The organism is Synechococcus sp. A15-44, from assembly GCF_014280115.1.
Taxonomy (GTDB): domain Bacteria; phylum Cyanobacteriota; class Cyanobacteriia; order PCC-6307; family Cyanobiaceae; genus Parasynechococcus.
In genome coordinates, this window is sequence record NZ_CP047938.1 from 1631465 (window position 1) to 2074844 (window position 443380).

General features: G+C 60.9%; 489 protein-coding genes, 4 tRNA genes, 15 pseudogenes and 2 riboswitches (1 of these 510 only partly in view). Of the genes and pseudogenes, 255 read left to right on the forward strand and 253 right to left on the reverse strand.

Translation table 11 applies throughout. From position 1 onward, the window contains the following. Positions 1–173: 173 nt before the first annotated feature. Entirely contained in the window at positions 174–809 is a 636-nt protein-coding gene (locus SynA1544_RS09210) for a hypothetical protein (RefSeq protein WP_186513151.1), read from the reverse strand. A gap of 1299 nt (positions 810–2108) precedes the next feature. Further along, positions 2109–2654 (reverse strand): HNH endonuclease signature motif containing protein, encoded by a 546-nt coding sequence (locus SynA1544_RS15075; RefSeq protein WP_186513153.1) that lies wholly within the window; start codon positions 2652–2654, stop codon positions 2109–2111. Positions 2655–3530: 876 nt separating this feature from the next. Here SynA1544_RS15075 and SynA1544_RS09220 point away from each other — a divergent pair. Then, positions 3531–4172, forward strand: coding sequence for a hypothetical protein (locus SynA1544_RS09220; RefSeq protein WP_186513154.1), 642 nt, complete (start codon positions 3531–3533; stop codon positions 4170–4172). A 196-nt stretch (positions 4173–4368) separates the two neighbouring features. Here SynA1544_RS09220 and SynA1544_RS14800 read toward each other — a convergent pair whose 3' ends face one another. From SynA1544_RS14800 to SynA1544_RS14810, 3 genes are all read right to left on the reverse strand, one after another. Next, positions 4369–4953, reverse strand: coding sequence for an IS3 family transposase (locus SynA1544_RS14800; protein WP_255477556.1), 585 nt, complete (start codon positions 4951–4953; stop codon positions 4369–4371). Between the two features lie 19 nt (positions 4954–4972). Further along, positions 4973–5140: an IS3 family transposase gene (locus SynA1544_RS14805; protein WP_255477522.1), complete on the reverse strand. Its 168-nt coding sequence runs from the start codon at positions 5138–5140 to the stop codon at positions 4973–4975. A gap of 112 nt (positions 5141–5252) precedes the next feature. Then, on the reverse strand, positions 5253–5555 hold the full coding sequence (locus SynA1544_RS14810; protein ID WP_255477523.1) for a transposase: 303 nt from the start codon (positions 5553–5555) through the stop codon (positions 5253–5255). 291 nt (positions 5556–5846) lie between these two features. Between SynA1544_RS14810 and SynA1544_RS09230 the strand changes: the two genes are divergently transcribed. Next, positions 5847–6098 (forward strand): hypothetical protein, encoded by a 252-nt coding sequence (locus SynA1544_RS09230; RefSeq protein ID WP_114987861.1) that lies wholly within the window; start codon positions 5847–5849, stop codon positions 6096–6098. 2 nt (positions 6099–6100) lie between these two features. Here the strand turns inward: SynA1544_RS09230 and SynA1544_RS09235 are convergent, their stop codons facing one another. The 3 genes from SynA1544_RS09235 to SynA1544_RS09245 are packed head-to-tail and all read right to left on the reverse strand — an operon-like array spanning position 6101 to position 7339. Then, positions 6101–6862: a metallophosphoesterase gene (locus tag SynA1544_RS09235; protein ID WP_186513155.1), complete on the reverse strand. Its 762-nt coding sequence runs from the start codon at positions 6860–6862 to the stop codon at positions 6101–6103. Beyond that, positions 6840–7073: a TIGR02450 family Trp-rich protein gene (locus SynA1544_RS09240; RefSeq protein ID WP_186513156.1), complete on the reverse strand. Its 234-nt coding sequence runs from the start codon at positions 7071–7073 to the stop codon at positions 6840–6842. The genes SynA1544_RS09235 and SynA1544_RS09240 overlap by 23 nt, the downstream gene beginning before the upstream one ends. Further along, positions 7073–7339, reverse strand: a complete 267-nt coding sequence (locus SynA1544_RS09245; RefSeq protein WP_186513157.1) for a DUF3764 family protein — start codon at positions 7337–7339, stop codon at positions 7073–7075. The genes SynA1544_RS09240 and SynA1544_RS09245 overlap by 1 nt, the downstream gene beginning before the upstream one ends. Before the next feature lie 146 nt (positions 7340–7485). Here SynA1544_RS09245 and SynA1544_RS09250 point away from each other — a divergent pair, with 146 nt between their 5' ends. Next, positions 7486–7941 carry a Fur family transcriptional regulator gene (locus SynA1544_RS09250; protein ID WP_186513158.1) on the forward strand — a complete coding sequence of 152 codons (456 nt, stop codon included), beginning with the start codon at positions 7486–7488 and terminating at the stop codon, positions 7939–7941. A gap of 15 nt (positions 7942–7956) precedes the next feature. Here SynA1544_RS09250 and SynA1544_RS09255 read toward each other — a convergent pair whose 3' ends face one another. From SynA1544_RS09255 to stpA, 5 genes are all read right to left on the reverse strand, one after another. Beyond that, the gene (locus SynA1544_RS09255; RefSeq protein WP_006850862.1) at positions 7957–8157 is read right to left on the reverse strand and encodes a hypothetical protein; all 201 of its coding nucleotides are present in this window, start codon (positions 8155–8157) and stop codon (positions 7957–7959) included. A gap of 104 nt (positions 8158–8261) precedes the next feature. Next, positions 8262–8657 carry a hypothetical protein gene (locus tag SynA1544_RS09260; RefSeq protein ID WP_186513159.1) on the reverse strand — a complete coding sequence of 132 codons (396 nt, stop codon included), beginning with the start codon at positions 8655–8657 and terminating at the stop codon, positions 8262–8264. Between the two features lie 3 nt (positions 8658–8660). After that, positions 8661–8876, reverse strand: a complete 216-nt coding sequence (locus SynA1544_RS09265) for a DUF3721 domain-containing protein (protein ID WP_255477558.1) — start codon at positions 8874–8876, stop codon at positions 8661–8663. Positions 8877–8924: 48 nt separating this feature from the next. Then, positions 8925–9878, reverse strand: coding sequence for an arsenosugar biosynthesis radical SAM (seleno)protein ArsS (gene arsS / locus SynA1544_RS09270; protein WP_186513161.1), 954 nt, complete (start codon positions 9876–9878; stop codon positions 8925–8927). Between the two features lie 75 nt (positions 9879–9953). Beyond that, positions 9954–11162 carry a glucosylglycerol 3-phosphatase gene (gene stpA / locus SynA1544_RS09275; protein ID WP_186513163.1) on the reverse strand — a complete coding sequence of 403 codons (1209 nt, stop codon included), beginning with the start codon at positions 11160–11162 and terminating at the stop codon, positions 9954–9956. A gap of 180 nt (positions 11163–11342) precedes the next feature. On the opposite strand from stpA, the gene SynA1544_RS09280 reads away from it, so the two are divergent. After that, positions 11343–12647 carry a Rieske 2Fe-2S domain-containing protein gene (locus SynA1544_RS09280; protein ID WP_186515530.1) on the forward strand — a complete coding sequence of 435 codons (1305 nt, stop codon included), beginning with the start codon at positions 11343–11345 and terminating at the stop codon, positions 12645–12647. Here the strand turns inward: SynA1544_RS09280 and SynA1544_RS09285 are convergent, their stop codons facing one another. Next, complete coding sequence (locus tag SynA1544_RS09285) at positions 12648–13100, reverse strand: hypothetical protein (protein WP_255477564.1); 453 nt, start codon at positions 13098–13100, stop codon at positions 12648–12650. Positions 13101–13387: 287 nt separating this feature from the next. Here SynA1544_RS09285 and SynA1544_RS09290 point away from each other — a divergent pair, with 287 nt between their 5' ends. The 8 genes from SynA1544_RS09290 to SynA1544_RS09325 all read left to right on the forward strand — a co-directional run bounded on the left by SynA1544_RS09290 (position 13388) and on the right by SynA1544_RS09325 (position 21425). Continuing rightward, on the forward strand, positions 13388–13951 hold the full coding sequence (locus tag SynA1544_RS09290) for a glutathione S-transferase family protein (RefSeq protein WP_186513165.1): 564 nt from the start codon (positions 13388–13390) through the stop codon (positions 13949–13951). Between the two features lie 143 nt (positions 13952–14094). Then, positions 14095–15609: a hypothetical protein gene (locus SynA1544_RS09295; protein WP_186513166.1), complete on the forward strand. Its 1515-nt coding sequence runs from the start codon at positions 14095–14097 to the stop codon at positions 15607–15609. 70 nt (positions 15610–15679) lie between these two features. After that, positions 15680–16810, forward strand: coding sequence for a phosphotransferase enzyme family protein (locus SynA1544_RS09300; protein WP_255477565.1), 1131 nt, complete (start codon positions 15680–15682; stop codon positions 16808–16810). Between the two features lies 1 nt (position 16811). Next, positions 16812–17387, forward strand: a complete 576-nt coding sequence (locus SynA1544_RS09305; RefSeq protein ID WP_186513167.1) for a DOMON-like domain-containing protein — start codon at positions 16812–16814, stop codon at positions 17385–17387. A gap of 38 nt (positions 17388–17425) precedes the next feature. Then, a complete protein-coding gene (locus tag SynA1544_RS09310; RefSeq protein WP_186513168.1) occupies positions 17426–18445 on the forward strand; it encodes a lytic transglycosylase domain-containing protein in 1020 nt (339 codons plus the stop codon). Between the two features lie 43 nt (positions 18446–18488). Continuing rightward, entirely contained in the window at positions 18489–19160 is a 672-nt protein-coding gene (locus tag SynA1544_RS09315) for a hypothetical protein (protein ID WP_186513169.1), read from the forward strand. A gap of 28 nt (positions 19161–19188) precedes the next feature. Then, positions 19189–20514 (forward strand): O-acetylhomoserine aminocarboxypropyltransferase/cysteine synthase family protein, encoded by a 1326-nt coding sequence (locus tag SynA1544_RS09320; RefSeq protein WP_114988009.1) that lies wholly within the window; start codon positions 19189–19191, stop codon positions 20512–20514. Between the two features lie 17 nt (positions 20515–20531). Continuing rightward, on the forward strand, positions 20532–21425 hold the full coding sequence (locus SynA1544_RS09325; protein ID WP_186513170.1) for a homoserine O-succinyltransferase: 894 nt from the start codon (positions 20532–20534) through the stop codon (positions 21423–21425). A 25-nt stretch (positions 21426–21450) separates the two neighbouring features. Here SynA1544_RS09325 and SynA1544_RS09330 read toward each other — a convergent pair whose 3' ends face one another. Continuing rightward, complete coding sequence (locus tag SynA1544_RS09330; RefSeq protein WP_186513171.1) at positions 21451–21768, reverse strand: hypothetical protein; 318 nt, start codon at positions 21766–21768, stop codon at positions 21451–21453. A gap of 59 nt (positions 21769–21827) precedes the next feature. Here SynA1544_RS09330 and SynA1544_RS09335 point away from each other — a divergent pair, with 59 nt between their 5' ends. Continuing rightward, positions 21828–22412, forward strand: coding sequence for an alpha-ketoglutarate-dependent dioxygenase AlkB (locus SynA1544_RS09335; RefSeq protein ID WP_186513172.1), 585 nt, complete (start codon positions 21828–21830; stop codon positions 22410–22412). Here the strand turns inward: SynA1544_RS09335 and SynA1544_RS09340 are convergent. Then, entirely contained in the window at positions 22403–23317 is a 915-nt protein-coding gene (locus tag SynA1544_RS09340; RefSeq protein WP_186513173.1) for an AEC family transporter, read from the reverse strand. The two genes, SynA1544_RS09335 and SynA1544_RS09340, sit on opposite strands and share 10 nt — an antisense overlap. Before the next feature lie 472 nt (positions 23318–23789). Here SynA1544_RS09340 and SynA1544_RS09345 point away from each other — a divergent pair, with 472 nt between their 5' ends. Then, entirely contained in the window at positions 23790–24179 is a 390-nt protein-coding gene (locus tag SynA1544_RS09345) for an AbrB family transcriptional regulator (protein WP_186513174.1), read from the forward strand. 99 nt (positions 24180–24278) lie between these two features. Continuing rightward, the gene (locus SynA1544_RS09350; RefSeq protein WP_186513176.1) at positions 24279–24566 is read left to right on the forward strand and encodes a hypothetical protein; all 288 of its coding nucleotides are present in this window, start codon (positions 24279–24281) and stop codon (positions 24564–24566) included. A gap of 27 nt (positions 24567–24593) precedes the next feature. On the opposite strand, the gene SynA1544_RS09355 is transcribed toward SynA1544_RS09350, so the two are convergent. Genes SynA1544_RS09355 through SynA1544_RS09370 form a run of 4 tightly spaced genes read right to left on the reverse strand, consistent with a single transcriptional unit; the run spans position 24594 to position 28259 of the window. Beyond that, positions 24594–25337, reverse strand: coding sequence for an amino acid ABC transporter ATP-binding protein (locus tag SynA1544_RS09355; RefSeq protein ID WP_186497476.1), 744 nt, complete (start codon positions 25335–25337; stop codon positions 24594–24596). Then, positions 25334–26308 (reverse strand): amino acid ABC transporter permease, encoded by a 975-nt coding sequence (locus SynA1544_RS09360; RefSeq protein ID WP_186513178.1) that lies wholly within the window; start codon positions 26306–26308, stop codon positions 25334–25336. Before SynA1544_RS09360 ends, SynA1544_RS09355 begins: the two co-directional genes overlap by 4 nt. After that, on the reverse strand, positions 26308–27198 hold the full coding sequence (locus SynA1544_RS09365; RefSeq protein ID WP_186513180.1) for an ABC transporter permease subunit: 891 nt from the start codon (positions 27196–27198) through the stop codon (positions 26308–26310). The genes SynA1544_RS09360 and SynA1544_RS09365 overlap by 1 nt, the downstream gene beginning before the upstream one ends. After that, entirely contained in the window at positions 27198–28259 is a 1062-nt protein-coding gene (locus SynA1544_RS09370) for an amino acid ABC transporter substrate-binding protein (RefSeq protein WP_186513184.1), read from the reverse strand. The genes SynA1544_RS09365 and SynA1544_RS09370 overlap by 1 nt, the downstream gene beginning before the upstream one ends. A 192-nt stretch (positions 28260–28451) precedes the next feature. Here SynA1544_RS09370 and SynA1544_RS09375 point away from each other — a divergent pair, with 192 nt between their 5' ends. After that, positions 28452–28673, forward strand: coding sequence for a hypothetical protein (locus SynA1544_RS09375; RefSeq protein WP_255477566.1), 222 nt, complete (start codon positions 28452–28454; stop codon positions 28671–28673). Here SynA1544_RS09375 and SynA1544_RS09380 read toward each other — a convergent pair. Continuing rightward, positions 28652–30214 (reverse strand): SulP family inorganic anion transporter, encoded by a 1563-nt coding sequence (locus SynA1544_RS09380; protein ID WP_186513185.1) that lies wholly within the window; start codon positions 30212–30214, stop codon positions 28652–28654. The genes SynA1544_RS09375 and SynA1544_RS09380 overlap by 22 nt on opposite strands. A 30-nt stretch (positions 30215–30244) precedes the next feature. Further along, positions 30245–31558, reverse strand: coding sequence for an FAD-binding oxidoreductase (locus SynA1544_RS09385; protein ID WP_255477567.1), 1314 nt, complete (start codon positions 31556–31558; stop codon positions 30245–30247). On the opposite strand from SynA1544_RS09385, the gene SynA1544_RS09390 reads away from it, so the two are divergent. Both SynA1544_RS09390 and SynA1544_RS09395 read left to right on the forward strand, forming a co-directional pair. After that, positions 31499–32596 (forward strand): sirohydrochlorin chelatase, encoded by a 1098-nt coding sequence (locus SynA1544_RS09390; protein WP_186513186.1) that lies wholly within the window; start codon positions 31499–31501, stop codon positions 32594–32596. The genes SynA1544_RS09385 and SynA1544_RS09390 overlap by 60 nt on opposite strands. A gap of 406 nt (positions 32597–33002) precedes the next feature. Further along, entirely contained in the window at positions 33003–33269 is a 267-nt protein-coding gene (locus SynA1544_RS09395) for a DUF2811 domain-containing protein (protein WP_186513187.1), read from the forward strand. Here the strand turns inward: SynA1544_RS09395 and SynA1544_RS09400 are convergent. The 6 genes from SynA1544_RS09400 to SynA1544_RS09425 all read right to left on the reverse strand — a co-directional run bounded on the left by SynA1544_RS09400 (position 33250) and on the right by SynA1544_RS09425 (position 37550). Then, the gene (locus tag SynA1544_RS09400; RefSeq protein ID WP_186513189.1) at positions 33250–34893 is read right to left on the reverse strand and encodes a GMC oxidoreductase; all 1644 of its coding nucleotides are present in this window, start codon (positions 34891–34893) and stop codon (positions 33250–33252) included. The two genes, SynA1544_RS09395 and SynA1544_RS09400, sit on opposite strands and share 20 nt — an antisense overlap. Before the next feature lie 59 nt (positions 34894–34952). Continuing rightward, positions 34953–35029 (reverse strand) — tRNA-Met (locus SynA1544_RS09405). Positions 35030–35074: 45 nt separating this feature from the next. After that, a complete protein-coding gene (locus tag SynA1544_RS09410) occupies positions 35075–36043 on the reverse strand; it encodes an asparaginase (RefSeq protein ID WP_186513191.1) in 969 nt (322 codons plus the stop codon). A 16-nt stretch (positions 36044–36059) separates the two neighbouring features. Next, entirely contained in the window at positions 36060–36554 is a 495-nt protein-coding gene (locus SynA1544_RS09415; protein ID WP_186513194.1) for a CGLD27 family protein, read from the reverse strand. A gap of 11 nt (positions 36555–36565) precedes the next feature. After that, the gene (gene rsfS, locus SynA1544_RS09420) at positions 36566–36922 is read right to left on the reverse strand and encodes a ribosome silencing factor (RefSeq protein WP_038554011.1); all 357 of its coding nucleotides are present in this window, start codon (positions 36920–36922) and stop codon (positions 36566–36568) included. Continuing rightward, on the reverse strand, positions 36915–37550 hold the full coding sequence (locus tag SynA1544_RS09425; RefSeq protein WP_011364772.1) for a DUF3318 domain-containing protein: 636 nt from the start codon (positions 37548–37550) through the stop codon (positions 36915–36917). Before SynA1544_RS09425 ends, rsfS begins: the two co-directional genes overlap by 8 nt. A gap of 104 nt (positions 37551–37654) precedes the next feature. On the opposite strand from SynA1544_RS09425, the gene carB reads away from it, so the two are divergent. The 3 genes from carB to SynA1544_RS09440 are packed head-to-tail and all read left to right on the forward strand — an operon-like array spanning position 37655 to position 43088. Then, positions 37655–40978 carry a carbamoyl-phosphate synthase large subunit gene (gene carB, locus SynA1544_RS09430; RefSeq protein WP_186513198.1) on the forward strand — a complete coding sequence of 1108 codons (3324 nt, stop codon included), beginning with the start codon at positions 37655–37657 and terminating at the stop codon, positions 40976–40978. Between the two features lie 35 nt (positions 40979–41013). Then, complete coding sequence (locus tag SynA1544_RS09435; protein WP_186513199.1) at positions 41014–41679, forward strand: DUF3386 domain-containing protein; 666 nt, start codon at positions 41014–41016, stop codon at positions 41677–41679. A gap of 56 nt (positions 41680–41735) precedes the next feature. Next, positions 41736–43088: a sodium:alanine symporter family protein gene (locus SynA1544_RS09440; RefSeq protein ID WP_186515535.1), complete on the forward strand. Its 1353-nt coding sequence runs from the start codon at positions 41736–41738 to the stop codon at positions 43086–43088. A gap of 61 nt (positions 43089–43149) precedes the next feature. On the opposite strand, the gene SynA1544_RS09445 is transcribed toward SynA1544_RS09440, so the two are convergent. Together SynA1544_RS09445 and SynA1544_RS09450 are read right to left on the reverse strand one after the other, a co-directional pair. Next, a complete protein-coding gene (locus SynA1544_RS09445; protein ID WP_186513200.1) occupies positions 43150–43380 on the reverse strand; it encodes a DUF6447 family protein in 231 nt (76 codons plus the stop codon). Positions 43381–43429: 49 nt separating this feature from the next. Then, a complete protein-coding gene (locus tag SynA1544_RS09450; protein WP_186513201.1) occupies positions 43430–45175 on the reverse strand; it encodes an ABC transporter ATP-binding protein in 1746 nt (581 codons plus the stop codon). 39 nt (positions 45176–45214) lie between these two features. Between SynA1544_RS09450 and SynA1544_RS09455 the strand changes: the two genes are divergently transcribed. From SynA1544_RS09455 to SynA1544_RS09470, 4 genes and pseudogenes are all read left to right on the forward strand, one after another. Further along, the gene (locus SynA1544_RS09455) at positions 45215–45412 is read left to right on the forward strand and encodes an RNA-binding S4 domain-containing protein (protein WP_186515536.1); all 198 of its coding nucleotides are present in this window, start codon (positions 45215–45217) and stop codon (positions 45410–45412) included. Between the two features lie 32 nt (positions 45413–45444). After that, entirely contained in the window at positions 45445–46176 is a 732-nt protein-coding gene (gene tpiA, locus SynA1544_RS09460) for a triose-phosphate isomerase (RefSeq protein ID WP_186513202.1), read from the forward strand. Beyond that, positions 46154–46999 (forward strand): dihydropteroate synthase, encoded by an 846-nt coding sequence (gene folP / locus SynA1544_RS09465; RefSeq protein WP_255477568.1) that lies wholly within the window; start codon positions 46154–46156, stop codon positions 46997–46999. Before tpiA ends, folP begins: the two co-directional genes overlap by 23 nt. Before the next feature lie 5 nt (positions 47000–47004). Further along, positions 47005–47936 (forward strand): annotated as a pseudogene (locus SynA1544_RS09470) (GlcNAc-transferase family protein). A gap of 80 nt (positions 47937–48016) precedes the next feature. On the opposite strand, the gene SynA1544_RS09475 reads toward SynA1544_RS09470, so the two are convergent. Next, the gene (locus SynA1544_RS09475; protein ID WP_186513206.1) at positions 48017–52027 is read right to left on the reverse strand and encodes a magnesium chelatase subunit H; all 4011 of its coding nucleotides are present in this window, start codon (positions 52025–52027) and stop codon (positions 48017–48019) included. Positions 52028–52144: 117 nt separating this feature from the next. Here SynA1544_RS09475 and dapB point away from each other — a divergent pair, with 117 nt between their 5' ends. From dapB to SynA1544_RS09500, 5 genes are all read left to right on the forward strand, one after another. After that, positions 52145–52978, forward strand: a complete 834-nt coding sequence (dapB, locus tag SynA1544_RS09480) for a 4-hydroxy-tetrahydrodipicolinate reductase (protein ID WP_186513208.1) — start codon at positions 52145–52147, stop codon at positions 52976–52978. 10 nt (positions 52979–52988) lie between these two features. Continuing rightward, a complete protein-coding gene (locus SynA1544_RS09485; protein ID WP_186513210.1) occupies positions 52989–53645 on the forward strand; it encodes a hypothetical protein in 657 nt (218 codons plus the stop codon). Between the two features lie 78 nt (positions 53646–53723). Beyond that, entirely contained in the window at positions 53724–53975 is a 252-nt protein-coding gene (locus SynA1544_RS09490; RefSeq protein WP_114987899.1) for a high light inducible protein, read from the forward strand. Positions 53976–54016: 41 nt separating this feature from the next. Further along, entirely contained in the window at positions 54017–55162 is a 1146-nt protein-coding gene (locus SynA1544_RS09495) for an FAD-dependent monooxygenase (RefSeq protein ID WP_186513212.1), read from the forward strand. A 20-nt stretch (positions 55163–55182) separates the two neighbouring features. Then, positions 55183–55395 carry a DUF2949 domain-containing protein gene (locus SynA1544_RS09500; protein WP_186513214.1) on the forward strand — a complete coding sequence of 71 codons (213 nt, stop codon included), beginning with the start codon at positions 55183–55185 and terminating at the stop codon, positions 55393–55395. Here the strand turns inward: SynA1544_RS09500 and SynA1544_RS09505 are convergent. Then, entirely contained in the window at positions 55386–55940 is a 555-nt protein-coding gene (locus SynA1544_RS09505; protein ID WP_186515537.1) for an adenine phosphoribosyltransferase, read from the reverse strand. The two genes, SynA1544_RS09500 and SynA1544_RS09505, sit on opposite strands and share 10 nt — an antisense overlap. 7 nt (positions 55941–55947) lie before the next feature. Here SynA1544_RS09505 and SynA1544_RS09510 point away from each other — a divergent pair, with 7 nt between their 5' ends. Genes SynA1544_RS09510 through SynA1544_RS09520 form a run of 3 tightly spaced genes read left to right on the forward strand, consistent with a single transcriptional unit; the run spans position 55948 to position 57546 of the window. Further along, positions 55948–56496 carry a DUF3038 domain-containing protein gene (locus SynA1544_RS09510; protein WP_186513216.1) on the forward strand — a complete coding sequence of 183 codons (549 nt, stop codon included), beginning with the start codon at positions 55948–55950 and terminating at the stop codon, positions 56494–56496. A gap of 7 nt (positions 56497–56503) precedes the next feature. Continuing rightward, complete coding sequence (locus SynA1544_RS09515; RefSeq protein ID WP_186513218.1) at positions 56504–57118, forward strand: DUF4335 domain-containing protein; 615 nt, start codon at positions 56504–56506, stop codon at positions 57116–57118. 59 nt (positions 57119–57177) lie between these two features. Next, entirely contained in the window at positions 57178–57546 is a 369-nt protein-coding gene (locus SynA1544_RS09520; protein ID WP_186513220.1) for a hypothetical protein, read from the forward strand. On the opposite strand, the gene SynA1544_RS09525 is transcribed toward SynA1544_RS09520, so the two are convergent. Continuing rightward, entirely contained in the window at positions 57531–57995 is a 465-nt protein-coding gene (locus SynA1544_RS09525) for an EF-hand domain-containing protein (RefSeq protein WP_186513222.1), read from the reverse strand. The two genes, SynA1544_RS09520 and SynA1544_RS09525, sit on opposite strands and share 16 nt — an antisense overlap. Before the next feature lie 136 nt (positions 57996–58131). On the opposite strand from SynA1544_RS09525, the gene SynA1544_RS09530 reads away from it, so the two are divergent. The 3 genes from SynA1544_RS09530 to ppk2 all read left to right on the forward strand — a co-directional run bounded on the left by SynA1544_RS09530 (position 58132) and on the right by ppk2 (position 61167). After that, positions 58132–58857 (forward strand): response regulator, encoded by a 726-nt coding sequence (locus SynA1544_RS09530; RefSeq protein ID WP_186513224.1) that lies wholly within the window; start codon positions 58132–58134, stop codon positions 58855–58857. Position 58858: 1 nt separating this feature from the next. Beyond that, on the forward strand, positions 58859–60184 hold the full coding sequence (locus tag SynA1544_RS09535; RefSeq protein ID WP_186515538.1) for an ATP-binding protein: 1326 nt from the start codon (positions 58859–58861) through the stop codon (positions 60182–60184). A gap of 158 nt (positions 60185–60342) precedes the next feature. Continuing rightward, entirely contained in the window at positions 60343–61167 is an 825-nt protein-coding gene (gene ppk2 / locus SynA1544_RS09540; protein WP_255477789.1) for a polyphosphate kinase 2, read from the forward strand. A gap of 120 nt (positions 61168–61287) precedes the next feature. Here the strand turns inward: ppk2 and SynA1544_RS09545 are convergent, their stop codons facing one another. Then, complete coding sequence (locus tag SynA1544_RS09545; protein WP_186513228.1) at positions 61288–61701, reverse strand: hypothetical protein; 414 nt, start codon at positions 61699–61701, stop codon at positions 61288–61290. A 59-nt stretch (positions 61702–61760) separates the two neighbouring features. Here SynA1544_RS09545 and SynA1544_RS09550 point away from each other — a divergent pair, with 59 nt between their 5' ends. From SynA1544_RS09550 to SynA1544_RS09560, 3 genes are all read left to right on the forward strand, one after another. Further along, the gene (locus SynA1544_RS09550; protein WP_186513229.1) at positions 61761–61973 is read left to right on the forward strand and encodes a hypothetical protein; all 213 of its coding nucleotides are present in this window, start codon (positions 61761–61763) and stop codon (positions 61971–61973) included. Positions 61974–62334: 361 nt separating this feature from the next. Beyond that, positions 62335–63459, forward strand: a complete 1125-nt coding sequence (locus SynA1544_RS09555; RefSeq protein WP_186515539.1) for an efflux RND transporter periplasmic adaptor subunit — start codon at positions 62335–62337, stop codon at positions 63457–63459. Between the two features lie 4 nt (positions 63460–63463). After that, a complete protein-coding gene (locus tag SynA1544_RS09560; RefSeq protein ID WP_186513230.1) occupies positions 63464–66718 on the forward strand; it encodes an efflux RND transporter permease subunit in 3255 nt (1084 codons plus the stop codon). A 32-nt stretch (positions 66719–66750) separates the two neighbouring features. Here SynA1544_RS09560 and SynA1544_RS09565 read toward each other — a convergent pair whose 3' ends face one another. The 3 genes from SynA1544_RS09565 to SynA1544_RS09575 all read right to left on the reverse strand — a co-directional run bounded on the left by SynA1544_RS09565 (position 66751) and on the right by SynA1544_RS09575 (position 69378). After that, positions 66751–66972 carry a hypothetical protein gene (locus tag SynA1544_RS09565; protein WP_041435027.1) on the reverse strand — a complete coding sequence of 74 codons (222 nt, stop codon included), beginning with the start codon at positions 66970–66972 and terminating at the stop codon, positions 66751–66753. A 130-nt stretch (positions 66973–67102) separates the two neighbouring features. Continuing rightward, on the reverse strand, positions 67103–68359 hold the full coding sequence (gene arsJ, locus SynA1544_RS09570; protein WP_186513231.1) for an organoarsenical effux MFS transporter ArsJ: 1257 nt from the start codon (positions 68357–68359) through the stop codon (positions 67103–67105). Continuing rightward, on the reverse strand, positions 68356–69378 hold the full coding sequence (locus SynA1544_RS09575; protein WP_186513232.1) for an ArsJ-associated glyceraldehyde-3-phosphate dehydrogenase: 1023 nt from the start codon (positions 69376–69378) through the stop codon (positions 68356–68358). The genes arsJ and SynA1544_RS09575 overlap by 4 nt, the downstream gene beginning before the upstream one ends. 60 nt (positions 69379–69438) lie before the next feature. Here SynA1544_RS09575 and SynA1544_RS09580 point away from each other — a divergent pair, with 60 nt between their 5' ends. From SynA1544_RS09580 to SynA1544_RS09590, 3 genes are all read left to right on the forward strand, one after another. Beyond that, the gene (locus SynA1544_RS09580) at positions 69439–69756 is read left to right on the forward strand and encodes a metalloregulator ArsR/SmtB family transcription factor (RefSeq protein WP_186513233.1); all 318 of its coding nucleotides are present in this window, start codon (positions 69439–69441) and stop codon (positions 69754–69756) included. 2 nt (positions 69757–69758) lie between these two features. Then, the gene (locus SynA1544_RS09585) at positions 69759–70376 is read left to right on the forward strand and encodes a DUF938 domain-containing protein (protein WP_186513234.1); all 618 of its coding nucleotides are present in this window, start codon (positions 69759–69761) and stop codon (positions 70374–70376) included. A 65-nt stretch (positions 70377–70441) separates the two neighbouring features. Further along, positions 70442–71467: a mechanosensitive ion channel family protein gene (locus tag SynA1544_RS09590; protein WP_186513235.1), complete on the forward strand. Its 1026-nt coding sequence runs from the start codon at positions 70442–70444 to the stop codon at positions 71465–71467. On the opposite strand, the gene SynA1544_RS09595 is transcribed toward SynA1544_RS09590, so the two are convergent. After that, positions 71428–71742 (reverse strand): Tat pathway signal protein, encoded by a 315-nt coding sequence (locus tag SynA1544_RS09595; protein WP_186513237.1) that lies wholly within the window; start codon positions 71740–71742, stop codon positions 71428–71430. The two genes, SynA1544_RS09590 and SynA1544_RS09595, sit on opposite strands and share 40 nt — an antisense overlap. Positions 71743–71780: 38 nt before the next feature. Then, positions 71781–72185, reverse strand: a complete 405-nt coding sequence (locus SynA1544_RS09600; protein ID WP_186513238.1) for a hypothetical protein — start codon at positions 72183–72185, stop codon at positions 71781–71783. A 55-nt stretch (positions 72186–72240) separates the two neighbouring features. Between SynA1544_RS09600 and purS the strand changes: the two genes are divergently transcribed. The 4 genes from purS to SynA1544_RS09620 all read left to right on the forward strand — a co-directional run bounded on the left by purS (position 72241) and on the right by SynA1544_RS09620 (position 75288). Continuing rightward, on the forward strand, positions 72241–72495 hold the full coding sequence (gene purS, locus SynA1544_RS09605) for a phosphoribosylformylglycinamidine synthase subunit PurS (RefSeq protein ID WP_186510186.1): 255 nt from the start codon (positions 72241–72243) through the stop codon (positions 72493–72495). Then, positions 72492–73142: a phosphoribosylformylglycinamidine synthase subunit PurQ gene (gene purQ / locus SynA1544_RS09610; RefSeq protein ID WP_186513240.1), complete on the forward strand. Its 651-nt coding sequence runs from the start codon at positions 72492–72494 to the stop codon at positions 73140–73142. The genes purS and purQ overlap by 4 nt, the downstream gene beginning before the upstream one ends. Beyond that, positions 73142–74095 carry an LD-carboxypeptidase gene (locus SynA1544_RS09615; protein ID WP_186513242.1) on the forward strand — a complete coding sequence of 318 codons (954 nt, stop codon included), beginning with the start codon at positions 73142–73144 and terminating at the stop codon, positions 74093–74095. Before purQ ends, SynA1544_RS09615 begins: the two co-directional genes overlap by 1 nt. A 68-nt stretch (positions 74096–74163) precedes the next feature. Continuing rightward, the gene (locus SynA1544_RS09620) at positions 74164–75288 is read left to right on the forward strand and encodes a CARDB domain-containing protein (RefSeq protein ID WP_186513244.1); all 1125 of its coding nucleotides are present in this window, start codon (positions 74164–74166) and stop codon (positions 75286–75288) included. Positions 75289–75374: 86 nt separating this feature from the next. On the opposite strand, the gene fba is transcribed toward SynA1544_RS09620, so the two are convergent. The 19 genes from fba to hisA all read right to left on the reverse strand — a co-directional run bounded on the left by fba (position 75375) and on the right by hisA (position 91625). Continuing rightward, positions 75375–76448 (reverse strand): class II fructose-bisphosphate aldolase, encoded by a 1074-nt coding sequence (fba, locus tag SynA1544_RS09625; RefSeq protein ID WP_114987921.1) that lies wholly within the window; start codon positions 76446–76448, stop codon positions 75375–75377. 60 nt (positions 76449–76508) lie between these two features. After that, entirely contained in the window at positions 76509–77591 is a 1083-nt protein-coding gene (locus SynA1544_RS09630) for a Gfo/Idh/MocA family protein (protein WP_186513245.1), read from the reverse strand. 1 nt (position 77592) lies between these two features. Continuing rightward, the gene (locus tag SynA1544_RS09635) at positions 77593–77964 is read right to left on the reverse strand and encodes a hypothetical protein (RefSeq protein WP_186513246.1); all 372 of its coding nucleotides are present in this window, start codon (positions 77962–77964) and stop codon (positions 77593–77595) included. Continuing rightward, positions 77961–78842 (reverse strand): acetyl-CoA carboxylase, carboxyltransferase subunit beta, encoded by an 882-nt coding sequence (accD, locus tag SynA1544_RS09640; protein WP_115081815.1) that lies wholly within the window; start codon positions 78840–78842, stop codon positions 77961–77963. Before accD ends, SynA1544_RS09635 begins: the two co-directional genes overlap by 4 nt. 55 nt (positions 78843–78897) lie before the next feature. Then, entirely contained in the window at positions 78898–79695 is a 798-nt protein-coding gene (locus SynA1544_RS09645; protein ID WP_186513247.1) for an A24 family peptidase, read from the reverse strand. Then, entirely contained in the window at positions 79683–79970 is a 288-nt protein-coding gene (locus SynA1544_RS09650) for a hypothetical protein (RefSeq protein WP_186513248.1), read from the reverse strand. The genes SynA1544_RS09645 and SynA1544_RS09650 overlap by 13 nt, the downstream gene beginning before the upstream one ends. 67 nt (positions 79971–80037) lie before the next feature. Then, positions 80038–80940 carry a phosphoribulokinase gene (locus SynA1544_RS09655; protein ID WP_186513249.1) on the reverse strand — a complete coding sequence of 301 codons (903 nt, stop codon included), beginning with the start codon at positions 80938–80940 and terminating at the stop codon, positions 80038–80040. Positions 80941–81004: 64 nt separating this feature from the next. Further along, a complete protein-coding gene (gene leuB, locus SynA1544_RS09660) occupies positions 81005–82078 on the reverse strand; it encodes a 3-isopropylmalate dehydrogenase (protein ID WP_186513250.1) in 1074 nt (357 codons plus the stop codon). A gap of 32 nt (positions 82079–82110) precedes the next feature. Further along, positions 82111–83154 carry a UDP-3-O-(3-hydroxymyristoyl)glucosamine N-acyltransferase gene (lpxD, locus tag SynA1544_RS09665; RefSeq protein ID WP_186513252.1) on the reverse strand — a complete coding sequence of 348 codons (1044 nt, stop codon included), beginning with the start codon at positions 83152–83154 and terminating at the stop codon, positions 82111–82113. 35 nt (positions 83155–83189) lie between these two features. After that, positions 83190–84263, reverse strand: coding sequence for a glutamate 5-kinase (gene proB, locus SynA1544_RS09670; RefSeq protein WP_186513253.1), 1074 nt, complete (start codon positions 84261–84263; stop codon positions 83190–83192). Then, positions 84260–84781: a YqeG family HAD IIIA-type phosphatase gene (locus SynA1544_RS09675; protein ID WP_115081822.1), complete on the reverse strand. Its 522-nt coding sequence runs from the start codon at positions 84779–84781 to the stop codon at positions 84260–84262. The genes proB and SynA1544_RS09675 overlap by 4 nt, the downstream gene beginning before the upstream one ends. After that, a complete protein-coding gene (locus SynA1544_RS09680) occupies positions 84769–85323 on the reverse strand; it encodes a DUF3727 domain-containing protein (RefSeq protein ID WP_186513254.1) in 555 nt (184 codons plus the stop codon). Before SynA1544_RS09680 ends, SynA1544_RS09675 begins: the two co-directional genes overlap by 13 nt. Before the next feature lie 20 nt (positions 85324–85343). Continuing rightward, positions 85344–85820 (reverse strand): Holliday junction resolvase RuvX, encoded by a 477-nt coding sequence (gene ruvX, locus SynA1544_RS09685; RefSeq protein WP_115132089.1) that lies wholly within the window; start codon positions 85818–85820, stop codon positions 85344–85346. Continuing rightward, positions 85820–86851: a hypothetical protein gene (locus SynA1544_RS09690; protein ID WP_186513255.1), complete on the reverse strand. Its 1032-nt coding sequence runs from the start codon at positions 86849–86851 to the stop codon at positions 85820–85822. The genes ruvX and SynA1544_RS09690 overlap by 1 nt, the downstream gene beginning before the upstream one ends. A 38-nt stretch (positions 86852–86889) precedes the next feature. Further along, a complete protein-coding gene (locus tag SynA1544_RS09695; RefSeq protein ID WP_186513257.1) occupies positions 86890–88050 on the reverse strand; it encodes a F420-0:Gamma-glutamyl ligase in 1161 nt (386 codons plus the stop codon). Positions 88051–88114: 64 nt separating this feature from the next. Next, positions 88115–88681, reverse strand: a complete 567-nt coding sequence (locus SynA1544_RS09700; RefSeq protein ID WP_186513259.1) for a thylakoid membrane photosystem I accumulation factor — start codon at positions 88679–88681, stop codon at positions 88115–88117. Positions 88682–88696: 15 nt separating this feature from the next. Further along, positions 88697–90292 carry a DUF3685 domain-containing protein gene (locus SynA1544_RS09705; RefSeq protein WP_186515540.1) on the reverse strand — a complete coding sequence of 532 codons (1596 nt, stop codon included), beginning with the start codon at positions 90290–90292 and terminating at the stop codon, positions 88697–88699. A gap of 68 nt (positions 90293–90360) precedes the next feature. After that, positions 90361–90729 (reverse strand): Fur family transcriptional regulator, encoded by a 369-nt coding sequence (locus SynA1544_RS09710; protein ID WP_255477790.1) that lies wholly within the window; start codon positions 90727–90729, stop codon positions 90361–90363. A 128-nt stretch (positions 90730–90857) separates the two neighbouring features. After that, positions 90858–91625, reverse strand: coding sequence for a 1-(5-phosphoribosyl)-5-[(5-phosphoribosylamino)methylideneamino]imidazole-4-carboxamide isomerase (gene hisA / locus SynA1544_RS09715; RefSeq protein WP_186513261.1), 768 nt, complete (start codon positions 91623–91625; stop codon positions 90858–90860). A gap of 71 nt (positions 91626–91696) precedes the next feature. Between hisA and SynA1544_RS09720 the strand changes: the two genes are divergently transcribed. Continuing rightward, the gene (locus SynA1544_RS09720; RefSeq protein WP_186513263.1) at positions 91697–92617 is read left to right on the forward strand and encodes an NAD-dependent epimerase/dehydratase family protein; all 921 of its coding nucleotides are present in this window, start codon (positions 91697–91699) and stop codon (positions 92615–92617) included. Here SynA1544_RS09720 and SynA1544_RS09725 read toward each other — a convergent pair. Further along, positions 92586–93122, reverse strand: coding sequence for a CDP-alcohol phosphatidyltransferase family protein (locus SynA1544_RS09725; RefSeq protein WP_186513265.1), 537 nt, complete (start codon positions 93120–93122; stop codon positions 92586–92588). The genes SynA1544_RS09720 and SynA1544_RS09725 overlap by 32 nt on opposite strands. 31 nt (positions 93123–93153) lie before the next feature. Here SynA1544_RS09725 and SynA1544_RS09730 point away from each other — a divergent pair, with 31 nt between their 5' ends. Further along, positions 93154–93627 (forward strand): CBS domain-containing protein, encoded by a 474-nt coding sequence (locus tag SynA1544_RS09730; RefSeq protein WP_186513267.1) that lies wholly within the window; start codon positions 93154–93156, stop codon positions 93625–93627. Between the two features lie 34 nt (positions 93628–93661). Next, complete coding sequence (locus SynA1544_RS09735; RefSeq protein ID WP_186513269.1) at positions 93662–93931, forward strand: hypothetical protein; 270 nt, start codon at positions 93662–93664, stop codon at positions 93929–93931. Here SynA1544_RS09735 and SynA1544_RS09740 read toward each other — a convergent pair. Continuing rightward, the gene (locus tag SynA1544_RS09740) at positions 93928–94080 is read right to left on the reverse strand and encodes a hypothetical protein (RefSeq protein ID WP_186513271.1); all 153 of its coding nucleotides are present in this window, start codon (positions 94078–94080) and stop codon (positions 93928–93930) included. The genes SynA1544_RS09735 and SynA1544_RS09740 overlap by 4 nt on opposite strands. A gap of 137 nt (positions 94081–94217) precedes the next feature. Between SynA1544_RS09740 and SynA1544_RS09745 the strand changes: the two genes are divergently transcribed. After that, entirely contained in the window at positions 94218–94427 is a 210-nt protein-coding gene (locus SynA1544_RS09745) for a hypothetical protein (RefSeq protein WP_186513273.1), read from the forward strand. Between the two features lie 276 nt (positions 94428–94703). Continuing rightward, positions 94704–94994 carry a 2Fe-2S iron-sulfur cluster-binding protein gene (locus tag SynA1544_RS09750; protein WP_025362165.1) on the forward strand — a complete coding sequence of 97 codons (291 nt, stop codon included), beginning with the start codon at positions 94704–94706 and terminating at the stop codon, positions 94992–94994. A 542-nt stretch (positions 94995–95536) separates the two neighbouring features. Here the strand turns inward: SynA1544_RS09750 and dcd are convergent. After that, the gene (gene dcd / locus SynA1544_RS09755; protein ID WP_186513275.1) at positions 95537–96061 is read right to left on the reverse strand and encodes a dCTP deaminase; all 525 of its coding nucleotides are present in this window, start codon (positions 96059–96061) and stop codon (positions 95537–95539) included. Positions 96062–96745: 684 nt separating this feature from the next. Here dcd and SynA1544_RS09760 point away from each other — a divergent pair. Together SynA1544_RS09760 and SynA1544_RS09765 are read left to right on the forward strand one after the other, a co-directional pair. Then, positions 96746–97189, forward strand: a complete 444-nt coding sequence (locus SynA1544_RS09760) for a hypothetical protein (protein WP_186513276.1) — start codon at positions 96746–96748, stop codon at positions 97187–97189. Next, entirely contained in the window at positions 97189–97587 is a 399-nt protein-coding gene (locus SynA1544_RS09765) for a hypothetical protein (RefSeq protein ID WP_186513277.1), read from the forward strand. Before SynA1544_RS09760 ends, SynA1544_RS09765 begins: the two co-directional genes overlap by 1 nt. A gap of 269 nt (positions 97588–97856) precedes the next feature. Here the strand turns inward: SynA1544_RS09765 and SynA1544_RS09770 are convergent, their stop codons facing one another. Genes SynA1544_RS09770 through pdeM form a run of 5 tightly spaced genes read right to left on the reverse strand, consistent with a single transcriptional unit; the run spans position 97857 to position 101082 of the window. Then, the gene (locus tag SynA1544_RS09770; protein WP_370594062.1) at positions 97857–98186 is read right to left on the reverse strand and encodes a hypothetical protein; all 330 of its coding nucleotides are present in this window, start codon (positions 98184–98186) and stop codon (positions 97857–97859) included. After that, positions 98156–98353 carry a hypothetical protein gene (locus tag SynA1544_RS09775; protein WP_186513278.1) on the reverse strand — a complete coding sequence of 66 codons (198 nt, stop codon included), beginning with the start codon at positions 98351–98353 and terminating at the stop codon, positions 98156–98158. The genes SynA1544_RS09770 and SynA1544_RS09775 overlap by 31 nt, the downstream gene beginning before the upstream one ends. Positions 98354–98381: 28 nt before the next feature. Then, complete coding sequence (locus SynA1544_RS09780) at positions 98382–98951, reverse strand: 4'-phosphopantetheinyl transferase superfamily protein (protein ID WP_186513283.1); 570 nt, start codon at positions 98949–98951, stop codon at positions 98382–98384. Between the two features lie 2 nt (positions 98952–98953). Beyond that, positions 98954–100408 carry a hypothetical protein gene (locus tag SynA1544_RS09785; RefSeq protein WP_186513285.1) on the reverse strand — a complete coding sequence of 485 codons (1455 nt, stop codon included), beginning with the start codon at positions 100406–100408 and terminating at the stop codon, positions 98954–98956. Next, positions 100408–101082, reverse strand: coding sequence for a ligase-associated DNA damage response endonuclease PdeM (gene pdeM / locus SynA1544_RS09790; RefSeq protein WP_186513287.1), 675 nt, complete (start codon positions 101080–101082; stop codon positions 100408–100410). The genes SynA1544_RS09785 and pdeM overlap by 1 nt, the downstream gene beginning before the upstream one ends. Before the next feature lie 89 nt (positions 101083–101171). Between pdeM and SynA1544_RS09795 the strand changes: the two genes are divergently transcribed. Both SynA1544_RS09795 and SynA1544_RS09800 read left to right on the forward strand, forming a co-directional pair. Continuing rightward, a complete protein-coding gene (locus SynA1544_RS09795; RefSeq protein ID WP_186513289.1) occupies positions 101172–101351 on the forward strand; it encodes a hypothetical protein in 180 nt (59 codons plus the stop codon). A gap of 87 nt (positions 101352–101438) precedes the next feature. Continuing rightward, complete coding sequence (locus tag SynA1544_RS09800) at positions 101439–102512, forward strand: transporter substrate-binding domain-containing protein (protein ID WP_186513291.1); 1074 nt, start codon at positions 101439–101441, stop codon at positions 102510–102512. A gap of 18 nt (positions 102513–102530) precedes the next feature. On the opposite strand, the gene SynA1544_RS09805 is transcribed toward SynA1544_RS09800, so the two are convergent. Beyond that, positions 102531–102767: a CopG family transcriptional regulator gene (locus tag SynA1544_RS09805; protein ID WP_115009451.1), complete on the reverse strand. Its 237-nt coding sequence runs from the start codon at positions 102765–102767 to the stop codon at positions 102531–102533. An 85-nt stretch (positions 102768–102852) separates the two neighbouring features. On the opposite strand from SynA1544_RS09805, the gene SynA1544_RS09810 reads away from it, so the two are divergent. The 3 genes from SynA1544_RS09810 to SynA1544_RS09820 are packed head-to-tail and all read left to right on the forward strand — an operon-like array spanning position 102853 to position 104193. Next, on the forward strand, positions 102853–103461 hold the full coding sequence (locus SynA1544_RS09810) for a PCC domain-containing protein (RefSeq protein ID WP_186513293.1): 609 nt from the start codon (positions 102853–102855) through the stop codon (positions 103459–103461). After that, entirely contained in the window at positions 103439–103693 is a 255-nt protein-coding gene (locus SynA1544_RS09815; protein WP_186513295.1) for a DUF6737 family protein, read from the forward strand. Before SynA1544_RS09810 ends, SynA1544_RS09815 begins: the two co-directional genes overlap by 23 nt. Next, positions 103690–104193 carry a WbuC family cupin fold metalloprotein gene (locus SynA1544_RS09820; protein ID WP_186513297.1) on the forward strand — a complete coding sequence of 168 codons (504 nt, stop codon included), beginning with the start codon at positions 103690–103692 and terminating at the stop codon, positions 104191–104193. Before SynA1544_RS09815 ends, SynA1544_RS09820 begins: the two co-directional genes overlap by 4 nt. On the opposite strand, the gene SynA1544_RS09825 is transcribed toward SynA1544_RS09820, so the two are convergent. After that, positions 104179–104379, reverse strand: coding sequence for a hypothetical protein (locus SynA1544_RS09825; protein WP_114988545.1), 201 nt, complete (start codon positions 104377–104379; stop codon positions 104179–104181). The genes SynA1544_RS09820 and SynA1544_RS09825 overlap by 15 nt on opposite strands. Before the next feature lie 43 nt (positions 104380–104422). Further along, complete coding sequence (locus SynA1544_RS09830; protein ID WP_186513299.1) at positions 104423–105958, reverse strand: NAD(P)/FAD-dependent oxidoreductase; 1536 nt, start codon at positions 105956–105958, stop codon at positions 104423–104425. A gap of 44 nt (positions 105959–106002) precedes the next feature. Here SynA1544_RS09830 and SynA1544_RS09835 point away from each other — a divergent pair, with 44 nt between their 5' ends. Continuing rightward, positions 106003–106542: a rhomboid family intramembrane serine protease gene (locus tag SynA1544_RS09835; RefSeq protein ID WP_186513308.1), complete on the forward strand. Its 540-nt coding sequence runs from the start codon at positions 106003–106005 to the stop codon at positions 106540–106542. Positions 106543–106586: 44 nt separating this feature from the next. On the opposite strand, the gene SynA1544_RS09840 is transcribed toward SynA1544_RS09835, so the two are convergent. Beyond that, positions 106587–107318, reverse strand: coding sequence for a peroxiredoxin-like family protein (locus tag SynA1544_RS09840; protein WP_115161350.1), 732 nt, complete (start codon positions 107316–107318; stop codon positions 106587–106589). An 84-nt stretch (positions 107319–107402) separates the two neighbouring features. Between SynA1544_RS09840 and SynA1544_RS09845 the strand changes: the two genes are divergently transcribed. From SynA1544_RS09845 to SynA1544_RS09865, 5 genes are all read left to right on the forward strand, one after another. Beyond that, on the forward strand, positions 107403–107777 hold the full coding sequence (locus SynA1544_RS09845; RefSeq protein WP_186513310.1) for a hypothetical protein: 375 nt from the start codon (positions 107403–107405) through the stop codon (positions 107775–107777). Between the two features lie 49 nt (positions 107778–107826). Next, the gene (locus tag SynA1544_RS09850; RefSeq protein WP_186513312.1) at positions 107827–108063 is read left to right on the forward strand and encodes a hypothetical protein; all 237 of its coding nucleotides are present in this window, start codon (positions 107827–107829) and stop codon (positions 108061–108063) included. A gap of 108 nt (positions 108064–108171) precedes the next feature. Further along, positions 108172–108369 (forward strand): hypothetical protein, encoded by a 198-nt coding sequence (locus tag SynA1544_RS09855; protein WP_255477573.1) that lies wholly within the window; start codon positions 108172–108174, stop codon positions 108367–108369. 47 nt (positions 108370–108416) lie between these two features. After that, complete coding sequence (locus SynA1544_RS09860; RefSeq protein WP_255477574.1) at positions 108417–108647, forward strand: hypothetical protein; 231 nt, start codon at positions 108417–108419, stop codon at positions 108645–108647. Between the two features lie 64 nt (positions 108648–108711). Continuing rightward, entirely contained in the window at positions 108712–108921 is a 210-nt protein-coding gene (locus SynA1544_RS09865) for a transcriptional regulator (protein ID WP_186513318.1), read from the forward strand. Here the strand turns inward: SynA1544_RS09865 and pepN are convergent. The 3 genes from pepN to SynA1544_RS09880 form a co-directional block, all read right to left on the reverse strand. Further along, complete coding sequence (pepN, locus tag SynA1544_RS09870) at positions 108911–111514, reverse strand: aminopeptidase N (RefSeq protein WP_186513327.1); 2604 nt, start codon at positions 111512–111514, stop codon at positions 108911–108913. The genes SynA1544_RS09865 and pepN overlap by 11 nt on opposite strands. A 175-nt stretch (positions 111515–111689) precedes the next feature. Next, a complete protein-coding gene (locus tag SynA1544_RS09875; protein ID WP_186513329.1) occupies positions 111690–112121 on the reverse strand; it encodes a cAMP phosphodiesterase in 432 nt (143 codons plus the stop codon). A gap of 99 nt (positions 112122–112220) precedes the next feature. After that, complete coding sequence (locus SynA1544_RS09880; RefSeq protein ID WP_186513331.1) at positions 112221–112808, reverse strand: hypothetical protein; 588 nt, start codon at positions 112806–112808, stop codon at positions 112221–112223. A 108-nt stretch (positions 112809–112916) separates the two neighbouring features. On the opposite strand from SynA1544_RS09880, the gene SynA1544_RS09885 reads away from it, so the two are divergent. Both SynA1544_RS09885 and SynA1544_RS09890 read left to right on the forward strand, forming a co-directional pair. Then, positions 112917–114068 (forward strand): histidine kinase, encoded by a 1152-nt coding sequence (locus SynA1544_RS09885; RefSeq protein WP_186513333.1) that lies wholly within the window; start codon positions 112917–112919, stop codon positions 114066–114068. A gap of 47 nt (positions 114069–114115) precedes the next feature. Further along, a tRNA-Glu gene (locus SynA1544_RS09890) sits at positions 114116–114188 on the forward strand. 124 nt (positions 114189–114312) lie between these two features. On the opposite strand, the gene SynA1544_RS09895 is transcribed toward SynA1544_RS09890, so the two are convergent. Next, complete coding sequence (locus SynA1544_RS09895; RefSeq protein WP_186513335.1) at positions 114313–114834, reverse strand: SRPBCC family protein; 522 nt, start codon at positions 114832–114834, stop codon at positions 114313–114315. Positions 114835–114995: 161 nt separating this feature from the next. Between SynA1544_RS09895 and SynA1544_RS09900 the strand changes: the two genes are divergently transcribed. From SynA1544_RS09900 to SynA1544_RS09930, 7 genes are all read left to right on the forward strand, one after another. Next, on the forward strand, positions 114996–116186 hold the full coding sequence (locus tag SynA1544_RS09900) for an FAD-binding oxidoreductase (protein WP_186513337.1): 1191 nt from the start codon (positions 114996–114998) through the stop codon (positions 116184–116186). A gap of 169 nt (positions 116187–116355) precedes the next feature. After that, positions 116356–117879: a glucose-6-phosphate dehydrogenase gene (zwf, locus tag SynA1544_RS09905; RefSeq protein WP_186513338.1), complete on the forward strand. Its 1524-nt coding sequence runs from the start codon at positions 116356–116358 to the stop codon at positions 117877–117879. 56 nt (positions 117880–117935) lie between these two features. Then, entirely contained in the window at positions 117936–119222 is a 1287-nt protein-coding gene (locus tag SynA1544_RS09910) for a glucose-6-phosphate dehydrogenase assembly protein OpcA (protein ID WP_186513340.1), read from the forward strand. 14 nt (positions 119223–119236) lie between these two features. Next, positions 119237–120664 carry a cobyrinate a,c-diamide synthase gene (locus tag SynA1544_RS09915; protein ID WP_186513342.1) on the forward strand — a complete coding sequence of 476 codons (1428 nt, stop codon included), beginning with the start codon at positions 119237–119239 and terminating at the stop codon, positions 120662–120664. Further along, positions 120631–120912 (forward strand): acylphosphatase, encoded by a 282-nt coding sequence (locus tag SynA1544_RS09920; protein ID WP_255477791.1) that lies wholly within the window; start codon positions 120631–120633, stop codon positions 120910–120912. Before SynA1544_RS09915 ends, SynA1544_RS09920 begins: the two co-directional genes overlap by 34 nt. Positions 120913–121000: 88 nt before the next feature. Then, positions 121001–121402, forward strand: a complete 402-nt coding sequence (locus tag SynA1544_RS09925; RefSeq protein ID WP_255477575.1) for a hypothetical protein — start codon at positions 121001–121003, stop codon at positions 121400–121402. Between the two features lie 148 nt (positions 121403–121550). Further along, a complete protein-coding gene (locus SynA1544_RS09930; protein WP_186513346.1) occupies positions 121551–122237 on the forward strand; it encodes a GAP family protein in 687 nt (228 codons plus the stop codon). 1 nt (position 122238) lies between these two features. Here SynA1544_RS09930 and SynA1544_RS09935 read toward each other — a convergent pair whose 3' ends face one another. From SynA1544_RS09935 to folD, 5 genes are read right to left on the reverse strand one after another with little or no spacing between them, the layout of a single operon-like run. Continuing rightward, on the reverse strand, positions 122239–123690 hold the full coding sequence (locus SynA1544_RS09935) for an ATP-dependent RecD-like DNA helicase (RefSeq protein WP_186513348.1): 1452 nt from the start codon (positions 123688–123690) through the stop codon (positions 122239–122241). Continuing rightward, positions 123687–124199 (reverse strand): divergent PAP2 family protein, encoded by a 513-nt coding sequence (locus SynA1544_RS09940; RefSeq protein WP_115161337.1) that lies wholly within the window; start codon positions 124197–124199, stop codon positions 123687–123689. The genes SynA1544_RS09935 and SynA1544_RS09940 overlap by 4 nt, the downstream gene beginning before the upstream one ends. After that, entirely contained in the window at positions 124196–125086 is an 891-nt protein-coding gene (gene crtE, locus SynA1544_RS09945) for a geranylgeranyl diphosphate synthase CrtE (RefSeq protein ID WP_115008653.1), read from the reverse strand. Before crtE ends, SynA1544_RS09940 begins: the two co-directional genes overlap by 4 nt. 40 nt (positions 125087–125126) lie before the next feature. Further along, positions 125127–125804, reverse strand: coding sequence for a TIGR02466 family protein (locus SynA1544_RS09950; RefSeq protein WP_186513350.1), 678 nt, complete (start codon positions 125802–125804; stop codon positions 125127–125129). Between the two features lie 8 nt (positions 125805–125812). After that, on the reverse strand, positions 125813–126694 hold the full coding sequence (gene folD / locus SynA1544_RS09955) for a bifunctional methylenetetrahydrofolate dehydrogenase/methenyltetrahydrofolate cyclohydrolase FolD (protein WP_115081930.1): 882 nt from the start codon (positions 126692–126694) through the stop codon (positions 125813–125815). Between the two features lie 70 nt (positions 126695–126764). Here folD and SynA1544_RS09960 point away from each other — a divergent pair, with 70 nt between their 5' ends. Continuing rightward, positions 126765–128855, forward strand: coding sequence for an HDIG domain-containing metalloprotein (locus tag SynA1544_RS09960; protein ID WP_186513352.1), 2091 nt, complete (start codon positions 126765–126767; stop codon positions 128853–128855). Positions 128856–128869: 14 nt separating this feature from the next. On the opposite strand, the gene SynA1544_RS09965 is transcribed toward SynA1544_RS09960, so the two are convergent. The 4 genes from SynA1544_RS09965 to SynA1544_RS09980 form a co-directional block, all read right to left on the reverse strand. After that, positions 128870–129457: an RluA family pseudouridine synthase gene (locus SynA1544_RS09965; RefSeq protein WP_186513354.1), complete on the reverse strand. Its 588-nt coding sequence runs from the start codon at positions 129455–129457 to the stop codon at positions 128870–128872. 26 nt (positions 129458–129483) lie between these two features. After that, on the reverse strand, positions 129484–129972 hold the full coding sequence (locus SynA1544_RS09970; RefSeq protein ID WP_186513356.1) for a hypothetical protein: 489 nt from the start codon (positions 129970–129972) through the stop codon (positions 129484–129486). 82 nt (positions 129973–130054) lie between these two features. Then, a complete protein-coding gene (locus tag SynA1544_RS09975; RefSeq protein WP_186513357.1) occupies positions 130055–130357 on the reverse strand; it encodes an MTH1187 family thiamine-binding protein in 303 nt (100 codons plus the stop codon). Beyond that, positions 130357–130605 (reverse strand): hypothetical protein, encoded by a 249-nt coding sequence (locus SynA1544_RS09980; RefSeq protein WP_011364884.1) that lies wholly within the window; start codon positions 130603–130605, stop codon positions 130357–130359. Before SynA1544_RS09980 ends, SynA1544_RS09975 begins: the two co-directional genes overlap by 1 nt. Positions 130606–130623: 18 nt before the next feature. On the opposite strand from SynA1544_RS09980, the gene SynA1544_RS09985 reads away from it, so the two are divergent. Further along, positions 130624–131142, forward strand: a complete 519-nt coding sequence (locus tag SynA1544_RS09985; RefSeq protein WP_255477576.1) for a hypothetical protein — start codon at positions 130624–130626, stop codon at positions 131140–131142. Positions 131143–131212: 70 nt separating this feature from the next. Beyond that, the gene (locus tag SynA1544_RS09990) at positions 131213–131422 is read left to right on the forward strand and encodes a hypothetical protein (protein ID WP_186513358.1); all 210 of its coding nucleotides are present in this window, start codon (positions 131213–131215) and stop codon (positions 131420–131422) included. Between the two features lie 30 nt (positions 131423–131452). Here SynA1544_RS09990 and SynA1544_RS09995 read toward each other — a convergent pair whose 3' ends face one another. After that, positions 131453–131698, reverse strand: a complete 246-nt coding sequence (locus SynA1544_RS09995; RefSeq protein WP_186513362.1) for a Nif11-like leader peptide family natural product precursor — start codon at positions 131696–131698, stop codon at positions 131453–131455. Positions 131699–131759: 61 nt separating this feature from the next. On the opposite strand from SynA1544_RS09995, the gene SynA1544_RS10000 reads away from it, so the two are divergent. Then, on the forward strand, positions 131760–132074 hold the full coding sequence (locus SynA1544_RS10000; protein ID WP_186513364.1) for a hypothetical protein: 315 nt from the start codon (positions 131760–131762) through the stop codon (positions 132072–132074). On the opposite strand, the gene SynA1544_RS10005 is transcribed toward SynA1544_RS10000, so the two are convergent. Beyond that, a complete protein-coding gene (locus tag SynA1544_RS10005) occupies positions 131991–132815 on the reverse strand; it encodes a carbohydrate ABC transporter permease (RefSeq protein ID WP_186513367.1) in 825 nt (274 codons plus the stop codon). The genes SynA1544_RS10000 and SynA1544_RS10005 overlap by 84 nt on opposite strands. A 10-nt stretch (positions 132816–132825) precedes the next feature. After that, positions 132826–134448 carry a 2-isopropylmalate synthase gene (locus tag SynA1544_RS10010; protein ID WP_115081872.1) on the reverse strand — a complete coding sequence of 541 codons (1623 nt, stop codon included), beginning with the start codon at positions 134446–134448 and terminating at the stop codon, positions 132826–132828. A 110-nt stretch (positions 134449–134558) separates the two neighbouring features. Here SynA1544_RS10010 and SynA1544_RS10015 point away from each other — a divergent pair, with 110 nt between their 5' ends. Continuing rightward, complete coding sequence (locus tag SynA1544_RS10015; protein WP_186513368.1) at positions 134559–136142, forward strand: glycoside hydrolase family 57 protein; 1584 nt, start codon at positions 134559–134561, stop codon at positions 136140–136142. A gap of 81 nt (positions 136143–136223) precedes the next feature. On the opposite strand, the gene crtL is transcribed toward SynA1544_RS10015, so the two are convergent. After that, positions 136224–137462, reverse strand: a complete 1239-nt coding sequence (gene crtL / locus SynA1544_RS10020) for a lycopene beta cyclase (RefSeq protein WP_186513370.1) — start codon at positions 137460–137462, stop codon at positions 136224–136226. Between the two features lie 2 nt (positions 137463–137464). Then, positions 137465–140062, reverse strand: a complete 2598-nt coding sequence (gene gyrA / locus SynA1544_RS10025) for a DNA gyrase subunit A (protein ID WP_186513372.1) — start codon at positions 140060–140062, stop codon at positions 137465–137467. A 92-nt stretch (positions 140063–140154) separates the two neighbouring features. On the opposite strand from gyrA, the gene SynA1544_RS10030 reads away from it, so the two are divergent. The 5 genes and pseudogenes from SynA1544_RS10030 to rsmD all read left to right on the forward strand — a co-directional run. Continuing rightward, complete coding sequence (locus SynA1544_RS10030) at positions 140155–140697, forward strand: CAAD domain-containing protein (RefSeq protein WP_186513375.1); 543 nt, start codon at positions 140155–140157, stop codon at positions 140695–140697. 49 nt (positions 140698–140746) lie between these two features. Further along, positions 140747–141910, forward strand: a complete 1164-nt coding sequence (locus SynA1544_RS10035; protein WP_186513383.1) for a GuaB3 family IMP dehydrogenase-related protein — start codon at positions 140747–140749, stop codon at positions 141908–141910. Positions 141911–142090: 180 nt separating this feature from the next. Continuing rightward, positions 142091–142414: a thioredoxin gene (gene trxA, locus SynA1544_RS10040; protein WP_006851354.1), complete on the forward strand. Its 324-nt coding sequence runs from the start codon at positions 142091–142093 to the stop codon at positions 142412–142414. 26 nt (positions 142415–142440) lie between these two features. Beyond that, positions 142441–143082 carry an imidazole glycerol phosphate synthase subunit HisH gene (hisH, locus tag SynA1544_RS10045; protein ID WP_186513385.1) on the forward strand — a complete coding sequence of 214 codons (642 nt, stop codon included), beginning with the start codon at positions 142441–142443 and terminating at the stop codon, positions 143080–143082. Continuing rightward, positions 143079–143615 (forward strand): annotated as a pseudogene (gene rsmD, locus SynA1544_RS10050) (16S rRNA (guanine(966)-N(2))-methyltransferase RsmD); the annotation flags it as partial. The gene hisH and the pseudogene rsmD, both read left to right, overlap by 4 nt. A 13-nt stretch (positions 143616–143628) precedes the next feature. On the opposite strand, the gene petG reads toward rsmD, so the two are convergent. Then, a complete protein-coding gene (gene petG, locus SynA1544_RS14820; RefSeq protein WP_071823076.1) occupies positions 143629–143745 on the reverse strand; it encodes a cytochrome b6-f complex subunit V in 117 nt (38 codons plus the stop codon). A gap of 56 nt (positions 143746–143801) precedes the next feature. Here petG and SynA1544_RS10055 point away from each other — a divergent pair, with 56 nt between their 5' ends. From SynA1544_RS10055 to SynA1544_RS10115, 13 genes are all read left to right on the forward strand, one after another. Next, complete coding sequence (locus SynA1544_RS10055) at positions 143802–144215, forward strand: cytochrome c (protein ID WP_186513389.1); 414 nt, start codon at positions 143802–143804, stop codon at positions 144213–144215. 9 nt (positions 144216–144224) lie between these two features. Continuing rightward, the gene (locus SynA1544_RS10060) at positions 144225–144971 is read left to right on the forward strand and encodes an RNA methyltransferase (protein WP_186513399.1); all 747 of its coding nucleotides are present in this window, start codon (positions 144225–144227) and stop codon (positions 144969–144971) included. 28 nt (positions 144972–144999) lie between these two features. Then, positions 145000–146145: a serine hydrolase gene (locus SynA1544_RS10065; protein WP_186513402.1), complete on the forward strand. Its 1146-nt coding sequence runs from the start codon at positions 145000–145002 to the stop codon at positions 146143–146145. Beyond that, complete coding sequence (locus SynA1544_RS10070) at positions 146142–147494, forward strand: DUF3370 domain-containing protein (RefSeq protein WP_186513404.1); 1353 nt, start codon at positions 146142–146144, stop codon at positions 147492–147494. Before SynA1544_RS10065 ends, SynA1544_RS10070 begins: the two co-directional genes overlap by 4 nt. Before the next feature lie 20 nt (positions 147495–147514). Next, entirely contained in the window at positions 147515–148603 is a 1089-nt protein-coding gene (gene bchI / locus SynA1544_RS10075; protein WP_186513405.1) for a magnesium chelatase ATPase subunit I, read from the forward strand. 18 nt (positions 148604–148621) lie between these two features. Continuing rightward, positions 148622–149086 carry a crossover junction endodeoxyribonuclease RuvC gene (ruvC, locus tag SynA1544_RS10080; RefSeq protein ID WP_186513406.1) on the forward strand — a complete coding sequence of 155 codons (465 nt, stop codon included), beginning with the start codon at positions 148622–148624 and terminating at the stop codon, positions 149084–149086. Continuing rightward, positions 149083–149631 (forward strand): 5-formyltetrahydrofolate cyclo-ligase, encoded by a 549-nt coding sequence (locus SynA1544_RS10085; RefSeq protein ID WP_186513407.1) that lies wholly within the window; start codon positions 149083–149085, stop codon positions 149629–149631. The genes ruvC and SynA1544_RS10085 overlap by 4 nt, the downstream gene beginning before the upstream one ends. 11 nt (positions 149632–149642) lie before the next feature. Further along, entirely contained in the window at positions 149643–150086 is a 444-nt protein-coding gene (locus SynA1544_RS10090; protein ID WP_186513408.1) for a hypothetical protein, read from the forward strand. Between the two features lie 7 nt (positions 150087–150093). Then, positions 150094–150516 (forward strand): SufE family protein, encoded by a 423-nt coding sequence (locus tag SynA1544_RS10095; RefSeq protein WP_114988587.1) that lies wholly within the window; start codon positions 150094–150096, stop codon positions 150514–150516. An 87-nt stretch (positions 150517–150603) separates the two neighbouring features. Further along, complete coding sequence (locus SynA1544_RS10100) at positions 150604–151911, forward strand: homoserine dehydrogenase (RefSeq protein ID WP_186513409.1); 1308 nt, start codon at positions 150604–150606, stop codon at positions 151909–151911. Between the two features lie 101 nt (positions 151912–152012). Continuing rightward, entirely contained in the window at positions 152013–152249 is a 237-nt protein-coding gene (locus SynA1544_RS10105) for a hypothetical protein (protein WP_186513410.1), read from the forward strand. Positions 152250–152337: 88 nt separating this feature from the next. Further along, entirely contained in the window at positions 152338–153912 is a 1575-nt protein-coding gene (locus SynA1544_RS10110; RefSeq protein WP_186513411.1) for an ABC transporter substrate-binding protein, read from the forward strand. Beyond that, on the forward strand, positions 153912–154931 hold the full coding sequence (locus SynA1544_RS10115) for an ABC transporter permease (RefSeq protein ID WP_186513414.1): 1020 nt from the start codon (positions 153912–153914) through the stop codon (positions 154929–154931). Before SynA1544_RS10110 ends, SynA1544_RS10115 begins: the two co-directional genes overlap by 1 nt. On the opposite strand, the gene SynA1544_RS10120 is transcribed toward SynA1544_RS10115, so the two are convergent. Beyond that, entirely contained in the window at positions 154925–156571 is a 1647-nt protein-coding gene (locus SynA1544_RS10120; RefSeq protein WP_255477577.1) for an alpha/beta hydrolase, read from the reverse strand. The genes SynA1544_RS10115 and SynA1544_RS10120 overlap by 7 nt on opposite strands. Before the next feature lie 65 nt (positions 156572–156636). On the opposite strand from SynA1544_RS10120, the gene SynA1544_RS10125 reads away from it, so the two are divergent. Both SynA1544_RS10125 and SynA1544_RS10130 read left to right on the forward strand, forming a co-directional pair. Continuing rightward, complete coding sequence (locus SynA1544_RS10125) at positions 156637–157872, forward strand: MFS transporter (protein WP_370594063.1); 1236 nt, start codon at positions 156637–156639, stop codon at positions 157870–157872. Positions 157873–157878: 6 nt separating this feature from the next. After that, positions 157879–159015, forward strand: coding sequence for a hypothetical protein (locus tag SynA1544_RS10130; RefSeq protein ID WP_186513415.1), 1137 nt, complete (start codon positions 157879–157881; stop codon positions 159013–159015). 19 nt (positions 159016–159034) lie between these two features. On the opposite strand, the gene ychF is transcribed toward SynA1544_RS10130, so the two are convergent. After that, entirely contained in the window at positions 159035–160126 is a 1092-nt protein-coding gene (ychF, locus tag SynA1544_RS10135) for a redox-regulated ATPase YchF (RefSeq protein WP_186513416.1), read from the reverse strand. 51 nt (positions 160127–160177) lie between these two features. Here ychF and SynA1544_RS10140 point away from each other — a divergent pair, with 51 nt between their 5' ends. The 7 genes from SynA1544_RS10140 to SynA1544_RS10170 all read left to right on the forward strand — a co-directional run bounded on the left by SynA1544_RS10140 (position 160178) and on the right by SynA1544_RS10170 (position 171942). Then, on the forward strand, positions 160178–161344 hold the full coding sequence (locus SynA1544_RS10140; protein ID WP_255477578.1) for an efflux RND transporter periplasmic adaptor subunit: 1167 nt from the start codon (positions 160178–160180) through the stop codon (positions 161342–161344). Positions 161345–161368: 24 nt separating this feature from the next. Further along, positions 161369–164329, forward strand: coding sequence for a DNA polymerase I (polA, locus tag SynA1544_RS10145; RefSeq protein WP_186513417.1), 2961 nt, complete (start codon positions 161369–161371; stop codon positions 164327–164329). Positions 164330–164375: 46 nt separating this feature from the next. Then, complete coding sequence (cysS, locus tag SynA1544_RS10150; protein WP_186513419.1) at positions 164376–165857, forward strand: cysteine--tRNA ligase; 1482 nt, start codon at positions 164376–164378, stop codon at positions 165855–165857. A 424-nt stretch (positions 165858–166281) separates the two neighbouring features. After that, positions 166282–167712 carry a sulfotransferase family 2 domain-containing protein gene (locus SynA1544_RS10155; protein ID WP_186513421.1) on the forward strand — a complete coding sequence of 477 codons (1431 nt, stop codon included), beginning with the start codon at positions 166282–166284 and terminating at the stop codon, positions 167710–167712. A gap of 4 nt (positions 167713–167716) precedes the next feature. Beyond that, positions 167717–170626 carry a glycosyltransferase family 2 protein gene (locus SynA1544_RS10160; RefSeq protein ID WP_186513423.1) on the forward strand — a complete coding sequence of 970 codons (2910 nt, stop codon included), beginning with the start codon at positions 167717–167719 and terminating at the stop codon, positions 170624–170626. A gap of 26 nt (positions 170627–170652) precedes the next feature. Beyond that, entirely contained in the window at positions 170653–171402 is a 750-nt protein-coding gene (locus SynA1544_RS10165; protein ID WP_186513424.1) for a beta-1,6-N-acetylglucosaminyltransferase, read from the forward strand. 339 nt (positions 171403–171741) lie between these two features. Then, entirely contained in the window at positions 171742–171942 is a 201-nt protein-coding gene (locus SynA1544_RS10170; RefSeq protein ID WP_255477579.1) for a hypothetical protein, read from the forward strand. 20 nt (positions 171943–171962) lie between these two features. Here SynA1544_RS10170 and SynA1544_RS10175 read toward each other — a convergent pair whose 3' ends face one another. Continuing rightward, positions 171963–173282, reverse strand: a complete 1320-nt coding sequence (locus SynA1544_RS10175; protein ID WP_186513426.1) for a sodium-dependent transporter — start codon at positions 173280–173282, stop codon at positions 171963–171965. Positions 173283–173361: 79 nt separating this feature from the next. Between SynA1544_RS10175 and SynA1544_RS10180 the strand changes: the two genes are divergently transcribed. The 3 genes from SynA1544_RS10180 (at position 173362) to SynA1544_RS10190 (ending at position 176342) form a co-directional block, all read left to right on the forward strand. Further along, entirely contained in the window at positions 173362–174609 is a 1248-nt protein-coding gene (locus SynA1544_RS10180) for a 1-deoxy-D-xylulose-5-phosphate reductoisomerase (protein ID WP_186513427.1), read from the forward strand. Between the two features lie 2 nt (positions 174610–174611). Then, entirely contained in the window at positions 174612–174974 is a 363-nt protein-coding gene (locus SynA1544_RS10185) for a ferredoxin (RefSeq protein WP_186513428.1), read from the forward strand. A 222-nt stretch (positions 174975–175196) separates the two neighbouring features. After that, the gene (locus SynA1544_RS10190) at positions 175197–176342 is read left to right on the forward strand and encodes a fatty acid desaturase (protein ID WP_186513429.1); all 1146 of its coding nucleotides are present in this window, start codon (positions 175197–175199) and stop codon (positions 176340–176342) included. Between the two features lie 35 nt (positions 176343–176377). On the opposite strand, the gene SynA1544_RS10195 is transcribed toward SynA1544_RS10190, so the two are convergent. Genes SynA1544_RS10195 through SynA1544_RS10210 form a run of 4 tightly spaced genes read right to left on the reverse strand, consistent with a single transcriptional unit; the run spans position 176378 to position 180265 of the window. After that, a complete protein-coding gene (locus SynA1544_RS10195) occupies positions 176378–177409 on the reverse strand; it encodes an alpha/beta fold hydrolase (RefSeq protein WP_186513430.1) in 1032 nt (343 codons plus the stop codon). Continuing rightward, complete coding sequence (locus tag SynA1544_RS10200; RefSeq protein WP_186513431.1) at positions 177409–178830, reverse strand: NAD(P)(+) transhydrogenase (Re/Si-specific) subunit beta; 1422 nt, start codon at positions 178828–178830, stop codon at positions 177409–177411. The genes SynA1544_RS10195 and SynA1544_RS10200 overlap by 1 nt, the downstream gene beginning before the upstream one ends. Continuing rightward, the gene (locus tag SynA1544_RS10205) at positions 178830–179126 is read right to left on the reverse strand and encodes an NAD(P) transhydrogenase subunit alpha (RefSeq protein WP_011364925.1); all 297 of its coding nucleotides are present in this window, start codon (positions 179124–179126) and stop codon (positions 178830–178832) included. The genes SynA1544_RS10200 and SynA1544_RS10205 overlap by 1 nt, the downstream gene beginning before the upstream one ends. Beyond that, positions 179126–180265 (reverse strand): Re/Si-specific NAD(P)(+) transhydrogenase subunit alpha, encoded by a 1140-nt coding sequence (locus SynA1544_RS10210; RefSeq protein ID WP_255477581.1) that lies wholly within the window; start codon positions 180263–180265, stop codon positions 179126–179128. Before SynA1544_RS10210 ends, SynA1544_RS10205 begins: the two co-directional genes overlap by 1 nt. Positions 180266–180389: 124 nt before the next feature. Here SynA1544_RS10210 and SynA1544_RS10215 point away from each other — a divergent pair, with 124 nt between their 5' ends. Next, positions 180390–180968: an EF-1 guanine nucleotide exchange domain-containing protein gene (locus SynA1544_RS10215; RefSeq protein WP_115008613.1), complete on the forward strand. Its 579-nt coding sequence runs from the start codon at positions 180390–180392 to the stop codon at positions 180966–180968. Positions 180969–181002: 34 nt separating this feature from the next. On the opposite strand, the gene SynA1544_RS10220 is transcribed toward SynA1544_RS10215, so the two are convergent. After that, positions 181003–181236 (reverse strand): hypothetical protein, encoded by a 234-nt coding sequence (locus tag SynA1544_RS10220; protein WP_186510690.1) that lies wholly within the window; start codon positions 181234–181236, stop codon positions 181003–181005. Between the two features lie 144 nt (positions 181237–181380). On the opposite strand from SynA1544_RS10220, the gene SynA1544_RS10225 reads away from it, so the two are divergent. From SynA1544_RS10225 to trxB, 3 genes are all read left to right on the forward strand, one after another. Continuing rightward, positions 181381–182736 carry a DEAD/DEAH box helicase gene (locus tag SynA1544_RS10225; protein ID WP_370594112.1) on the forward strand — a complete coding sequence of 452 codons (1356 nt, stop codon included), beginning with the start codon at positions 181381–181383 and terminating at the stop codon, positions 182734–182736. 96 nt (positions 182737–182832) lie between these two features. Further along, positions 182833–183081 carry a hypothetical protein gene (locus SynA1544_RS10230; protein WP_186513434.1) on the forward strand — a complete coding sequence of 83 codons (249 nt, stop codon included), beginning with the start codon at positions 182833–182835 and terminating at the stop codon, positions 183079–183081. A 107-nt stretch (positions 183082–183188) separates the two neighbouring features. Further along, entirely contained in the window at positions 183189–184571 is a 1383-nt protein-coding gene (gene trxB, locus SynA1544_RS10235; protein WP_186513436.1) for a thioredoxin-disulfide reductase, read from the forward strand. An 11-nt stretch (positions 184572–184582) separates the two neighbouring features. Here trxB and infA read toward each other — a convergent pair whose 3' ends face one another. Further along, complete coding sequence (gene infA, locus SynA1544_RS10240) at positions 184583–184852, reverse strand: translation initiation factor IF-1 (RefSeq protein WP_006041809.1); 270 nt, start codon at positions 184850–184852, stop codon at positions 184583–184585. A 201-nt stretch (positions 184853–185053) separates the two neighbouring features. On the opposite strand from infA, the gene SynA1544_RS10245 reads away from it, so the two are divergent. Next, positions 185054–185716 carry a pseudouridine synthase gene (locus SynA1544_RS10245; protein ID WP_255477583.1) on the forward strand — a complete coding sequence of 221 codons (663 nt, stop codon included), beginning with the start codon at positions 185054–185056 and terminating at the stop codon, positions 185714–185716. Here the strand turns inward: SynA1544_RS10245 and SynA1544_RS10250 are convergent. From SynA1544_RS10250 to SynA1544_RS10270, 5 genes are read right to left on the reverse strand one after another with little or no spacing between them, the layout of a single operon-like run. Then, positions 185673–186476 (reverse strand): methyltransferase domain-containing protein, encoded by an 804-nt coding sequence (locus SynA1544_RS10250; protein ID WP_186513440.1) that lies wholly within the window; start codon positions 186474–186476, stop codon positions 185673–185675. The two genes, SynA1544_RS10245 and SynA1544_RS10250, sit on opposite strands and share 44 nt — an antisense overlap. Beyond that, positions 186476–186691 carry a hypothetical protein gene (locus SynA1544_RS10255; RefSeq protein ID WP_114988609.1) on the reverse strand — a complete coding sequence of 72 codons (216 nt, stop codon included), beginning with the start codon at positions 186689–186691 and terminating at the stop codon, positions 186476–186478. Before SynA1544_RS10255 ends, SynA1544_RS10250 begins: the two co-directional genes overlap by 1 nt. A 53-nt stretch (positions 186692–186744) precedes the next feature. Continuing rightward, positions 186745–187707: an NAD(P)H-binding protein gene (locus tag SynA1544_RS10260; protein ID WP_186513442.1), complete on the reverse strand. Its 963-nt coding sequence runs from the start codon at positions 187705–187707 to the stop codon at positions 186745–186747. A 56-nt stretch (positions 187708–187763) separates the two neighbouring features. Then, a complete protein-coding gene (gene petM, locus SynA1544_RS10265) occupies positions 187764–187865 on the reverse strand; it encodes a cytochrome b6-f complex subunit PetM (RefSeq protein ID WP_011364936.1) in 102 nt (33 codons plus the stop codon). A gap of 28 nt (positions 187866–187893) precedes the next feature. After that, positions 187894–189024, reverse strand: a complete 1131-nt coding sequence (locus tag SynA1544_RS10270; protein WP_186513444.1) for a N2,N2-dimethylguanosine tRNA methyltransferase — start codon at positions 189022–189024, stop codon at positions 187894–187896. A gap of 37 nt (positions 189025–189061) precedes the next feature. On the opposite strand from SynA1544_RS10270, the gene SynA1544_RS10275 reads away from it, so the two are divergent. Together SynA1544_RS10275 and ilvN are read left to right on the forward strand one after the other, a co-directional pair. Beyond that, positions 189062–190027 (forward strand): alpha/beta fold hydrolase, encoded by a 966-nt coding sequence (locus tag SynA1544_RS10275; RefSeq protein WP_186513445.1) that lies wholly within the window; start codon positions 189062–189064, stop codon positions 190025–190027. After that, the gene (gene ilvN, locus SynA1544_RS10280; RefSeq protein ID WP_115132937.1) at positions 189999–190529 is read left to right on the forward strand and encodes an acetolactate synthase small subunit; all 531 of its coding nucleotides are present in this window, start codon (positions 189999–190001) and stop codon (positions 190527–190529) included. The genes SynA1544_RS10275 and ilvN overlap by 29 nt, the downstream gene beginning before the upstream one ends. 1 nt (position 190530) lies before the next feature. Here ilvN and SynA1544_RS10285 read toward each other — a convergent pair whose 3' ends face one another. Beyond that, positions 190531–191202 (reverse strand): peptidylprolyl isomerase, encoded by a 672-nt coding sequence (locus tag SynA1544_RS10285; protein WP_186513446.1) that lies wholly within the window; start codon positions 191200–191202, stop codon positions 190531–190533. A 4-nt stretch (positions 191203–191206) separates the two neighbouring features. After that, positions 191207–191743: a photosystem I assembly protein Ycf4 gene (locus SynA1544_RS10290; RefSeq protein WP_186513447.1), complete on the reverse strand. Its 537-nt coding sequence runs from the start codon at positions 191741–191743 to the stop codon at positions 191207–191209. A 188-nt stretch (positions 191744–191931) separates the two neighbouring features. Here SynA1544_RS10290 and psbD point away from each other — a divergent pair, with 188 nt between their 5' ends. The 5 genes from psbD to cysK all read left to right on the forward strand — a co-directional run bounded on the left by psbD (position 191932) and on the right by cysK (position 198146). Then, entirely contained in the window at positions 191932–192987 is a 1056-nt protein-coding gene (gene psbD, locus SynA1544_RS10295; RefSeq protein ID WP_006851499.1) for a photosystem II D2 protein (photosystem q(a) protein), read from the forward strand. Next, the gene (psbC, locus tag SynA1544_RS10300; RefSeq protein WP_011364942.1) at positions 192971–194359 is read left to right on the forward strand and encodes a photosystem II reaction center protein CP43; all 1389 of its coding nucleotides are present in this window, start codon (positions 192971–192973) and stop codon (positions 194357–194359) included. Before psbD ends, psbC begins: the two co-directional genes overlap by 17 nt. Positions 194360–194469: 110 nt before the next feature. Continuing rightward, the gene (locus tag SynA1544_RS10305) at positions 194470–195612 is read left to right on the forward strand and encodes a PLP-dependent aspartate aminotransferase family protein (protein WP_186513448.1); all 1143 of its coding nucleotides are present in this window, start codon (positions 194470–194472) and stop codon (positions 195610–195612) included. Beyond that, positions 195609–197105, forward strand: coding sequence for a PLP-dependent transferase (locus tag SynA1544_RS10310; protein ID WP_186513449.1), 1497 nt, complete (start codon positions 195609–195611; stop codon positions 197103–197105). The genes SynA1544_RS10305 and SynA1544_RS10310 overlap by 4 nt, the downstream gene beginning before the upstream one ends. Positions 197106–197159: 54 nt before the next feature. After that, entirely contained in the window at positions 197160–198146 is a 987-nt protein-coding gene (gene cysK, locus SynA1544_RS10315; RefSeq protein ID WP_006850945.1) for a cysteine synthase A, read from the forward strand. A gap of 83 nt (positions 198147–198229) precedes the next feature. On the opposite strand, the gene queA is transcribed toward cysK, so the two are convergent. The 5 genes from queA to lipB all read right to left on the reverse strand — a co-directional run bounded on the left by queA (position 198230) and on the right by lipB (position 203895). Continuing rightward, the gene (queA, locus tag SynA1544_RS10320) at positions 198230–199330 is read right to left on the reverse strand and encodes a tRNA preQ1(34) S-adenosylmethionine ribosyltransferase-isomerase QueA (RefSeq protein WP_186513450.1); all 1101 of its coding nucleotides are present in this window, start codon (positions 199328–199330) and stop codon (positions 198230–198232) included. 12 nt (positions 199331–199342) lie between these two features. Then, complete coding sequence (locus SynA1544_RS10325; RefSeq protein ID WP_186513451.1) at positions 199343–200662, reverse strand: dihydrolipoamide acetyltransferase family protein; 1320 nt, start codon at positions 200660–200662, stop codon at positions 199343–199345. Between the two features lie 56 nt (positions 200663–200718). Then, positions 200719–201162, reverse strand: a complete 444-nt coding sequence (locus tag SynA1544_RS10330; RefSeq protein WP_114989554.1) for a YlqD family protein — start codon at positions 201160–201162, stop codon at positions 200719–200721. 92 nt (positions 201163–201254) lie between these two features. Then, a complete protein-coding gene (locus SynA1544_RS10335; RefSeq protein ID WP_186513452.1) occupies positions 201255–203168 on the reverse strand; it encodes an AMP-binding protein in 1914 nt (637 codons plus the stop codon). Positions 203169–203196: 28 nt separating this feature from the next. Beyond that, the gene (gene lipB, locus SynA1544_RS10340; protein ID WP_186513454.1) at positions 203197–203895 is read right to left on the reverse strand and encodes a lipoyl(octanoyl) transferase LipB; all 699 of its coding nucleotides are present in this window, start codon (positions 203893–203895) and stop codon (positions 203197–203199) included. An 11-nt stretch (positions 203896–203906) separates the two neighbouring features. On the opposite strand from lipB, the gene hpf reads away from it, so the two are divergent. From hpf to SynA1544_RS10365, 5 genes are read left to right on the forward strand one after another with little or no spacing between them, the layout of a single operon-like run. Beyond that, positions 203907–204494 (forward strand): ribosome hibernation-promoting factor, HPF/YfiA family, encoded by a 588-nt coding sequence (gene hpf, locus SynA1544_RS10345; protein ID WP_186513456.1) that lies wholly within the window; start codon positions 203907–203909, stop codon positions 204492–204494. Positions 204495–204508: 14 nt separating this feature from the next. Next, a complete protein-coding gene (locus SynA1544_RS10350; protein ID WP_186515548.1) occupies positions 204509–205189 on the forward strand; it encodes a 2-deoxyribose-5-phosphate aldolase in 681 nt (226 codons plus the stop codon). After that, positions 205190–205963 (forward strand): DNA repair protein RecO, encoded by a 774-nt coding sequence (gene recO, locus SynA1544_RS10355; protein ID WP_186513458.1) that lies wholly within the window; start codon positions 205190–205192, stop codon positions 205961–205963. 28 nt (positions 205964–205991) lie between these two features. Beyond that, entirely contained in the window at positions 205992–207371 is a 1380-nt protein-coding gene (locus SynA1544_RS10360; RefSeq protein WP_186513460.1) for an MFS transporter, read from the forward strand. Between the two features lie 32 nt (positions 207372–207403). Beyond that, positions 207404–208573 carry a glycosyltransferase family 4 protein gene (locus SynA1544_RS10365; RefSeq protein WP_186513462.1) on the forward strand — a complete coding sequence of 390 codons (1170 nt, stop codon included), beginning with the start codon at positions 207404–207406 and terminating at the stop codon, positions 208571–208573. A 9-nt stretch (positions 208574–208582) separates the two neighbouring features. Here SynA1544_RS10365 and SynA1544_RS10370 read toward each other — a convergent pair whose 3' ends face one another. The 4 genes from SynA1544_RS10370 to SynA1544_RS10385 all read right to left on the reverse strand — a co-directional run bounded on the left by SynA1544_RS10370 (position 208583) and on the right by SynA1544_RS10385 (position 210741). Further along, on the reverse strand, positions 208583–209101 hold the full coding sequence (locus SynA1544_RS10370; RefSeq protein WP_186513464.1) for an isoprenylcysteine carboxylmethyltransferase family protein: 519 nt from the start codon (positions 209099–209101) through the stop codon (positions 208583–208585). Further along, entirely contained in the window at positions 209102–209668 is a 567-nt protein-coding gene (locus SynA1544_RS10375) for a L,D-transpeptidase family protein (RefSeq protein ID WP_255477585.1), read from the reverse strand. 107 nt (positions 209669–209775) lie between these two features. Then, positions 209776–210159: a hypothetical protein gene (locus SynA1544_RS10380; RefSeq protein ID WP_114989396.1), complete on the reverse strand. Its 384-nt coding sequence runs from the start codon at positions 210157–210159 to the stop codon at positions 209776–209778. A gap of 21 nt (positions 210160–210180) precedes the next feature. Continuing rightward, a complete protein-coding gene (locus SynA1544_RS10385; RefSeq protein WP_186513465.1) occupies positions 210181–210741 on the reverse strand; it encodes an acireductone dioxygenase in 561 nt (186 codons plus the stop codon). Positions 210742–210809: 68 nt separating this feature from the next. On the opposite strand from SynA1544_RS10385, the gene cobI reads away from it, so the two are divergent. Next, the gene (cobI, locus tag SynA1544_RS10390) at positions 210810–211520 is read left to right on the forward strand and encodes a precorrin-2 C(20)-methyltransferase (RefSeq protein WP_186513466.1); all 711 of its coding nucleotides are present in this window, start codon (positions 210810–210812) and stop codon (positions 211518–211520) included. Here the strand turns inward: cobI and proC are convergent. The 6 genes from proC to der form a co-directional block, all read right to left on the reverse strand. After that, the gene (gene proC, locus SynA1544_RS10395) at positions 211517–212293 is read right to left on the reverse strand and encodes a pyrroline-5-carboxylate reductase (RefSeq protein WP_370594113.1); all 777 of its coding nucleotides are present in this window, start codon (positions 212291–212293) and stop codon (positions 211517–211519) included. The genes cobI and proC overlap by 4 nt on opposite strands. A gap of 44 nt (positions 212294–212337) precedes the next feature. Beyond that, positions 212338–212904, reverse strand: coding sequence for a cell division protein SepF (locus SynA1544_RS10400; RefSeq protein ID WP_186513468.1), 567 nt, complete (start codon positions 212902–212904; stop codon positions 212338–212340). 75 nt (positions 212905–212979) lie between these two features. Further along, positions 212980–213642: a YggS family pyridoxal phosphate-dependent enzyme gene (locus tag SynA1544_RS10405; RefSeq protein WP_186513469.1), complete on the reverse strand. Its 663-nt coding sequence runs from the start codon at positions 213640–213642 to the stop codon at positions 212980–212982. Between the two features lie 4 nt (positions 213643–213646). After that, complete coding sequence (locus SynA1544_RS10410) at positions 213647–213913, reverse strand: PipX family protein (RefSeq protein ID WP_025362464.1); 267 nt, start codon at positions 213911–213913, stop codon at positions 213647–213649. Positions 213914–213927: 14 nt separating this feature from the next. Continuing rightward, positions 213928–214836: an energy-coupling factor transporter transmembrane protein EcfT gene (locus SynA1544_RS10415; RefSeq protein WP_186513470.1), complete on the reverse strand. Its 909-nt coding sequence runs from the start codon at positions 214834–214836 to the stop codon at positions 213928–213930. 3 nt (positions 214837–214839) lie between these two features. Continuing rightward, positions 214840–216207 carry a ribosome biogenesis GTPase Der gene (gene der, locus SynA1544_RS10420; protein WP_186513471.1) on the reverse strand — a complete coding sequence of 456 codons (1368 nt, stop codon included), beginning with the start codon at positions 216205–216207 and terminating at the stop codon, positions 214840–214842. A gap of 129 nt (positions 216208–216336) precedes the next feature. On the opposite strand from der, the gene SynA1544_RS10425 reads away from it, so the two are divergent. Next, on the forward strand, positions 216337–216720 hold the full coding sequence (locus SynA1544_RS10425; protein ID WP_186513473.1) for a L,D-transpeptidase: 384 nt from the start codon (positions 216337–216339) through the stop codon (positions 216718–216720). Positions 216721–216734: 14 nt separating this feature from the next. On the opposite strand, the gene SynA1544_RS10430 is transcribed toward SynA1544_RS10425, so the two are convergent. Continuing rightward, the gene (locus SynA1544_RS10430; RefSeq protein ID WP_186513475.1) at positions 216735–217184 is read right to left on the reverse strand and encodes a DUF1823 family protein; all 450 of its coding nucleotides are present in this window, start codon (positions 217182–217184) and stop codon (positions 216735–216737) included. A 241-nt stretch (positions 217185–217425) separates the two neighbouring features. Here SynA1544_RS10430 and SynA1544_RS10435 point away from each other — a divergent pair, with 241 nt between their 5' ends. From SynA1544_RS10435 to SynA1544_RS10470, 8 genes are read left to right on the forward strand one after another with little or no spacing between them, the layout of a single operon-like run. After that, positions 217426–218649 carry a sulfotransferase family protein gene (locus tag SynA1544_RS10435; protein ID WP_186513477.1) on the forward strand — a complete coding sequence of 408 codons (1224 nt, stop codon included), beginning with the start codon at positions 217426–217428 and terminating at the stop codon, positions 218647–218649. Between the two features lie 3 nt (positions 218650–218652). After that, on the forward strand, positions 218653–219663 hold the full coding sequence (gene dusB / locus SynA1544_RS10440; RefSeq protein WP_186513478.1) for a tRNA dihydrouridine synthase DusB: 1011 nt from the start codon (positions 218653–218655) through the stop codon (positions 219661–219663). Further along, positions 219660–222671, forward strand: coding sequence for a rhamnan synthesis F family protein (locus SynA1544_RS10445; RefSeq protein ID WP_186513479.1), 3012 nt, complete (start codon positions 219660–219662; stop codon positions 222669–222671). The genes dusB and SynA1544_RS10445 overlap by 4 nt, the downstream gene beginning before the upstream one ends. Positions 222672–222679: 8 nt before the next feature. Beyond that, entirely contained in the window at positions 222680–223618 is a 939-nt protein-coding gene (gene rfbA / locus SynA1544_RS10450) for a glucose-1-phosphate thymidylyltransferase RfbA (protein ID WP_186513480.1), read from the forward strand. Next, complete coding sequence (rfbC, locus tag SynA1544_RS10455; protein WP_186513481.1) at positions 223608–224198, forward strand: dTDP-4-dehydrorhamnose 3,5-epimerase; 591 nt, start codon at positions 223608–223610, stop codon at positions 224196–224198. Before rfbA ends, rfbC begins: the two co-directional genes overlap by 11 nt. Further along, positions 224195–225079 (forward strand): dTDP-4-dehydrorhamnose reductase, encoded by an 885-nt coding sequence (rfbD, locus tag SynA1544_RS10460; RefSeq protein WP_186513482.1) that lies wholly within the window; start codon positions 224195–224197, stop codon positions 225077–225079. Before rfbC ends, rfbD begins: the two co-directional genes overlap by 4 nt. Positions 225080–225136: 57 nt before the next feature. After that, positions 225137–226273, forward strand: a complete 1137-nt coding sequence (rfbB, locus tag SynA1544_RS10465) for a dTDP-glucose 4,6-dehydratase (protein ID WP_186513483.1) — start codon at positions 225137–225139, stop codon at positions 226271–226273. A gap of 42 nt (positions 226274–226315) precedes the next feature. Continuing rightward, a complete protein-coding gene (locus SynA1544_RS10470) occupies positions 226316–229795 on the forward strand; it encodes a rhamnan synthesis F family protein (protein WP_255477793.1) in 3480 nt (1159 codons plus the stop codon). A 26-nt stretch (positions 229796–229821) separates the two neighbouring features. On the opposite strand, the gene SynA1544_RS10475 is transcribed toward SynA1544_RS10470, so the two are convergent. From SynA1544_RS10475 to SynA1544_RS10490, 4 genes are read right to left on the reverse strand one after another with little or no spacing between them, the layout of a single operon-like run. Next, positions 229822–231030, reverse strand: coding sequence for a sugar ABC transporter (locus SynA1544_RS10475; RefSeq protein ID WP_186513487.1), 1209 nt, complete (start codon positions 231028–231030; stop codon positions 229822–229824). 44 nt (positions 231031–231074) lie between these two features. Beyond that, on the reverse strand, positions 231075–231923 hold the full coding sequence (locus SynA1544_RS10480) for an ABC transporter permease (protein ID WP_255477586.1): 849 nt from the start codon (positions 231921–231923) through the stop codon (positions 231075–231077). Then, positions 231923–232750 carry a hypothetical protein gene (locus SynA1544_RS10485; RefSeq protein WP_186513489.1) on the reverse strand — a complete coding sequence of 276 codons (828 nt, stop codon included), beginning with the start codon at positions 232748–232750 and terminating at the stop codon, positions 231923–231925. The genes SynA1544_RS10480 and SynA1544_RS10485 overlap by 1 nt, the downstream gene beginning before the upstream one ends. A gap of 22 nt (positions 232751–232772) precedes the next feature. Further along, positions 232773–233288, reverse strand: coding sequence for a DUF1997 domain-containing protein (locus tag SynA1544_RS10490; protein ID WP_255477587.1), 516 nt, complete (start codon positions 233286–233288; stop codon positions 232773–232775). A gap of 60 nt (positions 233289–233348) precedes the next feature. Here SynA1544_RS10490 and SynA1544_RS10495 point away from each other — a divergent pair, with 60 nt between their 5' ends. Beyond that, complete coding sequence (locus tag SynA1544_RS10495) at positions 233349–234782, forward strand: class II fumarate hydratase (protein WP_255477588.1); 1434 nt, start codon at positions 233349–233351, stop codon at positions 234780–234782. Positions 234783–234784: 2 nt separating this feature from the next. On the opposite strand, the gene SynA1544_RS10500 is transcribed toward SynA1544_RS10495, so the two are convergent. Next, a complete protein-coding gene (locus SynA1544_RS10500; RefSeq protein ID WP_186513499.1) occupies positions 234785–237559 on the reverse strand; it encodes an RNA helicase in 2775 nt (924 codons plus the stop codon). 244 nt (positions 237560–237803) lie between these two features. Here SynA1544_RS10500 and SynA1544_RS10505 point away from each other — a divergent pair, with 244 nt between their 5' ends. After that, complete coding sequence (locus tag SynA1544_RS10505; RefSeq protein WP_186513501.1) at positions 237804–238034, forward strand: hypothetical protein; 231 nt, start codon at positions 237804–237806, stop codon at positions 238032–238034. A 9-nt stretch (positions 238035–238043) separates the two neighbouring features. Here the strand turns inward: SynA1544_RS10505 and SynA1544_RS10510 are convergent, their stop codons facing one another. Continuing rightward, on the reverse strand, positions 238044–238964 hold the full coding sequence (locus SynA1544_RS10510; RefSeq protein WP_186513503.1) for a bile acid:sodium symporter family protein: 921 nt from the start codon (positions 238962–238964) through the stop codon (positions 238044–238046). Positions 238965–239018: 54 nt separating this feature from the next. Here SynA1544_RS10510 and SynA1544_RS10515 point away from each other — a divergent pair, with 54 nt between their 5' ends. From SynA1544_RS10515 to SynA1544_RS10535, 5 genes are read left to right on the forward strand one after another with little or no spacing between them, the layout of a single operon-like run. Then, entirely contained in the window at positions 239019–240158 is a 1140-nt protein-coding gene (locus SynA1544_RS10515) for an 8-amino-7-oxononanoate synthase (RefSeq protein WP_186513505.1), read from the forward strand. Between the two features lie 14 nt (positions 240159–240172). After that, positions 240173–240844, forward strand: a complete 672-nt coding sequence (locus SynA1544_RS10520; RefSeq protein ID WP_255477589.1) for a S9 family peptidase — start codon at positions 240173–240175, stop codon at positions 240842–240844. Continuing rightward, positions 240826–241590, forward strand: coding sequence for a methyltransferase (locus SynA1544_RS10525; protein WP_186513507.1), 765 nt, complete (start codon positions 240826–240828; stop codon positions 241588–241590). The genes SynA1544_RS10520 and SynA1544_RS10525 overlap by 19 nt, the downstream gene beginning before the upstream one ends. Beyond that, a complete protein-coding gene (gene bioD, locus SynA1544_RS10530) occupies positions 241587–242246 on the forward strand; it encodes a dethiobiotin synthase (protein WP_186513508.1) in 660 nt (219 codons plus the stop codon). Before SynA1544_RS10525 ends, bioD begins: the two co-directional genes overlap by 4 nt. Further along, positions 242243–242398, forward strand: coding sequence for a hypothetical protein (locus SynA1544_RS10535; protein WP_170951106.1), 156 nt, complete (start codon positions 242243–242245; stop codon positions 242396–242398). Before bioD ends, SynA1544_RS10535 begins: the two co-directional genes overlap by 4 nt. A 4-nt stretch (positions 242399–242402) precedes the next feature. On the opposite strand, the gene SynA1544_RS10540 is transcribed toward SynA1544_RS10535, so the two are convergent. Beyond that, positions 242403–242663 (reverse strand): hypothetical protein, encoded by a 261-nt coding sequence (locus SynA1544_RS10540; RefSeq protein WP_255477590.1) that lies wholly within the window; start codon positions 242661–242663, stop codon positions 242403–242405. Positions 242664–242694: 31 nt separating this feature from the next. Between SynA1544_RS10540 and bioA the strand changes: the two genes are divergently transcribed. Beyond that, positions 242695–243993, forward strand: coding sequence for an adenosylmethionine--8-amino-7-oxononanoate transaminase (gene bioA / locus SynA1544_RS10545; RefSeq protein WP_186513510.1), 1299 nt, complete (start codon positions 242695–242697; stop codon positions 243991–243993). An 11-nt stretch (positions 243994–244004) separates the two neighbouring features. Here the strand turns inward: bioA and SynA1544_RS10550 are convergent, their stop codons facing one another. Together SynA1544_RS10550 and SynA1544_RS10555 are read right to left on the reverse strand one after the other, a co-directional pair. Next, the gene (locus tag SynA1544_RS10550; protein WP_255477591.1) at positions 244005–244277 is read right to left on the reverse strand and encodes a DUF3143 domain-containing protein; all 273 of its coding nucleotides are present in this window, start codon (positions 244275–244277) and stop codon (positions 244005–244007) included. Further along, complete coding sequence (locus SynA1544_RS10555; protein ID WP_186513511.1) at positions 244219–244758, reverse strand: J domain-containing protein; 540 nt, start codon at positions 244756–244758, stop codon at positions 244219–244221. Before SynA1544_RS10555 ends, SynA1544_RS10550 begins: the two co-directional genes overlap by 59 nt. 25 nt (positions 244759–244783) lie before the next feature. On the opposite strand from SynA1544_RS10555, the gene rsmG reads away from it, so the two are divergent. Then, positions 244784–245515: a 16S rRNA (guanine(527)-N(7))-methyltransferase RsmG gene (rsmG, locus tag SynA1544_RS10560; RefSeq protein WP_186513512.1), complete on the forward strand. Its 732-nt coding sequence runs from the start codon at positions 244784–244786 to the stop codon at positions 245513–245515. A 9-nt stretch (positions 245516–245524) separates the two neighbouring features. Here the strand turns inward: rsmG and SynA1544_RS10565 are convergent, their stop codons facing one another. The 14 genes from SynA1544_RS10565 to rpsT all read right to left on the reverse strand — a co-directional run bounded on the left by SynA1544_RS10565 (position 245525) and on the right by rpsT (position 262598). Continuing rightward, positions 245525–246724, reverse strand: coding sequence for an aldo/keto reductase (locus tag SynA1544_RS10565; RefSeq protein ID WP_186513514.1), 1200 nt, complete (start codon positions 246722–246724; stop codon positions 245525–245527). Next, the gene (locus tag SynA1544_RS10570; RefSeq protein ID WP_255477794.1) at positions 246724–247074 is read right to left on the reverse strand and encodes a ferredoxin; all 351 of its coding nucleotides are present in this window, start codon (positions 247072–247074) and stop codon (positions 246724–246726) included. The genes SynA1544_RS10565 and SynA1544_RS10570 overlap by 1 nt, the downstream gene beginning before the upstream one ends. Positions 247075–247077: 3 nt before the next feature. Next, positions 247078–247470, reverse strand: a complete 393-nt coding sequence (locus tag SynA1544_RS10575; protein WP_186513516.1) for a DUF1257 domain-containing protein — start codon at positions 247468–247470, stop codon at positions 247078–247080. Continuing rightward, a complete protein-coding gene (locus tag SynA1544_RS10580) occupies positions 247470–247673 on the reverse strand; it encodes a DUF2997 domain-containing protein (protein WP_115010030.1) in 204 nt (67 codons plus the stop codon). Before SynA1544_RS10580 ends, SynA1544_RS10575 begins: the two co-directional genes overlap by 1 nt. Positions 247674–247748: 75 nt before the next feature. Further along, positions 247749–248561, reverse strand: a complete 813-nt coding sequence (locus tag SynA1544_RS10585; RefSeq protein ID WP_114989424.1) for a HEAT repeat domain-containing protein — start codon at positions 248559–248561, stop codon at positions 247749–247751. Positions 248562–248591: 30 nt separating this feature from the next. Then, on the reverse strand, positions 248592–248717 hold the full coding sequence (locus SynA1544_RS14825; protein ID WP_011365010.1) for a hypothetical protein: 126 nt from the start codon (positions 248715–248717) through the stop codon (positions 248592–248594). A 30-nt stretch (positions 248718–248747) separates the two neighbouring features. Then, positions 248748–250502 carry a sodium:solute symporter family protein gene (locus SynA1544_RS10590; RefSeq protein WP_186513518.1) on the reverse strand — a complete coding sequence of 585 codons (1755 nt, stop codon included), beginning with the start codon at positions 250500–250502 and terminating at the stop codon, positions 248748–248750. Positions 250503–250556: 54 nt separating this feature from the next. Beyond that, on the reverse strand, positions 250557–251615 hold the full coding sequence (rlmN, locus tag SynA1544_RS10595) for a 23S rRNA (adenine(2503)-C(2))-methyltransferase RlmN (protein WP_186513520.1): 1059 nt from the start codon (positions 251613–251615) through the stop codon (positions 250557–250559). Next, entirely contained in the window at positions 251612–251764 is a 153-nt protein-coding gene (locus SynA1544_RS10600) for a hypothetical protein (protein ID WP_006850847.1), read from the reverse strand. Before SynA1544_RS10600 ends, rlmN begins: the two co-directional genes overlap by 4 nt. 35 nt (positions 251765–251799) lie before the next feature. Continuing rightward, positions 251800–255888 (reverse strand): DNA-directed RNA polymerase subunit beta', encoded by a 4089-nt coding sequence (locus SynA1544_RS10605; protein WP_186513522.1) that lies wholly within the window; start codon positions 255886–255888, stop codon positions 251800–251802. 47 nt (positions 255889–255935) lie between these two features. Further along, entirely contained in the window at positions 255936–257840 is a 1905-nt protein-coding gene (locus SynA1544_RS10610) for a DNA-directed RNA polymerase subunit gamma (RefSeq protein WP_006851054.1), read from the reverse strand. 48 nt (positions 257841–257888) lie between these two features. Beyond that, complete coding sequence (gene rpoB / locus SynA1544_RS10615; RefSeq protein WP_038553495.1) at positions 257889–261182, reverse strand: DNA-directed RNA polymerase subunit beta; 3294 nt, start codon at positions 261180–261182, stop codon at positions 257889–257891. A gap of 282 nt (positions 261183–261464) precedes the next feature. Next, positions 261465–262253: a TatD family hydrolase gene (locus SynA1544_RS10620; protein ID WP_186513524.1), complete on the reverse strand. Its 789-nt coding sequence runs from the start codon at positions 262251–262253 to the stop codon at positions 261465–261467. Positions 262254–262301: 48 nt separating this feature from the next. Further along, complete coding sequence (gene rpsT, locus SynA1544_RS10625; RefSeq protein ID WP_186513525.1) at positions 262302–262598, reverse strand: 30S ribosomal protein S20; 297 nt, start codon at positions 262596–262598, stop codon at positions 262302–262304. Positions 262599–262706: 108 nt separating this feature from the next. Between rpsT and hisD the strand changes: the two genes are divergently transcribed. Continuing rightward, complete coding sequence (gene hisD, locus SynA1544_RS10630) at positions 262707–264014, forward strand: histidinol dehydrogenase (RefSeq protein WP_186513527.1); 1308 nt, start codon at positions 262707–262709, stop codon at positions 264012–264014. On the opposite strand, the gene rpiA is transcribed toward hisD, so the two are convergent. Both rpiA and SynA1544_RS10640 read right to left on the reverse strand, forming a co-directional pair. Next, positions 264007–264726 (reverse strand): ribose-5-phosphate isomerase RpiA, encoded by a 720-nt coding sequence (gene rpiA, locus SynA1544_RS10635; protein WP_186513529.1) that lies wholly within the window; start codon positions 264724–264726, stop codon positions 264007–264009. The two genes, hisD and rpiA, sit on opposite strands and share 8 nt — an antisense overlap. Positions 264727–264764: 38 nt before the next feature. Beyond that, positions 264765–265829: a trypsin-like peptidase domain-containing protein gene (locus tag SynA1544_RS10640; protein ID WP_255477795.1), complete on the reverse strand. Its 1065-nt coding sequence runs from the start codon at positions 265827–265829 to the stop codon at positions 264765–264767. Positions 265830–266012: 183 nt separating this feature from the next. Here SynA1544_RS10640 and grrP point away from each other — a divergent pair, with 183 nt between their 5' ends. The 10 genes and pseudogenes from grrP to SynA1544_RS14830 form a co-directional block, all read left to right on the forward strand. Next, complete coding sequence (gene grrP / locus SynA1544_RS10645) at positions 266013–266873, forward strand: extracellular substrate binding-like orphan protein GrrP (protein ID WP_186513533.1); 861 nt, start codon at positions 266013–266015, stop codon at positions 266871–266873. A 40-nt stretch (positions 266874–266913) separates the two neighbouring features. Next, complete coding sequence (gene grrA / locus SynA1544_RS10650) at positions 266914–267315, forward strand: GrrA/OscA1 family cyclophane-containing rSAM-modified RiPP (RefSeq protein WP_186513534.1); 402 nt, start codon at positions 266914–266916, stop codon at positions 267313–267315. Beyond that, complete coding sequence (gene grrM / locus SynA1544_RS10655) at positions 267312–268499, forward strand: cyclophane-forming radical SAM/SPASM peptide maturase GrrM/OscB (RefSeq protein WP_186513535.1); 1188 nt, start codon at positions 267312–267314, stop codon at positions 268497–268499. Before grrA ends, grrM begins: the two co-directional genes overlap by 4 nt. Positions 268500–268510: 11 nt before the next feature. Then, a pseudogene (locus SynA1544_RS10660) lies at positions 268511–268970 on the forward strand (hypothetical protein). A gap of 58 nt (positions 268971–269028) precedes the next feature. Beyond that, positions 269029–269286 (forward strand): hypothetical protein, encoded by a 258-nt coding sequence (locus SynA1544_RS10665; protein ID WP_186513536.1) that lies wholly within the window; start codon positions 269029–269031, stop codon positions 269284–269286. A gap of 110 nt (positions 269287–269396) precedes the next feature. Continuing rightward, positions 269397–269864: a ribosome maturation factor RimP gene (rimP, locus tag SynA1544_RS10670; protein ID WP_186513537.1), complete on the forward strand. Its 468-nt coding sequence runs from the start codon at positions 269397–269399 to the stop codon at positions 269862–269864. Positions 269865–269918: 54 nt separating this feature from the next. Continuing rightward, positions 269919–271370, forward strand: coding sequence for a transcription termination factor NusA (gene nusA / locus SynA1544_RS10675; RefSeq protein WP_186513538.1), 1452 nt, complete (start codon positions 269919–269921; stop codon positions 271368–271370). Next, positions 271367–271645, forward strand: a complete 279-nt coding sequence (locus SynA1544_RS10680; RefSeq protein ID WP_114989435.1) for a YlxR family protein — start codon at positions 271367–271369, stop codon at positions 271643–271645. The genes nusA and SynA1544_RS10680 overlap by 4 nt, the downstream gene beginning before the upstream one ends. Positions 271646–271714: 69 nt before the next feature. Next, positions 271715–275083, forward strand: coding sequence for a translation initiation factor IF-2 (gene infB / locus SynA1544_RS10685; RefSeq protein WP_186513542.1), 3369 nt, complete (start codon positions 271715–271717; stop codon positions 275081–275083). A 14-nt stretch (positions 275084–275097) separates the two neighbouring features. Then, positions 275098–275658: pseudogene (locus SynA1544_RS14830) on the forward strand (low-complexity tail membrane protein); the annotation flags it as partial. A gap of 564 nt (positions 275659–276222) precedes the next feature. Here SynA1544_RS14830 and SynA1544_RS10690 read toward each other — a convergent pair. Further along, positions 276223–276495, reverse strand: a complete 273-nt coding sequence (locus SynA1544_RS10690; protein ID WP_370594064.1) for a DUF3493 domain-containing protein — start codon at positions 276493–276495, stop codon at positions 276223–276225. Positions 276496–276538: 43 nt separating this feature from the next. Here SynA1544_RS10690 and SynA1544_RS10695 point away from each other — a divergent pair. Then, positions 276539–276611: transfer RNA gene (locus SynA1544_RS10695), tRNA-Thr, on the forward strand. A 43-nt stretch (positions 276612–276654) separates the two neighbouring features. On the opposite strand, the gene SynA1544_RS10700 is transcribed toward SynA1544_RS10695, so the two are convergent. Further along, on the reverse strand, positions 276655–277743 hold the full coding sequence (locus tag SynA1544_RS10700; protein ID WP_255477594.1) for a transporter substrate-binding domain-containing protein: 1089 nt from the start codon (positions 277741–277743) through the stop codon (positions 276655–276657). Further along, positions 277740–278711 (reverse strand): hypothetical protein, encoded by a 972-nt coding sequence (locus tag SynA1544_RS10705; protein WP_255477595.1) that lies wholly within the window; start codon positions 278709–278711, stop codon positions 277740–277742. The genes SynA1544_RS10700 and SynA1544_RS10705 overlap by 4 nt, the downstream gene beginning before the upstream one ends. A 250-nt stretch (positions 278712–278961) precedes the next feature. On the opposite strand from SynA1544_RS10705, the gene SynA1544_RS10710 reads away from it, so the two are divergent. The 4 genes from SynA1544_RS10710 to SynA1544_RS10725 all read left to right on the forward strand — a co-directional run bounded on the left by SynA1544_RS10710 (position 278962) and on the right by SynA1544_RS10725 (position 283388). After that, positions 278962–279588, forward strand: a complete 627-nt coding sequence (locus SynA1544_RS10710; protein WP_186513544.1) for a succinate dehydrogenase cytochrome b subunit — start codon at positions 278962–278964, stop codon at positions 279586–279588. Further along, positions 279585–281504 carry a fumarate reductase/succinate dehydrogenase flavoprotein subunit gene (locus SynA1544_RS10715; protein WP_186513546.1) on the forward strand — a complete coding sequence of 640 codons (1920 nt, stop codon included), beginning with the start codon at positions 279585–279587 and terminating at the stop codon, positions 281502–281504. The genes SynA1544_RS10710 and SynA1544_RS10715 overlap by 4 nt, the downstream gene beginning before the upstream one ends. Continuing rightward, positions 281501–282229 (forward strand): succinate dehydrogenase/fumarate reductase iron-sulfur subunit, encoded by a 729-nt coding sequence (locus tag SynA1544_RS10720; protein ID WP_186513548.1) that lies wholly within the window; start codon positions 281501–281503, stop codon positions 282227–282229. The genes SynA1544_RS10715 and SynA1544_RS10720 overlap by 4 nt, the downstream gene beginning before the upstream one ends. A 379-nt stretch (positions 282230–282608) precedes the next feature. After that, a complete protein-coding gene (locus SynA1544_RS10725; protein ID WP_186513550.1) occupies positions 282609–283388 on the forward strand; it encodes a prohibitin family protein in 780 nt (259 codons plus the stop codon). A 9-nt stretch (positions 283389–283397) separates the two neighbouring features. Here SynA1544_RS10725 and SynA1544_RS10730 read toward each other — a convergent pair whose 3' ends face one another. The 4 genes from SynA1544_RS10730 to SynA1544_RS10745 all read right to left on the reverse strand — a co-directional run bounded on the left by SynA1544_RS10730 (position 283398) and on the right by SynA1544_RS10745 (position 286176). Further along, the gene (locus tag SynA1544_RS10730; RefSeq protein WP_255477596.1) at positions 283398–283667 is read right to left on the reverse strand and encodes a hypothetical protein; all 270 of its coding nucleotides are present in this window, start codon (positions 283665–283667) and stop codon (positions 283398–283400) included. A 476-nt stretch (positions 283668–284143) separates the two neighbouring features. Then, entirely contained in the window at positions 284144–285025 is an 882-nt protein-coding gene (gene gluQRS / locus SynA1544_RS10735; RefSeq protein WP_186513552.1) for a tRNA glutamyl-Q(34) synthetase GluQRS, read from the reverse strand. 82 nt (positions 285026–285107) lie between these two features. Further along, positions 285108–285383, reverse strand: coding sequence for an HU family DNA-binding protein (locus SynA1544_RS10740; RefSeq protein WP_006850925.1), 276 nt, complete (start codon positions 285381–285383; stop codon positions 285108–285110). Between the two features lie 133 nt (positions 285384–285516). After that, positions 285517–286176, reverse strand: coding sequence for an MBL fold metallo-hydrolase (locus SynA1544_RS10745; protein ID WP_186513553.1), 660 nt, complete (start codon positions 286174–286176; stop codon positions 285517–285519). Between the two features lie 41 nt (positions 286177–286217). Between SynA1544_RS10745 and SynA1544_RS10750 the strand changes: the two genes are divergently transcribed. Further along, complete coding sequence (locus SynA1544_RS10750) at positions 286218–288323, forward strand: glycogen-debranching protein (RefSeq protein ID WP_186513555.1); 2106 nt, start codon at positions 286218–286220, stop codon at positions 288321–288323. A gap of 936 nt (positions 288324–289259) precedes the next feature. On the opposite strand, the gene SynA1544_RS10755 is transcribed toward SynA1544_RS10750, so the two are convergent. Then, positions 289260–289511, reverse strand: coding sequence for a hypothetical protein (locus tag SynA1544_RS10755; protein WP_186513556.1), 252 nt, complete (start codon positions 289509–289511; stop codon positions 289260–289262). A 37-nt stretch (positions 289512–289548) separates the two neighbouring features. On the opposite strand from SynA1544_RS10755, the gene SynA1544_RS10760 reads away from it, so the two are divergent. Next, positions 289549–289932 (forward strand): hypothetical protein, encoded by a 384-nt coding sequence (locus tag SynA1544_RS10760; protein ID WP_255477597.1) that lies wholly within the window; start codon positions 289549–289551, stop codon positions 289930–289932. 385 nt (positions 289933–290317) lie between these two features. Here the strand turns inward: SynA1544_RS10760 and SynA1544_RS14835 are convergent, their stop codons facing one another. Continuing rightward, positions 290318–290701, reverse strand: coding sequence for a DDE-type integrase/transposase/recombinase (locus SynA1544_RS14835; protein WP_255477598.1), 384 nt, complete (start codon positions 290699–290701; stop codon positions 290318–290320). A gap of 143 nt (positions 290702–290844) precedes the next feature. Between SynA1544_RS14835 and SynA1544_RS14840 the strand changes: the two genes are divergently transcribed. Continuing rightward, a complete protein-coding gene (locus SynA1544_RS14840) occupies positions 290845–291099 on the forward strand; it encodes a hypothetical protein (protein ID WP_255477599.1) in 255 nt (84 codons plus the stop codon). Between the two features lie 86 nt (positions 291100–291185). Here SynA1544_RS14840 and SynA1544_RS14845 read toward each other — a convergent pair whose 3' ends face one another. The 3 genes from SynA1544_RS14845 to SynA1544_RS10775 form a co-directional block, all read right to left on the reverse strand. Beyond that, positions 291186–291563: a transposase gene (locus SynA1544_RS14845; RefSeq protein WP_255477600.1), complete on the reverse strand. Its 378-nt coding sequence runs from the start codon at positions 291561–291563 to the stop codon at positions 291186–291188. A 231-nt stretch (positions 291564–291794) separates the two neighbouring features. Beyond that, positions 291795–292007, reverse strand: a complete 213-nt coding sequence (locus SynA1544_RS10770) for a transposase (RefSeq protein ID WP_186513558.1) — start codon at positions 292005–292007, stop codon at positions 291795–291797. Positions 292008–292221: 214 nt separating this feature from the next. After that, positions 292222–294123: a CHASE2 domain-containing protein gene (locus tag SynA1544_RS10775; RefSeq protein WP_186513561.1), complete on the reverse strand. Its 1902-nt coding sequence runs from the start codon at positions 294121–294123 to the stop codon at positions 292222–292224. 441 nt (positions 294124–294564) lie between these two features. On the opposite strand from SynA1544_RS10775, the gene SynA1544_RS10780 reads away from it, so the two are divergent. Both SynA1544_RS10780 and SynA1544_RS10785 read left to right on the forward strand, forming a co-directional pair. Next, positions 294565–295140, forward strand: coding sequence for a transposase family protein (locus tag SynA1544_RS10780; RefSeq protein ID WP_186515556.1), 576 nt, complete (start codon positions 294565–294567; stop codon positions 295138–295140). Positions 295141–295184: 44 nt separating this feature from the next. Further along, positions 295185–295688: pseudogene (locus SynA1544_RS10785) on the forward strand (transposase); the annotation flags it as partial. Between the two features lie 187 nt (positions 295689–295875). Here the strand turns inward: SynA1544_RS10785 and SynA1544_RS15080 are convergent. Then, a pseudogene (locus SynA1544_RS15080) lies at positions 295876–296163 on the reverse strand (transposase); the annotation flags it as partial. A gap of 341 nt (positions 296164–296504) precedes the next feature. Between SynA1544_RS15080 and SynA1544_RS10795 the strand changes: the two are divergent. From SynA1544_RS10795 to SynA1544_RS14860, 4 genes are all read left to right on the forward strand, one after another. Further along, on the forward strand, positions 296505–298082 hold the full coding sequence (locus SynA1544_RS10795) for a tryptophan 7-halogenase (protein WP_186513564.1): 1578 nt from the start codon (positions 296505–296507) through the stop codon (positions 298080–298082). A gap of 521 nt (positions 298083–298603) precedes the next feature. Beyond that, positions 298604–298906: a transposase gene (locus tag SynA1544_RS14850; protein ID WP_255477523.1), complete on the forward strand. Its 303-nt coding sequence runs from the start codon at positions 298604–298606 to the stop codon at positions 298904–298906. A 112-nt stretch (positions 298907–299018) separates the two neighbouring features. Next, positions 299019–299186, forward strand: coding sequence for an IS3 family transposase (locus tag SynA1544_RS14855; RefSeq protein ID WP_255477522.1), 168 nt, complete (start codon positions 299019–299021; stop codon positions 299184–299186). Positions 299187–299205: 19 nt separating this feature from the next. Continuing rightward, complete coding sequence (locus SynA1544_RS14860; protein WP_255477556.1) at positions 299206–299790, forward strand: IS3 family transposase; 585 nt, start codon at positions 299206–299208, stop codon at positions 299788–299790. A 66-nt stretch (positions 299791–299856) separates the two neighbouring features. On the opposite strand, the pseudogene SynA1544_RS10805 reads toward SynA1544_RS14860, so the two are convergent. Further along, positions 299857–300438, reverse strand: a pseudogene (locus SynA1544_RS10805) (transposase); the annotation flags it as partial. 489 nt (positions 300439–300927) lie between these two features. Between SynA1544_RS10805 and SynA1544_RS10810 the strand changes: the two are divergent. Beyond that, a complete protein-coding gene (locus tag SynA1544_RS10810) occupies positions 300928–301227 on the forward strand; it encodes a hypothetical protein (protein ID WP_186513566.1) in 300 nt (99 codons plus the stop codon). A 243-nt stretch (positions 301228–301470) separates the two neighbouring features. Here SynA1544_RS10810 and SynA1544_RS10815 read toward each other — a convergent pair. The 6 genes and pseudogenes from SynA1544_RS10815 to SynA1544_RS15085 all read right to left on the reverse strand — a co-directional run bounded on the left by SynA1544_RS10815 (position 301471) and on the right by SynA1544_RS15085 (position 310899). Further along, positions 301471–302275 (reverse strand): annotated as a pseudogene (locus SynA1544_RS10815) (transposase). Positions 302276–302625: 350 nt separating this feature from the next. Further along, positions 302626–304833: an NHLP family bacteriocin export ABC transporter peptidase/permease/ATPase subunit gene (locus tag SynA1544_RS10820; RefSeq protein WP_186513567.1), complete on the reverse strand. Its 2208-nt coding sequence runs from the start codon at positions 304831–304833 to the stop codon at positions 302626–302628. Between the two features lie 14 nt (positions 304834–304847). Further along, the gene (locus SynA1544_RS10825) at positions 304848–305969 is read right to left on the reverse strand and encodes an HlyD family efflux transporter periplasmic adaptor subunit (protein WP_186513577.1); all 1122 of its coding nucleotides are present in this window, start codon (positions 305967–305969) and stop codon (positions 304848–304850) included. Further along, complete coding sequence (locus tag SynA1544_RS10830) at positions 305969–308668, reverse strand: ATP-binding cassette domain-containing protein (RefSeq protein ID WP_186513579.1); 2700 nt, start codon at positions 308666–308668, stop codon at positions 305969–305971. The genes SynA1544_RS10825 and SynA1544_RS10830 overlap by 1 nt, the downstream gene beginning before the upstream one ends. Beyond that, on the reverse strand, positions 308665–309612 hold the full coding sequence (locus SynA1544_RS10835; protein ID WP_186513588.1) for a cyclic nucleotide-binding domain-containing protein: 948 nt from the start codon (positions 309610–309612) through the stop codon (positions 308665–308667). Before SynA1544_RS10835 ends, SynA1544_RS10830 begins: the two co-directional genes overlap by 4 nt. 304 nt (positions 309613–309916) lie before the next feature. Next, positions 309917–310899: pseudogene (locus SynA1544_RS15085) on the reverse strand (transposase). A 202-nt stretch (positions 310900–311101) separates the two neighbouring features. On the opposite strand from SynA1544_RS15085, the gene SynA1544_RS10845 reads away from it, so the two are divergent. The 3 genes from SynA1544_RS10845 (at position 311102) to SynA1544_RS10855 (ending at position 318906) form a co-directional block, all read left to right on the forward strand. Beyond that, the gene (locus SynA1544_RS10845) at positions 311102–312802 is read left to right on the forward strand and encodes a ShlB/FhaC/HecB family hemolysin secretion/activation protein (protein WP_186513590.1); all 1701 of its coding nucleotides are present in this window, start codon (positions 311102–311104) and stop codon (positions 312800–312802) included. A 93-nt stretch (positions 312803–312895) separates the two neighbouring features. Next, on the forward strand, positions 312896–317677 hold the full coding sequence (locus SynA1544_RS10850) for a hypothetical protein (RefSeq protein WP_186513591.1): 4782 nt from the start codon (positions 312896–312898) through the stop codon (positions 317675–317677). Beyond that, entirely contained in the window at positions 317677–318906 is a 1230-nt protein-coding gene (locus SynA1544_RS10855) for a CHAT domain-containing protein (RefSeq protein WP_186513592.1), read from the forward strand. Before SynA1544_RS10850 ends, SynA1544_RS10855 begins: the two co-directional genes overlap by 1 nt. Before the next feature lie 219 nt (positions 318907–319125). On the opposite strand, the gene SynA1544_RS10860 is transcribed toward SynA1544_RS10855, so the two are convergent. Together SynA1544_RS10860 and SynA1544_RS15090 are read right to left on the reverse strand one after the other, a co-directional pair. Continuing rightward, positions 319126–319476, reverse strand: a complete 351-nt coding sequence (locus SynA1544_RS10860) for a DUF3307 domain-containing protein (protein ID WP_186513593.1) — start codon at positions 319474–319476, stop codon at positions 319126–319128. A gap of 256 nt (positions 319477–319732) precedes the next feature. Continuing rightward, a pseudogene (locus SynA1544_RS15090) lies at positions 319733–319852 on the reverse strand (hypothetical protein); the annotation flags it as partial. A 61-nt stretch (positions 319853–319913) separates the two neighbouring features. Here SynA1544_RS15090 and SynA1544_RS10870 point away from each other — a divergent pair. Then, positions 319914–320126: pseudogene (locus SynA1544_RS10870) on the forward strand (FAD-dependent oxidoreductase); the annotation flags it as partial. A 481-nt stretch (positions 320127–320607) separates the two neighbouring features. Here SynA1544_RS10870 and SynA1544_RS14870 read toward each other — a convergent pair. Continuing rightward, entirely contained in the window at positions 320608–320991 is a 384-nt protein-coding gene (locus SynA1544_RS14870; protein ID WP_255477598.1) for a DDE-type integrase/transposase/recombinase, read from the reverse strand. Between the two features lie 143 nt (positions 320992–321134). On the opposite strand from SynA1544_RS14870, the gene SynA1544_RS14875 reads away from it, so the two are divergent. Beyond that, entirely contained in the window at positions 321135–321389 is a 255-nt protein-coding gene (locus SynA1544_RS14875) for a hypothetical protein (protein WP_255477599.1), read from the forward strand. Positions 321390–321475: 86 nt separating this feature from the next. Here SynA1544_RS14875 and SynA1544_RS14880 read toward each other — a convergent pair whose 3' ends face one another. The 8 genes from SynA1544_RS14880 to SynA1544_RS14885 all read right to left on the reverse strand — a co-directional run bounded on the left by SynA1544_RS14880 (position 321476) and on the right by SynA1544_RS14885 (position 325660). After that, entirely contained in the window at positions 321476–321784 is a 309-nt protein-coding gene (locus SynA1544_RS14880) for a hypothetical protein (RefSeq protein ID WP_255477602.1), read from the reverse strand. 171 nt (positions 321785–321955) lie between these two features. After that, entirely contained in the window at positions 321956–322513 is a 558-nt protein-coding gene (locus tag SynA1544_RS10880; protein WP_186513594.1) for a hypothetical protein, read from the reverse strand. A gap of 107 nt (positions 322514–322620) precedes the next feature. Beyond that, a complete protein-coding gene (locus SynA1544_RS14570) occupies positions 322621–323013 on the reverse strand; it encodes a hypothetical protein (RefSeq protein ID WP_222930146.1) in 393 nt (130 codons plus the stop codon). Between the two features lie 162 nt (positions 323014–323175). After that, a complete protein-coding gene (locus tag SynA1544_RS14575; RefSeq protein WP_222930147.1) occupies positions 323176–324081 on the reverse strand; it encodes a hypothetical protein in 906 nt (301 codons plus the stop codon). Between the two features lie 113 nt (positions 324082–324194). Then, positions 324195–324449 carry a hypothetical protein gene (locus SynA1544_RS14580; protein ID WP_222930148.1) on the reverse strand — a complete coding sequence of 85 codons (255 nt, stop codon included), beginning with the start codon at positions 324447–324449 and terminating at the stop codon, positions 324195–324197. A 27-nt stretch (positions 324450–324476) separates the two neighbouring features. Beyond that, the gene (locus tag SynA1544_RS14585) at positions 324477–325088 is read right to left on the reverse strand and encodes a DUF1156 domain-containing protein (RefSeq protein WP_222930149.1); all 612 of its coding nucleotides are present in this window, start codon (positions 325086–325088) and stop codon (positions 324477–324479) included. Further along, positions 325085–325504 (reverse strand): type II toxin-antitoxin system VapC family toxin, encoded by a 420-nt coding sequence (locus tag SynA1544_RS10890; RefSeq protein WP_255477603.1) that lies wholly within the window; start codon positions 325502–325504, stop codon positions 325085–325087. The genes SynA1544_RS14585 and SynA1544_RS10890 overlap by 4 nt, the downstream gene beginning before the upstream one ends. A gap of 27 nt (positions 325505–325531) precedes the next feature. Then, positions 325532–325660, reverse strand: coding sequence for a hypothetical protein (locus SynA1544_RS14885; RefSeq protein ID WP_255477604.1), 129 nt, complete (start codon positions 325658–325660; stop codon positions 325532–325534). 94 nt (positions 325661–325754) lie between these two features. Here SynA1544_RS14885 and SynA1544_RS10900 point away from each other — a divergent pair, with 94 nt between their 5' ends. Then, positions 325755–325997, forward strand: coding sequence for an AbrB/MazE/SpoVT family DNA-binding domain-containing protein (locus SynA1544_RS10900; RefSeq protein WP_222930150.1), 243 nt, complete (start codon positions 325755–325757; stop codon positions 325995–325997). Next, the gene (locus SynA1544_RS10905; protein WP_186513595.1) at positions 325994–326410 is read left to right on the forward strand and encodes a type II toxin-antitoxin system VapC family toxin; all 417 of its coding nucleotides are present in this window, start codon (positions 325994–325996) and stop codon (positions 326408–326410) included. Before SynA1544_RS10900 ends, SynA1544_RS10905 begins: the two co-directional genes overlap by 4 nt. 23 nt (positions 326411–326433) lie before the next feature. Here SynA1544_RS10905 and SynA1544_RS14890 read toward each other — a convergent pair whose 3' ends face one another. Genes SynA1544_RS14890 through SynA1544_RS10915 form a run of 3 tightly spaced genes read right to left on the reverse strand, consistent with a single transcriptional unit; the run spans position 326434 to position 328702 of the window. Continuing rightward, positions 326434–326568 carry a hypothetical protein gene (locus SynA1544_RS14890; RefSeq protein WP_255477605.1) on the reverse strand — a complete coding sequence of 45 codons (135 nt, stop codon included), beginning with the start codon at positions 326566–326568 and terminating at the stop codon, positions 326434–326436. Then, a complete protein-coding gene (locus SynA1544_RS10910; protein ID WP_186513596.1) occupies positions 326565–328250 on the reverse strand; it encodes a protein NO VEIN domain-containing protein in 1686 nt (561 codons plus the stop codon). The genes SynA1544_RS14890 and SynA1544_RS10910 overlap by 4 nt, the downstream gene beginning before the upstream one ends. Continuing rightward, positions 328247–328702, reverse strand: coding sequence for a hypothetical protein (locus SynA1544_RS10915; RefSeq protein ID WP_186513597.1), 456 nt, complete (start codon positions 328700–328702; stop codon positions 328247–328249). The genes SynA1544_RS10910 and SynA1544_RS10915 overlap by 4 nt, the downstream gene beginning before the upstream one ends. Positions 328703–328775: 73 nt before the next feature. Here SynA1544_RS10915 and SynA1544_RS10920 point away from each other — a divergent pair, with 73 nt between their 5' ends. Beyond that, positions 328776–329456: a hypothetical protein gene (locus tag SynA1544_RS10920; RefSeq protein WP_186513598.1), complete on the forward strand. Its 681-nt coding sequence runs from the start codon at positions 328776–328778 to the stop codon at positions 329454–329456. On the opposite strand, the gene SynA1544_RS10925 is transcribed toward SynA1544_RS10920, so the two are convergent. Beyond that, positions 329422–329691 carry a hypothetical protein gene (locus SynA1544_RS10925; RefSeq protein ID WP_186513600.1) on the reverse strand — a complete coding sequence of 90 codons (270 nt, stop codon included), beginning with the start codon at positions 329689–329691 and terminating at the stop codon, positions 329422–329424. The genes SynA1544_RS10920 and SynA1544_RS10925 overlap by 35 nt on opposite strands. An 87-nt stretch (positions 329692–329778) precedes the next feature. Further along, the gene (locus SynA1544_RS10930) at positions 329779–329967 is read right to left on the reverse strand and encodes a hypothetical protein (RefSeq protein ID WP_186513602.1); all 189 of its coding nucleotides are present in this window, start codon (positions 329965–329967) and stop codon (positions 329779–329781) included. Positions 329968–330480: 513 nt separating this feature from the next. On the opposite strand from SynA1544_RS10930, the gene SynA1544_RS10935 reads away from it, so the two are divergent. Together SynA1544_RS10935 and SynA1544_RS10940 are read left to right on the forward strand one after the other, a co-directional pair. Continuing rightward, positions 330481–330582, forward strand: a complete 102-nt coding sequence (locus tag SynA1544_RS10935) for a DUF4278 domain-containing protein (protein WP_186513604.1) — start codon at positions 330481–330483, stop codon at positions 330580–330582. A gap of 279 nt (positions 330583–330861) precedes the next feature. Further along, positions 330862–331047 carry a hypothetical protein gene (locus SynA1544_RS10940; RefSeq protein WP_186513606.1) on the forward strand — a complete coding sequence of 62 codons (186 nt, stop codon included), beginning with the start codon at positions 330862–330864 and terminating at the stop codon, positions 331045–331047. An 810-nt stretch (positions 331048–331857) separates the two neighbouring features. Here the strand turns inward: SynA1544_RS10940 and SynA1544_RS10945 are convergent. From SynA1544_RS10945 to SynA1544_RS10975, 7 genes and pseudogenes are all read right to left on the reverse strand, one after another. Then, the gene (locus SynA1544_RS10945; protein WP_186513607.1) at positions 331858–332046 is read right to left on the reverse strand and encodes a hypothetical protein; all 189 of its coding nucleotides are present in this window, start codon (positions 332044–332046) and stop codon (positions 331858–331860) included. A gap of 163 nt (positions 332047–332209) precedes the next feature. Then, the gene (locus tag SynA1544_RS10950; protein ID WP_186513608.1) at positions 332210–332461 is read right to left on the reverse strand and encodes a hypothetical protein; all 252 of its coding nucleotides are present in this window, start codon (positions 332459–332461) and stop codon (positions 332210–332212) included. A gap of 94 nt (positions 332462–332555) precedes the next feature. Continuing rightward, positions 332556–332747 (reverse strand): hypothetical protein, encoded by a 192-nt coding sequence (locus tag SynA1544_RS10955; protein WP_186513609.1) that lies wholly within the window; start codon positions 332745–332747, stop codon positions 332556–332558. A 180-nt stretch (positions 332748–332927) separates the two neighbouring features. Further along, positions 332928–333443, reverse strand: coding sequence for a DUF4236 domain-containing protein (locus SynA1544_RS10960; RefSeq protein ID WP_186513610.1), 516 nt, complete (start codon positions 333441–333443; stop codon positions 332928–332930). A 6-nt stretch (positions 333444–333449) separates the two neighbouring features. After that, positions 333450–333830 carry a type II toxin-antitoxin system PemK/MazF family toxin gene (locus SynA1544_RS10965; RefSeq protein ID WP_222930152.1) on the reverse strand — a complete coding sequence of 127 codons (381 nt, stop codon included), beginning with the start codon at positions 333828–333830 and terminating at the stop codon, positions 333450–333452. An 8-nt stretch (positions 333831–333838) separates the two neighbouring features. Further along, positions 333839–334153: a hypothetical protein gene (locus tag SynA1544_RS10970; RefSeq protein ID WP_186515615.1), complete on the reverse strand. Its 315-nt coding sequence runs from the start codon at positions 334151–334153 to the stop codon at positions 333839–333841. 25 nt (positions 334154–334178) lie between these two features. Next, a pseudogene (locus SynA1544_RS10975) lies at positions 334179–334247 on the reverse strand (DUF4236 domain-containing protein); the annotation flags it as partial. Positions 334248–334460: 213 nt separating this feature from the next. On the opposite strand from SynA1544_RS10975, the gene SynA1544_RS14895 reads away from it, so the two are divergent. The 3 genes from SynA1544_RS14895 to SynA1544_RS10990 all read left to right on the forward strand — a co-directional run bounded on the left by SynA1544_RS14895 (position 334461) and on the right by SynA1544_RS10990 (position 337035). Beyond that, entirely contained in the window at positions 334461–335459 is a 999-nt protein-coding gene (locus SynA1544_RS14895; RefSeq protein WP_255477606.1) for a Fic/DOC family N-terminal domain-containing protein, read from the forward strand. 66 nt (positions 335460–335525) lie between these two features. Continuing rightward, positions 335526–336026, forward strand: a complete 501-nt coding sequence (locus tag SynA1544_RS10985; protein ID WP_186513611.1) for a hypothetical protein — start codon at positions 335526–335528, stop codon at positions 336024–336026. Positions 336027–336129: 103 nt separating this feature from the next. Further along, entirely contained in the window at positions 336130–337035 is a 906-nt protein-coding gene (locus SynA1544_RS10990) for a hypothetical protein (RefSeq protein WP_255477607.1), read from the forward strand. Here SynA1544_RS10990 and SynA1544_RS10995 read toward each other — a convergent pair whose 3' ends face one another. Both SynA1544_RS10995 and SynA1544_RS11000 read right to left on the reverse strand, forming a co-directional pair. After that, positions 337036–337194: a hypothetical protein gene (locus SynA1544_RS10995; protein ID WP_186513612.1), complete on the reverse strand. Its 159-nt coding sequence runs from the start codon at positions 337192–337194 to the stop codon at positions 337036–337038. It lies immediately after the preceding gene. A gap of 52 nt (positions 337195–337246) precedes the next feature. Continuing rightward, positions 337247–337717, reverse strand: coding sequence for a 3'-5' exonuclease (locus tag SynA1544_RS11000; protein WP_255477796.1), 471 nt, complete (start codon positions 337715–337717; stop codon positions 337247–337249). 94 nt (positions 337718–337811) lie between these two features. On the opposite strand from SynA1544_RS11000, the pseudogene SynA1544_RS11005 reads away from it, so the two are divergent. Then, positions 337812–338096, forward strand: a pseudogene (locus tag SynA1544_RS11005) (manganese transporter); the annotation flags it as partial. On the opposite strand, the gene SynA1544_RS11010 reads toward SynA1544_RS11005, so the two are convergent. From SynA1544_RS11010 to SynA1544_RS11020, 3 genes are all read right to left on the reverse strand, one after another. After that, complete coding sequence (locus tag SynA1544_RS11010; protein ID WP_186513613.1) at positions 338069–340507, reverse strand: glycogen/starch/alpha-glucan phosphorylase; 2439 nt, start codon at positions 340505–340507, stop codon at positions 338069–338071. The pseudogene SynA1544_RS11005 and the gene SynA1544_RS11010 sit on opposite strands and share 28 nt — an antisense overlap. A 31-nt stretch (positions 340508–340538) precedes the next feature. Then, positions 340539–342710 carry a glutamine synthetase III gene (locus tag SynA1544_RS11015; RefSeq protein ID WP_186513614.1) on the reverse strand — a complete coding sequence of 724 codons (2172 nt, stop codon included), beginning with the start codon at positions 342708–342710 and terminating at the stop codon, positions 340539–340541. A 195-nt stretch (positions 342711–342905) separates the two neighbouring features. Beyond that, a complete protein-coding gene (locus SynA1544_RS11020) occupies positions 342906–343838 on the reverse strand; it encodes an IS481 family transposase (RefSeq protein WP_186512980.1) in 933 nt (310 codons plus the stop codon). Positions 343839–344357: 519 nt separating this feature from the next. Between SynA1544_RS11020 and SynA1544_RS11025 the strand changes: the two genes are divergently transcribed. Then, positions 344358–344552 (forward strand): hypothetical protein, encoded by a 195-nt coding sequence (locus tag SynA1544_RS11025; protein ID WP_186515616.1) that lies wholly within the window; start codon positions 344358–344360, stop codon positions 344550–344552. A gap of 241 nt (positions 344553–344793) precedes the next feature. On the opposite strand, the gene SynA1544_RS11030 is transcribed toward SynA1544_RS11025, so the two are convergent. Then, positions 344794–345405, reverse strand: coding sequence for a HupE/UreJ family protein (locus SynA1544_RS11030; RefSeq protein ID WP_186513615.1), 612 nt, complete (start codon positions 345403–345405; stop codon positions 344794–344796). A gap of 24 nt (positions 345406–345429) precedes the next feature. Then, positions 345430–345578, reverse strand: a riboswitch (cobalamin riboswitch). A 116-nt stretch (positions 345579–345694) separates the two neighbouring features. On the opposite strand from SynA1544_RS11030, the gene SynA1544_RS11035 reads away from it, so the two are divergent. Then, the gene (locus tag SynA1544_RS11035; protein WP_186513617.1) at positions 345695–345886 is read left to right on the forward strand and encodes a hypothetical protein; all 192 of its coding nucleotides are present in this window, start codon (positions 345695–345697) and stop codon (positions 345884–345886) included. 16 nt (positions 345887–345902) lie between these two features. Here the strand turns inward: SynA1544_RS11035 and SynA1544_RS11040 are convergent. Then, positions 345903–346537: pseudogene (locus tag SynA1544_RS11040) on the reverse strand (HupE/UreJ family protein). A gap of 6 nt (positions 346538–346543) precedes the next feature. Next, a riboswitch (cobalamin riboswitch) is annotated at positions 346544–346693 on the reverse strand. A 105-nt stretch (positions 346694–346798) separates the two neighbouring features. After that, positions 346799–347140, reverse strand: a complete 342-nt coding sequence (locus SynA1544_RS11045; protein WP_186515561.1) for a c-type cytochrome — start codon at positions 347138–347140, stop codon at positions 346799–346801. 158 nt (positions 347141–347298) lie between these two features. Between SynA1544_RS11045 and SynA1544_RS11050 the strand changes: the two genes are divergently transcribed. The 6 genes from SynA1544_RS11050 (at position 347299) to SynA1544_RS11075 (ending at position 352419) form a co-directional block, all read left to right on the forward strand. Continuing rightward, positions 347299–347595 carry a DUF3721 domain-containing protein gene (locus SynA1544_RS11050; RefSeq protein WP_255477608.1) on the forward strand — a complete coding sequence of 99 codons (297 nt, stop codon included), beginning with the start codon at positions 347299–347301 and terminating at the stop codon, positions 347593–347595. Positions 347596–348049: 454 nt separating this feature from the next. Beyond that, positions 348050–348541: a hypothetical protein gene (locus SynA1544_RS11055; protein WP_186513619.1), complete on the forward strand. Its 492-nt coding sequence runs from the start codon at positions 348050–348052 to the stop codon at positions 348539–348541. Positions 348542–348888: 347 nt separating this feature from the next. After that, complete coding sequence (locus SynA1544_RS11060; protein ID WP_186513625.1) at positions 348889–349668, forward strand: GTP-binding protein; 780 nt, start codon at positions 348889–348891, stop codon at positions 349666–349668. Positions 349669–349673: 5 nt separating this feature from the next. Continuing rightward, the gene (locus tag SynA1544_RS11065) at positions 349674–350489 is read left to right on the forward strand and encodes a metallophosphoesterase (protein WP_186513626.1); all 816 of its coding nucleotides are present in this window, start codon (positions 349674–349676) and stop codon (positions 350487–350489) included. Further along, complete coding sequence (locus tag SynA1544_RS11070) at positions 350489–351199, forward strand: phosphoesterase (RefSeq protein ID WP_186513627.1); 711 nt, start codon at positions 350489–350491, stop codon at positions 351197–351199. Before SynA1544_RS11065 ends, SynA1544_RS11070 begins: the two co-directional genes overlap by 1 nt. Positions 351200–351315: 116 nt before the next feature. Further along, positions 351316–352419 carry a GTP-binding protein gene (locus tag SynA1544_RS11075; RefSeq protein ID WP_186513628.1) on the forward strand — a complete coding sequence of 368 codons (1104 nt, stop codon included), beginning with the start codon at positions 351316–351318 and terminating at the stop codon, positions 352417–352419. Positions 352420–352630: 211 nt separating this feature from the next. Here the strand turns inward: SynA1544_RS11075 and SynA1544_RS14900 are convergent, their stop codons facing one another. Further along, positions 352631–352981 carry a leucine zipper domain-containing protein gene (locus SynA1544_RS14900; protein ID WP_255477609.1) on the reverse strand — a complete coding sequence of 117 codons (351 nt, stop codon included), beginning with the start codon at positions 352979–352981 and terminating at the stop codon, positions 352631–352633. Positions 352982–353449: 468 nt separating this feature from the next. Between SynA1544_RS14900 and SynA1544_RS11085 the strand changes: the two genes are divergently transcribed. Then, positions 353450–353644: a hypothetical protein gene (locus SynA1544_RS11085; RefSeq protein WP_186513629.1), complete on the forward strand. Its 195-nt coding sequence runs from the start codon at positions 353450–353452 to the stop codon at positions 353642–353644. 323 nt (positions 353645–353967) lie between these two features. Further along, the gene (locus SynA1544_RS11090; RefSeq protein ID WP_186513630.1) at positions 353968–354198 is read left to right on the forward strand and encodes a hypothetical protein; all 231 of its coding nucleotides are present in this window, start codon (positions 353968–353970) and stop codon (positions 354196–354198) included. A gap of 26 nt (positions 354199–354224) precedes the next feature. Here the strand turns inward: SynA1544_RS11090 and SynA1544_RS11095 are convergent, their stop codons facing one another. From SynA1544_RS11095 to SynA1544_RS11120, 6 genes are all read right to left on the reverse strand, one after another. Continuing rightward, positions 354225–354413, reverse strand: a complete 189-nt coding sequence (locus tag SynA1544_RS11095; protein WP_186513607.1) for a hypothetical protein — start codon at positions 354411–354413, stop codon at positions 354225–354227. A gap of 163 nt (positions 354414–354576) precedes the next feature. Further along, on the reverse strand, positions 354577–354828 hold the full coding sequence (locus SynA1544_RS11100; protein ID WP_186513608.1) for a hypothetical protein: 252 nt from the start codon (positions 354826–354828) through the stop codon (positions 354577–354579). A 94-nt stretch (positions 354829–354922) separates the two neighbouring features. Next, the gene (locus SynA1544_RS11105) at positions 354923–355114 is read right to left on the reverse strand and encodes a hypothetical protein (protein ID WP_186513609.1); all 192 of its coding nucleotides are present in this window, start codon (positions 355112–355114) and stop codon (positions 354923–354925) included. A gap of 180 nt (positions 355115–355294) precedes the next feature. Then, the gene (locus SynA1544_RS11110; RefSeq protein WP_186513610.1) at positions 355295–355810 is read right to left on the reverse strand and encodes a DUF4236 domain-containing protein; all 516 of its coding nucleotides are present in this window, start codon (positions 355808–355810) and stop codon (positions 355295–355297) included. A 6-nt stretch (positions 355811–355816) separates the two neighbouring features. Then, complete coding sequence (locus SynA1544_RS11115; protein ID WP_222930152.1) at positions 355817–356197, reverse strand: type II toxin-antitoxin system PemK/MazF family toxin; 381 nt, start codon at positions 356195–356197, stop codon at positions 355817–355819. Positions 356198–356205: 8 nt separating this feature from the next. Beyond that, a complete protein-coding gene (locus tag SynA1544_RS11120; protein ID WP_186513632.1) occupies positions 356206–356436 on the reverse strand; it encodes a hypothetical protein in 231 nt (76 codons plus the stop codon). Between SynA1544_RS11120 and SynA1544_RS11125 the strand changes: the two genes are divergently transcribed. Further along, complete coding sequence (locus tag SynA1544_RS11125) at positions 356435–356647, forward strand: hypothetical protein (RefSeq protein WP_186513634.1); 213 nt, start codon at positions 356435–356437, stop codon at positions 356645–356647. The genes SynA1544_RS11120 and SynA1544_RS11125 overlap by 2 nt on opposite strands. Positions 356648–356718: 71 nt before the next feature. On the opposite strand, the gene SynA1544_RS11130 is transcribed toward SynA1544_RS11125, so the two are convergent. Further along, positions 356719–357147 carry a hypothetical protein gene (locus SynA1544_RS11130; RefSeq protein WP_186513636.1) on the reverse strand — a complete coding sequence of 143 codons (429 nt, stop codon included), beginning with the start codon at positions 357145–357147 and terminating at the stop codon, positions 356719–356721. Between SynA1544_RS11130 and SynA1544_RS11135 the strand changes: the two genes are divergently transcribed. The 4 genes from SynA1544_RS11135 (at position 357138) to SynA1544_RS11150 (ending at position 362555) form a co-directional block, all read left to right on the forward strand. Further along, positions 357138–357410 (forward strand): hypothetical protein, encoded by a 273-nt coding sequence (locus SynA1544_RS11135; protein WP_186513638.1) that lies wholly within the window; start codon positions 357138–357140, stop codon positions 357408–357410. The two genes, SynA1544_RS11130 and SynA1544_RS11135, sit on opposite strands and share 10 nt — an antisense overlap. Beyond that, positions 357407–359803 carry a glycogen/starch/alpha-glucan phosphorylase gene (locus tag SynA1544_RS11140; protein ID WP_186513640.1) on the forward strand — a complete coding sequence of 799 codons (2397 nt, stop codon included), beginning with the start codon at positions 357407–357409 and terminating at the stop codon, positions 359801–359803. Before SynA1544_RS11135 ends, SynA1544_RS11140 begins: the two co-directional genes overlap by 4 nt. 2 nt (positions 359804–359805) lie before the next feature. Continuing rightward, a complete protein-coding gene (locus SynA1544_RS11145) occupies positions 359806–360231 on the forward strand; it encodes a tellurite resistance TerB family protein (RefSeq protein WP_186513642.1) in 426 nt (141 codons plus the stop codon). A gap of 293 nt (positions 360232–360524) precedes the next feature. Continuing rightward, on the forward strand, positions 360525–362555 hold the full coding sequence (locus SynA1544_RS11150; protein ID WP_186513644.1) for a transglutaminase family protein: 2031 nt from the start codon (positions 360525–360527) through the stop codon (positions 362553–362555). Between the two features lie 177 nt (positions 362556–362732). Here SynA1544_RS11150 and mazF read toward each other — a convergent pair whose 3' ends face one another. The 5 genes from mazF to SynA1544_RS11175 form a co-directional block, all read right to left on the reverse strand. Next, entirely contained in the window at positions 362733–363092 is a 360-nt protein-coding gene (gene mazF, locus SynA1544_RS11155) for an endoribonuclease MazF (RefSeq protein WP_186513646.1), read from the reverse strand. Then, the gene (locus SynA1544_RS11160; protein WP_186513650.1) at positions 363089–363334 is read right to left on the reverse strand and encodes an AbrB/MazE/SpoVT family DNA-binding domain-containing protein; all 246 of its coding nucleotides are present in this window, start codon (positions 363332–363334) and stop codon (positions 363089–363091) included. The genes mazF and SynA1544_RS11160 overlap by 4 nt, the downstream gene beginning before the upstream one ends. A 267-nt stretch (positions 363335–363601) precedes the next feature. Continuing rightward, positions 363602–363733, reverse strand: a complete 132-nt coding sequence (locus SynA1544_RS14905; RefSeq protein WP_255477797.1) for an addiction module antidote protein — start codon at positions 363731–363733, stop codon at positions 363602–363604. A gap of 115 nt (positions 363734–363848) precedes the next feature. Further along, entirely contained in the window at positions 363849–364052 is a 204-nt protein-coding gene (locus tag SynA1544_RS11170; RefSeq protein ID WP_255477798.1) for a type II toxin-antitoxin system RelE/ParE family toxin, read from the reverse strand. Between the two features lie 179 nt (positions 364053–364231). Then, entirely contained in the window at positions 364232–364408 is a 177-nt protein-coding gene (locus SynA1544_RS11175) for a hypothetical protein (protein ID WP_186513652.1), read from the reverse strand. 98 nt (positions 364409–364506) lie between these two features. Between SynA1544_RS11175 and SynA1544_RS11180 the strand changes: the two genes are divergently transcribed. Both SynA1544_RS11180 and SynA1544_RS11185 read left to right on the forward strand, forming a co-directional pair. Further along, positions 364507–365160: a hypothetical protein gene (locus tag SynA1544_RS11180; protein ID WP_186513654.1), complete on the forward strand. Its 654-nt coding sequence runs from the start codon at positions 364507–364509 to the stop codon at positions 365158–365160. A 66-nt stretch (positions 365161–365226) separates the two neighbouring features. Continuing rightward, complete coding sequence (locus SynA1544_RS11185; RefSeq protein ID WP_186513661.1) at positions 365227–365727, forward strand: hypothetical protein; 501 nt, start codon at positions 365227–365229, stop codon at positions 365725–365727. A gap of 56 nt (positions 365728–365783) precedes the next feature. Here the strand turns inward: SynA1544_RS11185 and SynA1544_RS11190 are convergent, their stop codons facing one another. Then, complete coding sequence (locus SynA1544_RS11190; protein ID WP_186513662.1) at positions 365784–367958, reverse strand: AAA family ATPase; 2175 nt, start codon at positions 367956–367958, stop codon at positions 365784–365786. A 98-nt stretch (positions 367959–368056) separates the two neighbouring features. Here SynA1544_RS11190 and SynA1544_RS11195 point away from each other — a divergent pair, with 98 nt between their 5' ends. The 12 genes from SynA1544_RS11195 (at position 368057) to SynA1544_RS11250 (ending at position 387351) form a co-directional block, all read left to right on the forward strand. Beyond that, complete coding sequence (locus tag SynA1544_RS11195) at positions 368057–368989, forward strand: hypothetical protein (RefSeq protein WP_186513663.1); 933 nt, start codon at positions 368057–368059, stop codon at positions 368987–368989. A 72-nt stretch (positions 368990–369061) separates the two neighbouring features. Continuing rightward, positions 369062–369769, forward strand: coding sequence for an outer membrane protein (locus tag SynA1544_RS11200; protein ID WP_186513664.1), 708 nt, complete (start codon positions 369062–369064; stop codon positions 369767–369769). A gap of 247 nt (positions 369770–370016) precedes the next feature. Next, the gene (locus SynA1544_RS11205; RefSeq protein ID WP_186513665.1) at positions 370017–370661 is read left to right on the forward strand and encodes a BrxA family protein; all 645 of its coding nucleotides are present in this window, start codon (positions 370017–370019) and stop codon (positions 370659–370661) included. Continuing rightward, the gene (locus tag SynA1544_RS11210; protein WP_186513666.1) at positions 370658–371272 is read left to right on the forward strand and encodes a DUF1788 domain-containing protein; all 615 of its coding nucleotides are present in this window, start codon (positions 370658–370660) and stop codon (positions 371270–371272) included. Before SynA1544_RS11205 ends, SynA1544_RS11210 begins: the two co-directional genes overlap by 4 nt. Continuing rightward, positions 371269–374760 (forward strand): BREX system P-loop protein BrxC, encoded by a 3492-nt coding sequence (brxC, locus tag SynA1544_RS11215; RefSeq protein WP_186513675.1) that lies wholly within the window; start codon positions 371269–371271, stop codon positions 374758–374760. The genes SynA1544_RS11210 and brxC overlap by 4 nt, the downstream gene beginning before the upstream one ends. A 67-nt stretch (positions 374761–374827) precedes the next feature. Continuing rightward, positions 374828–376309, forward strand: coding sequence for a DUF234 domain-containing protein (locus SynA1544_RS11220; protein ID WP_222930153.1), 1482 nt, complete (start codon positions 374828–374830; stop codon positions 376307–376309). A 51-nt stretch (positions 376310–376360) separates the two neighbouring features. Beyond that, positions 376361–379888, forward strand: a complete 3528-nt coding sequence (gene pglX / locus SynA1544_RS11225) for a BREX-1 system adenine-specific DNA-methyltransferase PglX (protein ID WP_186513680.1) — start codon at positions 376361–376363, stop codon at positions 379886–379888. Positions 379889–380147: 259 nt separating this feature from the next. Continuing rightward, complete coding sequence (locus SynA1544_RS11230; protein WP_186513682.1) at positions 380148–380402, forward strand: helix-turn-helix transcriptional regulator; 255 nt, start codon at positions 380148–380150, stop codon at positions 380400–380402. Beyond that, complete coding sequence (locus tag SynA1544_RS11235; RefSeq protein WP_186513684.1) at positions 380402–381739, forward strand: type II toxin-antitoxin system HipA family toxin; 1338 nt, start codon at positions 380402–380404, stop codon at positions 381737–381739. The genes SynA1544_RS11230 and SynA1544_RS11235 overlap by 1 nt, the downstream gene beginning before the upstream one ends. Further along, the gene (pglZ, locus tag SynA1544_RS11240) at positions 381739–384288 is read left to right on the forward strand and encodes a BREX-1 system phosphatase PglZ type A (protein ID WP_186513693.1); all 2550 of its coding nucleotides are present in this window, start codon (positions 381739–381741) and stop codon (positions 384286–384288) included. The genes SynA1544_RS11235 and pglZ overlap by 1 nt, the downstream gene beginning before the upstream one ends. Before the next feature lie 3 nt (positions 384289–384291). Then, positions 384292–386424, forward strand: a complete 2133-nt coding sequence (gene brxL / locus SynA1544_RS11245; RefSeq protein WP_186513695.1) for a BREX system Lon protease-like protein BrxL — start codon at positions 384292–384294, stop codon at positions 386422–386424. After that, entirely contained in the window at positions 386425–387351 is a 927-nt protein-coding gene (locus SynA1544_RS11250) for a restriction endonuclease (protein ID WP_186513702.1), read from the forward strand. 75 nt (positions 387352–387426) lie between these two features. Here the strand turns inward: SynA1544_RS11250 and SynA1544_RS11255 are convergent, their stop codons facing one another. Beyond that, positions 387427–387855, reverse strand: a complete 429-nt coding sequence (locus tag SynA1544_RS11255) for a hypothetical protein (RefSeq protein WP_186513704.1) — start codon at positions 387853–387855, stop codon at positions 387427–387429. Between the two features lie 62 nt (positions 387856–387917). Here SynA1544_RS11255 and SynA1544_RS11260 point away from each other — a divergent pair, with 62 nt between their 5' ends. Beyond that, positions 387918–388727, forward strand: a complete 810-nt coding sequence (locus SynA1544_RS11260; protein ID WP_186513706.1) for a hypothetical protein — start codon at positions 387918–387920, stop codon at positions 388725–388727. Between the two features lie 58 nt (positions 388728–388785). Then, a complete protein-coding gene (locus SynA1544_RS11265; protein WP_255477610.1) occupies positions 388786–389154 on the forward strand; it encodes a hypothetical protein in 369 nt (122 codons plus the stop codon). Positions 389155–389182: 28 nt separating this feature from the next. On the opposite strand, the gene SynA1544_RS11270 is transcribed toward SynA1544_RS11265, so the two are convergent. From SynA1544_RS11270 to SynA1544_RS11300, 7 genes are all read right to left on the reverse strand, one after another. Further along, complete coding sequence (locus tag SynA1544_RS11270; RefSeq protein WP_186513713.1) at positions 389183–389488, reverse strand: Nif11-like leader peptide family natural product precursor; 306 nt, start codon at positions 389486–389488, stop codon at positions 389183–389185. Further along, positions 389485–389634 (reverse strand): hypothetical protein, encoded by a 150-nt coding sequence (locus SynA1544_RS11275; protein ID WP_186513715.1) that lies wholly within the window; start codon positions 389632–389634, stop codon positions 389485–389487. The genes SynA1544_RS11270 and SynA1544_RS11275 overlap by 4 nt, the downstream gene beginning before the upstream one ends. A 432-nt stretch (positions 389635–390066) precedes the next feature. Then, positions 390067–390348: a hypothetical protein gene (locus tag SynA1544_RS11280; RefSeq protein ID WP_255477611.1), complete on the reverse strand. Its 282-nt coding sequence runs from the start codon at positions 390346–390348 to the stop codon at positions 390067–390069. 175 nt (positions 390349–390523) lie between these two features. After that, the gene (locus tag SynA1544_RS11285; RefSeq protein ID WP_186513717.1) at positions 390524–391117 is read right to left on the reverse strand and encodes a hypothetical protein; all 594 of its coding nucleotides are present in this window, start codon (positions 391115–391117) and stop codon (positions 390524–390526) included. Next, the gene (locus tag SynA1544_RS11290) at positions 391114–391944 is read right to left on the reverse strand and encodes a hypothetical protein (protein WP_186513719.1); all 831 of its coding nucleotides are present in this window, start codon (positions 391942–391944) and stop codon (positions 391114–391116) included. The genes SynA1544_RS11285 and SynA1544_RS11290 overlap by 4 nt, the downstream gene beginning before the upstream one ends. Positions 391945–392402: 458 nt before the next feature. Next, positions 392403–393338 (reverse strand): major capsid protein, encoded by a 936-nt coding sequence (locus SynA1544_RS11295; protein ID WP_186513721.1) that lies wholly within the window; start codon positions 393336–393338, stop codon positions 392403–392405. A 145-nt stretch (positions 393339–393483) separates the two neighbouring features. After that, positions 393484–393654, reverse strand: coding sequence for a hypothetical protein (locus SynA1544_RS11300; RefSeq protein ID WP_186513723.1), 171 nt, complete (start codon positions 393652–393654; stop codon positions 393484–393486). A gap of 506 nt (positions 393655–394160) precedes the next feature. On the opposite strand from SynA1544_RS11300, the gene SynA1544_RS11305 reads away from it, so the two are divergent. The 4 genes from SynA1544_RS11305 to SynA1544_RS11320 all read left to right on the forward strand — a co-directional run bounded on the left by SynA1544_RS11305 (position 394161) and on the right by SynA1544_RS11320 (position 395465). Further along, positions 394161–394328 carry a hypothetical protein gene (locus SynA1544_RS11305; protein ID WP_186513724.1) on the forward strand — a complete coding sequence of 56 codons (168 nt, stop codon included), beginning with the start codon at positions 394161–394163 and terminating at the stop codon, positions 394326–394328. A gap of 9 nt (positions 394329–394337) precedes the next feature. Further along, positions 394338–394544: a hypothetical protein gene (locus tag SynA1544_RS11310; RefSeq protein WP_186513726.1), complete on the forward strand. Its 207-nt coding sequence runs from the start codon at positions 394338–394340 to the stop codon at positions 394542–394544. A 308-nt stretch (positions 394545–394852) separates the two neighbouring features. After that, positions 394853–395098 (forward strand): DUF2811 domain-containing protein, encoded by a 246-nt coding sequence (locus SynA1544_RS11315; RefSeq protein ID WP_370594065.1) that lies wholly within the window; start codon positions 394853–394855, stop codon positions 395096–395098. A 130-nt stretch (positions 395099–395228) separates the two neighbouring features. Continuing rightward, on the forward strand, positions 395229–395465 hold the full coding sequence (locus SynA1544_RS11320; RefSeq protein WP_186513728.1) for a hypothetical protein: 237 nt from the start codon (positions 395229–395231) through the stop codon (positions 395463–395465). A gap of 309 nt (positions 395466–395774) precedes the next feature. Here the strand turns inward: SynA1544_RS11320 and SynA1544_RS11325 are convergent, their stop codons facing one another. After that, positions 395775–396044, reverse strand: coding sequence for a Txe/YoeB family addiction module toxin (locus SynA1544_RS11325; RefSeq protein WP_186513730.1), 270 nt, complete (start codon positions 396042–396044; stop codon positions 395775–395777). Further along, positions 396031–396321, reverse strand: a complete 291-nt coding sequence (locus SynA1544_RS11330) for a type II toxin-antitoxin system Phd/YefM family antitoxin (protein WP_186513732.1) — start codon at positions 396319–396321, stop codon at positions 396031–396033. The genes SynA1544_RS11325 and SynA1544_RS11330 overlap by 14 nt, the downstream gene beginning before the upstream one ends. A gap of 259 nt (positions 396322–396580) precedes the next feature. Between SynA1544_RS11330 and SynA1544_RS11335 the strand changes: the two genes are divergently transcribed. Continuing rightward, positions 396581–396748: a hypothetical protein gene (locus tag SynA1544_RS11335; protein ID WP_186513734.1), complete on the forward strand. Its 168-nt coding sequence runs from the start codon at positions 396581–396583 to the stop codon at positions 396746–396748. A gap of 158 nt (positions 396749–396906) precedes the next feature. Here SynA1544_RS11335 and SynA1544_RS11340 read toward each other — a convergent pair whose 3' ends face one another. Beyond that, positions 396907–397176, reverse strand: a complete 270-nt coding sequence (locus SynA1544_RS11340) for a hypothetical protein (protein ID WP_186513736.1) — start codon at positions 397174–397176, stop codon at positions 396907–396909. A gap of 403 nt (positions 397177–397579) precedes the next feature. Between SynA1544_RS11340 and SynA1544_RS11345 the strand changes: the two genes are divergently transcribed. The 6 genes from SynA1544_RS11345 (at position 397580) to SynA1544_RS11370 (ending at position 401046) form a co-directional block, all read left to right on the forward strand. Then, on the forward strand, positions 397580–397864 hold the full coding sequence (locus SynA1544_RS11345; protein ID WP_186513738.1) for a hypothetical protein: 285 nt from the start codon (positions 397580–397582) through the stop codon (positions 397862–397864). 320 nt (positions 397865–398184) lie between these two features. Further along, entirely contained in the window at positions 398185–398409 is a 225-nt protein-coding gene (locus SynA1544_RS11350; RefSeq protein ID WP_186515565.1) for a DUF2811 domain-containing protein, read from the forward strand. 89 nt (positions 398410–398498) lie between these two features. Then, positions 398499–398777 (forward strand): hypothetical protein, encoded by a 279-nt coding sequence (locus SynA1544_RS11355; RefSeq protein ID WP_186513739.1) that lies wholly within the window; start codon positions 398499–398501, stop codon positions 398775–398777. A gap of 404 nt (positions 398778–399181) precedes the next feature. Beyond that, entirely contained in the window at positions 399182–399319 is a 138-nt protein-coding gene (locus tag SynA1544_RS14910; protein ID WP_255477612.1) for a hypothetical protein, read from the forward strand. A gap of 114 nt (positions 399320–399433) precedes the next feature. Next, on the forward strand, positions 399434–400615 hold the full coding sequence (locus SynA1544_RS11365) for a DUF4912 domain-containing protein (RefSeq protein ID WP_186513740.1): 1182 nt from the start codon (positions 399434–399436) through the stop codon (positions 400613–400615). A gap of 47 nt (positions 400616–400662) precedes the next feature. Continuing rightward, the gene (locus SynA1544_RS11370; protein WP_186513741.1) at positions 400663–401046 is read left to right on the forward strand and encodes a hypothetical protein; all 384 of its coding nucleotides are present in this window, start codon (positions 400663–400665) and stop codon (positions 401044–401046) included. Between the two features lie 45 nt (positions 401047–401091). Here SynA1544_RS11370 and SynA1544_RS11375 read toward each other — a convergent pair whose 3' ends face one another. The 3 genes from SynA1544_RS11375 to SynA1544_RS11385 all read right to left on the reverse strand — a co-directional run bounded on the left by SynA1544_RS11375 (position 401092) and on the right by SynA1544_RS11385 (position 402660). Beyond that, a complete protein-coding gene (locus tag SynA1544_RS11375) occupies positions 401092–401997 on the reverse strand; it encodes a hypothetical protein (RefSeq protein WP_186513742.1) in 906 nt (301 codons plus the stop codon). 71 nt (positions 401998–402068) lie between these two features. Beyond that, entirely contained in the window at positions 402069–402341 is a 273-nt protein-coding gene (locus SynA1544_RS11380; RefSeq protein ID WP_186515566.1) for a PIN domain-containing protein, read from the reverse strand. Positions 402342–402399: 58 nt separating this feature from the next. Beyond that, complete coding sequence (locus tag SynA1544_RS11385; protein ID WP_186513743.1) at positions 402400–402660, reverse strand: prevent-host-death protein; 261 nt, start codon at positions 402658–402660, stop codon at positions 402400–402402. A 221-nt stretch (positions 402661–402881) separates the two neighbouring features. Between SynA1544_RS11385 and SynA1544_RS11390 the strand changes: the two genes are divergently transcribed. Further along, positions 402882–403082, forward strand: coding sequence for a hypothetical protein (locus tag SynA1544_RS11390; protein WP_186471691.1), 201 nt, complete (start codon positions 402882–402884; stop codon positions 403080–403082). Further along, complete coding sequence (locus tag SynA1544_RS11395; RefSeq protein ID WP_186513744.1) at positions 403079–403342, forward strand: hypothetical protein; 264 nt, start codon at positions 403079–403081, stop codon at positions 403340–403342. The genes SynA1544_RS11390 and SynA1544_RS11395 overlap by 4 nt, the downstream gene beginning before the upstream one ends. Before the next feature lie 17 nt (positions 403343–403359). On the opposite strand, the gene SynA1544_RS11400 is transcribed toward SynA1544_RS11395, so the two are convergent. Beyond that, the gene (locus SynA1544_RS11400) at positions 403360–403917 is read right to left on the reverse strand and encodes a hypothetical protein (protein ID WP_186513745.1); all 558 of its coding nucleotides are present in this window, start codon (positions 403915–403917) and stop codon (positions 403360–403362) included. Positions 403918–404292: 375 nt separating this feature from the next. Here SynA1544_RS11400 and SynA1544_RS11405 point away from each other — a divergent pair, with 375 nt between their 5' ends. Together SynA1544_RS11405 and SynA1544_RS11410 are read left to right on the forward strand one after the other, a co-directional pair. After that, positions 404293–404559: a ribbon-helix-helix protein, CopG family gene (locus SynA1544_RS11405; RefSeq protein ID WP_186473426.1), complete on the forward strand. Its 267-nt coding sequence runs from the start codon at positions 404293–404295 to the stop codon at positions 404557–404559. Then, a complete protein-coding gene (locus tag SynA1544_RS11410) occupies positions 404559–404987 on the forward strand; it encodes a type II toxin-antitoxin system VapC family toxin (RefSeq protein ID WP_186471687.1) in 429 nt (142 codons plus the stop codon). Before SynA1544_RS11405 ends, SynA1544_RS11410 begins: the two co-directional genes overlap by 1 nt. Positions 404988–404996: 9 nt before the next feature. Here SynA1544_RS11410 and SynA1544_RS11415 read toward each other — a convergent pair whose 3' ends face one another. Beyond that, entirely contained in the window at positions 404997–405278 is a 282-nt protein-coding gene (locus SynA1544_RS11415; protein WP_186513747.1) for a hypothetical protein, read from the reverse strand. A gap of 16 nt (positions 405279–405294) precedes the next feature. Here SynA1544_RS11415 and SynA1544_RS11420 point away from each other — a divergent pair, with 16 nt between their 5' ends. Beyond that, positions 405295–405552 carry a hypothetical protein gene (locus SynA1544_RS11420; RefSeq protein WP_186513749.1) on the forward strand — a complete coding sequence of 86 codons (258 nt, stop codon included), beginning with the start codon at positions 405295–405297 and terminating at the stop codon, positions 405550–405552. A gap of 45 nt (positions 405553–405597) precedes the next feature. On the opposite strand, the gene SynA1544_RS11425 is transcribed toward SynA1544_RS11420, so the two are convergent. Further along, positions 405598–406437: a hypothetical protein gene (locus tag SynA1544_RS11425; protein WP_186513751.1), complete on the reverse strand. Its 840-nt coding sequence runs from the start codon at positions 406435–406437 to the stop codon at positions 405598–405600. A gap of 151 nt (positions 406438–406588) precedes the next feature. Between SynA1544_RS11425 and SynA1544_RS11430 the strand changes: the two genes are divergently transcribed. Beyond that, a complete protein-coding gene (locus SynA1544_RS11430; RefSeq protein WP_186513753.1) occupies positions 406589–407470 on the forward strand; it encodes a hypothetical protein in 882 nt (293 codons plus the stop codon). Positions 407471–407559: 89 nt separating this feature from the next. Next, on the forward strand, positions 407560–407997 hold the full coding sequence (locus SynA1544_RS15095) for a GNAT family N-acetyltransferase (protein WP_186471684.1): 438 nt from the start codon (positions 407560–407562) through the stop codon (positions 407995–407997). Between the two features lie 509 nt (positions 407998–408506). On the opposite strand, the pseudogene SynA1544_RS15100 reads toward SynA1544_RS15095, so the two are convergent. Beyond that, positions 408507–408588, reverse strand: a pseudogene (locus SynA1544_RS15100) (hypothetical protein); the annotation flags it as partial. Positions 408589–408655: 67 nt separating this feature from the next. Here SynA1544_RS15100 and SynA1544_RS11445 point away from each other — a divergent pair. The 6 genes from SynA1544_RS11445 to SynA1544_RS11470 all read left to right on the forward strand — a co-directional run bounded on the left by SynA1544_RS11445 (position 408656) and on the right by SynA1544_RS11470 (position 411536). After that, positions 408656–408898 (forward strand): type II toxin-antitoxin system Phd/YefM family antitoxin, encoded by a 243-nt coding sequence (locus tag SynA1544_RS11445; protein WP_186471680.1) that lies wholly within the window; start codon positions 408656–408658, stop codon positions 408896–408898. Beyond that, positions 408895–409164 (forward strand): Txe/YoeB family addiction module toxin, encoded by a 270-nt coding sequence (locus SynA1544_RS11450; protein ID WP_186513763.1) that lies wholly within the window; start codon positions 408895–408897, stop codon positions 409162–409164. The genes SynA1544_RS11445 and SynA1544_RS11450 overlap by 4 nt, the downstream gene beginning before the upstream one ends. A 207-nt stretch (positions 409165–409371) precedes the next feature. Then, entirely contained in the window at positions 409372–409803 is a 432-nt protein-coding gene (locus SynA1544_RS14915; protein ID WP_255477614.1) for a hypothetical protein, read from the forward strand. Beyond that, positions 409796–410386: a hypothetical protein gene (locus tag SynA1544_RS11460; RefSeq protein ID WP_186513765.1), complete on the forward strand. Its 591-nt coding sequence runs from the start codon at positions 409796–409798 to the stop codon at positions 410384–410386. Before SynA1544_RS14915 ends, SynA1544_RS11460 begins: the two co-directional genes overlap by 8 nt. A 135-nt stretch (positions 410387–410521) precedes the next feature. Then, a complete protein-coding gene (locus SynA1544_RS11465; protein ID WP_186513767.1) occupies positions 410522–411256 on the forward strand; it encodes a KilA-N domain-containing protein in 735 nt (244 codons plus the stop codon). A 43-nt stretch (positions 411257–411299) separates the two neighbouring features. Continuing rightward, positions 411300–411536 (forward strand): helix-turn-helix domain-containing protein, encoded by a 237-nt coding sequence (locus SynA1544_RS11470; protein ID WP_186513769.1) that lies wholly within the window; start codon positions 411300–411302, stop codon positions 411534–411536. A 4-nt stretch (positions 411537–411540) separates the two neighbouring features. On the opposite strand, the gene SynA1544_RS11475 is transcribed toward SynA1544_RS11470, so the two are convergent. The 4 genes from SynA1544_RS11475 to SynA1544_RS11490 all read right to left on the reverse strand — a co-directional run bounded on the left by SynA1544_RS11475 (position 411541) and on the right by SynA1544_RS11490 (position 413981). Beyond that, complete coding sequence (locus SynA1544_RS11475; RefSeq protein ID WP_186513771.1) at positions 411541–412086, reverse strand: N-acetyltransferase; 546 nt, start codon at positions 412084–412086, stop codon at positions 411541–411543. A gap of 4 nt (positions 412087–412090) precedes the next feature. After that, entirely contained in the window at positions 412091–412411 is a 321-nt protein-coding gene (locus SynA1544_RS11480) for a DUF1778 domain-containing protein (protein ID WP_186471674.1), read from the reverse strand. An 85-nt stretch (positions 412412–412496) separates the two neighbouring features. Beyond that, positions 412497–413783 carry a hypothetical protein gene (locus SynA1544_RS11485; RefSeq protein WP_186513773.1) on the reverse strand — a complete coding sequence of 429 codons (1287 nt, stop codon included), beginning with the start codon at positions 413781–413783 and terminating at the stop codon, positions 412497–412499. Positions 413784–413910: 127 nt separating this feature from the next. Next, positions 413911–413981, reverse strand: a tRNA-Gly gene (locus SynA1544_RS11490). A gap of 131 nt (positions 413982–414112) precedes the next feature. Here SynA1544_RS11490 and SynA1544_RS11495 point away from each other — a divergent pair. The 5 genes from SynA1544_RS11495 to plsY all read left to right on the forward strand — a co-directional run bounded on the left by SynA1544_RS11495 (position 414113) and on the right by plsY (position 418275). Further along, positions 414113–415441 carry an MFS transporter gene (locus SynA1544_RS11495; RefSeq protein WP_186515567.1) on the forward strand — a complete coding sequence of 443 codons (1329 nt, stop codon included), beginning with the start codon at positions 414113–414115 and terminating at the stop codon, positions 415439–415441. After that, entirely contained in the window at positions 415438–416187 is a 750-nt protein-coding gene (locus SynA1544_RS11500) for an ABC transporter permease (protein ID WP_186513775.1), read from the forward strand. The genes SynA1544_RS11495 and SynA1544_RS11500 overlap by 4 nt, the downstream gene beginning before the upstream one ends. After that, positions 416184–416609: a DUF3119 family protein gene (locus tag SynA1544_RS11505; RefSeq protein ID WP_186513777.1), complete on the forward strand. Its 426-nt coding sequence runs from the start codon at positions 416184–416186 to the stop codon at positions 416607–416609. Before SynA1544_RS11500 ends, SynA1544_RS11505 begins: the two co-directional genes overlap by 4 nt. A gap of 107 nt (positions 416610–416716) precedes the next feature. Then, positions 416717–417673: a DUF3086 domain-containing protein gene (locus SynA1544_RS11510; protein ID WP_186513779.1), complete on the forward strand. Its 957-nt coding sequence runs from the start codon at positions 416717–416719 to the stop codon at positions 417671–417673. Beyond that, the gene (gene plsY / locus SynA1544_RS11515) at positions 417670–418275 is read left to right on the forward strand and encodes a glycerol-3-phosphate 1-O-acyltransferase PlsY (RefSeq protein WP_186513781.1); all 606 of its coding nucleotides are present in this window, start codon (positions 417670–417672) and stop codon (positions 418273–418275) included. The genes SynA1544_RS11510 and plsY overlap by 4 nt, the downstream gene beginning before the upstream one ends. Positions 418276–418294: 19 nt before the next feature. On the opposite strand, the gene pyrF is transcribed toward plsY, so the two are convergent. The 3 genes from pyrF to SynA1544_RS11530 form a co-directional block, all read right to left on the reverse strand. After that, positions 418295–419023, reverse strand: a complete 729-nt coding sequence (gene pyrF, locus SynA1544_RS11520; protein WP_186513783.1) for an orotidine-5'-phosphate decarboxylase — start codon at positions 419021–419023, stop codon at positions 418295–418297. Next, on the reverse strand, positions 419023–420270 hold the full coding sequence (tyrS, locus tag SynA1544_RS11525; protein ID WP_186513784.1) for a tyrosine--tRNA ligase: 1248 nt from the start codon (positions 420268–420270) through the stop codon (positions 419023–419025). Before tyrS ends, pyrF begins: the two co-directional genes overlap by 1 nt. A 61-nt stretch (positions 420271–420331) precedes the next feature. Further along, positions 420332–420661: a DUF1825 family protein gene (locus SynA1544_RS11530; RefSeq protein ID WP_186513785.1), complete on the reverse strand. Its 330-nt coding sequence runs from the start codon at positions 420659–420661 to the stop codon at positions 420332–420334. 201 nt (positions 420662–420862) lie between these two features. Here SynA1544_RS11530 and SynA1544_RS11535 point away from each other — a divergent pair, with 201 nt between their 5' ends. The 5 genes from SynA1544_RS11535 to SynA1544_RS11555 all read left to right on the forward strand — a co-directional run bounded on the left by SynA1544_RS11535 (position 420863) and on the right by SynA1544_RS11555 (position 424566). After that, positions 420863–421570: a response regulator transcription factor gene (locus tag SynA1544_RS11535; RefSeq protein ID WP_186515568.1), complete on the forward strand. Its 708-nt coding sequence runs from the start codon at positions 420863–420865 to the stop codon at positions 421568–421570. A 95-nt stretch (positions 421571–421665) separates the two neighbouring features. After that, positions 421666–422235: a hypothetical protein gene (locus SynA1544_RS11540; protein ID WP_186513786.1), complete on the forward strand. Its 570-nt coding sequence runs from the start codon at positions 421666–421668 to the stop codon at positions 422233–422235. After that, the gene (locus SynA1544_RS11545) at positions 422235–422807 is read left to right on the forward strand and encodes a GIY-YIG nuclease family protein (RefSeq protein ID WP_186513787.1); all 573 of its coding nucleotides are present in this window, start codon (positions 422235–422237) and stop codon (positions 422805–422807) included. The genes SynA1544_RS11540 and SynA1544_RS11545 overlap by 1 nt, the downstream gene beginning before the upstream one ends. Before the next feature lie 56 nt (positions 422808–422863). After that, complete coding sequence (locus tag SynA1544_RS11550; RefSeq protein ID WP_186513788.1) at positions 422864–424333, forward strand: leucyl aminopeptidase; 1470 nt, start codon at positions 422864–422866, stop codon at positions 424331–424333. Further along, a complete protein-coding gene (locus SynA1544_RS11555; protein WP_011365057.1) occupies positions 424330–424566 on the forward strand; it encodes a hypothetical protein in 237 nt (78 codons plus the stop codon). The genes SynA1544_RS11550 and SynA1544_RS11555 overlap by 4 nt, the downstream gene beginning before the upstream one ends. 49 nt (positions 424567–424615) lie before the next feature. Here SynA1544_RS11555 and SynA1544_RS11560 read toward each other — a convergent pair whose 3' ends face one another. From SynA1544_RS11560 to SynA1544_RS11580, 5 genes are all read right to left on the reverse strand, one after another. Then, positions 424616–424798: a hypothetical protein gene (locus SynA1544_RS11560; protein ID WP_115010059.1), complete on the reverse strand. Its 183-nt coding sequence runs from the start codon at positions 424796–424798 to the stop codon at positions 424616–424618. Between the two features lie 222 nt (positions 424799–425020). After that, the gene (locus tag SynA1544_RS11565) at positions 425021–425188 is read right to left on the reverse strand and encodes a hypothetical protein (protein WP_186513789.1); all 168 of its coding nucleotides are present in this window, start codon (positions 425186–425188) and stop codon (positions 425021–425023) included. A 123-nt stretch (positions 425189–425311) separates the two neighbouring features. After that, entirely contained in the window at positions 425312–425464 is a 153-nt protein-coding gene (locus tag SynA1544_RS11570) for a hypothetical protein (RefSeq protein ID WP_170950490.1), read from the reverse strand. Positions 425465–425589: 125 nt separating this feature from the next. After that, positions 425590–425757 (reverse strand): DUF4278 domain-containing protein, encoded by a 168-nt coding sequence (locus SynA1544_RS11575; protein WP_244272886.1) that lies wholly within the window; start codon positions 425755–425757, stop codon positions 425590–425592. A 190-nt stretch (positions 425758–425947) separates the two neighbouring features. After that, entirely contained in the window at positions 425948–426238 is a 291-nt protein-coding gene (locus SynA1544_RS11580; protein ID WP_186513790.1) for a DUF3104 domain-containing protein, read from the reverse strand. A 231-nt stretch (positions 426239–426469) separates the two neighbouring features. On the opposite strand from SynA1544_RS11580, the gene SynA1544_RS11585 reads away from it, so the two are divergent. Continuing rightward, positions 426470–426622 (forward strand): hypothetical protein, encoded by a 153-nt coding sequence (locus tag SynA1544_RS11585; protein WP_170950491.1) that lies wholly within the window; start codon positions 426470–426472, stop codon positions 426620–426622. A 211-nt stretch (positions 426623–426833) separates the two neighbouring features. Here SynA1544_RS11585 and msrA read toward each other — a convergent pair whose 3' ends face one another. Genes msrA through SynA1544_RS11625 form a run of 8 tightly spaced genes read right to left on the reverse strand, consistent with a single transcriptional unit; the run spans position 426834 to position 434643 of the window. Next, entirely contained in the window at positions 426834–427457 is a 624-nt protein-coding gene (gene msrA, locus SynA1544_RS11590) for a peptide-methionine (S)-S-oxide reductase MsrA (protein ID WP_186513792.1), read from the reverse strand. Beyond that, positions 427454–428635, reverse strand: coding sequence for a lipid-A-disaccharide synthase (gene lpxB / locus SynA1544_RS11595; RefSeq protein WP_186513794.1), 1182 nt, complete (start codon positions 428633–428635; stop codon positions 427454–427456). Before lpxB ends, msrA begins: the two co-directional genes overlap by 4 nt. Further along, positions 428635–429459 carry an acyl-ACP--UDP-N-acetylglucosamine O-acyltransferase gene (gene lpxA, locus SynA1544_RS11600; RefSeq protein WP_186513796.1) on the reverse strand — a complete coding sequence of 275 codons (825 nt, stop codon included), beginning with the start codon at positions 429457–429459 and terminating at the stop codon, positions 428635–428637. The genes lpxB and lpxA overlap by 1 nt, the downstream gene beginning before the upstream one ends. Positions 429460–429464: 5 nt before the next feature. Then, positions 429465–429920 (reverse strand): 3-hydroxyacyl-ACP dehydratase FabZ, encoded by a 456-nt coding sequence (fabZ, locus tag SynA1544_RS11605; RefSeq protein ID WP_186513804.1) that lies wholly within the window; start codon positions 429918–429920, stop codon positions 429465–429467. Beyond that, complete coding sequence (gene lpxC / locus SynA1544_RS11610) at positions 429917–430744, reverse strand: UDP-3-O-acyl-N-acetylglucosamine deacetylase (RefSeq protein ID WP_186513806.1); 828 nt, start codon at positions 430742–430744, stop codon at positions 429917–429919. Before lpxC ends, fabZ begins: the two co-directional genes overlap by 4 nt. Then, positions 430744–432942 (reverse strand): BamA/TamA family outer membrane protein, encoded by a 2199-nt coding sequence (locus SynA1544_RS11615; protein ID WP_186513809.1) that lies wholly within the window; start codon positions 432940–432942, stop codon positions 430744–430746. The genes lpxC and SynA1544_RS11615 overlap by 1 nt, the downstream gene beginning before the upstream one ends. A 43-nt stretch (positions 432943–432985) precedes the next feature. Then, positions 432986–433738 (reverse strand): phosphoribosylaminoimidazolesuccinocarboxamide synthase, encoded by a 753-nt coding sequence (gene purC, locus SynA1544_RS11620; protein WP_186513811.1) that lies wholly within the window; start codon positions 433736–433738, stop codon positions 432986–432988. Continuing rightward, positions 433735–434643 carry a hypothetical protein gene (locus SynA1544_RS11625; protein WP_186513813.1) on the reverse strand — a complete coding sequence of 303 codons (909 nt, stop codon included), beginning with the start codon at positions 434641–434643 and terminating at the stop codon, positions 433735–433737. The genes purC and SynA1544_RS11625 overlap by 4 nt, the downstream gene beginning before the upstream one ends. Positions 434644–434701: 58 nt before the next feature. Here SynA1544_RS11625 and purD point away from each other — a divergent pair, with 58 nt between their 5' ends. Next, positions 434702–436009, forward strand: coding sequence for a phosphoribosylamine--glycine ligase (gene purD / locus SynA1544_RS11630; protein ID WP_186513815.1), 1308 nt, complete (start codon positions 434702–434704; stop codon positions 436007–436009). Beyond that, positions 436006–438072: an ATP-binding protein gene (locus tag SynA1544_RS11635; protein ID WP_186513817.1), complete on the forward strand. Its 2067-nt coding sequence runs from the start codon at positions 436006–436008 to the stop codon at positions 438070–438072. The genes purD and SynA1544_RS11635 overlap by 4 nt, the downstream gene beginning before the upstream one ends. A gap of 1 nt (position 438073) precedes the next feature. Here SynA1544_RS11635 and kaiC read toward each other — a convergent pair whose 3' ends face one another. The 3 genes from kaiC to SynA1544_RS11650 all read right to left on the reverse strand — a co-directional run bounded on the left by kaiC (position 438074) and on the right by SynA1544_RS11650 (position 440924). After that, positions 438074–439612 carry a circadian clock protein KaiC gene (gene kaiC / locus SynA1544_RS11640; protein ID WP_186513823.1) on the reverse strand — a complete coding sequence of 513 codons (1539 nt, stop codon included), beginning with the start codon at positions 439610–439612 and terminating at the stop codon, positions 438074–438076. A 65-nt stretch (positions 439613–439677) separates the two neighbouring features. Then, positions 439678–440043 (reverse strand): circadian clock protein KaiB, encoded by a 366-nt coding sequence (gene kaiB / locus SynA1544_RS11645; protein ID WP_186513824.1) that lies wholly within the window; start codon positions 440041–440043, stop codon positions 439678–439680. Next, positions 440040–440924 carry a circadian clock protein KaiA gene (locus tag SynA1544_RS11650; RefSeq protein WP_186513825.1) on the reverse strand — a complete coding sequence of 295 codons (885 nt, stop codon included), beginning with the start codon at positions 440922–440924 and terminating at the stop codon, positions 440040–440042. Before SynA1544_RS11650 ends, kaiB begins: the two co-directional genes overlap by 4 nt. Positions 440925–441056: 132 nt before the next feature. Between SynA1544_RS11650 and rplU the strand changes: the two genes are divergently transcribed. Beyond that, positions 441057–441422, forward strand: a complete 366-nt coding sequence (rplU, locus tag SynA1544_RS11655) for a 50S ribosomal protein L21 (RefSeq protein ID WP_186513826.1) — start codon at positions 441057–441059, stop codon at positions 441420–441422. A 45-nt stretch (positions 441423–441467) separates the two neighbouring features. Then, positions 441468–441734, forward strand: coding sequence for a 50S ribosomal protein L27 (gene rpmA, locus SynA1544_RS11660; RefSeq protein ID WP_114989469.1), 267 nt, complete (start codon positions 441468–441470; stop codon positions 441732–441734). An 82-nt stretch (positions 441735–441816) separates the two neighbouring features. Here the strand turns inward: rpmA and SynA1544_RS11665 are convergent, their stop codons facing one another. Then, the gene (locus tag SynA1544_RS11665) at positions 441817–442569 is read right to left on the reverse strand and encodes a bifunctional 2-polyprenyl-6-hydroxyphenol methylase/3-demethylubiquinol 3-O-methyltransferase UbiG (RefSeq protein ID WP_186513827.1); all 753 of its coding nucleotides are present in this window, start codon (positions 442567–442569) and stop codon (positions 441817–441819) included. 41 nt (positions 442570–442610) lie between these two features. Here SynA1544_RS11665 and truB point away from each other — a divergent pair, with 41 nt between their 5' ends. Then, positions 442611–443380, forward strand: the 5' portion of a protein-coding gene (gene truB, locus SynA1544_RS11670; RefSeq protein ID WP_186513829.1) for a tRNA pseudouridine(55) synthase TruB. It continues 139 nt past the right edge of the window; only the first 770 of its 909 coding nucleotides appear in the window; its start codon is at positions 442611–442613; the stop codon falls past the right edge of the window.

A 443380-nucleotide genomic window follows, 5' to 3' on the forward strand; every position in this document is an offset into this window, starting at 1 on the left:
TTGAACGTACGCAAATGTCGCTTGCCACCTGAACCGACCGTTGTAATCGCGGCTGTATTTCATATCCGCGACAGCACAGGCGGCGGCTGGTGACACGCAGGCACGCACTGTTCTGTGCATTGCCCTTTTGTACCGGTCGTGCAATGTGACTGTGTAGTCCTGCAGTACTTTCATCAGCCTTCCTCCACATCCACCAGTGCTTCCTTCAGCACTTTGCTGAAGAGCTTGTTCGACTGGAGCACAGTTTGGTCATCTCCAGTCAGGTTCTCTTGATTCGTTAAATAACCCGTCCTTACAAGCGCTTCACCACAGAGCTTTCGGTCATCACCAAGGACATCTACTTCAAGCAGTTCTCCTGCGTCCTGAACTGAGGTGTGGTCGTAGAGCAGGTCGAGCATTTTCTCTCCTGTGAGTGGCTGAACGTTCCAGTCGAATTCGTAACGGGGAATCTCAAGCCAACCTTCAGGCAGGTATGGCACGTGTTCTTCGCAGTACTGGCTTAAGTAGTCGTGTACGAATCCATCTGCCACCTGGTCATTGACGACCCATTGGTCAGCTTGGGAAGGAATGCCGTTTGCTTGCTCCTCACGAGTGAAGCAGCAGCAGCAGCAGCCTTCGCTTAGGTAGTTGGCGAGCGTTGTCTCATTCCTGCCGATGACTTCAGCAAACGTGTAGCGGTACTTCGCTGTCGCTTCGATTTGCTCTTCATCCCAAAGCTCAGCTTGAAGCAGCTGCTCTGCCTTCGCTTCGAGGCGAACCAGCATTTCATCCAGCTGATGGCGGGCGGTCTTTGTAGGAGTAGCGGTCATTTGCTTTGTGAGTTGTGGGGTTGTCCTCCGATGTATTCAGCATCTCTTCGCCAAACCAAAAGCACATCACCCAAAAGTGGTGTCTCACTTCTGTATCGCAGCAAACTTTATCCGCTGAGACCCACTGCCGCTAGCTGCTTTTGGTTCTTCTTCTAGCTTTCCCCCATTTTGGGGTACACCTAGTCATTGACGTACGCCTTAGGTCAGCTGTCCCCGTCCAGCTCATCCAGCAGAGGCTCCTGCATTTTCTCGGTAACGGATGGGATGACCGTGCGCCGGTACCGCTGCCCCCCGACCAGTATCCACTCTGCGTCTGGCGTTACGTGCATCTGGTTTGTATCTAGCGGTTTGCCGTAGTTTTTAGTTTCTTTCTTAGGCATTAGTAGTTCTATTAATCAATCTTCCAATGCTAACTAATGTTGTACCAATAGTTTTGGTCCTGTACCCCAATCTCTTTCAGTAGTAAATGCTTCTAGAAATTTATGGGCTTGGCGTTTTGGGGTACATTGAAAACCGCTATGGATGCTGAAATGGTCTAAAAAATATTTCATAACTATATACGTTCTGGGATTTTAGCGACACTGCGTATATATGCCGAGTTCTTTAAGGGCTGATAGTTTGGGGTACATTAAATCGTCCTATAGGGGGTGAAAATTGGTACAGAATTTTTGACACCTCTATTACCCTCTGTACCCGAACTGCTGGTGGATTAAAAAAAATATATGTGGCTTTTGCGTTGTCATATCAATCGCAATAACACAAGCAACAAGCAACAGCAACTTGAGTTTGAATCACAAGACAACAAGCAGCGCGAATTAATCTGAGAGAATAATTTTCTTTGAACTCAATTCATTTGCTTCGTTGCTTCGTTGCTTTGCTTTCAGCTGCTTGCTTCGTTGAAAAGCAGCTTCTCTTCCGCAGCGACAGCACAAAGCTTTCGTCTTTAGCAATTGTCTGTGCTCGTGTCGCTGCTGTGATGACTGAACCAACCAGACCTAACCACAGCCTGCCGCTTACCAGCGGCTCCCTTTCGTCGTGACTATTGCTTTTTAACAGCTATGTCTCGCAACACGGTCGTCCTAGACAACGAGCTCTGGGTCTTTGATCACATCAATGACGACAACGTCCTCAGCTACAAGACCACGTACTTCGGCAAGTTCATTGGCGAGCAGGAGATACTCTCTTCTGCTCAAGCCATTGCTCAACTTGTTTGGTGTCACAAGTCTGGCTACCAAGTGACAACTGAATAACCCCAAGGCCCTGGCATCCGATTGGATGCTGGGTCTTTTTATTTGCCGCCTAACCCGGCATCCATACCGTAGGAGAGCCGCCACTACAGAACTCACGTAGTGCATCCGTAAACCAGGTGCTTGCGAACTCTGGCTCTAGTTCTAATGTATGACGTTCATATGCCAGCCTCGCTTGCAGTGCGGTCGAATAGCTAACGATGTGAGCACTTCTACCATCTCCTTTGTGGTGGTACGCCCGCCATCTGTTTCCAGATCTCCTGAATCCTCTCCTCTTCTGATTAATAGCCTGCTGCCGACGAGTGGCTAAGCGAAGATTACTAAGCGTATTATTACTTCCATTCCTATCTGCATGATCGACTTCTAAATCATCAGGGATGTCACCATAATTCCAGATCCATACGAGGTTATGAGCACAGTAGTTTCTCCGATTAATCATGACTCGACGATAACCTTCTGCGTTTACGTACCCAGCAACTGCACCGAACTCAACGTTTCGTCTTGGTCGAACCTTCCAATACAGCAGCCCTGTCCCTGGATCGTAGAAATAGGTTTTTTGTAATTCTTTCTGTGTAGGGTGTGGCTTACGCCTTGACATTATCTATATCTCTATTGTTATAACTCTAGCTATACCAATTGATTTGCGTGAGCTAAACACTGATATTCACTTCGTTCTCTTTATTGTGCTTGCCCTTGCAAGTCAAGCGTTTGTCTCCCCGCTGCACGGTGCGACGCCCACCCCACCCGCTGTCTCTGTGTACTGCGTACTACGAGCAGAGTCTTTCTGACTCTGTACTTAGTCCATACACAGAAAAGACCAAGAGCCGTGTAGTCACGGCTTAGGTTTTTTTCGACATATCAATACCTTATCTGCACCCGCAAAAGCTTTGCCGTCACTGACTTTTCTTGCCCATTCACATCTGGTAACACCTGCCACCACTGCAACCTTGTTGACAAACCGCCGCTGCTGTGGTCCTGATGTGTGGAATGCGATTAAGCTAGGGAGCTAACACTCACTGGGGGCGCGTAAAACCTAGACAGCCGCTTGCTAGAGCAAAAGCAGTCAGAGCCCTGAAATCATGGGTCGGTAGATAGAGAATGAAACTTAAACATTGACCTAACGATGATGCGGTCGTTAGCGAGTTGTCGAGAACGCTGTCCATACCAACAATTACTTCACTAGACAAATGCGTGTTCAACCACGACGCACCACTCGTCGCATCTCATTTGAAAGTGGTACACCAGTACTACCTCGGTATACGTTCGGTCCACTGTGTATTGCTGGTACTCCAACTGACGTTGTTCATTGCATCAAGCGCCGCCGTTCATCTGCTGTAGGTGTTGCCGACTGACAATCATTTTCATTTCAATTGAGCAACAGCCGTGTACACAATCTGTCTAAAGGCCCTTTTTCAATTAGCCGCTTACCAGCGGCTATCAAGGCGGGTGCTTAATCAAAACAGCCACAATTATTATGCAATTAATTATTGACGACATTGCCGATATCAGTGATTTGACTGACTATGCAAAGGAAGCTTTTACGAGCGGCAGTACTGACCGAGTAGGCCGTGCTATTCACGAATCACTATTGAACCAGTTGCGCGAGGGCTATCAGCCCGAGGGTGAAATGTTCGGTGTGACCAATCAGCGTGTGATGATTTGTAGTGTCAACGCTGAAACACACGAAGAACGTGCTGTCCTTGCACGCAATGCAGGTCGTGCTTTTGCTGCAAGTTCATTCGAAGAAGACGAAGCGTTGCTGTTTATTGGATGCAGCAGTGTCGGTGTCGTTCACAGTGATAGTGCTGAATATGCATTCACGTATGTTCAGGATTTGTCTGCACTGCGTGCTGCCGATTCACGTGAGAGCCTTGCTGATGCATTCAAGAATGCTGAAGTCAGGATGTTCCTTGATGAGCTGCGTAATAATGCAGTTGTAGCAACGCATAACGACGGTGACCTTTGTGTAACCAAGGATGAATACGACCGACTTTCTAAAGAAGCCAAGGTCGGTAAGACCACCGGTCAGAACAACCTATTAGGTGAAACGTTAATCGGTTCTATCACCAGTATTCCGTTTGTTCAAAACGGAGGACTGAATTCCGATAACAACTAAAGATGAGCCGCTTACCAGCGGCTATTACCGTGGGCGTTACTTCAAATCAAACTATGAACAATGAACTACGACAATTAGTACGACTACGATTTAGACAACTATGAGTATCAACAACAGATGTTGATCGCAATGAATGACCGTGCTGATAGTCCATTCCTAGTGACTGAAGCTGAACGAGATGTGAGGTGGATGGCTTTTATTGGACAGTTCTGGCCCCTGACATCGTTAACTCCGGGCGGGAGGAACAGGGTTCAGTTTCAGTGTAGACCTCTTGGGGAGTTTTGCCTCCCAGAGAGCTGTGTGGCCTTACATGGCAGTACCTCCAAAGGAAGCGGGCCAGGTTGACTTCAGCCTCCCAGCCATCGTTGTAGGCATGCAGATACACCTCCTCATATTTGAGGGTTCGCCACAATCTCTCCACCAGGATGTTGTCGTAGCAGCGCTTTCTACCTGACCAGCTGATCTTGATTGTCTCTTCCCGCAGCCTGGCCACGAAGTCAGAAGAGGTGAACTGGCATCCCTGATCAGCGTGGAAGATCTCCGGCTTACGGCCACCACTGAGGGCCATCTCCAATGCTTGCAGACAGAATTCCGTGTCAAGGCTGTTTGACAGCTTCCAGCTGAGAACATTTCTGGAGAACAGATCCACGATTGCCACCAGGTAGAGGAATCCCTTCTGCAGCGGGATGAAGGTAATATCGGTCGCCCAGATCTGGTCCGCTGCCCTGACTTGCTTGAGGTCCACCAGGCAGGGAAATCGCTCGGATGGCTCGCCTGGCACGGTGGTGCGGGGTTGTTGGTCAATCGCCTGTCAAACCTTGGCGGCGCATGAGCTTTCGCACCCGATCGCGGCTGATCGGGATGCCTTCTCTGGCCAGGTACTCGACCATCCGACGGCTACCGCTGCACGGATCGTCCAGATCAAGAGCATCGATCCTGGCCATGATCCGCAGCGTCGATTCCCGCACCGGTGTCGGCCGGTAGTCATGCGTCGATCGGGGTAGGCCCAGCAGTGCACATTGGCGGCTGATGCTGAGCTCAGGGTGGCCTGGATCGACCAGCTTTCGCAGTTCACGGGCATCAGAGCAGCTGAGATTTTTTTTGGAGCCACTCCAGTTCCATCTGGAGCTTGCCGATCTGCTGGAACAGCTCAGCTTCTTTGGCCTGGCCCTCCTCCTTGTCCTTGCTCTTCTTGCCTCGCGTCAACAGCTCACTGGCGCCATCCAGCAGCTGCTTCTTCCACTGGCTTACCTGGATGGAGTGGATCGCGTGATCAGCAGCGATCTCCTGGATTGTCTTGCGGCCACTGATCGCCTCCATGGCGACTCTGGCCTTGAATTCGGGACTGTGGGTGCGTCGCTTGCTCATGAGTGGGAGCCCCATTTCAGGGGCGATACCCCACCTCAGAGGTTAACGATGGGACCTGTCCAGAAAAACCAGACCAGCTCACTTTCTGTAGTAATTGCAAGCGATTTGAGTGATGCACTGGCGTCTTAAAGCTGGTCGCTGGCATTCAATGTGGTGGCGGCCCCCGGTGTTCCGCCCACAGCAATGCAGCAGCCCGCCCCCCAGCAACACCCCCTGGGCAACGTCTCGCTCTCGAGTCAGCGACCCACGGCGAAAGGATTCTGAGGAGAACTGTCAGAGTCGTCCGATTGCATCTGTTCAAGATTCATGGGTGACTCCGCGCCGCTCCAGCAGGCCAAAGCGATCGCAGCGGCGCTGGAGCAGCTGGCCGACCAGCTGCGCCCTGAGGTGATTCGTGCAGCACGACTGGATGACGATGGGCGCCGCGATCTCGACCGGATCGAATACGCCCTCGGGACCATCGGCAAGGCCTTGATCCTGACGGACTACTCCATCGACGAAGAGAAGGACATCGACAAACTCAAGGCCTTCCGCGAGTCGCAGAAGGGAATGGGCTGAATTCAGATGCTGCTCCAGCGCAGCACCCGGTGCTGAACGGCTCCATCTGGCGTCAGATCGAGCAGCCTTCCCCCCGGATCATCGGCGCGATCCAGGGGGCAGGGCTGCACCGCTTTGAAACTGCAGAGCGTGGATGGGCATCCGAGCAGAAGCACGTCTGGCCGCGTGGCCCAGGCCCCCTGCCAATGCTGATGGATGTGTCCAAACAGCACCGCCCGCAGGGCCCGATGGGGACGCAACAGCTCCTCAAAATCTGCCTGATCGACGAGCCTGATCGCATCCATGCAGGCATCACCGATGGCGACCGGTGGATGGTGCAGGGCGACCACCAGAGGCAGATCACGGCGCTCCGAGCACCGCAGGCGCTGCGCCAGCCACTGGAGCTGAAGCGAGCCAAGGGCACCGGCGGCTGAACCCACCCGATGGCTGCTCAGCAGCAGCACTCTCACGCCTTGCACCAACAGATCAGCTGGTGCCGTCGTCCAGCGTCTCCCCAGCACCGCATCGAGCAGCAGCGGGTGATCGTGGTTGCCGGGCAGCAGAGCCACCGAGCAGCGCACGTGTTGGCTCAGGGCTCGCCGCAGCCGGGCATAACCACCCCAGCTTTCGTCCTGGCAAAGGTCCCCCGTCACCAGCACCAGATCGGGGTTCAAGGCCCCACCAAGCTGGAGAGCTCGCTCGAAGTGAGCCATGGCCGGCCGACCGCGCACCAGCCCCTGATCAGCGGCCACCAGGTGTGGATCACTGAGTTGAAGAATCCTCATCGCTCTCCGGAATGGACTGCCAGCCGCTGCTCCAGCGGGATGGATCCTTCAGCTCACTCCAGAGCACCCGCTCGCGCTGTGAAGGAGCCAGCACAGCCGCCAACTCAACCCATCGCAGCGGACCACGCCCGCCTTGCGTGATCAGCTCGAAATGGCGGTAACCGGCCACCGGGCGCTGGCTGGTCCAGGCCCGGGCAGGACGCCAGGCCATCAGCTGGCGACGAACACCTGACTCACGGTGCTCTCAATCACGTGCCCCGAAGCCGCGATCATGTCGGTGTTGTCGGCGATGAATTGCTCCATTACCCCGGGAGCGGCTTGCATCACCGCGCAGACCTTGCTGGGGTCGTCCTTGCTGACACCTCGGTAGAGCGAGGTGATGCAAGCGATGTTCTGCAGCGGCAGGGATGCGTCATAGGTGGCGACCCATTCGGCAAATGACTTGGTGATGGTGAAGGTGAGGACGTGGGTTTCCATCGACCAGAACAACAGCGTCGGCGGACGCTATCACCAACGTTCATCGTCCTCATCGGCAACCGTTGGGATCCGACGAAGGACCTGATCCTGAGGGCAAGACAGCACTCTCATTAAGGCCTACTCTTGAGAATGAGCGAGGAGAAGCTGTGACATCGTCCTCCGCGCCAGCCGCAACGGACATCACCCTGCAGCAGGGGCTGCATCAGGACGGTCGCCGTCTGACCCCGCAGCGCAAACGGGTTCTTGAGCTGTTCGAGCGCTGTGGGTCCGGCTGCCACCTCAGTGCCGAAGAGGTGCACCAGCAGCTGGCGGCCCTTGAGATGAAGGTGTCTCTGGCAACGGTGTATCGCACCCTGCGCCTGCTGGCCGATATGGGGCTACTCCAGGAACTGGAGCTCAGTGAAGGGGGGCGACGCTTTGAGCTCGCCGTTGACGATCACCGCCAACATCACCACGTGGTGTGCATCCGCTGCGGCCGTACCGAGGAATTCGAAAGTGAACCCGTGCTGGCAGCAGGAGCTGCAGCAGCAGCCAATGTTGGTTTTCAGTTGATTGAGTCGAGCCTGAACGTGCGTGCGATCTGCCCCAAATGTCAGGGATAGATCGCAACACCTGAATCATTCGGCACGAAATTCCTTGTCGTAGAGATCAGCCACCAGAAGCTCGATCAGCTGAACGGACACCAGTTCCTTTTCCCGTCTCAAAGTGTTCAGCAAGATCTGAACCTGGCGGTGATGCATCAATGACACTTCACCCATCTCCAACCATCGGGCACTGAGCAGGGTTTGAAGACGTTGGCGTGGCGACGATGGTGACATCAGATGCGCCCTGTTTCGCACACTGAAGCCAGCAGCACAGCCTCTGAAAAGGCGCGAGCAACAGAAGTCTTCCGAAGCTTTTGTGAAGCAGACGCACGGGCTGCTTACTGAGGATGCTCGTTGCAGGGCATCCAGTAGCGATCGCCCATGCGATGCACACCCTCACAACCCAATTGGCGCGCCTGTTCTTCCGCCTCTTCGCGACTGGGATAGGCCAGATAGCGGGGGTTGGTGGTGGAGCGGATCTGAATCAAGCCCATGCTCATCGGGCCGGCCGTGATCACCCCCATGGTGTTCACACCAACCGCCACCAATCCCATCCCGACGATGGCGGCATTGATCACGCCCATCGCCACCACACCAATCGAAACCACACCCATCGGCACAACACCGATGCAGATCACTCCCATCGGCACGATGCCGATGGAGATGGTGCCGAGGGGAGCCACGCCGATCGCGATCCGCTTCGGCTTGCTGCCGCAATGCCCGCCTTCACTCATGAATCAGTGAGCCCCGTGGTGGTCGGCATCACCGTGCTTATCGCAGACCATCCACATTTTGCCCATCTGGTGGGCACCGGTGCAGCCAAAACCTGGGGCCGCCGCCTCAGCTTCAGCCTGCGTTTTGAACATCGCCTGCTTGGGCTTGCCGTGGGATCCGGCCATGGCCGTTGTTGCCGTGAGCATCAACGCGGCGATGGCAAAACAGATGCGTTGCAACGGGATGGCCTGTCAACAGATCCACCCACTATGCCCATAACGCGCTGATCAGCCCTGAAGCGCCCCGCCACAACTTGAGCCGGCGCCAGCGGTGCAGCCAAAACAATGCGGGGCCGTGTGGATGGGCTGATCCAGTGGAACAGCCTCAAGCTGGATCAGATCACGAAGGTGACGCACCTCACCGGGGCAGGGCAGGCCGAGCTGCTGATTGAAATCACAGTCGTAGAGATGGCCCTGCCAATCCACACTGATCAGCTGACGGCACATCACCGCCCCCAGATTGTCCGGGTTGTGCGCGTCCTCCAGAAGGGTCTGATAACGCGGCAAATCGCCACTGCGTTCCAGTTGCTTGGCGAAACGTTGGATGGGCATGTTCGCCAACGTGAGCAGACGATCGAAGCGAATCCCCAACCCGCCCAAGACCTTCTTGTAATCCGCCTCCAAGGCTTGCTGGGGAGGAGGCAGAACCGGACCCAGCGGGTTGTAGACGAGATCCAGCTGCCGGTTTGGATCACCCGTTCCATAGCCCAGGGCATTGAGCTGTCGCAGTCCGCTGATGCTGCGCTCAAACACGCCATCGCCCCTCTGTTGGTCAACGTTCTCGGCGCTGTAACAGGGCAGGGAGGCGGTGATGCAAACGCCCTGCTCCGCCAGGAATTCAGCCAGATCGTCCTGACCGGGTTCGCTGAGGATCGTGAGATTGCAGCGGTCAATCACGGTGGTGCCGCGTGAACGTGCCTGGCGCACCAACGCGCGAAAACCCGGGTGCAACTCCGGTGCTCCCCCCGTGAGATCGAGGCAGGAAATGGAATGCCGTTCAAGGATCTGCGGAATCAACGCCAGCAGATCCGCACTCATCATCTCGGTGCGGGTGGGCCCTGCATTGACATGGCAGTGGGCACAACTCTGGTTGCAGCGGTAGCCGAGATTGACCTGCAACGTTGTGAGCTGTCCGCGCTTCAGGGGCGGGAAAACGGTCACAACAACAGCCACCGGCTCCACGCGGATGAGGCTGATTCTTCCAGACAGACCATGTCCTGGCGAAAGAAACGGATGCTCCCGCTGCTCCGCAGCTGATCAACCCACCCGGCGACGCTCAGAAAGCTGACGGAACCAGGCGATGTACTGCTCCGGGCCATCGGGCATGAGCGCGTCAATCCGCAGGGGATCCTCCGGATCGGTGATGCCTCGCAAAGTCCCATCGGCATGGCTGGGGCGATCCACCTCTCCATGGCTGCTGTCAACAAGGACAACGCGATTGGATCGACCGCACCAGGCACCGAGGTCCTGCAGCAGGTTGAGGAAACCGCGATCACTCCCACCCCGTAACCAGCCCGTGCCATCAGCCGATGCCGTGGATGTGACCGTGTCTCCCACACCCACCAGCAACGGCATCCGTTCCGCGGGGATGCACTGCTGCACCAACGCCAACAGCGCTTCGGGATCGTGGGGAGCCGTTCGCACATTGAACGTCTCACCCAAGGGAGATTCACCCCAACGGCGCTGGATGTGCTGATTGAGCAGCACCAGAAGGCCGGCCTCCTTGATGGAGCCGGTGAGCATGAATTGAATGTCGGTGGTTCCCACATCACCTGCAGCAGCGGGCTTGATCCGTTCCTGACCTTGCGCATCACGGCCCAGGTTGGGAGCCACATGCAGGAAAAACGATTCCTCCAGGCCCTGGCCTGCCGCCTCAGCAAGCAACTGATGCATCAGCTCCGAGAGCATCATCTGCAGGGCCTGCTGAGTGCTGACATCAGCGAGGACAAGTTCAAAAATCCCGTTGAGATTGATGGTGGGTGACACCTGGGTGTCCAACACCGCGGCTTTGGCCACCTCGGCCAGATCATCCACCCCCAGCTGCGGCAGCAGGCCGGGCAATCGCTCCATCAATAGAGCTTCCATTCGGGTGGGGGCTGCAGCGAGGAACGCCATTTCCGCCGGCGAGACCCCGGGGTGGCTCAAGTCGCCAAAGCGATCCTGCAGCTGCACCCCTCCAGCCGCCAGGCCTGGCAGATAACGGCCCTCATGTCTAGGGAGATCGGAATTTCCCAGGGCCTGCTCCACGAGGCGGTTCACCCCGCGCCGCCCTTCATGCTCACCGTTGGTCAACACAGCGAATTGACCATCCAGATCGGCGACCGCATCCACATAGGACGGGTCCATGCGCCGCGTCAGTGGATCCTTCACCAGTTGCATGCAGACGCCGTCCAGGTCCTGCACGATCAGCAGATCCTCAGCACCGGTGAGTTCCTGCAGCAACTGGTCGGGCGTCAAACGGGGCATGGAGGTTCAGGGGAGGTCGCTGCAGCCGACGGAACAGCGGTGCACTTTCATCGCGCAACTGATTAGTGCCAAACCCGTAAGAAGTCCAGTGGGGGAAGGCAGTCAGAAGCACGGATGACAAGCGAAACACCACAGCCAAGCCATCCGGCCAGCGAACATGACGGCCTTGATGCTCCTGCCATGCACCCCACCTGGACCGAACATTGGTGGCCGATCAGTTATGTGCAGGACCTCGACCCCAATCAGCCGAGCCGGTTCACACTGCTGGAACGGGATCTGGTGATCTGGTGGGATCGCGCCGCATCGAGCTGGCGGGTCTTCCCGGATGTCTGCCCCCATCGTTTGGTGCCCCTCAGCGAAGGGCGGATCAACGAGGAAGGGCTACTTGAATGCCCCTATCACGGCTGGAGTTTCGACGGCGGCGGCCAGTGCCAGCGCGTGCCGCAGGCTCTCGAGAACACCCAGCCCAACAACCGTCGATCCCGCTGCGCCAGCCTTCCCACAGCCACGGGGCAGGGGCTGCTGTTCGTGTGGATGGGAGCCCCCGATGCCGCAGACCCCAGTCAGCTCCCCCTGGTGCCAGCCCTGGAGGAGAACCCCGACAGCTGGACGGTGCAGGACACCTTCAGGGATCTGCCGATGGATGCCGTGACCCTGCTGGAGAACGTGCTGGATGTGAGCCACGTTCCCTTCACCCACCACAAGACCGTCGGCAAACGGGAGAACGCCGCGCCGGTGGAAGCTTCCATCACGGGGGAAGACGCCAGCGGCTTCACGGCCCACTGGGAGGAGGGGCCGCGTCGGGGCAAACTCGGCGCCCAATCCACCACCTTTCATGCCCCGCAGCTGATGTGGCATGACCTCACCGCCAAGGGCTTCGGTCGAATTCTCACGGTGGTCTACGCCGTTCCGATTCGCCGCGGCGAGTGCCGCCTCTTCGCCCGCTTCCCCTTCCAGTTCCAATCCGCCGTCCCCCGGCTGCTGATCGGATTAAGGCCCCGCTGGTTGCAACACATCGGCAATCACAAGGTGCTGGAAGACGATCAGGTGTTCCTGCACTGGCAGGAGCGGGTGCTGGAGCGAGCCGGCGGCAGCCCCGCCGTGGAACGCAGTTTTTTCATGCCCACAACGGCAGATGTCTACGTGGCGGCTCTGCATCGCTGGTTGAACGCCAACGGCGGTGAGCCCTTTGCAGGACAACCCCTACCTCCAAGGCAAAGCACCACGGCGCTGATGGATCGATACAACAGCCACACCATCCATTGCAGCAGCTGCTCGTCGGCGCTGAAGCGGATTCGTGCGGCACGCCCCTGGGCCTGGGCCCTGCTCTGGGGATCCGCCGTGCTTGTGGGCATCCAGCAGGGCAGCGGCTGGAGCAGCACCGGCTTGGTCACCGCCGCCATTTCGGCCCTGGCACTGCGGCAACTCAACCGCTGGGAGCAGGGGCTGACCATTGGCAGCGGCGCGGCCCCCCGCAACCGCTGATCAGAGTCCCGGAACAGGAAGCAAGGTCGGCTTCACCTTGCCCTGGATGTCGACCTTGCCGCCGATGGTGACTTTGTTGTCGACAGACACATCGGCTCGCACATCCAGCGGGTCGTCAGCCGTGACAGACACCTGCCCTTCCACCCCGGTGACCCGTGCATCGGCATTGACCGTCACAGCCCCCGCAATCGATTTCACCGACACAGGACCTTCAATCGCCAGCGGCACATCGCCGCCGATGGTCACCTGCTCCTGCACCACGACCGGCAAAGGGCTGTCGGATCGGATGGTGACATTGGGCGGAAGCACCAACTTGTCGACCTGCAACCCACCCTTGATCGCGATGGGGATGGGCCGACTCAACAACTTGGCGGCAGTGACCGCCAGAACCAAGCTGGACAACACAACCGCAGCGGGCCAGCGGTACGCCATCAGCAGTTCACGGCTGGTCACAGGCCTATAGGCAATGGTTTGATCGCATTACAGCGTGTTTGAACCGGGCCTGCCCGTGATGACGCCCGCCCTGCCACATCAGGCCGCTATCGACCAGATGTTTTTGCGTGCACGCCGAAGCAAAGGATTGACATGTCACATGTCCAACACAACGGGATCCCCATCAATGCGTCCAACAATGCATCCAAATTGCGGGCAACATTGACATCAAACCCCACCAGAGCTTGCACAACGCAACGACACTGGTTCATTCCAATGGATAGCATAGAGAAAGTTAATAGTCAGCGATGACGCTTTATCTCTACGGCGGCCCCAAGACCCGTGTTTCAATTCCGAAATGGTATTTAGCAGAAAAAGGAATTTCTTACGAATACGTCAATATTGACCTGGCAGCTCGTCAAAACCTTGCAGCGAGCTACCTGGAGGTCAATCCTTTCGGCAAACTGCCTGCCCTCAAAGACGACAGCAATGGTATAGTGCTGTTTGAATCGGGCGCCATTCTTCAGTATTTGTCTGAGAATTACGCCAACGAAGTCCATGACGCCGCAACACGAGCCTCGATCAGCCAGTGGATTCTTTTCGCCAACTCCACACTGGCAATTGCTTTGTTCGTTCCCTCCAATAAGGAGCGGGAGTTCCCCAGGCTGATGGCAACGCTGAATGACATCTACGCCAAGAAACAGTTTCTGGTGGGGGATTGCTGGACCGCAGCAGACTGCGCAGTCAATGCATACCTCGGCTATCTCCCCATTTTCTATCCCAACGAAGACCTCTCCGCTTATCCCAACATCCAGGCTCTCAATGAGCGAACACGATCCAACCCGAATTACAGAACAATCATGGGCCTTTGAATCATTCAATTGCCGTTGAATTTCACGCCTTTCTTTCATTTAATTTCCCGCCCTGCTCGATGCTTCCAACTCCGCATCACCAAGGGAATGGCGTTTGTCTGTTGTGAGCAGCCTCATCGGGAACGCTGCTTAGGCTTGCCGGCATGCGCAATTCCTTTTTCGATCAGAGCCTGGACGCCGGCGCAATCCGCCGGCGCGTGCAGGAGCTGGCGATCGGCAAGGTGGGGTTCTACAGCGTCGGCCTGTATCCGGCCTCCCTGGCTTACAACTGCGCCATGCAGAACGCCGAAGGACGTCTGCTGCTGGCCCCTCGCCCGGGACGGGACCTGCTGGGAGCCTTCCCCAAAGAGACAATCGCGTCCATGGACGACGAGCACGTCGAGAGCGTGCTCGAGATGGGCGGACACCGCAGCGGCGGTGAGCTGGTTGCCAACAGCCTGAGCGATCTGATCCAGCGCTGTGAACTCGTAGTGCTGAGCGCCAACAGCAATCACATCGAAGAGGACCTCCAGGAAGCCTGTCGGTTGCGCCAGGAGCTCCATCGAGAGCAGGTGGTGCTGGCTTGCCTGGCGGGATCCTTCAGCCATGACCCGATCAGCAACAGCGCCTATGTGCTGTGCGAACAACAGCCCGAGCTCGCCTTCTTCTCCGGCTTTCACCGCCATGGAGCGCTGCGCAACCCCTTCGACAGCTTCACGGCCAACTTCTGCCATCCCAATGCCCTGACGGCCATGTTGGGGGCCCAGCTGATGGATCAGCTTTCCCCCAACATCCAGGTCTCCGCCGGTGTTCACAACGTGGAGGGGCAGTTCATCAAAGCCGCCAAAAACATGGCCTCGGTGTTCGCCGGCTTCGGCTACGGCTTCCATCAGGACAACCCAGGCGTGTTGCCGACGCTGCTGACCCTGCTGCTCAACCAGTGCCTGGATCAGGCGGCCACCGTGTCCATGGCACGCCCGGACCGACAACGGCTTTACCACCGTCAACCCTTTCCCCTCACGGAACTGGGCTACGCCGTCCCCAGGATTGAATCCACCCTGGTGCGCGATGGCGACTTCGAACGGGTGCGGGACCACACCTTCAGCCAGCTCACGGCGATGGTGGCTGATGTGCGCGGCAGCATGATGCTGCCGGTCTCCGGCAGTCCCACTCGCAATTTCCAGGCCGGACAAGTGATGGCCGAGGCGATGCGAGAGCAGGGCCGCTGCCCCCACTCCATGGAGGAGTTGGAACAGTGGTGTGAAGCCGCAGGCCTGCGCAAAGGCGGACTGGAGGGTCTGAAATCACTGCGGTATTGGCCTCAGATCGCCCGCAAATACGGGATTCCTGCCCATGACGCCTCCATGGTGAATCTGCTTTACATGGCGATTTACGGTCGGGCGGGCGTGAAGGACACCGCCTACCAAGTGATGACGGAAAGCCGGGAACTCTCCAGCTACTGCCAGGAATCCGTGCGCCCCAGCCACAGCCGTCGCTACGCCGAAGCGCTGCAAAACCTCGATGTGCCCAAAGCCCTCGACCTCGTGGTGAACGCCGTGATTGCTGACAACGCCAATCAGGCCATGGGCAGAAAGATGGCTCTCAACGAGAACAGTGAGACCGGAACGCCGGCCTACCTGGAGCTCATGGATGTGATCGAAAGCCAGCTTGAGGCCTGAGTCGGCTGTGGTTCTGCACACCTGAACGGGGCAGAGCACCGGAAGAGCGGCAAGGTGCCGTGTTAGACCCATGCGACCGTTCATGACCGAGGCGCTGGAAGCCATCGCCGATCGCTTCCATCCTCGCGAGGGGATCAAAGCCATTCGCTCCCTTGGCTCGGGCAACGTCAACGAAACCTTCCTTGTGACCCATGAGGGGCAGGACGGTGCCTTCGTGATGCAACGCCTGAACACAAACGTGTTCGATCGGCCTGACCTGGTGATGCAGAACCTGCAGGCCCTGGGTGAGCACATGGAACGCCGTCTCGCCTCTCCACCCCCACAACTGAAGGGGCGGCGCTGGGAAGTGCCCAGGGTGGTTCCCTGTCGGCGAGAGGCCTCCCCCTGGATCGAACAGAATGGAGAGTTCTGGCGCTCAATCACGTACATCGGTGCGGCGACCACCAGCGACGTCATCCGGGACAGTGCCCACGCCCAGGAAGTGGGATACGGGCTGGGAATGTTCCACCACCTGATCAGCGATCTGCCTACCGATCAACTGGCGGACACCCTCGAGAATTTCCATGTCACGCCGGCCTACCTCCAACGCTTCGATGCGATCGCCCCGGCCCCAGACCGCCTGGAACCTGCCGAGCGTGACGCCTGCGCGTTCATCCAGGCACGTCGCCAGGGCATCGATGTGCTGGAAGCAGCACTCAAACGCGGTGAACTCCATCACCGCCCCATCCATGGGGACCCCAAGATCAACAACGTGATGATCGACGAGGCCAGCGGCCAGGCGATCGGTCTGATCGATCTGGACACCGTCAAACCGGGGCTCATTCATTACGACATCGGGGACTGTGTGCGCTCCTGCTGCAATCCAGCCGGTGAGGAAACCCTCTGCCTCGACGATGTGAGCTTTGACATGGAGCTCTGTGAGGCGATCCTGACGGGCTACCTGACCGTTGCGGGTGGGTTTCTGAGTGACTGGGACCTGCACTATCTGCCCCACTGCATCCGCCTGATCCCCCTGGAGCTTGGCCTGCGCTTTCTCACGGATCACTTGGAGGGCGATGTGTATTTCCGCTGCGATCGACCCGGGCACAACTTGCAACGGGCCCTGGTGCAGTTCCGACTCACAGAAGCAATTGAGCAGCAGTTCAACGCGCTGGAGCACCTGGTAGCGCGGCTGAAGCAGCAGCCAAGTCCAAGCCTCTGAGATGGCGCGTTCTGCCGTGATGCTGCGCCAGGGCTGCCGCCTGATTCCCTTTGAACAGTCCATTCCAGCGGGGGTCCAGATCAGCGCTGAGCTGGTGTGGAGGCGCGAGGGTTGGCTGGAACTCAGCTACGGGGTTCTGGCTCGCGCGGCCAAGGGCATTGGTGTCCTGAAGCTGCCGGAGGAACTGAACGACGGGCCCCAACAGGGGCAGCGCAAAGATGAGCTCTGGACCACCACCTGCTTCGAAGCATTCATCGCTGCCCCCGGAGAGCAGCGTTATTGGGAAGTGAATCTGGCGGCCAATGGCGATTGGGCGCTCTATCGCTTCGATGGCTACCGCAGTGGACAAACGCAACAGGAGCTGAGCACACCCCCAACGGTGCGGCTGCAACGCGGGTTGCACCAACTGCGGCTCGACGCCCGGATTTCTCTGGAGCCCTGGTGGACACCAGATGTCTGCCCAGACCTGGCGCTGACGGCTGTGATCGATCGCGGGCAAGAGGGTCAGAGCCATTGGGCCCTCTGCCACGGCCAGAAGCCGGACTTTCACGACCGCAGCACGTTCCTGGCGGCCTGAACCGCACCGTTAGGGTCAGCAGAGCGCCTCGGCCTCAAATGCGCAGCCGCAACTTGCTGATTGTCTCGGCCGTCACGGCAAGCCTGCTGACAGGGCTGTGGCTGAGACCAAAACAGCCGCAGGCATCAGCCGAAGCGGTTGTGTCCCAGCAAGCTGTTGCCAAGCCAGTGATGTCTGAGCCAGTGGTGACTGAGCCAATGGCGAAGGCGCCTGTGCTGCTTCCTGCCCAGGCCAGCCAACCGACAACCAAAGACGGCCGGCAGTACCCCCTTGTGCCAGCTGAGCCAGCCGAGCTGGCAACACTGCTGGCGGCCGTTGAACAGGCGCTGAGGGATCCCGCCACAGCGGCCGAGGCCCTGCCCGATCTCGGCCATCAACAACAGGTGATCTACCGGGTCTTGTCGACGGACCAACCCAGATCTCAGCAGGTCGTTAACGCGTTACCCCCGCGCTGGCGCAGCGTGGCCGAACGCCACCTGGCAGCACGGCGTGAATTCGTTCGCATGAGCCGCGGCCGTGAACCGACGATGCTCCCCGCCTGGCGGATCATCCAGCCCGAACCAGCGGCGAATCTGCTCAGCTATTACCGCAAGGCGGAGGCAGCGACAGGGATCGAATGGGAGGTTCTGGCGGCCGTGAACCTCGTGGAAACCGGCATGGGACGCATCGATGGCATCTCCGTGGCCAATGCCCAGGGCCCGATGCAGTTCCTGCCCACCACCTGGGCCGAACCCGGCATTGGCGCCGGGAACATCCGCGATCCCCACGACGCCATCCAGGCAGCAGCGCGTTACCTGGTGAGGCGGGGCGGACTGCAGGACATTCGCCGCGGCCTCTGGGGCTACAACAACAGCGATTACTACGGCCGCGCCGTGCTGCTCTACGCCTCACTGATGAAGGAGGACCCCGCGGCCTACACCGGCCTGTATCACTGGGAGATCCACTTCAATGCAGCGGCCGGTGATCTCTGGCTGCCCGTGGGTTACAACCAACCGCAGCGCATCACGGTTGAGCAGCATCTGCAGGCCAACCCCGTCAGCAGATCACCAAACGGGTGAGCATCGACACCTACGCTGAGACCTGGCGTGATCCAGGAAGCGGGTGTCCAAGGAAACCTCCCATCGCGGTGATGAACTGAAGGGTCTCGGCTGGTCCGAGGCAGATGTGGCTCGCTACATCGAGCTGTGGGAATACCGGCAGCGCTGGGGGGCCATGAACTTGGAGCGGGAGGATCGCCTGTTCCTGCGCAAGGCCGAAAGAGCTCTGCCGGCGATTGTGACCGGACGGGCCGCCGCCAAGAAATCAATCAAAGACAAGACCTACTACCGCTGGCTGCGCTTCCATCTCGATGCGATGACCGAAGCCGAGGCGGGGATGGGCCTCGGCGAGGGTGAACGCGGAGCTTGGCCTGTGCTGCTGGAGGCTGAACTCCGTTTGCTCGACCATTACGAGCCCGTGCTCGGCTTGCCCGACACGTTGAAAGCCAAAGCCCTCAGCCCTGTGCGTGAAAAGCTCACGGCCCAAGTGGCTGCTCTCGGCAACACCAAGGCCTACGACTTCCAGGCGCCCCTGATTGCGCTGAAAGCAGAAGACAGCAGCAACCGCTGGAAGCATCTGCGCGAGGTGGATGCGAGTGATCGCACTTATCCCTTGCTCAGCGCCGATGGCGTGGCTGGATTCCGCAGCGAAGCGCACCGCGACATCCAGGCGGTGATCCGCAGCACCTTCCCTTCTTTGGCGGAAACCGACAAACCCGAGCTCTCTGACGACTAGAACTGGGGCAGTGGCCCCGCCGAAGACCATGTCTCACCGCTTCGAGACCCTGCAGCTGCACGCCGGGCAGTCTCCGGACAGTGCTACCAACGCGCGGGCGGTTCCGATCTATCAGACCAGCTCCTACGTCTTCAATGACGCCGAACACGGAGCCAACCTCTTCGGTCTGAAGGAGTTCGGGAACATCTACACCCGCCTGATGAATCCCACCACCGACGTGTTCGAGAAACGCGTCGCCGCCCTCGAAGGCGGGGTGGCCGCATTGGCGACAGCATCAGGCCAGTCGGCTCAGTTCCTGGCGATCACCAACTGCATGCAGGCGGGAGACAACTTCGTTTCAACGTCTTATCTGTACGGCGGCACCTACAACCAGTTCAAGGTGCAGTTCCCTCGCTTGGGAATCGACGTGCGCTTTGCCGAAGGCGACGACGTTGCGAGCTTTGCAGCACAAATCGACGACAACACCAAGGCGCTCTACGTGGAAGCGATGGGAAATCCCCGCTTCAACATCCCCGACTTTGAGGGTCTTTCAGCGCTTGCCAAAGAGAAAGGCATCCCCTTGATCGTCGACAACACCCTGGGAGCCTGTGGAGCTCTGCTGCGACCAATTGACCACGGCGCTGATGTGGTTGTTGAAAGTGCGACCAAGTGGATCGGGGGCCACGGCACCAGCCTGGGGGGCGTGATCGTGGACGCCGGCACCTTCAACTGGGGCAACGGCAAGTTCCCGTTAATGAGCCAGCCCAGCGCGGCTTATCACGGCCTGGTGCACTGGGATGCCTTTGGCTTCGGCAGTGACGTCTGCAAAATGCTGGGCTTGCCCGATGACCGCAACATCGCCTTCGCCCTGCGGGCCCGGGTGGAGGGCCTGCGGGATTGGGGGCCGGCCGTCAGTCCGTTCAACAGCTTCCTGCTGCTGCAGGGCCTGGAAACCCTGAGCCTGCGCGTTGAGCGCCACACCGAAAACGCCATGGCCCTGGCCACCTGGCTGCAGGACCACCCCGCCATCGCCCATGTGAGCTATCCCGGTCTGGCCAGTGATCCTTACAACGCTGCCGCGAAGAAATACCTGACAGGCCGTGGCATGGGATGCATGCTGATGTTCTCCCTCAACGGTGGCTACGACGATGCGGTTCGCTTCATCGACAGCCTCAAGCTGGCCAGCCACCTCGCGAATGTGGGGGATGCCAAAACGCTGGTGATTCACCCCGCGTCCACGACCCACCAGCAACTCAGTGAGGCGGAACAAGCTTCGGCTGGCGTGACCCCCACGATGGTGCGGGTCTCCGTCGGACTCGAACACATCGACGACATCAAGGCCGACTTCGAACAGGCCCTCGCCGTTCTCAGCTGAATGACGTCCCAGCTTCCATGGCGCTGATCCTTCCTGGCACTTACCACAAAATCGCGGAGGTTGAACGCAACCGGATTTCCTGGATTGAGCCTGAACAGGCTGAACGCCAGGACATCCGGCCTCTGCGGATCGGCATCTTGAACATCATGCCGCTGGGCAAGCAGTACGAGTTCAACCTGCTGCATCCGCTGGGCCTATCGGTTCTGCAGATCGAACCGATATGGATTCGCCTCAACTCCCACGCCTACAAGAGCTGGGATCAGAACCATCTCGACCAGCTCTATGTGAGCTGGGATGAAGCCTTGTCCCAGGGTCCTCTGGATGGCTTGATCATCACCGGTGCCCCCGTGGAACACCTGCCCTTTGAACAGGTCAGTTACTGGAACGAACTGGTCCAGTTGATTGAGGAAGCGAGAAGCACCTGTGCCAGCACTCTCGGACTGTGCTGGGCCGGTTTCGCCCTCGCCTACCTTGCGGGCGTCGACAAGGTGGCCTTCCAGCAGAAGCTGTTCGGGATCTACCCGATGCGCAGCCTTGTCCCGGGGCATCCATTGATGGGAACCCAGGACGACCATTTCGTCTGCCCCCAAAGCCGACATGCCGGGCTGCCGGATGCCGCGATGGAAGCAGCCGAACGGGACGGACGTCTTCGCTTGCTCGCCCATGGCGAACAGGTGGGCTACACCATTTTCGAGACACCGGATCAGCGGCAGCTGATGCACCTCGGCCACCCCGAATACAACGTGGGGCGGATCCTCGGAGAAATGGAACGCGACCGAGCCCGCGGAGATGTTCCGCCGCCCGAAAATTTCGATGCGGCCCAACCCCAGACCCTCTGGCGCTCCCACCGGAACCTTCTGTTCCAGCAGTGGCTCTGGTTCTGCTATCAGCGGGTGAGTCTGAAGGCTTGATCAGGCCTGGCTGCAGCAGCCCCCCTCAACCGTGTCGTTTCGGAGTGGGTTCCAGATTGGCCGAAGGCTCCTGAGCCACGCCATCCGGACGCTCAGCGGATTTGCGATTGAGTTCCCGCTCCAGCGAGGCGATGCGTCTCTCGCGAAGGCAATGACGGCAGCCACCCAGGGTTTGAAGATGCTTTTCCGGTGTGATCGTGATCGGTTGAACCGGATGGGCGTTGCAACGGATTTGAACGGGGCTCTTGTAACTCCGCCAGCGGATCAAGCTGTAATCGAACTGATCACCAAAGCGTTGTACAGCACGCTTGAGGAATTCGTCTTGGGTGATTCGGGCTCCCATGCTACCGAATGTATGGGACAGTCTCGAGATCGAACCGACCTCGTCATCCGACGTCACGAATGACGACCCATCCAGCTGCAGCGGAAACGGACTGGTCCCTGCATGGGGGTTGGCTGAAGCCAGAACTTGCCAGGCACTGGCAAACACAGCTTGAACACCAGCTCCAGTGGGAGCAGCCTGTGGTTCAGGTCTATGGCAAGCGCCACCCGGTCCCCCGACTGACGGTGTTTCTTGCCAATGAAGGAATTCACTACCGCTACAGCGGTGCCATTCACACCGGTGATGGCTGGCCTGCATGGTTCAAGCCATTGCTGCACCAGGTGAATGAAGCCTGTGAGACCAACTTCAACGGATGCCTGCTCAATTGGTATCGCCATGGCGATGACCGCATGGGTTGGCACGCCGATGACGAACCGGAAATTGATCAGCGGGCTCCGATTGCCTCCCTTTCACTCGGGGCAACGCGGGATTTTCAGCTCCGCCACCGCACAACTGCTCACCTGAAAATGTCTCTGCCGTTGGCCGATGGTGACCTTCTGGTGATGCACCCGGGCTGTCAGAGCCGATGGATGCACAGTGTTCCTCAGCGGCGAAAAGTGCAGAGCACCCGCATCAACCTCACCTTTCGCCGTTTTCAGAACTGAGAGCGCAGCAGCACGCCCCATGCAGGCGCAGTGATCAAGGCCAGCAACGTGCTCCAAAACACCAACCCTGCGGCCCGCTCCTGATCAGCACCCACAGATTCTGCAATCAGCAAAAGAGAGATTGCCGTCGGCGCGGCTCCTTGCAGAGCAACCGCCTGAACCATCAAAGGCTTGAACTGCAGCAGAGACGCCAAGAGCCCAAGCAACAACGGATAGAGGAGGAGTTTGGCCACCAGTGGCTTCATCAGCTGCAGAGGACGTGCCTCCGGCGCAATGCCCTGGCGATGAATGCTGCCCAGGCGCATGCCCACCACCATCAGAGCCAGCACGATCACGCAGCGGGAAGGCCACCACAGCGCATCGGCCACCGAAGCAGACCATGGGGTCGCCTGAACCAGCAGCGCACCGATGAGCCCGCGGGTTGCCGGACTCCCAGCAACACTGCTGAGCAACCCTCGCAACCGCTGGGATCCATCGACCTGCCCCCCGATCAGCAGCGGTCCCAGGCTCCAGACCAGCAGTGTCGCCCCGAGGTCGTAGCCAATGCTGATGGGCAGAGCCTCCTCGGGCAGGAAAGCCAGGGCGAGAGGAACCCCGAAATAGGCCGTGTTTCCGGTGCAGCTGCCAAGCCGCAGCGTGGGAGACGCCAACTCAGCCAATCCCGGCAGGCGCGCGGCCCCCACCAGAACAAAGCCCATGGCGAGCACCGCAAGACCTGCTGCCTGCAACATGTCGCCGCTGAGGCCACCCTTCAACAGCAGGCCCATCACACTGACCGGCACACCGAACCGCACCAGCGGTGCAGCCAAGCGAGTGGACAGGGTTTCATGGCGTCGACCAGCCCAGAACCCAATCAGAAGAGAGGGCACAAGCTCCAGCAAAAACCGAAGAATGGACACCTCCATCAGATCAATCGACCCTAGAAAGCTGTGGTGACTGATGCCTCAGCCCCAGGCTTAATCTGACTTTTGATTGGCCGCGTGGATTCAGCTGATGCAACCAGCTTCACGCCATCGCATCGTGCGCAGTGATCAATCAGAAGATCGACTGACAAGGCTGCGCTTTGACAGCTACAACGCTGCCTACGATGAACTCGAGCGTTACTACGGGGATTTTTGCTGCTCTGATGATGATCGTGTCGAGTACACGATCGTTTGTGAAGCCTCAGAGAGTCCTTAGGTTGTAACCACTGAGGCAGCCTCCATATCAGTCCGTCAGGCTTCATCGCAGGAGAGCAGTCTCAAAAACCAGACCACAGAGACGCATCCCTAGATACCAACCTTTCAAAGCACTGAGCCTTGGCAATATCGGCTCGATTGATTGACATCCAGCCAGCCAACCAGTTATGAACTATGTATCCATTGAGACGCATTTAAAATGCTGACCGGTTCCGAGCTGCTTGCCAAGGTCAAAGAACTTGGAGATGTTTCCAAATCCGATCTGGTGAGAGCTTGCGGATACGTCTCCGATAGGAAAGATGGTGGTGATCGCCTGAATTTCACAGCGTTCTACGAGGCCCTGCTCGAGGCCAAGGGCGTGAATCTGAGCAGCGGTGGTGCTGCGATTGGCAAAGGTGGTCGCAAACTCAGCTACATCGCCAAAGTTCAGGGCAATGGCAATCTGCTGATCGGCAAGGCTTACACCGCCATGCTGAACCTCGAACCCGGTGACGAGTTCGAAATCAAGCTCGGCAAGAAAGCCATCCGTCTGATCCCCACCGGTGCAGCTGCGGAGCACAGCGAAGCTGCCGACCAGGTTGACGAGTGATCAAAGGATCCATCACCTCCAGCTGAATCCCTTTGAGCCCTCCCCTACAAGGGGGGGGCTTTTTTGTAATGGAGCAACGGAGGTCCGTCCGCAACCACGATGGGGCTGGCATCACAATTGCTGCTCGGTAATGTGAGCTGGAGTGGCGCGACAGAGTTGAAATCCTTCAGGGAAACCGTCGCATCGTTTCTGAGCAATACGTTTCTGTTGGGGGGCTCAGTCGCCCTGTCCATCCATATCGTGCTGACCTTTTTTCGGATGCACGGACTGGCATTGACCCTCGCTTTTGTGGCGTTTTGGCTGATCTGCGTGACGGCCTACTTCCGTTGGCAGGGCAAGCACAGCCGGAAGCCCACTGAGGCTTGGAGAGAACGACAATCGGCCTGAAGCACGTCACACGGTTGGGCAAACCGTTCAGTGCTGCATCTGATTGAGGAACCTGCGGCTGCGTTCCTCCCTGGCATTGCTGAAAAAGGTCTCTGGATCGGAGGTCTCCACCACCTGGCCCCGATCCATGAACATCACCCGATCCGCCACCTCACGGGCAAAGCCCAGTTCGTGGGTGACCACCACCATCGTCATGCCGCCTTTCGCCAACTGGCGCATCGCATCCAACACCTCCTTCACCCGCTCCGGATCCAAGGCACTGGTGGGCTCATCGAAGAGCATCACCTCAGGATCCAGGGCCAGAGCCCGGGCGATCGCCACCCGCTGCTGCTGACCACCGCTGAGCTGCGCCGGGTACTTGTGGGCCTGCTCGCGAATGCCCATCTGGTCAAGGAGATCCATCGCCCGCTGCTCGGCAGCCGCCTTGGCACGCTGCTGCACCTTGATCGGGGCAAGGGTGATGTTGTCGAGGATGGAAAGGTGAGGGAAAAGGTTGAACTGCTGAAACACCATCCCCACGCGCTTGCGGATCTCCCGCACCTGACGTTCTGCATGGGTGGCGTCCAAGCGAACCCCAAGCACATCCAAGGCGCCGCCATCCAACGACTCCAGACCGTTGAACGTACGGATCAGCGTGCTCTTGCCAGAGCCGGAAGGCCCCATCACCACCAGCACTTCACCGCTGTTCACCTCAAGGGTGACGCCATCGAGAGCTCGAACCCCTTGGGAATAGCTCTTGACCAGATCAGTGGCACGAATGGCGACAGTCATGAAGCGGAGCGGGCAGGGTCAAGCTGAACTTCCAGGTGGCGGGCCAGCAGCGCCATGGCGGTACACGCCAGCCAGTAAACCGCAGCAAGCCAGAGGTAGACCTCCAGATAGCGGCCGATGAAAGCAGGATTCGCCAACAGGCTGCGGCTGATGCCCAGCAATTCCACCAAACCGAGAATGGCCATCAGGCTTGTGTTTTGCAGCAGACCCACCGCCTGATTGGTGAGCGATGGAAGTGCAACCCGCAGCGCCTGAGGCAGCACCACCAATTGCAGCACTTGGCGTGGCGACAGCCCCAGCACGGCTGCAGCTTCCCGCTGGGTGGGCGGAATCGCCTGCAGGCCTCCGCGAACATCCTCTGCGATGTAGGCCGCTGCAAACAAGGCGAAGGCCACAACCGCCCGCAGAACCCGATTGATCTCAAGGCCTGGCGGCAGGAACAACGGGATCAGCAGTTGTCCAAAGAACAGAGCCGCAATCAACGGCACAGCCCGCATCAACTCGATGTAGGCGGCGCTGCTCCAACGCAGCACCGGCAGCTCACTGCGCCGGCCGAGGGCCAGGAGGATCCCCAACGGAAGTGCCACAGCACCACTGCCTCCCGTCAGCAGCAGCGTGAGTGTCAGCCCACCCCAACTGCGTGTCCCCACCGGCAGTAGACCCAAACCTCCGGCCAACAGCCAGAGCCCCAGCGGTGCCATCGCGATCCAGACCAACGGCAACCAACGGCGAACCCAGCCACGCTTCGGACCAGTGAGGGTCAGCAGCGTCAGCGTGATCAGTGCTGCCATCCACAGCAACGGACGCCAGCGTTGATCCGCAGGGAAACTGCCCACCGCATACAGCGGGAGATTGGTGGTCACCACAGACCAATCGGCCCCAACCAGCAGCCAATGCAGCATGGACCAGCCAGCCCATCCGAGCAGAGCCAGCAGCAGCAGGGTAATCCCACGATCCAACCAACGGTTCATCAGCGGCTCCTGTTCAGACGACCCAGCACGGCACGGTTGAAGGCAGCCATGCCCCCGCTGATCAACAAATTCAGCAGCAGAAAGCTGAGCAACAACAGCAGGAAGCCCTCAATGGCGCGGCCGGTTTGGGTGATGGTGGTGTCACTGACGGCGTAAAGATCGGCGTAGCCCACGGCAATGGCCAGGGTGCTGTTCTTGGCGAGATTGAGGTACTGGCTCGTGAGTGCAGGAAGAATCGCCGGCAGGGCCTGAGGCAACACAATCCGCCGCAGCCCAAGCCCTTCCCCAAGCCCAAGGCTGCGGAAGGCCTCCCACTGGCCCCGCGGCACCGCGTTGATGCCACCGCGCACGATCTCTGCAATCGACGCACCCGTGAATACCGTGAGCCCGACGAGAACCGCACAAAATTCAACGCTGAGGTTCAGGCCCAACAGCTGAATGCCCTGATTCGAAAGCCGGATCAACCCACCGATCGGCACCGACGGAAGGCCAAGGAAGGCAACGAAATACCAGAACAGCAACTGCAGGAGCAGAGGAACCTGACGAATCAAGGCCACGTAGCCCCCGGCCAGGCTGCGCAGCAGACGGTTGTTGCTGCTGCGGGCTGCACCGGCAGCCACCCCCAGGCCGGTGGCCAAGACCAGGCCAGCCGCGATCACCTTGAGGCTGTTCAGCCAACCGATGGTCAGAGCCCAGAGGTAACTATCGGATGGGGCATAGGGGAGAGCTGTTTCCGCCAGAGCAAAACCAGCGGGTCGGCCCAGCCAGCCAAAACCCAGTCCCAAGCCCGTCCGAATCAGGTTGACCGCCAGATTGTTGACCAGCAGAGCCAGAAGGCCGATCAGAAGGGCGGCGACACCAACCTGAACCAGGAGACGACGCTGCCGCATCAGGTGAACGGTGGAGAAATCATCAAACCACCTTCCCCGGCCAGCCGGTTCGCCCCCCGGGGTATCGCCACGGCACTGTCCGGTCCGAGATGGCGGTTGTAGATCTCGCCGTAATTGCCGGTGGAACGGATCACCTGAACGACAAAGTCATCGGCGAGTCCGAGTTTGCGACCCAGACCTGGATCCACCCCCAGGAAACGCCGCAGAGCAGTCTGGGAGGGGTCAGCTGCGGCTTGCTTCACCACCGCATCAACATTGGCTTGGGTGATGCCCCGTTCCTCGGCTTCGATCAGAGCATTGATCACCCAGGTCATGGCATCACCCATGGGCTGATCCCCCCCCACGACTGCTGGAGCCAGGGGCTCCTTGCTGATCCGGTCGTCGAGGATCTGATGCGCCTGGGGATCACTGAACCCTGAGCGTGCCGCCGCCAGTTGCGAGCGATCAGACGTCATGGCTGCGCAGCGCCCCTGGAGGTAGCCGCCCACCACCTGATTGAGATCTTGATATTTGATCGGTGTGTAGGGATGCCCCTTGGAGGCGAAGGCGTCGTTGAGGTTTTGCTCGGTTGTGGTGCCCGATCCCACGCAAATGGCCTTGCCGCTCAAGTCAGCCAGCGAACGCACTCCGCTGGCGGCATTCACCATCAAGCCCTGTCCGTCGTGGAACACCACAGGCCCAAAGCGCAGCCCATTGCCCCCCACCGCATCGCGGCTGAGGGTGTGGGTGGTGTTGCGAGACAACAGATCGATCTCACCCGATCGCAAGGCCGTGAACCGCTCGGGCGCAGTTAAGGGCCGGTATTGAACCTTCTCAGCATCACCAACAAAAGCAGCAGCCATGGCACGGCAGATGTCGACATCCAGGCCGGTGTAACGCCCATCAGGACTGAGAAAACTGAAGCCTGGAATCTTGCCGCTCACCCCGCAAAGCAACTCGCCTCGCGCTTTGACAAGATCCAGACGCGAGCCAGCTGCACTGTCCAGTGACGCGCAGGACGCCAGGAACGAGGACAACCCGGCCAACGCAACGATCAGAACACGCGAACTGGATCGGAACATCAGCGTTGGTACAGATCGGGTGGGATTGTCCCAGATCCCGAGCACATCCCCCACATCCGACCTACGTTCACGGCAATCAGCCTGGCCGCAATAAAGGTCTGGGCCTGCCTTTTGGCCGGACTGATCGCTGGAATCACAGCCCCCGGTGCTCTCGCATGGGACAAGCTTGACCGTGGGACTTACAACAACAAAATGGCGCTGTTGGGCTTTCTCCTAGAGAGTGCTCAGCAACGGGCCGGACGTGATGTTCAGACCCTTTGCCTGTTGATGAGCATCAGCAACGACGTCACCGAGCGGTACGTGGAGACCAACCCTGAGGACGTGCAGATCCAACAGCGGCTCATGGCGATGCGCCAAGACCTCAGGGCCTGTCTTGCCAACCAAGCCGATGCTCATGCATGGGCTGATTCCTGACCACCGATCCGCTCGAACAGATCAAGGCTTTCCTCGTTCAGGCCAATCACGCTGACCACAGATCCACCGCTGCGGTATTTGCGGATGACCTGATCCAGCGCAGCCACGCCGCTCTGGTCCCAGATGTGGGCTTGGGAGAGGTCAATCGTGATGCGCTCGGGATGGTCGTGAAGATCAAATCCCTGGAGGAAGTACACCTTGCTCACAAAAAACAGCTGCCCCTGCACCCGGTACAACCGCTCCTGATCGCTGATCTCGACGGCCTCCACCTGAATCACCTTGGCCACCTTGCGGCTGAACAGAATTCCTGCCAGCGCCACGCCTGCCAACACGCCAAGGGCGAGGTTGTGCGGGGTGGTGAGCATGGTGACGGCAAAGGTCATCAGCATCACCGAGGTGTCGCTCTTGGGGATGCGACGCAGGTTGCGCAGACCATTGATGTCAGCAGTGCTGACAGCGATGCTGATCATCACGGCCACCAGAGCCGCCATCGGAATTTGCTTGAGCCAGGGCCCAGCCAGCAGGATCATCGCCAGCAGGCTCACCCCCGAGAACAGGGTGGACAGTCGCGTGCGGCCGCCGTTGTCCACATTCATCACGGACTGACCCACCAGGGCACAACCGGCCATGCCACCGAACAGGGAGGAAACGATGTTGGCGATGCCCTGGCCCCGGGCCTCAACGTTTTTGTTGGTGGTGGTGTCGGTCTTGTCGTCGAGGATGTCCTGGGTCAGGAAGGTTTCCATCAGACCCACAAGGGAGATGGCCAAGGCGGTGGGAAGCACCAAGCCAAGGGTGTCCAGATTGAAGGGAACACCACCTGCACCAAAGGGAAGGCTGAAGGAGGGCAGACCTGCAGGAAGGGTGCCGAGGCTGCTGACCGTGGGGATGTCGAAGCTGAATCCCACGCTGATCGCGGTCAACACGATGATGGCCACCAGCTGTGAAGGCACCACCCTGGTAATCCGGGGAAGGCCATAGATGATCACCAGGCCCAGCAGGACCAAGCCCCAGACGACGGGGATCTGGCCGCCGTGGGGGAGCAACGACGAGGCCCCATGGTCACCATCTCCAGCGTGAAGGTTGAGACCGAGCTGGGGCAACTGGGCCTGAAAAATCAGCAAAGCCAGCGCATTGACGAAGCCGCTCAGCACCCCTTGGGGAACAAAACGCATCTGATAGGCAAGACGCAGATACCCCCAGAGGATCTGCAGCAGACCCGTCACCAGCCCCGCCACCATCAGGTACTGGACCCCCAGGCCTGGCCCCCGGGCTTCACCGGTGGCCACAAGGCCTGTCATCAACAGGGCGGTGGAGCCCGTGGCTGAGGTAATCATGGCCATACGACCACCCACGACGGCGATGGTCAGCGACAGGCAGAAGGCTCCGAACAGGCCCACTTTGGGGTCCACCCCAGCGATCCCCGAGAAGGCGATGGCCTCGGGAATCATCGCGAAAGCCACCACCAGACCCGAGAGCAGATCTTTGCTGGGGTTGGCCAACCACTGATTCACCAGGGTTGGGCTGGATCGTTTGGCCATCAAAGGATGCCGATTAGGGGCGACCGTAAATCAGAGCGACGGCAGGGTGCCTGCTGGATCCAAGCGCTGTTTCAGCTTTCGCAACTCGGGCAACCAGGGGCCGAACGCCGCCTCCAACTCCTTGTGATGGAAGGGCAGATGGTCATGAAACTGCGCCAGATGCACACCAGGGCAGACCGACTGAAGGACCTGCCAGACCTCCTCCAACCAAGCAAGACTGCGTCTCTGGCCCAGGGCATCTCCAGGAGTCCAGGCGGCGGTGATCCAGGGCTTCCACTCGGCAGTGCGATGCACGAACGAGCTGGCCTCCGCGACAACCTGTTGCGTTGCCGCCCCCAGCTGCTGACAGGCCAGGCTGCAGAACGGATGCGGACGATGCTGCAGCAAACGGCATAAATCCGGCATCACGGCCCCCCAGAGCTCAGCAGCTGCTGGCCCCAGCAAGCCAACCACCTCCGTGTGAGATCGCGAAGGCATCGGAGCCGATCCCCGCAAGGGTGGGAGCTGGTGCAACCCTTCGATCTTCTGCGCACCGGTCCAGGGGGCATCGGCAATCCGGAGCAACTGCACCGCGTCAACCCTCTCCCAATGCCACTGCAAGCTGGTGCTGGCATTTGACGCTTCGGCCCTGAGCATGAGCTCAGGCAGTTGATCCGGAGACACCACGCACTGCTTCACCCACAGCGGCAGGAGCGGCTGGGTGGCCATGCGCAGCGCACTCACCACCCCCAGAAACGGGGCTGCACCGCAGAGGCCTCTCCACTCCAGCGAACCGGCATCGGCAGCCCGAGACAAGGCAAAGGGGCTGCCATCACCCCAGACCCCATGGATCTCGAGCACTTGATCCACAGCAAGCCCCACCCGCCGGCTCAGCGGCCCCATGCCACCCGTGAGCACATAGCCAAGCCCAGGCAGACCCGACAAACCAGCCGCCACGGTTCGGTCGTGGGGGAGCAAGGCCTCCAGCACGTCTCCCATGCGGCAGCCCGCTCCAATCCAGACCGACTGATCCGCGGGTTGCCACTCCACACGTTGGAAATGGGTTTGCAGATCCAGGGTCCAATGGTCAGCCACGGCGGCCCGAGATGTGGTGCCCCCGCCACAGAGACGCAGCGGCCGGGGACCGGACCAGTTCTGGACCAAGGCCGCCAACTCCGCTGGTCGAGGGGAGACCAGACCGGATCGCCTCGCATCAGCCGCCTGCGCGTTGAAGAAAACGGGACGGTCTGAATCCATTGCGATGCGACCGATATCGTCAAACCATTGGAACAGCAGAGCGACCTTTTGGCCGAACAGCACGCGGAAACCGGCAACGAGCGTCTTGGCGTTCTGATCTGCGGCCACGGGAGTCGCAACCGACTGGCCGTTGAAGAGTTCGCCCAGATGGTGGACGCCCTGCGGCCTCGGCTGGCACCGATGCCGGTGGAACACGGCTACCTGGAATTTGCCCGCCCCATCCTTCGGGATGGTCTTGAAGCGCTCCGCGAGAAAGGCGTCACCAAGGTGCTGGCCATTCCCGCCATGCTTTTCGCAGCCGGGCATGCCAAGAACGACATCCCTTCTGTTCTGAACACGTACACGGCCGAAACGGGGTTACCGATCGATTACGGCCGGGAGCTGGGGGTGGACCGGTTGATGGTGTCGGCCGCCGGGGCTCGCGTTCAGGAGTGCCTGGATGCGGCGAAGCACGACGTTCCCCTGGCCGAAACTCTGTTGGTGGTGGTGGGCCGAGGCTCCTCGGATCCAGACGCCAACTCCAACGTGGCCAAGGTGACGCGGCTGCTGGTGGAAGGATTTGGTTTCGGCTGGGGAGAAACGGTGTATTCCGGCGTGACCTTCCCCCTGGTGGAACCGGGGCTGCGTCACGCCGTGAAACTGGGCTTCCGCCGGGTGGTGGTGGTGCCCTATTTCCTCTTTTCAGGGGTTCTGGTGAGCCGAATCCGCCAACACACCGAGCTGGTGGCTGCCGATCACCCCGAGGTGGAGTTTCTCTCTGCGGGCTATCTGGGCGACCACACCCTCGTGGTGGACACCTTCAAGGAACGGGTCGAGGAGGTGTTGCGGGGGGACACCGCCATGAACTGCTCGCTCTGCAAGTACCGCGCCCAGGTGCTGGGCTTCGAACAGGACGTGGGACGTGCCCAGGAAAGCCACCACCACCATGTGGAAGGCCTTGCGGAAAGCTGCACGCTCTGCGAACTGGAGTGCACGGGTGCCTGCCAACCCGACGGCATCCCGATTAGCCATGACCACAGCCACCCTTCAGATCACAGCCATGGCTCAGACAACAGCCATGGCCACCATCACCCCCCTTATCCCCACGCCGACCATCCCCTGGGCCCTACCACGTTGAAGCGCAACAACAGCGCGCCTAAAGATTGATTCCATGGATCCAAAGAGAACCTGCTGACGGCTTGCCGCCAATGACACGGTTCTCGAAAGCGACAGCAGCGACGGAGCAAAGATCAGGTTTTCTTATCGAAATTGCTTCGCCAAGGTTCGCCCACTTTTTCCACACAAAAAACCGCCGCTTTCCACAGGCCGAAGTTGCCTTGCCGGCTGTGACGGTCAGCCTGTGAATTTCCGAGGGAACCGTGCCACCGGGTTGACAGACCGCCTATCCGGCCTAGCTCAACCCAGCTTCGGCATTTTCCTTGCGCTCAAACCCAGTTATAGACTGCTGTCTCATCTCGTCTCAGCCGCAATTCAACAAATGGCGACGGCTTTGACGCAAGCGCCGGTGATGTGGCTTTCTTGGTGAGCGTTGGACAGGGACAAGCTGGAGCGAATGGATCGAAATCACCTCGAGCGATGCCATGAAATGGGGACCACAGAACGCGGAACTGCGTCAAAAGCCAGCTACGTGAGCCTTGAGACGGAAATTCCCGAGGTGCTCTATCGAGGCATGAAGGATTTCATCGGGGAGCACCCCGGCTGGGACCAATACCGCGTGATGAGCTCTGCTCTTGCCCACTTCCTGTTTCAGAACGGCTGTGACGACCGCGCCGTGACCGAGCGCTATCTCGACGATCTGTTCATCCACCCCGACCACTGAGGGCCAGCAGGCAGGCACGACGGCTCAAGGCCATCATCGTGAGCGTTGGGCTCTGCCAGGCCGACGTGGGCCAACAGGCACCATCCACCACAAGAACGTTGGGAGCACGCCAAAGACGGTTGGAGGAATCAACCACGCTGCTGGTTTCGCTCGACCCCATCGCAGCGCCTCCCACCTCATGGATGTAGTACCCCGGGGGGGGTGCACCTTCAGACAGTGCAACAGCACCCCCCAGGAAAGGTTCAACCAAGGGGAGGTGAAAGAGGTCTTTGATCGGTTTGGCCTCCCCACCGGCGGCGGCGATGCAGGCCTGGATCGAGGCGCGCATGTGCCTCACCATGGCCAGTTCATTGCTGCTCCAGCGGCATGCAATCGAGGGGACACGCACGCCCCAGCGATCCATGCGCCCACTCAGGGTCACCCTGTTGTCAGCCCTGGGAAGAACTTCGCCGTGACCTATCAGGAACCCGGTGATGCTGGAAGGGCGACGCCGTAACCATCGCGGAGGATCAAACCGTCCAATGCCACCCCAGAGGCCATAGCCGCCCTGAAAATCAGCCGATGGCAGGTGTCGGCCAAACGGAACGAAAAAACTTCCAGCGCCCGTGAGCATGGGTTGTTCCCCCTGAACAGGCTCGGGGAAGGCAAAAAACTGCGATGTGGACACATGGTCCATCAAGCGTGTGCCCAGTCGTCCTGAAGGGTCGTCCAAACCATTGCTCTGTTCGCCACGACGGGAGCGCAACAGGATGGAGACGGTCTGAATCGTGGAAGCAGCCAGGACGACGAGATCCGCCTTCAACTCCCTGCGGTTGCCATTGGATTGGTCAACGGCAACCACACCAATGGCTTTGTCTCCGCCGGCATCCATCAAGAGATGCTCCACCAGATGCGCAGAGAGCAGCTGGGTGCGTCCTGTGGCCATGGCGCGAGGAAGGCTGCTGCCGCGACTGCTGGAGCGGGGCCAGGCGGGATCTTCTCCCTGCGGCGCCGGACCAAACCCCCTCGAGGGGATCACGGGATAGCCCAACCGTTGCCGCACAGCTTCGGCAAAACGCTGTTCCGCCGGCGTCGCCGCCAGAGCCGGTTGCGTTTCACCGTCCGGCAGATGCTGCAAACCATCGCGCCCACCATGAACGCCCAGCCAGCGCTCCAGTTCGGCGTAGTGCGGTGTCAGCTCACCGCTGCGCAAGGGCCAACGAACCTGTTCACCCTCCACATCCACACCGCCAAGATCCTCATCCGAGAGACGCAGGGTGATGCCACCCCAGGTGAGGCTGCGGCCGCCAACCTGCAGGCCTCGCGTCCACAGAAACGGCTGATCCGCCGGGTGCTCATAGGGATGCAGACGCTCGTCGGCATACAGACGAGGGTTGGCTTTCCAGTAGCCGGGATGCTGGGACTGCTGGCGATGGCTGCCGCTGGTCAGGCCCACGATCCGACGCAGCAGATTTCCCGGTTCAGCCCCGAAGGCTTGTGTGCTGTTGAGGTCAGGTCCTGCCTCCACCACAAGCACCCGAGCTCCTGCTTCAGCCAGGGTCATGGCGGCCACGCCGCCACTCGCTCCCGAGCCAACAACAATGGCGTCCCAGGGGCCATTGCAGTTCAAGGAGCGACTGCTCATGGAGGCAAGACAGGCAAAAAAAAATCTCCCGGTGGGGAGATCTTTCATTCAATCAGAGTTGGTGGCGGGGGGGAGATTTGAACTCCCGACCTTCGGGTTATGAGCCCGACGAGCTACCAGACTGCTCTACCCCGCGACGACCCAAAAATCATACATGTCGGTGTCGCAGGTGACAGCAAAGTCACGACTGCAAGGAACCGGACACGCTGAGCTTGACGCTCGGGTTCACGACCAGCACCTGCTCATCGAGCTCATCGAGCCCCATGGGTGTGAGCCACTCGAGTTGACGCAACAGATGCAGTGCAACCGCTTGCTTGGCACGACGGGAGCCGTCTTCCACCTTGATGGCTACTCCAAGACCTTCACCCACGCGGCTGAGGCATTGAATGCCCTCTGCACCGCCCTTGCTCAAGACCTGACCGTGGCTGCGCCGCATCAGCTCGGTGTCGAAACGACCCTCGCCGGCCACCAGGTCGGGGTGACTCAGCATCGCCCGACTGATCTGCTCGAGTTCGGCATGCTGTGAGGCACCGAGGTGGGCATAGAGCAAAGCCATCTGAGCCAACTGCAACACCAGGGTGGGAGCGCCACAGTCATCCCGCTCGGCAACCAATTCCTCAGCAGGCAAGCCGATCAGTTCAGCGACCCTGCGGTTCACTTCGACCTGCAGCGGGTGGTCCTGCTGGAGATAGGTCTCGATCGGCCAGCCCATCTTTCGGCTGGTGGCCAGGAAGGCAGCGTGCTTGCCGGAACAGTTGTGCTGAAGAGGACTATCAGCCCCATTCGGCACAGGGCATTGAAGTGAAGCGCTGTCCAACTCTGCTTTCCAGAGCAACCGGAAGGCTTCCCGGGCGTGGGCATTGGTGCCCGCATGGGAGGCGCAGCTGATGGCGATGCCCCGTTCATCAACATCCAGTTGGTCGGCGGTTCCACTGCTGAGAAACGGCAGGGCCTGAAAGGGCTTCAGAGCCGAACGAATGAAACTTTCCAAGCCGGGGTTTCCTGCCGACATCAACACCCGTCCTCGGCCGTCACAGACCACGGCATGAACGCGATGCACCGATTCCGTGATCGATCCGCGCCGCAAACAGACCTCAAGGGGGGCTGACCCGGTCCGGGCTGCAGGGCTGAAGCCCGAGGGCAAAGTCATCGGAACCCCGATTGGTTCAGAGAGCCTGACAGAGACTGGCACCGGCCAGCATCAAACCCGCTGAGGTGGCCATGGCCCGTCCCAGACGACCGAGGATCGGACGAACCTCATGCCGGGCCACCAGCAGGTCGCGTTCCCGCCAAGACAGAGGCTTTTCCCAGGTCTGCCCGTCGTACCAGCCGGATTCCTCGTAGTCGACGGACTCACGCAGAAGCCGCTGCATGACGTAGGTCCAGCCCAGCCATTGCCGCACCAGCAACAGCAGGGGAAGCACAAGAGCGGCCACAGCGGCTGCGACCAGGAGCCGGGGCGGATCCTGCTTCAAGGTCCAACTCCCACTGGCGATCAGGCTGCACACCGGCAACATCAGCAGCCAGAAGCCTGCAAGGCGTTGGCTCAGGCGAGGTTCCTGACCCGCTGGCCAGGAGAAGAACCATGACTCGCAGAGTTGTTGAAACTCCTCAAGAGGCCGCTGCTCCGGTGGAACGGGGCAGGACACCGCTTCTGGCATGGATCAAGCGGCTACTTCACCGACGGTAAGAAGGTTCGGCTTTCGCCGTGACTCCAGAACGCCTCAAGGTCGTAGTAGCCGCGCTCATCGGGCATCAGCACGTGAACGATCACATCGCCGTAATCAAGAAGCGCCCAGCGCCCCTCATTCAGCCCTTCCTTGCGCAAGGGGAGCAGGTCTGCCTCAGTTTCCAGGCGGTCTTCAACCGACCGGGCAATGGCACGCACCTGAACGTCGGACTGACCGCCTGCGATCACCATCCAATCCGCCAGGCTGGACACCTCATCCACACGAATCAGACGGATGTCGGTGGCCTTGCGGTCATCGCAGGCATCGGCCACCAGTTCAGCAAGCTTTTCGCTATCCATAAACATTCTCGCTGGTAACGGAGCTGCGTGAGCCCTCCTGTTGGGCCATTTCAGCTCTGGCCTTGCTGGCACTCTTGCGCAGCGCCTCAAGCCGGTCTTCGTAGTAGCTGCGGCGGCGCTTCTTGCGGGTCTTTTCGACCAGCTCCTTCAACGCGCCCCCAAGACTGCGATAGGCATTCGGCACGCTGTAACCAAATCGGCAGGCCAGATCGATGGCGCGCTCGTCTGCACTGATGGCGTCCTGCAGGCGTTTTTCGGAATTGTTCTTCAGGTAAAGCCGATACCCCGCAAAACCGGAGAGGCCCAGGGCCATCAACAGCAGCAGGCCGTCCTGAACCCACAATTCACCGATGGCACCGCCGAGACCGATGGCCAGAGCAGCCATCTCCCAACCGTCCCGGGGAATTGTGTCGTTCTGGATCCGACCAACTTCATGCCAAAACAGCAAATTGCGGTGATCCAACGCCAGGGCATCCCATTCGTCGAGATCCACCTGGATCTCCACTTCATCCCGGCCGATTTCCTCAAGGGTGATCAATGGAGGATCGACTGCAGCAGCTGATTCCACAAACACCCAGCTCTGCATTTCCGGTGGCAGCAGCCCCTTCAGGCGCTGGAGCTCACTCATTGCAACTCTGGTGCTGATCTCCCTTCACCGTAGCGAGGCCAAGTCCCCCAGTTGGGGCGAGGCCGCGTGAGAGGCTTGATCTGTTTGGCCAAGGACGATTTCCCATGCCGAGGCGGTCTGATCTGCGTCGCATTCTCCTGCTGGGATCTGGTCCGATCGTGATCGGCCAGGCCTGTGAGTTCGATTACTCCGGAACCCAGGCCTGCAAAGCCCTCAGATCCGAGGGATATGAAGTCATCCTGATCAACTCCAATCCGGCGTCGATCATGACCGACCCGGAAATGGCCGATCGCACCTACATCGAGCCGCTCACGCCGGACGTGGTGACACGGGTGATCGAGCAGGAGCGCCCGGATGCTCTGCTGCCGACCATGGGAGGGCAGACCGCCCTCAACCTGGCGGTCACCCTGGCGGAAAACGGCACCCTCGATCGCTTTGGCGTTGAGTTGATCGGTGCCGATCTCAAAGCGATCCAGAAAGCGGAAGACCGTCTGCTGTTCAAGCAGGCCATGGAGCGCATCGGGGTGAAGGTCTGCCCTTCGGGCATCGCCTCATCTCAAGAAGAAGCTGAAGCCGTCGGGGCCGCGATCGGAAGCTTCCCCCGGATCATCCGGCCCGCCTTCACGCTGGGGGGAAGTGGCGGGGGCATTGCCTACAACCCCGAGGAATACGCAGCAATCTGCAAGAGCGGGCTTGAAGCGAGTCCGGTGTCTCAGATTCTGATCGAGCAATCGCTTCTGGGCTGGAAGGAATTCGAGCTTGAGGTGATGCGTGATCTGGCGGACAACGTCGTGATCGTCTGCAGCATCGAAAACCTCGACCCCATGGGGGTGCACACCGGGGATTCGATCACGGTGGCTCCGGCCCAGACCCTCACGGATCGGGAATACCAACGGTTGCGCGACCAATCGATCGCCATCATTCGGGAGATCGGTGTCGCGACGGGCGGCAGCAACATCCAGTTCGCGATCAATCCCGACAACGGCGACGTCGTGGTGATCGAGATGAATCCCAGGGTGAGCCGATCGTCGGCCTTGGCCAGCAAGGCCACCGGCTTCCCGATCGCCAAGATCGCCGCTCGCCTCGCCGTCGGTTACACCCTCGACGAAATCCTCAACGACATCACCGGCAAGACGCCTGCCTGCTTCGAACCGACGATCGATTACGTCGTCACCAAAATTCCACGCTTCGCCTTCGAAAAATTCCGAGGCAGTCCGGCGGTGCTCACCACCTCAATGAAATCGGTGGGGGAAGCGATGGCCATCGGCCGTTGTTTCGAAGAGTCGTTCCAGAAAGCCATGCGTTCCCTGGAAACCGGATTCTCGGGCTGGGGAGGCGACCGGGAGGAACCGGAACTCACGGATGCTGAGCTGGATCGTCAGCTGAGGACCTCCTCTCCGGAGCGCATCCTCAGCGTGCGAACGGCGATGGTGCGCGGACGCAGCGATGAGGAGATTCATCGGATCAGCAGGATTGACCCCTGGTTCCTGGCCAAACTGCGGCGGATCATTGAGGCGGAGGCCAGGCTGATCAAGGGCAAAAGCCTGGATCAGCTGGATGCCGACAGCTTGTTTGAGGCCAAGCAGCTGGGTTTTTCAGACCGACAGATCGCCTGGCACACCAAAAGCGACGAATTGTCGGTGCGTCAGCGGCGCCATCAGCTCGATGTTCGCGCCGTCTTCAAAACCGTCGACACCTGCGCAGCGGAGTTCGCTTCCTCCACTCCTTATCACTATTCGACCTACGAGCGTCCCTTGCAGACCCTGCAGGCCGACGGATCCCTCAAGCCCCTTCACGCTTCATCCGAGGTGAGTCGTCGTGAGGACGGCCGCAAGATGATGATCCTCGGCGGTGGACCCAACCGAATCGGGCAGGGCATCGAATTCGACTACTGCTGCTGCCATGCCTCCTTTGCCGGGCAGGATCAAGGGATCACCACGGTGATGGTGAACAGCAATCCGGAAACGGTGTCCACCGATTACGACACCAGCGACAGCCTCTACTTCGAACCGCTCACCCTGGAGGACGTTCTCAATGTGATCGAAGCGGAGCGTCCCGATGGCGTGGTGGTCCAATTCGGTGGACAAACGCCTCTGAAACTCGCCATTCCTCTGCTGCGCTGGCTGGACAGCGATGAGGGGCGCGCCACGGGCACCAGCATCTGGGGCACCTCCCCTGAATCGATCGACCGGGCCGAAGACCGCGAGCAGTTCGAAGCCATCCTCCGCGATCTGAACATCCGCCAACCCCGCAACGGCTTGGCACGCAGCGAAGAGGAAGCACGGGCCGTGGCCACACGAGTGGGCTACCCGGTCGTCGTGCGTCCCTCTTACGTCCTGGGCGGACGGGCCATGGAAGTGGTGTTCGACGAAGAGGAACTCAACCGCTACATGCGCGAAGCCGTCCAGGTGGAGCCCGACCATCCGGTGCTGATTGACCAGTACCTCGAAAACGCTGTTGAGGTGGACGTGGACGCCCTCTGCGATCACACCGGTGCTGTAATCGTGGGTGGGCTGATGGAGCACATCGAACCGGCTGGAATCCATTCCGGCGACTCAGCCTGCTGCTTGCCTTCGGTTTCCCTGGGCGAGGCGGCACTGAACACGATTCGCGACTGGAGTCGCTCCCTGGCGCAAACGCTCGAGGTGCGGGGTCTGATCAACCTCCAGTTCGCCGTGCAGCGCAACACCGATAGCTCGGAAGTGGTTTACATCATCGAAGCCAACCCCCGCGCCTCCAGGACGGTCCCCTTCGTTGCCAAGGCCACAGGTCAACCTCTCGCTCGCCTGGCAACCCGACTGATGGCGGGCGAAACCCTGGCCGACATCGGCATGACCAGCGAGCCGAAGCCGCCGCTTCAGTCGATCAAGGAGGCGGTGCTGCCGTTCCGGCGCTTCCCGGGGGCCGACACGGTGCTGGGGCCGGAAATGCGCTCCACGGGAGAAGTGATGGGATCCGCCGACAGTTTCGGCATGGCCTATGCCAAGGCTGAACTTGGCGCAGGGGAAGCGCTGCCCACCCAGGGGACGGTGTTCCTCTCCACCCACGACCGAGACAAACAGGCGCTGGTGCCCATCGCCGCTCGACTGATCGAACTCGGGTTCGATGTGACGGCCACCTCAGGCACGGCTCAGGCGCTCGCCAACGCGGGATTGAAGGTGCAATCGGTGCTCAAGGTGCACGAGGGGCGCCCCAACATCGAGGATCAGATCCGCTCCAATCAGGTGCAGTTGGTGATCAACACACCGATTGGCCGCCAAGCCGCCCATGACGACAAATACCTGCGTCGGGCAGCGCTCGATTACGCCGTTCCAACGGTGACGACCCTCGCGGGAGCACGGGCAGCGGTGGAGGCGATCTCGGCGCTCCAGCAACAGCCGAGGCTCAGCATCCATGCCCTGCAGGACGTCCACGCCATGCAGCGTTAGGCCACCGGTAGGGTTGCGGAAGCCTCCTCACCGCTGTGAAAGCCTCCGTTCCCGTTAAGCCTGGAAGCGATCTGCGTGATGACTTCCGTCGCGCCTATGAGAACCGCTACACCTGGGCGCCTGAATTCTCCGGCTATCGCGGCCGCTGCATCTGGCAACAGGGCGATCAACGGGTCGAGGGCACCTTTGAGATCGGTGCCGATCTCAAAGCCAAAGTGGACGGCATTGAAAACGAAGAGATCCTCAAGGCGGTGAATTCCCAGCTCTGGGAAGTCGCGATCCATCGCGTGCGTCGCAGCTTCGAGCAGACCCACGGTGAGAACACCTTCACCGCCGGTGACACCAACGAAGTAGGAACCGAAGTGCTCGTCGGCGGCAAGGGTGAAGGGGACAAGTACCGCATCAAAGATGACGTGGTGACCATGGTTCACCGCCACATCCACGGCACCGTCGTGACCATCTACACTACCGATGTCACCGACACGGGTGCGGGCTACCTCAGCCACACCTACACCAGTCAGTACGCCGACCCGGCAACGGGAGAAGCCCGGGGCGGCCGCAGCAGCTTCAAAGACAGCTTTGCTGCTCTTCCTGGAGATGGCCCCTGGGTGCTGACCGAGCGGGTCGTGACCACCGAAGCCCATGGCGATACCCCCGCCGGCAGCCAGACCTTCCGTTTTGAAGATCTCGAATCGCTCTGAGTTGATTGCCGGTGCAAGCCGGCTATGAGACCATCCGCCCAAACCTGTTGAAAGGCATGGGCGGAGTCGAGTCGACCATTCAGGCCATCAATGGCCCGATCAACAGCATCGTCTGGGGATGGCCCACCGTTCTTTTGATTGCCGCGACGGGCATTCTTCTAATGGTGGGCCTGCGGTTCATTCCGCTACAACGGCTGGGCTATGGCATCTCGATGATGCTGCGGCCGGCTCCATCACAAACGGAAGGGGAGATCACCCCCTTCCAAGCGCTGATGACGTCGTTGTCGGCCACGATCGGCACGGGAAACATTGCCGGTGTGGCGGGGGCCATCGCCGTTGGTGGACCTGGTGCCGTCTTTTGGATGTGGATCATCGCGATCTTCGGCATCGCAACCAAGTACGCCGAAGCGGTACTCGCGGTTCAGTTCCGCGAAACCGATGGAGACGGCAACCACGTGGGTGGGCCGATGTACTACATCCGCAACGGACTCGGCAGCGGCTGGAGCTGGATGGCCGGCCTGTTTGCCCTCTTCGGCATGTTGGCGGGCTTCGGCATCGGCAATGGGGTGCAGGCTTTTGAGGTGTCGTCTGCCTTGAGCCTGATCGGCATCCCGAAGCTGGCGACCGGAGTCGTATTGGCAGCCCTGGTTTTCGCTGTCGTGATCGGGGGCATCAAGCGCATCGCCCAGGCGGCCTCCGCCATTGTTCCGTTGATGTCGATCCTCTACATCGCTGCCTGCCTGCTGGTGTTGCTGGCCAATCTGGGCAGCGTGCCTGAAGCCTTCGCCACGATTTTCTCCAACGCCTTCACTGGCCAAGCCGCAGCCGGTGGGGCCCTCGGTCAGGTGGTGCTGATGGGCTTCAAGCGGGGTATCTTCTCCAATGAAGCGGGCCTGGGCAGTGCTCCGATCGCCCACGCGGCTGCCAAAACCGATGATCCCGTTCGCCAGGGCACGGTGGCCATGCTGGGCACCTTCATCGACACCCTGATCATCTGCACGATGACTGCCCTGGTGATCATCACCACCAAAGCCAACCTGATCCTCGATGCAGCCGGCGACAAACTCAGCGGCGCAGACCTCTCCATCGCTGCCTTCAACACCGGCATCGCCGGTAGCGGCGTGGTGGTCACCCTGGGATTGGTGGTCTTCGCCTTCACCACCATTCTCGGCTGGAGCTTCTACGGCGAGCGCTGCACCACTTATTTATTCGGTGAGTCGGCCGTGATGCCCTTCCGCCTGGTTTGGGTTGCTGTTGTCGTGATTGGCGCAGTGGCTGGCGATCGTGGCGTGATCTGGTCGATTGCCGACACGCTGAACGGCCTGATGGCTCTACCCAACCTTGTGGCATTGATCCTGCTTTCAGGAACGGTGTTCAAACTCACCAAGGCCTACAGCTTCAGCGACTGAGCACAACGAAGAGCACTAAAAAAGGGGGGCTGTTGAGCCCCCCTTTTTTGTTGGCAGTCAATCAACCCTGATCGGGCAAAGGAGTCACAAACTTGAGCTTTTCATTGAGCTGTGTGGCCAAGCTCTGACGACCCACCGCCAGAACCTTGAGGGTGTCTTCGTGCATCCGCAGTTGAGCGTCGGCAACTTGCATACCACGCACAAGCTCCTTGAGCTCATCAGGAAGCGTATTGAGGTCGTAGCGCTTGCCCTCAAAGGTCAAGATAGGGTTCTGGGCTGCGGAATCAGTCATCGTTCATCGCCGGGATAGCGGTGTACCGGCGGCCAGATCGTAAAGGGATTCAGGACTTCTGCCGATCTCGAATGAACTGCCGTTCGCACAATTCGCGGTAACGCCCACCACGCTGCATCAATTCGTCGTGGGTTCCTCGATCGACAACAGCGCCTTTCTCCAGGACAACAATCCGATCAGCCTCCTGCACCGTCGCCAGACGATGGGCGATCACCAACACGGTTCGTCCCTTCATCGCCTGCTTCAGTCCGAGTTGCACCGCCGCCTCGGCTTCAGCATCAAGGGCACTGGTGGCTTCATCCAGCAGCAACAGCGCTGGATTGCCAAGCACCGCCCGGGCTATGGCGATCCGCTGCAGCTGGCCACCGGAAACATTGGTTCCCCGTTCTTCGAGCTGGGTGTCATACCCCTGGGGTAAGGCACGGATGAAATCATCCGCATTGGCCAACCGTGCCGCATCGCGCACCTCGTCGTCCGTCGCACGACGGCCGAACCGAATCGCTTCGGCAATGGATCCGGAAAACACAGTTGTGCGCTGCGGGACCAGGGCCACCTGCTGACGCAGCTCACGGGCGCGCATCAAGCTGATGTCGGTGCCGTCAAGACGGATCTCGCCCTGTTGCACCGTGTTGAACCGCAGCAGGAGCGACAGCAGGGTGCTTTTACCCGCACCGGAGGGGCCAACGATGGCCAACACCTGGCCCGCATCCACCCGCAGATTCAGGTGACGCAACACCGGCTGGGCTGGGTCATAGCCAAAGATCACCTGGTCAAAGACCAGATCACCCTGAAGTGCACCGATGGCTTGCGCATCAGCTGGATCCGCAGCCTCCTGAGGCTCTCGCTCGATCTCCCGCAGACGTCGCAGCGACGCCTGACCCTGCTGAAATTCGTTGAAGTTGTTGGTGACGTGGGCAATGGGATCGATCAGCACGATCAGCCCTGTCAGGTAGCTGCTGAGCCCGGCAATACTCAGATCACCACTCTGGATTCTCCAGGCTCCAAGGGCCAGAACGGCAAACAGACCCACCACCTCGATGATGCCAACCACCGGATGCTGGAGCGCCACAAGGCTGTAGGTGCGGTGGCGGGCCTGCCGGTGTTGATCGATTTCCGTCTCGAAACGGTCCTGCAGCCAGGGTTCGGCTGCAAAAGCACGCACCAGGGGCAAACCTTCGATGGCCTCACCCAGCAGACCGGCCAGTTCGCTCACCTTTTTCTGACTGCGTTCCGTGGCCGCCATCACGCGCGCACCAAACAGGCTGATCAGCCAGACGATCACCGGCGCCAGCAAAAGGATGGCCAGCGTCAGTTTCCAGTCGAGCCAGAGCATCATCACCAGCACCGCAACGAGCTGAAGAACGCTGGGGACCGTGTCGTGAATGGTCTTGTACAGCACCTCGCTGACGCGATCGGCGTCTTCGGTGAAGCGGTAGGTGAGATCACCGGCCGAGAGCTTCTCGAGCGCCCCCAGCTCCACGGTCTGCAGGCGGCGGAACAGATCACGCCGTAAGTCCTGGCTCACCAGCAGTGCAGGCCCGGCAAGAAGCGCGTCCTGACCGAACTGGGCGATCTTCTGAACAGCAAAGATCAGCAACGCCAACCCAATCAGCTGAAGCACGCGGGCGAGATCACCCGACCCCAGCGCAGGAAACAAATCTCCGGCAAGCTGCACGAGCAACGGGAAGCTGCCCACGTAAATCACCATGCAGCAGCCCCCCCAGAGCAGTTCCCGCAGATGAGGGCGAAGCAACGGCAGCAGCCGGCGGAATCCGGCCTGGGATGGGGTCAGCATCGCGGCACAGTATCAATGGTGAGCTCAAAACTCTGCCCAATGAAGCTGGATCAGTTCCTGAAATGGAAGGGTTGGGTCTCCACCGGCGGTGAAGCGAAGCAACGCATCCAGATGGGTGAAGTGGAGGTGAATGGGAGCGTTGAAACCCGGCGGGGCCGTCAGCTTTCCCCGGGAGATCGAGTTGTGCTTGCTGGTGAGGAGTCCGTTGTCAGGGATGAAAACGCGACCGGGCCGTAAGTTGGCTGCGACATTCCATGGGGAAGCAAGGCGTGCGCAGACCGGTGATCGCTGGCAACTGGAAGATGCACATGACCTGTGCCCAGTCGCGGGAGTTCATGGAAGCCTTCCTGCCATTGATTGCTGACACCCCTGACGACCGTGACCTGGTGCTGGCACCACCCTTCACGGCGCTGTCGACCATGGCGGAGCTCAGCCAGAACTCCCGGGTCTGCCTGTCGAGCCAGAACGTGCACTGGGAAGGCCAGGGAGCCTTCACCGGGGAGATCTCCCCAGCCATGCTCAAGGAGCACGGAGTGACCCACACGATCGTGGGTCACAGCGAACCGCGTAAATATTTCAGTGAGAGCGATGAGCAGATCAACCACCGGGCCAGGTCATCCCAGGCCAACGGTCTGATCCCGATCGTTTGTGTGGGGGAAAGCGATGAACAGCGCGAGCGGGGCGAAGCTGAACGGGTGATCCGCCGACAGATCGAGCAGGGTCTGGAGGGTCTCGATGCCGAGAAATTGGTGGTGGCCTACGAACCGATCTGGGCGATCGGCACAGGCAAAACCTGCGAAGCCGAGGAAGCGAACCGCATCTGCGGTCTGATTCGGAGCTGGGTGGGCTCCCCCGATCTGGTGATTCAGTACGGCGGCTCCGTCAAACCCAGCAACATTGATGAGTTGATGGGCATGAGCGATATCGACGGGGTGCTGGTGGGGGGTGCTTCCTTGGAGCCCGAAAGCTTTGGACGGATTGCCAACTACCAAGCTGCCTGATTCAGGCGGCTGGCCTCAGGGTTGGGGGCAACGCACAGCCGTGATGGGGGTGATCAACGTCACCCCCGATTCCTTCAGCGATGGGGGACGATTCCTGGCCAGGGAACGAGCCCTGGCTGAGGCCCAGCGGCAACTCAACAAGGGTGCAGACGTCTTGGATCTGGGTGCGCAAAGCACCCGACCGGGAGCAGAGGAGGTGGGCGCCGAAGAGGAGCTGAGACGGCTGCTACCAGCGCTGAACGCCATCCGGCAGCACTGCCCTGATGCCCTGATCTCTATCGACACGTTTCTGGCGCCGGTGGCCGCCAAAGCACTAGAAGCAGGGGCCAACTGGATCAATGATGTGAGCGGTGGCCGGCGGGATCCCGATCTGCTGCGGGTGGTCGCCGATGCGGGCTGTCCGGTGGTGCTGATGCACAGCCGCGGTGACAGCCAAACCATGGATCAGCTCACGACCTATGCCGATGTCGTGGCAGATGTGAAAGCGGCGTTGCTGGAGCGCAGTGAAGCTGCGATTCAAGCCGGCGTTGATGAAAGCCAAATCATCTGGGATCCGGGTCTCGGCTTTGCCAAGACCCACGAGCAGAACCTGCAGATGCTGCGGGATCTGGAACAACTCACAGCAGGACCGCGACCGGTACTGATCGGCCCTTCGCGCAAACGCTTCATCGGTGCGGTTCTGGATGAACCCAGACCCAAAGCGCGTCTCTGGGGAACTGCTGCCGTGGCCTGCCGCTGCGCCCAGGCGGGTGCTGCCGTGCTGCGGGTGCACGATGTGGGGCCCATCAGCCAGACGCTGCGCATGGCGGCCGCCCTCTGGTGATCTCCATGATCTTTGTTCAGATCGCGGCCTACAGGGATCCGGATCTCCCGGCCACACTGCACAACCTGATCGAGCGGGCGGCCAAGCCAGAGCGCCTGCGCTTCGGCATCTGCCTGCAACTGGCGGCTGATGACCCGCCCCACTGGGGAACAAGCGCATTTCCGGATCATCCACAGCTGGAGGTCATCCGGTTCGATGCCGCGGAAAGCCGCGGAGCCTGCTGGGCCCGTCGACAAGCTCAGGGTGTTTACGGCGGGGAAGACTTTCTGCTGCAGATCGACAGCCACATGCGGGCCGTGGAGCACTGGGATGAGCTGCTTCTGAAAACCTGGAAGGAATGCAGCGATGCGCGTGCCGTTCTCAGTATTTACCCGAACGGCTTTCAACAGCCGTGCCGTTTGCAGACATCAACCCTGCCTGTGATGGCAGCCGCCGGTTTCAACTTCCAGAAGAACAACCTGATCGCCCCATCCCCGGGGCCTTTATCGCCGGAGGCTTCCTGTTCGGCCCTGGCTCAATCGTGAGCGAAGTGCCCTACGACCCCGAGCTTTACTTCTATGGGGAAGAGATTGCCATGTCGGCAGGACTCTGGACGTCGGGTTTCAACATCTACGCCCCGAATCGCCTGCTGCTGTTTCATCTCTACAAGACAGAACAAACAGATCAAGAGCATGCAGCCACCCATTGGGGCGATCACAGCAATTGGCACCATTACAACCTTTGCGCACTCAAACGTGTACACACACTGCTTGCAAGTCTCAACAATGCGCCGGCATCAATCCGCTGCTTCAATGATCAGCCTGGAGAACTTAAACCCTTCGGATTAGGGAGAAAACGCAGCCTATCGATGTATCAACAATGGGCTGGAATTGATTTCAAAACGGCAGAGATCAGCCGAGCCGCAAGAGATGCAGAATTCAAGGCCCTGAAAGCCTGAGTTGCCCATCATTCATCGCCAACAAAAAAGCCAGAGCCCGGCAGGAACTCTGGCTTTGATGTTCAACACTTGGTCGACGATCAGTCGGTGACAACACCCTCAATCCGATCCTCAACCTCCTGGTACAGCTCCTGAAGCTGCTCGATGTTCTCATCCGAGGTCTCCCAGTATCCGCGGCCATGCACCTCAAGCAGGGTGCCCACGATCTGACGGAAGCTGTTGGGGTTGAGTTCCAGCAGACGCTTGCGCATCTCAGGATCGTTGATGAAGGTTTCGTTGGCTTCTTCGTAGACGAAGTTGTCAACGGCACCGCTGGTGGCACTCCAACCCAGGGTGAAGTTGAGCCGCTTGGCTACCTCACGCACACCCTCGTAGCCGGAGTCGAGCATGCCTTCGTACCACTTGGGATTCAGCAGCTTGGTGCGTGAATCCAGGCGGATGGTTTCACTCAGCGAACGCACCTGCGCGTTGGCCGTTGTGGTGTCGGCGATGTAGCTGGTGGGAGCTTTGCCGTCATCACGCAGGCCAGCGATCAACTTGGTGGGATCGGAGTCGAAGTAGTGGCTCACATCGGTAAGGGAGATCTCAGCCGAATCGAGGTTCTGGAAGGTGACATCCGCGGTCTTCATCACGTTCTCGAACACCTCCCGCTTCTGATTCATCTCACCGGGGTTATCGGCATTGAAGGCGAAGGTCTTGCGGGAGAGGTACATCTCCTGCAGCTCACCTTCCTCCTCCCAGGTGCTGTTCTCCACTGCGAGGTTCACGTTGGAGCTGTAGCTGCCGCTGGCATTGGAGAACACCCGGCAGGCCGCATCACGCAGGCTCGTGCCTTCTTTCTCCGCCTGCTCGAGGGCGTGCTTGCGAACGAAGTTTTGCTCCAGAGGCTCGTCGGCCTCGGCAGCCATCTTCACGGCCTGATCGATCAGAGCCATCTGGTTGATGAACAGATCGCGGAACACACCGGAGCAGTTCACCACCACATCAACGCGGGGGCGGCCGAGTTCTTCCAGGGGAATCAACTCAAGCTTGTTGACCCGACCCACGGAGTCCGGCATCGGCTTGACGCCAACGAACCAGAGGATCTGAGCCAGGGATTCACCGTAGGTCTTAATGTTGTCGGTTCCCCAGAGCACGCAGGCGATGGTTTCGGGCCAGGTGCCCTGCTCCTCGCGCTGACGCTCAATCAACTTGTCGACAACACTCTTGGCTGCAGCCACCGCGGCACGGGTGGGGATCGCCTGCGGGTCGAGGGCGTGGATGTTCTTGCCGCTGGGCAGCACACCAGGATTCCGGATCGGATCACCACCGGGGCCCGGAAGGATGTATTCACCATCAAGAGCCTTCAGCAGACTCTCCATCTCCATGTCGGCGCACACCTGCTCAAGGCAGAAGCGCAGGTAGGCAAAGAGCTTGTCGAGCTCGGTGGCATCGATCTGCACGAAGCCAGCACTGCAACAGGCCCGCAGCCAAGGAGAGGGGAGCTTGAAACCGAACTTGGCCAGCAGGTCGTAGAACCAACCGAAGCTGTTGCGCAGGCTGACCCGACCATCACGGCCGGTGAGGGTGCGAACCATGGCGCCAATAGCAGCGCGGGATGTCTCCGTGATCGTGCGGTTGAGTTCCACATCGGCGAGGACGCCCTCGTCGTTGCCTTTGTAGATGTCTTCGATCGAGCGGCCCATCGCCTCAGCCAGCAGGCCGGGGAGTGAGCGCAGCCCATCCTCCTCACGCTCGAGAGCAGCGATGTTCACCAAGGTGGCAACGGCTTCCTCTGCGGTGGGGGGTTTGCCAATGGTGTGAAGACCACAGGGAAGGAGACGGCTTTCGATCTCCATCAACTGGCGGTAAACGGCGCCCACCAGGGCATCACGTCCCTCCAGGTCGAGGGTCGAGGCATCCTCCTCAGGAAGGTCAACGTCCTTATCGAGGTTGCACTGACGTGCCGTCTCGATGATCGTGTTGACAATCTGAATGCCGCGGCCACCCTCACGCAGCTGCTGGTAGGAGCCCACCAGCTCACCCAGTTCCTTCAGGCCCTTGTAAAGACCGGCATTTTCAGCCGGAGGGGTGAGGTAGCTGATGGTGGAGGCATAACCCCGCCGCTTGGCGATCGTGGCCTCGGAGGGGTTATTGGCGGCGTAGTAATAGAGGTTGGGCAGCGCACCGATCAGTGAATCGGGATAGCAGGTTTCGCTCATGCCCATCTGCTTGCCTGGCATGAACTCAAGGGAGCCGTGGGTGCCGAAGTGCAGCACCGCATCAGCCTTCCAGATCTTCTGGAGATAGGTGTAGTAAGCCGCGAAGCCGTGGTGGGGGCTGGCGCTGCGGGAATAGAGCAGGCGCATCGGATCACCCTCGTAGCCGAAGGTGGGCTGAACGCCAACGAAAACGTTGCCAAAGTGGCGACCGAAAACCAGCAGGTTCTGACCATCGCTGTTGAGGTTGCCCGGGGGCTTGCCCCAGTTCTCTTCGAGCCGTTCGGAGTAGGGCGTCAGACGCTCGTACTCCTCAACGCTCATGCGGTGGGCGATTGAAAGCTCCGGAGAGCCCTGCATGGCATCGGCGTCGTTGATGACGGCCTCCAACAGCTCACGAGGCGTGGAAGGCAGGTCCTGCACGTCGTAGCCCTTCGCCTTCATCTCCTGCATCACCCGATGGATGGAGCCGAAGACGTCGAGATAAGCCGCCGTGCCGACGTTGCCCTTGTCGGGAGGGAAGCTGAACACGGTGATCGCCAGCTTCTTCTCGTTGCGGGGCTTGATCCGCAGCGATGCCCAGCGGATGGCCCGCTCAGCGATGGCATCAACCCGGTCTTGAAGGGTGTGCGCCTTGCCGGTGGCATCGTCGCGACCCGAGAGAACGATGGGCTCGATGGCGCCATCCAGTTCCGGAATGGCGATCTGCAGGGCCACCTGCACCGGGTGCAGGCCAAGGTCGCTCTGTTCCCATTCCTGGGTGGTCTGGAAGACGAGAGGAAGCGCCACCATGTAAGGACGGTTGAGCTTCTTCAGCGACTCAATCGCCTTGGGGTGGTCCTGACGGGCCGGACCTCCGACCAGCGCAAAACCGGTGAGGGAGACGATGCCATCCACCAGGGGCTGCTCGGGATTCAGCGGGTCGTAGAAGAAAGCGTTGACCGGCTTGGAGAAGTCGAGACCGCCGCAGAAGATCGGAATCACGCGAGCGCCACGGAACTCCAGCTCCTGGATGGTGGCCACGTAATGGGCATCGTCACCGGTGACGATGTGGCTGCGCTGCAGCACCAAACCGATCACCGGCCCTTTGCGGGCTTCCTCAGAAAGGTCGGTGCGGCTGGAGGTCCAGTTCAGATATTCCTTGAGGTCCTCGAACATCGACGGAGCCAGGGGGTGCCAGATGCCGAGGTCGGGGAACACTTCGGGCTCCGCCACCTCCATTGCCGGGCGCTCCTCACCTTCTGCAGCTGGGAAGACGTACTTGTCCGCCAGCATCAACAGGAAGTTACGCAGGTTGTCGGGGGTTCCGCCCAGCCAGTACTGGAAGCTGAGCATGAAGCTGCGGGCATCCTGCGCCTTCTCAACGGGCAGGTACTTGAGAACGGTGGGCAGCGTGTTCAGCAGCTTGAGCATCGCGTCCTGGAAACCAGCACCTCCGGCTTCCTTCCGCTTCTTCATGAAGCCTGCGATGGCGCTCTTGCTCTGACCGAGCTGGGCCATCGAGAAGCTGCCCAGCTTGTTGAGCCGCATCACCTCCGGCATGGACGGGAAGACCACAGCCGCCTTGAGTCGGTCGCGGTGTGGGGCGACGGCGTCCACAACCTTCTGAGCCAGATCTTCAATGAAGATCAAGGAGGCCACAAAGACATCAGCCTCAGCCACATCGGCACAGAAGCCGGCGTAGTTGTCGTCGTCTCGGAGTTCTTCGATCAGATAGCCGCTGAGCTCGATCCCGAGATCGCCACCCGATGCATTGAGAGCCGTCGCTGCCTGGGTGAGAGCGTTTTGGTACTGAGGCTCCAGCACCACATAAACCGCCTTCATGACGGACTTGTGGTTCTGGCCCTCCACAGGAGCAACGCGGCGGTCGGCGGAGCGGACCTGTGTGAACATCAGCGCGCTTTGAGCAATGTGAAGAACCTTACGGCGACTGGCCCTTAGGGCGCGAGGATTTCTGATCGGCCGTTACACGAGCCGACCCATAGGCTTTGAAGCGTCTGCTGCGCTTTCATGACCGCTCCGATTCCCGTCGTTGTTGCCGGTGCCCTAGGGCGCATGGGCGCCGAGGTGATCAAGGCTGTGGTGGGAGCCGAAGACTGCAGCCTGGAAGGCGCCATCGACAACACCCCCGGCAAAGAAGGGGCAGACGTGGGTCTGGAGCTGGGCCTTGGCGAGCTGGAGGTGGCCGTGACGGCTGATTTCGAAGGCTGTCTCTGCGCTGTGAGCCAATCGGTGCGGGACAGCGGCAGCGGCGCCGTGTTGGTGGATTTCACCCACCCCTCCGTTGTTTATGAGCACACCCGCGCGGCGATCGCCTACGGCGTTCACCCCGTGATCGGAACCACTGGGCTCTCGCCTGAACAACTCAACGACCTCACTGAGTTCTCGGCCAAAGCGTCCGTGGGTGGGGCCGTGATCCCCAATTTCTCCGTGGGGATGGTGCTGTTGCAGCAAGCCGCAGCCGCAGCGGCACGCTTCTACGACCACGCGGAACTGACGGAACTGCACCACAACCGCAAGGCGGATGCCCCCAGCGGCACCTGCATCAAAACCGCTGAGCTGATGGAGGAGCTGGGCAAGAGCTTCAATCCCGAGGGAGTGGACGAGCACGAATCCCTGGCGGGGTGCCGCGGCGGACAGCGGGACAGTGGCCTGCGGCTTCACTCCGTGCGGCTGCCAGGCCTTGTGGCTCACCAGGAAGTGATGTTCGGTGCCCCAGGGGAGACCTACACCCTGCGTCACGACACGATCGATCGTTCCGCCTACATGCCCGGCGTGCTGCTCACGGTGCGCAAGGTGGGAAGCCTCGGCAGCCTTGTGTATGGCCTTGAGCGCCTGATCTGAAGGCGACACCATGCTCATCCCCCTCCGCCCCGGTGAACTTCAACGGTTGATCCCCGCTGTTGCCACTGGCACCCAGTTCCGCGTCTCCCTCGGCACCCCCCAGGAGGTGCTGCAGCGCCTGATGATCGCCGCCATCGGTGGTGTGATCACCTTCCTGATCTACAACCAGGCGCAGCTCGGCAGCCGCTGGGGCCCCGTCTGGCTGGTGATCAGCGTTGTGTTCTTTCTGTATGTGCTTTGGGGCCCGATCGTTCAAGCCGGCCAGCGCAACGCCACGCTGCGGCGCTACCCCGCGGCTGCCCTGTTTGAGGGCGAGGTGGCGGACGTGATCACGCGTGAGCGGGTGGAAAACCGGCACGAACAGGCCGACAGCCGCGGCCGACTGGAACTCGTGGAGAACCGACGCACCTGGATGCTGCTCGAACTCGAAGACGAGGAGGGTTACCTCGGCCGGGTGGCCTTTCCGATGGAGAAAAAGCACCAGTCAATCCGCCGCGGCAGCCTGATCCGCTGCCTGGTGCTGAGCGAGCGCAAGGATTTCTCAAAGATCGGAGCCCTCAGCGATGCCTGGCTGCCAGGCATGCGGATGTGGGTTGGCGAATACCCCTTCCTGCTCCGTCCCGCCTTTGAGGAGCTCTGCCAACTCCGCCTGAGCAGCCGCCGCTGAACAGCCGACGTCGAGCAGCCACCGCTGAACACTTCTTAAACTTGGTTTACACTTCTTAGCAATCAAACGGCGGCATCCATGTCCCAGTCCTCTCCCACCACCCCTGTCGTGCGCGGTGCACAGGTCACCACGGAAGACGGCGGCCGCCTCAACGCCTTTGCCACGGAACCCCGCATGGAAGTGGTTGAAGCAACCCAGGGTTGGGGTTTCCACGACCGCGCCGAAAAGCTGAACGGCCGCATGGCCATGCTCGGTTTCATTGCTCTGCTGGCCACTGAGTTGGCCCTGGGCGGCGAATCCTTCGTTCACGGGCTGCTCGGCCTGGGCTGATCGCCTCGCGCTGGATCGGGATGGGTGGCCAGACTCCCTGAATGGTTCCATCCCCTCCAGAGATTCATGTTTTGGGCGCTGGCCCCACCGGCGCCCTCACTGCTCTTGCCCTCGGCCTCCGTGGTCAGCGCGTGGTCCTGTTTGACCCGCTGAAGGCATCGGAACTTCAAGCCAGAAGTCGGGCGTACGCCATCACACACTCCAGCCGCCGACTGCTGACCAACCTGGGGCTTTGGCACGACCTGCGCGATGCCTTGGTGCCGTTCCGTGACCTGGATTTGCGGGACGGGGCCACCAACGAACGCGTTCTCTTCGGCCAGGAGGACCTGGCAGCAGCCAATCGACACCACGACGGCATTGGCTGGATCCTCGATCACCTACCCTTGATGAAGCTGTTGCTGGCTCGGCTGGAGGCCAATGGCAACGTGGCGATGCACTTGGCCGAACCATGCCCTGATCCAAGCGCTGATGCTCTGATCGTGGCGGCTGATGGACCGCGCTCCCCCACACGAGAGGCCTGGGGCATCCGTCACTGGGGCATCCGCTATCGCCAGGGGTGTCTCACCGCCAAGGTTGCCCTGCGGGGACTCCCCCACGACAGAGCCTGCGAGTTGTTTCGCCCGGAAGGCCCTCTCGCCGTTTTGCCCTTGGGGCAGGGCAGGTTCCAGGTGGTGTGGAGTGCACCCTGGCAGCGTTGCCAGCAGCGCAGCACGTTGCAGCGCAGTGCCTTTCTCGATCAGCTGGCCGCTGTTCTGCCGGAGGGGATTGAACCGGATTGCCTTCTGGATCAACCCCGAGCCTTCCCCCAACAATGGCTGCTGGCTCGCCGCTTTCATCGCGGACGGGGCGTGCTGATCGGCGAAGCGGGCCACCGCTGCCATCCCGTGGGAGGCCAGGGGCTCAATCTCTGCTGGCGTGATGTGGAAGGGTTGCTGCGCGCCGTGGAGCGGGGCGGCAGCGCCACAACAATCGCTCGGCGCTACGGGATGAGCCGCTGGCTCGATGTGCTCCAGGTGGGTGTGGCGACGGATCTTCTGGTGCGGGTGTTCTCCAACCGCCAACCACTGTTGCTTCCCCTGCGGCGCTTTGCATTGCTGCTGCTGAAACAGTTTTCTGGGCTGCGCCAGCTCAGCTTGCGGGCCATGAGTGACGGCCCCATGCAGCTCTGGCGGGCCTTGCCAAACTGAGCCAAGCGCGGGTCGCGACCATGGTGATGTCCAGCCAGCGGCAACCCTCAGCGACGGACGCCTTGCTGCAATTTCTTCAGCGGCGTTTGGGGTTGAGTCCAAGCGCCCTGGAGCTGGGGCAACGCCAGGCGGAACTGGAACAAGCCCCCCTCCCGATCGTGCTGTGGAGCTTCGGGTTGTTGAGTTTGCAGCAGTTGGAAGACGTCTTCGACTGGCAGAACACTCAGCCGTAACGCAACAACGCTTCTACGGGTTGGCCTGCGGGCAAGGCCTGACGGCCTCCGAGCCCCTCAAGCTCGATCACAAAGGCAAAGCCCACAAGGCAACCGCCAGCCTGCTCCACCAGTTGTCCCGTCGCCGCAGCCGTGCCACCGGTGGCCAGCAGATCGTCCACCACCAGCACCCGGGGTGAATCCTCAAATGCATCGGCTTGAATCTCAAGCCGATCAGTGCCGTACTCCAGGGCGTAGTCCAGGCCCACCACCTCACTAGGGAGCTTTCCGGGCTTGCGCACAGGCACGAAGCCAAGCCGTCGGTCGCTGGCCAAAGGTGCCCCAAAAATGAATCCCCGGGATTCGATCCCCACGATCAGATCAGGCTTCACCTGGTCGCAGAACGCACCCAGCTGGCGGATCACCTCGGCCATGGCCTCAGGCGACCGCAGCAGGGGGTTGATGTCTCGAAACAGAATTCCAGGCTTGGGAAAATCTGGAATTGAGCGAATGTGCGACTGAAGATCCAAATCCAGGTGACGCAATGGCGGTGCCCCTGGCATCATCGCAGCCATGACTGAAGCTCCAGCCCCCAGCGCACCCACCGACGGCGCGCGTCTCAGCCGGCGGGGCGTCGAGCGTCTCGACCTGTTGCTGCTGACCATTGAGGCTCTTGATCTCAATGGTGGCGAGGCGATGGTCTGGACCAGCCAGCAGATGGGCCTCCAGGCGCAATTCCCCAACCGGGTTGAACTCTGGAAGCGGCGCTGTCATAACCCGCTTCGGCGCACCACCCGGCGGGACCAGCTCGACCCGGTGGATGCCGAATCCCTGATCTGTCTGGTGTGTGCCATGGCAGATCGGCTCTACCCCATGCTCCACCAACTCCTCTCGAGCCGCGAACCGGAGCAGCTCACCCAACAGCGTTGGCAGTTGTTCCACGAGCGCCTGCGAGACCTCATCGAAGAGCGAATGAATCCGCGCCGGGAAGCCGTTGTTCGCCTGCTCACCATGGAGCCGGCTGGCCCTTTGCACCGCCAGCTGATCAGCACCCTGGCGTTCTGCGCAGGCCCAGGTGGAATCGATCGACTCCGCGCAACCCTGCTCGACCCCACGCCCTAGGCCGACCATGTTGAAAACGACATACCAATACGAACAGACCGCAGCACGGCTGGTGGTGGAAGGCTTTCCCGACCTCTCCGCCGGACAGTCCAATGAGGCTATCGGCATCCTGTCGTCCTGGCGGCTGCAGTTGATCGGAGCACCGGAACTGGAAGGAACCCGGGATCATCTCGAGGCTCTGATGGCAGCGGTGATGCCCTACGCCAGGCATCGCTTGTCCGGCGTGCAGCGCCGCTTTGGCCTGGAAGACGGTTTTGTGAGCATCGCGCCGGATCAAGCCAACCATCGGCTGGAACTGCGCAGCAGCCGAGAGGGCGTCGAGCCGTTGCAGCTCAAGCTCGATGACGCCGAACTGGCTGATCTGGTGCGTTGCCTCGATCGCTTGCGGCTCGACAACCGGGTGAAGCTGACCTGGACGTTCCCCGAGGACCGCCCGTTGAAGCGTCAGGAGATCGTCGATCGCATTCCTCTGCAGAAACGCCTCGGATCACCCCTCCTGGCTGGGGTTGCTCTGGCATGCACCATCGCCACCGCCTGGCTTGTTCCTCTGCCCCAGGGAACCAAGGAGACATCGCCAGCACCGGCACCGGTGGACAAGCCTGAAACGCAGTCCGACCGTTGACGTGCAGGAAACACGCTTCAGAATCGCCGCAGTGACGGCACCCTGATCACACCGATGCCATGAGGAAGGCGCGCCGAAGCAGTACACGCGATCAACGACGTGTCTTCCGCCCCCGTCGTCGCTTCCCCTATGGCCCCGTCCTGCGTCAGTTGACGGTTGTTGTGCTGATGCTGGCTGCTGCCGCAGGGATTGCAGTGCTGCTGAATCAGCTGCCCCAGCAGGTGGACATCATGCTGCTGCTGAGCAAGGCCATTGATGACCTGATCGGCGGCGTTCAGCAACTGCTGGAAGCCATGCTCGGGCTCGCCGCCATCGTGCTGATCGCTGCCATCGCGCTTCTGGCGGGCATCCTCTTGCTTGGTGCACTCTGGAGGTTGATTCGCATCATCCGCCTGGTGGTCTCTCCCCCCACTCAAGGCAGGCGCTGAGGCGGCGCCAGCGAGCGCTGATGGTTCCACAACTCCTCAAGGGTCACGCTTCCATCCCGATCACCATCCAAAGCATTGAAATTGCGACTGATCCAGGGAATGCGCTTGGCTTCCTGACGATTCAAGCGATGGTTCTGGTCGAGGTCGGCCTTTCGGAAATGGCGCTTCAGGCGTGGGCCACTGGGCGATGAATCCTGAAGACGCAGGTCCTTCAAGAGGAGATAGGAACGATTGTTCTGCCGCTTGAGCACACGGCTCAGGGCACGTCGACCCTGCACTTCCGAGGCATCCAATCGACCGTCTCCGTTGACATCCAAGCGGATGAACAGGGTTTCCATCCTGGTGCTGTAGACACGCATGGTCTTGTCGCCCGGTGCGGCCTGCAACGCCATCGAACTCAGCGCCAATGCCAAAGGGCCGAGCACACGGATGACGATTGGCGCAGTCATGCCACCAGCCTATGGAGCCTGAGCCGCTCTGACGATGACTGATGCATGACCGGAGGCTGCTGAGCTGTGACCGGGTCCTACCGGAGAAGGACAGACGCCGAAGCGCTGCATACCATCAGCCCATCCGCTGTTGGCCATGGCAAGGGACACCATGATCTGGGTGGTGGACGACGACCCGGAACTGAGAAAGATGGTCGGCACTTACCTGATCGACCAGGGCTATGACGTGCGCAGCCTCTGCGATGTGAAGCAATTCGAGGCACGTCTGGAATGCCAACGGCCAGATCTAGTGGTCCTTGACCTGATGCTGCCCGGCGATGATGGGCTGACGGCTCTGCGCAGGCTGCGAGATGCCGGTGATGATCTGCCCGTGGTGATGCTCACCGCACGCGCCGACGGGGTTGATCGGATCATCGGCCTCGAACAGGGAGCCGATGACTACCTGGCCAAACCGTTCCTGCCCCGAGAACTCACGGCCCGAATTGAAGCCGTGCTCCGGCGGCGCAACGCCATGCCGGCGGGAACACCGGTGGAAGGTGGGGAATGCATCCGCTTTGGCGACAACCAACTGGATCTCGCCGCCCGCACCTTGCTGCAGAACAACGCGCCGGTGGTGATCACCAGCGGAGAGTTCAGCCTTCTGGCCGCCTTTGTGCGCCATCCCCATCGCCCGCTCTCGCGGGAACGTCTGATCGAACTCGCCCGAGGTCCCGGCAGCGACACCGACAGCCGCAGCATGGACGTTCAGGTGTCGCGGGTGCGCAAGCTGGTGGAACCGGATCCCACCCGCCCCCGTTACGTGCAGACGGTTTGGGGATATGGCTACGTGTTTGTTCCGGACGGCACGCCGAGATCCCGCTGACATGCCTCGCCAACGGGGACTGACACGAAGACTGGCTCGCTTCGGCGCCTGGGGGACGACCCTGCTGGCCTGTTGGATGCTGGCCCTGATGCTGCTGCAGGGGCTGTTCGGCCGGCAACTGGAACGGATTCAGACGCTGCAGTTGGGACGGGACCTGGCCTTGAACATCCGCCTCAGCGAACTAACTCTCGAGCGCTACCCCCCATCACTGATCAGCGAGCTCACAGGCCTGGAGCTCCAGGTGAGCTCACAACCAGCGGCGCCAGATCGCGAGACCCAGGCTTCGGCCCAGCGGCGCCAGGAGCTGCGTCAGGTGCTCTGCTCCCGCCTCTCGCACTGCCGTGAGCTCCGGCCTTCCCCGAGCAGGGCGGGCACGCCGGAGGTGTGGATTGAACTGTTCTCTCCACTGGAGCCGGTCTGGCTGCGCAGCCCCTTGCCCATGGCACGCACCTGGCCGCCCCCACCCACACTGCTGCTGCTAGCCCTGGTGGGCGCGACGGTGATGACCGGGGTGCTCTATCTGCTCCTCGATGTTGCCCGTCCTCTTCGCAAGCTTGAGGACGCCGTCTCTCGGGTCGGAGAAGACATCAACCGTGAGCCTGTCCCCGAGCAAGGATCCGCTGAAGTGCGGCGGATCTCCCGTCGCTTCAACGCAATGGTGCGCCGCCTGGCAGAAGGGGAAAAAGAGCGCGCCACGATGCTGGCCGGCATTGCCCACGATCTGCGAGCACCCCTCACACGGCTGCAGTTTCGTTTGTCGATGCCGGAGCTCAACACCGAGGAACGAAGGCGCTGCCAAAGCGATCTGGAGGCTTTGGAGCGGATTACAGGCCAGTTTCTGCTCTACGCCGGAGGCGGTGAACGGGAAGCGTGTGTTGCCTGTCCGTTGGATCAGTGGCTGGCTGAGACCGTGGCAGGCCAACCGAAGGACCAACTTCTGCTCGAGCTCAGTTCGATCCATTTACCAATCCGGCCGGTGGCCCTGGGCCGCGCCGTGAGCAACCTGATCGACAACGCCTTCAGCCATGGCACCGCACCGGTTGTCGTACGGCTGCGCAGGCGGGCAGCGGAGGTTGCCATTGAAGTGTGGGACCAGGGGGAGGGAATGCCCAGCAACGCCTGGGAACGGGCCCTGCAACCCTTTCAGCGCCTGGATTCCGCACGGGGGCGTCAAGGCCATTGCGGCTTGGGGTTGGCAATCGTGAACCATGTGGTTCGCACCCATGCTGGACGTCTCAGTTTCCAGCAGGGCAACGGCGACCCGGGCCGCTTTGCCGTGATCATCACCCTCCCGATGCAGGAGACGAAAACACCAGACATTCCGTAAAAAACCGGACAAGATCGACCCCGCAGATTGCAGCGCTGGCAGAACTGAACTGGCGATCCACCGAAAGCATGAGCCAGCCCGTCGACCACGACATGACAGCCGTCCTCGAGGCCATCAATCACTACAGCGATGGTGATGTCGACCAACCGCAGGAAATCATGGTGGAACTGCAGGAGGGTTGTTCCAACAAGCACAAACGGCTGAACAAAAAGGTCTACGAAAAAGAGCTGGCCAAACTCCAGACGGAACTGGTCAAAATGCAGTACTGGGTGAAAGCCACCGGCTTTCGCATGATCATCCTGTTCGAAGGGCGAGACGCCGCAGGCAAGGGAGGATCGATCAAACGGCTGACGGAGCCCCTGAACCCCAGGGGATGCCGGGTGGTGGCCCTGGGCACACCTTCAGAGCATCAGAAAAGCCAGTGGTATTTCCAGCGCTACGTGGAGCATTTCCCAAGTGCCGGAGAAATCGTTGTCTTTGACCGGAGCTGGTACAACCGGGCCGGCGTGGAAAAGGTGATGGGCTTCGCGACACGCGAACAAGTGGAGCAGTTTTATGTGTCGTGCCCACAGTTTGAGCAAATGCTGGTGCAGGACGGAATCCTGCTACTCAAATACTGGTTCTCCATCAATGATGACGAACAGGAGAAACGTTTCCAGGAACGCATTGATAACGAAGAGCGTCGCTGGAAGATGAGTCCGATGGACATCGAGTCGCGCAACCGCTGGGTGGAGTTCTCAAAAGCGAAGGACACCATGTTTGCCAAGACGCATATCCCGGAAGCCCCATGGTTCACCGTGGAGGCCAATGACAAGCGCCGCGCCCGCTTGAATTGCCTGCGCCACATTCTCAGCAAGGTGCCCTATGAAGACATGACACCGCCACCCATCAAGATGCCGAAGCGCCCGAAGCAAGGAAGCTACAAACGGCCTCCCTTCAACGAGCAATTCTTTGTACCCAACAACTATCCCTACAAGGACTGATCAAGCGAATCCACCACAAACGATTGGCTTGTGAACCCAATCAACCCATCGATCTGCCGCCCTCAGGCAGACCGATGGGTTTTGATTAGGCCAAAGCCATTGCAATCCATGCAATCCAAATCAATACGCAAACCAGCAGAACAAATAGATCAACAGTGACACGCCAAACACCAACATCACAATCGAGGTTTTGATCCGCATCCACTTTTTGCCCCACTTGTAGGGAGCCATCACCACGATCGTAAAAAATGTGAGAGCGGCATACACAACCAAGGTGTGCTTGGGATGTTCCTTGGCAACCAGCATGCTGACGCCATGCCAGAAGAAGGTCAGCATTGAGGCATAGGACGAAATCGCTCCGAGGTTGTAAAGCAACTCTTTGCGCTTTTTGAGTTGACCAGCAATCGATTGTTGAAAGCGCATCAGAGACAACGAAGGGGCGAAAACTTCAACGTAGCGATCGATCTTGCACCTCACATTCCGAGAAATACGGGGAGTGTCATCTGCAGCGGGCTTGAGTCCAGACAGCAGCACGCTTTAAGGTGATCTACCATCCAGTTCTGCAGGTTTTGCTCGGCTCCTGGCAAGTCCTAATGCGGTGTATCGCCAGCGCACTGTTCCTGGTGGCCCATGGTCTGCTGGTGCTGGAGCACATCACCATTGGAACGGCACTGCATGGGATTGCGGAGTTATTCCTTGCCCCCTGGGCCATCCGCCACAAAGCCTGGGACATCATCGTGATCGGAATTATTTTCTGCGTCTTCGACCTGTGGGGAACGCTGCGTCTGACCGGCGTGTTGGTCTAAGGCCCTTCAACCACTCAGCCGCTGGGACCAAAAACCAAACAGCTGCCATGACGACCAGAGGAACATCCCAAGAAAGACCCAGTTGAGCCAAGCCGGACGTCGGTCGTTTTCAAACATCTCTCAGGACAGCGAAAGGCGACACCTGACCTTATCGCCGAAACATCCATCACCTTGGCAATCCACGTGCTGGAGATTCACGGGTTGCTCCGTAGCAAGAGGGCTGACCACCAGGCCCTATGGCGATCAACAGAGTTGCAGCATCAGAGCGCCCACACGTTCACGATTCGCATCAGAACACCGACATCCACAACCAACATCTCTAACTTCAAAAAATCCCAGCCGTCCACTGCCCGCCATGGTCATGCGATCCACCATGAAGGCAGCACTGCTCATGGTGGTGCTGAGCCTCAGCGGATGCGGCACCAAACCAACCAAGACGTTTCTCTCGATCCAGACCAGCCGAATCGAGACCACAACGTTTTCCCCTGAGATTGAAGCAATCAGTCCACTGGAATCCACCAGCAATGTGGCCGTGAAGCCCCAGATCGACGGCACCGTCGTTCAGATCCTGGCCACCGCTGGACAAGAGGTGAAAGCGGGTCAAGTGATCCTGGTGCTGGACAACATTCAACAGAGTGCTGCCCTCGACGCTGCCCGGAGCGAAGCCCGTAAAGATATCCTCAATGCTGAACGCTACGAGTACCTCTACGAGCAGGGTGCCGTCTCCGCGAAAGAGCGGGATCGCTACGCAACAGAAGCCGAGCAGGCCAAAGACGACGCCCGCTCCGATGCCGCCGAGCTGGGCTACAAATTTGTACGGGCGCCGATCGATGGGGTGATCGGTGATCTGGATTCGGTGAAGATCGGCGACTACGTCAAAACCGGGCAGACGATCACCGGAATTGTCGACAACTCCATCCTGTGGACGCTGATGGAGATTCCCGCATCCGAGGCCTCGGCGGTGAAGGTAGGCCAAACGGTGAAGCTGGTGTCTCAGACCGCACCACCGGTGAGCGGTGAGGGCAAGGTGAGCTTCGTGTCGCCGTATTACGCGGTCAGCGGCAGCACCAACGCCCCCAACACGCTGATGGTGAAAGCGGAGTTTCCCAACCTCACCGGCAAGCTCAAAACCGGCCAGTTCGTTGCCTCCAAAATCATCACCGGCAGCCAATCCAGCCTGGCGGTGCCGGTGCAGGCCGTGATGATGCAGGCGCAACAACCTTTTGTTTACCGGGTTGTTCCCCTGAACAAGGCCCTTCCCAAGATCAAGGCCTCCCCCAATGCCTCAGAGCAAGCGATCAAAAAGCTCGAGCGCCTGCCGGGAGACACCCCGATCGTGGTGCAGACCAAGGTGCAGCTCGGCGATCTTCAGAACAATGCCTACCCCGTGAAATCTGGGCTGAAAGCTGGTGATCAAGTGGCGATCAGCAACACCAGCCGCCTGCGCAGCGGGATGCCAGTGCATGTGAAGACCGGAGCGAACTGAAGCGATGTCTTTCTCCGACAACTTCATCAAGAAGCCTGTTCTCACAACGGTTTGCAGCATCCTGATCGTGCTGATTGGGGTCATTGCGATCCCGACCCTGCCGATCGCCAACCTGCCCAACATCGCCAATCCTCTGATCCAGGTGAGCGCGACGTACGGCGGTGCCAATGCAGAGGTCACCGAGCAGGCGGTGACCAACCCGATCGAGGCACAGATCAACGGAGTGCCCGGGGTGGCCTACATCGCCTCCACGAGCGACATGACTGGCAGTAGCACGATCAATGTCTACTTCGATCAAACGACCGACATCGACATCGACCAGGTGAACGTGCAAAACCGGGTCACCCTGGCGTCGCCGCAGCTGCCGGAGCAGGTGTCAAAAAGCGGTGTTTCGGTGAAACAGAGCAACCCATCGATCCTGCTGGCCTACGAGATCAGCTCCTCGGAGGGCCAGTACGACGCGGCTTACCTGAACGGCCTGATCTACGAACAGCTCTATTACCCCCTGTCGCGTGTTGAAGGCGTGGCCACAGTGGGGGTGCTTGGCGGAGCCAACCCAGCCTTCTGGCTGTTTGTCGATCCCGACAAACTCGCCGCCAACAAGATCACCGCTGAAGACGTGATCAGCGCCGTGCAGGCTCAGAACAGCGTGGCGGTGGGGGGCCTGGTGGGAGGGCCTCCGGCCTCTGGGGATCAGGCCTACACCTACCCGATCGTTGTGGAGAACAACGGCAACCTCATCTCCCTGGAAGACTTCAACAACCTGATCCTCAACCGCTCACCCTCGGGCAACCTGCTCAAACTCGAGGATGTGGGCGAAGTTCGCTACGGAACGCAAAGCTTCTCCGTTCAGGGCATCGATAAAAACGGCCATGAGGCCCTGACTCTTGTGGTGTACCAGACACCCGCCAGCAATGCCCTGGATGTGTCCAAGGCTGTGGTGGAGCAACTCGACCAGTTCCGCAGCCTCGTCCCGCCCGGGGTGACGGTGAATCAGATCTATGACGTCGGCCAGTTCATCAAGGCATCGGTGGATGGGGTGATTGATGCCCTGGGCCTGGCGATCGTGCTGGTGCTCGTGATCCTGTTTCTGTTCCTGCAGAACTGGCGGGCCACCGTTGTGCCCAGTCTGGCCATTCCGATCTCCCTGATCGGCACCTTTGCTTTCCTCAAGCTGTTCGGCTTCTCGATCAATCAACTCACGCTGCTGGGGTTGGTGCTGGCCACGGGTCTGGTGGTGGACGACGCCATTGTGGTGATCGAGGCGGTGTCGACCAACATCGAACAGGGGATGAAACCCCGCGAGGCCGCCCTGGCCTGCATGGGCGAGCTGTTTGGTGCGCTGATCGCGACAGCACTCGTGTTGATGGCGGTGTTTGTTCCCGTGGCCTTTTATCCCGGCGGCGTCGGGATCATCTACAGGCAGTTCGCCCTGACGATCGCCTTTTCGATCGCCATCTCGGCCTTCAACGCCCTCACCTTTTCACCGATGTTGTCGGGTTTGATCCTGCCTCGGGAGAAACCGCCCGAGCCGCGTGGACGCTCCTGGATCGTTGTGGGCGTGATCGTGGGCCTGGCCTTTGGACGCTTCAGTTCTGCCTCCTTTGGCAGCTGGACTTACCTGGCCGGTGTGGGCATCGGCGCCGTGGCCGGAGCCAACCTGCCCAAAATCTTTGCGGCATTCAATGCCGGTTTTGATCGCCTGCAGCGGGCCTACGCCGCCCTGCTCACCCGGGTGATCGCCCTGCGCCAGCTGATTCTCGGCGGCTTGGCCCTTGGCATCGTGATGACCGTTTTCGCCTTCACCGCCCTGCCCAGCGCCTTCATCCCTGATGAAGACCAGGGCTACGGCCTGGGCTTCTTCCAACTCCAAAACGGCGCCTCCCTGGTGGAAACGAAGCAGCTCGGCATGAAGATCGCCGAGGTGCTGAGCGAGGAAGACGACGTGGTCAACGCCGGGATCATCAACGGCTATGGCTTCAATGGTTCCAGCCCTGACCAGGGCATCTTCTTCTTCGGATTCAAGCCCCTGGAGGAACGCAAAGGCGCCGGCCAAAGCTCCGACGCGATCATCAAGCGGCTCAACACCAAGCTGATCGAGCTGAGCGAGGGCCTTGCAAGAGCATCAGGCCCACCAGCGGTGCCTGGTTTCTCCCCTCAGGGGGGTTTCTACTTCCAGTTCAACGACCTCAGCAACGGGCAATACAGCCTCAATGAACTGTCAGATCTGGCAAATCAACTCATCCAAGAGGGGAATGCCAGCGGCGACTTTTCCACGCTTTACACCCAATTCAATCCCAGCTCCCCCGCCGTTGGTCTGTCGATCAACCGCGACGTGATGGGGGCGCTGAACGTCGACTATCAGGAGGCCATGAACAGCATCGCTGCCCTCACCGGCAGCAACTACACCGGGCTCACCTATGAGAACGGTCAGGTGCGCCAGATCTACGTGCAGGGCACACCGGATCAACGCCAGAGCATCGACGACGTACTCAGTTACTACGTGCGAGATCGCGAGGGCGGGCTGGTGCAGGTGTCGCAGTTCGCCGACGCCGAGCTGAGCAGCGCTCCGCCGGTGATCAGTCATTACAACCTCAACCGCACCGTGCAGATCCAGGGCGCGGAAGCGATCGGCAAGAGCAGCGGTCAGGCCCTGGCCAAGATTCAGGCGCTGTTCACAGCTGCCGACTTCACCAACATCGGTTCCGCCTTCACCGGGCTCGCCGCTTTGCAGTTGTCTGCCGGCAACGCCAGCGTGCTGGTGTTCGGCCTTGGCGTGTTGATTGTGTACCTGGTGCTCTCCGCCCAGTACGAGAGCTATGTCACGCCCGTGATCATCCTGGCCACGGTACCGCTGGCCATGCTGGGTGCCCTGGCCTTCCTGGCCCTGCGCTCCATCGATCTGAACATCTATGCCCAGGTGGGCCTGGTGACCCTGATCGGCCTGGCGGCCAAGAACGGCATCTTGATCGTGGAGGTGGCGGAACAGAAACTCGAGCAAGGTCTGAGCATCACAGAAGCGGTGGTGAAATCCGCCGAATCCCGGCTGCGGCCGATCCTGATGACCGCGATCGCTGCCCTGGCGGGCTTCCTGCCGCTGGTGGTGGCCAATGGCGCCGGCGCTCACAGCCAGCAGTCGCTTGGCACCGTGATCTTTGGAGGCTTGGTGGTGGCGACAGTGTTGTCGCTGGGCGTCGTGCCCCCTGTGTATGTGTTGGTGAAAAACCTCGAACAGCATCTGTTCAAACCGATCAGCTGATCTCGTTGGTCATCAATGCCGCAGACGAAGCATCACTTCGCCGAAGAGCTCCAATCGGCGGAACGAAACGACACATTGGCGCCACCACTGCGTTTCAGGTCGTGCATGCCCTCCAGCTGGTTGTAGACCGACAAAAGCTGCCGGCGCATGTGGTCGGTATGGGGCAGATCAGCGATCAAACGCAGCACATCCTCCAGGGAACGCTTGGCATCGATCACCAAACGACAATCGGGGCTGCCAGGCTCGTCACGCATGGGATCAGAAGCGAATACATCCATTCAGCAGAAAATCTCTGCTTGCGGGTGTCTGAATCCCTACCAACGCGGCGATATTCAGCAGAAATTCAGGGTTTGGCCCAGTCCTGCTTCACCCATAGTGCCCCGATCAAGTGGCGTTTCGCATAGCAGGAAGCCTGAGGCTGCTGAACCACGAAAACAACACCAGCAGGGATGAAGCCCAGAGGCAGGCCTGCATGCCCGCGGCTTCGGTTCGGCCGAGCATGAACACTGCCCCCGAGAGCAACGTGCCTACTAAGCGTCCGGCAGCGTTGGCCATGTAGTAGAAACCCACATTGAGGCTGACGCTCTCCGCATCGGTGTAAGCCAGCACCATGTAGGAGTGGATCGACGAATTCATCGCGAACACCACCCCAAAGGCGGCAAGTCCTGCGGTGATGGCGACCGCCACATCCACCTGGCGCCACAGCGCCACCGCGATCAGGGCGGGAATGGCGGTGAGCAGAGCACTCCAGAACTGCACAGCAGATGCTCCCGGAGATGTGGTCTGCCCCCAGAGCCGTCTCAGACCAGGCGCTGATCCCTGAACGATCCCGTAGCCAATCACCCAGAGACCGAGGAAGCCACCGATCTCCCAGAAACTCCAGCCCAGGGAGGCCTCAAGGAACACGGGCAAGGCCACCACGAACCAAACATCCCGGGCACCAAACAGAAAGAAGCGCGCCAGGGACAGCACGTTGATGCCCTGGGATTTGGAGAACAGCGACGAAAAGGCCGGCTTGGACTTCATCTTTCCGATCTCCCCGGGCAGCACCAGCGTGAGCAGGAAGGCCAGGGCCAGACCTGCCGCCATCCAGCCCACGGCAGCATTGAAGCCAAAGGCAGTCAGCAGCACCCCACCGAGGAAGAAGCCCACACCCTTGAGGGCGTTCTTGGATCCCGTGAGGATCGCCACCCACTTGAACAGCTGCTGCTGCTGCTGCCCCTGCTGCTGATCCTCCGGCGTTTCCGAAACCACCGTCTTGATGGCACTCTTGGCGCTCATCTTGTTGAGATCTTTGGCGATGCCGCTGATGGCCTGAGCGGTCATCACATAGATCACGCTCAACAGTTTCGGCCAACTGGCGGCGACGGGCATCAGCATCAACAACGCAAGAATCTGCAGCAGCGTTCCCACCCAGAGGGTGAGCCGAAGCCCATAGCGGGCACCGATCCAACCGCCGTACAGGTTGGTGAGCACCCCAAACAGCTCATAAAACAGAAACAGGAAGGCGATCTCGAGGGTGGTGTAGCCGAGTTGATGGAAGTGGAACACCACCAACATCCGCAGGGCCCCATCGGTGAGCGTGAAGGCCCAGTAGTTGGCGGTGACAATGCCGTATTGCTGCAGAGGGGAGAGCTTCATCCGTCCAGACCAACCACGTGGCAGGTGAGATCGGCCATGCGGCAGCTGTAGCCCCATTCGTTGTCGTACCAGGCAAACACCTTCAACTGGTTGCCATCAACAACCATCGTCGAGAGGGCATCGACAATCGAGCTGCGGTTGTCGTTGGTGTAGTCGCAGGACACCAACGGGCGTTCCTCGTAACCCAGGATTCCCTTCAGAGGTCCTTCCGCAGCTGCTTGGAACGCAGCATTCACCTGCTCCACCGTGACGCTCTGCTTGAGCTCGAACACCGCATCGGTGAGCGATCCATTCAGCAGGGGAACACGAACGGCATGACCGTTGAGTTTGCCCTTCAGCTCAGGAAAGATCATCGCGATCGCCTTGGCCGAACCGGTGGTGGTGGGAATGAGTGAGCTGAGCCCGGAGCGTGCCCGGCGCAGGTCGCTTTTGAAGGAATCGATCGGCACCTGGGTGTTGGTGATGTCGTGAATGGTGGTGATCAGGCCGTGCTCGATGCCGAAGCTCTCGTGCACCACCTTCACCACAGGTGCCAGGCAGTTGGTGGTGCAGGAGGCGGCCGTCACCAACTTGTGGCGCGCCGGTTCATAGAGGTGGTGATTGATCCCGTAAACGATGTTGAGCGCGTCTTCACCGGCAACCACACCCTTCACGGGACAGGCCACCACCACCCGTTTGAGGCCCAGCTGATCGAAATAGGGATTGAGCGTCTCCGGCGTTTTGATCTTGCCGCTGGCTTCAAGCACCATCTCCACCTCCCGATCGCTCCAGGGCACGGCGGTGGGGTCCTTCTCGCTGGACCAGGTGAGTGCGGATCCCTCCACGCTGAATCCATCAGCACTGCTGGTGATGCCTCGATCCCAGCGACCATGCACAGAATCGAACTCCAGCAGGTGGGCCGCCGTTGCTGCATCGCCAGCGGGATCATTGACATGCACCAGTTCGATGCCGGGCCGTCCCCAGAGGGCCCGGAACACCAGGCGACCAATCCGTCCAAAGCCATTGATGCCAATCCGCATACCAGCTCCATTGATCAATCAAATTATGTTGATCCAAACAGAGCGGGGGACACTGCTCTTGTGATCCAGGACACCCTCAACAGGGAGCAGTCGAGGCAGCTGCTCAAAGCACTGGCCGACCCGATCCGTCTCGACGTGATCCATGCGCTGGCACAGGGGGAACGATGCGTCTGTGACCTCACCGGTGAGCTCAACCTCTCCCAGTCGAAGCTCTCGTTCCATCTCAGGGTGCTGCGAGAGGCGGGGCTGCTGACGGATCGGCAGAGCGGCCGCTGGATCTACTACCGCCTGCAACCGGACGCCCTGGCAGCCCTGGAAGCCTGGCTGGCCGAACTGCGCCGCCACTGCAGCCAGAGCGCTGCCCCCTGCCCGAGCTGACAATGGACCAACGGCTTTTCTTCCCGGCCACGGAACGCAACCGCGGCCCCATCGGAGATCTGGTGAAGCAGCTCTTACCTGGCTCAGGAGCAGTGCTGGAACTGGCCAGCGGCAGTGGTGAGCACGCCGTCTGCTTTCAGCAGCGCTTTCCCCATCTGCGCTGGCAAGCCAGCGATCCGGATCCAGACCATCGCGCCAGCATCAACGCCTGGATCCAGCACCAGGGTCTGAGCCAGGTGATGCCAGCAGCCCTCAACCTCGATGTTGAACACCGCCCCTGGCCCCTGCCCCAGAACCTCCAAGGGGCCGTGAAGGCTGTTGTGTGCATCAACCTGCTGCACATCAGTCCAGCCAGCTGCACGGATGCTGTGCTCGAGGAATCAGCCCTGTTGCTGCCCAGCGGCGCCCCCTTGATCATTTATGGCCCATTCAGGCGCAATGGTGCTCACACGAGCGCAAGCAATGCCGCCTTCGACCAATCCCTCAGGGAACGCAACCACCAATGGGGATTGCGGGAGCTGAATCAAGTAACAGCCATCGCCGCCAAGGCTGGCTTCAACACCGAAAACGTGGTCTCCATGCCCGCCAACAATCTGACTTTGGTGTTTCAGCGCGCTTGAGCCCCATCTCGCTTGCCAGCGCCTGGAAGGCCGTCGACAATCACGCGGTATCTCCGGTGTGAGCGATGGATCTGACTGATTTCTTAGCGAAGCTGCTGATCGGTTCAGCCATCACCCTGAGCCTGGCGTTTCTTTGCAAGACAGTTTTTCCTCGGTTCACGAAGCGAAGCAAAACCGACTTCGACGACTTCGTGCTCAACGCCTTCGCCGCTTCGGTGGTGCCTTTCGGCTTGGTGGTCGCTCTGATCCTTGCCCAGGATGATTTGGGCTTGCCCAACAACATTGCAAGGGCTTACGACACATCGCTACGCATTGTTGGCACGATCATTCTGATTCGGTTGGTCAACCGAATCGGAGCGCGATTCCTTTTCGGATTGGTGCGCCGTGCAGGCGCGGATGATCTTCAACAACTCCTCCAAAGCCTGCTCCCGCTGCTGAAAACCGTGGTGTGGGCGATCGGCACCTTGGTGTTGCTGCAGAGCCTGGGAGTGAAGATGACGGTGATCTGGGGTTTGCTCAGTGCCGGCGGCATCGGCATTGGCTTGGCCCTGAAAGAACCGGCCCAGGAATTGTTCGCCTACCTGATGATTCTTCTGGACAAGCCTTTCACCGTTGGGCAATTCATCAGTGTGGGGTCCACCTCAGCAACGGTGGAACGCATCGGTGTTCGCTCCACCCATCTGCGCAGCCTGCGCGGCGAACAGGTGGTGATGAGCAACTCAACCCTTACAGGCTCCACCATCCTCAATTTCGCTGAAATGGCGCAACGCCGGATGATCTATTCGATTGGCGTGACCTACAGCACATCGGTCGAGCAGATGAAGGCGATCCCAACGATGGTTCAGGCCGTGATCGACGCTCAGGCCCACAGCACCTTCAACCGCTGCCACTTCACCGAATTTGCTGATTCAAGCTTGAATTTTGAACTGGTTTATTACATCGATACCCGTGATTTCACGGTCGCTCTGAACGAACAGCAAGCCATCAACCTCGGAATCATGGAGGCCTTCGCCCAAGCAGGCATCGACTTTGCCTTCCCAAGCAGGACGCTCTACTTGGAGGGAGATTCACTCGCCGGCAAAGCCTCCTGAGCCGTCGGCACAACAGAGCGCCAAGCAACACCACCGATCAACAGGGCCAAGGCCGCCACAGCAGCGGTGAAAGGAACCAGGCGACGACGATGAGAGCTCGGCTCAACAGCGATCTGGCCGGAGAGGTTGTCGCGTCGTGACGCCAAAAATGCCCCCTGCCGGCAGCGGGTGCACACCGTGTTGGTGACGCCGGCATTTTTCAACTTGAAGCCGTAACGACCCGGAATCTCAACGGGTGTTCCGCAGCTGGAACAAGGGAGAGAAAAAACTGCCATGGGGAATCTGCCCTCAATTCAGATCTATCACCCCGGTTTCACTCCAACGGAACATCACCCGTGGCACAGACAGAACCCCAGCAGAGGCTGTGGTCCGCCGTCCAGAAGGGTTGCACCTCCCGCCAGTCCTCGCCCTCAGCAACCCGCATCATCATCTGGCCGCTGCCGTCATGGACAAATTCGACGCGCTGCTGATTCCAGGTCAACACCCAGCGCTCTCCAGGACTGGAGGCCACCATCCGACAGGGACTCCAGGCCTGCTGTGCGATCCGGCAACGCATCGAAGCCGCTGCTGCTGAGCTTCCAACTGCAGAGCTGCCCATCAGCAGCAGAGCCGCGGTCCAGAGCTGAATGCGAAACACAGACACTGACTCGGCAGCACGCTGGCGAAAGGCCTCCTTTTCACCATGGGGCCAGGCGATGGTCACGCCGTTGAGGCGCACCGGATCTCTTCAGGGTTTGGTGTCTGTCAGGATTTGATCAGACCAGTTGCTGATCGTGCCGCGTTTTCAAGCCCGCGTCCTCGTGCGTCTGCGCCCCTCCGTACTCGATCCAGCCGGAGAAGCCGCGCGTGGTGCCGCTGAACGACTTGGGGTGGAAGGCCTCAGCAAGCTGCGGATCGGTAAAGCCGTTGAAATGGAGATTGAGGCTCCTGATGAGGCCGAGGCCCGCCGTAGGTTGGAACTGCTCAGTGATCGCTTGCTGGCCAACCCGGTGATCGAAGACTGGAGCCTGGAGCTGGAGCAGTCATGAGCATCGGGGTCATCGTTTTTCCCGGCTCCAACTGCGACCGGGATGTGCAATGGGCGACCGAGGGTTGCCTTGGAATGAGCACGCGTCGGGTCTGGCATGAGGAAACCGACCTCAACGGCTTTGATGCCATCGTTCTGCCGGGCGGTTTCAGCTATGGCGACTACCTGCGTTGCGGCGCCATTGCCCGCTTCGCACCAGCCCTGCAGTCCTTGATCGACTTTGCCGCCAAGGGCGGTCGCGTGCTCGGCATCTGCAACGGGTTTCAGGTGCTCACGGAACTGGGCCTGCTCCCCGGTGCCCTCACCCGGAACCAGGATCTGCACTTCATCTGTGAAGACGCACCCCTCAAGGTGGTGAGCCAGCGCACGGCCTGGATGCAGGGGTACAACAACGGGGCCCTGACCCTGCCGATCGCCCACGGTGAAGGCCGCTACCAGTGCAGCGATGACACGCTCAAACAGCTGCAGGACGACGACGCCATTGCCCTGAGCTACGGCAACAACCCCAACGGGTCGGTGTCCGACATCGCAGGCATCACCAATGCCAGCGGCAGCGTTCTGGGCCTGATGCCCCACCCCGAGCGGGCCTGTGATCCGGCCACGGGAGGAACCGACGGCCGGCGCATGCTGGAGGCCCTGCTGGGCTGATGCCAACCCGCCGGACGCTGCTGATCTCAGGGGCATCCACGATCATCACGGCTCTGCTCTCCCCCAGGGCCATGGCGGCCCAGCGCAGGCTGAAACCCTTGAAACCTGGATCACGCATCCGCGCCGTGAACCCCGGCACCTGGATGGATCCGGACACGGATCTCCAAGCTTTGCGCGAACGCTGTGATCAACAGCAGTGGCATCTGGAGATTCCCGCAGCCGTCACCCGTCAATGGCGCTATTTCTCAGGAACCGACCAGGAACGGGTTGAAGATCTGAGGTCAGCCTGGAACGATCCAACGGTGGATGCCGTGTTGACCCTTGGCGGGGGCTGGGGGGCCGCCCGCGTGCTCGAAGCCGGTTTTCGTTTTCCGCGCCATCCCAAATGGAGCCTGGGGTTCTCCGACACCAGCTCCCTGCTGCTGGCCCAGTGGGCCGCTGGCCTGCCGGGGGCCATCCATGGATCCAGCGGCGGCACAGAGGCGCAATGGCAACGCACGGTGGACTTGCTCTGTGGCCGTCCGGTGGCGCCCCTGCTGGGCGAGCCACGACGGCGGGGGATCGCGCGCGGACCCTTGGTGGTCACCAACCTGACCGTGGCGACCCACCTGATCGGCACGCCCTGGCTTCCCTCCCTGAAGGGGGCCATCCTGGTGCTGGAAGATGTGGGCGAAGCGCCCTACCGGGTTGATCGGATGCTGACCCAATGGCGCAGCGCAGGCCTGTTGCAGCAGTTGGCGGGGGTGGCCTGCGGCCGCTTCAGCTGGGCTGAAGACGACATCCTTCCCGGCGATTTCACGATGGACGAGATCCTGGAGGAACGCCTGGGCGATCTGGGCATTCCGCTGGTGCTGAATCTGCCGCTGGGCCATGGACGGCCCAACCAGGCCTTGCCCCTGGGAGCGCAGGCACAGCTGGACGGCAAGCACGGCCTGCTCAGCCTGATGGCCTGATCGCAGGCTGAAACCGTGGTGCGTCTGGGCCTTTGCGGCTAGCGATGGAGTAGTGCAGCCTCACCCCCATGGCCGACCTCACCATCGCGAACACAGTGTCCGATCTGATCCAGGGGGACATCCGCGAGCATCTGCCGCTGGAACGGATTCCTCTGAAAGGCGACGTGCTGGGGCTTGGCACCACCTCAAGTTTGGAGAACGGGGAACTCAGTTTTCTTCGCAACGCTTCCGGTAACTCGGACATCTGGCGATGCATCGCCCACAACGGCAGCATCGTCCGGCTGCAACCGGGCGATGGCAGCGGTCATTTTCCTTACGTCTGCTTCACCGGGAATGTCACGGCCCTTCGTCACCCTGTGGAGCTGGGCCCGCTTCAACAGATGAAGCATCGGCCGATCCAAGAGGTGATCAGCAAAGCGATCGAACAGGAACGCCAGCGCGGGGCCCTGGAAGATGCACCCATTTACGGCATCCGCCTGCTGGCCCAATGGGACGAGCTGGTGATCACCGTCGCTTCGAAACTCTGCATGGGGCAACAACGCCGCAACCAAGAGTTTTCGAGTGATTCAAACGACGGGAGCCAAGCTGAGATGAGCATCTACGACATGCTCCAGCACTACCGTCTGGCGCCGCTCTCGCCTGAGCAACCCGAGGGGCCCATCCATTATCTCGGCAGATCGATGCAATGGGATTGCTGTGGTTTCTTCGACCGTGAGCCGGAACGGGGGCGCGTCACCGTGCCCAAAGCCGGCGATCATCTGCATCTGCACGGCTGCAGCACCGACCTGGCCTATGGGGGGCATGTTCTCCACGATCACCCCAACACCCGCCTTGGAAGCATCGAACAGCTGGCGCTCTACCCACTGCAGACAATCGAGTCGCTCTGCAGTGATCTCGCCATCCAAACGCTCACCTATAGGGATGCGAAAATCCACTTCAGCGTCAGCAATGCCGGTGCCCTTGATGTGAGTGATGTGGGGGTGGCTGTGGTCGTCGACGATCGCTTCAGCGATCACCGCTACCTGCAGATCCCCTGGATGAGTGCGGGAGCAAGCGAGAGCTACAACCTTGCCTGGCCGCTCCCTCCAGGGCAGCACACCATCGCCGTGATCGCCGATCCCCAGGAGCTGGTCATCGAACCGCAGAACCGACGCCAAAACAATCGGATGGAACTGAAGGTCAACATCCCCTGAACAAGCCAGGTTCAGCGGCCGGATTCAGAGCCACAAAAAAGGGGGGCCTTTCGGCCCCCCGTGGATGGATCAATTGATCGTGATGATCAGGCAGCGACGGCAGCCTTGGGATCAAGAGCACCCTTGGCGTAGAGGCCGGCGTAGTAGGTGATGCTCTGCTGCTGGATCTTGCTGGCGTTGCCGGCAGCCCAGAACTGCTGGTAACGGTCCAGGCAGACCTGCTTCATGTACTTGCGAGCAGGCTTGTTGAAGTGGCGGGGGTCGAAGTTGGAAGGATCGGCCATGGCCGCTTCACGAACAGCAGCGGTGAAGGCGAGACGGTTGTCGGTGTCGATGTTCACCTTGCGCACACCGTTGCGGATGCCTTCCTGGATTTCCTCGACGGGAACGCCGTAGGTCTCGGGGATGGCACCACCGTGCTTGTTGATCATCTCCAGCCATTCCTGGGGAACGGAGGAGGAGCCATGCATCACCAGGTGGGTGTTGGGGATGGCTTTGTGGATCTCAGCGATGCGGCTGATGGCCAGCACTTCACCCGTGGGCTTGCGGGTGAACTTGTAAGCGCCGTGGCTGGTGCCGATGGCGATGGCCAGGGCGTCGCACTTGGTCTTGGCGACGAAGTCGGCAGCCTCAGCGGGATCGGTGAGCAGCATGTCCTTGGACAGCTCGCCCTCGAAACCGTGGCCGTCTTCGGCTTCACCCTTGCCGGTTTCCAGGGAGCCCAGGCAACCCAGCTCACCCTCAACGCTCACACCCACGGAGTGGGCGAAGTCCACCACCTGCTTGGTGACGTTGACGTTGTAGTCGTAGCTGGCGGGAGTCTTGGCGTCGGCTTCCAGGGAACCGTCCATCATCACGGAGGTGAAGCCGTTGATGGCAGCGGAGTAGCAGGTGTCAGGGGCGTTGCCGTGGTCCTGGTGCATCACCACGGGGATGTGGGGATAGGTCTCGGTTGCGGCCAGGATCAGGTGACGCAGGAAGATCTCACCGGCGTAGCTGCGGGCGCCGCGGGAGGCCTGGAGGATCACAGGGCTGTCGGTCTCGTCAGCCGCTTCCATGATGGCCTGGACCTGCTCCAGATTGTTCACGTTGAACGCAGGAATGCCGTAGCCGTTCTCAGCGGCGTGGTCGAGCAGGAGCCGAAGCGGAACAAGCGCCATGGATAAATCCTCGGAGGGTTGGGGTCGTCAAAGACGAATCGCCGGCAATTTTACCGCGTGTTACGCAAGATCCAATGTGCCTCCTGCTGCTTGATCGCAGGCCACACGACTGGCCACGCCCTCGGCCAGTCCAGGCAGCATCGGTTGCCCACAGCGAATGCTCTCGGCCCACCAGCCCAGCACCCTGGCCACAGGGGCGATGCGGCCATCCGCCCAGGTTTCCGGAAAGGCGAAGTCGGCATCGGCTTCCACGGCGCGGAAGGGCTCACCGAGCGGGGCGTGCTGCAGCTCAAAGCCATGGACGTAGTCCTTCTGGTTGGTGCTGCTGAGCAGCAGCGACCCCAACGACCCCACCACATCCAGGCAGAACCCGCGACCGTTGCGCGACACGGAACTGAGGCTGACCTGCGCCGGCACCGGCAGGTCCTGCCTTCCCTGCCAATGGGCCACGGTCTGCAGCAGCGACACATCAGAAGCATCCACGGCGGCCAGACCACCATCGGGATGAGGGCGTTGCTTGATCGAAACGCTGTTCAGGGCCTGGACGGTCCCCAGGGGACCGATCAGCCAGGCCAGCATGTCCATGGCATGGGTTCCGAGCGCTCCGATCACACCGCCACCCTGATCCGCCTGGGCATACCAGTTCCAGCCACGCTGGGGATCGGCACGGCTGCCCATCAACCAGTCGAGCTTCACCAGCCAGGGCGTGCCGACGGCACCGGCCTGCAGAAGGCGTGCGGCCTGCATGAACAGGGGAACAGCGCGGTATTCGTAGTCCACAGCCACCGACAGCCCCCGTGCCAGGGCCAGCCGCTGCAGCTGCCGGGCTTGATCGGCATGCAACGCGATGGGCTTCTCCAGCAGCAGGTGCTTGCCCGCCTCCAGGGCCCGACGGGCCAGGTCGAAGCGGGGTGCCGGTGGGGTGGCGATGATCACGGCTTCCACCGCGGGATCGGCCAGCAGAGCATCCCAGTCGCTGAATCCCTTCAAGCGATGGGCGGCCGTGGCGGCATCCAAGCGCTCCTGGCGCGGGTGCCAAAGCGCCACTGCCTCGAGATCAGTGACTGCCGCAAGGGCCGGCAGGTGCACCTTCTCCCCGAAGCCGAGACCGGCGACGGCAACACCAAGGGGTTGTGGGGACATCTCAGCTGGAGAGGGGTTCGGTGCAGACAGCCTCAATCACTGAGGTGATCAGCCCGTCATCGCCGGCAGGCTGCCATTGGGCACGAAAACGCGGCAAACCATTCACCTGTTTGTCGCGATACAGCTCCTGGGAGCAGTCCAACTGCATCACGTAGAGCTCGCCGGAGGGCTGATCTCCATCTTCAGTGGCCGCTGGGGTGAAGCGGCTGAGCACGGTTCGGTATCCATCCCGATCGATGCGCACACTGCCGCGATCCCACCACTGCTGGCCCGCCTCGGTGGCAGGCACCTCAATCCATTCCACGGGGCCCGCCAGCACGGGAGCGACCCAGCAGACCAAGGCCAGGATCAGCACGCAACCAGCTCGGATCATGCGCTGGTGAGCTCCATCGGTTTGCAGCCATGCAGGCGCAGAAGATTGGCCAGGGTGGAGCGCAGCTGGGTGCGTGGAACGATCGTGTCCACGAAGCCGTGCTCCTGCAGATATTCAGCCGTCTGGAAATTGTCGGGCAGCTTCTCCCGCAGGGTCTGTTCGATCACCCGGCGCCCAGCGAAACCAATCAACGCCTTCGGTTCCGCCAGGATCAGATCGCCAAGCATGGCGAAACTGGCGGTCACACCCCCCGTGGTGGGGTGGGTGAGCAAGGGCATGTAGAGCAGCTCGGCTTCGCGGTGGCGTTCCAGCGCTCCGGAGATCTTCGCCATCTGCATCAGGCTAAGCATCCCCTCCTGCATCCGGGCACCGCCGGAGGCACAAACGATCAGCAGCGGCAGCTTGCGGGCGGTGGACTCCTCGATCAGACGGGTGATTTTCTCCCCGACCACCGAGCCCATCGATCCCCCCATGAAGCGGAAGTCCATGGCTGCCAGGCCCATGGGGATGCCCTCCACCCGGCATAGCCCGGTGACAACACCATCCCGCAGCCCCGTCGAGGCCTGACTTTCCCGCAGCCGGTCGGCGTAGGCGCGCCGGTCTTTGAATCCGAGGGGGTCCACCGGTGACAGATCCGCATTCAGCACCTGGAAGCTGTCGGGGTCCGCAATCAGTGCGATGCGCTCAGCACTGTCGATCCGGTGGTGATGGCCGCAGTTGGCGCAAACACTGGCGTTGAGTTTCAGGTCTTTGAGATAAACAACCTGACCACACTCCGGGCATTTGCTCCACAGCCCATCGCCTTCATCGGGTTCCTGCTTGACGTTGGCGACGTACTGACCCTTGCGGCGATCAGCAAACCAATCGAACAGAGACACTCAGGGCTGTCAGCTCACACCATTAAAAGCCGGACTGGGAATACACGCTGGGGAATCAAGCGCCCAAGAGCATCAACCAGGTGCTCCACCACCACTGCGGACCGGTCAACCAGACCAGCCAAATCCCCAGGGCAATGAAGGGACCGAAGGGGAATGGTTCCCTGGGGCCCAACCGGCCACTGAGGCGAGCGGCGCTTCCGACCAAGGCTCCCGAGACAACCGCAAGGGCCATCGCCGCTGCGATGCCCCCGGGGCCCAGCCATGCCCCACCCAGCGCCGCCAACTTGGCATCGCCAAGGCCCAGCGCAGGCTGTCCCAACAACCGTTCGGCCAGGGCACTGAGACCTTCCAACAGCAGCAGAGCCAGTACCGCGGCGATCAAATGGCTGGCCAGAACAGGAATGCCAGCAGCGGTGCTGACGAGCAGGCCCAGCAACACTCCCCAGCGGCACAGGGGCTCCGGCAACCAAAGGTGATCCAGATCGATCAACACCAGCGGCAACAGCAGCGCGATCAGGGGGAGACCAGCCCAGGGGAGCCAGAGATCAGGCAGCCCCCCACCAGCACCAGGCCACACCAACAGCGCTGAGATCCAGAGGCCGGCACTCAGGGCCTCCACGGCGGGGTAACGCCAGCTGATCGCTGCATCACAGTCGCGGCAGCGCCCCCTCAGCAGCAGCCAACCCAACACCGGGAGATTGTCATGCCAGCGGATGGCATGGCCGCATCTGGGGCAGTGGCTGCCGGGAAAGACCACCGATTCCTGGCGGGGCAAGCGCCAGGCCACCACGTTGGTGAAGCTGCCGACGCAGGCGCCCAGCAGGCCGGTCCAAGCCAGGATCAACCCTTCCATCGGGTCCGACCACGGCTCGTGCGCCCCCGGATCAGATCGATGGCAATGAACTCTTCGTCCGGCAGAAGAACAGGGGTCTCGAAGACCACGCGACCATCGGGTTCCCGCGGATCCACCACCACACCGAGAGGCTCCTGCCCCGCAGGGGTGCTGGAGAGATAGGCGAAATAAATGCGACGGGCCTGGGCGATCAGCAAGCGGCTGTCAATGCGGTCCCAGCGGGGCGTCGAGGGCGCCCCCGAGGCTCCGCGAATTTCAAAGGAGGGCGTTGACAAAGAAATAGAGCCCACCTGATCACTCAGATGGGCCCATTGTAGAGACGATTTTTGGTAGGAGAAGCGATCAGCTGAGCTTGTTCTTCTCTTCGATCATGCGGTGAATGATCGGAGTGAGGATCAGTTCCATGGCGAAGCCCATCTTGCCGCCGTTCACCACGATGCTGGTGGGGCTGGACATGAAGGAATCGTGGATCATGTTCAGCAGGTAGCCGAAGTCGATCCCCCACTTCTCACGAGCACCCTTGCGGAAGTGGATGATCACGAAGCTTTCATCCGGGGTCGGGATGTTCCGGCAGATGAAGGGGTTGGAGGTGTCCACGGTGGGAACACGCTGGAAGTTGATGTCGGTCTGGCTGAACTGGGGGCAGATGTGATTGATGTAATCAGGCATCCGGCGCAGGATCGTGTCAACGATCGCTTCAGCGGAATAACCACGCTCAGCGTTGTCGCGGTGGATCTTCTGAATCCACTCAAGGTTGGTGATCGGCACCACACCCACCAGGAGGTCGGCCAGGGCGGCCACGTCGTAGCCCTCGCCCTTCACACCGCCGTGGAGGCCTTCGTAGAACAGCACATCAGTGCCTGAAGGAATGTCTTCCCAAGGCGTGAACTGACCCGGCTCGAGGTTGACGCCAAGACGAGCGTTGTGTTCTGCCGCTTCTTCAACGCTGTGGAGGTAGTAGCGCTTCTGACCAGCACCGGTTTCGCCATAGGCGCGGAACAGTTCCTCGAGCTTGTCGAAGAGGTTGGCCTCAGGGCCGAAGTGGGAGAAGTTCTCACCCTTGGCCAGGGCATCCGCCATGGCCTGTTTCATGGGCATCCGCTCGTAGCGGTGGTAGCTGTCGCCTTCCACCACTGCAGGGGTAATGCCTTCCCTCGCAAAGATGTGCTCGAACGCGCGCTTGACGGTGCTGGTTCCAGCTCCGGAAGAACCGGTAACAGCGACAACCGGATGACGCTTCGACATCGACGCAGGGACTACGGGCCCGGCGATCTTGCCAGATCAGGGCCCGATTGCACCAATCTCTGGCTTAAAGAGCTTTGAGCAATTGCTCACCCATGGCGCGACAACCCAGCTGGGTGCAGCCTTCTGCCATCAGATCACCCGTGCGGAACCCACCGGCCAGAACGGCATCCACAGCGGCCTCAAGATCATCGGCAGCCGCGGCCTGTTTGAGGCCGATGCGCAGCATCATTGCGGCCGACAGCACCATGGCCATGGGATTGGCCTTGTCCTGACCGGCGATATCGGGAGCTGAACCGTGCACAGGCTCAAACAAACCAGGGCCCTCACTGCCGAGGGAGGCGGAGGGCAGCATGCCGATGGAGCCCGTGAGCATCGCCGCCTCATCGCTGAGGATGTCGCCGAAGAGGTTGCCGGTGAGCAGCACATCGAACTGGCGGGGATCACGCACCAGCTGCATCGCCGCGTTGTCCACATACATGTGGCTCACCTCCACAGCGCCATAGCTGGGCGCCATGGCATCCACGCGGTCCCGCCAGAGCTGGCTCACATCGAGCACATTCGCCTTGTCCACCGAGCAGAGCCGGCCCCGCCTCTCCTGGGCGATCTCAAAGGCCACCTTCGCGATCCGATCCACCTCCGAGGCGGAGTAGGTCATGGTGTTGAAGCCGCGCTCGTCCCCCTCGGTCTCAATGCGTCCCTTGGGCTGACCGAAGTAGATCCCCCCGGTGAGTTCCCGCACCACCATCAGGTCCACCCCCTCGATCACCTCACGCTTGAGGCTGCTGGCATCGATAAGGGCCGGAACAATCTTCACCGGCCGCAGATTGGCGAACAGCTCCATGCCGGCACGCAGGCCGAGCAGGCCGGTTTCCGGGCGTTTCTCGCGGGGGAGGCTATCGAAACGGGGGCTGCCGATGGCAGCGAGCAACACCGCATCGGCTGCCTTGCAGGCTTCGAGGGTGCTGGCGGGCAACGGCTCACCGGTGGCATCGATGGCGCTGCCACCGATCGGCTGCTCCTCAAAGCTCAACGAAAAGCCATGGCGCTGGCTCACCACCTCCAGCAGCTGACGGGCGACAGCGGTGATCTCGGGGCCGATGCCATCACCGGGCAGGAGAACAACGCGGTGCTGAGCCATGACGGTGCGGTGCGGCAGGTCGACCGCTGAGGTTACTGAGGGGTGTCCCGCTTGAGCTCCCGCAGGGTCTTGGCCATCTCCGGCAGCTTGCTGAAGGTGGTGGCGCATCGCAGCCAGAGGCGATTCGGAATCGCGGGAAAACCACTCACCACCGCTCCGGGGTCCACATCAGCGTGAATGCCGCTCTTGGAGCTGGCGATGGCGCGATCGCCGACGACAACACGATTAGCGACCCCCACCTGGCCCGCCAGGATCACCCCCTGGCCGATGTGGGCGCCGCCGGCGATGCCCACCTGGGAGGCGAAGGCACAGCCACGGCCGATGGTGACGCCATGGCCGATCTGCACCAGGTTGTCGATCTTGGTACCGGCACCAATGCGGGTCTCCCCGACGGAAGGGCGATCAATGGTGGTGCCGCTACCCACCTCAACGCCGTCTTCAAGAACCACCTGGCCGGTCTGCGGCATTTTTCGCCAACCTTTGGCCGTCGGCACGAAGCCAAAGCCCTCAGAGCCGACAACGGCATTGGAGTTCACCACACAGCCACGCCCGAGACGGCTGCCGGGGTGGAGCACGGCATTGGCGTGCAGCTCGCAGCCATCACCCACCACCACGTTGTCGTAGATCACCACCCCGGGGTGAACGATGCAGTCGGCACCAAGACGGCTTCCCTCCCCGATGCAGACCCGCGGGCCCACCGCTGTACCGGGGCCCACCACAGCCCGTTCATCGATCACCGCCGAAGGGTGAATCTCCGCCAAGGGCCGGCGGCGGGGATGCAACTGATCGAGGGCTTCAGCAAAGGCCAGACGCGGATCCGCGAAGACCGCAAAGGCGATGCCACGCTGCAAAGCCAGATCAATCAGATCCTGTTGATCGGGCAGCAACAGGGCACCCACGCCGCTGGCGCCCAAGGCCGCGGTGAGGGCGTTGCCCTTCTCCAGAAAGCTGAGCTGGGCGGCTGAGGCCTGATCGAGTGAAGCGGCACCCTCAAGCCATGGGTCCAAGCCCGGTTGGCTCCAACGCAGGCCTGCATCACCGGTCTGCAGAACCTTGATCAGGGTGCTGAAACGCATGGAGGCCAGGGCAGTCCGGCGGATCGTAGACGTGGTTAACGGCTGCGAAGCACCAGACCATCGCGATGCACCACCACCGGGGAGGACTCCCCAGGCGATGGGTCATTCATCGCGGCCCGCAGCTGGTCGCTGTCCATCGAACAGAGGCCACGGCCCAGGTCCTCTCCATCAGGGTCCAGCAACTGAACGGGTTGATTGGCGGCGAACTCACCCCGCACCGCCGTCACACCCACCAGCAGCAGAGACGCACCACGGTGCTGCAGCGCAGCACAGGCCCCCGCATCCAGCTGCAGTTCACCCTCAGGCCGAAGCACGTGGGCCAGCCAACTGCGTCGGTTGCCCAGGGGTTCGGGGTGGGGATGGAACACCGTTCCTCCCCGTTCGCCCAACAGCAAAGCCTCGAGACGCGCGGGGTCGCGGCCATCGGCGAGCTGCACGGTGATGCCACTGGCGGTGGCGATGCGGGCTGCTGCCAGCTTCGTGGTCATGCCCCCGGTGCCCCAGCGCCCCCCGTCGCCAGCCCCCTGTTCCAACGAGTCCAGCTCCCGGGGGTGGCGAACATCCGAGATCGGTTCGGCGTTGGCATCAACCCGCGGATCCGAGGAGTAGAGGCGATCAACATCCGTGAGCAGAATCAGTTGCTGGGCTTCAACGGCGGCGGCCACCAACGCCGAGAGGGTGTCGTTGTCGCCGAAGCGCAACTCCGCCGGCGAAAGGGCATCGTTCTCGTTGATCACCGGCAGCACCCCCCAGCTCAGCAGCTGCCGCAAAGTGCCCGAAGCGTTCTGATACCGACGCCGATCGGCCAAGTCGGAGCGGGTCAACAGCACCTGCGCCACGGAACGACCATGGCGTTCCATGGCCCGTTCGTACAGCGCCATCAGTGCGCCCTGGCCGATGGCCGCAGCCGCCTGCAGGGCCACCACCGTGTCGGGTCGGTTGGTGAGGGCCAACTTCTGGCAGCCCAGGCCAACGGCACCACTGGTGACCAGCACCACCTGGTCACCGCGGGCCATGGCCCCTGCAAAGCAGCGGGCGTAGCCATCAATCGTGCTGGCGGTCTCCCCCCGAAGCAGGCTGGTGCCGATTTTCACGACCCACAGGGTCATGCTGAAGGCGCCCCCATCACGCGGGCCATGGCGCGTTCAAACCGCTGCACCCGGTCATGGCGGCAGGGCTTGCCGTCGTCTCGAACCGGTCGAACCAACACCGTGTAAAGCCCCATCCGGTTGCCGCAGAGCACATCCGTGAACAGGCGGTCGCCGATCATCGCGATCGCCTCCGGAGGCAGCGCGAGATCGCGAACCACGCTGCGCAGGGCGCCACGGCGGGGCTTGCCGGCACCAAAGGTGAAGCTGACCTGCAGCTGATCAGCCACGGCAGCAATCCGGTCGCGGGAGGGGTTGTTGCTGAACAGATGCAACTGCAGGCGGCGGCCGGCATCCACCAGCCAGTCGCGCACCGGCCCTGGCAGGGTCACGTCACGACCGGGCAGAAGGGTGCGGTCAACGTCGATCACGGCGGCCTTCAGGCCGTGGGCCGTGAGGTGAGGCAGCGAAAGCTGGGCAATGGTGAGGTGGGGATCCCAATCGGGGGTCAACCAGTGCTGTGCCGTCAATCCGGCCATTCACGCTCCTCCAGTTCCGCCTCAATCAGGGGTTGAACGCGGTCGAGCTCATCGTCGCTCAGCAGCACCGCCTGGCCATCCACCATCCGCACCAACACCAGGAAGGGATCGAGGGGGATGTAGAGGCCGTATTCCTCCGCGTCGACCATGAAGCTCACCAGCAGCTCAAAGGTCTCGGCGTCCTCTTCAACGTCGTCGTCCTCTTCCAGCTCGTCGAGCTCGTCCTGATCAGGCTCCTCCAGTTCGCCACTGACGGTGAGGGTGATCGCCGATCGCACCAGCACCAGGTCGTGCTCCTGGAGCACCACATCAGCCACCGAGAGAATCGGCTCGCTGCTGGCAACTTCCGTGATCGGCACCGGCTCTGCATCGTCATTGAGCCGAAACAGCGACACCGGTGTGTCGACCGGCGAGAGCAGGGCGTAGTCCTGCCCCTCAATGGGGATCAGATGCTCGAGGAAGCACAGCAGGTCATGGCCCTCGCGGTCGCGGACCAGCAGGGTGGGGTGATCGCTGCTCTTACCGGGGCCCGACTCAGACATCGACGAGGCTCTGACTGGGCTCAGGATCCACCATCGCCCGCCCCGGCGCCCGACCTTGACGCACTCTGTTGGGCCGGTTTGAGCTCCGGACCCTCCGCCAGCCATTGCTCCAGCAGCAAGGCAGCCGCTGCACTGTCCAGACGTCCGCTGCGATCGCCCGTCAGCCCGAACTGTTCACCGGCCGCCCAAGTGCTGCTGTGTTCATTCACCCAGGCCAGGGGCAGATCGAGGGCGGCAGCCAGCCGTAGGCCGTAACGCTGGCAATGCTCCGCCTGGGCCGTGGGCTGGCCCGCGGCATCCAGAGGCAAACCCACCACAAGCCCCTGCACCGACCGTTCACGGCAGTGGGCCCGCAGAACGACAAGATCCGCATCAAAGCGACCACGACGCAGGGCAGCGAGGGGCGTGACGCTGATGCCCAGGGCATCGCAGCCGGCCAGGCCGATGCGCCGCCGGCCCACATCGAGGCTGAGGATCGAACAGGGACGCGGCCGCATCAGTGCCGATCACCCAGGCTTGGTGTGGGCAAGGGTGTGCCCTGAGGCCGCAATCGGCCCAGCACCTGATCGAGCGATCGGGTCAGCTGCAGGTTGCGCTGGGGTGACTGACGCCGCCACATGCTGCGTCCGAGCAGCAGCTGCTCGTCGCCGCGGGTCCAGCCCTCCGCCTCCAGGATCCGGCCGAGGGGGGCATCGTCAAAGGCCGTGAGCAGCCCGCGGGGGCGGCCGCGCTGAACGATCCCGTTCAAAACCTGGGGAAGGGCCTGATCCAGCCGGGGATCCCAGGCGACGTCGCGCATCAGTTCAAGGAACCCTGCCTCTCCCGCATCGGGAAGGCGGATGCAGCCCGCCAACACAGCATCTCCAGCCATCAGCACCCCGCAGCCGGGGCCGTTGCGGTCCAGCAGATCCAGCCAATGGCGGTCGGTGATCTGACGCAGGTGGCTGTGGCTGCCGCCCTGCTCGATCGGCCAGAGCAACTGCGCGGTGCGGCGGTTCAAGGCCGCCCAGCGCAGACCCCCTGGCAACTGATCGGTTCCATTTGGATCAACCCCAGCCCCTGGTGGACACCAGCACTGATACGGACGAAGCGGTTGAAAGCCCAGCTCCCGCAACAGGGCAATGGCATCGGCATCGGTGGCCGGGCAGCGGATCACCCAGCTGCAGATCTGAGCAGTCCAGGACTGCAGAGCCTGCTGGAGCAGGGACTGCTGAATGGTGCGATGGCTGTAATCGTCCAGCGGGCCCAGCAGCTCCGGCAAATGAAGGATCCAGCAGCTGCCGCGGCGGTTGAACGGCCGGGCCACCACACTGGCCACCGGGCGATCCCCCGCGAGGGCCATCAGGCAACGGGGCGAGCGGCTGGGGAGCAGATCGGGAAAGCGTTGCTCGACTCTGGAGAGCCATTCACCGATCAGAAAACCCTGAAACCGTGAGAGCTGATCGATCGGCGCATCCTGAACCCACTGGGCCAGGTGGGCCGGATTGAGGGGCTCAATGCGGATGGAGCTGGTCTTGGGTTCTGTCACCGGACACCCTCCAACCCCAACTGCTCACAATGTATCGCTCATTCCAGGCCTGGCCGCACCAACACCAGGGGGGTGCGCTCATTGGCATTGCCGGCGGGATTGGGACGCAGGGCCCGGCCCAGCAAGCCCTCATCACAGCCGGGGCTGGAGGCCAGCACCTTCACTCGGCCGAGGTCGTTGACGTCAACGATGGCAACGTCGACCCCGAGTTCGGCAGAAGCATCACGACAAAACTGCTCAGCCCGGGATGGCCCCAGAACAATGGTCTGGTCATAGGGCGGTGTGGTGCCGGTGATGTCGTCGATCAAGCGAGCCTGGTCACCGGCGAGGCGATAGAAGCCACCGGGGATGCCCACCAGCTTCATCAGCAGACCCCCCAGCCAGGCGGCCAGCACCCGGGTGGGCCCCACCAGATCGATCAAGGTCTGCATCCCGCAGGCCGTGGCCAGGCTGCTGGTGGGGTGAAACACACGGCAGGCCAGGCGCGCCACCATGCCGGGTTCCACCTCACTGGGATGGCGGTAGCGACCCTGGATCACAGCCACGGGGGTCTCGCCGATGGTGAGGATGTCGCCGGGCTGCACCAGATCAGCGGCGTAGGTGCTCAGGACGTCGATGGCGTCATCCAGGGGACCGAGCAGGTGGGTGCGCAGCGGCAAGACGCGGCAGCCTTCCCCCTGGCGGAAGTGGGCTTGATCGGGCTGCAGGGGTTCAGGACGGCTCAAGGGCACCAGCACGCCCTGACGGCGCTGCAAGCGACCGAAGGGTCCGTAATTCACCCAATGGGCATCCACCCAGAGGCTGTCGACCCGGGCCGATGGGGTCGGGCCGGTGATCTCGATCGAGACCTGGGCACGCGTGGTTTTGAGTCCTTTGACGATGTAGGCCGCCCAGTAGCCGTCTGCGCGGGTCTCCTCGTCGGGATGGTCGGCAATGATCCGCGTTGTCACCTCCAGGCCGGCGGGATCAGAGGACCCCAACAGCACGGGCTCGACCCGCAGCTCCGGCACAAAAATCTCCATGCGGGGGTGAGGGTTGCTGATCTCCAGCACACCCTCGATACGGAGCCGCCCGCCCAGATCATCAACCCGCCAGTCGCGAGGGGTCATCCGCAACGGTGAGGCGGGCCTGAGGCGATGGCGGAGCTCCAGCCAGGCCACAGCAAGTCCTAGGCCGAGCGGAGCAAGCAGCAGCGACACAGCGGATCCGGCTCAGCGACCGGGACAACTGGCCGGCAGCGTAGGCGCCATGGCGGTGGGCGTCTCAGTTGGCGGTGACTTCGATGTTCACTTCGTTGAAGCTGCCTTCCTGGTCAATGCGTCCCAGATCCGGAGCGGGAAGACCGGTGGAGGCGCTGATGGCGTCGTTGATCGCCGCCAAGGGAACCTGACCGTTCTGGTCGAACACGACCCGGCCATCGGTGCCGATCACCACCACCTGCGGAATGGTTCCAGACCAATAGGTGGCTGGATCACCCGCGCCCAAGGATTCCCGGCCCTGCAGCGGATCGGTGGAGAGCGGCAGCAGATCGATGCTGCGGCCCCAAAGCCGTTGCAGTTCCGACACCACCGGAGCGAAGCGTTTGCTCACGGCGCTGTCGTCCAGGTAGTAGACGATCACGGCTGTGCGTCCCTCAGCGAGGGACTCCTCCAAGGTGCTGGCGGGAGGGACCAACGAGCCATTGCCGGCGTATAGGGCGTAGATGTTGCCGTCGTAGCTGTCGCTGTTCAACACAGCGGCGGCTGGTGCGACATGGAGCAGCAGCGCGATCGAAACGGTGATCAGACAGCGCACCAAAGCAAGCATCAAGCCGAAGCAGCGGATCGCCATTGTGGACCCAGGGGCCTAACCGCGGCCGAAGCTGCGTCCCATGCCCTGGGCAATGCCCCGCCCCACCAGACCGATGGCGCGCCCCAGCACCTGGGTGAGCAGGATCACGGCAAGGTCGCCGATGCGGCGCACCAGGGCCTGCACCTGGGGTGCGAGGGCATCCCGAGCTTCCAGGAGCAAGGCCACCTGCCGCTGCCACCAACCCAGCTGATTGAGCTCCTTGTCGCGGGGCTCCGTCAGCAGCAGCGGTTCGATGCGACCAGAGCGCAACTGAAACAGGGTGCGCTGGCTTTCGTAGAGCTGAATGGGGCGCTCCACCCAATCCGCCCAGCGCAGCTGGGTGTTCAAACGGTTCCTGAGCCGGTCGAGTTCCCGGGTCGCCAGGAGGGGGTCCCGCAGCAGGTAACGGCGCAGCTCCGGCCAGTCACCACAGGCATCAAGCAATTCGGCACCAATCAGTTCCGCCGTCCTCACCAGCCAATTGCTCACCAAGGTTTCCAGTTGCAGGAAAGCCCGCGGGTCATCGGCCGGCAGCAGCAGGCCGTTCACCAGCATCGGTTGATCGGCCACCAGCGGCGCCAGCATTCCGGTTGGATCGGGCAGCTCACCGTCGGCGCCGGTGAGATCAGCACGGCTGAGCAGCGAAGCCACCACCGGCTGCAGCTCGCCATCGCAGGGGATCTGGACGTAACTGCCGGCCAGGGCGGTGAGGGCCTGCTGGCGCAACTCGGGCTGCAACGAATCCCAGGCCTGGGCGATCGCCGTGCCGTCCTGGCGGGTGCGCAGGCGCTGCAAGACCTGATCAAGCTGTTGCAACAGGGCCAGCAGCAACTCCCGGCGGCGATCCGGGTGCAGACCCTCAATCGCCAGCAGACGGCCGGTGGAATTGGTCAATCCAGCCTGAACCGATGCATCGATGCGGTCGCGGATGGCATCCCATACGGCAACGGCATTGCGTTCGCGCAGGCTGATCGCCGTGGTGGTGGCTGATCCATCGCTGGACACGGAGGGGCCCAGGGGTTCTGCATGCTCAAGGCCCATCTGCAGTGGACCCCAGAGCCAGAGCAGCAAGCCCTTGGCGAAGCGCAATTCACGGCGGCGGCCCTGCAGCAGCAGGAACAGCAACGGATGGTCCGGGGGCGGATTGAGCAGGGCCTCCACCCGTTGCAGGTCGCGGCTCACCTGCTGCAGGCCACTCACCAGAAGCCACTGGCCCAGACCCATGGTCTGCTGCTGGCTTGGCGTCGCCGATGCAGCCTCTAGGCGAATGTCCCTGCCGCCCTGCAGCAGGGTTTCGATGGCGTTCTGCAGGCCCTGGGCATCGACGTTTTGAAGCAGGCCGGCCGCCGGCAGCTCCAGCAGCTGTTCCCGCGACAGCCTTAGTTCGCTGGGCAGCAGCAGCAGCACCGGGGCGGGCTGCCAGCGCTCCTGCAGGGCGAACAGCTCCTGCTGAAGCGACGCCAATGAGGCCACGCTGTCGATCGACCAGATCACCAACGCCGGGGCACCCGTCAGGCGCTCAGGGCGAAGCACCACCTCCCAATCGTCCCGGGCGGAGGTGAGTTTCAGCGCCAGCGACTCCCCGAGCAGATCCGGAGCGAGCAGCAACATCCGCACCGGCGAAGGTGAGACCAAGGGTTGAACCCGAAACAGTTGGGCTCAAGGTAACGAGCTTCTGATCAGTTCTCCAGGGTGCGCCGGCCGTTCAATTGCAGGGTGTACGACTCGATGCGAAAGCCGGTGCGCTGTTCGATCTGACGCAAGAGGTCCTCGGGCAGAACAACGTCGATGTCTTCGATTGAACCGCTGTCCAGGCAGGTGAGATGGCTGTGGGGATCACTTCGGTAGCCGTACAGGCGACCACTGGCACGGTCGAGACACTCGATCACACCCGCCGACTGCAGGGCTTCGAGGTTCTGGTACACCGAGGTGTGGCCGATGCTGCGGCCCCTCAGATTCAGCTGTTCAAAGATGTCGCGCGCGCTGAGGTGGCTCTTTTCGCTCCAGAGCAGATCGAGCACCATGCGACGTTGACGGCTGAGGCGCATCCCCAACCGCCGGCATTGCTCGAACACCTCCTGCAAGCTGCCCGCGGGGGATGGCGTGCTGCTCTTGCCAGCGGCTGCGCTTACCACAGAAGGTGCCTGCTTCCTCAACCATAAGGCCCGAGGCCAGTTCAGGCGATGTCTGCGGCCACGGCGGTGACGTCTTGAAGCCTGGCCTCACCGATCGCGGCGATGGCCTCCGCCAGAGCAACGCGGCCGTCGTAGAGCGCTCGACCAACGATTACGCCAGTCACACCGAGGGGCTCCAGGGGAAGGAGCGAGAGGAGGTCAGCCATGCAACCGATGCCACCGGACGCAATCACCGGCACAGCGCTGCATTGCGCCATGGTTCTCAAGGCCTCCAGGTTGGGGCCGGCGAGGGTGCCATCGGTGGCGATGTCTGTGGTGATGATCGCCGCGATGCCGGCGGCACTGAACTGCTGGGCCAGATCCGTGGCCAGAACATCGCTCTGCTCAATCCAGCCCCGGGTGGCCACCCGGCCATCGTTGGCATCAATGCCCACCACGATGCGGCCAGGATGGCGTTGGGCCAACTCCTGAACCAACTCCGGCTGTTCGATCGCCACCGTGCCGAGGATGACCCGATCCAGGCCACAGGCGATCAACTCTTCGGCACGCTCGAGCGAGCGCACACCACCGCCGAGCTGAACAGGAATGTCGAGGGCGGCAGTGATGGCACGCACGGCCGCGTCATTGATCGGCTCACCCCGTTTGGCGCCATCGAGATCCACCAGGTGCAGACGGCTCGCCCCCTGGCTTTGCCAGCTGTGGGCCTGCGCCACAGGATCCTCACTGAAGCGCGTCACCTGGTCGTAATCCCCCTGGTGGAGCCGGACGCAAGCTCCATCGAGCAAATCAATGGCAGGGATGATCTCCATCGGGGTCGGACCAGAGGCCCTCCATCCTGCAGCGCCACGCTTCAATGGCTGCGCTTTTCGGGCCCAAGTGCATGAAGATCCTGGTGATGGGGGGAACCCGCTTCGTGGGCCGGCCCCTGGTGGCCCGCCTGCAGGCCCAGGGCCATGCACTCACCCTGTTCACCCGCGGCAAGAACCCTGTTCCCGCCGGCGTGGAACACCTCTGTGGTGATCGCAGCAGCGATGAAGGTCTGCGTGCGCTCCAGGGCCGCAGCTTCGATGTGATCGTCGACAGTTCCGGCCGCAAGCAAGAGGACAGCAGCCGCGTGGTGGCCATCACCGGGGCCCCCAGCCATCGCTTTGTCTACGTGAGTTCGGCTGGTGTCTATGCCGACTCGGAACTGTGGCCCCTGGATGAATCCAGCCCCACGGATCCGCAGAGCCGTCACGCCGGCAAGGCCGACACCGAGGCCTGGTTGCGCAAGGAAGGCATCCCCTTCACCAGCTTCCGGCCGACTTACATCTATGGCCCGGGCAACTACAACCCGGTGGAACGCTGGTTCTTCGATCGCATCGTTCACAACCGCCCGATTCCGCTGCCCGGCGACGGCAGCACGATCACCCAACTGGGCCATGTGGAGGATCTGGCGGAAGCGATGGCCCGTTGCATCGAGGTGGATGCTGCGGCCAATCGCATCTACAACTGCTCCGGCAAGCAGGGCATCAGCTTCCGGGGCCTGATCCGCGCCGCCGCCGTGGCCTGCGGCCGCGATCCCGATGGCCTCGAACTGCGCAGCTTCAACCCCAGCGACCTGGACCCCAAGGTCCGCAAGGCCTTCCCGCTGCGGCTCAATCACTTCCTCACCGACATCACCCGGGTGGAACGCGAACTGGCCTGGCAACCCAGCTTCGACCTGGCCAAGGGCCTGGCCGACAGCTACAGCAACGACTACGCCCTGAACCCAACCGCAGCGCCAGACTTCAGTTCTGACGAGGCGCTGATCGGGGCGTGATGTAGCCCAGAGCTGAGCTCAGAGCCAGGGCGAGGGAGGGCCAGAACAGCCACCAGCCCAGGCTCTTAAGCCCGGCAGCAGCGATCCAGCCGGAGGGCCAGAGCATCAGCAACAGGCTGAGGAACTGAAGGATCGTCTTGGCTTTGCCCGACAGCGAAGCCGGCCCGCCATCACTGGCCTGGGAGCGCCAGCCCGAGATCAGCAATTCACGGGCCAGCAACAACCAAACCGCCCAGAGCGGCAGCACAGCGGCCGACGCCAGCCAGAGCAACGGTGCCGCGATCAGCACCTTGTCGGTGAGGGGGTCGAGGCGGGCGCCCCAGCTGCTGCCACCCCCGGCGCGCCGGGCCAGCCAACCATCGGCCGCATCACTGAGCCCGGCCAGCAGCAGCAACCACCAGGCCCAGCCCTGCCAGCCGAACTGCAGGGCAAGAATCAGCGGGAAACCGGCAACGGCTCGTGCCACGGTGAGTCCGTTGGCAATCGAACGCAAAGACAGAAACAACGCTCAGAATGTGAGGAGCTGAACCTTGATCATGGTCCTGCAGCTGACGGTGGCTGATGTGATGACCCAGCCGGTGCTGACGGTCACGCCCGACACCCCGTTGCAGCAGGCCGTTCAGATGATCAGCGACCACCACGTGAGTGGTTTGCCGGTGGTGGATGCCGAGGGGCGTCTGATCGGCGAGCTGACGGAGCAGGATCTGATGGTGCGGGAGAGCGGTGTGGATGCCGGCCCCTACGTGATGCTGTTGGACAGCGTGATTTACCTGCGCAATCCCTTGAACTGGGACAAACAGGTGCACCAGGTGCTCGGCACCAAGGTGAGCGATCTGATGCGCAAGGACTCCCACAGTTGCGATACGGCGTTAGCGCTGCCCAAGGCGGCATCCCAGCTGCATGAACGGGGCACGCAACGCCTGTTTGTGCTGGACGGCAACCAATGCCCCGTCGGCGTGATCACCCGGGGGGACGTGGTGCGTGCCCTCGCCTCCCATCAAGACGGCTGATTCAACTCATCCTTCGCTCCCCCTTTCCAGGCCGATGCTGCGCTCCTTACTCATGGCCTGTGTGCTGGTGGTTGTTCCCCTGCAAGGCCACGCCAACCCCACGGCCGAGACCGAGGAAATGGATTTCCTGGACTTGGTGGATGGCGAGGGCAACGTGCTGATCCAGGCCCGAGGCGTTGATGCCGTTAACGCCGAAGCCCGGGCCCAAGACCTGGCCTTTCCTGCCCTGGGGTACTGGTCTGTTGAGGGGCACTGCTTTGTGAAACCTGCTCCAGGCGACTGCAACGGTGTGTTCAAGCGCTAGGGGCGTTCCGCGGTTTGAGATGCCGGAGCAGGCAGCACGCGATTGTCCACGCGCAACGGCGAAAACAACACGAGGTTGCCCGCCACCAGGCCGGCGGTGACAACAACAGCCGCGAGAACCTCTAAGCCTTCCGATGTTTTGGCTTGCATGCTTCGAGCATGCACCGCTGGGTTACCCATGGCGAGGCCTTGTTTGGCTTTCAACGTGTGCGAACAAACGGAGTCAGTTGATACGTCAACCGTCGAACCCGGAGAGTTACGACAGAGCAGTTGATGCGCCCAGCCCTGTGTCGCTCATCTCACGATTTCACGACGACACAGGTGATGTACCACCGATCAAGTTCGAGACCGGGCATCAGGAAAAGGAGGCAGAACGCCTGACTCGATTCCTCTGGAATCAAGTGATTCAACTGCTGCTGGCTGGCAAGGAGTTAGAAGCCAACTCGCTGTTGGAAGAATTTGATGAGCCACCCCTTTGGGACGACCCTCTCGCCTGACAAGCCATGGGAACGCCACTGACGCAATGGCTTCAGCTGGTGGGCTGGGTGCTGCTTGCCACAACCCTGATTTGCCTGAGTGCAACAGGGGTCTTTTGAGTGGAACGGTTGAAGCAGAACTCCTCAACAGCAAGTGATTTGACCTGCAAAATCAGAGATCAATAACATCACAAATCATCTTGTATGACTTGCTACATCGATCCCGAAGTCTTCCTTGAATGCATCAGCAGCGGCATCCAATTGGATTTTTGATTGATGCATGCATTGATTGAACCAATGGCTTCGTATCAAATCACGATCACCACATCGGAAGGCTCCTCGAGCTTTGCCTGTGCGGACGATCAGTACATCCTTGATGCTGCAGAGGAAGCGGGCGCGGATCTGCCCTATTCGTGTAGAGCTGGCGCCTGCTCCACCTGCGCAGGCAAGCTTTCGAGTGGCTCTCTGGATCAATCGGATCAGAGCTTTTTGGACGACGAACAAATCGCCAAAGGCTTTGCCCTGCTTTGCGTGGCCTACCCAACAAGTGATTGCCAGATCAAAGGAGAAGCCGAAGAAGACCTCTGAGCTGACCAACCCCATCTTCGAGCTTCAAGTCCGAAAACTCCCACCGGGGAACAATCAACGCCTGTTCCCCTTTTTTGGGCCAGCACCATTCATTCCATTCAGTAAGCACCTGATTCGCCCAGGCTGAAGTCACCAGGGAATGGCGCCCAATGCCGCCATGGTTCTCCTGTTGATTTACTCCTTCAGGGAGCGGCGAAGCCAGCTTCCAAGGGTGTGGCTTGCCTTGCCAAAGCAAGGCTCGTCGCCAGGCTTAGACACCAAAGAAAGCAAGGACTGCTTCTAGGGCTCCGAGACCCAGCAGGAAAACACCAGCGAGCAAGGCAAAGTCTTTTTTGGAGTTAGCCACAGATGCAACGGTTGCCCCGACGAACGCCAACAGGACAAACCTAAAGAGAATCGGAAGGGCAAACATTGCGGAGGATGTACATCTCCGATGAGTTATGTAAACCCGCTGCGGTGCAGGGAGTTAACGGCTCGATACCAACGTTGAGTTACTTAATTCCTCTCCAAGGAGGCAATCAGGAAGACGAAAGGCAACCCGCCTAAAAACTGCTCTGGCTCTGCCCTGCGAAGCGGCCCGCGTAGTGCTCTTCACCATCCATGCGCTGAAAGATGAACTGACAGATCAGCGTGCCAGGCACCACCGCCAGCGGAGCCGGACCGAAGTTGCTCATTTCCAGCACCTGCTGACTGTCGATCCCCGGCCCCATGAACGGTGCACTGATGTGCACCATCAGCCCCAGGCGAGCAAAGCGGCTGCGGCCCTCAAGCCAACCGCAGAGGCCTGGCCCCAGCTTGACCCGCTCGCGGGTGATTCCCAGCACGGTTTCTCCCGGCATGATCAGGATGTGACCGCCGTCGGGGATCTCCAGCTTGTCGGTGCATTCGCGGTAGTCGGTGTGATCGCGAACCTCGATCACTTCATGCACCTTGCGGAACACCCGAAAGGTGGAGCCGAGGGTGAGATCCACCGATGCAGGCCCAACATGGTCGGCACTGAAGGGCGTGATCCCGATCAGGCCGTCGTCAACCGCCTGAAGAATGGCTTGACGTCCAAGCACCGCCATGGGTCAATCCCTTGCTGGGCCATGAGTATGGACGCCTCAGACACCTGGGTGCTCAAACAGAACCGTCGACCGTTCTGACTCGCTCAGCTCGGCAACGTCTTGTTTCTGAGTCTGCTCAAGCTGTGGAGCATCGGGTAGCCGGAAAGCTTTTTCGAGGTCTGTCTTGATGGCACCAAAGGGGTAGGTCATAAAAAAAGAGGACCGCCCACAGCCCCCTTGGAACGACTTGACGACGCATCCCTGCGCCTCCGTTACATTAGTCAACAAAGTTTTGTAACGAGAGCCGTGGCCTTCACCACCCAAGACCTGCTCATCGCATTCGGAAGTTTCGGCATGGCCCTCTTTGCCTTGAACCTCTACAAGCTGACCAAGCCGGCTAACGGCTGATCAAACCGTACACTTGAAAACCTTGAGCCGGCGCCCCTCATCCGTTTGAACGTGCCCTGACTGGACGCAACCCAGCTCTGCTGGCGGTAGCCGCGAACCGATGTGGATCGTGAAACGCTCGGTGCTCTTCACTCCAGTCGCCAACACCAGCGCACAAGCCGCAAGTGAGAGCAGAGCCGTAAGCAGCACTCGCATCCGCAGGCAGAACAAGGAGTTCCAGTCTGCTCGGGTGAACCCGTCGGTGGTGGGCCGCGGAGAAGAAATGCCTTCTTAGGCTTGGCTGGGGGGAGCGAGCCGATGGACAACAGCAAGGAGCCGGCTGGTCATCTCAGCGTGATCATCGCGATCAGCCTCTTGCTGGTAGGCCTCGTTGTCTTTGGAGGGGTCCAACAAAAGGCCTGGAGCCATCAAGCGGAACTCACAAAGCGCTTTGAAGCATGCATGGAGAGCGCTCCCTTCAAACAGGCTCTAAAGGTGCCGCGGCCAGAAGCTGTGCTCACAGAGGAGCAATTCCAGGCCCACTTTGACGCCTTTGATCAACTGCTCAAAGAAACAGGTTTACCGCCGATCTGGAATGGCAAAACCTTGGTGCCCTGGAAGGACTACCACAAAAACTCGATTGAGTTTGCAAGCCAATGCCATGGCCAGCTGGGCATCGATCAGCCTCAACAACAACTGAAGGGCACCTATGCCAAACCCGTCTGGGATCCCAACTCTCCCATCTGGCGGCAGGCTGATTGATGAGCACACGTCGGTTCAAAGGGCTCTACCTGCAAGCCACCGGTGATCCCTGCTGCTTTTCCTTTGTGACCTACACACCACAAACCAGAGAACAAATGCTGGCTTGTGGGGATTTGGATGAAAGCGAAGAATATTTCAATCCAGTGATTATCGATTTTCTGTTGTTCGCCTCAGAGGCTGCCCTTGGAGCACCAGCCGGCAACCCATTCCCCATCACCTACGACGACGTTTCGATCGTCACATCAAGGCAAAGAGGCTCAGGCATTCAGCACGAATACCTGATCAGACTCTCAGACCACGACTGGAATGATGCAAAACAGTCTGCAGTGGATCAACTCCAAGAGGTGTTATCGAGTGCGCAATGGAATGGAGCTCGGCTCACGGATCAGCGCGATTGAAACAGCATCAAACCGCCGAGGGAAAGCCGAGTCCTCTAGCTTGCCTACTTCAACACCCCTTCCCATGATCCCAGAGCCCCACGAGCCCTTTGACATCAACCGAAAGGAGGACTCGATCTTCCTGCTGGGTTCCATGTTCACTGTGATCTTCCTCTTCCTTCTTTAAAAGAGAAAAGACTAATCCTCAGCAACAATCAAAAAGCACTTGCTCGAATCGAACAGGTGCTTTTTTATTTGATATAAAAGAACCACTAGTTACGAGTTCAATCTCAGCGGCGCGGCAGGCTGACTTGATACATCGTGTCGTCAGCTGGTTTCCACTGAACAAGGTGGAGACGATCGATCTTATTGTTGTCCAAACAATCCCAGATTGTGGCTCCAGACAGTGTTGCCATCGACCACACATCGCCCTGACTCTTCATCTGCTTGCGGTTGCGATCTTTCCATTCCGTCCAGTTGATTTTTGGATATGAGCCAACCTGCTCACTCAGAATCACCACCGTGAATTCCACCGAACGCGAACCAAAACCGGCCGGAACTCTAAGTTGTTGAACCGCAATTCCCTGGATCAGCCCACGGGTTTGCGCCAGATCCGCCACACCAGCCAGCCCGTCACCCCGAGCCAGAGGAACGCCACAGCCGAAAGGATCGGCACGACGATCAGATAGCTCCATACCCCCAGAGCCACCCAGGCGAGCAGAGACGTGATCAACGCCTTCTGAAAGTTGTTGGCCTTGGCGAGACTTTGCTGAAAAAGAGATCTCACGCTGTTGCTCGATGCTCCATCCCTTCCTCTAGCCACGGATGCCCTCAGCGACCGCAACGCTGAAGCCCTGCTGGGTCCAGAGGCGGAGGGAATAACGCGAGCCATGCAGCCATGCCGCGGCCCCGTCCGGAGCAATGGCCACGTTCGCCAGTCCGCCGCCCAGTCCCAGACCCGCTGCCTTCAACACTGCCTCCTTCGCCGTCCAGGCCTGAATCAGCGTCCAATGCTCCAGGCAGTCCGTCGCTTCTGCGGCCGAGGCAAACATGCGCCGCTTCAGCAGGTCAGACGCCACCTGCAACGGCCGGTCCAGCGCTTCCACATCAATACCAATCGGATCTGGCCCCACCACTCCGATGCTGAGGGGACCGGTGTTGGAAATGCTGTGGTGCAGCGGAGAATTGCGCAGCTGCGGCTTGCCGTAGATCGTGCGGCCGATGTCATCACCAGAAACCATCTGGCCTGCATCGGCGAACAGCCGGCAGGTGAGGCTGTCGCTCAAGGCCCGCTGCTCAGCGCGCGTCGGGGGCTGAGCGAGATGGGCCACCAACACCCGACGTTGCGTGCTGGGGATCGACCACCAGGACCAAACTGTGTCCAAGCTCAATCCTGAACAGGCGGCGCGGGCACCGGCGGCAGAGGCGGCAGAGCTGGTGGCGGCATCACCGATGGGGCTGACTCATCCAGCAGAACCTCGGCGGGATTCATCATCGGCTCATCGAGCACAATCGGCGGCGGCAGATCGGGGGGCAACGGCACAAACGGCTGCGGTTCTGTCCAGCTGTCATCGGAGCTGGCAGCTGAGCTGTCATCTGAACCGAGTTCAGCCGGCTCCAGCTCCCGGATCACAGCCATTGGCTCGCGCAACACCAAAGGATCCGCCGTGATCGGGGGTTCCCTCAGGGGTGCACGGTCCAGATCGACGCTGCGGTCGTCGGCATCCGCGGGCAAACCCGGCTTGGTGAGGGTGTTGGAGGGCCCCCAGATCATCCGGGCCAGGGGTTCCACGCCCTGTTCCATCACCCGGTTCAAGCCCGCCAAGGCGCGATCGGCGAGGTGATTACCGAAGGACGACACACAGTCGAGCGGGCCATCGCAACCTTCATCCAACACCAGCTTGGGCGTCAGCGCCGCGATCAGATTGCCCTGCAGGGGGATTTGGCGGGGGCTCAACCGCAGCAGGTAGGGCACATGCACAAAACTGGTGGCACCGCCGCTGATCCAGTTGGCGTCTTCTTCAGTAAAGCCCTTCACCCCAGGGATGATCAAACGACTCTTCGAGGCATGGTCGGGCATGTAAGCCGCCAGATAGCCCCGGCGACGGGCGAGGTCTTTGGTCTGCTCGAGGGTCAGGCCATCACGGCTCATCAGCACCTCCATGTGGCCGTCCTGACGCAGGCCCATCACCATGCGGATCCGCGGCAGGTAGTAGCGGATGCGCTGGCCCATGCTGATGCTGTAGGCCCCCTTGTAGCTCTCCGGCGGGGCCTCGATGTCGTTGTAAAGGCTGTGCAGGCCGCCGATGAAGGTGTCGTAGGTCCGGCTGCGCTCATCGGTCAGCTCCCCGTAGCCGAAATCAATGCTGCCGTCGTGGCGGATGCCGACGAAGGCCCGTTGGCGTGAAGCCGAGCGGTTCCGCCCGCGCCAGACCTGCTTGCCGAATTTCAGATCCCCCAGAGGGACCGTGATCTCGCGTCCATCGTCGTCCACATGGCGTTCGTACATCGGGCCGGACACATAGGCCATGGCAGCGCTGTCCTGGTAGGCGTCCTGTTCGCGATCCCAACCCTCCAGCAGCCCGAAGCGCACCCGCCGTGGATCGAGATCCAACGCGTAGACCTCATCGTCGGGGATGTAGCGGAACGGCTTGGCATCCCGGCCGCGCTGCTGGGCCGAACGAACAGCTTGCTCCTGCAGCTCGGAGCGCTCAGGAGCCACAGGTGCCAAGGCGACCAAGCCGCCGAACACCACAAACGGCATGGCCAGCAAAAGCCAGCGCTTGCGCAAACGGATCCTGCGCTTGGGTCGAGGTCGGGGTCGCCGCTGAGCAGGCTGCATCACGCGAACCTTCGCTCTCGGTTGTGGGGGAGTGGATCGAACCAAGGAACGATGGAGCCTTCGGCCACCAGCCATTGCTGGTAACGCTCGCCGCAGTCATGGCCTCCCGTCAACTGCCCGAAGGCAGGAATCACCAGACGCGGGCCATCCGGATCAAAGGCGAAGCAGGGCAAACGCAACTGATCGGAACGGCTGCGAATCCGGGTGGTGGGATGCAGGTGACCACACACGTTCAACAAACCAAGCTCCGGCACCCGTTCGGGCATGTGGCTCAACCAGAGATTGCCCAAGCGCTGAGAAGGCTGCTGGGGCAAGCCTTCAATCCAGCTGTCCTGGTCGTGGTTCCCACCGATCAGCACCACCGGGCAACCACAGAGATCGGGCAGCGCCAGCAGGGTTTCGCGCAGAGGAGCGGTGATGCCGATCCGGGCATGCACGAGATCACCCAACACAAACAAGCGCTGAGGTGACCAGGCATGGCAGAGCTCCAGCAGCGGATTGAGGGTTCCCTGATCCCCGTCGCTGGGCATGGGAATGCCATGGGCCTGAAACACCTCAGCCTTGCCGAGATGCAGATCGGCCACGAACAGCTCACAGCCCTCAGCTCGCCAAAGGGCCCGCTGGGGCAGGAACGTCAATGGGCTGCTGCCCCAGGACCACTCCAAGGCGCTCATGAACGGTGCAGATCGCAGATCTGTAGCGCTGGCTGCATTGGATGACTGACGTCGTGCCGCAAGCTTCTTGAGCTTCCAGAACTCTCATTGTGGCGCGGAGCAAGGGTCCACACCAGCTCGCGAGCTCAACCCTGCAAACCCTCGAACAACGGTTGCGGTTCCTGGAAGACGAGGGCCGTTACGAATGTGCCTATGCCCTGAGGATGGAAGTGGCCGACTGGCTGCTCGGGGCCAGGGATGCCAATCTGACCGCACCATCCATGTCCTGACATTTTCATGACCATTGCCCTGCTGATCGCCCTGGCGGGTTCCCTGGCGGCCATGGCCGTGATCGTGCGTCGTCTGGAACAGCGCTGATGCGAACTGCTCGACGCTTGTCCGTCGTTCTGGTCCTGGCCTGTTTCGGCAGCGCCCTTCCCCTGCAGGCCAACCCGCTGAAAGTGGGCATCAGTGGCTCCGCCCCCTTCGTGATCAAGGAGGGCAACACCACCAGCGGCATCAGCCTCGAGATCTGGCGGCACGTCGCCGAAGACAACAACCTCAGCTACGAGCTGATTCAGCAGCCATCACCCAAAGCCGGGATTGAGGCGGTGGATGACGGTGAGATCGACGTTCTGGTGGGCCCGATCAGCATTACGCCACGCCGCTTGGCCATGCCGGGCGTTGACTTCACCCAGCCCTACTACCTGGGCAAGGCTGGGGTGGTGCTGCCGATCCGTCCGCCATCGATCCTGAGCCGCGTTCAGGTGTTCTTCGGCTGGGCGGTGATCTCCTCTGTGCTGGTGCTGATCACCGTGCTGTTGGTGGTCGGCAGCCTGATCTGGCTGGCCGAACGCAACCGAAACAGTGATCAGTTTCCGCGGGACTGGCTGCCGGGCATCAGCAGCGGCATGTGGTTCGCCCTGGTGACCTTGACGACCGTGGGCTACGGCGACAAGGCGCCGATCACACGAACCGGCCGGGGCATCACCGGCGCCTGGATGGTGATCTCCCTGATCGCAGTGTCGTCCCTCACCGCCAGCCTCGCCTCGGCGTTCACCCTGTTCCTCTCCGGTGCCACCGAAACGGCCATCAGCGCTCCTGAGCAACTGAACGGAAGGCGGGTTTCTGTGGTGGAAGGCACCAGTGGCATGGAGCTGGCCCAACGCGGCGACATGCGAATTGTTGGCGCAGCCACCCTCAAGAGCGCCATTCAGCTGTTGGTTGATCAGCAGGCCGATGCCTTGATCTTTGATCGTCCGGCCATTCGCTACCACCTCAAAAACAATCCCGATCTCCCCCTGCGCCTCGCCCCCTTCACCCTGTCGGAGGAGACGTATGGCTTCGTGATCAAACCGGACAGCCCACTGCGCACGCCCATGGACGTCTCCATCCTCAAATTGCAACGGCAGGGGAAGGTTGAAGCCATTGCCAACCGGCTGCTGGATTGAGGCCAAGCCTCAGCCCACTCAGCCCAGAGGGCGATGGCGACGCAGGGCCTCCTCCAAGAGATAGGCGGCCAAATTGCCGCAACTGCGCCCCTCGGCGAGGGCATGGCGTTTGAGGTCATCCATCACACCGCGGGGCAGGGTGACATTGATGCGCTCAGAACCGGCCGCATCCGCCACCGCAGCCGTGCTGGGAGCCGCGGCTTGCCCCTCGATCCGCTGCTGCAACTCCTGAACCAGATCCTGAAGGAGAGACACGATTTCGTGAAAATATAATCACAATACATAAACGATATCGTGCTGGACAAGATTGCGTATTATTGGTCACACTTTTTGAGGCGCCATGCAACCCCTGCCGCTGAAGCTTGCTCCCGGCAGTGATCTGCGCCTCAGCCTCGAAGAACTGGCCCAACGGGGCGGCATCAGCGGCTTTGTTCTCGGTGTGGTCGGCAACCTCACCAAGGCGTCATTTCAGTGCCCCGGCCAGGCCGAGCCCACCGTGCTGGAGGGCGACCTCGAAGTCATCACCCTCAATGGAACCTTTTCCCCTGAGGGCGTGCACCTGCACCTGAGCCTCTCGGATGGAGCCTGCCAGGTGTGGGGCGGCCACCTGGAGCCCGGCACCATCGTGCAGAAGGGCGTCGACCTGCTGATTGGTGTGCTGGAGCAACGCGAAGGCCGCCCCGCGCGCCAAACCGCAGCAGCAGCACCAAGGATCGAGATCGCCGTGCTGCCGGGTTGCCCCTGGTGCAGCCGCGCCCTGCGCATCCTGAGAACCCTGGATCTGCCCCACACCGTCACCACAGTCAACGACGACGCAGCCTTCCACGCCGTGCAGCAGCGCAGTGGAATGACCACCTTCCCCCAGGTGTTCCTCGACGGATCCGCGATTGGTGGCTACGACAACCTCGCCGCCATGCAAGCCGCCGGTGAACTCGACGCCCTCCGCTGATCAGCCGGAGCTGAAGCCTCAGGAACAGCCAAAGTTCTGGTCGCTGAAACCCTGGTGGTGCCAGCCCTGGTCCATCGTGTCCACGGGAGTGCTGTTGGTCGGCGGGTCCTGGACAGTGCTGCATCACCTCTGGATCAGCCTTCCGCTGGCCCTGGGTGTGTTGGCCTGGTGGCTGCTGTTTCTGGTGCTCGTCCCCGCCGCCTACCGGTCGGCAGCGGAGGCGAACCAATGACGTCCTCGCCCTTTCGCCGCATCGACCAGCAGCTGTTCGCCCAGGTTTCCGCCGAGGCCCGGCAGCACCCCCGCCTGCGCCTGAACCACAATTTCCACCGGGAGCAGGATTCGGTTCAGCGCTTCCTCAACGTGCTGCAGCCCGGCACCTATGTGCGGCCCCACCGCCACCGGCGCAACGGTTCCGGCACAGGCTTCGAATGTTTCCTGGTGCTGCAGGGCGCCATCGGACTACTGCTGTTCAACAGCGAGGGCGAGATCCAGGAGCAGCTCCATCTCAGCGCCAAGGGGCCCACCCACGGCATCGAGATTGCAGAAGATCAGTTCCACACCCTGGTGGCCCTGGAGGCCGACAGCGTGATTTTCGAGCTGAAACAGGGGCCCTACCAGCCCGCTCAAGACAAGGACTTCCTCAACGGCTTCCCTCAGGAGGGAAAACCAGAAGCCACCAGGCAGGAGGCGCAGTGGCGTGAGCTGCTCTCAGAATCAGGCCTGGCGTGAGGCTTCACGGGAGCGCTGCTTCTCATCCAGCAATTCCCCTTCCAGCTGCTCGATCAAACGACTCACCAACGCCTGAAATTCCGGCTGGCAACCACGAAACGCCGCTTTGTGACGGATCGGCTCGTTGCGCATGCGCAGATCCGTGAGCATCAGCTGCAGCGAATCGATCCGGGCGTTGGAAGTCATGAACTGCGTCGGCGTTCCAAAAGGAGGTTATGACGCAGCTGCTTCAAAGCTCCAGCTCCCGCAGCAGACTGTTTTGCGTCTCCCGGCCGAGGACGGCATGGGCCGCCATGGCACCACTCGCAGCGACGGGGGGGATGCCGATCCCGGGGAAGGTGCTGGCACCACACAGCCAGAAATTGGCCAGGGGCGTCGTCACGCCAGGGAAGAGACCTTCCGCCGCTGACAGGGCAGGGCCATAACTGCCCTGATGAACATTGAGGAAATGGCTGTGGGTCAGCGGCGTTCCCTCCATGATCAGCTCACAGCGGTCGCGGATGTCGGGAATACGGCGTTCCAGCACCCGCCAGAACACAGCACATCGCTCCTGTTTTCTCTGCTGATACGCCGCGCTGTCGCGCTCCAGATCAGCCCAGAGCTCCCAGGGTTCGCTGGCCGGTGTGTAGGCATGCAGCACATGGCGACCGGCCGGCGCCATCGAGGAATCCAACACCGACGGAATCGACAACACCACCGCATTGCGCTCGGCGTCGATCCCACGCTCCCAGTCATCCACCCAGACGGTGTGGATCGGCAGATCCTCCAGCCCCGTGGCATCAAAGCCCAGATGCAGATGCAGGAAGCCGTTGCAGGCCGGCGTGGCCTGGCGCTGACGCTGCCACTTCGGCGCCACAGACTCCGGCAGCAGAGCAAGGGTGGACCAGATGTCGGCATTGCAGATCACCTGCCGCGCCGCAATCTGCGTTCCATCGGCCAACGTCACACCCACCACACGATCCCCCTCCACCCGCAGCTGCTGCACCGCCTTGCCGGTGTGCAGGCTGCCGCCGTGAGCTTTCAAGCCACGCACCAAGGCCTCAACCACCGCTGCACTGCCGCCAACGGGATAGTCGAGATGGGCATCCGGCTCAAACCACTCGCCGAACAGCGTGGCCATGGCCGCCGCGTTGGTGTCACCCATCGGCATGCCGCTGATCAGGAAGGAGAGCAGATCCACCCAATGGCGCAGGAAAGGATCGCTGAGGTGACGATCCACCAGCGGCCCAAAAGAACCGGAGAGGTGACGCATCGCCGCAAGGTGCGGCAACAGACGTCCGCCGCGCTTCAGCAGTTGCGCCATGCCATCCACCCCAGGCCGCAGGGCCAGCAAGGGCAGAGCATCGGCAGCGGCGGCAATCGGCTGCAGCGCCTCCACAAAACGCCGCCATTCGGCAGCCACCTCGGGGCCGCGCAGGCTGCGCACCACAGCCTCAAAGTCGTCGTGCCCAACGGCAATGCGCAGATCCCCTTCCGGCAACAGCACATCCCAGCTGCGATAGGGAATCACCTCCAAGGTCTGCCCCAGCGCGCGCAGCACCTGGGCCAGGGGATTGCTGCTGGGCCAACGCCCCAGGCCACTCCAGAGGGATGGACCGGATTCGAAGTGATACCCCTGGCGTTGAAAGCCATGGGCGGCTCCACCGGGTTGGTGATGGGCTTCCAGCACCAGCACCTCCCGGCCGGCGCGGGCACACAACCCTGCGGCACACAGTCCACCGATGCCGCTGCCGATCACCAGAACGTCGACGTCGCTTCTGATCATCCGTTGAGCGTCCGCGCCATCATTGTGGTCATTGGCGCAAGACGATGCGCACTCGACTGCTGCTTCCCCTGCTGATCCTGGCCTTGGCCTGGGGGCAGGAGCTGATCGACCAACTGCTGTTTGCGGGGCAGTGGAACCTGCCGATGGGGCCGGATCAACCGTGGTGGGGGGTGATCACAGCGCCATTCAGCCATGCCGGCTTCGGGCATCTGATCTCCAACAGCCTGGCGTTTCTGCCCCTGAGCTGGCTGGTGCTCAGCCGGGGGATGCGCGATTACCTGAGCGTCTGGCTGTCGGTGCTGCTGATCAATATTCCGGTGGCCCTGTTCTGGCCTTCCCGCAGCCATGGACTCTCGGGCGTGGTGTACGGACTGCTGGGCTACTTGCTGCTGATCGGCTGGCTGGAACGCCGCATCCTCTCCATCGCTCTGGGCTTGGTGGCGTTCTGGCTTTACGGCTCAGCCCTGATCGCTCTGATTCCAGGTGTTTCGCCCGCTGGCGTCAGCTGGATCGGCCACAGCGCAGGGTTCATTGGCGGCTTGGTGGCGGCTCTTGCGGTGTATCGCGAGCCCACTGTCAGGTGAAGACAGCCAATTGAAGACGGCCAGTTGAAGACAGCCGGTTGAGCTCAGCCCTGGGCCAGAACCTCATCGAGAAACGCCAAGGGACGTTCCATGGTGGCGGAGTAGCCGAGCAGGCTTTGATCGCGGTGGCAATAGATCACGCTGTCATCGGCGTCGAGCAGCACGGTGGCGCCGCGCTGGGTGATGTAGTCGTCACAGGGCACGTAGGTGCGCCAGTTGCGGAGCACTTCATTCATGTTGCGCAAACGCTTGGTGGCGAGCTCAAACGGTCGCTGGAACCCGGCACCACCGGCCCGGCGGAACAGAGCCCCCCGAAAGCGCGGCAAAGGAAAGGCTTCAACCCACTCCTCGTCATCGAAGATCTGGGCCGCCGAGCGATCTCCGGTGTAACCGCGCAGAACCTCGCGCAGGGTGCCCGGCGAGCCCACGCCGGCGCACATCAGCAGAAAACCAGGCCAGGGCCCACCGGGGAGCTTCAAGCCGGCCTCCAACCCCAGGGCCTGATGCAACTGGGGTGATGGATCGGCGATCAGCTGCTGCAGGGGAAAACCGGTGAAGGCCGCAAAGCGCTCAGCACTGGCGGCGTTGCCGATGCCGAACAGCTGAACCTTGACCCCAAGCGCCGCCAACTGGGGAAGCCTCGGCAGCAGCACTTGGGCGTATTCGATCGAGTCGAAATCCCCCAGCTGGCCCTGCACAACAACAAGGCGCTTACAGCCGCTCTCCATGCCGGCAACTCCGGCAAGCCGTTGCAGCAGTGGGTCGAGTGGGATCATCCCGACAGGCTGACATTTCGCCTCCGAAAACGTGGATGGCGCTTGCGCACCGCCTGAGAGACTCAAATCAAAGGCAAGAAGCAGGTGGGCAAAAAATCTGGCTTCACAAGTGCTGAGATCGAGGAGATCAAGCGTCTGTATCTGCAGGAAGGGCGATCGATCCTGCAGATCCCCAAGATCCTGGGCAAAGGCAGTGAAAACTCCGTGCGCAACGCCCTGCACAAGGCCCGGGTGAAGCATGCGCCGGAGGAACGCACCAAGCTGGAGCGATTCAAGCCCGATCAAGTTTTTGGCAACATCACCCTGTTAAAGCGACTCAAAAAAGCGAAAAAACTGAAATTCCATGCTCGCTGCTCCTGCGGCTACGAATTTGATGTGGACCCATTCCGGCTGACGCTGCCGCAACACCACAAAGACAGGATTGCTGCATGCCAACGCTGCAGCAATCCGCAAACCTGACTGCAGCCGACGTGACGGCATAACGCTGCAGAATCGGCACAATGGCGCGATGAGACTTCTGATCACAGTCCTGATCGCGTCCAGTGCTTTGGCCTGGCCGGCAAAGAGTGCGGAACCGATCCCCCTCGTGGTGGTTCCCTTCAATGCCGCATGGGGGTCGCAACGTCTTCCCGTTCAGCCCGCAGCGTTGTTGCCGCCACCTCCAATCCCTGGTCCGACTCCAGCCAGCAAACCCGACGCTGAACCAAGGCCGCAACGCCAACGCTGGTGCCGGGGTGGCTGCTGAACGGGACCAGCTGCTGAACACTGTCGCTGTCACATGGAAGCGTTCTGTGTAAACCGAAAGGAGAAGCACCCCCTTCGGGCCCTAACGATGCGAAACGCGGCGCTGTTGATGGCCAGCCTCCTTCTGGGATCCGTGGCTCTTGCCGGTGGCAAGCGGGCCACAGCCCAAGGGCCGTCCGAGCAGTTCGCCACCGCTGAGGCGATGCGGGTGATCCCGAAAGGGGCAACGATCACCAACACCACCTGCAAAAGCATTGATGTGGGAGCCAGCAGCCGCTATCAGTGCAGCATCATTTACAGCCCCTGAGCTGATCGATGAAAGCCTGGTGTGCTGCGTGTTGGAGCCTGATCCTGTTGGGGATCTCGGCTGCGGGGCGCGCCGAATTTGATCAGTGTCGCCTGATCGATCAGGTTCTGAATCGCCTGGGCAACGCCATGGCCATCAACCGTTTGATCATTGCGGAAGGAAAGGACAGCACGGCTGTCGCTGCGGCAAGTGATTCTCTGGCCGAACAGAACGAGAGCTACCGGCGCACCAAGCGCCAACGCGCCAAAGCCGGCTGCGATGGCTGGCAACGGGACTGACTGGCTGGCTGTATGTCTCACTGGCTCACGCCAGGCAAGCTGGTGAAGCGCTGATCGAGAGACCTTGGCCGTCACCGTCTGCCAGAACTGCGGAAGCCGCCGGTTTCGTGCCGACCGATCCATGGCCGGTCGGCTGGTCTGTCAAAACTGCGGGCTTGCGGCCGGAAGCCGAGCCGCGGGCTCAACGTCCCGGAGCACAGGTCGCAGTAACCGAAAACTCTGGCTGGTGATCCTGCTGGTGGCGGTGATCGTGTTGGTGGTGATCACGTCGTAAGCAGCTGCACCACCTCGGCCGTGTTCGCCGACAGCGGCTTGGACGCCAGCTGATCGATGGCCTCGCGCATGACCTTTTGGCGCTCAGGTCCGTAACTGGCGCAGCGACTGAACACCTTGGCCATCCGTGATGCGGTGATCGGATTGCGGGAATCAACGGCTGCGATTTGCTCCGCCATGAACCGGTAACCACTGCCGTCGATGGCATGGAACGCCTGCACATTGGCGGTGAATCCACCAAGTACGGCGCGGAGGGAATTGGGCGCAAGGGGGTCGAAACGCGGATGCTCCAAAAGCTGCTGCACCCGCTCCAGAGCGTTGGACCTGGGTGCCGATGCTTCCATGGCAAACCATGCGTCAAGGATCACGGGCTTGTCTTTCCAACGCTCGTAAAACAGCGCCATCGCCTGCTCACGCTCAGCACGCTCAAGCGGCAGCAACGCCCGCAGCGCTCCCCGCGCCAGGGTCATCGAAGGGCCAGAAACCGCTGCCAACGCTTCCGCCTGAACCGTGGTGTGGCCCGCTGCAGCAAGCCAGCGCCAGGCCAATGCCGTGAGGGCACGGCCGCCCTGACCAGCCGGCCAAGCCAGGGTCCAGTCAGCCCGGGTCAACTCCAGCAGGCTACGCAGGGACGTCTGCAATTGAACGCCCATCTCCTGGGTCCATGCCCGGAAGGCTTGATCCAGCGCCAGCGGATCCACCGGGGATTGCAACGCCTCCAGTTCCGCCATGCCGGGCAGCGCCAGCAGCGCCGCCAGATCCATGCCATCACCACCGTCGTAGGCGCAGATCCGCTGATCGAGGGCCTGGATCAGCGCCGCTTCCACGGCAGGCTTCGGCTGGTTTTCTGCCCGCGCCAACAGCACCTGGCGTGCCAGGCGCTGGGCCGCATCCCAGCGGCAGAACGGGTCATCATCAGACGCCAACAGCTGCAGGCACTCCTCCAGCGGCTGCTCGAGACGCACGTGCACCGGCGCCGAGAAGCGGCGCAGCACCGAAAGGGCAGGGGGGGTGTCGCCGGGCTGGCCCTGCAGGGTGATGCTGGCGCGCTCAGCCTCCATCACCAGCAGCTGCTCCTCACCAACACGGCCTTGCTTCCCCACCAGGGCCATAGCAACCGGCAGCACCAGGGGCTGTTTGTCCGCCTGCCCCGGCGTCGGAGGCGTCGCCTGGTGCAAGTCCACCGTGAGCTCACCCGATTCGGGGTTCCACTGCCGATCAATGCTGAGTTCCGGGGTTCCTGCCTGGTGATACCAGCGCTTGAAGCGGTCCAGATCAAAGCCCAGTGGCTCGCCCTGGCTGGTGGCGCCATCAGCGATCGCCTGAACAAAGTCTTCCGTCGTGGCGGCCGTGCCATCGAAACGTTGCACGTAAACCTCCATTCCCTTCATGAACCGCTCGGGTCCCAGCAGGGTGCGCAGCATGCGGATCAATTCCGCACCTTTTTCATAGATGGTTGTTGTGTAGAAGTTATCGATCGCCTGGTATTCCGCTGGCTTTACCGGGTGCGCCGTGGGGCCAGCGTCCTCACGAAATTGGGTGTTGCGCAACATCGCCACATCCTCAATGCGCTTCACCGCCTCCGAATGCAGAGCTGCGGTGAAGCATTGATCACGGAAAACCGTCAGGCCTTCTTTGAGCGACAGCTGGAACCAATCCCGGCAGGTGATGCGATTTCCACTCCAGTTGTGAAAGTATTCATGGGCAATCACACTTTCGATGCGTTCAAGCTCAGCATCAGTGGCTGTTTCCGCATCAGCCAGAACAAGCTTTGAGTTGAAAATATTCAGACTCTTGTTCTCCATCGCGCCCATGTTGAAGTGACGGACGGCAACGATGTTGTATTCATCAAGGTCGTATTCAAGGTTGTAAACCGATTCATCCCACTGCATGGATCGCTTTAATGAAGCCATGGCGTGGGCCGTGAAGGGTTCATCCCCCTCCTCCACATGCAATCGCAGGGTGACTTGCCGGCCCGAAGCCGTTGTGTAGTGATCACGAATCTCTCTGAGGTCCCCGGCCACCAGGGCGAACAAATAGGAGGGCTTGGGGAAGGGGTCATCCCAGGTAACCGCATGACGATCAGCGCCAACGGATTCCTCCCGAACAGCATTGCCATTGCTCAGCAGCACGGGGCAGCTGCTGCGGTTGGCCTCAATCCGCACCTGCCATCGGCTCAGCACATCCGGACGATCGGGGTGCAGGCTGATGCGCCGGAATCCCTCAGCCTCGCACTGGGTGCTCAGCAGACCACCACTGGCATACAAGCCTTCGAGTGAACTGTTGGAGTAGGGGTCTAGACGACAACAGGTCTCCAGCACAAACGGCTGGCCCGGCACGTCGGGGATGGTGAGACGTCCGTCGTTGAAGCTGTAATCCTCGGACTGCAAAGGCGTCTGATCGATCGCCAGGGATTCGATGGCCAGATCGATTCCGCACAGCACCAGGGGCTCTCCAGGTCGCCGCGGCTCAAGGCTGAGCCTGGAGGTCACGACGACATGGTCGCTGTGAATGTTGACGTTCAGGGCGATGGCGGGGAGCTCAAACGCCCATGGCGTGTAGTCCGCCAGACGAATCGAAGCAGCAGCAGTCATGGCCTAACAACGCGAGCACGGAGTGATCCTGACGGACGGACCTCAAAACCGAGACGTTTCAGCCAAGGCGCCGGCCATGAGGCAAGCAACGGCATCAGAGCAGAGGAACAGACACAAAAAAAACGCCTGACCTCAACAGGCCAGACGTTTTCGATCGATAGAGCCTGGGAAGATCTTATTTTTTCGAGGACTTCAACGAAGCAGCAGCTTTTTCAAAGCGTGCTTTTTCTGCAGCGGGGACTGATTTAGGACAGAACTTCAGCGCTCCGCCAACGATCATGAATCCCGCATTGTTGAGAAATTGCTTCTCAGGCAAGGGGTCTTTGGTGCCGGGAAGCAAACCACCGTGCTTGCCGTAAATCACATGCAACTGACCAGCGAGAGCCACGGCCAGAGACTTGCTGAAATCGATCTTCTGCGCCCTTGCCTCACAGAAAGTGGCAATCGACATCACGCCATAGGTGTTGATCTCCATGGCTGTGGCCGGGGTGGGCTTGTCCTTGGCGGCCTGAGCCAGAGCCGTCGCCGGTGACAGCAAGGGGGCAGCCAACACGAGAGCTGCGGCAGCGAATGAACGACGAATCACCTTGGGTTCCGGCAGCGTCAAATTTTTCGAAACTTACCGCCCATGCCAAAGCCGGCCGGAGCTCAGGCGCGGTTGTTGAACTGGGCCATCAGCGCAACGGCGCCGTTCAGTCGTCCTCGATCAATCGTCTTCGATCGGTGGCAGGGGGTCGGACATTCGAATCTCATGGTGATGCTCAACGATCGAGAGATCACCGTTCTCCCAGCTGTAGATGGCGCGGTAGCGGTAGCGGTCCTGATCGACAAGGCGAATGTGCTCAAGGATGTCCCACTGCTGGTAGTGGGATTCGAGGATGGTTTCGTGCTCATCAACCTGACGCAGCCGGGTGCGCACCGGGTCTCCCGTCAAATAACCACGACTTCTTTGGAGTTGATGGCCCCACAGCGTGGCTTCCATCACGCCAGTGCGCTCAAACCAGGGCTTTCGCGCAAAAAATTCGTCGGAATGCTGGTCGTTCTGGTCGGACCACCAAGTGAAGCGGTAGCGGCTCTCTCCCGCCTCGGGGTGCGCAAAGGCCTCCATCTTCAGGTTCATGTCCAAGTGGAGAACCTGGTCGTCACTGAAGGTGTATTGGCGCCGGGAACGCCACAAACCCAGATTGCGACTGAACCAGCGGCGCAGGTTGCTGTCGACCTCAATCGTTGGACGAGCAGCCACTCCGCCGGGAACGGTCAGAGGAACACGGTTTTGCGCGGAAAAGAGCGACATGGACCGCGTCGATGACGCAACGGAGTATTCCTCTTCGTCTTAGCGCTGATGGCGGTTCAGTCAAAAACCCATAAGGTGAGCATCGGTTTTTGCTGTCTTGCAGTCCGCGTGGTCAAGGACGGTCCCAAGACACGGCAACCGCTGAAGTTGTTGCTGGTGGCAGCGCGACATCACCTGTCGGGTCAAGACCTCCGCGGCTTGGTGCAGTTCCTTGAACGGGAGGACCTGGGATTCGAAGTGACCCTGCAGGTTGCCGATCCCTCACAGCAACCCGAACTTCTGGAATTGCACCGCCTGGTGGTGACACCAGCGCTGATCAAACTGGCGCCAAACCCCAAACAGGTGTTCGCTGGAAGCAACATCCTTCAGCAACTCAAAGGATGGGTGCCGCGCTGGAAACAGGATGGGGTGGTGAGCGGTCTTGGCCTCAGCCTCAGGCCAACCGAACTCGATGGCAGTCGAACCCAGAAGGAACTCCAGCTGGAGGATCAGCTGCTGGTGCTGCGCCAGGAGAACGAGACGCTGATCGATCGCGTCAGCGCCCAGGAACGCCTGCTACGCATGGTGGCCCACGAATTGCGTACACCGCTCACGGCAGCTGCGTTGGCCCTGCAAAGCCAGAAGCTGGGCCAGATCGATATGGATCGCTTTCAGGATGTGATCACCCGACGCCTGGAGGAGATGGAGGCGTTGTCGCGGGATTTGCTCGAAGTGGGAACGACCCGCTGGGAAACATTGTTCAACCCACAACGGCTAGACCTTGCCAGCGTTTCAGCCGAAGTGATCCTGGAGCTTGAAAAGCTGTGGTTGGGCCGCAACGTTGAGATCCAAACCGACATTCCCGCTGACCTGCCCAAGGTGTTTGCCGATCAGCGCCGCATGCGCCAGGTGCTGCTGAATCTGCTCGAAAACGCCCTGAAGTACACCAACGACGGCGGGCACATCTCGCTCACGATGCTGCACCGCACCAGCCAGCGTGTGGAGGTGAGCGTTTGTGACAGCGGCCCGGGCATTCCGGAAACAGAACAGCAGCGGATTTTTCTGGATCGGGTGCGGCTGCCGCAAACCTCCGACCAAACCACCGGCTACGGCGTGGGGCTGGCGGTCTGCCGCCGCATCGTGGAAGTGCACGGCGGCAAGATCTGGGTGGTGTCGGACCCTGGCGAAGGTGCCTGCTTCACCTTTACGGTGCCGATCTGGCAAGGACAAGGTGTCGAATGGGGTCAAGCTGTCTTGACGGAGGGTCCGACCAAGCCCTAGTGTTCACAAGTGATCAGGAGCAAAGACTGCTCGCTGATTACGGCCTCGCCCCCATCGTCTAGAGGCCTAGGACACCTCCCTTTCACGGAGGCGACAGGGGTTCGAATCCCCTTGGGGGTATGACGTCATTACCAGACTTGTTCTGGTGATGATTTGAGTACAAATTGACCTCTTCTGGCACCTTCAGCTGCCAGAAGACTGGGTCATCGAAGATTCCTTCGGATTGTTTGCCCTTGCTGCTAGCTCAACCGTTTCTGCGGTGGGCTTCCTGCACAACGGCGTTGAGGTTGCTGGAGAGATCGTCCCGCAGCCGCTCCTCGATCAGACCAATCGGCATGCCAAGACAGCCTTGAACCGTCAGCTCATAGAGCAGTGAGCTGCCATCGGGACGCTGACGGATCTGCCAGGACCCTTCAAAACGTCGAAAATCCCCTTTCACCATGCGGAACTGCAGCAGTCCGTCCTGGCGGTATTCCGTCAGCTCCAGCTGAACCTGGGCAGAGAAGCGAAGCCCCAGCAGCTGCTGACTGCCCACCTGTTGGAGCCGCACCGTCTGACCCTGACGCTGAATCAGCTCACTGGTGCTGAGGTTGGGAATGAAACGGGACAGGTTCTCGTAATCCGTCAGCACATCCCAGAGCAGCTGAACAGGAAGTGGAGATTTGAGTTCAGCGGCCAGACGCCGAGTCCCTTGGGGCAGCCGCTCCATGGTCTGCTCGATCGCAGTCCCCGGATCTGTGGAGGTTTGAAGCCCTCGTCCAAACATTGTCTGGGGGAAAACCAAAAGAGACGCCGAGATGAGGGGCCGAACTCGAGGATCTTAATGAGGTCGCCTGGATCACATCAGATTCTGTTCCGAACAGCAACCTTTTTGTGTGAAATCAAAGGCCACGCCTATAGTCGCGCCACCAAAGGCAGGAGATTTCTATGCGGGTGTCCAATGCAGCGACAGAGCACTGCAATGAAGTTCTGTTCACTGTTGTGGCTCGTGGTCCGCAGGTCGGCGCCAAACCGTCCGTGGTTCAGACCTACACCGTTGCAATGAACCAGTTTTCCGCACTTTTCAAACGATTGGGGACTACGGGCGCCAAGATCGTTTCTGTGAATGGTGCGGGCGAAGAGCGTTTCGCCGCTCCCGCTGCCGCCACCCCGGCACCTGCCAAACAACCCGCCACAAAAACCGCCAAGAAAGCCGTGACGTCAAGCGCCCCGAAGAAAAAGCCCCACGCCGACGTTCCGGTCAACACTTACAAGCCCAAAACACCATTCATGGGCACGGTGACGGAGAACTACTCCCTGCTGAAGGACGGTGCGATCGGCCGTGTGCAGCACATCACCTTCGATCTGGCCGGCGGCGACCCGCAACTGAAGTACATCGAAGGTCAGAGCATCGGCATCATTCCCGAAGGGGAAGACTCCAACGGCAAACCCCACAAGCTGCGCCTGTACTCCATCGCCAGCACCCGCCACGGCGACAACCTGGAGGGCAACACCGTCTCCCTCTGCGTTCGCCAGCTCGAGTACAAGAACGACGCCGGTGAGCAGATCTATGGCGTCTGCTCCACCTACCTGTGCGACATCGAACCCGGCACCAAGGTGAAGATCACCGGTCCGGTCGGCAAGGAGATGCTCCTGCCTGACGACGAGGACGCCAACATCATCATGCTGGCGACGGGTACCGGCATCGCTCCGATGCGCACCTACCTGCGTCGCATGTTCGAGCCCCGTGAACAGGAGGCCAACGGCTGGAAATTCCGCGGCAAAGCCTGGCTGTTCATGGGCGCACCCAAAACCGCCAACCTGCTCTACGACGAGGACTTCCTCCACTATGAGAAGGAGTACCCCGACAACTTCCGCTACACCAAGGCGATCAGCCGGGAACAGCAGAACGCCAAGGGCGGCCGGATGTATATCCAGGACCGCGTTCTGGAGCACGCTGAAGAGATCTTCGCGATGATCGAAGACCCCAAGACCCATGTGTACATGTGCGGTCTGCGTGGCATGGAGCCGGGCATTGACGAAGCCATGACCGCCGCCGCGGCCGCCAAGGGGCTCGACTGGGCCGAACTGCGTCCCCAGCTCAAGAAGGCCGACCGCTGGCACGTGGAAACCTATTGATCGATCAAGCGCTGATCCATCAGCCAACGATCGTTTCCAGTCCACCCCGAGGGGTGGACTTTTTTATTGGGTTGGCAACAAAGGCTGACGCCAACACGGAAACAAAGCGGCGAGTCCATGTCTGTTGCCGGTTCCGTGCCTAAACCAGCGTCAGAAGCCTGGACACTCCATGGTTGCCACGATGACGAACCCCCTCAGGGTTGGACTGCGTCAGGAGCGCGTGATCGCGCCGCAGTGTCTGGTGATCTTCGGCGCCAGCGGTGATCTGACCCACCGCAAGCTGGTGCCAGCCCTGTTTGAACTGTTCAAGCAACGGCGGCTGCCCAGTGAGTTCGCCCTGCTGGGCTGTGCGCGACGGCCGTGGAGTGATGAGGAGTTCCGCGGAAAGATGGCGGAGGCACTGGCCAGCACGATCGAGGAGGATCCTCAGGCCTGGGAGCAGTTCGTGGGCAAGTTGTTCTACGAACCGGTCGACCTTCAACTACCAGACGATGTGGTGCGGCTGGGCGGTCGGCTGGAGCAGATCGATCAACAGTGCGCCACCCGCGGCAACCGCACCTTCTATCTCTCCGTCTCCCCCAAGTTCTATGGCAGTGGCTGCCGTTCATTGGCCGACGCTGGCCTGCTGAAGGACCCCAAACGCAGCCGGGTGGTGATCGAGAAACCCTTCGGACGCGACTACGGCAGTGCCCAGGCCCTCAATCGCGTGGTGCAGGCCTGCGGTCAGGAGAACCAGATCTTTCGCATCGACCATTACCTGGGCAAGGAAACCGTCCAGAACATCATGGTTCTGCGGTTTGCTAACACGATCTTCGAGCCGATCTGGAACCGCAATTACATCTCCAGTGTTCAGATCACCGCCGCAGAAACGGTTGGCGTGGAGGAAAGGGCCGGGTACTACGAATCGGCCGGTGCCCTGCGGGACATGGTGCAGAACCACCTGACCCAGATGCTGGCGATCACCGCCATGGAACCACCCGGGCGCTTTGACCCGGAGGCCATCCGCAACGAAAAGGCCAAGGTGCTCCAGGCTGCCCGTCTGGCCGATGAGCTCGAACCCTGGAACTGCTGCATCCGAGGCCAGTACGGACCCGGTGGTTCGGCGGAATCGCCCCTGGCCGGATACCGCCATGAACCCGGCGTGGATCCCAACAGCACCACCGAGACCTACGTGGCGATGAAGCTGTTCATCGACAACTGGCGCTGGCAGGGGGTGCCGTTCTATGTGCGCACCGGCAAACGGCTGGCCAAGCGCACCAGTGAGGTGGTGCTCACCTTCCGTGAAGCACCGGTGCATCTGTTTGATGCAGCCACCGGAGGCCCCACGGCCAATCAGCTGATCCTGCGCATCCAACCGGATGAGGGGGCCGAATTCCGCTTCGAGGTGAAGTCACCCGGATCTGGCATGCGCAGCCGCCCGATCGATATGGAGTTCTCCTACGACGAATCCTTCGGGGAACCCTCCGATGAGGGCTATGTGCGGCTCCTGGCTGACGCCATGCTCAGCGACCCCACCCTGTTCACCCGCAGTGATGAGGTGGAAGCGGCATGGCGGCTCTACACCCCGTTGCTGGAACTGATTGAAGACAGTCCCTGGCAGCTGCCGGTTCATCCCTATGAATCCCGCACCTGGGGACCGGCCGCCGCGGATGCCCTGCTGGCGAAGGACGGACTGCTCTGGCGACGCCCCTGACCGCGCACGTTCACAGCCCTGTTGTTCAGCTCTCCACGTCTCGTTCATCCGACACCATGTCCCCTCAGCTCACCCTGCAAACCCCGCTGGAACTGGCACCGGCGGAGGTGCCCCACTACCTCGAACAGCTCTGGTCCCCCGAGCAGCAGGGCAGCACGGGCACCGGGGCCAACACCTTCTGCCTGCTGATCTGGCAACCCGCCTGGGCCGAGCAGCAATTGATCCGCAGTGGTCGTCTGTCGGGCCCCATCACGGGACAGCAGTCCGCCCCCTTGATCGCTGCGGGACGCCAGGCGGTGCTGGATGCAGACCTTCCCCTGAGCACAACGCCCCTGGATGGGGCCGTGGTGAAGGCGGTGGCTGATTTGGAAGGGCAAGCCAACGCCGAAGACCTGCGTGGGCAGTACATCGATCCAGCCCTGAGTGCACTGATGCCTCGGCGCCTGATCACCCTGGCGCCCACCATCGATGCGGCGCAGCCCCTGGAAACACTCGTGGCCGCCTACTGCCCGCTGCCTGAAGAAGGGGGTGGTACTGCCGCTTGCGGCGATGTGGTGGTGCTGCGGGGCGGCCATGGCGCCCTGCATCAGGGCCTTTCAATTCTCGACCCCCTGCTGCCGGAATCGATGCCGGCCTGGGTCTGGTGGAACGGCTGCATCGACGAAGCACCGGAGCTGATGCAACGGCTCACCAGCGCACCACGGCGCCTGATCATCGACACCGCGTTGGGGGATCCGCGTCAGTGCCTTGAGCTTCTGCGTCACCGCGTGGAGAGCGGCCAGGCGGTGAACGATCTCAACTGGCTGCGCCTGCGCAGTTGGCGCGAGACCCTGGCCATGGTGTTCGACCCGCCGCAACGGCGTGATGCCCTGAGCCACATCACCCGTCTCGACATCGACGTTGAGGGCCATCACCCTGCCCAGGGGCTGCTGCTGGCCGCCTGGATCGCCGATCGACTGGGCTGGACGCTGCTCTCGACCGCTGCGGTCGAAAACGGCACCACCGCCCAGTTCAAGCGCTCCGATGGCACCGGGGTGCGCTTCCAACTGATGGCCGTGCCAGTCGCTCAGCCCAACGTGCACGCCGGCCAGATGGTGGGGCTGCGGCTGATCGCTGAACCGGAGAACGGCCAGGGGGTGTGCGTGATTCTCTGCGCTGAATCCGGGGGCTGCATGCGTTTGGAAGGGGGAGGCATGGCCAACCTCGAGCTGCATGAGGAAGTTGTTCCCGTGCAGCACGACACCCCTGAAATGGATGTGGCCCGCCTGCTGGGCGGCGGTCACGACAGCACCAATCCCCTGCTGGCCGCTGCGGCTCCGCTGGCTGCCAGGCTGCTGGGCTGATCCGCATCTGAGCCATGGCCGCTGTCATCGCTGCACCAGCCAGTGGCAGCGGCAAAACCCTGTTGAGCCTGGCGCTGTTGAGCTGGGCCCAGCAGAACGGACGCCGGATCCAGGCCTTCAAGGTGGGACCGGACTATCTCGATGCCCAGCTGCTCAGCCAGGCCTCGGGTCAGCCCTGCCGCAACCTCGATCTCAATCTCTGCGGAGAACCCTGGGTTCGCCAGGCCTTTCACGGTTACGGCGGTGCCTCTGAGCTGACCCTCGTGGAAGGGGTGATGGGGCTCTTCGATGGCATCGGCAGCAGTACAACCGGAAGCACGGCCGACGTGGCCCGCCTGCTGGACCTGCCGGTGGTGCTGGTGCTGGATGCCGGTGGTCAGGCCGCCTCCCTCGGCGCCATCGTGCGCGGATTCCGCGATCACGATCCCCAGCTGCGCATCGCCGGCGTGGTGCTCAACAAGGTCAGCAGCCCCAGGCACCGGGAGCTGCTGGCCGACGTGCTGGAGCGCATGGAGGTGCCATTGCTGGGCTGCCTGCCGCGTAGCGAAGCCCTGGCCCTGCCGGGCCGGCATCTCGGCTTGGCCCCAGCCCATGAATTGGAGGCCCCCGAGCAGCGACGCCAGGCCTGGGCCGCTCTGGCCAGCCAGCACCTGAACCTGGAACGCCTGGTGCCCCTGCTGCAGGCGCCCCGCCCCGGGCCGCATCCCCTGGCCAACATCCCCGTGGAGCAGGGCCAGCCCCTGCCGGTGGCTCTGGCCAGTGATGCCGCCTTTCACTTCCGCTACCAGGAAACCAGCGAACTGCTGGAGCACATGGGCATGCCCGTGCTCCGCTGGAGCCCCCTGGCCGATGAGGCCATCCCGGCAGACGCCAAGGGGCTGATCCTGCCGGGCGGTTTCCCCGAACAGCACGCTGCCCAGCTCAGCGGCTGCACGCGAAGCCTGGGCTCGCTGCGGGCGTTCGTGCAGCAGCGACCGCTCTACGCCGAATGCGGCGGGATGCTTGTGCTCGGAGAGCAGCTGACCGACCTCGATGGCACCAGCCACCCCATGGCGGGCCTGCTTCCCTTCACAGCCCAGCGCGGCCCGCTGCAGGTGGGCTATCGGCGCCTGCAGGCGCGGCAGGACAGCCCTGTGGTGGAGAGCGGTCAGCAGCTGGTGGGCCATGAATTTCACCGCTGGGAACTGCACAGCAACCGGGCGTCCTCCGACAGGTCAGTGCTGTGGGACATTGAGGGATGGAAAGTCCATCGACATTCGGAAGGATGGGTCGATCAGACGGTTCACGCGAGCTGGGTTCACCTGCACTGGGCAAGCTCTACGACGATCTGCTCCCGATGGCGCGCCGCGCTCGAAGCCGGGGAGAGAAGATCGCCAAACGCTTCGTCAGCCGCCAGCAACCGCCGCGAATCCAACCCTTTTCCGAACGCTGGCGCTGGGTGATCGAAGGCCGCGTTCAGCGGGTGGGGTTCCGCGCCAGCTGCAATCGGCGCGCCCTGGATCTCGGCATCAGCGGCTGGGTGCGCAACCTGAGTGATGGCCGTGTGGAAGTGCAGGCCGAGGGGCCACCGCTGGCCTTGTCTGAACTGAGGGCCTGGTGTGAGGTCGGGCCGCCGGGCGCCCGGGTGGTTCGGGTGACCCCCAGCCAGCTCCCGGTCACGGGCGACGACTGGTTCGAAGTGCGCTACTGAGACGAAGTGCGCTGAGACGAAATGCGCTGAGACATAGACGCGAAAACATTGGGAAGGAGGTCTCCACGCTCCGCCCATCTCGCTACGGATGAAGCAGGACCTTCGCGCCTGCCGCATGCTCCGCTTCGGATTTGTCCTGTTGATCACTGCGCTGCCCCTGCTCGGCATGGAGGCCATGAGCACACGACGGGAAACCACCAAGCAGGTGTTCGATTCCGCAGCAGAAGCCCTCGACGCCTGTCAGAGCTGGCGGCTCAGGGAAGGACAGTTTTCGGCCCTGATTCCCGCCGCTGCACCGGTGTCAACGCAGGCGCGGCCTGTGCAGACCGACATCCGCAGCTGCGAGGCCGATCTGGACCATGCGCTGGTGCTGGGGCGCCGCTACAGCGTGGTGGCCGATGTGCACTACAACAAAACGCTGCGGTCGCTGCACCGCCCGATCCATCGCACCTTCCCTTACGTGCTGCCAGATGGCACAACTGGCGAATAACGCCCCCCTTGCATGTCTTGAGCAACTTCCTCGACACCAAAGACAAAGCCTTCTGGAGAGCCCTGCTCGGCGTTGTGAGTTTGGGGGTGAGCATCGGCCTGGCGGCCCTGATCCTGCAACTGTGAGCTGCGAGCTCTGAGCACGGCCCATGGCGGAACCCCGGATCTGGACGGAACTGCTGACCTACGGGCTTGGCGTGGCGCTGTCGCCCATCCACATCGTTCTGCTGCTGTTGCTGCTGCTGGGGGGCTCGCCGCTGCGGCGCGGGGGCTTGTTTGTGGGCGGCTGGCTGCTGACCAGCGCCCTGGCGGTGATCGGGCTGCTGACGCTGGGCCATGGGCTGCTGCTGGACATGACCCATGGGTCCGACCACCGCACCGGTCTGGACCTGATCGGCGGCGGAGCCTTGATCGCCCTGGGCGGACGTGAACTGATCCGAGGGCTGCTGGATGACGGAGCAGCCCCCGCCTGGAGCGGCGCCGTGGATCGTTTCGCCGCGATGCCGCTTCCCCTGCTGTTGCTGATCAGCAGCGTCACTGAAGTAATCAGTCCCGACGACCTGTTGCTGTTCGCCAAAAGCGCCGCCGTGATCCTGGCGGCGCAACTGCCCCTGCAGGAGGAGATTGCCTGCAGCATCGGCTTCAGCACCGCCGCCAGTGCGCTGCTGCTGATCCCCTTCCTGGCCGTGTTGATCGGACGCGAGCGGGTTCTTCCGCTGCTGCAACGCGGCAAAACCGCCCTGCTGAGTCGGGGGGAGCTGGTGGTGGGCAGCCTCAGCTTCGGACTGGGCTCCTATCTGGGCTGGCAGGGCATCAGCGGTTTGATGATCAACTGATTCACTCGGAATCCCGCATGGTGTCGAATTGGCGCTGCCAGGTGGCGCGCAGATCAAGCGAAGTCTCGCCGCCGAGCAACCAAACCCCCGTGCGGGCACGGGACACGGCCACGTAACAGAGCTGCTGGCGGATGGCTGGATCGGCCCGGAACACATCCGGCGCCACGAAGACATCCCCGAAACTGCTGCCCTGACTGCGATGCACCGTGAGCACTGCCGCAGGCCCCAGGGAAGCGAAGGCATCGCGAATCAGAAAGTACTGCCGCCATATCGCGCGACCGTTTTTCTTGCCGGCATCACGGGCCTGCTTGCGCAGCCGCTGCATCACCGCATCAAGCTCCTGACGACCTGTGCTGCCAATCGGCGGCTGCAGGCGCAGGGTGAGCTCCAGATCCCCCGCATTCACCGATGCGGAGAGGGTCTCGATCACCGGCACGGGCCCATCGGCTGAGGAGAGGCCGAAATCCGCCAGGTCACAGGCCTCAGGCTTCACGTCCCGCACCGTGACTTCGCGGTTGGAGCCGAGCACCATGTCGGGTTCTTCACCCGCCTCTTCTCCGTCCCTTGAGGCCGGGGCCATCACGGCGGTGCGACTGATCAACACCTCACCGGGCAGCACCGGCATCTGATCGGCCATTTCCCCATGGATGGCCCGGCGGGCATGGGGCACCAAACGATCCAGGGTGCGGTTCGTGTAGCAGAGGATGCGTGCTGCATCGGGGTTGTCTTGCACCGAGGCGTCCCGCAAAGCACGCCGGGCCTGATCCAGCCACTCCCGTTGCACCAGACTGCACACCTGCCCCTGCGGGGAACGAATCGGCGGCAGCAGCGGCGGCATCTGGCAGGGCAGGCGCCCCTCCCGCAGCCCCGCAGCCAGCTGCAGCACCGGGCCTTGATGCCGCACCACCTGGGTCAAGCTGGCGGAACAGGACCGTTGCATCGCAAACACGGGGCTGTTCGGCTCACCCACCGGGGGCAACTGGGCGGGGTCGCCGACGAACACCAGACGGGTCATGAACGGATGGGCGCACTGGAGGGCAATGCCCAACAGGGTGCTGTCGACCATGGAGGCTTCGTCGATCAGCACCAGGCCCAGGTTTTCCAGGGCCATGGCCGTCTGCTCGGTGGGTTCGCAGAGTTCAGCGTCGGCGGAGCGCTTGAGCTTCAGCCGCAGCAAGCGATGGATGGTGGAGGGATACCAGGTGGGTTGGAGACCTTCCAACTCCAACGCCTGGCGCAGAACGCCCACCGCTTTATGGGTTGGTGCCACGACGGTCCAGCACAAACCACTGGCCTCCACCTGGCGCAGCAGGCGCATGGAGAGGAAGGTTTTGCCGCTGCCGGCAAAACCACTGAGCACGAAGGGCGTGCCATCCACGGGCTGCTTGAGCCAGGCCGCAAAGGCGTCCGCCGCTTCCTGCTGATCAGCGGTGAGGTCCGCGGCAGCGGTCACCCCAGCCCAGCTCCAAGACCCGACAGCAGATGCAGCGGTGATCCCACAAATTCCAAACCAGGCAGAGCAACGGCGGGACCCATCAGGCTGCCCACCAGCACCTGCAGCCGGCTGTGACCCAGGCTTTCCTTGAGGGGTTTTTCCGGCGCGTCCGGCCAGAGCGAATCAGGCAGACCATTGACCCGTTCCGCCGTCAGCCCGGCGGCGCGACGAATGCCACTGGCGTCGTACATGACGACGAACGCCACCATCGCCGCAAGGGCGAAGAGGGGGTGATCAAAGCCAAGGGTCCAGCCCACACAGGCCGCCGTACCGGTGACCAGGGCGGAGTGGCTCGACGGCATGCCGCCGGTTTCGATCAGCACCGCCGGACGCCAACGGCGATGCAGAAGCAACTCAAGGAACAACTTTGAGAGCTGAGCGACCCCACAGGCCATCAGGCCCCAGGTGAGCGAACTGTTGTCGAAGAACTCCCGCAGCACCGCATGGGAGGGCGTGGCGTCGATCATCGGTCGCGGCTGGTGATGAAGTCAGCCAAGGCCAGCAGGGGAATCGCCTTCTCGGCCCAGGGTTGAAGCGCCTCTTTCGCTTCATTGACCAACGCATCGGCCCGACGGCGGGACTCGTCGAGCCCGAGAAGCTTGGGATAGGTGGTCTTGTCGGCGATGAGGTCCTTGCCGGCGGTTTTGCCGAGCACCTCGCTGCTGGCGGTGATGTCGAGGATGTCGTCGATGATCTGGAAGGCGAGGCCGATCCCCCTGGCATAGGTGCGCAGGGCCTTGATCAGCGCCTCATCGGCGCCGCCGATCATCGCCCCGGTGATCACACAGGCACTCAACAGGGCTCCGGTTTTGTGGAGGTGGATGTATTCGAGGGTTTCAAGATCCACCTCCTTGCCTTCGCTTTCCAGATCCACCACCTGGCCGCCCACCAGGCCAGGGGCGCCGGCCACCAACGACAGTTCTCCCACCACCTTGAGCAGACGCTCAGCCGGCACATCCGGACTGCGCAGCGCCACCATTTCAAAGGCGCGGGTCAGCAGGGCATCACCGGCAAGAATGGCCACGGCTTCGCCGTACACCTTGTGGTTGGTGGGACGACCACGCCGCAGGTCGTCGTCATCCATGGCCGGCAGGTCGTCATGGATCAACGACATGGTGTGGATCATTTCCAACGCCACCGCCGTGGGCAGGGCCTGCGTCGCTTCCCCGCCCGCCAGCTCGCAGGCGGCAAGGCAGAGAATCGGGCGCAGGCGCTTGCCACCGGCAAGCAGCGAATAGCGCATCGCTTCCCGGAGGGACTCCGGCCGCTCCGGACCGAGCGATCCATCGAGGGCCGCTTCCACCCGCTCTTTGGCCTTGCCGAGATAGGCCTTGAAATCGAACTCGGCGCTCATGGGTGGACCCTGGCTGGCGGGATTCTCTCAGGCCGAGCCCTTAGCTGCCGAGGGGAACCCAATCCATCGGATGGGGTGTTCGCATCTCGCGTCCCTTGCCCGGCGCCGTGGTGATGGCCAGGTCGTAGGACACCGAATAGCGGGGGCTGCTTCCCTCATAGGGGAGCACCCGATGGCGCAGGTCCGAAGGGAACAGCAGAAGACGGTGGGGTAAGGGCGCAAACACCCCACCGGAAACCGCCGCATCGCGGTAGGGAATCGCCATCACATGGCTGAAGTAATCGTCGGGTGCCTCAAATTCCAGCTCCCCGCTCTCGTTCGCAGGATCCGTCAACACGTAAAACACCGCGCTCAACTGGGCGTTGCGGTGGCTGTGCAGATCCACCGTTCCGCCATTCTTCGCACACACCACAGGCCAGGCCTTCTGGATGTGGGCCACAAGACCGTGCTCCGGGCCCAACAGCGAACGGAGATAGGCCGAAACGTGCTCAGCCAACTGCCCGTTCAGCCACTGGAACGCATCCATGCGATGCAACTGATCCAGGCCGGCATGGCCCAGCAGATCTCCGGTGAGGTTGTTGCGATCGCTGAACTCAGGGTGCTGATACAATTGGACATCGAACTGCTCCAGCTGCTGCTGCATGGCTGCGGCTGTGAGGGTATCCGGCTCAAGGTCCACCTGCAGAACGGGGGTGGGGAACAGCCAGTGCAGCGCCATGGAACCGATCAGGGCACGAGATCGTCCAAATCATGGTCAAGGTTGTGGCGTCTGCACCAAGCCACAACGGTGTTCACCAGAAGCATCGTCACCGTCATCGGTCCCACACCGCCGGGCACGGGCGAGAGCGCAGCGGCGATCGACTCGACTTCAGCCGCACGAACATCCCCACACAGTCCGCCTTCCGGCTTGCGGTGGATGCCCACATCCACCACCGCAGCTCCCGGCCGCACGTGCTCGGCCCCGATGAACTCAGGACGGCCTGCTGCCACCACGAGGATGTCGGCTTCGCGGGTGTGGGCCGCCAGATCGGCCGTGCGGGAGTGGGCGATGGTGACGGTGGCGTTGGCGGCCTGCAGCATCAAGGCCATCGGCTGCCCCACGAGAATGCTGCGGCCGATCACCACGGCGCGCTTGCCCGCAGGATCGATGCCATTGCTGCGCAGCATCGCCATCACCCCGGCGGGGGTGCAGCTGCGCGGGCCCGGCTCCCCCTTGAGCAGCCGTCCGAGATTGAGGGTGTGCAGACCATCGGCATCCTTTTCAGGATCAATGGCCATCAGCAGCGGCCCCTCATCGAGGCCAGAAGGAAGAGGCAGCTGCAGGAGGATCCCGTCCACTGCAGGGTTGGCATTCAGCCGTTCAATCGTCTGAAGCACCTGCGCTGGAGGCGTGTCGCCGGGGAGGTGATCACCAAAGCTGGCCACCCCGATCCGAGCACAGGCTTTTTCCTTGTTGGCGACGTAGACGGCGCTGGCGGGATCATCACCAACCCGCAGCACCGCCAGGCCCGGCGGTCGCCCCGCCTCGGCCAGACGCCGTTCGATCAGGGTTTGAAGACGATGCTCCACATCCCTTGCCAGCACCTTGCCGTCCAAACGCAGGGCCATGGCATTCCCATGCACTCCGTCCAGCATGCCCTCTGAGGAGAGCTAGCGTTAAGCCGCTACAGGGTCCCTTTTGGTTCGCGTTCCTCGGCTGAGCAGCCTTTGGCGGAACTGGGTGCGGCTCGAAGGCCCAGGGGGACGTCTGCTGCGCTGGACGCGACTGCAGACCCTCGTTGTGCTCCTGCTTTGCCTTTGCGTGGCCGCAGCCTCAAGCCTGCCCTGGCTGATCAAACCGAAACTTCAACCCGGATCGCTGGCCCCGTTTGAAGCCATCGCTCCAAAGGATGCCCTGGTGCAGGACAGCACCGCCCTCGAGCAGCAACGGGCCTCGCTGGTGGCGCGGTCGGTGGTGCAGGTCATCGATCAGGAGCAGACCCAGGCGCTCAAACAACGGCTCGAGCAACAACTGCTGCAGCTGCAGGAGGTCACCAACACCGGATCGGGAGACCGGATCGGGCCGGTGAACCTCTCTGATCAAGAGAAAAGGTGGCTGGAACGACGCAGCGAAGGGGAGCATCTGGCCTGGGATGAGGCGGTGCGCAGCACCGCTGATCGCATGCTCAGCCAGGGGCTGGTGAGCAACCTTGCCATTGAGCAATTGCGCAAGGCCGCCGACCAGCAGCTGAAGGCGGTTGCCCTTGAGCCGGCGGCGGCGCGCTCCCTGGCCGGCAAGGTGCTCACCAGCGCCCTGCGCGGCAGCACCAACCTGCGCACGGACCCGAACCTGAGCAAGCAGCTGATCGAGGAACAGCTGACCAAACAGGCCATTCCCACGATCGAGGTGCGCAAGGGGGATCTGATCACCCGCAAGGGCGAGCTGATCAGTCCCCAGGCCTACGACGTGCTGGATTATTTCGGCCGCGTGCGCCGCGAACCCCAACCGTTGATCTGGTTCCAACGGTTCGTTGAAGCCGCTGCAGCCTGCGCCGTGATGCTGCTGGTGATGCGGCGTGAGCGGCCTGGCCTGGAGGTGCGCCATGCGCTGCTAGCGGTGGGCCTGCTGCTTTTGGTGCAGGGAGCCAAGCTCTGGTTCAAAAGCTCCGTGAGCCCTCTGGCCGTGCTGGTGGCACCCACCCTGGTGCTGGCGGAAGGCCTCGGCACCGGCTGCGGCTTGGTCTGGATGGGGGTGGCTGCTCTGCTCTGGCCAGAACCCGTCCAGGGTTTGGGGGACGGTCGCCTGATCGTGGCGGCAACGGTGGCCGCCGCTGGAGCCTTGATCGCAGGTCGTCAGCGCAGCCGCGGCCAGTTGCTGCAACTCACGGTGCTGCTGCCGATTGGCGCCTTTGTGGGGCAGTGGCTGCTGCTGCAGATGCAACCGATCACCGGCCTGCGGCTCTGGGGAAATCTGAACCCAAGCCTGGATGAACTGGCCACCGATTCCTTTGTGCTCGGTGTTCTGCTGATGTTCAGCCTGCTGCTGATCCCGATGCTCGAGGGCTCCTTTGGCCTGCTCACCCGGGCGCGGCTGCTGGAACTGGCCGACCAGGAGCGCCCCCTGCTGCGCCGGCTCTCCTGCGAAGCCCCGGGAACCTTTGAACACACCCTAATGATTTGCGGCCTGGCGGAGGAAGGGGCGCGGGCCATTGGTGCGGATGTGGATCTGATCCGGACCGGCTCGCTGTATCACGACGTTGGCAAGCTGCATGCACCGGACTGGTTCATCGAGAACCAGAAGGACGGACCCAATCCCCATGACGCGCTGGATGACCCCCAGGCGAGTGCGGCGGTGCTTCAAGCCCATGTGGATGAGGGACTGAAGCTGGCGCGGCGCCACCGCCTGCCCCGGCCCATCGCCGATTTCATTCCCGAGCACCAGGGCACCTTGAAAATGGGCTACTTCTTCCACAAGGCCCAGGAGCGCGACGGAGCCGTAGAGGAGCGCCGCTTCCGCTACAGGGGCCCGGCACCCCGCTCCAAAGAAACGGCGATCCTGATGCTGGCCGACGGATGTGAGGCGGCGCTTCGATCCCTCCCCCCCAACACCTCCGATGCCCAGGCGGTGGACACGGTGCGGCGGATTGTTGAAGCGCGGCAGCGGGATGGACAACTGCGCAAAAGCAGCCTCAACCGCAGCGAAGTGGAACTGGTGATTCGTGCCTTCGTGCAGGTCTGGCGGCGGATGCGCCACCGCCGCATCCCCTATCCAATCCCCGCCCGACGCTGATCGCAGCGTCTAGTTCAGCACTCAGTGACAAAGGGAACCTCCTGCGCGATCAAACGGACGCGCACCTGGGTGAAGGGATGGCGAAAGCTCAGGGCCTGGGCATGCAGATGCAAGCGGCAGGACCGGCCGGCATCCCCATAGATGGGATCGCCCACGATGGGGTGACCCCGTTCGGCCAGATGGGCCCGCAGCTGATGGGAGCGCCCCGTGAGCGGACGCAGCCAGAGCCGCGTGCAGCGGGCACCAGCGGCGCGGGCTCTCCAGATCGTCAGCGCCAGACGTCCCTCGGGGTGGCTGCCGTAGCGCGGCGGTTGGCGCGACAGGCGTGCCAGGGGGCTGGCGATGCAACCGCGGCCGTGGAGCGCCCCCTCCACATCCGCCTGGTACAGCTTGTTGATCCGCCGTTCAGCAAACAAGGCACTGAGGCGGCGCAGGGCATCAGCACTTCGGGCCAAGAGCAGCACCCCCGAGGTGTCGCGGTCCAGACGGTGAACCAGGCGCAGGCTTTGGTCCTGCTGCTGCAAGCGGGTGATCACGGAATCGCTTTGCTCGGGCCCCAGGCCCGGTTGGCTCAGCAGGCCGGCGGGCTTGTCGACCGCCATCAGCCACGGGTCCCGGATCAGCAGCTTCAAGGGGAGAGCCGCTGGGCGCAGTGTTTTTCAAACAAGGCCACCACCTGCTCCGCGGGCAGGGCCTGAATCAGCCGGGCTTCCGCCTCAACGTGATGCTGGCTGGAGTGATAGAGCTGCAACTCGTGAAAAGGGTTGGGGTCCTGCTGGCGGGCCAGCTCCACCTCACGGCTGAGCAAGGCCGCCGGCATCAGGTTGCCGCCATGGCACGACTGCATCACATGGGCTGATTCATGGGCCAGCACCACCCAAACCACGGCGGGATCGTCGGGCAGGTTGTTGCCACACATCAACAGGGCCTGCTTGCCCTCATGGAAGGCCCCCAGCAAGCCCAAGGGGCAGTCGGGTGCCACCAGGGCCTTCACGCCTGCCCGCTGCAGCAGCCGCAGGTAACTGGCAATGCGATCCCACGTTGAGGCTTGAATAGCACTGCCCGTCAGCTGCAACACCAGCAGAGCCAACAGCGCAGCCCTGAAACGGCGACCCATCAAGCCAGGGACCACAGAACAATCTCATTGGTCTCAAGATCGGCTCAAGCCGGCTCGATTCCCACCGAAGTTCTACAGATTTTCAGTCGCCAAGAAGCTTTTCCACAGACGAGACCTTCTCAGCGAACGACTGCTGCCGGTCGGTGCGGGTGTTGAGCTTGAGCGTTGTGTAGAGACGCGGAGCCCCCATGCGGTGCAACTCGGCATGACACGCCCGCACACAGTCCATGACCTCATCCCACGGGCCTTCGATCGCTGTGCCATTGGGACCCAGCTGGTGGGTCAGGCCCGTGGCGGCGATCACCCGCTCACAGGCGGCGATGTAGGGCGAAAGGCTGACGCCCACACCGATCGGCACCACGCAGAGGTCAACACTGACCCACATCAGCCCGCCATCGCACTGGATCGGCTCAAGCAACTGACGGGGTAATCAATGGTGCGCCAACTGCCGCTGTCGGTTCGTACTTCAACCGCAATGCCCTGCTGACCCATGGAACAGCGGGACCCTTGTCCCGTGCACCAATCGCTGGCATCAGCGAGGGCCAATTCCAACGTGTCGTAAGGGGCGTCGAGCACCGGATGCGGCTGACCGTCGAGGCCAACCAACCGGTAGCGGGAGCGATGCTTGGCCATCGCAGTCCAATCCCGGAAGTGTCACCATCTTCCCATGGCCCCGACCCAGCGGCATTCCCACACTGGAGCCAGCAACGGGACGCCAAGGGCATGAGTGAACAGCTGCAGCAGGCCTACAACGCCTTGATGGTGAAGGCTCCGGGGGCAGCGTTTCAAAAAGCACGGGCCCTGTATCTCAACAAATATCCACTTCCCCAGGCCGATGGCAGTGCTCCGCTGCGGCTCTACGTCTGTGATGAGCAGCTGGAGGAATCGATTCAGCCCGCCAACGATGGTGATCCGAATCACCGCCTGGCGATTCTCCGCTCACGGCCGGGGCAGTTGGCCGTGGTGCACTGGCAACAACCCCATCCGCCGGAGCCGGAGCAGCTGCACCGCTACCTGCAGGACACCTGGTCGCTCAACCCGGACGAGCTGGAGATCGAGGCCCTCAGAACCCCCTGGTTCCGGGAGGGCGGGCATCAAAGCCGCTTTGCCGCACCGACGGGGTTGGGCTGGCAACAACAAACCCTCTTAACCCTCAAGGAAGAAAAGTGAAAGCAATTCCGCAGAACGACAACAGCCGCTCAACGGCATCGCTAGCCAGAAGAGATAGCCCTCCCAGCCAATGTTCACCAAACACGTCGAACGCTATGTGCTGAGGTCCTGCTCGGAGGGCGGCTATCTCTGCATCAATGCGGTGAACCAACGCATCGAGAGCCAACCCTCCCTCGACAAAGCCTGGATCTTTCACAGCCACGATGGAGCTGTTAACCACGCTCTTTCGATCGGCGAAGTGCTCGGAGAAACACCGGACGTGGTGAAGCTGGATCTGTGAACTGAGCTGTGAACTGAAACGTGGTGGTGATCAGCCGTGGATGAAATTGCGCAGGCGGCGTGATTCGGCAGCTTGATCCTGCTGAAGCTCAGCTGCCGTTCGCGCGTGGTGTTCACGCTGCTGGGCCGCGAAGACATCCGCCTCACTCAGGGCAAAGCCGTGCTCGGCAGCGAGCCCGAGAAACCGCTCGAGATCCATGGGCTGCGCGAGGGCCTTGGCCAGATCAGGGTCGCTGTCGCGACGCGTGAGAAACCGATCCAGATCCTCGAGAGACATCCCTGCACCACTTGTTGCGTGCTCCCATTCAAGTCAGCATCGACCCAAGTGGGGAGGTTGCATGCTGTTGAAACTGATCAGCTGCGGCAGCCTGGCGCTGGTGAGTGTTCTGGTGGTGACCCTGCTGCAGGGTTTGCGGCAGCACAACCAATGCATCCATGCGCTGCAGGAGCGGATCGATCAACTGGAGGAGCGCACACCGAACCGCGCCCACAGTGAGCTGCTCAGCCAACAGATGGGTGTGATGCAGGAACGCATGGACGCCTTCTCCACCATGCGCACCTCGGCCGCTTCACCCCTTCACCGCATCCCCGCTGGCATTGGGCAGGATGAAGCGCTGCAACAGCACGAACACGACCAACACCGGCAGGATTGAGACCACCGAGCCGGCGGCAACGATCCGCCAATCCAGCGAAAAGCTGCTGGAGAGCTGCTGCAACCCCAGAGGCAAGGTGTAGAGGGACGGGTCGTCGAGGATCACCAGCGGCCAGAGGAAATCACTCCAGGTGCCGATGAACACGAACATCGCCAGGGTGATGAGATCGGCTTTGGCGGCGGGAATCATCACGTTCCACCATTCCCCCAGGCGGCTGCAGCCATCGATGCGTGCAGCCTCCTCCAGCTCCTTGGGGACACCCAGGAAGCTCTGGCGCAGCAGATAAAGGCCAAAGGCTGTGGCCGCCTGGGGAATCACCAGGGCCAGCAGGGTGTTGCGCAGCCCCAGCTGCACCATCAGCAGATACAGCGGAATCATCACCACCTGAAACGGGATCAGGATCGTGGCCACCACCAACCCCAGCACCAGGCCCCGGCCGGCGAAGCGCAGCCGGGCCAGGGGGTAGGCGGCCAGGGAGCAGAACAGCAGGTTGGCCAGCACCGCCAGGCCACTCACCACGGTGCTGTTGAACAGATAGGTGGTGAGGGGATTGTCCTGAAACAGCCGCACGTAGGCATCTAGGCTCGGCTGGGCGGGCAGCAACGCCGGTGGACTGCTGAAGATGTCTTCCGCCGGGCCCTTGAGCGAGGTGCTCACCAACCAGAGCAACGGCGTGAGCACCAGCATCGCCAGAAGAATCAGCAGCACCAGCTGAACGGCCTTGGCGGTGGAGGTGCGCATGGCGTCGGCTCTAGAGCGTCGGTCGGGTCTCCAGGACAACAGGATCCTTCTGCGGATGCAATGACTGGCGCTCCTCTCCGGCCACCAGGCGATTGAGGGCGTTCACGAAGGCCATGGCCGCCGCCACCACCACATCGGTGTCTGCAGCGTGACCGGAATAGAGCGCACCGTTGCGGCGCAGGCGAATGGTCACATCGCCCATGGCATCGATGCCCTCGGTGACCGACTTCACCGAAAACTCGATCAATTCATTGGGCACACCCGCCAGATCATTCAGGGCACGGCAGACGGCATCCACCGGACCGGTGCCCACTGCCGAGCCCGTGGTTTCACTGCCCTCTTCATCCGAAAGGGTGACGGTGGCGGTGGGGCGCAGGCTGCTGCCGCAGCTGACCTGCACCAGCTTGAGCTGGAAACGGGCTTCCGGCTGCTGCACCTGTTCGCTGACGATCGCCTCCAGATCACGGTCGGTGATCTCGCGCTTGCGATCAGCGAGTTCCTTGAAGCGGGCAAAAGCCTCATCGAGGTCCTCACGGGTGAGGTCGTAGCCCAGCTCCTCCAGGCGAGCGCGAACGGCACTGCGGCCGCTCAGCTTGCCGAGGGAGATGCGGTTGTCGGACAAGCCCACCGTCTGGGCGTCAATGATTTCGTAGGTGAGCCGATTCTTGAGAACGCCGTCCTGGTGGATGCCGGATTCATGGGCGAAGGCATTGGCACCAACGATGGCCTTGTTGGGCTGCACCACCATGCCGGTGAGATTGGAGACCAGCCGTGAGGTCTTGGTGATCTCTTCGGTGCGCACAGCCGTGAGTGGCGTGGGGCTGTCCTCCTCCCGGCCAAAGAAGGGGTTGTAGTAACGACGCCTCACGTGCAGCGCCATCACCAACTCCTCGAGGGAGGCATTGCCGGCCCGTTCGCCGATGCCGTTGATCGTGCATTCGAGCTGACGGGCGCCGTTCTTGACGGCCTCGAGGAAATTGGCCACGGCCAGGCCGAGATCGTTGTGGCCGTGCACCGAGATCACGGCATCGCCGATGTTGGGCACGTGCTGATTGATGCCAGCGATCAGCGCACCGAACTCCGAGGGGGTGGTGTAGCCGACGGTGTCGGGAATGTTGATCGTGGTGGCACCCGCGGCAATCGCCGCCTCAATCACCTCGTAAAGGAACTCCGGATCGCTGCGGCCGGCGTCTTCACAGGAGAACTCAACATCCTCCACAAGAGAGCGGGCGTAGCTCACCATCTCGGGGACGATGCCGAGCACATCGGCACGGCTCTTGCGCAGCTTGTGCTCGAGGTGGATGTCGCTGGTGGCGATGAAGGTGTGAATGCGGCGACGCGGGGCTGGCGCCACGGCATCGGCGCAGGCCTTGATGTCGGCCCGTGAGGCACGGGCCAGACCACAGATGATCGGGCCGTTGTCGCCACCCACCTGCTGGGCGATCCGCTGCACGGCAGCGAAATCCCCGGGACTGGCGAAGGGGAACCCCGCCTCGATCACATCCACACCGAGCCGCGCCAGCTGCTGGGCAATGGCCAGCTTTTCCTCCAGGTTGAGGCTCGCCCCGGGCGACTGCTCACCATCCCGCAGGGTGGTGTCAAAAATCAGGACGCGACCGGGGTCCTTGGCCATGGAAGGGGCTCCAGCGGAGGTCTTAGTCGGAATGACTATGAGTTAACCCATCCTAGTTCAGCCCCCGAGGGGGGAATCGGATTAAATTCAGCCACCGTTTGGGCTTGTTCGTGACCAAAGGCGCTGTCGCCCTGGTGTTGCATGCCCATCTGCCCTACGTGCGGTCGGCACAACCTGGCTCCCTGGAGGAGGACTGGTTTTTCCAGGCCCTGATCGAGTGTTATCTGCCGCTGCTTGAAACGCTGGAGCGGGCCAGCGCCGACCCCCACCAGCAACCCAAGCTCACCATCGGCCTATCGCCGACGCTGCTTTCGCTGCTGAGCGATCAAGACCTCAAGCAGCGCTTCCCCGACTGGCTGAACGAACGGCTTGATCTGCTGCCGAAGGCCGACCCATCCCTGCGCGTAGGCGCCGAGCACCTGGCGGCCACGATCGAGCGGCATCAGCAGGCCTGGCAGAGCTGCGACGGCGATCTGATCCAACGCTTCGCCGCCCTGCAGCGCCAGGGGGTGGTGGACCTGCTCACCTGCGGCGCCACCCACGGCTATTTGCCCCTGCTGCGCCATCACCCGGAAGCGGTGCGCGGGCAACTGCGCACGGCGGTGCGGGAACACCAACGCCTCGTGGGCGAACGCCCCTTGGGGATCTGGTTGCCGGAATGCGCCTATTACGAGGGCCTGGATCGCTGGATGCGCGATGCGGGGCTGCGCTACGCCGTGCTGGACGGCCATGGGTTGCTGCACGGCCGGCCCAGACCCCGCTATGGGGTGTACGCCCCGATCTGCAGCCGCAATGGGGTGGCCTTCTTCGGGCGCGACAGTGACGCCACGCTGCCGGTTTGGTCGGCCAAGGACGGCTACCCCGGCGATCCCCACTACCGCGAGTTCCACCGGGATCTGGGCTGGGACCTGCCGATCGAAGAGCTCAAACCCCTGGGGCTCGACCAGCCGCGACCGCTCGGCCTGAAGCTGCATCGGGTCACCGACCACAGCGCGCCGTTAGACCGCAAACACCCCTACGAACCGGGGGTGGCAGCGGAACGGGTGAAAGAGCATGCCGCCGATTACCTGCAGGGCCGCCGGCGGCAGTTGGATCAGCTCGGCGCTGCCATGGACGTGTCCCCCCTGCTGGTGGCCCCCTTCGATGCCGAACTGTTTGGCCACTGGTGGTTTGAAGGCCCGGCTTTTCTCAGCCAGCTGTTTCAGCAGGCACCTCAGGAAGGGGTGGCCTTCACCCGGCTGCGCGATGTGCTGAACAACGTTGGCCAGCTTCAGCTCTGCGATCCCTGCCCCTCCAGCTGGGGGCAAGGGGGCTATCACGACTACTGGCTGAACGACAGCAATGCCTGGATCATTCCTGAGTGGGAAAAGGCCAGCGCCGCAATGGTGCAGCGCTGCAGCCGCGGCGTGGGCAGCGAGCAGGCGATGCAGTGGCTGCAGCAGGCGGCGCGGGAATTGTTGCTGGCGCAGTCATCGGATTGGAGCTTCATCCTCCGAGCCGGCACCACCACCGAACTGGCCAAAGAACGGGTCCAGCGACATCTGGGCCGCTTCTGGCAGTTGATGCAGGCGATCGACGGCAGCACCGAATTGCCGGAGGGCTGGCTTGAGGAAGTGCAGACGGACGACCGCCTCTTCCCGCTGATTCAGCCGTTGGACTGGGCTCCGGTGAATCCCTCTACACCCAGCACTTAAACGAATTCCTCCCCCATTTGGGGGAGACGCGCATGTTCATCGCTCTCTTAACTGAGGGATCTGAACTCGGCTGAAACGATCTCAAAACCGCGGGGCTTGATCCTGAGCCGCCCCCAGCACCAATCCCCGCCGCAATTCCCAAGGCGAAAGGGCGAACAAACGCAGCATCACCCCCATCAAGCGCGGCAGCGGCAGGGTGTTGGTGAGAAAGCCAAACCAATCCTCCCGCGGCAGCGAAAAGAAGGTGGCGAAGTGGGTGCGCAAGAGCGCTTCGTTGAAGCCCATCAAACGGCCCAAACCGAACTGATAAAGCTGATGGCGCATTACCAATTCGATCGGCCAAAGCGCTTGCCAGCCCCGTTGCGCCAACGCCGCTGAGTCAAGGCTTGGATTAGCGATGGCTTCGGCTAAAGCCTGGGCCAGATCAGGCCCCCGCCGCAGCAGCGATCCCACCATGTAACCCGAGGCCGGATGCACCATGCTCGCCGCACCACCGAAAGCCAGCACCGGCTGATTGCGATCTGGCAGCGGCAGGTTCATCGGGAAGAGGCAGAACTCCTCATGAATCACCTCGGTGATCTCCACGCCGCGCAGATCGAGGCGCTGCTGCAGCCGTTGCTTGAGCACGTCGTAAGGAACCCCTGGCGCCAAAGCGAGTGAGGTTTCCTCCACGAAGAACACCCCATCGCCCAGATCCATCGCATACAAAAACGTTGGTGGTTCATGGCGCTGCTCCTCGCTGAGGTGATCACAGCGGTAGTCCATCAACACAAACCGGCCCGGCTCAATCGGCAGTTTGGAGAAACGCCCCACCACGCCATAGGCCGCCTGGCCCGCCACCGGCCCCTGATCCGGCCGGCGAATGTGGGGCGTGCGCGAACCAGAGGCATCAATCACCAAGCGCGCCTGCAGGGTGGATCCTGATGCGCAACACACGTTGGTGGTTGCACCATTCACCTCCACCCGCTGAACGGTGTCTTGATGAAAGACCACCCCATCGGCACGCTTCAGCCAATGGTGCTGCAGAGCCGCCCGATCGAACAGGCCGTAGTCGATCCCGTGGGCATGGCTCTGATCCTGAGCCGTTGAGCCGCCTTCTCCGAAATAACTAACGGTGTCGCTCCAGCGGTGCTCCAGCAGCTGCTCAAGCCCCACCGCTTTGAGTTCATCGGCCCAGATGCCGTAGGTGTTCGGCCAGGGATCGTCAACCGGATCCGGGGCAATGGCCGCAACAGCCACACCCCGTTGGTTCAGTTCCGAAGCGATGCAGAGGGCAGCAGGACCGCCCCCCAGCACCAACACATCCACCGGCTCAGCCAAGGTCAGCTGTCCTGCGCCTCAGATTCAGTGTCGTTGGACTCGTTGTCGTCAGCTGAGTCGTCCTCCGCTTCCGGCGGCACCAGCACCACCTTCAGCAGCCGGTCGCCCTTGTCCAGCTTCTGCAGACGCACACCCGTCGCGGCACGGGATTGCTGAGGGATGGCATCGGCGCTGGTGCGCACGATCACCCCCTTCTCGCTCACCAGCAACAGCTCTTCACCGGCACCCAACACACTCAGCCCCACCAGTTGATCGGCTTCGGTGCGGAACTTCATCGCCCGCAAGCCCATACCGGCCCGCTTCTGCAAACGGAATTGCGTCACCGGCACCCGTTTGCCCAGACCCGAAGCCGATGCCACGAGCACCCAAGGGCCCTCGCTGGCGGCATCCTCTTCATCGTCAGCACTGGCGGCCACCTGATCGGCGAGTTCCACCGGCAGCACATCCATGCTCACCAGGGCATCGCCATCCCGCAGGTTCATCGACCGCACGCCGCGGGCGGTGCGGCCCAGGGGCCGCAACTCTTCGTCGCTGAGGCGGAAGTGGATGGTCATCCCGGCTTTGGAGCCGATCAAGACGCTGTCGCCGGGCACCGCCAACCGCACCCAGGTGAGGGCATCGCCTTCCTCCAGGTTGATGGCGATCAGACCGTTGGAGCGGATGTTGCTGAAGGCCGAAAGGCGGGTGCGCTTGATGAAGCCACCTCGGGTGAGCATCACCAGGTCGGTGTCGTCGCTGAATTCCGACACCGGAATCAACGTGGTGATCGCTTCTTCCCGGGGGATCGGCAGCAGCTGCACCACCGGCGTTCCCTTGGCCGCACGGCTGCACTGGGGCACGCGGTAGGCGGGCAGGGCGTACGACACACCGCGGTCGCTGAACAGCACCAAGGTGTCGTGGTCGTTGCAACTGATGAACAGCTTCACCGCATCTTCACCCTGGCTGCGGGTGCCGGCCTTGCCGCGGGTGCCGCGGCTGGTGGCCTCAAATTCGCTCACCGGCATCCGCTTGAGATAGCCGGTCTCCGTGAGCAGCACCACCGAACGCTCGTTGGCGATCAGGTCGATGTCGGAGAGGCCACCGCCGAGGTCGAGGATTTCGGTGCGGCGCGGCGTCGGGTAGCGCTCCTGGAGCTGAGTGAGCTCGTCCTGAATGATCCCGAACACCCGCTCTCGCCGGCCAAGGATGTCCTTGTAGTCGGCGATCTTGGTGACCAGATCTTCGTGCTCAAGCCGAATCTTGTCGGCTTCAAGCGCAGTGAGGCGACGCAGCTGCATCTGCAGGATGGCGTCTGCCTGGATGTCGGACAGGCCATGGCGATCCTGCAGCTGTTGCCGTGCCGTGGCCGTATCGGGGGCAGCCCGGATCAGGGCAATGATCGGATCGAGCTGATCGAGGGCCAGCAGCAGGCCCAGCAGGATGTGGTCGCGCTCCTCGGCCTTGCGCAGCAGGTAGCGGGTGCGGCGCTCGATCGTCTCGACCCGGAAGTCGAGGAACACCTCGAGCATCTTGCGCAGGGTGAGCAGGATCGGCTCACCGTTTACCAGCGCCAGCATGTAGGCACTGAAGTTGCTCTGCAGCGGAGTGAGCTTGAACAGGTTGTTCAGCACCACCTGCGGGTAGGCGTCGCGGCGCAGCTCCACGACGATCCGCATGCCATCGCGATCGCTTTCGTCGCGGATGTCGGAGATCCCCTCGAGCTTCTTGTCGTTGACCAGCTCTGCGATGCGCTCGATCAGCGCCGCTTTGTTGGTCTGATACGGCAGTTCCGTGATGATCACCGCATCGCGATCAGGGCGCCCCGGCGCCTCGATCGTTTCGATGTTGGCCACGCCTCGCATGGTCACCGAGCCGCGGCCGCCCAGGTAGGTCTCGCGGATGCCTTCACGCCCCAGGATCTGACCACCGGTGGGGAAGTCCGGTCCGGGGATCAGCTGGATCAACTCCTGATCCGTGATCTCGGGGTTCGCGATCAGCGCCTGCAAGCCATCAATCAGTTCATTGAGGTTGTGGGGCGGAATGTTCGTCGCCATCCCCACGGCGATGCCTGCAGAACCATTCAGCAGCAGCTGCGGGATCCGGGCCGGCAGCACCGTGGGCTCCTGCTGGGAGCCATCAAAGTTGTCGGCGAAATCAACGGTCTCGGCCTCGATGTCCTCCAGGAGGCTGTCGGTGGTCAGCGCCCGCAACCGTGATTCGGTGTATCGCATGGCCGCCGGTGGGTCGTTGTCCACCGAGCCGAAGTTGCCGTGCCCATCAATCAGGGGCATCGACATCGAGAAGTCCTGGGCCATGCGCACCAGGGCGTCGTACACGGCGGTGTCGCCGTGGGGGTGATATTTGCCGAGCACTTCGCCCACCACACGGGCGCACTTGCGGTAAGGCCTGTCGCTGGTGAGGCCCAGCTCGTACATCGCGTACAGAATCCGGCGATGCACCGGCTTGAGGCCATCGCGGGCATCGGGCAGGGCCCGACCCACGATCACGCTCATCGCATACTCCAGATAGGAGCGCGACATCTCGTTGCGTAGATCCGTCTGAATGATCCGATCGTCGGAATCGCCGGGACCGCCGCTGCCAGGCCCCACAGAATCCGTCATACGTGCATCAGACGTCCTTTAACAGTCTATCTCGGACAGTGGATCCAACCTGAAAACTCCGGATAAAGTCCCAACTGCTTTCCACTGACGTGATGGGTCCTGTCGACGAGCCTCGCCCTGAAGCCGAATCCGCAGGCAGCGACCCAACACCGGCACCGGAGCCCACTCCAGCCCCAACGCTAGAGCCTGCGCCAACGCCGGCACCGCTACCCCCAACACCCGCGCCCACTCCAGCGCCGACTCCTGACCCGGTGATCGCCTCCACCGTGTCGATCCCCGCCCAGGAGGATGCCGATCAGGACGGTTCTGATCTGGAGGGTGGCGAATGGGATCTGCTGGTGGGCAAGGTCAAGGCCTGGCTCGAGCAGAACGACCTGAACGAACTGTGGAGCAAGGCCCAGCTTCCCCTGCGGGTGATTGGCGGCCTGATCGTCTTCAGCCTGGTGGCGAAGGTCTACTCCGGAGTCCTCAACACCATTGACAGCCTCCCTCTTGTGCCAGGCCTGCTGGAGCTCGCCGGACTGATCTGGTTGGTGAACTTCGCTCTGCGCAACCTGATCCGCAACAGCGATCGGGACCAATTCCTCGCGAGTGCCCGTTCCACCTGGAGCCGTGTCACAGGCCGATCAAGCTGAGGCGATCATCCCGATTGGTAGCTTGATCTGACTTTATTGAAGTCGCGCGGTGGACATTCAGCTCGGACGCTCCAAGACCGTTCGCCGGGCCTACGGAATCGATGAAATCGCTCTGGTGCCTGGGGGTCGCACGGTGGACCCCGAGGTCACCGATACCTGTTGGACCCTGGGGGGCATCGAGCGAGAGATTCCCATCATCGCCAGCGCCATGGACGGCGTGGTGGATGTGGGCATGGCCGTTCGGCTGTCCCAACTGGGCGCCCTCGGCGTGCTCAACCTGGAGGGTGTGCAGACCCGCTACGACGACCCCAACCAGGTGCTGGATCGCATCGCCGCTGTCGGGAAGGACGAATTCGTCCCGCTGATGCAGGAGATCTACAGCCAACCGGTACAGGAAGCGCTGATCCGCAAACGCATCCAGGACATCAAGGCCCAGGGAGGCATTGCAGCCGTCAGTGGCACTCCGGTGGCCGCCATGCGTTTCGGCAAGGCCATCGCCGAAGCCGGAGCCGACCTCTTCTTCGTGCAGGCCACCGTGGTCTCGACGGATCACACCGGTCCTGCAGGCCAGGAGACCCTGGATCTGGAAGCCCTGTGCCGCGACATGGGCGTTCCCGTGGTGATCGGCAACTGCGTCACCTACGACGTGGCCCTGCAGCTGATGCGTGCCGGTGCAGCCGGCGTGATGGTGGGCATCGGACCCGGTGCCGCCTGCACCTCCCGCGGCGTTCTCGGCGTGGGCATTCCCCAGGCCACAGCTGTTGCAGACTGCGCCTCCGCCAGGGCTGACTACGAAAAGGAAAGCGGGCGCTACGTGCCGATCGTGGCTGACGGTGGCATCGTCACCGGCGGTGACATCTGCAAGTGCATCGCCTGCGGCGCCGACGCCGTGATGATCGGCTCACCCATCGCCCGCTCTGAAGAAGCTCCCGGCCGCGGCTTCCACTGGGGCATGGCCACCCCAAGCCCGGTGCTGCCCCGCGGCACCCGCATCAATGTGGGCAACACCGGCAGCATCGAACGCATCCTCCGCGGCCCGGCCAAATTGGACGACGGCACCCACAACCTGCTGGGCTGCCTGAAGACATCCATGGGCACCCTGGGGGCACGAACCATCAAGGAAATGCAACAGGTGGAAGTGGTTGTGGCCCCTTCCCTGCTGACGGAAGGCAAGGTCTACCAAAAGGCCCAGCACCTTGGGATGGGCAAGTAGGGCAGGGCTAAGTTGGATGTGTGCGGGCTTCGGCCCACACACTCCTCACACCCCCCGGCCCGGCGAGATCGGGCTTTCACTCTTTGTGGAGAGCGACTGTCACAGTTCCCTTCTCGCCAGGGAAGAGCTGTGTTTTCGCTCGAAACCATTGCTAAATTCTCCCCAAACCTCCCTGCTCATATGTCCAGCGCTGCTGCTGTCACCGATGCATCCTTCGAGCAGGACGTGCTCCAGAGCGACGTGCCGGTTCTGGTGGACTTCTGGGCACCCTGGTGTGGCCCCTGCCGCATGGTGGCTCCGATCGTGGAAGAGATCGCCAAGGAATTCGACGGCCAGATCAAGGTGTTCAAGCTCAACACCGATGAGAACCCCAACGTTGCAAGCCAGTACGGCATACGCAGCATCCCCACGCTGATGGTTTTCAAGGGCGGCCAGAAGGTCGACACCGTGGTGGGTGCTGTTCCCAAGGCAACCCTTTCAGGCACCATCTCCAAGTACCTCTGAATCCGTCTCCAGAACGGAACAACCGGTTGAGCCTGAACCTTGGGTTAATTGATTACGGCATGGGCAACCTCCACTCCGTGGAGAAATGCCTGGAGCGGTTGGGGCAAGGCTGCTCCACGATCAAATCTGCCGATGATCTTGAAGGCATTGATGCGCTGATCCTGCCCGGGGTCGGCGCCTTCGATCCAGCCATGGCCAACCTCAGGGCCACCGGACTGGTGCCCCACCTGCTGAGCTGGGGCCAAGAAGATCGTCCGTTGCTCGGCATCTGCCTTGGCCTGCAGCTGCTGTTTGAACAGAGCGATGAAGGCAGCGATCCAGGCCTGGGACTCCTGCCCGGACGTGTGGAACGTCTTCCCGAAGACAGCGGCGAACGCATCCCCCACATGGGCTGGGCACCGTTGAAGCATCACGGCAGCTGCCCACTGCTCAGCAGCGATGCCCCATCGGAATGGGTGTATTTCGTGCACAGCTACGCCGCTGTTCCCAGCGATCGAAATGACCTCAAAGCCTCGGCCCCCTTCGGCGATCAGGAGGTGACCGCTGTGGTCTGGCGGGGCCGCGTCGGCGCTTGCCAGTTCCATCCAGAGAAGTCGTCCGATGCCGGAGAACAGATGCTCAAGCGCTGGTTGACCTGGCTGCGCAACGGGGCTGAACCCTGCCCATGAGCGGTGGCGGGCAACTGCGCCTCAGCGGGGGGCGACGGCTGCTGAGCCCTGGGGGTCGCACGGCTCGGCCCACCACCTCCAGGGTGCGCGAAGCGGTGATGAACATCCTTGCCCCGCACCTGCAGGACTGCCGCTGGCTCGACCTCTGCAGCGGCAGCGGCGTGATGGGGTGTGAGGCCCTGCAGCGAGGGGCGCGCTGTGTGGTGGCCGTTGATCAAGACCCGCAGTGCATCCGCATCAGCCGCAGCAACCTCACTGTCGTGGCGGAAAGCCGTTCACCGGCTCCGGAGATCCGCACCGAACGGCGGGAACTGATCTCGTGGCTGCGCAAGGGCTGGAGCCAGGAGCCATTCGACATCGTCTATTTCGACCCTCCCTACGACCAGGGCCTCTACGAACCCTGCCTGATCTCCCTCGCCGAGGGGAATTGGCTTCACCAGGATTCTCTGGTGGTGTGTGAACACCGCTCCAATCTGAACCCAGAACCGGGGTCAGATTGGACAGTGGTGGATCAACGCCGCTACGGCATCAGCTGCGTGATGCTGCTCAGCCCCCCAGAGCGCTGCCACCACGGCGGTACTGGTTCCATGCCGCCACGAACAGACCCATCAGCGTGACGGGGATCAGACCCAGAACGATGCCGCAGAGCAGAGGTTCGATCATTGCGTCGCGTCAGCAATCAGAATTAGGGAGAATTCTCTCATTGGAACTCCAGGTCTGTGGTCCAGCCGTCACGAATTGCGGCCGAATCGGAATCAGCTGATGCAAATGATTCGAGCGATCGGGGTCGCGGCCTGATCGCCGCGCTCGTGGTGTCGGCTGCCACGGCCTGCGTGGTGCTGGTGCTCTGGGTTCTGGGCAGCGCCCAGCAGGACCCCTACATCAAGGCCAGCCTTGAGCTGCAGGGGGCGGTTGACCACGGCGGCCAGCTGTTCCGAATCAATTGCGCCGGCTGCCATGGCCTTGCCGGCCAGGGGTTGGTGGGCCCTCAACTTCAGGGCGTCAGCAACCAACTCAAAGACCCCGTTCTGGTGCACCAGATCATCAGTGGCGAAACTCCCCCCATGCCGAGCTTTGAGATAGAACCGCAATCGATGGCCGACCTGCTGGCCTACCTGCACACCCTCAGCTGAGCCGCTGCCTTGAATGCCGTTGTCGTGCTGGTGGAGCCGGCCGGCCCCCTGAACATCGGAAGCGTGGCCAGGCTCTGCGCCAATTTCGGGGTGAGCGAGCTGCGGCTGGTGGCACCCCGCTGTGACCACCTCAGCGAGGAGGCCATGCTGATGGCCGTGCACGGCCAGGCGCTGCTTCAGGGCGCCGTGGTGGTTCCCGACCTGCTGACGGCCATCCATGACTGCCGCCGCACCGTGGGCAGTTGCGGACGCCTGGACCATGGCGAGATTCCCCTGCAAACACCCGAACAGGCCCTGGGTTGGTTGCTGGCCGGCGATGGCAGCAGCTCCAACTCAGACGCCCCCGTGGCCCTGGTGTTTGGACGGGAAGACCGCGGCCTCAGCAACAGTGAGCTGCGGCTCTGCCAGAGGGTTCTCTGCCTGCAGAGCGGGGAGGCCTATCCCTCGCTGAATCTCTCCCACGCCGTGGCGGTGGTGCTGCATGAGTTGGCCCGCCTCAACAGCGGGACCACGGAAACCCGCAGAATCGAGCCCCCATCGCCGGACCCGGCAGCCGCCAAGGCGCTTTCAGCCTGTCTTGACGACGCCACTGACCTGCTGCTGGAGGCCGGTTTCCTGCTGGAGCACACCGCCGCCGCCCGCATGGCCAAGGTGCGGGATCTGCTGCAACGCGCCACGGTGCGCGCCGAGGAGGTGGCTCTGCTGCGGGGAATGGTGCGCCAACTGCGCTGGGCCATCCGCGCCAAGCGCCCCTAATCTCTGCCGAACAGTCACGGCTGAAAGGTTGAGCAGCAGTCGTTCGTCACGTCGCTCCGCCGGCTGGAAAGGTCCGGCCCAGCTCATTCTGCGGCTGGTGTTGATGGGGGTGGGTCTTGGACTGCTCACCGGCAGCGGCCTGCGGCTGCTGGCGCCCCCCGTTCAGCAACAGGAGATCGCCCTACCCAGCTGGCTGGCCGATCAAGCGCTGATCACGACGCTGCTCGGTGAGGCCGTGGAGCCGCCCAGCACTGAAAATGCCTCAGGGAAGAAAACTGCTCCTGTCGTGGCGAAGGGCCTGAAGCAGGCACGCTTCGCCCCCAGGCAGGAAATCAGGGCGCTGAGTGAGCGCTGGCTGGAGCTGGCCGCGCAACAGAGCGATCTGCAGGCCAGCGCCTACATGCTGATCCTCGACGACGGACGCTTTGCAGCCATGCAGGCCGAACGGCCGATGGCTGCCGCCAGCTCGATCAAGACGCCGATCCTGCTCGCAGTACTGGAACTGCTGGATCAGGGAACACTGCAGTGGAACGAACCGCTCACGCTCACCGAAGAGCTGGTGGGGGGAGGCGCCGGATGGATGGCCTCCCGGCCCCTGGGCAGTCGCTTCCCCACCCATGAGGTAGCCACGGAAATGATCCGGGTGAGCGACAACTCCGCCACCAACCTGATGATTGCCCGGGCGGGGGGAATGGATGCGATCAACGCCCGCTTTCAGGAGCTGGACCTGCCCTCCACCGTGGTGAACAACTGGCTGCCGGATCTCGACGGAACCAACACCACCAGTGCCAGAGATCTCAGCCGGGCCATCGCCTTGGTTGACAGCGGTGAGCTGCTGGCTCCCCGCAGCCGGGATCTGTTTCGCGAGGTGATGGGCACGTCGATCACCAATACGCTGCTGCCCAGGGGCTTGATGCGCGGCCTCGGTGGCGCCCAGGGCAAACCGGACGCAAGCCTGGCCCGCAAGGGATACCGCGTCTACAACAAAACAGGTGACATCGGCATCGCCTACGCCGATGCCGGGCTGATCGAACTCCCCGACGGACGACGCGCTGTGGCGGGATTTCTGGTGGAGGGCCCCTTCAATGACCCCCGATCCACCGAACTGATCCGTCAGCTCGCCGCTGCCATGGCACCGCACCTCAAACCCATCCCTGTTCCGCCCAAGCCATGAAGCTCGCTCCGCTGTTGTCTGCTGCCTGGCTGGCTGTTGCAGCCATGCCCGGCGCTGCGGAGGTGATTGAGCGTCAGCAGAGCGTTCGCCCCCTGCCGGGAGGCCTCGACAGCGTGTTGATGGTGAACGACAACAACCCCGAACTGATCGAGGACGACGGCATCCTGATCTCAACCTTCCCCGATGGGAAGGCGGCGTCGGTTCCGGTGGTGCTCAACGGTCGCTTCGACCTGTTCAGCCACCACGTGTATGCCGGTGATACGGAGGGCAGCCCCAGCTCAACCCTGTGGCTGGCGGTGCTTGCAGCTCCGCTGGGGAATGCTCCTGTGTCCCTGCAGCTGCTCTCGGGCAGCACTTCGCTTTCGCAGGCCACAGGGCCCGGCCAGACCCAGGCCCCCTTTCTTCCCTTGCCGAGCCTGATGCCGGAAACCACCGACGTGGTGGCGTCTGGCCCCGGCAGCCGTGTGGCCGGAGATCTGTTGGCCGGCCGGCGCGCAGCGGAACTCACCAACCGCCGCTGGACCCTGGCTCCCGGCGCACCCACACAGCTGTTGCTGCTGCCCATTCCCGTGGCCGGTCTCGATCCCCTGCTCAACGGCCGCAACCTGCAACTGCGCTTCCACAGCTCTGGCCCTGTGGCGCTGGCCACCCTGGCCGCCCACGGTGAAGACGGCAAGGCTCCAAGCGAGCAGCACTGGCTGCAGCTGCTCAAGGACCAACGCATGAGCAGCAAGGAGCACCAACCCACCCCACGGGGGAGCCAAGGCAAGATCATTTATTCCCGGGTGAGCGGTGTTCAGATCGGCAGCAGCTGGCGGGCCCGCATCACCGACCCGGGAAGCCCGGTGCTGGCCGCACCCACGGCCCCCATCTCCTGGCCAATCAGCAGCCTGGAGCGCGGCACCCTCGCCACCAACCAGGTGCAAACCGCGGAACTCAAACGCTTTTACCCCGGCACCGCCTGGGCGGCCCATGGCAACTACGGGGTGGAGTACGACCTCACCCTGCCGCTGCAAAACACCGGTTCAGCCGCGGTGACGCTTCAGCTGTCGCTGGATTCGCCCCTCAAAGGCAACAGCACCACCTCTCTGCTGCGCTTCCGCGATGACCTCAACGGTCCGGTGATGTTCCGCGGACCAGTGCAGACCACGGGTCTGGAGGATCCCGAGGGTGTTCCCCTGGGACGCCAGACCCAGCATCTGGTGCTGCGCCAGGGGCAGCGGGGGCCGTCCTTGGGACAGCTGATGCTCCAGCCAGGGGAGGCCAAGCAGGTGCGCGTTCGCCTGGTCTATCCCGCTGATGCCACGCCACCGCAGGTCATCACCGTGCAGCCTGTGAAACAATCCTGAGCACGCCTAGAGAATTGCTCGTGACTGCACCCCGGAAGCGCAGGGTCTTCCCCTTCACTGCGGTGATCGGTCAGGAGGAGATGAAGCTGGCCCTGCTTCTCAACGTGATTGATCCGCGCATCGGCGGCGTGATGATCATGGGAGACCGTGGCACCGGCAAATCCACCACGATCCGTGCTCTGGCCGATCTGCTGCCGGACATCGACGTTGTCGCTGGCGATCCCTACAACAGCTCGGCCAGCGATCCCGACCTGCAGAGCAGTGAGGTGCGCGAGCGGATGCAGCAGGGGGAAACCCTGAGCACCGAACCGCGGCAGGTGCCGATGGTGGACCTGCCCCTCGGTGCAACGGAAGACCGCCTCTGCGGCACCATCGACATCGAGAAAGCCCTGAGCGAAGGCGTGCGCGCCTTTGAGCCCGGCCTGCTGGCCAAGGCCAACCGCGGCCTGCTCTACGTGGATGAGGTGAACCTGCTCGACGACCACCTCGTCGACGTGCTTCTCGACTCCGCCGCCTCCGGCTGGAACACCGTGGAACGGGAAGGCGTCTCCGTGCGTCACCCCGCGCGTTTCGTGTTGATCGGCTCCGGCAACCCCGAGGAAGGTGAACTCCGCCCCCAGCTGCTCGACCGTTTCGGCATGAGCGTGGAAGTGCGCACCGTGCGTGATCCGGAACTGCGGGTGCAGGTGGTGGACCAGCGCACCGCTTTCGACAGCGATCCCGATGGCTTCAGCACCGCCGTGGAGGGCAACCAAAACGCCCTGCAACAGCGGGTGGTGGAGGCCCAGCAACGCCTCGGCCAGGTGAGCATCGACGAGGATCTGCGCCTGCGCATCTCCGCCGTCTGCGGCGAGCTGGATGTGGATGGTCTGCGGGGTGACATCGTCACCAACCGTGCCGCCCGGGCCCTGGCCGCCTTCGAGGGACGCACAGAAGTGAGCGAGGAAGACGTGGCCCGCGTGGCCTCCTGCTGCCTGCGCCACCGGCTGCGAAAGGACCCCCTGGAGCAGGTGGATTCCGGCGACCGTGTGGTGAAAGTGTTCTGCAAGGTGTTTGAGCGGAGCGAGAGCAGCGACCGCGCTGATTTCGAACTGGCCCTCGCCGCTTGATCCCCCCACAATCAGCCCATGCGGATCCTCGGCATCGACCCGGGCCTCGCCCGGGTGGGCTACGGGGTGATCGACATTCAGGACGGATGCCAGCGCATGCTCGATTGCGGCATCATCCAGACCGATTCCGGTCGCTCTGACGGTGATCGCATGGTGGAGATCGCTGGCGACCTGCGCCAGCTGATCCGGATCTGGCGCCCGGAACTGGCGGCCGTGGAGAAGTTTTTCTTCTACCGATCCAGCAACACCATCAACGTGGTGCAGGCGCGGGGCGTGGTGGTGATGACCCTGGCCCGCTACAAGATCCCGATGGTGGAGTTCCCACCCATGCAGATCAAATTCGCCGTGGCGGGGTTCGGCCATGCCGAAAAGGATGAGGTGCTGGAGGCGGTGATGCGGGAGTTGAACCTGGAGGAACCGCCCCGCCCGGACGATGCGGCCGATGCCCTTGCGGTGGCGCTGACGGCCTGGTTGCAGCGATGAGCAGCAAGCCAACCCTGCGCCGTCACTTCAAAGCCCAGCGTCATCTGGAGGAAGCCGCCACGCGATCCATCCAGAACGCCGTGGCGGCGCTGATCGACCAGTCCAACTGCGGCAGCCGCCATGTGGGCATCTACTGGCCCCTCCCGGGGGAAGTTGATGTACGGCAGCTGCGGGATGGTCCCCATCCGCCCTTGGCCTTGCCGGTGGCCGATGGCAACGGCAGGCTCATCTACCGAAGCTGGTGTGAGGAACCGCTTCAGCCCGATGGCTGCGGCATTCCCGCTCCTGCCACAGGAGATGCTCTGAAACCCGATCAACTGGCGCTGCTGCTGGTGCCGGCGCTTGCGGTGGACGGCGCGGGAATCCGCCTGGGCTATGGCGGTGGGTATTACGACCGGCTCAGGGCTGATCCCGCCTGGGCTGCCGTGCCGGCCTGGGTGGTGCTGCCCTCAACCTGCCTTGCGGCCGAGGCGTTGCCTCGGGAGTCCTGGGATGTTCCGTTCACCGGCTGGATCACGGAACAGGGTGCTGGTCGACCCGCCTGAGAGGCCGCATCATGGGCAGCATCGATCGCCCTTCCATGCTGCGTCTGCTGGCTCCACTGCTTCTGCTCGGCTCAGTGCTGCAGGGCGCGCTGCTGGCCCCTGCCAAAGCCCATCAGATCGAAAGTGCTCTGCAGTATCTCGATGGCGATCTGCAATTGAGCAGCAGCTTTTCAAACGGTGAGCCCACCCAGGGGGCCGTTGTTCGCCTGCTCAATGCCGATGGCACGCCAGGGCAGGAACTGGGCCGCACCGATGCCGAGGGACGCCTGAGCCTCGATCTCAGCAGCGTGAGCAACGGCACCGTTGATCTCCAGGTGGACGGTGGTCCAGGCCACCGCGACTACCTCGAACTTCCCGTTCAAGACGGCGAAGTGGATCTGAACGAGGTGGTCATGTTCCCCTTCAGCCTGGTGATGGTGGGGCTGCTGGTTAGCGTGCGATGTCGAAACGACTGAGCCCCGCATGGCCACCAGCACCGGCAGCGATGCCCTCGACCGGATGGTGGAGCGCCTGGGCGGCACCGCCGATCCAAAACGCCGCTACGAATACGTGCTCTGGTTGGCCAAGAAGCTCGCACCCATGCCGGCCGAGGAGCAGACCGACGACATCAAGGTGAAGGGATGTGTGTCGCAGGTGTTTGTGCGGGGTGCCCTCGATGAGGGAGTGATGCGCTGGCAGGGCGACTCCGATGCGCTGATCACCAAGGGACTGCTCGCATTGTTGATCCAGGGGCTGGATGGATTGACGCCGGCCCAGGTGCAGGCGGTGGACCCGGCCTTCATTGCAGCAACAGGCCTGCAGGCCAGCCTGACGCCCTCACGCGCCAATGGCTTCCTCAACATCCTCCTGGCCATGCAGGAGCAGGCCCGTCAACTGGACAGCTGACCCAAGCGCTGATCAGGACAGGGACAGAAGCCGAATCACGTCAATACATAGAGTCGCTCGCAAACGTTCCAACACGGATCACAGGGGATGGCAGCAAAGGTCGGCGTGGGTCTGCTGGGACTGGGCACGGTTGGCGGTGGAGTGGCATCGATCCTCCAGAACCCCAGCGAACGTCACCCGCTGGTGGGTGAACTGGAGCTGATCCGTGTTGCCGTCCGCGATCTGAACCGCCCCCGGCCCGTTGCTCTGGACGAAAGCCTGCTGACCACCGACCCATCGGCGGTGATTCAGGACCCAGCCGTGGACGTGGTGGTGGAGGTGATCGGTGGTCTAGAGCCGGCCCGCAGCCTGATTCTCCAGGCGATTGCAGCCGGCAAATCGGTGGTGACCGCCAACAAGGCCGTGATCGCGCGCCACGGTCAGGAAATCGCTGAAGCCGCGGCCGCCGCAGGGGTGTACGTGCTGATCGAGGCCGCTGTTGGTGGCGGCATTCCCATCATTGAGCCGCTGAAGCAGTCCCTGGGGGGCAACCGCATCAACCGCGTCAGCGGCATCATCAACGGCACCACCAACTACATCCTCACTCGCATGGCTGAGGAGGGGGCTGCCTACGACGCGGTGCTTAAGGATGCCCAGGAGCTGGGCTACGCCGAAGCCGATCCGGCAGCGGATGTGGACGGTCTTGATGCGGCCGACAAGATCGCGATCCTTGCGACCCTGGCCTTCGGCGGCAGCGTGGATCGCGCTGCCGTTCCCACCGACGGCATCAGTGGCCTGCAGGGCGTGGATGTGGATTACGCCAATCAACTGGGCTACGGCGTGAAGCTGCTGGCGGTGGCCGAGCGCATGGCGGAAAGCGGCGATCCCCTGCCCCTCTCCCTGCGGGTGCAGCCCACGCTGGTTCCCATGGACCACCCCCTGGCGGGCGTGAACGGCGTCAACAACGCCATCCTTGTGGAAGGTGACCCCATCGGCCGGGTGATGTTCTACGGCCCCGGCGCGGGCGCCGGCCCGACCGCCTCTGCGGTTGTGGCCGACATCCTCAACATCGCCGGCATCCGCCAGGCCAGTGAAGGGCCGGGGAACGTGGATCCCCTGCTGGCCGCCAGCAGCTGGCGCCCCTGCGCGCTCGTCGACTCAGGCGACATTCGCCAACGCCACTATGTGCGTTTCAAGACAAAAGACGCCCCTGGCGTGATCGGCAACGTGGGCGGCTGCTTCGGCCAACGCAACGTGTCGATCCAGTCGATCGTGCAGTTCAATGCCAGCGACGCCGGCGCCGAGATCGTTGTGATCACCCATGAAGTGAGCCAACGCCAGATGAATGAAGCCCTGGACGCCATCCAGGCTTTGCCGGAGGTGTCTGGCCTCGCTGCTCACCTCGGCTGCCTCTAAGGAGAGCTTCCGCCCTAGCGAATGCCCCCTGGCGTGCGTCAGAGTGTCAAGAACTTTCACGGCACAGACCTGAATCCTCAGATCTGTGCTCGAAACGGTTCATGCAGAACCTCACCTGTTCGAGTCCCGGTCAAGGCTGCCCCCTAGAGGAGGGGGTGAATCTGATGACGGTGCACCAGGGAGATTGCGTCAATCTCGACAGTGACGACGACACCTATCAAGTGATCGGCGTGGATGGTGACCACGACCGCTGTTGGGTGCGCCGCTGGCCCCTGCAGAGCAACGAGGGCTCACCGGTGTTCGAAATCTCGTTGGAAAGGATTCGCCAGGTCGGGTAAGTCCCTGTTGAATGGGCCGACCCGTGTTGGTTGAGGCCCGTTGAAGCGCACCGATCGCCCCACGAGATGGACGTGCGGTGGCGCGCTGATGGCCCTAGCCCTGACCATCACCCAGATGGGGTGTCAGGCCCCGCCCCCCACCAACCGCATCACGGTGGCCTCAGCGGGCCGAATCAGCTCCCTGGATCCAGCCCAGGCCAGCACCCTCGGCGCCACGCAGCTGATCAGCGCCCTGGGGGATCCGCTCTATCGCCTGAAGCGGGATGGCTCCCTGGAACCCCGTCTGGCGGCCTCGGCCCCGGTTCTGAGTGATGGCGGTCGCACCGTCACGGTTCCCCTGCGCACCGATGTGCGTTTTCACGATGGAACGCCGTTCGATGCCGCAGCCATGGCCTTCAGCCTGCGGCGCTTCCTCGAGATCGGAACCCTCAGCTATGTGGTGGGCGACCGGATTGCGGCGGTGGAGGAAGCCGACAGCCACACTCTGCGGCTGCGCCTCAGTCGCCCCTCCACATCCCTGCAGGGTCTGCTGACGTCGATCAACCTCACCCCGATTTCACCAACGGCCTACAGCAACCATCAGGACCGTTTTCTGCACGACCGCTTTGTGGGGACAGGCCCCTACAAACTGACCCGCTTCAGCGAACATCAGCAACGGTTGGAGCCCTTTGCCCAGTACTGGGGTGAGGCGCCGCGCAACAACGGCCTCGATCTGATCACGCTGAGCAACTCCACGGCGCTCTACGGGGCATTGCGCAGTGGCGAGGTGGATCTGCTGCTCTCCGCCTCGATCGACGAGGACCAGCGCCACACCCTGCATGAACAGGCCAGCGCGGGGGAGCTGCACGAGTCGGTGGGTCCGGCGATGGAGATCGGCTACATCACCCTGCTGAGCAACCGGGAGCCATTCCAAGACCCCAAGCTCAGACGGGCCCTGGCCGTCAGCCTGAACCGAAGCGAGATCAGTGAACGGGTGAGCTACGGGCTGCGCCGTCCGCTGCGGGCGCTGGTGCCCCCCAGCCTGGCCGGTGGCGCCATGGCCCCATGGCCCGAACACAACCCCGAGCAGGCCCGAAAGCTGCTCCAGGCGGCGGGCTACTGCAACGGCAGCACCCTGCGCTTTCCGCTCACCTTCCGCTCCAATGTGCCCGCCGACAAATTGCTGGCCCTCACCTGGCAGGCCCAGGTGCAACGGGACCTCTCGGATTGCCTGGTGTTGGATCTCGATGGCGTCGAATCCACCACCATCTACCGCCAGCTGGGGGAAGGTGCCTTCAAAGCCGTGATGCTGGATTGGCGCGGCAGCTACCCCGATCCGGAGGCCTATCTGACGCCGCTGTTGAGCTGCACCTCGGTGGAGGGCAACATTTGCATGGAAGGAGAAGCAGCCATCAGCGGCAGCTTCTGGAGTGCCCCCGGATTGCAGACCGCCCTGCTGAAATCCGACACGCTGACGGGCGATGCCCGCCGCACCGCCCTGGATCGTGTGGACCATCTCTCCGCCGACGGTGCCGCCTACATCCCCGTCTGGCTGGATTCACCTCGGGCCTGGGCCCAGCTGAACCTCAACCCTCCACGATTTGATGGCAGTGGTCAGCTGATGCTCGCTGAGCTGGAGCGCCGGCAGGACGGAGCATCAAAGAAAGGAGCGACGAACAACTGATGGGACGCGCCCGAGACCTCGCCCGCTACAGCGCCACCCGCCTCGCCCTGGCGCCATTGATGTTGTGGCTGATCGCCAGCCTGGTGTTCCTGTTGCTGCGCGTCGCCCCAGGGGATCCCGTGGATGCGGTTCTCGGCAGCCGTGCCCCCGCCGCTGCCAAAGCCGCCATGCGAGCTCGGCTTGGCCTGGATCAATCGTTGCTGGATCAGTACCTCAGCTATCTCAATGGATTGATCCACGGCGATCTGGGGCAGGCCCTGATCAACCAGGAGCCGGTGCGAGCCATCATCGGCAAAACCCTGCCCGCCAGCCTGGAGCTGAGCGTGATCGCCCTGGTGTTGGCTGCTGTGGTGGGGCTGAGCATTGGCTTCAGCGGCATTGCCCGGCCCGAGGGAAAGATTGACCTGGGCGGACGCCTCTATGGATTGGGCACCTATGCCCTGCCGCCCTTCTGGGTGGCCATGCTGGTGCAGCTGGTGTTCGCCGTCAGCCTGGGCTGGTTGCCGGTGGGCGGGCGCTTCCCCCCCAGCCTTCTCCCCCCCGAGGGCAGCGGATTTTTCTTGCTGGACAGCGCTCTGCAGAACAACTGGACCGCGTTCCGAGGCACCGTGCGTCACCTGATCCTGCCCGCGGGGACCCTGGCCCTGCTGCTCAGCGGCACCTTCACGACCGCCCTGCGACTGAACCTGCGACGCACCCTGCGCGGCGACTACGTGGAAGCGGCGCGCAGCCGCGGCCTCAGTGAGCGCCAGGTGATCCTGCGCCACGGACTGCCCAATGCCTTGCTGCCGGTGCTCACCATTGCTGGCATCACCGTGGCCTCATTGATCGGTGGGGCCCTGCTGATTGAAGTGACCTTCTCCTGGCCAGGCATTGCCTTGCGGCTGCAGGAAGCCATCAACCAGAGGGACTACCCCGTCGTCCAGGGGATCGTGGTGGTGATTGCCGCCCTGGTGGTGCTAGTGAGTGTTGCAATTGATCTACTGGTGGCCAGCCTCGATCCACGGGTGCGCTACTGATCCAGCAGCTGCTGGGCCCTGCGACGGCCCAAGCGATGCCAGCGCGTCTTGGAACTGGCGTCCATCAGATGAACGGCATCGTTGCTGGGTGGCGGGGAGTTCAGGGAATCAAGAAAACGGATGACTTCATGGGCAATCACCCGTTGAACGCTGAGGGGATTGACGCCCACCAACTCTTCGCCGAGCCGGAAGATGTCGTCCCCCTCTGACGCCTTGCCCTGGCCATCCACACGAATCGGTGAAAAGTGACTGGCCCCCTCCACCACCACCACACGGCTGGCGGGATGCTCCGCCAATCCAGCCACAAGAGCCAGCTGCTCATCCAAAGGAGGGGTGATCAGATCGAGGGTGCCCCCCACCATCAACAGCGGAATCGGCAACGCCCGACTGGCGCGGTGCGGCCAGATCAACCCACCAAAGCTGTTGAGCCCCACCACCGCCCGGGGCAGCGCGTCCAATGCATTGCCGTCGAGCACACGGCCTGCCGCCAGTTCGCACTGGAGCAATTCCGACAGGTTGGTGAGGGGCAAGCCCGCCAGGGCCGCTTCACAGCGCTGGGCCATCCCGGGCACCAGCTCCGCCCCACTGGCCAGGAGGGCCGTTAAGGCACCCAGGGAATGGCCCATCAGCACCACCTCGGTCCCGGGGATGTTCAAATCGCCCCGTTGCTGCGCCTCCAGCACCGCCGCCAGGTCAGCCAAGCGATCACGAAGTGCTGCGGCGCCATCAAACGACTGACGCCCCTCCAGCAAACCCTGAACAGCGGCGGCATCGCTGCCGGGATGCTCCAGCACCAGCACGGGCCAGCCCGCCTGCATCAGCGAACGCGCCAGCCAGTGGAAGTGGTTGGGGTCCCCGCCCAGCCCCGGCATCATCAAGACCCAGAACCCGTCCTTGGATGACGACTGGGGGATCCAGCGTTCCACCCGCAAGGGACGCGAACGATGGTCCACCGCAAGCGTTGACTGACGGGGCCCATCAGCCAAGGCAGAACCCTCGGTTGCCTTGAGGAGCTGCAGGCGGGCCTCTTTCTGAGCCAAAGTCCGCATCAAGGTCTGATGTCGCTTCAATTCCAGCCGCCAGCGGTTGGCGGCAGCCACCAATGCATCCAGATCCAGACGCAACTGCGGGGTGGGCAACGCCTCCAACACATCCAGTGTTGAAACGGTTTCCTGCCGTTCGAGCAGCTGCTCCAGCGTGGAGAGCACCAGGGAACGGTTGATGCGCTGTCCGTCCTCCACGCGGATCAATTCCCCCAGCGCATCCAGCAGCGGACCCGCCCCCCAGCTGCTGAGCAGCTGACGACCGAGGCTGCGGCGGGAAAGCACTGGAGCCTGGAGCAGACGGATCAGTCCTTCGCGGCTCTCGGGAGCGAGAAGCCCCATCCAGGTGGACAACTCCGATCGCGAAAGCTGCGCCAGATCAGCCGTCGGCGAGCGCACAAAGGCGCCGAGTTCCTCCACTGAAACCGGAAGAACCACGCCGTCGATCTTGACCTCAACACGTTCTGAGGAGCCAACAGGCCACGATCCGCATGTGCTGAGCAACAGACTGCCCATCAAGCCCATCGCGATGCATCGTCCTGTTAAGCGTCCGCGCAGCAACGCCTGATCCCCTGCGGTGGTGGATCCAGTTTCCATCACCCCTGAGAAATGTCACCCGACTGAGGTTTCTGGCCTCCATCGGTGCCGGCGGAGTGATGTTCATGACGCCGCTGATCTTTCATGCGATCGACTTCTCAGCCCGTGAAGTGGGCAGCGGCCTGGCCGTCTCTGCCCTGATCGGCACGGTGGTGCGCCTGCTGAGCGGTGCACTGCTTGATCGCGGCATCCGCTGCTCCTGGCCGGTGAGGGGCACAACCCTGTTGGCCATTGCAGCTGATCTGATCCTGCTGCAGGCCAACAGCTACAACAGCTACCTGCTCGGACAACTGCTGCTGGGCTGTGCGGCGGGTCTGTACTGGCCTGCCATCGAATTGGCCGTTCCCCTCAGTTGCAGCAACCTTCCTTCCGGGCGTGGCTACGCCCTGGTTCGCAGTGCCGATGCCCTCGGCATCGGCATCGGCACGCTGATCGGAACCGCTGCCGCCACCCTAGGAATCCTGCGGACGGTGTACATCGTTGAAGCGGTGTGCATGGGCGCTGTGTTGGTGCTGATCAGCCTTGTTCCGCTCCAGGACGGTCCGCCCTACCGCAACCTCAGCAGCAACAGCCCAGCGCCGGTTGGTCAACGGCCACGGCCAACAATCCGACTGCCTTGGATACTCCCCCTGCTGCCGGTGCTGCTGATCAGTGTGGTGGCCACCGGGATCCTGGCCCTTCAACAAAGTGCGCTTCCCCTCGATCTGGTGCGCGGCGGGCTGGTGCGACCGGCCCTGAGCGAAAGTCACAGCAGTGCCCTGATCGCCCTTCAGTTGACCTTGCTGGTGAGCCTGCAGTGGCCGGTGGGCCGTTGGCTGGCGGAGCGGAGCGTTGGCTTCGGCCTCGGCTTGAGCCTGGGGGGATTCAGTCTGGGCTGCAGCCTGATTGCTCTCTCCTCTCTGTTCGAGAACGGAACAATCCTGGTGCTGGCAGCTCTTCTGCCGATGGCCTTCGCCCAGGCCGCTTTCCTGCCCACGGCCACAGAAGCCGTCATTGAAGAGACACCACCGGAACACCGGGGGTTGGCGATGGCAATGTTTTCCCAGTGCTTCGCCATCAGCGCCATCTTGGCCCCCCTAGCTGGAGGAGCCTTGCTCGACCTTCAAAACAACGGCCTGCTGCTCTGGCTGCTGATGGGTGGAGCCTGCCTGGTTGTGCTCCCCAGCCTGCGCAGTCTCAAGCCGCGCTACGGGGCGACGACAACCGCTGACGCTGGGGTTCTCCAGAACGAGCCAGCGGCGGTCGCCAGGGCTGACGGCTCTGTTGGTTCAGCGGAAACAAGGAGAATGACTCCGCATTGAAGGACCATGACGCAGACCCGATCAGGCCAGGCAGATCAGTCCCTTCAGAGCCAACGACCTCAACTGATCGTGCACGCCGGTACGCATAAAACAGCCTCCACCTACATCCAGGAACGGCTGCACCGCAATCGCAAGCTTCTGAGCAGACAAGGCATCAGCCTGCAGGACCCTCTCGAATGCAAACCCAAACCGAAAAAACTGGCCGCTGAGCTGTGCAAACGAAGGATCAAACGCTGGAAAGCGTTCTTCATGCAACAGCAAGAGGGCCAGCATTGTCTGCTCAGTGCCGAGCAATTCGCCGTGCCGCTCACCGATCCCCAATGCATCCGGGAACTTGAGGCTCTGGCGGATGCAGGGGGCTATGAGCTTCACATCGTGATTTTCATTCGCAGCCAGCTCGATTACATCAACTCGCGCTACATCTACTCACTGCGGCGTTTTTATCACCACCAAACCTTTGAGCAGTTTGTTAACGATGCCTTGCAGGGAAAACTTCAGAACGAGAAACCCAAGCGAGGCAAAATCAAACGCCGGCAGGATGTGTTTGATTTCTGGAACTACTTCCAGCCTTTGCTGAAAGCAAAAGCCAAGGGTTTGAACGTGAGTTTTCTGCCATTCCGCCAGGGAGGCGTTGATCCTTTTGAGCAGTTCATTCGCACCATCAACCTCTCAACAACACTGCCCTGGAAATCTTGCCCCCAGAAGCACTACAACCGCAGCCCAGGAACCCGAGGCGTGTGGCTGGCCCGGGTGCTCAGCCAACTCCTCAGGGAGAACGGCATTTCCCCCAAGAGCATTGGCAATTCCTCTCAGATCATCCTCAACGAGGAGCGTCAACGACGCTGGAACGATCCATCCTTCTGGGGCTACTCACGCAAGCTCACCAAGAAGGTGACACGTCATTTCGAAGCCAACAACGCCCGGTTTGCCCAGGCTGCTTGGAGCTGCAACTGGGACGATGCCTTCTCCACATCCAACCCAGCCACACAACGCAGGCGTACGGCCTACGCCCCTCCATCCATCGAAGCCGAAATTCGAATGCATGCTGCTGCGCAACGCTTGCTGGATCGCATCAAGCGACAACAAACCACTAGACATCCCTCACCACTGAAACGACTGATCCGGCTGATGTTGCGCAGATAAAACGTGGACAGGATCGTGATCAGACGTTGAACAGGAACTCCATCACATCGCCTTCGTCCACCACGTACTCCTTTCCTTCACTGCGCAGCCAGCCTTTGTTGCGAGCTTCCGCAAGTGAGCCGGCCTCCAGCAGCTTCTCCCAACCGATGGTCTGAGCGCGGATGAAGCCCCGCTCGAAATCGGTGTGGATCACACCGGCAGCCTGGGGAGCTGTCATACCGGCTTTGAACGTCCAAGCCCTTGTTTCCTTTTCACCGGTGGTGAAGTAGGTGCGCAGCCCCAGCAATCGATAGGTGGCCCGAATCAGGCTTTGCAGACCGCCTTCCGTCACCCCAAGACCTTCCAGATAGTCCGCGGTTTCCTCATCTCCCAGTTCCACCAGCTCCGCTTCCACCTGGGCAGAGATCCGCACCGTTTCGGCACCTTCCTTGGCGGCCAGTTCAACCACCTCGGTGCAGAAGGCATTGCCCTCGGCCAGGTCGTCCTCACTCACATTGGTGGCGTAGATGATCGGCTTGGCAGTTAACAGCCCCAAGGGCTTGATCATCGCCGCTTCTTCATCGTTCAGATCGACGCTGCGGGCCGCACCACCGTTTTCGAGAACCGCCTGAATCCGCTCAAGACCAGCGTCTTCCACCTGCGCTTCTTTACTGGTGCGCATCTGCTTCTTGAGACGCTCCCGGCGCTTCTCAATCTGAGCCAGATCCGCCAGACCCAGCTCAAGATTGATCACCTCCGCATCCCGGGAGGGCCCCACTGACCCTGAAACGTGGATGACGTCATCGTCCTCGAAGCAGCGGATCACGTGAACGATCGCGTCCACCTCACGGATGTTGGCGAGAAACTTGTTTCCCAGACCTTCGCCCTGGCTGGCGCCTTTCACCAAACCAGCAATGTCAACAAACTCCATCCGAGTCGGAATGGTGTCCTGGCTTTTGCTCAGCTCTGTTAAGCGGTCCAGTCGTTCATCGGGCACCGCCACGGTGCCGACGTTGGGCTCGATGGTGCAGAAGGGAAAGTTGGCAGCCTGCGCCTGAGCGTTGGCGACCAGCGCATTGAACAAGGTGGACTTACCCACGTTGGGCAATCCGACAATTCCGGCTTTGAGCATCGGCGGAATCTACCGGCCAGCGGCGAGACTGTTGTGAAGTTTTGTGGGCCCATGCTGCAGTCCTTGCGCTCCCCTGCGTCCCCATCGCCTGAAGCAGAGCTGGCCTCAGTGGCAAAAGCACGATCCAGACGGCCCAAGGCCGCGATGGCGGGATTGCTGCTGCTGGCCCTGGGCGGGGGGGGGTTGCTGCTGCTTTTCGGTCCCTGGAGCAACCGTCAACGGGATCTGAAGCCTTACACCACCACAGCTGAACGCGGCGTGCTGTCTGGGGTAATCAGCGCCAGCGGCGAACTGCAGGCCCAGCAGAAGGTGAACGTGAGTCCGCGCAAGCAGGGTCTGCTGGCGGAGCTGATGGTGGATGAAGGCGATGTGGTGGAGAAAGAGCAGGTGCTGGCGGTGATGGATCGCGGCGATCTCGATGATCGGCTGCAGGAGAAACAAGCTTTGCTGCGCCAGGCTGACGCCAACTTCAAGAGCACAAAGGAGGACTTCGAACGTCGCAGCCAGCTGTATGCCAGCGGCGTGATCAGCGCTGACGAATTCAGCGGTGCCCGCTTCGACCTCCTGGCCAGGCAGGCGGGTCTGGTGGCAGCCCGAGAACGGGTGGAGCAACTGGAACAGGAGAGCCGCGAAAAAACGATCCGCGCCCCCTTCTCAGGAACGATCACAGCGCGCTACGCCGAACCGGGGTCGTTTGTGACCCCCACCACAGCCGCCTCAGCCACAGCCGGTGCCACCAGCGCCTCGATCGTTGAGCTCTCGCAAGGCCTGGAGGTGAGGGCCCGCGTTCCGGAAAGCGACATCGGCCGCATCGAGCCCGGCCAAACCGCCGAGATCCGAGTGGATGCCTATCCCGATGAGCGCTTCCAGGCAAAGGTGAGTGAGGTTGCCCCCAGGGCCGCGAAAGAGAACAGCGTCACCTCCTTCGAAGTGAGGCTGAACTTCATCAACCCGCAGAAGAAACTGAAAATCGGCATGACCGCCGACATCAATTTCCAAACCGGACTCAGTGCGCCCAAAATCCTGGTGCCTACCGTGGCGATCACCCTTGAAGACGGCCAACAGGGTGTGTTGCTGGTGGATGAGAACCAGCAACCACGTTTTCAGCCGGTGGAACTGGGCAACAGCAGCGGCGACAAGACTGCGATCCTGAACGGTCTCGAATCAGGAACTCGCGTGTTCATCGATCTGCCCCCCTGGGCTGATCGCCGCGATTGATCCACCCACGTTTTCAACACCGTCATGCCCGAGGCCACCGCCAAGCCCCTTCTGCTGCTTGTGGATGGCCATTCCCTGGCCTTTCGCAGCTTCTACGCCTTCAGCAAGGGTGGCGAAGGGGGTCTGTCCACCAAAGACGGCCGGCCCACCAGCGTGACCTACGGCTTTCTCAAAGCCCTGCTGGACAACAGCAAAACCCTGAAGCCTGAAGGCGTTGCCATTGCCTTCGACACAGCCGAGCCCACCTTTCGCCACAAGGCTGACGCCAACTACAAGGCCCACCGGGATGTGGCCCCTGAGGTGTTCTTTCAGGACCTCGAGCAGCTGCAGCAGATCCTCGAAACGCACCTGCAGCTTCCTCTCTGCATGGCGCCAGGCTACGAAGCCGACGATGTGCTGGGAACCCTGGCGAACCGAGCGGCCGACTCGGGATGGGGCGTGCGGATCCTTTCGGGAGACCGCGACCTGTTCCAACTGGTGGATGACTGCCGCGACATCGCGGTGCTCTACATGGGTGGCGGCCCCTACGCCAAAAGCAGTGGCCCAACGCTGATCCGCGAAGAAGGGGTGCTCGGCAAGCTCGGCGTGATGCCCAACAAGGTGGTGGACCTCAAGGCCCTCACCGGTGACAGCTCCGACAACATCCCCGGCGTGCGCGGGGTTGGCCCCAAAACAGCCATCAACCTGCTGAAAGACAACAGCGACCTCGACGCGGTGTACGCCACCCTCGAAGAAGTGGAAGCCGAAGGCCCTAAAGCCAGCCGGGGCGCGATCAAAGGAGCTCTGAAAGGGAAGCTGCGCGACGACCGCGACAACGCCTACCTGTCGCGCAAGCTGGCCGAGATTCTCGTGGATGTTCCCCTGCCCAAGGAACCCAGCCTGCCGCTGTCGTCGGTGGATGCTGATGGCCTGAGCAGTTGCCTGGAAGATCTCGAACTCAACAGCCTGCTGCGCCAGGTGGGGGGCTTTGTGGCGGCCTTTTCCAAAGGGGGCTACGGGGCCAATGCGGAAGCCGCTGCAGCCAAGACCCCCCGCCGCTCAGCCAGCGCGGAACAGCCAGCGGCCGAAGCCGCCACCGAACCGGTCACCAACGACGACGTGGGGCTGCCGGCCCTGAAACCGCAGCTGATCCAGACCGAAACGGCCCTGGACGCCCTGATGCAAAGGCTGATGGCCTGCACCGACAGCAGCCTGCCTGTGGCCTTCGACACCGAGACCACCGACCTCAACCCGTTCCGCGCCGAACTGGTGGGCATCGGCATCTGCTGGGGAGAGGCCCTGGACGCACTCGCCTACATCCCGCTGGGCCACAAAGGCAGCGAAGACAGCAGCCCGGAGCAGCTGCCATTGGAAACCGTGCTCACCGCCCTCGCGCCGTGGCTGGCCAGCAGCAACCACCCCAAGACCCTGCAGAACGCCAAATACGACCGCTTGATTCTGTTGCGGCATGGCGTTGCCCTCGAGGGCGTCGTGATCGACACGCTTCTGGCCGATTACCTGCGCGATGCCGCCGCAAAGCATGGCCTGGAGCTGATGGCCGAACGTGAATTCGGCTTCCAGCCCACCGCCTTCACCGATCTGGTGGGCAAGAAGCAAACCTTCGCCGATGTGCCGCTGGAGCCCGCCAGCCTGTACTGCGGCATGGACGTGCACGTCACCCGCCGCCTCGCCCTTCTGCTGCGCCATCAGCTGGAGACCATGGGCCCCCAACTGCTGCCGCTGCTGGAGCAGGTGGAGCAACCCCTGGAACCGGTGCTGGCCCGGATGGAATCCACCGGCATCCGCATCGATGTGCCCTATCTCAAAGGCCTATCGGAGGAGATGGGCAGCACCCTGCAGCGGCTGGAATCCGACGCGAAAGCGGCCGCCGGAGTGGAGTTCAACCTGGCCTCACCCAAGCAGCTGGGAGAGCTGCTCTTCGACACCCTTGGCCTGGATCGCAAAAAGTCGCGCCGCACCAAAACCGGCTTCAGCACCGACGCCACCGTGTTGGAAAAACTCGGCAACGACCACCCGGTGGTGCCCCTGGTGCTGGAGCACCGGGTGCTCAGCAAGCTCAAGAGCACCTACATCGACGCCTTGCCGCAGTTGGTAGAAGCGGAAACCGGCCGGGTGCACACCGATTTCAACCAGGCGGTGACGGCAACGGGGCGGCTGAGCAGCAGCAATCCCAATCTGCAGAACATCCCGGTACGCACCGAATACAGCCGGCGCATCCGCAAGGCCTTCCTGCCGCAGGAGGGCTGGACCCTGCTCAGTGCCGACTACTCCCAGATCGAGCTGCGCATCCTCACTCACCTCTCGGGAGAAGAGGTGCTGCAGGAGGCCTACCGCAGTGGCGATGACGTGCACGCGTTGACGGCTCGGCTGCTGCTCGACAAAGACGAGGTCAGTCCGGACGAGCGCCGCCTGGGCAAGACGATCAACTTCGGCGTGATCTACGGCATGGGCGCCCAGCGCTTTGCACGGGAAACCGGCGTAAGCCAGGTCGAAGCCAAGGAGTTTCTGGCCAAATACAAGCAGCGTTACCCGAAGGTGTTCTCCTTTCTGGAGCTGCAGGAACGGCTCGCCCTCAGCCGCGGCTACGTGGAAACGATTCTCGGCCGCCGGCGGCCGTTCCACTTCGATCGCAACGGCCTGGGGCGGCTGCTGGGCAAGGACCCGCTGGAGATCGACCTCGATGTGGCCCGCCGCGGTGGCATGGAGGCGCAGCAACTGCGCGCGGCGGCCAATGCCCCGATTCAGGGGTCGAGTGCCGACATCATCAAGGTGGCGATGGTGCAGCTGCAAGACGCCCTGCAGCGTCAGGGCCTGCCGGCCCAGCTGCTGCTGCAGGTGCACGACGAACTGGTGCTCGAGGTGGCACCGGACGCCCTGGACGCCATCCGAGAGCTGGTGGTGCAGACCATGGAACAGGCCGTTGCGCTGAGTGTTCCGTTGGTGGTGGAGACCGGCGTCGGCGCGAACTGGATGGAGGCGAAATAAACGCAGCCGAACAGGCCGTAGCCTCAGCCACAGCTTCTGAACGGCTGTGTCCCTGCGGCTCACCAACACCCTCACCCGCCGCACCGAGCCGTTCATACCCCTAACCCCAGGGAAGGCGAGCATCTATTGCTGCGGTGTGACGGTCTATGACCTCTGCCACCTGGGCCATGCCCGCAGCTACATCAACTGGGATGTGCTGCGGCGGTATCTGATCTGGCGCGGCCTCGAGGTGACCTTCGTTCAGAACTTCACCGACATCGACGACAAGATCCTCAAACGGGCCGGCGAGGAAAACTCCTCGATGACTGAGGTGAGCGAGCGAAACATTGCCTCCTTCCATCAGGACATGGATGCCCTGGGGATCCTGCGGCCCGACCGGATGCCCCGCGCCACCCAGTGCCTGGACGGCATCCGCGCACTGATCAGCGAACTGGAAGCCAAGGGTGCGGCCTACAGCGCTGAAGGGGATGTGTATTTCGCGGTGATGAAGCATTCCGGTTACGGAAAGCTCAGCGGCCGCGACCTGAGCGAACAGCAGGACAACGCCGCCGGGCGGGTGGCCGATGCCGAAGAGGCCCGCAAGCAGCACCCCTTCGATTTCGCGCTCTGGAAAGGGGCCAAACCCGGAGAACCCAGCTTCCCCTCCCCCTGGGGTGAGGGACGGCCCGGCTGGCACATCGAATGTTCAGCCATGGTGCGGGCGGAACTCGGCGACACAATCGACATCCACCTGGGTGGTGCCGACCTGGTGTTCCCGCACCACGAAAATGAGATCGCCCAATCCGAAGCCGCCACCGGTCAAGACCTGGCCCGGGTCTGGATGCACAACGGCATGGTCAATGTGGGCGGGCAGAAGATGAGCAAGTCGCTCGGCAACTTCACGACCATCCGTGCGCTGCTGGAAAGCGGTGTCTCGGCGATGACCCTGCGCCTGTTTGTGCTGCAGGCCCACTACCGCAAACCGCTTGATTTCACCGCCGAGGCCCTTGAGGCCGCAGCCACCGGCTGGAAGGGACTGAATGCAGCCCTGAGCCTTGGCGATCGCCACGGCGACAGCCTCGGCTGGAGCACGGCCGCACCGCTCAAGGAGGGTGCGATGACGGCCGATAGAGGACCCGCCATCACCGCTCTGGTGGAACTCGAACAACGCTTCATCAGCGCCATGGACGATGACCTGAACAGCTCGGGCGGACTGGCCGTGCTGTTCGATCTAGCCAAGCCCCTGCGGGCCCTCGCCAACCGGCTGGAACGTGGAGAAGACGCCGCACTGCCTGAGCCGGAGTTGAAGGGTCTGGAGGGGCGTTGGCAGCTGCTGCGACACCTGGCGTCGGTGTTGGGACTGCGCTGGGAAGCGGAAGCCGCCACCAGCCTGGACGATGGCGCCATTGATGCAGCCATCGCGGCGCGCAAGGCAGCGAAAGCAACGAAGGATTACGCCGAGGCCGACCGGATCCGGGATGAGCTCGCCGCCCAAGGTGTAGAGCTGATCGACAAACCCGGCGGACTGACGGAGTGGATCCGCAACTGATACCAGCAGGAGATATTCCTGAGTCGGTTGACGACTCAAACAAGATCTGGAAGGCACATGCCTGTGGGAAGTAGCCCCAAGAAAATCAAAAGCCAGATAGATAAGATTCAGAAAAATCAACAAGCCGAGATCCCAGTCACAAACAACTCGACATACGCACAATCACATTGCAGAAGAATCAAAAGCAACACTAAATGCGATCGCTACAGTCAATACTGAGAACGAAATAGAAAGCAGACCTCCACGAAAAGCAAGACAATATGCTTATCGAAGCAAGCAACACCATCATGAACACGTATTCATCACAGCAAACACAATTGATTCAAAATGCAATTGCAGGATGCCGCCACATGGATTGACCGACCAGCACGCCAAACACGAGGGTGTGCAATAATCTAAACAGCAATGGCAATGCCAAAAAACCATGAATGACAACATTCTATATCTGTCTAAAAGACTCGACGGCTATTGCATCTTTATTAACGACAAATACCAGTTACTCCTCATTGCTCCTCAAAAATGCGGATCCACATCGATCCTCAAATCATTGTACGACCGATTAGTCGAACCAAGCAGGGAATACGAAAACACATTTTCGCACGAATACACAAAAGAGCTATGCATACACACACATCTAAAATCCACGCAAGACTGCTCTCCGGCCAACCTCAAGCGGATTTTTGCAGATCAAAATTACCAAAAGATACTTGTTGCCCGAGACCCCATCGATAGGCTTTGCTCATCGATATGCTCAAAGTATCTTCTCGAAAGCACACTTTTCTACCAACGAGAAATAAAGAAGAAACGAACAAACGACAACCCACTATCACAACCCTACACAAACACATATCACTTCCTTAACGACTTCAATGAAATTGCAAACATTCTCCTGACCAAGGGGACTATTTTTGAAGACGAGAAAGCTTCTCATGCATCGCCGATCAGCGATATAGTACCCAAAGAATTACTACCTTTCTTCGATAAAATTGTTGATACAACCAAAAAAGAAGGGTGGGGAAATCTTAAAGAAAGCATCAATCAACATTTAAGTAAGCATCCCGATCATCCCGAGATAGAAGATTTTCCTCACGTGAATGAAAACCCTTTAAGTCAAAGTAGACGCTTCTTAACCGAGCAAAATTTAGGAATTGCACACCGCAGATACAGTGAAGATTATCAAAATTTACCACTTCAGTACTCACATCCAGACAAGCACACACAAACTTCGCCAAGCTCTCAGGAACTAAAATCACTAAACACTTTCATCTCACTGGGCAATCGCTCAGCGGACTTATTCAACATCGGGAAGAACCTAATCAGCGAAAAAACTGAAACCATCAGAAGAGAGTACGTTGCCAAACTAGAATCAGAAAAAAATTCGCACCAAGCAAAATTAGAATCACTAAAAGATACTCATAAGGCAGAGCTAAATGCCGCCATCAAAAATAATACAAACAAATTGAGTGAACTAATAATTAAAAACAAACAACTCATTGCTCTAGAAGAGCTTTCTAGAAGAACAGCGGAGGAATTGCTAGTGGAATCTCACGGACTCAAAGAATTGAATAGGAAATTAAAAGAAGAAATCCAAAATCATTCTTACCATATGGTCCCCGAGAGAACATCAGACCTTGATTTGACAACACTCACACGTAGAGCAGAAAAAAGGATTAGAAATAAAAACTATAGATCTGCACAGAAATTGCTCAATGAAGCCTACTCAATGGACAAAAACAATCGCAGCATTCTACTAAGATTATGGGCCGTTTCAACTAAAAATCGAGTTATACGATCATTAATGCTGTGGATGACACCATCAGCGAAGAGCCCAGGCACCAGACCAAATGAGGTGTGATCAAATGAATGTTCCTAAATTCTCGCTTATTTTAAGCATTAATCACAATCATCAAAACTATAGAACGCTCATTGAGCAGGCTCAAGCTCAAGATTACTCAAACCTAGAGATTTTAATTATATCAAATCGATTAAATAGCAAAGATCAGAATATTGTAGACTTCCTTGCATACGGTGATAATCTTAAGCGCTCTAAACATATATCATTCCTCAATCGTGAATGCTTATCATCGCTTTATAATGAAGGGATTGCATGTGCAACCGGAGACTATATCTGGTGCATCGACGAAAACGTTAGCTTAAATAACGTAACATCAATTACCAATATTATAGAGGCACTTATCCGATCAAAAGCACAAGCAGTTTACCTACAAGATGAAGAGTTACTAAACAAAAGTATCTTGCAAAGCTCAAATCAAAGGCAAGACAATTACTCTTTGAAAGTTCCGTTATCTTTGATTGGCGAAGATGACTGGAAAAATTGCAGCCGGATAGTCATTAATCTCGCGAGCATGAGATTATTTAATCTTCACTTCTCAGAAAGCTGGCCATATTTCAATGGAGCACTTATTGCTCTACAGATAATGCGATTTTTACCAAACATATATTATTATTCTCAAGGATTCGCAACATTTAAAGAGCGAGATTTGCTTCTCAATGCTCGTGAATTTATTGAGCATAAACTCGCACAGAATTATATTTTAAGATATGCCGAAATACTATTTGGAGCTTATTCCAATTCATTTAAGGCAATATTAAAACGCGAGGTTGTGGAAACTCGTTCTATTTTTGAAAAAATAAATGCATCAAATCTCGACCTCAAAATAAAAGACTTTATCAAATACTCTAGAAGTACATGCCTCATTGATTATATACAAAAGGTAGATCGCCATCGGCAAGGGCTAGAGAACTTACTATTCGAAATCAAGAAGCTAACTGATGATATCAAGACCAAACCTAGCGAGATGCTTAATGAGTTTTTTAAGTACTCAAGAATAAAAGTACATTGTGGTGCTCACAAGACAGCAACAACTTTTATTCAGAATATTTTGTTCGCAGCACGTTACGACTTAGCTTTACAAAATACTATTTACATTCATCATGACCAGTTAAGAGAAGACTTCATTCAAGCTAAGAGAGAAAAAGGTATTGTGGATACGGGTGAAAGGTTAGCGTTCGCAATATGTAAGCAAGCTGCTGCTTTATCTTTTGGAATTCCGAGCGTATTAATAATTTCAGAGGAAAACTTAATACGTCCAAGTACTGAAATTTCAAGTAAATGGCACTCTCAAGATACATATCAAAATGCATCAAACTACTCCTGCGCATGCATGAGAAATGGGTATAATATAAGCCATCTTGAAGAAATTAACAATATTTTCAAAGGCGGTATACAAATTATTTTCACAGTAAGAAATTACTTTGACTACCTTTTATCAAGACACTCTGAATTTCTAAAATGGCGACCGTTCAAAGAATTTGATGGTGACTTTGTAGACATAAATGATCTTCAAAAGTGTGACTGGGGATATTTAACTTCTGACCTAAAGAATATAAGCAATTTTACATCCATATTTACATTTGAAAGTTACAAGAAAGACCCTGTACAATTTGCGAATTATTTGTCAGAATTTGATTTGAAGGGCTACGAACACCAAGTCAAATGCAACCAAGAAGTCAGCAGGAGTAGGTCAAGTCAAGCCTTGCTTGACGAGCTAATCGACAAAAGTAAAATAGGTTTCAATAAAATTAAATTGAAGGAAATTTTTTCAACAAAAATTGATAACGAAAATCCTAATGAGTTAAAATTTAAAAGCAAGCTCTTACCGGAAAAATTCTTAAAAAAATTAGACCATCATTGCAATAGCTTTTATTTAACAAAAGACTTCCATTTTTCAGTCAACAACTACACATCGCTTACTGACAAATTCTCTTCCGAACAAGACTTATTAGAAGTTTTACCACTTCCTGAAAGGGCACAATTCTCCCTAATGCCAAATTCAAAGGAATTAAAATTGCACCTAAAAGCTATTAGTAAAAGGTCATTATATCTTGACAATCGAAACAAATACTTTTCAAAACAGACTGGCGTAAGTGCAATGATTAGAATAAAAAATGAAGAAGCCAATATTTACAATGTATTAAGCTCCATAAAAAATTGCTTCAATGAAATTATCGTCATTGACAACGACAGCACCGACAATACTATCTCCGAAATCGATAGAGCAATCAATGACCATCCATCATTAAAGAAAAAAATAAAACTGCATCACTATAAATTTAAAATCGCAAAATGCGGCCTTGATAACTTTCAAGAGCCACAAAATAGTCCACATTCACTAGCATCTTTTTACAATTACAGTCTAAAAAAATGTAATTTCAGCAAAGTATGCAAATGGGATGGTGACATGTTTCTACCTAGGTCAATGGAGAAGTCATTTCAAGATTTTCTGCAAAAAGTTACAACAATGCAACCATCTCGAAAGGACTCTACTATTTTTGGTGTTATGAAAGGACTTACAGTTTTCAAAGGTGGTAATAATAAATTTTATTGTCGTCAATCAGCAAATGAGATTGAAGCTAGAATATTTGATAATGCTCCTGGAGTATTTTTCGTAAAAGAAATTCTGTGGGAACAAATATTCTCACTACACAACATTGAGCGCTTAGTCTCTGACGATCTAACATTTGTAGAATTTAAAGACACAAGCGTCAATGAATTTTCCCACTGGTCCATCGAAGCTTCATTAGGAATGAGCCCTAGAAAAGATAAAGAGCTCCGTGATTTTAATTTGATTAAAAAAATTACTGAAAATAAAAACAGAGAAGACATTGATAAAATGATTTCATCGCATGGCTACAAAGAAATTGATTTCGATATCTTTGATTTTAATGACAAATCAGACATGTTATAATCTGACATTAATGCCCAAGAAATTAGATGAAGATCGGATTTTGCTTCTTAGTTAAAAATAATATTTCACATCAAAATATCTGGCAAAAATTCTTTGCATCAGCGAATAAATCCAACTATTCAATATACATACATGCAAAATCCAATATTGTATCTACCTATCTTGATAATGTTTTTGTTGATCCTCGTCCACTTAAAACTGGATGGGCATCAATCAGCTTAGTCCATGCGACGAATAGGCTCTTAGAGACTGCATTCAGCGATGGATGTACAGCTGCTGTCTTCTTATCTGGAGACACACTCCCGCTATGGAATTTTAAGACAATTTACAGATTATGCGCTGAAACCCTCTTCTCGCTCCAACCTGTAGATGAGCTTTACCAATATCAGGTCAAAAAAAATCAACGCGAACATAAGCGAATCAAAGATTTCTACCATCTTGATGAATCAATTAATTTAGTAAAGCAGAATATGTTTTTTTCTATTAAAAGAGCCGACTTCGAGGCAATTAGAAACGTCAATATTCACGATTTTCCCTGCAAAGAAGTTCCTGATGAATATTTTTGGGCAAATCAGTTAATCATCAAAGGGCATGAAGTCAACGATTGCAATTTTATTTTTGTTAACGATGATCCCACGAAAACGCAATCTTTATCATGGATAGTTGATAGCAATTTACTGCATCATACACGCTCCATGGGGTATCTATTTATCAGGAAGGTTAAAAGATTTTCAGACGTTCAGTCTGAACAATATTACAGCAATTTAATAAAATGACAAATTATTTAATTAAAATTATAGCTAGTAATTTGGTAGCGACTAAAATTCAATATTCACCATTAATGGCATCGTATCGCTTGTGAAGCACATCTTAATTCTACGAGTTCATTCCGACTTAACCATCTTCAACTACGGGCATTTTCTACATAATATTCTCCTGTCGCAATGGCCCTGAACATTGCAATAAAAGAATTTGAAAAGAGGGTTTGAGGAGGCTTTGAAAGATTGGAGCCAATCCATAAACACGACATGGCTACAGACTAGAGCCTTCTGAATCCGGCAAAATGAACACCAATTCTGTAGCTCCCCATGCTTTGGCTCAAGAAACTGAACTTTATGGAAACAGCCAAGCTCGAAATGGAGCTGATGAAGGCCCTCGATGCCGGTGAAGATCTCGAGGCGAAGCTCGCGGCTCAGCAGCAATTGGCCGCGTCCACGGGAGACGCGGAGCAAGCCTGGAAAGCAGAGGTGTGGGACAAGATGCTGCAGAGGATTCGCAAGATGGAATCCATGCTCAATTCTTCGGATCAGCCGTAGGCACTCCCCAGGCGAATCCTTCAGCTGGGGATCAGATCAACCACGCTGATCACCAGACCAACGGCAATCACCGGCGGCGAAATCCAGCGCAGCATCACCAGCAGAAAGCGCTGCAGCCAGATCGGACTCCCCGAATGGCTGAGCTCCTCCTGAAAACGGGCGGGGAGCACCCAACCCAGCAACAGGGCCAGGAGCAAGCCCCCCAGAATCAGCAGCAGGCCCCCAAACACGGAATCCATCCAGCCGAGAACCTCCATTGATGTGGCCGCTGGAAGACCGGCCACAAAGATCAATGCCGCGGACACCCAGACGGCCCGGGAGCGGCTCCACCCCAGGCGATCGATCAAACAGGCCACCGGCACCTCCAACAGCGACACAGCTGAGGTGATCGCTGCAATCAGGGCCAGAGCAAAAAAGAGCACCGCCACCAGCTGACCTGTGGCGCCCAGCGAGCCCAGGCCCGTGGGCAGCGCGATGAAGATCGTGCCCAGGGTGGAGCCACTGATCACATCCTGGAGGCCAAAGCTCATCACCACGGGGAAGGTGACCATGCCGGCCAGCAAGCCCACAGCGGTGTCCATCCCCACCACCGCCACGGCTTCCCGCGGCAGGTGGGCGCGCCGGCTCAGGTAGGCCGAATAGGCCAGGATGCAGCCGATGCCCGTGCCAATCGAGAAGAAGGCCTGGGTGAAGGCATTGCGAATCGTGGTGGGGTCCTGCAGCTGGCTGTTGTCCCAGCGGAGCAGGAAGGTGCGATAGCCCTCCGAGGCCCCATCAAGACCAGCGGCCCAAAGCGCAAGGCCAATCAGCAGCACAAACAACAGCGGCAGCCCCCAGCGGGACAACCGCTCAATGCCTCCGCGCACGCCGGCCGCCACCACAGCAGCAGTCGCCAACAGGCTGAGCAGCTGGCCGATCAAGGCAGAGCGGCCGCCACTGAGGCCGGCGAAAAAAGCTTCCGCTGATGCGATATCCGCGGGGAGCCCCTGGGTGAGGGTCTGCACCAGGGTGGCCCCGGTCCACCCCATCAACACGGCATAGAAGGCCAGGATTCCACTGGCCGCCAGCACGAAGAGCCAACCCATCGGCTGCCAACGGCGACCGGCTGCCGCCACTGGCGCGAGCAGGGGGCTTTGGCCGGTGCTGCGCCCCAGCACCATTTCGGCCACCAGCACCGGCAAGCAGACCAACAGCACAATCACCACGTAGAGCAGCAGGAAGGCGCCGCCACCTCCCTGGGAGGCGCGGTAGGCAAAGCCCCAGAGATTGCCCAGACCCACGGCACTGCCTGCAGCCGCCAAGACAAACCCCAGGCCCGATCGCCACTGTTCCTTCGCCATGCGCTATCCACAAGCTGTCCGCCAGCTTGCCAGCGTTCAACGGTCCTGGTGGGAGACTTGTCGCAACTGCCGGAACAGCATGAAAGCCATCAGTGTGCTGGGATCCACCGGTTCGATCGGCACCCAGACCCTCCAGATCGCTGAGGAGTTTCCGGAACAGTTCCGCGTTGTGGCCCTGACGGCCGGCCGCAACCTGAAGCTTTTGGTTGACCAAGTTCAGAGGCATCGCCCTGAGGTGGTGGCCCTGGCCGATGCCGATCTCCTGCCCGAACTGCAGGAGCGTCTGAAGAACGCCGGCGTCACAGGCGCGGATGCACCCCAGCTGGTGGGAGGTGCTGACGGTCTCAACGTTGCTGCCGCCTGGGACAGCGCCGACCTAGTGGTGACGGGCATTGTTGGTTGCGCCGGACTGTTGCCGACCCTGGCGGCGATCCGCGCCGGCAAAGACCTGGCTTTGGCGAACAAGGAAACCCTGATTGCAGCCGGCCCCGTGGTGCTGCCGGAGCTGAAAAAGAGCGGCAGCCGTCTGCTGCCGGCGGATTCGGAGCACTCGGCAATTTTCCAGTGCCTGCAGGGAACCCCCTGGGCTGAAAACGCACGCCTCTCCACCGGCGTGCCCACACCGGGGCTGCGCCGGATTCAGCTCACAGCCTCCGGCGGCGCCTTCCGCGACTGGACGGCCGCCGACCTCGAAAAGGCCACCGTTGCTGATGCCACCAGTCATCCCAACTGGAGCATGGGCCGCAAGATCACCGTTGACTCCGCCTCCTTGATGAACAAGGGGCTGGAGGTGATCGAAGCCCATTACCTGTTCGGCCTGGATTACGACCACATCGAGATCGTCATCCATCCCCAGAGCATCATCCATTCGATGATCGAACTGGCAGATTCCTCCGTGCTGGCCCAACTGGGCTGGCCCGACATGAAGCTGCCCATCCTCTACTGCCTGAGCTGGCCCTCACGCCTGGAGACGCCATGGCGGCGACTGGATCTCACGGAAGTGGGTCAGCTCAGCTTCCGGGCCCCCGATCCCGCCAAGTACCCCTGCATGGAGCTGGCCTACGCCGCCGGACGCGCCGGCGGAACCATGCCGGCGGTGATGAATGCTGCCAACGAGGAAGCCGTGGCACAGTTCCTCGAGGAGAAGATTCACTTCCTCGACATCCCCGCAGTGATCGAGGCCGCCTGCGAGCGTCATAAACCCGATCTGATGACCCAACCCCAGTTAGACGACGTGCTGCGGGTGGATCAGTGGGCGCGAACCGCCGTTCGGGAACAGGTGAACCGCGGTGTGACCCGTTTGCCCATGGGAGCGCTCGCCGCTTAGGCATGCAACGGGTCAGCCATCACCTCCTGCTCTGCGCAACCGCGACAAAAGCCAAATGCTGCGATTCGGCGCTTGGGGCACAAACATGGAATGAACTGAAAAGCGTTGTTCGCGAACTGAATCTCGAAAACACGGAACGCCCAGAGGGAATTGTTCTGCGCAGCAAAGCCGATTGCCTCAGGGTGTGCGAACGAGGGCCGATTCTTCTGGTCTGGCCAGACGGAATTTGGTACGCCGATGTTTCACCCGATCGCGTCAAAAGAATCATCGAACAACACATCATCGGCCAACAACCCGTTGAAGAATGGATTCTCAAAAGAACACCATTCGAGAGAACCAGTGGCGCCCCTTCAGGCGAAATTTGATCCCAAATAAACCCAGAAAAGGATTAGCGAAAGGCTCAATTCGCATCCAAGAGAAGGAACTCCGAGCAAAAGGAGCTTGAAATTCAGCCGGAATTCCAAACAACGAAACCCGAACAATTGCCATTGAGCTCTGGAGCACCATGCGCCCACAGGTCGCAGCCCAGGCAATTATGATGAAAACCTTAAGCGCCAACAGACGGGCGCTTGTCTTGAGGCTTCCATTTGGCATTTGCAACAGCGACCCGACCCGCAAATCCAGCACCTGAAGACAGCGCTGAATCAATTTCCTACCCGAGCAAGGCTGAGCTGCTCAGCGTCTTGCCAGCAGAGCTCTCCAAGCTGAGCCCAGCGAAGTCCTGGGCGAGTCTGGCCATGTCTGCTGGGCTTTCGCTTCTGGCAGTCGGCCTGGGAACCCTTCTTCCGCTCTCGGCAGCCGCCATCCCCCTCTGGTTCCTCTACGGCGTGATCACCGGCACCATCGCGATGGGCTGCTGGGTGATCGCTCATGAATGTGGCCATCACGCCTTCCACCCCAACCGCCGGATTGAAGGCGTTGTGGGCTTTGTGCTGCACAGCATTTTGCTTGTGCCGTATCACAGCTGGGCCCACAGCCATGCGGTGCACCACGCCCACTGCAATCACCTGGAACAGGGAGAAACCCATGTTCCGCCGCGGGCAACGTCACCGATGGGACGAACCACCGAACAGCTCAAGCAGAGGTTGAATCCCACCGTCTTCGGGATCATTTCTCTGTTCAATCACCTCGTGATTGGCTGGCAGCTTTATCTCTTCCTGGGCGCCACCGGCGGCGAGGACTACGACTCCCCCACTTCTCATTTCTGGAATCGCAAGCGCAATTTCAACGGCAAACGCCGTCTTTTTCCGCATTCATTCGGCAAGTGGATGCTGCGATCCAACCTGGGATTGCTCGCCATGGTTGCCCTGTTGCTCATCGCCTCAGTGCAGTTTTCCCTGCTCCGCGTGCTGTGCGTCTATGGCCTGCCCTACCTGGTGATCAACATGTGGCTGACCACCTACACCTGGCTGCAGCACACCAACACCGATATCCCTCACTTCTCCAACGAAACCTGGACATGGTCGAAGGGAGCTCTGCAAACAGTTGATCGTCCCTACGGGCCCATCCTGAATCTGCTGCACCATGGAATCGGCTCAACCCACGTGTGCCATCACGTGAATTCATCGATTCCGCACTACAACGCCTGGCGTGGAACTCAACTGCTGAGGCAGAGGTTCCCTGAGCTGGTGCGCTACGACTCAACACCGATCCACAAAGCGCTGTGGAGGATTGCCACACGCTGCGGTGGCGCTGTGTACCAGAACCCAAGCGATCGAGCTTTCTATTACTGAGGAGCGATAGGCCTGCAACCTGAAGGAATCACGGCTTAACCAGCAACAACGTCCCTGAGCCAGGCCGCCGCCAACTGGTCGCCCCAGCAGCCGTCGCGACCATGGAAGCCGTTGTGCCCTCCCCGTGGCGTGAACAAGGTGCGAATCGCAGCCTCCGGAGGCAGCGCCTCTGCGAGATCTCTTGCAGAGGAAGCAGGAACCCAAGGATCATCCAGGGCCTGCAGCAGCAAGGTGGGCGGCATCGCTTTGCAGGTGGGCACAAGATGCTGCAGGGGTGAAGCCTCGCGGTAATAGGCCTCCACACCCGCAAACCCCCAGCGGGGAGCCGTCACGGCACTGTCGAACTCACGAATCGAACGGGGGGGCGTCGCCTGCAGCTGGGCTTCCTCCTCGGCGCTCACCCCAAAGGGATCTGCCAGAGTCTGACGCACCAACCGCTTGAGCAGCCAGCGTTGGTAGACCCGATTGCGCGGTCGCTCGATCGAGGCGCTGCAGGCCGCCAGATCCAGGGGACTGCTGGCACAGAAAAGGCCATCAAGCACACCGGGGGAAGCCAGAGCGGCATTGAGCAGCATCGTGCCGCCCAGGGAGATGCCTGCCCCCAGCAGTGGGCGACCCGCCGCCAAGCTTCGGGCCCGAGCAATCACCGGCAGCAGATCGCTGTTGCAGCGTGCTGCATAGGTGCCACCCGCAAGGTGGCGGCCTGGATCAGCACCGCGCAGGTTCAGGCGCAGCACTGCAAAACCGGCGGCCTGGAGCGCCACACCCATCCGCCTCAGGCCTTCCCGGGAACTGGATCCACCCAGCCCATGGAGCAGCAAAACCAAGCCCTTGGGGTCCCCTTCCGGCTGATCGAGCAGGGCCAGCAACGACCCGGCAGCCGCCGCTCCACTGGGCAGGGCTGGCACGGGAATTTCAATCGGAACCCCTTGATCGTGAGGGAGATCCACCTCGCGCAGGGTGTCGCGCAGGGTTTGCAGGTCACCGCCGATCCAGGGCCAGCGCTGCTCAAACGACGGAACCCCCAGCCGCTCCCGCAGCTGGGGGTTATCCACGCCGCGGGCCATCACTTCTTGCCCAGTCCCAGATCCTTGAGTTCCACCAGGAGATCGCCGAGCACCTTCTTGGCATCGCCGAACAGCATCGAGGTGTTGGCCAGCTCGAACAGATCGTTCTTGATGCCGGAGTAGCCAGCGCTCATGCCCCGTTTCACCACGAACACCGTGCGGGCGTCCTGCACATCCAGAACGGGCATGCCGTAGAGAGGCGAATTGGGGTCGTTCTTGGCCTGGGGATTGACCACATCATTGGCACCCAGCACCAACACCACGTCGGTGGCAGGGAACTCGGGATTGATCTGATCCATCTCCTGCAGCTGCTCGTAGGGCACATCGGCCTCAGCCAGGAGCACGTTCATGTGACCCGGCATACGACCTGCCACCGGGTGAATGGCATAGGCCACATCGATACCAGCGCTCTCCAGCACCCGAGTCACTTCCCTGAGCGTGTGTTGCGCCTGAGCCACGGCCAAGCCATAGCCCGGAACAATCACCACCCGTTCAGCGGCCTCAAGGGTGAGAGCGCACTCCTCAACACTGCAGCTGGTGATGTTGGTGTATTCACCGCCGCCACCGCCTGCAGCGGTCGTGGCACCCAGGGCGCCACCGAACAGCACAGACACCAGGGAACGGTTCATGCCGTTGCACATCACCTGGGTGAGGATCAGGCCAGCAGCACCAACCATGGCGCCGGCCACGATCAGCAACTGGCTGCCCACCACGAAACCGGCAGCAGCGGCAGCCACACCGGAATAGCTGTTCAGCAGGGAGATCACCACGGGCATGTCGGCGCCGCCGATCGGCAGCGTCACCCCGATTCCCAGCAGGCCGGAGGCCACCACCAGCAGCCAGAGGCCCGTGCTCGAATCAGCGTTGCGCAGCATCTCAACGGCACCCACCAGGGATGCCACCGCCAGCGCGATGTTCACGGCATGGCGCGCCTTGCTCTGCATCCAGGCCGGCGTGGACAGCCAACCCTGCAGCTTGGCCATGGCCACGATCGAGCCGGTGAAGGTGATCGCACCCACGAACACGGAGACAACGATCGACACCACGGCCACAGGGCCTGCCGCATCCAGGGCCGCCGGGTAAAGCGCAGCAGCCAGAGCCACCAGCAGTGACGACATGCCACCGCAGCCGTTGAAGAGGGCGACCGTCTCCGGCATCGAGGTCATCGGCACCCGCTGGGCGGTGATGGCGCCGAGCACACCACCCATCAACGTTCCGGCGATGATCCAAGTCCAGGCGGCGATGCTGATGCCGCTGGTGCCGAGGTAGTTGATCAGCAGACCCAGCACCGCAAGGCCCATGGCCACAGCGGCCAGCTGGTTGGCGCCCCTGGCGGAACGCACCTTGGAGAGACCTTTGATGCCGAGAGCCAGCAGCAGAACCGCAACCAGCTCGATCGCGTATTTGAGAAGGTCAGACATCAGCGGTTCTCCTTGCGAGCAGGCTTGCGGCTGAACATGGCCAGCATGCGATCGGTCACGAGGAAGCCCCCGATCACGTTGAACAGGGCAAAGCCCAGCGAGACGGAACCGAGCAGCAACAGCACGGTGTTGTCGCCGGCTTTGATGATGGCGGTGAGTGCTGCCAACACGGTGATGCCCGAAATGGCATTGGCACCACTCATCAAGGGAGTGTGCAGGGTGGGGGGAACCTTGCCGATCAGCTCCAGCCCAAGCAGGCTGCCAAGCAGGAGAACCCAGAGGAATTCAACAAACATCAGTTGGCACCTGGGGTGAGGACATCGCCACGACGGATGGTGCCGTCCTGGGCGATCAGACAGCCGGCGATCAGTTCATCCTGGGGATCAAGGCTGAGGACGCCGTCCTTCAAGGTGGGCTCCAGCAGAGCCACGATGTTGCGGGCGTAAAGCGCACTGGCGTGATTGGGAACGCTGCATGGCAGGTCGTTACCACCGATCAGCTTCACACCCTTGCGATCAACGGTCTGGCCAGGAACGGTGTCAGCACAGTTGCCGCCCTGGGCTACGGCCAGATCCACCACCACCGCGCCGGGGCGCATCCGATCAAGCATGTCCTCGCTGATTAGACGCGGAGCGCGGCGGCCCGGCACCTGGGCGGTGCAGATGGCCACGTCGGCCTCCGCCAGCTGATCCGACAGCTGCTGACGCTGGGCCGCCAGGAAGGCGTCGGAGGCCTGTTTGGCATAGCCACCGGATTCCGAAGGCTTGTCCTCCATCTCGGGGGGCTCAATGAAACGGGCGCCGAGGGATTCCACCTGCTCCTTAACCGCAGGTCTGATGTCACTCACGTACACCACAGCACCCAAACGGCGCGCTGTGGCAACGGCCTGAAGGCCGGCCACACCGGCTCCAAGAATCACCACCTTGGCCGGCTGAACGGTGCCCGCCGCCGTCATCAGCATCGGGAAGTAACGGTCCAGCGCGGCGGAGGCCAGCAGCACCGACTTGTAGCCCGCGATGTTGGCCTGGGAGGAGAGCGCATCGGCGGACTGAGCCCGGCTGATCCGGGGCAACAGCTCGAGCGCCATGGCTGAAAGGCCGCTGCGCTTGAGGGCGGCCGTTAGCTCTTCGTTGGCGTAGGGGGACAGCAGACCCACCACCAGCGCTCCCTGGCGCAAGCGGGCCAGACTGGCTGCGCTCGGCGATTGAACGCAGAGAAGAACGTCAGCCTGACCCCAGGCCGACGTGTCTCCCGTCTCAATGAGATCTGCGCCTTGGTCGGCGTAGGCCTCATCGAGGTATCCGGAGGGGGTTCCGGCTCCGCATTCGACTGCGACGCTGCAGCCCAACGAAACGAATTTTTTGACCGTGTCCGGCGTTGCCGCGACCCGGGTTTCTCCCGGTGTCGACTCCACCGGTATCAGAAGTCTGGGCAAGGCGAACACAACCACCGACCCAAGCAAGGTTACGAGGTCGCCTTCTCGCCATCAGGAACCTTCCTGAAGAAAGGCCCTCAGTTCTGTCGCTCTTGCTACGTGAAGTGCACCCTCTGTCCTCCCCATGGGTCTCAGCGCAATCGAGTGTCCGGACGGCCTCTGCCACAGCCACCACGGTGGCCATGCCGTCGAACGAGAAACCATGCAGTCCACCCTCCAGTTGCACGGCAAAGACTGGTGTGAACGGCTGGCGGAGCGGATTTATGAAATCTCCGTCGACACCTTTTCGCAAAGCGTGATGCCGAGCCTGCACACGGCCGGCTGGCAGCGACGCCATCTCGACTGGGAGTTCAAGCTCAACGACGGCGAGAGCGAACCCGATCGCACCCTGGTGGACGGGATGATCAACGCCACGGAAAGCTTCCTGCGCAGCAGCGAGGTGCACCGCCTGTTCATCCAGGAACTCGTGCAGGGCACCTTCGCGGAGGCCGAAAACGACGACCTACGCATTCAGGCGGTGCGCACCTTGGTGGAGACCGAGATCGTGGCGATGCTTGAGGAGCACAAAGAGGAGCTGCTGGATCGGCTCGCTCAGCAGCTGCTGGACACCGCCAAGGGGGATTTCACGGCAGCTCGCTCCGCCTCGGAGGAGGCCTTGAAGGAAGTGGAGCACCTGGTGGTCAACCACGCCGAAGCGCTCTGAAGCAGGCGCTGATGATCCAAGACGTGCTGCCGGATCAGACGATCGGCAGCACTTCCTGTTCGAGGCCGGCGGCCCCGTTCACCTCTCCGCGGCGGTGCAGGACGCGGGCCCGAAGAATCAACGGATCGATGTCGCATTCGAGTTGCCAGCAGCCATCGAGCCGGTCGCGCTGCTGATCGAGGGGGCTGCTGAAGAAACGACGTTGGGCCATGGCGATGGGCGGGACCCGATCCCGATGGAGCTGATGGCCGGACGGTAGAGATGCCACGGCGCAAAGGAATGGTTAAAAAGACTCATCTTCCCGGGAGGTGATATCTCAGCCGTCAGCTTCAACCTCCCGGCCAGGCAGACCACGAACGAGGCCCAAGCCCGCCAGGTTCAACCAAGGCAGTGGCAGCAACAGCTGATCCAGCTGCTGCGGCGCAGGCTCGAGCTCGAGGGCAGCAGCCGCGACCTGCTGGTGTTTGCAGGCCCAGGGGCAGGCAAAACCCTCGGGGCGTTGCTGGGATTCCGCGCCATGCGCGATCAAGGCCGGCTGGACCATTTCCTGGTCTTCTGCCACCGGACCTCAATCCTCAATCAGTGGAAATCCGCCGCGGCGCGTCTTGGCTTGCGGCTGGAGGAGTGGCCCTGCCCGCCGGAGCGAAGCCAAGACGCTGATGGCTTGCTGGTGACCTATCAGGGGGCCGGTCGCCAGCGCGAGGCTCTGGGGGCACGGCTCGAGCAATGGGGCCTGAGCGCCTGCATGGCGATCGCTGATGAGGCTCACCATCTCGGCGTTGATCCCGACGAGCCGGATGCCACCGCCTGGGGGCAGACCTTTCTGGAGCTGACCGGCTGCGTGCGGCTGCGCCTGGGGCTCACGGGCACCCCCTTTCGTGCCGACAACCTGGCGTTCTGCGCCGCCCGGCGCATGCGTGTGCGGCTCGATGACGGCGGTTGGGTTGAGCAGATCCGACCGGATCTCTGCGTTGAACCCAGGGACTTGATCGCCGCAGGGGATGTGCGCCCCCTGGAGTTCCGTTTCCAGGACGGCTGGGTGGAACACAGCCGCGAAGGACACCCGGACCGCGACGTTTCCCCCCTCTCGGCGGAGCAACGGGAAAGCTGGCGCGCGCGCAACCTGCGACGCGCCATCCGCCTGGCCGACAGCAGCAGCATTGGCCAGCAGGTGCTGCTGCGCGCCCAGCAGAAGCTGAACCAGTTGCGTGAGCGACAGCCGCAGGCTGCTGGTCTTGTGATCGCCCGGGACATCAGCCACGCCGAAGCCATCAGCCGGGTGTTGATTGACGACGGCAACCGGGTGGAGCTGATCCATTCCCAGAGCCCCCAAGCAACGGAGCGCTTGAACGCCTTCCAAAGCGGCAACGCCGATTGGCTGGTGAGCATCGACATGTGCGCGGAGGGCTTTGATGCGCCACGTCTGCGGGTGGTGGCCTACCTGACCACCGTGGTGACCCGGAGCCGTTTTGTGCAGGGCATCACCCGGGCTGTGCGGATGACGCCGGAACTGGCCGCCCGTGAAGCCATTCCCAGGGAAGCCTCCTACGTGTTTGCTCCAGCAGACCCACTGCTGATGGACTACGCCCGCTCATGGTCTGTGGCTGAGCCCTACGTGCTGCGGCCTCAGGAGCAGGTGGCCGAAGACGAGCAGCCGGGGGTTGGCGCCTGGCGCGGACCGAGCCTTCCCCTGGAAGCGGTGGAGGACGGAGCCGGCGCTGTGATCCGGCTGAAAACGCCCGAATTGCCCGCTTTTTTGCAGCGCTGAGCACAGCATTGGCCAGAGGAAAATGCGAATTTGTGCAAATGGACGGCCGAAAGGGACCCCCGATCCGCCAACCTGATCAACATCAAGGAGACATTCATGGACGCCGCAATGGAACGCCGGATCGTCGTTTCAACGGGCTGGGCATCCACTCGCATCGCAGTCCTGGACAAGGAAGAGCGCTATGAAGACAGTTATGCGATAACGCAAGAATTCTGCGAATGGATCACATGCATCGGCGAAAACGTGGAGATGCTTGAGGCCAATGTTTTGGCGGTCCCGCGCAACCCGAGCAAAAGGCGTCCGATTCACGACCCCAGCTCCAACGACTCACAAGTTGAAATCTGAAGGCTTCCTTAAGTTCTTCTAAACCTCATTCATTCATTTCCAAGCCCATACTCACGTCGGCTTCCAGGAGGGCTTTAGATTTAATCCATAGTCAGTTCGCTTAAGCGGTGGGTCAAGCCGGTACGGATCACATCGAAAACCTGGTCATTGTTGGGTCAGGGCCAGCCGGGTACACAGCCGCCATCTACGCAGCACGGGCCAACCTCCAACCGCTGCTGATCACTGGGTTCCAACGCGGTGGCATCCCCGGTGGCCAGCTGATGACCACCACCCATGTGGAGAATTTTCCGGGCTTCCCTGATGGTGTGCTCGGGCCCGACCTGATGGACCTGATGAAGTCCCAGGCGGTGCGTTGGGGCACCCACCTGCTGGAAGCAGATGCCGACAGCATTGATCTGAGCTCCAAGCCCTACCGCATTGAGGTCGAGGGACAGACCATCCGCACCCACGCCCTGGTGATCGCCACCGGCGCCAGTGCCAACCGCCTCCAACTTCCCTCGGAGCAAACCTTCTGGAGCAAAGGCATCAGCGCCTGCGCGATCTGTGACGGCGCCACACCGCAGTTCCGCAATGAGGAACTCGCCGTGGTGGGCGGTGGCGACTCCGCCTGCGAGGAGGCGGTGTACCTCACCAAGTACGGAAGCCATGTGCATCTGGTGGTGCGCTCCGACAAACTCCGCGCCAGTGCCGCCATGGCTGATCGGGTGTTGGCCAACGACGCGATCACGGTGCACTGGAACAGTGAGATCGACGACGTGAGCGGGGACGACTGGATGCAGTCGATGACCCTGCGCAATCGCGTCGAGGCCAGTTCATCCACCATCGCCGTTAAGGGGCTCTTCTATGCCATCGGTCACACCCCCAACACCGATCTGCTTCAGGGGCAAATCGATCTGGACGACAAGGGCTACCTGACAACGGAACCCGGACGACCGGAAACGTCCATGGAAGGCGTCTTCGCGGCCGGCGATGTGGCCGATGCCGAATGGCGACAAGGCATCACCGCAGCTGGCAGCGGCTGCAAGGCGGCCTTGGCAGCGGAGCGCTGGCTGAGTCACCACAACCTGGCCACCCGGGTGCAGCGTGAGCAGGTGGAGCCAGCGGTGGCGGAACGGCCGGTGAATGTGGATGTGACCACGGAAGCCACCTACGACCCCCAGGGGCTGTGGCAGAAAGGGAGCTTTGCCCTGCGCAAGCTGTATCACGACAGCGCCAAGCCGCTGCTGGTGATTTACACCTCACCGAGCTGTGGCCCTTGCCACGTGCTGAAACCCCAGTTGCAGCGGGTGATTCAAGAACTGGATGGATCCGCTCAGGCCGTTGTGATCGACATCGAAGCCGATCAAGAGATCGCCGAACAGGCCGGAGTGAACGGCACACCCACAGTGCAGCTGTTCCACAACAAGGCCATGGTGAAGCAGTGGCGCGGCGTGAAGCAGCGCAGAGAATTCAAAGCTGCGATTGAAGCTTGTCTTCAGGCGGCAGCCTGAAGCGAAGGCTCTCAACGACGACGCGGTCCGCCGGGGCGGTTACCGCCGGGACGACCGCCGGGAGCACCAGCATTGCGCTCGCGGTAGGTGATGCGGCCGCGGGTGAGGTCGTAGGGGCTGATCTCCACCAGCACCTTGTCACCAGCGAGCAATTTGATCCGGAACTTGGTGAGCTTTCCAGCGGCTCTGCAGAGGCATTGGTGGCCAGCAGGCTGCTCGAGGGTGACCAGATAGAACCCGTTGCCCTGTTCCTTCTCGATCACGCCCGAGGTTTCGATCATGCGCTGGTGGCCAGTTCTGTCTTGCTGCAGTCAGTTTAGAAGGCCACTTGCACCCCGCAGAGGCAACACAGCCCTTAGGCTCCAACGCCGACACACATCCCCCTGCCGTGATTCTCCCCCCGTTGAGCCTGGATCTCGGCCTGCTGTTGATCTCCATTGGCGTGGTCAACCTATGGAGGATGCGCGAAAACGCAAGCTGACTTGACGACGCTGCTGCTGAACAAGCCCTACGGGGTTTTGAGTCAATTCACGCCGGAGGAAGGAAGCCGCTGGCGTTGCCTGAGCGACTTTGTTGATATGCCCCAGGTGTATGCCGCGGGCCGGCTCGATGCCGACAGCGAGGGGCTGCTGATCCTCACCAGCAACGGCCGTCTCCAACAACGCCTCACTGACCCTCGCTTTGGCCATTGGCGCAGCTACTGGGCGCAGGTGGAAGGAACTCCCAACACCACTCAACTGCAGCAGCTCTGCGATGGGGTTGTTGTTCAGGGGCGCCGCACCTTGCCGGCGAAGGCGCGCTGGCTTCAGGGCCAAGACCAACCGCAGTTGGCCGAACGAACACCTCCGATTCGTTATCGCGCTGCGATTCCCACCAGTTGGTTGCAGCTGTCCCTCACCGAGGGGCGCAACCGGCAGGTGCGCCGGATGACGGCGGCTGTTGGCCTGCCGACGTTGCGTCTGGTGCGCTGCTGCATCGATCTGATGGACAACGGTCCACCACTGGACCTCACGGGCCTTCAACCCGGTAGTTGGCGAGTGGTGACTGCAGCTGAACAGGAACAGCTCAACCGCCTGATCAGCAGCAGCTCGAGCGCTGGTGCTAAGCGGGGAGGACGTCGGCGGGAAGGGCACCGACGAGGGTGATCGCCCGGAATTCAATGCCTTCCACCACACGCCAGGGCTGCTCACTGCGATCGGCGCAGCGAACCTGCTCAAAGCCAAGAGCTTCGAAGGCCTCCAGGAAGGCCTGCTCCTGCCAAGCGCCGCTGATGCAGCCACTCCAGAGATCAGGATCCTGTTGCAAATGCAGGGGCACCACCTGATCGCAAACAATGTCGCTGATGGCAACGCGACCACCGGGGGCCAGGACCCGGCGAATGTTGGCCAGGAGCCTGTCGCGTGCTGATGGGTTCACCAAGTTGAGCACACAGTTGCTCAGCACCACATCGATCGAAGCGTCAGCGATCAGGGGTTCACCCGTGGCCGTGGTCGCATCCAGGGCTTCGATGGCCCCATCAACAAAACGGACGTTGTCGAAGCCCACAGCTGAAGCGACAACCGGGATGGCTTGACGCGACAAGGCCAGCATGTCGGCGTTGCGATCCACACCGGTCACGCGGCCAGATGCCCCGACAATTTGGCTGCAGATGAAGGCGTTTTTGCCGCTGCCGCTGCCCAGGTCCAGCACGCGGTCCCCCTGCTTCACCCAGCGGGTGGGGTCACCACAGCCGTAATCCCGCTCAACGACAGCATCAGGAATCACCTTGAGCAGGGCAGGGTCGAAGCCGACCGGGGTGCAAAGGCAGGCTTCCTGCTCTTGGGCAGCAGCCCCATAGCGCGCTTCCACCGCCTGGGTTTGATCCAGCGACTGGGGCACTGGGGACGAACAACACGATTCCGCCATCAGCCGATCGCCTCCTGCAGCTCACGCACCACATTCCACTGGCCGTACCAGTAGTTGGCCTCAGCCCGTCGATCGGGGTCCTCTACACCATCCACCGCATCGGGGCCCACAGACTTCCACAACTCATGGCCACAGACGCGGTTGAGGCCTTGTTCCGCCTCATCCGACAACAACTGCAGACGCCGCTGCAGATTTTTGAGCTGAGCGACAGCCATCAGAACAGGATCAATTGAGGCGATAGTACAAAAGAACCAAGAGGCATCAAGGTTCAGAAGGGCAGCTTTTTCTTCGCGTCCTTGTCGAGATCGGCTTCCATCTCGCGCAGGCGCTTCAGGATCGTGTCGTAGTACTCACCGATGTAGCCCTCCATGTCCGTGGTCTCCGAGGCCTCAAGACCGAAGGCGGCATAGCTGTTCTGCATGGGGGCATCCAAGGTCTGACCGCTGCCGGTGACCTCAGCAAAAGCCAAGCGCTCCGCCACGTTGACGGCGGGTTCAAAGAAGGACGCCACCCCCTGCATCAGGTTCATCAGGACGGGCTGCACACGAAACACGCGAGCTGTCTTGCCACTGCAGCGTTCACAGAGCTGCACCAGTTCGCCAGTGTTCCAGGCCTTGGGGCCAACAACGGGGTAGGTGCCACGCACGGTTTCCTCCCGCTCGAGCGCCGCAACGGCGAAGCGGGCCATGTCCTGCGTGTTCATGTAGGCGATGGCCGTGGGGCTGCCACTGACCCACACCGTCTGGCTCTCCAGAACGGGAATGGCGAACTGACTGATCACCCCCTGCATGAAGGCGGCACCCTGCAGGATCGTGTAGTCGAAATCAGACGACTCCAGCAGCTTCTCCGTGCAGGCCTTGATGTCCATCAAGGGAACCTCGCGGTGCTGATGCGCGCCCAGAAGCGAGAGAAAGACAAAACGCTTCACCTCTGCGCGCTCACAGGCACGAAGCAGATTGAGCTTTCCGTCCCAATCGGTTTCGTAGATGCTGCGGGGGTCGTTGGGGCGACTGGTGGATGCATCAATTACGGCATCCATGCCCTCGAGGGCGTAATCGAGGCTGTCGAGCTCCAGCAGGTCACCCCGGGTCAGCTCACAACCCCATTCCTGCAAAAAAGCAGCCTTGCGGGGGGTCCGCACCATGCAGCGCACCTGGTGACCGGCATCAAGGGCACGACGGGCGATCTGTCGTCCCAGGGTGCCGGTGCCACCCACCACAAGCACTTGCATCGGCGCCTTCCTCACGAAGGGTGGAGCCTAATGGCCCCAGGACCAAAGCGACTGCTTCAGTCGTCGCCCTGGAGTTTCAGCAGCAGAGCACCACCAGCGAGGCCGACGGGAATCAAGACCCAGAAGATCGCAGCAGTTCCAAAAATCTCAGCAGCCATGGTCTGGGCAAAGCGATCACCCGCCCATTTAAATCCCTTCCCCCCGCAGGCTGGCGCAGATCTGTAACAGCTGCGGTAATTCCGCATCTGTTCGCACCTGGCCAGGCATGACGCCACTGGCACTGGCGCGATAACCCGCCGCCTGGAGCGCCTGCACCAATGGCCCCAGAGCTGGTGGTCCGCCGATGCCCAGCCGTCGAACCAGCTCATCAGTGGGCCAGACCGTGGGGCGATCGCCGGGATCCGCCTGCAGGCGCTGCATCAATCGAAGGGTGGCGGAGCTGATCTGCTGACGCCCCAGCTGTTGAACCTCGGCAATCAGCTGCTGCAACAACTGCGGCTCCTGCAAGGGACCGATCCACAGTGGGCCGCTGATGCTCCAGCGCCCCTGCCCAGCCACGCAATCACAGGCAGGCCAGCCGCTGAGCTTGAGCAGGGGCTGCACCCGCTGGGCTCCGCAGCGTTCACAACGGGCCACCAGCCCCAGCTTCTGTTCATCGCCCGCGGGGATCTGACGCCGCAGGCGCAGGGCGAGGCGAAAGGTGCGGCCTTCACTGAAGCTGAAGAGCGGCTGCAGTCCGCGGCCCAGCATCCAGGCCTGCCGCGCCACCAGCCCGATCTGCTGCCGCAAGGCCATTTCCCAGCTGGAGGGATGGGCGCGAGCGGCAGCCCCGAGGCTGCGGATGGCGCCTGGCCGGTCGTGGCCCGTGGGGGAGCGACCATCCGTGGAGGCCAGAAACAACAGGCCGTCAAAGCGCAGAGCATGAAGAGCCGGCTGAATTAGAGGCCCAGGAGCACCAAAGGCATCAAGGTCGATGAAATCGAACCAGTGGCGCTCAACAATCGAGCGGTGCAGCAGCAGGTCTGCAGCCTCAGCCGTGAGCCGGGTTGAACACCCCAGCCCCGCCGCATTGGCCTGGATCAGCGGCAGCCGCTCTGGATCCCCATCGTTGATCCAGACCTCCGTTTCAACGGCCGGGTTGGCCAGCGCCTCCAACCCCCAGCGCAGGGCCCTGATCCCGCAACCAGCCATCAGATCAAGCCAGCGCAGGGGGCGCGTGGCGTGGAGGCTCTGGTGACGGGCCAACAACACCGAAAGGTCCCGGGCTGGACGCGACTCAGGCCTGAAAAAGCCTGGGCCAAGGCTGAGCTCAGCCAAACCTTCGCGATAGTGATGATCGGTTGAGGTCAGAAGGGTGCCGCCTGCTGCTGTCCAGACTGCCGAGTGGGGTGTCCAGAGCACCTGGCAGTGGAGGGGCTGGCCCTGCCACTGGCGGGTCAGCGGCCCTGAAGGGGGCCCTGCCCTGCTGCTGTTGCACGGGTTCGGCGCCGCCAGCGGACACTGGCGCCACTGCGCGCCGCGCCTGGCTGACCAGGGCTGGCGGGTCTACAGCCTGGATCTGCTGGGTTTCGGCCAATCCGCCCAGCCGGCGCGGCCGATGGACAACCGGCTCTGGGCCCTGCAGGTGTGCGCATTCCTCGATCAGGTGGTGCTAGAGCCAGCAGTGGTGATCGGCAATTCCCTGGGGGCCCTGACCGCACTCACCGCGGCGGTGCTGGCGCCGAACCGGGTGCGGGCGGTGGTCGCCGCGCCCCTGCCGGACCCTGCCCTGATTCAACCGTTGCCGAAACGGCGGGCGCCCTGGCGGCGGCGTTGGCAGCGGCGCCTGCTCGCCCTGGTGCTGCACGTGCTCCCGCTTGAACTTGTGGTGCCCTTGATCGCGCGCACGGGCCTGCTCAAAGCCGGGCTTCAGGGGGCCTACTGGCAGTCGATCCAATCCGACCCGGAGCTGCTGCAGCTGATCGCCCGTCCGGCCCGGCGCCCTACAGCAGCCCGGGCCCTGCGGGGCATGAGCCTGGGCATGGCCAACCGTCCCCGAGGCGCCACCGCCCCAGCCCTGCTCGAGCAACTGCGGGTGCCCATGCTGCTGATCTGGGGCCGTCAGGATCGGTTTGTGCCCCTGGCCATCGGGGAATCCGTGGCCGCCAGCCACCCAGAACTCGAGCTGAGGGTGCTGGATCGCTGCGGACACTGCCCCCATGACGAAGCGCCTGATCGCTTCCTGGCTGTGTTGTTGCCCTGGCTGGACCGTAACTTGGGAGGACCAGACCGGCAGGGGACGACCAGCGGCGATGAAACACACCCTTTCGGTGGTGGTTGAAGACGAATCCGGCGCACTCAGCCGGATCGCAGGACTCTTCGCCCGACGCGGCTTCAACATCGACAGCCTGGCTGTCGGCCCAGCGGAGGCCGAAGGGCAATCGCGCCTGACCATGGTGGTGGAGGGCGATGACCAGACGCTCCAGCAGATGACCAAACAGCTGGACAAGCTGGTGAATGTGCTTCAGGTGCTCGACCTGACCCAGCGCCCGGCGGTGGAGCGGGAGCTGATGCTGCTCAAAGTTTCAGCACCGGCGGCATCCCGGGGCGCCGTGATCGAACTCGTTCAGGTGTTCAGGGCCAAGGTTGTGGACGTGGCCGATGAAGCCTTGACCCTGGAAGTGGTGGGGGATCCCGGAAAACTGGTGGCCCTTGAACGGTTGATGGCCCCCTTCGGCATTCTCGAAATCGCCCGCACCGGCAAGGTGGCCCTGGAGCGGGCCTCAGGCGTGAACACCGAAATGCTCAAGGTGTCACCTAGTCACAGCCGGGTGCCCGCATGAGTTACTGCGTTATCGCAGCCTTGGTGATGCGATCTCCTTGCTGGATCGCATCCACCACCTCCATGCCGTCCACCACACGGCCGAAGACGGCGTAACGACCGTCGAGTTCCGGTAAGGGACGCAAGGCCACATAGAACTGGGCGCTGGCGGAGTCAGGAGCCTGGGAGCGGGCCATGGCCACCGCGCCACGCTCATGGGTCAACTCCAGGCCATCAAGTTCCGCCGGATTGGTGCTTACCCTGCTGTAGCGGGGCTGCGGCTCGGATCGGAACTTGATCTCAAGCGGGATCATCCGCGCCTGGCCGTTGTCGGGATCCACAAAACTGCCGGTACCGAGCTGCCCCAGGGGAACCGATCGATCACTGGATTGCGGATCGCCCCCCTGCACAACAAAGGGAACGGGCTCGCGAACAACGCGGTGGAACATGGTTCCGTCGTAGGTGCCACGCCGCACCAGATCGATGAAATTGCCGGAGGTGAGGGGAGCGGCATCGCCGTTCACTTCAATCGTGAACTCGCCCTGGCTCGTCTGCATGGTGACGGTGGCCAAGCCCTGCAGGCAGGCCGCCTGAGCATCGGCACAACCGGTCACCACCGATGCGAGCGGGGAAGAGCTGCAGCTCACCAACAACGGGATGAGCAGCAGCAGCGCCCAGGAACGAAGACGACGCATCGGATCAAAGGCCCTCAAGGTTGACGCCCAGGAAGCGGGCCAATTCAGCACCGTCCTTCTCCAACTGAGCCAGAGGAAGCGGTTCACCAACGCGGGTGAGCGGCATGTCACGGCGTCCCTGAATTCTCAGGGCGACGCGGCGGCGCGCATTGAAGCCATCGCGCACCTCCACCTTCACCGCCTTGACATCTCTAAGCGGAATTTCCACCAGAACGGGTTTACGGAAACCACGACGGCTGATGGTCACCACGCCGGCATCTTTATCGAAGCGATTGCTGCCGCCGCCAACGTTCACGGCGATCACGTACCAGAGGTAAGTGGCCAGCAACGCCGCAGCCAGGCTATACAAGCCCATCACCAGTCCCTGGGGCACGAACACCAGCGCAGCGGGGTGCCCCAAGGGGAGCAGGTCGCGACCGAGGTAGCTCGAGAGCGAAGCCAGAAGGAAGCCCACGCCCCCAATCGTGACGGCCGAGGCCACCAGAAAATTCGAGAGACGACGGGAGCCGAGCACGGGTTGCTCGAGCACTGCTGCGGACATGACCCAGCCAGAACGAAGCGCCATTGTGACCGCAGAAAGCCCCCGACGACGAAATAGGAAAAAATCCCTAAGAAACAGAGCGATACAGGGCGTTTCAGCTCACGCAAATCATCCCCGCAGGTCGCGTGAAGATTGTTAAGGTCGCGGCGTATCCCACAGCCTGCGGCTTTCCGCACCGTTCACCTCTCATGACGATCGCTGTAGGACGCGCGCCACAGCGGGGATGGTTTGACGTCCTCGATGACTGGCTCAAGCGCGACCGCTTCGTTTTTGTCGGCTGGTCCGGCATCCTTCTCCTCCCAACGGCCTACCTGGCCATCGGTGGCTGGCTGACAGGCACCACCTTTGTCACCTCCTGGTACACCCACGGCATTGCCTCCTCATACCTGGAAGGTTGCAACTTCCTGACCGCTGCTGTGTCCACCCCCGCTGATGCGATGGGTCACAGCCTGCTGCTGCTCTGGGGCCCTGAAGCCCAGGGCGACTTCGTTCGCTGGTGTCAGCTCGGCGGCCTCTGGGCCTTCGTGGCCCTGCACGGCGCCTTCGCACTGATCGGCTTCATGCTCCGTCAGTTCGAGATCGCTCGTCTGGTCGGCATCCGCCCCTACAACGCCATCGCCTTCTCCGGTCCGATCGCGGTGTTCGTCAGCGTCTTCCTGATGTACCCCCTCGGCCAGAGCAGCTGGTTCTTCGCGCCCTCCTTCGGTGTGGCTGCGATCTTCCGCTTCCTTCTCTTCCTCCAGGGCTTCCACAACTGGACCCTGAACCCCTTCCATATGATGGGCGTCGCCGGCATCCTCGGCGGTGCACTCCTCTGCGCCATTCACGGCGCCACCGTGGAAAACACCCTGTTTGAGGACGGTGAGCAGGCCAACACCTTCAAGGCGTTCGAGCCCACTCAGGAAGAAGAGACCTATTCCATGGTCACCGCCAACCGCTTCTGGAGTCAGATCTTCGGTATCGCCTTCTCCAACAAGCGCTGGCTGCACTTCTTCATGCTGTTCGTGCCTGTGATGGGCCTGTGGACCAGCTCCATCGGCATCATCGGCCTGGCCCTCAACCTGCGCGCCTACGACTTCGTGTCTCAGGAAATCCGCGCTGCAGAAGATCCCGAATTCGAGACCTTCTACACCAAGAACATCCTTCTGAATGAAGGTCTGCGTGCCTGGATGGCACCGGCTGACCAGCCGCACGAAAACTTCGTCTTCCCTGAAGAGGTTCTGCCCCGTGGTAACGCTCTCTAATCCCGGTCTTGGCGCCACTGGCGGCAAAGACCTTCCCTCCACCGGGTATGCCTGGTGGTCCGGCAACGCCCGCCTGATCAACCTGTCCGGCCGTCTGCTTGGTGCCCACGTGGCCCACGCTGGTCTGATGGTCTTCTGGGCCGGCGCAATGATGCTGTTCGAGGTGAGTCACTTCACCTTCGACAAGCCCATGTACGAGCAGGGCTTCATCTGCATGCCCCACGTCGCCACCCTTGGCTACGGCGTGGGCCCCGGCGGTGAAGTCACTGATCTCTTCCCCTTCTTCGTGGTCGGTGTCCTGCACCTGATCAGCTCCGCCGTGCTCGGCCTCGGCGGCCTCTATCACGCCCTGCGTGGTCCGGAGATCTTGGAGAACTATTCCTCCTTCTTCTCCCAGGACTGGCGTGACAAGAACCAGATGACCAACATCATTGGTTATCACCTCATCCTTCTGGGCGTCGGCTGCCTGCTGCTGGTCTTCAAGGCCATGTTCTTTGGCGGCGTCTACGACACTTGGGCCCCCGGCGGCGGTGACGTCCGCATGATCACCAACCCGACCCTCGATCCGGGCGTGATCTTCGGTTACCTGTTCCGCGCTCCCTTCGGTGGAGAGGGCTGGATCATCGGTGTGAACTCCATGGAGGACATCATCGGCGGCCACATCTGGCTGGGTCTGACCCTGATCTTCGGTGGCATCTGGCACGCCATCACCAAGCCCTTCGGCTGGGTGCGTCGCGCCTTCATCTGGAACGGTGAGGCCTACCTGAGCTACAGCCTTGGCGCTCTGAGCTTCATGAGCTTCATCGCTTCGGCCTACATCTGGTTCAACAACACCGCTTATCCCTCCGAGTTCTGGGGCCCTACCAACGCTGAGGCATCCCAGGCTCAGAGCTTCACCTTCCTGGTGCGTGACCAGCGCCTCGGCGCCAACATCGGTTCCGCCATGGGCCCCACCGGCCTGGGCAAGTACCTGATGCGCTCACCCACCGGTGAAATCATCTTCGGCGGTGAAACCATGCGCTTCTGGGACTTCCGTGGTCCCTGGCTGGAGCCCCTGCGTGGCCCCAACGGTCTCAGCCTTGACAAGCTGCAGAACGACATTCAGCCCTGGCAAGTGCGCCGTGCGGCTGAGTACATGACCCACGCTCCCAACGCCTCGATCAACTCCGTGGGCGGCATCATCACCGAGCCCAACTCGGTGAACTACGTGAACCTCCGCCAGTGGCTGGGTGCAACGCAGTTCGTGCTTGCCTTCTTCTTCCTGGTTGGTCACCTCTGGCACGCCGGCCGCGCTCGCGCTGCTGCTGCTGGATTCGAGAAAGGCATCGACCGCAAGGCTGAGCCTGTGCTCGGCATGCCCGACCTCGACTGATCCACCGGTTCAACCCAAACGATCGTTATCAACCCTCGCCACACGGCGGGGGTTTTTTTATTGGGATGGGAGAGGCGATTTCTTAGCCTGTCCGAATCGATGGATCATCCGTGAACACAGGCCTGAACACCCGGGTGATCCACCACGGCGACAGCTTTGCGGGAGACACCGGCACGGTGATGCCGCCGATCTTCCCCACCAGCACCTTTGCCCATGGCAACGCTGGCGGATTTGATTACACCCGTTCCGGCAACCCCAACTTCCGCATCCTTGATGGGGTGCTCGCTTCGGTTGAAGGTTGCGCCCACGCCACCGTCTTCGCCTCCGGCGTCAGCGCCATCACCGCCGTGGTCTCCCAGCTGAAGCAGGGCGATCTGGTGCTCTGCGAAGAGAACCTCTACGGCTGCACCGTGAGGCTTTTCGAGCAGGTGTTTGCCAAGTTCGGCCTGAAAACCGCGTGGGTGGACTTCACCCAGCCGGCCGCGCTGGAGCCGATCCAAGCCCAGAAGCCGGCGATGGTGTGGCTGGAGAGCCCGACCAACCCTCTGCTCAAGGTGATCGACCTGGAAGCGGTCTGCGCCATCACCCAACCCCTCGGCATCCCCGTGGTGGTGGACAACACCTTCGCCACCGCCCTGGTGCAGCGCCCCCTGGAGCTGGGCGCCACCCTCTCGCTCACCAGCACGACCAAATACATCAACGGCCACTCCGATGCCCTCGGTGGAGCCGTGTGCACCAACGATCCCGAGTGGCACCAGAAAATGGTGTTCTCCCAGAAGGCCCTGGGCCTGCAGCCCTCCCCCTTTGATTGCTGGCTGATCACGCGGGGCATCAAGACCCTGCCGCTGCGGCTCAAGCAGCAGATGGCCAATGCCGCGGCCCTGGCCGATCAGCTGGCGGGGCACGCCAAGGTGAACTGGGTGCGTTACCCCCACCGCAGTGATCACCCCCAGCATCAGGTGGCAACCCGTCAGATGCGCGCCGGTGGCGCCATCGTGACGGTGAGCTTCAACGCCAGCCAGGAGCAGACCTATGCCCTCTGCAAACAACTGCGCTGGTTCACCATGGCCGAAAGCCTGGGCGGCATCGAAAGCCTGATCTGTCACCCCGCCACCATGACCCACGCGGCGGTATCCGCCGAAGTGAAGGCCAAGCTGGGCATCGACGACGGCCTGGTGCGCTTCTCGGTGGGCTGCGAAGACCTCGCCGATCTGCAGGCCGATCTGGACCAGGCCCTGGAGCTGCTGGCGTGAGTCCCCGCAATCTGCTCATCGATCCGGCCTGGCAGGGCTCTGATCTCGGCCATCCCCTGCCCGACTCCCCCCATGCGGTGTCTGTGGCGCTGCCGCGCTGGCGCGATGTGATCGCCTACGAGGAAAAGGATCCGGCCTGCCGCGATGCCCTGCAGACGATCTATCCCCGCTTCGGCCTGCATCCGCTGATCCGACAACTGGTTCAGCCTTCGGAACTTGCAGGCACCACGGTCTGGCCCTACCCCACCGAAGCGGCAGCCCAGGCAGCCCAGACCCACTGCCAACGCAAGGCACCGGAGAGCCGCTCGGAGCTGATTGCCATTGCTGGGCTGACCTGCCTGCGCAGTGATGCAGCGGCGAGCGCCCATGCCAAAGCGTTCTGGCAGCACACCGGCCTGGGCCTCTCCTCCCGCCAGGCCGCCATCGCCCTGGGGAAAGAGACATCCCCCAGCAGCACATCCGGCGACGCGGCCCGCGAGCTGATTCGAAAGCGCCTGGCATCCATCCATGGCGTCGACGCCCAGCAGATCAGCCTGCATCCAGCGGGAATGGCCGGCCTGTATGCGGCCCTCAGCGCCATCCAGACGCTGCGGCCGGGGAAGCCCACACTGCAGCTGGGCTTCCCCTATGTGGATGTGCTGAAGCAGCCGCAGGTGGTGTTTCACGGTGGCGAGCTGTTGCAACCGCAGAGCCTCGCCGAGGTGGAAGCGGCCCTGGATCAGCTCCAGCCGGCGGCCGTGATTGTGGAGCTGCCAAGCAATCCGCTGCTGCGCTGCATGGATCTGCCGGGCGTGTCAGCCCTGGCCCGCAGCCGCGGCATTCCAGTGATTGCCGATGACACGATCGGCACCGGCATCAACCTCAACGCCCTGCCCTACGCCGATCTGATCTTCACCTCACTCACCAAGAGCTTCGCCGGCCGCGGTGATGTGATGGCTGGCAGTGTGCTGGTGAGCCCGCAGTCGCCCTGGGCGGCCTCCCTGCTGGCGGCGGTTCCAGCCATCGCCCCCCTCAGCGATGCCGATGCCATCGCCCTGGAGATCGCCAGCCGGGATGTGCTCCAGCGGGTGCCGCAACTCGATGCGAACGCCCTGCTTCTGGCGGAACGGCTCGAAGCCCATCCAGCCGTGAAGCGGGTGCTGCATCCAAAGAGCTGCCCCAACTTCCGCGCCTTGATGCGCAGCGGAGCTGGCCACGGCTGCCTGCTCTCCTTTGAACTGAAGGGAGGCCATGAGCACTCCAAACGGGTTTACGACGCGCTTCGGATCAGCAAAGGCCCCAGCCTTGGCACCGATTTCAGTCTGGTGTGCCCCTACACCCAGCTGGCCCACTACGACGAACTGAGCTGGGCGGAGCAATGCGGTGTGCCGGCTGATCTGCTCCGGGTGTCGGTCGGTCTGGAAGACCCCGAGGCGCTGTGGATGCGATTTGAGCAAGCGTTTGCTGACGAAGAGTCCGGTGAGACTCTGAAAAAGCCCTTAACAACAGGGTGAGGAGAGGCTTTCGATCATTAGTTTGTTTTCTTCGGGCCCCTCTACAGCAGCTCCATGTCCCGCATTTACGACGACAACAGCCAGGCCATCGGCAACACTCCGCTGGTCAAGCTGAACAACGTCACCAAAAACTGCAAGGCCACTGTGCTGGCCAAGGTTGAGGGGCGCAACCCCGCTTACAGCGTCAAGTGCCGGATCGGAGCCAACATGATCTGGGACGCAGAAAAGAGCGGAAAGCTCACCAAGGGCAAGGTGATTGTGGAGCCCACCTCCGGCAACACCGGCATCGCTCTGGCCTTCACCGCCGCGGCCCGCGGTTACAAGCTGATCCTGACGATGCCCGAGTCGATGTCGATCGAGCGGCGTCGGGTCATGGCCGTGCTCGGGGCTGAACTGATCCTCACCGAGGCCGCCAAAGGCATGCCCGGTGCGATCGCCAAGGCCAAGGAAATCGCTGAAAGCGATCCGGCCAAGTACTTCATGCCTGGCCAGTTCGACAATCCTGCCAACCCCGAAATCCACTTCAAGACCACCGGTCCTGAAATCTGGAACGACTGCGATGGCGCCATTGACGTGCTCGTGGCCGGAGTCGGCACCGGTGGCACCATCACCGGCGTCTCCCGTTACATCAAGAATGAAGCGGGCAAGGCGATCGAATCCGTGGCCGTTGAACCGACCAACAGCCCGGTGATCACCCAGACCATGAACGGTGAAGCCGTCAAACCCGGTCCCCACAAAATCCAGGGCATCGGCGCCGGCTTCATCCCCCAGAACCTCGACCTCTCCGTGGTCGACAAGGTGGAGCAGGTGACCAACGAGGAGTCCGTTGCCATGGCCCTGCGCCTGGCCCAGGAGGAAGGCCTGCTGGTGGGCATCTCCTGCGGTGCCGCCGCTGCAGCCGCCATTCGTCTGGCCGAGAAAGATGAGTACGCCGGCAAAACCATCGTGGTGGTGCTGCCCGACCTGGCCGAGCGTTACCTCTCCTCGGTGATGTTCGCTGAAGTGCCGACCGGAATCATCGAGCAACCGGTGGCTGTCTGAGCTGGCTCCACCAGAAGCCTTGGCCCCGTCATTGACGGGGCTTTTTTATGGCCTCACCGTGAACCCCGTGAACCGTTCAGGTCTCAGCGTGCTGGTGGGCGGGCCTGGGGCTGCACCGCCGCTGCATCAATCCACATGGCATCGCCATAGGAGAAGAAGCGATAGCTCCTTTCAATCGCTTCGGCGTAGAGCTTCAACAGGGTTTCCCGGCCGATCAGGGCACTCACCAACAGCAGCAGAGAGCTTTTGGGCAGATGGAAGTTGGTGAGCAGGGCTTGAATCACCTTGAACTGATAGCCCGGCTGAATCACCAGATCCACCGGCCCCGTGTAGGGCTTGAGAACACCGCCATGGGCTTGAGCGGCCCCCTCCAGGGCACGAACACTCGTGGTGCCTACCGCAATCACCCGGCCTCGACAAGCCTGCACCGCCTCCACCACAGCAGGGCTGACATCCACCCATTCACTGTGCAACTCCAAGGCGGTGAGGTCTTCCGTTTCAACGGGGCGAAAGGTGCCGAGGCCCACATGCAGGGTGATCCGGGCCAGATCCACCCCTTTCTGCTGCAAGCCCGCCAGCAGTTCATCACTGAAGTGCAACCCCGCCGTCGGGGCGGCCACCGCACCGGGGCGATCGGCGTAACGGGTCTGATAGCGCTGGCTGTCGCTGGGGTCGTGCCGTTCGATGTAGGGCGGTAGAGGCACCTCGCCCACATCATTGAGCAAACCCTCAATGGTTTCGGCATCCCTGCAATCACTTGGGAACTGCACCACCCGTCCACCACTGGCGGGGTCTTCCGCAAGCACCGTCAGGCTGATCGAGGTGCCATCAATCGTGAGGCTGTCGCCGGGCCGCATGCGCTTGGCAGGACGGGCCAGGCAAAGCCAGCGGCCCTCCCCCCGCGGCTCCAGCACGAGCAATTCGGACAGTCCGCCCCCGGAACGCCGCACCGCAAGGCGGGCCTTCAGCACCCGGGTGTCGTTCACCACCAGCAGATCACCAGGCTGCAGCTGCTCGAGCAGATCCCACACCTGGCCGTGAGAGGCATCCGTTGATGGCTCCCCCTGGGGGGGAACCATCAACAAGCGAGCGCTGTGGCGGGGCGCAACCGGTGCCTGAGCGATGCGCTCAGGCGGCAGCGGGTAGTCGTAGCTGCTGAGTTGCAGGTCCCTGGGGTCAGGCACGCGGGCGACCGATCAGAGCACCAGGCTTTCGGGACGGTTCTCGATCAGATCGGCGAGATCCTTCAGGAATGCGGCACCGTCGGCGCCGTAAATCACCCGGTGATCCGCCGTCAGGTTCACCTGCATCTGACGCTTGACGGCGATGGAGCCGTCCTTGTTCGCCACCACCGTGGGGCGAGATGCGGCGACGGCGAGAATGGCCCCGGTGCCAGGGGGAAGGATCGCGTCGAAGCGATCAACACCGAACATGCCAAGGTTGGAGAGGGTGAAGGTGCCCGTGGAATACTCCTCCGGCTGCAGCTGCTTGCTGCGGGAGCGCTTGACCAGATCACCCCACTGACGCGACATCTCGTAGAGATCGGTGCGATCGGCATTGCGCAGCACCGGCGTGATCAAGCCGCCGTCTTCCATCGCCACGGCGACAGCCACGTTCACGTCGGCTGGATAGGCCATGCCGGCAGCGGTGGTGGCGGCGTTCACCTGGGGGTGACGCGCCAGGGTGACGGCCACAGCCTTGGCCAACAGCGCCGTCATCGTGACGCCCTTGGGCTTCACCTGTTTGTAGAAGGCATCCAGCTTGTCGGTGGTGATGGTGTAACCAACGCGGAAGCAGGGAACCGCAAGGCTCGCCTCCATGTTTTTGTTCACCGCACCCTGGAGGGTGTTGAAGGCCACGGTCTCGCCGGGCCGACCAAAGCTATTGCCCGCCGGAGCCGACGGGGCCGCTGCTACTGCTGCGCCAGCCGAGGTAGCAGCGGGGGCCGTTCCTTCCGCCACCCGGGGCACGGAGATGGGCTGACCGGAGGCTTGCTCCACGTCTTCGGCCTGAATCCGGCCGTGGGGGCCGCTGCCGCGCACGGTGGCCAGGTCCACACCCATCTGGGAGGCCAGCTTCTTGGCCCGGGGGCTGGCCACGATGCGACCGTCGTTCACCACCGGTGCCGACGGTGCAGGGGCAGCAACAGGTGCCGGGGCAGGAGTCGGAGCTGGGGTCTGAACCGCAGCTGGCGTGGGCGCCGGAGCCGGTGCAGGGGCTGGCGCCGCAGCAGGAGCGCTGGGGGCCTTGGCCTGCGCGTCGGCGATCTCAGCCTCTGTTTCGACAATCAGACCGATGGTTTCGCCCACCGGTGCCGTGCTGCCAGCAGGCATCAGGACCGCTGCGAGATAGCCGTCCTGGAACGACTCAACGTCCATGTCCGCTTTGTCGGACTCAACGACAAGAACCGACTCGCCCCGAGCCACCTTGTCTCCGGGCTGTTTCAGCCACTCCACGATCTTCCCCTCCGTCATGGTGGAGCTGAGGGCAGGCATGAAGATGTCTGTGGTCGCCAAAACCGTCTCCGGGAGGGCAGATCAGGGGAGTTTACGAGCCAGCAGAGGCAAGCCGATCAGGCTTCCTCAATCGACTGCACAACGCCATCCTTCACAACGATGGCCACCTGCATCTTCTGCACCAGGTTGTCGCCAACCTTCAGCTCACAACTGCTCTCCAGCTGACCCTGCTCAACGATCTGGTCCATCTCCAGCTCACGCACCTGGGCCTGCTGCTGAAGCAGGTTGCGCTTCTGCTCCTCCAGTTCGGCGCGCTTGGCCGCCACCTGCTGTTGAATCTGCGCCACCTGATCTTGCACGCGGGGATCAAGGGGGTTGGCGCTCTGACGACGCACCTGGTCCACCACGTCCTGACCTTCCTGTTCCAGCTGAGCCAGCTGTTGGTCAGCGGTGGCGATGCCATTGCTGAGCTCGCGCTCTGCTTCTTCTTTCCAGGTGGGCGTCACGACGGCGCGGACGGTGATCGGACGCTTGATCGTCAGGGAGGTGCCGTCGGACATGGGATCTTGGGAGACGGCCAAAGCGTGTCAGCCCTTTCACGTGGGGTCAATCACCGGACAACCGACCACCCCCCAGGCCTTGTCAGACGCGGTCAACGTCCGTAAAGGCCATCGATCAACTGCTGATCGCGGCTGGTGATGCGATCACGGCGCTGCTTCAGGGTCTGGGTCAACAGACCGTTCTCAATGCTGAAGGGATCCACAAGCACCACCCCCGCCAGCCGTTCATCACCCCGGGAGCCCGACCGCTGCTTGAGCAAACGGTTGCATTCGCGCATCAACAAGCGGAGCAGGGCCGGATCACCGGGTTGACCGCCCAGGTCCTGGGCCACGTTCACGCCGGCTTCAGCCGCCCAGGCCACGATCGCCTCAGCACGGGGAACGATCAGGCCACCAAGCTGGCGTTCGTCCTGACCCACCAGCATCACCTGCTCGATCAGGGGGCTGGCCACCAGGGCCTCTTCCAGGGGGCCGGGCTCGATGTTCTCTCCACTGCTCAACACAATCGTGTCCTTGGCCCGGCCGGTGAGGGCCACCGAACCATCCGGCAGCAGCATGCCGAGATCGCCGGTGTCGAACCATCCCGCGGCATCAAGAACCTTGGCGCTGGCATCGGGTTTGCCGAGGTAGCCCGCCATCACCTGGGGGCCCCGCACCATCACCCGCCCCCGTTGCCGGAACCCCAGGGGCTGGCCGTTGTCGGGATCGACGATCCGGAATTCGGTCTGGGGCATCGGCAGCCCGGAGCTGCCGCGGATGTTGCGCCAGGGTCTGCGGCAGCTCACCACAGGGCTGGTTTCGGTAAGGCCATAGCCCACCAGAAGCTCAATCCCCACGGCTTCAAAAAAGGCATCGATGTGGGGCGCGATGGCACCGCCACCGCTGATCGGATAGGCGAGCTGACCGCCACTGAGCTGACGACGCAGCTTCGGCCAGATCAAGGTCGACGCCAGGGCATGCAGGGGCCAGCGCAGGGCCGCGGAGCCGCAGGCACGCAGCCGACCGGAGGCTGATACCGGTTCCAGCAGAAGGTTGCGCGCCGTTCGCACCGCTTTGCGCTGGGCAGCGCTGTTGGCCAATGCCGCCCGCAGCAGGCGCTGCCGGGAGGGGGGGAAGGTCTTGAGCACGTCCTCAAAGCCAGCCTGAACCGCCTCCCAGAGCCGCGGCACGGTGGCCATCGCGATCGGCCGGACCCGCGGCAGATCCTTCTTCAGTTGCTTGATCGTTGTGTAGGTCTGCGTGCAGCCGCAGGAGAGGAAGAAGTAGCTGGCACTGCGCTCGTAGGCATGCCAGATGGGCAACACACTCAGCACCGGAGCACCGGGCTCGGGATAGGCCACACAGGCCAGTGAGCTCATCTGATGCAGCAGGTTGGCGTGGGTCAACGGGACCCCTTTGGGTTGGCCGGTCGTACCCGAGGTGTACAAAACAGTGGCCACGGCGTCTCGCCCCCCCGCCGGGCCAACGGGATCAAGGCCTGCCCCTGACGCCAGAAACGCCTCCCAGCCCATGGCGCCCTCGGCAGGCTCCCCTTCCAGCTGAAGCACAAAACGCAACTGAGCCCTTTGATCTGGGGGAAGGGACAGACGACGCAATACATCAGCGTTCTGCACCACCAGAGCCGTTGCCTGGCAATCCGAAAGGATGTAGCGCAGCTCCTCCACTGGGGCCGAGGCACCGCGCACGGCATCAGCGGCACCGGCACGCATCAGGCCCTGATCCGCCACCAGCCAGCGGGGGCTGTTCTCAGCAAACAGAGCCACCACATCGCCATCGTTCACGCCATGGCGCCGAAAGGCAGCGGCAGCAGTGGCGATGCGTTCCGCCAGTTCGCCGAAATTGAAGCGTTCGGGATGCGCAGCATGGGGCGCATCGACGGCGGCAATCAGCCCGTGGCGGTCGGCGAGCCAGGGCCACACCGCATCGACTCTCGGCAACTTCTGAACATGAGCATGACGCTGCAAAGCGTTCGTTTCACGGGTTGTCGGGCTCCAGCTGGCCGTCATCCGAGGCAGGGGTTCAAACAGCTCAGGTCTATCTCGCTTCCTCCTCCCAGACCAGACCGAAACGATGGGCCAGGGCTTGCCGCAGCAACGGCTGCACCTCAGCCGACGTCAGCCCTGGCAACCAGTCCGCAAGCCTCCCGACCGCACGGCCGGTGAGCCCACAGGGGGTGACTCGCTCAAACCCCTGCATCGAGCAATCAATGTTGAGGGCCAGGCCGTGCTGGGTGATCCAGCGGCGACAGCCCACACCGATGGCGGCGACCTTGCGGTTGTCCAACCAGAGGCCTGTCAACCCCGGCAGACGCTGACCCTCCAGGCCCAACTCCGCCAGAACATCCAGAACGACTTGTTCCAACTGGCGCAGATACCAGTGCAAATCGGGCGTGCGGCGCTGAAGGTCCAACACCGGGTAGGCCACCAATTGGCCGGGCAGGTGATGGGTCACCTCCCCGCCCCGATCGATCCGATACAGGGGTGCCGGTGGGTCAGCGGGATCGAAATGCAGGTGCTCCTCGCTGGCACCACGGCCGAGGGTGTAACAGGTCTGGTGCTGCAGGATCCAGACCGCCTCCGGAGCCGATGGATCAGCAAGAAGAGTGCTCTGCCAGCGCTGTTGCGCCGACCAGGCGGCATCGAATCGAACCGGATCACCGGGCTCGAAAAGAAATGCACGCTGGGGGTGGGCCGAATCGTGCGCCGGTTCTAGTTTGCCGATAACAACCGGCACAGGAGTGAGGCATGAAGTTGCTGATCCATGGTCGCAACCTCGAGATCACGCCGGCGTTGCGGGATTACACCCAAACCAAGTTGGAGCGGGCCACATCGCACTTCGGTGATGCTGTGCGCGAGGCCGACGTCCATCTCTCGGTGGCCCGCAATCCCCGGGTGCCGCAGCAGACCGCCGAGGTGACGGTCTTTGCCAACGGCACGGTGATCCGCGCCCAGGAACGCAGTGAAAACCTGTACGCCAGCATCGATCTGGCCGCCGGAAAACTGGCCCGCCAACTGCGCCGCTGGAAGGAACGCCACAGCGATCACCACCACAGCCACGGCCACAGCGCCAGCCACACCCCCAGCACGGATGTGGTCAACGATGCATCCCCCGTTGAAGCCTCCCTTCTGCAAGGGCGTGAGGCGGAACTGCCGGATCCGGGAGTGCGGCGCAAATATTTCGCCATGCCTCCCATGAGCCTGGAGGAAGCACGCCGCCAACTGGATCTGATCGACCACGACTTTTACCTGTTCCGGGAGAAGGAGAGCGATCAGCTGCAGGTGATCTACCGACGCAACCACGGTGGGTATGGGGTAATTCAGGCTCGTGAGTGACCTCCCGGCCCGCCATGGCTGATCCAGCCCAAGAGCTCCCCGACCTACCTCCCCGGCTTGATCAGGCGATCCTCGACCCCCTGCTGACCCGGGACCAGCTTCAAGCCCTCTGTGATTCCGGAATGCAGGAGGGCGTGCGGGCCATCTGCACCACACCGCGTCAGCTGCCGCTGCTGCGGGAACGCATCGGGACGACCGACGCAGGTCCTCGCCTGGTGGCGGCCATCGGCTTTCCCTTCGGAACCATTCCCGCTGAGCTCAAGCTGGCGGAAGCGGAGTGGTGTGCCGCCCATGGCGCCCAGGAGCTCGATGTCGTGCCCGATTTCAGCGCCTTGGCCAATGGTGATTCAGGCGCGTTTGCCGAGGAACTTGCCGCCCTCTGCGAGCTGGGGCTTCCCGTGCGGGCCGTCCTGGACATGGCCCGTCTGGAGAGCGAACAGCTGGAACTGGCCGTGGAGGCCGCCATTGATGCTGGCGCTGTGGGACTGCAGACCAGCAACGGCTTTGGCCCGGCCTGCCATGCCGATCAGATCCTTGCGTTGAAACAGCTGATCCGCAAACGCTGCGCCATCAAGGCAGCCGGAGGGATCCATAGCCTCAGCCAGGCAGGAGACCTGCTGTTGGCGGGGGCCGATCTGCTGGGCACCAGCAGCGCGCCGGCTCTTCTGCAGGCCCAGCGCCGCCCCGCGGCCTGAATGGCAGAACGACGCCTCACCGGACTTGCCCTCAAGGTGGGCCCCCTCGGCGAACACGACCGCCTGCTGAGCCTGCTCAGTGATGCGGAGGGCGTCAGTCGCTTCGCCGTTCCCGGAGCACGCCGTCCCAAGAGCAGTCTGGCCGCCGCGGCCCCCCTCACCCTGCTGGAACTGCAGGTGGGAGGACGCAGCGGCCTGGCCCGGGTGCGACAACTGCGGGTGCTGCGCAGTTTTTCAGGTCTCGGACAACAGCTGGAAACCCTGGCTGCGGCGCAGGCGCTGTGTGATCTGTGCCTTCAACTGGCGGCCCAGGACCCTGTGGACGGGCTGCTGGACACGATGCAGCTGCACCTGGAACGCCTGGAGGAGCACCGAGCCGACCCGGAGCTGGTGCTAGCCGGCACGGTCCAGGCCTGCATCCATCTGCTCACCCTGGGCGGTTATGGACTGCCGTTGCAGACCTGCTGCATCACAGGCGATCCCCTGGAGCCACCGCTGGGGCAGTGGGACTGGCGCTGCAGCCTGCTGCCGCAGGACGGCTTTGCGATCGATGAGCAGCCTGGGGCGACGATTCAACTGAATCCCTCCGAACTGGCCCTGCTCCAGCGACTGACGCGGGCCGAACTGCCCCATCGCCGGGACGGTGCGCTGATGGGCCCCCCAGCCGTGTGGCGCCGGCTGCTGCGGGTGGTTGAGATCTGGAGCCGGACGCATCTGAACCGACCCAGCAAAGCCCTGGCCATGCTGCGAGAGACGCTCCTGGCAGGCGCGTGAGCCATCATGGCCGCGATGCAATTGCCCCTTGAGCGGACCGAGCCTCACCACCCCTGAACCCGCTCTGCCCACCGGCAGCAACCCGGAGGGAAAGCGTGGCTTGGAAGCCGTGCTGCGTCTTGAGGACTTCCGCAAACTCTGGCTGGGCCAGATCTTTTCCCAGCTGGCGGACAAGTTCTACATCGTGCTGATGGTCTTCCTGATCGATCAGCACCTGCTGCTGAAGGGGCAGGGAAGCGGCGTGCTGGCGGAGATGGCCTCGGATTACGGCCTCGACATCAGCACACGCACCCAGGTGATCACCCTGCTGGCCACAGGCATCTTTGTGGCCAACACCATCCCGGCCATGCTGCTGGGAACGGTGGCTGGCGTCTGGGCGGACCGCTGGCCCAAGCGTCGGGTGATGGTGGCCAGCAACGCCATCCGAGCCCTGTTGGTGGTGTTCGCACCGCTCTGTCTGCTGCCAGGGCCCATCTGGCTTGGTCTGCCCTGGGGCTACTGGGGGCTGGTGGGCATGACTTTCCTGGAGTCAATTCTGACCCAGTTTTTCGCCCCCTCGGAACAGGCCACGATTCCTGTGGTGGTGCCGGGAGATCACCTGTTGGCGGCCAACTCCCTCTATCAAGCCACCAGCATGGGGGCGACGATCCTGGGCTTCGCGCTGGGTGAACCGATTCTTCGCGCCCTGCACAGTAGCCTGGCGATCATCGGCATCGATGGCGGCGAGTTTCTACTGCTCCCGCTCTGTTATGGCCTTGCGGCCCTCAGCCTGTCGCGCCTGAAGCTGCAGGAAGCCCCCAAGCCCCCCTCCAATACATCGGTGTGGACGGAGATCGGCGAAGGATTACAGGTGCTGCGCCGGGTGCCTTCAGTGCGTGGCGCCATGATTCATCTGGTGCTGCTCTACAGCCTGTTGGCAGCGCTTTACGTGTTGGCGCTCCAGCTGGCTGCCCTGATCGAGAACCTGGGGCCCTCAGGCTTTGGTGCCCTGCTGGCCATGAGTGGACTGGGCATGGCGATCGGAGCTGTGGTGATCGCCCAGCTGGGCCATCGGTTCAGCCGCCGCCGGCTCACAGCAGCAGGCCTGGGAACCATCACCTGGACCCTGGTGCTGCTCAGTCAGCTGCGGGGATCCCTGGCCTTCACCCTCAGCCTCTGCGGAATCCTGGGCATCGGCGCAGCTCTGGTGGCGATCCCAGCGCAAACCACGATTCAGGAAGAAACCCCCGAAACCGAGCGCGGCAGGGTGTTCGGACTGCAGAACAACCTGATCAACATCGCCCTGAGCCTGCCGCTGGTGCTGGCGGGCACCCTGGTGAGCAGCATTGGTCTTCAACCGGTGCTGTGGCTGCTGGCGGGGTTGGCCCTGGTGGCAGCGTTGATCGAACGACCGTGGCAACGCTGCTAACTTGCCGTTTCGCCTGAGGAGGCCCAACCCGCTTGGCGCAGATTGCGTGGCTCGGCAAGAAGTCTCCCTTCTGCGGGAATGTGTCCTACGGGATCAGCACCACGGAGTCCCTGCGCAAACGCGGGCACCAGGTGCACTTCATCCATTTCGATAACCCGCGCAGCCCGGAGCGCGACAACACATCGCTGCTGGCCAACGACCCGGACGTCAGCCTGCCTTATCTGGTCAAATCGCAGGTTTACACGATCCCTTCCCCTGGAGCGCAGCGGGAGCTGAGGGAATCCCTGGAGCGGCTGCAGCCCGATCTCGTGCACGCCAGCCTCACCCTCTCCCCCCTGGATTTCCGCCTGCCGGAGCTCTGTCAGCAGCTGGGCGTGCCCCTGGTGGCCACCTTTCACCCCCCGTTTGATGCAGGCCTGCGCAACCTGACGGCGGGCACCCAACAGCTCACGTACCAGCTGTATGCACCGGCCCTGGCCCGCTACGACCGGGTGATCGTGTTTTCACAGCTTCAGGCGGACTTTCTCGAGCGCCTGGGCGTTCCCGCCGATCGACTGACGGTGATTCCCAATGGTGTGGACACTGACCGCTGGTGCCCCACCAGCCCTGGCACCCTTTCGCTGGTGCATCAGCAGGTGCGGCAACGGCTGGGGCGGGAACGGATTTTTCTCTACATGGGACGCCTGGCAACGGAGAAGAACGTTGAAGCCCTGCTGCGGGCCTGGCGGCTGGTTTCACCGGAGGGCTGCCGGTTGGTGATCGTCGGCGACGGGCCATTGCGCAACAGCCTGATGAACCAGTTCAACGACGATCGGATCCTCTGGTGGGGCCACGAGCCAGACCTGGACACCCGGGTTGCACTGCTCCAGTGCGCTGAGGTCTTCATCCTGCCGAGCCTTGTGGAGGGCCTGTCGCTGGCCCTGCTGGAGGCGATGGCCAGCGGAACAGCCTGCGTGGCCACCGATGCCGGTGCCGATGGCGAGGTGCTGGAGCAAGGGGCGGGAATCGTGCTGAGCACCCAGGGCGTCACCACCCAGTTGCGCACGCTGCTGCCAGTGCTCAGGGATCAGCCGGTGCTCACGGCGGAACTGGGCCGCAAAGCCCGCCTCCGCGCCTTGGAGCGCTACACGATTTCCAGCAACATCGACGCCCTCGAACAGCTCTACGCCGACCTGATGCAAACCAGCACGGTCGCCGCCTGAGCCAAGCCATCAGCGCCAGTCCAAGCCAGGAACCCAGCCCACAATCGCTGGGGTGACTGCGGCGTATTGGCTGTAATCCGGATGCAGCGCCCGCAACCCCTGCTCCTCGAAGCGGGCTTTGCCCCGCAACACAGCCGCCAGGCTGACCAACAGCAACAGATGCAGCGGGCTGCCTGTGGCCAGCACCACTCCTGCGGAACACAGCAAGACCGCCCGGTACAAGGGATGCCGGCAGATGGCGTAGGAGCCTGTGGCGATCAACTGATTCGCCGGCTTGGGCGCCGGCAACGGCGAAAGGCTGGCCCCGAGACAGCGAAGCGCCTCAAGGGCCCGAAACAGGCCCAAAGCCAACAGCAGCAGACCCAGCCCGAACAGGGGTTTAGGCCAAATCGCCACACCGAAGCTGGCGGGAGCTGGCCAGACCGGCAAAAGATGGGCCGTGATCAGCAGCAGCTGGGCCAGCAGCCACCACTCACCCCGGCGGTTGTCCAACCAGCCGCCCCAACTGAAGCCCCAATCGGAGAACATTCACTCGCTGACCAACAATGTTCGGACGTTACGGCGCTGCACCAGACCCGCCAGGGTCTGCATGTCGTCCCAGCGAATCAAGCCCACACAGCCGAGCGTGCCGCTGTTGGCATTGCGGTTGGCACTGGGGTCGAGATGAATGCCCAGATAACCCCGTCCTGTGGGGAACTGCGGTTCAATCCCAATCCAGATCGGCCCGAGCTCCCGCGGATCCGCGGGACCCAGGGGCTCCACCGGCCCAAGGACGTAGCGACCGGCGGGGAGCGGCGCGCGGGTTCCGGAGCGATGGCGATCGGCGTTCTGACGGTGGGCCCGACCGCTGACGGCATCGAAGTGCTGCATGGGCTGACCAGGGGTTTCCAGACGCAGACTCCAGATGGGATCGCCCGTGCGCGGGAGCGATCGCGTGGTGCGGTTCAGCACCAAGACCGACTCGTTGGCGGAGGTGGAGATGGATGGCGACGTGGTGGGGAGCCTGGAGGCAGAGGCCAGATCCATCTCAGCGGCTGAACAGGGCACGACCAACAGCGCCAGCAGCTTCAACGCGAGACACGACCGAACGACCACAGCAGCCAGGCAAACAGGGCGGAACCCTATGGGCGGTTTTTATTCGCTGAGGAAATAAAAGCCAGCACTCTCACTGTCCCCTTCTGAGACCCAGCTCGAGAAAAGGTTCAGAGCTCGTTTTCGGCTAGCCGCAGCGCTTCAGCCTCCTTGGTTGGATCCAGGGCGCAGCTGTCATCCAGCAGGCGCTGCAGGCGTGGGCTGACGGCGACCACCAGGGGATTGGTCAGCACGCGCCGGCTGATGCCCAACTCCTCGAGCGAAATCGCCAGGGCTTGGCTGGCCTGGCGGCGCGGCAGACGCCCCTTCTCCACCTGACAGTCGCTGCTGGCCTTGGCCATGGCGGCATAGCCGCGAATGCGGCGGGCCAGCACCACCACGGCAACCCGGCGCTGAACCTCGGGTGCCAAAGGAGCATCCTCAGCAGCAACAGGGATGGGTGTTGCCATGGGCAGACCCAGCAACAGCGCAGCAAGGAAGCGGTGGAGACGCATCAAGGTGTCTGGAACGCCCCCTCAGTCAAGCCTGGGAAATCGCTGGGCGATGCTGCTGCCGGTGTACTGCGCCACCCATCCCTCGGGGTTGTTGAACCAACGCACAGCACAGAACTGAGGCTGAGAGCCCATGTCAAACCAATGACGGGTCCCAGCAGGGACCCGCATCAGGTCGCCCCGTTCGCACAGCACGCTGAGCACCTCGGAACCGATGTGCAGCACAAACAAGCCGCACCCTTCCACAAAAAAGCGCACTTCGTCTTCGGCATGGGTGTGCTCCTCAAGGAACTTGCGGCGCAGGGGCTCGCGATCGGGGTGATCCGGCGTCATCCGAATCGCGTCGACCGTGGCGTAACCGCCATCGCGTTGAACCCGAGCGATGGCATCGGCATAGGCCTGGAGGATGGTGGCCTGGTCGGCCCCCTCCGGCAGACCCTGCTCCGCCGGCCATTGCTCAAAGCCGATGCCCCGGCGGCTGAGCTCCGACTGAATGACGGCCGGATCGTTGCTCTCCAGCGAAGGCATGAGCCCATTCACAGCATGGGCTGAGCTTTCGTCTGGAAAGATGCTGAGACGACTCATCGTCTGGACCCCGGGCGCATCGACTGCTGACCATCATCGATCCCGCCACGACTGGGGGTCTCACACTGGTGGGGGTCGGCCCCGGCGATCCTTCCCTGCTCACCCTGGCCGCCGTTGAAGCCATCCGCCAAGCGGAGGTGGTGGCCTACCCGGTCGGACGACCAGGGGCCGACAGCATGGCCGCCAAAATCGCCGCGGCCTGGATCCGCAGCGACCATCAGCGTCTGCCCTTGTTGTTCCCGATGGTGGAAGCCGCCGAACCGCGACGCACCGCCTGGGGAGCGGCGGCACAGGAGCTGCAGCAAGCCATCCGTTCCGGCCAGCAGGTGGCACTGCTGTGTGAGGGAGATGCGTCGCTGTTTGCGAGTTGCAGCTACGTGCTGCTGGCCTTGCGTCAGGCGTGGCCCGACTGTCCCATCAGCGTGATTCCCGGCATCACCTCCTGCTCGGCAGCCGCGGCTGCGAGCCTCTGGCCCCTCGCTCTGCAGCAGGACCAACTGCTGTTGCGCCCTTGCCCCGACACACCCGAGGAGCTGGAGCGGGTGCTGGACACCGCCGCGGCAACGGGGCAAGTTGTGGCCCTGCTGAAGCTGGGTCGGCGCTGGAGTTGGGTGCAACCCCTGCTGAAGCAGCGAGGCCTGCTGCAACAAGCACTGTTTGCCGAGCGGGTCGGCTGGCCCGACCAGCAGATCTGTTGCGCGGATGCCGTTGCGGCCGAACCTCGCCCCTACTTCTCGCTGCTGCTGATCCGGCAGGGTTGGCCGGAGGTGCTGCCCTAGGCCAGCTCCCGGCTGCGTTCCGCAGCAGCGACGACTGCTTCGATCAAGGCGGAGCGCAGGCCGATGCGTTCGAGCGCGCGAACGCCGGCGATGGTGGTGCCCCCCGGGGAGGTAACCATGTCCTTGAGCTGGGCAGGGTGCAGATCGCGACGGTCCAGCAGCTCAGCCGTTCCAGCCAGGGTGCGGTGGCTCAGCCGCAGGGCCAGGTCCCTGGGAAGACCGGCAGCAACAGCCCCATCAGCCATGGCTTCCGCCACCAGGGCCACAAAGGCAGGGCCCGACGAGGTGAGGGCAAGGAACGCATCGAGCTTGGCTTCCGCCAACTCCAGAACTTCGCCCACATCGGCGAACAGCTGCCGCACCTGATCCCGTTGCCCTTGGTCGATCCCCTCCCCCCAGGCCAGAGCTGTCAAACCAGCTCCCACCAGCGCAGGCGTGTTGGGCACCGCCCGCACACAGCGATGACCGGGAAACAAATGCTGCAACCGAGCCAGAGACACCCCCGCCAACACAGAGATCAGCAGCGGTTGACCCACAACAGGTCGTGCAGCTGCTGCAACGGCATCGAGTTGCTGCGGCTTCACCGCAAGCAGCTGGATCGGAGCCGTCCAGACCTGCTGAGCGGAAGGATCATCAGCCGCAACCAAACCGATGCCAGCCGGAAGGCCCCCACGTCGTTGCTCAAGCGAGCCAGATCCTCCGACCACTGCCAACAGCTGTTCAGCCGGAATCCGTCCACGCTCCAGGAGAGGAACCACAAGGGCCTGAGCCATGCGACCCAGGCCGATCACACCGATAGCGGGCTGCACTGCGGGCTTCAGAGAGCGGCTGCCCCCCAGGCGGGCGAGGGTGCGCTGGCGGATTCGTCGACATCCGCCACATCGGCCTCACGGCTCACCACCGTTGGAGCCGAGGCTTCGTCGTGACCGGTGTTGGTCACGGTGACGCAGCTGGGGGCGAACAGGAAGATGCTCTCCCCGACGCGCTCTTGGTGTCCATCGATCGCGAAGGTGCCACCAGCAACGAAATCCACAGCACGCTGGGCCTGGTCGGGCTCCATCATCGTGAGATTGAGGATCACCGTCTTGCGCTCCCGCAGCGCCTGAATGGCCCGAGGCATTTCATCGAAGCTGCGGGGTTCCATCACATTCACCTCAGCAGCAGCATTGCTGATGCCGGGCATGTCGATCACGTTGGATCCAGGCAGATCACCACCCAGGTCAAACGGGTTGGAGTCTCCAATGGTGGCCAGTGCACCACCGTCAGCCTGCAGGGCGCGCTGGTCCTGGTCATCTTGCTCGTCGTCGTAGGCGAAATCATCCAATTCGCCATCGAGATAGTCATCGCCAGCGACGACGGCACGGAGACGGGAGATCAGCGACACCTTGGGATTCCTCTCGGTCTGAATGTGGTTCGAAAACCATGTCCCTGGATACCGTTTTCGCTGCGGCGGGGCAAGTCAATTCGCAGCGTCTGTTGACACCAATCTCGGACCGAACAGGGCCGAACCAATCATGAGCCAGGTGCTGCCCGTTTCAGCAGCCTCTTTCCAGTCCGTGCTCATCCCCATCGAGCACTCCGCCAAGGCCAGCCGATCCGCCAGGGCACGGCAGTCGGAAAACAACGCCTTGCGCTGATCTGCAGCCATCTCGAGAGGCGCCATGGTCATCAGACCCGAGATCCGCAACCCCGGCAGAGCCTGCAGATCAGACCAAATGGCACCGAGTTCATCGGCCGACAAGCCCCCTTTGCTGGGATCGGGCCGCAGTTTCACCTGCAGCAGCACTTCAGGCTGACGGCCCTCCTCAACGGCGATGCGCGACACCCGTTCGGCCAGTGCCAGGGAATCCACCGAGTGAATGACGTCGAAGGCCTTCACCACCGGCCGCACCTTGTTGCTTTGCAGGCGACCAATGAAATGCCAGCGCAAGTTCAGATCGATCAGCTCCTCCTGCTTCGGCAGAGCCTCCTGAACACGGCTTTCCCCGAAGTCACACTGACCAAGCTCCGCCACGCAACGCACGGACGCGGCTGGATGCCCTTTGCTGACGGCCAGAAGCCTGGATGAAGTGGGGCGGGCTGCCTGGAGCACCTGCCAACGCGCCGCGAAGGAATCGGTCAAGGGTTCAGATGAACGTTTGATCGAACAGCTGACTCCAGGACTCGAGGTCGTCCGATCCATCACGACGGCAACGGCCCAAATGCACCTCAGCGTGGTGACGCGCATCCCCGTAGGGAATCACTTCGAACTGGGCGCCACGGGGCTGCAGGGTGACCAGGAAGAACATGCGCTGGGCATACAACGTGGCGTAGACGTCACGGCCCTCACCCGCCGGAGCCACCCGATAGAGCATCCCGAAGGTGGGGTGATTCAGATATCGCTCGGACGCCATGCCGTGATCGGAGCTCATAGAGCACCGTACTGACCACGGAGCCCAATCACCAACACAAGAACGACCGTCGCCAGGCCATTCAGCAGGGGAGCAGCCCGATCAGGCGGCATGCGGAAGTACGACGGACCAAGAATTCGCCCCCCACGGGCGACCAGGGCATCGGCCCCCTGCTCAGCCCTGAGAAGGATGTTGGCCAGCAGCCGCTCACCGACGGCCAGCACCAGGCCGAAACCGGCCTTGAAGCCCAGCTGGCGCAGGTTGACGGCACGGCTGGCGAGAGAGCGCAGCAGATTTTGGAGCTCCTCCTGCACCAGAGGCAGAAAGCGAAGTGCCAGCAGCAATTGAAACCCCAGCCGCTCCACAGGACATCCCAGCCACTTCAAGGGAGCCAGGCACCAGCTGAGGGCCCAGACCAGATCCTCAGGCGGGGTCGTGATCAGCATCAGGTTGACGCTGTGAATCACGGTGAAGATCAAGGTGGACGTTCGCAGCCCCAGCAGCGCCGAAGCCCGATCCACCACCAGCGGCCCCAGCTGGAGACCGCCCAACTGCAGGGGGCCGAGGCGCAAAAGATCCCAGGAGGGGCCTTCCGTCTCGAGCCCCGGAAGCTCAGCCGGATTGCGCAGCGGGAAGGCCGCAGGGGGATCCACAGCCGGCAAGAACATCGACAGGAGGCCCACCACAACGGCCAAGGCCGTCAGCAGCAGAACAGACCTCCACCACAGCGAGCGAGCCAGTCCACTGCCGAAGGTGATCAGCACCAGAGCCACCACCAGGCCAACGCGCCAGAGGGGCCCCGCCAGAACAGGCGTGAGCAGAAAGACAAGAGACCAGGCCAGCTTCAGCCGAGGGTCCAAGCGCCGGAGCCAACCCGTGGACCCATCGACGTATTGACCCATGGGGACCTGGCGCAACCAGTCCATGGCTCAGCCTTTACGACTCTGCTGACGGGCCAGGTCGCGTTCGGCATCACGCTGTTGCTTGCCGCGCCAGAACAGACGCAGCGGGCTGCCATCGAAACCGAGGCCCTCACGGATCTGACGCTCCACATAGCGCCGGTAGGTCTCTCCGAACAACTTGGGGTCGTTGACGAACAGGGTGAAGCTGGGCGGCCGGCTGGCCACCTGGGTGCCGTAATACAGCTTTCCTTGGCGTCCACCGCGGGTGGTGGGGGGACTGCGCCAGCTCAGTGCCTCCTTGAGCACCTCGTTCACAACGGAGGTACTGACGCGGCGACGGTGCTGCTCAACCGCCAGGGCGGCCAAGGCAAAGATGCTCTCCACACGCTGGCCGGTGAGCGCCGAGGTGAACAGCATCGGAGCCCAATCGAGGAAATAGAGCTTGGAGCGCAGCTCCTTTTCCATCGCCGTCATGGTGTGGCTGTCTTTTTCCACCGCGTCCCACTTGTTGACGACCACCACGCAGGCACGGCCGTCCTCTTCAATGCGACCCGCCAGGCGCTGATCCTGCTCGGTCACCCCATCGAGGGCATCGATCACCAGAACACACACATCACTGCGTTCAATGGCCTTGAAACTCCTGTTGATGCCGAAGAATTCCGGGCCGTAGTTGACACTGCGCCGCCGGCGGATGCCCGCCGTGTCCACCAGAAGCCAGGGACGATTCTCACGAATGATGCTGGTGTCAATCGTGTCGCGGGTGGTGCCGCGGATCGGGCTGACAATCGCCCGCTGCTCTCCGCAGATGGCATTCAGCAGACTGGATTTCCCGACATTCGGCCGTCCGATGATGGCCATCTGAATCGGCTCCTCCTCGTCACCCTCCTGATCCTTCGGGGGGAAAAAGGTGAGCACCTGATCCAGCAGTTCTCCGGTGCCGGCGCCGTGGATGGCCGAGATCGGATGGGGTTCACCCAGGCCAAGGCCCCAGAATTCTCCGGCCATCGCCAGGCCCTGTTCCGGCGACTCGCACTTGTTCACCGCCAACAGCGTGGGACAGCGGTGACTGCGTAGAAATTCCGCGATGGACTCGTCAGCGGCCGTAAGCCCCTGCTGACCGTCCACGATCACCAGAGCCACACTGGCTTCCTCAAGCGCCAGAGCCGCCTGCTCCCGGATCTCCGGCAGGAACTCGCTGTCATCGTCGAACACCAGTCCACCGGTGTCGACGACCTTGAACTCGCGATCGCCCCAGTAGCCATCCTGGTAGGTGCGATCACGCGTCACGCCAGGCTGATCGTGAACGATGGCTTCCCGGCTGCGGCACAGCCGATTCACCAAGGTCGACTTACCGACATTGGGGCGTCCGATGATTGCGACGACAGGACGCGCCAAGGGTCTGCTCAGGCCAATCTTTCACCCTACAGAGACGCCATAAAGCCCATGGAGAAACGAAATTCTTTCGGAGCGCGACTAATGAGTCTCAATCGAGACAGCTAGGGCGAGTTCAGTTGTTCCCTCGCCATGCTCGAGCTCGTCGCCAGCCTTGTGGTCGACCTCTCCGACCAACGCCTGACCGTCTACAACAGCGATCAGGAGGTGGTTCGCGTGATTCCGGTCAGCACCGGCAAAGCCTCAACGCCAACACCGATCTTCGACAGCAAGGTTTATACGAAATACCGCTCCACCACGATGTATGGACGCACCTACACCGTTCCCGGGGTACCGTTCACGATGTGTGTGAGCGCGAACGAGGCCATCTGCCTCCACGCCGCCCCCTGGCAGGAGAACGCCGGGAAACCCTTCGGCGTGCCCCGCAGCCATGGCTGTGTGCGCATGCCGCTGAACCACGCCCGTTGGCTGTTCCACAACACCCCGAAAGGCACACCCATCACGATTCAGGCCTGAGTTAGACCGCCGGATCACTTCACCGGCAGATCGCCGGGGTGCCCCTGCACCGGATCGGCAGGAGGGGGAAGCTCAGGACCCAGGGGCCCCTGCTCAGGCAGGGGCTCGCCCCGCTGGGCCAGCCAGGCCAACAGCCAGTTCACGGCTGTGGCCCGTCGGGTTCGGCGGGGATACAACTCACCGATGCGATATCCCGCGAAGTTGAGCTGTTGCTTCAGCAGCTGCTTGTGTTGCTTGGGAACAGAGCGGGTTAAACGAACAGACGCCGGACGCTCGGCGATCAACTCGGGAGCCTGGGGGAAGGCATCGGCCCATTCGGAGGGTGTGTCGAGGCCAGCGCACCACTGCGGTTTAGCAGGCTGATAGCCCAGACGTTCCCAGATCCTTTCGCAGACAAAGCGATCGCTGCAGCGGTCCTCCAAAATCTGATTCAACAGATTTCGACTGACAGGCCAAAGCTCCATCGCCAGAGACATGCAGAATGTCAAGCGAGGATACGAAATCCCAAACCCATAAATTTTCTAAACAGACTGAACTAACAACGAAATGATTAAGAGCCCTATGAGCAAGCCATTCCAAATTTCCATCAAGACACGACTCAAGAGAAACAAGGCCCGATCAAACCGCCTTTGCCAATGAAGGATCCCTACCCGCATAGAATTTGATCACCAGTGATAACAAAAACAGAACAAATCCATCGACACTATGAACCTCAAAAGAGAACAAAATGCTCTAGAGATTGATCAAAAAACTTCTTTTCAAATTGTATTCATCACAGGGATGCACAGAAGCGGATCGAGCGCGCTGTCTCGAGCAATGACAACCCTTGGTATTCATCACAGCGACAATTTAATGAGAGCGAGCGAAGACAACGTAAAGGGCTATTGGGAAGATGAGGATTTTGTCTCTTTTAACGACGACCTCTTAAGGCAGACAGGACAACTTTGGGAGGAACCAAAGCTTACAAATCCCGAAGAATTAATAATTTTAGCAGAGAATCAAGAGGCCAGGGCATGTTCATTTTTAAAAAGCAAAGCCAAAAATAAAGAAATGATCTGCCTCAAGGACCCAAGGCTATGCAATCTCATACCTTTCTGGCAAAAAATTTGCAAAGACAACGGAATAAAATGCTATTTTATTGCCTCACATCGAGACCCATTACCAACAGCCTACTCAATACACAATCGCGACTCGATTAGCACCGAAAAAGCGCTTTCCATATGGTGCACTTACTATATTAACCTACTCGACAATCTGATCCCTAGCGAACTATTAATAATTAACTACGACAACCTAATCAACAACACACACAACGAAATTAAAATACTCTCCGCTTTCCTAAATAGACAGATCAACGAAGACAAATTCAAGACCTATTCTGAACATTTTCTTGATAAAAACTTACGCCACTACCAACAATCGCCCCCAGAACCAAGCCCAATTGAGACCGTCAGCCGAAAAGTCAATATGTTGCTGAAAAGTTTTAACCAAAATACCTTCATCCACGAAATTGACCTCAAAAGCGCAGTAGCGATTGCCCGCCGATCCTTAATCGAAGCCAATCAAGACTTATCAGACAAAAGCACTGCATATAAATTCAAAAACCTTTTCGCCATTCATTACAAAAAATCAGAAGAGCACCAAAATGAAATACGCAAGCTAAAACAAGACATTCAAACCTTGCATTCTTGGATCGATCAAAACAAAGAAAAAATACTGGCCACCAAAAACGAGCTCGAACGAGTCAAGCACCTCCGACAATCATCGAGAAAGCGCTACCAAGATGCCATGAACCAATTCGATAATCTGACCAGAACAATCTGGTGGAAGCTTTCTACTCCAATAAGGTTCATTTTTTCATCACGACGAGACAGAGACAATCTTCGCGCACTCAAATCCCGCAGCGAGCATAAATCCATCAGTGACTGAATCATGGCAAGTCCATTTTTTGAGAATCCTTTATCACTGGAGGGCAATGGGAAGTCGCGCCAATTGCATTCGCGAGTGCTCCAATCGCCACTGGCCGGTGTAAGTGACAGGATCTTCAGATCGCTTGTTCGACGCTGGGCACCCGATGCCCTGCTGTTCACCGAAATGGTGAATGCCACCAGCCTCGAAATGGGGCATGGGCTCTGCAAGGTGGAGTCGCTCGACGAGGAATCCGGCCCCATCGGCGTGCAACTGTTCGACCATCGCCCCCAAGCCATGGCTGATGCGGCACAACGGGCTGAAGCCAATGGTGCCTTCCTGATCGACATCAACATGGGCTGCCCTGTGCGCAAGATCGCCCGCAAGGGGGGTGGTTCCGGCTTGATCCGTGATCCCGAGCTGGCCATCAAGATCGTGGAAGCGGTGGCAGACGCTGTGGCCGTGCCCGTGACTGTGAAGACGCGCCTGGGTTGGTGTGGCAGTGATGCCGATCCCGTGCACTGGTGCCAACAGCTGGAACAAGCGGGTGCACAACTGCTCACACTGCATGGACGCACCCGCGAACAGGGCTTCAAGGGCGCTGCGGACTGGAGCGCGATTACCAACGTCCGTGAAGCCCTCACGATCCCGCTGATCGCGAACGGTGACATCAACAGCCCCGACGATGCCCTGCGCTGCCTGAATCAAACCGGCGCAGCGGGAGTGATGGTGGGCCGAGGCACGATGGGGGCCCCATGGCTAGTGGGACAGATCGACGCGGCCCTGGCCGGTCGTGCGATCCCCGCCACACCCAACCCGTCAGCACGGCTTGCTCTGGCCCGCGATCAACTGGACGGTCTCGTGCAGGATCGCGGCGACCATGGGCTGCTGATCGCCCGCAAACACATGGGCTGGACCTGCACGGGCTTCCCCGGTGCCTCGCAACTGCGCCATGACCTGATGCGAGCCCCCATGCCCGCCCAGGCCAGGGAGCTGCTGACGCGGCAGATCGACGCCCTTGCCGCGTCAGCTTGACTGGACGCCCCGACGATCTGGGCGTGGAGCCTGCAAGCGGCCAAGACAACAGCAGGCTTGATGCCCAGGCCTGGCGGCGCTGGAGGGCCGGTCTCGCAAGCGCCGAAGAGATCGAGCATTGGCAGCAACAGCTCCACCAGCAGCTTCCCTGGCTCCCGCAAGACCTGCTGGATCCGTCGTTACTGCCCATCGCCCTGTTGCACAACCCAAGCCAGTGGTCCCCTGAAGACAGCGGGCTGGATCCCATCGATCTTCTGGCCTGCCACCGGGACCTCACAAACCCCAAACAACTTCTGAGCAGCGGCCGCCTGGGCGAAATCGCCCTGGGACAGCGCAGCCTGTTCACGGATTTACCGCCGGTGCACCTCCAGGCCTACCGGGATGGGTTGAGACCAGCAGCACGTGACGACTCCCTCAGCGCCCTGGAGCACCTGGGCGGCATCGGCCGCCAACGCTTCCGGCTGGGACAGCCCCTGGGCATGGATCTCGACCGCTACCAGCCCCCCCTACCGGACCCAGCACCAAGTGGGCCCACCCCCTCAGGGGCCTCGATCCTGGTGGTTCTCCACCCAACCCAAAGAGAAGCAGAGGTCGAGTCGGCGCGCAGCTCACAAGCAGAAGGGTGGGGCCAGATCCGGCATGCCTCCCTCGAGGATCCCTCTGGATGGATCGGAGCTCCATTCACAGACGACGAAACCCTCGTCAGCTTCTGCCATGCCAGTGATCAACTGGATCCCCAGGCAGCCCTGCGCATGGCCCACTGCGCAGCGCAACACCCTGAAGCGGTGTTACTCACCAGCGATGAAACCCTGCGCTGGAGTGACGGCGCAGGCATTCCTGCGGGGAACCGCCAGAACAGAACAGCCATCTCACCATTTCGACTGCTCTGCCGTGGATGCATCGGGGGCCTGGTGACCCTCCGCTGGTCAACGCTGCAACAACTGACGCTGCCGGCGTCCACCGGTTCGTTGCATGCCCTGCTGCTGGATCTGGCGCTGCAGGTTTGCCGCCGCGGCGACACCGTGGCCCACTGCTCGGAGGTGTTGCTGCAGCGATCCATCCGGGCGAACCCGACCGTGCCGGACGTTGCCTCCCCGGCCGACCGCCACTGTTGGACCCCTGAGCTCAGCGCTGAGATCCTGGCGATCAGCCAGCGACACAGCCCAGGCTTTCTGGAGCCGGGCGGGGAGCTCACACCCACTCAATCGCTGAGCGCCTGCCATCAGCTGAAGCTCCGCGCGGATCCCAGGGTTCTGGTGTCGGTTCTGATCCCGTTTCGCGACCGGGTGGATCTCACCCAAAGCTGCGTCGCCTCCCTGCGCCGCTGCGCCGGAGCTGTGGCCTACGAACTGATCCTGATCGACAACGGCAGTGAGGAGGCCGCCACCAAGACCTGGCTGGAGGAACAGGCCCAGCTCGATGAAGTGTGCGTGGTGCGGGTGGACGAACCGTTCAACTATTCCCGGCTCAACAACATCGGTCGCCGCCATGCCCATGGCAGCCATTTGTTGCTGCTGAACAACGACATCGAATTCCGATCCGGCGAGGTGCTTCAGGCACTTCTGGACCCCTTCGCCTACCGCAGCACCACCACCGTGGGCGCCCGGCTGCATTACCCAGACGGGAGCATCCAGCATCAAGGAGTCGCCCTGGTGAAGGGAGAGCGCCGCTGTGTGGTGGAGCCGGGCAAACACCTGCTCAGCCCCCCCGTGCTGGCCACCCTCACCCCCCTGCTGGTGCAGGAGGAGTTCACCGCAGCAACCGGAGCCTGCCTGATGCTTCGCAGCAGCGATTTCGATCGCATCCAAGGCTTCGATGAAGATCTCGCCGTGGTGTTCAACGACGTGGATCTCTGCCTGCGCCTGAGGCAGAGCGGTGGTTCGGTGGTGGTGACCCCCTTTGTGGAAATTGTTCACCACGAATCAATCAGTCGCGGCAAAGACCGCGAAGGCGCTGCACTGGCCCGGCATCAACGGGAGTCGGGTCACCTGCGGGCCAAGCACGCCGAGCTGTTCGCCACCGGTGATCCCCTCACCAGTCCATGCATTCACCCCCACAGCAATCGCTACCAACCCCGGGAGCCCGCGCCGCGCTCGAAAGGCCCGGTAGCCGATGCCGTGCTGATGCACTGGAAACATCCAAACTTCCAGCCCAGCCGTCAACGACCGATCGTTGTGCTGGCGCATTTTTCAGTCGACAACCGGTTCAGGGACGACATCTTCCCCCTGATTGATGAATATCGGCGCTTCGCTGATGTGATCGTTGTGTCATCAGCCAGCGGCCTGCGCTGGCATCCACGAACCCTGCATCGGCTGCGCCAACGCTGTGCCGCGATCGTGATCCGGCGCAACCAGGGGTACGACTTCGGCAGCTGGAAAGCAGCCCTGAAGCTGCATCGGCAAGACATTGAACAGTCGGCGTTCGTGGTGCTCACAAACGACAGCTTCTGGGGACCGATCACGCCCCTCGACGATCTGTTCCAACGCCTGCACGCCAGCACAGCAGATGTGATTGGGCTGACGGACGATCTGATGTATGAACCGCATCTGTCCTCCGCCTTCACGGCTTACAAACCCAAGGCATTGCAATGCCCCAGCTTTGATCGCTTCTGGGGGTCCCTGCAGGTCTGGCCCCGCAAGCGGGACCTGGTCAAACAATGCGAAGTGGGCCTGCCGGTGCAGCTACGAGCAGCGGGACTGAAGCTCGAGAGCCTCTACACCCACAACGCCAACGGCAATGTTCTGCACTACGACTGGAAGGAGTTGATTGAGCAACGTGGCTTCCCCTTCCTCAAGGTGAGCCTGCTGCGCGACAACCCCACCAAGCAACCCGTCGACAGCTGGCCCGAGGTGATCGGCCGACGCAACCCTCAGCTGGCGGCCAGCATCGAACGCCAACTGCGGCCGAAACCAGGGTTACAGCGACTGCTTGAACGGCTGCGCCGTCGACTGAATGGAAGTGATCGCAAGGGATCTCGTGCTGTAATGCATTCGACTTCACGTCGGTGACCCAGTCGATGAGCACCGCATCCAAGCGACGGGGAATCATCCTGGCTGGGGGGAGCGGCACGCGGCTGCATCCGATCACCCAAGCCGTCAGCAAACAGCTGCTGCCGGTTTACGACAAGCCGATGATTTATTACCCGTTCAGCACGCTGATGCTGGCGGGGATCCGCGAGGTGCTGATCATCACCACCCCCCACGACAGGGAAGCCTTTCAGCGCTTGCTCGGCGACGGCCGCCGTTGGGGCATGACGATCGAGTACGCCGTGCAACCGAGCCCGGACGGTTTGGCCCAGGCGTTTCTGATTGGTGCCGACTTCCTGGCAGGCCACCCCGCCGCCCTGGTGCTGGGAGACAACCTCTTCCACGGGCACGATCTGGTGCCCCAGCTGGTGAACAGCAACGCTCAAGCCCAAGGGGCGACGGTGTTTGCCTACCCCGTCAGTGATCCCGAGCGTTATGGCGTGGCCGAATTCGATGCCGATGGCCGCGTGCTGAGCCTGGAGGAAAAACCTCAGAAGCCCAAGAGCCGCTATGCCGTCACTGGGTTGTATTTCTACGACGACAGCGTCGTGGAACGGGCCCGCCAGGTGAAGCCTTCAGCACGTGGCGAGCTGGAGATCACCGATCTCAATCAGATGTATCTGAATGAAGGCTTGCTGCGGGTGGAATTGATGGGTCGTGGCATGGCCTGGCTCGACACCGGCACCTGCGATTCCCTCAACGATGCTGGCAGCTACATCCGCACGCTGGAACATCGTCAGGGACTAAAGGTGGGCTGTCCGGAGGAGGTGGCCTGGCGCCAGGGCTGGATCACGGCCGAACAACTCGACCAACTGGCGCAACCTTTAAAGAAAAGTGGCTACGGCTCTTATCTCCTGCAAATGCTCGAAGAGAGCGTGAGCGATCACGCGGCTCTGCAATCCAGCCTGGAGGTGAGCCATGCAGCTTGAACAACTCAAAACACCGTCGGGCGCAGTGATGCAGGGCCCCCTGCTGATCACGCCCCAAGCCTTCGGCGATGACCGTGGCTGGTTCTACGAAAGCTGGAACCAGCGCAAGTTCGATGACGGCGTCGGAGAATCAGTGCTGTTCTCGCAAGACAACCACTCGCGCTCGGTCCAAGGCGTGCTGCGGGGACTGCACTACCAGCTCGCACCGGAACCCCAGGCCAAGCTGGTGCGTGCCACAGTTGGAGCGATCTACGACGTCGCCGTCGACATCCGGCACGGATCCCGCACTTATGGAGCCTGGGTCGGCGCTGAACTGAGTGCGGAGAACAAATCCCAGCTGTGGATCCCCGAGGGCTTCGCCCACGGCTTTCTCACCCTCAGCAGTGTTGCGGAGGTGCAATACAAGGCGAGGGGCTTCTGGAACAAATCCTGCGAACGGGCCATCGTCTGGAATGACCCGGATCTGGCCATTGACTGGCCGATCGCTCAGCTGGAGGGTGCCGAAGTGAGCCTCTCGGGCAAGGATGCCGAAGCGCCGGGGTTCAAGGCTGCTGAAACCGCCGGAGACGTTTTCCCATGAAGGTTCTGCTCACTGGTGCTGGGGGCCAGCTGGGTCAGGCCCTGATCGCTTCCGCCCCTGAGGGGCTCGAGTTGGTGGCGACTAGCCGTCAGGAGCTTGACCTGGCTGACCCTGAAGCCTGCCGCGGCGCCGTGGAACAGCACCAACCCAACTGGGTGCTCAACGCCGGTGCTTACACAGCGGTGGACAAGGCCGAGTCGGAGCCAGAGCTCGCGCATGCCGTGAATGCCGGGGCACCGGAGGCCTTCGCCCGCGCTCTTGAGCAACAAGGGGGACGCCTGCTCCAGATCAGCACCGACTTCGTCTTCAACGGAACCCAGGGCACGCCCTATCAACCTGATCAGACCCGCGACCCTCTCGGTGTTTACGGCGCCAGCAAAGCTGCTGGAGAGGCGGCGGTCCAAGCAATTTTTGGTACGGGAGGACGAGGCCTGATCCTGCGCACCAGCTGGGTGATCGGGCCGGTGGGCAAGAACTTCGCCCTCACCATGCTCCGCTTCCACCGCGACCGGGATCAACTGGGTGTTGTGGCCGATCAGGTGGGCTGTCCCACCAGCACCCTGAACCTTGCCCAAGCCTGCTGGAAAACCCTTCAGATCGCTGGTGACCGCGACTTGCCAGCGGTCATGCACTGGAGTGATGCCGGCGCCGCCAGCTGGTACGACGTGGCGGTGGCCGTGGGCCAGATCGGTGCTGACTTGGGGCTCATCAACACGCCCGCAGCCGTTCAAGCGATTACCACAGCGGACCACCCGACCCCTGCTGAACGGCCGGCCTATTCACTCCTGGACTGCACCGCCACCCGAGCAGCCTTGGACCTCAATGGCGAGCACTGGCAGCAAGCCCTCAAAGCTGTGTTGAAGCAAGCCAAAACGCCATGAAGAACCACTGAGTTCAACACGCCAACCCCAACAACGCCCCACCCCACGCTCAAACCAATGGTTTCGTCCATGCCCTTCGCCTCCGACCTGCTGAGAGATCGCCGCAGAGTTCTGGTGACCGGAGGTGCCGGCTTCATTGGCGGGGCCGTGGTGCGCAGACTGCTGCGGGAGAGCACGGTCACCGTGTTCAATCTCGACAAAATGGGCTATGCCAGCGACCTCTCCTCGATTGAGGAGGTGCTGAGCGAGCTCGGGGGCACCGCAGGCGATCGGCACAAGCTTCAGCAGGTGGATCTGGCCGATGCCGCTGCCGTTGAGGCGGCCGTGCAGGAGGCCGACCCCGATCTGGTGATGCACCTCGCGGCAGAGAGCCACGTGGATCGATCCATCTCCGGCCCTGGCGTGTTCATCGAGAGCAACGTCAACGGCACTTACAACTTGCTTCAGGCGGTGCGGGGCCACTACGAAGGCTTGAGTGGTGAACGCCGAGAGGCCTTCCGGATGCACCACATCAGCACCGACGAAGTCTTCGGCTCCCTGGGCACCGAGGGGCGCTTCTCAGAAACGACGCCCTACGACCCCCGCAGCCCCTACTCCGCCAGCAAGGCAGCGAGCGATCACCTGGTTCAAGCCTGGCACCACACCTTTGGGCTACCTGTGGTGCTCACCAACTGCTCCAACAACTACGGCCCATGGCAGTTCCCTGAAAAACTCATCCCCGTGGTCACCCTGAAGGCCGCTGGAGGTGAGTCGATTCCTCTCTACGGCGACGGGCTGAATGTGCGGGATTGGTTGTACGTGGAGGACCACGTCGATGCCCTGCTTCTGGCCGCCTGCAAGGGTGAATCCGGCCGCAGCTACTGCGTTGGTGGCCACGGTGAGCGCGCCAACAAAGAGGTTGTTCACGCCATTTGCGAGCAGTTGGACCAGAGCCGCCCTGGATCAGCTCCCCACGCCAACTTGATCACACCTGTGACCGACCGGCCTGGCCACGACCGCCGCTACGCGATTGACCCGGGCCGCATTAGTTCCGAGCTGGGCTGGCGCCCTCGCCACAATGTGGAGCAGGGCTTGGCGGAGACTGTGAACTGGTACCTATCCCATCAGGAGTGGTGCAGCAAAGTACGCGAGCGGGCGGGATATGACGGCAGCAGATTGGGCATAAAAACAACGAGAAACGACGCCAACGAGTGATAGGTTTCGACCCACTTTTCAAAGACCTGCTTGTTGAGCGGCATGCCTAAGCGACGTCATCCGCTCTCCACTCTCTCCAATACGACGAGGCAGGCCCTGAAACGCTCTGCTTCTGCAATGGGGAAGCAGAAGATCCTGCCCAAAGCACTAAGAAGGCAGCTCAACCGACTAGGCCAAACCAGACGCCCAAGCCCTCCCAACAACAGGCGCAAAAAGATAACGCCTGAACTTCAGGATTACCTCAAAGAGCTACAAAATAGAGAGACAAGCAAAAGGATAATTCGCGACTTCCGTGAATTAGCTCATTACGCTTACGTGTTCGATATTGAGCACTACAAAGTTCAACTCGAACCCGAAGAAGCCGGGAAAATCACAAGCATCGGGGATGCAATCTTCCATTACTGCCGATCGGGCCATCAGGAGGGCATCGACCCGAGCGACCTATTCGACACAGAAAACTATCTGAGCAAATATCCCGACGTTAAAGAAAGTGGGCTCAACCCGATGGTCCACTGCTTCAAGTTCGGCATGAATGAAAACCGCTATTCGATGGATAACATCCATTTCATGCGAAAGATGGCAGACATCAAAAAGCCAGAAACAAATGCAATCAACACAATCAAAGAAGACCTGAGGACAAAAAAAGTTGGCGTCTTCCTGCACATTTTCTACCCCGAGCTTGGCGAAACAATAGCCACGTACCTAAAAAACATACCCTGCAACATTGATATCTTTATCTCCACAAAAAAAGAAGCAACCAAGAACCTAGAAAGTGTATTCTTGCGAGTGAATAATGCACAAAAAGTAGAAGTCAGGCATTTCAGCAATATCGGACGCGATGTCGCTCCTTTCATCGTTGGATTCAGAGATCAAATCCTTGATTACGACGTTATTCTCAAGCTTCATTCAAAAAAGAGCCCACACAGCAATGCACTCAGTGGATGGTTTCTTCACTGCCTGGACAACCTGATTGGTAGCGAGTCCATTACGGCAACCAATCTCAAGGCTCTTCAAAATCCACAGACCGGCATTATCTATCCAATTGAGAACTATGCCCTTAGCCTTGGGATCAAACACGATTCTTGCTGGGGGCATGAAGATGGCAACTACATAAAAGCCAATCCCTTCCTGACACGCTTTAATCTCGGCCACATCACAAGGGAGAGCCAATTTCGATTCCCAACTGGAACGATGTTCTGGTGCAAGTCAGAGCTTTTAAAACCACTTCTTGACTGGAACCTAAGCTGGGAGGATTTCGACGAAGAAGGAGGACAGATTGATGGGACTGTTGCCCACAGCATTGAACGACTGATTGGCCTGTCAACAACAGAAATATTCCACCAAAACCTAAAAACAACTTACTGCGGCTACTCCCTTTCCAAGCAACATCTCACTGACAAAGCAATCATCGAAGGCAGGAACAAAATAAATATCCAGGGATTTGAAAAAGTTATCCAATTCAAACCCCAGAACCTTGAGCCAAGCTGGTCGTTGCAAAATAATACCGACGCCAAATCTCTCCATATCCATTGGGTTATTCCCAACTTCACACCTGGCCTAGGTGGCCACATGACCATTTTCAGAACGATTGACTTTCTGGAACGTTGTGGGCACAAATGCACAATCTGGGTTCATTCTGAGCTTAAGGGTGACGACAAGCCGAGTCGACTGAGCTCGCTGCACAAACGTGTTATCGATCAACATTTCATCTCACTACAAACCGATCAGGTCTACATGCTTGGGAACAGCCAGGAAGATCTTGATCGCATTAGCGGCGATATCGTCATCGCAACAGACCGGATGAGCACCTACCCGGTGCTTGGAATGAGGAAGTTTCAAAAAAGATTTTATTTTGTTCAGGATTATGAGCCTTTCTTTTTTGCACAAGGGACCTCGAGCATTCTCACTGAACAATCATATGCATCCAAAAACAACTTTGCTTGTATCTGTGCCAGCCCTTGGTTAAAGCAAAAAATGGAAAGCTTTGGCAACTCAGCCGTCTCGTTTCCCCTAGCTGTTGACCACAGCGTCTACCACCCAAAAAATAACCAGCAGCGCAGCAATCATGCGATTGCTTTCTACGTGAGACGCAGCACTCCAAGAAGACTCTATGAACTAGGGCTGCTTGCTTTAAGGGAGTTGTTTGATCTGGGCGACCACTTTGAAATCATCACCTTCGGCGAAAAAGATTTACCCGATCTGGGAATTCCTGTGAAAGTGCGACATGCAGGTATTCTTGATGCTAACGATTTGGCGCACCTATATCGCCAATGCACTGTTGGATTGGTCCTTTCAGGGACCAATTACTCTTTGGTTCCCAACGAAATGATGGCCTGCGGGCTGCCGGTTGTTGACATTGATGCTGAACACACGCGGGTGTCCTATCAACCCGACACAGCTGTCTTGGCCGAAGCGACACCAGCAGGCCTGGCCTCAGGATTAAGTCGCCTGTTGAATAATGTGTCGTTTCGGCAAAAATGTGCCAGAGCCGGACTCGCCGCTACAGCACACCTCAACTGGGATAGCTCCAACAAATTGATTGAAGGTTTCATTCAGGAGTCACTGCCAGCGAGGTCAATACCGTGTCAGCTTGTTGAGCCATCAACCCCCTTGGTAACGATCGTCATTCCCGTCTACAACGGCGGGGCGATGCTCAAAACCATCGTTGAATCATGTCTTTCACAGGATCTCGATCAACCGTTTGAGGTGTTGTTGATCGACAGTGCCTCCATCGACGGATGCTTGGAATCATTACCTCAAGATGAGCGACTGCGGATCCACAGAATTCGCAAAGAGGATTTCGGCCATGGGCGTACTCGCAATTTGGGCGTGGAGCTGGCCCGAGGGGAATACGTCGCTTTCATCACCCAGGACGCGATCCCCGCAAATCGCATGTGGCTGATGAATCTGATCGCCCCATTGCAGAAGGATCCACATGTGGCTGGTGTATTCGGCTGCCACATTGCCCACACCGATCATGGACAACTCACTGCCCTTGACCTTGATCAGCATTTCAACCGTTGGATTTTCAGGAGCCATCGACAACCGATTGAACTGGATACTGAGCGACAGAAGGCCAACGGCGTTGTCTCAACCCATGAACGCTTCTACTCCGACAACAATTCCTGCCTGAGAAAGTCCATCTGGAAGACTCTGCCCCTGCCCGATGTGGTCTACGGCGAAGATCAGTTATGGGCGCAGGAAATCCTCAGAAAGGGCTACAAAAAAGCCTATGCATCGACAGCTGTTGTACGCCATTCCCATGAATATGGTTTTCGCGAAACAGTCGTTCGCGCCAACACAGAGTGGCACTTTTACAACCAAATGCTTGGCGAAAAACTGCCTACAACAAAACAGCAGGTTCTGCAAATGGTTGAACGTTCTTGTGCAAGTGATCTTCAAGCACAAAAATCGTATCCAGACATCAGCGATGACGATCTCATGAAGCGCCGGAGGCTTCATTTCGCACGAGCCTGTGGCTACTACCTGGCCGGCAGAGGGCGTGGTGAGATGCGCCCTTAATAGTAGATCGAAAAATTAAAACCAATTTAGCTTTTACGCATTGCGTTAAGCAGGAAGCCGCCCACACCCCAAGCCACAACAACAATTCCAATAGACGCGAGGAAAGCTTGCCAACGCCAGTTGTGATCAGGCGCAACAGGCAGCTGTGACTGACTTAGTACAACCACAAATTTGAGCTGGCGCTGGCTCTCGCGACGACTATTATCTGCCGCCAGACGAGCAGATTGTAGATTTGTGGTCGCATACTCAATATCCGAGATCAACTCGGCTTCTTCAAGCACAAGGGCGTTCAAATCTCGACCATCTTTGCTGAGAGCACGGTCTCTCTCCTGACGAATCTGAAGCTCAAGCTCCTTCACCTGGTCTGCAACAAAGGCCACCTCAGGGGCGTTGGGATCCCGGTATTGACGACGCAATGCCGCTTCTTCAACTTTCAATTCAACCAGTTGAGATTCAAGACCAGAAATGAATGAACTTGTCGTGGCTTGTTCAGTCTCAACACTCAGATTCCCATGCTTTTCCCTGAAAAGCTCAAGCTTGCTAGTTGCTGCTTTAAGGTTAATTTCAGCGAGCTGAACCTCTTTCTTGGCAAATAGATTTTGATCAGCATTGATGGATTGGTTGACCTCATTCACAAAACGCCGAGACTGCTTGAGCAAGGCATTGTTTAGATTGAAAGCTTGCTCTGGCGTAAATCCTGACGTGGTCAAAATAACTGAACCGCTCAAGGGCTGAGGCGCAGCAGACAGTTGTCTGCGATAAAAATCAAGCTGCTTGGGTGCAGAAGTGTTGGCACGCAAACCAGTCCATAAATCCGGGAACTTGATGCGATAGACCTGCTCAAACTGTTTCCCATCAGGAAACAAACGAGCCTTAACATCAGAAGATTCAAGATAGACTTGGAGGTACTGACCATCCACGAGGGATGTCAGTACCTGAGGAGCCGCAGCTGCTCCAGCCAAAACTGAAGCCGATGATCCCTGCAGGGGCATCGCCTGCTGGATGACAAATTCAGAAACAGCTGTATAACGATCCCTACCAATAACAAAACAGTACAACGCTGAAGTAGCCAGAAAAGCTGAAATCAGAAACCTTGGCTTAGTAAACCTCTCAAGCCGCTCACGCCAGACCGGAGCCAGCTGGGGGGAACCCAGTGAACTAGTGATCCGATTGGGTGATATCAACTCGTTTTGCTGAGAGGTTGAAGAACTGGAAGTCGGAATGAATTCAGGCATAACCAAAAGTTAAATCAAGTAAAGCAAAAGACAAGAATCAAGAATCATTCACTATTAGCCTCAAGCAACAACGACTCATTTGTTCGGTAAAGAATAAGCGAGAAACCAAGAAGAACCAAAGAACACCAGATCAGATACGCAAGAGAAATATCGGGTATTGGATATTGATTATTTAAAGAATATCTAAATAGTTCAACAGCATGAAGTACTGGATTCCAAGTAACCAAAGGCCTCACATACTCGGGAAGCTCAAAAGTCGCAAAAAATATTCCAGAGGTAAAGATTATCAATCGATTCAAAACACGCTTGACAATCCTGGTAATCCATTTGCTGAGCCTGCCCAGAAATACAAGGCAAATCCCAAAACCCAACGCCATCAAGACAGTTAACAAATAAACACTAATCGCCAACCCTGGACTATCAAGCTGGAAGCTCCAAGTGAAATACCAAACCAGTCCTAGAATCCCAAGAGAAATCGTAGCTAAAGCCCTGAAGTCGTTGAGGGCCATGGCCAAAAGAATATCCAAAGGCTTAATCCTTGGGTAATACAGAGGCGCCCTTAACTTCAATCCGCTAAGAGCCTTAATCGCGACCATTCGGAAGAGGAAGGCAATACAAAATCCAGATGCAATAAACACAACAATATTGAAATACATATCCGTCGATCCACCAGCTGCGTACCTACTTGAGCCCCTTAAAAGACTGAATCCAACTCGCATGCCGATGAAGAACAGCATGATTTGCAATGGATTAACAATACTTTCCCATGCTCCAATGGAAGATCCTGTTAACCTCCTATCGATATCATAGGAAGAAATTGCGAAAACGATCGCGATCTGACGTCGTATTCCTAAAAACAACCTGCCAATAAAATTCATAATACTAATACCCACTAAATAAAGTCATCCGTTCCATCATCCGAAGAATCCGAATTGAGTAGATTTAAGCCAGTCCCGAATCGCTCATCGTCTGAGTCCGCAGAATTAGATGCTTCAAGGTTATGATCAGCCCATCGAATAGCCTCATCAAGACCGCCAGAAAAGAGAATCTCTCCAAACGCCCCCAAGACAAGACCATCTGTGCAAAATTCACGCTGAAAGGATTTATTGACTGAGGTAGACACAAGAGTCTTAGCCTCTAACTGATTTAGCAAAAATGGCCGCAGAGGCTTGGCAGACTTAGACATTAAAAATTTCGTCCTAGGAATCAAATACAAGTCAAACGAAAAGAGGACTGATAACGCTAAAAAGAAGTAATCTTTTTGCAAAAGAGAAAGATCTCTGATAATCAATCCGGAATGTATTTCCATTCGCGACAGCAGATCCCAGAAAAGATCCATGCTCACGAAAGACTTTTCAAGGCAATCTCCATAGACTGCAATAAGAAAATCTAGGGCATGGGAAATCCGCAACTTACTGTCTAATCCTCCTTCTCCACCAACAGGCCAACCAATCACACCATCAAATAAGATTTGACCTGAAATTGGCGCAACATGTCCAGCTAATGCCCCAACTAGCTGGTACTTTAAGAATAAATTATTTGAAATAACAGCAGTCTTCTTTCCCTCCAAAAAACTCCAGTTCCAAACATTTTTAAAACCAATTGAAGAGTCTGACGGGTCGCAACGAAGAGAGAAGTTCCGGAAGGTCAACACCGGCCTGGCTGAAGCAGTCGCACTCACCACAACACCAGACGTAGAGGGGCCCAATTCGCTGACCATACCACCAGGAAATCAAAGAGCTTCAGGGGTGTCGCGCAACCCAATTCCGAGCACCTTTGATCAATCCGGTGCGACAACGCTTTTCCAAGCGATCCGTCACCAAACCCAGTGCGAGATCTCCGGTGCGGTGCAGCAGCGGCTTCGGCAAAAGAGCACCTGCTCCATTCGGGGAGAATTCAAGACTGAGATCTGCCTTGGCCATCAAGCGTTCCTGCTCGGGTCGGATCCAGGCCTGGCACTGAAACTCCACCAGATCCTGCAACCGCCCAAGGCCATGAATCGTGCAGTGCTCAAAAACAATGGTGAGTTGATCGCCATCCCAGCTTGATCGGAACACCACCTCAGGCTGAAGCTGAAAATTCAGCAACTGATACGGCCGGGATGCATAAAGAAAGCGGCCATCCGCGAGCCGCTCCACCTTGTTGCGGTTCAACAGAGCCTTCAACGGGCGCCCAGGCTGCGCCAGGTAGCCCTGCAACTGAGGCAAAGAGGCATCAGGCACGTGCAAAGCGATGCCATGGGAGCGGTGAACCTGCACCGGAGACCACCGAAACAGTTGAAGCGGAACGATGGCACGACCAACGGACAGTGATCACGGATGATCGATGCAACGCTCGATCGCGCCGTGGACCCGATGACGCAGCCGTTCAGGATTGAAACCGACAGCCTGGGGGGCATTGAGGTGGCATCCGAAGCGCTCTGGGGAGCCCAGACCCAGCGGTCGGTTCAGAACTTCGCCATCAGCGACGAACGGATCCCGCTCGAGATCATCCAGGCCCTGGCCTGGATCAAGCGTTCCTGCGCCACGGTGAACGGCGAGCATGCGCTTCTGAACCCTCAACAGGTGGAGCTGATCTGCACGGCGGCCGATGCCATTGCCGCTGGCCAGCACAACGATCAGTTCCCGCTGCGGGTCTGGCAGACCGGAAGCGGGACCCAGACCAACATGAACATCAACGAGGTGATCAGCAATCTGGCGTCTCAGGCTTCAGGCACCGCCCTCGGCAGCCACACCCCAGTGCACCCAAATGACCACGTCAATCGGTCGCAATCCACCAATGATGTGTTTCCCGCAGCGATCCACGTCGCCGCGGCCAAGCACCTGAAGGACGGGCTGCTGCCGGCGCTCGATGCCCTGGTGCGGGCCTTGGATGCCAAAGCTCAGGCCTGGATGCCCATCGTCAAGATTGGCCGCACCCATCTGCAGGATGCGGTGCCCCTGCGGTTGGGCGATGAAGTGGGCGCCTGGCGGGATCAACTCAAACAAGCCCAGGCATGGCTGGAGGACTGTCTGGTCAGCCTTGGCGATCTTCCCCTGGGAGGCACCGCCGTGGGCACGGGATTGAACACGCCGCCGGGCTTCCGCCATGCCGTTGCAGAAGAGCTGAGCCGGGTCGCCGGCGTCAAGGTTCGTCCCGCTGACAACCTCTTCGCGGTGATGGCCGGCCATGACGCCCTCGTTCAAGCGATGGGCCAACTTCGCCTGCTGGCGGTGGCCCTGCTCCGGATCGCCAACGACGTGCGGCTGCTTGGGTGTGGCCCCCGGGCAGGTCTGGGCGAGTTGCGGCTGCCCGCCAACGAACCCGGCAGCTCGATCATGCCGGGAAAAATCAATCCCACCCAGTGCGAAGCCATGGCCATGGTCTGCACCCAGGTGATCGGTCTCGATGGCGCCGTGGCAGCCGCTGGCGCAGGCGGCCATCTGCAGATGAATGTCTACAAGCCCTTGATCGGCTTCAACCTGCTGCAGTCGATCCGCATGCTCAAGGACGCCATGACCAGCTTCCAACAGAACCTGGTGGAGGGTTTGGAGCCGGATCGGGAGCAGATTCAGCGGTTCGTGGATCGCTCCTTGATGCTGGTCACCGCCTTGACCCCCAGCATTGGTTACGAGAAGGCCAGTGCCATCGCTCAGCATGCTCACCATCAGGGGTTGACGCTGAAGCAGGCGGCCCTGGAGCTCGGCCACATCAGCGAAGCCGACTTTGATCAGCAGGTGAATCCCGGCGCCATGGCCGCTCCGGACGCCTGAACTCAGGCGGCCCGCTCCGTTGCCGGGTTGAGCGCAGCGGAGGCCGGCACCAGATCCTCGGCCTCGGCCACGGGGAAGCGGTTGATCGCTTTAAGAGCCTGACGGGCATGGCTGCGCAGTTGCTCGCTGATCGCTTCGCAGTAAGGCACCTGGGCCAGAAGGTCCACGGTGCGGCGCATGATGCGCACCACATCGCCCTCATCCAGCGAGGTATTGGCGATCAGATCGCTCCAGGAGGTTCCCCGCGCCCAGGCATCCACAAGACCCATGAGCTCGGGTTCCCACCAGGCCGGCACCACCACACCGGCGCGTTCCTGGGCCCGCAGCAGTTCGCGACGCAGACCCGAAAGGTCCTGCAGGGCTTCTTCGGCCGCCGCAGGAGGAGGGAAACCACTCCACAGGTCGGGGCGGTTGACCTCGGTGCTGATTGCCTCGAACACCGCTGCAAGATCTGGGGGAGAGAGGTCATCGAGATGGCCACTCATCAGCGCCAGCCCCAGCCAGAGTTCGTTGTCGCCCCGCAAGGCAGCAACGGTGCGACCGATCTCCGTGGGATCCAGCTCATCGAGGCATCCGAAGTGCTGCAGGATCTCCATCAAGGCCAGGAAGGTCTCCCAGTGGCGGTTGGCCCGCTGATGCAGCAGATGCTGTCGTTCAGCGATCTCCAGCTCCAGATCTTCCATGCGCCGGCGGTGCTTCTTCAGCTGTTTGCGATCTCCCCAGCGATGGGCCGGATGCTGCTCCTGCTCCTGCTCGAGATCCCGCACCAGCCGAGCCTGGGTCAACACCTCTCCGGCCAGGTCGTATTGCGGGGTGGTCATGTCGTGGCGCCGGGCCATGTGGGCCACGGCTAACGCCAAACCACCACTGGCCTGATCGCCATGGCGCAACTCACCCGAGCGGAACAGCTCCGGGACCTCCAGCCCATCCACCTGCAGGCAACTGAGCTCCGCATGGATGCTCACCACCGCCTGACAGGGCAACAGGATCCAGACGTTTTCATCGGTCAAGCAGAGCAGCAGCGGGAACTGACCGGGCCCCTTCACCTTCTCGACGAGCACCGCAGGCGCAACGCGCCCCCGCAGCTGCGGCGATTTGAGGCTGACCAGGGTGCCGGTGCTGGCGAACTGCAGGGCCATCGTCAGCTCATTGGCCAGCGTCTCCTCGGCCTGCTGCTGAAGGATGCGGAGCAAGCGCCGCTCTTCGCGGAGCCGGCCACGCATTTTTTCGTAGTCCTCAAAGTCTTCCCAGGGGATGTCGCCGGCGACACCCTCCAGCTGGCTGAGTTGCAACCGCAACTGGGACAGGTTCTCCTCGTCCTCCACGAGGTCCAGCCCCGCCAGGTAGCGGCCAAAACTGCGCTCCACCAGCTCCCTGGCCTTGGCCAGATCGTGGCGCTGCAGCAGGTTGAGAACCATGCCGTAGCTGGGGGTGAACTGGCTCACCAGGGGGTCGGCGGGACTTGTCGCCAGCTGACCTGCCTCACGCACACCTTCGAACCGGCTTTGCACCGTCACGACGTAGCCCTGAGAGTCGAGGCCCCGCCGGCCGGCCCGGCCGGCCATCTGGAGGAACTCACTGCCCATCAGCGGGCGATGCCCCCGCTCGGTGCGCTTGGAGAGGGCCGCAATCACCGTGCTGCGAGCCGGCATGTTGATGCCCGCTGCCAAAGTCTCCGTAGCGAAAACCACCTTCACCAACCCCTGCTGGAAAAGCTCTTCGATCAACTCCTTCCAGGCGGGCAAAACACCGGCGTGGTGGGCAGCGATGCCCCGCAGCAGCGCATCAGCGTGAATTCCATCCCGAACGGCCTCGGGGTTGTCGTGGCTGTAGGCGGTTAGGCGCTCCTTGATCCGCGCCTGCTCCTCCTGGGTCACCAGGCACTGCACCCCCAGGTCCCGCACCGCCTTGTCACAACCGCGCCGGCTGAAGATGAAATAGATGGCCGGGAGCATCTGCCGCTCCGCCATCTGAGCCACAACAAAGCTGATCGGTGGTGGCTCGGGTTGCGGCGGCCTCTGGGAACGCCCTTTGCGCTTGTGCCCCTTGGGCGCGCGCCAAACCTTGCAGTTGGGATGAAGACCCGTACCGGCTTCGTTCAGCAGTGGATGCAACCCCTTGGCACTGCAGAAGCTGAACTGCAGCGGCACCGGCCGGTGGTCACTCATCACCAACGTGGTCGGACCATGAACCTTCTCGATCCAGTCAGTCAGCTGCCCGGCATTGGCCACGGTCGCGGAGAGCGCCACCAGCTGCACCGTGGGTGGGCAGTGAATGATCGACTCCTCCCAGACCGTGCCGCGCTGGGAATCGTTCATGTAGTGGCACTCATCGAGCACCACCGCTTCCACATCAGCCAGAGGATCGTCATGCTCATCCGCCTCGGCGTAGAGCATGTTGCGGAAGATCTCCGTGGTCATCACCACGATGGAGGCCTCGCGATTCACGCTGAGGTCACCGGTCATCAAACCCACGTTCTCCGCACCGAACTGATCGCGGAAATCGCGCAGTTTCTGATTGGAGAGAGCCTTCAGAGGTGTGGTGTAGAAGACCTTCTGGCCGTGGGCCAGGGCGCGATGAATGGCGTATTCACCGATCAGGGTTTTGCCGGATCCTGTGGGGGCACTGACCACGACCGAATGTCCCTGGTTGAGGGCATCCATGGCCTCCAGCTGAAAATCATCCAGCGAGAAGGGGAGGATTTCTAAGGGATTCAGTGGAGCACTGCGATCGACATCGGGCTCGGATCGGGGCGTGGCCGGTGTCGATTGGTTCATCGAACAATCTTAAGGAGCCTGGCTGAGCTCTCTTTTCAAACAAGCGATAAGCCGCGCCAATGCCATCAATCAGATGTGCCGACCTCCTTTGACGGAACCAAGCCAGATCATGAAAAATAATGAAGAGAATGCTTCGAGCTCTGGTGAAACCACTGGAGCTTTTTTTGTGCCTGCCTCCGCTGCAGCGAAGGGTGACAGGGGCACTCCGCCAGTGCCATGACGGAGGGGTATAGCGCCACCGCCTGTGACCAGCACTCAGCTCACCAAGCCGCGACCGGCTGAAGACACCCTGATCGATGCCTTGAGGGGCTGCCGCGACGTCAAGGAGCTGAAGGCCCTCGAACAGCGCCTGGCAGCCAGCACCGATGCCCCGCCGCTGTTCACCTGGATCTGCGATCTGCTCGTGGCACGACGGATCTCCCGTGGCCTCGCCGCCCGCCTGCTGCTCGAACTCCACGAAGGGAGCTCGACCTAGGGCGACCGACTAAGGCGAGCGACGTCTCCAGAGAGCGGCAAGGGCGCTGCCGATCAGGCAGTGAATCACCGCAGAGATGGCACCAGGCAGCGCCGTGAGGGGACTGGCGAAGCCTCCACTGCGGGCGAGCACCACGGCCAGTCCCGAGTTCTGCATGCCCACCTCGATACTGATGGTCCGCTGAGCCTGCACGCTCTGCCCCGCCAAGCGTGGAATCAACCAGCCGAGCAGGAAGCCGCCGCCATGCAGCAGCAGGCAAGCCAGGATCAGCACGGGCCCCTGCTGACGCAGCACAGCCGTCTGGCTGCCCACGATGCTGGAGACGATCAGCACGATGGCCATCACCGCCAGGGGAGGCATCACCGGCTCAATCCACTGGGCCACTCTGGGGAGACCACGCTTGAGCACCACCCCGACGGTGACGGGCAGCAACACCACCTGAAGCACGGCTAGGAACAAGGCCCAACCGTCCACTGGTACGTACTGACTGGCGAGCACCTGCGTGAGACGGGGGGTCAACACCACCGCCGCCAGGGTGCTGATCGTGGTCATGACCACCGACAGCGCCACATCGCCACGGCCGATCAGAGCCACCACATTGCTGGCGGTCCCCCCCGGGCAGCAGCCGACCAGAATCAAGCCCACCGCAAGCGGGGCAGGCAGATGAAGAGCCGCCGCGATCCCAGCGGCAAGGGCCGGCATCACAAGGAACTGCACCAGCACCCCCAGCAGCATGGCGCGAGGGCGTCGACCCACCCTCACGAAATCAGCGGGTGTCAACCCGACGCCCATGCCGAGCATGATCACGCCGAGTCCAAGGGCGATCAGTGGCCCCTTGAACCAGATGAACAGCGGGGGATGCAGCAAGGCCAGCAGAGCTCCCAGCAACGTCCAAAGCGGAAAGAGCAGAGTGAAACGCTCCCAGGTCATGACGATCAGAGGACTGCGGCCATCCTTGTTCAGGGCGGATTCCAGACTGTTGTGATGCGGGACCACGCTTCTCCCATCCCCCCAGCCCGCCGCCGACGCCTGCGGAGCTTGAACTCCGGCCAGGAGCCCTGGCAGCTGCAGGATCCCGCCGGAGCCGGTCAGCTGGTTGATCTGGCGAGCAACGACTACCTCGGGCTCAGCCGTCATCCCGATGTGCTCGCAGCGGCATCGGAGGCCATGGCCTCCGATGGCGTTGGTGCCGGTGGATCTCGCCTGATCACCGGAACCCGACCACGCCATCTGGAGTTGGAAGCAGCTCTGGCCACCTGGCTGAACCGTGACCGGGTGCTGCTGTTCCCCAGCGGATTTCAAGCCAACATCGCCGCCCTAACGGCCCTGAGTGACAGGCACACCATCGTGTTGGTGGACCGGCTGATCCACCACTCGCTGCTGGCCGGCGTCCGCACCAGTGGGGCGAGGCTGCAACGCTTTGCCCACAACGATCTTGAAGATCTCGACCAGCGGCTGCAGCGGCTCAAGCCGACAACACGGCCACCACTGGTGGTGACGGAAAGCCTGTTCAGCATGGAAGGCACCAGCCCTGATCTGCAGGGCATCGCCGACCTTTGTGCCCACCACGGTGCACAGCTGCTGGTGGACGAAGCCCATGGCCTGGGGGTGCTGGGGCCCGGCGGCCGTGGGCTTTGCCATGGACTCCAACGGCCTGTGGCCTTGGTGTGCGGCACCTTCGGCAAGGCCTTCGGCAGCGGAGGTGCATTTTTGGCTGGGGACCACACCACGATGGAGCTACTGCTGCAAACCAGTGGGGCCTTCCGCTACACCACGGCCCTGGCCCCACCCCTGGTGGCGGGAGCCCAGGCTGCCCTGCGCCTGATCCAAGCCCATCCCAACTGGGGAAGGGAGCTGAGCCAGCGCTCGGAACGCTGGAGGAGAGCACTGGCGCACCAGGGCTGGGCGAAACCGGCAGGACACGGCCCCGTTCTCCCGCTGTTGGTCGGGGACGACCAGGACGCGCTCGACCTCCAGCAACAGCTTGAGCAGGCGGGGCTGCTGTCGGTGGCGATCCGGCCGCCCACCGTGCCGGAGGGGACCGCCCGTTTGCGCCTGGTGCTGCGGCGGGACCTGCCGGGGGGCACATTGGAGCAACTGCTCGCAGCCCTCGGCTCTCGATGATGCAGGTCCTGGCGATGCATGGTTGGGCTGGCCACACCGGCGCCTGGTCCCACTGGCGCAAACGCTTCGAAGAGGGGGGATCGAAATGGTCCAGCGCGGACCGGGGCTACGGGGGCGGTAAGACCGTTGCCCCGGCATGGCCCCCCGGCCCAGGACGCAACCTGTTGATCGCCCACTCCCTGGGGCTGCACCTGCTGCCGGCAGCTTTGCTGGCGCAGGCCGATGCGGTGGTGCTGCTGGGGAGCTTCAGCGCCTTCGTGCCCCACGGGCGCGCAGGGCGCGCGGTGGCGGTGGCTCTGAAGGGGATGCAGGCGGCCCTGGGCACCGACGAGGAACTGATGATGCTGGAGCGCTTCCTCGACAAAGCCGCTTCACCCCATGCCCGCAGCGCCCTGCCCCCAGCCCCCCTGCTGCAGGGTTTGACGAGCCTGGGGCGCCAGCGGCTGCAGCAGGATCTGGAGCTTCTGGCGCGCTGCCAGAGCCTGCCAACGGGCTGGCCTGAAGCGGTGCCAGTGCTGGTGGTGCAGGGCGAACAGGACGCTGTGGTTCACGCCGCATCAGCACAGCAGCTGATCGATGACCTCGGAGCGCAGCCGCTGACCCTGCATCGGGATCCGAATTGGGGCCACGCACTGATCACACCAACGGTGCTCTCGGTGGTGCAGCAATGGCTGGGGCCCCTGTGATTTGCCCCGACCAGGTGCTGGAGCGCTTCAGTCGCGCAGCACCGACCTATGCAGGCGAGGCGTTGCTGCAACGGGCCATGGCCTGGCGTCTGGCCCAACTGAGCCGTCGCTGCTCCATCCGGCGCGGCCTGTGGGCTGACCTCGGCAGCGGCACCGGTCATCTGGCCGCAGCCCTGGAAGTCGCTCATCCAGGCCAGCAGGTGATCCGTCTTGACGGAAGTGCCGCCATGTTGAACAGCCACCCCCATGGAACACACACCCTGCGGCATGACCTGAGCCGCGGGTTACCGGACTGGAGTGAGCCTCCGCAACTGCTGGCCTCCAGCTTTGTTTTGCATTGGTTGCCGGATCCAGCCCAGCAGCTTCGGCGTTGGGTGGATGCCCTGCCAAAGGGGGGCTGGCTGGCCCTGGCGGTGCCGGTGGCTGGAAGTTTTCCGCAATGGCAGCACGCCGCCCGGGCAGCGAATCAAACCTGCACGGCCTTGTCCATGCCGGTGCGGGAGCAACTGATGGCAGCCCTACCGGCTGGGGTGGTGCAACGGGACGAGTGCCTGAGCTTCACCCAACGCGCCGCCAATCCACTGCGGCTGCTGCGACCGATGAGCAACATCGGCGCCTCCGTCACCAACGGGGGCCAGCTCTCCCCAGGCCAATGGAAGGCCGTCTTCCGGGCTTGGCCCCAAGCCGATGCCTCAGCCGGGTTCGCCCTGACCTGGAGGATGTGGGTCCTGATGGTGAAGCGATGAACGGCAGCGTCAGTCGCCTGGTGGTGTGCGGAACCGACACGGACGTCGGCAAAACCGTGGTGAGCGCATGGCTCGTGCAGGGGCTTCAGGCCAGCTACTGGAAACCGGTGCAGAGCGGACTGGAGGGTGGAGGTGACCGCGAACGGCTGCGACAGCTGTTGAACCTCCCGCCGGAACGCATGCTGCCCGAAGCCTATGCCTTCCGAGAGCCGGTCTCCCCCCACTGGGCCGCCGAACTGGACGACACGCCACTCGACCCTGCCCAACTCGCCATTCCCCCGCATCAGGGATCCCTGGTGGTGGAGACGGCTGGAGGGTTGATGGTGCCCCTCACCCGCAACTGGCTCCAGATCGATCAACTGGTGGAGTGGCAGTTGCCCATCGTTCTGGTGGCCCGCAGTGGACTGGGCACCCTCAACCACACCCTGCTCAGCCTGGAAGCGTTGAGACGGCGAAATCTCACGGTGTTGGGACTGATCCTCAACGGCCCCCTCCATGCCGACAACCCGGGGACCCTCAAGCAGTTCGGTGACGTCCCCGTTCTGGCGCAGCTCCCGCCCCAGGCCTCGCTCTCAGCAACGGTTCTGGAGCGGCTTTGGCACGAGCAGAATCTCACCACTACATTCCAAGAAGTGTTGAAGCGCTCGTCCCCGTGACTTCACGTCAAACCCTCGCGACCCTGGCTGTTTCAGCACTCTGCGTTGGGATTCTGGTGCTGTTCACCGACATCGAGGTGCAGCTGGTGCGATGGGTGAACTGCAGCGCCATTGCCACAGAGGCGGAAAAGAACAGTGACGTCTGCCGCTGAACCCTCAGCCCAGGGCCTTTGAACCGGTAGGGCAGGTGCCCAAACGCATCGCGGCGTGGCGGACGGCGACCCGCAGCGGCCATCCGTGACTGAGTTCAGTCTGGATCACCTCCAGCTGGGACGACGACCAACCGCGCAGCTCGAGATCACTGCGAATCGCTTGCCAGTCGCCCTCAGGGACAACGAGACGTCGCTTGGCCGACGGCTCAGGCCGCGTGGTGGGAACAAAACGCTTGGATTGACGACGGGTGCGTGGGGCAGCCATCCGGGGCATCTCCAACAGCTCCAGATTCAATATGGCAAAAGCTGCCGCTGCTGCCATGGGGTCGATCCGCCATCCGAATCTGTGGCCCCCCTTCACCCAGATGGCCAGCGCAGCCAACTCCCAACGGGTGGTGTCTGGAGACGGTGCCCTGCTGATCCGTGAGCAAGGCGAGCCCCTGATCGATGCCATCAGCAGCTGGTGGGTCACCCTGCACGGCCATGCCCATCCGGTGTTGGCCAAGGCCATCGCCGATCAGGCCGCCCGCCTCGAGCAGGTGATTTTTGCCGACTTCACCCATGAGCCTGCGGAACAGCTGGCCGTACGCCTAAGCGGCCTCTGCGGCCTGCAACGTCTGTTCTTCTCCGACAACGGCTCCACTGCGGTGGAAGTGGCGCTCAAGATCGCCTGCCAGTGGTGGGCCAACCGGGGCCAACCGCGCTATCAGATCGTCGCCTTCGACGGGGCGTACCACGGTGACACCTTCGGAGCGATGGCCGTTGGCGAACGCAACCTGTTCAGCGCCCCCTTCGAAGACAAGCTCTTTCCCGTCGCCCGGGTTCCCTGGCCGGCCACCTGGTGGGATGACGATGCCGTGGAGGCCAAGGAAGCGTCGGCACTCGAGGTGCTCGAGCGCGTGCTGGAGACACCGACAGCGGCAGTGATCCTCGAGCCGCTGCTGCAGGGGGCCGGCGGCATGGCCATGGTGCGGCCCGAATTTCTGCGACAGGTGGAGGCACGCACCCGCCAGGCGGGAGCCCTGCTGATCGCCGATGAAGTGCTCACGGGCTTCGGACGCTGCGGCGACTGGTTCGCCAGCCGGCGGGCGGGCATCCGGCCAGATCTGATGGCCCTGTCCAAAGGCTTGACGGGTGGATGTCTGCCGATGGGCGTGACCATGGCCAGCGAAGCGGTGTTCGAAGCCTTCGTCGGTGAAGACCCCAGCCTGACCCTCTGGCACGGCCACAGCTTCACGGCCAATCCGCTGGGCTGCGCCGCGGCCAACGCCAGCCTCGACCTACTGGAGTGCAACCCCGCTGCCTTTCAACAGTTCGAACAACGGCATCGTCCTCATCTGGAACGGTTGGCGCGCCATCGGAAGGTGCAACATCCCCGGCTGACGGGGACGGTGGCCGGCTTCGACCTCGTTGTGGAGGGGAGCTCGGGCTACCTCAACCCGGCGGGGCCGAAGCTGAAACGGCTGGCGATGGAGAACGGCGTCTTCCTCCGCCCCTTGGGCCAGGTGGTCTATCTGCTGCCACCGCTCTGCATCAGCGATGCCCAGCTGGAACGCTGCTATTCGGTGCTGGAACAGGCCCTCGATCAGCTCTGAAGCTGCTGGCCTCAGGGCCCCGCATGAATCGCCGCCTCAACATCGGCCCTGGAGAGGCCATAGGGAAGCGAACACTGCACCATCGCCTCCAGGGAACCCGGGTGCCAGATCACTTTGAGGTCCTCCCGTTCCAGAAGCAACAACGCTCGCCATTCAGAACGCTCGAGCATCCACTGGCAGGGGTTGTCGTCCATGCGGACGGCACCCAGCCGCTGGAGCCAAGCCTCAAGCGCCGGGAGAGAGTGCTGATTCAGCGGGGTGCTCTCCAGGGGCAGGGCGGCCATCAGGTTGCGAACGCACGGATGTGTTCTGAGTCTGCTCATCCGCCAGCCAACTCGGCGACACCTGCCAATCGCGGCCCTGGGCAAGCGCCACCCCCAACCCCAGCACCAAGCTGAGCAACAGCGCGATGCTCAACAGCACCAGCGAGAACCATTCCCCACCGGAGAGGGGCCTGCGTTGACCAATGCCCTGCCAGGCATCCGGGCGGGAGTCACGCTGCAGTGGCGGGGGCGATGACAGCGCCTGGGCGCCAGGACTGAGGGTTGCCTGGCTCTGGCGCAGCAGAACGTCGTAGGACTCCTTGAGCTGCTGAAACGCAATGCTGGCCTGCTCGGGCGGCAGTTGCGTGGTGTCGGGATGCAAGGCCTTGGACTGGCGCCGAAAGGCCTGGCGCAAGGTTTCAGCGTCAACCCCGGGACGCACACCAAGCCGTTCGTGATGGCTGGGGCGGGCTTCGGACACAGGGGACGACCGGTCCTTCATCCTAAGAAGAGTTGTTGCTGCAGCCATGGCCGCCACCACGCCCGAACCGGCGTTCTGGGACGCCCTGGGATGGCAGCCATCGCACACACAGCTCGACCAGCTCGTGGAGCTTCAGGGCCTGCTGCAGAGCTGGAATCAACGGGTCAACCTCACGCGCCTGGTGGACGGCGACGATTTCTGGGTGGGTCAGGTCTTTGACAGCCTCTGGCCCCTAGCAGGAGAACTTCAGACACCGGAGGTGCCACAGCACTGGATGGATGTGGGCACAGGAGGAGGATTCCCCGGGCTGGCCATCGCCATTGCCCTCCCCCAGGCACAGGTGACCCTGCTGGATTCCGTCGGGCGCAAGACCGCCGCCGTGGAGGCCATGGCCAGCAGACTGGGCCTTGCCGATCGGGTGCGGGTCCGCACCGAGCGGATCGAAACCACCGGGCGTGATCGCCACTTCCGCGGCAGCTTCGATCGCGCCGTGGCCCGGGCTGTGGCAGCAGCTCCCGTGGTGGCCGAATACCTGGTGCCCTTGCTGAAGAGCGACGGCCAGGCCCTGCTGTATCGGGGCCAGTGGACGGACACCGATGCCATGCCGTTCAACAGGGCCCTGGGCCTGCTGAAGGCTCGTCTGATGGAGGTTCAGCACCGGCAGCTCCCCGGCGATCGCGGCACGCGCCATCTGCTGCGGGTGCAACCGAGCGGCCCCTGCCCCCGCAGCTACCCCAGAGCTGTGGGCACACCGAGCCGTGATCCCCTGGGGGGCTAAGACAGGTCCTCAGACGCTCGACAGGCGCATCTGCGATTCCCCTGCAAGACGGCCCTTGAGGCTGCGCAGGATGTCAGGGATGCGCTCACGCCATGGGCTGTCCTTCAGGACGATCTGCAGCTCTTCGGCACTGACCTCACCATCAAAGCCATCGGCATTGGCACCGGCGAACCAGTGGCCGCCGGAGCCCAGCAACCCATAACGTGCCTTGGCATAACTCTCGAGATCCCAGGCCTCCAGCAGGTTGTAAAGCCAGAGCAACACCGGCAGGTTGATCTCCCCAGGTGTTGCATGCCAAGGCGGCAGCCCCACAGACCAGGTGGCCATCCAGTCGCGACCCAGCGCTTCATCAGCCGCTTGCCGGAGACGCTGGTCCACCGGTGCAATCAAGGCTGCTGCATCGGGCAGCAGCTTCAACGCCTCCAGGTGAAGCTCGAGATCCTCCGGCCGAGCGGCGCCAACGCTGATGGTGTGCACCCGCGAATCCTGGAGACAGAAGAGGTCGTTGAACACGATGGGATGCAGCGGTGCACACAGCTCCAACAAGCGTTGAGACGGTGTGTGCAGATGGCCGCCTTTATCGGTGGGACTGATGATGAACACGCCCATGTCCTGACGGCGGGCTGCATCCAGGGCGGGGCTGTTGTCCTGGCGGATGTAATACCAGTGCAGATTCACGTAGTCGAAGGCGCCGGAGGCGCAGGCCTCTGCGATCAAGGCTGTGGGGCCGTGGGTGGAGAAGCCCACGTGCCCAATACGGCCATCCGCCTGCCAGCGGCGCACGACCTCCATGCAGCCCCCGGGTTGAAGGGTCTGCTCAAGATGCTCCGGCAGGTTGATGCCATGGACGGCCAGCAGATCCAGGCGATCGCAGCCCAACCGCTCAAAACTGAGCTCCAGTTCCGCTTCGAAGGCGTCGCAATCGGGCCGGGGAGGAACCTTGCTCTGCAGCAGACGGGAGGGGTCAGGTGTGCGGGGCAGGGCCCAACCCAGCTGGCGCTCTGAGCTGCCGTAGTGCCGCGCCGTTTCCACATGGTGAAAGCCCAGATCCACCGCGCGCTTCAGCGTCGCCTCGAGCTGGGTCTGCGATGCAGACGTGATCTCATCAGCTGGAAGGTCGGTCCAGCTCTGCTGAAAGCGCATTCCCCCAAGAGACAACAGGGGGATCTCAAGCTCCGTGCGGCCGAATCGGCGGGTGGGAAGCGCCATCAACCCTGGGGACGCGGTTGCAGATTCTGGCGAATCAGGTTTTGCCGCAACGTTTCCAACGATTCAAAGGGAACCCAGTGAATGCAATCCACAGGACAGGTGTCGATGGCCTCCTGAATGCATTCGGTGGAGTCACCGTCCTGCCGGATGGCCCTGGAACGTCCCAAATGCGGCTCAACAACAAAGGTGTTCGCAGCCACGTGAGCGCAGTAGCGACAGCCGATGCAGACGGCTTCATCCACCCAGACAGCCTGATCGCGCATGTCTCCCCCGAGCAGGGGTTCCCTCCCGGTGGCCTGCTCCTGCGGGCGAGCGGGGGCGGAAAACGCGTAAGACGAAGGGTCAGCCAGGATTCAGGCGTCCCAGCGGGTCACCACGAGTTCGATCGAACCATCCTCGGTTTGGGTCTGCTCGGCAACCTGAAATCCTTCCTTGGTGGTGGCAGCCAGAACCGTATTCAGGGCGTAGCGCTGGGTGAGCTTGGAGAGAAAACGTTCCACAGGAATCTGCTGCTTCCACAGATCAAGGTCGGTGACCAGCTCATAGGACTGCGATGCGCTGTTCCAGCGGAAGCCGATGTCACCACCGTCCTGCACGGCGATGGCCAGATCAGCGGTGACGGTCTGGCCGCGGTAGCCGCGCACGGGACGCTCACCCTGATCAGGGGCATAGCCCATGTCTTCCAGGGCTTTCACCAGAGGCTCCAGCTGACGCAGTTCGGTTTTGACGGTGCTGAAATGCGACATCAGTTCAAATGAGCGGGAAGAGACTGGGACTGGACCTCAGGCTGCAGAAACGCTTCGGATGTGGACTCCTGACGTTCAACCGTTCCAAGAGCAGCTTCCACTTCTTCAGTGAGCTGCTGGCACGCTTCTCCAGCAACACCCTCGACCCGTTCTTCAACACGGCCGTCAGGCCGAATGGTGAAACGAATGGTCTTTTGGGGCATCGAAGAAGCGTGATTTGCGCAGCAATCTAGTGGGGGTCACCCCTGAATGTTGCGTTTGCCGTTACAAGAGCGGCGCTACAGGATGAAACCGTCGTTGATCAGGGCCTGCAGGCGTTCCAGCACCAGCGGATCCTCCAGCTGCTCGAGGGCCGTTCTGGCCTCATCGCGCACGGAGATCTCCCCGTCATGGAGCAGGGCACTCACCAAGGCTTCAACGATCTCGGCTTGCCGCGGCTGCACCAGCTGATCCATCAAACGGCCCAAAGCCCAGATGCAGTTGCTGCGCACCACCGCTTCACTGTCGATGCGCAGACTCACCAGCAATTGCCCCGCTGCGGGGTCGGCCTTGACCGGGGAACGGCTGCCGGCTTCCGCCAGGGATCCCGGACACCAGAGGCGCACCGCTGCGACATCCGTCTGCAGCGCCCGGATCAACGGATTGAGCACCGGAGCATCGGGAAAATTGCCCAGGCTCCAGGCCGCAGCCTTGCGGACGTAGGCATTGGCATCGAGCTGAAGCAGCTGCAACAGCGGCTCAACAGCCGGCGGTGATGGATTGCGGCCCAAGGCGTAGACGGCACTCATCCGCTCCACCGGACAGGAGTTCTGGAGCAAGGGCAGCAGCAGGGCAATCGAACGGGGATCACGGTGTTCACAAAACACCTGCAGGCCCTGCAGCCGTTCTCCGTGGTTGCCACGCAACAAGACCAGGCCCTGGTCACAGGCCCGGGCAATCTCCAGGGAGGAATCCTGCTCGGCATCATCGAGCTGGATTGCATCAAGCGGATCAACGTCGTCTTCCGCCGCCAGCTCACGCGCCAGCAGATCAGGATCCACAGAGAGGCTGGACAGCCCCTGGTCCTTCTGTTGGCTGCGGTCGTCAGTCATGCGGGGATGCTACGGGAGCCATTCCAGGACTCAACCCATCGGGGCTGGAGCCAGCATGTCACCGGGAAGCCAGATGCGGGCACTCACAGCGAACAACGCCAGGGCAAACAGAAGAACAATCAGAGCCGGCAGAAGCGTGGAACGAAAAAACGACACCGGAACAGGCCAATCAAGGCGTCATTCTGCTCAAGAGGGCACGGCATCGACTCGCCGCCGCAGCTGCCAGATCGAGAGGATCAGCACCGACAGACCGATCCAGCCACTCCACTGTTGATGCAACAGGAAGCCTCCGGTGCCGAGCAGGCCGCCAAACAACACGCCACAGGCCAGCACGAAGCGCCGCAGCATGGCCGGCAACGACTCCATCGGCATGACGCCGAAGCGCTGGCGCAGGCGGGACCACCCGGGGCCCGGAGGACGCACCGTCCGCACAAACCGCTCCAAAACAGCATCCGATTCCGGCGGTGTGCTCAGCATCACCGTCAACCAGACGACAGCGGAGAGGCCGGTGATCACCGCAATGCGAACCCCGTAATCCTCGATCCGAACCAGGGGCACCACCGAAGTGAACACCCCAACGAAAAAGCCGCAGAGCATCGCCGACAGCTCCGCGGCTGCATTCACGCGCCACCAGAACCAGCGCAGCACCAGGACCACACCGGGGCCGGACCCGATCGCGATCACCAGCCGAAACACCGTGCCGATGCTGTCGCTGATCAAAGCGGTGATCACCCCAAGAACGAGCAGCAGAACCGTGGTGAGTTGTCCCACCAGCAACAGCTCCCGCGAACCGGCAGAGGGGCGAACAAAGCGCTGATAGAGGTCGTGGGTGAGGTAGCTGGCTCCCCAGTTCACCGAGGTGCTCACGGTGCTCATGAACGCCGCCACCAGAGAGATCACCACCAGGCCAAGCGCCACGGGGGGCAGCAGTTGCACGGCCAGGGCGGGATAGCCGAGCTCAAGATCAGCGCCGGCCGGCAACAGCACCAGGGCCGCCAACGCGACCACGATCCAGAGCCAGCTGCGCACGAGGTAATTGACCACCAGAAACACCCAACCCGCCAGCCGCGCCTGCTGCTCATCGCGGGTGGCCAGCATGCGCTGGATGAACTCCCCACCCCCATCACTACGGCGGAAACTCCACCACTGCACGGCGATGTAGGCCGTGAACATCGGGATGCTGATGCCACTGCCCTGCAACCAGCGGAAGCCCGAATCGTCCCAGGTCCAGGGCACCAGCGACAGCAGCTCCGGCCGCTGCAGCGCCTGCAGTTGCTCCAACAGCGCTGTCATCCCTCCTGCGGCATGGAGGGCAGCCGCGGCCACGGCAAGGGCACCCGCCAACGCCAGCACGAGCTGGACCAGATCGGTGACCACGACGGCCCAGAGCCCACCGGCCACGGTGTAACTCATCACAAGCAGAGCCACGACCATCAACAGCCAGACCGTGTCCGTTAGTCCCAGTGCTGCGGGTTGACCCGACACCAGCCCCAGCGCTTCCACCACCTTGCGGAGGGCGAGAAAGGCATAGCCGATGCCGATGCAGTTCACCGGCACGGCCAGCAGGAAAGCCTTGATGCCGCGCAACCAAGCCGCCGCCGCTCCGCCATAGCGCAGCTCGGTGAAGGCGGCGTCGGTGAGCACACCGCTGCGGCGCCAGAGGGGTGCGAAGACAACAGCCATGGCCACGTGGGCCAAACCAAAGCTCCACCACTCCCAGTTGCCCGCCAGGCCGCGGGCACCCACCAAGCCGGCAACGTAAAGCGGCGTATCGATGGAGAAGGTGGTGGCCGCCATCGAGGCGCCGGCCAACCAGCCGTTCAGACGACGGCCAGCCACGAAATAATCCGCCTCGCCGCTGTTGCGGCGGGCCAGCCACAACCCCAACACCAGGGTGAGAACGAGGTAAGCAGCGAGAAGCAGCCAATCGATCGCTGTCATGCGCAGACCCTGTTCCTCAGCAGTCTGCTGAGGAACAGAGCATCAGCCCACCCGTCAGCTGCCGGATGAATTGGGGGCCATCTGCTGACGCCGGAGCTGACCGCAAGCTGCATTTTGATCGAGCCCCCGGCTGGCCCTGAGGCTCACGGCAACACCGCGCCGCTCCAACAAACGACGAAACGCCTCGATCCGCTGCGGCGTTGGTCGTTTGAACTCCTCCTCCTCAATCGGGTTGTAGGCGATCAGGTTCACGTGGCTCTGGAAACCACCAACGTGATCCGCCAGCTCTGCGGCGTGCTCGGGCTGATCGTTGAGGTCACCGAGCAGGATGTACTCAAAACTCACCCGCCGACCGGTCACATCCAGATAGTGACGGCAATCCTCGAGCAAAGCCTCATAGGGGTAGGCATGAGCTGTGGGAATGAGCTCCTCGCGCAGCCGCTGGTTGGGGGCATGGAGGCTCACCGCCAGGGTGAACTGGGCGCGGCCCAGCCGCTGCATGGCCAGTTCCGCGAGTTGCGGCAAGGTTTTCGGAACACCCACCGTGCTGACGGTGATGCGCCGTTGGCCGATGCCGAGATCATCATTCAGGCAGCGGATCGCCTCCAGCACAGCGCTGCTGTTGAGCAGGGGCTCGCCCATGCCCATGAACACGATGTGGGAGGGACGTCGGTCCATCGCCTCACGCACACTCAGCACCTGATCCACGATTTCGTGGGTCTGAAGTGAACGCTGCAGCCCCCCTTTGCCGGTGGCACAGAAGCGGCAAGCCATGGGACAACCCACCTGGCTGGACACACAGACGGTGAGCCGTTGATCGGTGGGGATTCCGACGGTTTCAATGGTTTCGCCGTCATCTGTGGAGAGCAGCAGTTTGGTGGTGGCATCCGTGGCCACCGAACGATGCACTTCCTTCAACCGACCCACATCGATGCCGCCCTCCAGCAGGGCGGCACGCCAGGTCTTGGGGAAGACCGTGATGTCGGCCAGGGATCGAGCCCCCTTGGCATAGATCCAGTCATGCAGCTGACGGCCGCGGAACGGCTTCTGTCCCTGGGCGACGGCCCAGTCCTGCAACTCGGCCGCGCTGCGACCCAGCAGAGCCTGGGTCACCAGATCAGCAGACCATGGCCAAGCTTGATCTCCACCGCCATCAGAGCGATGAAGCCAAGCATGGCCAGACGTCCATTCAGCCGCTCGGTATGGGTGTGGAACCCATATTTGGGCAGGCGTCTCTTAGGGATCTCAGTGGGCTCAAGCATGGAAGGGGCTGCAATGGTGAACGATTGAGCGGAGCTCATTCGTCAGAGAGCAGGCCCTCTTCCTGAAGACCTTCAACGGCTTCAGCATCGACAACCTGCTCTTCCTTCAGCTCATTGTCGGCGTCCGGACGGGTGAACGCGGCGAAATTGCTCGCCGAAGGGTCGATGTTGTGGCGGGTGCGAGTGGCCTCGAGATCGGCGTCACTGGGGTCATCCAGCACCGCACTGGCGCTGGCCGCAGGGGGCATGTCGACGGTGTAGTCGGGACGCAGGTTCTGCATGCGGCGGTAGCCGGCCGGGTCCTCCGAAAGGATGTCGGGGTGGGGGCCAGCCTCCTTCTGCAGCTCTTCTTCGAAGCCGCTGAAGCCGGTACCTGCAGGAATCAGGCGACCGATGATCACGTTCTCCTTGAGACCACGCAGCCAGTCGCTCTTGCCCTCGATGGCGGCTTCTGTGAGCACCCGGGTCGTCTCCTGGAAGGAGGCGGCGGAGATGAAGCTGTCGGTGTTGAGCGACGCCTTGGTGATACCCAGCAGCACCGGTGTGAACTCGGCGGGAGCGCCACCGGTGATCGCCATGGCCTGGTTGGTGTCTTCCACCTGACGCAGTTCGATCAGCTCACCGGGCAACAGGGTGGTGTCGCCGGCATCTTCGACCCGCACCTTGCTGGTCATCTGACGGACGATCACCTCGATGTGCTTGTCGTCAATCGAGACGCCCTGGGACTTGTAGACGTTCTGAACCTCAGTCACCAGACGGTGCTGCAGGTTGGCGATCGCCTCCTGGGCGGCCTCCATCAGCGGCTTGCGGCTGCGCAGATCTTCGAAGTAGCACTCGAGCAACTCGTGGGGGTTGATCGGGCCATCGGTCAGCAGTTCACCAGCGGTGACCTGTTGCCCATCGCTCACCATGATGTTGCGGCCGAGCAGGATCGGATATTCACCGATGGCGTCATCGGATTCGATCACGTTGACGGCGAGGGACTCGTCGTCTTCACCCTGCTTGATCTCAACAGTGCCAGGCTTCTTGCAGAGAATCGCGGATTCACGGGGGCGACGGGCCTCCAGCAATTCCTCGATTCGGGGCAGACCCTGAACAATGTCACCGGTCTTCTGGCGTTCGAACACCAGCAGGGCCAGGCCATCACCGCGCTGCACCAGATCTCCATCACGCACGTGCAGGACGGAGTCGGGCGACACCATGTAGGGACGTCCCAGACGCAGGGTGACGCTGTTGCCGCTGACGGCCTCGATCTCACCACAGCAGGTGGCGGTTTCGCCGTCGGCAAGGGCATCGCCATCGACAATCCGCTGACCGACGCTCACCACCGGCTTGCCGGAGGTGCTCAGGGTGGTGGTGTCTTCGGGGCGTTCCACGATCATCCGACGCACCGGGTCGGCTTCCGTGGCTTCAGGCAACTGCGCCAGACCGGCCTGCTTGCAGAGGATCTGGGTGGTGGCGACAACATCGCCAGCCTTCACAGACACGCCATCTTCGACCTGCAGCTCGGTGTGGGTTGAGCCGTGGCTGGAGTCGGACATGGTGTCGCGACGCACCAGGATCGACTCGAGGATCACAAGGCGCAGACGGGAAATGGTCTTGGCCCGCTTGTCGGGAGCCTTCTCCACATCCACCGTCATCTGCGGGGTGGTGTCGAAGGTCTCGAGCAGCAGCTGGGTCTTGAGCAGCTCCACACCTTCAACGGACTTGATCAGTTCGTTGTCCTTGAACGCAAGACGCTGGGTGGCCTTGATGCCGAGGTGAGGGCCATTGGCCTGCTTCACATGGGACAGCTCAGGCAGCTGGGCCTCGTTGGGAATGGTGTACTCCTCAACCGGACGCAGCAGCAGACCCTTGCCTTCGGGGGTCTCCACCGTCTGCACGTACTTCATCGTGTCAACGGAGAGCCCCTTGGCGATGTCCTCGCCGGGGTTGACCATCTGGCCATCACCCTCGAAACGCTCCAGTGCCTTGGCATCGGTGCAGAGGTGGAACTCACCACTGCGAACGATGATTTCGCGCAGGATGTCGTTCTTCTGGGTGACGGTGACGATGCCCGCGGTCTGGCTAAAGATGTCTTTGACAACCTCGGTGCCGGCCTCGATCCACTGACCGTCGGTGATCATCAACAGGGAGATGTCCTTGTTGATTTCGTGGGTCTCCTGGGGGATCCACAGCAGGGTGCCGCCCTTGTTGACCTCGTAACCGTTCTTGGCGGAACGGGCCTTCTTGATCGCCAGACCAGGGGCGAACTTCACCAGACCACCGGTGCCGGTGCGGAAGCGGTCATCCGCCAGTTCAGCGATGACCTCACCGGAACCGATCTTGCTGCCGGGGATGGTGTTGAGGCGGTAACGGGTGCCGTCTTTGGCCTCGAGGTTCCAGATCTCACCGGAGTGGGTGGACTCCTCCAGAAGTTTGAAGTCCTTGAGGGTCATCGCCGTGGTGACGATCTGCACCTCTCGGGAATCACCGATGGAGTCGCGCAGGCGCACTTCACCGCCGTACTCACTCCGCTGGCTGGCTTCCGCCAGCACCTGACCCTCAGTGACCTGGGTCTCGCTGCCGACCACGGGCTGAGCGTTGGGCGGCAGGTTGTAGACGTCGCCGGAAAGCACCCACATCCGGCCAAGACGCTGGGCCTTCAGGGTGATGTTGCCCTGGCGGTCGGTGACCTCACGGGGCTGGATCGCCTCCTCGTAACGCACCTGGCCAGCCAGGTCGCAGATCACGTCCTTGGTGGCCTTCTCCACACTCTTCTTGACCGCACCAGCGGCGATCTGCGCCACCGTGACGTCGGCATCGATGTCAGCACCGTTGTCGACGAACAGCAGGGAGCCGTTGGTGATCTCGATCTTCTGGGCCTTGCCCTTGCCGGACGGCTTGATCGTGAGGTTGAAATCAACCTCAGCCTGTTGGGCGTTCACACCGTGGGGGGTGCGGTAGGGACGCACCCGCGCCTTGCTGCCGAACTCGACGGTGCCCGCCACCTTGGAGCGAACCACACCGGTCTCAGCGGTGGACACACCACCGGTGTGGAAGGTCCGCATGGTGAGCTGGGTTCCGGGCTCACCGATCGACTGGGCCGCGATGATGCCGACGGCTTCACCCAGGTCGACCAGTTCGTTGTGGGCCAGTGCCCAGCCGTAGCACTTGCGGCAGACGGAACGGTTGGCTTCACAGGTGAGCGGCGAACGCACACTCACGGCCTTGACGCCAGCAGCCTCGAAGGCCTTTGACAGCGGCGGATCAATTTCGGTGTCGCGCTCAGCCAGCACTTCGCCATCGGCATTCACCACCTGGGCGGCGGTCAGGCGACCCACAAGCCGGCTGCCGAATTTGCCGTCCTCAGCGTCCACCACGATGTGGCGGGTCGTGCCGCAGTCGTCCTCACGGACGATCACATCCTGGGCAACGTCCACCAGACGACGAGTGAGGTAACCGGAGTCGGCGGTGCGCAGCGCCGTATCCACCAGACCCTTCCGGGCGCCGTAGGAGGAGATGACGTACTCGGTGACCGTCAGACCCTCACGGAAGTTGGTGCGGATCGGAAGGTCGATGATTTCACCCTGCGGGTTGGCCATCAGGCCGCGCATGCCCACCAGCTGACGCACCTGGGACATGTTTCCCCGGGCGCCGGAATTGGCCATCATCCACACCGAGTTCAGCGGTGCGTTCTCGTCAAAGTTCTTTTTGACAGCATCCACCAGACGCTCGTTGGTCTCGGTCCAGGTGTCGATCACCTTGGTGTGACGCTCCACCTCGGTGATTTCACCGAGGCGATAGCGCTCTTCGGTGGCCGTGATCTGTTCCTCGGCCTGGCCCAGCAGATCCTTCTTCGCCTCGGGCACCTTGAGGTCGTCGACGGAGATCGACACAGCCGCCTGGGTGGCGTACTTGAAGCCGAGATCCTTGAGGTTGTCGGCCATGGACGACGTCACTGCCGTGCCGTGGTTTTTGTAGGACCAGGCGACGAGCTGCTTGAGGGCCCGCTTGTCGATGACCTGGTTGCGGAACGGCGGTGGGGTCTTCGAGAGCGGACGCGATGCGCTCACTGGAGCCTCTTTGGCGGCCTTGGAGGCTTTGCTGGATTTGGACTTGCGGGATTTCGAGGACGAGGTCATGGCTGCGCGCGGATCAGGAGTTAGTGAGGAAAGACGTCTGGCTTGATTCAGGCGGCGGCCACCGCGTCAATGATCGTGTGATTCATCACCACGCGGCCCACAGTGGTGAGGATGTAGCGGCTGATCAGGGCACCGTCTTCATCGAAACGGTCGCGGCGGTAGCTCCACTCTTCGATGCGCGTGCCATCGCTGAGGGATTCGCTCTTGCTGGGCGCATCCAGCTCTTCATCGTCCTGAACTTCACCGTTGAAGCGGACCCACACCCAGTCGTGCAGACCGATCCGGTTGTCTTCGAAGGCGTGGATAACATCCTCCAGACCCGCAAACGTGCAGCTGCGATCGCCGAAGTCGGGCTTGGAGGCACCGGGCTGAAGCGCCGTCAGGTAGTAGGAACCAAGCACCATGTCCTGGGACGGGGTGATGATCGGCTCACCGGTCGCAGGGGACAGGATGTTGTTGCTGGCCAGCATCAACATGCGGGCCTCGGTCTGCGCCTCGATGGCCAGGGGCACGTGAACGGCCATCTGGTCACCGTCAAAGTCAGCGTTGAAGGCTGGGCAGACGAGGGGGTGCAGCTGAATGGCGCGGCCATCCACCAGCTTGGGTTCGAAGGCCTGAATGCCGAGACGGTGCAGGGTTGGAGCACGGTTCAGCAGGATCGGGTGACCGTCGATCACCTCCTGAAGCACCTGCATCACTTCATCGTCAGCCCGCTGAATCAGCTTCTTGGCTGCCTTGATGTTGTTGACGATGTTCTGGCGGATCAGACGGTGGATCACGAAGGGCTGGAACAGCTCGATCGCCATCTCCTTGGGCAGACCGCACTGGTGCATCTTCAGCTTCGGACCCACCACGATCACGGAACGACCGGAGTAGTCGACCCGCTTACCCAGGAGGTTCTGACGGAAGCGACCCTGCTTGCCTTCAATGATGTCGCTCAGTGACTTGAGCGGACGGTTGTTGGCACCCACCACGGTGCGACCGCGACGGCCGTTGTCGATCAGGGCATCGACGGCCTCCTGCAGCATCCGCTTCTCGTTGCGGACGATGATTTCAGGAGCCAGGATTTCCTGGAGCCTCGCCAGACGGTTGTTGCGGTTGATCACCCGCCGATAGAGATCGTTGAGATCGCTGGTGGCGAAACGACCACCATCGAGCTGCACCATCGGGCGCAGGTCGGGCGGAATCACCGGGATCACATCCAGCACCATCCACTCGGGACGGGCGTTGGTGGCGATGAAGTTGTCGATCACGCGCAGACGCTTGATCAACTTGGCGCGCTTCTGACCCTTGCTGCCGTTGATCTCCTCCCGCAGCTGCTCAGCCACTTCATCGAGGGTGAGATCTTCCAGCAGTTGCTTCAAGGCCTCGGCACCGATGCCCACCACGGGCTCGTTCTCGATCTCGGAATCTTCGGCGTAGATCTCGTCTTCAATTTCCAGCCACTCGTCTTCGGTGAGCAACTGCTTGTACTTCAGGTCTTTGTGGTCGCCGGGATCCAGCACCACATAGCAGTTGAAGTAGACGATCTGCTCCACATCCCGCAGGGGCATGTCCAGCAGGATGGCCACGTAGCTGGGGATCCCCTTCAGGTACCAGACGTGGGAGACGGGTGCCGCCAGCTTGATGAAGCCCATGCGGTGACGACGCACGCGGCTCTCGGTGACCTCCACACCGCAGCGTTCGCAAACGATGCCCCGGTGACGCACCCGCTTGTACTTGCCGCAGTGGCATTCCCAGTCTTTTGACGGGCCAAAGATCTTTTCGCAGAACAGCCCGTCCATCTCGGGCTTGAGGGTGCGGTAGTTGATGGTCTCCGGCTTGGTGACCTCACCGACCACCTGGCCGTTGGGCAGGGTGCGCTGTCCCCACTCCATCACCCGATCGGGTGAGGCGAGGGTGATCTTGACGTAATCGAAGTGGTTCTCGGTGCGGAGGTTGCTGTTGGTCATTGACGGTTAAGGAAGAAGGAGCGGGGAATCGGTTCGTTCGTTGATCCGTCAGTCCTCGTCGTAATCCGCGACGCCGAGGGATTCGTAGGTGGGCCTGCTGGGGGTGCTGCGACGAGGGTTCACGTCCTGCATCAGATCCACTTCCTTGCCTTCGTCGGTATAGACAGCGATGTCCAGACCCAGAGACTGAAGCTCGCGCATCAGCACCTTGAAGGATTCCGGAGTACCCGGGCGGGGGATCGGCTTGCCCTTGACGATGGCATTGAGAGCCTCGTTGCGGCCTTGCATGTCGTCGGACTTGACCGTGAGCAGTTCCTGCAGGGTGTAAGCGGCGCCATAGGCCTCGAGGGCCCACACCTCCATCTCACCCAGACGCTGTCCGCCTTGCTGTGCCTTACCGCCCAGGGGCTGCTGGGTGACCAGGGAGTAGGGGCCGGTGGAACGGGCGTGAATCTTGTCGTCCACCAGGTGAACCAGCTTGAGGAAGTGGGAGTACCCCACGGCCACGGGCTGGTCGAAGGGCAGACCGGTGCGGCCATCCCGCAGTTGCAGCTTGCCGGGATCCTCAGGGTCGTACACCCAACCCTTGCCGGGCTGCTTGGCGGCTTCTTTAAGGAAGGTCTCGACGGTCTGCTGGGACTTCTCAGCACCGTGCATCTCATCGAAGGGAACGATGCGCACGCGGCAATCCAGGTTGGACGCTGCCCAACCCATCAACAGCTCGAACACCTGACCCACATTCATCCGGCTCGGCACACCCAGGGGGTTGAGCACGATGTCGACCGGAGTGCCGTCGGGCAGATAGGGCATGTCCTCCCGGGGAAGGATGCGGCTGATGATGCCCTTGTTGCCGTGGCGGCCGGCCATCTTGTCGCCGACCTGGATCTTGCGGCGCTGGGCCACATACACCCGCACAACCATGTTGGCGCCGGGGGGCAGCTCATCACCCTGTTCACGGGTATAGATGCGCACATCCACAACACGGCCACGCTCGGTGCCGGGCACCCGCAGGGAGTTGTCGCGCACATCGCGCGCCTTCTCACCGAAGATCGCGCGCAGCAGCTTCTCTTCCGGCGGCTGATCGGATTCACCCTTGGGCGTCACCTTGCCGACGAGGATGTCGCCGCTTTCAACGAAAGCTCCCACGCGGATGATGCCCATCTCGTCGAGGTTGCCCAGGCTTTCCTCAGCGACGTTGGGGATCTCACGGGTGATCTCCTCAGGTCCGAGCTTGGTCTGACGCGCTTCGATCTCGTACTTCTCGATGTGAACCGAGGTGTAGAGGTCGTCGGTGACCAGACGCTCGCTAACCAGCAGTGCGTCCTCGTAGTTGTAACCCTCCCAGGGCATGTAAGCGATCAGAACGTTCTGACCCAGGGCGATCTCACCGCCTTCACAGGCCGAGCCATCAGCCATCACCTGACCGACGATCACCGGATCGCCACAGCGGACGATCGGGCGCTGGTTCAGACAGGTGTCCTGGTTGGAGCGCTGATACTTCTGCAGGAAGTGGGTGTGGTCGTTGCCGTCCTCGTCCTGAACAACGATGGCGTTGGCATCCACATAGGTGACGGTGCCATTCACCCGGGAGATCGGCACCATGCCGGAGTCGCGGGCCACCTGGGTTTCCAGGCCGGTGCCCACCAGGGCACGCTCGGGACGCAGCAAGGGCACAGCCTGACGCTGCATGTTGGAGCCCATCAGGGCACGGTTGGCGTCGTCGTGCTCCAGGAAGGGGATCAGGGACGTTGCCACGGAGATCACCTGCACCGGTGAAAGGGCGACGTAGTCGACCTGCTCAGGGGGGACCTTCTCGAAGTCCTGGCGGTAACGCACAGGAATCAAATCCGCCGAGATCCGGCCGTCGTCTTCGGTGGCCACGTCACCAGGGGCGACGCGCACTTCGTCTTCCCGGTCGGCAGACAGGTAGATCGGATCGCCATCCTTCAGAACGACACCGTTCTCCACCTTCCAGAACGGCGTTTCGATGAAGCCGTACTCGTTGACCCGGGCGTGGGTGGCCAGGGAGTTGATCAGACCGGCATTGGGACCTTCCGGTGTCTCAATCGGGCAGAGACGGCCGTAGTGCGAGGGGTGAATGTCGCGGACGGCAAAGCCGGCACGCTCACGGGTGAGACCGCCGGGTCCAAGGGCCGAGATGCGGCGCTTGTGGGTGAGCTCAGCCAGAGGGTTGGTCTGGTCCATGAACTGGCTCAGCTGGCTGGAGCCGAAGAACTCCTTGATCGCCGCCACCAGGGGCTTGGGGTTCACCAGCTGGGCTGGGGTCAGCGAGTCGGTTTCGCCGACGGTCATCCGTTCCTTGATGATCCGCTCAAGGCGGTTCAGACCCACACGAACCTGGTTCTGCAGGAGTTCGCCCACGGAACGAACGCGGCGGTTGCCGAGGTGGTCGATGTCGTCAAGGCTGGCGCCACCGACATCCAGTTCCAGGTTGATCAGGTAATCGAGGGTGGAGAGCACGTCCTCATGGGTGAGGGTGCGCACCGTGTCGGGGATGGTGAGGCGCAGCTTCTTGTTGATCTTGTAGCGGCCGACCCGACCGAGGTCGTAGCGCTTGGGATCAAAGAAACGGGTCTGCAGCAGCTGCTGACCACCGCTCACTGAGGGGGGTTCACCCGGACGCAGCTTCTTGTAGAGCTCAAGCAAAGCCTGGTCTTCCGAGCTGATGCCTTCGTCGTTGGCGGCATCAATCGACTTCTTGTAGAACTCGGGGTGACGCAGCTTGTCGAGCACGTCGTTGTCAGACAGACCCATGGCACGCATGAGCACGTGCGCGTTGATCTTGCGGGTCTTGTCCACACGAACGTGGAGCAAGTCGTTCTTATCCGTCTCAAACTTCAGCCAGGCACCCCGGTTGGGGATGACGCTGGCGTTGTAGGTGCGCCGGCCGTTCTTGTCCATTTCATCCTTGAAATAGACACCGGGGCTGCGCACGATCTGGTTCACGATCACGCGCTCAGCGCCGTTGATGATGAACGTGCCGCGCTCGGTCATCAGCGGCAGTTCGCCAATGAAGACCTCTTGCTCCTTGATCTCACCGGTCTCCTTGTTGACCAGGCGGCAGGTCACATACATCTGTGACGCGAAGGTCGCATCACGGCGCTTGGCCTCTTCCACATCGTGGCGGGGGCGCTTCAGGCGGTACTCGCTACCAATGAAGTGCAGCTCCAGCTTGCCGGTGTAATCCGTGATCGGAGAGAAGCTTTCAAGCTCCTCGATCAGACCTTGATCCAAAAACCACTTAAAGCTGGCCCGCTGCACCTCCACCAGATCAGGGAGGTAGGTGGCGGTCTTGGCGACCTGAATCGCGCTGCTGCTCATGCGGGGACCGGCAGAGAGGACGAAGGGACTGGGGAGGACTGGATTGGCGGCAAAAGCTCATCTGACAGGACGATTCGACAGCAGCAGCGACACCGACGGTTTCCAGGACGGAACCGACAGCGCCGCTGCTGCTGTTCAGAAATCGCGGGTCAGATCAGCTGACGACGACAAGTGCACCGGAAGGAAATGGACGCTTCAGGCACCACACACAGGATGGAATCCTGCACATGGCCAGGCCAATACAACATCTTACATATGGACTCGACACCCTCGGAACTCCGGTTAAGGGAGTCCGAACAAACGCCGGGCGTTGGCGGTGCTGCTGCAGGCCACGCTTTCGAGATCCACGCCGCGCAGCTCAGCCACCCGCGTGGCAACGGAAGCCACGAAGGCGGGCTCGTTGCGCTTGCCGCGGCGAGGCACAGGGGCCAGGAAGGGGCAATCGGTTTCCACCAGAAAACGATCCTCCGGCACCTGACGGGCGCAGTCGTGGGTGGGCTCCGCCTTGGGGAAGGTGACGGTGCCACTGAAGCTTATGTAGAAGCCGAGCTTCAGGAACTGGTGCATTTCATCGGGGGTGCCGCCCCAGCAATGCATCACCCCTCCAGGGCAACGGCCCTGCGCCTTGCGGGCCCGCAGTTCCTCCAGCATCGGCTCAGCGGCATCCCGGCAGTGAATGATCACCGGCAGGTTCAGCTCCACCGCCAGATCCAATTGAGGACGCAGAACAGCAAGCTGCTCCTCGAGATTCTTGTCTCGGAAGAGATCGAGGCCGAGCTCGCCGATGGCGACCACCCGATCGTCCTCGAGGGCCGCCCGGCGCAGCACCGCCACCGTGTCATCCAGCCAATGCTCAGTGTCCAGTGGATGGACACCGACGGAATAGCGCATCTCCGGGAATCGATCAGCTAAAGCGCGGATCGCCGGGATTTCGGAGGGTTCGACGCAGGCGTGCAGCAGTGCACCAACCCCAGCCTCACGCCAGCGTGAAGCCACCTCATCGAGGTCGTCGTCAAAGTTGCGGAAGACGATGTGACAGTGGCTATCAATCAACGTCGGGGTGGGGGACACAGCTGGGCCGAAACGCGCTTTCGGCCCATTCTGCCGGTTGAAACCGACTCAGCTGGCAGGCTCGAGCACCTTGCGCACAGCCGCGCTGAGGCGAGACTTCTGGTTGGCGCCGTTGTTGCGGTGCAGCACACCAACTTTCACGGCCTTGTCGATCTTGCTGAAGGCGGCACGCATGGAGGTCTGCACGCTGGTCTTGGCTTCATCACCAGGGGTGGCGCTGTAGGCGTCACAGGCGGCGAAGCAGCGCTTCATCAGGGTGCGCATCGACGACTTGTAGGTGCGGTTGCGCAGACGGTTGCGCTCAGCAATCTCAATCCGCTTCTTGGCTGACTTGTTATTGGCCACTGAGGCTTCAACGTTGCGAACAATCCATCACCTTACTCCTTGACAGGACCCCCTTCCCTGGGTTGTGGAGTCCTAACTTGACCGAACTTTCCCACTGTTCCTTTGTCTGTGAGCCAGCCGGCCGTTGCTCCCCTTCGCATCGTGCGGGATCTGGACCGGGCCCAGACGGAGCTGAAACGGTTGTCGAGCCGCACCACACAAACCCAGCAAGGTGAAGCCCGTGAGCGGGTTGAAGCCATTCTCACAGCGGTGCGCGACCGCGGTGATGCCGCCATTGCCGACTTCACCGAACGGTTCGATGGCTTCCGGCCCGAACCGATGGCGGTGTCCCCCGAGGCCCTCGAACAGGCCTGGACGTCGCTACCGACCAACCTGCGGGATGCCCTGGAGCTGGCCCATCGCCGCATCACCGACTTCCACCAACGCCAACGTCCCGCCGATCTGGCGGTGACGGGCCCCCACGGCGAACAGCTTGGGCGGCGCTGGCGGCCGGTGGAGCGGGCGGGTCTCTACGTGCCCGGAGGACGGGCGGCTTACCCCAGCACCGTGCTGATGAATGCGGTGCCAGCCCGGGTCGCCGGCGTCAAAGACGTGGTGATCTGTTCCCCCGCCGGACGTGATAGTGCGGTGAACCCCGTGGTGCTGGCAGCGGCCCACCTGGCCGGCGTGAAAACGGTGTTCCGCCTCGGAGGTGCCCAGGCTGTTGCCGCCATGGCCTACGGCAGCGAGAGCGTGCCCAAGGTGGACGTGATCAGTGGCCCCGGAAACGTCTACGTCACCCTGGCGAAACAGGCGGTGTACGGCCAGGTGGCCATCGATTCCCTTGCGGGACCAAGCGAAGTGCTGGTGATCGCAGACCACTCCGCCAAGCCCGATCAGGTGGCAGCGGATCTGTTGGCGCAGGCGGAGCACGACCCCCTGGCGGCGGCGGTGCTGATCACCACCGACCCTGCACTGGCCGACGGGATCAACGCCGCAGTGGCCGAACAGCTGGCCGATCACCCCCGCCAGGAGATCTGCGAAGCCGCTCTGCGGGAGTGGGGGCTGGTGGTGGTCTGCGACGACCTCGAGAGCTGTGCCCGCCTCAGCGACAGCTTCGCCCCCGAACACCTGGAGCTGCTGGTGGAGCGGCCCGAACCCCTGGCGGATCGCATTCAGAACGCAGGAGCCATTTTCCTGGGCCCCTGGTCCCCAGAAGCGGTGGGGGATTACCTGGCAGGCCCAAACCACACGCTGCCCACCTGTGGAGCAGCGCGTTTCAGCGGGGCCCTCAGTGTTGAGACCTTCATGCGCCACACCTCGCTGATCGGTTTCAACCGGGCTGCCCTGGAAGCAACGGGTTCAGCTGTGCAGGAGCTGGCCACCAGTGAAGGCCTGCACAGCCACGCTGAATCGGTGCGCCGGCGCCTCAGCTGAGGCGCTTCTCCAGGCTGCGGACACCCGCCACGCCATCAGCGATCTCACCCACCAAGACCTCATCGGTGATGTTGACGAACAGTCCGTTCTCGAGCACGCCAGGGATGTTGTTGATGGTCTTTTCGAGGGTCGCCGGGTCGGTGATGCCGCCGTCGAGCTTGGCGTCCAGCACCAGGTTGCCCTGATCGGTCACCACCGGACCAGCCTTGCGCTGGGCCATGCGCAGTTCAGCGCTGCCACCGAGGGCCTCCAGCTGCTGCTTCACCTGGCGCCAGGCACCGGGGAGCACCTCAACCGGCAGCAGAAAACCGAGGTTGAGACGATCCACAAGCTTCGTGGAATCCACCACCACCACAAACCGATCGGCCCGTGCTGCCACGAGTTTCTCCTGCACGTGGCAGGCGCCACCGCCCTTGATCAACTGAAAGCCGGGATCGACTTCATCGGCACCATCGATGGCCAAATCAATCCGGCTGACGGCATTGAGGCTGAGCAGGGGGATGTTCAGCTCCGCGGCCAGCACCTCTCCCTGGAAGGAGGTGGTGACACCAACAATGTCTTTGAGTTCGCCGCTGGCGAGCTTGGCCCCAAGGCCCTGAATCATCAAGGCAGCGGTGGAGCCTGATCCCAGGCCCAGCACCATGCCGTCTTTGATCTGTTCCACGGCGGCATCAGCCACCGCCTGCTTCATCTGGGTCTGAAGATCAGCCATCAGGTCACGTCCTTTGGGCGCGACGGTAGCAAGGGGTTTCAGACCATCCCAGGCAGGGGCTCCGGTTTGACGGAAAGGGTCAGCTCACGCCCAGCCCGCAGCACCTTCAAGGGAAGCGGAACATTGATGGCAGCAGCATCCACCACCTCCAAGAGCGCCTGAGGGTCAGCAATGTCGCGCTCATCCACCGTGATCAGCAGATCGCCGCGGCGCAGTCCTGCTCTTTCGGCCGGGCCATCGGGCAGGACGGCTTGCACCAGGGCACCGCTGCGTTCCGGCAGCTGCACAAGGGCATTGGGGTCCTTGTTGTGCTCGCGCGCGATGCGCGGTGTGAGCGCCACCAGTTGCAGACCGATGTAGGGGTGCACCACTTCACCCTGCTGCTGGAGCTGATCAGCCACCCGGCGGGCCAGGTTGATCGGGATGGCAAAACCAAGGCCGGCCCCAGGGCCCGACCGCACAAGGGTGTTGATGCCAATCACCTGGCCATCGCCGTTCACCAACGGCCCACCGGAATTACCAGGGTTGATGGCGGCGTCGGTCTGGATCAGTTCCAGCCGTTTGTCGGCGAAGCCAAGGCTATTGATGTTGCGGTGCAAACTGCTGACGATGCCCAGGGTCACCGTGCGTTCCAATCCGAACGGGGTGCCGAGGGCGATCGCCCAATCGCCCACCTGCATGGCTTCCGAATCACCAAGGGGAGCCCGTGGCGGCAGTTGATCGCCCTCGAGACGCACCAGGGCCAGGTCTGTCACCGCATCGGTGCCCACCACCCGTCCATCCCGCTGTTCCCCGTCGGCCAGGGTGACGCTGACGGACTCCACCCGATCCACCACATGGGCATTGGTGAGCACAAGGCCCTTGGCATCGATCACCACACCAGAGCCTTGCCCCCGTTCCCGCTCCGGACCTGCCGGAGGGTCCCCCAGCAGGTCCCGCAGCAGGGGATCAAGCAGCGTGGGGTCAAACGGCTGACGTTCCACAGTGCGCTCGGTGTCGATCCGAACCACCGCCGGCGCCACCCGCTGAACGGCATCGGCCACAAAGCTGTGCTCCAGGGCCTGGGCTGAGTCAGCTTCACCGACCAGAACCACTACGGCCATCAGAACGGCCAGGAGTTGACGCAGGGCGTACCGCAACACAAGACCTCTAATTGCCTTCTTTTTATCGGATCCAGCCGGAGAAACGGGCCCTGGTCCAAATCGATCGCAATCTCAGAACCTCCATTGCGATGCGCGGTCGAGCTTGGAGATTCCAGCTAACAAATCAGCAAACGCAGTTTTCGCATGCGTGCACTTCTGGCTCCAGCGGCAGCTCTGTTTGCCCTGGCTGGCCCGGTTGCCCTCACCCCTCAAGCCTCCGCGGAGAGCACAACGCTCAAAGCGGTGATCTTTGAGGAGGTCAAGCCGCTGTATCAGAAAACAGATGCCGGCTATGAGGGCCTCGGGGTTGATGTTCTCGAACAGATCCGGATCCAGGCCAAGCGCCGCAAGGTGGACTACCGGGTGGCCAAATCGGTGAACGACGGCATCGGCGCCGTGATCACCGGCAAGGCCGACATCGCCTGCGGCGTGGCCTTCACCTGGGGCCGCTCCACGCAGGTCACCTACAGCCTTCCCTTCGGCGTTGGTGGCACCCGTCTGCTGATGGCCAGCGACACCACCATCGATGGAACCCCCGCCTCACTGGAAGGCCAAACCATTGGTGTGGTGAAGGACACCGCTTCCGCCCAGGTGCTGAAGAACGTGGTGCCCGGCGCCACGCTGAAGAGTTTCACCACCCCGAAGGAAGCGTTGGATGCCTTCTACGCGGGTGACGTGCCGATCCTTGGGGGCGGAACCCTTTGGCTGGCCGCCAACAGCCGCATCGACAAGACGGCACTGCTGCCCTTCCGTCCCTACGGCCGCTCCGGCATCAGCTGCATCGTCAACCAAAACAACGGCAAGCTGCTCTCCTCCACCAACATCGCGTTGGGCCAGATGATGCAGGCCTACATGGATGGTGATGCGGGAACGCGCCGCATGATCAACCGTTGGATCGGCCCCGGCAGCGATGTGGGTCTGAGCCAGGACGTGATCCGCTCCCTTTACGGCCTGATCCTCAGCATCACAGCAGAAATCAACACTCCAGCCACACCGGGAATCTGACGACTCCTCGATTGCTTTTGTTCTCTATCCACCAACAGCCATGAAGCGTTCACTGATTGCTTTTCAAGCACTGCTGGCCTCCAGCGCCGTGCTTTGCCAAACCGCTGAAGCCAGCTCCACCTACACCGCTCCAGAGCAGCTGACCGGCCCGGCCAAAGCCAACAGCATCGAAGCCCGGATCGAAGCGGTGCGGAACACCGACTGGGGCAGCCTGCTTCAGGATCCTGAGATCGAAGGTGAGCTGGTTGCCAAGAGCAAGTGGGGCAACGGCAAGGGCAAGAAATTCGGCAACAGCTACGGCAAAGGCAAATGGGGCAACGGCAAGAGCGGCAACAAGTGGAGCAATAGCCGCAACACCTGGGGCAACGGTCGCTACTACGGCGGCTGGCGCAACGGTGGCGGTGCCTGGGGCAACGGTGGCGGCGGCTTCGTCAACTGGTGATCGTTTCCTCTCCCAACGTCGGGCCCGACCTCAACCGGTTCGGGCCCATCGGCCTCGTGGTTGTGCAGTCCACCTCGCTGTGCAACCTCGATTGCTCGTATTGCTATCTGCCGGACCGGCAGAAGAAGCGGGTCTTTGACCTTGATCTGCTGCCCTTGCTGATGCAGCGGATTCTGGAAAGCCCCTATGCCGGGCCGGAAATTGCCTTGGTGTGGCACGCCGGGGAGCCACTCACCCTGCCCACCAGTTGGTATGACGAAGCGACGGTGATTCTTCACCGCAGTCTGGAGCAATTCAACGCCCAGGGGCTGGATTTCACCCAGCACGTGCAGACCAACGCCACGTTGATCAATGACGCGTGGTGCGACTGCTTCCGGCGCAACAAGATTGTGGTGGGCATCAGTGTGGATGGCCCGGAGGACATCCACGACGCCCACCGGCGCTTCCGCAACGGGCGCGGCTCCCACGCCATGGCGATGAAGGGGATTGAAGCCCTGCATCGCAACGATGTGCCCTTCCACTGCATCTCGGTGGTGACCGCCGATGCCATGGAGCAACCGGAGCGGATGTACCGCTTCTTCCGCGACAACGGCATCAACGACGTGGGTTTCAACGTTGAGGAGCAGGAGGGGCTCAACACCAGCTCCTCAATGCAGGGCTCTGCAATGGAGGAGAAGTACCGCGACTTCCTTCGGGCCTTCTGGCGGCTCAGCGAGCAGGACGGCTATCGCGTGGTGCTGCGCGAATTCGAGCAGGTGATCAGCCTGATCCAAGGCAATGCGCGGATGACCCAGAACGAGCTGAATCGCCCGTTCTCGATCCTCAGCGTTGATTGGGAGGGCAATTTCTCCACCTTCGACCCTGAGCTGCTTTCAGTGGTCAGCGACCGCTACGGCAGCTTCAACCTCGGCAATCTGAAAGATCTGTCGCTGGTGGAGTCCACCCACACCGATCAGTTCCGTCGCCTTCTTGCCGACATGAGCAGCGGCGTGGACACCTGCCAAAAGAGCTGCGAATACTTCGGCCTCTGCGGCGGAGGCAACGGCAGCAACAAATTCTGGGAACACGGCACCCTCGCCTCCAGCGAAACCAACGCCTGCCGCTTCGGCACCCAGATCCCCACGCAAGTGTTGCTGGAGCGATTCGAAGAAGGGCCTCCCCTGACTCCCCTCACACCCCATTAATTTCGTTGCCCATGCGCTCCCTTGCTGTTCTGCCGGCCTTAGGCCTGCTGCTCATCCCAGTCCAGGCCCAGGCCGCCTGCAGTTTTCTGCCCCCAGTGGGTGGCGGCGACCCGATTGTGAAAAAAGGTTGAGCGTCCCAAGGGACTAATTGGCAAAGCCATCGGCCGCACCAACTGGAACACCGATTTCGTGGTGGATCAGCCCTACCGCAGTTTCAAGCTGTTTTTCACCGCCGATTCCAGCGACCCCAGCAGCTATCCCATTCAGGCCTTCCTCAAATTCAGCGACGGCAGCAACAGCAAGGTGGCCGATGAACAACTGCAGCCGCCCGTGGGCACCGGCCGGATGTTCGGCCCCTTCCCGCAGGTGCCGGGCAAGAGCATCAGCCAGGTGAATTTCAGAATCGGCGCCAACAACGACCCGGCAGCCACCGGATTCAGCTACAGGATCTCCGTTCAGGGCTTCCACTGATCACACAGCGGCTCTTGCGTCCACTGCTTAAGGTCGGGCGGTTTTGTGAGCTTCACCCTTGAGCGAAACCGCCGCTTCACAACGCTGTGAGCTCTGCCAGGTCGTGATCGAAGATCGCCCTGGCCTTCCCGATGTGGTGACGTTCAGCAATGGCCCCCAGGGCAGCCGCAGCAAACTCTGGAGCCGCGTCTGCCAGTACGTGACCGATCCGGAGCGTCGACGCCTCTGCATCAATCAGGATTCCGACGGGCGCGGCGCTGAACAGCCGGGCGACGCCTTTCCCGATGCACCAGCCATCGATCTGGGCAAAAGCTGACGGCGGGCGGACGGTCCCGTACATTGAAGGAGTGTCCGACGGGCATCTCCCTGCGGGAGATCGGTCACAACTGAAATGCACGTCGGGCCGACGTCCGCCCTCAGTTCGCGTTGCCTCATCCTCTGCTTCCGAATCTCGAAACGCTGGTCACCGATGTGGCCGCCAGCAAAGGCTTTGCCCTTTGCGGCATCCAGCTGCTCACCCACATGAGCCCGATGACCCTGGAAGTGCAGATCCGCCACAGCAGTGGAGCGGATGTGAGCCTTGATGACTGCGCCGGTTTCAGTGGCGTGCTGGGGGATGCCCTTGAGGCCTCCACCATGCTCACTGACGCGTATGTTCTGGAGATCAGCAGTCCCGGCATCGGCGACCAGCTGTCCAGTGATCGCGACTTTGAAACCTTCCGTGGGTTCCCCGTGGAGGTTCATCACCGCGACAAGGACGACAGCGAGCAACGCCTGGATGGCCTCTTGCTCGAACGCGACGCCGACACGCTGCAGATCAACATTCGCGGGCGTATCAAACGGATTCCCCGGGATTGCGTGATCGGTGTCCGCCTCACGAGTCCAGGCAGCTGAACCCAGCGTTCACTCCCCTGCAACCGCCCCCTTCTTTTCTCCTAACCCGACGCGATGGCTCTCGTCCTGCTTCCCGGCCTCAGCAACCTGATCGACGACATCAGTGAAGAGAAGAAGCTGCCTCCCCAGGTGGTGGAAGCGGCCCTGCGGGAGGCCCTGCTGAAGGGCTATGAGCGCTACCGGCGCACCCTGTACATCGGCATCAGCGAAGACCCCTTTGATGAGGAGTACTTCAGCAACTTTGACGTTGGCCTCGACCTTGAGGAGGAGGGCTACCGGGTTCTCGCCAGCAAGATCATTGTTGATGAGGTGGAGAGCGAAGACCACCAGATCGCGATCGCCGAGGTGAGGCAGGTGGCCGATGACGCCCAGGTGGGCGACACGGTGGTGCTGGATGTCACCCCAGAGAAAGAGGACTTCGGCCGGATGGCCGCCGCCACCACCAAGCAGGTGCTGGCCCAGAAGCTGCGTGATCAGCAGCGCCGCATGATCCAGGAGGAATTCGCTGATCTGGAGGATCCGGTGCTGACGGCCCGGGTGATCCGCTTCGAGCGCCAATCGGTGATCATGGCTGTCAGCTCAGGCCTCGGCCGTCCGGAAGTGGAGGCTGAACTCCCCCGGCGCGATCAACTGCCCAACGACAACTACCGCGCCAACGCCACCTTCAAGGTGTTTCTGAAAGAGGTGAGCGAAGTGCCCCGCCGGGGACCGCAGCTGTTCGTCAGCCGCTCCAATGCCGGTTTGGTGGTCTACCTGTTCGAGAACGAAGTCCCCGAAATTCAGGAAGGGTCCGTTCGGATCGTGGCCGTGGCCCGTGAGGCCAATCCCCCCTCCCGTTCCGTGGGCCCCCGCACCAAGGTGGCCGTCGACAGCATCGAACGCGAGGTGGATCCCGTCGGCGCCTGCATCGGCGCCCGCGGCTCCCGCATTCAGCAGGTGGTGAACGAACTGCGTGGTGAAAAAATCGACGTGATCCGCTGGTCGCAGGATCCGGGCCAGTACATCGCCAACTCCCTCAGCCCCGCTCGGGTGGAAATGGTGCGCCTGGTGGATCCCGTGGGCCAGCACGCCCACGTGCTGGTGCCCCCCGATCAGCTGAGCCTGGCCATCGGCCGCGAAGGCCAGAACGTGCGTTTGGCCGCCCGACTCACCGGCTGGAAGATCGACATCAAGAACTCCACCGAATACGACCAAGAGGCTGAGGATGCCGTGGTGGCAGAGCTGATCTCCCAGCGGGAGGAGGAGGAAGCCCTCCAGCAGCAAGCCGAAGAACGGCTGGCCGCTGAACAGGCCGCTCGGGCGGAAGAGGATGCACGCCTGCGGGAGCTGTATCCGCTGCCCGAAGACGAAGAGGAGTACAGCGAGGAGCAGGCCGAGCAGGAGTTCTCTGAGGAGGAACCCGCTGAGGTGGAAGCCGGCAGCGAAACCGAGTTCGATGCCGAGGCTGAAAGCACGGACGCAGCGGCTGAGGCTGATGCCGAGCCCGATCAGGAGCAGGTCCGGTGAGTGACCGCCCCGTCCTGCGTCGCTGCGTGGCCTGCCGCCAGCTCTTGGATCGCCGCCAACTCTGGAGGGTGATCCGCGACCATCAGGACGGAGTTCTCCTCGATAAGGGGATGGGCCGTTCGGCCTATCTCTGCCGCGAGGAGAACTGCCTTGAGGAGGCGACCCGTCGCAAGCGTCTGCAGAAAGCCCTGCGTTGTCAGGTGCCCGAAACAGTGCTTGCGGTGTTGAAACAGCGGCTTAACCAAAGCGTTGGTGAATCCGCTGAGGCAGACTGAACATTGGCCCCACCTTGTGCGAGGCCACCGCGGCATTCCATGCCCGGACCGATCGGAGACCCGAACTGAATGACCAGCAGCGGCAAAGTCAGAATTTACGAGCTGTCCAAGGACCTCGGCCTTGAGAACAAGGACGTGCTGGATGCGGCTGAAAAGCTGTCGATCGCTGCGAAGAGCCACAGCAGCTCGATCAGTGACGCTGAAGCCGGAAAGATCCGTTCGCTCCTCGGCAAAGGCGGGAATGGTGCAAAACCCGCTGCCGCGGCGCCTGCCAAGCCCGCAGTTGGCAAGGCCATCCTCTCGGTGAAGAAAGCAGCCCCCGCCGCGCCAAGCAAGCCCGCCCCAGCGGCGAGCAAACCGGTCGCCAAGCCTGTGGCTGCCAAGCCTGTGGCTGCCAAGCCCGTGGTCGCCAAACCCGTGGCGGCTGCCAAACCGCAGGCGGCCCCGAAGCCTCCCGCAGCGGCCACGCCCAAACCGGTGATCAGCAATCCAGCGGCTGCACCGGTGAAAGCCTCAGCAGCACCGGCGCGGCCCGCCGCTCCTCAGAAACCCCCCGCAGCCCCAGCGCGACCGACGGCGGCAAAACCCGTGCCGCGGCCTGCCGCGGCCAAGCCGCAGGTTGTCAGCAAGCCGACTGCAGGCAAACCGGAACTGGTGAGCAAGCCCACGGCTGCTGCCAAACCCACCGCACCCACGCCGCGGCCCACAACCGCTCGCCCGACGCCACGCCCCGCAGGTGCTGGAAGCCCAGCGCGGCCCACCCCTGGCCAGGGTCAGCCCAAGCCACAGATCATCCGCGCAGGCGCTCCATCTCGGCCAGGTGCACCCACCCGTGCCGGTGCCCCCACAAAGCCTGGAGCACCCTCACGGCCCACTCCTAGGCCTGAACTGGTCGGCAAACCTGTGCCCCGTCGTCCTGCTGGCACCGGCGTGCCTCAACGCCAGGGTAGTCCCAGCCGTCCGGGAGCCCCAACCCGCCAGGGTCGCCCCGGGATGCCTCCCCGCAGCGGCAACACCCTGGAACTGGTCGGCAAGCCAATTCGTCGCGATGGAAGCACCACCGGTAGCGGTCGTCCGGGCGCACCCACCCGGCCGGGAGCCCCTGGACGCCCCGGCATGCCCGCTGGAATGCGCAAACCAGCAGCTCCCGGTGAGCTGATGCAGCTGCAGAAGCCTGTCGGCAGGCCAACAGCAGCGGCACCCCGTCGTCCCGATGCACCCACCAAAGCCGGTGCAGCTGCAGGAACGGCCACCCCGCCCGTGGCGCGTCCAAACGCCCCCTCGGCACCCCGCCGCCCCAACTTCCGCCCAGGCGGTCCTGGTGGTCAACGGCGGCCCGGCCGGCCCGACTGGGATGACAGCGCACGGCTCGATGCTCTGCGCAGCCGCTCGCCGCAGAAGCAGCGCCAGAAGGTCCACATCATCGGCGAGAACGACGACTCCCTGGCGGCACAGACCGGCGGCTTCGCCGGTGAACAGGAGAACATGGTTCTCTCGGCGAGCCTGGCGCGTCCCGCCAAGCCGAAGTCGCAGCAGCGCACCGCACCCAAGCCGGTGGCGGCGATGCGCAAGCGCAAGAAGGAAACCGCCCGTCAGCGTCAGCGCCGGCGTGCCATGGAGCTGCGGGCAGCCCGGGAAGCCAAGCAGGTGCGTCCCGAAATGATCGTGGTGCCGGAGGACAACCTCACGGTGCAGGAACTGGCGGACATGCTGAGCGTCGAAAGCTCAGAGATCATCAAATCCCTGTTCTTCAAAGGGATCATCGCCACGGTCACCCAGACCCTGGACATGCCCACGATCGAGGCCGTCGCCGACGAATTCGGTGTGCCGGTGCTGCAGGACGACGTGGAGGAGGCGGCCAAGAAGACCGTCGAGATGATCGAAGAGGCCGACAAGGCTCACCTGATCCGACGTCCGCCCGTGGTCACTGTCATGGGCCACGTCGACCATGGCAAAACCAGCCTGCTGGATGCCATCCGTCAGGCCCGCGTCGCTGCGGGTGAGGCTGGCGGCATCACCCAGCACATCGGTGCGTATCAGGTTGAGATCGAGCACAACAACGAGCAGCGCAAGCTCACTTTCCTGGACACACCGGGCCACGAAGCCTTCACGGCCATGCGAGCCCGCGGCACCAAGGTGACCGACGTGGCTGTGCTGGTGGTGGCTGCTGATGACGGCGTCCGCCCCCAGACCCTGGAAGCCATCAGCCACGCCCGGGCCGCTGAAGTGCCGATCGTGGTGGCGATCAACAAGATCGACAAGGAAGGTTCATCGCCCGAGCGGGTGAAGCAGGAGCTGTCTGAGCAAAACCTGCTGGCAGAAGACTGGGGCGGCGATGTGGTGATGGTGCCGGTGAGCGCCATCAAGGGCGAAAACATCGACAAGCTGCTGGAGATGCTGCTGCTGGTCACCGAAGTGGAAGACCTGCAGGCCAACCCGGATCGTCTGGCCCGCGGCACCGTGATCGAGGCCCACCTCGATAAGGCCAAAGGCCCCGTGGCCACGCTGCTGGTGCAGAACGGCACCCTCAAGACGGGCGACGTCGTCGCCGCTGGTCCGGTGCTGGGCAAGGTGCGCGCCATGGTGGACGACAACCGTCAACGCCTCAAGGAAGCGGGCCCCTCCTTTGCTGTGGAGGCCCTGGGCTTCAGCGAAGTACCCACCGCCGGTGACGAGTTCGAGGTGTACCCCGACGAGAAATCGGCCCGGGCCGTGGTGGGCGATCGCGCCTCCGATGCCCGTGCCACCCGTCTTGCTCAGCAGATGGCGTCACGACGTGTCTCGCTCACGGCCATGTCCGGCCAGGCCAATGACGGTGAGCTGAAGGAACTCAACCTGATTCTCAAGGCCGACGTTCAAGGCTCCGTGGAAGCCATCCTCGGATCGCTCGAGCAGCTGCCCAAGGATGAGGTGCAGGTGCGGGTGCTGCTGTCGGCACCTGGCGAGATCACCGAAACCGACGTCGACCTGGCCGCCGCCTCCGGCGCGGTGATCGTGGGCTTCAACACCTCCATGGCCTCCGGCGCCAAGAAAGCGGCGGATGCCACCGGGGTGGATGTGCGCGACTATGACGTGATCTACAAGCTGCTGGAAGACATCCAGTTGGCGATGGAAGGTCTGCTGGAGCCGGAACTGGTGGAGGAAGCCCTGGGCGAAGCCGAGGTGCGCGCCGTCTTCACCATCGGCAAGAGCGCCGTGGCCGGCTGTTATGTCACCACCGGCAAGCTGCATCGCAACTGCCGGGTGCGGGTGCGCCGCGGAAAACAGGTGGTCTACGAGGGCGACCTCGACTCCCTGCGTCGCAACAAGGACGACGTCAAGGAAGTGGCCACGGGCTTCGAATGCGGTGTCGGCACCGATCGGTTCGCCAACTGGGAAGAAGGCGATCGCATTGAAGCCTTCAAAATGGTCACCCAACGCCGCAAACTCACCACCTGACCCCGCAAGCGATCGTGCAGCCCCGCAGCGAGCCCCTGCTCTGGCTTCAATGCCTGGCCCTTGGAGCCATTCCCCTGGAGCTGCTGCTGATCCGCCTTGTTCTGGCCGGCGCGGATCCGGGTCCTGTTCCCGGAGTAGAGCGAGTTCTGATCTGGGGGGTGGGGGTCCTGGCCCCAGCCGTCGCGTTGTGGCGACGGCCCGCCGACTGGGGCTCACTGCTGTTCGTGCGTCAGCCGCTGGCCAGCCGCAACAGCGATCAACTTCGCATCAGTGCATCCCAAGCCGGCTTGATCAGCCGCGCCGCTGTGGTGATCACCGCAGTGGTCCTGCTGCCCGTGCTCTGGTGGATGGACGATTCAGCGGTGCTGGCGAGTGAATTTTCCCCGGTGTCGGGACAATCCCGTCTGGTCACCCTGTTGCTGGTCAGCCCATTGCTGGCCTTGATGGTGTGGCAGGTGCAGCAGCTGATTCAAGCCGCAGCGCTGTTGCTTGGATCACCAGCAACCGTCGCCCCTGCCGATTCGGCTTTTCGTGCTGATGCTCTGGCAACGCAACGCACCAGCCTGGGCCTGCAGTTGCTCAACCTCCCTGGCCTGGAGTGGCCGGAGCCTGTAGTGGAGCCGATCAAGCAAGAGCCCAACCAGGCCATCGGGGTGGAAGACAGCACGGATCAAGCCACTACTGATCAAGCCAGCACTGACAACGAAGCACCTGACAACGAAGCACCCGACGGGGAAAGTTCAGCCGACAATCCGGTGACGGCTGCAGTGTCTGACGAAGCTGATTCCGAAACAGCTCCTGAGCCCGTCGTTGCCGAAGCTCGAGCTAACGACGAGTCGTCTAGTGACGCTGAAGAGGCTGCTCCAACACCCGATCAGGACGCCGATGAGGCCATGGACGTGGAAGACGAGGAAGACACCACGCCGGAACCGGACGACAGAACTGAAGACGTCAACACCGCCGACATCAGCCCTGACAGCGAAGAGCCAGACGGCAAACGTACAGCCATCAACACCGCGACGGCTGAAGAGTCTGATGACGTCGAGTCCGAAGCGCTGGAACCCGTCGAGGCAGAGGATCAAGACGACATGTCGGAAGACGACGACGCTGAAGACATCCGTGCGGTTGATGCCGACGAATCAAGCGTCGCTGCTGCTGTCCCTGTTGCGGTCGAACCAGAGCAGACCTGTGAAGAGCAGGAGAGCACCCCCTTGGATGCCGAAGTCAGCCAGATCGACGGTGTCGCCGGCGGAAGCACGGAAAGCCATCGTGAACAGGCCGAGTCCAGCGGAGGCAAAGAGAGCGAACCAGACGAGCCGTCTGAGCCCACGCCAAGGGGTCTGTGATTCCTTGAGCAACCGTTCCCGTAGGGCGGGATCCAGGCCAGATTTGGGGCGGGGAGTATCGGGCAAACGTCCAAGTTGGATTCAGAGCAAATGTTAAATTGCTTGTGACGCCGATGTAGCTCAGCCGGTAGAGCAACGCTTTCGTAAAGCGTGGGTCGCCTGTTCAAGTCAGGTCATCGGCTTTTTAAGCAGCGGCGTGTTGAATCAGCAGGATTCAGTGCGCGTCTAATTAACACATAGCCGCTTCAATCCCGAAGACGAGCAGAGATCATTCCCGCTGGTGATCCTTCCACTGAGAAGATCATTCCAGGGAACAATCCAGTGGTCTGGATTCACATCAGCCAACACGTCACCCGCCTCAGGATTCTGAAGTACCAGGATCCTTCGCGACCGCAGTTTGAGCTGGCGCCTTAACCAGGGCGTCATGATCGCTTCTTCAACAAGGCGCTGGTACGAGCCATCGGCGATCACCCGTTCAAAACCGGTCTGAATCGCGGCTGCCAGCTCCGTGTTCTCTGGAGCCACATAGAAGAAACCCGCAAAGGGATAAACAATCAACAGATGGGGATCCAGCAGCATCTGCGGGTACAACGACCTCACCACGGAAGCCTCCGCTTCAAGTTCCGCCACACCGCGGGGGAACAACTGCACCCGGTTGTCATTCACCAAGCGCAGCAATTTTTCCGACCGGGCGGTGTAGGTGCGCAACCCAGCACGATCGAAAATTTCAACATCGCTCCAGCCCAGTCCTTGCACCAAAACGATGCCTTGGAGGTCCTGAAGGCTGCGGATCGTTTGCAGTTCGGCCAGGGATGCCTGATTGGTCCATCCTGCCCGCAGCCCGAGGATTCCACCCGTCACCGGAATGGGCACCGCCCGCAGACGACGGTTCAACTCAGGGCCGGCACCGTAAACACCAACCGAGAGCCGCAGAGGGTTCCGCCGACCCGGCTTCTGCCCTTCCGCGAGCGCTGCAATCGCCTCATCCTGCGGCTGAACGGCAGAGCTGAAACCCAGGGCAAATGGTGTACTGCTGCGCTCCAGCACCAGCTTCAGCAGGCGAAAGCGAAAGTCGTTCTGATCCTGACCGAGGCGTCGATCCAACACCACGGGAAGCGTGCCTTGCGGCAGCGCTGCAACTTCATCGGCAGTGAGAACATATCGATCGGGCAGCAGCTCGCGGCGTTCCGACAGCCGGGGCTGAATCGACAGGGCTCCCAGAGCCAGGAGGACCAGCGTCAAGAACGACGTCAAAAGAGCCCCCAGCCCCTTGGTCTGCGACTCCGTCATCTCGGTGCGGGATGGTTCAGTCACGGAATGATCATGAAAATGGCGAGCAGCGTGATGCCCACATAGCTGGGCAACAGCAGCACGCGCAACACCTGGGAAACGCGCTCGTTGAGAACAATCAGATGGCTGTCAATCAACTCATCAGCCGCCACCACATACAAAATCCCCAGGAAAATAATCAGCTGCAGATTGCCGATGAAGCCCGCCATGGCTGTGACCGGCAGCTTCCCAGCGATGTAGACAAAATTGCCCCCCGCTGACACCACAGCAGCCAGGATCAGATCATCCCGGCTGTGGGTAATCAGCAAACTCATGCAGCACAACCCGATCGCGAGCATGTAGCCGAGAAAATCAGGTGCCACGAACAGGAGACTGCGGCGCTGGATCAGCAGATCAAGCGACACGGCCGGTTGACGACGAAGCACCTCTCCATCCATCAACGGGCGCCCAAGATCACTCATCAGGCTGATGCTGGAGGCATAGGCACCGGGCTGCTTCAAGATCCAGCCCGGCAACACCAGACCGGGAGACACAGCAAAGGGATCCGGTTCAGCAACATCCAGATTCACGGACGCCAGCGGATCAGCCAGACCGATCTGGATGTGCAGAATTTGGTCGTCGAAGGGATAGCGCTGCAGCCGCCAGCGTTTGACCACGGCCGAGCGCACCCGATAAAGCGTCCAAGACCCGGCTTCAGTTTGCTCATGGCTGACCCGCTCAAACCGCTGAATGTCGCCGTCATAAATCCCATTCAGGATCATCAGCTGATCACTGGGATCGGCCTGCGGATCACCAGCCCAGGTGGTCCAGAGCAACATCTCCACAGAGAACTGGTCCTGCAGGAGATCGATATCGCTGATGTTGGTGACGTAGGCGCCGATCCGAAGCGGCGGCCCTGCTGGTTCCACCCGCTCCACCGGAGCCGACCCCCAGTCGATCGGAGTGGGCCTCGGGTCGACATCGGCCTTGGCGCTCCATCCCAACTGCGCCATCGACAGGCTGAGCGCGCAGGCCAGAGCAACCCAGACAAGCCGCCATGTCCAACGACGGGACCTCAGCCTCACGCCAGCCAGCGTTCACAACCTCCCCACGATGACAAGGTTGAACGACGGCGACCAGCACGGAACCAGCCTTTTCCACGATCTGAATACGATTGGACTGGGAATCAATGACGACCCTGATGTCGAAACAACGCGTCGATCGCAGGTATCGTCCCAGCCGAAATCCTGTGGCCTGGGGTTCATGCAGGATCCAACCTTGATGCGCATTGGCTCGGCCATCAGCGGGTTGCTGCTGGTGCTGTTTCTGGTGGTTCATCTGGCCGGTTTGTTGCCCGCGCTGATGGCACCGGTGCAGTTCGAGCACTACGCCACGGCCCTGCATCACCAGCCATGGCTGCCGGTGTTGGAGGTCGGCCTGGCCGCCACCGCAGCCGTGCATCTGAGCTGCACCATCGCCAAAACGCTGCAGAATCGGCGCGCTGGAAACACGTCTGCGCTGCGTAGCCGTCGCGGTCAACCGCTCGAGGCACTTGCCAGCCGAAGCAAGCTGGTTGCTGGCCTCATCACATTGGGGTTTCTCACCCTGCACCTGCAGCAACTGCGTTGGCCACGGCCGGCTGACGGTCTGGAGCGAGAGGTGCTGCTGCAGGTGCTGCTGCAGCCGATCAACCTGGTGGTTTATGCCGCCGGCAGCCTGGCCATTGGCCTGCATCTGCTCCACGGCGCGGAAGCAGCCCACCGCAACCTGGGTCTGCTCAACCCGACCAACGGCCCCAGCATCCGCTGGGGAGGTCGCCTTTTGGCGTCGGGAATCGGGGGAGGCTTCCTGCTGATCAGCCTGGGACTGGCCCTTGGAGGGTTGGCATGACAAAGGGCTTGCCTGATCCAAGGATTCCCACCGGGCCGCTCGCCGATGCCTGGCGACGGACCCGCGAAGGACTGCCGCTGATCAGCCCTCTGCGCAAAGGGCAGATGGACGTGCTCGTGGTGGGCACCGGCCTGGCGGGAGCTTCCGCCGCGGCGACTCTGGCCCAACAGGGCTACCGGGTCACGGTGCTCAGCTTTCACGACAGCCCGCGGCGTGCCCATTCGGTGGCGGCCCAGGGAGGCATCAATGCCGCACGTTCTGTGGCGGTGGATGGCGACAGCGTCAGCCGCCTGTTCGCCGACACCATCAAAGGAGGCGACTTCCGCGCCCGGGAAGCGGGCTGCCAGCGGCTGGCGGAAATCAGCAGCGGCATCATCGATCAATGCGTGGCCCAGGGGGTGCCGTTCGCGCGCGAATACGGCGGCAGCCTGGCCACCCGCAGTTTTGGCGGGGCCCTGGTGAGCCGCACCTTCTATGCCCGGGGGCAGACCGGCCAGCAATTGCTCTATGGCGCTTACCAGGCCTTGATGCGCCAGGTGGAGCTGGGCCGCGTTCAACTGCTCACCCGCCGGGACGTGCTCGAACTGATCACCGTGGATGGGGTGGCCCGTGGCGTGGTGGCGCGCCATCTGCTGAGTGGTGAGCTGGAGGTGCACACCGCCCGCACCGTTCTGCTCTGCACCGGCGGTTACAGCAACGTCTACTTCCTCTCCACCAACGCACTGAAGTCGAACACCAGTGCGATCTGGAGGGCCCACCGCAAAGGGGCGCTGTTCGCCAATCCCTGCTTCACCCAGATCCATCCCACCTGCATTCCCAGTGGCGATGTCTTCCAGAGCAAGCTGACACTGATGAGCGAAAGCCTGCGCAACGACGGGCGGGTCTGGCTGCCCAAGAACCCCGGCGAGACGCGCCAACCCGATGCGATACCGGAAGAGGAACGCGACTATTTCCTCGAGAGGCTTTATCCCACCTACGGCAACATGACGCCGCGGGACGTCGCCTCCAGGCGGGCCAGAGAACTCTGCAACGCGGGGCGGGGTGTAGGCCCAGGAGGGCGGTCGGTGTACCTCGACCTCACCGATGCCATCAGAGCCGAAGGCAAAGACGCCATTGCCGCCCGCTACGGCAACTTGATGACGATGTACGAGCGCATCAGCGGCGATGACCCCTACACCAAGCCGATGCGGATCTATCCGGCCCCCCACTACACAATGGGTGGCCTCTGGGTGGACTACCACCTGATGAGTTCGATCCCTGGCCTGTTTGTTCTGGGGGAAGCGAACTACTCCGAACATGGCGCCAACCGCCTGGGCGCCAGCGCCCTGATGCAAGGGCTCGCCGATGGCTACTTCATTGCGCCGTCCACGGTCACGGCCTGGCTGGCGGGCAACCCGGCGCAGGATGTAGCCGCCGATCACCCGGCCTGCCGCGAGGCCTTGGAGAGCACCCGCCGCCGCATCAGCCAATTGATCAACAGCGCAGGCAGCACCCCAGTGGACAGCTTCCATCGCGAGCTGGGCAGCGTGATGATCGATCGCTGCGGCATCAGCCGCCATGCCGATGGTCTGCGGCAGGGGCTGGCCCAGGTGAAGGCGCTCGAACAGCGGTTTGAGGCCGAGGTGCGGGTGCCCGGCGAAGCCAGCGGCCCCAATGCCGAGCTGGAGAAAGCCCTGCGGGTGAAGGACTTCTTCGGGCTGGCTCAGCTGATGCTGCGGGATGCCCTGACCCGGGAGGAGTCGTGCGGCGCCCACTTCCGCGAGGAACACCAAAGTGACGAGGGCGAAGCCCAGCGGGACGACGTCAACTTCGCTCACATCGCCGCCTGGGAACACAAGGACGACGGTGAGCCGATCCGCCACAGCGAACCGCTGCAGTTCACCGCGCTGCAACCCAGCACCCGGAGCTACAAATGAAACTCACCCTGCGCATCTGGCGGCAACGCAGCGCCGACCAACCCGGTGAATACCAGAGCCATCGGCTGGAGAATGTCTCCCCCGACCTCTCGCTGCTGGAGGCCCTTGATCAGATCAACGAGCAACTGATCAGCACCGGAGAACGGCCGGTGAGCTTCGATCACGACTGCCGCGAAGGCATCTGCGGCAGCTGCGGCTTCCTGGTGAACGGCCAGGCCCATGGCCCTCGGGCCGCCACCTCCGCATGCCAGCTCTACCTGCGGGAATTCGACGATGGCGCGGTGCTGACCCTGGAGCCCTGGCGAGCCACGGCCTTCCCTCCGATCCAGGATCTGATGGTGGACCGCTCGGCCTTTGACCGACTGATCGCGGCGGGCGGCTACTGCTCAACCGGCACAGGCCAGGCCCCGGATGGCAACGCCTTGCCCGTTGGGCGTGAGCAGGCCACCAGCGCCTTCAGCACAGCAACCTGCATTGGTTGTGGCGCCTGCGTCGCCAGCTGCCGCAATGCTTCGGCAAGCCTGTTCGTGGCCGCCAAGCTGGCTCATCTTGGTCAGCTGCCGCAGGGGCAGCCGGAACGGACCAGCCGTGCCGACGCGATGCAACGCCAGATGGAGGCCGAGGGCTTCGGCAGCTGCAGCAGCAATCTCGAATGTGAGGCGGTCTGTCCCCAGGAGATTTCTGCTGACTGGATCAGCTGGATGCACCGTGAGCGCAGACGCTGAAGCCGCATGAACAGCTTGAGCCGTGCTGGCCTGATCATCCTTCTGATCCTGGCGGTTGCCACCGGGATTGGCTCAACAACACGGCCTGGCGCAATCGACGCCTGATCTGGCAACTGCAGGCCGCCGTCATCGCTGGAGGCGTTGGCTTCATCGCTGGCCGCATCACCGCTGGCAACGAATGACGTGAACACCCTCAACGCCGGAAGGTGAAGTGATGTTGATCAACGATTCCATTTTTTAACGACTCGGAGCCACGAAAACTCTCGATCAGCGACCCGAGGAAAATCGCAGCATCTCCAGCCCAGACATCATCAGAATTTTTTTTCGCATCACTAACGCGCCATCACTACTGTTTGAAGCATCGATTCAGGCCAGGAGCATGCAATCCAAGTCCCAACCGGAGCAGATCACCAAAACAGTGGTGGGCGTGACCACGGTTTTCATTGGAGGCATTGCTCTGCTTTCCAGCGTGTTTGTTGTTCCCGCTGGTGAAGTTGGCGTGGTCACCACCCTTGGCAAAGTCTCCAACACCCCAAGAGAGCCGGGGTTGAACCTCAAACTTCCGTTCATTCAGTCGACTCATAATTTCAGCGTCAGAACGCAGGTCATCCCCGAAAAATTCTCAACGCTCACCAAAGACCTGCAGGTGATTGAAGCGACAGCCACGGTGAAATATGCAGTGAAGCCCGGTGAAGCACCCAGGATCTACAGCACGATTGCCACCGACGATTCCGCAATCTATGCAAGGGTTATTCAGCCATCGCTGCTGAAATCCCTGAAGTCGGTGTTCTCAAAATATGAACTCGATACGATTGCCACCGACTGGAACAATATCTCCACGCTTGTTCAAGAAAGCGTTTCCAATGAACTGAGCAAATTCGACTATGTGGCCGTTAAAGGCCTGGACATCACGGGCCTGAAGATCGCCGAGGAATACCGGGCAGCGATCGAGCAAAAGCAGATCGCTCAACAGCAGCTTCTGCGCGCCAAAACAGAAGTTCAGATCGCCGAGCAAGAAGCCCTGAAGTTTCAGACCTTGACCCGGTCTTTGAATGACAGCGTCCTCTACAAGCTGTTCCTCGACAAGTGGGACGGGCAAACCAAAGTGGTTCCTCCCATTCGCGGGGGCAGCACACCGCCGGTGATTGTGGGCCAATAACGGGGCGCTTCAGAGCCCAGCGCAGCCGCGGATGGCCGCCTGCAGGTCAGCCATGGCCTGAACGCCGCGGCCGGCCTCCAACTGCTGCATCACCAGATCCGCCTGGACACCCAGCAGCAGGGTCTGGCATGGGTAGGCACTGCGGGCGGAGGCTTGTCGCTGCAGCGCCTCCGCCTCGATCAAGGCTTGTTCACAGAGCTGAAGATGGCTGTGCTCAAGGCAGCGCTGAGCACGGACCTGGAAAGCGGCCAGAGGCGATGCCCTCACCCCAGGGGCCATCACACCAAGAATGAGCAGGACTGTGACGGAGCGCGCGAGCAGGGCACAGGGGGGCGATTTGCTGAGATGATGCCTCAACTTCGACCCATCGCCCCGCCGTGTACACCGACTGGACTGCCATTGCCCTGCTGCTGTTCACTGCGGTGCCGCTGTTGATCGTGGTGGCAACGGCCACCTACTTCGTGATCCAGAACGACCAGAAGACTCCCCTCGGCTGAGGGTCAAGCCAGGGGCCGGGTTGGACAGCTGAGTTTGGCCAGGCCAGGGGTGTTCAGGGGCTGGTGGTTCAGCGGTGCCGATTGCACCGCTGAACTGATTTGACCCGTTCCAAGACAGACGATGCAGGTTCGGAAGCGATCTCCCGACACCCGCTGCATCCCACTACCACCACAAATGGTGCACGTGCACATGATCCAAGGGATCTGACGATGAATTCAGTGTGGGTCGAAAACCCACGCCTGATCCCGAAGTGTTCCTTAAGAAATCACTGCATTGATTGCCTGCTGCGTCAAGTGTTCGAGCAACTCTGTTGCACTGAGACGCGCCTCAGGGGCCACCAGCTGAAGACCTGAGGCCAAACGACCAATCACCGCAGCCGCATCCAGCCCCTCGTCACGCAAGGGTTTTAAGCCTGCACTGGCCTCACGCTTGGAGAGTTTCTGGCCGCTGGCATCACAGAGCAGCGGGCCATGGCGGAAGCGGGGCGCAGCTTCACCCAGGGCCGCAAAGATGCTGCGCTGGGCGGGCAGGGCCTCGCGCAGGTCCGCACCACGCACCACATCGTTGATGCCGAAACTGAGTTCGTCGATCACGGTGGCAAGCTGATAGGCGATGAAGCCATCGGCTCGCCGCAGCACCACATCGCCGCTGCCATGGGGATCGTCGTCGGCAACCCGAAGTCGCCAACTGGGGAGCCGCTGCTGCTGCCAGCCCCAGTGGTGCCCAGCCGTCCGGCAGACGCCGGGGTAGATCGGCTGATCGGCAAGCTGCCTTCGGGAGCAGCGACAGGCGAACAACCATCCGGATCGGCGCAACCACGACAACCAGGAGTGGTAGACGCCACGCCGCTCGCTTTGCAGCAGCACCGGCCCATCCCATTCCAGACCCAGCCAGCGCAAATCGCTTTGGATCGCCTCGATCGCACCGGCGCGGTTGCGCGGCGTATCAAGGTCATCGATGCGCAGCAACCAGGCCCCACCGGCTTGACGCGCTGCCAGCCACGAGAGCAGGGCCGTCTGCAGGTTGCCCAGATGGAGCAGCCCCGTGGGCGACGGCGCGAAACGGCCGCGGTAGCCACCGCTGGCAGCGAGTGCGCGACCCGCCTCAAGCTGGTGCTGCAGATGCTCTGGAAGAGCCATCACCAGAAACAGCCATCATCTGAAACAGCCATCAAAAAAGGCGACCGACTGGGCCGCCCGGAGAACGAGGTTGAGGCGCTGATCAGCCCTGAACGCGATCCTTGAACATCTTGCCGGCGGTGAAGGCGGGAACACGCTTGGCGGGAATCGCGATCTTCTCGCCGGTCTTGGGGTTCAGACCCTGACGGGCGGAACGTTCACGGGGTTCAAAGGAACCGAAACCGAGGATGGACACCTTCTTGCCTTCCACCACAGAGTCGATGATCGTGTCGATAGCGGCGTCGACAACCATGGAAACGTCGGTCTTGGTGAGCTCGGTGCGAGCAGCCACCAGATTCACCAGATCAGCTTTGTTCATTGGTTCGAGAGAGTCGGGGGGCGGGAGACGGCTCAGATACGGCGTCGTGGGCTCGCCGCTGCCTTCCCCAAGCGGCTCAATCGTATGGAGAGCAACCGGTTGCTGCAAGCGAAACGTGTTGTGCCGCAACGCTTTAGCAGTTGTCTGCGGCATCGCTCCAACCGCTGAAGGGCACGAGCCGCTCCCCACGCAAGGCACCAAGCGCAGCCCCAGACAGCAGTTGAGGACTGGCATCTAAAGGAATCCAGTCCCTGAGTTTGGCCAGACTGTTCAGCTGCCTGGGCCAGTGAAAGGTGCGGGCATGGCGCATCGGTGCGAGCCGACCGGGCGCCCATGGCGTCAGCAAACGCCCGCAGAACAACAGGTCTTTTGGTGGCGGAGCGAACACCACACAGCTTCCCGGCGTCGGACCCGGCGTCCACAACAGCCGCAAACCACTGGCGGTGGTGTGGTCCTCAGAGAAGGTTTCCAACGGCTCCACATTGGGCAAGAGATAGGCCTCCTGCTCCTGCACAAGCACGGGCCAGCCCAGGCGCTCCTGCACCCGACGCAGGCGCCCATGGCTTTCACGGCTGGTGAGCAGGATCCTCGGGCTGCGGGTTCCCGCCAGCTGACGCAGAGCAGTGAGGCTGGCCTCCGTCAACGGCGGACAGTCGACCAGCACGGGCTCGGGGTCCAGATCCAGCCACCAGGAACTGCCGCCCTGGCTGTCGCGGTTGGGCGGAAACAGCCAGAGGTCGTCTCGCAGCTGCTGCGGCGGCCGACCGGCCTCAAGTGTGGTGGTCATCGCCATTGGTTCAAAACAATGGACCAAACCACTAGTTTGAAGTCGAGATGCCCCAACGGGCTTTGAATGGCATTCACCCCGGTTCTCCCTGGCCCCTGGGCAGCAGCCTCACCAGGCGGGGGGTGAATTTCGTGCTGGCGGCCCCCGGGGCCGACCGAATTGAGTTGCTGCTCTACAGCAACAGCAACGACCGCAGCCCGGAACGGGTGATCGAACTGGATGTTCGACGTCACCGCTCGGGCCACTACTGGCACGTGGAGGTGGAAGGAGTCGGCGAAGGCTGCTGTTATGGCTACCGCGTCTTCGGGCCACTGGCACCAGGGGGCCATGGCTTCCGCCCCTCCAAGGTGTTGCTCGACCCCGCCGCCCGCGCCATCAGCGGCTGGGACGTCTACGACCGGGTGCTGGCCACCGGCCCCTCACCCAATGCCCATGCCTGCCTCAAGGCGGTGGTGTGCGAGAGGGATCTGTTTGATTTCCAGGCCCATCCGCGCCCACGCCATAGCTGGCAACGCACGGTGATCTACGAGCTGCACGTGGGGGGCTTCACCCGCCGCGAGGATGCCGGAGTTGCTGCAGCGCACCGCGGCACCTACCTCGGGTTGATTGAGAAGCTGCCCTACCTCAAGGAACTGGGTATCACGGCGGTGGAGCTGTTGCCGGTGTTCTGCTTCGACCCGGCCGATGCGCCCCCGGGCCGCGACAACGTGTGGGGGTACAGCCCCCTGAGCTGGTTCACACCCCACCACGGCTACTGCAGCAGTAGCGATCCGTTGCAGGCCCGCCATGAGGTGCGCCAACTGGTGGCCGCCTGCCATGACGCCGGCATCGAAGTGCTGCTGGATGTGGTCTACAACCACACCACCGAGGGCAACCGCCATGGCCCCACCCTGAGCTGGCGGGGTTGTGCCGACAACGTCTATTACCACCAAAACGAGGACGGCGATTATCAGGATGTGAGCGGCTGCGGCAACTCGATCGCCGCCAATGCGCCGATCAGCACCCAGCTGATCCTCGAGTCGATGCGCTGCTGGGCCCTGGAACTGGGGGTGGATGGCTTCCGCTTCGATCTGGGCATTGCCCTGAGCCGCGGCGACCAGCTCAAACCCCTGAATGAGCCGCCCCTGTTCGCGGCGATGGAGGCCGATCCACAGCTGAGTGACCTCAAATTGGTGAGCGAACCGTGGGACTGCGGGGGTCTTTATCGGCTGGACGACTTCCCCGCCAAGCGGATCGGCACCTGGAACGGCCATTTCCGCGACGGGGTGCGGCGCTTCTGGAAAGGGGACGACCACAGCACCTGGAGCCTGGCCCAGCGGTTCAAGGGCAGTCCCGATCTCTATGACGGCAAGCCCGTGGCCCTGGGGCGTTCGGTGAACTTCATCACCGCCCACGACGGCTTCACCCTGGCGGATCTGGTGAGCTACAACCGCAAGCACAACCTGGCCAACGGCGAAGACAACCGCGACGGCGAGAACCACAACAACAGCTGGAACCACGGCATCGAAGGCCCCAGCAGCAACCCCCTGGTGCAAAGCCTGCGGCGGCGGCAGCAACGCAACCTGCTCAGCTCGCTGTTGCTGGCCCGTGGCGTGCCGATGCTGCTGATGGGCGATGAAGTGGGCCGCAGCCAAGGGGGTAACAACAACAGTTGGTGCCAGAACAGCCCCCTGGGCTGGATGGTCTGGAATGAAGACCAGTGCGACCTGGAGCTGAAGCAATTTCTGCAGCGGCTGCTGCGGCTGCGCCAGGCCCTGCCGCAACTGTTCAATCCGCTGGTGCCGCCACGGGAAAGCAACCGCAAATCAGCGGAACAACCATCGGAGCAGCGCAGCGATCTCTGGCGTCAATGGCACGGGGTGAGCCTGGCCAAACCGGATTGGGCGGCCTGGAGCCGCACCACGGCCACCAGCCTCCACAGCGGCAGCCGCGGGGCCCTGCTGTGGATGGGCTTCAACGCCTACAAGGAAAGTCTCAGTTTTGAGCTACCGGTTCCCGCCTCCCCCTGGACGCGGGTGATCGACACCTCGTTGCCCAGTCCCAAGGATTTCCCAGCCGAGCCAGCCAGCTTCAGCGGTGTGGAGATTCCGCTGCAGAGCCGGAGCTTCGTGCTGTTGCTCGCCGAAGAGGAAACCTCGAACCTGCGGCTGTGATCGGAGCGGGTGACGGGAATCGAACCCGTGTCATCAGCTTGGAGGGCTGAGTCATAAATCGCCCAGTCTCATTGCTAGAACTGACTTCTCAACAAGGAAAATGCCGCATGTGAGATGTTTGGTGAGATGTTTTGCCTCCGGCAGCCGGTCAAGGCTGGGGGCGCCCGGGGGGCATGCCCGTCATGCCGCAGGCACGCGAGACGAAAGCGGGACATGCGAGAGGCAAGTGCAAAGTCGCCCCTTATTCAGGGAAACGGCCGCTTCGCTGAATAAGGATCCGGCGAATTCAAGGTTCACTCAAAATGGTCGGCAGATACGGCTTGAACGACCCACGCAGCTTTCACCTCGCTGCGCTCCATGACGCAAGGCTGAGCAGACACCGCAGGACTCCGTATCGATCTGCAGAGCGCACCTATCGGTGCGACAGCGGCCGTCCTTCAGCGTGCCACGGCTGCGCCGTGGCTTGCAGCGGCCAGCCGGGCATTCAGGCGTGAATCTGGTGGTCTTGCTTATCAATTTTCAATGCTGCCGGCTGATCAGCTTGCCAGGCGTCAATCCATTGCGCCGCAGCCACTCTGATCGGTTCTTAGTGCATTTGAACTGCTAGAATAAGGTCAGCGCCAAAGGCCCCGAGCCCATCGCCTGCGGCAATGAATTTCTCGGACAACTTGCCCCGTTTGTTTGCTCTGTAGCCCATGAGCTTGTCCTCTGCTGCAGTGGCCCAGGCCGCTGCATTGCCTCTTCCTGGCCTCCTGCCGCCGCCGGCGTTGGCCCATCGCTCGGTCGTCATCGTCGCTGGCGGTGGTCGTGATCTCATCTGGCCTCAGGCGCGCATCGACTCTGCTCTGCTTCAGCGCAGCGGGGGCCGGCCTGTCCATCTGCTGCTCCATGGCAGCGCGGCTGGCGCGTCCAGTCGCTCGCCGCTGATTGGCGCCGTTATGGCCGCCGTGCTGGGCCCATCCGCAATCGGCGCCTGCTCGAGCAGGCCCTGGTCGAGGCCCAGGCCCACACCTCCCCAGCGTTCAGCGCCTCGGTGCTGGTGATCGCCTTCCCCGGTGGGGCAGGCACGGCCTCGCTGGTGCAACAGGCCCGCCACTGCTCCTCCCGCTCGCCGGTGCCGGTGGTGGTGATGGAAGTGCCGCCGCCGTTCTCGCCGAAGCCCCTCGCCGCCTGAGCGGCATACGCCACCCCGTTCCTTTTGTTCCTCGTTTCCATTCGCATCCCCATGGCTGTCCTCACTGCTCCCGCCGCGCCTCTCTCCCCATCTCTCCCCCAGGCCGCCGGGCCGTCCTGCTCCCTGCAGCGTTCCGGCTCCCTCTGGCAGCTGGGCATCGAGGCCCAGGAGCTCACCACCGCCATCGGCCTGCTGGCCCAGCGCCTCGAAAGCGATGAACCAGATGATCGCCAGCAGGCCCTGGCCGAGCTGGAGGCCACCCTCCTTGCAGAAGAGGGCAACAAGGCCGCCAAGGCCGATGCCACCTGCTGGGTGATCGAACACCTGCGCGGTCAGGCCGGTGACTTTCAGGAAAGGTGTCACTTCTGGGCTGCCGTTCAGGCGGCCTGCATCAAGGCTAGCTGCCCTGGTTCATTGAGTTCATCCGTCGGCTGATTGATCCAGACGACCTCCGGTTGACGCCAGCACCTGGTTGACCTTGACCATCGCCTTGGATGGCGGTGGCGGGCTCGTTCGTAGACCACACCGCGGTGCCGGCTGATCTCCACGGCCTGGCCATCGTGACGCGGTGTTGGTGGTTGTACCAGTCGACGAACTCGGCGACCCACTGACACGCCTGTTCTTTGGTGGCAAATGGTTTGCGGGGGTAATCAGGTCGATACTGTCCGCTCCGCGGGACTTCGTCTACACCGTCCTGAACAGGGATTCCGAGTACGGGGTGTCGTTGGAGACCCGGGGCCGAGAGAAGGATCTGAGGACGCCCAGTTCTTCCAAGCGGCTTTCCAGCGTGGCTGCCCGCAATTCTTCGAGAAGCCTGCGGCTAGGCGTTGCCGTTATCGGCATGGAGGATCAGCGGCTGCTGCCGGCCCTTGCTGATCCGCTCGCGGAGGCAGGCCCGGCTGACCAGATCGGCTGCAATGGCTGGATCTTCTCGCTCAGCAACATCCCAGGCCACCACCTTGCGGCTCCAGATGTCGATCACCAGGTAGAGATAGAGCCAGATCCCACGCACGGTGGTGGGCAAATCGGAGATGTCCCAGCTCCACACCTGGTTCGGGCCTGTGGCCCGCAACCGTGGAACCCGTCTGGGCTCCTGCGGTGGCCTTGCACGACCGCGACGGTGCACCTGGTCATGCTCGTGGAGCACCCGGTAGAAGCTACTCTCTGAACCGATAAAAATCCCCTGGTCAGCCAGATCAGGCACGATCTGACTCGGTGGCAGAGCGGCGTACTGGGGTTGATTGCAGGTGAGCAGGATCCTCTGGCGCTCCTCGGCCGTGAGGCGATGGGGACTATGGCGGGGGCTGCCTTGCGGCGGTCCCCACCGTCCCCATCACCAAGAAGGCGTTGGCGCCATCGCTTGAGGGTGCGCAGGCAGATGCCGATCTCGCTGCAAGCGCTGACCAGGCCTGCACCAGCGGTATGGGCCTCGCTGATCAGCTCGATCGCCTTGCGGCGGTGAGCGGCGCTGGTCAGCCTTCCGCGTCCTCCGAGCAGAAGGCCTCCCACTTTTTTCGCAGCACCAGCAAGGCCGCCATCTCCGCCATGGCCTTCTCCTTGCGCTGCAGCTCCTTCTACTCCTACGGAGAAGCCTTCGGCTAGAGAGCCTTGATCTCCTTCTGGTCCTGGGCACGGAGCTTCTCCAGCTCTTTCTGCTCTTACGGCTCGGCAAGCTCGCCGGACTGCGTCTACAAGGTGAGCACTGGCTTTTCATTGGCATCAAGTGCCTCCGGCACGCTGGCCGTAGGCCAGGTAGGGGCGGCCTGGCGCCAACGGTCGACCTGCTCTGGGTACAGCCCCCGCTCACGGCAGTAGGCGCTGAGCTCAGTGGCGTTCAGGCCAGCGGTCTCGAGCACCACCGTGAATTTGTCGGATGCACTCCAACCATCAGGGTCTTTCTCGGATGCCGGCACCACCTCTCCCTGCAGCCGCCAAGTCTTCCTCCAGTTGTAGAGGGTCATCACGTGGATGCCCAGCTCATCAGAAATCTGAGCCACGCTCTGCATGTGAGGCGGGCTCATTCGCCTCCTCACATCAGCTTTAACGGCCTCGCTGTAACGACGCATTGGTCATGTCCTCAAGCACACTTGGTGATCGAAATGGAGAGGCGTCAACTTTGCTGGCAGAGGGGGATCTGGAACAGGGCGCGCAGGGCCTCAACAGCCCTGCGGCGTCGTTCCGGGCTCAGAAGTTTCCCTCGGCTAACTCCTACTGCTGCGCCGGGCCTGCGGCTAGAGCATTGCCTTCTCCAGCTCAGCCTCGGCCAGAAGCTTCTACTCCTTCGGAGAAGCCTTCGGCTAGAGACGGGCGTTTTCCTTCTCCAGCCGGGTCAGCCGTTTGGCCTCCTCGGCCTGCATACCCCCGTACTGCTGTTTCCAGCAGTGGTAGGTCGGCTGGGTGACCTCAATGGCGCGGCAGACGTCGGCGACGGTCTTGCCCTGGGCGATCAACTGCTCAGCGGTCTTGAGCTTGCGGATGATCTGCTCGGCTGTGTGGCGGATGCGTTTCATGGTGAAGTCCCCGACCCAGTCTGGCCGGATGAGGACTTTCATTCACCCTGGACCGATCTCCGGGGTCCACGTCAGTCACTTTCGTTCTGAAGCTCTCCAACGTTCAGAATGTTCTCGAGATTTGGTTTATTCTTTTTAAATGGATGCCTTTACTTATCTCTTGGTCTGCGTGGTTTGTCTTGCGCCTCACTTAAATTTTAAAGCTCCTTTTGTATCAATTTTTGTCTCCTTTTTGACTTTCTGCCGCTTGGGTGGAGCTTCCTTTGAATTTCAATTCACTGACTTTGAGTGGCTTGTCGCGCCCCTTGACTTGAACGGGTCCCCAGTCTTCAAAGCTCAGTGATGCACGGAATTCTGTTGGCAAGAGTTCCAAGGTAGTGCTGGACAGCAGCACCCTGAGAACCCCTTCATGTCGATGTTTGTCATAACTTTCCAGGCGTGACGCGCAGTTCACGGCATCGCCGATCACGGCGTATTCGATCCGTTCCGCACTTCCCATGGATCCCACCAATGCCTCACCAGAGTGGATGCCCATGCGCACACGCATGGTGGGTGCCCCCTCGGCAATCAGTTCAGCGTTCAGCCGTTCCAGCCCGTTGTTGATCTCGATCGCCGCTTCGACGGCTGCCTGCGCTTCTGCTGAGGGATCGCCTGGTAGAGGAACTCCGAACACTGCGAGCATGCCATCGCCGGTGAACTTGTTCACCATTCCGTTCCGTTGGGTGACGGCGGGCACGCAAACCTCCATGCCCCGGTTGAGCCAGTCCATCAGCTCCCGTGGGCTCATGCCCTCGGAGACGCTGGTGAAGGACGCCGTATCGGTGAACAGAGAGGTGATCGGAAGCTGTTGACCCATAAAGCGACCGTTGCTCAGCAGGGCATCGCGCTGCGCCCAGAGTTGTTCGGCCACGGCGGGCGATGTGGTTTGGCCGAGCAGTTGCCGGATCTGCTGCGAATGCTGCTGGCTTTCCACACCTCGACGCAGCCAGGCTGCGCCACCGAAGCTCAGTAAGGCGGCGATGGGCATGGCGATGCCGGCCCAAATGTGATTCCACAGCAGCAATCCAAACCCTCCAGCTGCCGATCCAGCCAGGAGCACGACCACCAGGATGCTGACCCGTTGTTTGGGGATTCGCTCGCCGAGCAGCAGGCCGCTTGCGGCGAAGCCCAGCACCAGCAGCAGATTGCCCCATCCGGGCATAATCCAGCCCTGGATCAGTGTTCCGTTGCGTTCATCGATGAGCGTGGCAAGCCGGTTCGCATGCATCTCCACACCGGAAATCTGGAACAAGGTTTCACCTTGTCTGTACCGCGTATGGGGGACCTCAAAGAGGTCACGTAATGACGCTGCAGTGCTACCGATCAGCACAATGCGGTTGCGCAGTTTCTCCTCGGGGACGCTGCCGTCGACCAGGTCGGTCAGGGAGTAACTCGGATAGCTACCGGGTTCCCGGAACCGCATCAGGCGTTGGTACCCCCAAGCTGCCTCGATTTCGTTGTGGTATCCACCGCCATTGACGCTGAGCCAGGCTCCTTCGTGCGTTTCTGTTTCAAGGGAGGAACGGATGACGGTGTCCCCTGTTGCCACCTCCAGGACGCGCATGGGGAAGGAGACGGTGGCCTCGTCCTGACCAGTGACATGCACCAGATCGCGGCGCAAGACACCATCCGCATCCACGCTGATGTCGTTGTACGACTGGCGTTCGGGAGGCGTTCCTGGTACCGGAGGGATATCGGACGCGACGTTGAAGATGGACACCAGGGTGGGTTCGTCTCGAAAGCGATCACGCAGGCACTTTTGGTTGGGCCCGACGCCTTTGTCCCGATAGATATCAAAGCCGATGGCCACGACGCCTGCGGCATTGAGCGCATCGAAGGCTTCGCAGAACACACCGTCATCAATCGGCCACCCGAAGCGTTTGATGTCATCTTCTTCAATGCCCACCAAAGTGATGGGTGTGTCCTGCCCGGAACCCTCAGCCCTCTGGCTGGTGATCAGGTCGTAAAGCACCAGATCAAGGGTCTGGGCCAGGCCTGTGCTGCGAAGCAACAAAAGCACCACCACGGCAGCCAGGTAAGGGCCCGCGGATTGAACCAGCTGGCGGATGCTCTTCATCCCTCAAGGGAGGTGGTCTGATCCAGGCTGGCATTGAAATGGCTCATCAGCAGCCTGGCGTCTTCGATCTGCAATGTTCCCTGCTAGATCGCCGTCTCCGAGGCCTGACGCAGCCGCTCCAGGATGAGATCGGGGTTGTGCTGCATCTTCTTGAGCACATCTTATCCAGCGACAATGAAGTTGGCCGGTTGGGTGAGTGCTGGAGACCCTGGCGCCGATGCGCAGGGCCCAGGGGATGCCGGCACCACTGACAAGCCACCAACGCAACCTGTTCGTGGCGAAACGACGAGGTGGCGCCCCTTTGAGTGTCACTCAGGCCAGGGCTGATTCAAAGTCTGTCCCAGGCACTCTTCCCGGGGTTGTCAGCATGGGTTGAGGTCGGCGGAATCGCCTCTTCTTTGTGTTTGAAAGCGCCTACGCCGCAACCGATCTCGACCTAATCTGCTATTTGAGGTCGATCCCCGATGCGCGCATGCGGCGCGGGGTCGGTTCCCGGCCTGGTATTTGCTGCTGGTGGCCGTGCTCGGAATCCTGAGTGGCTGCCAGAGCTTGCGGGATCTGGAGCGCTTTGCCATTCGCCACCACGCCGTGCTCACCGAGGCGCTGGGCGTGGAGCTGCGGCGGCCGCCATCGAATTCCTCGTTTCGTTACTTCTTCCACCAGGAGGACGTAGCGGCGATCTGCGCGGCGATCAGTGACTGGACGATCGCCCAGATCCCAGGCGGCGCAACGGATCTCGATCAGCTGGTCTGTGACTGTAAGACCTTGAGAGGCTCGATTGAGCCCACAGCCGGTGATAAATCGGCGTTCATTGCCCAGGTCACGCTGTACTCCGCCGCTCTGGGCGTGGCGATCAGCCAGGCTTGCTACGCCACCGGCGAAAACCACGAGCGGGCGGTGCTGCGCCAACTGCTCGTCGAGCTCGATCTTGAGGGTCTGCTGATCCAGGCGGATGCGCTTCATACCCAGCGACCGTTTTTCGGCAGCTCGAGGAGCAGGGGGCCGACTTCCTCCTGACCGTGTAGCCGAAGGCTTCTCCGAAGGAGTGCGCCAACCAGAAGACGCTGCACCGCCAGATCCGCTGCCAGTTCCAGGGCAAGCGCAGAATCCCTTTCGTGGCAACGGATCACGAGGTTGGCCATGGCCGCGATATCACCTGGACGCTGCGCGCCAAGCAGGCTCCAGAGCACATCAGCGAGGCCTGGATCGGCACCAGCTGGATCGTGGGAGTCACAGCCAGCGGCACCCGTAACGGCAAGGCGTTTCACGCCACCCACTTGTTCCTGACGAGCCTGCGCACAACGCCAGAAGCGCTGCTGCAACTGGTGAGAGACCGGTGGAGCATTGAGGCCTGGCACTGGATCCGTGACACCCAGCTCCATGAAGATGCCCACCGCTACCGGGGCAATGGCGCTGGAGTGATGGCCACCCTGCGCACGGCAGCGATGAACCTGCTGAGGCTGGCTGGCTTCCGCTCGATCCGGAATGGCTTACAGGCGGTGATGCACGACATCACGACATTGCTGGCAATGGCGCGGCGGCAGCCGGAATCCGCTCCTGGCTGAACTTTGAATCAGCCCTGTCACTCAGGCGGTCCTGTGATCCTTTCCGGAGGGTTAACAGGAGAAGTCGGAGATTGACTGCTGGGAGCTGATCGCTCAGCTCCATTTTCCACCATGAACCCTGATCGCCGAATGTGCAACTCAACGATCGTGGAGTTCTGTATGGATTCAGCAAGATGTTAATTTGATTTCAGTTGATGGTTGCAATCGTCTGATCTGCAGCATCACCATCGGTGAGCTCCAGCGGCTCTTCTGGCTTCGGGATCTTGGCGATGGTGACCTCCGAGAAAAAGCGGAGGCGCTCCAGCTGCCATTCCTCCTGCTGCTCCAGTAGCTGAGCACCAACCAGCCGCACGATCGATGCGACTTTGGGGGAGATGCCGACGACGTTGGTGCGGCCTTTGATCACTGCGCTGCCAAGCGCACCTCGCGTTGCGACATTGAGACGCTCGAGCGGGTTGGTGCTCCAGACCTTACGCCAGCACTGGTGCCCTCCATGAGCTGAGCCAGCTCGGAAGCGGCATTATGGGTGAGGGTCATGGTCTGTGTTCGCTTTGGTGGTAGTGCTCCGAACAGGGTCACAGACCGGCCCACCCTTTGCCACAGCTGAACGGTCAAGGAGGCGAGCCGTCAGCCCCGGCTACGCCGGGGCTGATCCCCGAGTTGCACCACTAGCTGGAACGCTGCTAGAGTAGGTAAAATGGATACCAAAACTCCATTTGAAGAACATAAAACTTATGGAAAAACAACAGAAAGGAATGAAGACCCTTCACCCTAAGACTTCATCTGTAGAGATAGATATACAAGTGAACAAATAAAATGCCCTTGATGAACAATATTTTTATAGTTGGTGGTGGTTTTTCTGGGTGGATTACTGCTTTATTTTTACAGAGAAGTTTTCCACATCTCGATATAAAAGTTATTCAATCAGCGAAAATAGAAACCTTAGGTGTTGGAGAAAGCACTACACCTATGATTATAGAACTTTTTGATTATCTTGATATTTCTATTCAAGATTTGATTACAAATTGTGGGGCAACAATTAAAAACGCTACAAAATTTACAAATTGGAACAATGACGGAAAATCATATTTTCATGGATTTAGAATATATGATAGTCGATTAGATTTTTATTTTAAAACTAAATTTTCCCCATATTCAAAATATTTTTTTAATAATGGGACAGAGTCTTGTCGTTCTTTTGTTGCTATAAATGAAATCTACAATAAAAGAAACTTAGATGAAATTTATTTGCCTTCTATTTTAAGTTATAGAAATAAAATACCTCTTTCAATTAATGCAGGGAAAAAATTTGTACATACAAATCCAGTAGCACATTTCGATCATCATTGCTCTTTTGCTTTGCATTTAGACGCATCAAAAGTTGCTGTATATTTAAGACAAATTGGCATAGAAAGGGGAATAGAAAGCATAGATGGCTTGGTTTCTAGCGTAAAGCAAGACAAAGATGACTATGTTGAAGAATTAATTTTAGATGATAAAAGGAAATATAAATGCGATTTTGTGTTTGATTGTACTGGTTTTAGTAGATTATTTGTAGATAAGATATTTAAATCAAAATTTAAATCTTATCGTGATTATCTACCAATGAAAAAAGCAATACCATTCCAAATTGAAAACAAAGGAAAAACACCACCATATACGGAAGCAATATCAATGAAATATGGGTGGATGTGGAAAACTTCTGCTTCAGGTAGATATGGATGCGGATACACCTTCGATAGTGATTATATTAGTGAAGATCAAGCTTATGATGAAGTATCTAAAGTAATCAAACAAAAGCCTAATATTAAAAAGGTAATTTCTTTTTCTCCAGGATATTTCAAGACTCCTTGGAATAAAAATGTTTTATCTATAGGATTGTCTTCAGGATTCATAGAACCATTAGAGGCATCTTCTATTTGGCTTACTACTATGTGTCTTCGTATTTTCTTGCAAAATATAGGAGGATTTTTGAATAGAGAACAAAAAATAATTGACGAATATAATAAAGAGTTTCAAAAAAGAACCGATAGTATATTAAATTTAGTTTATTTTCACTATTTGTGCAAGAGAAATGATACTTTATTTTGGAAAGAATTTAGAAAGAAAAACAAAATCCCAGAACAACTCGAACAAATATTAGAAATATATTCATATAGAATACCAATAGGTACTGATCTTTGTTTTAATAGAACATTTAATGAAACAAGTTGGATTCTTGTGGGTGCTGGCAATAATTTCTTTGATATGGATGTAATCAATAAAGAGTACGATCTGTTTAATATTAAGCAGAATTTAGGCAATAGTATTGAAAAATTTAAAAATTCTTTAAGTTTAGTCGAACAGAACTGTGTTGATCATGACGATTTTATTAACTATATAAAGCATAAATAAAAAATAAAGACTGTATTTTATTGAATTCGACTATGTCATAATTTGCTAAATTAAGTGACAACAGTATGGTACAAAGAGTTCTTGTTGTAGATAAATAAGATATTCTAGACGAGAACGGACAAGAACAAGAAATTGTTGGAATATCATTTCTCCAGAGATTATTTGGAGAAATACTATATGGAAGCAAACTTGACATAACAATAACTTTAGGAATAAATATACAATGAATGTGATGCATGTAGAGAAAATTTAGATGCTTTCATTTCACCAAACCCTTATCCTTCGCGGTCTTTGAACGAAACCACATTTCAGTGGGAACCACCAACACCTAGGAGGCTGATGAAAAAGCAAGCGAAAGCTGGCCTATTGGCCGCATCGTGACCGTTGTTGGCTCCGCGCCAATCAGGTTGACCGCCAGCAATGGGCTGACCCGTTGCTTGGAGAGCCATCAAGACTGAGCTGGTCTGGTTTTTCTGGACAGGTCCCATCGTTAACCTCTGAGGTGGGGTATCGCCCCTGAAATGGGGCTCCCACTCATGAGCAAGCGACGCACCCACAGTCCCGAATTCAAGGCCAGAGTCGCCATGGAGGCGATCAGTGGCCGCAAGACAATCCAGGAGATCGCTGCTGATCACGCGATCCACTCCATCCAGGTAAGCCAGTGGAAGAAGCAGCTGCTGGATGGCGCCAGTGAGCTGTTGACGCGAGGCAAGAAGAGCAAGGACAAGGAGGAGGGCCAGGCCAAAGAAGCTGAGCTGTTCCAGCAGATCGGCAAGCTCCAGATGGAACTGGAGTGGCTCCAAAAAAAATCTCAGCTGCTCTGATGCCCGTGAACTGCGAAAGCTGGTCGATCCAGGCCACCCTGAGCTCAGCATCAGCCGCCAATGTGCACTGCTGGGCCTACCCCGATCGACGCATGACTACCGGCCGACACCGGTGCGGGAATCGACGCTGCGGATCATGGCCAGGATCGATGCTCTTGATCTGGACGATCCGTGCAGCGGTAGCCGTCGGATGGTCGAGTACCTGGCCAGAGAAGGCATCCCGATCAGCCGCGATCGGGTGCGAAAGCTCATGCGCCGCCAAGGTTTGACAGGCGATTGACCAACAACCCCGCACCACCGTGCCAGGCGAGCCATCCGAGCGATTTCCCTGCCTGGTGGACCTCAAGCAAGTCAGGGCAGCGGACCAGATCTGGGCGACCGATATTACCTTCATCCCGCTGCAGAAGGGATTCCTCTACCTGGTGGCAATCGTGGATCTGTTCTCCAGAAATGTTCTCAGCTGGAAGCTGTCAAACAGCCTTGACACGGAATTCTGTCTGCAAGCATTGGAGATGGCCCTCAGTGGTGGCCGTAAGCCGGAGATCTTCCACGCTGATCAGGGATGCCAGTTCACCTCTTCTGACTTCGTGGCCAGGCTGCGGGAAGAGACAATCAAGATCAGCTGGTCAGGTAGAAAGCGCTGCTACGACAACATCCTGGTGGAGAGATTGTGGCGAACCCTCAAATATGAGGAGGTGTATCTGCATGCCTACAACGATGGCTGGGAGGCTGAAGTCAACCTGGCCCGCTTCCTTTGGAGGTACTGCCATGTAAGGCCACACAGCTCTCTGGGAGGCAAAACTCCCCAAGAGGTCTACACTGAAACTGAACCCTGTTCCTCCCGCCCGGAGTTAACGATGTCAGGGGCCAGAACTGTCCAATAAAAGCCATCCACCTCAGACAGGGTTCGGAGACTGGTGGACGGTGCCTTTTGTCTCCTGTTGCCACCCTCATGCCATCACCGCCTGGGTTCTGAGCAGATTGCTGATGCGGATCAGGTTGTAGGCCACGACATGCAACCGGAACACCGCTCCCACCTTTGATCGGCCGCGAGCTTTGAGTTGCCTCAACCCTGCTGACTGTTTGATCCAGCCAAACACCTGCTCGATTCGCTTGCGGGAGTTGATCGATTGGGCGTACCCCTGGTGGCGGGACGTGCGGCCATCGATCGCCGATCCACCGCTGCGAGTGATGTTCTGGGCAACGTGCGGAGTGATGCCGTTGATGCGCAGATCGGCCACGAACTCCCTGGTGTCGTAACCCTTGTCGGCACCCAAGGTTTTCTGGTGCGCACCACGGAGCGAACGGGCCATGCGCAGCGCTGCCTCACGCTCCGCTCTGCCTGTGGCCTGGCTGACTTCACTGGCGACCACCAGGCCGTTGCGGTTCTCCATGACGCAATGGCCCATGAAGCTCAGGAAAGCGCCGACGCCCGGGGCTTTCTTGAACAACCGGGCCTCGTCGTCGCTTGCGGAGCGGTGGGTTTGGTTGGAGAGCAGCAGGCCGCGGAAGTCGCCTTTGGCGCGCTTCTTGATCACAACAGCAGGTGCTGATGGCAGCGACGGGAAGATGGACTGAGGCTCCGGACTCACCCTCCCGCCGCATCACACCACCTCGACGTCGCTCAAGAAGCAAGCCACCGGCACTCCAGCTGAGCTGCCCGAGTGGCGCTGACACTGCTGGGTGCTGCGGACGACAAACTCCTTGCTCATCCAGCAAATCCAGCAGGAAATACACCTGATGGTCCTCAGAGAGCCACTCACGAGGCGACGGCGGCAGCAGGGTGATCTGTTCCGGCTGCAAGGGTCGAAAGGCCCTGCGCTTCTGCATGCCCCAGTCTATTACCCAGATCCATTGCGGTTACTGGGATCTGGGCAGATTTATGGGCGTCTATGGAGAGCGCCTGCTGGGTCTATGCGCGACAGGCTCCTCGGTGGCTTTGGCCTTCAGCGGTGTTTCGGTTTCCAGGGCAACGGTGTTGACAACTGCTGCTGATTGGCTAGGATATAATTGATCATTTCTTGTCTGAAAAAATGCAAGAACAGTTTGATGCAGTCAAAATCCAGCTTCTGACTGATGACAATGCTGGCCTGAGGCATGAGATTCTCAGTGCCTACCTGGAAGAACCTGAGCGCGGTGCCAACGTGATTGTCGCTTTTGCAAAAGAAAAGGGGCTTAAACTAGATGCAAGTATCGAGGACGTCGTAGAAGCTATGAAAACAATAGATCCTGTTTTCTCGATGGATCCTGAGGAAATTGATATTGAAATGACGCCAGCTGAGATGGCAAATGTCAGTGGGGCCGGATTCTCCTGCTGGTGAGTGTAAATTGATCTTAGCCCATCATTCAAAGCCCCTGCGATTGCAAGGGGCTTTTTATTTCTTCAGTCGCACCCATAATCCAGCAGAGCAGCATCCGATGCCTAGCATCATCGTACGCCTTCGCCAACAACTCATACTGGATGTTGGTCCAGCAAGGCATTGAGCGCTTCACCGTAAAAACCAGGGCGTACCAAAACCACTATCAATATTCCTTGCTTCCACTTTACTTCAAACCTTAATCCCTCAACACATTAACAAGTCAATTCGCTCTATATCGCGATCAAGGATGCCGTTGGCTCGCCAGACTGTCACCGCAATTTGATGCCACTCCGCTGGGATTTGATTGAGCCGCACATCAATGGCAAAAGGCGATTGCTGTTGCCCAGGCGAGACACGCTGTCTCTTACTTCTGTTGCTCCTACTGCGCTGAACCAATCGCTTCAGCATCCTTGGGCCCCAGTGTCACTTGGCTGCTCCCTTGGCGTGATGGCGATACCGCTGGCAAACTGCTCATAACGCCTGGAACACCCTGTCAGGGTTGATGCCAGTTGTAGAAAGCTGGGGTGCCATTCGCTGATGCCATCACACGCCAACCTTTCGTAACCCGTAGTTGGAATAAGGGTCGTAAAACCCCTTTCCTTTTCCAGCTGCTTTAGGGTTGTCGTGGATATAACGCAAGGTGTTGAGCAGTCGTGATCAATCGGTGCAATCGCAGTGGCGTCTGTTCGGCGACGATTAGATAGGCGGCCGCCTACGTAGTTGACACCGGGCAGGCGTCGTACCTGGCTTCCCAGAAGTGCCCGCAACGTCCAGACAATCGAGTCAAAGCCATGGCTGAGTACCAGCCAAACCAGTGCATCAGTTTTGGTAGCCTTGATGCATCGTCAGGTCTGATTAACAAGTGCAGCTGATTGGCTTGCGCCTTGGCGAGCACGGCTAACAGCACATCCCGCCGCAATCCCTTGGCAATCAAAAACTGACGACTGTTGCACCGCAAGGTGATGTGAAAGGAATGGCCCTGTGGCAGATGGCGTGGTGAGCGTGACAAGGGCGACAATGGCTGTGATATTGAAACGACACCAGAAAACTTGGCAAGCGTGAATGGTGGCGGCAAAGGCAGTGATGGTTCGTAGGGGCTTGTGATGTCTTTCAAGACACTCACAAGTCAACAAACACGCTTCGATAATGGGCGCCATCGCCATTAACTCGGCCTGAATGGTACCTGAATGAAAGCCTTATTCTGGGTGATCCAGGTTGGGAGACGTCAGAAGCTCCTCGGGCCTTGCACGCCGATGTGATATCTCCAGGCGGTTTGATGTCTTCCTCGACTCACCCTGCGATCCCGCTGTTGCAATTCTGGCTTGAGATCGAGAACCGTGATCTCTGTCTCAAAAGAACCTAAGCGACCTCTTGAAGCAGTTGAGCGTAAGGACTATCCGGATCAGCAATCATGCTGTCGTGACGTCCTTGTTGAACAACCTTCCCCTGATCCATCACCAGAATCAGGTCGGCATCGCGGATGGTGCTGAGTCGGTGCGCCACGATCACCTGGGTGCACCCGCGATGACTCAGGTTCTCAATCACCTTGCGTTCCGTTTCGGCATCGAGTGCTGAGGTGGCCTCATCCATCACCAGGATGCTCGGATCTCGTGCAAGAGCGCGGGCCAGTTCAAGCCGCTGACGTTGTCCGCCGGAGAGATTGTTGCCACCTTCACTCAAGACGAATTCCATGCCTTCCGGCAGACCTTGAATCACATCGTGAATCTCGGCATCTCTGCAGGCGCGTTGAAGATCGGAGGTGCTGATGGATGGGTTCCAAAGGGCGAGGTTGTCGCGGACAGAACAGCCGTAGATCTGAATGTCCTCCTGAACCATCGCCAGTGAAGTGGTGCTGACCGCCCGGGGTATGTCCAACAGGGTGGATCCATCGAACAAAATGGCCCCGTCAGTGGGTTGGTGAAGACCGGCAATGAGCTTGGCCAAGGTGCTTCTGCCGCTGCCACTTCGGCCGACCAAGGCGATACGTTGACCTGGGTGGATGGTGAGGTTGAACTTCTTGATGAGTGGATCCTTGATGGCGACAAAGCCAAAGCTGACGTTCTTCAGGACAATCTTCCCGCTGAGACGACGGTTGGAAGTGATTGGAGCTCTTGACTCCTCATTGAGTAGCAGAGGGTCGCGCTCTTGTTCCAGCACATCTTCGAGGCGCAGCACCTCTGCTTCAAACGTCGGTTGTTGCTGAACAAAGCTGATCACGCTGTCGACCTGGGTTTTCAGTGACAGGGCGATGGTCTGCGCGGCAAGCAACATGCCAAGGGTGAGTTCACCCTGGATCACCAGGAAGAAGCCCACAATGAAGATGGCGACTTCATTGAACGTGTTAAGGGCATTGGGGATAACGCGGAGTCGAGCATTCCGTAGTTGCAGGCTTTGGAATGTGTTCAGAAGCCTGGTTTGATACCCCGCAACGCGTCGAAAGACGTCCTGTTCCAGTGCGGCTGCCTTCACTGTTTCAATGTGGCTGATTGCCGCAAATGTCACCGCACCTGCTTTCCCTCTGTCTTTCTGAAGAGTGAGATTGGCATCTTTTTGAATCCTCAGACTCGTGATGACGACGGCGGCATTGAATCCCATTGTGAGGATCACCAGCAGGCCCAGCCAGTGGCTGTAGAGCATCATGAGAATGAGGTAAAACAACAGCAGCACAATGGATGTCGCCATCGGAATCAGGCGACTGCCGATGAATTCAGCGATGCTCGCGTTAGCCGTCATCCGACTGGCGATGTCTGAGGCATAGCGCTGGCTGTAAAACCGCTCGGGTAAAGCGAGCATCTGATGTTCAAAGCTCACGGCAAACCGACGGGTGAGCCGGCGTTCCAACGTGCGTGTGCCGAGCAGTTGCAGAGATTGCAGCAGAGCTTGCAGGCTGATGGTGAGAGCCATCGCCCAGAGCATCGGTTTCAACCAGTTCTCCATGCCATTGCCGATCACCTCATCGATGTAGATCTGAGCAAAGATCGGCATCACCAGCTGCGGCAAGATCAGCATCAAGCCGCTCAGCAGAATGAACAGCGCACCTCCGGGCTCTGTGAACAGCCGTCGCCAGACGATTGGCCAGACCGACGGCGCCTGTCCTTCCCGGACAAACTCCTCGCTTGGCGTCAGCGTCAGAACAATCCCGGTGTAGCTGGTTTCAAATTCGCTGTGGCTGACTTTGCGAGGCCCCAGTGCTGGGTCGTTCAAGGCGATTTTGTCGCCAATGAATCCTTCAAAAACGAGAAAATGATTGAATTCCCAAAATAAAATAGCCGGAGGAGTGATCTTCTTCAGGGCCTTGATTCCCTTTTTAAAGCCTCGGCCATTCAGTCCATAACTTTTGGCGGCAAGGATGAGATTGGCAGCATCACTTCCATCCCTTGAGACACCACAGCGTTCACGCAATTGAGTGAGTGGAACATATCGCCCATAGTGTTGAAGAATGATTCCCAGTGCTGCAGCGCCACACTCGGTGCTTTCCATCTGCAGCCGAGTTGGTGTCTGCACCCAGCGCCTCTGGATTTTCGCCTGCAATTCGTCGATCAGCTGTCGCAGCGATTGGATCAGCATGGTGACGATGGTGCTCAGTAAATTCCGGTCAGGTCACGCAGGATTGGGATCACATAGCTGATGGGCCTACGCTCCTCCACCAACACCCGCACCGTCGTCGTGGTTCCTGCTGACAGAGTGATTTTTGGGCCTGCACCGCCGCCCCAGTCATAGCCGCTGTGCGTGGCGGGATCCCGTTGCAGGGTCGTACTCACTTCGATCAGTGGGTCGGACTTAGCACCACGCACGGACTCCAGCAACGACGGCACACCAAGGCGTTTGACGATGGCTTCATCCCGTACAGGCAGCAATCGAACCGTGACGATTTCACCTTCGATGCCGCCATGGCGCTGCTGTTTTGTGGTGGTTGGACTGACCCGAACCCGCTGTCCTTGCTCAAGGCGTTTCCCGTCTTGAGCGGCGAAAAAGACGAGGCTTTCGAAATCTTCACCCGTCCCTTCAAGTTGCAGGGTGAACAATGTGGAACCGGGCTGCACCACCTCTCCTTGATGCACGCCTCGATCCACGATGCAACCTGTGATCGGTGCACGGATCAGGCTTGTCCGTTCGATTTCTTCCTGCCGGGACAGGATGCGGTTTTGGTGTTCCTTGATCTGCTGTTCACGCCGACTGTTTTCGGACTCCATGGCATAGCGCAATTGGCTGAGTTCACGCTGCCTGCGGTTAAGTTCGTCCGTTGACAGCGCTCCGGTCTGTGCAAGATGGCTGACCCGTTCGATATCGGCTTGTAACTGGCTGAGCCGTTGTTGAGCCAGCAGGTCCTGTGCCTCGTCCTGGCTGCGCATCTGAGCCAACTGTGTTGTGACCGCGTTCATTTCGATTTCCTGACTGACAGGATCTATTCGTGCCATCAGGCTGTTGGCATCAATGCAATCGCCAACGTTCACCAATAACTCAGTGATCTGTCCGCTGGTTTCGCTTTGGACCACCGTCAGACTGTTGGGTTTGATCAACACCCCATTTCCGCTGATCCTCACCGGAATCCGACCGAAGATCGACCAGGCGAGAATGGTCAGACTGAACAAAGTGAGCGATGTCAGCAGCACCCATTGGGTGGGACGCAGAAGCTGAAGCGGCTGATCGAGTTGTTCCGGCGTGGACAGGGAATCCAGTGCGGCCTTCCGGAAAAGGCTCATTAGATTTGGCGTTGCATGAGACGACGAAACAGACCGTCATTGGCCATGAGGGTGTCGTAATTTCCCTGCTCCTTCACTTGCCCTTGGTCCATCACGATGATGCGATCGGCATGACGAATGGTACTGAGTCGGTGGGCAATCACCACACGGGTGATGGAAAGTTGATCAAGACTTCGCGTCACCACGGCTTGGCTGTGGTTGTCGAGGGCGCTGGTGGCCTCATCGAAGATCAGCAGGCGGGGTTGTCTCACCAGGGCTCTGGCAATCGCAACCCTCTGGCGTTGTCCACCGGAGAGTGTTCCTCCTCCATCGGGAATCACCGTTTGCATGCCCATCGGCATGGCACGGATGTCATCCGCCAGTCCTGCCAGCTCTGCTGCATGCCAAGCCTGGTCTTCCTGGATCACAGCACCACCGGCAATCGCTTCCATCATCGACGCGCTTAACAGAGAGTTGTTCTGCAGAACCGTGCCAATTTGGTACCGAACACTGTTCAGGTCCATGCCAGCAAGGGGTCGTCCGTCGTAGAAAATGCTTCCGTCTTCCGGTGAAGCGAATCCCAATAGAAGACGAACGAGAGTGGATTTGCCCGATCCAGATGGTCCAACAATCGCGACGTACTCTCCCGCTTTGGCCTCGAAACTGACGCTGTCGAGGACGAGTGGACGGTCGTTGTCGTAGCGGTAACTGACGCGGTCCAGCTGAAGATTGCCCTGCAATGTGCCGATGTCTTCGTTGTTGTCCTGTGCTTCCGTTTCGGTATCAAGCAGGGGCCGCGCGCGTTCATAGATCACAGGCAGGTCAAATGCCCCTGCAAACACCCCTGCCAGTCCGGCGATGCCGCCGATAAACGTGTTGAAGGCAGCAAAGAAGCCGAGTTGTTGGCCGATGTTGGGTGCATTCACCATGGTTGATGATGCAGCCTCGGCCAACAGTCTGGTGATCATGATGTAAATCATCAAAGTCCCCAGATTGGGCATGATATTTTGCAGTAATGCTGCTGAGGCTTCTTTAACGTCCAGGGAGTTTTCAAGGTTGACAACTTGCTGATAGCGTTCTGCCCACCATCGAGCTGCGGGTGCTTCGGCACCCGCGAGTCTTAATTTGCCGACTGAATTGATCAGCTCAAGATTGCGACTCTGGGCTTCAGCCTCTGCCACTTCCTGATGGCGTTGCAATGGGCGAGATTGCAACGCAAGGAATGTGGTTGGCACAACGATCAGAACGGCAACCGCAATCGCCAGAACAGTGAGTTTCACGCTGATCCGCAGCATGAACAGCACATAGGTGCTGGTGAGGACCAAGCGCACCAACCCGCCCTCCATCAAGGCTTGGATTTCGAGTCTGAGTTCATCAAAAGCGCCAAATCGCAATTGCAGGTCGCCAATGCTTCGCAGACGAAAGAACTCCGTGGGCAACTTGAGCAACCGGTGCATGGCTGCAAGTTGCGTTTTTGCTGCACCGGAGTGCTGGGTGAGCAGCACGTCGCGGCTTTGAAGCCACTCCAGCGCCACACGTGTGATTCCGGCTGCGATCAACACGAGGCTGATCTGGAGAAGAAGGCCGAAATCCCTGTCTGGCAGGGCGCTGTTGGTAATGACCGTATTGAATGCCGGCGTCAGCATCGCCAGCCCGGTGGCAACAGCCATCAAGGCAATTCCACTACGAAACCCCCCGCTGACCACCCCGAGGCAGGCCCCTAGAAGAGTTCCGGTGGCCCCGAGTGTGAAGATCCATCGTGATGCCCCCACGTCTCGTCCGATCGACAGCAGGAAGCCGACGGCCAGTCCGAACAGCAGACCAGAGATGATGGAACGGCTCAGATTGTTGGGCTTGCCAAAGGCGAATTGCAGCAACCCAACGGTGCTGAGGTCACCCTTGGTCAAGGCTGGACTGACGGCCACCATTCTTGGGCTGAGCTCACTCAACAGGTCCAGGCAGTCCCAGATCGACCGCGGTTGTCTCATGCTCAACGGTTCCCAGATCTGATACCCGGATGGGGTTGACTTCAGATAAGCCGGAGCTTTGCTGTCGTCTTCAGCGAAAGCGATCAGATCGCCGCAATCGTGGTGAAGATTCTCTTCGGTGATGAGAACGTCTCGACCAATCAGACTGTTGTGCTCGAGCAACAGTTGCAGTCGTCGGCGTGGATCGCTCGGTGCATGCTTGAGATCCACGACTGAGCGCACGTTGATCCCTTGGATGGCGGCGAGGCAACGCAGCAGCCCTTGATTGGTGTCGCTTTTGTCTTCCCTGTGTTCGTTGGGGTGATGGATTTGTTCGAGTGACAGAAACAGATCTGTTGCTGAGGCGGCACTCAAAGGCGTGTGGCTGTCGACCCTGGTTTTGGAGGTCAGGATTCGTCGTTGGTACACAGCCTCAAACAACTCGATCAGGCTGTTGGGTGTGTTGATGTTGTCAGTGCTGAGGGTGTCGGTCTCCTGGCGCTCAAGCTCCTGTTGCAACCAGAGCATCCCTTGGCTCGTGTCTGCGGTCGGCTGTTGATCAATCCTGTTGTCTTTTGTGGCGAGCAGGGCCAGTCCAAGCCGCTGCACGGTTTCGGTTGGTATCCCAGGCAGAGCAAGATCCGCTGGAATCCGAAACAGGGCCACACCATCCATGCTCGCCAGAAGATCCGACCGTTTGGCGCAGAAGGCCTCAGCTGGCCATGCCACACGCTCCCCTGCTGAAAGGTTCATGGCTGGATGCCTTCGCCGCTTTGGAATTTCTGGCAGAGGCTGTTGAACCGCTGCCCAGCACGGTTGATGCCTCCCAGTTGCATCAGGTCAAGCTCATCGCCCTCATCGCTCTCGCGTTCAGCCCCTTGGCTGCGTGAGGCCAGTTGGCGAGCGAGCAATTGGTCGCGGCTGCGTTGCGACAACATGCAGCTCAGGCTGCGGAAGAAATGTTCGGCGAGAGACGGATTGTCCTGCAGAGCCCGATTCAAAACCGTTTTGTTCAATTCCAGAAGTTCCATTCCGCCGGCGCTCTGAACCGTCGCGGTGGCGCCCTGGGCCTCGCTGTTGAGCAGTGTCAGCTCCCCAAGGAGCTCGCCTCGCCTGGAGCTGCCAACCCGTTTATTGAGGCCATCGATGTCGACAAAGATCTCGGCTTCTCCAGCCAGAATTAAAAAGATTGAGGGAACGTCCTGCCCTTGCTGAAGAAGAATGTCGCCCGGTTGGATGCGTCGTAGCGAGCCGATTCGGGCCAACGTAGCCACATCCTGCTCATTGAGTTCTGCAAAGAGAACGAGAACTTTCCGAAGTGGTTCAATCTCCTCTCCAGGACCTTCGTAGCGGTGGATCCAGGCGTTCTGACTTTGAATCTGAGCGGCGAGTTTCTTGGCGACGAGCCGTTGCCACTCGGCAGCGATGACCGGCTCGCTCTGGCTGAGTTCATCGAGCACAGCCACATCAAGTTCGAGAACCTTGCATGGTGTGGAGCTGACAACATCGGCAACAGCCGGCCGCTTTTCAAGCCAGCTCATTTCTCCAACCATGGCTCCGTCATGGAGAACGGCAAGGCGTTGTTGGTTGCCTTGATGATCAGTGGTCGTGATGGTGACTTCACCTTCGAGAAGAACGATCACACGATCACTCACGCGTCCTTCCTCGATCAAGAAGGTGCCTGGATCACAGTGCATGACTGACCCCTTTTCGAGCAGGCATGATTGCAATTCGGCGGAGGCAGAGGTTTGAAAGCTGAAGGCTTTGGAGCCCTTCATTCAGGCCGCGTCCCTTTGCATGTAAATCCTGAAGCCAGACTAGCCTGATCAGAGAGTGAACAGGGTGAAATGACGGCCTGTCATTCCCGAGGTGAGGAGTCGCCTCGTTTATTCACTATGCATGGTGAGGAATGACCTGCCAAGGGATTCGTCCTAGAGCGATCTGGTGGAGACGCAGGATTCAGCGCCGGCCCATGGCTGGGGCCCGAGTGGTTGCTGTGGGCTATGGCATGGCAGCCCTCTCCCGATCTGGTTCCGGCAAGGTCTCTGCGCTGGGTGGGATGGCGGCCATCGAGTCGAGCGAAAACATGGGGCGGCCCTCCAGCGGCCAGTGCCTGTCTTGCTCCAGCAACACCGCACCCACCAGGCGGGTGGGTTCCTCGTTCACCCGCTCCAGCAGGTTGGTACTCCAGAGCTTGCGCCAGTGGCTGTTTGGGAAGTGGCGGAAGGCCAGCACGTCCTCGCGGGCTGAGGCCAAGAGCTCAGCGGCTCTGGGTAACTTGGCGGCGAGCATGGCGCTCACCTGCTCCCATTGCTCAAGCACCGCCTCCTTGCTCTGCTGGCTGAACACCGAGCACAGGGCAACGGCCACCATCTCCTGCTGCGCCTTGGGGACGGTCTGCAGGAGGTTGCGGGCAAAGTGCACCCGGCAGCGCTGCCAGCAGCAGCCTTGGACCATGCGGCCCACGGCCTTGGTCAGGCCCACATGGGCGTCACTGACCACCAGCTGCACGCCAGTGAGGCCGCGCTGTTTGAGGCTGGCCAGGAACTCCCGCCAGAAGGGCTCGCTTTCGCTGTCACCCACCTTGAGGCCCAACAGCTCGCGGCGGCCGTCGGCATTGACGCCCATGGCGACGACGACAGCGCAGCAGCAGACCTGCAACGTCTTTCCGAGCCGATCGCTGCCACCAGGGCATCGACCTTGCGGATGGAGACGCCCTTGACCCAGGCCTCGATGATCACGGCATACAGGGCCTGATCGATGCGCCGCCGGGACTCGAGGATCATCGGGAAGAAGCTCCCCGAACGGAGTTCGGGGAGCGACAGCGGAATGTCGCCCACCTGGGTGGTGAGCAGGCGTGGCCGGCTGCCGTTGCGGTAGCCGCTGCGCTCCTCGCTGCGCTCGTGGCGGTCGACACTGAGCACGGCGGCGACCTCCAGCTCAATCAACTGCTGCAGGCCATGGCGTGCCAGCTCAGGGATCAACTCCCCGGCCGTGCTGCCATTGGGTAGTGACGCTAGGGCGGAGGCGCCAGAATCTGCCTAGGGCATGGTTCGTCTGGTTGAGATAGGACTCAAACCAGGGAAGTGGGCCTGCCCACCACTCGGAGGAACTCAGGCAATCTTGAAAACACTAACAAAAATTGTATAATGAAAAAAAATTTACCGAACATAGAGTTAGCCGAACATGGTGATCGACACTCTGTTATTGGCTCAAGCACAATTGGAGCCGAAGTTTCAACCAGGTCCTGCACGCATCCCTCAGCAGATCCCCATAGTGGCCCCAGAGCGACCCAACTCCGAGGATGAATCCTTGGAAGGGATACCAGCAGATTCAATCGATAGTGAGACCGACCAAGAACGGAAAACAAATCAAAGCAGAATTCAACGCTATCGAAAACAGACATTCCAACTTCAAGGGAATACCATCTACGGCGACAGAACCATTCGAAAATTTGTTCAAACTTGCACACAGGCTCCAAGCACGCTTTCACCTGAAGACTGGGCAGCGCTCTGTATCACCCTGCAATACCAAAAGAATGGATACATCAATACGAGAGTTTTTACCTCCGAGAGTGAATCAGGCGTTTCGCTCGATGTTTCGGAGGGTCGACTCACTGAATTACGCGTCAATGGGCCTAATGAAATATTAAATAGGAGAGTCAAAGAGAAGCTATCAAGACTGAAGACTCAGGTACTCAATGCCAATGAGGTGCTGTGGGCACTACAACTGCTACGCCGACAACCGGGGACCAAAGACATTCGTGGGCGACTAGGAAGAATCGGAAGTGACGCAACACAAAGCAGCCTGATTGTTAATACTGAGCCACAAGGGGCACAATTCAATGCGCTGTTGACCTACGACAACGAAGGAAAGATAAGTGCTGGAGAGCACAGAAATCAAGCCATCGCAACTGGAGAATCATTGCTGGAATTTACTGACCGATGGCTGGTTTATGCGGATCAGACATGGAGCGGAGGCCCTGAGATTGGATCCATCAATTACTCACTCAGCTACACCAAACCGCTGGGTATCAAAACAGAGGCTACAGCTTCACTTGGATTTGGCAGGTTTAAACCGATTGAACTGGAGGGTGTCGCAAAAAACTTCAGAACAAACCAATTTCAGGCTACCGGAATTGTCAAAAGAAAACTAATCGATTCTTATGATCATGATGTATCAATATTCGGTCAATTCTCATTCTTGAGATCCAACCTTTATCTCAATGACAAGGAACTTCCATCCGTTGTTCCCAATTTGATCCGTAAACCACAGTCTGGATACATCAGGCTTGGACTAGAAGCCAACAAGATCAATCGAGGTGCTGTGAGCAGCGCAATGTTATACGCCGTACAAGCTGTTGCAGGAAGCACTCCGGAAGATCAACTGAGAACACTCAAGGACATTGGCATCACCACCGAGCAATCCAACGCGGTTGGCGCCGCTATCAACAATGTTTTTCTGTTCAAAAATGGGATGCAGCTGAAGCTCAGCCTGGCTGGACAGAAAGCCTTCGGTCCACTTGTAAGCTCCATGCTGTTTCAGCTTGGCGCTAATAGTGGATTAATCGGACTTCCAAGCACAGTCCTCAGCGGAGAGAATGGACTCCAGGCAACAACTGAACTGCTGGTGCCCCTTGGCTCAATCAACCAATGGCCCATTGCATTGAAACCCTTTTACGGATATGGAGTCGTCAGCAGCCAAGAAGGTGAAAGCAGGTCCATCAGCAGCTTTGGCACAATGCTCAGCTTGACGAATCCGTCAAGAAAGCTCTCATTCGATGTGGGATGGACAGGCAATGTGAGCTCACAACCTCTGATCGAACGTTCCTGGCAGAGCTGGAGTTTGGCTAAGGGACTGATCACAAGGGCCACACTGAGCTTCTGAAGCCTCAACACATATCCAACGCTCACTGAAACAACACACCACACCTACAAGCCAATGACAGCAAGGCTCAGCACCACAACAACCCTGAAAGGATTGCGTTGGTTCCTGCCACTGATCATTGCAGTGCTCCCTGGCATTGCCGCAAAGGCCCAAATGAATAGCGACTCAGGGATCCAGGCAGCTTCAGGCGACCATAGCCTTGGCACAAAAGTCGGAAACAGACAAATCCAATCCCTTGGAGGTTCTTGCAACAGTGGTGAATGCCACATCAGCGGAGGAACAGCAAGGGGCAACAATCTATTCCATCGCTTGTCAAGGCTAAGAACGACCAGCGACATTAACAAAATCAGCCTTGACAACCTGATCCCCGGAAGCACATCAAACGTCTTCAAGAGCGTCATCCTGAGCAACATTAATCCGAGTGGAACCTACATCAATACCCCTTTTGAACTTTATGCGGGCAGCTCAGACCTGATCATTCTCTCTCCTGGAGGAATTGAAATCGGAGGCCTTGCACAGTTCTCCAACGTGGGAACACTTGGTCTCTCGACAGCAGAGAATCTTTCGATTGGCGGAGAGATCTTTCATTATCAGAAGTCCACACCAACAGACTTGATCAACATGACGGCAGTCATTAATCTGGCACAGTCTGCCTTTAGCCACAATCAAGCAGAGGGAGGAAATATCAGTATCAAAGTGGATGACTTGCTAAACATCGATGCTGACCTGATACTGCACAGCGTGGGAGGCATCAATATCGAATCAGCTAGCTATGAATTACAAGGCAGATTAAAGGTTGGCGGCTCAGTCGACCTAGCAGCACAAGGGAAATTGAAAACTTTCACCGAGCCAGTTACCACAGCAAACATATCTGGAATCAGAATCGAAAGCGAATCCATCAATATTCACGCAAAGGGCTCGACCAACGCAGACAATACCATCTCTATTACCGACAGCTCCGCCACAACACAAAGCGGCATTATCCTTGAAGGAAAAGCAAAAAGTACTGATGCTTCATCATCATACATCGCAAATACGGTTGGAATAAATATCTCCAATACTGACCTCAGCGTAAGCAAGGGCCAGATCGACATTGACGGCGTTGGTGGTTTAGGGAACACCCTATGGGAGAGCTCAGATAGCTCAGGTGTCATCATTGCTGGATCAAATCTGAGAGCATCAAGTATCAACGTGAAAGGAGAGGGCGGAACGTCGCCTTTATTCGACTCATCATTAAGCAATTATGGCGTCCGTCTTTATGATGGCACAAGACTCGATACAAATTCGAGCAATGACGATCAAAGCAACATCTTCATTTCCAATGAAGAGAAGTATCTTAGCGGCAACATATCGATTGACGGCAAAGGCGGAGAAGGAACACTGGGTAACGGCATTCACTCAACAGCGAATGTAGATAGCGCGGGCTCCATCAACATCTCCGGGACTGGCGGATTCAGCGACAATTCTAATTCTGGCGTGGTAACTTTTGGAGCGGACCTCAAGGCTGAAAAACAAATAACGATAAAAGGAGCCGGTGGCCAGGGTGTAGATATCTATGACGGCATAGGTACGTGGCTCGGGGCGATGAACTTAGAGGCAGAAGAAGGGATCATAATCGAAGGCACTGGGGGCGGCAGCACAGATCCAGAAGGGCAGGATGATACTTTCCTGAGCGGTGTCTGGAGCGATATGAGAGGTGTCTGGATCGATAGCAGCACTCTAAAAGTTAACCAGACCTCTGCTTTAAGCGATGTCAACAATCCAAACAACGCTAATATTTTAATTTCAGGACAACCTGGCAGACCTAGTTATCAAGCAAAAGAATTGATTGGAGCAGCGCTTATCAATAGCAAAATTCTTACCGAAGGTGGTGTTTCCATAACAGGTGATGGAAGTAAAGTTGAGACAGCCATCATTGAACGAGGCAATGGGATTTTGCTGGTAGGAACTGATTTAGAAGCAAGCTCAGTCTTCCTCAAAGGATTCGGAGCTTCCGCAACATGGACGGACGCCGCTGATGACACTGGAGAGTTAATTGATCAGCATACGCCAGGCATTGTACTTATAGAGTCATATATTGATTCAAAGAGATATGATAATGAACTTGACGGTTCCATCGAGATGATTGGCCATGGTGGCAGCGGAAATTTGTTACTTAATGGGGTTGGCATCCTTGGTTCAGAGCTGGTTAGCGATTCCACTATCCGAGTCGAGGGTGTTGCAGGATCAGCGTCAACACCGATTGAAGATGGGATGGGAATCGGTTTACGTGGAACATTATTAAATGCAAAAAATATTGATTTGTTGGGAGTGGGAGGATCAGGGTCAGGGTCACTTGGTGCCAATGGTCTGATCATAGAAGAATCCACCTTAAATGGCAGTCATAGCTTGACCCTAGAAGGCCAAGGAGGGAAAACAACAAACATCAAAGAACAAGCGATAAATGCTGATGGCATTTCACTTCTTGAGCAAACAAGTCTGCTATCGACAGGATTAATCAAAGTGAACGCGACGGGTGGAACAACGGCAGGTAAATCGCTTGCTAGCAACGGCCTTTATCTCGAAGGAGCCACCATCGAGACAGATGGGGATATTGAAATCACAGGATCTGGAGGGATCGGATCTTCTGAAATGGAAGCAACGAATGGCGTCGTGATCGCCTCGAAGTTCATTGACGACGATCCCCTTGGAGAGATCCAATATCCAACAAAAATTACAGCTGGTCAAAACCTATCCATTAACGGGATTGGCGGCACCGCAACGATTAAAGCAACAGAAACCAAAGGTGTTATTCTCGGGTCTGCAGAGTTGAGAGCAGGGAAAAACATCCAAATCAAGGGGACTGGAGGGACAAGTGATAATAATTCTGATGCGGCCGGCAATAACCAAGGAATTTATATTGATGAGGCGATCATTGGAAACAAAGTTGGCCTTATCGATTTGACCGGCAGAGGGGGTAATGGAGGATATTTGATTACAGGAGTTGAACTCAACAACGCATTGTTCACATCATCAAAGGACATCAACGTGGATGGAAGTGGAGGAAGTGGAGACAATGTCAACTTCGCTTCAGGAATCTTAAGTAAAGATACCAAACTAAAAAGCATAGGAGGAGATATAAAATTACTAGGCAAAGGGGGAGAGGGAACCGTGGTTGAAGATGGCCATGGTATTTATCTGTCTAACAATGACATCGCACTGAGTGATAGCAACAAATTATCGATGCAAGGCACAGGAAGCGAAGCAAGCAATCAGATTGATTCCAATACCAATACAGGAATCACCCTGAAAGAAACATTCATTAATGGAGGATCCAGCCTGGCCTTGACAGGAACAGGCGGAACAGGCGGAAAGTTCAATACAGGTCTTGAGATTCTAGAGACAGACATTGAAACAGAAGGAACAATCAAGCTCGATGGAACAGGAGGCAAAGGAACCAATATCAAAGCGGCTATCGGGATACAAATTGGAGACGAAACCACTAGAAACTCCATCATTGCAAAGTCGATTGAGATCACTGGATCCGGTGGAACGAGTACCTTAAAAGAAGGAGCCATCAACAAAGACGGGGAGGACACATTTCAAGAAACGGCTAACAATGTAGGAGTCGGTATTAATAACAGCTCTTTGATCTCTACATACAAACCCCTTTCTAGTTTAGACAACGAAGGCAACTCTTTGGCATCATCAAGTGGAAACATCTCTATCATGGGGACGGGCGGAAATCTATCAATAGGCGAAATTATAAACCCAGATTCAAATGAAGATATTGAAAAAATTAGCAAAGCCTCCTTCCTTCAAGGGATCAACATCTCCACTTCCACCATCAATTCAAACGATGCACTCTTCATCAGCGGAGAAGCTGGAAAACCGATTGCAGGGAACGACAACAGTGGAACATCAATCAATCAATCCCGTTTGACATCCGCAGCAACAGTTGCAACAGACAATTCATTTGATAATCGCATCGAAGGCAAAGCTTACAGTGGCACAAATAACAACTATGGCTTATCCATCAAAGCCACAGATATTGTGTCAACCAATCAAGACCTCAATCTGTCTGGGCGAGGTGGCTTCAAGGCATCAGGCGAAAATAATTTCGGTATATATATTGGTGAATCGTCATCTATAGCAGTTGGAAGCATAAGCAACCCATCTGTTCTCAATATCTTCGGAGCAGGCGGCAACGGTACTAATTTAACGGGTGGAATATTAACTGAAAATACCTCCTACGAGATTGAAGGCTCGATCAAGATGTTCGGTGAATCGCAAGGTGCCGGGGGGTTTGGAAATGCCTCAGTCGAATTTATTCAAAATATAGACATTACCGTCAGTGATGATGCATTAATCAAAGGAAGCAACGATGTCAACATTAACGAAACCAACATCAATGCCGGTCGCACAACAACAATCGATGCGTTGGGCAATGTCAATATCTCGAAGACCAACATTACTTCTGGCATGGATACAAACATCCTAGCTCAAGGTAACATTGTAATCTCTTCATCTCAATTGAATGCAATGAACAGTATTCTACTTCAAGCGGATAGCATTAGCACTATGGATGTTGAGTTTAATGCTCAAGAGGTTGCAACCATCAGCAACAGCATACCTGAAGACAATGGAGACAACGAAAAAGATGAAGTTAACGATTCAACCGCCAAGCAGCAACAAAGGGATAAGGCAAACACAAACGTAGGATCGTCAACCATGTTAAGTGCTAAAGAGATTCAAGAATCTCACGACAAGAGTGAAAAAAGAAACACTAATTTTGTTGCTTCAGAACTTGGCCTTAAACGACAAGCACCTTTATCAGTTCAAGAATTACAGCAAATGCTTACTTCAGGTCAGAAAATCATGAATACTTCAAGATAATGAAAAAGCTTTTGATCCAGCAATTCCAGTACCTAGGGATCCAATTAATTGGGATCAGCATGGTCCTTCTGTCTGTAATCAATCCTGCGCGAAGTCAAACTCAGGATAGCAAATCCATCGAGAGCTACAAGCCCGCGGTTCTCAAACTTATCTATACGCTTAATCCCTCTGCTTCAGAAAAAAGTTTACTGGACATTATTCTAATACCTCCTAGTGGTGACTCCGTTGCTCAGCGCACCCAAATCAATCCCAAAGAATTCAGTCGTCTTTTAAGACAGTTTTATTCCGACGTTTCTTCGCTACGCCGATTTAAGACATCGAATGCGACTTCAGCTTCCAGACAGCTCTATGACATTCTTATTGGTCCCCTGCACGATGAGATCCGAAACCGTAAGATCACAACGTTATTGATCAGCGCAAATACGGGCTTGCAAGCTGTACCTTTCGCTGCTTTACATGATGGAAAAGAGTGGTTTGGCACACAATATTCCTATTCCTTAACGCCATCACTGAGCCTCATGAAACAGGGTCAAAGCGCGTCGACAGCTATGAAACGGGGCCTTTTGGCTGGAGCCTCACAATTTGACGGATTAGCACCACTCCCAATGGTCCCACACGAGATTAGCCAAATCGGCAGAATCAAAGCAGGAACTATCTATCTCAACGAAAATTTCACTCAGGACGTGTTGCGGTCGCTTTCAAAAAAACAAGATATTGACTTTGTGCACCTTGCAACCCATGCCGAATTCTTACCAGGGGGACCGAAAAAGTCAAAAATCTACCTGGGCGATGGCGCAATCAGCTTGAGTGAGTTCAGCCAGTTGCGATTAGCTCGTGAAGAGAATCCAATAGAACTTTTTACACTTAGCGCTTGCCGTACTGCTCTGGGTGATCATGATAGTGAGCTTGGACTAGCAGGACTTGCCCTCCAATCAGGTGCCAAATCAGCAATCGGTTCACTCTGGTATGTTGATGATATAGCAACCTCCATTTACTTCATTCGTTTCTATCGTTTGCTTGAACGTGGCTTCCCCAAAGGCGAAGCAATGCGGCAAGTCAGAGCTGAATTTGCTAACAATCAAATCGAACTCCGTGGGCAATCTGCATACGACCGAGAAGGTGAAATTCTGATTGAAAATCTCACCACGAATCAACAGCGCAAACTCAAAGATCGCTTCGATCATCCATTCTTTTGGGCTGCACACATCATGCTCGGACAGCCCTGGTAGCACGCGAAAAGAAACGCGCCCTTTGCGCACAAACCACAGAGCGATGATCAAACTCACGCTTCACATGCTGAGATGAAACTTTATTCCACAGATGCAGCTCCATGTCTGGTTGACAGCCAGGCATTCGTTTTAGATTGGATAAAAAATCGCAAACAACATTCCACCTTCGACGTTAAAACCGCATCCATGCTAAGGGATTGAGAATGATCAAAGCGTCTCTTACCGAATGGCCACCACACAGGCCACCCAGATCAACTTGCAACCCCAGTGCAACGATTGATCAATAATCAGTTTGTAACCGAGACGACACTTCCCAAAATCAATAAGGCCGTGGGAGATCATCTCCGCAACGCCAAGCAAAGGGATCCCAGTCAACACACTAACAACGAGTCCATGGGTCCCGGCATGGGCAGACAGCCACCATCGCCAGTCGAGGGTGACGTCCTTGCCAGGACATTTCTCGACCGCCATCTTGTCTCCCTGCAGGGGGAAGTCAGCCAGAAAGTGACCCAAGATGAGGAGAATCAAAAGGTCGAAAGGCTGCTCTACTGGAATGAACGTCGGCTGCATGCAACTAGAAAACAATGAGACCCCATCTTGACTTTCACAGCTCCAAATCAAACCCTGCCCAATACTTTGAATGAAAACGGAAGGCTTCCACCTCGGTGGGATGCGAAGCGAGCAACTCCTCAACGAGGGCGGTGATCGCCGCAGAGTCACTGATCATGCCCACTCCTCCCTCCACCATCGCCTTGGGTGAACCACTCTGCTCCAGCCCACATCGACCCGGTGGTGTGCGGCTTGCCCGGCACCGTGCCGGTGCTGAATCAGAAGGTGCTCGAGTGGAGGCACCGGTGAAGATCTTGCTCTCGGTGCCCAGCTGCACGTGGGTCTCCAGGCCGATCACGGCTTCCCAGGCCTGGTCCGTTGCTGCAGATGCCGCCATCCGCTGTGAAGGTCGTCAGAGCGGAGCAATCCTATGGAAGAGAGATAGCCCGGGACTTTCCATGACCCTCGCCAGTCAACCTCCGTCTCCAACGGTCCTGATCCTGGGCGGAGGACTCATGGGTCTGTCGATCGCCCACCAGTTGGCTCGACGCGGAAGGGACGTGACCGTGCTCAGCCGGCGCCGCAGTGAAGCGGCAGGCTTTGTGGCCGCCGGCATGCTGGCTCCCCACGCTGAAGGACTCGGCGGCGCCCTGCTCGCCCTGGGTCAGGCCGGTGACTTTCAGGAAAGGTGTCACTTCTGGGCTGCCGTTCAGGCGGCCTGCATCAAGGCTAGCTGCCCTGGTTCATTGAGTTCATCCGTCGGCTGATTGATCCAGACGACCTCCGGTTGACGCCAGCACCTGGTTGACCTTGACCATCGCCTTGGATGGCGGTGGCGGGCTCGTTCGTAGACCACACCGCGGTGCCGGCTGATCTCCACGGCCTGGCCATCGTGACGCGGTGTTGGTGGTTGTACCAGTCGACGAACTCGGCGACCCACTGACACGCCTGTTCTTTGGTGGCAAATGGTTTGCGGGGGTAATCAGGTCGATACTGTCCGCTCCGCGGGACTTCGTCTACACCGTCCTGAACAGGGATTCCGAGTACGGGGTGTCGTTGGAGACCCGGGGCCGAGAGAAGGATCTGAGGACGCCCAGTTCTTCCAAGCGGCTTTCCAGCGTGGCTGCCCGCAATTCTTCGAGAAGCCTGCGGCTAGGCGTTGCCGTTATCGGCATGGAGGATCAGCGGCTGCTGCCGGCCCTTGCTGATCCGCTCGCGGAGGCAGGCCCGGCTGACCAGATCGGCTGCAATGGCTGGATCTTCTCGCTCAGCAACATCCCAGGCCACCACCTTGCGGCTCCAGATGTCGATCACCAGGTAGAGATAGAGCCAGATCCCACGCACGGTGGTGGGCAAATCGGAGATGTCCCAGCTCCACACCTGGTTCGGGCCTGTGGCCCGCAACCGTGGAACCCGTCTGGGCTCCTGCGGTGGCCTTGCACGACCGCGACGGTGCACCTGGTCATGCTCGTGGAGCACCCGGTAGAAGCTACTCTCTGAACCGATAAAAATCCCCTGGTCAGCCAGATCAGGCACGATCTGACTCGGTGGCAGAGCGGCGTACTGGGGTTGATTGCAGGTGAGCAGGATCCTCTGGCGCTCCTCGGCCGTGAGGCGATGGGGACTATGGCGGGGGCTGCCTTGCGGCGGTCCCCACCGTCCCCATCACCAAGAAGGCGTTGGCGCCATCGCTTGAGGGTGCGCAGGCAGATGCCGATCTCGCTGCAAGCGCTGACCAGGCCTGCACCAGCGGTATGGGCCTCGCTGATCAGCTCGATCGCCTTGCGGCGGTGAGCGGCGCTGGTCAGCCTTCCGCGTCCTCCGAGCAGAAGGCCTCCCACTTTTTTCGCAGCACCAGCAAGGCCGCCATCTCCGCCATGGCCTTCTCCTTGCGCTGCAGCTCCTTCTACTCCTACGGAGAAGCCTTCGGCTAGAGAGCCTTGATCTCCTTCTGGTCCTGGGCACGGAGCTTCTCCAGCTCTTTCTGCTCTTACGGCTCGGCAAGCTCGCCGGACTGCGTCTACAAGGTGAGCACTGGCTTTTCATTGGCATCAAGTGCCTCCGGCACGCTGGCCGTAGGCCAGGTAGGGGCGGCCTGGCGCCAACGGTCGACCTGCTCTGGGTACAGCCCCCGCTCACGGCAGTAGGCGCTGAGCTCAGTGGCGTTCAGGCCAGCGGTCTCGAGCACCACCGTGAATTTGTCGGATGCACTCCAACCATCAGGGTCTTTCTCGGATGCCGGCACCACCTCTCCCTGCAGCCGCCAAGTCTTCCTACAGTTGTAGAGGGTCATCACGTGGATGCCCAGCTCATCAGAAATCTGAGCCACGCTCTGCATGTGAGGCGGGCTCATTCGCCTCCTCACATCAGCTTTAACGGCCTCGCTGTAACGACGCATTGGTCATGTCCTCAAGCCCCCGGGTGTTCAGATCAGAGGGGTGACAACTTTCCTGAAACCGGGGGATACCCGGAACATGGCTCAAACAAGTTGGGCCAACAATCAAGACTCGCAGCGAATAGGCAATTGCTTAGGCCAATCGGCTGTGGCCAATTCAGACAGACCCAATTTCGCCATCGTGTCGGCAGTGGACACGCTGGCACCACACTTGGCACGCAGTGCACTGAGAAGCGCCTGAAGCGACTGATCGCTGGACTCAGCACCCGACACCAACAAACTCAGTGCTGGAGGTGATGTGGATTGCACGAATGCCATGGGGTCGGCACTGTCTCCACCATCTCCAGACCCACAGTTGAAGCTCGTCTCCCAGACAGCAGGACGCTTGGCTTTCACATCAAACAACACAACGCTTGCCGGTGCAGCAGCGAGTGTGCGTGTGCTTTCAGCAGAGCCATCCTCAGGCTTCAAGGTGACCTGCAAACTCACAGGACTGTCGGAAGGGCCCTGGACAAGGCCCACAAGACCAGAAGCATCGGGGGCGTAAACACTGGTCTCAGGAACCAGATGAACGAGGGTTCGAGCACTGCACTCACCACGGGTTCCTCCTCCCACACGACGACCAGGGAAGGTACTGCGTGGATCGGCCTGAGCTTCGACCATCAACGCGAAGCCACAGCACGTGACCAGGCCAAAGGCAGCGGAAAGCAACGTTGATCGAACTGGAAAGCGACCCATATACCGAGGAGTGTCCACCAGATACTCTTTATTTAGCCGTGGCTCTCGAAGAACGTCAACGCGAAGCGGGTGTCAGCATCGAAGGCGCCTTCGTCTTCTGAGAGGTGCTCATCGAGGGCGTCATTGATCTCGATCAGCGCATCTCGCAGGCTCTTCGTGGAGTCATCGGTGTTGAGCACCGCCTTGGCCTGGCTGAAGATCGCCATGCCGGGGCCGATGGCAGCCTTGGCTACGTCCACCGGCGCGATGTTGGCGTGTTCCAGCTCCTTGATCACCTGGGGCAAGCGCTGCCGCAGCTCGCGACGGAACTCGTTGCGGGAGAGCATGGCTGCACTGGGATCGCGGCGCTCGCATACCAGCACCATGCTTGTTGCAAGCGCATTGGACTCCATCCCGCGCATGCGGTTGGCAAGTTCGGTGCGCATCGGCCAAGTGCCCGTGATTGCTAAACCTGCCTCCATCACAGCCGCCAGAAACGTTTCCCAGCCGGTACTGGCGGTGCCCGTTGCCCCCTTACCTTTTGTTTCGGATTGCTTAAAGGCGTAATAGATGGTGACAGGGAAAGCGGTATGGGACTGACCTGCAATTCACTGCATCGCATTGGTCATGCCATTCAGGAAAAAGTCTTCTGCTCCTGACTTGCCGTCATGCCTATAAGCAAATGCAACTAGCTCCTCGGCCTTGGGAACAGCAAGCGTTGCGAATAGCTCGGGATAGACAGACTTGAGTGAACGGCGCAGCCATACGTAGAAGAAATCCGAGAGATCCGCATAAGGAATATTGTCGTAGTAGGGCGGATCTGTTGACACAATCTTGCCCATCGAGATCTTCTGTCGAGAGGCGTCATCTTGGCAGCTAAATCCTTTTTTTCTTGCCGGAAGCATCCGTATGGATTTAGCACCCCACTCTATATTATTCATCCAGTTTCCACTTGACTCAGAAAAAGGATTTCCTTCTGCGAAGTCCCAGGTCATCGGTATTGCTTGGCGGCCAAAAATATTGCGTAGGGCTTCCATTTTTGGACAGCTATCCCACGAGCAGCTTGTGGAGCCACGATCTACAGATCGGCTTATTGCGAATGCTAATCCGGTCGCAACTGCATCTGCGTAAGAGCCAATCCAGGTGCTGTCGCAGAGGGCGCTTTCGTTTTTCGCGCGTCCAGCTTTGGCAGAATCAGCTTTAACATGCTCACGAACTTCTTGAACCAGATCGGCAAAGGTGTTCAGCGCTTCAAGCTGGCGATCCGTGAACAGATCTCCAAAGCTTTCCATTCCATAAGGCTTCACTCCTAGATACTGTGTTGTTCCAGAGATAATGACATCTGGCTTCCAAGCTGGATTTGCCTTGCGGGCTATATCTTCGTCGTCAGGCGAGGGGGCCATATAGACGCGTCCCCGCTTGCCTGCCGCGGCTACTGCCATCATCCAAGCTCCCATCCTTCCCGAATTGCCTTCTTCTTTCAGGTAGTCTCCTGTAATCGGTGCACCCGACAACAGACAGCAAAAGTTGGCTCTCGAGGACTTTGTTCCTTTCCTTGCATTCTCTACACCCCCTGGCGCACCGGACCTAACCTCGAAGCCATAAGTATCCCCCGCAACGATTGGTACTACGTATATCTCCTTGCCTGCTTTAGTTGATAACATGAAGGTCGATGCCAGCGGAACATCCACATGTAAAAAGCGGGATTTGGGCTTTTTACTGTTCGCGCCCAAAGCCAGGCAATCACCGTGAGTTCCCGGTCTGCATAAGGACTGAGATCAGGCCTTGCCGCCACCATTTCGGGAGTGATCTTGATCTTGGGATAGAGGTGGCCAATGCGCTTTTCTGCTTCATCACGCATCCACTGGCCGTAGTAGCGCACGTCTTCCGCCAAACCTTCGGCGCCTTTCTATTCGCGGGCGATCAGCTGCTTCTTGCTGCGGGCCTCCGGGTTCACCGGCGGCATACCCGCAAACTGTGGCGGGATTTCAATCATCGCCTTGTTGATCAGCACCGCCACCGGGTTCAGATCACTGGCGTAGGCCTCAAGGCCCAATCGCTGGGCTTCCAAGGGCAAGACTCCGCCGCCCGCGAAGGGATCGTGGAAGCCCGGCAGCTTCTCCGGGTTGAACAGTTCCGCTGCTTCAGGGTGATCGGCATTGTCTGAACAGCAGCGCCGCCAACTGCGGCGGATCTCCCCCCGCGCCCGGTTCAACACCTCTTCATTGGTGGTGTTCTCCCAGGTGACCAGCTCACTGATCAGAGCAAACAGCCGCAGCCGTTCGTTCTCCTGCGCTTCTTCTGTCGGGAACTCCACCGGCACTGCCGATGGGTCATCCACCATCTGGCAGAAGATCACTGCCCGAGCGGCTGCCAGTGGCCGCCGTGCCCACCACAGGTGCAGGGTGCTCGGGTGCCCATGGCGGATGCTCTTCTCCCGCGCCGACGCCGCATTGATCGCCTCAAGGGGTATGGCGACCTCAATCAGCTTCTTGCGGCGTTTGACGGGGTGGTCGCTCATGGGATGGTCCAGGGATTGATCAGCTGCAGGCCGAGATCGGCGAAATCAGAGGTGTTACGGGTAACCAGCGGTGCTTCGTGGGCCAGGGCGATGGCGGCATCGGCGGTGGCGATCGGCCGGGCCAGGCGTTCGCTGTGGCTCACCAGCTCGCCATACCAACGGGCGGCCTCGCTGGTGAAGGCCCACACCCGGCCGGCGAACAGTTCGGCTGCCAGTGCATCCCAGCTCTCGCGCAGCGCCTGCTTGCGGCGACCGTCCGGCAGGCGCGCCAGGCCATGCAGGATCTCCGCTTCGTTCATGGCGGTGATCGCTGCGCTCTCTGGATCGAGGCTGTTGGCCCAGGCCAGAACCCGTTGATCCGGATGCGGGCGCATCAGCTCGGAGATCACGTTGGTGTCGAGAACGATCACCGGCATCGCCCTGGCTCTCAGCGTGGCTCGAACTCAGCTGCTGCAGGGGCGGATGCGTTCCGGCAGATCGAGCTCCACACCGCCCAGTTCAGCGAAATGGGCCCGGATGCGGCTGCCGAGGCCCTGCTGGCTGTTGCCTTCCTGGGGGTTGGGCTCGCTCATTGGGAAAGCCTTCTGGCTCATTGGCCTCCTGCGGACAGGGCGCTGCCTGCCACACCAGCTAGTCTTACCAGGTAATACCACTGAAGGTTGGTCCGTGGATTCCTCCAGCACCTGTTCGATGACCAGCAAGGGGCAGGTCACCATCCCCAAGGCATTGCGGCAGCAGCTGGGCCTGGCCCGGGGCAGTCGCGTCAGCTTCCAGCTGGTGGGCGACCACATCGAGGTGCGGCCCTGCAAGCCCCAGCAACCGGTGAACGGCAGCGGCTTTGGCCTGCTCAAGAGCCAGTGCCCACCGGTCCCGGTCGACTTCGACCCGGCCAGCCTGCTGCGACCATGATCGGGCTCGATACCAACGTGTTGGCCCGCTACTTCGTGGAGGAAGCGGAGGCCGATGCGGCAACGCAGCGCCAGCGTGAGGCCGCGCGCGACCTGATCGAATCCGGTCAGGAACTGTTTCTGCCCAAGACCGTGGCGCTGGAACTGGAGTGGGTGCTGCGGGGGTACTACGGCTTCGGGGTGGAGCAGGTGCTGCAGGTGTTGGATCAGCTGCTGCATCACACCTGTCTGGAGGTGGAGGATCGCCCCGCCCTGGAGCAGGCGGTGGCGGGAGTGCGTGCCGGTCTTGATTTCGCCGACGCTCTGCATCACGCCACCTGCCGCAATTGCGACACGATTGCCTCCTTCGACGATCGGGGTTTTGCCAGGCGCATCCGCCAGCTCAACCTGCCGCCGCGTGTGGTGGTGCCATAGCCGGGGCTTTGTCCAACGCATGGTCAATGCGGTGACCTCCCTGCGGCGAGCAGCTGCTGCAGGTTCTTGGTGATCTGCGTGTCGCCAAAGCCGGGTAGGCCCCAGTCCACCCCGCTCACATACACCGCTGCTGCGGCTTGATCACCGGCCACACTCACCAGGGCGAGCCGGAAGCGTTGCGGCCGGTGTTCACCTCGTTGATCGTGAGCGTCACCGTGTCGGCGCCATCGGCGCGGCCCTTCACCTCAATGAAGAAGAGGTTGCCGTCTGCATCGATCGATTCGATGTCGTAGCCCCGGCCTCGCTCGGCGCTCACGTCTTTGGGCATACGGCCGAGCGCTTTCTCGGCCTCGAACACGGCGTTCATCGCCAGCAGTTCCACCCGTTTGCGCGCCGCTGCATCCACTCCCTGGGGATCGCTCTGTCCCTGTTGCGCCAACAACCAGCCCGCCGGGATCACCAGGGAGCCGCCCTTGAGGTTGGGCACCTTGGCAGTGATCTGCGCTTCTGCCTGGAGTTGGGCCAGCCGTTTTTCGAGCCGGCTGGTGAGCACCTCGGCGCGGTCTTTGGCCACCTTGGCGGGGAGGCGCACCTGTTTTCCGGCCTGCTCCTGCAGCTTCAGTTCTTCGTAGCGGCGGCTCCAGTGGTTGATCTCCCGCTGCATGCGCGCCTTGATCTCCCGCTCAGCCTTGGCGATGCGCTCCAGCCGTTCCGCCGACACTTCTTCCAGATGCCTGGGCACGAGGGTGGTCATCGCGTGTTGGAGCACCAGCGCATCCCAGTCCTGCGACAGCCAGCTCTCCTGCAGCAAGGGCGCCACCAGCTCCTGCTCGTCATCGCGCAGAGGGCGGTAGTCGAGATAGGGCGCAGAGCCGGCTGGGCTCACCACACCGGAGCGGCTGATCTCCAGGAACTGCAGACGGTTCGAGATCAGTTGCTGTTGGCCGGCGCGGGTCTTGCGGCCGTCTTGCAGGCCATGCTCCAGGCAGAACAGCAGGCGCGGTTCGCTGCCCAGGTCGCGCTCATCGATGAGCACTGCTCCCTGGCCGAGCACGGAGCCATCGCGCTCAACCACCAGCGAGATGCAGGCCTCCAGCAGGGGATGGCCCGGGCTCACCAATTCAGCCCGTGGGCTGTCGGCCACATGCTCCTTTTCAAAGCAGATCCGCTCGTAGCGGCCCTGCACGGGCACACCCACGCCGATCTGTTGGTTCCGATCGAGGAGCAACGGCGGCACATAGGTGATCTCGTAGCGCCCCTTCTCCCGGGGATTCAGCTTGCCGCCCAAGCGCCGGAACGCTTCGATGAAGAAGTCGTGCACGTAGTGCGGGTGGATGCGGCGCGCCATCGCCCGCTCCATCTGCTGCCGCAACTGCTCCACCGTGGCGGCATCCATGCCCTGGCGTACCAGGGCCCCCTGCGCCAGCAATTCTTCCAGGTGGTGCTGATCCACAGCCCCCTCGATCTCCAGCTCCAGCTGGGCCTTCACATCGGGGCGAGCGTTGTAGCGCACCGCATCCATCAACAACTCCCGCAGCGAACGGCCGGAGAACAGTTGGCCGAGCACGTCGAACAGCTTGTCGCCCAAGGCTTCGCGGGCGGCCTCAAGCTTGCGCAGCAGCTGGATGTAGACGTCGCCCTCGCGGGTGTCTTTGGCCAGGAGGTTCCACAGATGACACACCTCCTTCTGGCCGATTCGGTGGATGCGGCCAAAGCGCTGCTCCAGCCGGTTGGGATTCCAGGGCAGGTCGTAATTGACCATCAGGTGCGCCCGCTGCAGGTTCACGCCCTCCCCGGCGGCGGCGTTCGCCAGGAGCACCACCACCTCGGGGTTGTTCATGAAGCGGCCAGATCCATCAGCGTGTCTTTGAACTCGGTGCACAGCACCAACTTGCGCCGCGCCCCATTGGCCTGATTCATCAGCGGGTCATCGAGGATGCGATCGAGCTTCTGCCATTTGGCATCGGTGCGCTGATCCACCACCTTCTGGCTCAGCTGCTCCAGCTCCTTGAGGGTTTGGATCTCGAACTCCAGCTCGGCGAGGGTCTGGGCTGAGGTGGCGTTATCGGTGAAGACTTCTTCTGTGTTTTCGATCTTGCCGGCGGTGTCTTCTTCGTAGAGGTCGTCGATGTCGTCGTCGCTGAGCCCGCCGGGTTGAAACTTGGCGTCAAGCCCCAGGCGCGCTTCGGCCCCGCGCCCCTCCACCAGCAACCGCTCTTCTTTGAGGCGGCTCTCCAGGCGTTCGCGCCGGCGCTCTAGTTGTGTAGTCCCACCAGGTTGTTCAGCTGACACAGGGGCCTTCTCCAGGCTGCGGACCCAGATTCAGCACATTGCCAAGTCGATTGCCGGCCTGGAGGACAGGACGGTGCGCTGGCCTACGCATCTTGATCCGCACCTCTCCGGCCTGGCCTACGGCAGCCTCGTTGTTGGCATGCGGGTGCCGCGTCCTGGGGAGGTCGACTCCCAGGGGCAGCTTGTGCTTGAAGGCGTCACCGACGGGCTGTACGCGGCTGTGCGTGATGCAGTACGCAGCCTGCCGATCATTCCCAGGTTGATCCAGGTAGAGGGCGTCAGCGACGAGGTCTATTCGCTCTTCCCTGACCCGGCGGTGCGGGACACCGTGATGCTGGCTGCGCACAAGCTGGCGCCGACCAAAAGCAGCAAGGGCATCACCGATCTGTTTCTGAGCTGCCCCGGAGAAGAAAAGATTGCTCCGTTGCCACTCACCAAGAAAAGCCGGGAGATTCTGAGTCAGACCCTCGTGCAACCATCCAGCAAACGCTCCTGTGGCACAGATTCCTTTGAAGGTGTTGTGCGGGAAATCGACCTGGATGCTCTGCGCTTTGAGATCCGAGGAGCCCGGTATCAGCGTGGTATTCGCTGCATCTACGACGATCGGCACAAGGGTCATGCGGGCGAGATTCTGAACTGCACCGTCCGCGTCAGTGGCAGCTACGAAGCCTCTGCTGATGAGCAGCCAAGGCTCGTGGCAGTAGAAACCATTGAGATTCTCAAACGGCCTGATCAGCAGATGGATCTTCTATAGCCATTGAGTCTGCGCTGGATGCGTCCATCGGCTCCGGGGCTGATATCGCCCGGAGCTGACGCTTGCAATCATCCAACGTGATCACACACACCACTGTTCGATTGCTGTTGATAACGCGATAGGTTTTGCCCGTTGCCATGCACTTGGTGCGGGCATTGATAAAGGCCTTGAATTCCGTTTTGAAGCTGATTTCCCTGGCCCATCCCTGATCGACGAGGCGCTCGATCGTGTACATCCTGATCACTCCCCCGCTCTGTTTCCAGGATGCAGAGCGAGGGAGATTTGACCCGCAAGATTCAGGTTGATCTCGGGATCATGCTGATCAATTGAGCAAAACAGCACCCGTGGCAAGCAGTTCGCGGCGATAGCGCTGCAAACCCAGAGGGTGAACCTGGGCCACCTGGGCGCAACCATTCATCCAGAACTGAACGGTCACCAGGTCGCTTGCACTTGAAAAGCCATGGCGGTGCTGGGGAGCACCTGGGCGGACTGGATCGGATTCAAAGGCCATGCTGATGGCGCAATTCGGTGCAGCAAATCGGAGATATTGCGATCTGGATGTTTCCTGCGTAACGCATTCAGTGATTGCTGGATTCGTGATCAGAGATGGCGAACGCGCTGCTGACGTGCATCAACGGAACAGTGGTGAATCAGCTTGTCTTGATGCAGGAATATCGACCTCAGAGGCCATACAGGATTTGATATGGGTGACGATGAAGAGTGCGCAGCTTGACCCACGGATGGGTCCGGCCCCTCTGACGGAATTGTCCCCAGGGATGATTCCGTTCGTCTTTTAGCCCGAGTCGAGGATGGACCCACGACTGGCGACGTGGTGATCAAGGGCGGCCCCAACAACATCGGCCAACACCAAAATCAGGATGTGTATCCACCTGAACGACACTGGAGTTGACGCTCCCCCTACAAAGGATCTGTAGCAACCGCTACGTACAACGTTCACCTCGCTCCTGCGAGGCGCAGATCACCAGGCCAAGGAACGGGGACCTGGATTTCTGAGGAACCACAAATGACCCTGACCTATCGCGGCCAGAAGTACGACCAGCAAAAAGTGGCTGGCGCCTCCAACAAGCCTGCTCTGACCTACCGCGGCGTTTCCTACGCCAAGTGATCCAGGCTTGATCAAGCCATCACCACAAGCCCCTGCCGCCGGCAGGGGCTTTTTACTGAGCACTGATTTCATCAACAGAACGTGCAGCCAGACGTTCCAGCACCATCCAGGTCGCAGATGCGTTGCTTCTGCCGCCTGATCAACGACTGCAAAGTATTCATCGCAAACAATCAGTGATCAATCACATCCGTTGAGACTGACAGCCGCACAGTTAAGTCAATCAAAGCGCGAAGACATCATCCCGGTCCATAGAGTCTTACCACCAAACGACTCATGATCATGACAAAAGTTTCAATAGGCCGTCAAAAAACACTGAAAACTCAGCTTGAACATGTTGCCCACGAAGCGGAGCTGATGGCGGGCAAACGCCGCCGAGAAAACACAACTGATCGCAGCGGTTCTCAATTCAGACCGATCGATGAATACGATTCGATCAGGCCCCTCTGGCGCAAGCGGTCCGACTGAACAGCACTTCCTTGCCATCAGCGATAGCGCTTCTTCTCAAGCCGCCTGCGCAGCGATCGTTCCGTCTGCCAAGCCGACCAACGCCGCCATTCAATTTCAGCAGCGGTCAAGCAGAGATCATCCAGTGACTCGGGAAGATCCACAGGAGAGCTGAACCTAATTGGGCAGCAAGGACCAGCAATCATGACCTGCTTAAGGATGCCAATTGCTATATCACTGAATCAATCAATATCCATCCGTCATCGCTGCAACCAAATCAAGACCCGCGGCATTTCTACCTAAGCCTGTCCGTCAACATCCAGACAGACAGCACCGTTGTTGCAGCAAATCGGGCGGATCGGGTTCTGTAAATGAACACGCGGCTGATTGGTCTGCGCTCATCTGATGCAGGGGCGCAAAGTTCACTCGCAAGGTCCGCGGACTGGGCCAACCACCTCAGCTTTGCTGCTCAGCGACAGACAGCAAAGCCATTTCGCTGGAGATATCGGCGCCCCCGATACCGCTCGATTGCAATGACATTCGCCGCGGCTACAGCGTTCTGCTCGGCCAAGGCCACAGCAGCCTGATCGCTGACTCTCTTATTCAGCGGTGCAAAGGCAACGCCGTTCCAATACAACCTTGTCATCACAGCTCCTTCAATGCCCAAGCCCCCGTTCCCTGGCTTGGATCGAGCTGCGCCCCGGAAAGCGGGGTGAACGCTTCACAACAGTTGCTGCAATCCGGTGATAACTCAACCAGCGATTGCGATGCAAGCTCGACCGGAGCATTCACTCACATTGCACCAGCGGCGGATGTCCAACGGCTCAAGGCTCAACCAAGACCATCAGTCAAGCCATCCCGTGTGATGACACACGCCACTTCGCGGAAACTGCTGATCACGCGATAGGTGTCCCCCGTCGCCATGCACTGGGAGCGGGCGTTGATCAAGGCCTTGAATTCCGTTTTGAAACGAAATTCCCGGGTCCATCCGTGATCGACGAGGCGTTCAACCGTGAACATCTCGAGCACTCCATCACTCTGTGGAGAGACTGCAGCGCGCGCGAAATTTGACCCGCAAACTGCAATTTATTTCAGGAATCATGCAGATCAAATAAGCAAATCAGCACCGTTCACCACCAGTTCGGGACCACAACCCGGGCTGACTGCTTCCTGCATCACGCATTCAGCGATTGCTGCGTTCGACACAAGAGGTGGCAACGGCAGCCGTCGTGGTGGGGTTCTGCAACGTGCGCCAGCCGCCGCTGGCGGTGCTGACCTCCACGCCAATCGAGGCCTGGATCGGATCAAAGGCCAGCAGTCGACTCCAATGGATCGCCGTTTCGAGGGCGTCCGGCAGGGAGCTGTATTCCTCGTCGAGATGGGGATGGGGCTGCAGGGCAGCGTCAATCAGGCGGTAGCGGCGCGGTGCTGCCATGACGTTCAACAGGCCAACGCATGTCCAGCATCCACAGAACAGGGCAGAAAAGCTGTGCCCGAAACAACCATTAAATGTGACGCTTGCTCAAGCGTCATTCCTCCCCCGCGATGGGGCGGGGCTCAAACAGCTGCTGCTGCAGCTCCAGTTCACGCACCAGCTCCCGTGCTTGCCACAGGCCCTGCACTTCACGGCAGTGGTGATCGCAATCGCAGATCCGATAAACCCCTGTCTCAAGCCGCTCGATCAACGATCCACGGGGCGTGCGCGCAACAGCGAAGCCCATTGATCTGATGCATCTCAATTCGGTCTAATTCGGGGACAGCTTGAGTGGGGTGTCGCCGGCGACAGGCCCAGGCAGCAAAAACGGCAGGGATCTCACGCCTGCCGCCGTCCGTGTTCTCAGGGCTTGGCTCGCCCTTGCAACCTTTATGGCGCAGCACCCCCATGCCGGCAGTGTTTGAAATCACCGATTCAGCCACCGAGCCGCTAGCTCGGCGGCCTCAATGCAGCGCTGGCTGCGGCGTTTGACGTCGTCCTGGCTGCGGCCCCGCTCGAGATAGGCCTGCATCGCTTCCGGGGTTTCGATCACCGCCAGCAAGCCAGCATTGCGTCCACCCATGCGGGGATCCAGCAGCAACTGGCTCACCAGCCCCTCGCTCCAGAGCCGATGGGCATCGTTGCCAGGCGCAAACAGCTCCTGATGCAGGATCTGCAGGCACTCCTGTTTGAGCAGCTGCAGCTGGCCAGGCTTCAAACGGCGGCTGTTGGGCAGGCCCCTGGCAGCGTCTGCCTCATGCTCCACACTCCAGCTCAGACCGGTGCCCGGCAGGCCCACAGTGCTGCGATTGCCGCCACTGCGGTTCACCGGGATGTTGAAGGAAGCACCCCGGCCACCCACGGAGATCGAACTCAGGCCGTTCTTGGAGAAGTGAAACCGCAGGGGGCCCAATCGGGCGGATTTGCGGAAACGAAAGGCCATACCGCTTCAGCTGAAGCCTCCGATGGTCAGCACCACCAACTGGCGCAGCTGCTGCAATTCCGCTGGGGTGATCTCTGACTGGGTAACGGCGGTGATGCGTGTCTTGGCCACACAGGTCAGGTGCTGCGGAAGCAAGTAGCTCAGCTTTTTGCAGCCATTGGTTCTGCATGGCTGCAGCACCACCGTCAAATCGGGAATGGCCAAGGCTGAGTCGCCTGTCATCGGAACAACCAGCACCGTGGGGTACGCCGGATCGAACAGATCGGTGTCCTGAACCACAACAGCCGGCCGGAGCTTGTTCGGCTCTGGAGGCTGGGGATCCTGGGCTGGGTCGGCTGGTTCCTTGCGCCAGTCAACGGCAACAATCTGCCCGGCCTTGAGCTCCACCCCGGTTTTCAGCGCGTGATGGGCTCAGGCGTAGCCCAGTCGTCGATGAAGGCTTTGGCCTCAACATCAGTGGCGATGTGATCAGCGACCGTTTTGCTTTGGGCCCGGATGCGGGAGCGCAGGGCATCCACGGCGCTCACAGAACTGCTCACCGCCACAACCCGTCTGCCGCCACGTTGCCGGCGCCGGACAGAGAAAGGAGCATCAGGCTCCTGAATCGCTCGATCGGCTGGGGTTATGAGGGCAGCGGCATTCACCGACCGCATGGGCGGTGCACCAACGGTAGTCCCGATGTCTCCGGCACGCTCTCTGGATGGCAGCACCCCGGCCACCCACGGAGATCGAACTCAGCCCGTTTTTGGAGACGTGAAACCGCAGGGGGCCCAGCCGCGCGGATTTGCGAAAACGAAAGGCCATGGCATCAACAACAGATCAGCAGTTCTGCGGGCAATAGCGTCTGGTGCGAGCGGCGAGAGACGAGCCCTAACCAGGCGGCTATTCAAGGAAACGCCTAGTTCTTTAAATAAGCTGACCATCTATTCAAAGTTCGTTCAGGGGGTTCTGCCGTGCGGCGTGAGGCCACCGGCCACTACGTAGCCACCAGCACCGCTCCCCCCTGATCCGCCGGTAGTGCTGGCTGGATCCCTTCAAGCTCTGCACGAACAGGCGCTGCTGGCCTGTGGCCGTCTGGATGGTGTTTCCTCCCTCCTGCCCGATCCCGACCTTTTCCTCTACTCCTACGTGCGGCGCGAGGCTCTGCTCTCCTCCCAGATTGAGGGCACCCAGTCGTCGCTATCCGATCTGCTGCTGTTCGAGCTGGAGGAAGCGCCCGGCGTTCCTTTTGACGACGTCGTCGAGGTCTCAAGCTATGTGGCAAGCCTGGAGCATGGTCTGGCAAGACTGAGCGCAAGTTCCCCCGCAAGAGCACCGCAGGCACACTTATCCCCCAACCCTTCACGGTGGCCAGGCCATGCCCGTCAACCTGCTCACCAACGCCTGCATCAGCAAGGTGCGCGGTTCCCTGGTGTTCTGGTCACCGGCCAGTGCACATCTGGACGCTGGGGTGCCGCACAGCCGGCCCACCCGCGCCTGCATGGACGGGTGCAGATCGTCGATGTCTTTTCGCTGGAGGTGGTCAGCGGCTACAGCCGTGATCCCCAGGGGCGTTTGCTGCTGCATTCCGCCCCTTCCGTCGCCGAAGGCCGCAGCTGGAGCCTGGCCAAGGCTGCGCAACTGATCCGCAATGACGCTCGGCCCAACCGTTGGGTGGCCTTGCAGATGGACAACCGCGCCTGGGGGCTGTTCTGGGCCGGCGGCGGCCTGCAGCGCTGCCGTGAACAACTGGCTGCTGAAGGAGGCCATGCAGATGCCAGTTCAGCATTGGTGCCGGTGAGTGCTGAGAAGGTGCTGGATCTGGTGCTCAGCAACGACCGTTCAACCTCCTCCAACGGTCCACTTCAAGCTGGCCTGCCTCAGCAATCGATCCTGCAGTGGGTGGGGCTCACCTCAGCGGTCTGGCTGGTGATCCTGGCGCTGATCAGTGCTGGCTTCCTGCACCAGCTGGAGCGCCAGGACCGCAAACTCGACCTGCTGCTGGAACGGCTCGAGGCCACCGACATCAACCCCTGAGGGCGACTGGCCACATCCAAGCCGGCGGGAGCAAAATGGAATTCAGCTCCATTCGCGTTCGTCAGCATGAGCCGCGAGATTGATCCCTACAGGATTCCCAAGGCCCGTTGGGAAGTAGCGCCGGCAGCTGGCCTGGCTGCCATCGATATCAACGGCAATGGTGGTGCCTGGAGCGGCCGCGAATTCATCGGTGAATCCACCCTCGGCGGTATCGCGGTCTACGCGATCTACCAGGCTCTGCTCACAGCACTGCGCACAGAAGCCCTGCGCAAACGTGGCGAGATCGATCGTCCAACCCAGGTGCAGGCCATCGCCGCCAGCGTCTGGGAGTCGGCCAAGCATGGTGCTGTGGTCAGCCTGGTGCTCAGCGTCGTTCTGCTGGTTGTCCCCTGGCTCGGTTTCCCGCTCGCCTTGGTCGGGTTCGTCGGTCTGGGCAAGGCCTCGGTGGATCTGCTCCATGCCTTCTGGGATGGCCTCGATGCAGAGCAACGCCAGGAGCTGCATCGCGCTGCCTTTGATGCAGGCGTGAACCTGAATCGACTGCTGGCAAATCCTGCTGTGGGTTGAGCGTCGCAACCACGTTGAGAACGCTGAACAGCGCTGATTCCCTCAGTTGAGGGATGCACAACACCCTGGGGCAGATGCATTGTGAGGAGGAACATGCACGTTCATGCCCTCCCGCATGATCACACCAAGCCAGCTGTCGCTGTTCAGCATCAACCCAGTGATCGGGGCCTGGTGGGAAGAGCTGCAGGCGCAGAAGCTGTTTGACGGCAGCAAGCCAGCGGTGAGTGAGCTGGATCAGCAGCTGTTTGCCGATGGCCTGCGTCACGAGCAGGTGCTGCTCACCAAGCTGGAGAAGGCAGGCCACAGCATTGCCCGGCTGCCCGGCAAACAAACCGAAGCCGACTATGCCGCAACCCGTGAAGCGATGGCCCGAGGGGTGGAGTTCATCCACCAGGCCTCGCTACGTAACGAGGAAATGCGCGGCAGTGCCGACCTCCTAAGGCGCATTGATCGCCCCTCGCTGATGGGGGAATGGAGCTACATCCCGATCGAGTGCAAGCTCGCCAGCAAACCGAAAACCACCTTCCTGGTGCAGGCTTCGGCCTACTGCGAACTGCTCACTCCATTGCTGGGGCATCGCCCGGATCAGTTCGAGCTCTACCTGGGCGGCGGCAAGTACCAGCCCTATGGCACCGATCAGTTCTGGGCTTGGTACCAACTGCTGAGGCAGCGCTACCGCCAATTCCGCGAGAGCTTCGATCCAGCGGTGATTCCCGAAGATGCACCGGGCGATCACGGCGGCTGGTCGACGTTCATCGAACAACGGCTCGAAGAAGCGCGCGATCTGATGCTGGTGGCGGGCATGCGCCAGAGCCAGCGCCAGAAGCTCCGCGCTGCCGGCATCACCTCAATTGAGGAACTCGCAGCTGTTCCTGGTGGCACCGCTATCACCGGTCTGAATGGAGAGGCCCTACATGAGCTGCGCCAGCAGGCCGAACTGCAACTCACCCCTGTGGATGCCGATGGCCGGCTGGTCCCGCGTTGTGGATCGCGCCCGGCGTGTCCGTGATCAGTTTCTGGCCTTGGCGCCACGGCTCAGCGGGCAGGCGCTGGGGTGGAGTACATCAGCCGACGCCAGAGCCCAGCTGCTGCAGGGTGTTTCGGAGGCGCTGGAGTCATGGTGAACCATGAATGCCGCCTTGACGTTGGCCAAATCCTGAGCGCTCACGGACCCTCATGCTTGTCCCTTGGGAAGGACCCAAAGTGCATCCTCGCCTCCTTCATTTATCAATGAACGGCGACGGCTTTCCGCTGAAACACACCACCACACGCTTCTTGGCTCGCGTTGCCGACACGTGAAGCAGGGATCGTTCCCGCTGCTCAAATAGCTCTCTGGAGAGCTCATCCGGGCAGCCATCCAGCACCGAGCGAAGCGGCAGCTGATCAGCGGTAAGCCCCGGCAAGAACACCTGGTCAAACTCCAAGCCTTTGACCCGATGCATCGTGGCCAGCCTGAGCGACGGATCGCTCGGGTCGTCGGATTCGTCGGCGTTGATCACACGGGTGTCGAATCCCTCCCCCTGGAGCAGCGTGTTGAGCTTTTCAACAGCTCTATTGGTGCGTGCTGCTACGCAGGTGGAAGCCAAAGACTGCTGCTCGTTGCGTAACTGGCGCAGGGTCTCAACGAGGAAGCTCTGCTCGTCGGCGGGGTCTTGGAAGCCGCGTACCAAGGGCTTGTCGCCGTGCAGCATTGAGCGATAGTCGCTGGCCGGATCGGTTCCACCATCGAGGTCGTCAAAGTCCAGGCCGTGCAGCACGGCCGTCGCCCAGGCGCGTGTTTCCTCGGTGGTGTTGCTGGATGAGCCCTTCAACGGGGTGGATGTGCGCACCGAGAAGCTGATGGCTGAGTTGTTTCTTCAGTTCCGCCGCGAGGGGCACACGATCCTGATCTCCACCCATGACCTCAGCCATGTGCGCGATTTCTGTGACCTGGTGGTGTTGATCAACAAGACCGTGCTGGCCTACGGCGAGACCTCGGAGGTGTTCACGCCGGAGAACCTGTCACTTGCCTTCGGCGGGCTCCCCCCGGATCTGCTCACCGGTCACAGTTCCGATGAGCCCCCCGCCTGAGTGAGGCTCTGGGCGGGAAGGTTCCAGATGCGTTCGGCATACTCGCGAATCGCCCGGTCGCTGCTGAAGAAGCCGCAGCGCATCGTGTTGATCACTGAGGACCGGGTCCATTGGTCGGGGTGTTGCCAGACGCGATCCACCTCCTGCTGGCCACGGCTGTAGTCCGCCGCATCGGCGATCACCTGGAAGGGATCGTGATGGCGCAGGTTGTCGAGCAGAGGATGGAACAACTGGCGGTCGCCTTCGCTGAAATGGCCGCTGCCGATCAGGTCCAGGGCCTCATGGAGCGCCGGGTTGCGGCCCAGCCAGTCGCTGGGGTGATAGCCGTTCTGGCGCAGATGTCGCACCTGCTCCGCCGTGTGCCCGAACAGGACAAAGTGTTCAGCACCCACGCGCTCGCGGATCTCCACATTGGCCCCATCGAGGGTGCCGATCGTGAGGGCTCCGTTCAGGGCCATCTTCATGTTGCCCGTGCCTGAGGCCTCCTTGCCCGCGGTGGAGATCTGCTCGGAGAGATCCACGGCTGGATAAACCAGCTGGCCGAGGCTGACGCAGAAGTTGGGCAGAAACACCACCCGCAGTCGGCCGCGCACATCCGGATCCATCGCCACCGTGTCGGCGATGCCAACGATCAGGCGGATGATCAGTTTGGCCATGGCGTAGCCCGGCGCCGCCTTCCCCCCGAAGATCACGGTGCGGGGCGGCAGATCCTCGCCGTTCTTCAGGCGTAGGTAGCGCTGGATCACCTCCAGTGCCGCGAGATGTTGGCGCTTGTATTCGTGAATGCGCTTCACCTGCACATCAAACAACGACCCGGGATCCACCATCACCCCCAGCTGGTCGCGGATGTGGCTGGCGAGCCGCTGCCGGTTGCCCGCACGGATCTGCTGCCAACGTTGCCGAAACGCGGCATCGTCCAGCAGGGGCTCGAGTCTGTGCAGAGCCTCCAGATCCCGTCGCCATTCGGAGCCGATCGCCTCATCTAGCAGCCGGGCCAGGCCTGGATTGGCCAGTGCCATCCAACGGCGGGGCGTCACGCCGTTGGTGACGTTGGTGAAGCGTTCCGGCCATAGGTCTGCGAAGTCGCTGAGCACCTGCTCCCGCAGCAGTCGGCTGTGCAGATCGGCGACACCATTGGTGTGGTGGCTTCCCACCACGGCGAGGTGCGCCATACGCACGCGCCGTTGCGGAGTTTCCTGGATCAGGGAGAGGCGTTCCAGGCGCTCCGGGTCCCCGGGGTAGCGCAGGCGCACCAGGCGCAGGAAGCGCGCATTGATCTCGTAGATGATCTCGAGCTGTCGGGGCAGAAGCCGCTGAAACAGGCTCACGTCCCAGCTTTCCAGGGCTTCCGGCAGCAGGGTGTGGTTGGTGTAGCTAAGGCTGGCGCTGGTGATCGACCATGCCACCTCCCAGTCGAGTTTCTCCTGATCGATCAGGAGACGCATCAATTCGGCCACGGCGATGGCCGGGTGCGTGTCATTCAGCTGAATCGCAAATTTGTCGGCGAAGGCAGTCACCGGCAACCCCTGACCGCGCAGGATGCGCAGCATGTCCTGCAGTGAACAGGACACGAAGAAGATCTGCTGGCTCAGGCGCAGGCGCTTGCCCTGATCCAGCTCATCGTTGGGGTAGAGCACCTTGCTCAGGGTTTCGCTGCGCGTTTTGGCGACCACCGCCCGGGCGTAATCCCCGGCATTGAAGGAGGCGAAGTCGAAATCCTCGGCCGCCATCGCCGACCAGAGGCGCAGGGTGTTCGCCGTGCGCACGCCGTAACCGGTGATCGGCGTGTCGTAGGCCACCCCGATCACGGTGTGCTCGCCGATCTGCACGGGGTAACGCCATTCCGGGCGGATCACCTCCCAGGGATTGCCCTGACGCAACCAGGCATCAGTGCTTTCCTGCTGCCCTTCAGGACCGATCGTTTGGTGGAAGATGCCGAATTCGTAGCGGATGCCGTAGCCGATCGCCGGCAACTCCAGGGTGGCGAGCGACTCCTGGAAACAGGCAGCCAGGCGACCGAGTCCACCGTTGCCGAGCCCTGGCTCCGGTTCGCAGCGCACCAGATCCTGCAGCTCGAGGCCAAACGTGCGGCAAGCCTCCTCCGCCTCGGCGCGCAGCCCAAGGTTGAGCAGGTTGTTCTCCAGGTGGGGGCCGAGCAGATATTCCGCCGACAGATAGGCGGCGGTGCGGACGCCCCGTTGGGTGTAGAGCTCCGCCGTGTGCACCCAGTGGCTCAGCAGCCGGTCACGCACCGCAAGAGAGAGGGCCATGAAATGGTCATGGCGCGTGGCCAGGGAGGGGGATTTCGCCTGACTGAAGAAGAGGTGCCGGCGCATTCCCTCGGCCAGGGAGGTGTCCTCCAGCGTGTCGCCAGGGCGCGGGGCGCCGGCGTTGGCTTCCGATGTCGGCATGGACTGGCTCCAGAAGGGTGCGGGGTTCGACTCAGCGCATGAAGAGCATCTCTTCGTAGGTGGGAAGGGGCCAGAGGTTGTCATCCACTAGCTCTTCCAGGCCATCCACCGCACCGCGCAGTACCTGCATCAGGGGCAGCAGGGTTTCGGCGCAGTAGCGCATCTGGGCGACGGGATCGCTTTCGGGCAGGCTCTTGATCGCCCGCTCGAGGTCGGTGGATCGGCTGCTCACGATGCCGATCCCCTCGGCGATCGTTGCCGGGATCTCCGGTGTGACCGGTTGGCGCAGGTGCTTCTGCTCCAGCATCACTTCCGTGAGCGTGCGTTGATAGGCCATCACCGCCGGCAAAACCTGGGTGCGGGCGAGACGCAACGCCAGCCGGGCCTCCACTTCGATCGCCAGCACGTATTGCTCGGCATAGACCTCAAAGCGGCTTTCGAGCTCCACCGGGCTCAGCACCCCCTGCCGCTCGAACAGCTCGCGGATCTCGGGGCGATGCAGCACAGGCAGGGCATCGGCGGTGGTGCGCAGGTTCTCCAGCCCGCGTTCCTCCACGGCTTTGTGATGCCATTCGCTTGAGTAGCCATCGCCGCCGAACACCACGGCACCGTGATCATCCATGGTGCGTTTGATCACCTGGAAGCCCGCTTCCTCCAGGGAGGAGCCGGCCTTGAGCCCATCCTCCAGCTGGTCGGCCACCCAGACGATCGAATCGGCCAGGATCGTGTTCAGCACCACCAAGGGGCCGGCCACGGACTGGCCGGAGCCAACGGCGCGGAATTCGAAGCGGTTGCCGGTGAAGGCAAAAGGGGAGGTGCGGTTGCGATCGCCCGGATCGCGATTGAGTTCGGGCAGGGTGTCGATCCCCAGCGACATCAGCGCCTTGCTCGCCGAGCCGCTGAGAGAGCCGCTCTGGATCTGGGAGAACACATCCTCGAGCTGGCTGCCGAGATACACCGAAATGATCGCCGGCGGGGCCTCGTTGGCACCGAGGCGGTGATCGTTGCTGGCGGTGGCGATCGCCGTACGCATCAGGGGGCCGAAGCGGTGGACACCCCGGATCACCGCGGCGCAGAAGAGCAGAAACTGCAGGTTCTGATGCGGGGTGTCGCCGGGGTCGAGCAGGTTGCCCTGGGTGGTGTTCCCCACCGACCAGTTCACGTGTTTGCCACTGCCGTTCACGCCCGCAAACGGTTTTTCGTGCAGCAGGCAGGTGAAGCCATGGCGTTTGGCCGTGCTGCGCAGCACGGTCATGATCAGCTGCTGGTGATCGGTCGCCACATTCGCCGCTTCGTGGAACGGCGCGATTTCAAATTGCCCCGGCGCTACCTCGTTGTGACGGGTTTTGGCCGGGATGCCGAGGCGATAGAGCTGTTGCTCCACGTCTTGCATGAACACCTGCACCCGCTCCGGGATCGCCCCGAAATAGTGGTCGTCAAACTGCTGCCCTTTCGCTGGCGGAGCGCCGTAGAGGGTGCGTCCGGCGAGGCGCAGGTCGGGGCGCAGGGCGGCAAAGGCTTCGTCAACCAGGAAATACTCCTGCTCCGCACCGCAGCTGGAATTCACCGGTGCGATCTCGGTTTCGCCCAGCAGCTGCAGAAGCCGGCGCGCCTGCTGATCCATCGCCGCATTGGAGCGCAGCAGGGGTGTTTTTTTGTCGAGAGCTTCCCCGGTCCAGCTCACGAACACGGTGGGAATGCAGAGCGTCACCCCATTCGGTGTGCGCATCAGATAGGCGGGGCTGGTGACATCCCAGGCGGTGTAACCGCGGGCTTCAAAGGTGGAGCGAATGCCGCCATTGGGAAACGACGACCCATCCGGTTCGCCCTGCACCAGAAACTTGCCGGAGAATTCGCTGATCGCCGAACCATCCGATTGCGGTGAAATGAATCCGTCGTGTTTCTCCGCGGTGAGATTGGTGAGCGGGTAAAATACGTGGGCGTAATACAGCGCCCCGTGGGCGGTGGCCCATTCCTTCATCGACTGGGCGACGGCATCGGCCACGGAGAGATCGAGTTTGCTGCCCTGACGGATCGAACGCTGGATCGACTTGAACACGGCCTTGGGCAGGGCACCCTTCATCCGCTCCAGGGTGAACACATCGTCGGCCCAGGTGGTAGCGAGGGGCTGGGAGGCCTCCACGGCAACCGGTTGGCGTTGCTGAATCTGCTGATAAGCCTGAAGGCGCGCAGCTGAGGGCATGGTGTGAGACCCACTCTTGTGATCACACAGAACAAGAGCGCGGTGACGGCTGAATGTGGGTGTTGTTACGGATTCAGAAAGTTTTCCTCTCCGTTGAAAACCTGATTTAGGAGTTCTCAGAAGATCCCAAATCTGGCCAAATCAAAGACCACCACTGGGAAGTGCATCCCTAGGTGTTGTGTCTCACCACGTTGATCAGCGGAGCAGCTCGTTGAGCCGCTGCTGAGGTGATCGGTCGCCGAGTGCTGTGTGCTTCCTGAGACGGTTATAGATCGACAGGTAGCGAGGCAGCCACTGATTGCGTTCCTCTGAGTTCTGGAACGGCATCCCGTAGGCCCATTCCCGGCACAAGGTCTGGATGAACCGTTCGGCTTTGCCGTTGGTCCTCGGGGTGTAGGGCCTGGTGCGGATGTGCTTGAGGCCAAGGGCTTTGCAGGCCTTGGCAAAGCTGCGTGAGACATAGGCGGGGCCGTTGTCAGACATGACCTGCCTGCACTCGACGCCCTGACTGTTGAACCAAGCCAAAACTCGGCTCATAAAGCCAATGGCCGTTGCCTGCTGCTCGTCGGCGAGCACCTCGACGTAAGCAAGCCGTGTGGCGTCATCAATGGCGACGTGGACACGGTCGTAGCCGACGCCAGTAGAGCGGCACTGCTGGCGGTTGCCGGTGATGCGGTGGCCGACCTTTCGAAAGCGGGCGAGCTTTTTGACGTCGATATGGATCAGGTCTCCGGGATGCTCCCGCTCGTAGCGCTGGACTGATGGTTTGGGCTCGAGATTCCGCAGCCGCCCCAGTCCCAGGCGGTTGAGCACCCTGGCCACGGTGGAGAAAGGTGCTGCTAGAAGCCTCGCGATGTGGCGCAGGTGCAGCCGTTGATGACGGAGCTCCACGGCGTGCTGCAGTTGCTGCGGATCGAACGTCCGCCGCTGGGTGCGGCGAACACTGCGTCGATCCGCCAGAGAAGGTGCACCGCCTGAGCGGTAGCGGGCCAGCCACTTGTAGGCACAGCGGAGGCTGATCCCTGCTTCTGCAGCCAGTTCAGCCAGGGGACGACGGTCTTGGAGGTGTTGATTGACGAGCCTGAGCCGGCTCTTCTGTGTCAGCCGGGCATTGGGATGGCTATGCATGGGGCGTGAGGTCTGGGTTGGTGGGTCGCACCTCAACCCGTAACGGCCTCACACCTCATTGGCTACTGAACAACCTGCTGAGACTGAACACCTAGGGAGCTTCCATTGTGCCTCGAAGTCCCTTCCTTGTCATGGGTGAATTTGTGGGGGAACCGGTCGCATAGCAAGGCAGTCAGACTGACTGCGCGGCAATGGATCCCAAGCGAACATGTGGGGGATAAGCATTCCCCAAGCCGACATCGACCATCTCAGGTCCAAGCCATCCATGTCACTCCGCAAGAACTTCGACTCATTCACCTCAGAGCACAAGCTCCGTGATGCTCAGGAGGAATTCACGCACGCCGTTTATCGGTTCCGGGCAGCAGAGGAGGTCAAGGCCCCGAATCTGATCGCCTTGAAGCGAGAAATGGAGTTCTTAGAACGGAAGGTCGAGTACTGCCGGCAATGCGTCTATGCGGGACAACCGGTTGAGGAATACGCCGAATGGTCTGAGCTTCCAGAGCGGTGCCCTAAGCCAGCTTGGGCTTGAAGCTCTGGGCGCTGACGCGGCGAAAGCAGATGGGCTGGATAACTGCACTGTTTATTCAAAAAAATGCCCCTCAACGGGGCGCTTGCTTGCCGACTGCCAATGCGATTGCCCTTGAGCAAGACGGCAAGACCTTTCAGGACAGGGTGAAGGATGCAGTGGTGGAGAAAGTTATGGAGGGCGACTGAGGGATGGCAGGAGAGCAGTTCCGAATCCAAGAACTGAACCCCTTCATGGAATGGCACCTCCCAACCAACCTCTTCCAAGTGTTCCGCTGTCAGGAACAGGAGAACCGTCGGGAGAGGTAGTGGGCACCTATCAAGGTTCGGTTGCCCGTAAGCAATAAAAAAGGCGGCAGGGAATGCCGCCACTGAAGGGGACTAATGCGTCAAAAATGCTGGCGGCACTGGCGATCTCAGCAGTTCAGGGTCATGCCCCAGCGCCACCCGCCAGCAGACCCAACGGACCAAAGGCAAGCAACCCACCGATGGCAAGAAAGGCAACTGCTGCCGCCTTGCTGACCGATGTGGGCAGTTTCTTGAGAAGCAGATAGGAACCGCCGCACACCAGCACTGAACTCAGCAGAGCACCGCTCCACCAGATCAGGGTGCTGCTGTCCTTGGGTGCCTCCAGTCCATGGAGCATGGCGTGAATAGCGATCCCTCCTGCGACCACCACCCCGCTGATGGCGGTGAGGTTGGAGGTCTTGGCGACTTTGCCCGCTACCAGGATCAACGCACCTACCGCTGAGATCGCCAGTGCCGCAAGCACTTCCGCAGAGGTGACGGTGAATCCTGTGAATCCCAAAACAGCACCGATTACTGCCCCGCCCAGTGCCCACAGCAGCAGTTGGGAGGAGATGAAGGACGCAGCAGTGCCAACTGCCATCAGCATTAGCAGGTGATCTAACCCCAGCAGTGGGTGGGTCAGACCGCTAAGAGCACCACCACCAGCAGTGCCATGAGCAAGAGCGGGATGGGTGCCAAGTACCACAGCGGATCCAGCGGTCAGGGCAACCAGGGGGAAAAGGGAACGTTTCATGGAATGCTTCGGTCCTCGCCGAGAACGAATGGGATTGGAGACGGCGAGTGCTCTGACTGAGGGGCGAACCCCATCACAGTTGCGGGACAGCGGCGGACTTGGGGACTCCCTCACCGCACTTTCCTCGTTTTGCCAACCTCTTAGGAGGTGGATCCGTCATCCCCACTTATAACTTTTCTACCGCCCCTAGCCGACTGCCAATGCGATTGCCCCTGAGCAAGACGGCAAGACCTTTCAGGACAGGGTGAAGGATGCAGTGGTGGAGAAAGTTATGGAGGGCGACTGAGGGATGGCAGGAGAGCAGTTCCGAATCCAAGAACTGAACCCCTTCATGGAATGGCACCTCCACACGACAGCAGGATCTTTGGAGGTCGCTTATGCGGAAGCAAAGAGGGTCGGCAGGAAAACCCGAGTGCTGAACAACCTGGATCATCCGGAAAAGAAAAACCCCAGAGGTGATCCCTGGTGTCAGCAGCTGTGAAACGGCGTGCTCGTAATCAATCGATCAGGGCCACCCAGGCAAAGGCCATGCCGATGCCCATCCAGATGCCGGCACCAAGGCGTTGCCCCTAGGCACCGATGCGCTGCAGCAAGGACTGGGACCAGCTGGTCACCACCAGCAGCAGCGCGCCTTGGCCAATCAGCAGGCCCAGGAAATAGGTGAACAGCGGGGTGGGTTCCGCACCAACGATGGTGCTGCCCAGCAGAAAACCATGCAGGGCCACCAGCGGCAGCAACCAACGGGTGGAGGCCACGGTGAGGGCCATCAAACCCTCCACCACCAGGCTGAGGGAGACCATGGCCTCCGCCCAGGGAGCCACGGCATCCGGCAGGGGGATGAACTGGGACAGAACACTGCCGCCCAGGCCTGCAGCCAGCAGAGGAATCACCCAGGCGCGGGGACGTTGCAGGCCAATGAAGGCGATGGCCAGCAGAAACAGGAGATGGTCGGGACCCAGCAGCGGGTGACCAATGCCACTGAGCATCCCTGCAGGGGGGTGAGGGCAGCGCTGTCGCCCATGCCAAAGGGGTGATGGGCATGGGCAGGAGTGAACAGGGAAAGGGTGAGCAATCCCGCAATGGAGATCACACCAGCCCGCAGCATGGGGCTGGCTTTCGTCAATGCATTCATACGATCCGCGTCGTTTGGAATCCTGGCGGGCGTTCTGACTGACGTGGGCGGAGAGCCGACGTTTCACAGCTGCGGGACAGCGGCAGATTTTTACTGCTCTTTCCCCGTTTCCTTCAGCGGCTGATCCCCGCTGAAACCAGAGCACTCACACTACAGATCGCTTCAGCAAGTGATACCAACCAAAAGAAAAGCTCCTGAATGCTGAACAATCAGGAGCACATTTCGAAGATCTTTTCTACAAAAAAACCGAATAGTTGGCAATCAGGCCCAGCCGTTGATCGATTGGGATTCCACGTAGGCGGCTACATCCGCAATGTCATCTGCGCTGAGCTTGGCTCCGAATGCAGGCATGCCGTTTTTGCCGTTGGTCACCTGGTAAGTGATGGCCTCTTCATGGCCTTCGTTGTAGTTGGCGAGGTAAGCCTTGAGATCGTCTTGTTGGAGCGTGCGTTGACCGTTAACAACGTTGCCTCCACCCATATGACATGCAGCGCAGTTGGCAGAGAAGATCTGCTCGCCATGCGCTGCATCAGCAGCGGATGCCATGGATGGGGCAACAAGAGCGATCAAAGCGGCCAGCGCGAGAGAAAAAAGGTGACGCATACATACATAGGTCTCTTGACTCATGATTTTGCGACTGAAGCTCCGCGACGTACAGCAGAGGACAAGATTCTTCAAGGACCGTCGATTCAGGCCATAGAAGCGGCCGGAGCTGAAGGGTGGCCCTGGATTGAACGAGACACGGCATCCCTTTTGCTCCGTTGCTGGAGGCACAACAACCTCTGCGGCGCACTGCTGTCTTCAATTACATAATGAGCGTTGAATTCGACCAACCGATGAAGCGCGCAGCTCTTTGGTTCAGCTCGATCTTGGTGATGTCCGCAGGTTCAGCCTTCGCCAACCCCCACGGTGGTCAGCCGAAACAGGCGATGTTCAAGACCCAGCAGGAGGCAGAGGCAGCAGCTTCAGGCTTCGGATGCAAGGGAGCACATCAAATGGGGTCCATGTGGATGGTCTGCGCCAAACACGAGGAAGCGGAGCAGCACGGACATCACTGATCAACAAGACCTGCGTGGTGGGGAACATTCGCCTCGAAACAGGCTGAAACAACCCCATCCATCACAGAGACGTGTGCATCGAGCCAGCGCTTGAGCGCTGCTCCTGCCCCCTAAGTCACGCGTCGAAGCCGTCCAGGGAGAAAAGCGGGACTGGCTGCTGGAGTTGGGCTGCGCCTTGCAAAAGCGACAGAAACGTGGGTAAGTATCAAGACTTACCTCCTCTGGATGGTCCGATCGGCGCAGGACGAGAAGAACCGGCAGCTCACTATGGGGATCGCCTTTTTGGCAGCAGCCTCTGCGGTCTTGATCGGTTTGGTCTTGAGGCTGGGCTACTGCTGCGAGTGGCTCGGGATGCACCCGAAGCTGGGCTGATCGGCTTCGGTCTTGCCCTCACAACAAGTGGTGGGCAAAAGACCCACGAACCTACAAAATCTCAACAGATATTGATCACCGCATGAAGGTGCTGCAACAGTTCCAGAACCTTCTGATCACGGCGTGTATCGGGCTGCTGTTGGTCTGCGGCGCTAGCCGCGTTGACGCCTGCGTCGAAGGTCTGGCTTGGGGCATGCCGTTCGAACAAGTTGCGATCCATCTGGGTGAAGGCCACGACATGCACGAAAAGCAGGCCGGTCGCTACGTCAAGCGAGATGTTTTTCTGGATCGACTCCCCGTTTCACAGGCCACGTTTGAAGTCGACCCAGAACAAGGGCTGACGAACCTGGCATACGAGTTCGCCATCGATGACATGACGGAGGTGCTTGCGGGCCTGCGCGCTCAACATGGGCCGCCGCTAAGCACGAGCCTTGACCACGACAGCCATAACGACCAGGTCTGGGTCTGGAACACCGGCGAAGACCTGATTACGGCTGTGAAGTCAGACAATGCCGACCAACAGGCCTTTCTGATCTCTTATCGGCCCAGCCGGTTGCGCCCTGAAGTGCTTTGACGCAGCTTCCTTAAAAAACTGAATAAGACCTAAAAGGCAATCTGTACCTTCCCAAGATTCATAAGTTCGAACCCGAAGCATCACCCCCCAAGCTGAAGATTGCAGTTCATCGATGAGATCGAATATTCATCGGGCAGCCCACATCTCCTTAGGATTCACCACCTCGACGCCATGGGCTGCCCTCAGCTCCACAGGTGTTACAGCGAAGAGTTTGCGGCACCTACCAAGGCCATTTTGGTGGACTGAGAGGCTTTTGCGCCAACGCGCCCAGAGGCACAGGGAGAACGGGACAGGGCAGCGACGGCGGCTCATAATGAGAATGATTCTCGGATTTCGAGGAGGTTGCAATGGGCCAGGTGTGCCTGATTTCAGGCCCTCCGGGGTGCGGGAAAACAACTTGGGCGCTCCAAAGGCTTCAGCAGCATCAAGGCCCCTGCGCCTACCTGCGGCTGGAGGGAGAAAAGGCAGCGGGGCTTGAACAGGGAGAAGACAGAGGAATCGACCTGACCTGGCTCAAGGACCAGGTGCCCAGGCTTGAGGAACCGGCAACAGCCAACGCAACGGATCTGAAGCAGGACAACGATGGGCTGACCCTGATCGAAGTGCAGCAGTTCCATCCCCCCAGCAAGGAAGGAGTTGAAGGGCTCGGAGACGACGTTCGCTCCAAGCTGGAGGCCTTGCAGCTGCACCCCGACCAACTCCTGCACTTCGGGCGAGACCCTGAATTGCCTGCAAAGGACACCCTGGAGTTCAGCAAGCTCGAGGCCTGGCACACCTCTCTTTCGGGTTGTGTTTGGGATCCCAACAGCCTGAGCAGCTTTTGGTTTGAACTCGTCAACGGTGCCTACGGCGATGTGTACCGCGCCAAAGGCCTGATGAATCTTCCGGACGGGCGGGCATTTTTCTGCAATTGGATGGTGAGCCAGGAGTCATCCCAGTTCCTTCCCCTGGACGCCACAGCACCGCCGCAGGGTCGCCCTAGTCGAACCTCAGAGCTCGTTGTTCAGGGCAAGGCACTCAACCCTGAAGGCATTCAAGCCACCATCAACGACTGCTTGCTCGCGGATGACGTGCTCGCCATGCAGCAACAACAGCTCCAGCAACAACAACCCACCTCGCAAGGCTGATTGACATGAACCACGCCGTCATCTCCTGCTTGCACGCCAACCTTGCCGCCGTGGAGGCCGTGCTCGACGACATCGACTCCCAGGGCATCCAAACCATCACCTGCCTTGGCGATCTTGTGGGCTACGGACCCCAGCCCAATGAGGTGGTGGAACTTGTGCGTCAGCGCAAGATTCCCACCTGCCAGGGCTGCTGGGACGAGGACATCATTGACGGTCTGAATGCCTGTGAATGCAGCTATCCCTCCCAGCTGGCGGAACGACGAGGTCATCGCGCCCATCACTGGACAGCCGATCTGCTGACGGAGGAGAACAAGGCCTTTCTGGCTGAACTTCCGATGACACTGCGGCGCGACAAGCTGCTGTTTGTGCATGGCAGCCCGAACAGTCAGCACGAATATCTGTTGCCCGACATGAATGCCTTTGCGGCCCTTGAGCGGGTGGAAACAGCAGGGGCGGAAACCTTGTTCTGCGGCCACACCCACCAGCCCTATGTGCGCGAACTACGCCAGGGATCCATTCGGGTGAAGGTGCAACAACGTGATCAAGGTGCACCAACAGAACAGGAGATGGAACTGCCGATGCGGCGGATCGTTAACGCTGGTTCTGTTGGGGAACCGCGTCATGGCAGCACCAAGGCCACCTATGTGATCCATAACGACAACACCGGAGAGGTGACGATTCGTGAGGTCGACTACGACGTCGCCAAAACCTGTCGAGCGATCGTTGATGTGGGCTTACCGGAGGTGTTTGCCTGGAGACTCAGCCACGGCTTCGAATACGCCGAGCGGGCTGAAGACGCCAGCCACGTGTGTGAGCGCTGATGGAACGCTGGGCCCTGGTGAGTGGTCTCGAAGGAGACCTGGATCTGTACGAACAGATTCAGAAGGATCTAAAGCAACAACGGGGTGTTGCCAATCTCTTCGTTCTCGGTGATCTGATCGGATCACAACGCAAGTGCAATGCTCTGCTCGAGCGGCTGAGGCAGCCGAAGCGTGCTGATCTTCAGCCCGACTGCATCTATGGCTGGTGGGAAGAACAGCTTCTGGCGGAGTGTGGCTACCGCGGCGAACGCAAGGCTGAAGGGCTCAGAGCCGAGCAGGGCGAGGCGGCGGTCGGAGAACTTCTCGCTGCGGTGGACGCTGACCATCTCAACTGGCTGGCATCGCTGCAGTTCGGCTTCATCGAACTCGACTGCGCTCTGATTCATGGCAGCTCCGCTGACGTCGGCGACCGGCTAACGGAAGACACTTCAGCCTTGGTACTTCTGGATCGGCTGACGCGGCTGGATGTGAACCGGCTGTTTACGGCGCGCTGTCAGCGTCAGTTCCGACTGGAGCTTTCCGGTGGATCCATCCAATCCCACGTCAAAGACCATGCCGGTGAACAGCAGAGCGAACAGGCTGTGCCCAAACGAAGCGTGATCGGCATTGGCGGAGGGAGGAATTACACCCTCTACGACCCCGCCACAGATCACATCGAATTTCGAATTGCGGGGGAACCTTCCAACGCTTCGGGGAGGGGCTTTGGCTGACTGCCACGTCTCGAGATGTTCTGTCGCAACAACTGCTGAGTGAGTTGCTCGCCTGATCACAGGAACGTCGTTTCACAACCTTTGATCCCAAAGATCACCTCTGTTTTTCTGACCCAATGACCACTGCACCAACCAGTCCCGGCGTCCCGGTCACCATTCTCAGCGGCTTCCTCGGAGCAGGGAAAACCACGCTGCTGAATCACATCCTGAGCAATCAGCAGGGGGTGAAGACCGCGGTGCTGGTGAACGAGTTCGGTGAAATCGGGATCGACAACGATCTGGTCGTCACCACCGATGAAGACATGGTCGAGCTGAGCAACGGTTGCATCTGCTGCTCGATCAACGACGAGCTAATGGAGGCGGTGGAACGGGTGATTGAACGCCCAGAACCGCTCGATTACATCGTCGTCGAAACCACCGGTCTGGCCGATCCCCTGCCGGTGGCCATGACCTTCCTTGGCAGTGAGCTGCGGGACCAAACCCGCCTCGATTCGATCATCACCTTGATCGATGCAGAAAACTTCGACAACGTCGTGCTCGACACGGAAGTTGGCAGGGCCCAAGTGATTTACGGCGACATCCTTTTGCTGAACAAATGCGACCTCGTCTCCAAGGAGCGGCTTGAGGCTGTCGAGCAGCAACTCAGGGACGTCAAGAACGACGCTCGGATCCTGCGGTCGGTGAAAGGAGACGTGCCCTTGCCCCTGCTGCTCAGCGTTGGACTGTTTGAATCCGACAAGGTGAGTTCCCCTGCCGACGATCCGAGCCTGGATCACAGCGACTGCGACCACGACCATGGCCACTGCAGCCATGACCATGAGCATGACCACAGCCATGGGAACGGTCACGGCCATGGGGACGGTCATGACCACGGACATCATCACCACAGCCATGAGCACGGTGACCACCAGGACATCGAGGGCTTCACCTCCCTGTCGTTCCAGAGTGATGGGCCCTTTGCATTGCGCAAGTTCCAGAACTTCCTCGACAACCAGATGCCCCAGGAGGTGTTCCGGGCCAAGGGAATCCTCTGGTTCAACGAAAGCGAACGCCGCCATGTGTTCCATCTGGCAGGCAAACGCTTTTCCATCGACGACACCGACTGGACCGGTGATCGCAAAAATCAATTGGTGCTGATCGGCCGCGACATCGACCACAACAAACTGCGGAAGCAACTCAAGGCCTGTGTGGCACCGGATGCAAGAAAAGGTTTCAGCTGATTCGGCACAACAGTCGACTCTCCTACGCGGCGTTCTTAGGTGCCCTGTAAGAGTCCCGCTTCACACCTGGACCGAATGGCCCCAGGGTTGCCACAGCCAGACGCTTCGACCTTTTCCTTTCAGCTTACTGTCGTTCGATAGAGCATCACGCTTCACGGAGACGGGCGCGTGATGTCTTCACTGCGGTCCACAAGGACTGGTTGGACGCTTGCTACGGCTCTGAGGAGATCGACCAGCGGAAACAAGACGTCAGACGCTGCTTCAAGTGACCAGGCCCTGTTGCTGCAGGCCGATGGCAAACGCAAGGCTGCTGGCCCTGAAACCCTCCGGGCCGATGCAGTTGCTGCCGGCGGGAGGGGGCGTGGTGATGCCGAACACTCCGCCGATCCGCAAGTGCCGCTGGACCGCCTGCGCGGAAGCGTGCCAGCCACTTGTAAGCGCAGCGGAGGCTGATCCCAGCGTCAGCAGCGAGTTCAGGCAGTGAACGGCCTTGGTCGAGGTGCTGGCAGATCAGCCGCAGACGGCCCCGCTGGGTCAAGCGGGCATTCGGATGGCTATGCATGGAGGCGTGAGGTCTGGGTTGGTGGGTCGCACCTCAACCCGTAGCGGCCTCACACCTCATTGGCCACTGAACAACGTGGTGAGACAGAACAGCTAGTTGGGTAGAGATGGTGAATCCGTGAGGAGAAGCGCCTCACGGGGTGGAAACAAGGTCACACTCCCGAGAGACGTTTTGGAGCCCCTGCCGTCGGCGGGGGCTTTTTTCTTGAGCACTGATTCATCAACAGAAGGCGCAACGAGGTGTTTCAGCACCATGAAGGTCGCAGTTACGTTGCTTCCGCAATTGATTCAGGGGAATCAAAGCAAAAACGCAGCCTCTGCAGCTTAATCAACGCGCGAGAAGTGTTCATAACAAACGATCAGCGATCAATCGCACTATTTCAGACTGACAGCTGCGAAGTTAAGTAAATTTAAGCACAAACTCACCATCTCGGTCCATAGAGTCTTGCCACCACAACGACTCATGACCATGAAAAAGGATTCGACAGGTCGTCAAAAAATATTGAAAGCTCAGCTTGAACATTTGGCCCACGAAGTGGAACTGATTGCAGGCAAACGCCGCGGAGCAACCACAGCTGATCGCAGCACTAGCAGCGGCTCACGATCCAAACCGATCGATGAATACGATTCAATCAGGCCCTTCTGGCGCAGTCGACCTGACTGAACAGTGCTTCCTTGCCATCAGAGATAGCGCTTCTTCTCAAGCCGCCTGCGCAGCGATCGTTCCGTCTGCCAAGCCGACCAACGCCGCCATTCAATTTCAGCAGCGGTCAAGCACATATCATCCAATGATTGGGGAAGATCAACAGGAGAGTTGAACCTGATCGGGCAGCAAAGACCAGCAATCATAAACAGTCTCTGAATGCCACCACCCACACCACCAAATCAACAAATTTCCATCTGTCATAACCGCAACCAAACCAAGATCTCCAGCATTTCTACTCAAGACTGGCGGAAAACCATCAGCCATGCCAGTTGTTTTGGTTCATGCGCTTTAACAACGCTTGGAGAAGCGTCGTTATTGCAGCAAATCTGTCGGATCAGGTTCTGTCAATGAACACACGGGTGATTGGCCTGCGCTCATCTGGTCAGCGGCGCACGTATCACTCGCAAGTTCCGCTGGCTTGGCCACCCACCTCAAGTTTGCTGCTCGGCGACAGGCAGCAAAGCCGTTTCGCTGCAGATATCGGCGGCTCTGATAACGCTCGATTGCAATGACATTCGCCGCTGCAGCAGCTTTCTGCTCAACCAAGACCATCAGTCAAGCCATCCCGTGTGATGACACACGCCACTTCGCGGAAACTGCTGATCACGCGATAGGTGTCCCCCGTCGCCATGCACTGGGAGCGGGCGTTGATCAAGGCCTTGAATTCCGTTTTGAAACGAAATTCCCGGGTCCATCCGTGATCGACGAGGCGTTCAACCGTGAACATCTCGAGCACTCCATCACTCTGTGGAGAGACTGCAGCGCGCGCGAAATTTGACCCGCAAACTGCAATTTATTTCAGGAATCATGCAGATCAAATAAGCAAATCAGCACCGTTCACCACCAGTTCGGGACCACAACCCGGGCTGACTGCTTCCTGCATCACGCATTCAGCGATTGCTGCGTTCGACACAAGAGGTGGCAACGGCAGCCGTCGTGGTGGGGTTCTGCAACGTGCGCCAGCCGCCGCTGGCGGTGCTGACCTCCACGCCAATCGAGGCCTGGATCGGATCAAAGGCCAGCAGTCGACTCCAATGGATCGCCGTTTCGAGGGCGTCCGGCAGGGAGCTGTATTCCTCGTCGAGATGGGGATGGGGCTGCAGGGCAGCGTCAATCAGGCGGTAGCGGCGCGGTGCTGCCATGACGTTCAACAGGCCAACGCATGTCCAGCATCCACAGAACAGGGCAGAAAAGCTGTGCCCGAAACAACCATTAAATGTGACGCTTGCTCAAGCGTCATTCCTCCCCCGCGATGGGGCGGGGCTCAAACAGCTGCTGCTGCAGCTCCAGTTCACGCACCAGCTCCCGTGCTTGCCACAGGCCCTGCACTTCACGGCAGTGGTGATCGCAATCGCAGATCCGATAAACCCCTGTCTCAAGCCGCTCGATCAACGATCCACGGGGCGTGCGCGCAACAGCGAAGCCCATTGATCTGATGCATCTCAATTCGGTCTAATTCGGGGACAGCTTGAGTGGGGTGTCGCCGGCGACAGGCCCAGGCAGCAAAAACGGCAGGGATCTCACGCCTGCCGCCGTCCGTGTTCTCAGGGCTTGGCTCGCCCTTGCAACCTTTATGGCGCAGCACCCCCATGCCGGCAGTGTTTGAAATCACCGATTCAGCCACCGAGCCGCTAGCTCGGCGGCCTCAATGCAGCGCTGGCTGCGGCGTTTGACGTCGTCCTGGCTGCGGCCCCGCTCGAGATAGGCCTGCATCGCTTCCGGGGTTTCGATCACCGCCAGCAAGCCAGCATTGCGTCCACCCATGCGGGGATCCAGCAGCAACTGGCTCACCAGCCCCTCGCTCCAGAGCCGATGGGCATCGTTGCCAGGCGCAAACAGCTCCTGATGCAGGATCTGCAGGCACTCCTGTTTGAGCAGCTGCAGCTGGCCAGGCTTCAAACGGCGGCTGTTGGGCAGGCCCCTGGCAGCGTCTGCCTCATGCTCCACACTCCAGCTCAGACCGGTGCCCGGCAGGCCCACAGTGCTGCGATTGCCGCCACTGCGGTTCACCGGGATGTTGAAGGAAGCACCCCGGCCACCCACGGAGATCGAACTCAGGCCGTTCTTGGAGAAGTGAAACCGCAGGGGGCCCAATCGGGCGGATTTGCGGAAACGAAAGGCCATACCGCTTCAGCTGAAGCCTCCGATGGTCAGCACCACCAACTGGCGCAGCTGCTGCAATTCCGCTGGGGTGATCTCTGACTGGGTAACGGCGGTGATGCGTGTCTTGGCCACACAGGTCAGGTGCTGCGGAAGCAAGTAGCTCAGCTTTTTGCAGCCATTGGTTCTGCATGGCTGCAGCACCACCGTCAAATCGGGAATGGCCAAGGCTGAGTCGCCTGTCATCGGAACAACCAGCACCGTGGGGTACGCCGGATCGAACAGATCGGTGTCCTGAACCACAACAGCCGGCCGGAGCTTGTTCGGCTCTGGAGGCTGGGGATCCTGGGCTGGGTCGGCTGGTTCCTTGCGCCAGTCAACGGCAACAATCTGCCCGGCCTTGAGCTCCACCCCGGTTTTCAGCGCGTGATGGGCTCAGGCGTAGCCCAGTCGTCGATGAAGGCTTTGGCCTCAACATCAGTGGCGATGTGATCAGCGACCGTTTTGCTTTGGGCCCGGATGCGGGAGCGCAGGGCATCCACGGCGCTCACAGAACTGCTCACCGCCACAACCCGTCTGCCACCCCGTTGCCGGCGACGGACAGAGAAAGGAGCATCAGGCTCCTGAATCGCTCGATCGGCTGGGGTCATGAGGGCAGCGGCATTCACCGACCGCATGGGCGGTGCACCAACGGTAGTCCCGATGTCTCCGGCACGCTCTCTGGATGGCAGGCCCTGGGCCCTGGCCTCCACTCTTCTCAGCCACACCTGCCCGATCCTCATCATTCCGGCGCACTTGCTCGATGCCGCTGGCCGGCTTCTGCGGGTGCTTGGGCCCCAGGCCAGGGTGCAAATGCTCTGAGATGTTGGCCCGGCGGCATGCCCGCCGGTTTTTCACCTTCTCAGGTGTCGGTCGCGTCCAGGTCGATGTGCTCAGCTCAGCCCCACGTACACCGGCTGGAACCACTGCATCCACCGGCTCTGACGCTTCTCGCCATGCAGCACGGTGTACCAATGGTCACGGCGCCAATGGGGCCGCCGCGGGGTGCAGCTGTTGCTTCCACCCGCGGACCCCTCTGATGGGGGCCTGGGCGTGCGATCGAGCCGGAAGTCCTTGCCTGACCTGCCCTCTTTGCATGCGGTGGCTTTGCCGCGACCTGTCGGTCTGTGCGGTGGGGCAACCAGCCAGGGAGTCAGCGGCGGTCGACCGTCGTAGAGAAGTAAAGCTTGGCGAAGCCTTCCACTCAGAGAGGTAACGGCTGGTACGGAACTGCCCCCCGTAGCTTGTGGAAACGTGAATATTCCCGAAACGGTGGCTTGAGAGACATCCCGGGGGACGACGGCTGTCTGCAGTGGAGACATCCCCCCGGCATCTGCCGATGCATCCCGACTTTGCGCTCGTGTCCCTCGGCCATAGCCAAGCCCCCTGCAAGGGCTTGGGGCGGCTGGTGGAGAGCCATCCCGCCACCGTGGAAGCCATCCACTCCACCGATCACCCGGAACACCCGATCGGCTTGCCGGCGTTGGCGATCACCCGCCACCGAATCAGCCATGGCTGGGGCATCCAGGCCTTGCACGAAGCCGGCGTGCACTTCTGGTTTCGCCTGACGGAGCAACTTGTATGACCACCACTAACCCGCTGGAGGCCCTGGGCACTCGCCCTCTGGCGAAGCAGATCCAGCGCCATCTGTTTTTCAGCCAGGCCAAGTCCCCCTCCCTGGCCACCCAGCACGACCACTACATGGCGCTGTCGCTGGCGGTGCGCGATCGCCTGCTTCAGAACTGGGTGGATACGGCGGAGGCCTACACCCGCCAGGGGGTGCGCACGGCCGCCTACCTCTCGGCGGAATACCTGCTGGGCCCTCACCTGGACAACAACCTGGTGAACCTGGGCATGCGCCAGGAGGCGGAGCAGGCCTGCGCCGAGCTGGGGCTGGATCTGGAGGCCCTGATCGCCTGTGAGCCTGAGCCTGGCCTGGGCAACGGCGGCCTGGGGCGTTTGGCGGCCTGCTTCCAAGAATCCCTGGCCAGCCTGGAGTTGCCGGCCATCGGCTATGGCATCCGCTACGAATTCGGGATCTTCAAGCAAACGATCACCCCCCACGGGCAGCAGGAAAGCACCGACGCCTGGCTCTCCCACGGCAACCCCTGGGAGGTGATCCGCCCCGAATGGTGCTATCCGGTGCAGATCGGCGACACCACTGTGCTGGGGGTGGCCTACGACACCCCGATCACGGGCTATGGGGTGCGCACCGCCAACACCCTGCGACTGTGGTCGGCGATGGCACCGGAGGCCTTTGACTTCGCCTCCTTCAACGCCGGTGATTACACCCGTGCCGTCCTGGGGAAGGTGCAGAGCGAAACCCTCAGCAAGGTGCTCTACCCCAACGATGAACTCGAGCAGGGCAAGCGGCTGCGGCTGAGCCAGCAGATCTTCTTCGTGAGCTGCTCGCTGCAGGACATGCTCCGCATCCTCAAAAAGCAGGGGCTGCCGGTGAGTGAGTTCCACCGCAAGTTTGCGGTGCAGCTCAACGACACCCACCCGGCCATTGCCGTGGCGGAGCTGATGCGCCTGCTGATCGACCAGGAGGGCCTCGATTGGGACACCGCCTGGAGCATCACCACCGCCAGCCTCAGCTACACCAACCACACCCTGCTGCCCGAGGCCCTGGAAACCTGGGGGGTTCCGCTGTTTGAGCAGTTGCTGCCGCGGCAGCTGCAGATCATCTACGAGATCAATGCGCGCTTCCTGCGCATGGTGCGCATCCGCAACCCTGCGCAACCGGAGCTGTTGGAACGGGTATCGCTGATCGAGGAGGGGGGCCTGCGCCGTGTGCGCATGGCCAACCTGGCGGTGGTGGGCAGCCACCACACCAACGGCGTGGCGGAGCTGCACAGCCAGCTTCTGAAGCACCACCTGCTGGCCGATTTCGCCCAGCTGTGGCCGGAGCGGTTCACCAACGTGACCAACGGCATCACGCCCCGCCGCTGGCTGGCGGTGGCTAACCCCCATCTGGCCAGCCTGCTGGATGAGGCGATCGGCCGCGGCTGGCGGCGCAACCTGGAGGAGCTCAGCGCCCTGGAGCCGCTGCTGGCGGAGGGCCGCTTGATTGCCGATTGGCAGGAGGTGCGCAGCCGCACCAAGCTGCGGCTGGCGCAGCACATCCACGAGGAGCTGGGGGTGCTGGTGGATCACACCTCCCTGTTCGATGTGCAGGTGAAGCGCATCCACGAATACAAGCGTCAGCACCTTGCTGCCCTGGAGGTGGTGCAGCGCTACCTGCGCCTGCGCCAGGGGGAGGATCTGCCGCCCCGCACGGTGATCTTCGGGGGCAAGGCGGCGCCGGGCTACGCCATGGCCAAGCTGATCATCCGGTTGATCACAGGCATCGCCGAGATCGTCAACCTCGACCCCGCCATGGAGGGCCGCCTGCGGGTGGTGTTCCTGCCCAACTTCAACGTGGGCCTGGCCCAGAAGGTGTACCCGGCGGTGGATCTCTCCGAGCAGATCTCCACCGCCGGCAAGGAGGCCTCCGGCACCGGCAACATGAAGATGGCCCTCAACGGCGCCCTCACGATCGGCACCCTGGATGGGGCCAACATCGAGATCCGCGAGCGGGTGGGCGCCGAGCACTTCTTCCTGTTTGGCCACAACGCCGAAGAGGTGAGCCAGCTGCGACGCGACGGCTACCACCCGATGCCCTGGCTGGAGCAGAACCCTGGCCTGCGGGCCGCCCTGGAGCTGATCGCTTCGGGCCACTTCAGCGAGGGCGACCGGCAGCTGTTCCAGCCGCTGGTCGACAACCTCACCCACCACGACCCCTTCCAGGTGGTGGCCGATGCGGCCGACTACGGCCGGACCCAGAACGCCGTGGATCAGGCCTGGCTGGATCCGGCCAGCTGGAACCGCAGCTCCATCCACAACACCATGCGCTGCGGCTTCTTCAGCAGCGACCGCGCCATTGCCGACTACGCCGAGCGCATCTGGAAACTCAACCCACAGCCCATCGCCCCCTAGCCATGCACACCTCCCATACCCCCATCAACGATGCCGCCACCGCCTTCGCTGCCATCGCCCTGGCAGCGGTGTCGTGGGATGGGGTGCTCACCCAGGCGGGCACCCGCGCCCTGCGCCACACCCTCGACTACCGCCATCCGTTTTCGGACTACAGCGACGAGCGCATGGTGCGACTGATGGATCAGCTGCTGCTTCAGCTGCGCCGGCTGGGACCTCAGCACCTGATGGTGGAGGCGGCCGAAGCGCTCAACGCCGATCAGCGCTCCACGGCCTTCGCCGTGGCGGCAGAGATCATGCGCTCCGACGGCCGCTTGCTGGAGGATGAGCGCAACATCCTCAGCAACCTGGGGGGTGTGCTGGAGCTGGAGGAGGAGTTCCAGGAAGGGCTCACTGCCGCCATGGGGGTACTGCACGCGGATCTGGTGTAGGGGGCTCGCCCCCCTCAGATCAGCTCAGGGGTTGTGGGTAACGCACGGTGCGCCAACCACCGCTTGCTGGCGGATCACATGGGGGCGGTGTTGCTGAGCGCCGACCAACGCGGCCTGATCCGGCAGATGCTGCGCCATGCCCTCAGCGGTCCAGTCGATCTGGTGCTGGTAACCGATTGCGAAGGGATCTGGCGAGAACGAAAGGCGCAAAGGGTGTGGATCGTTACCTGCACCACCCCCTGGGTTCAGAAAGCTGGAGGAGGTTGGAACACCGCACGGCCGGGAGACCAGGGATGGCTGACAACACTGCAACCGCCGCCGTTGTTGAGCAACGACTTCGGGATGCCGGCATTCAGCTCACGATGGGCGGAGAACCAACCCTCGTTCCTCTGCAGCCCGATGGCGCCGAATGGAATGTGAGCGCCGATGGCCCCACGAAGCTGACCTATGCCCGTGCGCTCGCTGGCGAACTACGACGACGGGCCTGGCCTGGATCCTGTCTGATTCATTGCCCTGGAAAGCGCTACGACGGCGAAGTCAACCCTCGCTGGGCCTTGCGTCTGATCACAGGGCTGGATGGTCAGCCCCTGGTGCACTGGCCGCAGCACGGCAACACCAGCAACACCAGCAACACCGTCCCATCGCAACCGCAGCTGCTCGATCTGATCCACGCCGTTGGCGCTGATCTGCGTTGCCCCCTTCACCCGCTTCCTCTGAGGGATCCGCTCCAATCGGATCGTCAGATCTGGGCGGTACCGCTCAGCTGTGATCAGGGCCTCTGGAGAGGCGTGCCATGGCCGCTGCCAGAACCGCTGCGCCAACTCACTCAGGCCCCAGGACCAGCTGGCCTGCGCCTGCCACTGGAGCATTTCCCGGACGATGCCTTACGCCAGGTCCTGACGCTTGAGAGCGATCCGGAGGGCTGGACGATCTTTCTGCCGCCCTTGGAGCGGGAACCACTGCTGCTGTTGTTGCGCTCCATCGCCAGCCACAGCCAACCCTGGTCTGAGCCTGAGCTCAGTGGGGTTCTGCCCTGGGATGCAATGACGCAGTGGCAGGTGCTGGGCATCACCGCCGATCCCGGTGTTCTCGAAGTCAACCTTCCCGTGTGTCACACCTGGCAGGACTACGCCGACTGGATGCACTGCCTTGAACAAGCCGCGACCCATGTGGGGTTGCGCAGTTGGCGGTTCCGGAACAACAGGCAGGAGAGCACCGGTGGTGGCAACCACCTGCTGCTTGGCGGACCAAACCTGGACGACAATCCGTTCTTCTCACGCCCGGCCTGGCTCGTCGGCCTTCTGCGCTACTGGCAACACCACCCCTCGCTCGCCTATCTCTTCAATGGGCGCAGTGTTGGTCCCGCGTCCCAAGCACCGAGGCCTGATGAAGGAAGTGCAAGTCGGCTCGATCTCCAGCTCGCACTCCACACCCTGGAGCGCCTGCCGGACGGTGATCAGCGCGTGGCGATCGGTGAGACATTGCGCCATCTGCATGCGGACCGCAGCGGCAACACCCATCGCAGTGAAATCAGTCTCGATAAATTCTGGAATCCAGCCTGGTCTGCTGGTTGCCAGGGCCTGTTGGAATTCAGGGCCATTGAAACGCTGCCCGATCACCGCTGGAGTTCGGCGGTGGCACTGTTGTTCCGGGCCCTCGCTGTTCGCTTGCTCGAACCCAATCAGAGGCCCGTGGACCTTCACCCCTGGGGTGAATCGCTCCATGACCGCGCCATGCTCCCCAGCGAACTCTGGCGTGATCTGGAGACGGTGCTGGCCGATCTGACGCGCAGCGGATTAGCGCTGGATCACCACCCCTTCCGAGCCATCTGGGACTGGCGATTTCCCGTGTTGCTGCACTGGTGCTCCGATCAGGGACAGCTCTGGGTGCGTCAGGCCCTCGAACCCTGGCCACTGCTTTGCGATACACCGGTGGAGGGAGGCAGCACAAGCCGCTTTGTCGACAGTTCCCTGCGGCGCTTCGAAGTGACTGCCGATCAGACACTGCAAAGAAACTGTCACCTGGTGTTGCAGGGACGAGCCTTGCCCTGGCCCCATTCGGTACAACCACTGGCTGTGGGCTATCGCCAGGAAGCGCTGTTTCCTTGCCTGCATCCCTGTCTGCCAGCCGATCTCCCCCTCTGCCTCGAATTGCGCTCCCAGATCGACGACGCTCCAATTGCTGTGTGGCACTTGGCGACGGAGTCCGAAGGGTTTCTTGCCGTTGACTCCAGTCAGATCAAGACGATGGCGGCAGCACGGATTGACCGCGCCTCACCACTGCCAAGTGTGCGGGGCGGATGCACTCTCGATCTGAGGCTGTAGCAAGCGTCAAGCCCTCCTGCTCATGGAGAACAGCGGAGAAGCACCTGATCGGTCAGATCTAGACACGTTGCATGAGCTACTGCTGGAGGGAAGCCCAACCTGTACGCGCAGAGCTGAGGCAGAAGCGAGCCAATGGGTGTGGTGATTCTGCGGTAGCGGGTCAGGAGAATGGCTGTATTAAGGAGTGGAAGGATTGTCAGGAACAAGCAGGGGCAGGATCCTTGCTGTAACCATCGCCAGCACATCAGGCGAGGCACACTCAATCAGCTTCGCCTTCCTGGCACGCCAGTCAAGGCTCTTCAACTGATCTGCAAGGACGACACCGACCACACCACTGCCTTCGGGCAATGCCACTTCAAACGGATAACCCTTGACGCGTGATGTCACAGGACAAAACAAGGCCAAGCCAACCTTCGCGTTGTAGGCCTTGGGCGAGATCACCAAAGCAGGACGCCGTCCAGCCTGCTCACTACCCGTTTGCGGTGTGAACTCCAGCCAGACCAAGTCTCCCCGACCAGGGACATACGCAGCAGTCAACAGACAATCTCCGCACCGACAGCAACGCCCGTATCGATCGAGGAATGGAGATTCTCCTCTGAGACCTCTGCCAAAAGATCGTCGAGGCTGATGCGAGCAGGAATCGACGGCGTCACGACAAGCTCGCCATTCTTGGTGCTCAAGCTAACTTCAGAGCCAGCACCGAGACCAACCTCTTCAGCCAGGCCGCGCGGGATCCGCACCCCAAGACTGTTTCCCCATTTCTGAACCCGCGTCTGCATGGCAAACCAGCGGCTATACGGAGAATATACCGGCTCTAAGCTGCAAACGCTTCGCCACCATCTCTTTAACGCTGCCCCTGAGTGGCAGTCCAATCGCTCTTGCATCTGAAAGGAATGCATGGAGGCCTGTCCACTCGAGGGGCGCGTTCGAAGGGCCCGCTCAACAGATATCCATCGCGAACTTGTGCCGTGCGACTGAGGTTCAGGCCACCTCAGCTTCATCACGCACACCAGCATTCAGCTTCAGCCCAAGTGCGGAGACCACTTTCAGCACTTATCAAAACTAGGGCTGCGTTCACCTGAAAGCGCTTGATAGAGGCTCTCGCGAGACAGACCTGTTTGACGTGCAACCTCTGTCATGCCTTGTGCGCCTGCAAGATCTCCGAGGGCCTTGGCGATGAAGACGGCATCACCATTGGCTTCTTCACTACACGCTTCTAGTAAGCCGCCATTTCATCAGGAGTTCTGAGCGTCTCGGCAACGTCATAGTCATAGGGCCTGGTTTTGATCTCCATCAGCCATCCTCCTTGATCTGTCGGGACAGCATCAGTGCCTCCTCGATATCCCTGGCTTGGGATGACTTATCGCCACCCGACAGCAGGATGATCAATTTGGAACCTTTCTGCTGGTCATAGACCCTGTAGCCAGGGCCGACGTCGATCCTTGATTCAAAAACGCCAGACCCCAAAAAAAGGCCTGACATCGCCAGGATTGCCACCAATTAAGACGCTCAATCCTGACCTGAACCTTCGCCCTGGCCCTCAGATCACGAAGACCCTTAAGCCACTGAGCAAACCGCTCTGTCTGAAGGACTTCACCGACCACAATGCTGCAGTCGCCTGGCTACACCAGAACAAACCGCAGATCTGAATCAGCTCGCTTCTACCAGCTCATTGGCTACTGAACAACCTGCTGAGACAGAACAGCTAGTTCCTTAAGCAAACGGCTCACCACGGCGCCGCGATGGCGGAGTCCCATCTCCTCACGCAAACCATCAATCCACTGCAGCGTGGATTGGCGTAGCTCCAGGGTCACCTGCACCCGCGGGTCGTCATCGGCTGGATGGAAAGCCATGCATCCAAGGTCTGGCGACCCACGATCCGTCTAATCGGGTTCCCCCGCAAGAGCACCGCAGGCACACTTATCCCCCAACCCTTCACGGTGGCCAGGCCATGCCCGTCAACCTGCTCACCAACGCCTGCATCAGCAAGGTGCGCGGTTCCCTGGTGTTCTGGTCACCGGCCAGTGCACATCTGGACGCTGGGGTGCCGCACAGCAGACCACGACTGCATGGACGGGTGCAGATCGTCGATGTCTTTTCCCTGGAAGTGGTCAGCGGCTACAGCCGTGATCCCCAGGGGCGTTTGCTGCTGCATTCCGCCCCTTCCGTCGCCAAAGGCCGCAGCTGGAGCCTGGCCAAGGCTGCGCAACTGATCCGCAATGACGCTCGGCCCAACCGTTGGGTGGCCTTGCAGATGGACAACCGCGCCTGGGGGCTGTTCTGGGCCGGCGGCGGCCTGCAGCGCTGCCGTGAACAACTGGCTGCTGAAGGAGGCCATGCAGATGCCAGTTCAGCATTGGTGCCGGTGAGTGCTGAGAAGGTGCTGGATCTGGTGCTCAGCAACGACCGTTCAACCTCCTCCAACGGTCCACTTCAAGCTGGCCTGCCTCAGCAATCGATCCTGCAGTGGGTGGGGCTCACCTCAGCGGTCTGGCTGGTGATCCTGGCGCTGATCAGTGCTGGCTTCCTGCACCAGCTGGAGCGCCAGGACCGCAAACTCGACCTGCTGCTGGAACGGCTCGAGGCCACCGACATCAACCCCTGAGGGCGACTGGCCACATCCAAGCCGGCGGGAGCAAAATGGAATTCAGCTCCATTCGCGTTCGTCAGCATGAGCCGCGAGATTGATCCCTACAGGATTCCCAAGGCCCGTTGGGAAGTAGCGCCGGCAGCTGGCCTGGCTGCCATCGATATCAACGGCAATGGTGGTGCCTGGAGCGGCCGCGAATTCATCGGTGAATCCACCCTCGGCGGTATCGCGGTCTACGCGATCTACCAGGCTCTGCTCACAGCACTGCGCACAGAAGCCCTGCGCAAACGTGGCGAGATCGATCGTCCAACCCAGGTGCAGGCCATCGCCGCCAGCGTCTGGGAGTCGGCCAAGCATGGTGCTGTGGTCAGCCTGGTGCTCAGCGTTGTTCTGCTGGTTGTCCCCTGGCTCGGTTTCCCGCTCGCCTTGGTCGGGTTCGTCGGTCTGGGCAAGGCCTCGGTGGATCTGCTCCATGCCTTTTGGGATGGCCTGGATGATGCACAACGCCAGGAGCTCCACCGCGCCGCCTTTGACGCCGGTGTCAGCCTCAATCGGTTGCTGGGAAATCCTGCTGTGGGTTGAGCGTCGAAACCACGCTAAGAAAGGGTAATAAGGCTGAAACTTGTCAACCAGTGACTTCAGTCTCTGCGAAGCCGAGTGGAAGAAAACGGCTTCATCAACCCTGTAGTTCGCTGCGGTTGCTGTTCTTCGTTCACAGCAATTGCTTCTTCGCAGCGTTGTAGAAGCTCTTTCCTCAGACTGTCGGGTTGCTCAATGCGGATACCACCCCCAAAGGCAAACAACCAGCTACGCAGATCAATATCGGAAGCCACAGTCCAGTGGGGCAAGTCCAGCTCTACCGGATATGGATGCGTGGAGTCAGCAGAGCCGGGTTCCAGCACGTGTGGCGCTTTGGGGTGATACCACCAACTGTCTTCAGGGAGCGGCTTGGAAAAACGTGTGTGCTCGATCGGGTAGCGATTCAGCCCCTCGCGAATGAATGCAAACGACCACTCGTTGCAATAAAACCTGAGGGTGACCAATGCCTCGATACGTTTTTGTTTTGAGTGACTGGCTAAAGCCAGCTGCCGATCCAAATCACTTCCGAAGAAAATACCACCGCTGTAATGCAGCAATCGCTCCAGTCTTTGGATAACAGCGGCATGCTGTTCACGACTGCGGCGAAGGTCTCGATCAGCACGGATCACGGAAAGGCGGTCAAGTCTTTCACTACGAATCAATCCATGTTCACGGCCAATGTTGTCTTCTTCATAAAGCAGATACCAACCCACGTTGTGAAAAATCAGCTGCAATGGCCAGACGCACAGCTCTCCAGCAGGGCTTTCGTCAAAGCGTCCCACACCGGGATAACGCTGCAACAGCACGCGGCGGTGAGCCACGATCGCTGCCTCGATTAACTCCGCACGATGGGGAGCAGCGAGCGAATCACGGCGCACCAACTGGGTATCGACCACCGTATGGCGGGCAAAACTGCGCACCGGCGGGAGGTCAGTGGTGCTGATTCCAGCCCAGGAGAGGCGTTCGTCTAATTCGGCCAGCAGGTCCTGGGCTGATGGATCCGCCAAGCGGGACGCCGCCTGATGCACCACGTTGTGGACCTCCTGCAACCGCGCTGGTGAAAGCACGGCACTCCCCAGGCAGTACCCATGACGCACATTGTCGTTGCGTTTTCGGAAGCCATACGGGGTGAGAATTTTCTCGAGGTCCTTGCGAAGGGTCGCTGTCTCGCCCGGCAGGTAGGCACCGGGAATCGTTTCAACAGCGCTGACCAGGTGTTGATGGAGGCCGCTACCGCGCTCGGCTGGCCGGTCAAAGGGCACCTGCAAAATATGGCGCAACAGTGTCATCACCCGCACGAAAACCGGGCCATCACCCATCGGCGGCAGCCCGCCATGGATGGGACCGTGATCCAACGAGGCGGGCGCCAACTGAATGGCTTCCGTGCTGGGAATCGCACGGCAAAAACCATTGGCTTCCATCCAAAGCAAGTCATTGCGGATGGCAGTGGCATCGGCAAAACAGGCTCCGTGCATGGCACCCAGGAAAGCGGCAGCCCGATCAGCCAGATCCCCCTGGGGAAGTGGCGAAAGGATGGCCTCCAGCTGCTCAGCACTGGTGGGATCGGTTGCCGTCAGATCCGGCCAAATGCTCAACAGCCGGATCAGGTACAGCAGCCGTTCGAGATCGAGCAGCTGGGAGTAGCCATGCCGTTGCACTTTTCGCTCGCGGTTCATGGCGGAGCGAATGCGGTGATCAAGACCGCTCAATTCAGCCTGCAGCACAGGCACCAGGTCGTCATGGTGGTTGGGCACCACAGCACAGATCGCAGCGAACCCCTCAGAACGTGAGGGCCCGAAATGCGGGTCAGCCAGTGCAGCAGCCATTTCCTGCACCACTGGCACAGGCACCACACGCTCACGCCGGGCATTCCAGGCCAATGACGTGGGGAGATCGGTGTAAAGCCACCAACCAATCCATTCCACTGGGGTGGGCAAAGACAACGCCTGGGTCATCGCCAGACGCCAAGCGCGGCGGGCATGGGTGGCATCGACGATCACCGGAACACCAGCGGTCACGCACTCCTGGATGCGCTGATGCAGTCGCTGCTGAATGTCGACCCACGGGCCCTGCACTGCAGCATCACCAAACACCTCAGCACGGATGGCATCGGTGGAGAGCACCTGCGCCGGTGGTTCACCCGGAGAGGTGAGCAGGGGCGCCAGGGCCTTGGCAAGGGTGGTCTTGCCGCTAGCAGGCTGTCCGATCAGCAGGTGGCAGCGCAGCGGCGACATCGGGAGGCTCAGATCGCTTTCCACTCTTTCGCACGAACAATGGCCCGTTTCGGGGCTTCGCGGGAAAACCTGATCGCATCCAGGTGTGCTGTTCATTCATGGGCCGATCTCAGGCCACTTATCGCGTTCCCGACGTGTTGCGCCCGATTCAAATTCTCGACTTTGTGGAATTGGCCGGCAGCACCTTGGCTGCTGCCGAGGCGCTGCACCTCTCACAGCCAACCGTGAGCCGCCATAGCAGGCGGCTGATTCATGATCTGGGCTTGGTGTCATCCACAGGCAACCGCGATCCCGGGGCCCTGCGCCATGGATCCAGTGCCTGTCTGCAGTTACTCCGCCAAGCCGCGCAACATCACCGCTTGATGGCGGGAGCCTGGCGACTGGGCAGTTGCCCCTGGGTTGAGGCAGTCCTGCCGGCCTTCAACACTGTTGTCAGAAATCCTGTTCAGTTACGCCATGACATGAGCTGGCGGATCCTGCTGCAGGCCCATGTTCTCGACCTGGTGCTGATCAGTGGTTTCGATCTCGAGCTGATCTGCCCAGAACCCTTGCCATCAGATCCACCGATCACGGTATGGGGCGCTTTTGCCTTGCTGCCAGTGGGGTCATCGGCAATGGGGTTGCTCTGTCCGCCAACCCAGCCAGACGTCCTTCATCGTTGGAGCCCCATTGCTGTTCCAACAGACAGCCTCGCGCCAGGTCTTGGTGCCATGGTGCGGCAGACGCAATGGCGATGCCGTTACGCCCCAAAAAGCTGCCACGCTGCCGGCAGCTGGGCGAAGTGGCTAGAGGACGTGCAGGTTCCCGTTGCAGCCACCGCTGCGTGGGCTGCTCAGCTTGAGCGTGCCCTAAACAGTTGGTACTGGCGGCCATGGCCCAAACCCGTTCAAGACCAGGTCTGGCTTGTCGCACTCGAAACGGTTTGGCGAAGCCATCCCCAACTGGAGGAGCTGCGCAATCAACTCAGCGGCCAACAACAAGAATTTGATGCAGATTCTGAATCAGCATCCAGAAAATCCAGGGGCAATTAAGCGATCGATCCATGCACTGTGGTACGTGGCCCTGGTTTTTGATGAGCTGGTTGTGATTGAACAATTCCGGCCATGACTTCTGTTGTCCAGCTTCTGCAGAGATCATCTCTCGCCGGAGCAATGCTCTTTTGCGCTGCAATGCCGATGGCCCATGCGCAAGAAGCAGAAGAGCAACCTGCTCAAGCGGAGCAGGACAAAGGCTTTTATGTCACGGCCGGAGTCGGGGCTGCATGGCCTCAGGATGTCACCGGCAAAAGCACAGTATTGGATATTGATGTGAAGGGTCAATACAGCCTGGGTGTCGGCTTCGCCGGAGAAGTTGGTGCCGGATATGACTTCGGTAATGTAAGGACAGAGCTCACTTATCTTTACAACAATGCATCACTCGATCGTCTGAAGGTTAAAGCTCTAGGCCAGGAAATCACATCATCCGTCAGTAGCGGCGATGTGAATACCAATTCCGTGATGGTATCCACCTATGTCGACATTCCCACCAAAGGCCGCGTCTCCCCCTATCTAGGAGGCGGTATTGGTTATACAAATGTTTCCTGGGGAAGCTACAGCGTCTCCGCTTTGGGAACCAATGTGAAGCAGAGTGCTGGGAATCAGGGTGTTTTTGGTTATCAAGGGAAGCTGGGAATCAGCTATCTGGCCAGCAAAAAGACAGATGTTTTTGTTGAGGCGACTTATCAAGGCACTGCTGGTTTCGCAGTTGATGGTGTGTCGTATGACCCGCTCAGCAGCTGGGGGGCACGTCTGGGGGCTCGCTATCGCTTCTGATCTGTAACGAGGGGAGCACATGGTTGAAGCTGAGCCTGTGCTCGCCTGGTGTCAAATCATCAAGAACTCGAGGACGAGTGAGCACGTTCGCTCGACCTCCGAGAAGGTCATCTCTTCCATTCAAAAGATGCAGAACGGGGCACCGCTTCATCCAAAACTGTGAAAAGCGACTGCATCACTGGAACCAAGTGTGGTTCACCTCCATCCACCACTGCCAAGCTGGGCACCGTTGGGGGTGAGGAGGGCAATGGCGAAGGCGGTGCGTGAGGCAGGGAGGTATTGCCTGAGCTTCACCGCCGCTGGTCTGAAGCCTGAGTTGGCAGCAGTGATCGCCCGCACCCATGGCGAAACCGGCAATTGGAAAGAAACGCGTGCCCTGGTGCTGGAACGCAATGCACTGCAAACCCGCTCGCTCGCCAGCGCCAGAAGGCTTGAGACCGAATTGCGCCAGAGGCTGCAACTGCTCAACTCCGACCAACTCACGCTCTTGGCCGAAGGATCCAGCGATGACCGCCTGGCCATGGCGTGGCTGGCCGTGCTGAAGCGCATTCAGCTCACCGTGGAGCTGACGCGGGATCTGTTGTTGAACAAACTGCAAGGAAGTGATCAGCAGCTCAGACGGTCTGACATGACTGGCTTTTATGAGGCTGCCGAGCAGCTGCATCCAGAGCTTCAGGCCCTGTCGGTGAGCTCCCAGAAGAAGGTGCGCTCCACTGTTCTATCGATGCTGCGCGAAGCAGGTTTGCTGGAGGGCAAAGCCAACCACTCCGGCCAACTCGGCACAGTGCAACGCCCAAGCCTCAGCCCACAAAGTCTCGCTTTGATTGGTGAAGACCCCGATCTGCGGGCCGGGTTTCTGTTGAAGCCAAAGCAGCGGAGGGCAACGCCATGAGCAGCAGCGTCAAAGGCCTCGATCAACGCCTGCAAGACATCTTGCTGCGGCCCGAATTCCTGGAGATGCGCGGCGTCGCTAAGGAAGTGCCGATCTTCATTCAGACCTACAACCCCGCCGACGACGACGAGCTTCGGCGGGTGGTGGATGGCACGGAGCAGGTGCTGCGCCAACAGGGCATCCGGGTGAAGCACGTGGATCTGTTTGAGCTGGTGATGGAGTTGCTCGACGCCAAGGGCTATCTCGATGTGGTGTTGGAGGAAGAGCGCGACTGGAGCAAAAGTGATCTGTTCGACACCCTGCAAAACGTCGCTGAGCCCACCAGCGCCCTGGTGCCGAAGTTGATGGAGGCCCTGGGAGACGACAGCCAAGTGAGCCTGATCACGGGATCAGGCCGGGTCTATCCCTTCCTGCGCACCCACACCATCCTTGAGGCGCTGCAACCGGCGATGGTGCGCCACCCGGTGGTGATCTTCTTCCCCGGCGAATACAAACAAGACGCCGATGGCGGTTCTTACCTGCGGCTGTTTGGCACCAGTACCGCCAGCAAGATCGAAAACCCCCACTACCGCGCCACCAACCTCGACTACTTCGGCAGCCAAAACCCATGACCGCAACAACCATCCAAGAGCTGTTCGACAAACCGGTTGATCGTCCGATTGATGGCGTGATCAAGGCCGATGACATTCGCAATCTGAAGATTGAGCTGGATGAATACGTCATCACCCGTGAGGTAGCGAAGGGGCTGAATGTGTTCAGCGAGGCCTACCTGCACAACCCCACCGCCAATGGTGTGTGGATTTCAGGCTTCTTTGGCTCCGGCAAATCACACCTGCTGAAGATGCTCTCGCTGATGCTCGACAGCGAGAAGCAGGTGGAAGACCAACGGCCTGCAGAGATCCTGCTGCCCAAGGTTGACGACGAAATCCTGCGCGCGGATCTGAAGAAAGCCACCGCGATTCCATCGCGCAGCCTGCTGTTCAACATCGATCAGAAGTACGACGGCATCGGTGGCACCCACGAAGCCCCCGTGCTGGAGGTGTTCATGAAGGTGCTGAATGAGCTGCAGGGCTATTACGGCAACCAGGGCTATGTGGCGCAGCTCGAGCACGACATGGCCACCCGGGGCGAGTTCGAGCCGTTCCAGCAAACCTACGCACAAGTCAATAACCGCCAGTGGAGTGAAGACCGTGATGCCGTCGCCACGGTGACCAAGCGCAAGTTCGCCAAGGCCTATGCCGAGCACTTCGGCGGCAGCGACGACGACGCGATCACGGTGATCAACGACGCCAAAAAGAACTACCGCCTTTCAATTGAAGGCTTTGCCAAGCGAGTGCGGGAGTACCTCGATCAGCAGGAACCAGGCTTCCGGCTCAACTTCTTTGTGGATGAGGCCGGCCAGTTCATCGGTCAGGAACGCAGCCGCCTGCTCAACCTGCAAACCGTTGTGGAAAGCCTGGCCACCGCCACCAACGGCAGGGCCACGGTGTTCATCACCTCCCAGGCCGATCTGGAAGGGGTGCTCGGACAGGTGAAGTTTGAGCAGGCTGACGACCTCAGCAAGATCCAGGGCCGCTTCAAAACCAAGCTTTCGCTGGCCAGCGCTGATGTACAAGAGGTGATCCAACGGCGGCTGCTCGCGAAAACACCCGACGAGCCTGAGCAACTGATTGAGATCTACGAGCGCGAGCAGGAGAACTTCAAAACCCTGTTCCGCTTCAGCGACGACTCACGCCAACTGAAGGGCTGGAGTGATTGCCAAAGCTTCTGCGGGCTCTACCCCTTCCATCCCTACCAACTGGCTCTCTTCCAGGAATCGATCCAGAGCCTGGCGTCCCACAGCATTTTTGAAGGCCGAAGCCAATCCGTCGGCGAACGCTCGATGCTCGCGGTGTTCCAAGACGTGGCCAAGGCGATCAAGGAACTGCCGGTGGGGCAGTTGGCCAGCTTCGATCAGCTCTACGACGGCATCAGCGGGGTGATGCGCGCCGACAAAAAGCAAACGATGGCGACCGCCCAGAACCAGGTCTCCGATCTGGAGCTGCGCATCCTCAAAGCCCTGTTCCTGCTCAAGTGGGTTCCACAGTTCAAAAGCACGGCACGCAACATCGCCATCCTGCTGATCAATCAGCCCAACTTCGACATCCGCAGCCATGAGCAAGGGATCAAGGATGCGCTGATCAACCTGGAACGCCAGAGCTATCTGCAACGCAACGGCGAGGTCTACGAGTTCCTCACCGATAAGGAAAAAGATGTGGAGCAAGAGATCAAACGCGTTGAGGTGGGCGACTCCCAGGTGCTGAAGCAATTGCACGGGATCGTCTTTGACGACGTGCTTGGCTCGACGGGCAAGGTGCGCTTTCAAGACAACAACAACGACTACGCCATCGCCCACAAAATTGATGACGGTTTGGTGTCACGCAAAGATGCCGCTATTGCCATCAATCTGATTACTCCTGAGCACAGCAATTACGGCAACGACGCGGTGCTTGTCGGCAACAACATGGGCGGGGTGGAACTGATGGCGATCCTGCCCGATCAAGACAGCTTGCTCAATCAACTGCGCAGCTATCTCAAAACTGATCTCTACATCAAAAAGAACAGCGGAAGCGACGATGAATTGCTGGAATCAATCCTGGCTGCCCGTGGCCGGCAGAACACTGAGCGGCGCAGTGCACTTGAAGGCATCGTCAAAGAGCAATTACGCACTGCCCAATTGATTGTGAACGGGCAAACCCTCTCCGTTGGCGAGGGAGAACCCAAAACACGCTTTGGCAAGGCCTACCAAGAGCTGATTCGCTCGGCCTATCCGAACCTGAAGATGATCCGCGGGGTCTTCAACGAAAGCACCATCAGCAAGGTGATTGAAGACCAAGACGATCTGCTCGAAGGGTCAGCGATTCAACTCTCAGAAGCAGAGGACGCAGTTCTCACCGAGGTGTTCCGCAACCAAAACAGTGGTGAACGGCTCAGCGCCGAATCGTTGGTGCGCAGGTTTGAACAGCGTCCCTACGGCTGGAGCCAGTGGGCCACGCTCACCTTCATCTCTCGGCTTTACCGGCTGAACAAGTTGGAACTGCGGGAGAAAGAGCTGCTTAGCGATCGGGAAGTGATCGAATCCCTGTGCAACAGCCGCAGGCTGGGTGACGTGTCCATCCGCAAGCAGGAGGCCTACGACCCGAGCCAGATCAATGCTCTCAGGAAATTCCACCGTGAGCTTTTCGGAAGTGAAAGCAGCGGCACTGAGGCTCGCAGCATCTGTGAGGCCTTCCGCTGCGCAATGAAGGATGAACTACAAGATCTCAACACCATGGCGGCACAGGCAGAGATCTATCCCTTCCTTGATGCCGTGAAGCCTTGGGCGGAGAAGGCCAAAGCGATGGCCGAAAAGGAGAACAGTTATCTGCTCACCCACCTCGACGACTTCAAAGACGACTGGCTGGATGCAGAAGAAGATCTGCTCACGCCGCTCAAAGAGTTTCTCAAGGGCAACCAGAAAAAGGTCTATGACGCGGTGAAAGCCTTTGAGACGCGCTACAGCGATGAATTCAGCAGCTTGCCGGCCGAGCAACTGCAACCGATCACCGAGTTACTGGAAAGTTCAACGCCCTATGCCGGCGGCTTGATCCCTAAAGCCAACAGCGCCCAAACCGCCCTGGAGCAACAGCTCCAAGAGCAACTGAAGGAAGCGCGCGAAGCAGCTGAAGCCTCACTGGAGCAGCAGGAAACCCAAATCAAATCGGGGAGTGACTTCCAATCGCTCACTTCTGAGCAACAAGGCCAGGTGTTGCAAGCCTGCGCAGCCGCCAAGGCCGACCTGCAAACCGCTACCAAACCCAGTGCGGTGACGTTGCGCTTGAACCGCTATCGGGACAGCGACAAGCCACAGCAGTTGGCAACCATTGCCCGACTGACAGTGCCAAGCGGTGGTGCCGGAGGCGATAACAAAGCCGCGATCAAGGTGGTGCCGGCCTCCAGCCTGACTCCCACCTGCAACCTCAGCCAGATCACCAATAGCCAGGAGCTGCAGCAGTGGCTGGAGGCACTGCGCACAGCAGCTGAGACAGAGCTCAATCAGGGGCACCGGATCAGCCTTTAATGAGCTCAAAACAAAGGCCAGCACTGGACAAGGCAGCTAACTTAAAAAGAATTAAGTAATGAGCGATATGGCGGAATGGGGCTTCTACGGAAGGAGGCGGGAACGTTCGGAGCTGGCGCAGGTCCTCAACCGAGGACGCTGGTTCTTCCTGCAGATCTCAGGGCGCCGTCGCATCGGCAAAACAAGGCTGGTGCAGGAACTGCTGCAGCCAGAGCACCGGGAGCGAGTGCTCTACATCCAGATCCCCGACTCAGACCCTGCTGGTGTCGTCAGTACGGCACGCGATTTCATGGAGAACTTCGGGGTTGGCGAACGCTTACCGCATGATCTGCGCTCGTTGGCCGTACGAATTGGTGAACTCTGCGCAGAAGGTTGGATCGTTGCGCTCGATGAATTTCAGTACTTCAGCCGCAAAGCTCTCTATCCGTTCACATCGGAACTGCAATCAGAAGTTGATCGCCTGGCGGCGTCACGAGACGTCTCGGGTGGATTGATCGTTTTGGGTTCACTCCACACCGAGATGCAGGCATTGCTGGAAGATCGCAGCGCACCTCTGTATCAACGCCTCACTGACACCATCAGCCTCGGTCACCTTGACATTGCCTCAGTGCTTGAGCTTCTGCAGGCCCATGCAGATACCACCCCGGAGCGCCTGCTTTTTCTCTGGAATCTGTTTGAAGGCGTGCCGAAGTTTTACCGCGACTGCTTCGAGCAGGGGGTGATGAACGCAGATCGACAACGTTTACTGGAGAGGATGTTCTTCAGCAGCAGCTCACCGCTGCGCACGGAAGCAGACAACTGGTTCTTGCGTGAGCTACGGGGCCGGTACGACCTGGTTCTCAAGTATGTCGCCCGCCACCCGGGTTGTACCCATGCCGAGCTGCAGGCCCATGCCGATTCAGTCACCCCAAAGAGCAGCACCCAGGTGGGCGGCTACCTCAAGACACTTGAGGAACGCTACGAAATGATCGATAAACGGTTGCCGGTGTTCGCCAAGCCCAACAAAGCTCGAAAAGGGCACTACTCCATTCGCGATAACTTCCTGCGGAGCTGGTTGGATGCATTAGCGGTGCCCACAGCCGCTATCAACTTTCGCCCACTGAAGGGGTTAGTAGAGCAGGCTGATCAACGTCTGATGACAGCGGAAGGCCATGGCCTGGAGCGGCTGGTGGGCCAGCTCTATGAGGAACGCAGCCGACTCGGCATTGGCGACTTTGAGCTGAGCTCCCGCATCGAGGGTTGGTGGGACAGCAAAGACACCGAGATCGACCTCGTGGCCCTCGATGAATCGACGCAGAGGGTCCGGTTGGGCAGCTGCAAGCGATCAGAAGATGCACTTGTCAAAGATCTCAGCCGTTTTGATGGGCACATTGCCCGCTTTCTCAAGGCCTTTCCCAGATTTAAAAACTGGGAAGTGGAAAAAGTCGCTATCGCACCATCCTTATCAAGTGAACACCGACGGCTAATCGAAGCAGCTGGATATCTCCCGCAATCGTTAGGGGATCTCACAGATGGCCTACTCCGGGCAGCAAACCAATACAGCCCATGAAGCCGACCCCAGCCCCTTAATCCTTCGCCCCCCTCAGCTTTCACTACTCCCATGGCCGTTAACACCGCTGCTCTAAAAACCTTCGCTCCAGCCATGCGCCGGCAGCTGATGGAAGCGGTGGGCCGCAAGTTGGATCTGCTGCTCAACAGCCAAACCCCAGACACGCTCAGCACCTACGCCAAGCAGATTGCTGAACTGCGAGAGGAGCAGGAGAAAAGCCGCGAACAACTGCTGGAGCGGGTGGCCTACACCTGGTTCAACCGCCTTTGCGCGCTGCGTTATTTGGATGCCAAGGGATGGCACCCCTTCGGGTGCAAGGTGTTGATGCCAGCGGATGGCAGCGAAACCCAGCCGGAACTGCTGAAGCTGATGCGCTCAGGCAGCTTGCCGGCAGATCTGCAGGCCTTCACCAATGAGCAACGGCTCAATCAACTGCTCGATGGCCAAATACCAACAGCCATCCCCGGCGGGGATGCGCAAGGAGAGGTGTACCGGGAACTGGTGCTGGCGGCCTGCCGCAGCTATCACCAGCTGCTGCCGGATCTGTTTGAAGGATTGGATGACGCCAGCGAACTCCTGCTCCCCGATGATCTGCTGACGGAAGGATCCATCGCTGGCAGCTTCCGCAGCTCCATCTCCGATACCGATTGCGACAACGTTGAAATCATCGGCTGGCTCTATCAGTTTTATATCTCGGAAAAGAAAGACGAAGTCATCGGCAAGGTCGTCAAGTCAGAAGACATCCCTGCCGCCACCCAACTGTTCACGCCCAATTGGATCGTGAAGTACATGGTGCAAAACACCATTGGTGCGCAATGGCTGGCCACCTATCCCGATAGCCCACTGCGCGAACAGATGGAGTTCTACATCGAGCCTGCGGAGCAGACCGATGAGGTGAAGGCAAAACTGGCTGAGATCACACCAAAAAGCCTGAATCCAGAAGAACTCACCTTGATGGATCCGGCCTGTGGCTCGGGTCACATCTTAGTGGAAGCCTATGAGATTTTTAAGGCAATCTATTTAGAGCAAGGATATCAACTGCGGGAGATACCAAAGCTGATTTTTGAAAATAACCTTTTTGGGCTTGACATTGATCAACGTGCGGCACAGCTGACGACCTTCGGTCTAATGATGAAGGGGCGCGCTGATGACCGAAGGCTTTTTGAACGGGAGACCAGGCTCAATGTGATGGCATTACAAGAAAGCACCAATTTCGATACAATCGGTCTTGCTGAGCAGATCGATCTTTCAGCCAACGGATTAGAGCTTAAGGATCTCAATGAGCTTAAGCAACTGTTTGAGCATGCAACAACATTCGGTTCGTTAATCCAGGTTCCGACGATATTGAGAGAGAAACTAGAGACTTTAAAAAAGCTAAGTGAGTTACCATGCGACAACTTATTTGCATCGAACAAACTTGCGTTGCTGGGGGCTTTAGTACAGCAGTCCAGACTCTTGTCCAAGAAGTACGGAGCAGTAGCAGCAAATCCGCCCTACATGGGGAGCAGCGGAATGAATTCTTATTTAAAAGAATTCGCAAAGAGTCACTACCGAAGAAGCAAAGGCGACCTTTATTCATGCTTTATAGAGCGTTGCTGCTCGTTAACGAAACTTACTGGCAGCTGCTCAATGATAACCATGCAAAGCTGGATGTTTTTGTCATCATTCGAGGAAATAAGAAAGAGCATACTTAGAGAGAAGTCAATTGCATCAATGCTGCATATTGGATACAATAGCTTCCCATCAATGAATTCAAAAATTGCTCAGGCCAGTGCATTCACGCTTCTGAATACTCATGTGGAAAGCTTGCCTGGAGCCTTCATAGATCTCAACAGCGCACCTCAGACAGCAGACAAAAAAAGTACATTCTTGGCCCGAACTCCCGCATCACGTTTCGATGTAACATCTGAAGAGTTCGAGGAAATACCCGGAAGCCCTTTAGCTTACTGGGCGAGTGAAAAATTACGATTAACATTCAAAAATAGAACAATTGAAGAGATAACAATCTCTGACGGTCAAAATAAAACTGGCGATAACGAGCGATTCCTAAGGTACTCCTGGGAATTATCAAGAAGAGTAATAGGCAAAGACAAAAAATGGATATTTTATGCGAAAGGCGGAGGGTTTAGAAGATGGAGTGGCAACCTGCTAGATGTTGTCAACTGGACCCCAGGCGCGCGTGAACACTACAAGAGAGATCGCATATGCCGCATTATTCCTGAATACCTTTGGTTCAGGCGAGGAATTACTTGGGGTCTAATAACATCTAGCCTTCCTAGTTTCAGGATCCTACCGATTGACGCAACATTCGACGTCGGGGGGTCAAGCATATTTTTCATCGATGAAAAAGACCTGCTTTATACGCTTGGCCTTCTTAACTCAAAGGCATCTTTCTACATACTACAGATAAGCAACCCAACCCTAAACTTTCAAGTAAGAAACATCAGAGAAATCCCTTTTATATCTTGCAAGGATCGCAACTTGATTCACAAAAACGTAGAGCTACTCGTTGAAATCCACGAACACGACTGGAACCTGCAGGAGCGATCAATAAATTACTCGTTCAATCCGTTGATAGGGCTCTCTGCAGACTGTCACAACATACAAGCCTCTTTCGAGGCATACGTGTCAAAAAGTCGCGCATCAATATCTGAAGTCAACAATCTAGAAGAGATTAATAATGAGATTTTCAATGCTGCCTACGGGTTGTCCGAAGAATTGGATCCTGACATACCAATCGAAGAGATCTCGCTATTTGTTAATCCTGCCCATCGCTATGGTGGCGATGGCACCGAAGAAGAGAAATGGGAACGCTTCCAGTGCGATTCAATTGCAGAACTTATCTCGTATGCCACTGGCTGCATGATGGGGCGCTACAGCCTTGATCATCCAGGTTTAATCCTGGCCGATTCACGCAGAAATCAAGAGGAACAACTTGCTGCTTATGAAGCCAAGATCGGGAAGCCAATTAGTGAGATTAAGTTCCAACCCGATTCCGATGCCATCATCCCCGTGCTTGAAGGCGAATGGTTTGAAGACGACATCGTTGCCCGCACCCGTGAGTTCCTAAAGGTCACCTTCCCTGAGAGCAGCGTTGCGGAAAATCTTCGTTTTATTGAAGACTCGATCGGCAAAGACATCCGAAAATACTTCTGCAAAGACTTCTACAAGGATCACTTACAGACTTATAAGAAACGGCCGATCTATTGGATGGTGCAAAGCCCTAAAGCTGGCTTCGCCTGCCTGATTTATCTACACCGCTACACCCCAGATACCCTGCTGCAGGTGCTGAACAACTACTTCCGGCCTTACCTGCAAAAGCTAGAAGCCCGGCAAGAGCAGCTTGAGCGCGATCAAAGCAACGATGCACTGCCCAAGCGCGAGCAAACCGCTGCCCGCAAAGAAGCCGAGAAGATCACCAAAGTGCTCAAGGAATGCCAGGCCTGGGAGCAAGACGCGCTCTTGCCTCTTGCTCAGCAACGCATCGAATTGGTCCTCGACGATGGTGTGAAGGTGAACTACCTCAAGCTTCAAGAGGTGCTCGCCAAGATTCCGGGCCTCGCAGCCAAGGGAGATTAAGGAAATGGCTGAGCAAACCGTTTCAGGTTTAGGGCAGAGACAGGCTCACGGGGCAGAGTCAAGGGCAGGGTCAGGGGCAGAGTCGCTTCTGTCGCTCCGCCACCCCACCCAGACCGTCGCCCAGATCGAAGTATTGGCCGAAGGCTGCAGGGAGCCAATACCTGACCTCGGCAGCTTCGCCCTTCTCAACCGGATTCCCGATAAAAGCCGCTCATCGGGAATCCTGATAACATGCGTTTATCGAGAATCCGCGTAAGCCATGGCCTTGGGCGAGCAGGTGATCCAGGCCCCTTCCCAGTTGGGTGTGCTGCTGCGGGGAGCCCGGCGGAAGCGGGGGATGAGCCAGCAGGAGCTGGCCCTCAAGGCAGGCGGCACCAGTCAGAACCGGCTCTCCGAGCTCGAATTGCAACCGGGGCGCTTCACCGTGGAGCGTCTGCTGCTGATCCTGGCCGCGCTCGACCTCGAATTGGTGGTGCGGCCCCGGGTCACCAGCACCAAGGCCGCCGAGTGGTGATGGGCAGACCAACGCGGACGCGCTCCCTGGCGGTATGGATGAACGGTGAACAGGTGGGCACCTGGATGCTGCCGGCGCGGGGGGCACAGACCTTCACTTACGACGAAACCTGGCTGCACTCCAGCCAGTTCCGGCCGTTGTCGCTGTCGTTGCCGGCAGGCTACGGGGCCACAACGCTCAGAGGCAACGCCGTGGAGAGCTGGTTTGACAACCTCCTCCCCGACAGCGACGCCATCCGCCGCAGAGCCCAGACCCGTTTTCAAGCCGCCAGCACCAGTGCCTTCGATCTGTTGGCGGCGGTTGGCCGCGATTGTGCCGGCGCCGTGCAACTGCTGCCGCCAGACCAGGAGCCCAGCGGCTTCGATCGCATCGAGGCCAAGCCTCTGAGCGACAAGGAGATCGGCCTGCGCCTGCGCGCCGTCACGGTGGCGCCAGCTCCAGGATCCCTGGGCCCTGAGTCCGAAGAACTCCGGCTCTCGGTGGCTGGTGCCCAGGAGAAAACCGCCTTCCTCTGGCACAACAACCAATGGTGTATTCCGCTGGGCAGCACGCCCACAACCCATCTCTTCAAGTTGCCGATGGGCGTGATCGGCGAGGGGCAGATTGATTTCAGCTCCTCGGTGGAGAACGAGTGGCTCTGCAGCAAGTTGCTGATGGCCTACGGACTACCCGTGGCTTCCACGGAGATGGCCCGGTTCAACGGCGAGCGCTGCCTGATCGTGCAGCGCTTTGACCGCCGCCTGCACTCCAGTGGCGCCTACTGGCTGCGCCTGCCCACAGAGGACTACTGCCAGGCCACAGCCACACCAGCCGCCAACAAATACGAAAACAGCGGCGGGCCAGGCATGGTGGCCATTGCCGAGCTGCTTGCTCAATCTTCAGAGCGCAGCGACCTCACTACCTTTTTCAAGACGCAGGTGTTGTTCTGGATGTTGCGTGCCATTGATGGTCACGCCAAGAACTTCAGCCTCTTCCTGAATCCAGGCGGCCGTTTTCAGCTCACACCGCTCTACGACGCGCTCTCGGCCTGGCCCGTGATCGGACGTCGCAGTGGCCAGTGGCCACAACAAAAACTCAAGATGGCCATGGCCTGGTTTGGTGAGAAAAACAGGTATTACAAGCCTCTGGAGATCACCAGCCGCCGCATGCTGCTCACCGCAAAACGGCTTGGCCTGGGCGATGCCCAACCCATCCTCCACGAGCTGATCGCCCAGACTCCAGTTGTGATTCGTTCCGTGCAGTCCCAGTTACCTGCTGGATTCCCGCAGACCGTCTCCGAACCGGTGTTCACCGGGCTGCAATCCTCCGCCAGCCAGCTTCAGCGCCAACTGATCTGATGCCTGCATCCCCGGCCGCCACCAGCCGTATCCACGAGAGCCTCGACGCCGCTCTCGCCCGCAAGCGGGTCGTGCTCTGGTACGACCCCAACGGCGAGTGGGCTTCGGAGTTTGATGACTACCAGTCCGCAGCGGCCGAAAAGCTGCGTGTGGAGGGCAATGAGTTCTCCGTGAAGGTGGCGATCAGCCGCGCCCCGCTTGAGCAGCGCTTCCTGCTCTATCTCCCCTGTGCCAAGCCACCGGAGCCGGACAACTGGCTGCTCGATCTTCTGCTCGCAGGCCATGAGTTCACCGCCGATCGTGCCTCCCTCGATTTAGAAGACGTTGGCCTCACCCTCGAGTTCAAAGACCTCGCCCAGCAGCACAAGGAATTTTTCAAGGCCAAGGCTCGCAAAGACAAGCTCAAAAAGCTCCTGCGGCCGAACGACGATGAGCGTGCACTTCGCCTCAAGATGCTGGCGATCTTGGCCAAGCAAGACGCCTCCATTGATCTACTTCTGCTGCACGCCTTCACTCAGATCGATCCCACCGATCCCGATGCCGAGGATCCAATCGAAGCGCTCTACGGCAAGCATCAACTCACCGATCACTTCTGGGCAGCGGTCGCCAGCAAGTTCGGTTACATCAACCCCAACCCCAACCTGCGTGATTTCGCCGTTGCCCTGTTCAGCAGCGCCAGCTGTGTCCCACCCAAAGGCGATCTCGAAAGCCACGCCCGCGTCTTCCTCAGCTGGTGGAAAGACAGCGTCAAAAGCCGCTCCGCCTTTGAGCAGTGGAGCAACCACCTGGCCGATCAACTGAAGGTGGAAGCGTTCTTATTGGATCCCCCTCAGGGCTTTGATCCAGGCGATGACGACAGCTACCAACTGATCGAGCAGTTCTGCATTCGCCGCCTGCTGGAGCGCTTCCACGCCACAGCCACCGATGGCGAACTGCAAGAGACGATCCGCCAACGCAGCAGCTCCTGTTGGTTCGAACAGCACGCACACGGCTATCGCGCCATCGAGCAGGCCTTGCAGTTCCGCAGCCTGCTGGCCAGTGCCGATCTGCAGGTGCCCAGCATTGATGAAGGGCTTAAGCGCTACTGCAACAGCTGGTGGAAGCTTGATCAGGCCTACCGACGTTTCAGCTTTCACGAGCGCAGCTACAGCCAGCCCGGACTGATGCAATCCCTGCGCAGCTGGATGGAGAACCAGTACGTCAACAATGTGCTGCTGCCCCTCACCAACCACTGGAGTGATCGGGTCACTGAGATGAGCAGCTGGAGTTGCGAAGCCCTGCCGCCTCAGCAGCAATTCCACATGCGCTATGTGCATGCCCCCCTTTCTTCAAGAGAGGTCAAACGCCTGTTTGTGGTGATCTCCGATGCCCTGCGCTACGAGGCCGCTCGCGATTTTGCCGGTCGCCTCCAGGCCCAATCCGGCAAGGGTTGGCAAGCCGAGGTTGATGCCGTTCTGGGCGTGTTGCCCTCGTACACCCAACTGGGCATGGCGGCGCTGCTGCCCGGCAACAAGCGCGCCATCAACACCTCCGATAGCAATGCTCCAGTAACGGTGGATGGCAGCAGTGCCAGCGGCACCGACAACCGCGACAAGATCCTCAAGGCCTACGCCAAGGAGCGTGGCATCGCGATCCAAGCCGAAGACTTCCTCAACCTCGCCACGAGCACAGACGGCGCTGAGCTCACCAGGAACCACGACTTGATCGTGATCTATCACAACCGCATTGATCGCATTGGCGACAAGCGCGAAAGCGAAGCCGACACCTGCAAGGCCGTGGAAGACGGCTTCGCGGAGCTCGAACAGATCTTGCGCAAGATCAGCAGTCTTAAAGGCAATAGAGCCGTGATCACCGCAGACCACGGTTTTCTGTTTCAACAAGAGCCGGTGGATGCCAACGACCGTTCCGCCTTTCCCCAAGCCGAGGAGCTCACGATCAAGAAAAAGCGTTTTGCCATTGGCTCGGGCATCGAACCTGCGGCTGGCCAGAAGATTTTCACCGCAGAGCAGCTGAAGCTGGAGGGCGATTGGCAGGCGGTGTTCCCCCTGGGCCTGGATCGTTTCCCCCGCTCCGGCGCCGGCAACCGCTTTGTGCACGGCGGCACCTCACTGCAAGAAGTGGTGGTGCCGGTGATCACGCTCAAAAAAGAACGCAAAGACGAAAGCCGCGAGGTGAAGGCGGAGCTATTGCGGGTGCCCGAGAAGATCACCACAGCGCGGCTCAAATTCAGCCTCTTCCAAGACGAGCCCTGCGAAGCCAAGCGCTTCCTCCCCATCACCCTGCGCATCAGCGTTGTTCCCAAGACCAACGACAAGGAGCTGCTTTGTGAACCAGCCACGCTGAGGCTGGATTCAACCGCCGTGGAGCCTCGGGAACGGGAGCAACTGATCGACCTCAAACTCTCCAATGCCGCCGGCAACTACAACAACCAGCTGCTCGAGCTCAGAATCGACCAAATGCTGGAGGGTGTGCAAACACCTGTTCGCCTTGAAACGAAGGAGGTGAAGCTGCTCCAGCCCTTCGGCAACGACTTCGACGACTTCGGATAAGCCATGAGCATCAGCACCCCAGCCGCCCACAGCCCCCTGGATCAAAAGATCCTGGAGCACTTCCCTGGCTTGGTGGTGCGCAAAGACCTCACCACTGAGCTGAAGCAAAACGCAGTGGTCCCCACTTACGTGCTCGAGTACTTGCTCGGCCAGCACTGCGCCACCGACGACCCTGAGCAGATCCAAGACGGGCTCGAGTCCGTGCGCCGCATCCTGGCCAAGCACTACGTGCACCGGAACCAGGCGGAACTGGTGAAATCCACGATCAAAGATCGGGGCAGCCACAAGGTGATCGACAAACTCACCGTCTCCTTCAACGAGAAGGCAGGCTTCCACGAGGTGGAGTTCACCAACCTCGGCATCAAGAAGGTTCCGATCGACGACTCCTACGTCAAACGTTTTCCCAAGCTGCTGGTCGGTGGCATCTGGGCCATCACCGATGTGGAGTACGAACTCCCGGTGGATCCCAAAGCCAGCCCCTGGCAGATCGCTGGTCTCAAGCCGATTCAAGTGGCTGGGGTCAGCTTCGAGGATTTCCTTGAAGCACGATCCCAATTCACCACCGATGAGTGGATGGACGTGCTGATGCAGAGCGTTGGCTTCAATCCCGAGCCGTTTACGAGACGCGGAAAGTTGCTCACCTTGATCCGCCTGATTCCCTTCTGCGAACGCAACTACAACCTGATGGAGCTCGGCCCCAAAGGCACCGGTAAGTCACACGTCTACGCCGAGTTCTCACCCCACGGGATGTTGATCTCAGGCTCTGAGGTCACGGCACCCAAGCTGTTTGTCAGCAACGCCAACGGCAAGATCGGCCTGGTGGGTTATTGGGACTGCATCTGCTTTGACGAGTTTGCCGGTAAAGACAAGAAGGTCGACAAGACGTTGGTCGACATCATGAAGAACTACATGGCCAACCGCACCTTCTCGCGGGGCATTGAGCAGCTCTCAGCAGAAGCCTCCATGGTGTTCATGGGCAACACCCAGAAGTCGGTGGCCTACATGCTCAAACACTCCCACTTCTACGAGCCACTCCCCGATAAGTACATCGATTCGGCCTTTCTTGATCGCATCCATGCCTTCAACCCGGGCTGGGAAGTGCAACCAGTGCGCCATGAGCTGTTCTGCACCGGCTATGGCTTCGTGGTCGACTACATCGCTGAAGTGCTGAAGCACCTGCGCACCGAAGACTTCACAGGCCTCTACAAACAGCACTTCGAGATCAGCTCGGAAGTGTCCACGCGTGATCAAACCGGCTTTGAGAAGACCTTCTCAGGTCTGATGAAGATCATTCACCCCGATGGCAAAGCCACACCCGATGAGATCGGCGAACTATTGGAGTTCGCCATGGAATGCCGGCGGCGTGTGCGCGAGCAAATCCTGCGCATCGATGCCACCTTCAAAGCCAACGACTTTGACTACAAGCCTCTGACTGGTGGTGCAGCTGTTCGCGTGCAAACGCCAGAAGAGAAGCAGTATCCACAGTTCGCCAACCTCCGGCCTGGGCTTGTGGATTCGTCCGGTGGCTCTGATCCCGCAGTTGACGAACAAGCGGCGACAACCACTGAACCAACTACAGGCACGCAAGTGGCATCCCAGCCATCAGCAACTTCCGTTTCAGCAGGGTCGGAGCTGAAAGAACATCACCTCGTGGTGCCAGAAAACAGCAAGGGCTGGAGCTATCGCCGCATTTTTGGCGACTACGTGCAGGGTTGCAGCGGCATCATCATCAAAGACCCCTACATCCGTGCCTTCCATCAAATCCGCAACCTGGTGGAGTTCCTACGCATGGTGAACGAACTCACGCCCCAGGGCGATGAAGTGAGCGTGCACTTGGTGACTGGAGCTGACAGCGATGCACCCGAGAAGTTTGAGAGGCAGATGGAGAACCTCAACCAGGTCAAAGACTCCTTCGCCGAGACGGCCACACCGTTCAGCTTCGAGTTCGATGCCAGCCCTAACTTCCATGCCCGGAGCATCACCACCAATCACGGCTGGAAGATCAGCCTTGATCGTGGCCTCGACATCTTCCAATGGTTTGAAAGCTCAGCCTTGAATGCTGCTACCAACTTGCAAGAAGCAAGGCTCACAAAGGGTTGCGAGGTGAGTTTTATTCGGGTCGAGAAGGAGGACTAAATGGCTGATCTTCCCAAGTGGCATGAGTTCATGCTTCCTCTCCTGGAGGTGCTCAAGGAAAAGGGTGAGCTCTCGAGGAATGACGCCATCGATGAAGTCGTACAGAGAGTCGGTTTATCGGATGAGCAATTGGCCATCAGCCAAGAGAGCAATGGTAAGAGTGTCGCCCGGGGCCGGATTGGCTGGGCATCGTCCTATCTACGAACAGCAGGAGCGCTGATTGGCCCAAAACGCGGTTATTTCGCGTTAGGCCCAAACGCGAATGCATTGTTCGAACTTGGCAGACCGATCAAACGGGCTGATCTCACTGGATTTCAGCAGTGGCAAGAGCATCACGCCGCCAAGCAAGCGAAAAGCCAATCGACACCGGACAGCACGAGCGACCTCAACACCGAAGACAGCACTCCGGAAGATCTGATCGAGGCGGGCGTTAAGCAGATCAAAGAACAGTTGGTCTCTGACCTGTTGGATCAGATGAAAGAGATGGATCCTCACGATTTTGAGGGTCTGGTGTTGGACGTGCTGGCAGCGATGGGCTACGGCGGCGGATCGAGGCAAGCCATGCAAGGGGTGCCGCGCGGACCTGATGGGGGCATCGACGGCAAGATCAACGAAGACAAGCTTGGCCTGGATCAGATCTATATGCAGGCGAAGCGCTATTCGGAGAACTCCGTCTCCAGCGAGAAAGTTCAGGCCTTCGTTGGAGCCATGACCTCAGGCGGTTGCCGAAAGGGAGTTTTTGTCACCACCAGCAAGTTCACGGCTGATGCCATCCGCTTTGCTGAGAGCATTCGCGATCCACGCCTTGTGCTCGTCGATGGGGACAAGCTCGCCAACTTGATGATTCAGCACGGCGTGGGCATCCAAACCAAAGAGGTGATCAAGATCTCCAAGATTGATCTCGACTTCTTTGGTGGTGAGGATTGAAGGGGTTCGCTTCCCCTACCTGCGACATTCACCACCATCTCATCAATCTGAACTCTGCCTGCACAGGGTCTGACTTCAGCTGAGATCCAGCACGGTCCAGGTGGTGGTGCTCACTGGACCGCAGGCAAAGCCGCAGGTGGTGATTTCAAAAGCCACCCAACCTGGATGGTCAACGCTGTTGAGAAAGGCCACCACATCAACGGCCTCATCAGCTGCATCTTGAATCGCCAGATGGGCAGCCCACTGGGCCTGCAGCTCGGTGCAGAGCAGCTCCGGCTCATCGGGCACCTCATGGCACCAGAACCCACGCACGGTTGAAGCGTTCGGCTCACCGGTGTCGTTGAACACCGGCTGGCCTGTGGATGGGCAGAAGAAATTCCAGTCCTCCCTCTCCAACTGGATCAGCTGCATCGACTGCTGATGACGTGCTTGCCCCTTCTTTAGCTCCGGTGTACCGACTTGCCGCAGCGCTGGTCGGCAATAGCGGCAGGGGAAGGGGGACATGCCGCAGGTCCTTCCATGCTCCGCGCCTGGGCAAGGGTTGCACCAGCCAGCCGGGCTGGTCGTTGGGCTCCGCTGCGCTGCGCCATCGGTCGGTGGCTGGCCCTTGCCGGACGGCGCGGCTGCAGGGCGGGTCCTGCGTCACCTCACCTGTGGCTGCTCATCCGTCCCATCGCGCTTCTCTCTCCTTTCCATCAGGCAATGCCAAAACCGGGCCGATTGCGGTCTCCAGCACCAGCCGCCGCACCTGCCCCTCCAGCTGCTCGCTGGCCGGTGATCAGGGTTGCTACGCAGAAGCGGGCTTTCACACCCGGCTGCACTGGGATCGGCTCAGTTCCGGTGCCACCGGCAGCAGCGCTGCTGCCTTGATCAAGCAGGTGCTGGCGCTGCCGGCCGGGGTGCTGTTTCGCCATTGCGTTGCCGGTGATCAATGGCCGGATCCAGCCGATCCGCTGCGCATCGATCAAGCCCTGTTGCTTCAGCTGGCCCGGGCCACACGCCATCTGCGGGCAGCCTGGTCGTTCACCCACTACCCGATGAGCCCCGAAAATCAGGCCGCATTGCGGCAAGCAGCGGCCAAAGGGTTGGTGGTCAATGCCTCCACCGAATCCCGCCGTGCGGCAGCGGCTTTAGTGCGCCAGGGCATCCCGGCGGTCTGTGTGGTGCCGTCCGATGCACCAGCGGTGTTCCACCACGAGGGCGTGCGCTTTGTCGCTTGTCCGGCCTGCCGCTCCGGTGCCGGCCCCAGGATTCAGTGCAGCAGCTGTGGCGGCCGTTTTGGTCTGCCCCTCTGCGCCCAGGCCGATCGGCCCTTTGTGATCAGCTTTCCCGCCCATGGCGCCCGCGCTGCAGCAGCAGCCGCTCACTGCAGCTGAGGGGATTGCCCCTGATGAATGGGCTTGCTCCGGGCCGCTCCAGTCTGAGGCCCTCCTGATGTCGGGCCTCCCCTGGGCTCGGTCCCATCGCTGCGCCGCACCGGCGCCGATCACCATGGCCCTCATCACCTCAATGGCTGCAGGTTTTGGCTCCCCCCAGGAGGATCCATTCCTGTTGCTGGAATCCACGCTCAAGGCGGTGGAGCGCATCCTGAGGCATGCCTCTCAGCAACCCCTGCAGCGCTGCTGGATTGATCACCCCTATGGAGAAGAGGAGCTCACCCGCCTTGAGGAGGAGGTGATCCCGGCGATCAGCCGCTGCCTGCAGCGCATTGATGAAATTGATCGTGCCCTGGAGCAGCAGCTGGAGGGGCCACGAGAACAGTCCCTGCAACGCCAAGCCAATGGAGGTTCGGATGGCGGCTGAGGGCTCCAGCAACCTCCAGATCCACTGTTTAGCGGTGCTGCTGCATCGAGCCGTTCACAACCGTTCCTTCTGCTCGCTCACCCTGCTCGGCCACCGCCCAGGCCCTGCCGTCGGCGGGGTTGATCGTTTCGCACTGTTGATCCAGCCAGCACAAGCGATGTTCCTCCCGCTCCGCCTCCATTGCCCGCTGCAGGTCCACGCGGGTGATCCGATAGCCGAGCTTGCGGCCCGCCAGGATCAGGGCATCGTTCGTGCGGCAGTGGCGCAGCAGCCAGCGGATCGAGGAATCCTGCTCGGCATCATCGACGAACCGCTCGAGTTCCTGCCTGCTCACAGATGCTGCACCTCCACCTCCCGGGTGATCTGCAGCATGCCGTCAATCGAGGCAATGACCAGGTTCACGGCGCTACCAATCCATGCGATTGGCTGGCTCCAGCTCCCATGCCGCAGCCAGCAGAGTGGTGGCGACGGTCTTGACACCTCATCCCCCGAACGGCGGGGTTGGATCCCGACACATTTGTATCCCAACGAACTGTCATGGCTAGACCGGTGGAAGCCAGACGAGGGCCCTGTGTACACCCGCTACATCTTTCGCTCTGGGGAAGCCATCTACTCATCGGAACATCACCATATCCCTGGCGTTCGCTGCTATTCGACAGGCGAAAACCATCAAACATGTCTTCTCCTAACGGAACGGGCAGAAACAGAATTCATCACATGGAGCAAGGGGACGGGCCTGAAATCCGTTAAGCCCTTAGCGTCTGAATAACACCCGTCGGTTGAAATCTCCACCACCTCACTGACTGCCAGAAACATGCTGGCGAAACTCGAAACATTTTGAAAATAGATCAGCTCCAATCAACAAAAAACGCCCCTCGAGGGGGCGCTTTCTTGCCGATCAGTGACACCAGTTCAGCTGGTGGTAGGCACGCCCCGATCGGTACAGGCGGCAGAGCTGCGAGCAATGGTCGGAGAAAGGTGGGCTGAGGTGTCGACACCGCGATAGGCGGTGACACGCAAATGGGCCAGTTGAGCCTCAGTGAGGCGTTGCTTGCGCTGGGTTGCGCGCTTGACGAGGTCGAGAGGTGACATCAACGTCTCCACAGTGTCCGGGTCCCCGTTGCATGACCCCGGATCGAACTGCACCTGCAAATGACAGGCCAACGATGTTTGTAATTTATCGAGGTCGATCAACGATCAGCGTGCTCAGCAGCACTGAGGCGGGTCCATCAGCAACACATTTTCAAGCGCAATTCGGCTTTCCCTACCGGCTCTGAGGCAAAAACCAGGCGTACGCAGGCGCTGGAGGTCGCTGATCCTTCACCATCCCGTCGCTGGCTGCATGCCATCAATCGAGGCAAGACCAGGTTCACCGCGCTACCGATCCATGCTCGGCTTGTTCCAACTCCCGTGCCGCAGCCAGCAGGGCGCTTTTGCTCAGGCCGCGATCCAGCAACACGCCATGCCGCTGCTGCATGGCCGTGATGATCGCTGCCTTGGTCATCGCCTGCAGATCCATGCCATCGGCGCTGCCGGCGGTTGGTTCCTCAACGGCTGCCGCCATCGCTTCTGTTGCTGGCATCAGCATTGATGGCTCGGCTTCCGCGTCCTGCATGGCCTCGCTCACGCTCACCGCGCCACCATCACCCTCCGCTGCTGTTGCTGTTGCTGTTGCTGTTGCTGTTGCTGCGGTTGCGGTCATCCCCTCACCACCAGCCCCATCGATCACCACCGGATCCGCATCAATGGCTGGTGTTGTCTGCGCCTCTGCTCTCGCGTCTGCTGGGGGCATCGGCGCATCCAGGCCATTCAGCCGTTGCCAGCCCAACGCCAGCCAGCCCGCGCCATGCACCGCCGGGGTGTGGATGATCCGCTCCCCCAGGCGGTAGCTCTGCCAGTCCTCGCTGCTCTGTCCCATCGCGTTTCGTTTGGTGGTGGGCTGTCCTGTTGAGGGCGCTGTCATGGCAGCAGCGAGCGGCCGTTGATCTCCAGCCGCTCCACCCATTTGCTCTGCGCCTCCTGATAGCCGCTGTCGCCACTGCAAAGCAGCAGTGCCGGGGTGCGCTCCGCCGCTGGCAGGCCGCCATCACCGCTGACCGCATCCACCAGGCGGGCCTGCGGGCAGGCAGCCAGCAGATCCGTCAGGGAAAACACGTTCTCCAGCCAGCTGCTGCCATTGCTCAGCACCGGGCTGATGCCACCGGGGGCATTGCTGCCGTCGTATCCCACGATCAGCACACCGTGGGTGTCGGCCTGCCAACGGACCGTGAGCCGATTGCTGCCGTCATTGCGCGTTGCACCAATCGCCTCGCTGATCGCCGGGCTGAGTTGATCGCTGCAGCACACCAGCACGCGGATGTCTTCCCCGGCGGGATCACCAGCAGCGTTCAGGTCCACCAGCAGATTGAGGTAGGGCGTGGCCACCGTCACAGCTTGTGCTGGTTCCACATGGGGCCCAGCTGGACCGGGCTGGTTCTGCCAGACGATCAGCAGCTGCTGGAGTTCAGCAAGCGGCAGCAGGTGCAGGCCGCAGGCGCCGTAGATCGCCTTGTTGCCGCTACCGCCGCCCTGGAAGGCACCGGCCTCATTCACTCGAGCCGTCGTGGTCAGGGTGATGCCAACACCGCTGCTGTGCGGTTGCACCCGGGCGCTGTTCACCGAGCAATCCAGACCCGCCAGAGGCGGTCTGCGGCGCGGCATCTGCTGCCGCCAGCGGTTGGCATGCACCACCGGCACCAATTGCTGCAGGTTGTCCTTCTCCAGCGAGCGCCAGCTGCGGCTGCCATGCACGGCCACTGCACCTGGTCTGCATCGGCGGCATCGATCTGCAGGTCATGGCCGCTGATGAACGCCTCCACCCGACCGCCTTCTGCCGGCAGTGACACCGTGGCAGCGCTCTGGTAGCTGCCGAGGCTGCCATCCATCCGCTGCGGCGCCAACTGCAGCTCCACCGTCACCGCCTGGTCGTGGCCGGAATAGCAACAGATCAAGGAGAAGCGCACGGCGGCATCGAGCTTGGTGCTCAGCAGCACTTCGGTGCCGGAAGCCCGCTGCTCGGCCACTGGATGATCGGCGCCAGCCGCCACAGGACCGATCAACACGGTGACGGCATCAAGCAGGGGATTGCTCCGCGCTCGGATGTGAGGAATGGGCAGGCCGGCCATGGTTCAGAGATGGGGTGGATGGATGGAAGAAGGGAAGGGAAGGGAAGGGAAGGAAGCGTGACCAACAAGGGCGACAGCAGCGTTTCAAGGAGCCGCTGCGGCCGTCATCGCTGCCGGTGGCGTGATCCCATGCAGCCGGCCGGCGGACCTGGGGTGCAGCACGGCAAAACCGACGTACCAATCCACCCGCGTGCGGAACACCGGCGCATCAGGCACCTCCCCCAGATCCCGCACCGAGATCCCATAACGCCCCTGGAACGGTCCCTGCAGGCCGGTCACACCCTGATCACCGAGGGCGAGGCAGTAGATCGAGCTGGTGCCACCCGCCTCGTCGTAACCCATCACCTCACGGCCCTGGGCATCACGGTCCACCGTCAGGATCTCGCAGTCCTGGTAGCGGTGCACCGTCATTCCCAGCGCATTGGTTTCAGCGCTATAGGAACAGCACTGCTCGCTGCGGGCGAGGGCATTGAGCTGCCGCCGCATCGCTCGGCTCATCAGCAGCACCTTGGGACGGCCCATGCCGTCCACCGAATCGATCAGGGCATCAAGTGGATCAAAACTCAGCGGTGCATCGCCGTTGTCGATCGCCATCGCATCCGCTGGCGGCAGCCGTTTGGCCAGGCCATCAAAGGCGCGGGCATCAGCGCTGGCATCACCGTTCACGATCGTGGCCTCCAGGGTGAGGCGCATCGAGCGGATCTTCATTTCGATCTGGCTGGCGCGGGCCTCGGGGCCCATCAGATCCACGATCGAGCGGTCCACATCCACATCACCACCAAAGAGATGCACCGCCTCAGCGCGTTGATCGATCACGCCATAGCTCTGGCTGTAGCCCTCGTTCACGGCACGAAAGCCAACGGCGGGCAGTTCTGCTTCTGCGGCATAGAACAAGCCGCTGCCGTTGATGTTCAGAAAGGGCAGGCGGCCGAGCAGTTCACCTTCTGAGAAGGTGCGCAGCACCGCCAGGTGTTCCAGGCGGGTTTCGTACTTGGCTGCCTCGATCAGGGTGAGGCCCATGGCAAGGGAACGGGGCCAGGCCCCAGCGACGTCACCGTCTATTGCCGAGCTGTCACGAACTTTCCAGCAGAGGAAGGCTCAGCATTGGCCGCAGGCCCATCCGTGAACGGGAAGGCAACCAGCACGATGTCGTAGCGGCTGAGCATCAGCCGGCAACGATCGCTTCTCCGTCCGAGAAGCTGTCGAGGTCAGGCTCTGCGGCCAGATCGTCAAAGGCTCCCCCCGCCATCGCCATCTCAGCCAGGGCTGCGTTGCTCAGGTCGCTGTTGTCCTGCTCCAGCGGCTTGAGCAGCCACCAAGCCAAAGGTTGGCTCATGGATCAAAAAAAAGCTCGCCGCCACACGTGGCCTTTCTCGGACCACGGCCAGTAGGGCGCGGTGAGTTCGCGAGAGCAGGAGCGCAAAGCCTTGAGGCTGATCCCATACCCATCTCCTGCCGCCAGGTCGATGATCTCTTGCGGTGATGTGCAGCGACGAATCGCCTGCTGCAGATCGGAACGGCTGTTACAGGCGGCAACCCAAGAGCGGAGAGCGCTCAAGTCCGCTTCAGAGAGAGAAGAAGGGGAGAAAGCTGCTGCCAATCGGATTTACACTTTTACTCTACAGCGCGACCAAGAACATCTCGTCCATCATCGGCGGAAAAGTGTTGTTAACAGGCGCATCCGCTACTGGCTAGGGAACATGAACACCGCTTCATTGGTAGGTAGCGGCCGGTTCTTTCGGCAACACTCAGCCGGCCTGTCCGCTGCGACCGATCACCTCGCTGGCTGGAGCAACCGCAGCACCATTGAGTTCGTGGAAAATAACCTCCTGAGGAGGAACCATGGCGCGACTGGAGGCCTGGATGGACGGGGTGGTCGATGGCCCTGATCGGCGCCAGGAGCTCAGCGAGCTCGCCTGCCAGCTTGGTGGCCAGCTGGAATGGCTGGACCCGCGCAATGGCGAAGTCAAGCTTGCCTGCGGGGACGAGGCTCTGCTGGTCACCGCATAGATTGAGCTGTTGCCCGGCAACAGGCTGCGCCTTCTGCTCAGCAGTCGGGAAGGGATGAGCACCGGCGCCCAGGTGACGGCGGCAGCCCTCGAGGCGATCCTCCAGGGCCTGTTGGACATTGCGAAAGGAAGCACCGTGCGCTTCCGCTCAGACCGTGATGGACCACTGCTCAAACCGCAGGGAATTGCCATTCCTGCTGCTCCTCCCATGGACTGATCAGCAGCCGTGAACAGAGCACGTCTTCACCAAGCAACGCCGTCTTTCCACAGTTTTTCCACAACTCCGTCAGAGCCCAATCCAGGTCTGCCAATCGGTTCCGGGTATTCCGGGGAAAACAAGCCTGCCCCTTGACAGGCGGATCTCACGCCTTTCAACTTTGTGCCCCACGACACATGCCAAAGAACCAAGCCCAGTGCTGGCCTTGATTCTTGATGGGGTGCATCGCTTAAGCGGAGCGAATCCGCTTTTTTGACATCACTGCAGGCGCCATGGCCTGATGGCTGGGTTGACAGCCATGGGACGAGTTGAACGAGACACCCGATGCGATGCCAGTCCACGTGAGTGTGGAAAACCAGCTACCGGAAGACCTGCATCGCGCCATGGGAGTTTTTATCGCCGAACATCCGCAGTGGGACCAGTACCGACTTGTTCAGGCCGCCATTGCGGGCTTCCTCTTTCAGCAAGGCTGCAAGGAGCGTGCTGTTGCTCAGCATTACCTCGCAGGCCTGTTTCACCAACAGACCTGCACCCCGGACGCTCTGCATTCCTAGGGCCCTGCAGCCCTGTTGAGACCCATAGCAAGTGCAAAGCAGCAGCTCCCTGAGCTGCCACAACCACGCCAGCGCAGTGCCGGCCCCTGGGGCTTGATGAGGCCATTCACTGCCCACCGCCATCACTCAGATGTCATCCTGTTTCCTGCTGCGTGACGGCCGCAAACAGGCCTGCACCGTTGTTCCTTCTGACCTGCAGGTGTTTGTCTACAGCGACCAGGCTGGAGAAGAGGTGCGGGCCTTGTTGGATCCCGCCAGTCAGCAGCGTCTGCTGCGCGCCCAAGCGCCGGCACCGGTGCAGAGCCTGCGGCGGTCCCGCAGGAACCGCATCTCACCGCCACAACAGCGCAACCCTGCCGCTGCCTGAAACCAGCAGCGGCAACAGCAGGGGACTGCGCTCCTGCCATGACTGCCACCCCATCGGGGCACTGGCCTGCTCGCTCGACAAGGATCAAGCCATGCACCCCTGCGGGGTGTCCTTGCCTGCGCTGCGCGTTTCCCCCATCCAGCAGGTGTCATCCAGTCCGTTGGCTCGCCAGTACTCCTCCAGGCCCTGCTGCAGCGTCAACTCGCAGTCCTGGAGCTGGCATCTAATCAGAAGCAGGTATCCGCAACCTCACCTGGAGTCACCAGCAGCCCGCAACGTCGATGGTCATTACCAAGCTGGCTGCACACCTCATCGGTAGTGGTAACGACAGGCCAGGATCACCAGTGTGTCGCCCTCCAGTCGGTAGACGAGGCGATGTTCGTCATCGATGCGGCGCGACCAGCAGCCCGAAAGGTTTTCACGCAGCGGTTCCGGCTTGCCGATCCCTACGAAGCAATCACGCAGGCAAGCCTGGATCAGTTGGTTGATCCGTCGCAGCTGCTTGCGGTCCTGACCCTGCCAGCAGAGGTAGTCCTCCCAGGCAGCGGCAGTCCAAGCCAGCCGATCAGCTGCCGGCATCGAGCGAATCGACTTCGTGCTGATTGGAATCGATCAGGGGATGCCTCAGCAGCTCACCGCGCTCGGCCTGTTCCAGGGAGCGCTGCAGATGGGCAGCATTGGCGGAAGAGCGAAGCAGATGGACTGTTTCCATCAGGCTGTTGTAGGTGTCAAGCGACATCACCACGGCGCTCTGGGAGTTGCGCCGCGTGATCAGAGTCACATCGGCATCCGATTCGACGCGATCCAGAACCGCCTTAAAGCTCTCGCGGGCCTCGGAAAAGGTGACGACCTGCATTGCACTCGTCCAAGTTCTTGTACAACACCCTAGAGCCGGCTGGCGCGTCACGCTGCAGCACTGTTCAGATCGTGACCAATACCCCTTTGCGGGGGAGCCATACGGCTTTGGAGGGCACCGGAAATGGCTGGCCTGCGTGACTTGAACCCTGTCGCTTGACCAGGAGCACGCGAGGTCTGACCCCATCCAGGCACTGGCCTGCTTGCTCGGCAAGGATCGAGCCGTGCCTCAGCGGTGGGGTCCCTCGCGATTGCGCTCCATGGCCTCCGCAGTTCCAGCACTCTCCTACCCGATCCGTTTCCTCTGCATTCATCGCTACGCGCCAGGTGTGCGCAAAGGCGGCACCAGCCCCTATGAGCTGCAGTGGCTCGGCAAGCGCGGCAAACCCGTCAAGAAAATGCGCCTGAGCGCCGCTCACTTGCGGTAGGTCGTGCCGTTACTACCGCAGCAACCTGGAGCCGTTGAGAGTGCAGTGCTTGATCTCTGGATGAACGACGAAGTGCAGGTAAGACAACCAAAGAAACGATCACTGCATACCCGAGGGAATCGTCAAGGTGGTGGCAAGTCCTGCCACGCCGGCGATGGTCAAGACGGTGTCCTGCAGCGCTGCTTGAGAAGGGTCTGCAGGCGGGGCACTGCATCCGGCTGGGCCTGCATCAGAAACGCCTCGCGTTCGAGCAAGCGGTTGGTGTGGTGATAGTTCCGCAGCAGGATCGCGCTGATCTCACGTTCCACCACCGGATTCAAAGGGCCGCTGACTCCCAGGGGCGTCAACTGACCCGACGGGCAGCTCTGGATGGCATGCACCGCCTCGTGCAGAAAGGTCTGCCGGGCAATCCCCAGAGGGATCGTCACAGGTGCAATCCACAGCGTTCGGCTCTTGCTGTCAAACAATCCATAGGCACCGCGCTTGGGTGGCGGCGCCAGTCGGATCTGGAAGCCATAGGCCTAGAGCTCACGGGCCAGCGGCTGAACCTGAACTGGCAATTGCCCCTGCCTGTCCTGGGAACCGGCCGAGGACGGTGACGCTGCCATGACGACAGTCACCAGCCCTGCCCAGGCCACACCCTCCACGATCCGCATCGCTCTGTCGTTCTTGCCACTGCTCTCACGCGCACGCGGTGGATGATGGCCTCATAGCGATGGATGCGATGGCACGCCTGGAAGCCGTTCTCGGCGGCATGGAGCACGTGGAGCACGGTCCGGCATTTCAGACCGATCTCGAGCGACTCAACACCGCACTCACTGGTCACCTCGAGTGGTTGGATCCCCGCAATGCGGAACTGAGGCTCGCTGCGGACCCGATGCTCTCCTGGTCACTGTGCTACTTGAACGCCTCAGCCCCGATGGCCTCCGCATCCTCGCCACCCGCCGTGAGGGCATGGGCACCGGTGCACCCCACACCACCGCATCCCTCGAGCGGGTTCTGAACTGGCTGCAGCAGCGCCAGCCAAATGCTCAGCTCCGCTTCCGCTCCGATCGCAATGGCCCCCTGCAGCAACAAGCGTCGATCGCGACTCCAGATGCCCCTGCTCCGCACTGATCAGCAGCGGTGAACAGCGCTGTTTTCACCATCTCGCGCGCGGCATTCCACACCTTTTCCACAGCCTTGAACCGCTCAATCAGCCGCGACAACGGCCTTCCGAGCCAGAACCGTGGAAAAGCCTCTTTCCACTTGACGCGGGGCGTTGAGCGCTCCAAGCACTGTGTCCCAGAGCACATACGACCACTTAAAACCCGGTAGCAGCGTGGATTCTCAATAGCGCCTCTCGCCTCTGTCGCTCTTTTGACAGCACTCCGCGCCCTGTGGCCAGATGGGGACGTTGACAGCGAGAGAGCGTGTTGCAGGAGACACCCGATGCCATGCCCGTTCACGTGAGTGTGGAAAACCAACTCCCAGAAGATCTCTACCGGGCGATGGGCCTGTTCATCTCCGAGCATCCCCAATGGGACCAGTACCGCCTGGTGCAGGCCGCCATCGCCGGATTTCTGTTCCAGCAGGGTTGCAAAGATCGTTCGGTCGTTCGCCACTATCTCGGCGGTCTCTTTCGCCGCAATGACTGCCCAGCTTCCCAGCCTCTTGTGTAACCCCGGCGAACTGCCACATCGGGCCGTTGCCGACTCAGCGTTCCAGCGTCTCCATGGGTGCAGCTCCGCTGCTTCTGTGCACTGACGTCATGGCCCCCTGCTTTCTGCTCCGAGACGGCCGTAAACAGCTCTTTGATCAGGTCCCCGATGGCCTGGCGCTGTACCGCTACCAGGACCAAGCAGGTCAGGACATCCAGGCCCTGCTCGATCCCGCCAGCCAGCAACGGCTTCTCGGTGCCCAGCCCCAGCCCCAGCCCCAGCCCAGTCATAACGGGAACAGTTCTGCCCCCAAAGCGGGCACGATCGAGGGCAGCAAGATCCGTCCCCTCCGGCGACCCCACCCACAGAGCGCACGCCGGAGCGCCTGATCAGCATCAGGTCCTCCACGTCTTGCAGGTTCTGCATCACAGCGTGCACAAGCCGTTGGCACTCCTGGAGATCAGCTGACGGGCGCCATGGCCGTTTCTACGGTTGAACCCAGGAGGTTCGCTGGGACACCGACAGGCGCGGTTCAGCTACGGGCGCATGGGAGTGGTGAATCGTTGCGCCATCGGCGTCCGCGCCCGTTCACCCATGCGGGCCTGGGCCCATGCAATGGAACCAGAGGCGCCCCTGATCGATGATCTCGAACCCTCGCTCCATCTGATCCCCCTCCAGGATCAGGACCGCCCCCCAGAGGAGCGCCTGGGGGGCGGTCCTGCCGATCTTTCAAGAGGAGCTGCGCTGCTGGTGCGAGGAGCCCAGCCTCTGGCCCCAACCACTCACTCTCGAGTTGTTCCTGCTCTGGTTCGATGTGCGCTTCTACGGCCTCATCGACGATCTCCACATGGCTGAACCCCTACGCAATCAACCCACACCAGACGAACGCCAGCTGCTTGAGGAGCTGCTGAGGGAGATCGAGGCCAACTGAACCTCCAAAGGCCTGCAGCGCAACGACTCAGCTCCGGTGGCCATCCGCTGACACGGCACTCGTCCCCTCGCCGAACAGAGGACGATTGCCTCGCTTGTGGTGAGAAGCGGATTGATGCTCAGACCTGATCAAGGCCAGGGCCCCCTGGGATCGATTCCCCAGCGTTACGGCAGCCGCGCCCTCAACAGCCTGCGTCGTTTAGCCCGCATGAGCGGTCTTGGCCCGGTGGCGGCACGCCTCAAGCCGGCGGCACTGAAAACCGTGCTCCACCTCCGTGGTGTGCTCAGCGCTGACCCCGACGCCATCACAGACGCCAGCCCAAAAGCGATCCCAGACGCCGAGCCCGCTGCTCCTGCGGTCTCCCAACCAGCAGCCGATTCCTCGTCACACCAGCCGCCAACCGTGATCCAGCTGGTGGCCCAGGACGCCCATTGGCTCCAGGTGACCTGGCAGCTCTCGGCCAACGCGGCAGACCTGCTCCACAGCGCGACTGGGAATTCACTCGCCCTGCGCCTGATGCCCGTCGCGGACGACTCCGGCTCAGGAGGTCTCACACCGATGGTGCGCCTGGAGGTCATGGTCGATGCAGGCAGCACGAGCTGGTGGTTGCCCGTTCCCGTCAGTGGTGCCGCCTATCGCATCGCGCTCGGCCTCAGGCAAGCCGGTGGGCTCTGGCAGTCGCTGGCCATCTCAGAGGCGGTGATGGTGCCCGTCGCGGCAGACGATCCGCTGCCCCCAACGTCCGGGCCCCTCAGTGACCTGGAGACCATGGCCACACCGATCGCCTCAGCGGTCAGCACGGCCGGGGTGGACCACGAACGGCTCTACCAACTGGCCACCAGCGCCAGCCCCAGGCGGCGCCGCGTCGGTTCCGAATTGCTGCATGAGCAGAGCCGCAGCCAGGCCCTGCAGCAACAGCAGGGCGCCGAAACAGCTCTGCATGCCTCCGGCGCCGGCTTCTGGGCCAGTGGCCGCAGCGCTTCCGGCATGGGGCTCTCCGGCGCAGGCGTCCAGCCGCGCCAGCGGTCCTTCTGGCTTGTGGCCGATGCCCAGTTGATCGTCCATGGCGCCACAGACGCGACAGCCCAGCTCCAGATCGGAGCGGAACGCATCGACCTCGAGGCCGATGGCACCTTTCACATTCAGGTTCCCTTTCCTGATGGTGAACAGCGGTATCCCATTGAGGCCACTGCAGCCGATGGCGTGCAGAAACGATGGAAACATCTCGTCTTCTGGCGTTCCACACCCCAAGCGCAGCTCAACCGGCGAGAGGACGCGCTCGCGGAGTGGTTCTGATGGGTGTCCTCAACCGGTGTGCCTTTGGCATCAGGCCTAGGCAGCCGATGCTTGCCTGGATCCGCAACCTGGATCCCACCTCGGCCTTTCTCGATCTGGACGATGGCGCCTGCGAACCGACTCTCTATCTGATCCCCGAGGGCGACAGCGAGGCCGGCACCGACAAGCTGCTTGACAGCTGCTTCGCTGCCATCTTTGAGCAGGAACTGGAGAGCTGGTGTCTCGATCGCACCGCCTGGCCTGAACCACGGACCCTGAGGCTCTTCCGGGACTGGTTTGAACTGACCTTCTATGACCTGGTCGAGGATCTCGCCGATGAGGAGCTCTGCGATGAAAGCGCAAGCCTCATCGATCAGCAGCAGACTCTTGACGTCAGACAACCGTCTGAACGGCAACCTCTGAGGCTGGTCCAGGGATTCGGCGGCAGCTGAACCAGGAGCCAGACCACAGCGCGCAGGTGACTGGGTTGTCTCGCATCACTCCAACGCCATCGGCTCACAGCCAGGAGCGATACCGGCTGCGCTGGCGCCGGGCCCGTTGCCGCTCAGCCGCTGTACCGAACTGCGGGCTGGTCCATGGCGCTCCGGCATCACAAAGCCAGCGCGGTACAGCTCCGCAGCACTCATCGCCTGGGGGTTGATCACCTCCCCAAAGCCACCGGCCACTGCAGCACCAGCTGGCGCCGCCAGTCCCGGGCCGCTGGTCAGGGGGGTAGCGCCTATCGCTCCCCGTTGCTGAAACAGGAAGCCGTACACCGGGTGAATGCGCAGCGCATCCATGAAATCCGCCGTGCTCATCGGCCGGCCGTCATCCCCCAGCAACGGCTGGCCCTGGCTGTCGAGTGGTTCGAGCTGGTCCTGGCCCTCCTTGCTGCTGCTGAGACGGAACGCATCCCACAGCTGCCCTTTGAACACCTGAAAGAAGGTGCCGCGTCCATCGCCGCCGGTGCGGCCTTCCGCCTCTGAAAAGGCGCGTTCCAGCAGCCGTTCCTTGCGCAGTTCCAGCTGCTGCTCGAGGTGCTGCTTCTGCCGTTCCGCCTCCTGCAGGCGGGCGTATTCCTCGGGGTTGATCTCAGAGAAACGGGTCAGCTGCTGGCGCAGGCCGCGCAGTTCCTTCTCCAACTGGTTGCTGCGGCGGCGTTCGGCCTTGAGCGCTTCTGTCAGGCCATCGCTGCCCTGAGTGATTCCGGCGTCCATCTCCGCTGGGGCACTGCGATCGGCAGCAGCCATGGTTGTGGCAGCTCCGTCGTTGTTGAGGGGCTGCTCTGCGTCCATGGCGACCTGGGTGTCGAGGCGGTCGCTGCTGCTGGTGGTGCTGTTGCCCGTGGCGCTGGCGGCAGGCTTGCTGCTGCTGGCAGAAGTGGTTGTGGTGGTGGAAGCCATGACCCGTCTCGGCTGTCAGTGGATGCGGCAACCCATCGCGGCGCTGCCATCCCCTGTTGCCGAGGCGATGCTCAGCTGTTCAGATAACGCTCCACATTTGCACTGGTCCAGGTCGCAACGCCGGTGCCAAAGAAGTCCTGGTCTTCCGTCCAGATGGCGCACTCCAGCTGCAATCCCAGAGCCAAGGCCGGCCAGTCATCAGCGTCACGGATCCTGGCCAGCGCCTCTTCTCGAGCCGACTCCAGCACGGTGTCCTCAATTATTTGAACCACGCGCATCAAGCTGAGCAGTGCCTCGGTGCAAACAGCTTCATCGAGGTTCTTGTCCCTGGCGAGATCGGCGATGTAGTGGGCTGACGAATCAGGATGTTGGCGTCAAGGACCAGGCGTTTGCGCTCCACCGTCAGGGCTGATGCTGTCGCTGCCGCCAAGCTTGGAAGTCCGCGCTGAGTTCCTCTTCTGTGAGCCCAAGACGCTCGAGCTCAGCCTGCATAAGCCGGCCGGCCTCCAGGAGACGTTGTCGCTCGTCCTGTTCACCCTCCTGGGGGAAGGGCACGTAAAGGCCAATGGTGCGGCCGTGGCGCGTCACCTCGATGGGTGTCACTGATTCGAGGTGAGAGGCCAGCTTCGCCCTGAGTTCACGGATGCCAACACGGACAGCCACGACAGCAACCCCGCAAATGTGTACACATTCTAGATCTGAGGTGGGCGATTGCCTGCATAGACGCAGCAACCACCAAAGCCATGGGCAGGTATCGAACTCCAGCACCTTGAGCCGGGTGCGCGGGTCCACAGGGGCCAAGCGATCGGCAGCCCATCGCGGCGCTGCCATCCCCTGTTGCCGAACCGCAGATCTTTTCCGACGAGGCGCTCTAACCTGTTCATATGACCAACGTGCAAGCTATCGAAGCTGCCGTCGAGCAGCTGGCCCCTGAACAGCGAGCGGAGTTTCGGGCCTGGTTTGAAGCGTTTGATGCCCGCGAATGGGATTTGCAGTTGGAGCAAGACCTGCAAGCTGGGCATTTGGACTGGTTAGCGAACGAGGCTCTTGATGACCTCACTGCCGGTCGCTGCACCGATCGGTGAAGCATCAGGCCAGTCCCCGCTTCTGGTCCTGCTATCAGGCCTTGCCTACTGATGTGCAGGACCTGGCCGATCGTGCTTATGAGCAGCTCAAGGCGGACCCGCGCCATCCCTCGCTACATCTCAAGCGTATTGGACGATTCTGGTCCGTTCGCGTCGGTCTCCGGCACCGTGCACTGGCCGTCGAGGCGTCAACGGATGCGTTGCTGTGGGTGTGGATCGGCACCCATGCCCAATACGACAAGCTCCTGAAAAAGGCTTGATCACAAGTCGGAGACGTTCATCCCCGATTGGGCTTGAGCGTGCCAAAGATCCGCTCACCGATCAGCGGCTGCACCAGCGCACCGATGCCGCCAGAGCCGTAGTTGGCGCCGAATTCCAGGCCATGGAAGGCGGTGAATTGCGCGTAGGGGTCCACATCCGCATCACCAGCAGCATTGAGCAGCGCCAGATCCCCCAGCCAGATCAGCCCCTCGCAGGGCGCCACCACGGTGTAGCCATCTGCGGCCACCCGGCGGCCGTGCTGTTGCCACACCAGATCGCTGCTCAGCCAGATCGCACCCGGGTTGGGCGGCAGGCGGGCGCTGCGGCAGATGAAGCCGTTGCAGGTGAAGTCACCGGTGTCCACCCCCGAGCCGTTCTCTTTGCTTGAGATGTCATTGGCCCGCTCAATGAAACACTCGAGCACATGACTGGCCACCACCGCGGAGGTGGTGTCACCAGGGGTGGCGTTCTGATGCAGCAGCAGCCGGACATTGGCAAACCGCTGCAGGGGCGTGGGGCCCCAGAGTGCAGCATTGCGTCTGTGCTGCCCGCTCGAGAAACGGCGCGGGCTCACCATCGCCGGCGGCGGCCACCGAACCAGCAATCGGTCCCGAGCTGCTCTGCTGCTCGATTGCTTGCTCCTGTTCAGGGCCGCCTGCCAGCAGTTGCTGATCGATCAGGGCCACCGCATCGAGCAACGCCCGTGCGCTGAGCACCCCGGCCGGATGCCGGCGCTCCAGATCCGTCATCGCCCGGCTGATCGCGTCGAGGCAGGGCACGGTGGCGGGCAGGGCCAGGGCCTGACGAATCGCTTCTGGGTCGTTCGGTTGCCAGCTGGTCATGCAGAAGCCGGTGTGATGCCGGCCAGATCCCCCAGCCATTGCCGACCGCGCGATCATCTGTATTACAATTGGTCCATTAGTAATACAGGGTTCGTCCCTGGCGGGGCATGCCGCTCACGGTGAGACTGGATGCCGACACAGAACACTGCCTGCAGGACCTCCTGGCCGAAACGGGCCAGGACAAGAGCTCATTGATCCGCCAGCTGATTCGCGAGCGTTGGCAGCAGCGCCAGCCATCGGCCTCGATCACCCAGCAACTCGGCGGCCACCCCGACGGCTTCCTTAGCACCCTGCCGGCTGGCAGTGCGGAGCGTCAGCCGAGGCGTCGGCTGCTGGATCAGCGGCTTGCAGCGCGACGGGCGGAACGAGCCTGATGCGGCGGATCCTGGTTGATTCGGGCATTCTGCTCAGCTATTACCAGCAGCAGGAACTCCTTCATCAGGCGGTTGTCGCGTTCTTTGATCGGGTTGCCGCGCAGCTGATCACGTCCTCGATCTGCATCGCTGAAGTGCTCTGGCTGCTGGGGGATCCCCGCGATCCACGCGTTCTGGCGGCTCAGAATCACCTGCTGGGAGCTGTCAGCCGCGGCGGCATCGAGGTGATCGATCTGCGGCCTGAGGACTACGCCCGCATCGCGGAACTGAATGAGCGCTACGCCGACCTGCCCGGTGATTTTGCCGACCTCACCCTGGTGACGCTTTCAGAGCGATTGAACGTCGCCGAGATCCTCAGCCTCGACAGCGATTTCGACGTCTATCGCCGCTACCGGCGTCAACCCTTCCACCGGGTCCCGCTCAGCTGAGGGAGACCATCAGGCTGTGGCCGGTGCGATGCCGGCCAGATCCCCCAGCCATTGCCGCAGGGCCACCTCGCTGATGATCCCGCGTTCCTGCAGCTGCAACATCTCGCTCACCGTCGGTTGCGGTTTGGGTGACGGTGCCAGCGGGCTGATCTCCACCAGCAGTGCCGGCCCCTCCTGCACAGGAAGCAGCTCACCGGTGATCGCGCACCAGTGCTGCAGCAGCGAGGAGAACATCGAGGCCTTCTGAATCGCCTGGCTCTGCAGCAATGCATAGGCCTGGGATGCCGCCATCGAGATCTCCGTTGCTGTGCGTGGCGCCCTCCGGCAGATCCAGCACCGTGTTGGGCCCGAGCACCACCGGCTCCTGCTGCGAGGCTGCGGTGCTGCTGCCCATCGGCCCGGCCACCCCGGTGCGCACACCCACCGGCAGGGCGGTGCGATACAGCAGCTCCTGGTAATCGCTCTGGCAGCGGAAGTGGTTGAGGTACTGGTGCGCCAGCCCCAGGTGCGGCAGTTCCCCTTCCCCAAAGGCGGCGCCATGGCTGGCGTACCAGATCGCCGGTAGTTGCTGAATGCCGCTGTAGCGGCATTGATCAAGCCGCTGCCGGCGCTAGCCAGTGGGGGATTGCGGATCTGCCACCAGGGCCTCGGTGGTGAGGTGCATACCCGGTCCGCCGGGACCAGCCGCCGACAGTGAGGCCGTTCGGTAGATCCAGGGGTGGAGCGGCGGCCCCTGCCTGGGAGCGTCCTCCCCATCGGTGGGCAGGCCATCGACCCGCCGCTCACGCCAGCTGATCGCCACCGGCAGGGAGCGCACATCGGGCTTGCGCCAATCGAGCACATCCCGGCGCTCCAGCAGCAGCAGCCGCGGCAACGAGAGCCGATCGCCGCTGCGCAACGCCTGCTGGCGGTCCCCCTCACTGGGCCATTGATGCTGCGGCGGGATCACCCCCACCAGGGCGGCGCCATCGCGCAGCACCAGCAGATCAGCGGCTTCCAGAAACACCCCCAGGTCGGTGCCGCGACCATCCACATCGCTGATCGCCGCCTGCAGGGAGGCCGGCAGCTCCCGCCAGTGACTGGAGGCCAGCATCCCCGCGAAGGTGCGCAGCGCATCGCGGAAGAACCCCGATGGCAACGTCGCCTCCACCCGCCGCCGGTAGACCGCCTCCGGCTCCCGCTCACCCCGGCTCAGGTACTGCTCCCGCCGCCCCGCCAGCAGCTCCAGCAGTCCTGCACCAGCTCCAGCCGCGGCAGCAGCGCCGCCAGGCTGGGGTGCAGCGGCCAGGGGGATGCATCCGAGGGGAGCTGGGTCAAAGCCAATCAGCAGCTGCTGGCTATTGCCGGTGCTCCCCTTGCGCTGTACCGCAGTCCGCTTCCGAACCGGAAGGGATGGAAGAGCTGCGTCAGGATGTTGGTGCAGGATGGTTCTCAGACCCGCGAACCACACGTACGGTTGACGAAGGTCGACACAACGCCACTGCTATCACAGCCCGCGAAGATCCCTTGATTGTCACCCTGCGGTTGGTTATCGGAAAACAATCGGCATGCCGATGGGGTTATTGGAACCATCGAATATCTAGTTAGGTTGAAGAGAGAACATGCCTACTATCTCATCTGTGCAAATTCCAGCACCCAAGAGTTGGGATGAGTTCGAAGACGTAACTAAATCAGCCCTAGAGGCAACATGGAAAGGCACTTTAAGCCGCCATGGTCGGCAAGGACAGCGGCAAGATGGTGTCGACATTTATGGCGAGAATGCCAAAGGAGAATTTGTCGGAGTGCAGTGCAAAAACACCTCTAAAGGTGTCTCCGAATCGGTAATTGACTCGGAGATTAGCTTGGCTGAATCGTTCCAGCCTGGGATAAGCACTTTGTATATTGCAACGACCGCGCCGCGTGACGTTAAAATACAAGAGTATGTGCGGAAAGTTTCTAAGGATAGAAGGATAAAAGGTCAGTTCAGTGTCGAGCTGTTGTTCTGGGAAGACGTCGCTCAGTTTCTGGCGGAAGACGAATCCAAGTTCTTCGCACATTACCCACAATTTGCACCGAAGGCATTTACAACAGCGGACAAGAATCTGTTTTCTCAGTTTGTAGCATTACTCCCATCATCAAATGGCGTAATTCAATTCCTTAATGAGAACAATATGGCGGGCTTTTCATTTAAAAGAGAAACATTTGATCCATTGAAGGATTTCTGCGCTCTTTGGGACAACGCAGAGCACGAATTCCACGAGCAGACATTGGAGGAATTACGCAAACATTTACTTACGAAAGCGAATGAATACTGCGTGCTATTAGCTCTTGAAACTTGGCCAGTAAATTCAGACCCCCAACGTTCTACAGTTCCACCTGAGTGGGAGTACGAAGACCCGGAAAGATTCAGGAAGGTAGTGGGTGACTTCCATAGGCTTGCTCAGGAAATTGTCAAAACACACCAACAAGTCGTCCGTGAAGGGAAGAAGTATCTTGGAGTTTGAACCTAACATGCGCATTGAGAAGGACCTTCGCGGACGCTGCGCGCCCGCTTAGGCCTCTCATGCTTAGCGTTAGATAAACGTTAATCCCCGTGTTCTTAGAAATAAAAAAAGAAAGCAAGCTTTACCAAGAAGCCCTTAATCTAAGATACGAACTCTTCTTCGAGAGTACACGGTATGACCAGTCTGTTCTTCACGATGAACTAGAGCCGAAGAGTAGGCATTTTGCGATCGTGGAAAGCGAAAGGTTGATTGCATACGGTAGGTTGAGTTTCATTGAAGGCGGTATTTTCCAGATATCACAAATCGTTGTGAATCCTTCAGAGCAACGAAAGGGCTACGGGTCGAAACTGTTGTCCTACTTACTTGAAGAGTGCGAACGTGCCGGCTCTAAAGAAGTTTTCCTCAATGCGCGAGTGAGCGCCGTTTCTCTGTACAGCAGGTTAGGGTTTAAGGTTAGTGGTGTTGAATATCTATCTCCAAAAACCAAAATTCCTCATATAAAAATGGTAAAGAGGCGTGGCATCTAACAAGGTGCTCAAGTCGAACCTTCACCTACGCTCCACTCAGCGCATGGCTTCGCCATTGTATGCGCTGTGTTTCACTCTCGGTTCGGCCGACTTAGCAGGGCGTTAGGCGCATTTTTTAAGACCAATGACCGATTGAAGCAACGATCAGAAGCGATGAAGCATTGCTCACATCTTTGTGCACTGCCGAATAGTTGGTTATCGGATCCGTGAACCATGGCTACGATCGAGGAAGAATTCTTCAAAAGCCATGCCATCAAAGCGATCTGAGCAGCGCCAGGCCGTGAAGGTTTCGTGGTTCACGGAAAGGGAGGCCTGCTCAGAGGTGGTTATCGGAACCGCCCAATAACTAGTTAGGTGTGTTTTCTCACCAGGTCATTCAGTAGCCCGTAACCAGCCGAGCTGCTGAATGGGAGTGCGGCCCGCCAAGGCCATGTGGCACCTGCGGCCGTTCTAGATCGCCAGATAGCGCGGCAACCACTGGTTCCGTTCCCCTGAGGTCTGGAATGGCATGGAGTAAGCCCATTCAGCCAGCAGGGTCTTGATGAACCGCTCCGCCTTGCCGTTGGTTCTGGGTGTGTAGGGCCGAGTGCGTTTGGGCGTCAGACAACGCACAACGACCAAAAGCAGTACGCTTTGACGTACGGGCAGCAGGAACGCCATGACCACCGTTTCAGCCACAGAAGCCCGCAAGCGGCTTTACGCCCTGATCGATGAGGTGGGTCAGTCCCACGAGCCCGTGCAGATCACCGGCAAGCGGGGCAATGCTGTCCTGCTCTCGGAAGACGACTGGCGCGCCATCCAGGAGACGCTGCATTTGGTCTCGATTCCCGGTATGCGCGAATCGATCCTGGAAGGCATGGCCACGGACCCCTCTGAGCTGAGCAGCAAACCGGGCTGGTGAGCTGGACGGTTCTGTTCACCAAGCAGGCCCAGAAGGACGCCCGCAAGCTCGCCTCGGCCTCTCCAGCGCTCAAGCAGAAAGCCCAGGCCCTGCTGGAAGTCTTGGCCGTCGATCCCTATCAGCAGCCACCGCCCCATGAAGCCCTCGTCGGGGAGCTGCGCGGAGCCTGCTCACGGCGCATCAACATCCAGCACCGGCTCGTTTACCAGGTGCTGGAGGAGGAGCGGATCGTGAAGGTATTGCGCCTCTGGACCCACTACGAGTAGGCGCGCCGTTCGCGATCAGGACGTATTGGCGGCCGAGCCAGATCTGTCAATACAAGGCAGCTATTCGCTGATCTGCGAATACTTGCCCATCGCTGACGGCCAGTCCGGCAACAGGAGGCATGGTCTCCTACCCCAGCGAACACGAAATCCAGCAGCGCATCCGCCTGGCCTGCGGCCGCGGGCCCATCGCCGGAAGAGTCGCTTCCCTTGGCTGACGCCAATGGTGACGGGGCACCTGCGGGCGGTGAACTACACCAGGCCAGTCGCCAGCCGCTGACCAAAGCCTTCCGCGAGCACTTCCAGGTGCCGCGCAATGCCCGCTCCATCGGGGATCGCATCACCCAACGGCAGCACAGCGACTTCATCGAGCTCTTCCTCGCAGAAGCGCAGGGACAGGTGCAAGCGGAAGCTCCTGCGGAGCCAGGCCGCTACGGCGAGCAGCCCCGCTCCCAGGCCGGTCGCCACTTCATCCAGACCCAGGTGCGCACCGATGTGTACCTGCGGGTTCGCGAGGTGATGGAGCGCCACAACCTCTCGGCCAGCGGCGCGGTGCATCACCTGCTGCGTGAGCGCTTTGGCCTGCCGCCCCTGCCTCCCTTCGATCAACAGCCCATTTCCACCGATTCACCCCATGGCTAAGGACATCTTCCGCACGCCCCTCGCCGAAGTGCGCTGGGCTCACCTGATCACCCCCAGGAACCAGCTCGACAAGAGCAAACCCAAGGCCTGGACAGCTGACTTGCTGCTCCCCAACGGAGACGAGAAGGCCCAGGCCTTCCTGCTGGCGATGGAGGACCAGTTCATCGCCCTGCACGGCAGCCGCAAGCGCCGCGCCGAGAAAGGCTTCCCCTGGAAGGCCGATAAGGAGAAGCCGAGCGAGATCACCGTGGTGCGCTTCAAGGTGCCGCAGTTCCTGCGGCGCGATGGCTCGCTGTCCGAAGGCCCCCGCATCGTCGATGCCAAGAAGCAGCCCTGGGATGGGGCCGCCATCGGCAACGGCTCCAGGGTTGTGGTGGCCTTCGACATCGACGACTGGGACGGGGAGAACGGCTGCGGCATGACCTTCCAGCCCCGCGCCGTCCAGGTCGTCGAGTTCGTGCCCTACGAGCAGGTCGACCCCACCGACGGGTTTGAGGAGGTCGACGGCTACACCACCACGGCCGCTGCGGCAGCCAGCGGTTGGGCGGCGGCTGGCGACGACGACGAGGAGGCGCCCTTCTGATGCCACTCGATCGTCAGGACCACAACGCCGGGGCCTGGAGGGGCAGGCCCCCTCACCGGCCCAGTCCCCAGCTGCCTGCCTTCTGCCGCAGCCGCCGGCAGCCAGCACAAGCACCATCACTCCGCTTTCAGACCGATGAACAAGACAACGACGTCATCCCAATCCACTGCAGCTCTCGCCTCGATGGATCACCCCGCTCTGGTCTCCCGTTCCTGGAACGGCACGCCGATTTCTCGGCGCACCATCGATGGCTACGTCAATGCCACCGCCATGTGCAAAGCCAATGGCAAGCAATGGTCGAAGTACCGGGAAAGCGACCGCTGCCAGACCGATCTCGATGCCCTGGCTGAAACCTCCGAAATTCGGATGTTTGACCTGATCGAGACCCGCCAGGGCCAGGGCGGCGGCACTTGGGTTCATCCCCAGGTCGCGGTCGACCTGGCCCGCTGGATCAGTGCACCGTTTGCGGTGTGGATGGACGGCGGGTTCCTGGAGAGCATCCAGCATCCCCAACCGACACCGGTGCAGGAAAGCACGCTGCAGCTCAAGGAAGCCGAGGTAATCACCCTGGTGAAGCGCAGCATTGGCTTGTTCGAGCAACTCGGCGGCCTGGATGAACGCGACCAGCTCCTGTTCAAAGACATCGTGCGCAGCAACGTGCTCACCGCCAGTGCAGGGTTGCTCCCCGGTGCGCCGACTGACGAGGAGCTCACCCTCAGCGATGCCTGGCTGGAGGTGTTCCAGCAAGCGCTGCCGGCAAGCTCGTGGCCAGGGCCTACCGCGAGGACTTTGGCCAGGAGCCGCCGCTTCGCCAGCAGTTCGTTGATGGGGCCCCACGTCAGGTCAAGAGCGACAGGCGTTCCTGGCTGATCGACACCCTCAAGCGCTTCCGCGCCCAGCTGGCAGGGGGCTGATGGACACCACCACAACGCCAACCCGCCAGCGGGTCTGGGTCACAACAGCAGAAGCGTGCGCAGCTCTGGGGATGAGCCGCGAAACCCTCCGCCAGCTCCGGCTGCGGGGGGTGCTCACCCCGGGCAAGCACGACCGGCGCTGGGGCTGCACCCAGGGCCGAGGCCCCCTGCAGTGGCATCTCGAGAACGTGGAGGCCACGATTACGGGTTGGAGCCGCAGGCATCTGCGCCTCTGATGCCTTATCCGCCCGATTGCAGGGGTGGAAGGGCACTCAGAGAGAGGAACAACCGCTCCGGTCGTCCTGGCAAAGGCCGGAACCCCATCAACGCGTAGAAGCTGTGCAGGCGTGCGCGTTCCGCGTCTCCAGCGGCGCCCGCCACATCGAGCAACATCAGCCGCACCCCCAGGATCTGCCCCGCCCGCTGGCACTGCTGCATGGCATCCACCAGCAGGATGCGCCCCAACCCCTGGCCTTGGTGTCTCCCGTCGACAGCGAGGTGACTGAGAAAAACGCCTGGAATCAGATTCGAGCGTGGTGCCCGCGGGACAGCATCGGCAGGCACATCAGCCACGCCGATGGCATGGGCATTGATGGCGTAGAAGCCGAGACAGGCCCGAGGTTCGCCTGCCTGGGCGGTGTCAGTGGCGACGTAGAGCCGGGTGTAGCCATCACGCTGCTGCCGCTTGGCGGTGCGGCGCAGAAAGTTGTCCTGGCTGTCGCTGCCGCAGCGGAAGTCTTTGGTGTCGTGCAGGCCAGGGTCAAAGGCTTCGATCCGGTAAGCCACCGGTTCAGGAGCGCACGACCTGGTCCTGGTGCAGCTGCCAGGCCTCCAGCAGGGCGGGCGTTGGCGTGGTCGCTTCGTCGAGGGCGGCGAGCAGAGCCTGGTGATCGCCCTGGCTGAGCAGGGTCTGCTGCCTGCCACTGAGCAGCTCCTGGGCACGCGCATATGCCGACATCACCACGAAGGCGGAGGCCTCGATTCCCATCAGGTCAGCCGCGGCCTCAATGCTGGCCTTCACCGAGGGCTTGGTGCGCTGGTCCATCCGAGCCGAGCGGGGCTCGTCGATCGCTTCGATCGCCGCATGGAGCGCGGTCTCGACCGGTGACATGGCACACCAGGAATAGCTTCCTGATTGTACGGGCGATGGCCGTACGTGGCAGATGTGTGCATGACGGTGCTGCCCCCTGAGGGAGTCATCCCTGGCCCAGCCGTTGTTCCGCCTTGGCGAAGGCGTCATCCACCACGTCATCCCCGCACCAGCGGCTGTAAGCCGCCAGGTGAGTCTGAACGCTGTGACCCATCGCAGCGGCCACCACCTTGGGCGGCAGGTCGCAGATCACGTGGGCCCGGTGGGCGTAGCCGTGCCGGCAGGAGCAGGGCACCAGTTTCTCGCCCTTGGCCTCGTACTCACGCCGTAGCTCCTTCCAGAGCGGTCGATTCATCAGGTAATGGCCCACGTAGCCACCGCCCAAACCAGGCTGCATCGGCGGCAGCTCCTGGGTTGGGAAGCGTTCCTCCAGGCGCCAGCCGTCTGCCCAGTCATCACAGGGCAGCGGGCGCAACACCCTTGGCCGGGACTTGCCGCGGGAGGCGACCTTCTCATACATGCACCAGAGCCGACCCTGGCGGATCTGCAGATGTTGGAGCTCCTCCGGGCGCAGTCCGTAGGCCGCCATCAGCTGAAAGGCAAAGCGCCAGCGGGCATCCGGAATGGCCCGCACCAACGCAAGGATGTGCTCCACCTCCAGGGGCGTCGTGATCGCTTTCGCCGCACGCGATCGGCCCACGAACACCGCCAGATCCTGAGGCGGCTCCCAGTCCTCGCCCAGCCGCCGGTCCGCAACGGCCCAACGCAGCAGGGCGGCAGTCGACTGAATCTGAATCTGGCGGGTGCGTCCGCCCGGCTTGTCCGCCCAGATCCGGGCCAGGGTCTCCAGCAGCTGCTTTGCATTCTGCGGCGGGGTAACCGCAGCCACCGCACCGAGCACGTGGTTCATGTGGTGCCGGTAGACCCGATGCCAGGTCGACGGCTTGATCTCGCCGCTGATCAGCTTGTGCTCCCGGAAAGCAGCGATCAGCTCTTCCCAGTCCGCCGGGGCCAGCACTGCCGCCATTCCCCTGTGCCTGGGCCTGCCGGGGTGCCCTGTCTGAGTACCGCGGCCTGAACCGAACTCCCCCTCTGCGGCCCTCGATCCATCGGCACGGGGCATGCGTGCCACGCAGGCATCGGGCTCGATGCCCTGCTGGAACTCCTCGTAGACCTGAACCACCGCATCGCGGATGTGGTCGACCTGGTCGCACTCCCACGGAATGGGAAGAAGCACCTGCCGGCGCCTGCCCCGTCCAGCCCCAGCAGCGATGTTCAGGCGCGCATGACCACGGTGATTGAGCACCGTCCAGCCACGACGGCAGCCCTTCTGAGACAGGGCGTGAGACACCACCGCCCTGATCGTGTCCTCCCAGTCACGCGCCGCCGGCATGTGAGACGTTTGGTGAAATGTTTCGTCTCACGGCCTGGCACGGGCAATCAGGCGCTGGCAGAGGCTGGAAGCCCTAACGCCAGTCGCAGCAAGGGCTTTGAGCCGAAAACCCTTATTGAGAAAAAGAAGCGGGTGACGGGAATCGAACCCGTGTCATCAGCTTGGAAGGCTGAGGTCTTACCATTACACAACACCCGCGTAGTACAAACGAACCACTGCCCCAGGGGCTGGTGGCGTCGTGAGCACGCATTCATTATGGCAATCCGCCTGCCCGAAGCCTCCGCGTGACACCGACCGACGCATCCCCGCAGGGATCCCGCCGCAGGCTGATGCTGGCCTACGGCCTGGGCGACGCCGGCACCGGACTTGCCGCCACTCAGCTGGGCTTCTACCTCTTTCCATTTTTCATCTGCGCCGCTGGCCTGCCGGCCTTCATCGCCGGCTCTCTGCTCACGGTGAGCAAGGTGTGGGACGCGCTGAATGATCCGTTGATCGGCTGGCTCAGCGATCACACCCACAGCCGCTGGGGCCCGCGCCTGCCCTGGATGCTGACCGCAGCCCTGCCGCTGGGCATCAGCCTGACGGCGATGTGGTGGGTGCCCCCGGGCGACACACTGCAGCGCACCACGTATTACGCGGTGATGGCGGTGTTGCTGATGACCGCCTACACCAGCGTCAACTTGCCTTACGCGGCCCTTAGCACCGAACTCACGCCGGACACCGCCATTCGCACCCGCCTGAATGCGGCGCGGTTCACCGGATCAATCCTGGCGGGCCTGAGCGGACTGATCGTGGCTTCGGTGGTGCTCACCGATGGAGGTGGGGGCTACCTGGCCATGGGCCGAATCACCGGCAGCATCGCCGCCACCACCACGCTGCTCTGCAGCTGGGGCCTGGCCCCCTACGCCAAGGGGGCCCAACGGCCGGTGCCCAACAACGAACCGCCGATGCAGCAGCTGAAGCGGGTGATGGCCAACCCCCGCTTCCGCCAGGTGCTGGGGCTGTATCTGCTGCTCTGGTTCGGCCTGCAACTGATGCAGGTGGTGGCCCTGATCTGGCTGGTGCAGGTGGTGCATGTGCCCGCCAACCTCTCCACCTGGATCCTGCTGCCTTTCCAGATCGCCGCCCTGCTGGGGCTTCAGCTCTGGAGCAACCTCAGCAACCGCATCGGCCGCGTCGCCACCCTGCGCTGGGGCGCGGGGCTGTGGATCAGCGCCTGCTTGCTTTCAATGCTGTTCCCGCCTCTAGCTGCAGATCCCGGCCTGCTGCAGCTGCTGCCACTGGTGGGGCTGATCGCCCTGGTGGGGGTGGGAGCGGCGACGGCCTACCTGATCCCCTGGTCGCTGCTGCCCGATGCGATCGACGCTGATCCGAGCAAACCCGCCGGGCTTTACACCGCCTGGATGGTGTTCGGGCAGAAGCTGATCATCGGCCTGACCATGTCGGTGTTTGGCAGCCTGCTCTCGCTCACCGGCTACATCTCTGCCAAGGGGGGCAACTGCAGCGGGGCACTGAGTTTCATCGAACAGCCGGATTCAGCCCTGCTGGCGATCCGCCTCTGCATGGGTCTGATTCCCGCCATCCTTGTGCTGCTTGGCCTTGTGGTGATGCGAGGCTGGCCCGACCGTGGAGCCCACCTACAGAAGGCCACCGGATGAACACGCCCCGTTCGATCAAACGCCTGGGCACCAGCCTGCTGATCGGAGGCCAGGCCGTGGCCGCCACCCTGCGCGGCCGCATCAATCGGGGTGAGCTGTTTGAGCAACTGCTGGAGGCCGGCCCCGGCAGCCTGCTGATCGTGCTGATCATCTCGGTGGCCGCCGGCTCGGTGTTCAACATTCAGGTGGCCGCAGAACTCACCCGCCAGGGGGCGGGATCAACGGTGGGCGGCATCCTGGCGATCGGCCTGGCAAGGGAGATCGCGCCCCTGCTCACCTCCTGCCTGCTGGCCGGCAAGGTGGCCACCGCCTACGCCGCCCAGCTGGGCACGATGAAGGTGACCGAACAGATCGATGCGATCACCATGCTGCGCACCGACCCGGTGGAGTACCTGGTGGTGCCCCGGATGATCGCCATGGTGGTGATGGCACCGGTGCAGTGCTTCTTCTTCTTCTTCGTGGCGGTGTGGTCGGGCCAGCTCACCAGCACGGCCCTCTACAACATCCCGCCGGCGGTGTTCTGGACCTCGGTGCGCACCTGGATGAACCCGCTGGACCTGCCGTTCATGCTGGCAAAAGCCCTGGTGTTCGGACTGATCATTGCCACGGTGGCCTGCGGCTGGGGCCTGACCACCCGCGGCGGCCCCAAGGAGGTGGGCACCAGCACCACCGGCGCTGTGGTGATGATCCTGATCCTGGTGGCCCTGATGGATGTCGTTCTCACCCAGGTGCTGTTCGGAGCATGAGTTCAACCCCCGCCCCCGTCACCCTCAAGCCAGACGTGCGACTGCCGTTGCTGGTGGTGGCCCTTGGCCTGGCACTGCTGCCGCTGCCGCTTTCGCCCTGGCCCACCTTGGTGGTGGTGCTGTTCGGCCTGTTTCTGCTGATCCAGAGCGCCAGCCTGCGACTGGAATTCAAGGAAGAGGCTCTGATCGTGTGGCAGAACAGCCGCGAGCTGCGGCGTTTCCCCTACGACCAATGGCTGAGCTGGCGACTGTTCGCGCCCTGGCTGCCGGGCCTGTTTTATTTCCGCGAAACCCAAAGCATTCACTTCCTGCCGATCCTGTTCAGCCCCAAGCAGCTGCGGGAACAGCTGGAACTGCGGGTGGGAGCGCTGGAAGTGCCGAACGGCGACCCGGAAGGCAGCACGAGCAAAAGCGAGCCATAGCACGATTTCGAGTCGATACCGTGCAGATATCCATGCAATTTCGTGCTCCTCTGTCGCAGTTGTGATGCCACCTGTTTTTCTTCGGTCTGGTCGGCTGGAATGGAGGGATGGAGAGCACGGCAGCTGACGCAATGCCCGACGACACCGACCTGACCGCCCAGGCGCCTGAACCGGAGCAGGCCCCGGCAGAAGCCAATCCCGTGATGGAGCTGGCCCTCAAGGATCTGCAGGACCGCCGCGATGCCCTGGAAGCGGAGATCAACGCCCTCAGCTCCCGCAAGCAGCAACTCGAGACCGAACTGAAGGCCAACTTCGCCGGCCAGTCCGATGCCATTGCCCGCCGCGTGAAGGGCTTTCAGGAGTACCTGGGCGGCGCCCTGCAGGACCTGGTGCAGAGCGTGGAAAACCTGGAGCTGGTGGTGCAGCCGATGGTGGTGCAGCCCTCTCCCCTCGATCAGGCGGCAGACAACGCAGCGGCGCCGGAGAAGCCCGGTGAGAGCACGCCACCGCCCGCGGTGGCGGACACCTTCCGCCCCGATGAAGAGCTGATCCGCCAGACCCTGGAGCGCTTCCTCAAACAGCCGGATGTCTACGCCGACCCCTGGAACCTGCGGCGCAGCATCGATGCCCGCGACACGGCACTGCTGGAGGACTGGTTCTTCAACCAAGGCGGACGCGGAGCCCAGCCCAGCCGCGGCACCCGGCCGCGCAACATCCTGGTGAGCGCGGCCCTGATCGCGGTGATCGGCGAGCTGTACGGCGATCAGTTCCAGTGCCTGGTGCTGGCCGGCGGCCCCGAACGGCTCGGCGAATGGCGGCGCGGCCTCCAGGATGCCCTGGCCCTGGGCCGGGAAGACTTCGGCCCCAGCAGCGGCATCGTGCTGTTCGAACGCCCGGAAGCGCTGGTGGAGCGAGCCGACCGGCTGGAGGAGCGTGGGGAAGTGCCCTTGATCCTGATCGATGCGGCCGAGCGCAGCGTCGACATCCCTGTGCTTCAGTTCCCCCTCTGGCTGGCCTTCGCGGCCGGACCAGGTGAACGCCTCGACGACGACGACCTGCTGTGATCCAAACAGCCTTCACCGCCCTGCTGCTTCTGGCCATCGGCTACCTGCTTGGAGCCATTCCCAGCGGATACCTCGCCGGACGCTGGCTCAAGGGCATCGATCTGCGCGAGTGCGGCTCCGGCAGCACCGGCGCCACCAACGTGCTGCGCAACGTGGGCAAGGGCCCGGCCCTGGTGGTGTTCCTGATTGATGTGGGCAAAGGTGCCTTGGCGGTGCTGCTGGCCCGCAGTTTTGGGCTCAATGACTGGCTACAGGTGCTGGCGGGCCTGGCGGCCTTGGCGGGTCACATCTGGCCGGTGTGGCTGGGCTGGAAGGGCGGCAAGGCAGTGGCCACCGGCCTGGGCATGTTCCTGGGGCTGGCCTGGCCGGTGGGGCTGGCCTGCTTTGGCCTGTTCATGGCCGTAATCTCGATCTTCCGGATCGTGTCGCTTTCCAGCGTGGTGGCCGCCATCGGCCTGCCGCTGTTGATGCTGGCCTCCGGCGGCAGCAGCGCCGACGTGGTGGTGTCGTTGGTGGCCAGCCTGATGGTGCTCTGGCGCCATCGCAGCAACATCGAGCGGCTGCTGGCGGGCACCGAACCCAAGATCGGGCAGAAGTCTTGAGCACTGCCGCCGGCAGCGATCAGCCGATGAGCTCTGCGCAGCAGGCTGCAAATGCCGCACTGGGATCGTCAGCCTTAGTGATCGGCCGGCCGATCACCAGCTGGCTGGCACCGGCGGCAATCGCCTCAGCCGGCCCCATCACCCGGGCCTGATCACCTACCGCTGCCCCTTTGGGGCGAATGCCTGGGGTGACCAAGGCAAACGGTTCGGGGTGCTGCGCCCGCAATGCCGCGGCCTCCAGGGGTGAGCAGACGCAACCTCCGATGCCGGAAGTCGCCGATAGCTGCGCCAACGCCGGCACCCGTTCGGCAATGCCCTGGGCAATGGCGAGTTCCCGTTGCAATCGCTGCTCCTCCCAACTGGTGAGCACCGTCACCGCCAACAACGTTGGTGCGGGTTGGCCAACCCCTTGGGCCCCTTCCACTGCCGCGGCCTGAGCTGCCTTGAGTGCTTCGCTGCCAGCGCAGGCATGCACCGTGATCAGTTCGGCCCCCAGCGCTGCTGCCCGCCGGCAAGCACCCGCCATCGTGGCCGGGATGTCGTGAAATTTAAGATCGAGAAACACCCGCAACCCCTGTTCACGCAGCTGAGCCACCACCTCCGGGCCGGCCTGCACAAACAGCTCCAGACCCACCTTCACCCAGCGCAGCCCCTCCACCTGGGCGGCAAAGCGCAGCGCCTGTTCGGGCGCCATGCCATCGAGGGCCACGATGATCCGATCGGCGGGGTCAGCGGGATGCAAGGTCATCAGCCCACCAAACGACGGAAGGTCTTCTTGCCCAATTGCAGCACCTTTCCCTCCAGCTCCGCCGCTGAGGCGAACTCCTGGTTGGGGTCGGTGATCTTCTCGCCTTCCAGGCGCGCCGCACCGCCCTTGATCTGACGGCGGGCCTCGCTGCTGCTGGCGCAGATCCCCACGGCACTGAACAGATAAAAGGCCTTGGCGGGGAAGTTCACCTCCGCCAGTGACGCCTCGGGCACATCGGCCCCGGCATCACCGCTGCCCCCCACCAGCGTGGCGGCATCGCTCTGGGCCTTCTGGGCTGCTTCGATGCCGTGGCGACTGGCGGTCACCGCCAGAGCCATCGCCTTCTGCTTCTCGCGTGGGTTCTCCGGCAACGAGGCCAGATCCAGTTCGGTCAGCAAGGTGACGTAGTCGTCGATCGCCGCATCGCCGACCTTCTCCAGCTTGGAGTACATCGACAGGGGATCCTCCTCCAGCCCCACCACGTTGCCGAGGCTTTTGCTCATCTTCTGCACCCCATCCAGACCCACCAGGATCGGCAGCAGCAGGCCGAACTGGGTGCCCTTATTGAAGTGGCGCTGCAGGTCGCGGCCCATGGCCACGTTGAACTTCTGATCGGTGCCGCCCAGCTCCACATCCGCATTCACCGCCACCGAGTCGTAGCCCTGCAGCAACGGGTAGAGGAATTCATGCAGGGCGATCGGGGTGCCGCTGCCGTAGCGCTTGGAGAAGTCGTCTTTAGCCAACATCTGGCCCACGGTGCCGGTGCCCAGCAGACCGATCACCGCCGGCAGGTCCATGCCCTCCAGCCACTCGGAGTTGTATCGCACCTCCAGGCGGCCGGGGGTTTCGAAATCCAGCAGCGCCGTTTCCTTGGGCTGGTCTTGCCCCAACTGGCGCAGATAAGTGGAGGCATTGGCGGCCACCTGCTCCTTGGTGAGCTGCACCCGCGTGGCGCTCTTGCCAGTGGGGTCGCCGATCCGCGCCGTGAAATCGCCGATGATCAGCACCGCCGTGTGGCCGGCGTCCTGGAAGGCCCGCAACTTGCGGAACAGGATGCTGTGGCCCAGATGGATGTTGCTGCCCGTGGGATCGATGCCCAGCTTCACCCGCAGCGGCCGGCCTTCTTTTTCGGCCTGGGCCAACCGGGCCGCCAGGGCCTGATCCGCATCACTGGGATCCCCGGCCGGGAACAGGTCGGCCATGCCCCGCGACAGCCAATCCGGCAACGACGGGATGGAGTCCGGCATGGGGGAGGCGCAACGAGCGAGCGCTGGCGATCGTACGAGTCTTGGCTCAGCTGGGGCTGTTTCAGCTAGTGGGCGGCTGCTCGATCTGGGCCTTCATCCGCTCAAGGGTGGAGTTCATCTGCTCGAACATCTGCTCGGGGGTGATGCCGAACTGGCTGAGCTGGGTGCGCAGCTGCTCCACCGTGAGCTTGGCCTGGAAATCCTCGGAGAGTTCAAAGCGCTTCATGAACACCCGGTAGCGGTCCATCAGCTCCTCCATCGTCTCGATGAATTTCTTCTTGCCCTCGCGGTCGAACTTGCCGTACTCACTGCCCAGCTGCATCAGCTGCTGGTAATCGCTGAACAGGCGCTTGGCTTCGTCCTGAACGATGTCGGAATCGAAGAAGGCCATCGTCGGCGTTGCGCACTGCTTCGGCAAAGTCTGCCAAGGATTCGCCAGGGACAACGGGGGTGATCGCCGCACCTTTGATGGCCGTTCACGCAAAGGTTTTGTACGGTCTTGCTGACCCGCACCACTCTCCGCTGGCATCCGAATTCATGGTGAGTTTCGGGCCGCCTCCAGGATGTGGACTTCACCGCTCAGCTCGGCGCGATGCGTGAGCTTCCCCAGCGCCATCGGCCCCTGTTGGAGGGGCGCCGCATCGTGGTGGCCTCCGCCGATCGCATCTTGATCAGTGGTCTGGTGCACAGCCTCAACGGCATCGGCTCCCTGGTGGGGGCCGCCAGCACCGAAACAGAAGCCCTCGCCTGCCTTCGCAACACAGCCGCTGATCTGCTGATCTGCAGCGACCAGCTCGAGCGCGGCACCGGCCCCTCCCTGGTGGCAGCCGCCAAGGCCCAGCAGCCCTCCCTGCGCTGCCTGATGTTGATTCAGCGCCCGTTGCTCAGCACGATTCACGCCGCGGCCAAGGCGCAATGCGAAGGGCTCTGCAGCCATGAGCGCATCGGCAACGGCGGCCTGCTCAGCGTGCTGCGCGCCATGGAAAGCGATGGCAGCCACATGGATCCGGTGATTGCCGGCGTGGCCAACCACGACCGTGGCCCCAAAGGCGCCGCCCATCCCCTCAGCGACGTGCTGAGCCTGCGGGAAGAGGACGTGCTGCGCGGCCTCTGCAAGGGCCTCAGCAATCAGGAGATTGCCGATCAGCTGCACCTCTCGATTGAAACCACCAAGCACTGCGTCACCGGACTGCTGCGCAAACTCGATGCCAAAAGCCGCACCCAGGCGGTGCTGATCGCCTTTCAGCGCAACCTGGTGGATCCACCGCTGCCGATTCCCCGCTGGACCCCCTCGACCTGAAAGAACCCGCTCGGTGCCAGAACAACCAGATGCGCCAGTTGCGCTGACGAAGCCCCTGCACCCTCGTTAAGGTCAGCCCATCTCTGCTGAGCAGCATGCCCCGCAGCCACTGGTTGGATCCCCTGGCCAGGCGGGTGCTGCAGGCCACCGGACAGCTGCCAGCATCACCCCGGCAGGCTCCAGCGCAACCTTTACCAACCGTGCCCGAGCCGCCGGCTTGGGTGATGGATGTGAACCGGGCCAGCCGCGATCAGTGGCTGCAACTGCCCGGCTGCAGCCAGGACACAGCCGATCTGCTGGTGCGGCTGCAGCGGGGTGGGGTGCAATTCGCCAGTGCCGATGATCTGTTCCGGCTGCTGGAGCTGCCGAATGATCTGGCCAGGCTCTGGACCCCCCACCTCCTCTTCCAGTGGCACGGCGATGCCCCACCGCAGCCGCAGGCCGCTCCCCTCGACCTCAACAACGCCAGTGCCGATCAGCTGGCGCTGCTGGGCTGGCCGGAACAACGGCTGGCCAACCTGATGCGCGAACGCCACCGCACCGGTTTCAAGGATCTGGCCGATCTGCAGGAGCGGCTCTGCCTGCCGGCCAGCAGCGTGGAAGCCCTGATCGGCCGGGTGAGTTTCGGCCGCCGCCGCGCCGGGCCGAGCCTGCCGCTGCCCTGATGCAGGGGGATCTGTTCTCCACCGGTGCACTGGCCTTCAACAACGGGCCCGACCTGCCCCTGCAACGGGAGCAGCTGCTCGCCTGGCAAGCGCGGCTGCATGCCCATCAAGCGCCACTGTTCCGCGGCGAAAGCGCCAGCACGGCCCAGGGGGATCTGTTCGGTGCCAGCCCCGACGACGCTGCTGCGGCCATTGATCCACTGGCCCTGACCCCCCTAGCGATGAGTTTCTGGCGCTGGCCGGAACCGTCCCACCGCGGAGCAGCGATTTATCTTGTGATGGACAGGCCAGCCCAGCTGGAGCAGCCGCTTCTGCTGTATGTGGGCGAAACCCTGGCCGCCGAGCGCCGCTGGAAAGGTGATCACGACTGCAAGGCCTACCTCGCCGCCTACGGCGAAGCCCTGCAGCGCTGTGAGCTGAGCGCGCAGCTGAGCATCCGCTTCAGCTGCGATGTGCCCCGGGCCACCCGCGCCAGGCGGGCCCTGGAACAACAGCTGATCCAACGCTGGTGGCCGCCGTTCAACAAGGAAACCCGCCAGCGCTGGGCCACCCCCTTCACCGCAGAGCTCTGAGGGCCGAGGGCGTCGCACAGGATCGCTACGCTCATCCTTTGTTGACGCGTCCACCCATGCGCTTCTCCCTGTCCTCCGCCGGTTTGCAGGAGTGGAACGGCGATGTGCTGGCGGTGGGGCTGCCCCAGGGCGATGTCGATGCCACGGCAACGGCCCTGGAACAACGCTTTGCCGGCATCACCGAGGCCCTCAAGCAGCAGGAGTTCAAAGGCAAGCCCGGGGATCAACTGGTGATCACGCCCCTGGGCGGGGGCCCGCAGCGCCTGGTGGTGCTGGGCCTGGGCGAGAGAGATGGAATCGATGCCGAGCGCCTGCGCGGCGCCGCCGCCCGGGCCGCCAAGGCCGCCATCGGCTGTGAGGGCAGCCTCGGCCTGCAACTGCCCTGGGCGGGAACCGAGGCCACAGAAGCCGCCCGCATCTGTGCAGAAGCGGTGCGGCTCTGCCTCTACAAAGACCAACGCTTCCGCAAGGAGCCAGACCCGCGCCGGATCCCCGAGACGCTGGAGCTGATTGACCTCAGCCCCACCGCCGAAAGCGGCTTTGCGGCAGTGAATGCCACCTGCGCCGGTGTGGAACTGGCCCGGGAGCTGGTGGCGGCCCCTCCGAACGTGGTCACCCCGGCGGCCCTCGCCGACACGGCCGCTGGCATCGCCAAGGACCATGGCCTTGAACTCAAGGTGCTCGAGCGCAGCGACTGCGAAGCCAAGGGCATGGGGGCCTTCCTGGCGGTGAGCCAGGGCTCCGATCTACCCCCCAAGTTCATCCACCTGATCTATCGCCCCGAGGGCGAGGTGAAACGCCGCGTTGCCCTGGTGGGCAAAGGCCTCACCTTCGATTCCGGCGGATACAACCTCAAGGTGGGGGCCGCCCAGATCGACATGATGAAGTTCGACATGGGCGGTAGTGCCGCTGTGATCGGTGCCATGCGCAGCATCGCCGAACTCAAGCCGGCCGGCGTTGAGGTGCACATGGTGGTGGCCTCCTGCGAAAACATGGTGAACGGCTCCGCCGTCCACCCCGGTGACATCGTCACCGCCGCCAACGGCATGACGATTGAGATCAACAACACCGACGCCGAAGGCCGGCTCACCCTGGCCGATGCCTTGCTCTATGCCTGTGAGCAGAAGCCCGATGCCGTAGTGGATCTGGCCACCCTCACCGGAGCGTGCGTGATTGCTCTGGGGGATGAGATGGCCGGGCTATGGTCCAACAATGACGAGCTGGCGGAGGCCCTCGACGCCGCTGCTCAGACGGGCGGTGAAGGGCTCTGGCGCATGCCACTGCGGCAGTCCTACAGGGATGGATTGAAGTCGTTGCTGGCCGACATGAAGAACACCGGCCCGCGGCCCGGTGGTTCGATCACAGCGGCCCTGTTCCTCAAGGAATTCGTGTCCAAAGACACCGCCTGGGCCCACATCGACATCGCGGGGCCGGTCTGGAGTGACAAGGGCAAAGGGGTCAATCCCGCTGGTGCCACCGGCTACGGCGTGCGCACCCTGGTGAACTGGGTGCTGGCCCAGTCATGAGCCGCTCCCCGGTGCGCTGGTACATCAAGGCCCAGCTGGGGGTGCTGCTGCTCCCGGTGGGCCTCTGCCTGTTCGGCGAGGCGGTGAGCCGCAAGGTGGTTCAGATGCTGGGCAAGGACGCAGGCCCCTGGTTCTGGTACGGAACCCTCAGCCTGATCTGCATCAATGCCGGCATTGGCCTGATGATCGACAGCGGACTGACCCGAGGCTTTCCGGGGCGACGTCAGAGCTGATCAGGGCGCGGGGTCAGATCAAAACAGCCAATCAGTACGAAACAGCCCTTCAGGAGGCCACCGCCTGTAATTCGAGTGAGCGGTCTGGGGTTTCAAGTGCATGAATCTGCCACCGTGCTCGCTCGGAGCAGGTTTCCAACACCCGATCGAGGTCATCCGATGCGTGCTTCGGCGACGCGTAGGGACCGATATGACGGGTGCCAAGACCATCCTTAATGGTCAGCAGATACATACAAACCTCCTCTCACCGCCTGATCGTAAACATGGGGTGAAGCATCGTCGATGGCCGGAAACCCGTCTGTTCACTGAGAACTTGCTGAATCAATCAGGTTGCCGCGCTTAATCTTTTCAACAGGTTGGATGCTGGTTTCTTAAGGAATTCGACCAGATTTGATCAAGTAACGGGCGGCAAATCCCCTGGAGCGATACCCCGTATCGCTCCATTTCATTGGGCTCAGTTGGCTTCAGTGACAGCCGCTGGAGCAGCAGACCTGCCAGACATCTCACGCAGAGAGCCAGCAGCGCAAAGGGTTGAAAGCGCGATCGCAATCAGGGCGGCGCTGTTGATCAGCTTGAGCGCGACGGGCAGATGGGTGTTGACCATCTCGCGAACGTTTGCCATGAAAAAAGTTCATAGTGAACATGTTCATGGTGCGGCCCCTGTCATCGCAGCAAGGGCTTCTTTCGGTGAAGGGGCAATGCGTCGAGCGGGGTACTTAGGGAACACCCCCTCTTTTTTTGGGCATCAGGCCACAAGAACAAGGGCGACGTTGAGAATCGCCAACCCAACCAGGAACACCGCCGCCAGCAACGCGGCTTCGGGGAAGAACTTGGCAATCACAAAACCCACCCCAAGAAACACCGAGGAGATCACGATGGCGGTGAGATCCGATCCCATCGGCGAATGCTGACTGGCTCGCCCACAGGATGCCGGGATCTCCCGTGGACCGTGGCTTGCCCCCATCCGGCTGCCCAACAAAAAACCCCTGCCCCCTTCCAAGGGCAGGGAACGGGTGCTTCGGACTACTTGGTGTAAGTGACGCCCCGGTAGGTGAGGGTGCGGCGGCTCTCGCCAATAAGTTCCTGGCGGCAGGTGTTGTAGTGCTCGCGGCGGTAGGTCAGTTCAACGCAGGCCTTGGGAGTGGCTGGAGCTGCTGCGTAGGTGTGGCCTCGATAGAGAAGTGCAGTCATTGGATGTTCCTCGAAGAAATCCAAGTCCCCGTTCCATGGCTTGGAGCATCTGCGCCCCCTCAAGAGGGGGTGAACGTTTTGTAGCGATTGCTACAAACTACTTATAGGACAGCCGTCAAGCCGGCGCCGTTCGCGCGAACACACGCCGCCCCTTGATCAAGACCCCTACTCGATCAATAACCCTGCTCGATCAACACCCCGAAGAAGCAGGCGCACTGGCGGGCCACCCATCCATCGACCAGATCACATCCGAAACCGCGTCGGCATTGATCCATTTGATGACGCCCGTATCCACATCAGCCACCTGGAACAAAGACGGAAGCCTGGGATGACGAGCGCTTCCCTCACAGAAGATCACCTGCCCCATCCACCAATCCCCTTGATCGAGCTGGTCTCCAGCAACGATCACAAAGTGCCCTGGGCGGACGTGGAGAAAGGGAGCCTCCGCCTTCACCGCGAGATCACCGTGATCAACCGACATGAGCCACCCGCAAATCAGTACACCTGTACTCATAGCCATGGCGATGCGGGTTTGGCAAGCCATCAATCGCGCTGGCGTTGAAGCGCAGACGTGTTGCCAGACACTGACGTAAGCACTTTTGCTCCCTGGACGTTGACCCGTGGGCGTCTAGGTTTCGGCAGTTTTCAGACCCGTAGGCCCCCTTTCGATCGCACAAGGCCCTGAGCCTGCCGCCGTCGAGAACGCCAATCGATGACTGACCGCACTCTCAGCATTTCCGATGCCCTGCGCGAAGCGCAGCTGCAGCGCCTGGAAGCCTCCTTGGCCTGCAAGGCAGCATCCAAGCCTCAGGCCACAACACAGCCAGCAAAAGAGAAGGACAAGGACGCCAAAGCAAGCGACTGATCGCAACAGTCCCCACGCATTCCTTGATCAGATCGGCATATTGAAGAGCATCCGGCAACTGCCGGTGTCCTCAAGTGCTGTGCTGTGGAGTCGCTGCTCTCGATCCTGTTGGGCGTCGCACTCGCGTGGGCGATCACGCGGGTGATCATCTGGCTTAGCGACCGTGCGCGCATCCGGGGGCGCTCAGCAGAGGAATGAAGCTGCGGCAGCTTCACTTCCCCCAGGCGTTACCGGAGCGAGCGTTGTCGCCCCAGACGCTGTCGAGCCTGCGGTCACGACCGCAGCTGAACCGATAGAAGTTGTATTTGACGGCGTTGTTCTCCGCGTAGTTCTGGTGGTATCCCTCGGCCGGCCAGAAACGAGCCGCCTGCCGGAGCTCCACCTTCAAGGCAGACCGGGGTTGTCCAAGCTCACGGGCCGCCGCCGCCGCACTGGCCTCAGCCGCCTGAGCCTGGGCGTCATCAGCCGTGAAGATCACTGGCCGGTAGGAATCACCGCGGTCGCAGAACTGTCCGCCGCCATCGAGGGGATCCACATTGCGCCAGTAGCTGCGCAGCAGCTCCGCATAACTGATCTGATCCGGATCAAAACGCACCTGCACAGCTTCCTGATGCCCAGTGGTCTCACTGCTCACCTGCCGGTAGGTGGGGCGCTCCAGCTGCCCGCCGCTGTAACCGCTCACGGCATCACGCACCCCCGGCAGATGTTCCAGGTCGTGCTCCAGGCACCAGAAACAGCCACCGGCAAAGACGGCCGTCTGCAGCTCTGCCATGGCGCGCTGGGGCCAGCTGAGCAGCATCAAGCAGGTGACCAGCAGCAGCAGCGTTCGTTTCATCCGATCACCTGATCAAAGATGGCCTTGGCCGCCCGCTCGGTCACACCAGGAGCTCCCAGGGTGGCCCGCAGTTGCTCGTAGCCATCCAGCATGGCCTGCCGCTCCGGTGTCGCCGTCAGCAGGGGGAGCGACCTCTCCACCAGGGCTTCAGCCGTGAGTTCGTCCTGCAGCAGTTCCGGCACCAAGCGCTGCTTGAGCAACAGATTCACCGGCGAAATGTGGTCTACTTGGAACCGCAGCACATGCCGGGCAACCCAGGCCGTGAGTCGGCTGACGCGGTAACCCACCACCTGGGGAACCCCTTGCAGGGCCAGTTCCAGATTCACCGTGCCGGATTTGCCCAAGGCAAGATCCGCCGCCGCACAGAAGGTGGTCTTCAGCCCATCCGCTTCAGCGGCGGGAATCACCCGTCCGTTACGGACCCCGGCCTCCTGCAGCGCCGCAGCCAGGGGCGCTTCGAACGCCGCAAGCCCAGCGGGCAGAAGCACCTGAAGATCGGGGTGGCGTTGCTGCAAAAGAGCAGCCGCCTGGGCCAAAGGTGGCATCAGATAGCGCAGCTCCTGGGGCCGCGAGGCCGGCAGCAGCAACAGCACCGGGGCCTCAGGATCCAGACCCAGTTGGCGACGGGAGCTGGCGCGATCGGGCAGGTTCTGGAAGCTGTCCAGCAACGGATGACCCACCCAGCTCACATCCGCACCGCGGGAGGCATAAAACTCGGCCTCCGCCGGGAAAATCGCCAGGATCCTGTCGGTGAAGTCCAGCAGACGGGTGGTGCTGCCATCGCCAAAGCGCCAGGCCCACTCCTGGGGGGCGATGTAATACGTGATCGGCAGCTCAGGCTGCTGGCGCCGCAGGCGTGTGCCCAAGCGCACATTGGCCCCGACGTAGTCGATCAGCACCACCCCATCAAGGGGCTGTTCCTCCAAAAGCGCATCCACCCGGGCCTGCAGCCGCAGCGTGGGAAGAATCAACGGAACGGCCTCCCACAGGCCGATGGCTCCCATCGGCGCGGTGTCGGCGATCAACACCGCACCCGCCGCTTCCATACGCGGGCCACCCAGGGCCAGCAGCTCCAGCTCAAGCCCCCGTCGTTCCGCCTCCAACCGCAAGGCGCGAATCAACAGGCTGCCCTGCAGATCACCGGAAACCTCCCCGGTGCTGATCAGCAGCCGAACCATCAGCGGCCCTGCACCGGCATCGGCCCCCGTCGGCCCTGGCCGGTGGAGGCTTCCAGGAACCGGCAGAAGTGCTCAGCCGCCGGCAGCAAGGGCTGGCTGCGGGCCTGCTGAAGCGCGTCAGCAATCACAAGGTCAGAGCGATACATCAGGGTCCAGATGTCCTGCAGCTGCTTGAGTTCAGCGCCGTCATGATTGGCAGCCAGGCCACTGCGCCGCAGGCCGACGCGGTTCAACCCCCGCACCCGGCCCGGATGCCCTTCCACCAAGCAATAGGGGGGCACATCCCGGTCGACACGGGTCATGCCGCCCACCATCGCCATCCCGCCGATGTGAACGAACTGGTGAATGCCCAGACAGCCACCCACCACCGCACGGTCTTCGATCACCACGTGACCCGCCACCTGAATGGCGTTGGACATCACGATGTTGTTGCCCAGATGGCAGTTGTGGCCCAGATGGCAGTAGGCCATCAGCAGGTTGCCATTGCCGATGCGGGTCACCTCGCCTTCTTCGGTGGCGCGATTGATCGTCACGCATTCCCGCAGCGTGTTTCCATCACCGATCAACACCTCGGTGTTGGCACCGCGGTACTTGAGATCCTGTGGCGGAAGACCAAGGCAGGCGCCGGGGTACACCTTGTTGTCACGGCCCAGGGTCAGCCGACCGTCCAGGACGGCATGGGGACCGATCCAGGTGTTCTCCCCGATCACCACCTCGGGGCCGACCACCGCACCGGGGCCGATCACCACGCCGGCGGCCAGCTCGGCCTTCGGGTCCACCACCGCCGTGGGGTGGATCTGCTGTGACGTCGATTGCTGCGACATCCCGCTCAGTCCACCAGGGAGAACATCAATTCGCCGGAGCAGGCCAGATCGCCATCCACCGTGGCCTCAGCCTTGACCTTGCCGAAGCGTTTGCGCTTGAGGCTGAGCAGTTCACAACGGATCACCAGCTGATCTCCGGGAACCACAGGGCGCCGGAAGCGTACCCCGTCAATCCCGGCGAAAACGAACAGACCCTTGGGCAGATCGGGCATCTGGGTGACGATCAGACCACCCACCTGCGCCATCGCCTCGACAATCAGCACCCCCGGCATCAGCGGACGCTCGGGGAAATGCCCCTGGAACTGGGGCTCGTTCATGGTCACGTTCTTGATCGCCGTGGCCGAAACCCCGGGCTCATGGGCGATGACCCGATCCACCAGCGCGAAGGGGTAACGGTGCGGAAGCAGACCGGCGATCTGCTCGCTGGTCAGCACGACATCTGGTGTGGTGGATTCAGTCACAAAGCGGCTGCGAGATCGGTGTGTAGACCATGGGACCCCTTGTACACAAGAACCTGTGCCTGGGGAAAACCGACGAGGGCCAGGTCGCCGATTAGGTCCAAGAGCTTATGGCGCACTGGTTCATCCTCGAACCGCAGCGGTGGATTCATCCACTGATCACCGTCACAGACCAGGGCATTGTCCAGGGCTCCGCCCTGGATCAATCCTGCAGCGCGCAGCTGCTCCACCTGCTCCCGGAAACCGAAGGTGCGTGCCGGAGCAATCTCATCAACAAAGCGTTGGGGGGTGAGCTTCAGGGCAAATTGCTGTCGCCCGATGGCCGCCTGCGGGAAATCGATGATCCCCACAACGCCAAAACGATCGGACGGAGTGGCGGTGATCACACTGTTGCCGCGGGTGCGCAGCAGCGGTTGCTCCAGCCGCGGTGCAGCCGGCCGCGGGGTAGCCGCCGGGACCAAACCAGCCGCAGCGATCGCTTCCACCCAGCCCAGGGCCGAGCCATCCAGCAGAGGGACTTCGTGGCCATCGAGCACGATCTCCACATGGCTGAGACCGCAACCGGCCAGGGCTGCCAGAAGATGTTCGACGGTGGCCACCTTGCTGGAACCCAGATCCAAGGTGGTGCATAGCTGGCTGTCGCGCACCTGATCCGGCCGCAGCTGGATCGGCTGCTCCATCCCCGGCAAACGCATGTGGAACCCCGGCTGATCCGTCGGCCGAAGCTCCACCGTGGCTTCAGCTCCACTGTGGAGGCCAACGCCAGATCGTGATGTCTCCGCCGCCAGTGTCCAGGCAGCGGAGTAGTCCTGAGGCCAGCTGGTCACTAGAACTTCCAGCCCACGCCCAGGTTGAAGCGGTAATCGGAGGTGAAGTCTTTGGTGGCCACCTCAACGCGGATCGGGCCGACCGGCGTGGTCACGATCACACCGGTTCCCAGGGAGACACCGGAACCGTCCTTACCCAGCAGCAAACCTGGCTTGCCGGGCACATCCTTTTGGGTGCCGAAATCGGTGCCGGCATCCATGAACACCTCGCCGGAGAAGATGCTGATCAACGGGAAGCGGTACTCGATTGTGAGTTCGCTGAAGGCCTTGGACACCGCCATATCGCAGTCGTACCAGCCGCGAATCGAGTTGGATCCACCCATGCAGAACGCTTCGTAGGGAGGCGCTTCGCCCATGATCGCGCCACCTTTGATCTGCACACCGATGGCCTGGGGGCAATCAGCCTGCTCACCGGCTTTAGGACGGCAACCCTTGTGGATCTTCAGCCAGTCCACGGGGAAGAACTGGGTGTAACTCGCCCTCAGCCGGTTGAAGGTGGGGGAGTCGTTGTTGACGCCGATGAACTGCTCGGTGCCAGCGGTGAAGAAGTTGCCGCTGGTGGGATTGCGTGGGTTGTTGAAATTGTTGTAGGTGGTGGCGAAACGAACCCCCATCAAGCTGTTGGTGTCGGCGCAGTTGTACGACACACAGATGACGTCGTCGTTGTTGACCTTGCCCTTGCGCAAGTTTTTATTGGAGATGCCATAGGGCCTCGTATCACCAGCAAAGTTGATCGGCCGCACTTCCGCGAAGGACATCCCAGCCAGAACATTCCACTTGCTGTCCTTGTACGGATCACCACCGTTCAGGGGGCGGGAGAAGGAGAAGTTGCCGCCAACCTTGCGCAGCACCACGGTGTCGCCCTCGTAGTCGAACCAGCTGCGGTTGGGGTACTCACTGTCGGCCTTGTTGACCTCTCCTGGAGCCTTGTCTCCATCGGTGAACCCGTATTTACGACCTGTCTCATAGGCCTTGTTGGAGCCGTTGTCGGCGTAGTCCTTCGCCGTGCGGATGTTGCCGTTGTCTTCGCTTTGGAAGACCTGGGGCACCTGCTGGCTCAAGAACACAGAGGTGCGGAAGCTGGTGCGGTGCTTGTCGCCGTAGATCCAGGGATCCGTGAAGTTGAGGTTGGCCAGACCGCCGTATTGGCCGTAGGTGATGTTGGTGCCCAGATTCCAGGCTCGGCCGAAAAGATTGCTTTCCTGCAGCTGAACCTGACCGAAAACACCCTGGCTCTGGCTGTAGCCGAGACCACCGGAGAGCTGGCCGGTGGACTGCTCGACGATGCCAAGCACGATGACAACATCGCCAGGCTCCTGGGGCACAGGCCGCAGGGTCACCTTGACATCACTGAACAGCTGGGTGGCGTAGAGCCGTTTGATGTCCCGCTCGAGCTGGTTGCGGTTGAACGGATCGCCGGGCTGAATCGAGACCTCCCGGGTGATCACCCATTCCTTGGTCTTGCCGCGGATGGGATTGCCGTTCTCATCGGTGTCATCCCCCTCTTTGGTGAGGAATTTGACTTCAACGCCAGACACACTGCCCTGAAGCAGTTTCAGCGTGACCACACCCTCAGGGCTGACCCGTTCCGGACCGGACACCCGCGCCAGGGAATAGCCCTGACCGGCCACGGAGGTCTGCAGGGCCTTCATCCGCTGCTGCAGATCGTTGAGGTTCAGCGTGCGGCCGTAATCGGAGGCAAACGTCTCCTCAATCAGCTCATCCGAGAGGAGATTCTCCTCATCACCGTTGATCTCCACGGAACTCAGCGGAGGGAAGGGCTGCACCTGAACAACCACCTGAACGCCCAGCGGTCCGTTCTGAGGAACGATCCGCACATCCGAGAACCAACCTGTGGCCTGAATGCCATTCAGATCGTTCTGCAGCTCCTCGCGGGTCACACGCATCCCCGGACGCACCTGCATGGCGTCGTAGATGGAGATCTGAAGACGTTCCTCTTCCGGGTGGCCCTCGATGCCCTCAATCAGCACCTCGGAGATCAGCACCCGGGGCCGTTCCACCAGGGTGTTTTCGATAGCGGTGTTTCCACCAACAACCTCTTCAGCCTCAGCAGCTGGATTCGCTGGCATGGCCTCCTGAGCCATCACCGGTGGAGCCACCAGGGGGATCCCCAGCATCAGACCCAGAACCGTGCCACGAACAGCAACCGAGGAGCGGCGGGACGAACGGCGGGTCATCGAGACGCAGGCTGGGCCGAAGCCACAAATAGGTGCGCCGACCCTACAGGCAGTTGCGGGGGTTGGTGCAGCTGCCTTGGACCCGTTTAAGGACCTCCCCGTAGGCCTCCATCACCCCACCGAGATCCTTGCGGAAACGGTCCTTGTCCAAAATCCGGTCCTCGGCATTGCTGCTGCGGCGATCCCAGAGCCTGCAGGTGTCAGGGCTGATCTCATCGGCGAGCAGGAGTGTTCCGTCCGCAGCCAGCCCCAACTCCAGCTTGAAATCCACCAGTTGCAGATCAAGCCCCTCAAAGAACGGCAGGAGCACGGCATTCACCCGGCGGGCCAATTGTTCAATCGCTGACAGTCGTGCTGGGTCTGCCACACCAAGCAGCTGCACGCGCGCCTCAGTGAGCAGCGGATCGCCCAGGGAATCGTCCTTGTAATAGAGATCCAGCAGGGCGGGTTCGATGGCTGTGCCCTCCGCGATCGGCGTCTGACGGCACAGCGACCCGGTGGCGATGTTGCGCAGCACCACCTCAAGGGGAATGATCTCCACCCGACGCACCAGCATCCAGGTCTCCCCGGCCAGACCGCAGTAATGGGTCGGCACCCCCTCACGCTCGAGCAGCTCGAACAGGCGTGCTGAGATCTGGCAGTTCAGCCGACCTTTGTCGTCCAACTGGGCTTTCTTCTGGGCATTGAAGGCGGTGGCGTCGTTCTTGAACTCCACCAGCACCCGGTCGAGATCCGTGCTGGCGAACACCCGTTTGGCCTTGCCTTCGTAAAGCAGCTCTCCGTGATCGGGCGTCATGGCGACGGTGCAACGGCTGATGGTCTTACATCAGCATGGCCTCCGGGATCCCGCGGTGAACGCAGCAGGGGATCGGGTTCGGCCTCCGGCTGCAGTTGCTGGAGCGCATAACGGTCATCAAGAACAGTGGCCAACCGTTGGATCCGCTGCCGCGGCCGCGCGCCATCGCCCCCAGCCGCCAACTGCAGGTGCAGCTGTTGGTGCAGCAGGTCCATGGCCAGTCCCCAGGCCTCCGCTGCCGCGGCTTGGTCCAAGGCGGTTTCCAGCAGCTGATCGGCCTGCTCGAACTGATCGGCATCGAACCATTGCGCCGCCCGCGCCAGTCGTTTCGCCCCCTGAACGCCCGTCAGATCGCCCAACAGCTGCAGCTCTACAGCCACAGCGTTGTGGCCCAGAGCCGCTTCATGCAAAGCCAACTGATCGAGCCCATTGCCCTGATCCGACAACGGCTTTCCAGGGAACAGAGGCGCATCCAGGGCCTTCAGATTGCCATCCACCAAACGGCGCAGCGCCAAAGCCGCCTGGCGGTGATCCAGGGCCGCTGCAGCAGCACGCCAGCGCAACAACAACCACTGACGCCGTTCATCGCCAACGCGGGGGGTGTAGCGGTTGAGCACCACGGCTGCAGCTTCGGGGGCACCGCAGCTCATCAGGGCTTCGGCGTTCGCCAGCACCAGCTCCAACGAATCGATCACCGGATGCAGCTCAAGCAGCCGATCACGCAAGGCCTGGCGACGGCCGTCGGAGTTGGCGATGCGGGGGTTGAGACAAGCCTGCTCCGCCGCGGCCAGATCCATCTCAGCGAGAACGCTCTGAAAGCGTTCCTCGCGCATCACCTGCGGATCCGGGGCTGCCGTGACAGCAGCCAGAAGGGTGAGGGTGAAGGGGAAAAGGGGAGTCCCCATGGCGGGCTGCGGTCTACAAAGGAAAACCTACGAGGCCCAAACCGTTCCTCCCGCAACCATGGCCATGTCGTCCACCCGTCCCACCACGCTGCCCGCCCTCCAACGAACCCTCGTCGTCGGTGGCGGCGGCAGGGAACAGGCCCTGGCCTGGGCCCTGGGCCGTTGTCCGGGCCTGGACACGGTCTGGATCACCCCTGGCAACGGCGGCACGGAAGGCAGCGCCATGGCGGTGGGCGAAACCGACAGCGCTGGGTTGATCGCGCTGTGCCAGCAGAACGGCGTCGACCTGGTGGTGGTGGGTCCGGAAGCGCCGCTGGCCGCTGGTGTTGCCGATGCCCTGCGCGATGCGGGCTTTGCCGTGTTCGGCCCGGGAGCGGAGGGGGCCCAACTGGAGGCGAGCAAAGCCTGGGCCAAGCAGCTGATGCAGGAGGCGGGGGTCCCCACCGCTGGCCACTGGGCGGTGACCAGTGAAGCCGAGGCCCTGGCGGTGTTGCAGGAGGTGCAACGGCCTCTGGTGGTCAAAGCCGATGGCTTGGCCGCCGGCAAGGGCGTCACGGTGGCGGACAGCGTGGAGGAATCGGAAACCGCCATCCGCGAAGCCTTTGAAGGGCGTTTCGGTGCCGCCGGCTCCCAGCTGGTGCTGGAGGAGCGGATGGAGGGCCCTGAAGTGTCGGTGTTCGCCCTCTGCGATGGGGAGCGGATGGTGCTGTTGCCCCCGGCGCAGGACCACAAACGGCTCAAGGACGGTGATCGCGGACCCAACACCGGCGGCATGGGCGCCTATGCCCCCGCCCCGCTTCTAAATGCCGAGGGCCTCGAGGAGGTGCGCCGCATCGTGCTCGAGCCCACCTTGAAGGCCCTGCGCCAACGGGGCATCGATTACCGCGGTGTGATCTACGCCGGCCTGATGATCACGGCCGATGGCCCCCAGGTGATTGAGTTCAACTGTCGCTTCGGCGATCCCGAATGCCAGACCTTGATGCCCCTGCTCGGCCCTGAGCTCGGCGCCGTGCTGCAGGCCTGTGCCCTGGGACGCCTCGATCTGGCCCCGCAGCTGAGCATCGCCGAACGCTGCAGTGCCTGCGTTGTGGCGGCCGCCGAGGGCTACCCGGAGGCTCCCCGCAAAGGCGATGCGATTCGCATCGACCTCGCCCCCAGCCCCAACCATCAGCTGTTCCATGCCGGCACCCGCCGCGACAGCTCAGGCGAACTGCTCACCGCAGGGGGCCGGGTGCTGGCCGTCGTCGCCCAGGGCGATGACTTCGATGCCGCCTTTGCCGGGGCCTACAACGGCCTCAATCAGCTGGATTACGCCGGAATCACCTACCGTCGAGACATCGGCCATCAGGTGCGCTCGGGCGGATGAGCAGCGGCAGCGGAGCAGCAATCGCTGATTGGGCGCTTCCCCCCAATGGCAAGCCGCCGGGGGACGACCAGAACCTCTTGGACCGCATCACCGCCTGGTGGGCGGAATTCACCCTCCAGACCAAGCTGCTGGCGATTGCCACCCTGGTGGTGAGCCTGATGATGACGGGCATCACCTTCTTCGCGCTGAACGGAATTCAGCGCGATGCCGTGATGAACGACACGCGCTACGCCCGGGATCTGGGCCTGCTGCTGGCCGGCAATGTCACTGAGCTGGTGGCGCAGGGCCAGGACCGTGAGCTGGCCAACGTGGCCGAAAAGTTCTGGCGTTCCAGCCGCAGCGTCCGCTACATCTTCTTCGCCGACCCCGAAGGCGTCGTCTACCTGGGAATCCCGATCAGCGGAACCCCCAGCAGTGGCGATGGAGAGCTTCGTCTCAACCGACGACTGGAGCTGCCCGAGGAGCTGCGTCGACGCCCCCAGAACCCCCTGGTGCGGCAACACCTCACGCCCCAGGGTGCCGTCACCGATGTGTTCGTCCCCCTGATCCGCGGGGGTCAGTACTACGGCGTTCTCGGCCTTGGGGTGAACCCGAATGAGACCGCCCTTGCCAGCGCAGCCCTCACCCGGGAGGTGACCGTGGCCGTGTTCATCTCGATCTGGGTGCTGGTGATCCTGGGCGCGGTGTTCAACGCCCTCACCATCACCCGCCCGGTGAAGGAGCTGCTACGCGGGGTCCGCTCCGTCGCCTCCGGCAACTTCGGTGCGCGGGTTGACCTGCCAGTTGGTGGGGAACTGGGGGAACTGCTCACCGGCTTCAACGCCATGGCCTCCCAGCTCGAGGCCTATGACGAGGCCAACATCGAGGAGCTCACCGCCGCCCAGGTGAAGCAGCAGTCGTTGATCGCCACCATGGCCGACGGCGCCATGCTGCTGGATGCCGACGGCCGCATCGTGCTGGCCAATCCCACAGCGCGGCGTCTGTTCCGCTGGGAAGGGCGCAGCCTGGAAGGCCAGGAGCTGGTGGGGGAACTGCCGGAACTGCTGGCCATCGAACTGCACAGTCCCCTCGATTCCCTGCTCGGTGGCGCGGCAGACAGTGAAGACCTGCGCTGCAGCGTGGGGGAACCGGCCCGCACCCTGCGCATCGTTCTGCAAGCGGTGCGTGATGCCAGCGGTGAAACCCTCAAGGGCATCGCCGTCACCATCCAAGACCTCACCCGCGAGGTGGAACTGAATGCAGCCCAGAGCCGCTTCATCAGCAACGTCTCCCATGAACTGCGCACGCCGCTGTTCAACATCAAGAGCTACGTCGAAACCCTGCACGACCTCGGCGATCAGCTCAGCCCCGATGAACAGAAGGAGTTTCTCGGGGTCGCCAACGACGAAACCGATCGACTCACCCGGCTGGTGAACGATGTGCTGGACCTCTCCCGGCTGGAGTCGGGCCGGACGCTGCAGTTCGAACCGATCAGCATGCGCCCGGCCATGGAGCAGACCCTGCGCACCTACCGGCTGAATGCCGAGGATCGCCAGGTGGAACTGGTGCTGGATGTTCCCGAAGAACTGCCCGAAGTGCTGGGCAACTGGGACCTGCTGCTTCAGGTGCTCGACAACCTTGTGGGCAATGCCCTCAAGTTCAGCCGCCCCGGTGGCCCCCTGGCGCTGCGGGCCTATCCCTGGCCCGACACCTGTTCGGTGGAGGGGACAGCAATCACCGGAAGTGACGGACCCACCTGCGCCCTCACCTCACCACTGCCCAAGCTGAGGGTGGAGATCGCCGACACGGGCTGCGGGATCAGCAGCTCCGATCAGGAACGCATCTTCGATCGCTTCTTCCGGGTCGAAAATGCGGTGCACACGGAGGTGGGGACCGGCTTGGGCCTCTCTATCGTGCGGGGCATCCTCGAGAAACACGGGACTCAGGTGCAGATGGTGAGTGAGCCCGAAGTCGGCACCACCTTCTGGTTTGACCTGCCCTTGGCGGAAGCCGACAAGGATGAGCTGCAACTGCAGGCGGAACGGCGCAGCAGCAACGCCCTTGCCGAGGCCGTCGAGCTTTAGGTCAGTCCTCGCTGGAGACGCCGCGGGCGATGCGCGACAACTCGCTGCGCTCATCGGTGGTCACCCGATGGGGCACACCGGAAATGATCCGCTCAAAGTTGGAGAAGGAGTCCTTGATCTGAGGCCCATTGCCCGTGATCACAAATTCACGGATGCCCTTGTCGTGCCAGGAGCCACGCATCTTGAACACGTTCAAGGCGCGGGCCATCTCACCGCGGATCTCCACGTACTGGAGCAGCAGGATCGTGTCGGTGATCGTGGAGATGTGGGAATCGGTGATCGAGTGGCTGCCCATGAACTCCTCGGAGGTGTTCGTGAAGAAGCCCGCAATCTCCTCCTGCTTGGCGTAGCCGGTCACCCCAATCACGAACTGACGGAAGGCGTTGTGGCTCACACCGCGCGCAAGAGCAGAGAGGGAGTCGATCGCCATCCGCGACGGCTTGAACTGGCTGATCTCCGTCTTGATGATCTGCAGGTGATCTTCCAGACCCGTGGATTCGGGGTAGGCGCAAATGATCTTGAGCAGCCCGTCCTGCTCCATCTGCTCGAAGTCGATGCCCCAGCTGGTGCCGTTGCGCAGCAGCTGAGCCCGCGACTCCTCATAGGCAAACAGGATGGCGCGTTCCTTGTTGCGGCAGGCGTCTTCGATGAATTTGGAGACGAGCATCGTCTTGCCCGTTCCCGTGGCACCGGTGGCGAGGATGATCGAATCTTTGAAGAAACCACCGCCGCACATCTCGTCCAGGCGGGGCACACCGGAGCTGACCCGAACGTTGGACGAGCGCTGGGTGAGGCGCATCGCCCCCAGTGGAAAAATGCTGATGCCATGGGTTCCCATGGTGAAGGGGAACTCGCCCTTCATATGGGTGGTGCCCCGCAGCTTGAGAATCTCCAGGGTGCGCCGACGCCGCTCCCCCTCGAGCACGTTGCGAAGAATCACCACATTGTCGGAGACGAATTCCTCAACGCCATAGCGGGCAATCGGGCCGTACTCGTCAATTCGTTCGGTGGTCATCACCGTGGTGACGCCGATTTCCTTGAGCCTTGCAATCAGCCGAAAGATCTCACGGCGCACCACGAACACAGCGTCGTACTGCTGGAACACCGCCGTGATCGAATCAATCGCGACGCGCTTCGCCTTGTATTTGCGAATGGCGTAGTTGATCCGCTCGATCAAACCGGAAAGATCAAAACTGCCGGCCACGTCCTGGCCGTCCGGATCCGGTGAGGCATCGAGGATGAAGAGCTTGTCCTGCTCAACCATCTCCTGGAGGTTCCAGCCGAAACTGGCGGCGTTGCGCAGGATGTCGAGGGGTGATTCCTCGAAGGTGACGAAGATGCCGGGTTCGTCGAACTGCTTGATGCCGTTGTGGAGGAAGTGCAGCGAAAACACCGTCTTGCCGGTGCCGGACGTGCCGCTGATCAGCGTGCTGCGGCCGATCGGCAGACCGCCCTGGCACACATCATCAAAGCCCTCGATCCCTGTCGGGAGTTTTTGAACCTTCATCTGAGGCTGACCGCTGGTCGGAGGGAACTGCATGGCAACCACCTATGACTTGACCGTAGTGAGCAGGAGATGAACCGTGCTGGAGCGCACCATGTCGCTTAAGGATCCGACGTGATCGACGTGTCGGTCTCCTCATCAACCGCATCGATCAAGCTCGAACTGAGCGACGTATCAGACAGCTCGTCGTAAAGCAGATCCAGACCGATCAGCACCCGCTCGCGATCGGAGAGGTCACCGATGATGCGGCGCACCGGCGGGGGAAGAATCTTGGACAACGTCGGCGTTGCCAGGATCTTGTCTTCCTCCGCCAGTTGCGGATTTTTGAGCACATCAATCACCTTGAGGGCATACACCCCCCGGAATTCGGTCTCGAGGATGTTGCGCAGCGTTTTCAACGCCCGCATCGAATTGGGCGTGTTGCCCGCCACGTAGAGCTTGAGGATGTAGGTCTTGCGGGGACTCATGACGACTCCTCCGAGGCATCGAGCTGATCCGTCGGGCGACGTACACGGCTGGAAGCCGTGCCCGACAGAGGAAGATCCGGCGGAATGGAGCGCCGGTACATCTCACACAGATGCGCCATCACATCAAGAAGCGCAAGTCGGTAATCCTGAAGAAAGTCATGTTTGTGGCCCTCCAGACTCAGTTGTTTCCAGAATTCATCGATGAGATCCACGTGGATCTCAACGGTGCGGGTGATCGGCAGATCACTGAAAAAAGCGGTGTTGACAAAACTTTCCAAGGCCTGATTGGCCGCGGCCGGATCGCTGAAGTAGCTCGCCAGAAGATCTCTGTAGGTGCGTTGGAGCGACAGCAGCAGATCCCGGCGCTCCTCGGGGGGCAGGCTGCCCAGGAAGCGCGATGGATCTCGCTTGTAGAAGACCCCGAGGTAGCCGAGTCGCTCCTGCAGGCGATCGGAGAGGTTGCTGACGGCGCGGGAGGAGGAGCTGCTGTCGTCCTGGCGTCCATCGGCGCGCCCCTGGCGCAGAAAACGCGAAATGGCCGCATCAACGTTGTATCCCAGCTGCGCCAGCTGGTCGTCGGGCAGATGCAGCTCCTCGGGGTGGTAGTCCACCTGACCCTTCACCTCCCCAACGATCACGGCAGGGAAGAGCAGACCCGCCGCCAGCAGTTGCTCCTTGACCTCAGCGTCGAGCAGGCTCTGCTCGAGCACCACAGCGTCAACATCGTCCTGGCGGGGTCCGAGGACAGCTGCCAGGGTCTCCCCAGGATCAACCGTCAGAACAACAGACTCGTAACGGTTGGCCGGCAGCCAGGGGCGGCAGGCTTCCACCAGGGCTGGGCTGGCCAGCACGAGAGCAACAGTGAGGGCCGGCCTGGCCATCCGGGCATCCGTAGCGTCGAGGTATCTGAATCTTGACGATGGGGCGCGTCAGAGACGAAGATCTTTGTTTGTCTTTCGATTGCGGCTCAGGCCTGAATCGGTTCGCCGAGCCTGAACGCGTCTTTTCACCTTATGGCCGACACCAAACCATCCGCGGAACAGAGCGGGACCTACGCCATCGTTGAGGCGTCGGGCACCCAGATCTGGCTGCAGCCCAACCGCTACTACGACATCGATCGGCTCCAAGCTGAGGTGGATGACACCATCAAGCTTGAGAACGTTCTGCTGGTGAAGGACGGCAAGGGCACCACCCTCGGCCAGCCCTACGTCAAGGACGCAACCGTGTCCCTGAAGGTGATGGCCCATCGCCGCGGACCCAAGGTGATCGTTTATAAGATGCGCCCCAAAAAGAAAACCCGCCGCAAGAATGGTCACCGGCAGGAACTCACCCGGGTGATGGTTGAGTCCATCTCCGTGGGCGGCAAGGCCATCAGCTGACCTCTCCCCCTCGCCCCATCAACCGCCCCACCAGCATCTCTTCTCATGGCACATAAAAAAGGCACAGGCTCAACCCGTAACGGCCGGGACTCAAACGCCAAACGCCTTGGCGTGAAGGCCTACGGCGGCGAAACCGTCACCGCCGGTTCCATCCTGATCCGCCAGCGCGGCACCTCCGTTCTGCCCGGCGTCAATGTCGGCAAAGGCAAGGACGACACCCTGTTTGCCCTCACCGACGGCATCGTGAAGTTCGAATCGATCCGCCGCGGCCTGCGCAACCGCAAGCGCATCAACATCACTGCAGCGGTCTGAGTTTCAAGGCCAACGTCAATCCAAAGCCCCAATGCCAGCTGGCACCGGGGCTTTTTTGTTGGCAGCTTGTGTTGCCGCAGCCTCAGGAACGCCGGTAGAGCCGAGCCGTGATCAACAGGGGGTGAAACACCTCCAAGAACTGAGCCTGCAGGGTGCGGAAAAACCCATCCACCAGGGCCGGATCATCGAAATGGAAGGGGTACTCGCCCTGATGGCCTTTGAAGAAGTACCAGTTCAGAAGCGCGATGGCCCCGGGGGCCATCCGCTGGTGAAACTCCAGCAACTGCGCCGAGGGATCCGGCAGGTGTTCCAGCACATCGAGGCAGACCACCGCATCGAAACGAACATCGCCTGTGCTGCTGAGGTCGCGATGCACCGAGAGCTTGTCCGCCAGCCCCAGGCTTTGCGCCCGTTGCTGAACAAAAGCCTGGTTGTGGGGATTGAGGTCGACAAACCAGACGTGATCGACCTCCGGCAGCGCCGCCGCTGATAGGGCGTGGGTGCCGATGCCACCACCGAAATCCAGCACCTGGCCCTGCACCGCCATGCCCTGCAGCCGCAGCGTGTCGGCGATGTAGTCCGCACTGGAGAGGTGCCAGGCCGCCAGCTCCAGCAGGTGTCCCGTGCCCACCGTGTCCTCATAGAAGGCAGTGGCGTCCTCCGGCCGGAACGCACCGGGATGCAGATCCGCCAGGTCGTCGGTGCTGCTGGGCAGACGCTGCTCCAGTTGCTCCGGCGTCAGGTCGAGGTAGCGGCTGAGGTGTTGCTTGATGCCCAAACCGTCCGCCAGGAAAGCGGAGACGTCCACATCCGTGCTGCTGCGGAGCTGGGGCATGGATGGGCATCAGAGAGCGGCCAACCTACGCAGCCGGCGGAATGCAACAGTTTGGGCATCCCGCTCCAGCCCCGGTGAACGGCCCCTTCGGCTTCGTGGTGATCGACAAGCCCGCAGGCCTCACCTCCCACGCCTGCGTCAGCCGCCTGCGCCGCAGCTATGGCCTCAAGCGCGTGGGCCATGGCGGCACCCTTGATCCTGCCGTCACCGGGGTTCTCCCCATTGCCCTAGGGCCGGCGACCCGATTGCTGCCCTACCTCCCCGGGGAGAAGACCTACACCGGGGTGATTCAGCTGGGCCGGCGCACCAGCAGCGACGATCTGGACGGAGAGCTCCTGGAACAGCAGGCCTGGCCATCCCTCAGTGAAGCCGAGCTCAACAGCAGCCTGGAGGCGTTCCGGGGCGCGATTGAGCAGCGTCCGCCGCAGGTCTCCGCCGTCCATGTGGATGGCGAACGGGCCCACGCCAGGGCACGGCGCGGTGAAGCCATGGATCTGCCGCCACGGGCCGTCACCGTGCACCGGCTGGAGCTGTTGGATTGGAATGCGGCCCTGGGGCAGCTGAGCATCGAGGTGCACTGTTCCGCCGGCACCTACATCCGCTCGATCGCCAGGGATCTGGGGGACCGCATCGGCTGCGGAGGTTGTCTGGCCTCCCTGCGCCGCACCCAGGCCCTGGGGTTCCATGCGCACCAGGCGCACCTCCTGCCGGAGCGAGACGCTGTGCCGCCCGATCCCCTCTCGCCTCTGTTGGCCCTGGGGGCCCTGCCCCGACGTGATCTCAGCGAAGCCGAGCAGATCGACTGGCGCTG

Bases quoted from the DNA above. Each gene is read 5' to 3' on its own strand.
- pepN (WP_186513327.1), bottom strand. From the start codon at position 111,514: ATGACTGCTGCTGCTTCGATTCGTCTGGCGGACTACACGCCATGGGCG.
- SynA1544_RS11445 (WP_186471680.1), top strand. From the start codon at position 408,656: ATGACCACCGTTTCAGCCACAGAAGCCCGCAAGCGGCTTTACGCCCTG.
- SynA1544_RS11535 (WP_186515568.1), top strand. From the start codon at position 420,863: ATGCGTGAGCTTCCCCAGCGCCATCGGCCCCTGTTGGAGGGGCGCCGC.
- SynA1544_RS11580 (WP_186513790.1), bottom strand. From the start codon at position 426,238: ATGTCGGTTGATCACGGTGATCTCGCGGTGAAGGCGGAGGCTCCCTTT.
- SynA1544_RS09520 (WP_186513220.1), top strand. From the start codon at position 57,178: ATGAGGAAGGCGCGCCGAAGCAGTACACGCGATCAACGACGTGTCTTC.
- SynA1544_RS09910 (WP_186513340.1), top strand. From the start codon at position 117,936: ATGTCCCCTCAGCTCACCCTGCAAACCCCGCTGGAACTGGCACCGGCG.
- SynA1544_RS10710 (WP_186513544.1), top strand. From the start codon at position 278,962: ATGCAGGATCCAACCTTGATGCGCATTGGCTCGGCCATCAGCGGGTTG.
- SynA1544_RS09485 (WP_186513210.1), top strand. From the start codon at position 52,989: ATGCTCATCCCCCTCCGCCCCGGTGAACTTCAACGGTTGATCCCCGCT.
- SynA1544_RS10825 (WP_186513577.1), bottom strand. From the start codon at position 305,969: ATGAGCCTTTTCCGGAAGGCCGCACTGGATTCCCTGTCCACGCCGGAA.
- SynA1544_RS11210 (WP_186513666.1), top strand. From the start codon at position 370,658: ATGAGCAGCAGCGTCAAAGGCCTCGATCAACGCCTGCAAGACATCTTG.
- SynA1544_RS11175 (WP_186513652.1), bottom strand. From the start codon at position 364,408: ATGGCTTTCCATCCAGCCGATGACGACCCGCGGGTGCAGGTGACCCTG.
- SynA1544_RS09630 (WP_186513245.1), bottom strand. From the start codon at position 77,591: ATGTCCCCACAACCCCTTGGTGTTGCCGTCGCCGGTCTCGGCTTCGGG.
- SynA1544_RS10200 (WP_186513431.1), bottom strand. From the start codon at position 178,830: ATGTCTGACCTTCTCAAATACGCGATCGAGCTGGTTGCGGTTCTGCTG.
- SynA1544_RS10110 (WP_186513411.1), top strand. From the start codon at position 152,338: ATGGCCCTAGCCCTGACCATCACCCAGATGGGGTGTCAGGCCCCGCCC.
- SynA1544_RS10115 (WP_186513414.1), top strand. From the start codon at position 153,912: ATGGGACGCGCCCGAGACCTCGCCCGCTACAGCGCCACCCGCCTCGCC.
- SynA1544_RS10410 (WP_025362464.1), bottom strand. From the start codon at position 213,913: ATGGCGTCCGAGCGATATCTGAATCACCCCACCTTCGGGATGCTCTAT.
- SynA1544_RS11185 (WP_186513661.1), top strand. From the start codon at position 365,227: ATGAGCCGCGAGATTGATCCCTACAGGATTCCCAAGGCCCGTTGGGAA.
- SynA1544_RS11615 (WP_186513809.1), bottom strand. From the start codon at position 432,942: ATGACCCGCCGTTCGTCCCGCCGCTCCTCGGTTGCTGTTCGTGGCACG.
- SynA1544_RS11410 (WP_186471687.1), top strand. From the start codon at position 404,559: ATGCGGCGGATCCTGGTTGATTCGGGCATTCTGCTCAGCTATTACCAG.
- SynA1544_RS10335 (WP_186513452.1), bottom strand. From the start codon at position 203,168: ATGACGGCCAGCTGGAGCCCGACAACCCGTGAAACGAACGCTTTGCAG.
- rfbA (WP_186513480.1), top strand. From the start codon at position 222,680: ATGAGCACCGCATCCAAGCGACGGGGAATCATCCTGGCTGGGGGGAGC.
- SynA1544_RS10820 (WP_186513567.1), bottom strand. From the start codon at position 304,833: ATGCTGATCCAATCGCTGCGACAGCTGATCGACGAATTGCAGGCGAAA.
- SynA1544_RS10030 (WP_186513375.1), top strand. From the start codon at position 140,155: ATGGGTCCTGTCGACGAGCCTCGCCCTGAAGCCGAATCCGCAGGCAGC.
- SynA1544_RS10005 (WP_186513367.1), bottom strand. From the start codon at position 132,815: ATGCGCACCTCCACCGCCAAGGCCGTTCAGCTGGTGCTGCTGATTCTT.
- SynA1544_RS09380 (WP_186513185.1), bottom strand. From the start codon at position 30,214: ATGGCCAAACGATCCAGCCCAACCCTGGTGAATCAGTGGTTGGCCAAC.
- SynA1544_RS10120 (WP_255477577.1), bottom strand. From the start codon at position 156,571: ATGGAAACTGGATCCACCACCGCAGGGGATCAGGCGTTGCTGCGCGGA.
- SynA1544_RS10585 (WP_114989424.1), bottom strand. From the start codon at position 248,561: ATGACTGACGACCGCAGCCAACAGAAGGACCAGGGGCTGTCCAGCCTC.
- SynA1544_RS11030 (WP_186513615.1), bottom strand. From the start codon at position 345,405: ATGAAACGTTCCCTTTTCCCCCTGGTTGCCCTGACCGCTGGATCCGCT.
- infB (WP_186513542.1), top strand. From the start codon at position 271,715: ATGACCAGCAGCGGCAAAGTCAGAATTTACGAGCTGTCCAAGGACCTC.
- SynA1544_RS09360 (WP_186513178.1), bottom strand. From the start codon at position 26,308: ATGAACCGTTGGTTGGATCGTGGGATTACCCTGCTGCTGCTGGCTCTG.
- SynA1544_RS09370 (WP_186513184.1), bottom strand. From the start codon at position 28,259: ATGTTCCGATCCAGTTCGCGTGTTCTGATCGTTGCGTTGGCCGGGTTG.
- SynA1544_RS09305 (WP_186513167.1), top strand. From the start codon at position 16,812: ATGGCGCGTTCTGCCGTGATGCTGCGCCAGGGCTGCCGCCTGATTCCC.
- SynA1544_RS10155 (WP_186513421.1), top strand. From the start codon at position 166,282: ATGAATGACAACATTCTATATCTGTCTAAAAGACTCGACGGCTATTGC.
- kaiC (WP_186513823.1), bottom strand. From the start codon at position 439,612: ATGCAGTTCCCTCCGACCAGCGGTCAGCCTCAGATGAAGGTTCAAAAA.
- SynA1544_RS10525 (WP_186513507.1), top strand. From the start codon at position 240,826: ATGGCTGGGGCCCCTGTGATTTGCCCCGACCAGGTGCTGGAGCGCTTC.
- SynA1544_RS09980 (WP_011364884.1), bottom strand. From the start codon at position 130,605: ATGGCCAAGCATCGCTCCCGCTACCGGTTGGTTGGCCTCGACGGTCAG.
- SynA1544_RS10125 (WP_370594063.1), top strand. From the start codon at position 156,637: ATGACGCCGCTGATCTTTCATGCGATCGACTTCTCAGCCCGTGAAGTG.
- lpxD (WP_186513252.1), bottom strand. From the start codon at position 83,154: ATGCGTTTCAGCACCCTGATCAAGGTTCTGCAGACCGGTGATGCAGGC.
- SynA1544_RS09560 (WP_186513230.1), top strand. From the start codon at position 63,464: ATGTCTTTCTCCGACAACTTCATCAAGAAGCCTGTTCTCACAACGGTT.
- nusA (WP_186513538.1), top strand. From the start codon at position 269,919: ATGGCTCTCGTCCTGCTTCCCGGCCTCAGCAACCTGATCGACGACATC.
- SynA1544_RS10230 (WP_186513434.1), top strand. From the start codon at position 182,833: ATGGACGCCGCAATGGAACGCCGGATCGTCGTTTCAACGGGCTGGGCA.
- SynA1544_RS11010 (WP_186513613.1), bottom strand. From the start codon at position 340,507: ATGCCGACATCGGAAGCCAACGCCGGCGCCCCGCGCCCTGGCGACACG.
- SynA1544_RS09325 (WP_186513170.1), top strand. From the start codon at position 20,532: ATGGCGCTGATCCTTCCTGGCACTTACCACAAAATCGCGGAGGTTGAA.
- SynA1544_RS09235 (WP_186513155.1), bottom strand. From the start codon at position 6,862: ATGAGGATTCTTCAACTCAGTGATCCACACCTGGTGGCCGCTGATCAG.
- SynA1544_RS10350 (WP_186515548.1), top strand. From the start codon at position 204,509: ATGGCTGATCCAGCCCAAGAGCTCCCCGACCTACCTCCCCGGCTTGAT.
- SynA1544_RS11560 (WP_115010059.1), bottom strand. From the start codon at position 424,798: ATGTATCTGCTGACCATTAAGGATGGTCTTGGCACCCGTCATATCGGT.
- SynA1544_RS10515 (WP_186513505.1), top strand. From the start codon at position 239,019: ATGCGGGACCACGCTTCTCCCATCCCCCCAGCCCGCCGCCGACGCCTG.
- SynA1544_RS09995 (WP_186513362.1), bottom strand. From the start codon at position 131,698: ATGTCTCTCGAGGATCTGGATCGGTTTCTCACGCGTCGCGACAGCGAC.
- SynA1544_RS09255 (WP_006850862.1), bottom strand. From the start codon at position 8,157: ATGTCACCATCGTCGCCACGCCAACGTCTTCAAACCCTGCTCAGTGCC.
- SynA1544_RS10910 (WP_186513596.1), bottom strand. From the start codon at position 328,250: ATGAACAACCCCGAGGTGGTGGTGCTCCTGGCGAACGCCGCCGCCGGG.
- SynA1544_RS09740 (WP_186513271.1), bottom strand. From the start codon at position 94,080: ATGCAAGCCAAAACATCGGAAGGCTTAGAGGTTCTCGCGGCTGTTGTT.
- SynA1544_RS11370 (WP_186513741.1), top strand. From the start codon at position 400,663: ATGCTTGCCTGGATCCGCAACCTGGATCCCACCTCGGCCTTTCTCGAT.
- SynA1544_RS11550 (WP_186513788.1), top strand. From the start codon at position 422,864: ATGCGCTTCTCCCTGTCCTCCGCCGGTTTGCAGGAGTGGAACGGCGAT.
- SynA1544_RS11635 (WP_186513817.1), top strand. From the start codon at position 436,006: ATGAGCAGCGGCAGCGGAGCAGCAATCGCTGATTGGGCGCTTCCCCCC.
- SynA1544_RS11375 (WP_186513742.1), bottom strand. From the start codon at position 401,997: ATGGCTTCCACCACCACAACCACTTCTGCCAGCAGCAGCAAGCCTGCC.
- SynA1544_RS09765 (WP_186513277.1), top strand. From the start codon at position 97,189: ATGAGCACACGTCGGTTCAAAGGGCTCTACCTGCAAGCCACCGGTGAT.
- SynA1544_RS10605 (WP_186513522.1), bottom strand. From the start codon at position 255,888: ATGACCTCGTCCTCGAAATCCCGCAAGTCCAAATCCAGCAAAGCCTCC.
- SynA1544_RS09615 (WP_186513242.1), top strand. From the start codon at position 73,142: ATGCCAACCCGCCGGACGCTGCTGATCTCAGGGGCATCCACGATCATC.
- SynA1544_RS10745 (WP_186513553.1), bottom strand. From the start codon at position 286,176: ATGGCGATGACCACCACACTTGAGGCCGGTCGGCCGCCGCAGCAGCTG.
- SynA1544_RS09760 (WP_186513276.1), top strand. From the start codon at position 96,746: ATGGACAACAGCAAGGAGCCGGCTGGTCATCTCAGCGTGATCATCGCG.
- SynA1544_RS09680 (WP_186513254.1), bottom strand. From the start codon at position 85,323: ATGTCTGAGTCGGGCCCCGGTAAGAGCAGCGATCACCCCACCCTGCTG.
- SynA1544_RS10715 (WP_186513546.1), top strand. From the start codon at position 279,585: ATGACAAAGGGCTTGCCTGATCCAAGGATTCCCACCGGGCCGCTCGCC.
- SynA1544_RS09330 (WP_186513171.1), bottom strand. From the start codon at position 21,768: ATGGGAGCCCGAATCACCCAAGACGAATTCCTCAAGCGTGCTGTACAA.
- SynA1544_RS09830 (WP_186513299.1), bottom strand. From the start codon at position 105,958: ATGATCAGAAGCGACGTCGACGTTCTGGTGATCGGCAGCGGCATCGGT.
- SynA1544_RS09355 (WP_186497476.1), bottom strand. From the start codon at position 25,337: ATGACTGTCGCCATTCGTGCCACTGATCTGGTCAAGAGCTATTCCCAA.
- SynA1544_RS11020 (WP_186512980.1), bottom strand. From the start codon at position 343,838: ATGCATAGCCATCCCAATGCCCGGCTGACACAGAAGAGCCGGCTCAGG.
- SynA1544_RS10215 (WP_115008613.1), top strand. From the start codon at position 180,390: ATGGGTCTCAGCGCAATCGAGTGTCCGGACGGCCTCTGCCACAGCCAC.
- SynA1544_RS10105 (WP_186513410.1), top strand. From the start codon at position 152,013: ATGCAGAACCTCACCTGTTCGAGTCCCGGTCAAGGCTGCCCCCTAGAG.
- SynA1544_RS11335 (WP_186513734.1), top strand. From the start codon at position 396,581: ATGGCCTCCGCAGTTCCAGCACTCTCCTACCCGATCCGTTTCCTCTGC.
- SynA1544_RS11090 (WP_186513630.1), top strand. From the start codon at position 353,968: ATGCGCTTTAACAACGCTTGGAGAAGCGTCGTTATTGCAGCAAATCTG.
- SynA1544_RS09565 (WP_041435027.1), bottom strand. From the start codon at position 66,972: ATGCGTGACGAGCCTGGCAGCCCCGATTGTCGTTTGGTGATCGATGCC.
- SynA1544_RS14850 (WP_255477523.1), top strand. From the start codon at position 298,604: ATGGGGCTCCCACTCATGAGCAAGCGACGCACCCACAGTCCCGAATTC.
- SynA1544_RS09310 (WP_186513168.1), top strand. From the start codon at position 17,426: ATGCGCAGCCGCAACTTGCTGATTGTCTCGGCCGTCACGGCAAGCCTG.
- SynA1544_RS11120 (WP_186513632.1), bottom strand. From the start codon at position 356,436: ATGACCCCAGCCGATCGAGCGATTCAGGAGCCTGATGCTCCTTTCTCT.
- SynA1544_RS09495 (WP_186513212.1), top strand. From the start codon at position 54,017: ATGGTTCCATCCCCTCCAGAGATTCATGTTTTGGGCGCTGGCCCCACC.
- SynA1544_RS11570 (WP_170950490.1), bottom strand. From the start codon at position 425,464: ATGGGATCGGATCTCACCGCCATCGTGATCTCCTCGGTGTTTCTTGGG.
- SynA1544_RS10905 (WP_186513595.1), top strand. From the start codon at position 325,994: ATGATCGGGCTCGATACCAACGTGTTGGCCCGCTACTTCGTGGAGGAA.
- SynA1544_RS11585 (WP_170950491.1), top strand. From the start codon at position 426,470: ATGACTGACCGCACTCTCAGCATTTCCGATGCCCTGCGCGAAGCGCAG.
- fba (WP_114987921.1), bottom strand. From the start codon at position 76,448: ATGGCGCTTGTTCCGCTTCGGCTCCTGCTCGACCACGCCGCTGAGAAC.
- SynA1544_RS09800 (WP_186513291.1), top strand. From the start codon at position 101,439: ATGCGAACTGCTCGACGCTTGTCCGTCGTTCTGGTCCTGGCCTGTTTC.
- SynA1544_RS10010 (WP_115081872.1), bottom strand. From the start codon at position 134,448: ATGGCCAAGGACCCCGGTCGCGTCCTGATTTTTGACACCACCCTGCGG.
- SynA1544_RS11015 (WP_186513614.1), bottom strand. From the start codon at position 342,710: ATGCCCTCAGCTGCGCGCCTTCAGGCTTATCAGCAGATTCAGCAACGC.
- SynA1544_RS11295 (WP_186513721.1), bottom strand. From the start codon at position 393,338: ATGGGCCTCACCCTGATCGAGGCAGCCAAGTACGAAACCCGCCTGGAA.
- SynA1544_RS11530 (WP_186513785.1), bottom strand. From the start codon at position 420,661: ATGGCCTTCTTCGATTCCGACATCGTTCAGGACGAAGCCAAGCGCCTG.
- SynA1544_RS11130 (WP_186513636.1), bottom strand. From the start codon at position 357,147: ATGTCTCCACTGCAGACAGCCGTCGTCCCCCGGGATGTCTCTCAAGCC.
- SynA1544_RS10470 (WP_255477793.1), top strand. From the start codon at position 226,316: ATGCCTAAGCGACGTCATCCGCTCTCCACTCTCTCCAATACGACGAGG.
- psbD (WP_006851499.1), top strand. From the start codon at position 191,932: ATGACGATCGCTGTAGGACGCGCGCCACAGCGGGGATGGTTTGACGTC.
- SynA1544_RS09950 (WP_186513350.1), bottom strand. From the start codon at position 125,804: ATGGCGCTGCACTGGCTGTTCCCCACCCCCGTTCTGCAGGTGGACCTT.
- SynA1544_RS14885 (WP_255477604.1), bottom strand. From the start codon at position 325,660: ATGAGCGAGCCCAACCCCCAGGAAGGCAACAGCCAGCAGGGCCTCGGC.
- SynA1544_RS10160 (WP_186513423.1), top strand. From the start codon at position 167,717: ATGAATGTTCCTAAATTCTCGCTTATTTTAAGCATTAATCACAATCAT.
- SynA1544_RS11555 (WP_011365057.1), top strand. From the start codon at position 424,330: ATGAGCCGCTCCCCGGTGCGCTGGTACATCAAGGCCCAGCTGGGGGTG.
- cysK (WP_006850945.1), top strand. From the start codon at position 197,160: ATGTCCCGCATTTACGACGACAACAGCCAGGCCATCGGCAACACTCCG.
- rpmA (WP_114989469.1), top strand. From the start codon at position 441,468: ATGGCACATAAAAAAGGCACAGGCTCAACCCGTAACGGCCGGGACTCA.
- rsmG (WP_186513512.1), top strand. From the start codon at position 244,784: ATGGCCGCCACCACGCCCGAACCGGCGTTCTGGGACGCCCTGGGATGG.
- SynA1544_RS09720 (WP_186513263.1), top strand. From the start codon at position 91,697: ATGAAGATCCTGGTGATGGGGGGAACCCGCTTCGTGGGCCGGCCCCTG.
- pdeM (WP_186513287.1), bottom strand. From the start codon at position 101,082: ATGAGCGCCTTGGAGTGGTCCTGGGGCAGCAGCCCATTGACGTTCCTG.
- SynA1544_RS09840 (WP_115161350.1), bottom strand. From the start codon at position 107,318: ATGATCCCACTCGACCCACTGCTGCAACGGCTTGCCGGAGTTGCCGGC.
- SynA1544_RS10575 (WP_186513516.1), bottom strand. From the start codon at position 247,470: ATGTCGCATTTCAGCACCGTCAAAACCGAACTGCGTCAGCTGGAGCCT.
- kaiB (WP_186513824.1), bottom strand. From the start codon at position 440,043: ATGAGTCCCCGCAAGACCTACATCCTCAAGCTCTACGTGGCGGGCAAC.
- tyrS (WP_186513784.1), bottom strand. From the start codon at position 420,270: ATGCCGGACTCCATCCCGTCGTTGCCGGATTGGCTGTCGCGGGGCATG.
- SynA1544_RS11100 (WP_186513608.1), bottom strand. From the start codon at position 354,828: ATGGCAGCACCGCGCCGCTACCGCCTGATTGACGCTGCCCTGCAGCCC.
- SynA1544_RS09730 (WP_186513267.1), top strand. From the start codon at position 93,154: ATGGTCCTGCAGCTGACGGTGGCTGATGTGATGACCCAGCCGGTGCTG.
- brxC (WP_186513675.1), top strand. From the start codon at position 371,269: ATGACCGCAACAACCATCCAAGAGCTGTTCGACAAACCGGTTGATCGT.
- SynA1544_RS11070 (WP_186513627.1), top strand. From the start codon at position 350,489: ATGGAACGCTGGGCCCTGGTGAGTGGTCTCGAAGGAGACCTGGATCTG.
- folD (WP_115081930.1), bottom strand. From the start codon at position 126,694: ATGGCCCTGCGTTTGGACGGCAAGGTGCTGGCAAGGGATGTGGAGCAT.
- SynA1544_RS10090 (WP_186513408.1), top strand. From the start codon at position 149,643: ATGGGCAGCATCGATCGCCCTTCCATGCTGCGTCTGCTGGCTCCACTG.
- SynA1544_RS09425 (WP_011364772.1), bottom strand. From the start codon at position 37,550: ATGAGTGAGCTCCAGCGCCTGAAGGGGCTGCTGCCACCGGAAATGCAG.
- SynA1544_RS09335 (WP_186513172.1), top strand. From the start codon at position 21,828: ATGACGACCCATCCAGCTGCAGCGGAAACGGACTGGTCCCTGCATGGG.
- dcd (WP_186513275.1), bottom strand. From the start codon at position 96,061: ATGGCGGTGCTTGGACGTCAAGCCATTCTTCAGGCGGTTGACGACGGC.
- SynA1544_RS11125 (WP_186513634.1), top strand. From the start codon at position 356,435: ATGAGGGCAGCGGCATTCACCGACCGCATGGGCGGTGCACCAACGGTA.
- SynA1544_RS09820 (WP_186513297.1), top strand. From the start codon at position 103,690: ATGACGTCCTCGCCCTTTCGCCGCATCGACCAGCAGCTGTTCGCCCAG.
- ppk2 (WP_255477789.1), top strand. From the start codon at position 60,343: ATGGTGGAACTGCAGGAGGGTTGTTCCAACAAGCACAAACGGCTGAAC.
- brxL (WP_186513695.1), top strand. From the start codon at position 384,292: ATGAGCATCAGCACCCCAGCCGCCCACAGCCCCCTGGATCAAAAGATC.
- SynA1544_RS10070 (WP_186513404.1), top strand. From the start codon at position 146,142: ATGAAGCTCGCTCCGCTGTTGTCTGCTGCCTGGCTGGCTGTTGCAGCC.
- SynA1544_RS09880 (WP_186513331.1), bottom strand. From the start codon at position 112,808: ATGTCGCTCTTTTCCGCGCAAAACCGTGTTCCTCTGACCGTTCCCGGC.
- ruvC (WP_186513406.1), top strand. From the start codon at position 148,622: ATGCGGATCCTCGGCATCGACCCGGGCCTCGCCCGGGTGGGCTACGGG.
- SynA1544_RS10330 (WP_114989554.1), bottom strand. From the start codon at position 201,162: ATGTCCGACGGCACCTCCCTGACGATCAAGCGTCCGATCACCGTCCGC.
- SynA1544_RS10990 (WP_255477607.1), top strand. From the start codon at position 336,130: ATGCCCTCCCGCATGATCACACCAAGCCAGCTGTCGCTGTTCAGCATC.
- SynA1544_RS10385 (WP_186513465.1), bottom strand. From the start codon at position 210,741: ATGAGTCGTCTCAGCATCTTTCCAGACGAAAGCTCAGCCCATGCTGTG.
- SynA1544_RS09280 (WP_186515530.1), top strand. From the start codon at position 11,343: ATGCACCCCACCTGGACCGAACATTGGTGGCCGATCAGTTATGTGCAG.
- SynA1544_RS10890 (WP_255477603.1), bottom strand. From the start codon at position 325,504: ATGCCGGTGATCGTTCTCGACACCAACGTGATCTCCGAGCTGATGCGC.
- SynA1544_RS09300 (WP_255477565.1), top strand. From the start codon at position 15,680: ATGCGACCGTTCATGACCGAGGCGCTGGAAGCCATCGCCGATCGCTTC.
- SynA1544_RS09395 (WP_186513187.1), top strand. From the start codon at position 33,003: ATGGATCGAAATCACCTCGAGCGATGCCATGAAATGGGGACCACAGAA.
- lpxA (WP_186513796.1), bottom strand. From the start codon at position 429,459: ATGTCGCAGCAATCGACGTCACAGCAGATCCACCCCACGGCGGTGGTG.
- SynA1544_RS09930 (WP_186513346.1), top strand. From the start codon at position 121,551: ATGGCGGAACCCCGGATCTGGACGGAACTGCTGACCTACGGGCTTGGC.
- SynA1544_RS10985 (WP_186513611.1), top strand. From the start codon at position 335,526: ATGAGCCGCGAGATTGATCCCTACAGGATTCCCAAGGCCCGTTGGGAA.
- SynA1544_RS09440 (WP_186515535.1), top strand. From the start codon at position 41,736: ATGGGCGGAGTCGAGTCGACCATTCAGGCCATCAATGGCCCGATCAAC.
- SynA1544_RS11415 (WP_186513747.1), bottom strand. From the start codon at position 405,278: ATGGCGGCATCCCAGGCCTATGCATTGCTGCAGAGCCAGGCGATTCAG.
- rpiA (WP_186513529.1), bottom strand. From the start codon at position 264,726: ATGGCTGATCTTCAGACCCAGATGAAGCAGGCGGTGGCTGATGCCGCC.
- proC (WP_370594113.1), bottom strand. From the start codon at position 212,293: ATGGCTCAGGCCCTTGTGGTTCCTCTCCTGGAGCGTGGACGGATTCCG.
- SynA1544_RS11055 (WP_186513619.1), top strand. From the start codon at position 348,050: ATGAAGGTGCTGCAACAGTTCCAGAACCTTCTGATCACGGCGTGTATC.
- SynA1544_RS10945 (WP_186513607.1), bottom strand. From the start codon at position 332,046: ATGTTCACGGTTGAACGCCTCGTCGATCACGGATGGACCCGGGAATTT.
- SynA1544_RS11650 (WP_186513825.1), bottom strand. From the start codon at position 440,924: ATGGCCAGGCCGGCCCTCACTGTTGCTCTCGTGCTGGCCAGCCCAGCC.
- SynA1544_RS11195 (WP_186513663.1), top strand. From the start codon at position 368,057: ATGGGCCGATCTCAGGCCACTTATCGCGTTCCCGACGTGTTGCGCCCG.
- SynA1544_RS10500 (WP_186513499.1), bottom strand. From the start codon at position 237,559: ATGAACCAATCGACACCGGCCACGCCCCGATCCGAGCCCGATGTCGAT.
- SynA1544_RS11000 (WP_255477796.1), bottom strand. From the start codon at position 337,717: ATGCTGCACGGCGACAAGCCCTTGGTACGCGGCTTCCAAGACCCCGCC.
- SynA1544_RS09555 (WP_186515539.1), top strand. From the start codon at position 62,335: ATGCGATCCACCATGAAGGCAGCACTGCTCATGGTGGTGCTGAGCCTC.
- gluQRS (WP_186513552.1), bottom strand. From the start codon at position 285,025: ATGGCTCTTCCAGAGCATCTGCAGCACCAGCTTGAGGCGGGTCGCGCA.
- SynA1544_RS09575 (WP_186513232.1), bottom strand. From the start codon at position 69,378: ATGCGGATTGGCATCAATGGCTTTGGACGGATTGGTCGCCTGGTGTTC.
- SynA1544_RS10520 (WP_255477589.1), top strand. From the start codon at position 240,173: ATGCATGGTTGGGCTGGCCACACCGGCGCCTGGTCCCACTGGCGCAAA.
- SynA1544_RS10955 (WP_186513609.1), bottom strand. From the start codon at position 332,747: ATGGGCTTCGCTGTTGCGCGCACGCCCCGTGGATCGTTGATCGAGCGG.
- SynA1544_RS10555 (WP_186513511.1), bottom strand. From the start codon at position 244,758: ATGAAGGACCGGTCGTCCCCTGTGTCCGAAGCCCGCCCCAGCCATCAC.
- SynA1544_RS11565 (WP_186513789.1), bottom strand. From the start codon at position 425,188: ATGGCAAACGTTCGCGAGATGGTCAACACCCATCTGCCCGTCGCGCTC.
- SynA1544_RS11045 (WP_186515561.1), bottom strand. From the start codon at position 347,140: ATGCGTCACCTTTTTTCTCTCGCGCTGGCCGCTTTGATCGCTCTTGTT.
- SynA1544_RS11365 (WP_186513740.1), top strand. From the start codon at position 399,434: ATGCTCAGACCTGATCAAGGCCAGGGCCCCCTGGGATCGATTCCCCAG.
- SynA1544_RS10580 (WP_115010030.1), bottom strand. From the start codon at position 247,673: ATGCCCCAAAAGACCATTCGTTTCACCATTCGGCCTGACGGCCGTGTT.
- SynA1544_RS10925 (WP_186513600.1), bottom strand. From the start codon at position 329,691: ATGTACACGATCGAGCGCCTCGTCGATCAGGGATGGGCCAGGGAAATC.
- SynA1544_RS10705 (WP_255477595.1), bottom strand. From the start codon at position 278,711: ATGGCGCAGTTGGGATGGAGCGCCAAGGCCGATGTCGACCCGAGGCCC.
- pglZ (WP_186513693.1), top strand. From the start codon at position 381,739: ATGCCTGCATCCCCGGCCGCCACCAGCCGTATCCACGAGAGCCTCGAC.
- SynA1544_RS11085 (WP_186513629.1), top strand. From the start codon at position 353,450: ATGAAAAAGGATTCGACAGGTCGTCAAAAAATATTGAAAGCTCAGCTT.
- SynA1544_RS11160 (WP_186513650.1), bottom strand. From the start codon at position 363,334: ATGCAGACGCGGGTTCAGAAATGGGGAAACAGTCTTGGGGTGCGGATC.
- SynA1544_RS09895 (WP_186513335.1), bottom strand. From the start codon at position 114,834: ATGTTTGGACGAGGGCTTCAAACCTCCACAGATCCGGGGACTGCGATC.
- SynA1544_RS09970 (WP_186513356.1), bottom strand. From the start codon at position 129,972: ATGGGTCGCCGTTTCAGGGCTGCGCTGTTGGCTCTGCTGGTGTTGCAG.
- SynA1544_RS09535 (WP_186515538.1), top strand. From the start codon at position 58,859: ATGCCTCGCCAACGGGGACTGACACGAAGACTGGCTCGCTTCGGCGCC.
- SynA1544_RS09590 (WP_186513235.1), top strand. From the start codon at position 70,442: ATGGATCTGACTGATTTCTTAGCGAAGCTGCTGATCGGTTCAGCCATC.
- purD (WP_186513815.1), top strand. From the start codon at position 434,702: ATGGCCATGTCGTCCACCCGTCCCACCACGCTGCCCGCCCTCCAACGA.
- SynA1544_RS11255 (WP_186513704.1), bottom strand. From the start codon at position 387,855: ATGTCCCCCTTCCCCTGCCGCTATTGCCGACCAGCGCTGCGGCAAGTC.
- SynA1544_RS10510 (WP_186513503.1), bottom strand. From the start codon at position 238,964: ATGACCTGGGAGCGTTTCACTCTGCTCTTTCCGCTTTGGACGTTGCTG.
- SynA1544_RS11505 (WP_186513777.1), top strand. From the start codon at position 416,184: ATGAGTTCAACCCCCGCCCCCGTCACCCTCAAGCCAGACGTGCGACTG.
- SynA1544_RS09655 (WP_186513249.1), bottom strand. From the start codon at position 80,940: ATGTCGAAGCGTCATCCGGTTGTCGCTGTTACCGGTTCTTCCGGAGCT.
- SynA1544_RS10255 (WP_114988609.1), bottom strand. From the start codon at position 186,691: ATGGCTGTCGCTCAGCTCAAAAATCTGCAGCGGCGTCTGCAGTTGTTG.
- SynA1544_RS09475 (WP_186513206.1), bottom strand. From the start codon at position 52,027: ATGTTCACACAGGTCCGCTCCGCCGACCGCCGCGTTGCTCCTGTGGAG.
- SynA1544_RS10290 (WP_186513447.1), bottom strand. From the start codon at position 191,743: ATGTCCGCAGCAGTGCTCGAGCAACCCGTGCTCGGCTCCCGTCGTCTC.
- SynA1544_RS10845 (WP_186513590.1), top strand. From the start codon at position 311,102: ATGGTGATCGACACTCTGTTATTGGCTCAAGCACAATTGGAGCCGAAG.
- SynA1544_RS09700 (WP_186513259.1), bottom strand. From the start codon at position 88,681: ATGGCGATCCGCTGCTTCGGCTTGATGCTTGCTTTGGTGCGCTGTCTG.
- SynA1544_RS09455 (WP_186515536.1), top strand. From the start codon at position 45,215: ATGAAGCTGGATCAGTTCCTGAAATGGAAGGGTTGGGTCTCCACCGGC.
- rfbD (WP_186513482.1), top strand. From the start codon at position 224,195: ATGAAGGTTCTGCTCACTGGTGCTGGGGGCCAGCTGGGTCAGGCCCTG.
- SynA1544_RS09210 (WP_186513151.1), bottom strand. From the start codon at position 809: ATGACCGCTACTCCTACAAAGACCGCCCGCCATCAGCTGGATGAAATG.
- SynA1544_RS10000 (WP_186513364.1), top strand. From the start codon at position 131,760: ATGCTGTTGAAACTGATCAGCTGCGGCAGCCTGGCGCTGGTGAGTGTT.
- SynA1544_RS09750 (WP_025362165.1), top strand. From the start codon at position 94,704: ATGGCTTCGTATCAAATCACGATCACCACATCGGAAGGCTCCTCGAGC.
- SynA1544_RS09825 (WP_114988545.1), bottom strand. From the start codon at position 104,379: ATGACTTCCAACGCCCGGATCGATTCGCTGCAGCTGATGCTCACGGAT.
- SynA1544_RS10760 (WP_255477597.1), top strand. From the start codon at position 289,549: ATGGCTGTCCTCACTGCTCCCGCCGCGCCTCTCTCCCCATCTCTCCCC.
- SynA1544_RS11060 (WP_186513625.1), top strand. From the start codon at position 348,889: ATGGGCCAGGTGTGCCTGATTTCAGGCCCTCCGGGGTGCGGGAAAACA.
- SynA1544_RS10640 (WP_255477795.1), bottom strand. From the start codon at position 265,829: ATGGCCGTAGTGGTTCTGGTCGGTGAAGCTGACTCAGCCCAGGCCCTG.
- SynA1544_RS11355 (WP_186513739.1), top strand. From the start codon at position 398,499: ATGGCCCCCTGCTTTCTGCTCCGAGACGGCCGTAAACAGCTCTTTGAT.
- SynA1544_RS09975 (WP_186513357.1), bottom strand. From the start codon at position 130,357: ATGTGGGTCAGTGTTGACCTCTGCGTGGTGCCGATCGGTGTGGGCGTC.
- lpxB (WP_186513794.1), bottom strand. From the start codon at position 428,635: ATGGTTCGGCTGCTGATCAGCACCGGGGAGGTTTCCGGTGATCTGCAG.
- SynA1544_RS10855 (WP_186513592.1), top strand. From the start codon at position 317,677: ATGAAAAAGCTTTTGATCCAGCAATTCCAGTACCTAGGGATCCAATTA.
- ruvX (WP_115132089.1), bottom strand. From the start codon at position 85,820: ATGCGGCCGCGTCCCTGTTCGATCCTCAGCCTCGATGTGGGCCGGCGG.
- SynA1544_RS11200 (WP_186513664.1), top strand. From the start codon at position 369,062: ATGACTTCTGTTGTCCAGCTTCTGCAGAGATCATCTCTCGCCGGAGCA.
- rpoB (WP_038553495.1), bottom strand. From the start codon at position 261,182: ATGAGCAGCAGCGCGATTCAGGTCGCCAAGACCGCCACCTACCTCCCT.
- SynA1544_RS11105 (WP_186513609.1), bottom strand. From the start codon at position 355,114: ATGGGCTTCGCTGTTGCGCGCACGCCCCGTGGATCGTTGATCGAGCGG.
- SynA1544_RS11325 (WP_186513730.1), bottom strand. From the start codon at position 396,044: ATGCCGGCAGCTGATCGGCTGGCTTGGACTGCCGCTGCCTGGGAGGAC.
- SynA1544_RS10775 (WP_186513561.1), bottom strand. From the start codon at position 294,123: ATGAAGAGCATCCGCCAGCTGGTTCAATCCGCGGGCCCTTACCTGGCT.
- SynA1544_RS09835 (WP_186513308.1), top strand. From the start codon at position 106,003: ATGCGCACTCGACTGCTGCTTCCCCTGCTGATCCTGGCCTTGGCCTGG.
- grrP (WP_186513533.1), top strand. From the start codon at position 266,013: ATGCGTGCACTTCTGGCTCCAGCGGCAGCTCTGTTTGCCCTGGCTGGC.
- SynA1544_RS09785 (WP_186513285.1), bottom strand. From the start codon at position 100,408: ATGCAGCCTGCTCAGCGGCGACCCCGACCTCGACCCAAGCGCAGGATC.
- SynA1544_RS09915 (WP_186513342.1), top strand. From the start codon at position 119,237: ATGGCCGCTGTCATCGCTGCACCAGCCAGTGGCAGCGGCAAAACCCTG.
- SynA1544_RS11235 (WP_186513684.1), top strand. From the start codon at position 380,402: ATGGGCAGACCAACGCGGACGCGCTCCCTGGCGGTATGGATGAACGGT.
- SynA1544_RS09350 (WP_186513176.1), top strand. From the start codon at position 24,279: ATGGGGCTGGCATCACAATTGCTGCTCGGTAATGTGAGCTGGAGTGGC.
- rfbB (WP_186513483.1), top strand. From the start codon at position 225,137: ATGGTTTCGTCCATGCCCTTCGCCTCCGACCTGCTGAGAGATCGCCGC.
- dapB (WP_186513208.1), top strand. From the start codon at position 52,145: ATGACCGCTCCGATTCCCGTCGTTGTTGCCGGTGCCCTAGGGCGCATG.
- SynA1544_RS09510 (WP_186513216.1), top strand. From the start codon at position 55,948: ATGACTGAAGCTCCAGCCCCCAGCGCACCCACCGACGGCGCGCGTCTC.
- petM (WP_011364936.1), bottom strand. From the start codon at position 187,865: ATGGCTGCTGAGATTTTTGGAACTGCTGCGATCTTCTGGGTCTTGATT.
- SynA1544_RS09620 (WP_186513244.1), top strand. From the start codon at position 74,164: ATGGCCGACCTCACCATCGCGAACACAGTGTCCGATCTGATCCAGGGG.
- SynA1544_RS11430 (WP_186513753.1), top strand. From the start codon at position 406,589: ATGCCTACTATCTCATCTGTGCAAATTCCAGCACCCAAGAGTTGGGAT.
- SynA1544_RS09635 (WP_186513246.1), bottom strand. From the start codon at position 77,964: ATGATCCGAGCTGGTTGCGTGCTGATCCTGGCCTTGGTCTGCTGGGTC.
- SynA1544_RS10880 (WP_186513594.1), bottom strand. From the start codon at position 322,513: ATGGTCGAAGCTCAGGCCGATCCACGCAGTACCTTCCCTGGTCGTCGT.
- carB (WP_186513198.1), top strand. From the start codon at position 37,655: ATGCCGAGGCGGTCTGATCTGCGTCGCATTCTCCTGCTGGGATCTGGT.
- SynA1544_RS10085 (WP_186513407.1), top strand. From the start codon at position 149,083: ATGAGCAGCAAGCCAACCCTGCGCCGTCACTTCAAAGCCCAGCGTCAT.
- SynA1544_RS09230 (WP_114987861.1), top strand. From the start codon at position 5,847: ATGGGTGACTCCGCGCCGCTCCAGCAGGCCAAAGCGATCGCAGCGGCG.
- SynA1544_RS11250 (WP_186513702.1), top strand. From the start codon at position 386,425: ATGGCTGATCTTCCCAAGTGGCATGAGTTCATGCTTCCTCTCCTGGAG.
- zwf (WP_186513338.1), top strand. From the start codon at position 116,356: ATGGTTGCCACGATGACGAACCCCCTCAGGGTTGGACTGCGTCAGGAG.
- SynA1544_RS11540 (WP_186513786.1), top strand. From the start codon at position 421,666: ATGCCCCGCAGCCACTGGTTGGATCCCCTGGCCAGGCGGGTGCTGCAG.
- ychF (WP_186513416.1), bottom strand. From the start codon at position 160,126: ATGCTCAAAGCCGGAATTGTCGGATTGCCCAACGTGGGTAAGTCCACC.
- SynA1544_RS09530 (WP_186513224.1), top strand. From the start codon at position 58,132: ATGGCAAGGGACACCATGATCTGGGTGGTGGACGACGACCCGGAACTG.
- leuB (WP_186513250.1), bottom strand. From the start codon at position 82,078: ATGGCTCAGCACCGCGTTGTTCTCCTGCCCGGTGATGGCATCGGCCCC.
- SynA1544_RS10475 (WP_186513487.1), bottom strand. From the start codon at position 231,030: ATGCCTGAATTCATTCCGACTTCCAGTTCTTCAACCTCTCAGCAAAAC.
- crtE (WP_115008653.1), bottom strand. From the start codon at position 125,086: ATGAGCGCCGAGTTCGATTTCAAGGCCTATCTCGGCAAGGCCAAAGAG.
- SynA1544_RS10930 (WP_186513602.1), bottom strand. From the start codon at position 329,967: ATGGCCTTTGAATCCGATCCAGTCCGCCCAGGTGCTCCCCAGCACCGC.
- SynA1544_RS09550 (WP_186513229.1), top strand. From the start codon at position 61,761: ATGCGGTGTATCGCCAGCGCACTGTTCCTGGTGGCCCATGGTCTGCTG.
- petG (WP_071823076.1), bottom strand. From the start codon at position 143,745: ATGATCGAACCTCTGCTCTGCGGCATCGTTCTGGGTCTGATCCCCGTC.
- SynA1544_RS11465 (WP_186513767.1), top strand. From the start codon at position 410,522: ATGAACAAGACAACGACGTCATCCCAATCCACTGCAGCTCTCGCCTCG.
- SynA1544_RS09340 (WP_186513173.1), bottom strand. From the start codon at position 23,317: ATGGAGGTGTCCATTCTTCGGTTTTTGCTGGAGCTTGTGCCCTCTCTT.
- SynA1544_RS11305 (WP_186513724.1), top strand. From the start codon at position 394,161: ATGGCGCGACTGGAGGCCTGGATGGACGGGGTGGTCGATGGCCCTGAT.
- SynA1544_RS09415 (WP_186513194.1), bottom strand. From the start codon at position 36,554: ATGCCAGAAGCGGTGTCCTGCCCCGTTCCACCGGAGCAGCGGCCTCTT.
- SynA1544_RS10795 (WP_186513564.1), top strand. From the start codon at position 296,505: ATGCCCTTGATGAACAATATTTTTATAGTTGGTGGTGGTTTTTCTGGG.
- SynA1544_RS11485 (WP_186513773.1), bottom strand. From the start codon at position 413,783: ATGCCGGCGGCGCGTGACTGGGAGGACACGATCAGGGCGGTGGTGTCT.
- dusB (WP_186513478.1), top strand. From the start codon at position 218,653: ATGGCAAGTCCATTTTTTGAGAATCCTTTATCACTGGAGGGCAATGGG.
- SynA1544_RS09375 (WP_255477566.1), top strand. From the start codon at position 28,452: ATGGCGCTGTTGGGCTTTCTCCTAGAGAGTGCTCAGCAACGGGCCGGA.
- SynA1544_RS11330 (WP_186513732.1), bottom strand. From the start codon at position 396,321: ATGCAGGTCGTCACCTTTTCCGAGGCCCGCGAGAGCTTTAAGGCGGTT.
- hpf (WP_186513456.1), top strand. From the start codon at position 203,907: ATGAAGTTGCTGATCCATGGTCGCAACCTCGAGATCACGCCGGCGTTG.
- hisA (WP_186513261.1), bottom strand. From the start codon at position 91,625: ATGGAGATCATCCCTGCCATTGATTTGCTCGATGGAGCTTGCGTCCGG.
- SynA1544_RS11460 (WP_186513765.1), top strand. From the start codon at position 409,796: ATGGCTAAGGACATCTTCCGCACGCCCCTCGCCGAAGTGCGCTGGGCT.
- SynA1544_RS10140 (WP_255477578.1), top strand. From the start codon at position 160,178: ATGCTGCAGTCCTTGCGCTCCCCTGCGTCCCCATCGCCTGAAGCAGAG.
- polA (WP_186513417.1), top strand. From the start codon at position 161,369: ATGCCCGAGGCCACCGCCAAGCCCCTTCTGCTGCTTGTGGATGGCCAT.
- SynA1544_RS10590 (WP_186513518.1), bottom strand. From the start codon at position 250,502: ATGACAGCGATCGATTGGCTGCTTCTCGCTGCTTACCTCGTTCTCACC.
- SynA1544_RS11320 (WP_186513728.1), top strand. From the start codon at position 395,229: ATGTCATCCTGTTTCCTGCTGCGTGACGGCCGCAAACAGGCCTGCACC.
- SynA1544_RS09965 (WP_186513354.1), bottom strand. From the start codon at position 129,457: ATGGCGGTCGACAAGCCCGCCGGCCTGCTGAGCCAACCGGGCCTGGGG.
- SynA1544_RS10860 (WP_186513593.1), bottom strand. From the start codon at position 319,476: ATGCAGCCGACGTTCATTCCAGTAGAGCAGCCTTTCGACCTTTTGATT.
- SynA1544_RS10730 (WP_255477596.1), bottom strand. From the start codon at position 283,667: ATGGCCCCTGGGGTGAGGGCATCGCCTCTGGCCGCTTTCCAGGTCCGT.
- SynA1544_RS11510 (WP_186513779.1), top strand. From the start codon at position 416,717: ATGGAGAGCACGGCAGCTGACGCAATGCCCGACGACACCGACCTGACC.
- SynA1544_RS11480 (WP_186471674.1), bottom strand. From the start codon at position 412,411: ATGTCACCGGTCGAGACCGCGCTCCATGCGGCGATCGAAGCGATCGAC.
- SynA1544_RS09220 (WP_186513154.1), top strand. From the start codon at position 3,531: ATGCAATTAATTATTGACGACATTGCCGATATCAGTGATTTGACTGAC.
- trxA (WP_006851354.1), top strand. From the start codon at position 142,091: ATGTCCAGCGCTGCTGCTGTCACCGATGCATCCTTCGAGCAGGACGTG.
- purC (WP_186513811.1), bottom strand. From the start codon at position 433,738: ATGACGCCCGATCACGGAGAGCTGCTTTACGAAGGCAAGGCCAAACGG.
- SynA1544_RS14810 (WP_255477523.1), bottom strand. From the start codon at position 5,555: ATGGGGCTCCCACTCATGAGCAAGCGACGCACCCACAGTCCCGAATTC.
- SynA1544_RS11190 (WP_186513662.1), bottom strand. From the start codon at position 367,958: ATGTCGCCGCTGCGCTGCCACCTGCTGATCGGACAGCCTGCTAGCGGC.
- SynA1544_RS09525 (WP_186513222.1), bottom strand. From the start codon at position 57,995: ATGACTGCGCCAATCGTCATCCGTGTGCTCGGCCCTTTGGCATTGGCG.
- SynA1544_RS09240 (WP_186513156.1), bottom strand. From the start codon at position 7,073: ATGGCCTGGCGTCCTGCCCGGGCCTGGACCAGCCAGCGCCCGGTGGCC.
- SynA1544_RS11230 (WP_186513682.1), top strand. From the start codon at position 380,148: ATGGCCTTGGGCGAGCAGGTGATCCAGGCCCCTTCCCAGTTGGGTGTG.
- SynA1544_RS10425 (WP_186513473.1), top strand. From the start codon at position 216,337: ATGCTCGAGCTCGTCGCCAGCCTTGTGGTCGACCTCTCCGACCAACGC.
- SynA1544_RS09295 (WP_186513166.1), top strand. From the start codon at position 14,095: ATGCGCAATTCCTTTTTCGATCAGAGCCTGGACGCCGGCGCAATCCGC.
- SynA1544_RS11095 (WP_186513607.1), bottom strand. From the start codon at position 354,413: ATGTTCACGGTTGAACGCCTCGTCGATCACGGATGGACCCGGGAATTT.
- ilvN (WP_115132937.1), top strand. From the start codon at position 189,999: ATGAAACACACCCTTTCGGTGGTGGTTGAAGACGAATCCGGCGCACTC.
- msrA (WP_186513792.1), bottom strand. From the start codon at position 427,457: ATGAAACGAACGCTGCTGCTGCTGGTCACCTGCTTGATGCTGCTCAGC.
- SynA1544_RS10495 (WP_255477588.1), top strand. From the start codon at position 233,349: ATGATCGATGCAACGCTCGATCGCGCCGTGGACCCGATGACGCAGCCG.
- SynA1544_RS11145 (WP_186513642.1), top strand. From the start codon at position 359,806: ATGCACACCTCCCATACCCCCATCAACGATGCCGCCACCGCCTTCGCT.
- SynA1544_RS10550 (WP_255477591.1), bottom strand. From the start codon at position 244,277: ATGGCCGCCCTGCCCCTGGAGAGCACCCCGCTGAATCAGCACTCTCTC.
- SynA1544_RS10725 (WP_186513550.1), top strand. From the start codon at position 282,609: ATGCAATCCAAGTCCCAACCGGAGCAGATCACCAAAACAGTGGTGGGC.
- SynA1544_RS11405 (WP_186473426.1), top strand. From the start codon at position 404,293: ATGCCGCTCACGGTGAGACTGGATGCCGACACAGAACACTGCCTGCAG.
- SynA1544_RS10940 (WP_186513606.1), top strand. From the start codon at position 330,862: ATGACAAAAGTTTCAATAGGCCGTCAAAAAACACTGAAAACTCAGCTT.
- SynA1544_RS10830 (WP_186513579.1), bottom strand. From the start codon at position 308,668: ATGAACCTTTCAGCAGGGGAGCGTGTGGCATGGCCAGCTGAGGCCTTC.
- stpA (WP_186513163.1), bottom strand. From the start codon at position 11,162: ATGCCCCGTTTGACGCCCGACCAGTTGCTGCAGGAACTCACCGGTGCT.
- recO (WP_186513458.1), top strand. From the start codon at position 205,190: ATGGCAGAACGACGCCTCACCGGACTTGCCCTCAAGGTGGGCCCCCTC.
- SynA1544_RS11065 (WP_186513626.1), top strand. From the start codon at position 349,674: ATGAACCACGCCGTCATCTCCTGCTTGCACGCCAACCTTGCCGCCGTG.
- SynA1544_RS10100 (WP_186513409.1), top strand. From the start codon at position 150,604: ATGGCAGCAAAGGTCGGCGTGGGTCTGCTGGGACTGGGCACGGTTGGC.
- SynA1544_RS11265 (WP_255477610.1), top strand. From the start codon at position 388,786: ATGTCGGGCCTCCCCTGGGCTCGGTCCCATCGCTGCGCCGCACCGGCG.
- rplU (WP_186513826.1), top strand. From the start codon at position 441,057: ATGGCCGACACCAAACCATCCGCGGAACAGAGCGGGACCTACGCCATC.
- SynA1544_RS11300 (WP_186513723.1), bottom strand. From the start codon at position 393,654: ATGAGCCAACCTTTGGCTTGGTGGCTGCTCAAGCCGCTGGAGCAGGAC.
- gyrA (WP_186513372.1), bottom strand. From the start codon at position 140,062: ATGACGGATTCTGTGGGGCCTGGCAGCGGCGGTCCCGGCGATTCCGAC.
- rsfS (WP_038554011.1), bottom strand. From the start codon at position 36,922: ATGGATAGCGAAAAGCTTGCTGAACTGGTGGCCGATGCCTGCGATGAC.
- SynA1544_RS09260 (WP_186513159.1), bottom strand. From the start codon at position 8,657: ATGAGTGAAGGCGGGCATTGCGGCAGCAAGCCGAAGCGGATCGCGATC.
- SynA1544_RS11495 (WP_186515567.1), top strand. From the start codon at position 414,113: ATGCTGGCCTACGGCCTGGGCGACGCCGGCACCGGACTTGCCGCCACT.
- SynA1544_RS11500 (WP_186513775.1), top strand. From the start codon at position 415,438: ATGAACACGCCCCGTTCGATCAAACGCCTGGGCACCAGCCTGCTGATC.
- SynA1544_RS09400 (WP_186513189.1), bottom strand. From the start codon at position 34,893: ATGAGCAGTCGCTCCTTGAACTGCAATGGCCCCTGGGACGCCATTGTT.
- SynA1544_RS10435 (WP_186513477.1), top strand. From the start codon at position 217,426: ATGAACCTCAAAAGAGAACAAAATGCTCTAGAGATTGATCAAAAAACT.
- bioD (WP_186513508.1), top strand. From the start codon at position 241,587: ATGAACGGCAGCGTCAGTCGCCTGGTGGTGTGCGGAACCGACACGGAC.
- SynA1544_RS10540 (WP_255477590.1), bottom strand. From the start codon at position 242,663: ATGGCTGCCCCACGCACCCGTCGTCAATCCAAGCGTTTTGTTCCCACC.
- SynA1544_RS11470 (WP_186513769.1), top strand. From the start codon at position 411,300: ATGGACACCACCACAACGCCAACCCGCCAGCGGGTCTGGGTCACAACA.
- SynA1544_RS11545 (WP_186513787.1), top strand. From the start codon at position 422,235: ATGCAGGGGGATCTGTTCTCCACCGGTGCACTGGCCTTCAACAACGGG.
- SynA1544_RS14570 (WP_222930146.1), bottom strand. From the start codon at position 323,013: ATGCGCACCGAACTTGCCAACCGCATGCGCGGGATGGAGTCCAATGCG.
- SynA1544_RS09450 (WP_186513201.1), bottom strand. From the start codon at position 45,175: ATGCTGACCCCATCCCAGGCCGGATTCCGCCGGCTGCTGCCGTTGCTT.
- SynA1544_RS09900 (WP_186513337.1), top strand. From the start codon at position 114,996: ATGCGGGTGTCCAATGCAGCGACAGAGCACTGCAATGAAGTTCTGTTC.
- SynA1544_RS09320 (WP_114988009.1), top strand. From the start codon at position 19,189: ATGTCTCACCGCTTCGAGACCCTGCAGCTGCACGCCGGGCAGTCTCCG.
- SynA1544_RS11665 (WP_186513827.1), bottom strand. From the start codon at position 442,569: ATGCCCCAGCTCCGCAGCAGCACGGATGTGGACGTCTCCGCTTTCCTG.
- SynA1544_RS14900 (WP_255477609.1), bottom strand. From the start codon at position 352,981: ATGCATAGCCATCCGAATGCCCGCTTGACCCAGCGGGGCCGTCTGCGG.
- SynA1544_RS09290 (WP_186513165.1), top strand. From the start codon at position 13,388: ATGACGCTTTATCTCTACGGCGGCCCCAAGACCCGTGTTTCAATTCCG.
- SynA1544_RS10960 (WP_186513610.1), bottom strand. From the start codon at position 333,443: ATGGCCTTTCGTTTCCGCAAATCCGCCCGATTGGGCCCCCTGCGGTTT.
- SynA1544_RS11150 (WP_186513644.1), top strand. From the start codon at position 360,525: ATGGCTGACAACACTGCAACCGCCGCCGTTGTTGAGCAACGACTTCGG.
- SynA1544_RS09940 (WP_115161337.1), bottom strand. From the start codon at position 124,199: ATGATCGACGCCACGCCCTCCCATGCGGTGCTGCGGGAGTTCTTCGAC.
- SynA1544_RS10750 (WP_186513555.1), top strand. From the start codon at position 286,218: ATGCCCCAACGGGCTTTGAATGGCATTCACCCCGGTTCTCCCTGGCCC.
- bioA (WP_186513510.1), top strand. From the start codon at position 242,695: ATGGCAAAAGCTGCCGCTGCTGCCATGGGGTCGATCCGCCATCCGAAT.
- SynA1544_RS09850 (WP_186513312.1), top strand. From the start codon at position 107,827: ATGAGACTTCTGATCACAGTCCTGATCGCGTCCAGTGCTTTGGCCTGG.
- proB (WP_186513253.1), bottom strand. From the start codon at position 84,263: ATGACCCTGTGGGTCGTGAAAATCGGCACCAGCCTGCTTCGGGGGGAG.
- infA (WP_006041809.1), bottom strand. From the start codon at position 184,852: ATGATCGAAACCTCGGGCGTGATCGAGAAGGAACAGGGCAACGGGTTC.
- SynA1544_RS09500 (WP_186513214.1), top strand. From the start codon at position 55,183: ATGGTGATGTCCAGCCAGCGGCAACCCTCAGCGACGGACGCCTTGCTG.
- SynA1544_RS11220 (WP_222930153.1), top strand. From the start codon at position 374,828: ATGGCGGAATGGGGCTTCTACGGAAGGAGGCGGGAACGTTCGGAGCTG.
- arsJ (WP_186513231.1), bottom strand. From the start codon at position 68,359: ATGAAGCTCTCCCCTCTGCAGCAATACGGCATTGTCACCGCCAACTAC.
- SynA1544_RS09365 (WP_186513180.1), bottom strand. From the start codon at position 27,198: ATGCGGCAGCGTCGTCTCCTGGTTCAGGTTGGTGTCGCCGCCCTTCTG.
- SynA1544_RS09705 (WP_186515540.1), bottom strand. From the start codon at position 90,292: ATGTTGCTGCTCGCTCCGGATCTGCTCGGGGAGTCGCTGGCGCTGAAA.
- SynA1544_RS10170 (WP_255477579.1), top strand. From the start codon at position 171,742: ATGGAAACAGCCAAGCTCGAAATGGAGCTGATGAAGGCCCTCGATGCC.
- SynA1544_RS09410 (WP_186513191.1), bottom strand. From the start codon at position 36,043: ATGACTTTGCCCTCGGGCTTCAGCCCTGCAGCCCGGACCGGGTCAGCC.
- SynA1544_RS09990 (WP_186513358.1), top strand. From the start codon at position 131,213: ATGTTCACCAAACACGTCGAACGCTATGTGCTGAGGTCCTGCTCGGAG.
- SynA1544_RS09345 (WP_186513174.1), top strand. From the start codon at position 23,790: ATGCTGACCGGTTCCGAGCTGCTTGCCAAGGTCAAAGAACTTGGAGAT.
- SynA1544_RS09735 (WP_186513269.1), top strand. From the start codon at position 93,662: ATGCTGCGCTCCTTACTCATGGCCTGTGTGCTGGTGGTTGTTCCCCTG.
- SynA1544_RS09490 (WP_114987899.1), top strand. From the start codon at position 53,724: ATGTCCCAGTCCTCTCCCACCACCCCTGTCGTGCGCGGTGCACAGGTC.
- SynA1544_RS11285 (WP_186513717.1), bottom strand. From the start codon at position 391,117: ATGACAGCGCCCTCAACAGGACAGCCCACCACCAAACGAAACGCGATG.
- SynA1544_RS10180 (WP_186513427.1), top strand. From the start codon at position 173,362: ATGAAAGCCATCAGTGTGCTGGGATCCACCGGTTCGATCGGCACCCAG.
- SynA1544_RS10380 (WP_114989396.1), bottom strand. From the start codon at position 210,159: ATGCGTCTCCACCGCTTCCTTGCTGCGCTGTTGCTGGGTCTGCCCATG.
- SynA1544_RS11035 (WP_186513617.1), top strand. From the start codon at position 345,695: ATGGCAGGAGAGCAGTTCCGAATCCAAGAACTGAACCCCTTCATGGAA.
- SynA1544_RS10415 (WP_186513470.1), bottom strand. From the start codon at position 214,836: ATGGACTGGTTGCGCCAGGTCCCCATGGGTCAATACGTCGATGGGTCC.
- SynA1544_RS10260 (WP_186513442.1), bottom strand. From the start codon at position 187,707: ATGCAAGTGCTTGTGGTGGGTGGCACCGGCACCCTGGGACGACAGATC.
- SynA1544_RS10095 (WP_114988587.1), top strand. From the start codon at position 150,094: ATGGCCACCAGCACCGGCAGCGATGCCCTCGACCGGATGGTGGAGCGC.
- pglX (WP_186513680.1), top strand. From the start codon at position 376,361: ATGGCCGTTAACACCGCTGCTCTAAAAACCTTCGCTCCAGCCATGCGC.
- SynA1544_RS10610 (WP_006851054.1), bottom strand. From the start codon at position 257,840: ATGACCAACAGCAACCTCCGCACCGAGAACCACTTCGATTACGTCAAG.
- SynA1544_RS10250 (WP_186513440.1), bottom strand. From the start codon at position 186,476: ATGGCGGAATCGTGTTGTTCGTCCCCAGTGCCCCAGTCGCTGGATCAA.
- SynA1544_RS10285 (WP_186513446.1), bottom strand. From the start codon at position 191,202: ATGCGTCGTCTTCGTTCCTGGGCGCTGCTGCTGCTCATCCCGTTGTTG.
- SynA1544_RS10485 (WP_186513489.1), bottom strand. From the start codon at position 232,750: ATGGTCAGCGAATTGGGCCCCTCTACGTCTGGTGTTGTGGTGAGTGCG.
- SynA1544_RS11205 (WP_186513665.1), top strand. From the start codon at position 370,017: ATGGCGAAGGCGGTGCGTGAGGCAGGGAGGTATTGCCTGAGCTTCACC.
- SynA1544_RS10185 (WP_186513428.1), top strand. From the start codon at position 174,612: ATGCAACGGGTCAGCCATCACCTCCTGCTCTGCGCAACCGCGACAAAA.
- SynA1544_RS09505 (WP_186515537.1), bottom strand. From the start codon at position 55,940: ATGATGCCAGGGGCACCGCCATTGCGTCACCTGGATTTGGATCTTCAG.
- SynA1544_RS11575 (WP_244272886.1), bottom strand. From the start codon at position 425,757: ATGACTGCACTTCTCTATCGAGGCCACACCTACGCAGCAGCTCCAGCC.
- SynA1544_RS09810 (WP_186513293.1), top strand. From the start codon at position 102,853: ATGCAACCCCTGCCGCTGAAGCTTGCTCCCGGCAGTGATCTGCGCCTC.
- SynA1544_RS11140 (WP_186513640.1), top strand. From the start codon at position 357,407: ATGACCACCACTAACCCGCTGGAGGCCCTGGGCACTCGCCCTCTGGCG.
- SynA1544_RS09445 (WP_186513200.1), bottom strand. From the start codon at position 43,380: ATGACTGATTCCGCAGCCCAGAACCCTATCTTGACCTTTGAGGGCAAG.
- SynA1544_RS10835 (WP_186513588.1), bottom strand. From the start codon at position 309,612: ATGCACTGTGATCCAGGCACCTTCTTGATCGAGGAAGGACGCGTGAGT.
- SynA1544_RS10430 (WP_186513475.1), bottom strand. From the start codon at position 217,184: ATGGAGCTTTGGCCTGTCAGTCGAAATCTGTTGAATCAGATTTTGGAG.
- rfbC (WP_186513481.1), top strand. From the start codon at position 223,608: ATGCAGCTTGAACAACTCAAAACACCGTCGGGCGCAGTGATGCAGGGC.
- SynA1544_RS15075 (WP_186513153.1), bottom strand. From the start codon at position 2,654: ATGTCAAGGCGTAAGCCACACCCTACACAGAAAGAATTACAAAAAACC.
- SynA1544_RS10370 (WP_186513464.1), bottom strand. From the start codon at position 209,101: ATGTTCTCCGATTGGGGCTTCAGTTGGGGCGGCTGGTTGGACAACCGC.
- SynA1544_RS10175 (WP_186513426.1), bottom strand. From the start codon at position 173,282: ATGGCGAAGGAACAGTGGCGATCGGGCCTGGGGTTTGTCTTGGCGGCT.
- SynA1544_RS11110 (WP_186513610.1), bottom strand. From the start codon at position 355,810: ATGGCCTTTCGTTTCCGCAAATCCGCCCGATTGGGCCCCCTGCGGTTT.
- SynA1544_RS10950 (WP_186513608.1), bottom strand. From the start codon at position 332,461: ATGGCAGCACCGCGCCGCTACCGCCTGATTGACGCTGCCCTGCAGCCC.
- SynA1544_RS10165 (WP_186513424.1), top strand. From the start codon at position 170,653: ATGAAGATCGGATTTTGCTTCTTAGTTAAAAATAATATTTCACATCAA.
- SynA1544_RS11625 (WP_186513813.1), bottom strand. From the start codon at position 434,643: ATGGGGACTCCCCTTTTCCCCTTCACCCTCACCCTTCTGGCTGCTGTC.
- SynA1544_RS10195 (WP_186513430.1), bottom strand. From the start codon at position 177,409: ATGGCCCGCGGCGTGGATAACCCCCAGCTGCGGGAGCGGCTGGGGGTT.
- SynA1544_RS10935 (WP_186513604.1), top strand. From the start codon at position 330,481: ATGACCCTGACCTATCGCGGCCAGAAGTACGACCAGCAAAAAGTGGCT.
- SynA1544_RS10130 (WP_186513415.1), top strand. From the start codon at position 157,879: ATGACGCAGACCCGATCAGGCCAGGCAGATCAGTCCCTTCAGAGCCAA.
- SynA1544_RS09925 (WP_255477575.1), top strand. From the start codon at position 121,001: ATGAAGCAGGACCTTCGCGCCTGCCGCATGCTCCGCTTCGGATTTGTC.
- SynA1544_RS09595 (WP_186513237.1), bottom strand. From the start codon at position 71,742: ATGGCAGTTTTTTCTCTCCCTTGTTCCAGCTGCGGAACACCCGTTGAG.
- SynA1544_RS11390 (WP_186471691.1), top strand. From the start codon at position 402,882: ATGACCAACGTGCAAGCTATCGAAGCTGCCGTCGAGCAGCTGGCCCCT.
- pyrF (WP_186513783.1), bottom strand. From the start codon at position 419,023: ATGACCTTGCATCCCGCTGACCCCGCCGATCGGATCATCGTGGCCCTC.
- SynA1544_RS11075 (WP_186513628.1), top strand. From the start codon at position 351,316: ATGACCACTGCACCAACCAGTCCCGGCGTCCCGGTCACCATTCTCAGC.
- SynA1544_RS10740 (WP_006850925.1), bottom strand. From the start codon at position 285,383: ATGAACAAAGCTGATCTGGTGAATCTGGTGGCTGCTCGCACCGAGCTC.
- SynA1544_RS10770 (WP_186513558.1), bottom strand. From the start codon at position 292,007: ATGAAACGCATCCGCCACACAGCCGAGCAGATCATCCGCAAGCTCAAG.
- SynA1544_RS11350 (WP_186515565.1), top strand. From the start codon at position 398,185: ATGCCCGTTCACGTGAGTGTGGAAAACCAACTCCCAGAAGATCTCTAC.
- SynA1544_RS09710 (WP_255477790.1), bottom strand. From the start codon at position 90,729: ATGCGCCTCAGCCGTCAACGTCGCATGGTGCTCGATCTGCTCTGGAGC.
- SynA1544_RS09675 (WP_115081822.1), bottom strand. From the start codon at position 84,781: ATGGCCGGATTGACGGCACAGCACTGGTTGACCCCCGATTGGGATCCC.
- SynA1544_RS09515 (WP_186513218.1), top strand. From the start codon at position 56,504: ATGTTGAAAACGACATACCAATACGAACAGACCGCAGCACGGCTGGTG.
- SynA1544_RS09245 (WP_186513157.1), bottom strand. From the start codon at position 7,339: ATGGAAACCCACGTCCTCACCTTCACCATCACCAAGTCATTTGCCGAA.
- SynA1544_RS10600 (WP_006850847.1), bottom strand. From the start codon at position 251,764: ATGCTTGAGCCCACTGAGATCCCTAAGAGACGCCTGCCCAAATATGGG.
- SynA1544_RS10205 (WP_011364925.1), bottom strand. From the start codon at position 179,126: ATGTTTGTTGAATTCCTCTGGGTTCTCCTGCTTGGCAGCCTGCTTGGG.
- SynA1544_RS11180 (WP_186513654.1), top strand. From the start codon at position 364,507: ATGCCCGTCAACCTGCTCACCAACGCCTGCATCAGCAAGGTGCGCGGT.
- SynA1544_RS09645 (WP_186513247.1), bottom strand. From the start codon at position 79,695: ATGGAAGGGTTGATCCTGGCTTGGACCGGCCTGCTGGGCGCCTGCGTC.
- grrA (WP_186513534.1), top strand. From the start codon at position 266,914: ATGAAGCGTTCACTGATTGCTTTTCAAGCACTGCTGGCCTCCAGCGCC.
- SynA1544_RS14585 (WP_222930149.1), bottom strand. From the start codon at position 325,088: ATGAGCGACCACCCCGTCAAACGCCGCAAGAAGCTGATTGAGGTCGCC.
- SynA1544_RS14845 (WP_255477600.1), bottom strand. From the start codon at position 291,563: ATGCGTCGTTACAGCGAGGCCGTTAAAGCTGATGTGAGGAGGCGAATG.
- SynA1544_RS09585 (WP_186513234.1), top strand. From the start codon at position 69,759: ATGGACCAACGGCTTTTCTTCCCGGCCACGGAACGCAACCGCGGCCCC.
- SynA1544_RS09855 (WP_255477573.1), top strand. From the start codon at position 108,172: ATGGCCAGCCTCCTTCTGGGATCCGTGGCTCTTGCCGGTGGCAAGCGG.
- purQ (WP_186513240.1), top strand. From the start codon at position 72,492: ATGAGCATCGGGGTCATCGTTTTTCCCGGCTCCAACTGCGACCGGGAT.
- SynA1544_RS10720 (WP_186513548.1), top strand. From the start codon at position 281,501: ATGAAACTCACCCTGCGCATCTGGCGGCAACGCAGCGCCGACCAACCC.
- SynA1544_RS10565 (WP_186513514.1), bottom strand. From the start codon at position 246,724: ATGGCGCTTCCCACCCGCCGATTCGGCCGCACGGAGCTTGAGATCCCC.